We start from the raw sequence: 457,737 nt of genomic DNA, 5'->3' as shown, positions 1-457,737 counted from the left end.
AAACTCCATCAGCGTCTCCCTCTGCCAGTCATACAGGTGAAAGGGCTTTCCCGTGTCCGTGGTCGGCAGCCGCTCCACAAAGTCGCACACAAACTGCCCGTTCTCCGGTCTGCTCACTTCCATGGGCTATTTCCCCGCCGCTCTGGCCTGTCTGGCCCGCAGAGCCTGGGTAAACTCGTCCACTTCATCCGCCTCCACGGCGGCGGCGGCAAGCGCCGGCGGGACCACCAGGCGGCACCTGGAGGAGACCGACAGTCCCATGGCTTCCGCACACTGTCTGCACTGCTTGAAATAGCTGCTCTGCACTCCGGTCCACTCACGGGCCAGCTTCTCATCCTTGGCCCGGATGGCGGCGGAGGCCAGCTTGTCGGCCCGCACCCAGCGGTCCCTGGACACCAAGAACTGGCCCAGCACATCCCGGTCCAGTTCCGCGTACAGTCCGGCCAGCCGCAGAATTTCCCCAATCTCCTGAAACTCCCGGTGAAACCGCTTCATGAGCCAGGCGGGCGGCTCTGCCCGCTCCGGAGGAGGAACGTGGACCTCCTGGTCCCGCCGTGCGTCCTCCTCGGCCTGTGTCATGTGCTTGCGCCCGTTCGCCTTTAAAACGTCTGTGGGCTGTCTGGGTCCCGGCATGTTACAACACCTCCCGGTCTGTTTGTTTTCTCGTACTCAGGCTCGCCGCCTGCCGGCAGATATCTCCGGGGCGCCCTTCCCGCCTCCTCGCGGCATTTTTCCCGCTCCCGGCGCTCCCGTCCCCCGCGTTTCCTGCCTCCTGCGTTTCCCATCTCCGCTCTCTCTACCACACCCTGACCCTCGAAACCTCCAGTGGGGAAAAAATCCTCCACGTAGGGTGCCATGTGGTTGAAGACGAATCCAGGCAGAACTTTTGGGGGTTGGGGGAGGGTATCCGACGCCTACGGCGTCGTGGATACTAAGCGCGGGCATGACCCGGACACATGCGCATGCGCCCAAGCCTGGTCCACTTTTGCTGGGTCGAGGCGCTTACTTTTGGCGCTTTCTGCGCTGTCTTTCGGCCATCTCCAGAGCCGTTTTTTGGTTGTGATGCCGCTCACATAGGCTCTGGAGATTTCGGCGGTCCGTGAATAGCGCCCAGTCTCCACGGTGCGGAATCTTGTGGTCCACCCGCGTGGCCCTGACCCGCTGTCCCTGTTTAGCGCACTCGCGGCAGAACGGCTCCCGCAGGAGCTGTGTGGGCCGAAGATCATCCCGCCATGCTGGCGTATAATACATCCAGTGCCACGCAGCACTCTCCCCGCGCTCTGCCCGCTTTGGCTTATGCTTTGCGCAGTATCCCTCGCGGGTGAGCTCCGGGCACCCAGGATGTCGGCATGGCCGGAGCGGTTTTTGCGCCATGGGCTATCACCTCCAGACAAAACAAAAAGCCGGCTCCGACGTCCGCCCCAATCGGGTTGGATCATCGGCACCGGCTCTCAAAGCACTGGCCCTGCTCGATATCGACCATCGTTTCTGTCCGGCAATCCCGGCAGTAGACGATGAGATTTTTGGCCGAGGTATCCGGCCTCACCTGGAGGACCTTACGCCGTCGGCAGGAGGGACACATCAACCATCCGTCCTTGATGATCAGTTTATCAGTTTTTTTCTCAGCTTGCAAGGCTTTTTCTCCTTTTCTACACACCCTGACGAATTATTAAGACTGGTTTCAAGCGGGAAAATTATTAAGCGGCCCTTGCCGCCGTCCTATATTATAGGTATAGCGTTCCGGCTCCCGCTCAGGAAAAAGGAGATACCGGGCCCCCACACAGTCCGCAAAGCCGTATGGGTTTTTCTCACTGAAGCTCTCATAATCCACGGCTCCCATCGGCGGAGCAAGGGTAACGCTGTCGCTCGGGATCTCAATGTACTCCACCTGGTATTTTTTGAGATTTCTAGACCCCCGCCAAGTCCTCTCTCCCGGCTTGGCCCGCCCAAACTCCCGGGCCTCCTTCGTCATGTACTTGGCAAGTTCCCGATAATAATGGACGTCCAAAGGCTCCGCCCGAATATAACCTCCCCCCTGCCACAGGCTCCGCACCTCCTCCAGGTCCTCCAGCGACACACAATTGAGCACTACATGGTGGTGGAGCCGTCTGTTCTCCAACTCTCCGTCCTCGTCAAAGTGGTCGTAACATCGACATTCGTGAAAGCCCTCCGTGTTGTATATATATCGGAGCTCTTCGCCCCGTTTTCGGCGGGCCGCGCGATATCTCCGGACAAACCTCTGGAAGCAAGTATCAGCACTCTTCTTGTTGTCCGGGAGGTGAGCATCGTCGTATGTAAAGACCAGCACCCAGTCTCGGGCACCGAAGTTAGTCGCCAGAGTCAGCTCCAACTCTCTCCAGGAGCACTTCAGATTGTAGAACTGCTGACCGGGCGAAGTGGGTACCTGTCGCCTGCCCCGTCGGCGCTGTCCGCTTAAGTCCGGGACTTTCCCCAGGATCTCCAGGTGCAAAAGACCCGCCGTGATGGATTTGATACACTTCGCCATCTCAATTCTGATGCATTTTCCGCTGTCGCAGTATTCCAAAAAGTGTTGCTTTGCTATTTTGTCGTGGGCAATTTCTTCCGGCGTCGGAGCGCCAAAGGGTACCCGGTCAATGTGCGTCAGTACAGCCATCGTCCTCATCCTCCTTACGGGCCTTGCTACAAACCGGGCAAAAACACTTTCTGTATGTTCCGGTCCATCCATATAGCTTCAAATTTTTCATTTCGGCTGCCGGGGTGCTATATATCTCGTCGTGCCCGCGCCCGCATCCGTCGCATCGGATAGATACGCACGGCATAGCTTTAATTGCCATCTCCACCACCTCCCATCTCGATCAAAAACGCCGCATTGCGGGCCAAATGCCACAGGTGAGGCAATCCGCTCTCATGATCGTAATGCTCGCCTTTGAGATAGGCCAGCCAGTGCCGGTACAAAGCATCCCTGTAGCGCTGCGGCTCAACCTGACGCCAGTTGTCCGGATCGTGGTACTTGGCGCACCCAAACATGCGTACCGCTGCCACGGCCTCGATCAGCGAGACCGGTACCAGCGTGGGGCGCGGCTTTCCGGCGTCGGCTTTGGCATGCTGATTGCTAATATGATCTGTCAAGATGATCACCCTCTAAAGTCCTCCCATTTACACGACTTAAACGCGGCCCGCATATTGACCCATCGCGCGAACCTGCGCTGCTCTGTAGTCGGCTCACCGCCGTCATAATCCCTGTACGGCTGCGCAAACGGGGTAATGCCAAGCTTGTCCAGTGCCAGCGCACGCCGGTGTGCCTCATCCACATCCTGCACCAGCATGTAGCACCAAAATCGTGACGGTGCAATCCCCGCCTCCCTCATATAGGCCGCCGCCTGCTCGATCACCGGGAGCATAGACGCCGTGTCGCAGCTCAGGCGCACAAACCGTATCCACCGCAGCCTTGACAACAGTCTGGCAATCTCCGGCGTAATTAGCCGGGCGTCCAAACCCTGATTAAAATCTACCCGTACCTGCGCATGCCCCATCTTATCGATCTGCTCCAGGCCATGCGGATGGGCCAGGACATTGTTGTCCAATAGCACCAGGTCACGGCTGTCAGGCCGCTTGATCTCCTCCCAGGTGGAGGCCGGGCGTATCTCCCCCTCTTTGCGTGGCACAATACACCACGGACAATTACGGATGCAACCTCTTGTCAAAAATCCGACCGCATGCGTTACGTGTGGATACATGCTGTAATCCGGTGAGGTTGCCTCTATCTCCGGCGGCAGACTGCCATAGTCCTTGTACCCGGTACCGCCACGGATCACCTCATTCGCCCGGATGACGGTCTCCACGTCCGATGAAAACGTAAATACCTTGCTCATGTATACCCGGTCGTAGGTTTTAAACCCATCCCACCACTCCACAGCGTCGGCTCTCGCCTTGTGCCATGCGGACAAATGCATCAACGCCAAATTGGGGAACCCACTGTGACCATCCACATCAATGAGTCCGATGTCCATGTTTGGCCTGCTTTGCCTCCTCTATCAATCCCAACGCTTTGTCCAAGCACTCCTCACACCACGGCTCACCATCTACTCTACAGACGATTTCCCGTACTTCTCCGCATTTTGCGCATTTACACTCCATGCTGTTCCTCCCCCGGCATAACCGTTTTAATCGGGTTGCGGTAGGCAATCCAAGCTCCATAGTCGCACAGGTTGTATACCACACGCCCGACCAGTTCGTCATTATCATACTCCCAGTATGTAAACACACGATTTGCCCCAACGTATGCCCATGCGGACACGGTCAAATCTTTGTCTGGAGATACAACCCAGACCCATTTCCCGCGCATCCCCCGCAGCTCGTCCAGCGTCAACGGGTCGTTCTTTTCCCGGTCCGCCTGGGCCAGCTCGCGGAGGCGGTCTGGCGTGGTGCCAAGGGCCTGTGCCGCCAGTTTTATGACAGCCTCCGGCGTAAATGTCGCCTTGATTTCCTCCGGCCCTATCCAGGTGTCCTCGTAGGCGGCGAGGCGGTCAACGTGCAGTCCCCTCTCTTCACGGCCATCAATATTGACACGCCATTCTCCTCCGCCCTGGCCATTAGGACACCAATATGTCAGTCTCTCCATGCTCATCCCTCCCCCAAAGCCAGTTGTCCGCCCTGATAGAGCTGGTACAGTGTATTGCCTCGACCGTCGGTCATGTATGGCAGAAACACCTCGTCCATGCTCACCATACCGGCCTCAATGATCGCCATTTGCGCCAGCACCCAGTCTCGGATATTGCGCCAGCCTGTACGCTCCGCCTGTGCCAGGTCTGCCTTGACTTTTTGCCGCTGGAGTACTTGGCATACTCCATCGATGTTGGCCGGGAGCATAAAGCCCCGTCGCCCGTTCGGCGTGTCAATGGCAAAGGCTACACCGGTGGGACGTCCCTGGTCATCATACTCCACCATAATCTGTCGCGCCCCATGCGCCGCGAGCGCCCCCTGAATCTCACCCAGGCTCGTGTACACGTCCACCCCGGATGTATAATTTTTGATGGCCATTGCTCACTGCTCCATTTCCCTCAAAATTTCAATCTTGCGTTGCATGCACCAGGCGGACGTCGGAGCACAAAAATCATCTTGTGCGGAGCATTGAGAGAAACAACCGCATTTATCGCAATGCCCGCCCGCAACGGCCTGCGAAATCGCTAATCCCTCTGCCTGTTTCGCTTTCGGGTACGGCTTATCAAATATGGTGATGTGTGTCCATTTATCCATCTCTACTCAAAACTCCTCTCCGAGTCTAAATTGCTCCGGTATTTCCTCCCGCTTTGGCCTCCGGTAGGACATCCCGGTGATCCGGCTGGACGCCATGGAAAAGGCCAGTGTGCAGCCCCCAACGCCGCCGTGTCGGTTTTTGGCCAGATCCACCTCCAGGAGAGATGGGACGCTGGGGTCCACTGTGCTGCGGTCGGCGTAGTAGTCCTCCCGGTAGAGGAAGATCACCCCGTCGGCGTCCTGCTCCAGGGCCCCGGTGTCCCGCAGGTCAGAGAGCTGAGGCCGCTTGATCTGCCGCCCCTCCACCTCCCGGTTGAGCTGACACAGGGTCAGGATGGGGAGACGGAGCGTCCGGGCCAGATTTTTCAGGGCGCCGGAAATCTCGGTGGTATACTCCACCCGCCCGACCCGGCGGGAGGCGGCCGGGGGTAGGATCTTGCCAAAATAGTCCACCACGATGAGCCGCAGTCCGCCAATGCTGCGGGCCAGAGTGCCAATGTCGTCAACCGTTACCGTGGGGGCGTCGTTGGAGTAAAATGCCAGGCTTGCCAGGGACTTTGCGGCCTGACTGACCTTGGCCTCCTCCAACTCTGTAAGGGGTTGCATCAGCAGTTTGTTGGCGGAGATGCCGGTCTCTCGGGAGATCCGCTTAGCTGCTAGTTGTTCTGTGTCCATTTCCAGGGAGACAAATAATACCGGATCAGTTTGGGCCACCCGGTCGGCAATGTTAAGAGCCAGGGTCGTTTTCCCCATGCCGGGCCTTGCGGCCAGGAGATAGAGTCCGGAGTTGAGCATCCCGCCTCCCAGCAGCTCGTCCAGGGCCATATAGCCGGTGCAGACATAGCCCCTGGCGTCCCCGGCCTCCACAGCGTCCCGCTGGCGGAAAAAGGCCAGAAAGCCGTCTGCCGGAGTGACCAGCCGCCCAAGGCTGCTCTGGGACGCCAAGTCATCCAGCCTCTGCCCGGCTGCGGAGAGGACGGCGGACGGCGACTCCCGTCCCACAATGCCCTCTCGGATGCGATCAGCGGTCTCCATCAGCGCCGCCCGAAGGCTCTCCTCCTTGACCAGCTTGACATACTCCATCACATTGGCGGCGGTGGGGGTGAGTTCCATGAGATTCAGCACATATTGCCGTGAGACCTGCGCCCCCATTTTCTGGGCACGGTCCAGGATGGTCACGGAGTCGATCCTATCCCCATCCCGCTCCAAGGCCAGGGCCGCCTCGTAGAGGGCCCGGTCTCTCTCCAGGCGGAAATCTGTTGGGCGGAGCTCCCGCTCCACATCCGGAAGACACCGGTCCGTGAGGAGGATGGCGCCGATGACGCTCTGTTCGGCCATAAGATCCAGCCTCTGGCTATGTACTTCCGGCATCCGGCACAAGCACCTCCTCCCCGTTGATGACCTCCGTGTGCCATCCGGTGAGCTGTCTGGCCCGCGCCTTGGGTGGTCCCACCTTGCCGCCCTGTTTAGGCTCGTCTGTCCACCGCTGGTTTCGGAGGTACCGGCAGGCGTAGGGCGCCGGCCAGTCCTCGGCCCTCACCTGCCACTTGAGCGCCCGGGCAATGGCGTCGATGAGCGCGTCATCCGGCTTGAGCCTGTCCCATTCCCGCACGGCGGATACCCGGTCTTCATGGCGGGGGTAGAACGCCCAGAATGCCTCGAACCGCTCAGGCTTCCAGGTGGGGACGCTCTTTGTTTTCTTCTTTTTGGCCTGTCCCCCTTGGGGGACTATAGGGGGTATATATTCTATACTTGTATTATTCTCCTGGACATTTTTGTCGGGAGGGGTGGTGACAAAATTGTCAGGAGGGGTCCCGACAATTTTGTCGGGAGGGGGTGCTGCTGCCTCCTGTCCGCATACGGCATAGATCCGTCGCTCCAGCACCTCCCGCGTGTCGGGAGGGGTAGTATCAAAATTGTCAGAGCTCCCGACAATTTTGTCGGGAGGGGGTTCGGATTCCTCTTGACTGTATACAGCATAGATCCGCCGCTCCAGCACCTCCTGCGTAGCCTCGTCCCGGATCACGTCCACCCGCAAATACCCCCGCTCCGCCAGCGCGGCAAAAAGCCGGGTGATGCTCCGGTCAGACAGGCCGAACAGCTTTGAAAAGTAGCTGTTTTGGGCATAGCAGTACCCCAGCTTGTCCGAGAGGGCGGTCACCTCGCCGTAAAGCAGCTTGGCATTGGGAGATAGTTCCGTGTCGTACCGGACGGATGCGGGGATGACTGCCCAGTATGCCGGTCGTTCTGTGCCCGCCATATTACAAAAGATACTCGACCCACCCTGGCAGGCCGATTGCGACAATGATACACCCCAAAAACATGGCGCAGTCCCGCAGCGCGAGCCGTGCCCGCCGCCGCTCCGCCCGGGTCATTTTATGCCATGCCTGGCGCTGGGCGGCCAAAATACCCGTCCTCCGCCGGCGGTTGCGTCCATCCCCCACGGGTCTCCAGTCAGCGTCTATGTAATCCATACTCTGCTCCTCCTCTTGATGATGTCCGTGCCGCTCCTGGCGCGGCGGGTCGCGGTGACGCCGAGAGGCGCGACGCCCTGGCCCGTGCGTCCGGGCTCCGCCTGATCCCCGCCGCCCCAGCGGCGGCACGGCTTGTCCACTGCTTACAGGGGCTGCTCTACTGGAGCAGCCCCCTCCATCATGCCGGCTCCGCCTCCGCCCAGCGGGCATCTTCCATGGTTTGTTCCGCCGACTCTGCCCCGAAGCGCACAACCGTCATCCCATCCGGCGTCCGGGCCTCCACCTTCCACCCGTCGCACATGGCTTCCACTTTTACGATCTTGTTCACATACATCCTCCTTCCTTTTCGGTGCAGGGCGGCTTCTAGCTGCCGCCCCGTCTCTTGACGTGGGTGTGGTTAGGCTTGTCTACTGGCGGGACTTACCCGCCTTGCGCCTCCCTGATCTTCCGGCCCGCCCGGATGAAATCGACAATGAGCGACTTCGCGTCCTCCGGTAGTTCGTGATTGTCTAAGTACGTGCTCAGGTCTTCGCAGATGGACCCGTCGGCCATGATATTTGTGACCTTGACTCCTTCTTTCACGATGTCACCTCCTGCTGGGATGCTATGCGGATGGGCTTGGGCACTTTCCGCTATAGGTGATTGGTAATTCTTCTCGCCTTCGGGCTCACACACTGGTAGCGGGTCTTTTATGCGCTGTTCCGCTTGCCCCCTCCCCCGCCCTGTGGTATGATTTGGGTGGTGGGAGGAGGTGAGAACATGTATCTGTTTAAATGTAAATGCGGCGCTCTCTTTACAGTCAAAAAACTTGGAGGCAGACACTTGGTATGCCCGGATTGCAGAGAGACCTATCCGATTACAAGCTGTTCTGAACAGAGTGAAATTGAATCGGAACGCACGAAATCCGGGCTAGATGTTCGCATCATTCCAGATGACGCCAAAATCACCGTCACATTCGATACCTAACTTCGCGTCAGCCGTCGGTGCCAGCCGTCGGCTGATTTATTTTCACCTGTAACGAGGTCTGTGTGATGCTGATTTCATCCAGCGTATCACGGAGTTCGTCAAGTAAGCCCCTTGCCTTTTCCGTTGCTGCTATCAGCTCATCCAATCCTTCCATCTCCAGCGTGATTCTCGGTAGCCTTGCCATGCTTTCCCCTCCTTTCCCCCGCCGCTCATGGTCGCCCGTGGGTAGCGGGCCTTTTATGCGCTGTTCCGTTTGCCCCCTCCCCCGCCCTGTGGTATGATTTGGGTGGTGGAGGAGGTGATTTTATGAGCCCTTTGCTCAAAGATGACTTAAATCGATTTTGCCGGGTATATCTGGATAACATGTCCGATGTTTTGAAGAGGCTCCCCACGCCCGCAGCGATGAAAATTAAGCAAGAACTTGAAGAGGAGTTTGACCTATTCCAGCTATCCATGTTTAACCGCATAGAAGAAGAATTTACGAAACAGTAGGTGTTGTCTCATCCAAAAGCGTCTGGGCCGTCGCCAGCGTCTCAGACGCTTTTTTGTAAGTCAGTCCGCTGTCAACTAATAACTGGACAATTTTCGAAGCAATTTCTTTTGTTGCCTCATCTGGTGTTGGCATCCCATATGGGAGTCTCATCCTCCTCACCTCCTCTCATGCGCTGTTTTGGGCGTCTCCATTCTGCGGATTACTATCCTTGTTTAAATTTGGTGCTTGTGATATACTTTTTTTGACAGGTAACGCCGAGCCAAGCCCATCAAGGGAAGGTGTAACGACTGGACACGGAGCATCCCATCGGGATGAAGGCACAGTCTGAACTCATGGGCGACCATGAGAAGCGGGCAGAAATGACCCGCTCACGCCGAAAGGCGGAGTAACAGTTTGGATTCATGGTATTGATAATATGACTCGCGGACTGGCCGAGTTTGCCGATAACGACGGAATCGCTTCGGCCATTGATTCCGCCGACAGCGGAATCGCTTCCCTCGCACATGGCGTAGCCGACTCCCTCGGCGGTATCGCCACTACCTACAAACCCTTCACTTTCGATGACGAGGTGAGTAATCGCCCTGCCGCCCGGCAACGGGCGGTCTGCACTCCTTAAATTCGGCGAAAGCCTGTCCCTGCCCGCCGCTCATGGTCGCCCGTGGGTAGCGGGCCTTTTATGCGCTGTTCCGCTTGCCCCCTCCCCCGCCCCGTGGTATGATTTGGGAGGGAAGGGAGGTGAAATTATGAATATCCATGATGGTGCTAGGATTATCCTGAAATATATGTTAGATCAGGTACTCAGCATTGGCAGTCTAGAGGATGGTTTCTATATTCGTTATGATGAGTTGGCGAATCTCTTGAACCTTGAAAGTGAAAATTACTGCCACATATGCTTCCAATACCTGGATCAACTCGCATGTATCCAAATTACTCGGAATGATGACGGCGCCCGCTTTGTTCTCCTTACCGCAAAAGGCATTGATTACCTAGAAGGGGCCTAAGCAGCCCAACGTCCTCTAGATCCTTCAAATAGTACTCTGGCAACCTCCGGCAGAGCTGCGATTTCTGCCGGAGTTGCCTTTTCGTCCTCTGCTACTCGGGTTACGAATCTCGCAAGACTCTTAATTATCTCTTCATATTGCTCTATGTTCATGGTCTCTCCATCCTTTCTAACTGGCGTAGGGGTTTTATGCGCTGTTTTGGTCCTGATCGTGCCGGTGCTGTTTCGCCCAGTCCCACAGGATTTGCAGGACGAGGGCGTTTAGTGTGTGACCCTCCTGCTTTGCTATACTCTGCAATTGCGCCTTTAACGTTTGCGGTGCTCGTACCAAGATTTTTGCAATCATGACATCCCTCCTAGGTGAATACACTTTGATTCCACCTCATGTTAACATAGGTGTATTCACTTTGTCAACTCCTTGAAAGCATATTTTTTGTCCTCAATGTGTTATCATAGTGTCATCACTTTGTGGGAGGGGTATCTATGCCGTCGAACGTACCCATGCGGGGGTTAAGAATGACCGATGAACTCTACCTTAAGCTGAAAGCCATTGCAAAAATTGAGAATCGCTCATACAATCAAGAAGCGGTATACATTCTCCAGCGTTTTGTAGCTGAATACGAAGAAATGCACGGCGTTATTGACGTAAACACTGACGACCTCTATCAATAAGCCAAAGCAAATAGGCATTCAGGCTCATACCCAACTTTGCCGCCTCCCCTTGGAGCTGCTCCTTGAGCTCTGCCGGGAGGCGGATTGTCGTTTGCTCACGCTCCACCCCGCTCACCTCCTCTCATGCGCTGTTTTGGGCGTCTCCATTCTGCGGATTACTATCCTTGTTTAAATTTGGTGCCTGTGGTATACTTTTTTTGACAGGTAACGCCGAGCCAAGCCCATCAAGGGAAGGTGTAACGACTGGACACGGAGCATCCCATCGGGATGAAGGCACAGTCTGAACTCATGGGCGACCATGAGAAGCGGGCAGAAATGACCCGCTCACGCCGAAAGGCGGAGTAACAGTTTGGATTCATGGTATTGATAATATGACTCGCGGACTGGCCGAGTTTGCCGATAACGACGGAATCGCTTCGGCCATTGCCTCCGCAAATGAAGGTATTGCTTCCTTCGCACGCAATGCAGCCAGCATTACCACTCTCGCGTCTTCCTTCAAGCCCTTCACGTTTGATAATGACGAGGTGAATCATCGCCCTGCCGCCCAGCAATGGCCGGTCTGCACTCCGTAAATTCGGCGAAAGCCTGTCCCTGCCCGCCGCTCATGGTCGCCCGTGGGTAGCGGGTCTTTTATGCGCTGTTCCGCTTGCCCCCTCCCCCGCCCTGTGGTATGATTTGGCTGGTGGAAGGAGGTGAGAACATGTATCTGTTTAAATGTAAATGCGGCGCTCTCTTTACAGTCAAAAAACTTGGAGGCAGACACTTGGTATGCCCGGATTGCAGAGAGACCTATCCGATTACAAGCTATTCTGATCAGAGTGAAATTGAATCGGAACGCACGAAATCCGGGCTAGATGTTCGCATCATTCCAGATGACGCCAAAATCACCGTCACATTAGATACCTAATTTCGCGTCAGCCGTCGGTGCCAGCCGTCGGCTGATTTATTTTCACCTGTAACGAGGTCTGTGTGATGCTGATTTCATCCAGCGTATCACGGAGTTCGTCAAGTAAGCCCCTTGCCTTTTCCGTTGCTGCTATCAGCTCATCCAATCCTTCCATCTCCAGCGTGATTCTCGGTAGCTTTGCCATTCTTTCCCCTCCTTCCTGACTGTCGTTGGCCCCGCCTCCGGTCTCACACACCGGGGGCGGGGCTCTTTTTCTCCTTCGTCAGCCTGTTTCGCCCCCCTAAAATGTTGAAAAAACTTCTGCTTTTGTTGACGCCTCCACGGAGCGCCTGATAAGATACAAGCATCCATAGAAGGGAGGTGGACGCCATCGCTACGACAGAAGTCCTAGTGACTGCCCTTAGTTGTCGGAGACGAAGAAGGCGGCCAAGAATCTTGAATAAACGGATCATGCACAGCTAGCAATTCCCCGTCTGTGGACCAGTATTGGGCGACAATGCGGTTTGGATTATCTTCGGTTCCCGCTCCGGTCACGCTTTCCGTCAGGATGACCGATATGACCTGTGCAGAATAGACAGAGCTATGTATACGCCCCATAGGAGTCTCCTTTCTCAATTCGAAGAAGATTTATCTACAAATGTAGAGCTACAGCCTAAAAAAATATCTCCAACGGGGATCCCGGTCAAAGCGGATATTTTAGAGATTTGGCCTATTGTTGCCCGCGGCGGCTCTTTTTCAATTTTAATATACGTTCCGCGGGCAATTCCGAGCCGTTTCGCCAGTTCCGCCTGCGTAAACCCAGCAAAATGCCGTGCTTGTTTGATAGTGAACTGCAAGGCGATCAACCTCCTTTTTGGAATCAGTATAACTCTACTTTTGTAGATAGTCAATAGCAAATTGAACTTTTGTAGAAAAAATATGTTGCTACGGGTCTACATTTGTGATAATGTAAGCTCGAGAGGTGAACATGATGAAGATTGCAGAAAAAATATATCGGCTCAGAACTGAACACGATATGACACAGTCTCAGCTTGCTAAGATCGCGGGGGTGTCCGACAAGGCCGTCTCTGCTTGGGAGGCGGGTACCCGCGACCCAAAAATAAAATCCATCCAAGGCATATGCTCACATTTTGGAATTGATATCAACCGTTTTATAGATGAAGATACAAATGACTATAGAGAAAAAGCGCCCACCCCCGTTTCCGAGAGTGGGCCTTCTGATAAAGAGCTAATTAGCCTTTGGAGTAGTCTGACGCCGGAAGAGATTTTGCGGGTAAAGGATTTTGCGCTAGGGCTAAAAGCAGCTCGTAAAGAACCGCCTTCTCGTCCTGAGTAAGCTGATCTAATACCTCCTGCATCTCTTGATCAGACATAAGTATTCCCCTTTCCCAGGGGCGCGCCTCACTGTTTTGAGCTCTTCCTGATTTTACCACATAGCATTTATTTTTGTCACTGGCAATTCTTTCCTCCATCGCGTTCTCCGATCTCCCGCAACCCTTGTCAGTGACTTCATAATAGTACGTTTGTTCTATTCAGTCAACCCGGAAAAGTTGCCAAATTTCAACGTGCATTTTCTGCGTTTTAACAGGAGGTGAGAGGCTGAATAGTCCGGATTATGGGACACATAAAATGTTATTGTTACCCAGCCGCCGGAGGGCGGTGAAATATGGAAAGAGGAGATGATAGTAATGAAATCGAAAATCTTGTCTCTCGTGTTGGCATTTTATTTTGTGCTTGCGTTGTCCGCATGCTCCAGCGGAGGTAACTCTCCATCACCCACGCTGTCCCCGTCGCCCACACCGACAACGACTACCGACAGTCCGGATCTACCGGATTCAGAAACTATCGATAAGATCTCAGTTGAAATGAAACTGGATGCCACATTGTTACAGGCAATCGTGACCATTAAAAATGACAGCGATTATGTTTTCAACGGAACAATTCCAGTCCGCTTTGAAAATAATCGCGGAGAATCGTGCGGTGATGACATAATTTTTGTAGAGGATTTAAAACCGGGAAATTATACCTATGCACGTATTAATCTCACTAATGTAAGCAATAACCCCGCTTTGTATTATGATTTCTTTAGTACATCTTTTGAGGAGGGCGCACCTAGTTCTGGCGGAGAGCTCAACGAGGACGCTTCGGCTGAGATCACGGAATCATTTGACATTGGTTTTGGTGGCGCTGGAAACCCTGAATATGCGACCAGCTGGTACCCGAGTTGTGTCAAAATTGAGATATTTAATGCTGAAAATTCTGCGTATGCGACAGTGACCGTAAAAGATGACAGCACAGAAGAAGCCATATCCAGGATAGGAAATGCGATTTTTGGAAACTACGCAAAAGATTATGGACTTTCCAAGGTTACTCTAATCACTGAAAGTGGGGAGGAAGTCTTCACTAGGGAAGGTTAATCTAATCCAACAAAATGCCGCCCCCGGTGCTACCAACACCAGGGGCGGCGGGAAGGTGTAGACCACAGAGCGGCGGCTACCCTTCCATTTTACCCAGACGGGAGGATTTTGTCAATGTCCAAAGAAAACATGCTGGTCTTTGGCTACGCCCGCGTGTCCACCGACAACCAGCTTGAAAACTACTCCATCGAAGAGCAGACAGAGCGCCTGAAAGCTTACTGCGCCGCCAAGGGCTGGACTCTGCTCCAGACCTACGTGGACGGCGGATACTCCGGCGGCAACACGGACCGGCCCGCCCTCCAGGAGATGCTGTCCGCCATCCGAGAGAACAAGATCGACGCCGTGGTGGTCTACAAGCTGGACCGCCTGAGCCGTTCCCAGAAAGACACCCTCACCCTCATTGAGGATGACCTGCTCTCCCACGGTGCCGACTTCGTATCCATCAACGAGAACTTCGACACCTCCACCCCATTTGGCCGGGCCATGATCGGCATTCTCTCCGTCTTCGCCCAGCTTGAAAAGGACCAGATCACCGAGCGCTTCACCATGGGCCGCATCGGTCGGGGCAAGGCTGGGTACTTCCACGGCGGCGGCAACCCACCCACCGGGTACGACTACATAGACGGCAAGCTTGTAGTGAACGAATACGAGGCCATGCAGGTCCGCGAAGTCTTCTCCGCCTTTCTGGGCGGCAGGTCCATCAACGCCATCCAAAAGGACCTCACCGCCCGCTACACCACCAGGTGGACGGCGGCCAAGGTCCGCAACGTCCTCAAGAACAGCCTGTATACCGGCAAGGTACACTTTCTAGGCCAGGAATATCAGGGCATCCATGAGCCCATCATCGAGGAGTCTGCCTTCCGGGCCGCGGTCCAGGCGCTTTCTTCCTTCGAGCGCGAGGCGCAGAAGACCACGGCCCAGCGAACCCCATTCCGGGCTGGCTACCTCCTCTCCGGGCTGGTCTACTGCAACCGTTGCGGCGCCCGGTACTCTGCCAACCACGGCTACTATAAGTGCTACTCCAGGGCCAAGAGCAGCCCGAAGTTCATCGTGGACCCAAATTGTAAAAACGACAACTGGGCCATTGAGGACCTAGATGCCTTGGTCTGCCGGCAGGTGGACGCGCTGGTCTTGCACCAGGATGCGCTGGACAGTCTCCTCGCTCAGACGGACCAACCCAAGGCCGTGAAGATCGACAAGACGCGGCTCCGCAAGCGGGCCTCAGAGATCGATATCCAGATCGAGCGATTGATCGAGCTATACCAGTTCAGCGCCATCCCCATGAGCACCTTGACGGAAAAGGTGAACACCCTCTCTGCCGAAAAAAAGGCCCTCCAAGAGCAGTTGGACGCCCCCGATGAGGTCCCGGCCCGAGAACTCTTTCAAATGGCGGTATCGGACTACAGGACAGGCTTTTCCGACGGGGACATCGCCCAAAAACGGGCTTTGTTGTCAAGACTCGTGGAGCGTGTAACCATTGATGGACAGTCGGTTGAGGTCCATTGGCGGCTTTAGTGCAAAATTATACTGTCCATGCACATGGTCAGGGCCTGTTTGCCGCAGGCCCGCGCCTTTTGGAAAGCGTGGTCCAGCACAAAAGCCACCCGCGGCAGATACCCGAAGTCCTCCAGCAGGGTAAAGAGGGGAAAGAAGATAGCCATCGGCGGCAGCATGACGGAGATCACCCAGGCCAGCACCCGATAGACCCCCAGCACCAGCGCGCCGTGGAGCCACTCGGGGACCTGTAAGTACGCAAAGAGATCGGTAAGTCGATCCTGCACCCAGAACAGGCCGTCCGCCAGGAGGGCCGACGGAACATTGGCCCCGGCAATGGTGATCCAGAATACCACGGCCAGCAGGCACAGCATCACTGGGATTCCGGTGGCCCGGCTGGTGAGGATACGGTCCAATTGTCGGTCCCTCCTGGCCGCGTCCTCCCAGTGGAACGTCACCGTCTCCCCGGCAATCTCCGCCCCCGCCCGGACCAGAGAGGCCACCACGGTCTCCCGCAGGCTCTCCTGGTCCAGTCCCTCTTCCTTCAGCCCCGCCTGCGCTTCCAGCAGGGCGACGCGCACCTCCGGGTCCTCCATCAGGTCGATTTCGAGGAATTTTTCCAAGGCACACAGCAGAGAGGGGTCCTGATCCAGCAGCCGCAGGGCCGTCCACCGCGCCGGAAGCCGCCCCTCCAGCCGCCGGGCCAGCACTGGCTCCAGGCGGGCCAGCGCCCTCTCTACGGCTGAGGGGTAGCCAGGCCGGAACGTATGGGGCGCCTCCTCCGCCGCCGCCATATCCGCAACGGCCTCCATCAGTTGCCCCAAGCCCTCGTTCCTCCCGGCGGCGGTAGCCACTACCGGCACGCCCAGAAGGCGTGAAAGCTCCACAGTATCCACCTCGATCCCCTTGCTCCGTGCCTCGTCCATCAAATTGACGCACACAACGGTGCGCGGGGTGATCTCCAACGTCTGGAGCACCAGATTCAGGTTGCGCTCCAGGCAGGTGGCATCGCAGACCACCACCGCGCCGTCGGCGCCGCCAAAACAGAGGAAGTCCCGGGCCACCTCTTCCTCGGCGGAATGGGCCATAAGGGAATAGGTCCCCGGCAGATCCACCAGAATATAGTCCCGGCCCCGGTGGGTATGCCGCCCCTGCGCGTTGGTCACCGTCTTTCCCGGCCAATTCCCGGTGTGTTGACGGAGGTTGGTCAGCGCATTGAATACCGTGGACTTGCCCACGTTGGGATTCCCCGCCAGGGCGATGACCCGATCCTCCGGGCTGCGTCTGTCGATGATCAGTCCGGCGTCGGCAGCCCCCGCGCCGGTGGAGGTATGTGTAAGGCCCATCAGGCCAGCACCGCCCGGCCGACGGCCTGGGGCACGTTCTCTCGCTCCAGCGCCACGCAGCGGGCGTCCTGCTCCCGCAACGCGATGACCGCTCCGCGAATCAGATAGGCCGCCGGGTCCCCGGCGGGGCTGTGTCCCTGGCATGTCACCCTGGTCCCCGGGATGAGCCCGATGTCCAGCAGCCGGCGGCGCATGGACGGCTCCGCGTCCACCCGGCTCACAAGGGCGCTCTGCCCGTCCAGAAGCGTGTTCATAGAAAGCTGTTCAAACATATCTGGCAGCTCCAATCATAAGATGTTATGGGAGGGAAACTTTGTTTCCGCACCCTATCTTATGCGAAGGGGGTCGATGGGTGACTATGGAAGAGGAGCAGGCGTTCTACACCCAGAAGGGCTATGAGATGCGCAGCGGCCAAACCGTGACCAGCGCCATGGAGGATTATCTGGAAATGATCTGTCGCCAGGCCAGGACGGAGGGCTATGCACGCATCAATTTTCTGGCGCAGCGGCTCAATGTGAGACCCTCATCGGCCTCTAAAATGGTCTATCAGCTCCGGGATCTGGGTCTGGTGGCATTTGAAAAGTACGGTCTGATCCGCCCCACGTCCGCCGGAACGGAACTGGGGGCCTATCTGCTCTACCGCCATGACCTGCTCCACCGTTTTTTCTGCTGGGTCAACGGCACCACGGATGAACTGGAGCAGGTGGAGCAGGTAGAGCACTATATCCGCAAGGAGACCCTCCACAATCTGGAGCAGCTGATGGAGCGCTGCGGCGCGCCCTGAGTGCGGCGAGGCCAAATACCCCCATCCGGCCCCGCCTCTTTGTGAAGCGGGGCCGGATGGGGGTGTGACAACCACATGGGATTGGGTTGGGGGAGTTCATTTGAGCAATTCCGCTACGGTCCGCCTATAGACCTCTGCACAGTTTTTCACCTGCCAGGCATGGCCGTACTCGTTTGCAGCGTGCATACCGCCGCCGGAGGGGCCGAAGGTCACGGTGGGTATCCCCAGAGATACCGCCAAAATATTGGAATCGCAGACCGATGGGTCGTATTCCACCGGCAGCTCCTCACCCGTAACCTCTTTGAACGCACGCTGGAGGGTGGTGACCAGGCCGTCATCCGGCTCCAGGGCAAAGGACTGCATGTAAGGGGAATTCCGGGGCTTAAGGCGGACCTCCACCTTCTCTTCCAGGCCCAATGCGCGTGCGGCATCCAGCATCTGTTGGATACAGGTTTTTTCGTCCTCTCCCGGCACCACATACCGGTCTACGAAGATATTGCAGACCTCGGGTACCACCAGAGTGCCCTTGTTGCCCCCCTCCATGTGCCGGACACACCAGGTTCCATGCTTCAGGTTGGGATGGGTCAGGGTAGGCAGGGCCTCGATGGCCGCAGCCAGCCTGCCTCCGGAGATCAATGCGTTCTCACCTACCGCCGGATAGTGGCTGGCATGTGCGGCCACGCCATGGACCGTCACCTCAAAGCTGTAGCGGCCCCGAAACCCGATGGCGACGTTATCATACCGGCACTCCGCCATAATGGCGTAATCGGCTGTGATACCCTCCTCCACCAGTTGGTAAGTTCCCTTGGAAAGCCCCTCCTCATCGGAGACAAAGCACGCCTCAATCGTCCCGGTAAATGCGTCGGTATGCTGGGCATAATACTCCAAGGTCTCCAGAATGGCGGCCAGCCCACCTTTCATATCCATGGCGCCCAGGCCGTGGACCTTATCCCCGTCCTCGGTGGGCACAAAGGGGTCCGTGTTCCAGCCATTGGCCACATCCACCGTGTCGATATGCCCAATGAGCATGATGGTCTTTCCCGGCTTTCCGCTGTCGAGCACCGTCCAGACAGAGGGGCGGGCCTTCTCCGTCCGGTCCTCGGGAAAGTAGCTGTAGTGGGGCTCCAGGTTCATGGCGCGAAGCTCCTTGGCGATGTAATCTGCCAGATTGACTTCATGCCCGTTGACGCTGTTGATCCGAATCATATCGTACCAGCGCTTGATGATCTTTTCCATTCCGATCTTCTCCTCTCTCACATCTGAGCGGTTATTGGGGCCTTCAGCTTGGCCATCCCGATACCGGTAAGCCCCATCGCCAAGGAGATGATGATGGACAGCCACAGCATGGGGGCAAAGGGGGCAAAGGACATATTGTCAATGCCCAGGGTGCTCACTACATAGGCTCCAGTGGTGGCCCAGGGCACCAGGGGCGCGAGACCCGTGCCGGTGTCCAGCATGATGCGCATCAGGTTCTTTTTGTCCAGGCCGTATTCCGGGAACATATCCTTCACCATGGAGCCCACCACAGGGTAAGAGACATAGTAGGCTCCGGTAATGGTGAAGAACAGCGCGTGGATGACCAGGACGCCGGTGGCCATGATTTTGGAGTTTCCGGCTATCCTGTGCACATAGTCCAACAGGATATCCACCACGCCGGCGGTACGCAGGGGGGCGCCGAACACACCGGCGGCGATGAGCAGACCGATCGTCCCGAGCATGCTGGTAAAGCCGCCCCGGGTCAGCATGCTGTCCACCACCTCCACGCCGGTGTCGCTGACAAAGCCGCCGTACATGGCGGAGGCCACCGAGTGCACATTCTCTCCCTGGAGCGCCATGGCCAGGACCACAGCCACAAAGATACCGGCGGTGAAGGTTGGCAGGGTCGGCTTTTTCAGGACGATCAGGACCACCACCACAATGGGAGGCAGGAGCAGCAGGGGCGAGAGGTTGAACTGGCTAGTCACCGTGCTCAGAATGGCTTCATAGGTCTCACCGCCCACGGTGCCCCCGCCGAAGCGCAACCCGTATATACTCAGGAACACCAGCGATACGAGATAGGCCGGGCCGGTGGACAAAAGCGCGTGCTTGATCCCCTCCATCAGGGGCACCTCCGTCACACTGGAGACCAGCACAGGGGAGTCCGACAGCGGTGAAATCTTATCCCCGAAAAAAGCCCCTACTACGATTGCGCCGGCGGTGACCGGCAGCGGCACGCCCAAACCCTGGGCCACGCCCATAAAGGCCACGCCCACGGTGGCCAGAGTGCCCCAGGAGGTTCCGGCCATGGTGGACATCAGCGTACAGACAACGCAGACGATGGGCAGGAACAGCCCCGGCGTCAGCACTTTCATGCCATAATAGATCATGACGGGCACAGTACCGGAAATCATCCAAGTGCCCACCAGCACGCCGACCGCAATCAGAATCAGAATGGCCACCAGCATCGAGCTGATGGTCGCCTTCATATCCGCCTGTAGATCGTCATACCGAATACCAAAGCAGCAGGAGAGCACGCACATCAGTACACCGTCAAACAGCAGGATGATGCGGTTGTTGATGCCCATCTTCAGCCCTATGAAGATGATGGCGATGCCCAAGATCAGCATCAGCATCGCTTGCCAGGGTTTTACCGTTTTCTTCTTGACTTGCTCACTCATTGAAGCTTCCTCCTCTTTTTCTCCGCTTGCGCCGGCCTCATGCCGCCGCTTTCAATTTTGTATGAAGCAAATCGTGTGCCAACTTTTTCTTTTTCCCCAAAAAAGCCGCAACCCACTGTATTTTCAAGGGCCCAATTCCATCACGTTTGCTGAAATTCATCGCTTTCGTGCTTTACCGGCCTGTTATGGGGCTATTTGCGGGCTCTATCGCCCAAAAATTCTTTTGTTTCTCTAGCATTAGGCGTTTATCTCCATAAAATCACTAAATATCTTTCAAATTGTATATATTTTGCTTGCATTTCTAATTTATTTATTCTATAATAATATTATTAATCTGATTGTGAGATGTTTATGGGGCGTTTTGGGGTGGCACCAATGAAGACACTGCTTTTGGTCACAAAGCGGAGAGCCGTACAGGAGATGTACTACGAAGAGCTTGTCAAGGTCTTTGGCGAACGGCTCAATATCCTCCCCTGCGTCCAGTCCGACGACGGGACCGATTTCACATCCGACAGCGGCATTGCTCAGGCGGATATCGTACTGATCACCAACCCCTACTCCTTCCCCTTGGCCAGGCGCCAGATGCGGCCGGATGCCCAAATCATCAATCTGAATTTCTCCTTTTCCAGAGACAAGGTGGACGCGCTGAAGCTTTTCCCCGTGGGTACGGAGGCCCTGGCCTGCTTTAATTACTATTCCTCCGCCCATCAGGCGGTCAACGCCCTGTATGAGGCGGGGGTGACGAATCTCAATCTCTACGTCAACTATCCCGGCAATCGGAATTTGAATAAAAAGCGGATCGGCCTGGCCATTGTCTCCGGCCAGACCGACCAGGTGCCGGACGGGGTCACACGGGTCTTTGATCTCGGCCCACGCAAGCTTTCCCTGACCACCATGCTGGAGATTGCCGTAAAGGCCAATATCCTCGACAGTGCCCTGGAGGAGGCGATCATCCGCTATTCCAGGACGATTTCCGTACCGGACAACTTTCTCTCCTACTTCTATGACTCCTCCGGCGCCTCCACGCTTCAGCTCAAAGCTGTGATGGAGTGCATCGACTACGGCATCGTCATCTACGACCAGAACTGGCGGATCATTAACTTCAACCAGAACTTCATCCGGCTCTTTGGCCTAAGCCCCAATCTTTATGGAAGGGTCCTCCGGGATTTCCCCTGGGAAGCCGAGCTGAAGGACCTCATCTTTTCCGACCGCGAATTCCGCAACCGATTGTGCACACTCCATGGCAGAGGAAAAAGCTTTACTGTCTCCAAAGAAAAGATCAACAAAGGGGACAGGCAGTGGGACCTCTACATCCTGTTGCTCAAGGACATTACGGAGCTGACCAATCTGGAGCGATCCCTCCGGCATCAGATTGCAAAGCGGGGGCATGTGGCCCGCTACACCTTCTCGGATATCAAGGGGAACAGTCCGGCCATGTCCCAGTGCCTGGAGAAGGCCCGGCGCATCGCGCAGATCGATAAGCCCACGCTGATCGTCGGCGAGAGTGGCACAGGCAAGGAGCTCTTCGCCCAGTCCATCCACAGCGCCTCCTCCCGGGCCCATTTCCCCTTTGTGGCCATGAACTGCGCGGCGATCCCCCCCACCCTGCTGGAATCGGAGCTCTTTGGTTATGAAGAGGGCGCCTTTACCGGTGCCCGCAAGGGCGGAAAAGAGGGCCTTTTCCAGATGGCGCAGAAGGGGACCCTCTTTCTGGATGAGATCGGCGAGCTCTCCCTTCCCACCCAGGCAAAGCTCCTGCGGGTACTGGAGGAACGCGAGATCATGAAAGTAGGCAGCGGAGAGCTTATCCGTGTGGACGTCCGCATCATCGCCGCCACCAACCGTGATCTGAACGCGTTGGTAGACTGCGGCACTTTCCGGCTGGACCTCTACTATCGGCTCAACACCCTTATCATCAACGTGCCGCCCCTACGCTCCCGGCGTTCCGACATTCCCTTGCTCATCCAGGAATTTCTTCTCCACGAGGGCAAGGAAAAAATGGAGATGGAGCCTGCGGTGCGCGCTTTTTTGATGGATTACCCCTGGAAGGGCAACATTCGGGAGCTGAGGAACTGTGTGGAGTATATGGCCAATCTCTCCGACGGTCCCATCACGGCGGACCACCTCCCGGACTATATACGGGAGACTTACGAGTCCTCCCGCTCTTCCCAGGCCCTTCTCCACAAGCGGGTAGGCGAGCTGACCCAGTATGACCGCGAGGCCATCACGAATATTTTAATCCTGCTGAAGCGAAAGCCCGCCGGTCGGCGCGGACTCCTCCGGGCGCTTTCAGAAGAGGAGCTCTACATGACCGAATACCGCCTGCGGGAGCTTTTGAACTATTTGAGTCAGAACGGCTACGTGGTCTTCGGCCGCGGAAGGGCAGGCTGCTCCCTGTCCAGATCCGGCGAGCAGCTCCTCTCCCTGCTGCGGCAGAAGTCATAGATAAAACGGCGGCCTCCCACGTTGACGTGGGAGGCCGCCGTTTTATTGTTACAGCCGTGCCAGCTTGGCGTTGAGCTTGGAATAGACGCGGGCCCGGAACCAGGGTTCGGAGGAGGCCTCCACGGCCTCCTCCCTGCCAAACCAGGCCACTGCGCTGTTTTCGTCGGGTTTTACCGCCAGAAGTTCGTGCTCGTCGGCCTCCAAGAGATAGGTGAGGTTCAGATGAAGGTGAGAGGGGACATACCTCCCGCGCTTCTCATGGCCGTCCACCGTCAGGATCTCCAGGGAAAAGAGCGCCTCCGACACCGGCGCCACCCGGGCCAGTCCGCTCTCTTCCCGTACCTCCCGCATCGCCACGGCCAGCAGATCCCGCTCTCCGTCCGCATGTCCGCCCAGCCAGGACCAGGAATCGTAAATATTGTGATAGGCCATCAACACCCGCTCTCTGTCCCCGTTCACCACCCAGGCCGAAGCGGTCAGATGGGCGGCCTCATTCTCCCGGGTCCACAGGTTCTGGCCGGTACGCAGTAATCCCATCAAAACCGCCCGGTCCCGCGCCTCCTGCTCGTTGAAGGGGGCATAGCGCTCCAGTATCTGCAAAAGCTCCATCTTTTACACCTCGATCCAGTACCGCTGTGTGACACCCGCGCCCTCCCGTACCTCTCCTTCCAGCATGCCGCCATTGGACAGGATGGTTCGGGCCGAAGCGGTGTTTTCCCGGTCACAGGTCACCAATACGCGGGAAATCCCCATCTCTCTGCACTTTTCCAGGGCGAGGTGAAGCATCTCCCCCGCGTATCCCTTCCGACGCTCCCCTTTTCGGACGCTGTATCCGATATGGCCACCGAACCGACGCAGGTAATCATTGAGGGCATGCCGAATCTGAATCATGCCTACCAGAGTCCCGTCGGAGGCCCGTACCCCCAGATAGGAGGTGGCGGGCACCAACCCGCCCCGCACCGTTGCTGGGTCCATGTTGTTCCTTACTCCCGCAAGCCATTCGGCGTAGGACTCTGACTCATGCAGGTTCCCTGCACCGTGCAATCTCTCTCCCATTTCTATAAATTCTTTTCGGTAATCCATCACGTCATTCTCCCACTGCTCATCCGGGAGCGTCAGTCCGATTTCATCTCCCAATTTTTTCACGCCTCTCTCCTTTATTTCCGCGCCTTTCCGGGAAAGCTATCTCCGGAATTCCAACTACAAAAGGAGGTTGTCACAAATGGACGCGCTCAACCCGATCGCCGACCTGCCCATGGGCTTCGGCATGGCTCTGGCCCAGGATCTCTCCGCCATGGACCGCTTCGCAAGCCTTTCCCCTGATGAGCAGCGGGATCTGATCGACCAGACCCACCGCATCACCTCGAAGGCCGAGATGCGGTCTTTTGTCAGCGCCCTAGGCAGGGACGTGACCCCGCAGGACCTGGCGCCCTGATGAGCGGGCGGGCGGGGTGCTCCCGCCCGCCCTTTTACTGCTCCAGCGCCGCCAGCTCCTCCCGCAGGCGGAGCAGGTCTCCCCGTATGTCCAGTCCCTGAGGACATTTCTCCTCACAGGCCCCGCACCCCACACAGCTCGTCGCCCGGCTGGCTTCCTCCATATTGCCCCACCGGGCCTGAAAGCGGGGCGGATTGTGAAACATGCCCCAGTCGTTCCAGAGCTTGAAATTCAGCGGGATATCCACCCCCGCAGGGCAGGGCATACAGTAGCGGCACCCCGTGCAGCCGTTCTTGACCAAGCGCTTGAATTCCGCCGCCGCCCGCTCCAGGACCGCCTGCTCCCCGCTGTCCAGCGGCTGAAAGGCTGTAAAGGTGCGCAGATTGTCTTCCAGCTGCTCCATTGTGGACATACCCGAGAGGACCGTCATGACATTGGGCATGCCTGCCACCCACCGGAGCGCCCAGGAAGAGGCAGAGGCCCCGGGATGTTTCTCCCGGAAAAGCCGCATGACGGACTCCGGAGGGTTGGCCAGGGAGCCGCCCTTGATGGGCTCCATCACAATGAGCGGGACCCCCAGCTCCTCCGCAAGGCGATATCCCCTGATCCCGGCCTGATCCTCCGTGTCCATATAGTTGAACTGGATCTGGCAGCAGTCCCAGTCCCGGGCCGTCAGGATCTCCCGGAATTCCTCATAGGCGCCGTGGAAGGAGAAGCCAAAGTGGCGGAACACGCCTTGTCTCTGGAGTTCCAGGCACCAGTCCACCACACCCAGCTCCACCATCTCCCGCCAGCGGGCCCCGTTGATGTTGTGGAGGAGATAAAAATCCAGGTCGTCTCTCTGGAGCCGCCCCATCTGCTCGTCGAAGATGGTCTTGGCCTTATCCAAAGAATGGATCAGGGTCGTGGGCAGCTTGCTGGTGAGGAAATAGCTCTCCCGGGGATAGGCCGCAAGCGCGCGTCCGACAAAATTTTCGCTGGCGCCATTGTGGTAGAAATAAGCGGTGTCGAAATAGTTGACGCCGCCGCGGTAGGCCCTGTCCAGCATGGCCTGCGCCTGCGCCTCGTCAATGCCCCCGTCCGGGCGCGTGGGGAAACGCATACAGCCGAAGCCCAGCAGGGACGGCCTTACATGCAGCTTTTCCATCTTTCTGTATTCCATCTGATCTCCCCCAGTTCCGTTCGGATTCTTTTCTGTCTCGGCGGATTTTCAGATTTATTTTACCACACCAGGGCGCGTCCGTCTACATAGCCTGGAGGAGAGAGGTTGGGGGTGGTTCTATGTCTTGTCCGGCCCCGTCCGGCCCATCCGGCGAGACCCTGGTACTGCTCAGCGCTGCGGCTGCGATCCAAATCGCCCAGGGAAGGAGCGCCGACGACCTGGGGGTGCTGGCCGCCTTTTTTACCGCCCTGGCGGATAACCTGGCGCTTCTGGCCCTCCGTCAGGACGCCTCGTCCGATGCGTCGTCTTGTCAAAACTCTGTAAATTCAGCGCAACCACGTTGCGCATCCGTCTCCAAACGTGTAGAATATAAAAATCAAGGAATGGAAAGCGGGCATGAAGCATGATCTGCGGCATTGTGGACCTGGGCTCCAATACCATACGGCTGTCTATTTATCACTGGGAGGGGCAGGACTTCCGCCTCCTGCTCAATAAAAAGACCATAGCCGGCCTGGCCGGCTACGTTCAGGGCGGCGTACTCTCCGACAGCGGCATCCTGGTGGCCTGCCGGACCCTTTCCAGCTACCGCGCCCTGCTGGACAACTTCCAGGTGTCGAAAATGCACGTTTTCGCCACGGCCTCCCTCCGCAACATCTCCAACACCGGAGAGGCGGTGGAGACCATTCGGGACGTGACCGGCATCCCTGTGGAGGTCCTCTCGGGCGACGCGGAGGCCGCCCTCTCCTTTAAGGGCGCCGTACTTCCCGGCGGCGTATCCACCGGCCTGCTGGCGGACATTGGCGGCGGCTCCTTCGAGCTGGTGTCCTATGAGGATATGTCCATCACCTCGGCCTGCTCCCTGCCGGTGGGTTCTCTCTCCCTCTACACCCGGTTCGTAAACGGGCTCTTCCCCACGTCTGAGGAGCGCAAGGCCATGCGCGCCTATGTGGAGGAGCAGTTGGACCGCGCCAGGACCGCGGGCGTCCGCCGCGGCCGCCTGTGCGGCGTGGGGGGCACCATCCGGGCCCTCAACAAGCTCTCCGTGGACGTATTCCACAAGCCGCCCGAGAGCCGTTCCATGACGGCGGAAGAGCTGCGTGAGCTATACAAGCTGCTGAAAAAAGATGGCCGGGACACGCTGCGTCAAATTCTCCATGCCGCCCCGGACCGGGTCCACACTCTGGTGCCCGGCCTGGTCATTTTGAATACGATCATCAAGGCCTATGGAGTGGAGCTGGTGACCGCTTCCTCCTCCGGCGTCCGTGAGGGCTACCTTATGATTACCTCCTAATAGGAACGCTGTAATATCAAGGCTTTTCGGAGCCGAGGAAAGAAAAAATAAAAAACTGAGACTATCACATTACGCAGAAGGCCGTCCAAAAGAGACTTTGGGCGGCCTTTTTGCGTGGAGAAGTCCGGGGAAAGGAGAAAAAACACAAAAAATATTCAACAAACTTTTCGTTCCATTCTTGTGCAGAAAGTAGAAATTGAAGGAGGCTAGTAAATGGACGACAAGAAGCAAACGGGCGTCCCGGAGGATCATACCCCCACGCCAGAACAGCAGCCGCCCTCTCCCTCCGGCCCCGGTGATGTAGTGGTTGACTTTGATAAAATCAACGAGCTCATGGCCGAGCGCCGGGCGGCGGCGCGGGATGCGGTGGAACAGGAGCCATCGGCTCCGCTTGAGGCAGAGGGGCTGACCTCAGAGGAAACGCTCATTCTGGAGCAGGAGGACAAGGCCGCCCTGTTTGAAATGGGGGATGTTTCCCCGGACGAGCAACCGTCTTTCGGCACATACATCCCCGAGGAAGTGGAGCCGGATAAGGAGCCTGCCGTCCCTGCCGGGCTGGAAAAAGTGGAAGCGCCGGAGCCGAAACAGGAAAAGCCCCGCCGTGGCCGTGCGCCGAAGGTAGAAAAGGCCGCACCGGACAAAAAGGCAGAGCAGCCGGAAAAGCCACGCAAGGGCCGCCTCTCCAAGGCAGATAAGGCGTCCCCGGACAAGGCTTCCCCGGCTAAACCTCGAGACAAAGTGTCCCGAAGTGCAAAGCCCGCGCCGGTAGAGGAAGCGCCCCCGGCCCCCACGCCGGAGCCTGCCCCGGCTGAAACAGTCCCCCCGGAGCCTGCATCCCCGCCCCGCCCTCTGGAGGAGGGCAAGACGGTGTAATGTGTTCCGTCATTAATGAAAGCTGTGATGTTCGTTTCACTTTCCGGAATTGTTGCTGTTGAACTATTTAAATACAGGTTACTTCCTGACTTAAACAGGCCATTGAAACTTGCTACAGATTGGGAACTAAAAAATGCACAATTTGTTTTTGCAGATACTGTTTTTCCGGGAGGAACAAGATTAGAACTGCTGATTGCGTAGTTTCCTGTAAGAGTAATTGCAAGCCGCAATTTTTGAGTGGAAGAAAGCTTGTAAACTGCAATCTGTGAATTGCTACTTGTATGAGTGACATTGTTAGTAAGACCGTCACCAAAGCTGGAAACCGAGAAGGGCCCGGCTCCTTCTGAAACTACGGACAATTTCCAGCGCTGAGCCTCGCTTGATGCCTTGATTTGCCAAGATACATTGCTGTTTGCAGAAGTACCATCAGCAGTTAAGTACCGACCATTGGTGATAGACTTGATGTAGTACACATTGGGGCCATATCGCTCAAATTCGACTAAACTATCTTTATAGTTACCTATATGTGAAATTATGTCACAGTTGTTTGTTCCCGTGGCATTATTTAGCGCATAACCCCCAGTGTTATTACTTTTACAGGAAAAAATTCTTGTCCGTGCACCATTGCTTGGCGAATCAATTCGCCAAGTCTGATCAAGACTGGCTGAGACTCGTGCTTTAATATATACATTGCGTCGCGCAGTTGGTGTGCCATCAGCAGTCATGTAAAGACCTGCGCCACCATGGGATTGAAGAGTATAATTTGCCATGATTTAACCTCCTATTATTTTTATATCTGGGCTCACTCTTTACAGCGTCTTTTACAAATGGTAAAATAATGATAAACAATCAAACTTATCTTGATAATCGTATGAAAGGGGCAGCATAAATGAAATCTAAATTGCTTTTGGCAGTTGCCTTTTTGTCAATTGTCTTGACTTCCTGTACAGCAAAAGCTCCTGTCCCGTCCAGCGCGTCCGATCCCGGGGAAACAGCCGTGCCAACCACAGAACATCCTATCCCGTGGTTGGACAGAACACTCGAGTATCTGCCGGAAGTACTCCCTGAGCAATACAGGGAAGTATTGTCTCCTTGGGATCCCTACACGAGAGCGCTTCTAACGGACGGTGTAGTGATCGTTGCGCCGGATATGAAATTTTCCAGTTTGCCTCAGAACTTCCGGGATACCCTGAAATGTATAGATAGCGACCTTCCTTATGGTCAGTACCTGGATGCGGATGTTCAGGAATTTCAAGATGTGCTCTGCTCAGTCTATGAGAACGACGATTTGCAGATCATAACGGCATACTTTGACCCGCTGAAAGAGGGCCTCTATTCTGATGCCGGGATCGAATATATTCGGGTTGTTCACGCACGATCGGATCATTTTTGTACATACCAAGGGGTTCGACTGGGTGATTCGGCGGAAACTTATACAAGTCAAGACGCAGGTACATCGATTTCCACCGGGACACCGTATATGACCTATGTGACAGACGATGGCAAGCTGGCGGATCTGTTTTCCAGTTCTTTTGCTGAGATATCTAGTCTCAAGGATAGAGTTGCTGACATTTCTTTTGTAAAAGATTAAAAACTCGACTCCATTAGCACTACTATGTTGGAGTTTCGCTATTTTACTGCATCGAATTTCCTCCTCCTTACTTTCTACAATGGCGAGTTAAAGGATGCATCTACTGCATTGCCTTCATTCATGTATTGATTGGATAAGCCAAAACATTACATGCATAGACAAAATTAGTGAAAGATTTAAAGATGGCAACAAGGGCGTCTTTGGACATTGTGTCCAAAGACGCCCTTGTTGCTTTACTCATTTTTCCATCCAATTATTGTGCAGTCACAGCAGTAGTTGTTTTAGTCCTGTAATCACCGCGAGTATCATCTTCGGCATCACCAGCGTAAAAAGTTACAACAGCACGATATTGCTTACCGGATGTTCCGTTATATGAAACGCTTCCGAAGTGCGTGATCGCATTAGTAACCATCATACCATTTGCGACAGAACCCCAATATGTAGCAACACCTCGCCACGTAGATCCGTTTTTCTCTTGTACCACAATATGGGCTACACCTATCCGCTCCATATAATTGGTTGCAACAATGTCATAACTTATTATATGTCTACTCCCTGGAGGGCCAGCTCCCCGGGGAGAGCAGAGCCGCGCTGTGCTATGAGCCCTTTACCCCGAAGTTTCCAATGGGCCTCAGCCGGAGTGAGAGGATCCTCCCGCAGGTCCTGCGGCACGACGCGCTCCTCTTCTATCCCTTCCACTCCATGGACCCCTTTCTCCAGCTCATCCGCGAGGCGGCCAACGACCCCAATGTGCTCTCCATCAAGATCACCATCTACCGCCTGGCCTCCAAGGCCAAGCTCATTGAGTACCTGGCCGCGGCGGCGGAGAACGGCAAGGACGTCTCCGTCCTCATGGAGCTGCGGGCCCGCTTCGACGAGCAGAACAATATTTCTTGGGCCGAGCGGCTGGAGGACGCCGGCTGCACGGTGCAGTACGGCTTTGAGGGGGTCAAGGTCCACTCCAAGATCTGTCTCATCACCCGGCGGGAGCGGGGCAGCATCCAGCATATCACCCAGGTAGGCACCGGAAATTACAATGAAAAGACGGCCAAGCTGTACACCGACCTGTGCCTGATCACCTCCAACCCCGCCATCGGCGCGGATGCGGCCGCTTTCTTCCAGAACATGTCCATCTCCAACCTGGAGGGGGAGTACCGCCACCTGCTGGTCGCCCCGAACGGCCTCAAAAACCGGCTCATATCCCTCATCGACGGGGAGACCGCAAAGGCCAGGGCGGGCAAGCCGGCCCATATTTTTATAAAGTGCAACTCCGTGACCGACCGCGACCTGATCGACAAGCTCTCGGAGGCCAGCCAGGCCGGAGTGGACATCGTACTGAACGTCCGCGGCATCTGCTGCCTCCGGCCCGGCGTACCCGGAAAGACCGACCGTATCCGGGTATTTTCCATCGTGGGCCGATACCTGGAGCATCCCCGCATCTTCGCCTTCGGCGTCGGGAAGGACGCCCGGCTGTACATCGGCTCCGCCGACCTCATGACCCGAAACACCGAGCGGCGGGTAGAGATCGCCTGCCCCGTGCTGGACGAGGGCATCCGGCGGCAGATCGCCCACTATGTGGACGTCCTGTGCCGGGACAATGGAAAGGCACGGCTCATGGGCTCCGACGGGCATTATTTCCCCGTCCCCGACCGGGGGGAGGCCCCTTTGGATGCGCAGGCCGCCTTCATGGAGGAGGCCGCCCGCCAGGAGCCCGCCCCCGGGGCCGTCTCCCCGGCCCCGGAGCGCCGGAAGGGCTTCTTTGCCGCCGTTCTGGATCGGCTGAAGTCCCGGAGCTGACGCTTTCCGGCCCGCCGCAGGCGCCTCCTCGCTGTAGAACGGGCGGTTTTCGGTGCACAAAAACGGCACGGCCTTTGAAAGGCCGTGCCGTTTTTTCGTCTTTTCCGTCTACTGCCCCCAGAACGACCGGACCTCGCCGGCGCGGGCCTTTGTCTGCTCGTATCCGTCCTGCCAGAGCGCCCGGATCTTGTCCACATCCCGCTCGATACGGGAAAAGCCCTGGGTATTTTGGGGCGCAAACAGGAGGACCTTCCCCTCCCGCTCCAACTGGAAGAGGTGCTCCCGGGAGGCATTATAGGTCTCCGCCCGGCGGCGCATGGTCTCGCAGAAGTGAGGATACCGCCTGTACCGCACGTCGATAAAGGGCTGGAGCTTCTCCGGCTCCCTGCGGTAGCTCCGCTCCCGGGTGAGAACCACCACCACCCGGTCGCAGCCCATCTCAAAGGCCCGCTCATAGGGAATGGCGTCCGCCGCTCCGCCGTCCAGGCAGGGCATCCCGTCCAGGTGGTAGACGGGAAACAGAAGCGGCATGGCGCAGGTGGCCTGGAGCAGCAGAAAATGCTCGTCCCGCCGGGGTACCGGCAGGTACTCCGCCTTGCCGGTGTTCAAATTGGTGACCACCGCCTCCACCTCTCCGGGAAAGGCGGCAAACGTATCATAGTCAAAGGGCACCAGCCGGTTGGGGATGTCCTCATAGGTGAATTTCAGCCCGAAATAGCAGCGGTTGGCGGGCCGCAGCAGGTTCCGCTTGCCCATGTACCGCTTGTCATTGGCGTACTTGGTCAGGATCTCCAGATTGCGTCCGAACTGGCGGGAAACGTAGCTCACCCCATAGGCGATCCCGGCGGATACGCCGATCACATAGTCCGGCAGCAGTCCCGCCTCCAAAAGTCCGTCGCAGGCACCGCTGGAAAAGATGGTGCGGAGGGCGCCGCCCTCCAGCACGATGCCGGTTTTCATGGATACCACTCCTTTGGTAAGGGATATTATACCTCTTTTCGCCTCAAATTGCAAAGGGCCGAGGGAGTCCCCCTCAGCCCTTTGCGATGTCCCGGTTGGCATAGGCGTTGAGCGCCATATCCGCCGTATGCCCGGCCAGATATTCGTAATAGGCCTGACAGCCGATCATGGCGCCATTGTCCCCGCACAGGGAGAGCGGAGGCAGGTAGAGGCGGCATCCGGCCGCGGCACAGGCCGCCTCCAGGTCCGCGCGGATGCGGGAATTGGCCGCCACGCCCCCCGCCACCGCCACTTTGCGGCGGCCGCAGCGGCGGGCGGCCTCCATGACCCTGGGGACCAGCATATCGCTGACCGCCGCGGAAAAGGAGGCGGCCAGGGACGGGAGATCCAGCGCCTCCTCCTTCTGCCGGGCGTTGTGGATGAGATTGATGGCGGCCGTCTTCAAGCCGGAAAAGGACATGTCCAGCGGAGCGTCGTGGACCTGCACCCTGGGGAAGGCGTACCTTCCGGCGTCTCCCGTCCGGGAGAGGCGGTCCATGGGGGCCCCTCCGGGGTAGCCGATGCCCAGCACCCGGGCCACCTTGTCAAAGCACTCCCCCGCCGCATCATCCCTGGTGGCGCCCAGGATTTCCATCTCGGTGTAGTCCCGCACATCCACAATGAGGGTGGTGCCGCCGGAGACGCACAGGCACACGAAGGGGGGCTCCAGCTCCGGGTGGGCGATGTAGTTGGCGGAGATATGTCCCCGAACATGGTGGACGGGGATGAGAGGCACTCCCAGCCCATAGGCCACGGACTTTGCGAAATTCACCCCCACCAGCAGCGCCCCAATGAGGCCGGGGCCATAGGTGACGGCCACCGCGTCCACATCGGCTTTCCGGAGACCCGCTTCGGCCAGCGCGGCGTCCGCCAGACCCGCGATGGCCTCCACATGCTTGCGGGAGGCGATCTCAGGCACCACGCCTCCGTAGAGGGCGTGCATGTCGGCCTGGGAGGCGATGGCGTCGGAGAGGACGGTCCGCCCGTCCCGCACCACGGCGGCCGCGGTCTCGTCACAGGAGGATTCAAAGGCCAGAATGTTCAAGGGCAGGTCCTTCTTTCTCTGGAGCGGAGGCTCCATATCGGGTGGGATCGTCGGAGCGGCCCACTAGGTAGTCCAGCGACACGTCATAGAGGTCCGCCAAAAAAATCCAACCGGCCAACCGCGGCTCCTGTTCCCCCCGCTCATAGCGCTGGTATTGCCGTGGAACAACCTGCATGAGCTGGGCCAGCTCCGTCTGTGTCAGTCCACGGCTTTCTCTCAGCTCTTTTAATCGAAGCAGATACATAAAAACTCCTTCTTGACACGACTATTTTAGTCTAGTATACTGGATATAGATCAAAATAGTCGTGCCGAGGTGATACTATGAACTCATCCTTACTAATTCTCTATGACACATTCGTAATCAAAAGTCAATTGTCCAGTCCCGATTACCAGGCCGCCATGGCGGAGTGGCGCCGCGCCCGCGGGGGGAGCTGGCTGGACCTGGAGGATGCGGCCTATGCCCGCATGTACACCTGGGGAGAAGTCTCCTTTTCCGCCGGACTGCGCATGGGCCTGGAGCTCTCTCACGACCTCTCGGGGATATGGATGAACCGATCGTAGAGCCAGGGGCTGAACTCATAGTGATAGAGCCGCTGGTGGGCCTCCATGGCCTCCTCCCCGGTCCGGTCCCCGTACAGGAGCATGGCGTACCGCACGCCGAAAATACGCGCCGCATAGCCCAACTCCCGGAACCCCAGGCGGCGGTAAAAGGCCAGCCGCCTGGCCCGGAGCCCATTCTCCTCCGGGGAGGCGTCGTCCCCCTCCGCCTCGGCCTCCACCAGAATCCCGCTGACGTGGCGGTACTGCTCCATCAGATGGGCCACCATCACGGTGCCGATGCCCTGTCCCCTGGGCTTGTCCCGGCAGACGCCCAGATAGTCCAGCAGCACGAAGCCGCCTTCCGGGTCCCTCCACAGCAGGGCATACGCCATCAGTTCCTCTCCCCGGTAGAGTCCCCAGGGCTCGTACCGCCCGGCGGACAGGAGCTTTTCCATGGCGGAGAGGGGTTTGCGTTCAGCGGGGGGAAAATCCGGCGTCAGGTGTTCCCGGTAGACAAGGTGCAGGGCGTCCAGATCCAGTCGCTTACATTCATACTGTTCCAATCCGATCAAACTCCACCGTCATTAAAATCGCGTCCTCATGGAGATCCGCGTAATAATTCTTTCTCCGGCCCACCGTCTCAAAGCCCATCTTCTCGTAGAGGGCGATGGCTGGGGCGTTGGACGCCCGCACCTCCAGGGTGAGAAACGCCAGATGGGCCTCCCCAAAGCGGAGAAAAGCGCCCAGGATCTCCTCCGCCACCCCTTGACGGCGGCTGTCCTCCGCCACGGCGATCTTTTCCAGGCAGCCCTCGTCCAGCACCACGCTCACCTCGCCGTAGCCCAGCACGGCGCCGTCCTCCCCCTCAGCCACTACCAGGGAGACGGCGTCGTTGTAGAGCTCGTCCGCAAAGGTCTGCTCCGACCAGGGCTTGGAAAAGCAGGCCCGCTCAATGGCGAGCACCTGCGGCAGATGGGAGCGGTCCATGGGCACCAGTTTTCTCTTCAAGTCAGTTTCGTCCCTTCATCCAATATGGGGGTTCCGGTATCTCGCCGGGCCCCAGCGGGATCTTCACATCGGGGCGCCCGGGGCCGTAAATGGCCCGGTGGGCCGCCATCAACTTCTCCATGCCGGCGGGCATCCGACCCAGGACCAGGGCCCGGAACCGAACGCCGCAGGACCCTATGTCATACACCGGCGCAAAGCCGCACCGCTCGTAAAAACCGATGCGCCGCAGCCGCAGGGCGTTTTCCGCCTCGGGGCCGCCGGGGACCGGGGCCTCCGCCTCAGTGATGATCAGGGCCCGGCCCGCATACCGCTCCCCCAGCAGCCGGAGGATGGCCGCGCCCAGCCCGCCGTTCCGCCGTCCGGCGGTAACGCCGAGGTAGTCCAGCAGCACATAGCCGGGGAACGCCTCCCGGCTCCAGAGCGTGGCATAGCCCAGCAGCGCCTGCCCCTCATAGAGGCCCAGCGGCTCATAGCAGCCCCGTTCCATCTCGGACATCATATCGGCGAGGGGTTTGCGCTCGTTCTCCGGGAACGCCTCAGAGAGCTCCCGCGCATACCAGCCTGCCAAATCAGAGATCGGCCGCAGCTCCATGGATGGTCCTCCCCTCTGTCTGTCTCACTCCTTGGCCTCCGCCCAGCTCTGTCCGGCGGCGGAGTCGGCCTTCATGGGCACGGAGAGCGCGGACACGCCCTCCATCTCCTCGGTCAGCAGCGCCTTGACCCGCTCCACCTCGGCGTCGGGACACTCCACGATGAGCTCATCGTGGACCTGAAGGATCAGCCGGGCCGCCAGCCCCTCCCGGCGCAGGCGGTCGTCCACCCGGATCATGGCCAGCTTGATGAGGTCGGCGGCGGTGCCCTGGATGGGCATATTGAGGGCCACCCGCTCGCCGAAGGAGCGCAGATTGAAATTGGAGGACTTGATCTCGGGCAGCCAACGGCGGCGGCCCATCAGGGTGGAGACGTAGCCGTCCTGCCTGGCCTGTTCCACCACCCGCTTCCTGTAATCCCGGACGCCGGCGTAATGGCCCAGATAGCGCTCGATATAATCCCTGGCCTCCGCCACGCTCACGTGGATGTCCTCGGAAAGGGAGAAGGCCGAAATGCCGTACACGATGCCGAAATTCACCGCCTTGGCGGCGGAACGCTGGGCGTGGGTCACCTGCTCCGGCGGGATGCCCAGCACCTGGGCGGCGGTGGCCGTGTGGATATCCTCGCCGGTGAGGAACGCCTCCTGCATGGCTTTGTCGCCGGAGATATGGGCCAGCAGCCGCAGCTCAATCTGGGAGTAATCCGCGTCCACCAGCTTGTACCCCGCCGGCGCCACAAACATCTTCCGGAGCTCCGCCCCCAGCTCCGTGCGGACGGGGATGTTCTGGAGGTTGGGCTCCGTGGAGGAGAGGCGCCCGGTGGTGGTGACGGTGTTCTGGAAGGAGGTGTGGATGCGCCCATCGTCGGCGATGACCTTGGTCAGCCCGTCCACATAGGTGCTCTTGAGCTTGGCAAGCTGGCGGTAGTCCATGATGACGTCGATGATGGGGTGTTTTCCCCGCAGCTTTTCCAGCACCTCCACATTGGTGGAATAGCCGGTCTTGGTCTTTTTCACCGGCGGCAGGCCAAGCTGCTCGAACAGGACGCGCCCCAACTGCTGGGTGGAGTTGATGTTGAATTCCTCTCCCGCCAGCTCGTAGATGATCCTCACATCGGCCTCGATGCGCCCGTCCAGCATCTCGCCAAAGGCCGCCAGAGCCCTGCGGTCCACCAGCATCCCCGCCCGCTCCATGCGGGCCAGCACCGGGCACAGGGGGAGGTCCACCTGATAGTAGAGCTCATGCATGCCCAGCTCCTCCAGCTTGGGGGAGAGCGCCTCATACAGGGCGGCCACCATCCCCGTCCAGGCCGACAGCGCCGCGAGGGCGGGCGCCGGGTCGGCCAGAGGTCCCCACGCCTCCGGCTCCGCCCAATCCTTCCGGGACGGCAGCTCGGTGTTGAAATAGGATATGGCCAGCTTATCCATGGCATAGCTCCCGTCGGTGGGGGCCAGGAGGTAGGCCGCCAGGGCCGTGTCGAAGACAAAGCCCTCCGCGGTGAGCCCCTCCCCCAGGAGCTGATGCATCAGATCCTTCCCGTCATGGGATACCTTGCGCACCGCACCGCTGAAAAAGGTCTTGAGAAAATCCCGGTAGGGTCCCGCCCCCACCCGCTCGGCAAACACAGCGGACATACGCTCCCCCTGGAGCACGCATACGCCGTCCAGGGAGGGCAGCGCCTGGAGAAAGACCCGCTCGGCCCCTTTCCACTCCTCCAAAAGTCCGGCGAGGGCCGCCGGGTCGGTGATCAGCTCCGCCTGGACCTGAGGCGCCTCCGCCTTTTCGGCGTGCGCCAGCCCCTGGTTCCCTTTGAGTCCCAGCTTATCGATGAGCTTGGCGAATTCCAGGCGCAGAAACAGCTCATAGAGCACCGGCTCGTTGACCGGCCTGCGCAGTGCCTCCTCCGGGGTGAAACGCACAGGGGCGTCGCACCGGATCGTGGCCAGCTCGTAGGACATCCGGGCCTGCTCCCGGCCTTCGCCCAGCTTTTTGAGGACGGCGGGCTTGGCCTCCACCGCTTCCAGATCGGCGTAAATGGCCTCCACGCTCTGGTATCTCTGGATGAGGTCCATGGCGGTCTTTTCCCCGACGCCCTTCACGCCGGGTATATTGTCGGAGGCATCCCCCATGAGGGCCTTGAGATCGATGATGTGGATGGGGTCAAAGCCGTACTCCGCCCGAAAGGTCTCCGGCGTCATATCCCGGGTGGCGGTCTGCCCCATGCGGGTGGTCACCAGCTTGACCCTGGCCGTCTGGGTGATCAGTTGGAGCGAGTCCTTGTCCCCGGTGACGATCACGGTCTCCCAGCCGGCGGCGGTATCCAGCTTTGAGATGGTGCCGATGAGATCGTCAGCCTCCCAGCCCTCCAACTCATAGCGGGGAATGTTCATGGCGTCCAGCACCTCCTTGAGGAGGGGCACCTGGACCACCAGGTCCTCCGGCATGGGCTTACGCTGGGCCTTATAGCCCTCATAGGCCAAATGGCGGAAGGTGGGCGCCTTCAGATCGAAACAGACGCACAGGGCGTCGGGCTCCTCCTCCCCCACCAGCTTCTGGAGGATGGTGAGAAAGCCATAGACGGCGTTGGTGGGCGTGCCGTCCCGGGTAGAGAGGGGCCGGACGCCGTAAAAAGCCCGATTGAGGATGGAATTTCCGTCGATGACCATAAGTTTCATGGAGAAGCCTCCCGCCTGCGGATCAAAATAAGTTCTTACAGTATATCAGTTTTCCCCCACATGGGCAAGCTAAAACAGGCCCCGCCCGGGAGTTTGCGCCGGACGCGGCGTTTTCCCTCTCAGCTCCCCGCCCGCTCCAGGCTGCCCAGCGGCCGGTAGACCACCGCATACATGGTGAGGAAGCAGGCCAGCCCCCCGATGAGCTGGGAGACGGCCTCGGCGACGAACACGCCGTCGGTCCCCATGCCCAAATAGGGAAGCAGCAGCGTAAGGGGGGCGTTGATGATGGCTTTCCGCAGCAAAGAGAAAAAAATGGCGTTTTTGGAGCGGCCCAGCGCGGTAAAGACGGACTGACCCGCGATTTGGAGCGACATGATGATGAAGAGGCTGAAATAGATGCGCAGCGCCGGGATCCCCACGTCCAAAATGGGCTGTTCGCTGGTGAACAGGCGGATCATCGCCTCCGGCGCCAGCATGATGATCGCCCAGGCCGCAGTCGAATAGAGGACCACCACGATGGAGGTGAAGCGAATCCCCTGCCGGACTCTGCGGGACTCCCCCGCGCCGTAGTTGTAGCCCAGCACGGGCTGGGACCCGTTGGAGAGCCCCTGGACCGGCATGGAGACCACCTCGCGGATGGAGTTGATGATGGTCATGGCCCCCACATAGAGGTCGCCGCCATAGGCCTGGAGCGTGGTATTGCAGACCACCTGGACCAGACTGTTGGTGAGGTTTACAAAGAATCCGGCCAACCCCAGCGAGACGATCTTTCTGACCCGGCGCGCGGAAAGGGCCAGGCAGTCAAATTTCAGCCGCAGGATGGCCCTCTTCCCGGTGAGGAATTTGAGCACCCACACCGCCGAGCAGCCCTGTGCGATCACAGTGGCCAGCGCCGCCCCCTGGACTCCCATATCCAGCACAAAGATGAACACGGGGTCCAGGACGATATTCACCACTGCGCCCAGCCCCACCGTCATCATGCCGATCTCGGCAAAGCCCTGCGCATTGATAAAGGGGTTCATGCCTAGGCTCACCATAACGAAAAGGGTGCCGCAGAGGTAGATGGTGAGATAGGCGTCGGCATAGGGAAAGGTGGCCTCACTGGCGCCGAAGAGACAGAGCACCGGGCGCTTGAGCAGGAGAAAGACCAGGGTGGCCGCCGCACCCAGGATCAGCAGCAACGTGAAGGAATTGCCCAGAATATGCTCGGCCTCCTCATCGTCTCCCTGCCCCCGGCAGATGGAGCACAGCGGCGCGCCGCCCATGCCGCAGAGGTTGGCAAACCCCATCAGAATGGAGACGATGGGCATGGTAAGTCCCAGTCCGGTGAGCGCCAGATGCCCGGGCAGCCGTCCGAGGTACATCCGGTCCACCACGCTGTAGAGGACATTGATGAGCTGCGCCAGCGTCATAGGGGCCGCCAGCGTCAGAATATTTCTTGGAATGCTTCCCTTTGAAAAGTCGTTCTTCCGTTCCGACAAGGCACTCTTTCCCCTTCTGTTGTATCTTGCAGAAAAATAATACAAAATTGTAGCACAAATTTCCTCCCGGGGCAAGGAGGGCGGACCTCCTGTCCCTTTTCCCCACCTGTGCATTTGTGCTGGAACCAGTGAAGGGCAGCCTCGAGAAGAAGGCTGCCCGTAAAGACTGGTTTGTCCAACGGCCTATGACGCAGCCGTCACGGTTGGGTCGCTGCGATCACTATTTTGCAATCTGCACAGTAATGCGCCTGGGCCATATATCCGTTCGCCTTCAGCGGCTTGAACCCACCTAGGAGGGGAATCCCCTTTTCGGCCGTTGAAAAGGCAATCATAGAGGGCCTTTCCCCGTCAGGAATCCACTGGACCGGCTGGCCTCCGTTTGGAATATAACCGGATCTCATTTCTTTTTGGCAATATGGACACTTCATTTTATCGGCGCCTCCCATTCAACCGCGGCAGATCCCTGCTGCGCTCCTGCTTACAGTATTGTACCATGAAGGCAGTGATTTTTCAACGCGCGGCCAAATCAAGGACGGCCTGCACCGTCACCCTGAGCTGAGCTGTTGTCCCAGTCCGCGCTGCCATGTCCCTCCTGGAACGGCTCGGCTTCGTAAATCCAAACCACAATTTGTCTGATTGATTTTGCCTTGCACCGCACAGACTAGCGATGAGGTGATTGGAAATGCCGAAGGACAGTCAGCCTGACAGCAAGCAGGCTCGGATGAAAAAAAGCAAAGGGCAAACGCCCATCACCCGAGAGAACCAAAACCAGAACCGGAACGCCAAGAAACAGTCGATTCCGGGCAACGACGTGTGAGGTGCACCATGCAGCGCGAATATGCGGATATGTACGCCCTGTTTCGGCACGACCACAAGGCCGAGGCCTACTTCGAGTCCCTGCCCGATTATGTGCGGGACCAGATCAGTATGCGCGTCAAGAACGTGAATACCTTTGACGATCTCCAGGGCTATGCCGACAACCTATTGCGGGGGGACGGCTGATGGCAAAGCAGGGGATGAAGCGTCCGGAGCGGACCCATACGCAGCCCCGGAACGATGTCCCGCCGGTCCCCGAGCTCCAAGGCGGGCCCAAGCGTACCAAGGAAAAAGCCAAACCCATCACAGAACCATGAGAAAGGCCCCGTCGTCCGAACAGCAGTCGGACGGCGGGGCCTTGCCGTGTGGGTCAGATCCGCTTCCACTCCACCCCGGCGGGGGTGTCCTTGATCTCCACGCCCATGGCCTTGAGCACGTCGCGGATACGGTCCGCTTCCGCCCAATTTTTGTCTTTTTTTGCCCCGGCCCGCTGGGCGATGAGCGCCTCGATCTCCTCGGCTCCCTCGGCGGGGACCTTCTCTTTCTCCCGGAGCGCCGCGGCCTTCTCCAGCAGGTCCAGGCCCAAGACCTGGTCAAAGCTTCCGACCAGGGCGCGCTTGGTCTCGTCGTTCACGTCCGCCTTCAGCACGTCATAGAGACGGGTGACAGCCAGCGAGGTGTTCAGATCGTTGCCCAGTGCCTCCTTGAAAGCCGCTTGATGCGCCTCCACCGCTGCCTCGTCCACGGTACCCTCTCCGGTCAGCGCGGCTACCCGGGCCACCAGCTTGTCATAGGCCGCTCTGGCGTTGTCCAGGTTCTCCCAGGAGAAGGTAAGACTCTTACGGTAGTGCGACTGGAGGCAGAAAAGGCGGTAGACCAGGGGATCATATCCCCTCTCCTCCAGGGTGGTGACGGTGGTGAACTCGCCCTTGGACTTGGACATTTTTCCGCCGGCGGTGTCCAGGTGGTGGACGTGGACCCAGTATCTGCACCAGGGATGCCCCAGATATGCCTCACTTTGCGCGATCTCGTTGGTATGGTGAGGGAAGGCGTTGTCGATGCCGCCACAGTGGATGTCCAGGTATTCGCCCAGATACCGCATGGAGATACAGGAACATTCGATGTGCCAGCCCGGGTACCCCACGCCCCAGGGGGAGTCCCACTTGAGGGCCTGATCCTCGAACTTGGATTTGGTGAACCAGAGCACAAAATCCGTCTTGTTCCGTTTATTGTTGTCCGCGTCCACGCCCTCCCGGACGCCCACCGCCAGGTCCTCCTCGTCGTGGTCGTTAAACACATAATAGTGCTCCAGCTTGGCGGTGTCAAAATAAACATTGCCCCCCGCCTGATAGGCGTAGCCCTTTTCCAACAGCCCGGAAATGACCTTGATATAGCTCTCGATCATACCGGTGGCGGGCTGCACCACATCGGGATATTTGATATTGAGCTTCTTGCAGTCGTTAAAAAAGGCTTCGGTATAAAACCGGGCGATTTCCATGACGGACTTGTGCTCCCGCTGGGCCCCCTTGAGCATCTTGTCCTCGCCGGTATCGGCGTCGGAGGAGAGGTGTCCCACATCGGTGATGTTCATCACGCGCTTGACCTCATAGCCGTCGTAGCGGAGAAACTTCTCCAGAATATCCTCCATAATATAGCTGCGGAGATTTCCAATATGGGCAAAATGATAGACCGTAGGGCCGCAGGTATACATGGATACCTTGCCGGGCTCATGGGGGATAAACTCCTCCTTGGTATGAGACGCGGAATTGTACAATTTCATACTGATAGCTCCTTACAAATTTTCACTTTTTGCCTGCTCATCCATCAGTTTTTCCAGCCACTCCAGCCGGGAACTGATGGCCTGAAGCTCTTTTTGTACCGGATCGGTGATATGGATCTGGTCCACATCGGCGGCGTAGTTCATCTTTTCACCCGCGATGCGCACCACCCGGGCAGGGACGCCCACGGCCGTGGCCTCTGCCGGGATCTCGCTGAGCACCACGGCGTTGGAGGCGATCCGCGCCCCGTCCCCCACCTTAAAAGGCCCCAGGACCTTGGCCCCGCAGGCGATCATGACGCCGTTTCCAATGGTGGGGTGCCGCTTCCCCTGGTCCTTTCCAGTGCCGCCCAAGGTAACGCCGTGGTAAAGGAGCACGTCGTCTCCGATCTCTGTGGTCTCTCCGATGACGATACCCATACCGTGGTCGATGACGAAGCGGCGGCCGATCCGGGCGCCGGGATGGATCTCAATGCCGGTGATGTGTCGGGCGATCTGGGAATTGAGCCGGGCCAGAAAGAACAGCCTGTGCCGGTACAGCCAGTGGGATACCCGGTGAAAGAGGATGGCGTGTACGCCCGGATACAGCAAAAATATCTCCAGCTTGGATCGGGCCGCCGGGTCCCGGGCCTGATAGGCCGCCAGAGTCTCGGAAAGTCGTTTGAACATAGGGGTCCCTCCTATTCTTGGACAAGCAAAAACGCCTCTCATGCTCAAAGGCATGAGAGGCGTCGTCACAGACAAAACGCGGTTCCACTCTCGTTTCTCACTCAAGAGCCGATAACGGGGCCATCCGTGGGACGTTACGTCCCCGCGCTCCCGGATGCACTTCACGCAGGGCTCCCGTGGGACCGCTTTCAGCCGGTGGCGTTCCCTCTCTGCCCGGTATGACTCCCCCCGCGCTACTCTTTCCGTTCCTCGCGCCGTTTTTTCCTATGTCCTCAGTATATTATCACCTTGGCGTAATCGTGTCAAGTCTCCCGCGCCGCCCGTCCATTTGCGGAGACATTACGGGGTCTGGCTGCCCGGCTCCGTCTGGCGGGGCAGTTCAGAGAGCCAGCGTCCCTCTCCCACGGCATCGCCGCACATGGGGAGGTACCAGTAGGACAGGGAGATGCCGGTCACGTCCTCCAGGTCCACCGGTGCCTCAAAGGTCCAACAATCCAATCCGCGGGGAGCTATCGTCCAGTGATCGCCTTTCAGTCCGAAGCCGCCGCCGCCCTCCCACCGTGGGAACAGGACCGTTCCATCAGACAAATAGACTGCCAGGGGACTGTACTGGAGCAGAGACTCCACCTCCTGCTCAAAGAGAATGGAGGGTCCCAGCGGGGACAGGTAAAGCGTACGCAGCCGGACCGTGCCGATCATGTCTGAGAGCGCGACCTCCCGACTGGAGAGGATCTTGATGTCCAGAGGAATCCGCCAGTGGTCCTCCCCTATCTTCCCCCGGCCTAATCCGTCCGGATATATGCCCAGAACCAGCAGCTCCATCCCCTCCAGCCCGCCGTCCGCCGCAGCACTGAAGTAGGTCCCCCACGTTCCAAACTCCAGCAGGGCCGTACCGCTCTCCGGGTCGAATCCGACGCACTTGCCGCCCATTGTGCGGGAATTCCCCTCCTGCTCCCCCTTTCCGTCCTCTTCCGGCCGTTCGACGCCCCCCCACACATCCATGTCGGCTCTCAGCCTGTTCTGCCCTGTTACGTCCCGGGCCTGCGCATAGACCTTGACCCTGGCCCTGTCTGCCATGGCGGAAATCACTTTGATCTCAATCCCGTTCGCGGTGCAGGCCGCCGCCTCCACAGGCTGCGCATAGGGCGCAAAGCCCCCCAGGAATTCCTCCAGGGTATCCCGCAGCGTCGGAGCCGAGGCCACCACCGTCATCACCATTGCGGCGCAGGCCGCTGCCACCAGTAGTATGGTCCGCCGAAGGGGCCTAGGCCGGCGTCCCTTTTGCTCCATGGCCGCCAGCAGCCGCTCCATCTGTTCCCGATCCGGTCCCACAGCTTCCATCTCCTTTCTGTATTCCTCTTCAAACATGCTCCTCGTCTCCTTCCAGCCCTCTCCGCAGCATTCCCCTGCCCCGGTGGAGCCGAGTGCGGATCACATCCTCGCTTTTCCCCAACAGTCTGGCGATCTCCGCCACGAAGTAGCCCTCATAATAAAACAGGTGGAGTGGAATCCGATAGTTGGACGGTAGGGTTATCACCGCCTCCAGTACACCGCTCATCTCCTGCCCAGGCTGTGTCAGGCCCTGAGCCTCCTCCAGCGGACGCGCCCTCCTTCGCAAGGCAGAGCGGAACAGATCCCCCGCGCAGTTGGCCGCCACCCGCAGAAGCCAGGCCTTGGCGTGCTCATCATCCCGGAAATCCGGGGCGGCGGGCATCAACCGGAGGAACACCTCCTGCATCACGTCCTCGGCGTCCGCTCTGTGCCCTGTTCTGGCATAGGCCAGCCGGTACACCGACGGGGCAAACCGACGTGCCAGCTGTTCCGCCTCTTCCCTGTCCATCTTCCATCCCCCCTCTTGCCCTTCTCTAATTATGACACGGATCAGCCGGCCAAAAGGTGACAAAAAAAGAGCGGATCTCCGCCCGGTAAGCACCGCCGCGCCGATCCGCTCTTCTTTCGCCTCAGTTGGGCTTGAGGATATCGCTCAGGTCCACATCCACGGCATCCTTCCACAGCCGCTCCAGATCGTAGAACTGCCGGGCCTCATCCATAAACAGGTGGACCACAACGCTGGAGAAGTCCAGCAGCACCCAAGTGCCGCCCCGGTGGCCCTCTATGTGGTGGGGCGCCTCGCCCCGCTCCTTCATGACCTTTTCGCACTCATCCGCCAGTGCCTTCACCTGCGTGGTGGAGGTGGCGGTACAGATGACGAAATAGTCCGCCAGGGTGGTGAGGGCTCCGGTCTCCAGGACCTTGATGTCCTGTCCCTTTTTGCTGTCCAGCGCTTCCGCGAGGACCAATGCCATTTCTTTGGGCGTCATAGGCGTTCGCTCCTTATCTGAAATTTCAAATGATGGGGATCCCCTCAGGGGGCCCGCTCTCCGCCCCGGAATCAGGCGTAGGCGTGGGCTCAGGCGCCGCTGGCTCGTCGTCGGTGGGCCCCTCCAGCCCGACGGACGGTGTCGCCGTGGGTGCCGTGGTCTCTCCGCCGCCTCCGCCAGGTGGAGCGGAGGTGGCGCCCGGGTCCGGCGTGACGCCGGGAGCCGGTGTTTCCGTGCTCTCAGGGAGCTCAGGGGTCTCGCTCACCTCCGGCGTGGGCGTCTCCTTGGGTGTGCTCTTATAAGCGGCCCAGGCCGAGTTATGCCTGGTATCCTCCAGCACGCCGGTGCTGGAGCCGATGGTCCCGTCGCTGTTGACATACATAATATCCAGATCTTTATCGTCCAGATCTTCCAGATAGGGGTTGAAATACTCGTTCACCACGGATACCAGCTCTTCGGTGTTGGGCACCACATAGGACTGGAACTGGTAGCTCTTTCCCGCAAAACTGCGGCTCCACACGCTCTTGTTGGTGCAGGGCATGGTGACAAAGTTCACATTGTCAATGCTCAGGGGCGGCTTCCCCAGTACGGCCTGCTGCCCAAACCAGAAGATATTCTGTACGGTGAGATCTGTGGTCACGTTCTCTGTGAACACACCCGCCAAATTCAGGATGGTGGAGGGCTCTGTTACCTTTGTCAGCAGCTTCTCCACAATGGCTTTGAGCAACTTCTGCTGGGTCTCGATACGGCCGATGTCTCCGTTTACGTATCCGGTGTTGTTGTTGCCGTCCCGGAACCGGAGGACCTTCATCACGCCCTCCCCATCCAGATGCTGCATCCCCTTGGAGATATGGATATGCAGGTCCTGGGTCGGATCGTCGTAATTCATGTTGACGGGGACCTCAAAGTCCACGCCGCCAATGGCCTCCGCCATCTCGCCCACGGCCTCCCACTCCACCACTACGGAAAAGTCGGGGATAAAGCCCACCAGCTGGCTCACCTCGTCGAAGAGCGCCTGGATGCCCTCGTCTCCTCCCCCGTATACGTTATAGACGGAGTTGATGCGCTTGATGTCCCAGGAGACGTTGACCATGGTGTCACGGGGAATGTTCATGACGCTCAGCTTCTGATTGGGCACATCGTAGGCCACCAGCATCACCGTGTCGGTGTTCCCGCCGCCGCCCGTGTCCCGCCCAATGATGAGAAAGGTGAAGAAATCTTCTTTCCGCCCGCTGTCGTTGATCTCCGGCGCGTCGGAGGAGATCGGCTCCCCGCTGGCGACCGGCGGCTTGGGGCGGTTCTGCGTGGTGGGGACGTTCGGCTTGACAAACAGGAGGCGGGATGCCGCAAACGCCGTCACAATGATCGCCGCAATGACTGTGACAACGATATAGACCACCCGCAGGGCTTTCTGTCGGGACGTCAGCGGCACACGCGGCTTTTTCTGCTTCTCCGGTTTCTCGGTGCTTTTCTGGAGGCGGCTGCCGCCTTTTTTATGCTCTTTCTCTGGGTTCATCGGTTTCGTCCTTTCAGATAGTCACGTGCCTGGAGGGTATTGGTATGGACGGGCATCCCCCGTTCCTCCATATCCTCGATGGTCAGCTCGCAGCCCAGCAGAAGGGCAGCGTCCAGATCCTCATAGGCCAGCTTCCGAAGCTTTGAAAGGCCCGGAAAGTCGGCCCGGGAGGGCTCAATGTAGTCGGCCAGATACAGCACCTTAGACAGCAGGTCCATATCCGCTTTTCCGGTGGTGTGCCAGTAGATGGCCATGCAGACCGCCTCCGGCTCTCCAAAAACGTGCCGTGCGATGGCCGCGCCGGTCTTGGCGTGGAGAAGCTTGACCGCCACCCGCTCCAGCTCGTCCAGTGCGATCCCATACCGGTCACACAGCGCCAGCTGCTCGTCCAGCTCCAGATACTTAGTGCAGTCGTGGAGGATGCCCGCCCGCCGGGCCAGGCCGGCATCCGCTCCCCACCGCTCCGCCAGCCGGACCGCCTCCTCCTCACAACCCCGGATATGGGGGATGCGCTTGGCCTTCACCATGGAGAGCGACGCACAGCGCAGATCGTCGTCAGAGAGGCGCTTCAAATCGGCGCTCACGCCATAGAGTCCCTCCCGCAGGATATAGCCGTAGACCTGGCACCACAGAAGCGCCCTGGCCTCCACCCGGTTGCGGACCAACAGCTCCCGCACCTGTGTGGAGGAGATCTCCATCACCCGGGGCAGCCGGACCAGGGCCACACGGGCCCCATACCGCTCCCGAAGCCGCCGGGCCTGCCCTTCCATCCCGCCGCTGTCTGCCTCCGTCCGGTCAAAGGCAGCGATCCCGGCCAGGGATATGATCTTTTCCGGATCCCGCCAGGTCTGGAGAGAGAGAAACATGTCGGTGCCCAGCAAAAGCCACAGCTCGTCCTCGGGATAGCGTTCCCGGAGCTGGGCCAGGGTATCCGCCGTATAGCTCTTCCCTGTCCGGTCCATCTCGGCGGCGCTGGCCTCGGCAAGCCCGGGGCTTTTCAGCTCCAGGTTCACCCCATCGGCCACCATGGCTGCCATGGCGAGTCTGGCCTGGGGCGCCACCGCGTCAGGCGGCAAAGCCTTGTGGGGCGGCACGGCCGCGGGTATCAGCAGCAACTTGTCCAGCCCCAGCGCTTCCGCCGCGGCCCGTGCAGCCTCCATGTGTCCCAGGTGCGGCGGATCAAAGGTGCCGCCGTATACGCCGATTTTCATAGAGATTCCTCCACAGACAGATCATTGTGAGTTTATTTCACCAGGGCGATCCTGTCCTTCTTGTCCTTGTTATGGCTTTGACGATACAGCACGAATTTTGTTCCAATGACCTGGACCACCTCGCTACGGGTGGCCCTGCTCAGCGCGTCGGCGGCCTCCCGGGGGGAGAGCATAGCGTTCTCCAGCACCCGGCATTTGATGAGCTCCCGGGCCTCCAGTGCGTCGTCCGCCTGCTTGACCAGATTCTCCCCCAGGCCGTCCTTGCCGATGTGGACAATGGTATCGATGGAATTGGCCAGCCCCCGAAGCTGGGCCCGCTGCTTACTTGTTAGATCCATTTAAATAACGCTCCAATTTGATTTGAAATTCTTTCAGGGCATTCCCCCGATGGGAGATGGCGTTCTTTTCCTCTCCGGTGAGCTGGGCGAAGGTCTTCTTTTTTTCCGGGACAAAGAAAACGGGGTCGTACCCGAAGCCGTTTTCCCCCTGCGGCGCGTAGGCAAGTGTGCCCCGGCACTCTCCGCGGGCGGTGATCACGTCGCCGTTGGGCATACACAGTGTAATGACCGAGACAAACCTGCATGTCCGGTCCAGCTGTCCCCTCATGTTCTCCAGCAGAAGGCGGTAACGTCCCACATCGTCCAGTCCTTCACCGCCGTAGCGGGCGGAATAGACGCCGGGCGCTCCGTTCAGCGCGTCCACCACAAGCCCCGAGTCGTCGGCAATGGACGGGAGCCCGGTGCACTCCATGACGGCCCTGGCCTTCAGCAGGGAGTTTTCCTCAAAGGTGGTTCCCGTCTCCTCCACTTCCACGTCCGCGCCCACCTCGGACTCCAGGACCACCTCCACGCCCTGGGCGGCCAGGATGTCCCGCATTTCCACCAGCTTATGCTGGTTTTTACTGGCTAGTACCACTTTCATCCTTTACCCTCCCAGCGCCTGCCGCTGGATGGCCTGCACTTCCCGGATGCCCTTGGCGCACAGGTCCACCAGCACACGCTGCTCTTCTATGGTGAATGCCCGGCCCTCGCCGGTACCCTGGAGCTCCACCAGCTCGCCCTCTCCCGTCATCACGCAGTTGAGGTCCACTTGGGCGGAGGAATCCTCCTCATAGCAAAGGTCCAGCATGGGCTGGTCGTCCACGATACCGGCGGAGACGGCCGCTACGCAGGTCTTCAGCGGCATCTCCGGCAGAACGCCTTCGGACACCAGCTTGTGGAGGGCATAGGAGAGGGCCACAAAGCCGCCGGTCACCGAGGCGGTGCGTGTGCCGCCGTCTCCCTGGAGCACGTCGCAGTCCACCGTAATGGTCCGCGCTCCCAGCTTCCGCATATCCACCGCCGCCCGAAGGGCGCGGCCCACCAGGCGCTGGATCTCTGCCGAGCGCGGGGAGAGCTTCAGCTTGGCGATGTCCCGCTTGGAGCGCTCCCGGTTGGCCCTGGGCAGCATGGAGTACTCCGCCGTGACCCAGCCCTCCCCCTCGGGGACGTGGGGCGGCGTGCGCTCCTCCACGGAAGCCGTGCACAGCACATGGGTGCTGCCGCAGCGGATGAGGCAGGAGCCCTCTGCAAACCGATTGACGTTTGGAATGATCTCAATGGGGCGGAGCGCATCATAGGCTCTGCCGTCGATACGAGGCATGTGGTTTCCTCCCAATATAATTTTTTGTTCTCAAGTTCAGATCACAGCAAAAAAGCCGCCGCGATGATCAGCGCTCCAACCGCCAGGAGCACGGCGCCCCGCCGCCGGAGGTCGCCCACCGTCAGGCGGCGCTTGGGTCCGCCGCCCCGCCCGCTTCGGCCGGAGATCCACTTCGCTCCCGTCAGATAGACGGTGCCGGTAACCGCCACGATCACGCCCGCGGCAAACATACGTCCCGTCCCGTTCATACAGACACCTCCGGCGCTTTTCTCATACCAGCGCCTCGGTGAAGGCCTCGGCGTCAAAGGGACGCAGGTCCTCCACACCCTCTCCCAGGCCGATATATTTCACCGGGATCTGCAGCTCGTTGGCAATCGCCACCGTGATCCCGCCTTTGGCGGTGCCGTCCAGCTTGGTGAGTACAATGCCGGTGACCCCCGCAGCCTCACGGAACTGTTTGGCCTGGATAAGGCCGTTCTGACCGGTGGTGGCATCCAGCACCAGCAGCGTTTCACGGGCACAGCCGGGAAGCTCGCGGTCAATCACCCGGGAAATCTTGTTGAGCTCATTCATCAGGTTTTGCTTGTTGTGGAGCCGTCCTGCGGTATCTACCAGGATCACGTCGGTGTTTCTCGCCTTGGCCGCGCTCACCGCGTCGAAGACCACGGCGGCAGGGTCGGCTCCCTCATGCTGCTTGACGATCTCCGCGCCGGAGCGCTGTGCCCAGATGGTGAGCTGTTCCGCGGCGGCGGCCCGGAAGGTGTCCCCCGCGCAGAGGAGGACCTTCTTCCCCTCCCCCTTCAGACTGGCCCCCAGCTTGCCGATGGTGGTGGTCTTTCCCACCCCGTTGACACCGATGAAGAGGACCACGGAGGGTTTGGTGTCCAGCTTCAGGCCCTGGTCGCCCACGGCGAGCATATCCTGAAGGACCCGGCGCAGGCAGGCGCGGACGCCCTCCTCATCCTTGATTTTCTCGCCCTTGACCCGGCTTTTGAGCTCCTCCACCGCCTTGAGCGTGGTATCCATCCCCATATCGGACAGAATGAGGGTCTCCTCCAGCTCGTCATAAAAATCGTCGTCAATGGCGGAAAAGCCGGAAAAAATGTTCAGCTTTTTGATCTTATCAAAAAATCCCATTTTCTGCCTTCCTTTAGTTTAATTTTTCCCCGCAATGGGGGTAGTACCGGATATTTCCCCCGTCACTTCAGGTTCAGCTCCCGCTCCACATCGCTCAGATTGATGGTCAGCAGCCGGCTGATCCCCTGTTCCTGCATGGTGACGCCGTAGAGGACGTCGGCCTCCTCCATGGTCCCGCGGCGATGGGTGATGACGATGAACTGGGTCCGGTCGCTCATGCCGCGCAGGTAGCGGGCGAAGCGGGCGACATTGGCGTCGTCCAGCGCAGCCTCGATCTCATCCATGACGCAGAAGGGGGTCGGGCGGACCTTTAAAATCGCAAAGTAGAGCGCAATGGCTACAAAGGCTTTCTCTCCGCCCGAGAGCAGGGAGAGAACCTTCAGCGCCTTGCCCGGCGGCTGGACCCTGATCTCAATGCCGCAGTTGAGGATGTCCTCCGGATCGTCCAGCTCCAACGTGGCCTTGCCGCCGCCAAACAGCTCCGCAAAGGTCTCCCCGAAGGCGGTATTGATGACGCCGAATTGCTGGGAGAAGATCGTCTTCATCTCGCCTGTGATCTCGGCGATGACCTTCTCCAACTCCCGCTTGGACTGCGCCACATCGTCCCGCTGTCCGGTGAGATAGGTGTATCGCTCGTTCACCCGCTCGAACTCCTCGATGGAGTCCAGGTTGATGTTTCCCAGGCTCGAGATGGCGCGTTTGAGCTCACCGACCCGTTTCTGTGCCTTGGCTGTGGACTCCAGCTCCAGGCGCTGGGCCCGGGCTGCCTCGTGGGAGAGCTCATAGGTCTCCCACAGCTTGTCCAGGATCTGCTTTTCCTCCAGGGCGGCGGTAACCTTCTTCTGCTCCAGCACCGAGACTTCCCGCTCCAGATTCAAAAGCGCGGCATTTTTCTCCCGGCTCTCCCGGTCCGCCCGGTTCCGCTGGGCCTCCAAAGCCAGCTTCTCTTCGCTGAGGCGGGCGACGGCCTCTTTTTTGCTCTCAGTGGCGCCCCGGATCTCCTGGAGACGCGCCTCCTGCTCCCCGATCCGGGCGGTCAGGCTCTCGTTTTTCTCCTGGTACCCAGTGAGCAGCGTCTCCCGCTGGGCCCTGTCTCCGGTGATGTCCCGGCACAGCGCCTCCAGCTCCCGGAGCGCCTGCTCGGAGGCGGACTGCTCGGCCTCCAGCGAGGCCACCTCCAGCCTGAGCTGGGCAATACGGGCATTCACCCGCTCCATCCGCGCCCGGCTCTCCTCCTGTCCGGCGGCCTTGCCCTCAGCCTCTGTCCGCAGGGCCTCCGCCGCGCCCTCCAGCGCCTCGATCCTGGCGCGGGCGTTCCGGGTATCGGCCTCGGTCTGGCGGGATCGGGCCTCGATCTGCGCCAGCTCCTCCCGAAGTCCGGCCTGCTGGGCGTCCAGCTCGGCATAGGACTTTTGATAGCCCTGAAAACGCTCCTCCAGTTTGAGGATACTGTCCTCCAGCTCACGGCGCTGGGCCTGCGCCGTCTCCATCTCATAGGCGGCTGCGGTGTGCTCCCGGCGGGCTTCCTCCAGTGTCCGGGCCGCCTCTCCGAGGCGGCCGCGGATGTCTTCGATCTGGGTGTTGAGCCGCTCCAGCTCATTGGCCCGGCTGAGGATCCCCGCACTGCGGGAGGCGGAGCCGCCGGTCATGGAGCCGCCCGGGTTCAATACCTGCCCGTCCAGTGTGACGATGCGGAACCTATAGTGGTATTTCCGTGCCATGGCGATGGCGGCGTCCATGTCCTCCGTAACCACGACCCGCCCCAGCAGATTGGAAAAGACGCGCTGATAGCGGGGGTCGAACTTCACCAGCTCATCTCCCATGCCCACAAATCCGCGCTCCCCCCGCATGCCAGCGTCCCGAAACTCGCCGGGGCGGATGGAGGAAAGGGGGAGGAACGTGCATCGGCCCCCGTCTCTCCGCTTCAGGTAGGAGATCGCCGCTTTGCCGTCCTCCTCGCGCTCCACCACAATATTCTGCATGGCCGCCCCGAGGGCGATCTCGATGGCCACGGTATAGGCGTCCGGCACATGGACAAGCCCGGCCACCGGACCGTGGACGCCCCGAAGGCTCCCCCGCCCGGCCTCGCCCATCACCAGCTTGACCGCTTTGGAATACCCCTCATAGAGCTTTTCCATCTCTGTGAGCATATGGATACGGGCGGAGAGGGCATTTTCCTCCATCTGGAGTTTGACATGCCGCTCCTCTGCCGACTTGGCCTTTTTCTGACGGGCCTCCACCCGCAGTGCGTATCCGCTGATCACATTCAGCAGCGCGTTACGGTCCTCCCGGGCCTGTTCCAGTTCCCGCCGGACGCCGTCCCCCTCCGCATGGGTCTGGCTGATCCTCGCCTCTCCGGCGGAGAGTTCCTGCCGGACGGCCTCATCCCGATCCAGCAGCTCCTGGGCGGCGGCGGCCAGCGCGGAGAGCAACGCCTTGGCCTCCGCGGCGGAGGCGCTCTCCACCGCCGCCTTTTCCCGCAGGGCCTCCAGCTCCGCCTGGAGGATGCCTGCACTCTTGCTCTCCGTCCTGCTCTGGGCCTCGGACTCCTCCAGGTCCGCTTTCAACTCGACCATCCGCGCGGAGATCTCGTCCAGGCGCGCCCGGCGGTCCGCGATCTGCGCCGAGATAGACCCGGCCCGGCCCTCCTGGGCCTCCAGTTCCCGTTTCACCCGGTCCGCGTTTTCCAGATTGCTCTGGATCTGGGACTTGAGTACCGCGATGGCCCGCTCGCACTCGTTGGCGTCGGCCTCCCGCTGCTGCATCTGGAAGCGAAGGCCCTCCGCCTCCATATCCTTTTCCCGCATCTGCGCCGCATATCCCTCCGCGGCCGCATAGAGGGACTCCACCTCGTGCTGCGCCTCCTCCTTCTGGCGGACGGCGTTTTCAAAGTCAGATGTGATCTTGATGGTATTGGCGCGGATCTTATCCAGCTGCTCCATCCAGAGGGAGATTTCCAGGCCCCGGAGCTCGTCCCGGAGGATCAGGTACTTTTTTGCTTTCTCCGATTGAGCGCGCAGGGGCTCCACCTGGAGCTCCAGTTCGTCGATCTTGTCGTTGATGCGCACCAGATTCTCTTCGGTGCGCTCCAGCTTCCTCTCAGCGTCCTCCTTGCGGTGACGGTAGCGGGAGATGCCGGCGGCCTCCTCAAAAACCTCCCGGCGGTCGGCGCTCTTGACGGACAGGATCTCATCGATCTTACCCTGTCCAATGATGGAGTAGCCCTCCCGGCCCAGCCCCGTGTCCATAAACAGCTCGTTGACATCCTTGAGCCGGACGGCATGGCGGTTGATGTAGTATTCGCTCTCCCCCGAACGGTAATACCGCCGGGTGACCATGACCTCGCTCTCCTCCCGGTCGAAGAGATGCCCGGTATTGTCCAACACCAGAGAGACCTCTGCAAAGCCCAGCTGCTTCCGCCTGGCGGTGCCGCCGAAGATGACGTCCTCCATCTTGCCGCCCCGGAGCGCCTTGGTGGACTGCTCCCCCATCACCCAGCGGATGGCGTCGGAAATATTGGATTTTCCGCTGCCGTTTGGCCCCACGATGGCGGTGACATCGTGGTCAAAGGTCAGCACTGTTTTATCCGGAAAGGATTTGAATCCCTGGATCTCCAGCGCCTTTAAATACAAAAGCACGCACTCCCTATAAGCCCATTGTGTTAATTAAAATATTATACCAATTTTGCCGTCGCATTGCAAACCTTTCCCCGCCGATATTTGCTGTTTCAAAGAGGTGGTTTTTGTGATATGATACCCTTGATCCGCACGGTACGGAACACCGCATGGGAATTCAACGCTTGGAGGACTGAAATGAAAAGACGAATTGCACCGCTACTGCTTCTGTCTATTCTGGTTGGACTGCTCTCTGGCTGCGCGGGACAGGGCGCATCGGATATGCCCTTTACCGCAGGCGCCTGGAGCGGAGACCACTACGACAGCGCCTTTCTGGACCTGCGCTTTACCTTGCCCGAGGGGTGGGAGGCCTCGGGAGCCGACCAACTGGCCGACATGAGCGCCGCTGCCGACAAGGCCCTGGACCTCCAGAAAGGCGGAAACGGTGAACATCCGGAATCCATCTATCACTACGAGCTCTCCGCCAAGGACCCGGAGACCGGCGCAGGCGTTCTGGTCCTGGTCAACGCTTACAGTGCCAGCGCTACCGACTATACCTCCGGTCTCCAGAAGGGGGCGGAGGCCGAGGGCGCCTCCTATACCGTCGGGAGCACGGAGACCGTGACCCTGGCGGGCCGCCGCTACCTGATGGTTCCGCTGGCCATGGAGGGCCAGGAGACTCCCTACCAGCGGCAGTACGTCCGCAAGGACGGCGACTATCTCATCACCGTGATGCTCTTTGCCCCCACCGACAGCGCGGAGGCCTTCACCGAGATGGAGGGCTTCTTCACCCAGCTCTCCGGGTCTTAAGGGCGCAAAACGCTCCAGCCGGCGGAACCTCCGGCGCGGCGCAAACCGGGCGCACCGCTGATGCGGTGCGCCCGGTTTTTCATTGGAAGAACTTCTGATAATAGCCCATAGCAAAGATCACCAGTACAATGAAGGGTAGGACATACGTGACATAAGCTCTCGACCACTTGGGGAATTTGAGCCCTTTCCCGGCATCCGCCTCCGCCAGGAATTGTTTCCACCCCCAACCCCGTCGGGAAGTGCAGAAGAGCAGATAGACCAAGCTGCCCAGGGGGAGCAGATTATTGGATACGATAAAATCCTCCAGATCCTGAATATTGCCCACGGGCGTGGAGAATCCGCTCCAGACGTTGAACCCCAGCACACAGGGCAGGGACAGCAGGATCAGGGCGATCCCATTGACCACGATAGCCTTTTTCCGGCTCCAGCCTAGGTCCATGGCAAAGGCGACGATGTTCTCAAACACCGCAATGATGGTGGACAGCGCCGCAAAGGACATGAACAGAAAAAAGAGCCCGCCCCATACGCCGCCCAGCGGCATCTGGTTGAAGACGTTGGGCAGCGTGACAAAGATCAGCCCCACACCCTGACCGGGGTTGACGCCGAAGGCAAAGCAGGAGGGGAAGATGATCAGGCCCGCGACGAGGGCCACAAAGGTATCCAGCACACTGATGCTGATGGCCTCTCCGGTGAGGGACCGCTCCTTGCCGATGTAGCTGCCGAAGATGGCCAGGGCGCCGATGCCCAGGCTCAGGGTGAAGAATGCCTGGCTCATGGCGTCGTAGATCGCCGCGCCCAGAATAAATCTGCCGTCCGTGTCATATGCCAGGTCATGGAAATCGGGCACTAGGTAGAACTTGAGGCCCTCCACAGCCCCCGGCAGCGTAACGCTGCGAACCGCCAGGACCAGCATCAGGAGCAGCAGACAGACCATCATCGCCTTGGTGATGCGCTCCACACCTTTTTGCAGCCCCAGGGAGCAGATCCCAAATCCCAGGAAGGTGACGACCAGCATCCATCCGATCATAGGCCCCGGCTGGGCCAGCATATCGTAAAAAGCCGTCTCCACCCCCGCCGCGTCCAGGCCGCTGAACTCTCCCAGGAACATTTTGCAGACATAGGAGAACATCCAGCCGCCCACCGTGGTATAGAACATCATGAGCAGATAGTTGCCCGCCATGGCGCCATAGCGGTAGAGGTGCCACTTGGCGCCCTTGGGCTCCAGAATGTTGAAGCTCAGCGCCGCCGACTTCTGGCTGGCCCGGCCCACAGAAAACTCCATGACCATAATGGGCAGGCCCAGGATCAGCAGGAACACCAGATAGACCAGCACAAATGCCGCTCCGCCGTATTTGCCGGTGATGTAGGGAAAGCGCCATACGTTGCCCAAGCCGATGGCGCACCCGGCGGAAATGAGGATGAACCCCAGCCGGGATGAAAACTTCTCTCTCTCCAATTGTAGATCCTCCAACCTCTTTGTTTTCGGACACAGGGCCGGCTTTGCCTTTGAGAATCGGCTCGCAATAACACGCTGGCCGGCGGCGCCTTCCCCGCCCGGCTTTCACCATGGTATTGCGAACCACTTCACATCCGCTGCCGCCCCCGCCGCTTTTTCAGAGCTTCGGCGCCCTCTGCCCAGTTCTCCACCGTCCCGCCGCGCCTTGGGGAGGGCGGCCTGTGGGGCCCTTTCTCTTCTTCTCAGCCGTCCGCCGCCGCGCCCGTCAGGTGCGCGATGGCCGCCTTCGCCGCGCTCTGCTCGGCCTCCTTTTTGCTGCGCCCCTCTCCCTTTCCGGCGGGCGTCCCGTTGAGATCCACCTCCACACGGAACACTTTGGCATGGTCCGGTCCGCTTTCGCCCGTCAGGCGATAGGACAGCACCTGACCGCTCTCCCGCTGCACCAGCTCCTGGAGCGCCGTTTTGTAGTCCCGGATGCCGCCCTCCTGCTCCCGCTCGTTGTTGGTCAGGATAAAACTTGTGATGAATTTCCGCGCCGAGCCGATGCCGCCATCCAGGTAAACCGCAGCGATCACCGCCTCCACGGCATCCGCCTGAATGGACGGCCGCTGCCGCCCGCCGCCCGCGTCCTCACCGCGGCCCAGCTTGAGATACTGCCCCAGCTCCAGCTTTCGGGCCACCTCCACCAGGCTCTCCTCACATACCAGAGCCGCCCGCGTCCGGGTGAGCTCCCCCTCCGGCATATCGGGGTGGCTCCGGAACAGGTGATCCGCCACCACCATGCCCAGTACGGAGTCGCCCAGAAACTCCAGGCGCTCGTTGCTGGCCTCGCCCTTCTGCTTGTTTTCGTTGGCATAGGAGCTGTGGGTCAGAGCGTTCTCCAACAGGGACCTGTCGTGAAACAGATATCCCAGCCTCTCTTCCAACTGCTTCATACGTTTCTCCCCTCCTTCACACGCGAAAAGAGAGGCCCCGCCTTGGCGGGGCCTTTCATGCTTGTCGATTCTCAGGCGTCCAGCTTGTTCTGGAGATAGTGCACCAAGTCGCCCACCGTGGTGATGGAGGATATCTCATCCTCTCCCATCTCGGAAACGCCGAACTCCTCCTCCAGGGCCATGGAGAGCTCCACGATATCCAGAGAATCCGCGCCCAGATCATCCTCAAAGGTGGTCTCCATCGTGATCGTGTCCGGCTCCACTCCAAACTGCTCCGAAATGAGTTCACTCAGCTTCTCAAAAATCATATTGTACTCGACTCCTTAGGCTGGATTATTTACACTCACATAATAGGGACATTTTTCCGGCCTGTCAATACTATTTTTGAAAAATGAGGCCCTCACTCCGCCGCCGCGCCCGTCCGCTCCAGGCGCATATGGTCGATATTTTCCGTAATATCCTCGATGATCCCGGAAGCGGCGAAGGACGCGGCCTGCCGGATGGCGTTCTTGATGGCGTAATCATCCGAGGAGCCGTGGGCCTTGATGACCGGTTTGGATATCCCCAACAGCGCCGTGCCGCCCACCTCGCCGGAGTCCAGCAGCTTTTTGAAGTGGGCGATGCCGTCCTTGACGCACAGGGCCCCCAGCTTGGTGACGAGGCTCTTCTTGAACATCGCCTTGAGCTCCTTGGCCAGGAAGCCGCCGGTTCCCTCCATGGTCTTGAGAAAAATATTTCCCGAGTAGCCGTCGGTCACGATCACGTCCACCTCGCCGCAGACCGCCTCCCGGGCCTCCACATTGCCCGCAAAATTGATGCGGCCCTCGTCCCCCGCCTTTTTGAGGAGCTGGTAGGCCTCCCGCTGCAGGTCAGTGCCCTTGGATGGCTCCGCGCCGATGTTCAGCAGCCCCACCCTCGGCTCCGGGCGGCCCATGACATGTTCTGCGTAATAGGAGCCCATAAAAGCGAATTGGAGCAGATATTCCGGCGTACACTCGGCGGTGGCGCCGCAGTCGATGAGGACCGCGCCCCCCTTGCCCGTGGGGACCACGGGCGCCATGGCCGCCCGGCGGATGCCCTTGACGCGCTTTACCAGGAGCGTCGCCGCGGACAGGAGGGCCCCTGTGCTGCCCGCCGAGACAAAAGCGTCCCCGCCGCCATTTTTCAGAAGGTTCAGCCCCACCGTCAGAGAGGAGTCCTTCTTCTCCTTGAAGGCGGTGGCCGGATTGTCACAAATCTCCACCACTTGGTCGGCATGGGCGATCTCCACACCTGCGGGCAGCGTATCGATGCCGTCCTCCTTGAGACAGCGGAGGATGTCCTCCCCGCGGCCCACCAGGACCACCTCCGCACCGTACTCTTTTACGGCGTGCAGCGCTCCACGGACATTGCACTGGGGGGCGTTGTCTCCGCCCATGGCGTCCACGATGATCTTCATGAAATCCCTCTTTCTAAGCCAGTATGCGTCGTTTTGCTTGTCCCTATCATACTCGCTTCTGGGACTTCTGGCAAGTCCCAAGTGGACGCAAGGCGCCTCACGCCGCCTGATCCCAGAGACGCAGGACCAGCAGAACGACCTGCTCCATCGCGGCATCCTGCCTGTCAGTTGCTTGAAAAACGATTCAACCTATAAAAATGTGACAGTCGGGCGGCAAAATGCCGCCCGACTGTCGCCTATATCTCCAGCGTGCCCAAGATATCCAGTGCGCGCCGGCTCAGTTCCGCGTTTTTGTTCCTCTTGCCCTTGACCCGATGATCCAGAGGCGGAATGATACCGAAATTCACATTCATGGGCTGGAACTCCCCTACGGTCTCATTGGAGACATACAGGGCCAGGGCCCCCAGGGCGGTCTCCTGTGGGAAGTCCACAGGCCGCTGTCCCAACAGCCGGCGGGCCAGTTCCACCGCCGCCACAAAGCCGGAGGCGGTGGATTCCACATAGCCCTCCACGCCGGTGATCTGCCCGGCAAACATCACGTTTTCCCGCCCCCTCAGCCGGTAATACCGGTCCAGGAGCCTGGGGGAGTCCAGATAGGTATTCCGGTGCATGACGCCGTAGCGGACAAACTCCGCATTCTTCAGCGCCGGGATCATGGAAAAGACCCGTTTCTGCTCCGGCCAGGCCAAGTGGGTCTGGAATCCCACCAAGTTATAGATAGATCCTTGGGCATTGTCCTTGCGGAGCTGCACCACAGCATACGGCGTGAGGCCTGTTCTGGGGTCCCGGAGCCCCTTGGGCTTCAGCGGGCCGTACCGCAGGGTATCCCGCCCCCTGCGGGCCATGACCTCCACCGGCATACAGCCCTCGAACACATTCTGGTCCTCAAAGCCGTGGACCTCCGCCGCCCGCGCGGTGGTGAGCGCCTCCCAAAACGCGGCGTACTCCTCCTCGCTGAGGGCGCAGTTCACATAGTCCGCCGTTCCTTTGTCATACCGCGAGGCAAACCAGGCATGCTCCATATCCAGGCTCTCAAAGGTCACCAGGGGGGCCGCTGCGTCAAAAAAGCTGAGGTAATCCGCGTGGACCAGACGCTGGATCTCTCCGGCCAGCGCGTCGGAGGTCAGCGGCCCTGAGGCCACGATGGCGTCTCCCTTCTCAGGGATGCTGGATACCTCCCCTTCCTCCACCGTGATGAGAGGGTGCGTTCTGATCCTTTCGGTGACTTCACGGCTGAAGCCCTCCCGATCCACGGCGAGCGCCCCGCCGGCCTCCACGCGGTGTTCGTCCGCGCAGGCTAGGATCAGGGACCCGCAGCGGCGCAGCTCCTCCTTGAGCAGTCCCACCGCGTTCTCCAGCTGGTCGGACCGCAGGGAGTTGGAGCACACCAGCTCTCCAAAATAGGGTGTGTGGTGGGCAGGCGTCATCCTCTGAGGCTTCATTTCGCGCAGGACCACGGGGATGCCCCGCCGGGCCAACTGCCAGGCGGCCTCGCTGCCCGCCAGGCCCGCGCCGATTACGATGACTGGTTCCATACACATAAGCCTTTCTATCGAAGACGGGCCGCCGGCTCCGGCGGCCCGTTCCGTTTTATTCCGCCTTTGCGGCGGTCCTCTTTTTGGCCGTCTTTTTCGCGGCTGTCTTTTTGGTCGTGCTCTTCTTAGCCACCGCTTTTTTCACCGGTTCGGCCTCCTCCGGCGCCGCAGCCGGCTGTTTTTCTTCTCCGGCGGCCTTGCCGCTCTCGGCGGTCGGTTTCTTTTTATAGCCGCCCCGCTTATCCTCCGGTGTGAAGTTGGCGCAGTCCGGGTTGATGCAGAAGGGCTTTTTAAATCCCCTGCCCGACTTTTTGAACATGGTCCAGCCACACTCCGGGCAGTTGTCCTTCACAGGGACGTCCCAGGTCATGAAATCACAGGTGCTGCCGCCGCGGCCGCCGTTGTGCTCGCAGCCATAATAGGCATACCCCTTCTTGGAGGTCTTTTTCAGGATGCGCCCCCCGCACTTGGGACATTTTCCGGGCATCTCCACCACGATGGGCTTGGTAAACGTACATTCCGGATACCCCGGGCATGCCAGAAAGCGGCCGAACCGCCCGGACTTGATGACCATCTGCCGTCCGCACAGGTCGCACACCTCGTCGGATACCTCGTCGGGGACTTTGATGCGCTCCCCGTCCAAATCCTTCTCCGCCTGCTGCAGCTCTTTCTCAAAACCGCCGTAGAACCCGGACAGGAGGTCCTTCCACTTCTCCTTGCCTTCCTCCACCTCGTCCAACTGCTCCTCCATATGGGCGGTAAACGTGGTGTCCACAATGTCGGGAAATTTGTCCTTCATCAGGCCGGTGACCACCTCCCCCAGGGGCGTGGTGCGCAGGTACTTCCCCTCCTTCACCACATATTCCCGGTCCAGGATGGTGGAGATGGTGGGCGCATAGGTGGAGGGCCGTCCGATGCCCTTCTCCTCCAGGGCCTTGATGAGGGTAGCCTCGGTATACCTGGTGGGAGGCTGGGTAAAATGCTGTTCCGGCTTTACGCCGGTGAGGGAGAGGGGTTCCCCCTCCTTCAGATCGGGCAGAGGGGACTGCTTCACCTCGTCCTCCTCGTCCCGGCCCTCCACATAGACCGCTGTAAAGCCCGCAAACTTCAGGGAGGAGTGGGTGGCCCGGAAGGTGTAGCCCGCGGACTCCACCTCGATCCCCACGCTGTCGTAGACGGCATTGGCCATCTGACATGCCAGGAACCTGCTCCAGATGAGCTTATAGAGCCGGTACTGCTCGCTGGTCAGGTCCTTCTTGATCTCCTCGGGCGTAAGGCGGACGTCGGAAGGCCGGATGGCCTCGTGAGCGTCCTGTGCGCCGGACTTCGCCTTGAAATGGCGGGTCTCGGCGGGATAGTAATCCTTTCCGTAGCGGCTGACGATCATCTCCTTGGCGGCGGCCAGAGCCTCTTCGGAGAGACGCAGAGAGTCGGTCCTCATGTAGGTGATCAGGCCTACGGTGCCCTCCCCCTGAATGTCCACGCCCTCATAGAGCTGCTGGGCCACAGCCATGGTGCGGCGGGGCGTCATGTTGAGCTTCCGGCTGGCCTCCTGCTGGAGGGTGGAGGTGATGAAGGGAGGCGCGGGGGAGCGGTTTTTATCCTGGCGCTTTACGCCCTTGACGGAGAATGGGGCGCCCCGCACGGCGTCCACCACCGTCTGCATCTCCTGCTCACTGTGGAGCTCCATTTTCTTTTCCCGCCCGTGGAAGGCCGCAGTGAAAGCCCCCATGTTGGGGGCGATCCGGGAAAGATCCACGTCCAGCGACCAGTACTCCTGCGGCTGGAAGGCGCGGATCTCCTCCTCCCGCTCGCATACCAGGCGGGTGGCTACGGACTGGACCCGCCCGGCGGAGAGCCCCCGGCGGATCTTTTTCCACAGGAGGGGGGAGAGCTGGTAGCCCACGATGCGGTCCAGGATGCGCCGGGCCTGCTGGGCGTCCACCAGGTCCATATCGATGTTCCGCGGAGAGGCGATAGACTCGTTCACCACCCGCTTGGTGATCTCGTTGAAGGTCACCCGATAGGTCTTGTCGTCGGGGATACGCAAAAGCTCCTTCAGGTGCCAGGAGATCGCCTCCCCCTCCCGGTCGGGGTCGGTGGCGAGGAACACTTTCTCGCTCCCCTTGGCCGCCTTCCTGAGCTCGGATATGACCTCTTCCTTGCCCTTGATGGGCTGATAGTCGGGAAGGAAGCCATGCTCCACGTCCACGCCCAGCTTGCTTTTGGGCAGATCCCGGACATGTCCCATAGATGCCTTCACCTCATAGCCCGGCCCAAGGTACTTGCCGATGGTCTTGGCCTTGGCCGGGGATTCCACAATTACTAAGTTCGTCTTCGCCACAGTATACCTCCAGTAGATCATCCTTCTATATGCGCAAACGGGCGACCACAGGCCGGTTCTACCGCCGGACGCCATAGAAACGGCCTCCGGCCGCCCGTCCTATTATTCCGTTTTGAGCCGGACCAGTGCCTCAAAGCGCCTGCCGGGCCGCTCCGCCACATAGCCTTGGACCTGAAGCATGGTGAGGGCCGAGAGGACCCGTCGGGCCGGGATCTGCGTGAGCTCGATGAGATCATCGGCCAAAAGCTTTTTCTCCTCCAGCGCGGCCAGAAGCTCGATCTGGTCGTCTGTCAGGGCGCTTCTGTCAATATATGCCCGCTCCGGGGACTTGTCAACCGCTTTTTCCGCATCTTCGGTATGCTTTTCCTCCGGCTCCTCTGCCCAGGGCTCCAGACGGGCCGCGGCCTCCTCCCCGCTCAGCGGCACGGGGCGGCGGACTTTGCCGGGAAAGCGGTCCTCATATTCTCGCAGGACATCCCGAGCACAGGTGACCAGCCGGGCCCCCTGCTGGATGAGGCGGTTGGGCCCCTCACTCATGGGGGCATCCGCATTTCCGGGCACGGCAAACACATCCCGGTCCTGGTCCAACGCCTGCCGGACGGTGGTCATGGTACCGCTCCGCACGCCGCACTCCACCGCCACCACACCCAGACTTACGCCGCTGATGATGCGGTTGCGCACAGGAAAGTGCCAGCCCTCCGGCGGTGTACCGGGCGGGTACTCGCTCAAAAGGGCGCCTGCCGCGGCCACATCCTCGTAGAGGAAACGGTTCTCCCTCGGGTAGGCCACGTCAATGCCGCAGCCCAGCACCGACACCACCGGGCCGCCGCCCTTGAGCGCCCCTCTCACCGCCTCGGTGTCCAAGCCCTGAGCAATACCGGAGACCACCAAGGCCCCCTCCCGGGCCAGCTCCAGCCCCAGCCGCCCCGCCATCCGCTTCCCATACTCCGAGGGCCGGCGGCTTCCCACCACGGCCACGGCGATCTCCTCATCGAAGGCGGGCAGCCGGCCCTTCACATAGAGGACGGCGGGCGGATCGTAGATATTCTTGAGCCGGTCCGGATAATCGGCGTCTCCCAGCGTGAGGATGCGCAGGCCGAGGCGCTCGCAGTCGGCCAGGATGCCCTCCGCCTCCGCCAAGTGTTTCTCCTGGAGCGCAGTCCGCACGGGAAGAGGGAGGTCGGACAGGAGGTCATACTCGCCGGGATCGGCAAAGTAGGCCCCTTCCGGCGTGCCGAAATGCTCCAGCAGCCGGACGGCGTGCTCGGGGCGCAGGCCCTTTCGCGTGGTCAGCCACAGCCAATATTTCAGACTCGCCATATCCTCCGTCCCCTCTCTCGTTTCAGATGGAAAGTCCGCTCCGCGCCATCTCCCACAGCACCACTGAGGCCGCCACTGCGGCGTTCAGAGATTCGCAGCGCGCCCGCATGGGAATCTTCAGGGTCTGTCCGCACAGGGCCAGCGTTTCCTCCGAAACCCCCTTGCCCTCACTGCCGATGACCACGGCGCACCGGCGCAGGTCTGCCCGGCGCACATCCTCAGTATCCGCCCGCAGCGCAGTGGCGTACAGTGGGAGCGCCGCGTCTGTCAGGCGGGCGGTCAGGGTCTCGCGCTCCATTTCCCAGACGGGAAGACGGAAACAGGCCCCCATGGTAGCCCGGACTGTTTTGGGGGAAAAGGGGTCCGCACAGCCGGGCAGCAGGATGAGCCCGTCCGCTCCGAAGGCGTCGGCTGTGCGCCAGACCGTACCCACGTTGCCCGGGTCCTGGACCCCATCCAGCACCAGATAGCGGGTGCCGGTAAGCTTGTCCGGCGCGCTCAGATCCGGAGCCCTGCACAGGAACAGCACCCCCTGGGGTGTCTCTGTGGTGGACAGGCTCTTCAGCAGCTCCGGCGGAACGGACACCTCCCGCGCTCCGGGCGGGCATGGGACGCTCCGCCCCTCTTCCGCCACCACGGCGGTGATCTCCGCCCCCCACCGCAGGGCCTCCGCCAGCAGCTTGGGCCCGTCACAGACAAACTCCCCCCGCTCCCGGCGATAAGCGCGGGAGGCATTCAGTCTGCGGATGTGGCCCACCAGAGGATTTTGGCGGCTGGTGATATGTTCCACGCTGCTCATAGATCGTGGAGGGTACTAGTGTTTTCGTTGCGGCCCAGCGTGACCACCACATCGCCGGGCGAGATCACATAGGACGCTCCGGGGGCCACTACCAGATCGTTTTCACTCCCGCCCTTCCGAACGGCGATGATATTGACGCCATATTTGGCCCGCACGTCCAGATCCTTGATGGAATGTCCCTGCCAGGGCTTCGGGGCGGCGAGCTCCACGATGCCAAAGTCGTCGGAGAGCTCGATAAAATTGAGGATATTGGAACTGGAGAGGTTCTGCGCCAGCTTCACGCCTGTCTCGTGCTCCGGGAACACCACCCTGTCTGCGCCGATCTTTTGTAGCACCTTCTGGTGGACGTGGCTCTGGGCCTTGGCAATGACCTGTTTGACACCGATCTCCTTGAGATTCATAGTGATGAGGGCGCTGTTGCCCACATCGTCGGCCACCGCCACAATGGCGCAGTCATAGTTTCTCACTCCAAGGGCCCGGAGGACGGCCGGGTCCCGGGCATCGCCGGTGACAGCATGGGTCACATGGTCGGCAATGGCCTGCACCCGTCCCTCGTCTCCATCGATCGCCAGCACCTCATGGCCCAGCTTGCAGAGCTCTGCGGCAACCGCAGTGCCAAAGCGCCCCAATCCGATCACAACATAAGTTTTCACAGCATACAGCTCCTTTTGACCGCAGCTCAGCCGATCATGATATCCATGGTGGGATATTTGATCTTTGCCGGATACTTGCTCCTCGCCAGAAAAGCGATGGAAAAGGACATGATACCCACGCGACCCAGGAACATCATACAGATGAGCAGCACGTGGGAGAAAAGGCTCAAAGTGGGGGTGATGCCCACCGTCACGCCCACCGTGGCCATGGCAGAGGCCGACTCGAAGGCAGCGGACAGAAATGGGACGTCGTCCACCAGAGAGATAATCATGGATCCTGCCAGGAAAATCACCGCCACGATCAGTGTGAGGGTGAGCGCGTTCATCACCCTGCGGTGGGAGATGCTCCTGCCCCGCAGGGTGACCTCTTCTCTGCCCGCCAGGCCCGCCCGCAGGGTGAGAAAAAGCACGCCCACCGTCACGGTCTTGAGTCCGCCTGCGGTGGAGCCGCTGGAGCCCCCGATGAGCATCAGGATACAGGACATCGCCAGGGAGCTGTCCCGCAGATTCCCCTGTCCGATGGTGTCAAAGCCGGCCGTACGCAGGGTGACGGCCTGGAAGGCGGCGTTGAGCACACGCTTCCAGCCGGGCATATCACCCAGCGTTGCAGGATTGTCCCACTCCGCCAGCAGGAAAAAGAGCCCGCCCCCCAGGATCAGGGCGGCGGTAAAGCTCAGTACCATCTTGCTGTACAGGGAGAGTCTTCTCAGGTCTCTTCCGCAGCGCAGAATATCCTCCCATACAAAAAAGCCCAGTCCGCCGATGGTGATGAGCGCCATGATCGTAAGCAGTACGACCGGATTTCCATTGTAAGAGGCCAGGCTGGAAAACTCCCCCTCCGTCCCCAGCAGGTCGAACCCCGCGTTGCAGAAAGCGGAAACGGCATGAAAGATCCCGCGCCACAGGCCCTTTAAAAATCCATACCTCGGCAGGAAGCACAGCGTGAGAACGACCGCTCCGGTCCCCTCGATCAGGAAGGTACCCATCAGAGCGTGGCGCACCACACGGACCACCCCGTCCATATCGTTGAGATTCAGTGTGGAGACCATAATGAGCCGCTCGGAGAGCCCGATCCTGCGCCGTAGGGCAAAGGAGACCAGGGTAATGACCGTCATAAACCCCAGGCCGCCAAGCTGGATCATCGCCAGAATGACCACCTGTCCGAACAGGGTCCAGTGCGCCCAGGTGTCCACCAGAATAAGACCGGTCACGCAGGACGCGGAAGTGGCCGTAAAAAGGCAGGTGAGCGGATCGGTGGCCTGCCCGTCCCGGCTGGCCACGGGAAGCATGAGCAGCAGTGTTCCCAGCAAAATGATCACACCGAAGGAGGAGACCACGATGCGGGCCGGGTTCAGATTCTGCATGCTCCGAAGCCGGTTGCGGATACGCCAGCGGATCTGGAAAGGCACAAAAAAGCCTCCTTAGAGACGGGCCGCATGGGCCCATTGAAATTACCGGAACGCACAACAGCATACCGGCGGATCTCTCCGACGGTATGCTGCTGCATGTCTATCTTCAGTCCAGCGGCTTCATGGTGGGGAAGAGAATTACCTCCCGGATGGTGTCGGAATTGGTCAGCAGCATGACGGCCCGGTCAATGCCGATTCCCATACCGCCCGTGGGGGTCATGCCGTACTCCAGGGCGTTGATAAAGTCCTCATCCATCATGCCGGCCTCATCGTTGCCCATGTCCCGGAGCGCCAGCTCGTGTTCAAAGCGGCCGCGCTGGTCGATGGGATCGTTCAGCTCGGAGAACGCATTTGCAAATTCGCAGTGGTTGATGAAGAGCTCAAACCGCTCGGTAAGCCTGGGGTCCTTGGGGGAGCGCTTGGTGAGCGGGGAGACCTCCACGGGGTACATGGTAATAAAGGTGGGCTGGATCAGTTTCTCCTCCACACGCTGGTCGAAGCACTCATAGAGAGCGGTCCCCCAGGTGCGCTCACACCCTTCCATATCGATGCCCACGGCCTCGGCAGCGCGGCAGGCGGTCTCATCGTCGCTGATGGCGTCGAAGTCTACGCCCACATACTGCTTTACCGCATCGATCATGGTCAGGCGCTTCCATCCAGGGGTCAGGTCGATGCTCTCGCCCAGCCACTCCACCTGATAGCTGCCCAGGATATCCTTGGCGGCGGAGGAGAGGATACCCTCCGCAATATCCATCATATCGTGGAAGTCGGCATAGGACTCATAGAGCTCAATGGTCGTGAACTCCGGATTGTGCTTGGGGTCCATACCCTCGTTGCGGAAGATGCGCCCGATCTCATAGACCCGCTCGAAGCCGCCCACGATGAGGCGCTTGAGATGGAGCTCCGTTGCGATGCGCATATACATATCGATGTCCAAGGTATTGTGATGGGTGATGAAGGGCCGGGCGGTAGCGCCGCCGGAGATGGTGTTGAGGATAGGGGTCTCCACCTCCATATAGTCCCTGGCGTCCAGATAGGCCCGGACGTGCCGGATGAACTTGGTGCGGATCTCAAAGGTCCGGCGCACATCCTCATTCATGATGAGGTCCACATACCGCTGGCGGAACCGGGTCTCCGTGTCCTTCAGCCCGTGGAACTTCTCCGGCAGGGGGATGAGGGACTTGGACAGGAGAGTGACCTTGTGGGCCTTTACGGAGATCTCGCCGCGCTTGGTCTTGAACACCTCGCCCTCAACGCCCACGATATCGCCGATATCGGTCTTTTTGAACTTGGCGAAGGCCTCCTCGCCCAGCTCGTCGATGCGGACATAGAGCTGGATGCGTCCCTTGCCGTCCTGAAGATCGCAGAACACGGCTTTGCCCATCCCGCGCTTGGACATGATGCGTCCAGCGACGGAGACCTGTTTTCCTTCCATCTCCTCAAACTTTTCCTTCACGTCAGCGCTGCGGGCGGTGACGACATATTTGGTGATCTGAAAGGGGTCTTCCCCCGCGTCCTGAAGCTCTTTGAGCTTGGCGCGGCGAATGAGCCTCTGCTCGGACAGGTCCATCTCCTGCTCGGGTGCGCCGGTGTTCTTCTCTTCTGTCATTTTGGGTTCCTCCTGTTTCTCGGCTTACTAGGCCTTTTGTATATCTAGGACCTGGTAGTGGAGGACTCCGGCGGGGGCCTCCACCACTACGTCATCTCCAACGACCTTGCCCAGCAGGGCCTTGCCGAAGGGAGATTCCTCTGAAATGCGACCGTTCATGGGATCGGCCTCCTGGGAGCCCACCACCTGGTAGACCTCCTGCTCGTTGAACTCCTTGTCCAACACGGTGATCCGGCTGCCCAGACGTACAGCGTCATGGGCCGTTTCGTGCTCCTCGATCACTACATAGTTGGCCAGAATGGTCTCGATTTCCGCGATGCGGGAATAGAGCTTGCCCTGCTCGTTCTTCGCCTCGTCGTATTCGCTGTTCTCGCTCAGGTCGCCGAAGGAGCGGGCCTCCTTGATCTGATCGGCCACCTCTTTCTCACGGACCGTTTTCAGGTAAACGAGCTCGTCCTGAAGGGCCTTGAGCCGCTCAGGGCTCAGCTTGTATTCTTTCGCCATGCTTCACTGCTTCCTTTCTCTGTGCGAATCAATCCGAATCTTAGAAAGACCGGTACCCGTTTAAAATCCACGGAATATCCGCCGGGCTCCAGGTCCTTGGTAGGTTTTATTATTATTAAGGTAAGTATCTGCTTCTGCATTATTCTGTATTATATGTAGTTTGTTCCGGTCTGTCAAGAGTGGAAATCGGTAAAAACTGTTATCTCCGCCGGGTCCAGCCGTCCCGTCTCCCACAGGGCCGCCAGCAGAGGAAGCCCTTCACAGTCCTCCGGCAGGGCCTGTTCCCGCAGGGCAAAGGAAAAATGATCCATCCGGGGGCTGTTCCCGGACAGGTCCACGATCCTGGCACTGCCGCCGGCGGAGGGCGCAAAATGGATGGCCAGATCCGGTGCACGCCCGGGCGCATCCTCCAGGGCCGGGACGCCGTATTCCCGCCGCAGCTCCGCCTGGAGTCCCGCCCCGCCGACAGGGGCCGCGATCAGAAGGTTTTTCACCTCCGGACACAGCTTCAGAGCCGACATGCGCATGGCCCGGGTCACGCGCTCCCCCCGCAGGACCACCGTAGCTCCCTCCGGCCGGATATGCGCCCCGGTCAGCGCGGCCAGGGCCACCGCCGGCGCCATGGCGCGGCAGAACTCCCCCGTCTCCACCGGCCCCAGGCCGGTCGACTCCAGCGTGTCCCACTCCGCGAACCCCGCCGGGACCAGCACCCGCTTCACACCCCGCTTCCGGAGCGCCCTGGCCGCCCGGCGGAGCCGCCGGGGCCTCCACGGCTCCGGGATCTCCACGCGCAGAATGGGCATATCCAGGACCCGTTCCGGGGAAAACTGTATCCGCAGGGACCTCTTTTGCCCGACGGCAATCTGTCCGATCCTCATCCGCTTCACCTCGGGACAGAATATGCGCCGCCCGGCGGATTATACCGCGGATGTATCGTGACAACGTCCCATTTTACCCATATTTTTCTTTTTCTTACCTCTCCTTCCCGATCTTTTACGCTCCGCTGATAGCGCCGTCCGCCCCTTATCCCGTATCATAGCGATGACCCCGAAAAACAAAACTGGAGTGAAGAAAGAATGAAGTTAAAGCGCACTTTGGCCCTCTCTCTTGCCGCTACATCTCTGGCAGGAACCCTCGCCGCCTGCTCGGCAGGCGCTGCAACGCCCTCCCCCACCGCAACACCCGCCGCAGAGCCCGCTGTTCAGACGCTGAGCAGTCAGACATCCACCGCGCAAAAGGCCCCCAAGTACGTATTTCTGTTTATCGGCGACGGCATGAGCTACCCCCAGTTCCAGGCGGCCTCCGACTACCTGGGCGCCATGGCCGACACCAATAACGACGACATCCTGGACGGCAACGTGAACCTCTCCTTCATGGATTTTCCTGTGGCCGCCTCTGCCGTCACCTATGACTCCTCCTCCTTCTGCCCCGACTCGGCCTCCACCGCTACCTCCATCTCCACCGGCTACAAGACCTACTCCGGCACCATCAATATGGATGAGACCGCTACTGTGGCCTACGAGACCATTGCCGAGAAGCTGCAGGAGCAGCTCGGCTGGAAGATCGGCGTGATTTCCAGCGTCAACCTGAACCACGCCACCCCGGCCGCTTTCTATGCCCATCAGGCCAGCCGCGGCAGCTACTACGAAATCGGCGAGGAGCTGGTGGCCTCCGGCTTCGAGTACTTCGCCGGCGGCGGGCTGCTGAAGCCCACCGGCTCCGATAAGGACAAGACCAGCCTCTACGATCTGGCCGCTCAGGCGGGCTATCAGGTGGTCATGACTCAGGCTGAGGCCGAGGCTGTCACCGCCGGTCCCGTTCTCATCATTGACGAGCATCTGGCCGACTCCGATGCCTTTGCCTATGAAAATGACCGCACCGAGGATATGTGGGCGCTCTCCGACTATGTGAAGAAGGGGATCGAGGTGCTGGACAATGACACCGGCTTCTTCATGATGGTGGAGGGCGGCAAGATCGACTGGGCCTGCCACGCCAACGACGCCGGCTCCACCATTGCCGACACCATCGCGCTCTCCGACGCCGTGGAGGAGGCGGTCGCCTTCGCCAAGCAGCATCCCGACGAGACCCTCATCCTGGTCACCGGCGACCATGAGACCGGCGGTCTGACCATCGGCTACGCCGGTACCGACTACGACACCTTCCTCACCAACCTCTCCAACCAGAAAATCAGCTATGCCAAGTACGACAGCGACTATGTGGCCGGCTACAAGGAGAACAACACCTCCTTTGAGGATGTGATGAAGGATGTAGAGGCCCTCTTCGGCCTGAAACTCTCCGGCGCTGAGGACGACAAGCTGGTCCTCACCGACTACGAGGTGCAGAAGCTCAAAGACGCCTATGCCGCTACCATGGACCCCGACCGCGCCAAGGCCGATCCCGCCAACCAGGCTGAATACGTCCTGTACGGCACCTATGAGCCCCTCAGCGTCACCATTACCCATCTGCTCAACAACAAGTCCGGCATCAATTTCTCCTCTTATGCTCACACCGGCCTCCCCGTAGCCGTGTTCGCCCAGGGCGCGGGGCAGGATCTGTTCGGCGGCTTCTATGACAACACCCAGATCTACCACAAGCTGACCGACCTCCTGGACGTGAAATAAAACTCCTTCCCATGCGCGCAAAGGATGCGGCCCACGCCGCATCCTTTGCACTGTTTCACTATTTGAAAAATCTGAAAGGAACACACACCCATGACGCTTCTGCGCAATACGGACCGCCTCCGTTACCACGCTCCCGTCCTGGTCTGTCTGCTTTTGGTCCTGCTCCTTGTTCTCCTCCCCACCGGCTTTGAAGATGCGGTCATCTATAAGGGGGCGGATCGGTGCGCCGCCCGGGTCCTTTCCGTGGACAACTCCTCCATCATCGACACCGGGCTGATCCGCTCCGGAGAGCAGACCTGCACGCTGGAGCTTCTGGGCGGCAGGTTTGAGGGGCGGACCGTCGAGGCTCAGAACCTCCTGAACGGCTCCCTTGAGCAGGATAAGATCTTTTCGCCCGGAGACCGCGCCCTGGTCGTCATCAGCTACCAGGGCGATGAGATCCTCCTGGTCACGATGACCGACCACTACCGCCTGGACAAAGAGGCATGGCTGGCATTGGCTTTCGCGCTTCTCCTCATTCTTTTTGCCGGGCGCACCGGCGTCAGGGCCATTTTGTCCTTTGTGCTCACCGTGCTCACGCTGTGGAAGGTGCTCGTTCCTCTCTATCTGAAGGGGCTCAGCCCCATTTGGGTGGGACTGGCCGTCACGCTCTTTCTTACTGTACTCATCATCGCCCTGGTCTACGGCTTTGACCGGCGCTGCGCTTCCGCCGTGTCGGGCGCGACGCTGGGCGTCCTGGTGACTGCGGCGCTGGGCTGCCTGTGCACCGATCTCTTTCAGATCCACGGGGCCGTCATGCCCAACTCGGAGAGCCTGCTTTACAGCGGCTATCAGGGCCTGAACCTGACCCGGATCTTTATGGCCTCTATTTTCATCGGCTCATCCGGCGCGGTGATGGACCTGAGCGTGGACATCACCTCCGCCGTCAAGGAAGTGGTGGATAAAAAGCCCGGCATGGGCTGGCGGGAAGCTGCGCGTTCCGGTATGAACGTGGGCCGGGCCGCCATGGGGACCATGACCACCACTCTGCTGCTGGCCTATTCCGGCGGATATGTGGCGCTGCTGATGGTTTTCATGGCCCAGGGCACTCCTGTATGGAACATTTTGAACTACAAGTATGTGGCCTCGGAGATCATCGATACCATTGTGGGCTCCTTCGGTCTGGTGACCGTGGCCCCGTTTACAGCCGTTACCAGCGGATATTTGCTCACGCGGGGAAAATCCCCTGTGTAAAAAACAGCTACCGCCGTCCCCGGGTGAGCGCGCCCACCCGGAGGACAGCGGTATTTTTATCGGCCGTGCCGTATGGTTCCGCCCTATTCCGCTCCCTCAGCCGATACTGGCGGAGATTTTACTGTGGATCACACCTCATCCGGCAATCATTTGAATGGCCGCTTGGAGCTGCGGGTCCTCCGCCGGGTCCAATGTATGATTCTTCAGCTTCTGTTCCTGCTCCTCCGTAAGCTCCAGCTCCCGGTCCAGCGTAAGGCCCGTCCCTATGAGCGAAATGCCCTTTCCGGTAAAGTATTTGGCCGTTGAGATGTTGATCGCGCCGCCTGAGAGGAGCGGAAAGGTCTGCTGGGAAAACCCTTTTCCAAAGGTCGGCGTCCCCACAATGATCCCCCACTCCATCTCCTGGAGCTCAGCGGCAAAGAGTTCCGCCGCCGAATAGGTATCTCCATTGACCAGCACCGCCATAGGGAGGTCCACACATGCGGCGTCGGACTGGACGCTGCTCTGATGCCCGGCCTTATCCTCGCTGCGGAAGATGGTCCCCTCAGGCAGCAAATAGTCCAGCAGCGTTGTGAGCTCATCCAGGTAGCCGCCGCCGTTGTTGCGCACATCAAATACCAGCCGCTCCACGCCCTGCGCCTCCAGCTCCTCCACCGCAGCGACGGCCTCCTCCGCGCACCGGCTGTTGAAGTTCCGAATGGTCACCACGCCGGTGCCGTCGTCCAGGCGCTCATAGGATACGGGGTGCTCCTCCACTCTGGCGCGGACCACTTTGAAACGCTGTTCGATCCCATCCGCCCGCCGGACCAGCAGCTCCGCTTCGGACCCATCCGGCCCCCGCGTGTACTCTGTGGCCCGGCTGCGCGCCTCGCCCTCCATCCGGACGCCGTCTATCTCCAGAATTAGATCTCCGGCCTTCAAGCCCGCCTTGTCCGCCGGGCCGGCCTCCGTCACCGCTTCGATCAGAAGTCCCTCCGTCTCCGGGTAGGACACCGTGCAGCCCAGACCCACATAGGCGTTGCTTTTGTTCTCCTTCTGGCGGGCATATCCCTCGGCGTCCATGTAATAGGACCAGCGGTCTCCCAGTCCGGTGATGAGACTGTCCATGGCGCCGTCCACCGCCTCCCCGATGTCGTGCTCACCTACGAACTGTGTGTTGATGAGCACCATAGCCTGCGCCATGCTCATCCCCTCCTTCCCCAGCAGCAGGCAGAGGATCCCTGCCAGCAGCGCTGCGGTCAGCAGGACGGTTAGCACCACCGTCAGCACCAGGGCCCGGACGGAAAAGCGTTTTTCTCTCATGGTTTTCTCGGTCCTTTCTGGAAAGACAGCGGGGACAAGGGGTCACCCCCTTGTCCCCGCCTGTATTTTCTCAACTGTATACAAATTGATCTTTCAGCGCGGGATAGTAATCCAGCGCGTCGGCCCGCTGTCCGTTGACCCGGAACTCGAAGTGGAGATGATTGCCGGTAGAGGAGCCGGTCGTCCCCACATACCCGATGACCTGATCCTGGGTCACCACATCTCCCTCTTTTACCGCACGGGAGTTCATATGGGCGTAAAGAGTGGCGATGCCATTGTCGTGCTGGATCACCACATAGTTGCCGTAGGAACTGCCGTAGGTGGAGATGGTCACCACGCCGCCCCGCGCGGCATGGATGGGGGTGTTCCTGGGCGCGCCGATGTCCGTGCCCGTGTGGTTTCCCGGTCGCCCGGTGATGGGGTGGATACGGGGACCGAAGGTGGACGTAATCCGGTAAATGCCGTGAAGGGGCCACTGCCAGCCGCTTCCGGGATCAAAGTTGATCTTTCCGGCGTCGATCAGAGCCTGGAGTTCCTTCTGCTTCTGGAGGATCTCGCTGGTGACCCGGTTGGCCTCGGCGGTAAGGGCGTCCTTCGCCTTGGCGGCCTCGTTCTCATCGGCCTTGATGTCCGCGATGAGCTGGTCGATTGTGGCCTCCTTCTCCTTCAGGTCCGCTTTCCGCGCCTCCAGATCCTCTTTCTCCGCCTGCTGGTCGGCCCTGGTGGCCTCCAGCACGGCCTGCTGGTCCTGAAGCTCCTTCCGGGTGGCGGCCAACTGGTCCATCACCGCGTTATCATACTCCATGATCTCACCTATCATCGTGGCCCGTTCCAGCAAATCGGAGAAGTCTGATGCACCGAACAGAATGTCCCAATAATTGACGGTGCCGGACTCCTCCATGACCCGCACCCGCTCGCAGAAGAGGGCGTACTGCGCCTCCTCCTTGGCCCGGGTCTCGGCTACCTCGGTCTCCTTGTCAGCAATGAGCTGATCATACTGTGCAATGGTCTCGGTCACCTTGGCAATGGCTTGGTTCTGGGCGTTGATCTGCTGCTCCACCAGGCTTTTCTGCTCCAGCGCCTTGGATTTATCGCTCTGGATGCTCTGGAGCTGCTCGTTGAGTTTTTTGATCTGGGCATTCAAGTCGGCGGCCTGTGATTTCCCCGCGTTGATCTGCTCCTGCAGCTCCTCCTGACTGACGGCGCCCGCGGTCTGGAACACCACTGTGATCATGGGCAGGATCATCAGGAGCGCCATCAGCAGCGCCAGCAGGGCCACAACCGTCTTGTGCCAGTCGCGCCTGGGTCTTCTCTGCTTTGTGTTCTGCTTCGGATTGGACACGGGATCTTCTCCTTTCACGAGGGAGGGGTGGAACTCAAACCTGAAGGAATTTCCGAATGGCCATCAGGCTTCCGCAGGCGCCGATGGCTAGGCCGGCAGCAACAAAGGCGCCCAGCACACGGGCCGCCAGCGTTTGAAATGGAACGATGGCGATGAGCTGCAGGCCCCCCTGTTCGGAGATGGCGCTTACGATAAGGCTGTAGATGCCCCATTGCAGGAAGAACGCCAGCACCGCACCCAAAAGGCCCAGGATCATGCCCTCAAAAATAAAGGGCCAGCGGACGAACCAATTGGTCGCGCCGCACATCTTCATAATGGCGATCTCCTCCCGGCGGTGGAAGGTGGCCAGCTTGATGGTGTTTGCAATGATAAAGAGGGAGATGATCAGCAGCATAGCGATCAGGATCCACGCCACCGCACCGGCCATATTGCGCAGGGTGACAAAGCCGTCTGCAATATCCAGCGAAGCCGTGACCTTTGCGATGCCGGAGATCTGCTCCACCGCCTTCACCGTCTCCCCCATCTTCTCGATCTCCACCACATGGATGCGGTAGCGGTGGCGGAGTGTGTTTTCCGGCAGGTCCTCAAAGAGGTCCTTGTTCTCGCTGTCGGCATAGCGTTCCACATACTGGTCCATGGCGGCCTGCCGGTCCACAAAGGTGGCGGAAGAGATATTGGCGAGGCGCTCCAGCTTGCCCTGGAGGGCTTTGGCCTGCTCCTCAGTGAGAGATTCGTCCACATAGGCGGTGAACTCGTTCTGGGCCTCCAGGTCCCCCAGCGTATTGTCCAGATTGACGGCCACCAGGGAAAATGAGCCCATGATGATCAGGCAGGCCACGATCATACACACAGCCGCAAAGGACATCAGGCCGTGGGTAAAGATACTGCGGAAGCCCTCCTTCAGGTGATAACCCATGTTATACTGATTCATTGTTGTAATAACCACCCATCCCGTCGCTGATGATCCTGCCGTTCTCAATGGCCACCACCCGTTTGGAAAAGCGGTTGACCAGCTCTTTCTCATGGGTGACCACCAGAACGGTGGTGCCCAGCTCGTTGATCTTTTCCAACAGCATCATGATCTCCAGGGAACGCTGGGGGTCCAGGTTTCCGGTAGGCTCGTCGGCAACGATGACCTGTGGATTGTTCACCAGGGCCCTGGCAATGGCTACGCGCTGCTGCTCCCCTCCGGAAAGCTCGGTGGGCAGGCGGTCGCCCTTATGATCCAAGCCCACCAGTTGCAGCACATAAGACACCCGCTTCCGGATCTCCCGCGGAGAAGCACCCACCACCCGCATGACAAACGTGAGGTTCTCCTCCACCGTCTTTTTCTCGATGAGCCTGAAATCCTGGAAGATGACGCCCAGCGTGCGGCGCAGGTAAGGGATCTGTCGGACGTGAATGTTGTTGAGGTTATAGCCGTTCACCATCAGCCGCCCTTCGGTGCAGCTCACCTCGCCAGTGATGAGCTTGAGGATGGTCGACTTCCCGGACCCGGAAGGCCCCACCAGGAAGACAAACTCCCCGTCCTCAATGCGCATGGACACCCCTTTCAGGGCACGGGTGCCGTTGTCATATGTCTTTTGTACATCTATGAGTCGAATCATTGGCAATCCTCACACATTTGGACACAAACGAGCGGCGGGGCCCCACCCGCCCTACCAGATCTGTTAGCCGGGACACGGTAGGACGAAGGTCCGCCTCCGCCGCTGGTCATCTTGTGATTTCTTTTTCAGGATTCGATGCCCCTGGACACCAGATATTTCTTGACCATCAGCGCCACCTTAAAGGTGATGGCGTCGTCAAACTCCCGCAGGTCCAGCCCGGTGAGCTTTTTGATCTTTTCCAGCCGGTATACCAGGGTATTTCGGTGGACAAAGAGCTTGCGTGCGGTCTCCGAGACGTTCAGATTGTTTTCAAAGAACTTATTGATGGTGAACAGCGTCTCCTGATCCAGGGAGTCGATGGGGTTCTTCTTAAAGACCTCCTGGAGGAACATCTCACACAGGGTGGTCGGGAGCTGATAGATGAGACGCCCGATCCCCAAATTCTCATAGTTGATGATGGACTTCTCTGTGTCAAACACCTTGCCCACGTCGATGGCCACCTGGGCCTCCTTGTAAGCACGTGCCAACTCCCGGATGTGGGTCACGATGGTGCCCACGCCGATCACGACCTTGAGATTGAGCTCCGACCTCAGCGCGGCCTCCACCTGCTCGGCCACCTTATAGAGATCCTTACTCTCCGTGCCGTCGGAGAGCTGCTTAATGAGGGCGATATCCGTCTCATTGATGGACAGGACAAAGTCCACCTGTTTGTCGGGGAAGAGGGACTGTACCACGTCAATCGCGGCCATATCCGTAGTGCCCACCTGGCGGACCAGGAACACCGCCCGGGGCGCCTCGGAGGTGAAGTGGAGCTCCTTGGCCCGGACATAGATATCCCCCAGCAAAATATTGTCGGAGATGATGCTCTTGACAAAAGTGGCCTTGTCGTGCTTTTCTTCATAGTAGGCCTTGGCGCCGTTGAGGGCCACTGCGGCCATGGAGCATACCATGCGGGCCGCATCGTCCTCCCCGCGTGCAAAGGCTGCGTAATCAAACTGAGAGCTCCACCCTGCCAGCGGTTTGAACGTATTGCCGTCAAAGGCCACCAGTTCCGTGTCGGCCTCGTTGATCGCTTCGACCGCTCCCGTCCACTTCTCTCCAATACAGGTCAGTTCATTGCAAGCTACCACCGTTCCCTCAGAATCAATCACGCCGATGGCACGGTCGGTACTGTCCTTCATTTGCAAAACCACACTCTGGAAAACCCGGCTGGACATCGCTTTGCCCCCTTCTATGCGCCTGCGGCGCTTAATCTCTCAACACCGCGGTTCTTTTCAGACCCGGCCTTTCTATTATACTGGTTTTTTTCTCCCTTTTCAATAGGGAAAACGTATTTTTTTGTGAAAAATGCCGAAGGGGTGCTCGTGGAAATTATTCCAATTCCTTCAACCTCTTCCGCTCCTCCTCCGTCAGAGGTCTCCAGCCTCCGGTCACCAATTCCGGGTCCAACTCCAGCGGTCCCATAGAGAGCCTTTTCAGGTAGAGCACCGGCTTTCCCCTGGCCGCGAGCATCCGCTTGACCTGATGGTATTTCCCCTCCCGCAGGGTAACAAGGCCGGCATCCGGCTCCGGGAGCAGCTTCAGCTCCGCCGGCAGGCAGCGCAGCCCATCCCCCAGCATCATGCCCGCGCGGAAGGCCGCGGCGTCCTCCTCATCCAGACGCCCCGCGGCGCGGACAAAGTACACTTTGTCCACATGACGCGCGGGCGCGAGAAGGCGGTGCCCCAGCGGGCCGTCGTTGGTGAGGAGGAGCAGACCCTCCGTATCCTTGTCCAACCGCCCCACCGGAAACAGTCCCACCCGCCTGAGATGCTCCGGCAGCAGCTCCAGCACGGTGGGCTGCCTGGGGTCCTCCGTGGCGGAGAGCAGTCCCGCCGGCTTGTGGAGCATCAGATAGACATATCGCTCCCCGCAGACCTGCTCTCCGTCCACGCGCAGGTCCAGCCCCTCCCGCTCATACTTTTCCTCCGGGCGCCGCGCCACCGCCCCGGCCGCCTCCACACGCCCGGCCCGTACCAGTTCTCCGGCCTCCCGCCGGGACCATCGGCCTGTTCCCGCCAGAATTTTGTCCAGCCGCTCGATCAGAATCCACTCCCCTCCGGAGCCTCGCTCCTTGTCCTTTTTGTAATATTGTATCATACCCGGGGACTCCTGCACATACAAATAACCCGAAAAGAAATGGAAGGAGCGTTGCGCTGTGTTTATCTGGACCGCCAAACTGCGCCGTGGGAGACTTGTTGCGGGCGTGGCCGCTATCGTGGTGCTCTGTGGCGCCGTGGCTCTGGTGGGCGGGGTACTGTCCGCCAGGGGAGTGGACGCGGTCTCTCCCGCCCCGGCCAGCCCCAAGGGCATCAAAACCAATGAGGACAGGATCGCCTATCTGGAGAGCTACGGCTGGCAGGTCTCCGCCGACCCGCTCTCTGTAGAAGAGCTGGCCATCCCTGAGGAATTTGACGAGACCTATACCCAGTACCTCTCCCTCCAGTCCGGCCAAGGCTTTGACCTGGAAAAATACAAGGGCAAGCGGGTCAAACGCTATACTTACGAGATATCCAATTATCCCACAGGAGAGACCGGCGTCCAGGCCGGTCTGCTGATCTACAAAAACACCGTGGTCGGTGGCGAAGTCCTCTCCAGCCAACTGGGCGGCTTCATCCACGGACTGGCCATGCCTGGATAACAGCGGCGCGGCGCTCATAAATGAGCGCCGCGCCGTTTTCTTCTGCCTATTGGAGCGACTGGGATGCTTGATAGAGAAACACCAAGTACAGGATGCCAGCCACGAACATGACCAGCGCCACTATAATCAGCAGCAGGGCGGCCGCAATGTTGATGATCGGCACCAGGACCAGCACAGCGCAGACAATGGATACTAGCGTACACACGGCGTACAGCTTCCAGACGGTTCCCCCCTTGTCTGCACAGGCCTGATCCCCCTTGGCAGAGAGCAGATGGGAAGCCGCCATACAGACATAGTATACGGTCAACAATCCCAGAATACCGCTGCAAATACTCAATATACCGGAGAAAAAGCCGCTTTCCCCGAGCAATGCGCCCAAAAAGTTGGCCACAATATTGCCGACCGAGGTAAAGAACGCATTTTTAAAATAGGGATGGGTGGGGGACGCGGTGTGAAGGCCCACAAGTCCCAGGATCAGACCCGCCAGTCCCGCTAGGCTGCCCACCAGTGCCACGCCGCTCAGCACTGTGGCGATCAAGCCCACGATTTCAGATAAAAACAGTGTTTTGAGTCCCTTTCCGGCCAGCGCGTAGTCTTCATACATAAATCAATCACTCCTCTTTTTCAGCGGTCCTTCTCCACCGGATTTGAGATCAGATGGACATTCAGGTGGTTATAGGTCAGCCCGATGCCGTTCCGGTCAAAAGCGGCCCGGACCTGTTCCAGCAGATCATAATAAAGCTCCCAATAGTCCTCCGTGGCACACCAAACCCTCAGGGTATAGCTCACGCTGCTGTCCCCCAGCGCTGTGGTGCGGACAAAAGGCTCCGGCGTAAACAGCGCCTTGGGATGGGCCCCCACGACCTCCCGCATGACCTGTTTAACCCGTTCCGGATCATCTTCGTAGGACACGGCAAAGGAGAGGTCTACTCTGCGCCGGTCCTGACTGTTATAGTTGGTGATTTTCTCACCGGAAATCTCTCCATTGGGCACGAAGATGATCTTGTTGTCAATGGTCTTCAGCCTGGTATAGACAAGTCCGATCTCCGCCACCGTACCGGAGAGTCCCGCTGCATCCACATAGTCCCCCACGGCAAAGGGCTTGGACACCATGACCATGATACCACCGGCCAGATTGGACAAAATGCCCTGCAGCGCGAGGGAGAGCGCCACGCCGATGATCCCCAGCACGGCCACAAAGGAATCCACAGGGATGCCGATATATCCGGCCAAAACAAGAAGCGTCACCATCCACATGATGACTTTCAAGCACGAGCGCGTAAACTTGTGGACTGTGGGCTCGATCCGCAGGCGGGTCATCGTTCGGTCCAAAATACTGATGACCAGCCGCATCCCCACCACACAGATGACAAACAGCAGCGCCACATACAGCGCCTTGCTCCACGTCATGGAGCTGGATATCTTTTCAAAGGTCTCGGTGACTTCCTCAGGTGAAGTACTTTCCAAGGGCAGAATATCGGACAAGGAACCGGCCTCCTTACATATCATCACCATTTGACAGGCTGCTGGTTCAGTATACCACATCCTTGATCAAAAGGAAAGATGCTCCCACCCCTGCCATACCCGGCTGGAAAAAGAATACCCCGCCGCATTTTGCGGCGGGGTATTCCCTCACGCTTGATTACTCGTTGATCTCGATGACCACGCCGGAACCGACGGTACGACCGCCCTCGCGGATAGCGAAGCGGAGGCCCTTCTCAATGGCGATGGGGGTGATCAGCTCCACGTCCATGTCGACGTTGTCGCCGGGCATGCACATCTCAGTGCCCTCAGGCAGAGTGATGACGCCGGTCACGTCGGTGGTACGGAAATAGAACTGGGGACGATAGTTGTTGAAGAAGGGGGTATGACGACCGCCCTCTTCCTTAGACAGGACGTAGACCTGGCCCTTGAACTTGGTGTGGGGGTGGATGGAGCCGGGCTTGCACAGGACCTGGCCGCGCTCAATATCGGTCTTGGCGATACCACGGAGCAGGCAGCCGGCGTTGTCACCAGCCTCGATGAAGTCCAGCGTCTTGCGGAACATCTCCATGGAGGTGACCACGGTGGACTTCTTCTCCTCGGTCAGACCGACGATATCAACGGTCTCACCAGCCTTCAGTACGCCACGCTCCACACGGCCGGTGGCCACAGTGCCACGGCCGGAGATGGTGAACACGTCCTCGACGGGCATCAGGAAGGGCAGGTCGTCGTTGCGGGCGGGGGTGGGGATATAGGAGTCAACGGCGTCCATCAGCTCCTTGATGCAGGCAAAATCGGGATCGTCCACACCACCTTCACAGGTCAGGGCGTTCAGAGCGGACCCCTTGATGATGGGGGTGTCGTCGCCGGGGAACTCATACTTGTCGAGGGTCTCGCGGACCTCCATCTCGACCAGCTCCAGCAGCTCGGGATCGTCCACCTGATCACACTTGTTCAGGAACACGACGATGGCGGGCACGCCCACCTGGCGGGCCAGCAGGATGTGCTCCTTGGTCTGAGCCATAGGGCCGTCGGTGGCGGCGATGACCAGGATGGCACCGTCCATCTGAGCAGCACCGGTGATCATGTTCTTGATATAGTCGGCGTGGCCCGGGCAGTCGACGTGGGCATAGTGGCGGGCGTCGGTCTCGTACTCCACGTGGGCGGTGTTGATGGTGATGCCGCGCTCACGCTCCTCGGGAGCCTTGTCGATGCTGGAATAATCCTCGTACTGAGCCTGACCCTTCAGGGCCAGGTACTTGGTGATAGCGGCGGTCAGAGTGGTCTTGCCGTGGTCAACGTGGCCGATGGTGCCGATGTTGACATGGGGCTTGGTGCGTTCAAACTTAGCCTTAGCCATTTTGAGTGATCCTCCTTATATTACAGGTTGTAAGCGACAAAATTTAGTTTTTACGGCTTACATTCTACCGCATAGACGCTAGAATTGCAAGTCCTTTATTCCGCGTTGTGGCCGCGCTCGGCAATGATCTTATCCGCGATGCTCTTGGGGATCTCCACATAGCTGTGGGGCTCCATGGTGTACTGGCCGCGGCCCTGCGTGGAAGAACGCAGGTCGGTGGCGTAACCGAACATCTCGGAGAGGGGGACCAGCGCGTCGATCTGGGTGGCGCCGGGACGGGTCTCGGTGCCCTGGATCATGCCGCGGCGGGAGGAGAGGTCGCCCATCACATCGCCCATATACTCGTCGGGCGCGATGGCGGAGACCTTCATGATGGGCTCGAGCAGGATGGGGTTGGCCTTCCGGCAGGCCTCCTTGAACGCCATGGAACCGGCGATCTTAAAGGCCATTTCGGAGGAGTCCACCTCGTGGTAGGAGCCGAAGGTCAGATGGACCTTCACATCCACCACGGGATAGCCCGCCAGCACACCGGCCTGCATGGCGCCTTGGATGCCCTGATCCACCGCAGGGATATACTCCTTGGGGATCACGCCGCCGGTGATCTCGTTGAGGAACTCATAGCCCTTGCCGGGCTCGTTGGGCTCCACGGTGATACGCACATGGCCGTACTGGCCCTTACCGCCGGACTGCCGGGCATACTTGGTGTCCTGCTCGACGGCTTTCTTGATGGTCTCCTTATAGGCGACCTGGGGCGCGCCCACGTTGGCCTCCACCTTGTATTCACGGAGCAGACGGTCCACGATAATCTCCAGATGGAGCTCACCCATACCGGCGATGATGGTCTGTCCGGTCTCCTCGTCGGTCCAAGTCTTGAAGGTGGGGTCCTCCTCGGCCAGCTTCATCAGCGCCAGGCCCATCTTCTCCTGACCAGCCTTGGTCTTGGGCTCGATGGCCACACGGATGACCGGCTCGGGGAACTCCATGGACTCGAGGATGATGGGGTGCTTCTCATCGCACAGGGTATCACCGGTGGTGGAGTTCTTCAGACCGATGACCGCGGCGATATCGCCGGAATAGACGGTCTCGATATCCTCCCGGTGGTTGGCGTGCATCTGCAGGATGCGACCGATACGCTCCTTCTGATTCTTTGTGCTGTTGAGCACCGAAGTACCGGTGTTGAGCATACCGGAGTACACGCGGACAAAGGACAGCCGGCCCACATAGGGATCCGTGGCGATCTTGAATGCCAGCGCGGAGAAGGGGGCGTTGTCGTCCGCAGGGCGGGAGTCCTCCTCCTCAGTGTCCGGGTTGATGCCGTCGATGGGGGGAATGTCAACAGGAGAGGGCATGAAGTCCACGATGGCGTCCAGCAACTTCTGCACACCCTTATTTTTGTAAGAGGTGCCGCAGGTCACAGGGACAATCTTGTTGTCGATGGTGCCCTGCCGGAGCACCTTGCGGATCAGATCCTCGGGGATGGGCTTCTCCTCCAGCGCCAACTCCATGATCTCGTCGGAGAGGTCGGCGCAGGCGTCGATGAGTTTGGTGCGGTATTCCTGCGCCAACTCCATCATATCGGCAGGGATCTCCTCCACGCGCATGTCCTTGCCCATCTCGTCATAATAGATGTCGGCGTCCATCTCCACCAGGTCAATGATACCCTTGAAGGTCTCCTCCTTGCCAATGGGGAGCTGAATGGGCACGGCATTGCATTTCAGGCGGTCGTGAATCATACGCAGCACGTTGTAGAAATCGGCGCCCATGATGTCCATTTTGTTGACATAGATCATGCGGGGGACCTTGTAGTGGTCGGCCTGGCGCCACACAGTCTCAGACTGGGGCTCCACGCCGCCCTTGGCGCACATGACGGTCACAGAGCCGTCCAGCACGCGCAGGGAGCGCTCCACCTCCACGGTGAAGTCCACGTGACCCGGGGTGTCGATGATATTGATACGGGTCTGGGGGAACTGGTCCTTGCTGCCCTTCCAATAGCAGGTGGTGGCAGCGGAGGTGATGGTGATGCCGCGTTCCTGCTCCTGGGCCATCCAGTCCATGGTGGCGGTACCGTCGTGGGTCTCGCCGATCTTATAGTTGACGCCGGTGTAGAACAAAATCCGTTCTGTCGTGGTGGTCTTGCCGGCGTCGATATGAGCCATGATACCGATGTTCCGGGTATTCTCTAAGGATACTTTCCTAGGCATACTCTAATAACTCCTTATAACTACCAGCGGTAGTGCGCGAAAGCCTTGTTGGACTCGGCCATCTTGTGGGTATCCTCGCGCTTTTTGACCGCGGAGCCGAGGTTATTGGCGGCATCCATGATCTCGCCGGCGAGGCGCTCTCTCATGGTCTTCTCGCTGCGGTTGCGGGCATAAGTGGTGAGCCACCGCAGCCCCAGGGTCTGACGGCGCTCAGGCCGAACCTCGATGGGCACCTGGTAAGTGGCGCCGCCCACGCGGCGGGCCTTGACTTCCAGGGACGGCATGATGTTCTCCAGAGCGGTGGTAAAGACCTCCAGAGGGTCTTTTCCGGTCTTTTCCTTGATGATATCGAAAGCACCGTAGACCACTTTCTGAGAGACGCCCTTCTTACCGTCCAGCATGATGCTGTTGACCAGCTTGGTCACCAGGACGGAGTTATACAGCGGGTCGGGCAGAACCTCTCGCTTGGGTACGTTTCCTCTTCTGGGCACTTTGCTTCCCTCCTTCACAGTATGATTTCATAGGTACTCGAAAGCCGCCTCAGTGGGCAGCCCCCGTGTAAAGACAAGTGCCTGCTTGTCCAGTGCCTGCCAAAGAAACGCCCCTATTATATAGGAAGCGCACGTTGGCAAGACTGTCGTCTTGCGCCGGGGCGCAAACATGCTTTCATGTTTGGAAGAAGTCTTACTTCTTGCCAGCCTTGGGCCGCTTCGCGCCATACTTGGAACGGGCCTGCATACGACCGTTGACGCCCTGGGTATCCAGAGTGCCGCGGATGATGTGGTAGCGTACGCCGGGCAGGTCCTTAACACGGCCGCCGCGGATCATGACCACGGAGTGCTCCTGCAGGTTGTGCCCCACACCGGGGATATAAGCGGTAACCTCGTAGCCGTTGGTGAGCTTCACACGGGCGATCTTACGGAGCGCGGAGTTCGGCTTCTTCGGAGTAGAGGTACGAACAGCGGTGCACACGCCGCGCTTCTGAGGAGAAGGCAGGTCGGTCTCGCGGTTCTTCAGGGTGTTCAGACCATGCTGCATCGCGGGAGAATTGGACTTATAAGTCGCGGCCTCCCGGCCCTTCCGGACGAGCTGATTAAACGTAGGCATAAATAGTTCCTCCTTTCTCGAGTTCTCATTTTATTATTTTAACAAAATAATGGTAGAATTATTCTGTTAAAACCAAAGTTAGCGGACCAGCGCCGCCACGGCGGCTCCCACAGCGATGCCGCAGGCCTGGCCCAGCTCCCGCGTGGCGGAAATCCGCTCCACGGGCACGCCGTGTTCGGCGCAAAGTACCTCGACGGGGTCCGTCACACCCGGGTCTGCATCCTCTGCCAGAAATACCCGGACGGCCCGCCCGTCGGCAAGGGCACGGCGGGTCTGTTTGGCACCCACCACCCGGGGTCCGGCTTTGAGTTCGGTCAGCAACCGTCATCCCCCCTGTTTCAGATGTCCCAATGGAAAGCGGGGTTTTCCACCTTGTTTTCCACCGTACGCGGATACACCTGCGCAATTTGGAATTATACCATGGCGTTATGGGGAAGTCAAGCAATATTTTGACAGGCGTCCCTGCCTTCGGGCCTTGCCATTTCTACCGCATCCCATAGGAAAATGGTAAGGCATTTGGGGTAAAAATTTTTAAATATTTTATGAAACGAACTCCAGTCTTTCTGTTTCTAATCAGTAGGAAGGAAGGGCGGCAGGGTGCCCGGTTACCTCCCCCGCCGCAGCCCGTCCTGAATATTCCAATCACAATGAGAATGATATACCGCTTTAGAAGCGATATTCTCTGGGCACAAAGGGGAGAGGCCGGGGAGTAATCCCCGGCCTTTTTACGACTATCTCACGATCTGTGCCGCAAGGAATCCCACAGCGCCCGAGACGGCCAGCCAAATGAGCTTGTCCACGATACCGTCCCAGCGCTTGGCGGGCCTCTCGGTGAGAGCCTTCACGTCGCTCTTAATCTCCTTCACGTCGGTCTCCACCGTCTCCTGCCGTGTCGCCAACACCTCCACGGAGGACACCAGCTTGTCCAGGTTGTCCTGTCGCTCCTCCACCTTGTCCAGCCGGTGGGTGTTCGATTTGCTCCGCTGATCAATTTCGGCCACCTTGACCGCGATGTCCTCCGCCATGGCTTACTCCTCCCTGGCCCTGATTTCGTCCTTCAGGGCGTCCCCCGCAAGGGCGGCCTGTGTAAAGCTGTTGTTCTTCCACCACGCCGCCAGGGAGGCGGCTATGGTCCAGCCGGTGGCGATGAGGGTGTTGACGTCCTCGTCCGCGATGGGGATGGTCTGGACGCCCAGCATGCTCAGCACCTGGTTGACCAGGGCCAGCAGCAGTACAACGGTCCGGGCAATCGTGCCCGCGCTGATCTTGTTGGTCATGATAAGTACTCCTCTCCTAATTTGCCGCGGCCAGCTTTTGCAGCAGGTCCGCGCCGTATCGGTACGCCTCCAGGTAGTCCATGGTCTCCTCGGCCAGCCCGAAGCGCGCCTGTACCTGGGCCCGGTAATCCGGCTCCTGCGCGCCCAATGCCTTGTCCACCGCCGCCCGGAAGATATCCATGGTCTTACTGTGGTAAGGCCACCAGTGCATCACGTCCGCGTGGTTGGAGGCGATGCTCTTGGCATAGCCCTCGGCGTGGCACAGGATATCCGACTGTCTCAGGCCGTAGGTCTTGCAGAGCTGGACGCACAGGGCCACGGCGCGGCCCCACACGGCCCCGAAATACGTCGCGGTATCCTGGGGGTTGTAAGCCAGATACGAGCCCTGGCGGCTTGCCAGTTTGGAGAGGGTGGCCGGTCCGCAGGACCCGTCCGCCGTGAGTCCCAGGTCCTTTTGGCAGGCCCGCAGCGCCGCGTCGCAGCCGGGCCCGAAAGAGCCGTCCACCCCCTTGGGGTCGTATCCTCTGGCCTGGAGCTCCATCTGGAGGCGCTGGACAGCCCAGCCAGAGGACCCCCGTTTGAGGGCAATCCACTCGGCGGGGATCAGGCGGCACTCCTGGGGCTCACAAATCTCAAAGCTTAGGTGGGTGTTGTTGGCCGCCCCGCCGCAGTGCCACGCCCGGCAGGTGTCCGGCAGGGTCTGGAGCGTGCGCTGGTCGTCGATGATGTAGTGGACCGCCGCCTCTGCGCCTGACCGGTCCCAGGCGGACCGGATGGTCTGGGCATCCGCCCCCGGGGTGGCGGTGGAGTGTACCATGATCCCCTTGGGGATAATGGTCCTCCCGGCCTTGTAGCAGTCGCTGTTGGTCATGATGGCCTGGGTGATGTCGTCCATAGGCTTGTCCTCCTTATCGCTGTCGTCGGGCTTGGATGAGTGCCCCTTGCGCTTGTAGACCAAAATCAGATTCTGGCTTGGGTCACGGCCCTGCACCATATCCCCAGTGGCCCTGTTATAATAGTTCACCTTGCGTCCACCGTCGCCCATGATGCAGTCGGACCATCCGAGTCCCTGCACATAGTCCCGCAGCTCCTCCGGCTCCATGCCGTCGCTCCCATCCGGGAAGGCGATGAAGGCGAGCGCCCCGCCGCAGAAGCCCCACCCCGTCCGGCCGCGACGCCCCCGGACATCTGGCTTGCAGTACATGGTCTCCGGCTTGCCCTGGTAGAGTCCGGCGGAATTTGCAATATAGTTCGCCTTGCCGCAGGCCCCGCCGGGCGGGACTATGCCCATGGAGATGTCCGGCCCGGTATCCCAGATCAGAGCCGGGTAGTGGTATGCGTCGGTCGCCAGCACCTTCCCGTCAGCCTTGATGGGGCACGCGGGCTGATAGCTGCCGTAGAGCCAGAAGTTGCCCGTGATCGCAAGGTCTGGAGCCTCTTGGGCCACAATCTGTCGGAGGGGCAGCTTGCTGGAGTTGATGTAGATTTGCACCCTGTCTATGTCCCCCAGTGGGATAGAGGTGATGTACTTACTCATCGCCCTCAGCCGCCTCCACCGCCCCGCGCATCAGCTCCACCGCCTCGGCGTACCGCCCCGCCCTGCGGAGCTCCACCAGCGCCTTGTAGTGGTCAAATAACGCCTGAGTGAGGGCCGCTCCCTCATTGGTTAGTCTGGGCAGGTCCTCCGCCAGCGCGGCGTAGTCCACATCCCCCGCGCCCCTGTAGTGGGGCAGCGTGGGGTCCCCGGCGTTCCGGATGTTGGCCAAAAACATATCCTTGGCGTTCTGCGGCTCCGCGTGATTGACTGCGGCGATGTCCATGATCTCGTTGATGTACTCGTACAGATGCTTCATAGCTGACTTCCTTTCCGGCCAAGTTGGCCTGTCACATATGGATAATCTCTTCCGCCTGATCGGCGGTGATCCACTTCGGGGCCATGGAGCGCACCTGCTCCGCCGTCAGACGGCCCAGACGATACTGAATGCGGATAAACTCAACCATCGCCTGTCCCTCCCATCATCAGCTCCAGCATGGCCGCCTCCAGCGCGGAGAGCCGTTCCGTCACTGTGGGCGAGATGGGGGGCTGGGCCTGTCCCATGGCCTCCAGCTCCGCGAGTTCTTCTGCTGTGGCGTCGCGGTAGATGCCGTTATCATAAACCCTCACGTGCTCCCCTCCTATCTTGCCAAAATGCGAACTTTTACCGTGCCGGTTATGTCTGCTGCATTAAAATCCATGCGTAACTGCCCTGTAGGAACTCCTATTTTCCCGTACCGGGTTCCTCCGGTGGTTGCCCCCAGGAATGCCCCAAACAGAATATCAGTTGTGGCAGTTGACAAATATTCCGCAAAAGACCCGTCGCCAAATAATGTAACGTGGAATAGATATTGCTTCATAGTGTTCGCAGGAACAACCCCCGGATAAAAAGTGACTTGTATCCCATCCACCGTAATGCTGGATGGCTGGTATTGTTTCGTATTAGCTGGGCATTCCACTGCGCACATCATCTCTTTGTATGTGCTCAACTGATGGGTTAGCGTAAGTTGGACACTTCCTACCCCGGCAGAATCGAGCACGATCCCATCATTGCGCAAGAGCTCTGTCCACTCTCCACCTCCACCCGGCGCGCTCACTTTGCCCCACGCTCCGTCCACCACGCCCGCATACATGCCGTTGTCCTCTGCGGTCACCGTGGGGAGGCCGACGCCATCCGCACCTGCGGGACCCTGCGGGCCGGTGTCTCCGGTGTCACCTTTTGGCCCCTGCGGGCCTTGGATGCCCTGTTCCCCCTGGTCTCCTTTTGGGCCTTGCAATCCCTGGGCGCCGGTATCGCCCTTCGACCCCTGCGGGCCTTGCTCCCCGGTGTCTCCCTTGGGCCCCGCTGGTCCCTGTTCTCCTGGATCTCCCTTCTCTCCCTGGGGACCGGCGGGACCGATAGGTCCCTGTTCTCCTCTGGGACCGGTCGCCGATACGCCGGTATCCACGCCGACGACGACCCAATTCCCGCCGGGCCCAATGTTGGGGGCCGCCCCGCCGGAGTAGACGCCGGTATCCTGATACGCCCCGCTCTCCAGGTCCCACACCATCCACGTCTGATCCCCGGACAGCTTGGGCGGGTGGACCGCCGCCGCTTCCGCCCGGTCTGCGGCGGCCACTGCGTCGGCCTTGGCCTGCGTGACCCTGGCCTCCATCTGGGCAAGCTCCGAGGGCTCGACGCTCGGAAATGCCTCCGCAGCGTTGATGCTCCCGCTCACCAGCAGTTCAAACTGGTTGCTGTGGGCCACCGTATCCCCTTTGAGCCCCCGGAGCTGACAGCGGTACAGCCCGTCGGAGGCCAGGATATCCCGCGTGAGGTCCACCCACAGCACGTCCCCCGTCCGCTCCAGGTCCACCACGTTCTTTGCTTGCCCCAGAGCCATATCCAGCTTGACCGCCCACCCCGCGTCCAGGTCCGCGGCGATCTCCAGCCGCCGGTGCAGGTGGTCCGACTCGTAGCCGAGCTCCCGGTCCCCCACCTCCAGCGTCACGCGCCAGTTATCAAGCCTGATCATGCCTGCGCCTCCTCCAGCAGCGCCTGGACCTCGTCCCGCCAGCGCAGGGGCACGTCGTCGATGGTCTTGAGCCCCTTTTGAATCAAGTCCGCGTACAGCTTAGCCATTCGTCTCACCTCCCAGCAGCGCCTCGGCAAGCTCCGCGATGGCGAGCTGCGCTGCAGTGTTGTTGTCCTCGACCACCTGTGCCAGCTCCGCCACGGCAAGCTGGGTCTGGGTGAGCGCGTCCGGCTCCGGCTCGGGCTCAGGGGTGGGCTCCGGGACGGGGAGCTGTGTCAGGCAGATCGATCCGCCCGTCTGTCCCACCCGCAGCCAGTCGGCCACGGTATAGGAGGCCAGCAGGAAAGGCCCGTCCTCCAGCTCGGTCCACACCTCCAGGCTCTCTCCCAGTTCCACCGGCTCCGCCGTCTCCAGACATACCATCTGTGCGCCAGGGACAAAGGACAGCAGTTCCGCCTCCTGGCCATTGGTTTTTAAGATCATGCTCCACCCTCCTCAGTTAAAAACATAAAATTTAGCCGCCGTCCCATCGATGCCATAGGGAACGCGAGAACCGTTGCTATAGGTGTGCCTCACCAAAAGCGTATCAAAGGTGACGGAAAAGAAACTTCCCGTGTATCCAGTGCTTGCCGCATTGGATTTGGTTACATTCAGCCCTGATGCATAAAATTGTGCTGATGTAGCTGAATCTGTTACTCCCGCCGCAGCTCCAAAAACTGTGATGTAATAGTCAGTTGACTCGCATGCCATCATCAATATTGGGCTCCCGATAAGCAGGGATTTCAATTCCGCCGCAGTAATTCCGCTGAACGTAAAGTCTCTAAAAGATGTGGAGGTGCAGGTCGCGTCGATTACCTTTCGAAGTTTCTTCCCGCTGCACAGCTTGGTCGACAAATTGTCACCCATCACCGGCAAAATACAATCGCTCATACCCCCACCCTCCTCACACCGTGCCCACGAGCTGGATCGGTATATTGACGGACGGAGCTGCGCCGTCGGTCCTGGTGTAGACCCGGATTTTGCCAGCCATAGTCTCGATCCTGCGAATGTTGTTGGCGAACTCCTCCACCATAAGCTCCGAGGCGACGACATCAGAGGTCTGCACCACGCCCACGCAGGGAGTCATGGCCGCCGTAATACCAGATACTGTGACGTCCTTGTAGTACCCGCCCCCGGATACCTCCGTCCATGTTCCGGTGGGGATCGTCGCCGTATACCGGTACTTCACCGCCGCCCCGATGTCCGCCGGGGTAGGCTTGCTCCCCTCATGATACACGGCATAATCCGTGCCGCCCAACTTGATCCGCAGCCGCTGCTGGCCCCCTTGTATCTTTAGCGTGGCCTCAGCGCCGTCAGCGCCATAATCTGTCAGATATAGCCCATCGTCTACAGTGCCCTCTACATTTGCGTTTTTCATCAGGCGGCCTGACAGGCGGTTTGACGAGTCTCCAGTCCTTAAGACCACGCTTGCTATGGTTTTGGCAATATCAAGGTTTCCCGTCAGCGTTCCGCCCGACAGGGGGAGCGCCCCCACCTGGGCCGCCGTCACCCCATGGGGGTTGTTGGTGTTGGAGATGTGCGCGCTGGTGGACGCCCCGTCCGCCTTGGCGTTCCACGCCGTCCGTTCCGCCGCGCCGACGTGCTTCACTCCGTCCGCTTCGTGCGCCGCCAGCGCCGCCCCCTCCGCCTTGCTCTCCTCCAGGTCCTTCAGCGCCGCGTCGACGGCGTCCATATTGGCGTTGAGCGCGTCGATCCTGGCATAGTCGCTGCCGCCCGGCTTATTGAGGCCATAATTCGTTGTCTGCTCCATCTCAGAGCTCACCTCCTAAAATCTCATCCCAGGTCCGGCTCTCCAGCTCTCCCCAGGTCTTCTCCTCCAGCTCTCCCCAAGTCCGGTAGAGGATGATGTAGTCGTATGCCAGGTGCGCGGGCTTGATCTCCTCCAGGGCTGCCGACAGGTCGTCCAGGTTGGGCGGCACCCCGATGCTGCTCAGGAATCTAATGTCGAAACGGTATGCCTCCGGCTGCTCCTCCACCGCCACCTGGCCGTTGTAGAAGCTCTCGGCCACGTTCTGGATCATGGCCACGGTGGTGGCGCCCTGCCCCCGCAGCTTGGAGAGGATGCGGGTTCGCCGGTAGGCGTCGGGGCGGGACACGTCCACATCCAGCCCCAGGGACGCCTCCCAGCAGGACAGTCCCCAGGTGGCCTTGTTAACGTCCAGTTGATCGATGAGCCCGTTCTCCGCCGTCCACAGGGCCTCGGTCTGCTGCTCCAGCGCCCCCTGGAGGGCCGCGATCTGGGGCGAGGCGGCGTAGAAGTCCGGCAGATAGCCAATCAGTTTCACGTCAGCGTCACCGTCCCTTTCACGGGCACCTGCTCATCCCCGATGCTCACGTTGCCCGTGCCGCCGTTGATCGTCAGCGCCGTAAAATCGGACACTCCCGGGATGCTCAGCAGCAGATAGGCCACCTGGTTATACCGCAGGGTGGAGGCCGAGAAGGCCAGCTCCATGAGATAGGTGTCCAGCGCCGCCTCAAACTCCGTCTTGACCTGGCTGAGGGGGGCGCTCCCATCCAGCGTCACCGCCGCCGTCACGTTGATGCTCAGCGGCGCGGCCGCCGCCACCGTCACCGTGGCCCCGATGGGCCGGTTCGCCTCGATGTGGGCCTGTACCGCCGCCACGATCTCCGCCGAGGCGGGCTCCATGCCGCCGTCCACCAGCACCACCTTGACCGTCCCCGCGCCGTTCCACAGGGGGAATACCCTCGCGGCGCCCACGCCCGCCACCTCCAGCGCCCACTGCTCGTAGTGGTAGGCGTTTCCGGAGGTGGCCGGGCGGCTCAGGTAGGCGTGGATGCGCCCATAGAGGGCCCCGTCGCTCTCCGGGTCCGTGCCGCCGGCGGCGGGGCCGTTGGTCCAGGAGGACAGCCCCGGCAGTGTCGCCACCATCTGAGACAGCTCCCCCGCCTCCACGTTGTACGCTCCGCCCACCTCCGCCGCCTCCGCCGTTCCCGCGTCGCCGCTCCCGGTGAGGACCACCGCCTCCGTCAGGGCGAACTCCAGCCCGCCCGGCGTGACGAACACCGTCCCCGCCGGTACCGTCGCCCCCGCCGTGCCGGTGAGGGTCATGGTACACCGTGCTTTGGCGCCCGGCTTCCGGGTGATGCCGTACTTGGCCCCCTCCAGGTCCAGGTAGCCCCCCGAGCTCTCGTCCACGAAGGCGATGGACACCACCGCGTTCATCGCCTGGTAGACCTTCCAGATCTCCAGCGCGGCGGGCCCCGCCATGGAGTCCAGAAAGCTCCCCTCACGGGTCTCCAGGCTCTCCCCGGCCTCCGCCAGGATGGCTGCCTTGATGCTCTCAGGTGTGATATCTTCAAACATGTAATCTCACCTCGCTTGTTCCATAAATGGTCCGCACCGTGCAGGAGATGGACAGCCGCCCGTCGTCGAAGTCCACGCCCACGTCCTCCACGGCGCTGATGTAGGGGTTGATCTCCAGGGCCTCCCGCACGTACCGCTGGGCCTCGGACTGCTTCAGCGCCTCGGTGTACGGCTGTCCCATCAGGTTCTCCAGCTCCGTCCCGTAGGCCCGGGAGTAAATCTCATGCCGGAACCGGGTGGTGTGCAGGGCCAGCCAGGCCCAGACCCGTACCGCCTCCGCGCCCTCCACCGTCTCCGGTTCTCCGTTGCGGAACACGGGCCGGTTCCCGTCGTAGTCCCATTTGACCTCCCGGCACAGCGGAAGCGCCGTCCCGGTCCGGACTGCCTCCGGCTGCACCACGGGGAACAATGTCGTACTCATACCTTCACCTCCCCACACGGCTCCCGCCGTGCGGGGGCCCCATCTTCCTTTGACCTGCTCGGGCGGAGTGGATCCGCCCTGCGCCAAGATTTTGCCTGCGGCAAAATGCCTGTGCGCGCTCTAAGCGCGTCCCGGCTTCGCCGGTGCCTGCGGCTCATACCTTCACCGCCTTGCACAGAATGATATACCGCTGGTTCTCCTCAATGGGCAGGAGCACCACCTGGTCTCCCGCCGCCAGACCATAGGGCAGCAGTCCCGGCGACGAGAGCAGGTCTTCCCGCTCCTGGGACGTCCCCCCGGCGATCACCCGGTGGGGCCGGGTCGGGTGGTCCTGGTCCGGCCAGGACGCCACCGTCCCCAGGCACAGCGACCCCTCCTCCGCCCCGGGCGTAAAGATTCGCGCCAGCCGCTGATAAGGATTATCCTCCACGTCCTCGCAACCTCCTCGTCCTCGCAAAGTCCATTTCGCTCACAACCGCCTGCGGCGATTTCTCGCTCCATTCCCTTGCTCGTCCTCTCCCCACAAAGCTGCGCGGCTTTGTGGGGGCCTTTGTGACCTCTCCCGACGGCTTGCCCACGCCGCTGGAGAAGAGCTCCTGGGGGTGTCTCCAATAGGGGGGCCGAGGCCCCCCTGATTGGTCGTTTTTAAAAGGGGAGATTCCAAAGAGGGGGAAGATCGAAATCCCCCTCTTTGGCCCTTCTTTCCGGCCCCTTTCTTCGGGAAGAAAGGGGCCCCCCGGAGGGCGGGCCCTCCGCGCCCTCTCAGGCGTCCGGCAGCCGTCCCGCCTCCTGCTCGTCCATGATGCTGCGGAAATTCAGCACCAGCTTGGCGGTGTAGGTCCCGCCCTTCCAGGTGTGAGTGTCGCTGTCGATCCAGCACAGGCCGTACAGCCCCGTCACCGGCTCCTGGAGCACCGCGCACTCCCCGGCGATGAGCGCCGGGTTCCCCCGCACCTGCGCCGTGATCTTCTGCGCCGGGGCGTTGTCCTCCAGCAGCTTCCTTGCCTCCGCCGCCGCGTCCTTCCCGCTGCGCTCCGTCACCATCTGCTGGAACAGGCCGTACCGCGCGATGGACGCCCCGTCCTCCACAGGGCTCCCCTTGGCCGTGCCGTCCCTGCTCAGGATCTGCACCCGGTTCACCAGGCTCTCCACGCTGTCCGTGGCCGTCAGGCTGATGAGGTTGGACCCCGGCCGCAGCGCCAGGGTCCGCTCCCCCTGCTTTTTTTCGATCACCTCCAGCGCCTCGCCCCGGAACCGCACCATATACCGCCCCCCGGTGGCGGCTGACGCCTGGGTGTACGCCGTCTGGATGATCTGGTACAGGCTCACCCCGGGAAAATTCCGGCTGATCGCCGTCCCCGTCCGGGCCAGGCTCCCCACCGTCAGCCCGAAGTCCGCCGCCACCCGCCCCGTGATGCCCTCAGGGGTCTGGCCCCGGAAGCGGTACGCCCCCTGGTTCCGCTTTAAGTACAGCCCCCGGTCCGCACAGGACACCTCCACCGTGTTGGACAGCGTGTCCCGCTGCCGGGAGAACACAAAGCCGTCGAAGAGCAGCGTCTCCCCCCGGTAGAACTGTACCCGGCTCCCGGGAGGGCAGTCCACTGCGGGTAGGCGCTTGTCCTCCGGGCACACCAGCAGCGGGAAGTCCAGCGTCCGCGCCGCCTGGTCGTAGCTCCCGCCCCACGTAACGCTCCGGCACAGCGCCGCCGCCTCCCGGGTCCCTCCCTCCGGCGGGGTGATCAGCAGCTTCAGCTTTTCCTCCATGACGGCCTCCTCACATGATCTCCAGCAGCTTGTCCCGGGAGAGGTTCAGATAGGATTTGCCCGTCTCCGGGTCCCGCCCATATACCGTGGCCGCCGCCGCTTTCTGGGACCGGGAGGGCGTCGCCGCCGCCGGCAGCTCCTCCCGGGCGGGCAGCTTGAGCACCTGACCGGGGTGGATGAGGTTGGGGTTGGCGATCCCGTTGGCCGCCGCCAGGCGCCCGTACAGCGACGCGTCGCCGTAGAACCTCCGGCAGATGGCCGACAGCGTGTCCCCCGCCGCCACCGTGTACGTCTCCGACCGCTCCGGCTCCGCCTCCACCGTCCGCGCCCCGTTCCCCGTCCGGCGGCTTTCCGTCGTCTCCACCGCCAGCGCGCGGTAGCCCCGCAGCGGGATCGTGCAGTAGAGGTCCCCTGTCCCGTCCTGCTCCCGGTAACGGATCGGGTCCAGCAGCACCGCCGCGTTCACCGGCGTCCCGGACACCACGAACCGCAGCACCGTCCCCGCGTCGCTCCATTTCTCCAACTGCTCCAGGTATACCCACGGGTTCGTCCCCGCGCCCGGCTGGTTGAAGGGATACCCCTGGGCGGGCAGCAGGCAGGTAAGCTCCGTGTCCAGCAGCACCGCAGGACCCGGCAGGTTCACGTCCCCCGACTCCTGCATCGTAATCCCCGCCGCCTTCCGCCCGTGCTCGACGTCATAGCTCCCGGGCGTCACCGGCAGCACCAGCTCCCGCCCCGTCTCCGTGTCCTTGAAGATAAATTGCCGCGCCATCCCTATACCCCCAGTTCCACTGCCCGTACCACCTCGGACGCCACCCGCCGGGCCACACGGTCCTCCAGGTCCTTGTCCGAGCCGTAAAAGCTGTTTCCCGTCACCGTCACCTGCACCCGGGGACCAGCCCCCTGATCCGCCGCGCGGGCCTGGGACGCCGTCAGCACCCGTTCCCCCTGGTGCAGCAGTGCAGGAAAGTTGTCGTAGGGCACATAGCCCAGCCCCCAGGCGTGGGCGCTCCAGTTCGCAGGGTCCACGTCGAAGGGCCCGTTGTATCCCGGTCCGGTGAAGCGGTCCACGGACTCCCGGATGCCCGCCGCCTGCTCCTGAAGGTCAAGGGAGTCGATATACGCGCCTCCCCTCCCCACAGACAGCTCCTGCTGCTTCTCGTAATCCCCCAGGTAGGCCGCCTCGCCCAGCGCCAGCGTGTTCTCCCGGATGGCTGAGATCAGCTCCAGCTCCACGTCCCTGACCTCCTGCATTTCGCCGCTGGCGTCGAACGCCCCCTCCGCCAGGGCCTCCGCCTGACTTTTGAGGGAGTCCGCCTTTTCGCCCAGCGTGATCTTTTCCTCCTCGCTCGCGTCCTGGAACGCCGCCGCCAGCGCGGTGTACTCCTCGTGCAGCCGGGCCAGCGTCTCCGCCTGTTCCCCCTTGTACAGGCTTCCCCCCTTTCCGGTCAGCAGCGTGGTCATCGCCTCCCGCAGATATTGCTCCTTCAGGTTCTCCTGGGCGGCCTCTCCCGCGCCGATCATGGCGTTGAGTCCGGACAGCTCGTCGGTGATGCCCGCATAGTAGTCGATCTGCCGCTGTTTCCCCTCGCTGCGCAGCGTGTTGTACGCCTCGCCCTGGGCGTTGGCCATCTCCTGCTCCCAGCCCTCCAGCGTGGAGCTCCGCCCCGCGAAGGTTTTGCTCTGCTCCTCCATCGCGCCGGAGAATCCGTCCGTCAGGGCCGACAGGATGATCTCCACCGCCTCCGTCCCGGCGATCTGTCCCTTGGAGATCATATTGTAGATCTCCCCCCGGCTCTTTCCCTTCGCCTCGGCCAGTATCCCCACCGCGCCGATACCGCGGCCGTTGAGGATGTTCAGGTACTCCAGCGTCGCCTTGTCGCTGGACTTCATCTGTCCCAGGGCCTGGGCCACCGTGGTCATAGCGCTGGTGCTCATGCCCAGCGCCGCCCCTGCGTCGCCTATGGTGGACAGCACCGGCAGAATGCTCTCCGCATCGTATCCGAAGGTGGCCAGCGTCTTGCTCATGGCCGTCAGGTCGTCGTAGAGGAAGGGCGTGGTGTTGGCCATGTTCACAAGCCCCGACAGGTACGTATTTGCCGTCTCCCGGCTCCCGAACAGGGTGGAGAACGAAATGAGGTCCGTCTCCCGGCCCGACGCGATCCCCGACCCGCTCTCCAGCTCCGCCGCGTGCCGTTCCCCCGCCGAGCTGTACAATTCTCCGTAGTAGCTCTTGAATGCGTCGTCCCTGGCCTTGAAAATCTCCGTCCCGCCGGATATAGCGCCTGATATGCCGCCTACCGCCGCGCCAATGGCAGCCCCTGTAGGCCCGAGTACGGCCCCCATAGTCGCCCCGGATATCAACCCGGAAACCATAGAGGAAACTAACTGTGCTTGTGGTTCCCCTATGGCGCTGGTCAGGACTGACCCGGCCAGACGAGACAGCGAATCACTTGCCAGTTTCCCCAGGCCGGCAGACATCAGCCCCTTTGCCAAGCTGGTTTCTCCCCCCTGATTCTCCGCCTTTCGCTGCTGGTCCATCAGCGACTTCAACGCGCCGTAGTTGCTCTTCATGGCCGTCTCCGTCTCTTTGAGCCTGCGCCGGTATTCCTCCTGTTCCTCCAGCGCCTTATCCAGCGCGCCTTTATGCGCCTCGTCCTTGTACTTGGCGAACGCCTTCCGCGCCTCTCTGACCGTCACGCTTGACTGCTCCAGCTTCTTCCGGTAATCTACCGTCTCCTTGGACAGCTTGTCCTGTATCTTGCTGTAGGCCTGTGTAGTCTGCTCCAGCTCCTGGAGTTCCTTGCTGAATGCCTTTGTCTTCGTCCCGATGCCGCTCAGGGGGCCGGACACCTTGTCGACCAGCGACATATAAATGTTGATGCTTTCTTCCGGCATAGTCTCGCCTCCTCTTGACTTTTTACCTTTTTGGCGATATGATTTCCACAGAAGGAGGGTTGCGGTTATGAAGCGTTTTTGGAAAGAATTTCGGGCGCTCTCTCATGAACCAGTCATCCTTATGATCGTGTGGCTCCTCGTGGTTGGCACTCTCTTCTGTGCCGCCTTCTTCTCTTTGGTGGGTAATATGTCTCCCTACGACGGCATGATGTGGGGAGGGTTCCTGCTCTGCTTACTCTGGGCCGTTTGGGCCAGCTTTCCGCCCAAAGATGAATGACCTCTCCGCCGCCCTTCGGGGCGGCTTTTTTGCGCTCATTTTGATCTCTGCTCCGCCTATCCTCGCGCTTCCACCTCATAGGACGCCAGCGCCCAGATGAGGTCCCGCTCCCCGGGGGACTTCCGGTAGTAGTCCCCCGGGGCCCACCCCTTCACATGGAAGAGGTAGTAGACGAGACCCAGCTCCGCGTCGCTGCCGTCCTCTAGGCGTTTTTTACTTCTTCAATGGTCGCCGTCCGGTATCCGCACAGCCGCTCCACCGCACGGCTCAGGTCCTCGATCTCACCCGGCAGCAGCAGCGCCTTTACCGTCTCCGCCGGCGTGGCTCCGCCGAATTTAGCCTGGAGCGCAGGGTCCTTCAGGTCCGGTGAGACCACCCCAGAGAGCACGATATGTACGCTCAGATCCTCCGACATACTCTCCTTCAGCTCGCTCACCTTCCCGTAGGGCAGCGCCCGCAGCTCGAATACCACGTCCTCCCCCAGCAGCTCGCTCAGCCGCTTCACACGGTACCGCGCCGTGGGCAGGCTTTTCCGCACATTGGGCGTCTCCTCCCGCAGCAGCAGCTCCAGAATGCTCCTCTTTTCGTTCATACGCTTCTCCCTTCTATCGTAAGCGCAAGGTCCGCCGCTTGGAACGATCCCCGGCGGAGGTTGAATACCCGCGCGAAGTCCAACGCAGACAAAATCATGCCCCCATACTCGTAATCTGGATGTTCTTGGGCGAATATCTCTGTCGCCGCAGTACGCATAGCCTCGATGTCCAGCCCCTCCGGCGTCATATACTCGTTTAGAACTCCAACCAGTTCAAAGGCGTACAATGGCGTTCGTCTCCTGTGGATCGCGATCCGGGCATATTTCTCCTTGCCGTCCACTATGGCGTGGCGCATCAGCCCCTCCGCAGGTTTCTTTTTCATCCGCGCCGCTCCTTATACGTTGATCTCGTCCAGGAACTCATAGCCGGTAAAGGTGAAGGGGCACTCCACCTTGCCCACGCTCTTGGCCTCCCAGTCGGCCAGGGTGAGGTCGTCGAAGCTGACGTTGCTCAGGACCACCCGCTCCGCCCCGTAGGCGTCCGGGTCCTTCAGCTTGCTCACAATGGTAAAGCGCACGTCCTTTCCGTTTCGGATGTTCTCCCCAATGGCCAGCGCCATCCGGGAGGTCACCTTGTGCATCCGCAGGGACCCCGTACACTCGATGCTCGTCACCTTTTTGTCGCTGGCCATCTGCCCGCACAGGGCGATGTCCTCCTTGTTGAAGCTCACCTTGGCCTGGAGCCCGTAGCACTCGGATACCTTGTCTCCGTCCAGCCACACCTCGCCCCAGGTCCCTGAAATCACTCGCTTTGCCGAATCCATGTTTTAGCCCTCCTCAGATTGTGATATTGAGGCTGATATCCTCAATGGCGTCGAGGATCTTGATGGACGCCTCCAAAAACACCTTGTCGGCGGTGTTGGCCTCCTTGATCTCCTGCTGGCTCATCTTGGAGGTGTCCGTGCCCACAGACTGGAGGTATGCCTCCTGGTGTGCCAGGTCGATCCCCACCGAGGAGCTCCCCGCCTGGAGGATGCCGGACTGCTCCAGCCCCACCAGGTAGCCCTTGATGGCCGTCACCAGCAGGCACTTATTGTCGTAGCTGTTGGCGTACTTGCCGATGTAAGCGTCCTGGGCCGTGGTCCGGATGTCGGTCTGGATCATATCCATGACCTCCACCATCTTGATCTTCTTCCAGGCGTCCCCCTTGTCCTGGGTGGTGGTCTGGAGGGAGTTCACCCCGCGGGCCACCTTCACCTTCTCCCCGTCGTGGAAGAGGATGAACTTGCCCGCGTCCACCGCGGCGTCCATGGCCTCACGGGTCAGCCGCCCCACGTCGCTCACCTCGGGGAGAGGGGCGTAGGTGCAGGAGATGGTCATGGGCGTCCCGGCGATGAGCCCCGCGATCCGGGAGCAGTACTGCGCCGCAGTGAACTCGGTCGTGCCCACCAGGATATCCCCGGTGGCGAAGTTGACCACCGCCTCGCTGTCCGCCGCCTTGTTGGGCAGCACCGCCTTGCAGATGGCCGCGTCGTTGCTCCTCCGGCCGGCGATCCAGGTCGCGATGGCCGTGGCCTCGGCCTCCGTGCAGTCGGGGGGCCCCGCCAGATAGTCAAAGGTCTGGGTGGCCAGCCACGTCAGGGCGTCGGTCAGCGCCTCCGCCGCTGCGGGCAGCACGTAGACCAGCACCTGCCGGGGCGTATTCACATACCCCGTAAAGGCCCGCTGGATGTATGCCTGGTTGTCCGTCCCCAGGGTGGCCGGGATCTGGCTGGCGTTGGTGTAGGCGTGGCCGCCGTTCTCCTTGGCGTCCTTGATGATGAGCGCCACCACCCCCTTCTCAGAGCGCTCGATGGCGCTCGCCGCTGTGGATTTGAATGCAATGTTGATGCTGGGAAGTCCCATTTCAATTCCCCTTTCGTCCTCACAAACTCTATTTCGCTCCATCCGCCAAAAGGCGGATATCCGCTCCATTCCGTTGTTCGTCCTCTCCCCCACGTCGTCGGAAGAAACTCAGCTTTGCTCCATCCGGCTGTCCGCCGGATATCTGCTTCGCTTCGTTCTCCCTCCTCCCCCCACCGGGCTTCACGGCCCGGTGGGGTCCCTTTATTCGCCCTGCGGGGGGCCCCACTTTGTCTGTATTTCGCCCATCAGGGGCCACTCGTCCCCGCCCGGGCGGTCGTCCTGATACTGGAATGTGACGCTGGTCTCCGCGTAGTCGAATTGGCAGTTGCCCTTGTTGGCCGTCACGTGGAGGAACCGGTCCTCCACCTGGAGTCCGTCCACCGCGAAGAGCTCCTGTACCGCCCCCATCCGGGTCATCAGGTCCGGCACGTGGCTGTTATAGTAGTCGTCCGCCTCCACAAAGGCGGTGACCACCACCGTGGCCTTGACCTCCAGGCAGCCGCACGAGGCGTCCAGCATCTCCACCGGCCCCAGCTCCACCAGGAAGGACGGCCGCGCAAAGTCCACCGGTACCCGCTCCAGATAGACCGTATTCTCCGGATACCGCTCCTCCACCAGCCCCTTTACCGCCTCCGTAATCGCCAAAAATGAAAGCATCCCAACCCTCCTTTATTGTCTCTTCAAGATCTGCCTCGGCCGCCCTTGTGTAGCTATCTTACCTCTTTGTTTTGGCTCTGGGGTGGCCATTCGCTTGTCACGCTCTTGGGATTCTTACGTCGGACCCCTATGTACTTCCCCTGTTTCGTCGCTGGAACAACGTCCCTTCCGCCTCATGGTTGTCCGCCGGATATTCGCTCTACCCACGCGCTTCATCTTAGGCCAAGAGCCGTCCTGCGGGCTCAGTTTCTCCCCAACACGACCCGCTCGTTCGGGCGCATGTCGGATCCCTGTGAAAAATACCCTGCGCCCTGCCCAACTGCGTTTTTGTCTCCATACTCCCTTATCCCCTATGCGCCTGCCCTCTGCGCTTTCTGTTTTCCCGCTCTTTTCAAATACAGGGACGTACCAGCCATTTTCAGGCAAAATCCTTTCCGGAAGGATGCCCGCGGTTATTGCGCCAAGCCGGGCAGAACCTTCCCTGGGTGTTGGAGGGCATCCTGCAAGCAAAAAGCGCCCAAGCCACGACACCCATCACGGATTGTCTTTGGTTCAGGCGCTTCGATATTCATGACAGTTTCCTGCCACACCATTTGCATAGGTGTCTCCAATATGTCCCTGGCATCCATGAGCTCCCCCGTACTGATGCTCATATCAACGTGCTCCCCCCTCTTTGGGGGTCATGCCTCTTGAGGTCCGGCGCACCGCTTGAATCAAAAGCCGTCACACTCCGGTTCCATCCGACATATCCTGCAATGTGGAGGTGATCACCTTGGAACAAAATAACCGCACCACAATGATCGCAAGAGTCATATGTGCTGAGCGCTGTCGGCTTTTGGTCTGTGACTGTTCCTCACATCAGAGAGTCCTAGTTCGCTCTGACGATGCCTGTTGCTTCTCCCGCGGCGACTGCGTATGTATTCACTATAGCGGTGCCATGACAATGAGCATTCCCCCCCAAATCACTGCTGACTGCATTCACAGGCACTGCGCCTGATGCCGAATGCTAGGGGGAGGGTTTTCTGCCCTCTCCTCGACTTTTTCATAAGGCTGCATTTCCTTTGTTGTCATCCATGTACGGGCATCGATGGGCTGGCCGTCCCCTTTCATATTTTCTCCTGCATAATACCACTTCTTGGGAATGCCGAACCGCCCCGGTCCGATCGGACCGGGGCGGTTCTCCTCTTAACAGCGGGAACGCACTTCAAAAGAAAGCGCTCCGTTCAAGTTATTTTAACGATTCGGCCAGGACCGCGGTCTCTGCATTGCGCTCCTCGGCCTCGATATCCTCCGGCTCGGTAGGCGGCTGCTCAGGTTCCATGTCGTCCGGACTCATGGTGTCCCAGTCGAACTGGCGATACCGGGAGAGGCCGGAGCCTGCGGGGATCAGCTTGCCGATGATGACATTCTCCTTCAGGCCCAGCAGATGATCCACTTTGCCCTTGATAGCCGCTTCCGTGAGAACCTTGGTGGTCTCCTGGAAGGACGCCGCGGACAGGAAGGACTCTGTCGCCAGCGAGGCCTTGGTGATGCCCATGATGAGCCGGGTGGCCACAGGGAGGCGCAGCTCCAGGCCGTCGTTGGTCTCGCCCGCATCGATCCGGGCCTGAACGGCCCGCTGGGCGTCCTTGAACTCAATGAGATCGACGGTGGACCCGCTGAGCAGGCTGGAATCCCCTGCATCCTCCACGCGGACCTTACGCATCATCTGCCGGGCAATGACCTCGATGTGCTTGTCGTTGATATCAACGCCCTGCTGACGATAGGGTTTCTGCACCTCTTGGATAAGGTAGTTGTACACCGCATGGATGCCGCGGATCCGCAGCACATCGGCGGGATATAGAGCGCCGTCGGTGAGCATATCGCCCTTCTGGACGGTGTCGCCGTCCTTCACCCGCAGGCCGGAATTGTGGGCCAGCGCATAGGAGACCACTTCCCCGTCGTCGGCGGTGATGGTAACGTTGACCATACCGCCCCGTTTGGCGTCCTCCATGGTGACCTTGCCGCTGATCTCCGCCAGTTGGGCCATCTTCTTGGGTCTGCGGCCCTCGAAGAGCTCCTCGACACGGGGAAGACCCTGGGTGATATCGCCGCCGGCCACACCGCCGGTGTGGAAGGTTCGCATGGTGAGCTGGGTGCCGGGCTCTCCGATGGACTGGGCCGCGATGATCCCCACGGCCTCCCCCTCGCCCACAGGCTCGCCGATGGCCAAGTTGATGCCGTAGCATTTGGAGCACACGCCGCTTCTCGCCTCACAGGTGAGAACGGAGCGGATCATGACCTCATGGATGCCGTGGGCCTCCAGGCGCTCGGCATCGTCAGCGGTCATCATAGTGTCGTGGTCAATGAGGACCTCGCCGGTCTGCGGGTCCACAATGTCCTCCACGGGATAGCGACCCTTCAAGCGTTCACCGAAGGTCTCGATGACCTGACCGTTCTCCACGATCTCAGAAACCAGGATGCCGTCGTGAGTGCCGCAGTCATGCTCGCGGATAATGACCTCCTGGGATACGTCCACCAGACGGCGGGTCAGATAACCGGAGTCAGCGGTCCGCAGTGCCGTATCGGCCAGACCCTTTCGGGCGCCTCGGCTGGAGATGAAGTATTCCAGTACGGAGAGTCCTTCACGGAAGTTGGCCTTAATGGGGATCTCGATGGTGCGGCCGGAGGTATCGGCCATCAGGCCACGCATGCCAGCCAGCTGGCGGATCTGCGCGGTGGAACCACGGGCGCCGGAGTCTGCCATCATCCAGATGGGGTTGTAGCGGTCCAGTCCGGCCATTAGGGCGTCAGTGACATCCTTGGTGGTCTTCTCCCACGCCTCGACCACCAGACGATAACGTTCGTCGTTGGTGAGGAAGCCCCGCTTATACTGGCGTTCGATCTTGACGATCTCCTTTTCAGTGGCGGCGATGAGCTCCTTCTTCTTCTCCGGCACGGTCATGTCGGAGATGGAGACGGTAAGGGCGCCCCGGGTGGAGAATTTATAGCCTCTGGCCTTGATGGTATCCAAAACGCCGGCGGACACGGTAAAGCCGTGCTTGGTGATACACTTGTCGATAATCTTGCCCAGCTGCTTCTTGCCGGTGATGAAATTGATTTCGGGGTCGAACATGGCCTCGGGGTCGGTGCGGTCCACAAAGCCCAGATCCTGGGGGATGCCCTCATTGAAGATCAGACGGCCCACGGTGGTGCGTACCAGTTTGTGGCGGAGCTCACCGTCCACCTCAACGGAACGGCGGACCAGGATAGGCACATGGAGGTCCAGCTCCCCCTCATCATAGGCCAGGCGGGCCTCCCCATCGTCGGAGTAGACGCGGTAGATCTCCCGGGGCAGCTCGCCGTCGGGGGTCTCGACACAGATCCCGGCATAGGTGGGGATATCGTCCGGCTTCCCGGGATTTTTCACCCAGACCTTGTCGTCGCTCCCGACCTCGCCGGCGGCCAGGGCGGCCTTCACCGCCGCCACGTCGTCATAGGCAAAGTCGTGGTATTCATACCGCTCGTAGGTGAGGTAGTAGGAGCCCAGCACCATGTCCTGTGTGGGCACGGTGACGGGGCCGCCGTCCTGGGGCCGCAGCAGGTTGTTGGCGGAAAGCATCAGGATGCGGGCCTCGGCCTGCGCCTCGGCGGACAGGGGCACGTGAACGGCCATCTGATCTCCGTCGAAGTCGGCGTTAAAGGCGGTACACACCAGGGGGTGTAGCTTGATGGCCCGGCCCTCTACCAGCACCGGCTCAAAAGCCTGGATACCCAGCCGGTGGAGCGTAGGGGCGCGGTTGAGCATCACCGGATGCTCCTTGATGACAAAGTCCAGGGCGTCCCAGACCTCCGGACGGCCTTTGTCCACCATCTTTTTGGCTGACTTGATGTTATTGGCCAGGCCGTCCTCCACCAGCTTCTTCATGACAAAGGGGCGGAAAAGCTCAATGGCCATCTCCTTGGGAAGGCCGCACTGATAGATCTTCAGCTCGGGCCCGACCACAATGACGGAACGGCCGGAGTAGTCCACGCGCTTGCCCAGCAGGTTCTGACGGAACCGCCCCTGCTTGCCCTTGAGCATATCGCTGAGGGACTTGAGGGCCCGGTTGTTGGCGCCGGTCACGGCGCGGCCGCGGCGGCCGTTGTCGATGAGGGCGTCCACCGCCTCCTGGAGCATCCGCTTCTCGTTGCGGACAATGATGTCCGGGGCATTGAGCTGGATGAGGCGCTTGAGGCGGTTGTTGCGGTTGATGACCCGGCGGTAGAGGTCGTTGAGGTCGGAGGTGGCGAAGCGGCCACCGTCAAGCTGCACCATGGGGCGCAGCTCGGGGGGGATGACGGGCAGCACGTCGATGATCATCCACTCAGGCTTGTTGCCGGAGATACGGAAGGCGTCGACGACCTCCAGGCGCTTGACGATCCGGGCTTTTTTCTGTCCGGAGGCGTCCTTGAGTTCCGCCCGGAGGGATTCGGAGAGCGCCTCCAGATCGATGTCCTGGAGCAACTTCTTTACGGCCTCCGCGCCCATACCGGCCTCGAAGTCGTCCTCATACTTCTCCCGCATATCACGATATTCCTTTTCCGTGAGGATCTGGTTCTTGGCCAGAGGGGAGAAGCCGGGATCTGTAACGATATAGGCGGCAAAATAGAGGACCTTCTCCAGAATGCGGGGGCTGATGTCCAGCAGCAGTCCCATCCGGGAGGGGATGCCCTTAAAATACCAGATGTGGGACACCGGAGCGGCCAGCTCGATATGGCCCATGCGCTCCCGGCGCACCTTGGCCCGGGTGACCTCCACGCCGCAGCGGTCGCAGATCTTACCCTTGTAGCGGATCTTCTTATACTTACCGCAGTGGCACTCCCAGTCCTTAGTGGGCCCAAATATCCGCTCGCAGAACAGACCGTCCCGCTCGGGCTTCAGGGTCCGGTAATTGATGGTCTCCGGCTTTTTGACCTCGCCGTAAGACCATTCCAGAATCTTTTCCGGGGAGGCGATGCCAATCTGGATGGCGTCAAACTCAGCGTAGCTCATATATGATCATCCTCCCTTTCTCAGTCCAAATCACCGTCGTCGGTACTGTCGTCCAAGACGATCTCTTCCTCGAATCCGACGTCCTCATCGGCGTCGTCAGTGTCGTCGGCCGCCGCCAGGTCGTCATCGTCACTGCCCTCCTTGAGCGTAAAGCCGGCCGCGGCGAAATCGGACTCACCGCCGGCGTTATAGCCGTAGAAGTCGTCGTCCCGGATACGGTCAGGCTGGTAGGTGTCCTCATCGTCGTCCTTGAGCTCGATCTCCTCGCCCTTGGCGTCCAGCACCTTGATGTCCAGGCACAGTGCCTGAAGCTCCTTGACCAACACTTTGAAGGACTCGGGCACACCGGGCTTGGGCACGTTATGGCCCTTGACGATGGACTCATAGGTCCGGACACGGCCGGTCACATCGTCGGACTTGACGGTAAGGATCTCCTGGAGCGTGTAGGCCGCGCCATAGGCCTCCAGGGCCCAGACCTCCATCTCGCCGAAGCGCTGTCCGCCGAACTGGGCCTTGCCGCCCAAGGGCTGCTGAGTGACCAGGCTGTAGGGGCCGGTGGACCGGGCGTGGATCTTGTCGTCTACCAGGTGATGGAGCTTGAGGAAGTAGACGTAGCCCACGGTGACGCGATTGTCAAACCGCTCGCCGGTGCGTCCGTCATAAAGCCAGCTCTTACCGTCCTTGGCAAGGCCGGCCGCAGTGAGCGTGGCCTCGATCTCGGGCTCGTTGGCACCATTGAAGATGGGTGTGGCCACCTTCCAGCCCAGGGCCTTGGCCGCATAGCCTAGGTGGACCTCCAGCACCTGCCCGATGTTCATACGGGAGGGCACGCCCAGGGGATTGAGGACGATGTCCAGCGGCGTACCGTCGGGCAGGAAGGGCATATCCTCCTGGGGCAGGATGCGGGAGACGACGCCCTTATTGCCGTGGCGGCCGGCCATTTTGTCGCCCACGCTGATCTTACGCTTCTGGGCAATATAGACACGGACCACTTCGTTGACACCGGGAGAGAGCTCGTCGCCGTTCTCCCGGGTGAACACCTTCACGTCCACGATGATGCCGCTCTCTCCGTGGGGGACCTTCAGGGAGGTGTCACGGACCTCGCGGGCCTTCTCGCCGAAAATGGCGCGGAGGAGCCGCTCCTCGGCGGTGAGGTCGGTCTCGCCCTTGGGCGTGACCTTGCCCACCAGGATATCGCCGGCACGGACCTCGGCGCCCACGCGGATGATGCCTCGCTCGTCCAGATCCTTCAGCGCATCCTCGCCCACGTTGGGGATATCCCGGGTAATCTCCTCGGGCCCCAGCTTGGTGTCCCGGGACTCGGTCTCATACTCTTCGATATGGATGGAGGTGAACACGTCCTCCTTGACCATACGCTCGTTGAGCAGGATGGCGTCCTCGTAGTTGTAGCCCTCCCACGTCATAAAGCCCATAAGGATGTTCTTGCCCAGCGCGATCTCTCCCTGACTGGTGGAGGGGCCGTCCACCAGGACATCCCCCTTCTCCACCCGCTGTCCGGCGGTGACGATGGGCCGCTGATTGATACAGGTGGTGTGGTTGGAGCGCATGAACTTGGTCAGCTTGTAGTCCACCACCCGACCATCGTCGTAACGGACGGTGATATACTGGGCGGAAACCTTGGTGACCTCACCGTCGCCCTCCGCCAGAATGACCACACCGGAATCGATGCAGTTTTTGTGCTCCTGGCCGGTGGCCACGATGGGGGCCTCGGTGGTGAGCAGAGGCACGGCCTGCCGCTGCATGTTGGCGCCCATCAGGGCGCGGTTGGCATCGTCATTCTCCAGGAAGGGGATCATGGCGGTAGCCACGGAGACCATCATCTTGGGGGAGACGTCGATATAGTCCACATGGTCGCGGTCCACCTCGATGATCTCATTGCGGTGGCGGCAGGTGATACGGTCATGCAGCAGATGATTGCTCTCGTCCACGGGCTCGGTGGCCTGGGCGATGATATATTCATCCTCCACATCGGCGGTCATATATTCGATTTCATCGGTAAGGCAGCCGGTCTCCTTGTCCACCTTGCGGTAGGGGGTCTCAATAAAGCCGTACCGGTTGATGCGGGCATAGGAGGCCAGATAGGAAATGAGGCCGATATTGGGTCCTTCGGGCGTCTCAATGGGACACAGCCGGCCGTAATGGCTGTAGTGGACGTCCCGGACATCGAAGGAGGCGCGGTCACGGGACAGACCGCCGGGGCCCAGGGCGGACATACGCCGCTTGTGGGTGAGCTCCGCCAGAGGGTTGGTCTGATCCATAAACTGGCTCAGAGGGGAGGAGCCGAAGAACTCCTTGATGGACGCAGTGACCGGGCGAATATTGATGAGGCTCTGGGGGGTGACAATATCCAGATCCTGGATGGTCATGCGCTCACGGATCACGCGCTCCATGCGGCTGAACCCGATGCGGAACTGATTCTGGAGCAGCTCGCCTACGCAGCGCAGGCGGCGGTTCCCCAGGTGGTCGATGTCGTCGTGGGTACCCACGCCATGGGCCAGACAGTTGAGGTAGTTGATGGAGGCCATGATGTCCTCCACAAAGATGTGCTTGGGCACCAGGTCGTCCACCCGATCCCGGACGGCCTCCTTCAGGCCCTCTTCATCCCCCTCATACTGCTCCAGGAGCTCCCGGAGCAGGGGGAAGTACACTTTTTCGGTCACGCCGCACTCGGCGGGGTCGAAGGGAAGGAAGCCCTTGGCGTCCACCATATCATTGGAAAACACCTTGATAAGAGTGCCCTCCAGGTCGATCACAGCCTCATTGACGCCCTTGGCCTCGATCTCACGGGCCCGTTCCCGGGTCAGGACCTCACCGGCCTCGGCAATGATCTCGCCCGTCATGGGATCGGCAATGGGCTGGGCCAGCTTCTGGCCGTTCAGGCGGCCCCAGATGGCCAGCTTTTTATTGAATTTATAGCGGCCCACAGCAGAGAGATCGTACCGCCGGGGATCAAAGAACAGCGCATTCAGAAGGGATTCCGAGGAATCCACCGTGGGGGGCTCGCCGGGGCGGAGCTTACGGTAGATCTCCAGGAGGGCCTCCTCCCGGCTCTTACAGGTGTCCTTCTCCATCGTGGCCAGGATGCGGGGGTCCTCACCGAACATATCGATGATCTCCGCATCGGTCCGGGGGCCTACCGCACGGATGAGGCAGGTGATGGGCAGCTTTCTGTTCTTGTCGATCCTCACATAGAAGATGTCGGACAGATCCGTCTCATACTCCAGCCACGCGCCGCGGTAGGGGATGACAGTGGTGCCGAAGGTCACATTGCCCGCCTTGTCCTCGTTTCGGGCAAAGTACACGCCGGGGGAGCGGACGATCTGGGAGACGATGACCCGCTCGGCGCCGTTGATGACAAAGGAACCGGAATCGGTCATGAGGGGGAAATCTCCCATAAAGATCTCCTGCTCCTTGATCTCCTCGGTCTCCTTGTTCCGCAGACGGACCCGCACCTTGATGGGGGCGGCATAGGTGGCGTCCCTGGCCTTGCACTCCTCCACATCGTACTTGGGGGCCTCATCCATTTTATAGTCGATAAAGGAGAGCTCCAGGTTGCCCGCATAGTCGGTGATGGCGGCCACATCCTTAAAGACCTCGCGCAGGCCGGTGTCCAAAAACCACTGATAGGATTTCTTCTGGACCTCCAGCAGGTTGGGCATGTCCAGGATCTCTGCGTGGCGGGCATAGCTCTTGCGCAGGGTCTTGCCGTAGTGTACGTCCTTGACCATGCCGTTCAGCTTGTCGTTGACCATTCCGAAAATCACACTCCGTTTTCTCGCATTCGGTGCCGAAAAGCCCTGATATTTCGGCTATCTTCTCATCTTCAGCAGGCCACTTCTCGTCGAATTGGCCAAAAACGCCGGTCTCGGATTTTATGACACGCCCGGCTGCGTTGTCTCCTTGTTTTTCGTTCCCTCTTGCGCAGGACCGTCAGAACTGCTATACTGAATACACTGTGGGAGGGTCTCTGCAGAGGATACTGGATGTACGAAAGCATTTCAGTATACCATGTAGATTTTTCCGCGTCAAGTTTTTTTGTGTCGAAGTTCGGAGTGATCCGGACTTTTTTCTTTCTTCCCGACAACGAGGTGAACGCTATGTCCCGCTCCCATCCCCTGCAATCCCAACTCTTTCCCCCGTATGCGGCCGCGCTCTGCGGCGGCGCGGGGCTCTTGCTCCTCCTTCTGGCCCTGTGCAGGACCGCCGGCCTCAGCGATGCCCCCTCCCGCCTTCCCGTGGGGCTGTGCCTTGTCCTGCTGTGTGCGTTGGCGGCAGGGCTTCTTTTTTATGAGGACAGGAGACCCGGTGCCGCACTGTTCTCCCTTCTTCCCATCGGACTTGCTCTTTTTCTCCGTGCCCTCTGCCTGGAGCATGTGACCTACGACTATCGGGACTTTCTCTCCGGCTGGGCCTCCTTCTTCCGGGAAAACGGCGGCTGGGCGGCAGTGGCGCTGCCCAAGGGGAACTACAACGTCCCCTATCTCTACTTTCTGGCCGCCATCTCCTATCTCCCGGTGCGCGATCTCTACCTGATCAAACTCTTTTCCATGCTCTTCGACGTGCTGCTTGCCTGGGGAGGCTACCGGCTGGTGCATCGTCTGTCCGTTCCGGGCAGTTACCGCCCTTGTGCCGCCTTCTGTATTCTGCTGCTGCTTCCCACCGTGGCACTCAACGGTGCCTATTGGGCCCAGTGTGACTCCATCTACGGCGCGCTGTGCCTCCATGCCCTCTCCTCCGCCCTGGACCGGCGCCCTGTGGGCTCCGTGGTTCTGCTGGCGCTGGCCTTCTCCTTCAAGCTTCAGACCGTCTTTCTCGTGCCGTTGTGGGGCGCACTGTGGTTTGCCGGACGGGTACGGTTCCGGGACCTGCTCCTTTTCCCCGCCACCTATGTCCTCACCATCGTCCCCGCCCTTTTTCTAGGGAAACCACTGGGGGATATTCTGGGCGTCTATTTTGGACAGGCGGCGGAATACAGCGACTATTTGACGCTGAACGCGCCCTCGCTCTATGCGCTCATCCCTTACGGCGCGGAGGTGGACACCACCCTTGCCGCTCGTCTGGGCATCCTGGCCGCTTTCCTGTTTACCGTCGGCATTCTTCTCTGGCTGCTGCTTCGCCGGGACCGTCTGACGGACCGTGCTCTGTTTACCGCGGGCGCGGCCTTTGCCGTCGGCATCCCCCTGTTGCTTCCCCATATGCACGACCGCTATTTCTTTCTTGCGGATACGATCACCCTCTGCTGGGCCTGCCTGGACCGCCGCCGGGGAATCCCCGCAGCCATTCTGGTGCAGATCGCCTCTCTGGGCGCCTACCACGCCTATCTCATGCTGCGCTATGCCTTTCCCATGGCTTGGGGCTCGCTGATGCTCCTCGCCACCCTGATCTGGACCCTTTTCTGCCTGTATCAGGAGTGGAGACACGGAGAAGGCGGGCCTGTAAGGCGCCGCCGTCCCCCTGCCGTGTGACCGGCACGGCTCCATACCGCATCTCGCGGGGAGGGCCGTGCCCCCTCCCCGTCCTTTTCTCCAATGCCGTTTACTTTCCCGGGTCTCTGCCCCGGGAAAGTCCTCACTCCGCTCGCCGAATGCCTGCCGCCGCAGGCCGCAAGAGATCCCTAACATACAGGTTTTTCGACAGGCCAAGAGATTACCGCCCCACATGCTCATTCAGAGCATGTGGGGCGGTAATCTCTGTTTTTAAGAATTCTTTCAGAATTTCGAAACCACTTGTCACGTTTTACCGTCTATAATCGATGTAAGGGTAGAAAGCCCCCTACGGCGCATCCATAATTTTGGAGTTTGGAAGGAGTCTTTTCCATGCAAACAAAGCTGTTGTCCCGTTTCCTGTCCGTCTTGCTGGTCCTGGCCCTGACGGCGGGCCTGGTGCCTGCGGCCTGGGCCGCCGGGGGCGTCCCTTCGGAATCCGGCAGAGACAGCAGCGACTGGTCGCTGTTCCCCTCCGCCCGCGTGGACGGGGTCACCCTGGACCGGGATTCTCTCTCTCTGGAGGTGGGGAGCCACGAGACCCTCCATGCCACGGTCTCTCCTTCCAGTGCCTTCGCTCAGGATCTCTCCTGGTACAGCAGCAACACTGGTGTGGCCGAGGTCTCAAACGGCAGAGTGACCGCCCTCTCACCCGGGGAGGCCGACATCACCGTCACCACCGATGACGGAGGCTTCACCGCCTCCTGCCATGTGATTGTCACCGCCGCCGTTCCGGTTACCGGCGTTCGTCTGGACCGCACTGAGCTCACGCTGACCAAGGATGGAGAAAGCGCGACCCTCAAGGCCATGGTCTCCCCCCCTGACGCCGCCAATCAGAACGTCTTTTGGACGGTGGACGATTCCGGCGTCATCTCGGTGGACCAGTCCGGCAAAGTAACCGCCGTGGGCAACGGCGTCGGCACTGTCACCGTCACAACTGCCGACGGCGGGTTCACCGCCTACTGTACCGTCCGGGTGCAGTTTCCCTCTGCACCTCCCACCCTCTCTCTGAATAAAACCTCCCTGTCTCTCACCACGGGGAGCAGTGAAACGCTGTCGGCCACCACCGCGCCCGAGGGGACCCGGGTGAGCTGGAGCTCCAGCAACAGCAAGGTCGCCTCTGTGGATCAATCCGGCAAAGTGACCGCCGTGGGTACGGGAACCGCCACCATCACCGCCATACCGGAGGGCGGCGCGGGAGCTACCTGCGCCGTCACCGTCAGCGATCCGTCCTACCTCACACTCAGCAAAACCGAGCTCTCCGTCATGTTCGGCAAAACCTCTTCCCTCTCGGTAAGCAATCTCCCCGATGGGGCCAGCGTCTCCTGGTCCGCCGATGAGAAGAACATCGTATCGCTGAGTCCCAGCGGCACGGGCAACGCCAACTGTACCGTCAAGGGCGTCACAGCCGGAAAGAGCGTCACCGTCACCGCCGTGGTCACAGACCGCCGCGGCAATCGGCTGGCCGCCCCCGCCTGCACTGTCACCGTCACCGCCGCCTCAGCCCCCGACATCACCAGCTCCGTGGCCTCCGGCGGCTCTGTTACCTTTGATGAGTCCAAGTTTAACAGCGCATGTACCGAGGTCTACGGAAACAAGCTCAACTATGTGACCTTCACGCTCCCCTCCTCCAGCCGCGGCACGCTCTACTATAACTACTCCAACGGGACCTACGACCAGAAGGTTTCGGAGTCCACCAAATATTACTATGGAGGCGGCGTCTTTAAATCCGCTCTGTCCAAGGTCTCCTTTGTCGCAGAGCCCGACTATTCCGGCAAAGTCACCATTTCTTACTCCGCCGTAGATACTTCTGGTTACAGCTATACCGGTGCCGTGGCCATTACCGTAAGCGAGCCCACCGGCAGCATCGAATTTTCCGGCGCCCAAAATGAGGTCATTCCCTTTGACGCCGGCGATTTCAACGCGCTCTCCAAGGAGATCACCGGCTATGGCCTGGACTATGTGCACTTCACGCTCCCCTCTTCTGGAAAAGGCACTCTCTATTACCGCTATGACAACGGCGACTATGATAAGAAAGTTTCCTCTTCCGCTGCTTACTATTATGACGACTCCCCTTATCTGGAGGACGTGAGCTTCGTCCCCGCCAGAAACTGGTCCGGCACACTGACCATTTCCTTTACGGCTCGGGATACCAAACGAAACACTTTCTCCGGCACCATTGAGATCACCGTAAGCAGGACCGCTGACGATATTATGTACTCCGTGGACCGAAACGGCTCCGTTGCCTTTGACGCCGGCGATTTCAACAGCTTCAGCAAAAGTGCCACCGGCTCCAGCCTGGACTATGTGGAATTTACCCTGCCTTCCAGCAACAAGGGCACCCTTTACTACAACTATGACGACGGCGACTATGATGAGAAGGTCTCGTCCTCCAAGCGCTACTACCGCAACCAGCGCCCCTATCTGGAAAACATTACGTTTGTTCCGGCCAGGAACTATACCGGCACCGTGTCTATCCCCTTCCAGGGCTCCAGTGCAGACAGCGACAGCTTCTCCGGCACCATCCGGGTCACCGTGGGCGGCGGAGACAGCGGCGACATCGAATACTCTGCCGCAGTAAATTCTCCCATCACCCTCTCTTCAGACGATTTCAATGATTACTGCAAGGATGAGACCGGAAAATCCCTGAGCTATGTCCAGTTTACGCTTCCCGCTACCAGCAGGGGTATCCTGTACTACGGCTACGATGATGGTGACTATGACAAGAAGGTCTCCGCTTCCACCGAGTATTTCCTCTCCAAGAGCCCCTATCTGGAACAGGTCACCTTCGTCCCCGCCAAGAACTATACCGGCACCGTAATAATCGACTTTACTGGCGAGAGCACAGGTGGAAAAGCCTTCTCCGGCAGTCTCCTTCTCTCATTCGCCACCGTTAAGGATCCCGGTGTGATCTACTATACCACTGATGCACAGGAGGTGACATTCCGCTCCAGCGATTTCAGCAGTGCCTGCGACAAGCGGGGCGGCGCCGGTCTCGCCTCCGTGGTATTCCAGCTCCCTCCCGAGAGTGCCGGGCGGCTTTACTACAACTATGGCAGCCCCACCTCCTATGGCGGCTTGGTGGATGACGATACTGCGTATGAAGTTGACGGCAGCCCCTCCATCAGCAGGATCTCTTTCGTTCCGAAAGCGGGCTTTTCCGGCACAGTGACCATCGCCTATACCGGTACTGACGAGAGCGGCTCCACCTACACTGGCTATGTACAGATCGGCGTGACCCCCTCCAGTTCCTCCTCCTACTTCACCGATATGGGGCGCTACAGTTGGGCTGCCGAGTCCGTGGACTACCTCTACGAAAATGGGATCACCACCGGCGTAGGCGCCACCACCTACCATCCAGATGGGCTCATCACCCGCGGCGATTTCGTTCTGATGCTCTCCCGCGCCTTCCGCTTTTCCGTCTCCGGCGGTGATAACTTCAAGGATGTGCCTGCGGAGAGCTATTACGCCCAGGCCATCTCCTCTGCCAAGGCACTGGGGATCGCACAGGGCGGCATTGACGGAAGATTTAACCCCTCCGCCTCCCTTACCCGCGAGGATGCCATGGTCCTTCTCCAGAGAACGCTGAACCGTACCGGCCATGGCATCGATGACGCCTCTGCCTCTTATCTGAACCGCTTTTCTGATGGAAAGTCGGTCTCCAGCTATGCACAGGGCTCTGTGGCAGCACTGGTTCAGGCCGGTGTAATCCAGGGCGATGACGCTGGGAATCTCAACCCCAAGGGCTCTCTGACTAGGGCTGAGATGGCCGTTATCCTTCATAGAGTCCTGACCCTGTAATTCCATCCTGCATCACTGCAGGTTTTCCGACGTTCTCATGCAAAAGCAGAGAAAGCCGCCTAGTCCTCTGAGGCTGGGCGGCTTTTCTATTATTCAACAGCTTATCTCGCGTTTATAGGATCCGGTTCAGCGCAGGGCGGCCCGTCTCCGCCGCCAGCGTCCCACGGCCCGACCGAGGTAAGCCGGCGTCACAAAGTGGTACGCCCCCCGCCGCCACCCCAGCAACACCAGTCTCGCCATAAGCCAGTAGTACCGCAGCATAAAGACCCGTCGGCCCATATGTACCGGCTCGAGCAGCAAATGGGCCAGATCCCATTGTCTCAGATCGTTGGAGAGGAGCTCCCCTTTTTTCCGCTCATAAAGGGGCGTGGGCGGAATGGGCGTGAGGACCTGCACAGACGTGTATCGCAGCCCGTGCTCTTTGGCCCAGCGATAGAGCGCCTGAAAATCAGCCGCAGTGAAATCCGGGTCGGCCAGCAGGAGCCCCATGCAGTCCGCACCGCACGCGTTCAGGACTTGGAGGCATGCCTCATTTATCTCCCGTGTGGTCCCTTTGTTCCATGCCTCCAGGCGCTGATCCCGAATCCCCTCCAGGCCTACCAGGAAAAGCCGAAATCCACACCGGCACAGCCGGGCCGTCAGCGCCGGATGTCCTGCGATAAAATCCGCCCGCCCGTAGCACAAAAATGTTTTTCGGATGCCCCGCTCCTCCAGTGCGTCCAGGAAAGCCTCCACGCGGGTCTCCTCCAGCAGGAAGTCGGAGTCCACGATAAATACCGTGTCCCCCGGTACCTCCTCCAACTCCTCCATGACAAGCTCCAGCCTGCGGGGCTGATACCGTCCGCCGTGGAGGTTTCGCCCATAGCAGAACTCGCATCGGAAGGGACAGGAGACCGCCGTCTTGAGCGTGGAGAGCCTCGCAAAATCCAGATAGCGGAACCAGTCCGCCCGCTCCGCCCATCCGCTCCGGTCCGGCCGGGGAAGTGTGTCGATGTCGCAGGGCTCGTAGGGTGTCTCCACAAACCTGCCGCCCTCCCTGCGGCACAGTCCCGGAATCCCTATGGGCATCTCCCCCCGGTCCAGCGCCTCCAACAGGCTCCGGAACCAGTCCGCCGACTCCGTACGGAACACATAGTCCACCCCCGGCCAGCAGAGACGGCGATAATTGAGCTGGGCGTGGACGCCCCCCACGATTACGGTGCAGGCCGGGCACGCCCTCTTTGTCAGCCTGATATACTCCGCCATCTCCCGCTCCTGGGTGAGATAGCCGGTAAGCGCCATCACATCGGGCCGAAACGCAAGAAGCACGTCAGTGAACCGCCGCTCCTCCGTAATGCCGTCATAGAGCTCTGTTCTTCCCACTTGACGACAAACCGGTAACAGGGTCTCCAGCTCCAGCGGTTCACATGTAATGCCGCCGAACGCCGTCATCAGATCCATTCTTCGGGGACGAACCAACAGAATTCGCACCAAAAACCCCTCCGTTTCCCGTTTATTCTACCCCTCAGAACCGTTTTGCACAAGATATTGTTGCCATATGGCTCCACTTTACAAATTATTCACATTTTCCATCTCTTCCAGGGTTGACGGGGCGGAAACAATGTGTTACAATTTGGTTACAATTTTTAATTCTTTCTTTAGGAGGCACATAATGGCCGAAGAAAAAATTCCCCTTAGCTACAAAGGACATCCTCTGCGCCGCAAGGAGAATCTCATCTACTACGGCAGCATGGCTGACAAATATATCATCATGCTTCAGGTCATGGAGACAAAGAAGGTGGACGACCTGGACGTGGCCACCAAGGTGGCCGTTCAGCTCCAGCTCACCGATCCCGATCTCAAAAGCCGGGACCGCGTGGTCAAGAAAACGGAAAAGGACAGCCTGTACGCCGCTATGGACGTGGCCTCCGTCTGGCTGGAACGGATGCTCAACAGCAAATGATCGCCCCCTGATATAGAGAAAAAGATGGAGGTCCTCACCGATGATAAAGCCATCTCACCTGCTGCGTGCAGCCGTGCTTGGTACTGTATTCACCGCAATGTTTACCGTCGGCGCTTCCGCCGCCACCTTGGGTGCCGGCACCGTCACGGCTGACGCGCTTCGCCTGCGGGATACCCCCGCCGCAGAGGGAGAGATCCTCGCCACCGCATCCGGCGGCACCAGCGTCGTGGTGCTGGAGGACACCGGTAACGGTTGGTACAAGGTCAACTTCAATACCGTCGAGGGGTATATGTCCAGCGAGTACCTCACTGTCTCCACCACCGCCGATGCTGCGCTTGGTTACGGACTGGTGGATACCGACGGCTCCTCCCTGAACATGCGTGCCGCTGCAGGTACCAACTACGACACCGTGGCCTCCATTCCCGGCGGTACTGTTTTGGAACTGGAGGGCGTGGATAACGGCTGGTATAAAGTTACATATTCTGGAAAGACCGGTTACGTAAGCAGCGACTATATCACCATTACCACTGAGCCCGATGTGACTGAAACAGCCAGCAGCGATTTGGGTGCGCAGATCGTGGCCTACGCAGAGGAGTATCTGGGAACCCCTTATGTGCTGGGCGGCAACGGCCCCAATCAGTTCGACTGCTCCGGGTTCACCAAGTACGTATACTCCCATTTCGGCTACACCCTCAACCGCACTGCCACCGACCAGCTCCAGAATGGCGTATCCGTCAGCAAAGACGAGCTTCAGCCGGGTGATTTGGTATTTTTCAAATATCGCACCAGCAAACCCGTCTCCCATGTGGGGATTTATATCGGAAACGGTGAGTTCATCCACGCCTCTACCAACCGCTATGTGGTCCAGATCGACCAGATGGAAAGCGGTCACTACGCCAACGTCTATGTGTACGCCCGGCGCATCATTGGCTGAGCCTACAGGCGTTCTTTCAAAACCAGACACAATGGTGTACGGGAGACTGCGCTTCCGTACACCATTTCTTTTTTGAGGCGCGGACTGCTCCACTTCTGCTGCAAAATTTTTATAGGGAGGTGTGAGGGATGGGATCTCCGCCGCACAGTCGCGTGCTGGGGCACATTCTTGCTCTTTTTGTTACCGTGGTCTGGGGCACCACTCTGATTTCCAGCAAGATCCTTCTCCGCGCCTTTACCCCTCTGGAAATCATGACCTTCCGCTTCCTCATCGCCTGGGCGGTACTCTTTTGCCTCTCCCCCAGACTCTTGCGCCCGCAGGACTTCCGCTCAGAGCTTCCCTTCGCGGCGGCGGGTGTCAGCGGCCTGACCCTATATTTTCTCCTGGAAAATACCGCGCTGCGGTATACGCTTGCCTCCAATGTGGGGATCATTATTTCCGCCGCCCCCATGTTCGCCGCCCTCCTGCTGTGGCTGTGCCGCCGTGGCCCCAGACCGAGGGCCGTTTTCTTTGCCGGCTTTGCCATCGCGCTCACTGGAATCGCTCTCATCTCCCTGTCGGGAGGCGAAAGCCTGGAGCTCAATCCTCTTGGGGACCTGCTGACCCTCGGCGCCGCGCTGTGCTGGGGAGCCTACGGAGTGTGTCTGGAGTTCGCCTCCTCCTCCGGTCTCAACCAGCTCCAGTGCACCCGCAAGGTCTTTTTTTGGGGCCTTGCGACCCTTCTTCCGCTCCTTCCCATCCTCCATCCCGACTACTCCCTATCCCGCTTTTCTGACCCTTCCATGCTTTTCAATATACTTTATCTGGGTTTGGTCGCCTCTGCGCTGTGCTTTGTCTGTTGGAATAAAGCCATGGTCCTCATTGGTACCGTGGCCACCAATGTATATATCTACCTTACCCCTGTGGTCACCTTGATTGCCTCCGCCCTCATTTTGGGGGAGCCTGTCCGTCCGCAGGCCATCGGAGCCATCTTTCTCATTCTCCCGGGATTATGGCTCTCTCAACGACCAACCAGTTGAAAAACGGCGGACCGCTAATGCGGTCCGCCGTTTTTATCCTTCAAGTGTTACTCTTTGGTCCCATCATGGGCCAGAGGTTCCACCACCGGGGGCTCTTCATGAGGCACCTCGGTTTCCGGCACGTCACAACTGCACCCGCAGTCGCAGGTGGAGACCACCACATCATCGTCAATGTTGCCAGCAGCCTTCATCTCCGCAATCTTGGCCTTGTTCTCCTCGATCTTCTGTTTGGACGCGGTGATCTTCTCACACAGGGACATATAAGCCCCTTCGGGTGCCATGCCACGCTCCGCATAATACAGCTTGCCCAGATCGATATAGGCTTTGCGGATGGCATCCTCTTCGGCGGAATTGGCGATGTTCAGCTTGGCGATGTCGGTGAGCTCTTTGGCTTTGGCGGCCCCCGCCTGCGCCAGGTCCAGCGCCTTGGATTTCAGCTCGTCAAAAGAAGTCATATGAAAAACCTCCTAAATTCGTTTTCTTTGGGATTCTGGTCTTATTCTATACCGCATCCTACTAAGGCGCAAGGGATTCTGTGCTGAATTAACCAAAATTTAACCAAATTTCAATATCAGTAACATCATTTTTGGCCGAATCCCCTGGTCGGAAAGGGGATGTATCAGTTTTATGACACGGAAAGGCGCCTCCCCTCTGTATAAAGCAAAAGCCGGACGTCCGCTCCCTGACGTCCGGCTTCGCCTAAGAAAAGAGGATACAATGAAAGGAAAGAAACTGTCTCTTGCGGGTATTATAATACCCGCAAGATGTTAAATGAAAAGGCTTCAGATATTACAGATCTATTAAATTTGGGGATATCTCTGTCATTTATCTGAAACCTGTATGGCACCCAAGGGCAAATGAGCTCACGCCTTTGGTTTCATCACCACATTGACCAGCTTGTTTTTGACTACGATGGTCTTAACCACCGTCATCGTCTCCAGCATCTTGGCCACCTTGTCCAGCGCCAGGGCGGCGTCCACGCAGGTCTGGTCATCGCTGTCCACGGGTACGCTGACGGTTCCCTTCAGCTTGCCGCCCACCTGAACGGCCAGGGTGACCTCGGCCTCAATGGTCTTACTCTCGTCATATGCAGGCCAGGGCTGGCGACACGCCATGCCCCTCTCTGCGGCAAAGCCCAGGAGCTCCCACATCTCCTCTACCATATGGGGCGCGAAGGGAGAGAGCATCATCAGCAGCGCGCTCATATCTCCCTTGGAACAGCCATTGGCATAAAAATCGTTGACGAGAGACATCAGCGCGGCAATGGCAGTGTTGAACTTCATCGCCTCGATGTCGGAGGACACCTTCTTAATGGCCTTGTGAATAGCCAGCTCATTGACCGGCATATAGTCCAAGCTGTCCGTACAGGCATCCATCAGGTTCCATACCCGATCCAGGAATCGCTTGCAACCCTTGACCGCGTTGTCGCTCCAGGCGGCCGCCTTCTCAAAGTCCCCGATAAACATGATGTAAAGGCGCATGGTGTCCGCGCCGTACTGGGCCACTACGTCATTGGGATTGATGACGTTGCCGCGGCTCTTGGACATCTTCTCGCCGCCCTCGCCCAGAATCATGCCGTGGCTGGTGCGCTTCTGGTAGGGCTCCTTCGTGGGGACCACGCCGATATCATAGAGGAATTTGTGCCAGAACCGGGAGTAGAGGAGATGCAGCGTGGTATGCTCCATTCCTCCATTGTACCAATCCACCGGAGACCAATAGGCCATGGCCTCCTGGGAGGCCAGCGCCTTGTCGTTGCAGGGGTCCATATACCGCAGGAAATACCAGGAGGAACCGGCCCACTGCGGCATCGTATCCGTCTCCCGCCGGGCGGGGCCGCCACAGTGCGGACAGGTGGTGCTCACCCATTCCGTCATCTTGGAGAGGGGGCTTTCACCGTCGTCCGTGGGCTCATAGCTCTCCACATCCGGGAGGAGCAGGGGAAGCTGATCTTCGGGCAGGGGCTGCCAGCCGCATGTTTCGCAGTAGACCATGGGGATGGGCTCACCCCAGTAGCGCTGGCGGGAGAATACCCAGTCCCGGAGCTTGTAGTTGACCTTGGCCTTGCCGATGCCCTTCTCCTCCAGCCACTTGGTAATGACTGGAATGGCATCTTTGACGGTGAGCCCGTTCAGGAACTCGGAGTTCACCAGGATACCGGTCTCGTCCTTGGCGGTAAAAGCAGCCTTCTGCACATCCTCGCCGCCGGATACCACCTCAATGATCTCACAGCCAAACTTCTTGGCGAATTCCCAGTCGCGGTCATCGTGGGCGGGCACCGCCATAATGGCGCCGGTACCGTAGGTTGCCAGGACATAGTCGGAGATGAAAATCGGGATTTCTCTTCCATTCACGGGGTTGACACCCTTCACACCATCCAGACATACGCCGGTCTTTTCCTTATTGAGCTCGGTGCGCTCCAAATCGGACTTGGAGGCCGCAGCCGCCTGATAGGCCTTCACCTCGTCCGCATTGCCCAGCAGGGACATCCACTTCTTGAGCAGCTCATGCTCTGGGGAGAGCACCATATAGGTGGCACCGAAAAGGGTATCCGGCCGGGTGGTAAACACCACGATGTCGTCTCCGGTGGTTGCTTTGAAAGCAACTTCCGCGCCAGTGGACCGGCCGATCCAGTTTTTCTGCTGGATCTTCACCCGCTCGATGAAGTCCAGCCCATCCAGGTCATCGATGAGCCGCTGGGCATATTCTGTGATTTTCAGCATCCACTGGCTCTTCTCTTTTCTTATGACAGGAGATCCGCAGCGCTCACATACCCCCTCCACCACCTCTTCGTTGGCCAACACGCACTTGCAGGAGGTGCACCAGTTCACGGGCATTGTCGTCTTATAGGCAAGGCCGTGCTTGTAAAGCTGAAGGAAGATCCACTGGGTCCACTTGTAGTAGGCCGGATCGGTGGTGTTGATCTCCCGGTCCCAGTCAAAGGAATAGCCCAGCATCTGGAGCTGCCTCCGGAAGTTCTGGATATTATCGTGCGTCACCTTGGCGGGATGGATGTGGTTTTTGATGGCGTAATTCTCTGTGGGCAGGCCAAAGGCGTCGTATCCCATGGGGAAAAGAACGTTATAGCCATCCATCCGGCGTTTGCGCGCCACCACGTCCATAGCGGTGTAGGGGCGGGCATGCCCCACATGGAGCCCCTGACCGGAGGGATAAGGGAACTCTACCAACGCATAGAATTTAGGTTTGTCGCTGCTGTGATTCTCGCAGTGGAAGGTCTTCTCTTCCAGCCATTTCTTCTGCCACTTGGGTTCGATGCTGGCAAAATCGTACTTCATCTTCTGCACTTCCTCGTATCTTATCGTCCGGCGGGCGCCGTTCCCGCCCACTGTTTCAATCTTTGATATTATACTCGAAAAGCGCAGATATTGCAAGCGAAACCCGGCCCTCCTTCCAGATCGGCTGCTTTTTCTTCCGCGCCGCGCTCACTCTCCGGGGCGTCTGCCGCCCCGGCACACCACCGGGATCAGCACGGCGGTACCCGCAACCACCAGGACCACCAGCACCGCCGCCAGGCCGGACACACCGCTGGAGGGAGCGGGCACAGGGTCCGCCGCCGGATAGTAGACCATTTTCTCCGGCAACACCTCTGGGTCGGCGGCCAAATCCGTGTTGTCCGGGTCTGAGAGACAGACCCAGGTGTTTCTCCACCCATAGCAGTAGTTTACGAACCCCCACAGACGGCCCTCACCGTCTTCCCAGCATTGGGAAAATGCCTCGGCGGGCGTGACGTTTTCCCGGAACCACCGGGCGTCTGCCTCTGCCCAGGCGATCTTCCCGGAACCGGGATAGGTCCATAGCACCACATTCTCAATATCTGCGAAATTGGTATCCAGGGCACGGTCATAGGGTACAAACTCTCCCCCATGGACCTCTTCAAAGGAGAGGTAGTCGGCCACCGGGACACACTCGGAGAGCTCCACCCAGCCTCGGAGCTCCTCGCTATCCTCCTCCTCCACGGCCAGCCACGTCCCACGGTAGATCCACCTGCCGCGCAGGACCGCGCCGTTACCCACGGTCTCCCTTTGCCGAGATGATTTCGGGCTCTGATAGAGCGCAACATACCCCGCTTTTCCATTGGCCGTATAGCTTCGATCGAGGTATTCACATTCTTCCGCATGGGTACGGTAAAAATCGTCCGACGGCTCGATGAGCACATCGGCCGTTGCCGTGGTTCCCAACAGCAATAGGGTCAGAAGCAGCGCGCACCCTCGTTTCATGCAAAGACCTCCTCACAACAGTCGATTGATAACAACCCCCACTCCAAAAGAGAGGGCATTTGCGCTGAGAGACAGCAGCCAGGGGTGCCGGATCCGCAGTCCATACTTGGCATAATAGGCCCCCTCAATCATCACCACCGCTCCCTCCAGGACCAGGGTGACACCCCATCCGGGAAAAAGCTGGTGGAGCAGCACTGCCGCGGGATTGGTGAGCAGGTTCACCATCACCCCCAGGAGCAGATTCTGCCTCCGGAGCCCCCATAGGGCAGCCGCTGTCGTCTCCAGGAGCAAGGTAAGCGCCAGGGAAGCAGACAGAATCCCCAGCATATCCTCACCTTCTTTTCTGGGCTGTACATAGCCCATAGCACAGCAGTGGCAGAGATAGGAGGGCCGTGGCGGCATAGACCTCCGGACCGGGCATTATCGGCTCCCAGCCCAGATGCGTGGGTAGCGCCCCCAGAAAAAGCCCAAAGGTAAGCACTCCAAACGCCAGCCCTTTGGCGCTGGGCAGCAGCTGGCCCGCCGCCCACAGAGTGAGAGGCATCGTCATTTGGAAGAGAAACACGCCCAAAAGCCCTATCGGCGCCCAATCGGACCCCAGAAAACAAAACGCCGAGAGTCCCAGCGTGATTGCTGCCGTCCGGCTGGTCCCAAATCGGTCCGCCGCCAGTCCGCCCGCCGTCTTTCCCAGTACCACGGCGCATGTCAACGGCGCCCCTAGCGCCCCTTTCCAGGGGAAGCGAAACAGAAAGCCGTTCCAGGAGCGCAGCACCACCACCAGCAGCAGGCATAGCAGCGCTGGAAGCCATTTCCCCCTCCCCTCCGGCAGGGCTGCCGGTGGGTTCTCCCGCCCCCGGCACCACAGGAGGATGAGCACAGCCGCGGCGACCAAGACGCCGCATACTGGCAGTGCAAGCGCCTCTGCCGCACCCCTGGCCGCAGCCCCGAGGAAAAGCCCCGCCGCTCCCGGCGAGACGAAAACTCCCAGCGGCCCCGCCTTTTCGCCGCTCCGGTTCATTGTATCCAGTCCGCCTCCCACGTGAAAGAGGGCGTTCCCCACTCCCGCAAGTACAGCCGCCTCTGCCCCTTTGGTGAGAAACCAGGCCGCAGCCACCAGCCCGCAGCCCGCGGCCGCCACTTGATGATTCCGGTTCAGCCGGTCTGCCAGCAGACCAATGGGCATCTGAACGGCAAAGGCTGAGAAGTTATAGAGGAGGATGCACCGGACCGGGTCCGCCTCCGGACAGACCACCCCCAGCAACAGCAGCGCGCAGGAGAGATCCACCCAAAAATGGGCGGCGGAATAGAAGGCCAGCCGGATGTGGCGCATATGCGCTCCCTCCTTTTCACCCGAGTAGACGTTTATCTTTCAAAAAAGTTCCCCGATATGTAACATATTACCTGATACAGTCGATATTCTTTTAGGACTTTCTGTTCCGCCCGCAGGATGTTTTCCCCACCCGACCGGATAGTGTCTTTTCCCCTTTTTCCCGGTTATCCGCCGGGCGGGCCCCCTTATCAACCGAAAAAGGATGTGAGCCGTATGCCCCTGGTCCGTTGCCCGGACTGCCTGAGCGCAGTCTCCGATCAAGCCCCGGTCTGCCCGCACTGCGGCCGGCCTCTGCATCCCCGGAAGCTGCCCGATGATCTGGAGCAGCTCTCCTGCGCGCTTGTTCTGGAAGAGGCCGACTTCAACGACCCGAATCTGGCTGCCCTTCTGGGAGAGCTGATGGGGTGTGCGGAGGAGGAAACCGCCACACTGCGCGGCCAGACGCCGCTGGTAGTTCAGCGGGCGCTTTCCTGTGCCGCGTGTATGGAAACCGCACAGCGATTCGGCCGTGGAAACAGCTTATCCGTCTATCTGGATGAAGATGCTGTCCCCGGGCGCCTCTCCCGTGCCCAGCCAATCTGTTCCTGCTCGCCGCAGTCTGTACCTTTGCATTTCCCCCGCCCCCTCTCGTTCTGGAAAACCGTGGGCGCCATTCTGACCGCCCTCGCCCTCTGGAATCTTTTTCTTCTGATCCTGGGCTTCCTCTTGGCGTCTGTGTAAAACCAATTTCAAACCATAAAAGCGGCGGCCCCGATGGGGCCGCCGCTTTTATGGTACATTACTTCTTCCAATTGAGTACGTCACGGTTTTTGATAAAATACTCCGCCCCGGAATAGACCGTGGTAGCCACGATCAGCGCCACGCAAACGGCATTGAGCGCCGCCGGGATGGGCAGGAGCATCAGGCAGATACAGACCATGGTGGTAGCGGTTTTTACCTTACCCGACCAGCCGGCGGCAATGACCCGTCCGTTGTCCACAGCCACCAGCCGAAGCCCCGTTACGGCAAATTCCCTGGCCACGACGATCAGGACCGTCCAGGCCGGCATCTGTCCCGCCTCCACAAACCACAGCATGGCGGAGACCACCAGCAGCTTGTCGGCCAATGGGTCCATGAACTTTCCAAAATCCGTGATCTGGTTGTAATGGCGGGCCACATAGCCGTCGATGAAATCGGTGATGCTGGCCAGGATAAAAATCGCCAGGGCAATGTATTTGTTGAACGCAAAATCCAGGTAGAGGACCACTAGGAAAATAGGGATCATGACCACCCGGGTGAGTGTGAGCTTATTGGCCGTATTCATATCGTTCCTACTCCTCGATTTCTCCGGTCAGGTCTCCGTCCGACGTGCCGGTGATGCGCACATTCACAAACGTGCCCGCCGGTATCTGTCCGGCGGCGGTGAAGTAGACATGCCCATCAATATCCGGAGAGTCAGCATAGGTCCGCCCCACCCAGCAGCCCATATCGCCGTCGAAGCCCTCGCACAGGACCTCCATTACCGTGCCCAGTCTGTCCTCGTTCCACTGATCCATGACCCTGGACTGAAGGTCTACCAGCAGCTCCATGCGGTGTTTGGCCACATCCTCCGGCACCTGGTCCGGCATGGCGGCGGCAGGGGCCCCCTCCTCCGCTGAGAAGGTGAACACACCTGCCCGCTGAAAATGGTACCCCGGCAGCAGGCGGCAGAGCTCTTCAAATTCCTCTTCCCCCTCGCCAGGGAATCCCACAATGATGGAGGTGCGCAGTACCAGGTCCGGAATATCCTCCCGCAGCGTGGAAATCACGTCGCTGATGAGCGCGCCGTTCCCCCGGCGGTTCATGGCCCTGAGGATTTTATCGCTGAGGTGCTGGATGGGGATATCCAGATATTTGACGATCTTGGGCTCTTCGGCGATGACGTCGATGAGTTCCTGATCGATCTCATCCGGATAAAGGTAGTGGAGCCGGATCCAATGGAAGTCCATCCGGCACAGTTCTCGCAGCAGCTCGGCCAGTCGGCGCTTCCCATAGAGGTCGGTACCATAGCGGGTGATGTCCTGGGCGATGACCATGAGCTCCCGGACCCCGCCCTCAGCCAGCCCCCTGGCTTCTTCCAGCAGGGACTCCATGGGCCGGCTGCGGTATCGGCCCCGCAGGTAGGGGATGACACAGTAGGCACAGCGATTGTCACAGCCCTCCGCGATCTTCAGATAGGCTGTATAGGCGGGCGTGGAGACCAGGCGTTTCCCATCCTCAATTGTGTGGTCGATGTCCCCGAAATAAGTGGGGGTATCTCCCTCCAGCACGGCCTCAATGGCGGGGACGATGTCGGTATAGCTTCCGGTCCCCAGGATGCCGTCCACCTCGGGGAGCTCCTCCAAAATCTCGTCCTGATACCGCTGGGTGAGGCAGCCCGCCACCAGCAGCTTGCCCAGCCTGCCCTGCTCCTTGAGGGGGGCGATGGACAGGATCGTATCGATGGCCTCGCTCTTGGCCGAGTCGATAAAGCCGCAGGTGTTCACCACCGCCACGTCAGCGCCCTCCGGCTCTCCGGTCACGGTATAGCCTGCCTCCCGGCACAGCGCCATCATCTGCTCGGTGTTCACCAGATTTTTGGCACAGCCCAGGGATATAAATGCAACCTTCAACAGAATGTCTCCTTTGCGGTTTAGATAAAGTCGCAGCGGCCCTCCCGGCGGGGCGGCATTTTAGGCGCCTGGTCCGGGTATCCGAGGGTGATGGCGGCCACGAACTCGCCCTTCCCGGGCGCAAATTTTCTCCGGATCTCGTCGCTGTAGCCCATACGCTGGGCGGCGCTCATCCAGCAGGAGCCCACCCCTTTGGCCCAGGCGGCCAGCATCAGATTTTCCAATGCCGCGGACACCGACTGCATAGCCCCATCCCGATCGGGGTAGTTATCCTTCAGAAAAAACGCCAGTACGCAGACCGGAGCGCCGCCCAGACTGGTAAAAAAGGTCTCTGTCTCCTGGAGGGTCTCCGGATGCCGCTGAAAGCGGTCTACGAGCACGGGGTGGAATTTTTCCTTCACTTCCCGCATCACCTTCCGGAACTCCTCCATCTTTTCCGGCGTCCGGATCACAACAAAATACCAATGCTGCATGTTAACCGCCGAGGGCGCGCAGGCTGCCGCAGCCAATATCTCTTTCAGGGTCTCCTCCGGGATGGGGTCGCGCTTGTACATTCGGATACTGCGGCGGGTAAACAGACACTCCATGGCATCCACAGGTCATTCCTCCTCAATCTCCGCACCATAGCGGCGCAGTCCTGCGTGAATGTCCCCCCAGGAATACCCCCGGCGGGCCAGCGCGTCGGATGCGCGCTTGAGCGCTTTCTGGTCGGCCGCGCCTCCGCCCAGCCTGCGCCGGAGGAGGGCGTCAATGATCTCCGCCGGGTCCTCTGCCTCCTGGAGGGCGTCTTCCCAGTACGGTTTGGGGATGCCCCGGCGATAGAGCTCGTCCCGGAGCTTATAGGGGCCATACCCCTTGGCCGCGTATTGCCGAACCAGACTCTTGGCGTACTCCTCATCGTTGAGGAGTCCAAGGCCCTCCAGCCAGTCGGCTACACCCTCGGCCTCCTCCTGACCGGCCTCCCACGACTTCAGCCGATCCGTCAGCTCTTTTCGGGACATAGGCCGGTCCGTCAACGCGTTCAGGGCCTTTTCCCGGAGGGCGCGCTCCCGTGAGGCCGCCCGCAGCGCGGCCAACTGCGCCTCCGAGAGCTCCAGCCCCGTGTAGAGAGCAAAGTCGGCCATCTCGTTCTCGCCCACCCGAAGAATATCTCCGCTCTCCAGATGGATCAGAAAACGGCCCTTCTTCCGCTTGCTGGGCTCCAGCTTACTGATCTTCATCCTCGAAGTCCTCGGCGGACACATCCACCGCCCGGCCGGCCGCCTTGGCCGCAGCCTTGGCCTGGGTGGGCATCAGCTTATACGCATTGGCCCGGATGTCCTCTTCCAACTGCTCCGCCACCTCGGGATGATCCCGCAGGTACTGCTTGGCGGCGTCCTTGCCCTGTCCCATACGGGTCTCTCCCATGGCGAACCAAGAGCCGGACTTCTGGACCAGGTCCAGTTGGATACCGATATCGATGAGCTCTCCGATCTTGGAGATGCCCTCACCGAACATGATGTCGAATTCCGCTGTACGGAAGGGGGGCGCCACCTTATTTTTGACCACTTTGGCCTTGACATGGTTGCCCACCATCTCACTGCCGACCTTCAGCGTCTCCACCTTGCGCACGTCAATGCGGACGGAGGCGTAGAACTTGAGGGCCCGTCCTCCGGTGGTGACCTCGGGGTTGCCGTACATCACGCCCACCTTTTCCCGGAGCTGGTTGATAAAGATCACGATGCAGTTGGTCTTGGCGATGGAACCCGCCAGCTTCCGCAGTGCCTGGCTCATCAGCCGGGCCAGCAGGCCTACATGGGAGTCGCCCATGTCCCCTTCGATCTCGGCCCGAGGGGTGAGCGCGGCCACCGAGTCCACCACCACCACGTCGATGGCGCCGGAGCGCACCAGAGCTTCACAGATCTCCAGCCCCTGCTCGCCGGTGTCCGGCTGAGAAATCAGCATAGAGTCGATGTCCACCCCCAGAGCGCGGGCATATGAGGGGTCGAGGGCGTGCTCGGCGTCTATGAAGGCGACCTCGCCGCCCCGCTTCTGGGCTTCCGCCACAATATGGAGGGCCAGAGTGGTCTTGCCGGAGGATTCCGGTCCATAGATCTCCACGATCCTGCCCTTGGGTACGCCGCCAATCCCCAGCGCCAAGTCCAGAGACAGCGACCCGGTGGGGATGGCCTCCACCACCACGCCGGTGTTCTCCCCCAGACGCATGATGGACCCCTTGCCGTAGGCCTTTTCGATCTGAGCCATGCAGGTTTCCAGCGCCTTCCGCTTGTCGCTGGCGGGCGCCGCAGCCTCCACGGCGGCCTTCTTTTTATCTGCCAAGTTTGATCATCCTTCCAAACATCAGTGATTTGCCGTTCCCTCCACTACACGCCAGATCCCTCTGGTATCCTGGTGGGTGACAATGTTCTCAAAGCCGTTTTGCGCCATAATTTGTTCCACATCGGGGGCCTGCCCTATGCCGACTTCAAAGATCAGCGTGCCTCCCAGACGGAGGGCCGTCCCCCATCTGGCCGAAACCGCCCGGTAGAAATCCAGGCCGTCCTCGCCCCCGTCCAACGCGCCCCAGGGCTCATAATCCCTGACAGACACGTCCAGATTCGCCAAATCCCCATGGGGAATATAGGGTGGATTGCAGGCAATCACGTCAAAGTCCCAAAGGGCCGAGGCCGGGGCGGTCATGGCATCGGCCTGAACACAGGTCACCCTGGCGTTGAGCTGGTTGCGCCGGACGTTCTGCTTACAGATGCGCAGCGCCCCCTCCGACAGGTCGGTCAGCACCACGCGGCAGTCCGGAGCATTGGCAGCCACTGCCAGGCCCACACAGCCGCTTCCGGCGCACAGATCCAGTACTCTGGCCCCGTCCCCCGCCGCCCGCGTCAGGAGGATGGCCCGTTCCGCCAGCACCTCCGTATCGGAGCGCGGAATCAGCACCTCCCGGGAAATATCCAGTGGAAGGCCGTAAAACTCCCACTCTCCGATGATGTAGGCCACTGGCTCTCCGGACAGGCGGCGGCGTGTCAACTCCTCCACCCTGTCCTCCACCTCCTTGGAGGCGTAAAGGGTTAGGTCCCGGAAGAACTGCTCCCGCGTCTTGTCCGCCGCGAAGCATACCAGCTCCCGCGCCTCAAGCTGGGCCATCTCCACGCCCGCCGCCTTCAGCCGCTTGCGGGTATCCAGATATAGATTGTTGTAGGTGGTCGCCATGCTCTCACCGCCTGAAATAGTTGTTTCTCTCAGGGCCGCAAAGAACTCACCACTGGTCCTTTCCCTTTTCCTTGGGGAGCACCTGCTTCAGCGCCTCGATGCCCACCTCGATCATGGAGTCGTCCGGCTCAAAGGTAGTCCAGCGCTGAATGGCCATGCCGGGCCGCCGAACGGCGCGGCAGAAGAGATTGTCGTGTCCTCCCACATAGCGGTTGAATTCCCAGGTAAGTCCCACCACCACGGGCAGGAGGGCCAGATGGACCAGCGTCCGCAGCCACGGGTTGGTGAATTGCCAAAAGGCAAAAACGACGCTGGAGAGGAGGATCGATACCACGATCACGACAAAGAGGAAACTGGTGCCGCACCGCGGGTGGTGTTTGGGCTGGATGCGCACGTTCTCCACCGTCAGCGCCAGCCCCTTTTCATAACAGAAGATCGTCTTGTGCTCCGCACCATGGTAAGAAAAGACCCGGCGGATGTCCTTCATCTTGGAGCACAGGATCAAGTACCCCAGAAAAATGACCACCCGCGTGGCCCCCTCCACCACGTTTCTGGCCCACAAGGGGACAGCCGGGAAAAAATACATGATCGCTCCGGAGAGCAGCGTCGGCAGCACAAAAAAGAGGCCGACAGAAAAGGCCATACCCAGGATGACCGCCAAGGTGGTGAAAAGGGACATCGCATTTTCACTCCCCAGCTTTTTGTCCAGCCACTGCTCGAATCGGGAGGGTTCCTCCTCCCCCGCTTCATCCTCGGGGTAAAACTCCGCCGAGTACATCAGGGCGGTGACGCCGGTATACATGGAGGTGCAGAAATTGACTACTCCGCGGATAAAGGGCCAGCCCAAGATGGGGTGTCGGTCCTTGATGAGCTTGCGCTCCTCGGTCTTGATTTCCAGTCCGCCGTCCGGACGGCGGACCACAATGGATTTTTTCTCAGGCCCCAGCATCATGATCCCCTCGATAAGGGCCTGCCCGCCGATCATGGTGCGGAAGGGCGTGGCGCAGGATTGCGGTTCTTTTTCAGGCATTCTGTTTGGTTCTCCTTCGCTATGTAGCGTTGTGTCCTTACTATATCAAATGCATTGGAAAAATGCAAGGTTTTTATCGAACTCACGTTCTATCCCTCAGCTGCCGATCGGCAGGCGGATGGTGACGATGCACCCTCCGCCCTCAGCGTTGCCAATATCCAGGCGACCGTTGTGCCGGGTGACGATCTCCTCGCACACCGCAAGGCCGATCCCGGACCCTCTGGCCTTGGAGCTGCCTTTGTAAAACTTGTATTTGACGTGGGGGAGCTCCTCCTCCGGGATACCGGGCCCATAGTCCCGGATGGTGATGACGGCGGCATCCCCCTCCCGGCGGATCGCCGTATCGATGCGCTTGCCGGAGCCACCGTGCTTGGCCGCGTTGTCCAGCAGATTGCAGAACACCTGGCGCATCCGCTCCGGGTCGCCCGGAATGGGGGGGAACTCCTCTTCACAGTCGGTGTGGGTGAGAGTAATGCCCTCCCGGCGGAAAAACTCCGTATATGTGTACACCGCGTCCTCCAGCTCCGCCTTGATGTCCATGGGTTCTACGGAGAGGGTGAAGCGCCCGTCCTCGATGCGTGAAAACTCCAGGAGCTCCTCCACCATGTTGGTGAGCCGCCGGGCCTCGGAGACAATGATGCCCATCCCCTTCTTCACATCGGAGGCGTCCCGTACCTCCCCGTTCATGATGGTCTCGGCCCAGCCGTTGATAGCGGTGAGAGGGGTGCGCAGCTCATGGGACACGGAAGAGATGAACTCCGACTTCATCTTCTCCGACTGCTTGATCTTCATGGACATATCGTTGACAGCGTCGATCAGATCGCCCACTTCGTCGTCATATTTTTTCTCCATCTGGATGCCATAAGATCCGGCGGCGATGCGCTTCGCGGTATCGGTGACCGCCGTGACCGGCTCTACGATGGAGCGCACGAAATAGAGGTTGGAAAAGTAGACCAGAAGTACGATAGTCGCGCCTACCGCCAGCGCCGCGGCCACGATCTTCACCACCTGGATGTCCGCACGGCTCAGGGATGTAACCATGCGGATGACCCCTATCAGCGTACCGTTGCGGCTGACGATGGGCGCGGAGACCGACATGATCCGTTCTCCGGTGACCGGCGCGGTCCCCGACCATGAGGATTGCTTTCTCTCCTCTATGGCGCCGGTCACATCCGGCGTATTGGGGTAGGAGCCGGAGATGGTCAGGTCGTTGGTGGACTCATAGATGCTGCCGCTGGGGTTGATGATCTGGAGCTCCAGGCGGTTTTTCTCCGTAAAATTCTGGACATAGTTGCTCGCGCTCTGATAGTACTCGCTCCGGGATTTGACGCTGCTGAAATAGGGCAGGGCCGACGTGATCCGCGAGTTGAGTCCAATGCTCATGGTGGAATAAAAGTAACTGGTAATGGCCGCCGAAAAGGCCGCCACGGCAAACAGGACGATAAGCAGGACGGCGGAAATACTGTTGAGCATCCAGCGCTTCCGAATCCCCTTCACTTTTGCCATGTATTCCACCTCCTCCTGGTTTTGCAGGGTCCCGCCTCTTCATCCGCCCGTGACAAATCCATTGCCTAACCGCCAGGTCTTACCCGGCAAACCATTATGTGCGCCTTCGCCTCACCCCGATGGGGCCGTCAGAATCCCCACTTGTACCCGTATCCCCACACTGTGGTGATATAGCTTGGGTTCGTGGGATCGTCCTCGATCTTGATGCGCAGGCGGCGGATATTCACATCCACGATCTTTAGTTCGCCGAAGTAGTCTCGCCCCCACACCGCGTCCAAGATCTCTTCACGGGAGAGGGCCTTGCCCGGGTTGTCCATGAAAAGCTTCATGATAGAATACTCTACCTGGGTCAGCTTGACCCGTGCCCCATTTTTCTCCAGGGTACGGTTGCGGGTATTCAGCAGGAAGGGCGGCTGGCTGATCTCTCCGGCATCCATTTCTACGTCGCCTCCCGTGCGGCGGTAAAGGGCGTCTACCCGGGCGGTGAGCTCCGCCGGAGAGAAGGGCTTGGTCACATAGTCATCCGCCCCTGTCATCAGTCCGGTGACCTTGTCCATCTCCTGGGTACGGGCAGTGAGCATGATGATTCCGATTTTCGAATCGCTGGCCCGGATGCGGCGGCAGACCTCGAAGCCGTCCATATCATCGGGCAGCATGATATCCAAAAGGGCCACCTTGATGTCCGGATTCCGGCGCAGCTGGGCCAGCGCCTCCTCGCCGGTGGCGGCCTCAATGGCCTCATATCCCGCCCGCTTCAGGTTGATGACCACAAAGCTGCGGATATTGGCCTCGTCTTCCAGTACCAATACTTTTTTCAAGTGGGACACTCCTTTCCGTTCAGGATGCTGAGGTGAGGTCTGGCTGGATCAGGTGGAAGAGCTCTGTCAAGGACTCCTCTGTGAGCCCACAGTCCCAGCCGCTGCCGTCAATGAACTCCGCAGCATAAATGGCGTCGTCCTGAGACAGCAGAATGAAGCGGTTCCCCGCATGAGCCCTGGCCGTCTGGTTGGGGCCCGTAAGCTTGTAGATCGCCAGGAAGGGCTGCGGCTCCTGATTCTCCACCGCAGGATAGGGATAGAACAGTACGCCCCGTTCTCCGCTGCCCGAGTTGTCCTGTCGGGCCAGGGCGATCTTGCCCTGCCAGCTGTCCGGCAGCGTCAGATACCACCCATCCTCCCCGTTATAATAGGTTATCCTCGCCACCGAAGCCGCCCCGGAGAGATCGTACTGCATCCACTGGACCGAGTAGAAATTCTCGGCGCTTCCCGTCGGTCTCAGTTCCGGGAAGGCGATGGGCCGCGGGACCTCCAGATAGCCGTCCGCATTGATATCCTGGATGGAAATGCTGTTGCTCAGCCGGAAGGTCCCATCACTCATCCCGGTGTTGGAATTGAGGGTGATGTTGACCAGATCCGACTCCCGCCAAGCAAAAATATCCGTAATGACGCCGGTGGTCAGCGACGAGGTCACAAACAGAGCGGGTTCTGCAATCTCTCCATTTCGGAGATATCCAGGCTGGGGCTTGGTGTTGCTGACCAATCCGGTAATGGCGTCCGACATAGGCGCGCTGCTGCGCAGTACCATCTGCCCCTCCCGGTAGTCATAATAGTCGGCCTGACAGATGCCCTCTACCGTGTTCAGGTTCAAAACCACGATCTCCTGCTGGTTGTCCTTGTCCATGTCCATCAGGGTATATTCCGTATAGGAGACGGCGGGGAGGACCACATTCGCCTCTCCACCGCTCACCGAGTAAGCCATCAGGCGGTACATCTGGTCGCTCAGCCGCCAACTCACCACCAGCTCTCTGTCGGTCTCCCCGTTCGGGCCTGTGTGCCCGTCCAGGTCCACATAGGAAATAGAGTTGATGGCAGTGCCCTCCCCTTCTATGATGGTTTGGACCGCATATTGGCCTTCCTCGGTCTGGTGATAAATGTAGATCTTCAGTGGGGGAGAGTTGTCGACCGCCGTGGTCCGGAAAAAGGCCACCGCCTCCTGTACGCCGTCACCGTCCAGGTCCATAAGCTGGACCGGCTGGGTATAGCTTCCCGTAAGGGGGCCCGCATACTCCGCATTGGCGTTGCGCACCTTGTCGATCTCCATCTGCAGGTTGGTATAATCCTCCGCTGCCTTGGGCACCGTGTACAGGTCCTCCGGCGAGTTGAACGAGCATCCGCCCAGCAATACCAGGACCGCCGTCAGCAGCAGCGGCCTCCATCCGTTTTTCCACATATCGGCAGCCCTCCCTTTGACGCAGATGAATCTTTTTTGTATCATACCATAAATCCCTCTCTTTGGGTATGGGAATTTCGGAATTTTGTCTCCACAAATCGAAAATAGATACTTGCTTCCTGCCGCCGCTTTGTGTATAATAAATGAGCATGATTTGCCGGTATGATGGAATTGGTAGACGTGACGGACTCAAAATCCGTTGGTGGCGACATCGTGTCGGTTCGAGTCCGACTACCGGCACCAAATATAATCCGAACCTATTTCCAATCGGTGATAGGTTCGGATTATTTGCTTTCTTTTACCGCTACGCAAGCATCTACTTCCGGAACGGAGTAAGTGCAAGCCAACCTCCAAGTCGAGATGCTCCGGCCAAGTCAGAGGCTAGAGCGATCCCTGAAAGGTCTGCTGGCTACATTTCTTTCCCGGGCTATCCTTTAAGAGGTTTCATCGTTCTCTAGAGATCCGTAAATGAGTCAACAATTTCTTTCATCCCATCTTACTCTGTTAGTTGCTCCGCCTCAACTGGTTTCGTATGTATTCCGCTATCTGCTTTTATTCCGCCCTGCTATGTCTACGCAATAGCCTCTAGCCCCAAAGTGGCGGTTAGCATATTAGCAATAGGGATACTTTATTGTTTTGCGGCGGCTGTCTCATTACTGCTATCTCTATTAAAAATAGGAGGGCTCTTCTATGAAAAAATACTATGCCACACACCTAGTCAAAAGTGAAGATCTCAATCACCACGGCACCCTGTTTGCCGCGCGGACGGCCTCTTGGTTCGTCGAGTCGGCCTTTATCGCCGCCGCCTGCGAGCATGGCGACCCCAGCGAAATCGTCTGCCGCAATATCCACGGTATGTCTTTCCGCACACCGGTACGCAACGGCTCCGTGGTCAGATTTACCAGCCGCGTCGTCCACACCGGCTCCACCAGCCTGATGGTCCATGTAGAGGTCTCGGATGAACTCACCGGGCAGTTGGCCGTGGACGGCTACCTGACCTTTGTCACCGTTTATAAAGAGACCGGTGAAAAGCATCCCCATGGTATCGTACTGGATGAGCCTGAGGATGCGCATGAGGTTGCCGAGCGGGAGGGCGCGCAGCGGCTGCGTGCGGGCCTCTAAAACCACGGGAGCATTTCTCCGTCAGATCGCTCGGGGCGTTGGAGATACCGTCGATCTGCAAGGAGGCTCCGCCCACCGGCGCCCCCAAAAGATTTAATGTTCTCGTAACAGTTTTAAAGCGCTTCTTTAACATCTATGGGGTACTATAAGATTTGCAAGAGACAAATTCTTTCATTTCATTGTATCCTCTTTCCTTTCAGAGCGGACCGGACGTCAGGAGCAGGCGTCCGGCCCGCTCTGTTTTTCACCGGAAGCCACCGCTCGACTTTTTCATCTCTCTATGATATACTAAACGGGCAAGAGACCGCTGCGGCGGTCTTTTCCGTGCAAAGGATGTGTATTCCATGGCCCATTTCCCCGAGAAACAATCCATCAGCTTTTTCGGCCTGGTCGCTATGGGGATCGGCTGTATGCTGGGGACCTCCTGGTTGCTGCTCACGGGCACTTGGCTGGAAACCGCCGGCGGCCCCCTCAATCTAATCGTGGCCTTTGCGCTGTGTATCATCATAGAGCTGCCCTTCGCCTTTGCCTATATGGAGGCCATCCCCATGCTGCCCCTGGCGGGAGGCGAGGTGGTCTACTCCGCCGCCGCTTTCGGGAGCCGGGGCGGCTTCGTGGTCGGTTGGGCCGGCGTTCTGATGAACGCGATCGTCTTTTGCTGGGTGGATCTGGCCGCGCTCTCCCTGCTGGACGAACTCTTTCCCGCATTGGGCCGGACTTGTTTTTTGTATGCGGTCGGCGGATACAGCGTCACCTTGCCCAATGTGGTCGTACAGCTTGTGCTGGCCGGTGCCATCCTCTACATTCAGTATAGGGGCGCCAGCGTGTGCGCCGCTTTGGCCAAGATCGCCACCGTCACCTTGCTGGTGATGTGCATTGCCGGGCTGGCCGCCGCTTTCGTTCACTTCGATCCCGCCATCTACGCCTCGGACGGCGGGCTGGACTTTGATCTCAGTGGTTCCCTGTCCCTTCTTTCCCTGCTGGTGTTCTCCGTGGCCGGCTGGGAGACGGTGGCTAAGGCAGCTGCCGACGCCACGGGAAAAGCGGCCCGAAAAGCAGGCTGGGCCCTCATCGTCTGTCTTTTCCTGGTCACCTCCATGCTGTGTCTGGTATCCACAGCCGTAGCGGGCAACCTGCCCTGGCGGGAAGCCATTGGGCGGACCGCCCCCTTTGCCGACGTGTTGGTCGACATCACCGGCGTCCCGGCCGTGCGGCTGCTCTTCTTAGTCACCGCTTTCGTGGGCGCCGTAGGCGTAATGAACTCCACCCTCTATTCTGCCGCCAGGATGATGTACGGCCTGGCCCAGTTCGACTTGGTGTCCCGCTGGTTCGACCGGCTCCACCCGAAATGCGGCACACCCACCCGGTGCATCTGGTTCACCGCCTCCTTCGTGCTACTGGCCCCTTTTACCGGGAAGCTTTTCTTCCTTCCCCTCATCAATATTGCCTCCTTGGCCACCATCGTCATGTGGGTCATGACTCTCGCCGCGGTGCTGTGGCTGCGGAAAAAGTATCCCGACCTCCACCGCCCGGTTTATATGCCGGGCGGACGGCCCATGGCGGCCTTTGGTATCGCCGCCTCTTTGTTTCTCTGCGCAAACATTCTCCTCCCCTTCTTCCCCGGGGCGCTTGGCACATTGGAATATGGGGTGGCCGCTGCGCTGGCTGTGGTGGGCGCTCTGCTCTACCACCGCAGGGACCGCACGGTCACAGATGCGCTCCGGGCGTCAAGTATGTTCGGCGGTCTTCTCACAAGAAAGCCTTAGTCGGCCGCACCCGCACGAACACGCCGGGTTCCCCTAGAAAATCCTTTCTCCCCATAATCGTTTTACCGCCCCGAAACGCCGGACGCAGAATCTGCGTCCGGCGTTTCTTATGCGCGCGCCACTCTGACCTGGAGCTCCGTCACATACTCCTCCTCCCGGTTGGTATCGTGGGCGTCGATGTGGTAGAGCTCCAGAGGCGGGCCGTCCGGAGTCAGCCCCTGGGCCTCCAGGCCGGCCCGCAGTGCTCTCCAGTGTTCCTCCAGCCGATCATAGGCCCCGCGGTAGAAGAGACTGGCATACTCTCCCCCAGGAAGCGCCGCGTCGTGGGGCCGCTCCTGCTCTGTGAGGAAAAACACGCAGGAGAAGTGGTTGTATACGCCCTTCTTCAGGCTCTCACCGTCCAGGATCGCGCCCATAGTCTGCTTTCCAATGATCTTGATGGAGTCCTGGTGGCGCTTCTCCAGCTTCTTGAGCAAAAAGTCGATCTCCCGCTCCAGGATCACGTCTTCCCGCAGGAAAACATAGGGCCGCGCCCCTATGGTTCTGCTTGTCACCCGCCCCGTCGCCGCCCCGCCATACCGCAGCAGGCGGCTCCGGCGCTCCGACGCCTCCGCCCTGGCCGCCTCCAGTTCGGACATTTTCCGGCGGAGCAGCGCCTCCTCCTCATCCAGAAAATCCAGGGTCACCTCCACCGTGCGCCTTTCCAGGTAGGCTCCGATCTCCTCCACCGGCACCCCCAGCTCCCGCTGGGCCCGGATGATATTCAGCGTGCAGATGTCCTGGATGGTATACATTCGGTAGCCGTTCTCCCCCCGCTCCGGGTGGAGCAGCCCTTTTTCCTCGTAGTACCGCAGGGTATCCGGATGCAGACCGAAGAGCTTGGCGATCTCATGGATTTTATAGAGGTCTTTCATTTTTCTTCCTCCCGGGTATTGACTTTCGGATAATACGAGGGTTTATAGTTGTGATGAGAGAAAAGGAGGTTTTACTTTGGACCTGCTCAAGAGGTTTTTCAAGTTCGTCATCCCATCCATCGTCTCCATGTGGATCTTCTCCCTTTACACCATGGTGGACGGCATCTTCGTGGCCTGGGGGGTGGGAGAACACGCCCTGACGGCCGTGAATCTGTCCATGCCCTTTACCTCGCTGGTCTTTATGGTGGGGATCCTGCTGGCCACCGGTACTTCCACGGTCATCTCCATCGCGCTGGGCCAGGGGGATCTGGACCGCGCCCGGAATTATTTCAATCAGAATCTGTTCGTCACCGGCATTGCCAGCCTGCTGCTGGGTGCGCTGGTCCTCCTCAACCTGGAGCGGGTGGCCCTGTTCCTTGGTGCCACCCCGGACACCCTGGTGTATGTAAAAGAGTATGTAGGCACCATCGCCGCCTTTGCCATCTTCTTTACCATATCCTATAACTTGGAGGTCCAGGTCAAGGCCAACAGCGCCCCCCACATCAGCACCATCGGCGTGATCTCCTGCGCCCTCATGAATGTGGTGCTGGACGCCGTTTTTGTACTGGTCTTTCATTGGGGCGTGTGGGGGGCCGCCTTTGCCACGGGTCTCGCCCAGGTCACGTCCACCTGTGTCTTTTTCGGCTACTTTCTCACCCACCGGGAGCGGCTGCGGGTGGGGAGGTTCAAGCTGGATCTTGCCGCTTATCGCCGCATTCTGCCCCTGGGCCTGTCCGAGGGCCTCAACGAGCTCTCCAACGGTCTGGTCATTTTTCTTTTTAACCACACCATTCTTCGAGTCATCGGCGAGGGCGCACTGGCATCCTACACCATCATCAGCTACGTCAATACTCTGGTCCTCATGACCATGACAGGCACCGCCCAGGGCATGCAGCCACTGGTGAGCTTCCATTTGGGGGCAGGGGAACGAAAAAACTGCCATAGACTGTTGAAATACGGCGTATCCCTGATCGCCGCATTTTCCCTCGTCTCCTTCGCGCTGGGAGAATTAGGGGCTCCCGCCATCGTCTCCGCCTTCCTCCCCACCGACAGCGCCGTTTTCTCCTACTCCATTTCCGCCCTTCGGATGTATTCCTCCTCTTTCCTGGTGCTGGGCTTTAATGTCATCTTTGCCGCCTTCTTCACCGCTGTGGAGCGGCCTGTTTTCGCCTTTTCCATCTCCTTTGGCAGAAGTCTGGTATTGCTGGTGGCCTCCCTGTTGATCCTCTCTTCTCTGTTTGGCGACAAAGGCATCTGGTTTTCCACACTCTGCTCCGAGCTTCTCTGTCTGTGCCTCACCGCGTTCTGCGCCTGGCGTTACTTCCGCAGCCACCGGCGTGAGAACCCGCTTCCGGAGGCGGAACAAGTTTGAGGCTATCATACCTCAATTTTATGCTTCTCCGCAAGGGAAAAGGCGGTCTGCCACTGATATGCTCCCTCTGAAGTAGACAGCAAAAAAATTAAACTGTCGAAACGGAGGGAGCAATTATCATGAGTTTAAAAGGCAAAATACCGCCGGAGGTAAAGATTCAGGCTGTGGAGGACTACCTAGCGATCCGTAAGGGTTCCACACAGATCCGGGAAGAGTTAGGCATACGATTGAGCACTTTCCAGGCATGGCTGCGGAAATATCAGACGGAGGGGCCTGCGGGTCTGCATCCGAAAAAGCATGTTACAAGTTATCCATCCTCACTGAAGCTGGCGGCAGTAGAAGACTACATGGGCGGAGGAGGCTCGCTGGATGCCATGTGCCGCAAATACGGGATTTCCTCCCATGCGGTTTTACAACAATGGATTACGTTGTATAATCAAGGCCATAGAGAGTTCAAGACACGCAGAGCGCGGGAGGAAACAGATATGGCCGAGAAAGAAAAATTATCGCAGGAGCAAAAGCTGCAGGCAGTACTATACTGCTTAGAACATCAACTGGACTACCGGCGGACCAGCGAACAGTACAAGATCACCTATCAGCAGATCTATAGCTGGGTCAAAAAATATCAGGAGCAGGGAGAAGCTGGGTTGCTTGACCGCCGGGGGAGACGCCGCCCTCCTTCCGAATACAGCGAGGAGGAAAAAGCCGCGGCAAAGCTGCGGCAGCTGGAAGCGGAAAACAGAAGGCTTCAAATGGAGAACGATTTCTTAAAAAAATTGAACGAACTGGAGGGGAGGCGGTAAACAGGCTCACACGCCGCAGGAAGGTCTATGAGGCGATCCATACGCTTCGTCAGGAAAAAGGATATGAAATCGCATCGTTATGCGCGTTATCCGGGATTCCCCGCTGTTCTTACTACAAATGGCTTCACCGGGAAGAAAGTGCCTCAGAAAAAGAAAATACCCTCTTGCTGGAAGAAATCATCCGTTTGTACAGCGAAGTAAAAGGCATCTACGGTTATCGCCGTATGACGCTGAATGTGAACAGCCGGCTCAAAAGAAACTACAACCACAAGCGGATTTACCGCCTGATGAAAAGTGTACATATGCAGGCCGTGATACGCCGAAAGAAAAAGCACTATGTCATATTAGAACCGCGTGTTACCGCGGAAAACGTATTGAACAGAGAATTTACGGCAAATGGTCCCAATGAGAAATGGCTGACAGATGTCACAGAATTCAAACTTATCAATGGGAAGAAAGCATACCTGAGTGCGATCCTTGATCTCCATGACAAAAGCATCGTTGCGTATGCACTGGGCCAATCCAACAACAATCAGCTTGTTTTTGACACCTTTGACAGAGCGGTGAGAGCCAACCCCGGCGCCCATCCTCTGTTTCACAGCGACAGGGGCTATCAGTACACCAACCGGCAGTTCAAAGCAAAGCTGGACGGTATCCATGCAACGCAGAGTATGTCCCGGCCCGGCCGCTGCATCGACAACGGCCCTATGGAGGGCTTCTGGGGGATTCTCAAATCTGAAATGTACTACCTCCGGCAATTTCATACCTTCGAGGAATTGAAGAAAGCCATCGACGAATACATAGACTTTTACAATACAAGGCGGCTTCAAGCTAAGTTAAAGGGCCTGGCTCCCCTTGCTTACAGGAACCAGACCCTCGTGGCGTAATTTTTCTTTTTTCATCTGTCTACTTGACAGGGGGCGGTTCACACGGCAGACCGCCTTCTTTTATCCTCGTCTTGCTTTGACTGCCCGCTCTATACGCCTGAGCGCCTCGTCCAGAATGCAGCGGGGACAGGCCAGGTTGATCCGCACAAAACACTCCCCCGCCTCACCGAATTCATAGCCTGCGCAGAAGGCCACGCCCGCCTTCTGGACCATGAAATGTTCCAGTTCCTTTCCCCGCAGACCCAGCGCGCCACAGTCCAGCCACGCCAGATAAGTCCCTTCCGATGGAATCATGCGGATCTCCGGAATGCGTTCCCGCAGAACCCGCTCTAGATGCCGCTTGTTCTCCGAGACATAGTCGATAGCCGCATCCAACCACTCCTCTCCTTCGTTATAGGCGGCAATGAGGGCCTCTATACCGAAGATATTGTCCAACCGGGTCTGGGCGGCCAGCATTTCGCCGTTGAACCGTTCCCGCAGCACTCCGTCTGCCAGGACTACCGTAGCCATGCCCAGCCCTCCCAGATTGAAGCCCTTGTTCGCGGAATAACAGATCATGGATCTCTTCAGCACGTCCTCCCCCAGAGTGCCAAAGGTCACATGGGGATGTTCCTTCGGGACAAAATCACAGTGGATCTCGTCCACCATCATAAAAATGTCATGGCGCAGGCAGATATCGGCCAGTGTCCGCAACTCCTCCCGGGTCCAGACCCGTCCAGTGGGATTGTGAGGGCTGGATAGGAGCAGGGCCTTTACACCGTTTGCCGCCTTGGTCTCCAGATCCACAAAGTCGAAGGTGAACCGCCCCTCTCTCCAGACCAGCGGGGTCTCCACCAACGTCCGCCCGCTCTCCTGCACCATGCCAAAGAGAGGGTCGTAGTTGGGCATCGGGATCATCACCTTGTCTCCCGGCTCTGTGATGAGCCGCAGAAGCACATACATCGCATAGATGACGCCCGGAGGCGCGAAGGCCAGATGCTCCTGCTTCACCTCAAACCCATGGCGGCGCTTGAGCCAGCCCATCACCGCGTCGTAATAGGGCTGCTGGCGGATCCCATAGCCGTAGATGGGATGCTCCGCCCGGCGCTTCACCGCGTCCACCACCGCAGGGGCACAGGGAAAATCCATATCCGCCACCCACATGGGGATCACATCATCCCGGCCATAATATGTGCCGTTGGCATCCCACTTAAAGGAGGCTGTCCCCCGACGGTCGATCCATGTATCAAAATCAAATTTCATTCCGCCCCACCTACCCATACCACAACGATCCAAAGAGTTATGGCGGCCGCTGTCGATGCCTGCGCCCGCCGTTGTCCGGCCAATTTCTGCACATAGAAGCGCCGCTCCTGCCTCCGTTTCTCTCGGATGGCCCCCTCTCGGCGCGGCTATAGCTTGACCATTCAAATAATTTTATTTCATATTGATTATAATTTATTATCATATATTTTGTCAAGAGTAAAATTTTTTATCCTCCAGGATTGAATTTTTTCTCTTTCTGCGCTAAAATGATACTGCTACGCGGCAAATGGCAGAAAGTAGGGATACTATGAGCAACCGCGCACAACTGGAGCGCTACATTCCCATGGTCACTTTTATCAGCGAAATTTGCGGTAAAAACTACGAAGTCATTCTCCACGATGTCTCTGATCCGGAGAATTCCGTGATCTCAATCTTTAACGGCCACTTAAGCGGGCGCAAGGTGGGGGACCCCATGACGGAGCTGGCCCGTAATCTGGTCCGGGATCAAATTTATGAAACACAGGATTTTATCGCAAATTACGAGGGCCGTACCCGCAACGGAAAGCAGTTTGTCTCCTCGACGTACTTTATCAAGGAGCACGGAACGCTGATCGGCCTGATTTGCATCAACCACGATGTCTCTGATTTTTTTGCGATCTCTCAGCATCTTCACGGCCTGATGCGGGCCTTTTCCCTGCCCGGTGAAGACAGCCGGAACAGCTACACGGAAGATCTGGACGACTCCATTCCGGGCCTTTCCACCACTCTTATCCATAACACTGTGCTCAACTTCGGGGTGCCACCATCCCGGATGACGCCTCAGGAAAAGGAGCAAGTCATCCAAGCCTTAGAGCACCAGGGGGTATTCTCTACCAAAGGTTCCGTCGGTCAGGCCGCCAAAGAGCTGAATATCTCAGAACCCACAGTCTATCGCTATCTCCGCCGTATCCGCACCAGGGACGACTCCGACGTGTGATCTTCTCCAGCCTCGCTGTTTTCAGGGAGGCCGTTTTCCTTTGCAAAAAAAGATTGCCTGTCCTTACGTAAGGGCAGGCGATCTTTTTTGTTCTACGCGCCATCTCATTTTTATTTTGTTCTATTGTTCAGAACAGATTATTTATTTTGTTCTATTATTAAATTTTCCATTTTCCTCTTCTAAATTGAATATAAATGTAATATAGTTAATTTATACAGAATCTTTCTTTATTTTCTGCGTTTTGTCACTTGATTTTTTTGTGCAAAGCGCTATATTTTTATTTAGGAAATACTCGCATGGGAGCGGCAGGTCACCTGCTGTTCCATCCCGCTTTTTTGAAAGGAGCGTATACCATGGGAAAAATAACACAGGACCACTTTGATCTCTATATCAACGGAAAGTGGGTTCCCGCCAAGGACGGGGCCACGTTTCAGACCCGCTGTCCCGCCAACGGGGAGCTTCTGGCCGACTGCGCACAAGCCACTCGTGAGGATGTGGATGAGGCCGTGAGCGCAGCTTGGGATGCCTTTCAATCCTGGCGCAACGTCACGACCAACGAGCGCGCCGCTATTTTGAACCGAATCGCCGACGTCATCGAGGCCAACGCGGAGCATCTGGCTATGGTAGAGTCCATGGACAACGGCAAGCCCATCCGTGAGACCATGGCCATCGATATTCCTTATTCTGCCCGCCATTTCCGCTATTTTGCAGGCTGTATCATGGCGGAGGAGGGCTCGGCCAACATTCTCGATGGCAACACCCTTTCTCTAATTCTCCGGGAACCCATCGGCGTTGTTGGGCAGATCGTCCCCTGGAACTTTCCCTTCCTTATGGCCGCCTGGAAACTGGCGCCCGTGCTGGCCGCCGGCTGCTGTACTGTGTTCAAGCCCTCCAGCGATACTCCGCTCTCTGTCCTGGAGTTGGCCAGACTTACACAGGATGTGATTCCGGCCGGTGTCTTCAATGTCATCACCGGATCCGGCTCCAAGGCCGGGCAGTACATCCTGGACCACCCCGGTTTCCGTAAGCTGGCCTTTACCGGCTCCACCGAAGTGGGGGGCTGTGTGGCCTGCGCGGCTGCGGAGAGGTTGATCCCCTCTACCCTGGAGCTGGGCGGCAAGTCGGCTAACATATACTTTGACGACTGTAAATGGGATATGGCCATGGACGGCGTGCAGTTGGGAATTCTCTTCAACCAGGGGCAGGTCTGCTGCGCCGGTTCCCGTGTCTTTGTACAGGACACCATCTATGATCAATTTGTCGAGGAGGCCGCCCGCCGCTTCAACGCCGTAAAGGTGGGAATGCCTTGGGAGCCGGACACCCAAATGGGCGCTCAGATCAACGAGCATCAGGTGAAAAAGATTCTGGAGTACATCGAGATCGCCAAACAGGAGGGTGCCAGGGTCGCCTGCGGAGGCGAGCGCGCTACCGAAGGCGACCTGGCCAAAGGCTGCTTTATGAAGCCCACCCTGTTGGTGGACGTAGACAACCATATGCGGGTCGCCCAGGAGGAAATTTTCGGACCTGTGGCCTGTGTCATCAAGTTCCACGACGAGGATGAGGTCATCGCCATGGCCAACGACAGCGCCTACGGCCTGGGCGGCGCCGTCTGGACCCGGGACATCAACCGTGCCATCCGCGTGTCCCGGCGCATAGAGACCGGACGCATGTGGATCAACACCTACAACGCGATCCCCGAGGGCGCCCCCTTCGGCGGCTATAAGTCCTCCGGCATCGGCCGTGAGACCCACAAGGTCATTCTGGAACATTATACGCAGATGAAAAATATTATGATCAATCTCTCTGAATCTCCCTCCGGGTTCTATCCCGAGAAGTGAGGCATCCCCTTTCAAAGCGGAGCGCGGAGACCGATATCGGTCTCCGCGCTCCGCTTTGCTCTCCCCTGCCCTATTTCCAATAGTATACCACCAACAGCGTCCCACGCTCTACTGACACGCTGCCCGCAGCTCCCGTGAACTCATTGCTTACGCCCAAGGGGAAATCACAGGTAAGCGCCGCGCCCTCCAGCGGATATTTGAGCCCCCGCAGCCAGACCCCCTCCGCTCTGTCCCCCATGCAGAATACCGAGAGGAGTCCCCGATGCCCGGGACCGAAGCTCCACATCCCATTGGTGACCGCCCTGGCAGTCCACCCATCTCCGATGAGGACGCCCTGACAGCCCCTTCGAGACAGCCAGACTAGGGATTGGAGATTTGCCAGCGTATGGTCCGCCCGCCCTCCGGTCCCGCCATAGAGGCAAAAGGAGCGGAATCCCCGCTCTCGTCCCAATCGGATGGCCGCCATCATATCGGTATCGTCCTTTTCCACGGGCAGGTCCACCACATTCGGATGATCCGGCCGAAAGCCTATGGAATCAAAGTCCCCCACTACCAAATCCATAGTGACGCCCCGCTCCAGCAAGATCTGATATCCGCCGTCCGCCGCAATGACAAAGTCTCCCAGTTCAGGCGCAAAGCCCTCCTCATAGAACGTTCCCGCGCCCACAATATAACAGATCGGTCCCTCCATATGGCGTATCCTCCCGCTCGTTTTCCTCTATCTTGCCGCAAATCTCTGAAAAAAGCAATACCGGCCCGACTTTTTGCAGAGGCCGAACCCACCGCAGGAGCGGATCGTTTTCCCTTTCAGGCGGAATCTCGCCAAACAGAACCGCCTCCGGGTCACCGGAGGCGGTTCTCACTTTACCGCTTCTTATTTTTGCCGCAGCGCTTGCCGCAGGATGCACAGTTCTCGGTGCACCCTCCACAGCCGCAGTCTCCCCGTATCTGACTTTGAATGTGACGGATCAAATAGAAAAGGGCCCAGACGACCAGCACGGCAATCCCGACATAAATCACATATTTCATCCCATGTGCCTCACCGGAACAGTAAGCTTCCGATCTGGAATACCAAAAAGGACCCCAGGTAAGCCGCTCCGATCTGCCAGGCAATGGACCGCAGCGTCCACTGGAGAGAGTTCATCTCCTTGCGAATGGTGGCTACTGCCGCCACGCAGGGGACATAGAGCAGTACAAAGACCAGAAAGGCGTAAGCGGCCACCGGCGTCTGGAAGGTGCCCGACAGCGCCCCGGCGATGGCCGCGCCGCTGTCTCCCAAGGAGAAACCATAAAACATGCTCATAGAGGACACCACCGCCTCCTTGGCGACCAGGCCGGAAAGCAGGGCTACCGCCGCCTGCCAGGTACCGAAGCCCAGCGGCCGAAGGACAGGGGCGATTAGGCCGCCGACGCCCCCCAGGAAAGAGTCCCCGGCATCCGCCACCATGATGATCCCTCCGTTCCAGCCAAAGCTCTGGAGAAACCACAGCACTACGCTCATCGCCAGAATCAGAGTACCCGCCTTGACCAGGAAGCCCCGCACCTTTTCCCAAACGTGCATCATGCAGTTCCGAAAGGTCGGCAGGCGGTAAGGAGGCAACTCCAACACAAAGGCTGCCGGCTCCCCCCGAAACATGGTCTTCTTCAGGATGAGGCCGGAGAGAATGGCGCAGCATATCCCGATGACATAGAGGGAAAAAACCACAAGCCCACTGTACCTGGGAAAGAACGCCGAGGCCATCAGTCCATATACCGGTAACCGCGCGGAGCAGGACATGAAGGGCACCAGCATGATGGTCATGCGGCGGTCCTTTTCATTCTCCATGGTCCGCGCCCCCATGACCGCCGGAACCGTACACCCAAACCCCATCAGCATGGGGATGAACGCCTTTCCCGAAAGGCCGAAGCGGCGCAGGAGCCTGTCCATGATAAAAGCGGCCCGCGCCATATAGCCGGAGTCCTCCAGGATGGAAAGGAACAGAAACAGCAGGGCGATCTGGGGCAAAAAGGTAAGCACACCCCCCACACCCGCGATCACACCCTCCACCAACAGGGAGTTGACCCAAGGCGCCACTCCGGCGGCAGTGAGAGCCCCGTCCACCCATCCGGCAAACCAGTCTCCCACCAGCGTCTCCACTCCGTCGGAGAGAAGGGAGCCCAAGGGGCCAAATGTAAGCGCGAACATAGCCAGCATCATCAGGAGAAAGACCGGTATGGCCAAATATTTGTTGGTCACAATGGAATCGATCTGATCCGAGCGGGTCAGCGCACCGTGGGGCCGGCCCTTTTTCACAGACACCCGGACCACGTTTTGTATGAACTGGTATCGGCTGTCCGCGATGAGCGTCTCCCGGTCACCCAAGGCATAGGCATCCTCATATTCCCGGCAGACGGACTCCAGTCTGGATTTTGTGATCTCGTTGAGGTCCAAGGCCTTTTCCACCAGCTCATCTCCCTCGATGAGCTTGATGGCCGTCCAGTGGGCGGGCAGCCCCACCGCATAGGCTCGGTCATGGATCAGCTCCCCCACCCGATGATGGATCTGGTGGGTATAGTCGTCGTAGAGGTCGTCGGGTTCTACCGTAACTCCCACGTGCATCTGCTCATGAGCGATGCGGAGCATCTCCCCCACATTCTCACCCGAGCGGGCCGTGATAGGGATGACCGGTACGCCAAGGGTCTCGGAGAGCCGTGCCACATCGATCTGATCCCCGTGCTTCTCCACCTCGTCCATAAAGTTGAGCGCAATGACCATCGGCCGCTCTAGCTCCAGAAGCTGGGCCGTGAGATACAGATTGCGCTCGATGTTGGTGGCATCTATAATATCGATGATGGCGTCGGGTTTTTCTCCCACGATGAAATCCCGGGCCACGATCTCCTCCATGGAGTAGGGAGAGAGAGAGTAGATGCCCGGCAGGTCCACAATGGTGACATCCTTACCGTCTACCTGAGCCCTGCCCTCTTTTTTCTCCACCGTAACACCGGGCCAGTTGCCCACATATTGGTTGGACCCGGTCAGCGCATTAAAGAGCGTGGTCTTGCCGCAATTGGGGTTTCCCACTAGTGCCAGCTTCATCTCCCGGGTATCGTGACTGGCATAGTCCGGCGGACCCGCGTGGTATTCCCGCTCATGCTCATGGTCGGCGTCCATCCGCCGGAGCATCTCCTCATCGGGGATGTGCTGGACCATTCCTTTCCGGCGGCTTCGCTCCATACGACAGGCCTGTGCCTCCGCGTCGCTGGTGGTAACGGCGATCTGGGCCGCATCCTCCTTCCGCAGGGAGAGCTCATAACCCCGTATATTCACCTCAATGGGGTCCCCAAAGGGCGCCACTTTCCGCACGGTAACATAGGTTCCCGGCGTAAGGCCCATATCCACCAGTCGGCGTTTGACAGGCCCCTTATCGCTCCCCACCCGCAGGATCACTGCGCTGTCACCCGGGGTGAGGTCCATCAGGGTCCCGCTCCGCCGCTGCTCTGTTGTTGCTTCCATTGCAACTACCTCGTTTATTAGTTCGTTTTAACTTTCGACGCGCTCATTATACTATACCTCGTGTGGAATGACAAGCGAAACTCTCCCGTATCTCCAGCGGAGCCGGGGCCTACCCCCAAAAACTGTGGAAATGCTGGAACTATCCCCACTTTCCACTCCCATTGCTGGCAAAATTTATGTCAACTAATTTTCTTCCATTCCATTGACGAATTCAGTCCTATCCTATAAAATAAAAGGGATTTTTCCGACTAAGGAGCGGTCCTCATATGCGACAAAAAATCCCATCTCTCCTGTTGGTCCTGGCCCTGCTGTGCTCTCTGACGGCGGCTTGGGCGGCCCCGCCTAACGGAAGTCTCTCTATTGAACTATGCGACTGGAATGCCAAAACCTATACGCCCGCCACCGCGGAGGCAGTGCGTTTAACCCTCAACGGTGAGACGCTCTCCGGAGACGTACCGGCCATGATCATCGATGGGCGCACCCTGGTCCCTGTGCGGTTGGTAGGTGAGGCGCTGAGCGCCCAGGTTTTGTGGGTCCAGCAGACCGGACAGGTTATTTTAAAGCGCGGAGAAGACCTTATCGTTCTTACACTGGACAGCGACAGCGCGGTGGTCAACGGCGTCCCCGCCTCTCTGCCCGATGGCGTCCCCGCCCAAGTGGTCCGCTATCAGGGCGCGGACCGGACGATGATCCCTCTCCGTTTTGTCTCCGAGCAGCTGGGCGCGGAGGTCCTCTGGGATCAGGAGACCTACTCGGCCCATATCACGGCGGACACATTGGAGGAACCCACGCCCGACCCGCTTCCACCCGAACAGTCGGATAAACTGGTCACCGATATTCAGGCCGACGCCAATGCGCAGACCGTGCTGATCACCACGGACCACACACCTGAATACCAGGTCATGGACCTGGGCGACCGGCTGGCCGTGGATGTACTGGGTGCCTCTCTGAGCTCCGGTTTCCCGGGGACGATCGTTGTAGACAATGAGCTGATCTCCGCTGTTCGCTATGCGGAGCACGGACCGGGCCTGCGCGACGGCTATGACCACGTCGTCCGGGTAGTGCTGGACTTGCAGCCCGGAATCTCCTACGCGAAAAATGTAACGGTAGAGGCCCAGGAAAATGGCGTTCTGCTCACCACCTTCCTGGAAAACCGGGCCGATGTGGACTTTACTCCCACTGTCCCCATCGACCCGGAGAAGTCCACCATCGTCATCGATCCCGGCCACGGCGGCAGCCGCCCCGGCGCCCGGTATGAGGGCATCGCCGAAAAGGATATCAACCTGGCGGTGTCCAAAAAACTGGAGACTCTCTTGAAAAATCACGGCTACAATGTGGTCATGACCCGCAGTACCGACGTCGATGTGGGACTCTATGAGCGTGCGGACATTGCCAACGCCGTAAACGCCGATCTCTTTGTCTCCATCCACTCCAACGCTGCGGAAAACCGCCCGGACTATCAGGGCATCTATACCTATTATCACCCCTCCAGCCGTCGGGGCGCCCGGCTGGCGCAAGCCATTCAGACTCCGCTGTGCCGTATGACCGGCGGCATTGACCGCGGCATCAAGGACGCCGATTTCGTGGTCATCCGTGAGACCAAGATGTGCGCCGTACTGGTGGAGATGGGTTTTATGACCAACCACGAGGAGCTCATGAATCTTATTGATGACAGCTATCAGGACAAACTGGCCCAAGGCATCTCCGAGGGCATTGTCAGCTACCTGAATAGCCTCCAATCCTGAAAAGGGTCTCTGCAATGCAGCCTCAGACTGCGGGTGGACGGAATACATGAAAAAGTGATGGGTGCAGCCGGATCCGGCAGCGCCCATCACTTTTCAGCATACCCTCTGGAGTCCTATTTTTACAACGGGTCTCTTCCTTCTACCGAAACAGCCAGGCAGCCACGCCCATCAGCAAAATGCCCACACCGTTCACCACCAGGAACAGCCCCAGATAGCTCCCTGGCCGGGCCCCCTGTGAGCGGAGATACAATTTGAGCGAGATCAGGCTGGCCAGAGAGGCAATCGGTGTCCCCAGGCCGCCTACATCCGTGCCGACCAGCAGCCCGCGCCAGTCTTCCGTAAATCCGGAGAGCAGCACGGCGGCGGGCACATTGCTGATCACCTGACTGGCCAAACCTGCGGTCATGGCCGTGTTGCTCCCCAGCAGCCCCGTGAGCAGCTCCCGCACTGCCGGAATGCGCCCCAAATTGCCGGAGAAAAGGAAAAAGCAGACAAACGTGGCCAGCAGCCCATAGTCCACCCGCAGGAAAAGAGGTCGTGTGCAGAAAAGCGCCGACAGCACCACCACTGCGAACAGCACGCCGTATGGCAGCACCCGAAACACGGACAGCAGACTCAATCCAAAAAGGACCAGCATCAGCCATAACAGCCCTTTGTTCTCTATGCTGCGTGCTTGACAAAATTGCACCTCAATCGCCTCGCCGCTGACACAGAGCGCCGCGGCGCAGAGTCCCAGCAGGCTCACCGCCGTCAACGGCAGCATGACTGCGAAGAAATCCCCCATCGGAATCTCAAATTTGGAGCAGAGAAACAGATTTTGTGGATTTCCTACCGGTGTGGCCATGCTGCCCAAGTTTGCCGCTACCGTCTGAAGCACAACAAGATACGCCAGACGTTCCTGCCGTCCGATCAGCTCCAGCATCAGGATAGCAAACGGGACAAATGTAAGCAAAGCCACATCGTTAGTAATGAGCATGCTCGAAAAGAAGGGCAGCAGGACCAGCGCCAGGCTGAGGATACGGAAGCGTTTCCGACCGACCAGCAGACGTTGGGCCAGGACCTGGAAAAGTCCAGTCTCCTCCAATCCAGCCACCACCAGCATCAAACAAAACAGCAACGCGAGCACCCTTATATCCAGGTAGCCCAAATAGGCCCGGTCCGGCGGCACAAACAGCATGGACACTACAGCACAGAAGAAGGCGATGCACAGCACCGCCTCCCTCTTTGCGAACCTGCCCAGTTCAGAACAGACCCGTGATTTTCCCATTTTCGTCCACATCGATGTTCTCCGCCGCGGGTACCTTGGGCAGACCGGGCATGGTCATGATGTCTCCGGTGAGCACGACCACAAAGCCCGCTCCGGCGGACACCTTGGCCTTTTGTACCGTGATGCGGAAGCCCTCAGGAGCGCCCAGCTTGGCCGCATCGTCGGAGAGAGAGTACTGCGTCTTTGCCATACATACCGGAAGCGTTCCATAGCCCAGCTCTGTGAGGCGCTGGAGCTCCTTGTCCGCAGCAGGGGCATAGTCCACGCCGTCCGCGCCGTAGATTTTCCGGGCCACGGACTCGATTTTCTCCTTCAGAGTCAGCTCAGAGGCATAGGCGAAGCGAAAATGCTTCGCCCCCTCCTCCAGAATGCGCAGGACCTCTTCCCCCAGCTCCACGCCGCCGGCGCCGCCTTTGCCCCACACCTCGGAGAGGGCCACCCGGACGCCGTATCTGCCGCAGGCCTCCCGAATCATCCGCACCTCGGCGTCCGTATCGCTCTCAAACTTGTTGATGGCCACAACGGCGGGCAGACCGTATACCTTTGTAATATTCTCCACGTGCCTGAGCAGGTTGGGCAGGCCGCGTGCCAAGGCCTCAAGATTCTCTTTCCCCAGCTCGGTTTTGGGGCAGCCACCGTGGTGCTTGAGGGCGCGGACGGTGGCCACAATGACCACCGCGTCCGGTGAGAGCCCGGCGGCGCGGCACTTGATATCCAGGAACTTCTCAGCGCCCAGGTCCGCGCCGAACCCCGCCTCCGTAACCACATAGTCCCCCAGCTTCAGAGCGGCATCTGTGGCGGAAACGGAGTTACAGCCGTGGGCGATGTTGGCAAAGGGTCCACCGTGGATGAAGGCGGGCGTATGTTCCAGAGTCTGGACCAGATTGGGGCGGATGGCATCCTTCAGCAGGGCGGTCATAGCCCCCTGCGCCTTCAAGTCAGAACAGTATACCGGCGCCCCCGCACGGTTGTACGCCACCACCATACGGCCCAGCCGCGCCTTCAGATCCATGAGGTCAGAGGCCAGACACAGCACCGCCATGATCTCGGAGGCCACTGTGATATCAAAGCCGTCCTCCCGGGGCACACCATTCACCTTGCCGCCCAGCCCACAGACGATGTTCCGGAGCTGGCGGTCGTTCATATCCACGCACCGCTTCCAGGTGATGCGGCGTACATCGATATCCAGTGCATTCCCCTGCTGAATATGGTTGTCCAGCATAGCGGCCAACAGATTGTTGGCCGCGCCGATGGCGTGGAAGTCTCCGGTAAAATGGAGATTGATGTCCTCCATGGGCACCACCTGGGCATAGCCGCCGCCGGCGGCCCCGCCCTTTACGCCGAACACCGGGCCAAGAGAGGGCTCCCGCAGCGCCAGCACTGTCTTTTTTCCCAGCAGCGTGAGGGCGTCTGCCAAGCCTACGCTGGTGGTGGTCTTTCCTTCGCCGGCAGGCGTAGGATTGATGGCGGTCACCAGAATCAGCCTGCCTTTTCTGGGCCGGTCCCGCAGGGCCAAGGTATCCACCTTGGCCTTGTACTTGCCGTAGTACTCCAGCATATCTCCGCCAAGTCCCACCTTGGCTGCGATCTGGGAGATGGGCAGCATTTCCGCTGCCTGTGCGATCTCAATGTCCGACTTCATCCCTGTTTAACCCCTTTCCATTCTCTCTCGGAGCATCCGCTCTGTCATATGTCACGGGTTGAGGAGCGCCGCGGCGGCGGTGCCGATCAGATTTGCATCCGCCACCTGCCGGAAGGCATAATATCTGCCCAGCCGTCCGGTGATATATTCGGCGCACAGCCGCTCCAGCTTGCCCCGGAACAAATGTCCTTTGTAGAAGGTGGACCCCTCCGCCACGATACAGGCGGGCCGATGGATCCGCATACCCGCACCGGTCTGGAGCAGGATTCCCGCCAAGTTGGCGCACACCAAACGGGCCGAGCGTTCCACCAGGCGATCGATGATGGTATAGACCATCTCCCGGTCCTCCTCTTCCTGGCATATACCGGCCAGCACCCCATTTCCATAGGGTCGGGCGCAGAATGCGTCGGCCTGCACCATGGTAAGACCGTCCAGCTCCAACAAGCGCTGAGAAGAGCCCGGAGTAAAAAGTCCGTCCATGGCCCCCTGGCGCAGAGTCCGGTAGACCACCTCTCCCTGGTAGCGGCCCGACACCATTTTCTCATAATGGCACATGCCGGGATCCACCGAAGCCTGGTCCAACTGCCTGTCAAACTCCCCCTGGCACCCTCCGTCAAAGCGCGCCGACTCCATATTGACGAGCATATCACCCTTCTCCCAGGGCGTCGTCACCCGTTTCAGGCGCTCCGGCCGCTCTGCATAGCAGGTATTGACGCCGGTGCCATAGATGAGTCCCACATAGCCGTCGAACACCTCATCCCGCAGCTCCGCCACGCCGCCCAGCAGCGCGGCCACCGTGTCGTTCAGGACCACAAAGCGTACCCCCGCCGCCCCCTTCGCCTCCAGAGCGGCGGAGAGGTCCCGTCCCAGCTCCATGCCCTCAAACCCAACGATCCGGACCTGTTTGGCGATCCCAAGCACCCTCCCATCCCGGTTTGGAAGGCTCTCGGCGGCATAGGAAAAGCACAGCCCCACCCGGCGGCTCCGGTCCGTAAGGGGCAGGATTGCATCCGAGACCTGTTCTATGAACTCCGCCCAAGTGATGGCGCTCTGGGAGCCGGGCATGGGAAACACGCTCAGGTCCTCCACCTCCGGTCCTTCGGGGTGGACAGTAACAAGGCCGATCCTGAAATTGGTGCCCCCGGCGTCGATGACGATGGTGGGCTCCTCCTCAGGGACCTCTCCCTCCAGGGACAGATAGGTGGGCAGCATCATCATCCAGGCATCTTTTGCTCCCTGGAGCCCCCGCTCCATATCTCTTTGAAACGCCCGGGCACAGGCATCCACATCTGTAAAAGAGGGGGACATGCCATATGCCTTGAGAAATTCTTCCACACGCTCCACCGCGTTGGGCATTTTTCGTCACCTCACTTGTTCATTGCAAAAAGCGGGACGGGTTGTCACCCGCCCCGCTTCTCTATTCTACCTGTTTTCTTACTTCTTGGCAAGGTATTTCCGCATATCCAGCGCACATGCAAAGAGAATAATGGCGCCCTTGATAAGATAGAAAAAGTTCTGATTCATGCCGGGGATCATATTCAGACCGATAAAAATCAGCCGGAGCATGAGCACGCCGATCACAATACCGCTGATCTTGCCAATACCGCCGACAAAGCTGACTCCGCCGATGACGCAGGCCGCGATCGCATCCAGCTCATAGTTGAAGCCGGTATTGGCCGTATTGGAGGCGATACGGGCGCCCTCGATAAAGCCGGTAAAGCCATACATGGCACCGGCCAGGGCAAACACCATGACCGTAGTGAGAAACACATTCACCCCGGAGACCCGAGCGGCCTCCTCATTGGAGCCCAGGGCAAACATGTTCTTGCCAAACTTGGTCTTATTCCAGATGAACCACATAACAAAGGTGAGGATCACGGCGTAGAGGACGTACCAAGGCACGGACGCACCGCCGATATTGAACATTTCCCCCTTGACGAAGTCGGTATAGCTCTTATCCAGGTTGGCGATGGCCATACCGTTGTTGTTACCCATGGTCACGTAGATCAGCAGCAGGGTATAGACGATGAGCTGGGTGCCCAGGGTGACAATAAACGGATGGAGCTTGAACTTGGCCACAAAGAAGCCGTTGAAGGCTCCAATGGCGGCGCCGATGACCATGGCGACGACGATGACCACGGGGATGGGCAGCGCGCCGATCTCCGGCCACATCTTATTGGCCATGTTGAGGGTGCTCTGCAGCAGGGAAGCAGATACACAGGCGGTCAGGCCCACGATACGTCCGGCCGACAAGTCGGTACCGGTGAGAACAATACAGCCGCCGATGCCCAGAGCCGCGGGCAGATAGGCCGCCGTCTGGGAAATGATGTTGACAATGGAGCCGGTGCTCAGGAAATTCGGGTTGATGATGGCAATGTAGATGACGGCAATGACCATCAGGATGATCAGGGCGTTATTGAGGACGAAGTTGCCCACCTTTTGGGGTGTGATCATGCCGCGGGCCGACGTCTGAAGATTCTTGGACTCTTGACTCATATCGCTTTCCTCCCCTTATACATATTTGGCCGCCAGGGTGAGGATTTCCTCCTGGCTGGTATTCTTGGCATCCACCTCGCCTGCCACCTGGCCGCCGGACATCACCAGGATACGGTCGCACACGCCCAGCAGCTCCGGCATTTCAGAGGAGACCATGACGACCCCCTTGCCCTGGTTTGCCAGATCGATGATGAGCTGATAGATCTCGTACTTTGCGCCCACATCAATGCCGCGGGTCGGCTCATCCAGCAGCAGGACTTCCGGCTTGGTGAGGAGCCACCGGCCGATGATGACCTTCTGCTGGTTGCCGCCGGAGAGGGCACGGATCTGGGTGCTCTGACCAGGCGTTTTGATGTGCATGGCCTGGATCGCCCAGTCGGTGTCCTCCTTCATCTTTTTGTCGCTGAGGCAGATGCCCCCCATCAGGTAGCTGTTGAGATTCGAGATCACGGTATTTTCCCGGATGTCCCGGATACCGAAAATACCGGTGGCCCTGCGTTCCTCCGTCAGAAGGGCGAAGCCGTTTTTGATGGATTCCTTGGGCGTACGGTTTTGGATCGTCTTTCCATGGAGCTTGATCACGCCGCCGCCCTTAGTCATGGCGCCGAAGAGGTTCTCCAGCACCTCAGTACGGCCCGAGCCGTCCAGACCGGCGATCCCCAGGATCTCTCCCTTCCGGAGCTGGAACGAGGCGTCCCTGAGGCGGGTATATTTGCCGGAGAGATGTTCTACCTCCAGGATGGTCTCACCCGGCTCGTTGGTCTTGGGCGGGAAACGGTTGGTGAGCTCACGGCCTACCATCAGCTTGATGATCTCATCCATGGTAAGCTCCTTGGCGGGCCGGGTGGCCACCCAGGTCCCATCACGCATGATCGTAACATCGTCGGAGATACGGAGGATCTCCTCCATCTTATGGCTGATGTAGATGATGCCGCAGCCCTGGTCCCGCAGCATATTGATGATGCGGAAGAGATGCTCCACCTCGGTCTCCGTCAGGGAGGAGGTAGGCTCGTCGAACACAATGATCTTGGAGTGGTAGCTCACCGCCTTGGCGATCTCCACCATCTGCCGCTTGGAGACGGGCAGCGTACGCATGATGGCGCTGGGGTCCACCTCCACCTCCAGATCGCTGAAGATCTCCTTTGTCTTTTTCCGCATGATCCCCTCGCTGACCATGATACCGCCCACGGTGGGGTACCGTCCCAGCCAGAGGTTGTCCTGAACGCTGCGGGTCAGGGCCTGATTGAGCTCCTGGTGGACCATCGCCACACCGTTCTCCAAGGCCTCCTTGGAACTCTTGAAGTTGACCTCTTTGCCATCCAGGACGATGGTACCGCCATCCTTGCTGTAAATGCCGAAGAGGCACTTCATCAGTGTGGATTTTCCCGCGCCGTTCTCTCCCATCAGGGCGTGAACGGTACCGGGACGGACGGTGAGGGAGACCTTGTCCAGGGCCTTGACACCCGGGAACTCCTTGGAGATGTCACGCATCTCCAGCAATGCGTTTTCTTGCATTTGCATCCTCCTCTCTGTTCTGTGGCTCCTTGTGAAGCCGACGCTTCAGACGCGACGGAGCGCGGCGCGGCTGAAGCAAGGGCTTCCCAAGTCGATTGGGAACGAGCGGGGCTGCCGATGGTTGGCAGCCCCGCTCGGCCATTTGTGCTATTGATGCCGGGGATCTCGCCAGGCGGGGCCGATATCAGTCCTCGCTGTTGGCGTCGTAGATGCCGTAAGGCACGCGGATCTTGTTGACCTTGACGCTTCCATCCTCGTTCAGGTCGACATTGTACCCGCCGTCGGCATTGATACCGTCCATCAGCCCGGCGCCGCCGCTGACGTTGCCGACCAGGGCGGTGATGGTCTCCGCCATACCCACGGCGTCCTGTTTGACGGTAGCCGTCATCTGGCCGGCCTTGATGAGGGCCTTGGCGGAATCGGTGGCGTCCACGCCAAAGACGGGGATGCTCTTGCTGCCCTCCTCGCCGGTGTTATAGCCGGCGGACTGGAGCGCGGAGACAGCACCTTCGGCCATACCGTCGTTGTTGCAGATGACCAGCTCGATCATATTGCCGTTGGCCTCGGAGTAGGAGGACAGGTTGGTGCTCATAAAGTCGAAACCGGCCTGAGAAGACCAGGAGCCATTGGGGTCGACCTGATACTTGGTGGCGGCGTCGGCACCCATGAAGTACTCCAACTCAGGCTTGCCGGCCTCGACCAGGACAGCGTTGGCGTCCTCCACGCCGTACTGGGTGCGGGCCTCAGCCTCGGCATTGCCTTCCTGCCCCTTCATCATAGCATAGGTGATCTTACCGTCGCCGTTGAGGTCCACGGCGTCCCAGTTCTCTACCAGGTACTCGCCGATCATCTTACCCTGCAGGTGGCCGGCCTCGGGAGCGTCGGTGCCCACAAAGGCGCACTTCTCGTAGCTGTTGACCACGTCGTCGGAAACCTCGCGGTTGAAGAAGATGATGGGAATATCCTTGGCCTTGGCGGCGTCAACGGCGCTCTGGGCGGCCTCGGGAGAGGCGGTCTCGACAATGTTGACGATCAGCAGATTGTAGCCGTCGGTGATGGCGGTGTTAATCTGGTCGGTCTGGGTGGGCTGGGAGTTGGCGCCGTCAAAATCCTGATAGGTCACGCCCAGCTCGTTCAGCTTGGCGTCCAGGTTGGTACGAACGCTGGTGATGTACACGTCGGAGTACTGATAGTAGAATACACCGACCTTCAGATCGCTGGCAACGGGAGCGCTGGTATCTGCAGGTGCGCTGGTATCTGCGGGAGCAGGCGTGCTGCTGCCGCTGCCGCCGGAGCAAGCGGCAATGCTCAGGCACATGGCCCCGGCCAGGAGCAGAGCGGACAGTTTCCTCAGTTTCATGGAAAAATCCTCCTTGATTTTGATTGGCGAATGTTCGCCTAGTAGTATCCTACCGAAAAAGGGGACAAATAGCTATAGGAAAAATTACTTGATTCCATAAATAATCTCTCCACACCCTCCGTGTTTTTGGCTATGTTGTCCAATCCATGAAATTTTTTATGCTGCAAAAAGTCCTGCAACCCTTGCAATTACCAGCTTTTTTGCATGTGCATGGGGATCAGCGCCGTCTGATCCTTGATTTCTGCCGCCTCCTCAGGCGTCTCATTCAGAGCCAGGGCCCGTGCCAATCGGAAAATGGTCTCTCCATGGGCGGCGTAGTCCATGACCACCGTCCCCAGAAGTCTCTCCTCTCTCACCGCCTCCAGCCCCTGGGGCGTCCCATCGATCCCCACAATGTTATGAAAGTCCATGCTCAGCCGCTCCACGGCATCGGCGGCGCCAAGCGCCATATCGTCGTTGTTGCACAAAATGAGCTCCAGATCCGGATACCGCTCAAAATATCCCTCCGTAAGAGCGGCGGCCTGGTTCCGGTCCCAGTTTGCAATGCCGCCGTCCACCCGTTCCAAGGGTATCCCCCCATCCTTCAGCGCCTGTACGGAGACCTCGGTGCGGATCATGGCATCCTGGTGGCGGCTCTCACCCTCCAGCATCACGTATTGGAGCACGCCGTCCCCGTTAAGATCCAGGGACGCGGGGTCCTCCTCCCACTTGTCCAGCACGATCTGGGCCTGGAGCTGGGCGGACTGCCGGGCGTCGGAACCCACATAGTATACCCTGTCCCAGGTCTGCAAATCCTCCTGGACGGGTTCCCGGTTAAAAAATACCACAGGCACATCGGCGGACCGTGCCTTATCGATCACGTGGGCGGCGTCGGTGCGGTCCACCAGATTCACGCACAGCACATCGTAATCCAAGGAGAGGAACCGGTCTATCTGCTCGTTCTGGGTGGTCTGGCTCTCTCCGGCATCGGAAATGGTGAGATAGACCCGCTCGCCGTTCTCCTTGCTCCACGCCTCCACGCTCTCCTGCATGGCCGCAGTCATATTGGAGATGTAGGTGTCGTCTCCCTTATAGACTGCCACGCCAATCCGCAGGGGGGACTCCTCATGTTTGCCCTGGCCTCTGCATCCGGACCCGGCCAGCAGCAGGAGCGCGCCCAACACAAGCGCGCTTGCCGCCCGTCTTTTCACAATGTCCCCTCCCTTCTACCCGATGGGGAACAGGATCTGATCCATGGGGTCGGTAAACATGTTCTCCGCCGTGGCCACATAGGACTCCAAAACGCGGTTTTCCTGGCGCTCCCCCTCCAACTGGGCAATCACGCTCAACAAGCTGAGATAACCCGCGTCGTAATCGCTTTGGACTGCCAGCGCCGCAGCCTTCCCCTCCTCCAGATCGTGGAGGAGCTGGTTGGACGCCCCCACGCCGTATACCTGCGACGTGCCGCCGCTGCGCTGACACAGCGCCTGGGTCATCTCCGGCTCCAGTGCCACGGCGGCCCGACCGTCCGGCAGTGCAAAGTCCTCCTCCGGGTCCACAGTAACTTGTTCGCAGGCGATCCTCCGCTCCAAAAGGCGGGTGACCAGCCCCTGATACCGCTGGGACGCGGCCTCCCCCGCCCCCCGGGAAAGATATACAGTACAGGCGCTCTGCCCGTCGGCAATGATGGCGTCGGCCAGTTGTCTTCCCATCTCCGCCGGGTCGGATGAGATATAGCATCCCACATCCGCCCCCTTCAGCTCCGGACCCACCACCGCCACCGCCAATGTGGAGGGGGCCTCCCGCAATCCCGCCGCAAGCAGTGTTCCGTCCACTGGTATGAGCACCACGCCGTCGGCTTCCGCCTCCCACTCCCCGCGTAGCGCATCCACCTGAGCCGGCCCCGGCTCCCCCTCATAGCGTGAGAGGAACCGCACGTCCACATTGTGCTCCTGCGCCGCCTGGTTCACCCCCCGGCGAAAGCTCTGCCAGTAGTCCTCGCCCGCTCCATCCAGCAGGACGGACACCCGGTAGATCCTGGGAGCATCCGTGGCAAAGGCATTCTGAAACAGCATGGCGCCCAGCGCGGAGAGCAGCACCAGAAGGACACCGAAAAAGATGCGCTTCTCGATCCTTCCCATCACGTATCCTCCATTTCCCCATAAGGAACCGCGGGCAGATGCAGCGTGACCGTGGTGCCCTCGTCTGGCTCCGACTGGATACTCACGCCGTACTGAGGGCCGAAATAGAGCCGGATGCGCTCCTGCACGTTCTTCAGACCGATCCCCGAGCCTTTTTTTGTGCTGTCCCTGCGGTTGGATTCCGGTCCGGTGGTGAGAAGGCTCTCCACCACATCCTGGGTCATGCCCAGGCCGTTATCGGCCACCGTGATGGAGAGCGCTCCATCCGAGACCCCGGCCCTGATCTCGATCAGCCCGTCCCCGTCCATAAAATCCATGGAGTGGTAGATGGCGTTCTCCACGATGGGCTGGACCACCAGCTTGATGGTGGAGAGATTTTCCGCCTCAGCGGGGCAGTCGATCCGATAACGGAACTTATTCTTGTAGCGCATCTCCTGAATCAAGAGATAGTTGCGCACATGCTCCAGCTCATCCTTCACCGGGATGATGTTGCGGCCCTTGGAAAGGCTGATGCGGAAAAAGCGGGCCAGAGCGGTGACCACCCGCACGGCGTCCTCCCGCTGTCCGTTTTCGATCATCCAGACAATGATATCCAGCGTATTATAGAGAAAATGGGGATTGATCTGTGCCTGAAGGGCATTGAGTTCACTTTTCTGCTTCTGCTCGTGCTCCCGCACCATGTCTTCCGTAAGCTGCCGCATCCTGTCCACCATACCCTGGACCGCTGTGCCCAGCTCCCGCGTTTCGGAGGTCCCGCCCACATAGATCGGCAGGCTCTCTCCACCCTCTTCCACCCGTCCTACCGACTCCTTCAGCCTCTGGATGGGATCGGTGAGCTTTTTGGAGAGGAGCACATTCATGAAGATCAGCAGTTCAAAGTAAGCGCAGAAAATGACCAGTACAAAGAGGAGATCCTGACTGGACCCCATCGTAAATCCCGGCTGGTCCACCACGCCGACCACCTTCCACCCGGTATACCCCACGCCCCGGACAATGATGGAGCGCTTCTCTCCATTCCACGTCTGCGTATAGATACCGTCCCGGTAAGCCGCCGCCGTCTGGTTTCCTTCCGTCACCAGCCCCGACGCGATCAGCGAGCGCTCCGGATGATAGATGAGCACCCCATCCCCGTCGATCAGGTACACGTATCCGCTGCCGGAGAGCTTCACGCTGCTGAAAAGACTGGCAAGGGCGCTGTATTTGAGATCAATGAGCAGAACGCCCAACTGCGTGTCCTTTCCCCGCGTGAGTTCCACGGCGCAGGAGAGGGAGATCACCCACTTGTAATTGTGCTCTGCATCCACGAAAAGGTTTTGGACCGCCGGTATCCCGAAATGGAGGTTTTCCGTGCGCTCCATTGCCTGGGCAAACCAGGGCGTCCCCCGGACATCCACCCCGGAGCGCAGCTTGGCCGCAGGCGCGGTGGCCACCACCTCTCCGTCACCGGTGAAGAGGACCATATTCTCCACATAGTCGCTGTAGGTATTATAGAGCAGCCGCATCTCCTCGCTTACCGAATGTTCGTCCAGGTCGGTATTTTTGACCACATTGTAGTAGATGGAATCAGAGAGCCGGATCATGTCCCGGAGATAGGTGTCCAGGGACTGGTTGACCTGCTCCACCAACATCTGATTTTCCCCCTCAATGGTGTCGTCCAGTTGGGTGGAGAACCGGGCGTACAGCGTGACGCCGGTGAGGAGAATGGCCAGCAGCGCGCTGACAGTAAAGGAGGCGAACATGGCATAGCGGATGGTTCCCCTGGAAAATCGCGTCCCGATCCTCTCGATCAGCTCCCGCAAAACCGGACCTCCCCCCTTCTGAAACGGTTTTTAGGCGCCGTGTGCAGCCGCCCCTTGAAAACAGCCTATTTGCGGAACTGCGACGGCGATATTCCAAACCTCTTTTTGAAGACGTAACTGAAATAGTTGGGCTCGTCATAGCCCACCTTTTCGGCCACCAAATAGGTCTTGTCATCCGTAGTGCGCAGCAGCTCCACCGCGTGCTCCATCCGCACGTCGGTGAGATACTGCACATAGCTGCGCCCCGTCTCCTGCTTAAAGATGTTGGAGAAATAGGACTGACTGATGTGCAGATGTCCGCACAGCCGTTCCACCGACAAGTCGGAGTCAGGATAGTTCTCCCGGATGTACCGTTCCGCCTCCTCCACCAGCCGTTTGGCCGTGGAGACCCGGCGCTGGTCCATGCTGCCGCTCATCTTGAGACAAACACCCAGCAGCCAATCTCGCTGCCGCTGCTCCGGAACCTCCCCGGTCAGGAGTGGGAGCCACTCCCCTCGGTCGCCCAGCATCTCCTTCTCCCCCAGGCGGTACCGCTGGATGATGGGCAGCAGCGTTCCCAAAATGCCGATCAGCCGGGCCTGGCTGCTCCAGCCCTCTTCTCCGGCATAGAGAAGCTGATCCACCAGGGCGGCGATCTGCTCCTTCGAGCCGAACTTGATTGTGGACAAGAGCTGCTGCTCCCGGTGGTTATCCTGCTCCACCGGGCTTCGGTCCAGGCGCTCCATGTCCTGGATGTAGATGGGCTTTCCACCGCCGGTGACCGCCTTATATTCAATGGCGGCGCGTGCCTCCGCATAAGAGCCGTGGAGCTCCCCCACGTTCCGGCAGGGCCGCCCGATGCCCACGGTCACCGTCACACCCAGGATCCGGGCACACTGATCGCACACCTCTCCCATCAGGCTCATCAGCGTTTCAATGGGGTCCTGGTCCCAGCCCGTCATCACGATGACGGAGGAGAGGCTCAGGAAAATCTCCCGGCGGCAGCGTCCCCGCAGAGCGTCGTCCACCATCTGGCGGACCGAGACCGGCACCAGTTCGTCCGAAAGGGGCTGGCTCTGCCCGGTCCGGTGGCCGATCTCACACACGGCCACCACCTGTTGGGCGCACATCCCGATATCCATGCCGAAGCGTTCTATCTGTCGCTCCAGCTCCCCGCGCTCCATGGGGCCCAGAAGCAGCTCCTGCAAAAATTTCTCCCGCAGCAGCGGCAGGCTCTTTCGGTATACCTCCGTGAGTTGGGCAATGTTCCTCCGCTGGGCGAATTCTTCGTCCAGCAGGTTCCGCACCCTGCCCAGAATGTCCGTGAGCTCTTCGGCGTTTACCGGTTTGAGTACATATTCCACCACATTGAGCTTGATGGCCTCCTGCGCGTATTCAAACTCGTCAAATCCGGAGAATACGATCAGCTTCAGATTGGGCTTGCGTCGGGACAGCTCTGCCCCCAGCTCCAGCCCGTCCATGAAGGGCATTTTGATGTCGGTGAGCACCACATCCAGGTCCAGCGCTTCCGCTTTCTCAAGGGCGTCTCTGCCGTTCTCCGCATCGGCCACGATCTCAAAGCCCACTGCTTTCCAGTCTATCTTATGGGCGATGCCCTCCCTGATCTCGGCCTCATCGTCCACGATCATGATTTTATAGAGGCTCATTTGGGCACCTCCCATCAGATTCAGTCATGGCGGAATGCGAACACGATCTCCTGCTGATAGATCCCGCCCGCCGCCAGCACAACGGTGGGGAAGGTCGGTTCGTTGACGGCGTTTGGAAAGCCCTGCCCTTCCAGTGCCACCGCCCCCCGCGGCACATAGGACGCGCCGGACTTGCCCTGCCTGGCGCTCAGTCCGTTGGCGGTGTAGACCTGGAGCCCCGGCTGCGTGGTGCTCAGATGCAGCGAGATCCCGCTCTCCGGCGCCCGGAGCACAGCTGCCTCCCGCAGGCCGTCGCCGCGCAGGATCCAGTTATGGTCATAGCCTCCTCCCAGTCTGATCTGGGGATGGGTCGTGTCCCAGCCCTCCCGCAGGGCCCTGGGCTCCCGCAAATCAAAGGGAGTACCCACCACTGAGGCAATGGTCCCGTTGGGACAGCCGTCCTCCGCCAGTTCGGTAAAGGCAATGGCGTCGATGGACAGGGTGTGTTCCCCCACCTCCCCCGCCCCCTGGCCATTCAGATTCCAGTAGGCATGACCGGTCAGATTTACCACCGTATCCTCATCCGCCTCCGCAGTCAGCCGCAGACACAGGGCGTTGTCCTCCGTGAGGGTATAGGCCGCTTCCACACGCAGGAGGCCCGGATAGCCCTCCTCGCCGGCCGGGGAGGTGCGCGAAAAGACGACGCTTTCTCCCTCCAGACGGTGCTCCCAAACATACCGGTCGAATCCACGCGCGCCGCCGTGGAGGTGGTTCGCCCCCTGATTGACGGTCAGAGCGTACTCTCTGCCGCCCAAGCGGAAGCGCCCTCCCCGGATCCGGTTGGCACACCGTCCCACCAGCGCGCCCAGATAGTCGCCGTTCGCTTCGTACTCCGCCACGGAATCAAACCCCAGGCACACGTCCCGGGGCTTCCCATCCCGGTCCGGCACGACCATAGACTGGAGCCGCGCCCCATAATCCAGCACCTCGGCACAGGCTCCCGCGGCGTTCTCCATGCGCAGCAGCGTCACCGGGCGCCCCTCTCTGGTATGTCCAAAGGAGCGGATGGTGATACTCATGCCTCCGCCTCCACAGGGACGCCGCCCGCCGGACGGACGGCCAGGACATGACAGGCGCCCGCTCCGAACACCTTCTCGATCTCCTTTCGGAAGCGCTCCAGGCTGGCCACGGGCACAAAGGCCTGCACCGTGCCGGCAAACCCGCCGCCATGGACCCGCCAGGCCCCGTCTCTCTCCAGCAGGCGGGCACAGAGGGCCAACGCCAGGGAGACGCTGCGCTCCTCCGCCTTATGGGCGGGATAGATGTTTTGCAGAAGGTCCATGGAGGAGCGCCCCGACTCCCGCACAAGGGCCAGGAAGCACTGGAAATCCCCCTCTTTCAGCGCCGCTGCCTGGCGGAGCACCCGCTGATTGTCCCCATAGAAGTGCATCGCCCGGAGAAGGGCCCGGTCCGACACCTTTCCCCTGAGCTCACCCAGGCGGGCATAAAACTCCGCTTCGCTGGTCCTGCCCAGCACATCCTGCCCCAGGCATTTGGCCACGGCGCACATCTCCTGGGGAATGGCCGCATATTCGTCGGTGAGATCTGCATGGCTGCCCCCGGCGTCGATGAGGCACAGCGCGTAGCCATAGTCAGCGGGCCGGCAGGGAATGGACTCCACCACCGGGGTTCCGGGGTCTGCGAAGTCGATGAGGCAGAAATCTCCCACCGCAGAGGCGCACTGATCCATCAGCCCGGAGGGCTTTCCAAAGTAGACGTTTTCAGCGAACTGCCCCACCTTGGCGATCAGTACCGGGGACATTTTTCCATGATTATAAAGGCCGTTGAGGATGGTCCCCACCAGCACCTCATAGGCGGCGGAGGAGGAGAGCCCCGAGCCGGGCAGCACATCGGAGCTCACATAGGCGTCAAAACCTCCAAACCGCAGGTCCAGCTCGTAGAGCCGGGCAGCAATGCCGCGGATCAGAGCGGCGGTGGTCCCGTTCTCGGCGGGTACGATCTCCAGCTTTTCCAGGTTGATGCGCTCTTCGCCGTGGCCTTCCGAGTAAATACGGATCACATTGCGGTCATTTTTGGCGCAGACGGCCACCGCATCCAGCGTCACTGCGGCGGCCAGCACCCGCCCCTGCTGGTGGTCGGTGTGGTTGCCACCGATCTCGCTGCGGCCCGGTGCGGAATAGAGTTCTACCGGCCGCTCCCCGCCAAAGCGTTCGCCGAATTTCTCCGCAATATGGAGATACCTCTTCCGCTGCCCCTCCCAGCAGCCGGGATACAGCCTTTGAAAAGTCTTGTCATACGCCCCCGCGTGCAGTGCAGCCTTTAGTTCCTGTACGTTCATTTTCTCACTCCGCCCTTCTCAAGGCCCGGGCGCGCCTCCATACCGTCCGCGCGCTCCGATCCGGTTTCTTACATTTTAACCTGTTTTGCGCCCCGTGACAAGGCTCAATTCGTTGAAAGCGCAGGGGGTGGATTCCCCGACGCGGCGGCTTTTCCGGGACGCCGTCCCCATACTCTGTGCCTTCTCGGAGAGGGCCGTGTGTCGGAAAGCTCCGGTCAGATCGGACGCGCCGCTCCGGCCTGCAAGTTGGAAAAGCTAATGTCCACCGCGTTCCCATAGTCTACAAAAGTGGACACTTTTGTATCCGTGCGTGGACCGATCGCGCAGCTCTCTTGAAATGAAATTTTTCTGTGTCATTTTTTCCATGTGCTGCGGCGCAGAGTGTAGCCGCAGTTTATGACACCTGGGCGTTCCATTTGGCACGCCCCTTGCATTGTCATAAAACGTAATGCATTACAACAAGTTCTCGAATATGTATCAATGGAGAGGCATTTTATGAGACTCAAGGAAAAAGTCGCTATTGTGACCGGAGCCGCCAATGGGATCGGCGCAGAAATTTCCCGCACCTTTGCCCGCGAGGGCTGCCATGTCGTCTTGGCGGATCTCGCTGCCGAGCAGGCGGCCGCCCTTGCCGCAGAGATTACCCATTCCACCGGAATAAAAGCGATCTCCGCATGCTGCAACGTCGCCGAAAAGGGGGATCTTCAATGCGTGGTGGATGCCTGTGTAGCGGAGTTTGGCACCGTGGATATTCTGGTCAATAACGCCGGGATCACACTTCCGGCCTGTCCGGTGGAGGACATCTCTCCCGAGCGGTGGCTACAGGTGTTGGGCATCGACTTGATGGGTGCCATTTATGGAACCCAGTGCGTCATCCCGGTAATGAAAGCCCATAGGAGTGGCAAGATCATCAACATGGCTTCCGTGGCCGGCCAGGTAGGCGGAGTATTCACCGAGGCCACTTATCCGGTATCCAAGGCCGGCGTCATCTGCTGGGCAAAAGCCGTGGCAAAACAGGTGGGCGAGTATAATATCACCTGTAATTGTATCGCCCCCGGTACTATCCTGACCGCCATGACGGAAACCCTGGGTTCCGCCGAGGCGTCCCTGAACGTGCCCCTTCACCGCTTGGGCGACGTGAAGGACGTCGCTGCCGCCGCGCTTTTCCTGGCTTCCAGTGACAGCGACTTCATCACCGGCGCTACCATTGATGTCAACGGCGGCATGGGGATGCGCTGATTATGCCGTCGGACATGAAAAATGAGATAGGAGAAATGCTATATGAACATGTATGATAAAAGAATTCGTTTGCGTGAACTGATGGCCGCTCCGGAGTGCGTACCTATGATGGGGGCTTATGATGTTCTCAGCGCAAAACTCATTGAGCAGGCCGGCTTCCCCATTGTCTACACTGGCAGTTTTATCACGGGTGCCTCCCAGTACTTCTTGGCCGATGTGGGCTTGGTCCAGCTCAAAGACCTGCTTCCCTTGGCCTATGAGATTGCCAAGGAAGTGGATTTACCCATCGTATGCGATGTAGATAATGGCTGGTTCCACTCAGGTAATATCTGGCGCACGGTTCATGAGTTTGAGTCCGCCGGGGTATCCGGCATCCAGGTGGAGGATGGAATCATCGGTAAGCATGTCTCCACCGGTGCCGTTGACATGTCTAAAGATGTCATGTGTGACCATATTAGAGCCATGTGCGAGGCCCGTAAGGACCCCAATTTCGTCATCATCGCACGCACTGATGCCCTGTGGCTGAAGAATGACTTAGAGGAAACCATTGACCGTTGCAACGCCTATCTGGACGCTGGAGCCGACGCCTGCTTCATCACCTTCCCCGGCTCCATTCAAGGCATGAAGGAGTGGCGCCACCGCATCCACGGCCCTGTGGTTACCACCTGTATCAGATTTGAAGATTCTATTGCACAGGAGACCGAGGCGGGGGCATGCCTGTCCTGCTACTGGCCAAACACCATTTATGCCGCCTTTACGGCTGTCCGCAACACGCTGAAACAGTTTGCGGAAACCCGCGACATGACCAAGGTGGACGCCAAGTTTGACGAGGATGAACTGCTCAAGCTTCTGCCCCTCCAAAAGTATTACGATCAGATGGACAAGTACCACGGGGAAAAGATGTATTTGGGCGGTTGAGAAGGTCGGATATAGGCTGCATTGAATATAACAAAAGGGGGCTTTGAGTTGATTTCTATACTGTGGGTTGTCCTAACTTTAGCCTTAGTGGTGGTCTTGGCCTTTAAGAAGGTCAACATCGTGGCAATTTCGGTGTTGGCGGCTGCGGTGTTGGCTCTGCTGGACGGTCAGAATCTGATGACGGCTCTGACGGACACCTTTATGACCTCGGCAGCTAACTATGTAAAAAACTTTCTGCTTCTATTCGCTATCAGCGCTCTGTTTGGCAAGCTGATGGAGGTCACCGGTGCCGCCGCCTCCATCGCAAAATTTCTTGCCAAGCTTCTTGGCCCCAAGTTTGCCATCGTAGGTGTAGTACTCACCGGTGCCGTCTTGGTCTATGGCGGAATCTCCTCCTTAGTTATCGCTTTCACCCTGTACCCCATCGCCCTAGCCTTGTTTCAGGAGGCGGATCTGCCGCGACGCTTGCTGCCCGGTGCTATTGCTGCCGGCTGTTTCACTTTTGCCGCCTCCGCCTTCCCCGGTACGACCCAGCAGATGAACATCATTCCCCAACCCTATCTGGGCACCGATGCCATGGCCGCCCCATTGCTGGGCATCATTTGTGGCATCATCGGCCTGTCTCTTGCCTGTATCTATATGTACTGGGAGGGCCAGCGTGCCCACAGGAACAACGAGCATTTTATGGCTGACGAGAGCATCATGAGGGACATTGAGGCTTCCAAAAAAGAAGGGGAGAACATACACCCCTTGATTGCCTTTATCCCGATGCTGGTTATCATCGTGCTTCTGATTGCTTTCCGAGTTCCCGCCCTGCTGGCAGTATTCGTGGGCACTATCGTCTGCGCCGTGCTCACCTTCAAAACACTGAAGGAAAAGGATATCGGCGCATGCATCACCGCTGCCGTGCAAAATGCGGGCAACGCAGTAATTTTCACTGGATCCATCGTGGGCTATGGCGCTGTGGTAGGGGCCAGCACAGGCTACGCCGTGCTCAGTGAACTTCTCACCTCCCTGAACGCTCCCCCACTGGTGTCCTTCTCCCTGGCTACCACCATCCTAGCGGGCGCAGCTGGAAGCGGTTCGGGCGGCTTGGTCATCGCTTTGGAGGCTATGTCCGAGCAGTATCTGGCATTGGGCATACCTGCCGAGGTGTTGCATCGGGTAGGTGCCTTGGCCGCCATTGGTCTAGATTCCCTGCCCCACAACGGCGCCGTTATTGTGTTGCTGGGCTTGTGCGGAATGACGCACAAGGACTCCTATAAGCAAATTTTTGTCACCACCGTTGTTATTACTTGTCTGGTGTTTATCATTTCCATCATGTTGGCAACTGTCATGTACGGTCTATAGCTGTATCCAATCCACAGTCAAAAAGCCGGGAGCTTTGCGGGCTCCTGGCTTTTTGACATAAGAAAGGATTCATGATATTATTTTATTACTATATCGTAGCAAGGAAGGTGCTGGCGATGTCAGGGACAAGTAAGAAAGAGAAAGAAATTGAATTGCTGCACACCATTCTACAGCACTGTGACGGCTCCATCTTTGTAACTGATGGTGAGGGCCGGATCATTTTTTCCAATGACGAGTCCTCCCAAGCGTTGGGCCTTGCTACAGAAGATTTGTTGCATATGACGATCTACGATTTGGTGGATGCAGGTATTACCAAGGGCGCCGTATCGGTTAAGGTCATTGAAAGAAGGTGTCCCGTGACCGACCGGGTTTACTACCCTGGTCACCGAGAGAACATTGTTACCGGCACTCCTGTTTTTGATGACAGCGGAAACCTGATCATGGTGGTGGTCTACGGGCAGGGGAAGAAATCCATTTCGGAACGGATCAAATTCCTGGAAGAGAGAGACAACGCTTTCTCTCAGGCCGTTGATAAATTGCTGGATTTTCAGTCTGAATCCCATATAGTGGCGGAAAGCCCGACAATCCAAACGTGCTTCTCCATGGCTAAAAATGCTGCCCACCGGGACAGCTCAGTCATGCTCTATGGGGAATCTGGAAGCGGCAAAGAGATTATGGCTCGCTTTATTTACAATAATAGCTACCGAGCACAGAGGTTGTTTTTACCTGTCAACTGCGCGGCGATTCCGTTGGAACTGATGGAATCAGAGTTTTTCGGGTATGAAAGGGGGGCTTTTACTGGGGCCAACCACGAGGGGAAGCGGGGCCTGTTCGAACTGGCGGACGGCGGCACCCTGTTTCTGGATGAAATTGGTGAACTGAACCTTCCTATGCAGGCCAAGCTGCTTCGGGTACTGGCTACCGGCGAAGTCCAACGGGTCGGGGGCTCCAAACCCAAAAAGGTGGACGTGCGGATCATAGCCGCCACCAACCGGGATCTGCGTCTCATGATGGAAGACGGCACCTTCCGCGAGGATCTCTACTATCGGCTAAATGTAATTCCGATTACCATCCCACCGCTGAGAAAGCGGCATGAGGACATTACGGTGCTGGCCACCCAATTTTTGTGCCAGCTAAACAAGAAATATTCCACCCATAAATTATTTTCAGGGCCTGCACTGGCTGCCCTTCAGAACTATGACTGGCCTGGAAATATCCGTGAGCTGCGCAATGTCGTCGAGCGTGTATTTGTCATTATACCGGAGGACATGATTACGGAACAGCATATCCGTGACATTCTGGGCTTCTCCCATACCGTCGCGGCTAGCGCCGGGGAGGAGATGGCCCTATCGGAGGATTTTTGGGAGAGTTCTCTGCAAACGGCTACCGAGCGTTTTCAGCGCGCCTATCTTACCCGTGTGCTCAGATCCTGTGGCGGGAATATCCGTGCAGCCGCCCGGTATGCGGGTATCGGACGTTCTGGTCTCTATAAAAAGCTGGACCGAATGGGTATGATGGAGAAATCCCATTGGATAGACCCAGGCAAGTCCTCCTAATCTTCCCATTGGAAGCGGATAAAACCGAGCGTTGACTTGCTTCAGGCCGCCCACCAAACGAGTTTTATAGGCATGGCCTGCACCCCTAGTCGTGTTGCCCTCTCTATGCGCCGCTTTCAGGCGAGGGTGCCCGCCGAATGTGGGGCGACGCGCGTTTTGTCTTTGTCCTGCCCCAATCACAGTAAAAAGGATGGCGCTCCGCCTTTTCCGGCAGAGCGCCATCCTTTTTTATCGGGAGCTCATGTCACAAAATTTCACACAACAGCGGGACACGATCGCCGTTTTCCCGTTCACAGCAGGTTTTTTCCCGTCTCCGGGTCGAAGAGGTGGACCAAGTCCTCACGGAAGGTAAAGTGCAACTCGGTGCCGTAGCCCATACCGCCCCGCTGCTCTTCCGCCAGCTCCGTAGTGGGGATGCGCAGTACCACATCCTTGCCGCCGGCATTTACGTGCAGGTGGATCTCGCTGCCCATCATCTCGGACACGTCCACCTTGGCGGAGATGGTGTGCTCCCCCGCGCCGTTCTGGAGATGGATATGCTCGGGACGGATCCCCAGGGTCACGGGCCGCGTCTCCGCACCCTTGTCGGCCAGCCCTTGCTGGATCTTTTCAGACAGGGGCATCATGGCCCCGCACACCTCCACCTGGTAGCCGCCGCCGGTCTTTACCAGCTTGGCGTCAAACAGGTTCATCTGCGGAGTGCCGATAAACCCGGCCACAAAGATATTGGCAGGGTGCTCAAATACCTCCTGCGGGGTGCCGATCTGCTGGATATAGCCGTCCTTCATGATGACGATGCGGTCACCCAAGGTCATAGCCTCGGTCTGGTCGTGGGTGACATAGATGAATGTTGTGTCGATGCGCTGGCGAAGCTTGATGATCTCAGCCCGCATCTGATTACGGAGCTTGGCATCCAGGTTGCTGAGCGGCTCATCCATCAGAAAGACCTGGGGATTGCGCACGATGGCGCGGCCGATGGCCACGCGCTGGCGCTGACCGCCGGAAAGCGCCTTAGGTTTGCGGTCCAGATAGCTGGTGATGTCCAGGATTTCGGCGGCCTCCCGCACCTTCTTGTCGATCTCGTCCTTGGGCAGCTTCCGCAGCTTCAGGGCGAAGGCCATATTTTCGTACACGGTCATGTGGGGATAAAGGGCATAGTTCTGAAAGACCATGGCGATGTCCCGGTCCTTGGGCTCCACATCGTTCATCCTCTTGTCGCCGATCAGGAGGTCCCCCTCGCTGATCTCCTCCAGCCCGGCGACCATACGCAGCGTGGTGGATTTACCACAGCCGGAAGGGCCCACCAGAACGATGAACTCCTTGTCCGCGATCTCCAGATTGAAATCGTGGACCGCCGTCACCTTGTTGTCGTAAATCTTCTTCACGTTTTTCAGGGTCACAGTTGCCATGTACACAGGCCGTAGGGGCAATGCCTCCGCAAGTACCCCCTCGCCCGCAGAGCGCATAGCTCCGCGGACGTTACGACAGGTCTCCACACTGCCGCACCGCCGGCCCGGCGGGTTAGGTCTCCTCCTTTTTTACGGCTCCCGTGCCCCTATAAGGTAGGAGTAAGGGCCCGGGGCCTTTTTCTATGTCACCGCGGTCAGCCGCGGGGGACACCCATTCCGGTCATTAACACGCTTCCTCACCGGTGTTTGGCAGTCTGGACAGCGCCGCCCGGTCTCCCACCAGGACCACGTCGCCATGAAGCTGCAGGATGGAGCCGGGTACCTCCGGTGTGATCGGGCCGCAGAAAGAGCGGTAGACGGCCTCGGCTTTGTCCTCACCGCTCACCGCCACCAGCACCCGGCGTGCCTCCATGATACAGCCGATGCCCATGGTAATGGCCTGCCGCGGCACCTCATCCGCACTTTCAAAAAAGCGCGCGTTGGCGTCAATGGTGCTCTGGGACAGCTCCACCACATGGGTTTCCTTGATAAAAGCGGGGCCCGGCTCGTTAAACCCGATGTGTCCGTTCCTCCCCAGGCCCAGGAGCTGGAGGTCCGTGCCGCCCAGCGCGCGGAGCATGCTGTCGTACCGACTGCACTCCTCTTCCGGGTCCTGCGCCATGCCATTGGGCACATAGGTGTTCTCTTGTCGGATATCGATGTGGTCGAAGAGGTTTTTCTGCATGAAATCACGATAGCTCTGGGTATGGGTAGGGGCGAGCCCTCTGTATTCATCCAGGTTTACCGTGATGACGTCCCAAAAGCTCAGATCGCCCTTCCGGTTCCATTCGGCCAACTGATGGTAGATTCCCACCGGAGTGGACCCGGTGGCCAGCCCCAGCACACAGTCCGGCTTTCGGATGACCTCGGCCGAAATCAAATTGGCGCATCGGCGGCTCATGGCCGCATAATCCGCCTCTTGATAAATTCTCATAAATGACAGACTCCCTTGCCTACATTCTGTAGTCATTATAAATGAAATCGCCCGAAAAGCCAAGTACAATTTTTCCGACGCAGGACGGCCCGCATCTGTCGCACATCCGCCCCAGGAGCAGAAAGGCAGGGGTCTTGCGGCCCCTGCCTTTCTGTGCGGCAGAATCGTTCCGTCCGGCGGCCCGTGTCTTACCGCTGGCCCTTGTCGTAGGGGATGCCCTCTGCCTTCGGCGCCCTGGACTTTTTGGAGGTGAAGGCCAGCACGATCAGCGTGATCAGATAGGGCAGCATCCGGTAGAAATGGGGGCTCACGCCGATCTGCGCCAGCAGGTACACCCCATCTCCATTGATATCGATGCTGGCGTAGGAGGCCGCCACGCACTTGAAAAGGCCGAAAAGCAGCGCGGCGCCGGCAATGTTCAGCGGCTTCCAATTGCCGAAGATCATGACCGCCAGAGCCAGAAAGCCGAACCCCGCCACATCGCCGGTAGCGGCACAGTTGGCGGTGGTCAGAGCGTAAACGAAGCCTCCCATGCCCGCCAGCGCGCCGGAGATGGTGGTCCCGGCGTAGCGCATCTTATAGACGTTGATCCCCAGCGAGTCGGCCGCCTGGGGATTTTCGCCACAGGAGCGCAGACGCAGACCGAATCTGGTCTTATAGAGAATGATGGACAGCACCACAAACAGAAGGATACAGACATAGGTAGCCAGATAGACCTTATGGAGAAAGGTGTTGCCGAAAAAGCCCAGATCTGCTGTGCGGTCAAAGCCCAGCGTGGTCTTTTTGATCATGAACCAACTGGCGGCGTCGCCTTCCGCCATCTGAAGCGTATTCTGGTTGGCCAGGATACGGATGAGAAAGAGCACCAGGGCGGGGGCCATAAGGTTCAGGGCCGTGCCGCCGATGGTCTGATCGGCCCGCAGATTCACGGAGGCGAAAGAGAGCAGCAGGGAGAACACCGCCCCCAGCACCGCCGCCACCAACATGGCCAGCAACTCAAAGCCCTGAAGCGCCACCCAGTTGTCCGCCGCTTTCGCCGCCGCGAAGATACCGGCCTTCTGCGTCAGGTTGACAAAGAGCACCCCCGTGAAGGCACCGAAGATCATAATGCCCTCAAGAGCCAGGTTGATGATACCGCTGCGCTCGGCAAAGACGCCGGCCAGGGCCACGATCATCAAAGGGACCGCGTAAATCAAGGTCTGCTGAATCAGAAACGTCATGCCTGCTCGCCTCCTTCCTGCGCCCCGGAGGACGGTCCGGCGCCCGTATCCGTCCCTCCGGCCTGTGCCGCGATCGCCTTTTTGCGCTTTTTCCGTCCGTCGAGCAGCATCCGGATCAGCAGTGAGAATGCGCTCAGATATACGATCGTGGCGATGATCACATCCGTGATATACTCGTTGTAAGCGGTCAGGTTGGTAAGCTGCAGACCCACGATATCCAGCATGGACATAAAGCAGCCGGTAAAGATCACCGCGATGGGGTTGTTTGCCGCCAGCAGGGCCACCGGAATACCGTTGAACCCAATGGCGGGCAGGGACTGGTAGGTAGACCAGAAAAACTCGGTATTGCCGGAGAGGTAGTAGAGGGCCGCCGCCGCACCGGAGAGTCCGCCGGCAATGGCCATAGAGAGCACGATGTTGCGCTTGTCGTTGATGCCGGCATAGCGGGCGGCATGGCGGTTGCTGCCGCAGGCCTTGAGCTGGTAGCCCAGGGTGGTCTTGGACATCAGGATATAGACGAGCACGGCGATCACCACGGCAATCACGATCCCGCCGTTGACCTGAGAATTGGGGAAGAGCTTGTTGAGCCCCAGCTTGGCGGTCTCCACGCCGTTGAAGCTCGTCTTATAGATGTAGCCGCTCTTGGTGTTCTCCACCACGTTGCGGAACTGGCTACCGTCAAACATCCAGGTGACCAGGTTTGCCGCGATCCAGTTGGTCATGATACAGGCCAGCACCTCGTTGATGTTCAGGAACGCCTTTACCAGGCCCGGCAGGCAGCCCCAGAGGGCGCCCGCCAGAATCCCGCCCACAAAGGCCAGCGCCCAGATCAGCCAGGCGGGCACCGTCTCGGAGGGGATACCCAGGGCAATCATCAGGGTGGCCGCAGTGCCCATCAGGTACTGTCCCGGGGCGCCGATGTTGAAGAGTCCGGTTTTAAACGCCACCGCCACGGACAGTCCGGTCAGGATCAGCGGCGTGGCCCGGAAGAGCATGTTGCCCATGTTTGTGGGGTTGAAGCCGAAGGTCAGGCTGCCCGCCGCGTCGCGCCCGGTACTGACCAGACCACCGAAGACCAGGCGGATCCCATCCCAGGCGCTGGACAGCCCCAGGGCGGGATTGGCGAGGCCCACAATCAGGATGATGACGCTGCCCACCGCCAGGCCGATCAGGATGGAGATCAGGGATGCCAGGACCGCCTTGGTCCCATCCCTGCCGTATAAACTGGAAAGCTTCTGCTTCACACCTGCTCACCCGCTTTCGTCGTTCTCTTGGCGCCGGCCATATAGAGGCCCAGCTCCTGTACGTTGGTGGCCTTGGGGTCCAGCTCGCCCACGATCTCACCCTCATACATCACGAGGATGCGGTCGGACAGGCTCATGACCTCGTCCAGCTCCAGGGAGACCAGCAGCACCGCTCTCCCCTTGTCCCGCTCGGCCACCAGTTGGCTGTGGATGTACTCGATGGCGCCCACATCCAGGCCTCGGGTCGGCTGCACCGCCACGATCAGGGGCTTTTCCCGGTCGATCTCCCGGGCGATGATGGCCTTTTGCTGGTTGCCGCCGGACATGCTGCGGGCGATGGTGACCGGCCCCTGTCCGGAGCGCACGTCATACTGTTCGATCAGATGCTCCGCGTAACTGCGCACGGCGCCCCGGTCGATAAATCCCATATGCTGGAACTGCGGTTCCTGGAACCGCTGCAGCACCATATTCTGCTCCAGCGTAAAGTCGAGCACCAGGCCGTGCTTGTGCCGGTCCTCCGGAATATGGCTCATCTGGGTCCCCCGCTGACGGATGGAGGCATGGGAAATATCGTGTCCACACAGAGTCACACTTCCTCCGCCGCTCTTTTCCAGACCAGTCAGCCCATAGACCAGTTCCGTCTGACCATTGCCGTCGATCCCTGCAATGCAGAGGATCTCCCCCGCATGGACCTCAAAGCTGACGTTGTTGACCGCGTTGCGCTTGTGCCCCTTGGACGGGACCACGAGATTCTCCACCCGCAGCACCGCGTCCCCCGGCCTGGCCGTCTCCTTTACGACCTCCAGCTGGACAGGGCGTCCCACCATCATATTGGACAGGGACTGCTTGTCCGTATCCTTGGTCTCCACGGTCCCGATGTACTTTCCCTTGCGCAGCACGGTGACACGATCTGCCACGGCCATGATCTCGTTGAGCTTATGGGAGATGAAGAGAATGGATTTCCCCTCCTTGGCAAACTCCCGCATGGTGGCCATCAACTCGTCGATCTCCTGGGGCGTGAGCACCGCCGTGGGCTCGTCGAAGATGAGGATCTCGTTGTCCCGATAAAGCATCTTCAAAATCTCCACCCGCTGCTGCATCCCCACCGTGATGTCCTCCACCTTGGCGTCCAGGTCCACCTTCAGGCCGTACCGCTCCGACAGGGCCTCCACCTTTGCGCGGGCCGCCTTTTTCTGCAAAAACCCCATTCTGGTGGTCTCCGCGCCCAGGATGATGTTATCCAGTACGGTGAATACCTCGATGAGTTTGAAATGCTGGTGTACCATGCCGATGCCCAAGGCGGTGGCGTCGTTGGGATCGTTGATCTTCACAACCTCGCCGTTTTTCTTAATGGTCCCCGCCTCAGGCTGATATAGGCCGAAAAGGACGCTCATCAGGGTGGACTTGCCCGCGCCGTTCTCCCCCAAAAGGGCATGGATTTCTCCCCGGCGCAGCTGCAGGGTGATGTCGTCGTTGGCAATGATCCCGGGGAACTCCTTCGTGATGTGGAGCATCTCGATGACGTTCTCAGATTGCATAATGATCAGCCCGCTTCCTCCGTTAAAATACATAAATAATTATAGTATACCCATCCCAAAAAAACAAGAAATTTATCCATCCCACCCGAAGTCGGCGGCGCACGGCGGATGCGCCTCTCCTCCCACCACTTTTTCGGAAGGTTTTTTCCTCCTCCAGCGCCTCTGCAAAAGGGAAGGGCGGAGACTTAATGTCCCCGCCCCGCTGGTTTCACCACATTCAACTCTCAAAGCGCGCTGAAAGCCGGAGGGATTCGATCCCGACCCACTCGGCTTCCGCCTCGCCGCACAGGGCGGCCAGCGTTTCCGGCCGGCCTGAGACGTAGACGCCGTAAGTGTATGCGCCGTTCTCCTCCACATAGCGCAAGGCGTCCCGGTAGTAGCTCCCCGCCGGCCCGCCGATCTTTTCCGCCAGGACCGCCCGCTCCGCCTGGTACCCGAGCAGGGCCAGGAAGTGCCCGGTATAGACCTTTCCCAGGTCGCTGTCCTCCCTGTGGAGGGGCAGCCACAGGAAGGGATATCGCTCCTCGTCCTCCTCCGCGCCCAGCATGCTCAGCCCCGCCGCGTCAAAGCCCGCCAGGGGAAGGAGCTGCCTGCGCTCCCCATCGTTGATGCGCACTCCCACCCACTGGAACCGCAGGTCCGGATACCGTCCGGCCAGCCCGGCGAATTCCTCCATGGAGAGGTCCCGCGCAAAGGAGAGAGACAGTGTCGCATCCAGATAGTCCGGCAGTTCGGCCAGAGCCGCCGCCGTCTCCTCCGGGCTGTGTCCTGGTACCTGCTCCGTGGCATAATAGGGATAGGTCCCCCGGGTGAATTGGTTGATGGCCACCCACCGGCGATAAAAGTCCTCCTCAAAACGAATGTCCGCCAGATCCATGGTTCCCTTGGTCGCAGTCCACTCCCCCGCCGCCAGGTCGCTCTCATAGAGGGTGAGGTCGTAGGAGCCCAGGCCGGTCTCCTGGGCATACACCGTCTGGCTGGACCACTCCGGGAAATGGAGGCTCTCCAGCACGGCCACTTCCAGCTCCAACGAATCCAGATAGTTGTCGCCGTCTGCCGTCGGATCGTAGAGCACATATCGGTTGAGCAGGGGGACGGCGGCAAACCGCCAGGCCAGGAGGGCCAGAAGCACGAGGACGAAGGCCACCAGGACCGTTCCCGCCCGGACCCTCCGCACCGCCTGTCTAACTCTGCGGACCTCTCCCCTCTCCTCCCCCGTCTCCGGCCCTCCGGGCAGGTCCAGTTCGTCGTGTTCGGCCACGTAGTCGGTGAGCAGGCGGTATTTTGCAAGCTCTTCCTCCACCAGCTCCGCCTCCTCCGGCGTGGCCGTGCCGGAACGATAGCGTTCATAAAGCGTTTCAAATTTCATAGCCGCCCTCCTCCAGAATGGTTCTCAGCCTCTGCCGCGCCCTGCAAAGCGCCGTCTTGGCAGCTCCCTCCGTCATCCCTGTGAGCTCTCCCGCCCGTCTCAGGGAGAGTCCGCTGAAGTAGTGGAGCGTCAGAAGCTCCCTGGGCTGGTCCGGCAGTTTTCTCAGCGCCCGGTAGAGGGCGGCATACCGCTCCTCCCGTAGCAGCCCCTCCAGAGCCGCCTCCGGTACCGGCAGGTCTAGCCCCTCCGCCGGCACGGTGGGGCGGCGCTTTCTCCTGCGCAGCTCATCCAGCCACAGGTGCCTGCACACCCGGAGCAGCCAGTAGCGGACGCTGGGGTGGCTGTCGTCAAGGGTCAGCAGCGCTGCCTCGAATGCGTCGGACACAAGGTCTTCCGCCAGAGCTCGGTCCCCGCACAGGGAGAGGGCATAGAGGAGCGCGGCGCGATAGTGATCTCGGTAGAGCGCCTCCAGCGCGTCGGCATGCATCGTTCTCCCCCCTCTATCTCAATAAGCGCCGGACACTGAAAAAGGTTACAGAAAAAAAGGCGCGGGGACCCGCGCCTTTTTCGCCTATTTCTGCATATGGCTCCGGGCATATTCCGCCGCAGCCTCCTGCGCCGCCCGGTCTGGAAATGCCTTGGCAGGAAAGACATGGAGCTTGTTGTCCCTGCGGAAGAGGAAGAGCCCCTCCTCCTCGGAGCAGACCGCCGCCACCTGGTCCCAGCGGGCGGTCTCCCGCTCGCCTCCATGGAGGCTTACCATCCCGCCAGACCACCACAGCTCCCGCTGGGGGCCGTCCAGCATGCTTCGCAGGGCCCCCTTCCGCTCCTGACGGGACACCAGGAACCGGAGCACGGGCGGGAGCAGCATCAGCAGCGGCACACACAGGGCCAGCCCCAATAGGACAATCCCCAGGGCATAGAGCCATTCCGCCGCTCCCTCCCGGGGAATGGACGTCCCCACGCCGATCCCGGTCAGAATGCCCGTGAGCAGTACAACGGGCCCCAAAACCGACATCACGATCCTGACGGGCGTCCAGAATAGCCGCGTGTGGACATAGCGCAGGTTGGCCTGCGTCAGCACGCGGCACAGTTCAGCCGTTTCCCAGGTATACTCCAGGGTGATCTCCGCCTGGGGGAGCCGGTCCGCAGCCTCGACATCCTGTTCCTCCGCCTCCCACGGCACGTCTCCGGACACAGCGCCATGCAGCGCCGCCGCAAACGCCTCCCGCTGCGCCCCGTGTTCAAAGGCGCAGGGCGGCAAAACCTCCCACGGTCCGCTTTTCGTATAGAGGAGGCAGAAGCCCTTTTTCGTCCATATCTCTGTGAGCTGCCCCCACGGCAGCACCAGGCGGTTGTCTCCGTACCGCACCGTCACCCCTTCCGCCGTCAGCGTTACCACATGGGGCCCGAAAAAGGCCGCGTCGGGGCGGTTCACCCGCAGCCGCCTTCCGGCACGCCGCCGGGGCGACAGCAGGTACACCTCCAGCGCACTCAGGAGCAGCATGGCCAGCAGCGGCCCCAAGACCCAGGTGAACGCCTCCTCCCACTCTCCCCAGACGCGGACCACCCCCAGCATCAAGAGTCCCCCCGCGCCCACTCCCGCCGGCAGCAAAAACAGCAGCCGTGCCGCCAGGCGCAGCACTGAAAGAGGTCCTTTCAGCCTTCCCTCATGGAGGCTGAGCCCCCGGAGATAGTCGTCCCGTGTCAGATTATAGCGCAGTTCCATGGGTCACCTCGTCTCTTCGTCCTGCCGTTTTGACGTCCCGCCGACTGAAAAGGTTGTCTCTGCGGGAAAATATTTACTTTCTTCCCTTGCCCGGCTTGGCGTTTTTCCTGGCCTTCGGCTTGGCCCATCCCGCCTTCCGCTTGGGCTGGACGTCGTTGTGCTCCACCCGTTTGCCCTTCTGCTTGAGCTTCTGGTCCTGGGGCTTTCCGGCGGGTCTGGCTCCGCCGCTCTGGGGGCGTGAGCCCGCCGCCGGGCGGTTGGGCCGCAGAAGGCACTCCCGGCCGTAGCCGATGAGGTCCTCCCGGTGGGTCCTGTGAAGCGCCTCCAGCACCAGAGGGCGCTTCTCCGGACGCTTCCACTGCATCAGGGCACGCTGCATCGCCTTGTCGTGGGCGTCGGTGGGAACATACACCGCCGCCATGGTTCTGGGGTCCAGCCCGGTGTGATACATGCAGGTGGAAAGGGTACCCGGCGTGGGATAAAAGTCCTGGACCTGCTCCGGCTGACGGCCCGACTTGTTCAGCCATTCGGCCAGGCGCACCGCGTCGTCCAGGGTGCAGCCTGGGTGGGAGGACATCAGATAGGGGACCAGATACTGCTCCTTGCCGTACTTCTGATTGAGCCGCTCATACTTCTGGCGGAACTTCTCATAGACCTCCACATGGGGCTTGCCCATCTCGTCCAGCACGCCGTTGACACAGTGTTCCGGAGCCACCTTGAGCTGCCCCGAGACGTGATATTTCACCAGTTCTGCGAAAAACTCCCCACTCTGGTCCTTCATCATGTAGTCAAAGCGGATCCCGGAGCGGATGAACACCTTTTTCACCCCCGGAATCCCGCGCAGCTTCCGCAGGAGCATCAGATAGTCGGTGTGGTCGGCGTCCACATTGGGGCATGTCTCCGGGGAGAGGCATGCCCGGTTCTTGCAGAGCCCCGCCTTGAGCTGCTTTTTACAGGCAGGCCGGCGGAAGTTGGCGGTGGGCCCGCCCACGTCGTGGATATATCCCTTGAAGCCGGGGTGCCTGGTCAGCTCCGTAACCTCCCGGACCACGCTCTCATGGCTGCGGGAGGAGATGATGCGCCCCTGGTGGAAGGCCAGGGAACAGAAATTGCAGGCGCCGAAGCAGCCTCGGTTGTGGATGACGGAGAAGCGGACCTCCTCGATGGCGGGCACGCCCCCCATCTGGTCATACATGGGGTGGGGCTCCCTGACATAGGGCAGCTCAAAGACCCGGTCCAGCTCCTCGGTGGTGAGGGGCATCGCCGGGGGATTGCAGACCAGCAGCTCCCGTCCGTGGCGCTGAAGAATGGCCTTTCCCACGATGGGGTCGTGCTCGTTGTACTCAGTCATATTGGCCCGGGCATAAGCCCGCTTGTCGGAGGAGACGCTCTCAAAGGAGGGCACCTCTACCATGGGGTAGGCGCACGCGCCGGAGTCCCTGGCGGCGAAGCAGGTGCCCCGCACGTCGGTGATCTCCGATATCGGAGTCCCGGAGGCCAGGCGCCCGGCGATCTCCCGGGTGGCCGTCTCCCCCATGCCGTACACCAGCAGATCGGCCTGGGCGTCAAAGAGGATGGAGCGCCGGACCTTGTCCTCCCAGTAATCATAGTGCGCGAAGCGGCGGAGGCTGGCCTCCAGACCGCCGATGACCACTGGAATATCGCCGAACACCTCCCGGACCCGGTTGGCATAAACGATGGTGGCCCGGTCCGGGCGCAGTCCCGGCCTATTTCCAGGGGAATAGGCGTCGTCGTGACGGCGCTTTTTAGCCACGGTGTAGTGCGCCACCATGGAGTCGATGTTCCCGGCGGAGATCAGCACCCCCAGCCGGGGCCGTCCCAGGGAGGCAAAGGCTGCGGGCCCCTTCCAGTCCGGCTGGGCCAGGACGGCCACCCGGTATCCCTCCGCCTCCAGCACCCGGGCGATGATAGCAGGGCCGAAGGAGGGGTGGTCCACGTAGGCGTCGCCGGTGATGAGCAGAAAGTCGTACTCCTCCCAGCCGCGGGCCCTCATATCAGATTGGGAGACAGGGAGGAATTGGGTGTTCATGGCGTCATACCTCTTATCCATCGTAGTATTTTTTCCGGAAACGGAAACGGCGGGCAGTTCAGGACCACCCGCCGCAGCCGCGCTATGTTCTCTTCTCGTCCGTGCGGCCCATCAGGTAATCCACCGTCACCCCAAAGTGATCGGCAAGAGCCCACAGGTTGTCAAAGCCGGGCTTCTGCTCGCCTTTTTCAAAACGGATGATTTGATACGTAGACACACCAATTGCTTGGGCGAGGGCCTTCTGCGTCTCTTTTCCATCCGTTCGCAGCTTTTTCAGTCGTTCATTAAATTTCACAGCTCCACCTCTTGACATCACTAAATAGTGGCGATATAATGATATCACTTTTTAGTGCTAAAAGGAGTAATTCTTATGAATCATTTTTTTAAAAAGAGTCACATCTATCTGAATGCCGAGGCGGAATTCACCCAAAGCGTAGACGCGCTGCGCCGGACGCTGGACCAGCAGCAGCGCAGGCTGCTGCTGCGCATTGTGGACAGCAGCACCCTCAAGGAGGAATGCGGGGCCCGGTCCGCCTTCCGGCGGGGCTTTCGTCTGGGCTCCAGGCTCATCGCAGACGCCTTCCGCTGACTCTCCGGCGTTTGGCATGCAAACAAGCGGCCCTAATACCCGATGTACTTCTCCATAATGTCCAGAGGAACACGGGTGCCCGCGGCCTCGGCCACCTTACGGAATCCGTACCGCCTATAAAACCGCTGGGCCACCAGATTGTCCGGCGCACACCGCAGGCGCAGATACTTCCGGTCCAGAGGCCGGTAGACCGACACCGCCTCTCCGATGAGCTGGACGCCCAGCCCCTGCTTCCGATAGGCCGGCATCATATAGACAAAGGGGATATACCCCACTCCCTTGTCGGCATCCCGGCGGATATCCATCTGCACCAGACCGGCCACCTCGTCCCCCAGCATCACGCAGGAGACCGCCCGGGGGTCGTCCCGCCACTGGAACAGGGCGTCGCGGGCAAAGGCGTCGCCGTCATAATGGTCCCAGGAGCCGTGAATATTGAGCCACGCCTCCCCTCTGCACTGGCGGTACAGCTCACTCTCATGCTCCATATCCAGTGAGCGGAACCAGAGGTTGGCGTCGGCCAGCGCGCCGGTGTCCTGCTTCCACCACTTCTGCCGGGCAAAAGTGGAGATCTCCTCCGGCAGGTGGCTGTTGTCGTCGTGAAACACCACCCGGACCGCATCCCCTTCGAATTCCAGCAGGGACACGGCGGTATTGTCGCTGTGGTCCAGGGCGGCCGACTCCTCAATGGACATACCCTGGAATACGGCCAGGGCGTTCCGAATGGCGGTACCGTGGCTGACCACGGCCACCGTCTGGCCGGGGTGGTTGCGGACGATTTGCTTGATGGCGGCGGAGATGCGCTCCCGCAGGCGCTGGAAGGTCTCGCCGCCCTCCACACCCCAACGGGCGTCCGTGGCGTTGAACCAAGCGAGCTGCTGTGCGTCGGTGCGGTGGACCTCCCCCCAGGGTCTGTCCTCCCAAACGCCCATCGAAACCTCCCGCAGGGCCTTCCGGGTGACCAGGGACAGGCCCTTGGGTTTGTAGATGGCCCCGGCGGTGGTCCGGGTGCGGAAGAGGTCGCTGGAGTACACCGCGTCCACATGGATGGACTCGAACCGGTGGGCCAGAGCGGCGATCTGCCGGTAGCCCAGGTCGGTAATCAGGCTGTCGTAATGGCCGTGGATGCGGCGGTAGAGATTCCCCTCGGCTTCCGCGTGGCGGACCAGGTAGATTTGAGTCATGGGTAGAATGGCCTCGCTTTCAAAGGTTTCATTGGGGCGGAGCACCTCCGCCTGCGCTCACCAGGGCTGCGCAGCGCCGGTGAGCGCGGAGATGTGGGCGAGTCCCTGCCGCTCCGCTAGGGCAAAGAGTTCATCCCGGACCCGCACCGGCGCGTAGACGTCGGCAAAGGAGGCGGTGCCCACGGCCACCGCCGCGGCTCCCGCCAGCATCAGCTCGGCGGCGTCCGTTCCCTTGGAGACACCGCCCATGCCCAGAATAGGAATCTTCACGGCGTTCGCCGTCTCCCACACCATGCGCACCGCCACAGGCAGCACCGCGGGGCCGGAGAGACCCCCGGTGTTCATCTTTAGAATGGGGCGGCGTGTGTTCACATCGATGCGCATCCCCCGGATGGTATTGATGAGGCTGATGGCGTCGGCCCCCGCCTCCTCTACCGCCCGGGCGATCTCCGTGATGTCGGTGACGTTGGGGGAGAGCTTCACCATAACGGGCACGGTGGCGTTCTTTTTCGCGATCTCCGTGACCTCGGCGGCCAGCTCCGGCCGGGTGCCGTAGGCCAGTCCCCCCGCCTTCACATTGGGGCAGGAGATGTTGACCTCGATCATATCCACCCCCGCGGCGGAGAGCTTTTCGCACATGCCGCCGTACTCCTCCGGGGTATTGCCGGAGATATTGGCGATGATCTTTACGTCGTGCTTTCTCAGCTCGGGCAACTCCCCGGCGATGAAGGCGTCCACACCGGGGTTCTGGAGTCCCACGGAGTTGAGGATGCCCATAGGGGTCTCGGCAATACGGGGGGAGGGATTGCCCTCCCGGGGCTGGGGCGTGAGCCCCTTGACACAGATGGCCCCCAGCTCGCTCAGGTCAAAAAACTGTCCGTATTCCCGGCCGAAGCCGAAGGTGCCGGAGGGGACCACGATGGGGTTTTTCAGCTCCACCCCCGCCAGCGTGACCTTACTGTCAATCATTCCAGTCCACCTCCTCGGCGCGGAATACGGGACCGTCCTTGCACACATGCTTTCTGTGTCCGTCGCTGGTCTTGCAGGCACAGACCAAGCATGCCCCCACCCCGCAGCCCATCCGCTCCTCCAGAGAGACCTGGCAGGGTGCGCCGTACCGGGCGCAGACCTCCGCCACCGCCCGGAGCATGGGCTTGGGTCCGCAGGCGAGCACCGCCGGGACCGCAGGCGCCAGGCCACAGGCGCCGCAGGCCGTACAGCCTTCGCACACCCGGCTCTCCAGGAACTCCTCCACCAGTTCGGTGACAAAGCCTCTGCGCCCGGTGGAGCCGTCGTCGCTGATGACGTTCAGGGAGCGGCAGCACTCGGCGAAGTCTTCTGTAAGCATTTTGTGTTCCGCGTCCCGGAACCCCAGGACCGCGTGGACCTCACTTCCCCGACTGGCTGCATATTTGGCGCAGCCCAGCATGGGGGGCGCTCCGATACCGCCTCCCACCACCAGCAGGCTCCCGGCGGCGACGTCAAAGCCGTGGCCCAGCGGGCCCAGCACATCCAGTCTGTCCCCGGCCTTCCGGCGGGCAAGCCATTCGGTGCCCTCGCCCCGAACCTCAAAGACCACCCGCAGGAGATTTTCCTGCCAGTCGCAGATGGAGATGGGTCGGCGGAGCAGACGGGAGTGACCACACTTGATATGGACAAATTGGCCGCAGGCGATCTGCCCGGCCATCTCCTCCCCCACGTCCAGCGTAAGGGAGCAGGCAAAATCGTTGAGGCGGACGGCCTCCGCCACCGTGCATTGCGTTTGGACCGGCATGGGGCACCTCCCGTTGGTTATTTTTTCTCTTTCCGGCGCTTCTCCTCGTCCCGCTGGATCCAGCGGGGGTCCCGGTAGAACTCATACCGCCCGCACTGGGGGCACAGGTACAGGTCCGCCCGGGCGGAGAGGAAATTCAGCCGGTCCGGCAGCAGGGCCGGGCGGACATATTCCAGCGCCGCCCCGCAGGCGACGCACTTCTTTTCCTCCGCCATGGCTGATTCCTCCGTCTCTTTTAAAGAATGGTCACATATTGACCGATGGCGTCCCGCATGGCCTCGGCGGCGGCGCGGGCGGCCTCCTGGAAGTCGGCCCCGCCCTTTCCGGTCTTCTGCCAGGCGCACATAATGGACCTGGAGGCGTTGACGACGGCCCCACAGCCCTTCCGGTCGAAGGCGTACTGCACGTCCTCGGCGGTGCCGCCCTGTGCGCCGTATCCGGGGACCAGGAAGAAGGTATGGGGCAGGCGGGCGCGCAGCTCTCTGAGCTCCTCAGGATAGGTGGCCCCGGTAACGGCGCCGGCGAGGCCGTAGCCATAGTCCCCTTCGGTGCCCGCGCCCAGCCTTTCGGCCATATCGCCCAGAAGCTGATAGACCAGCCGGTCCCCGGCGGTCAGGTTCTGGAGCTCGCCGGAGCCCGGGTTGGAGGTCTTGGCCAGCAGGAACAGACACTTGCCGTACTTCCGGCAGGTGTCGGCAAAGGGGAGCACCGTGTCGGAGCCCATGTAGCCGTTCAGGGTCACGCAGTCGGCATGGAAGGCGCTGCAGGCGCTCTCTCCCACCTGGGTCTCCCCCAGCCAGCCGTCGGCATACGCCTGGGCCGTGGACCCGATGTCGCCCCGCTTGACGTCCGCGATGACGAAGAGCCCCCTCTCCTGGGCATAGGAAATGGTGCGCTCCATGACCTCCATGCCCCGCCAGCCCAGCCGCTCGTAGTACGCCGACTGGGGCTTCACAGCGGGGACCACGTCGCTGAGCGCGTCGATCAGCCCTCTGTTGAACTGCCACACCGCCTCGGCGGCGCCGGCCAGCGTCTCGCCATACTGGTCGCAGGCCATCTTTAAAATATGGGGCGGAATCTGCTCCGGCTTGGGGTCCAGCCCCGCCACGGTGGGATTCCTTTTCTCGATGATTTTTTTCTGTAATACGTCAAACGACATCCGCGCGTCCTCCCTCATCCCCGTAGACGACTCTGCCGCCTACGATGGTGTATTTCACTCTGCCCTTGAGCTTTCTCCCCTTGAAGGGGGTGTTCCGGCCCTTGGAGGCAAACTGGTCCGGCTCCACGGTCCACTCCTCGTCCGGCGAGAAGATCGTAAAGTCCGCCTCCCCCCCCAGACTCAGCCGCCCCCTGGGAATGCGCAGGATGCAGGCCGGGTGGAACGTCATTTTTTTCAGGATATCCGAAAGGTCCATGAACCCGGTGTGGTAAAGGGCGGTCAGCGTCACGCCCAGCGCAGTCTCCAGCCCCACCATGCCGCTGGGCGCTTCCGCCAGCGGCTTGGCCTTCTCTTCGGCCGAGTGGGGGGCGTGGTCGGTGGCGATGACGTCGATGGTACCGTCCTGCAGGCCCTCCAGAATGGCCTCCACGTCCAGCTTTGTGCGCAGAGGGGGGTTGACCCGGGCCAGACTTCCCTGCTCCAGCACCTCGTCCTCGGTAAGGGTGAAGTACTGCGGGCAGGTCTCGCAGGTGATGGCCACGCCCTTTTTCTTGAATTGACGGATGATCTCCACGCTTCCCGCAGTGGACACATGGCAGATATGGACCGCCGCGCCGGTCTCCTCGGCCAGCATGGCGTCCCGCATGACCATGATCTCCTCCGCGATGGCGGGACGGCCGGGCAGCCCCAGCGCCCGGGAGACCCGGCCCTCGTTCACCGCGTAGTTGCGGACCATGTTGGCGTCCTCGCAGTGGGAGAGAATGGTGAGTCCCAGCCGCTTACAGCGGATCATGGCGTCCCGGACCAGATTGGCGTCCTGCACGGGCACGCCGTCGTCGGAGAGGGCCACGCACCCGGCCTCCTTCAGGGCCGCTGCGTCGGTGAGCGACTGCCCCTTCTGTCCCCAGGACACCGCCCCGATGGGCCACACCCGCACGCCGCAGGACTCCCCGGCCCGCCGGAGCACATACTCGATCTGCTCCGGCGTATCCAGCACGGGCCGGGTATTGGGCATACAGGCTACGGAGGTGAATCCTCCCCGGGCCGCCGCCGCCGCTCCGGTGGTGATGTCCTCCTTATATTCAAAGCCCGGCTCCCGCAGGTGGACGTGCATATCCACAAGGCCCGCGCATACGTTGAGGCCCCTGGCGTCGATCACCCGGGCCTCCGGTTCCCTCAAATCGCTTCCGATGACGGCCAGCTTGCCGTCCTCGATGAGAATATCCATCACGCCGCCGATCCCCCCCACGGGGTCCACCAGGCGGCCCTTCCGGATGAGCAGCTTCACTTTGTCGCTCCTTTCCCGCGTTCGTTTTTCCTCTTGGTATACATAAAGAAAGGGACCGGTTCCCCGTTCCCTCCGGCTTGACGAATTGCAGGTATATTATATCGTATCGCGCATTTTTTAGCAATGGATTTTTCTCCATTTCCGGACACAATAACGTCATACCGGAGAAAAGGAGGAGAAAAGCAAATGGAACACCATCACACCCTGCGCAATATTGGTATTGGTATGGCCGCCGGCGCCGCCTTGGGCATGGCGGTCCTCGCCCCCAGGCAGAAGACCCTGAAGGCCACCGCCAAGAAGGCTGTCCGCGCCATGGAGGACGTGGCTGAAAACGTGACTCAGACCTTGGGCATGTAATATGGCCGAACGGTTCTCACAGGGGTCGTTCTCTGTCCCCTTGGGAGCCGTCCGGTCATAAAAAGGGCCCGCTCCGCACAAAAATGCGGGGCGGGTCCTTTCTCATGTCCGTGGAGACAGCCTGGGCAGAGGGATCTCCGGCATCAGTTCCCCGGAGATGATATCCAGCATCTCCTCGATCTTTTTGACATCCTCCTCGGGGAACCGCGCGCGGATGCGCGCCATCACCGTGCCCAGATAGCTGTAGCTGATGTTGTAGTAGTCAATGTACTTCTGGGTGACCACCAAATGGTACTCCCGCTTGTCCTCCTCCGACTGTTCCTTGCGCACATAGCCTTTCTGGATCAGATTGTTGATCTTATATGCGGCGTTGGGAGGCGAAATCCCCACAAAGCTGGAGAATTCGTTGACCGTGGGCCGCCCCAGCGCCATGATGATTTCCATGCAGAAGGTCTCCACAGTGGTGAGGCTTGCCTCGCGCTTCTGAAACCGTCCAAAAACCGCGCGATAAAAATGAAGCTTGAATTTGGTATACACTTCGTTAAATGCCTGCTCCAGCATGCTGCTCCCCCCAAAAACGGCGTTCGTCCTATTTTATTTATTATATCTGATCCGCGCCGTTTTGGCAACGGTCATAGGCGCTTGGAGCTCCCGGAGCCATGCCGGCCGTCAGGTGTCACCCGATGGCAAAGGTCAGCTCGCCCTGAGCCGCCACCTTGCCGTCCACCTTGGCCACCGCCTTACCGAACCCCACGCTTCCCCGCCGCTCCACCAGCTCACAGGAGAGCTCCAGCACGTCGCCGGGCACCACCTGCCGTTTGAAGCGTGCATTTTTGATCCCGCCGAAGAACGCGATTTTTCCTCTGTTTTCCGGCAGAGACAGGATCGCCACCGCTCCCACCTGGGCCAGAGCCTCAATGATGAGCACTCCCGGCATGACGTGGCGCTGCGGGAAATGTCCGGCAAAAAAGGGCTCGTTGACGGTAACCGCCTTTCTGCCTTTGGCCCATACGCCGGGCTCGTAGTCGGTGATCCTGTCCACCAGCAGGAAGGGCGGACGATGGGGAATGATCTCCTGGATCTGATTGGCGTTCAGTTCCATCTCTTCATGCCTCCCATTTCTTCAGCAGAATACTGGCGTTATGGCCGCCGAACCCCAGGGAGTTGGACATGGCATAGCGGAGCAGGGCCTTCCGGCCCTCGTTGGGCACAATATCCAGATCGCACTCCGGATCGGGTTCCCGATAGCCGATGGTGGCGGGGGCAAAGTCCTCCTTCAGGCTGAGCGCGGTGAAAATGGCCTCCACCGCTCCGGCTGCCCCTAGCATATGGCCGGTCATGGACTTGGTGGAACTCATCATCAGCCTGTGGGCGTGTGCTCCAAAGGCAGTTTTGACCGCCTGCGTCTCACAGACGTCGTTCATCGGGGTGGAGGTGCCGTGGGCGTTGATATAGTCCACCTGCTCCGGCTCCACGCCCGCATCCGCCAGGGCCATGGTCATGCACCGGGCGGCTCCCGCGCCGCCCAGTGCGGGGGCCGTGATGTGGTGGGCGTCGCAGGTGGCGCCATAGCCCACCACCTCCGCCAGGATGGGCGCCCGCCGCCGCCGGGCGTGTTTCAGCTCCTCCAGCACCAGAATGCCGGCCCCTTCACCCATCACAAAGCCGCTGCGCGCCGCGTCAAAGGGGATGGAAGCCCTGTCCGGCTCCTCCGCCGTGCTCAGGGCGTGCATGGAGGTAAAGCCCCCCATGGCCAGCTCGTTGACAACGGCCTCCGCGCCCCCGCAGAGGACCACATCGGCATAGCCGTCCCGGACCTGTCGGAGGGCGTCGCCCACGGCGTTGGTCCCTCCCGCGCAGGCCGTAGTGGGACATGTCGCCATGCCTGTGATCCCATATTTGATGGCGATCTGAGCCGCGGCCATGTTGCCGATGGCCATGGGAATAAAGAAGGGGGATATCCTGTCATACCCCTTTGCCTCCCCTTTGGCGCACTCATGCTGCATGGTGGTGAGCCCTCCGATGCCGCAGGAGACGATGAGCCCACACCGATAGGGGTCCTCGGCGGAGAACTCCAGCCCGCTCTGCGCCACCGCCTCTCCGGCGGCGGCCAAGGCGAACTGGGCAAAGCGGTCCATCTTCCGCGCCTCCCGCTTTTCCATATAGTCGGCGGGCTCAAACCCCTTTACCTCGCCCGCCAGCTTGGCCTTCATACCGGAGGTATCGTACAGGGTGATGGGTGCGATGCCGCAGGTCCCCGCCCGTACTGCCAGCCAGCTCTCCTCCACGGTAAGCCCCAGGGGCGTGACCGCTCCCATACCGGTAATGACTACCCTTCTCTTCTCCATGGTCTCCTCCTTATTTATACGGCCATGCCGCCGTCCACACAGAGGACCTGTCCCGTCACATATCCGGCCCCGTCCCCTGCGAAAAAGGCCACCGCCTTCGCCACGTCCTCCCCCTGGCCCAATCTCCCCATGGGGATGGAGGCCAGCATGGACTCCCGCGCCTTTTCGGGGAGCGCCGCTGTCATATCGGTATCGATAAAACCGGGGGCCACCGCGTTTACCGTGACGTTCCGTCCGGCCAGCTCTTTGGCCATGGACTTGGTAAGGCCGATGAGCCCCGCCTTGCTGGCGGCGTAGTTGGCCTGTCCCGCGTTGCCCCGCAGGCCCACAATACTGGAGAGATTCACCACACGTCCGTATTTCTGTTTCATCATGGGCCGGTAAGCCGCCCGCATGCAGTGAAACGCCCCCTTTAGATTGGCGTCCAGCACCGCATCCCAGTCGGCATCCTTCAGCATGGGCATCAGGCCGTCCCGGGTAATCCCGGCGTTGTTGACCAGGATATCTAGCCGCCCAAACCGGGACACCACCTCTTTGACCATGGCGTCACAGGCCGCGGCATCCGCCACGTCGGCCTGTACGGAAAAGGCATCCACTCCCATCGCTTTGCAGGACTCCACAGTCTCCTCCGCTGCCGCCGCGTTTCCCGCATAATTCACGGCCACACATGCGCCGCGCCGGGCCAGCTCCAGGCAGACCGCCCTTCCAATGCCGCGGCTGCCGCCGGTGACCAGCGCCGCTTTCCCTTCCAGCTCCATGGGTCACGCTCCTTTCAGGACGGAGACGACATGTTCCAGGTCCTCTGCCGTCTCTACCGCATAGGTCTTGATTCCCTTGGCTGTCTTTTTTACAAAGCCGGAGAGCGCCTTACCGGGCCCGATCTCCACCACGGTGTCCACCCCCTGGGCCTCCAGGAAGCGAATGCTGTCCTCCATGTGGACGCTGTTCTGCACCTGCCGCACCAGAAGGCCTGGGATGGTATCTCCCTCCCGCATGGGACCTCCCAGGCAGTTAAAGAGCGTGGGCACCTCCATGGGCCCGAACTCCACTCCCTTCAGCCGCTCCTCCAGGGCCCTGCCCGCCGGCGCCATCAGCGAGGTGTGGAAGGGTCCGCTCACTTTGAGGGGGATCACACGTCTGGCACCCGCCTCCAGTGCCAGACGTCCCGCCTCTTCCACAGCCAGGGCGTCTCCCCCGATGACGATCTGTCCGGGGCAGTTGAGGTTGGCGATCTCGGCCACCCCTAGATGGGAGGCCGCGTCACAGCAGGCCTGGAGCGCCTCCCTTCCCAGCATAAAAATGGCCGCCATGGCACTGGGGCGCCCCTGGACCGCTTCCGCCATGGCCTTTCCCCGGAACGCCACCAGCTCGATAGCAGTGGCCGGGTCCAGCACTCCAGAGGCGTGCAGGGCAGAGTACTCGCCCAGGCTGAGCCCTGCGGTCACGGAAGGCCGGACGCCCTTCTCCTGTAATACCTCCGTCACGCCGGTGGCAAAGGCCACCATACAGGGCTGGGTATACTGGGTTTGATTCAGAGTCTCGTCCGGGCCCTCAAAACAGACCTTTTCCAGATCGAAATCCACTTTGGCGCTTTCAAATACAGAGCGAAAGGCGGGATAGGTCTCATAGAGATCCCGCCCCATCCCCGGGTGCTGGGTGCCCTGTCCCGCATACAGAAAAGCCACTTTCATGAGAAAACCTCCTGTTCCAATTCCCGCAGGTGGGCGCCGCAGCCGCCACACAGCTCCTCCAGGATGGCCCGCAAAGGGCGGATCTCCCGAAGCATGCCGGACACCTGTCCCGCCATCAGGCTGCCGTTTTTCACATCTCCCTCGAAGACGGCCCGGCGCAGGCTGCCCAAGGTAAACTGCTCCAGCTCCATCTTGGCCGCGCCCTCCCGTTCCCTAGCCACATAGGCCCGGGCCATGGCGTTTTTCAAAATGCGCACCGGCGTACCGCCGATGCGGCCCGTCACCACCGTACCGCTGTCCTTCGCCTTCAGCACGGCCTCTTTATAATTGGGGTGGATGGGGCATTCCTCACTCACCAGCAGGCAGGTGCCCACCTGGGCGCCGCAGGCTCCCAGAGCATAGGCCGCCAGGAGCTGACGGGCGTCCGCGATGCCTCCGGCGGCCACCACCGGGATGCCCACCGCGTCGCAAACCTGCGGGACCAGAGCCATTGTGGTGAGCTCCCCCACATGTCCGCCGGACTCGGTGCCCTCGGCGATGACCCCGTCCGCGCCGGCGCGCTCCACCAGCCGGGCCAGCGCCACCGCAGCCACCACCGGAAACACCTTGGCGCCGGACTCCTTCCAGCGCGGGATGAAGCGTGCCGGATTCCCCGCGCCGGTGGTGATCACCGCCACCCGCTCCTCCGCTGCGATATCCGCCATCTCCTCCGCCTGTGGGTGCATCAGCATGATATTCACGCCAAAGGGACGGTCCGTCAGGGTCCTGCACCTGCGTATGCTCTCCCGAAAGCCCGCCGCATCCATGCCGCCTCCGCCGATGAGTCCCAGGGCACCGGTGTTAGAGACGGCGGCGGCAAATTCGGCGGTGGCAATATTGGCCATACCGCCCTGAACAATGGGGAATTCCGTACCCAGCAGCTCATTGAGTCTCGTCATCGTCTTTTCTCCTTACTTACCATTCCAGCAGCGCGCCGCCCCAGGTAAGGCCCGCGCCAAATCCGATGCACATGACCTTCTGGCCCCGCAGCAGCAGGCCGGACTCCGCCATCTCATCCAGGGCAATGGGAATACTGGCCGCCGAGGTATTTCCATAGCGCTCCATATTCTGATAAAAACGGCCCTCCGGGAGGCGCAGCTTTTTTGCCACATGATCGATGATCCGGCGGTTGGCCTGGTGAGGCACGAACCAGTCGATGTCCTCCAGTTCCAGTCCTGTCCGCCCCAACAGCTCTCCGATACAGCGGGGGATGGCCTCCACCGCAAAGCGGAACACCTTCTGCCCGTCCATCTTGATGTAGGGGCGTGCTTCCTGTCCGGGACCCGGCACGAGGATGGCCTCTTCCTCTACCCTGGCGCCCAAGGTACTGGCCCAGGCTGCCTGTTCCTCCAGCGTGAGCACCGCCGCGCCGGCTCCGTCCCCGAAGAGGACGCAGGTGCTCCGATCCGCAAAGTCGGTGATTCGGCTGAGCACCTCCGCACCGACCAGCAGTGCATAGCGCCTCGGGCTCTGCAACAGCAGCCCCCGGATCACCTGGAGCCCATAGAGAAACCCGGTGCACCCCGCATTCAGGTCAAAACAGGGGATGTCTTCCGGGAGCCCCAGCCGCCGCTGGAGCAGGCAGGCCTCACTGGGGGCCAGATAATCCGGTGTGATCGTGCATACCACACAAGCTCCCAGCTCTTCCGGACGGATACCTGCCCGCTCCATCGCCTGTTGGGCCGCACCGGCCGAAAGGTCCGCTGCCGTCTCCTCTCCGCAAAATCGCCGGGTCCGGATGCCTGTCCGTGAAAAAATCCACTCATCGTTGGTCTCCACCAGCTCGCTCATGTCCTTGTTGGTCACACTCCGCCGGGGCAGACAGCGACCGGTGGATATCATCTTCAATCCTCTCATGGGGCCTCCCTACGGGACCGGGGCGCGCCCATCCCGCGAAATTTTTCGTACCTTTTCTGTGCAAAATCCCCCTCCCGCAGGACTTGCTCCAGTCCCAGCGAAAGGGCCCGGTCCGCTGCCGGATCGTCAAGGCAATCGTCACACGTGAGTCTTAAGTCTTAGCTCTGATGGGTTTCCAGATAGCGGACAATATCGCCCACTGTTTTCATATTTTGAAGCTCCTCGTCCGCCACAGAGTATCCCAGGGCCTCCTCCAGCGCCATGTTCAGCTCCACGGCATCCAGAGAGTCTGCCTCCAGATCCTCCACCAGCCTGGCCTCCATCGTGATATCTTCAGGCTCACAGCTCAAAGAATCCAAGATCACAGCTTTTATTTGTTCAAACATTGTCATGCGCTCCTTTCGCAACACGCGGGTTAGTTTTTATTATTTTAATTAAATATATTTAACTAAAATAATTTAATCGATATTTTACCAGAATCCTAGAAAATGTCAACCGTTAACTTGCACAATCTTGTTTGATGTTCAAATTTCTATGCCGCCGCATTTTCCCTCCGAAAAATAAATTTTTCTGTTGACAAGCTCATCGCCCGATGGTAGAATAATACATGTTCTGTGCAGGACATCTTGTTCTGGAGCAGGGTCAGCTTTTTGGGGGTATAGCTCAGCTGGGAGAGCGCTTGAATGGCATTCAAGAGGTCAGCGGTTCGATCCCGCTTATCTCCACCAAACGGAACACCCGTTGAAATCACTATGATTTCAACGGGTGTTCCGTTTTTATTCGTTTTTGCACATCTTTGATTGCTGGCTCCCGGTGGGACCGGCCCGCGCGTTTTTCCTCTCTCCTGAAAACCTGCAAAGGCGGGCGCCGATATCGGCGCCCGCCTTTGCAGGTTGGAATAAATGGAGGAAAAGTTAGTCAATAGGGCCGTAGATTTCGGCGGCCTCGTCGTAGACCTGCTCGAAGATGGCCTTGATCTCCTCGCCGGTATAGGCCAGGGATTGCAGCTTGGTCACCTCAAACAGGCGGTCCTGGAAAGTAGGATCACTGGCGACCTGATAAACAAGATCGCTGAGGTAGGAGACGATGGCAGGGTCGGTGCCCTTGGGCACAGCGAGACCCAGGTAAGAGCTCATGGCAGCTCCCTCGTAGCCCATCTCCACCAAGGTGGGGACATCCTCGGCCACAGGCCAGCGGTCGTCGGAGCAGCTGGCCAGCACGCGGAGCTGTCCCGAAGTCACATAGGAGGAATAGGAGGCGATATCGCCCAGAGCCACGGGGATGAAGCCGCCCAGCAGGTCGGTAATGGCATCGGAGGTGGAGGAGTAGTACACGGTATCCAGATCAGCCTCAGTAGCCGCCACAATCTTGCGGGCCAGCATCTCGTGGAGGTTAGAGGTATAGGACACCTGGACCGGTGCGCTCTTGGTAGCCTCCAGCAGATCGTCAAAGTCCTGATAGGGAGAGTCGGCGGGAACCAGCAGGGCATAGGTGTACGCGCCGAAAGCGCCCAGATATTCAAAGTCTTCAATGGTGTAAGGCAGGTCCAGGGAATAGGGGCTGACGGACTGGGTGGACAGGGTCACCAAGCCGATGGTCTGGCCATCGGCTTTGCTGTTTTGCAGCTGAGCCACGGCCACGGTGGCGCCTCCGCCGGGGAGGTTGCTGACCGTGAGAGGCTCGCCGATCAGGGGAGAGAGGAATTCGTCAAAGGTACGCATAGCCAAGTCGCTTCCGCCGCCGGCTGTATAGCCTACCAGCATAGAGATGGGGCCGTCAGGATAGCCCTCGGGGGCAGTGGTGCCCTCGTCGGCTGGGGTGGTATCCGCAGGGGCGGAGGTGTCTGCAGGGACGGGGGTAGGCGTGCTCTTTGCGCTGCTGCTGCAGCCAGTCATGGGAAGGGCCATTGCAAGGGCCAGGAGAATCGCGATCAGGGATTTCTTCATGATATTCCTTCCTTTCAATCCACTTTCTATCTGTGTTTCCTTTTTAGAACCGCCGGCTTTTCACCCGATGATGCTCCACGTCCCCTCCTTTCTGGTCGGGGCACCGGGCACTTTTCCGTCCGGATGGCCAAACACACCGCTGCCACAAATTGTGTGCGCTTCCGGAACGCCCAGTTCTGCCAGCTTTTTGCGCAGATTCAAATCGTCCCTGAGCCAGTGGAGCTGATTGACCCAGCAGGAGCCCAGCCCCATCTCACAGGCCACAAGGAACATATTTTCCAGCGCACAGGCACAGGAAGCCTGGGCGTTGGGGTCTGAGGTGTCATTGGAGGCAATGATCAGGCACGGTGCGCCATAGGTGAAGTGATAACTCTCTCCCTGCCGCTCCGCTTTCGCCTTGGCGTCGCGCAGCTCCTTGGGCGCATCTTCCCCAAGCGCCAGCGCCGCGAACCCGGCTCTGACCAGTTGGTTGAGTTCCTGCAAAAGCTTCTGGTCCAGAATTGCTGTAAAGCGCCATGCCTGTTTGTTATGTCCGCTGGGTGCGTATCTCCCCGCCTCCAGCAGTTCCTCCACCGTCTCGCGGGAGAGCGGTGTGGGCAGGTATCGTCTGATGCTCCGGCGGGCGAGAATGATCTCTCTGACTGAACGCATCTTTTTCCTCCTCGTTGACTTGGGTTTGGCCGTTCAGGGATCGGAATCCCCGTCGTTCAAGCGGATGCACCATGCTCAAACAAACCTTAGTAGAGCCCCTCGAAGAATTTCAGGTTATCGAAGGAGCCCTTCCATTTCCCGTCCTGGATGCCCTTTACCACATGGACCACCATATCATTGATCGGGGTGGGCACATGGGCGTCGACCCCGGACTCGCTGGCCACGCCGTTGATGGCGTCGATCTCGCACTTGCGTCCATGGGCGAGGTCCTGGGCCATGCTGGCCACCAGTTTCCGGTGGGGCTCCCAGCCCTTCCGGACCGCTGCCACGGATCGGGCGATGGTATCCTCATCCCCCCAGACGAAGACCTGATCCAAGTCTCCCGCCAGAGAGTGGGGCTCCATCCTGACCCCGCAGCCCTTGGCCACAGCAATGCACTCCGCACCCAGTTTTACGGCCAGGCGGACCGCTCTCGGATCGTCCAGCACATCGCCAAAGGTGCAGCCAAAGCTGGCCGAAAGTCCGCTGAAGGTGCAGTTGACCAGCAGCTTGGTCCAGCGGTAACCCATCAGGTTCTCCGACACATGGACCGGGCACATATCCTCCAGAATGGATTTGACCTCCAGAAGCTTCTCTGTGATCTGTCCATCCAGTGTCCCCAGATAGAAGGCTTGCGAGGTGGAGGTGAGGGCGGAGCAGCCGGGCCCCATGAAAGTGGCGCCCCATCCCACGGGGGAACCGAGGGTCCTGTGGACCCCCACCGCCTTGCTGACCGCCCGTTCCGGCAGTCCGTTCTGTCCCGTACAGATGACGCTCCCCTCGCCCATATGGGCCATCATTTGAGGAATGGCCACATCATTGTAGGTCTGCTTAGCCAGATAGAAGAACAGGTCATATTGCCCTTCCATCTGCTCCGGGGTAATGGCCTTCACGGGCACCGTCATCTCCACCGCGCCGGTAATATGGGCGCCGTTTTGATTCAGGGCGTCCACATGCGCTTGATAGGCGTCGATCAGCACCACGTCCCTGCCGGCCTTTGAGAGATAAGCCCCCAGGATCGTGCCCAGAGATCCCGCGCCCATCACGGCGATTCGCTGTATCATGACCGGTCCCTCCTCAGACATGTTTCGTCAGACCCAGAAGCTCCCGGGCGTCGGCGGCGGTGGCGATGGTGCGGCCGGCCAGCTCCACCAGTTTGCAGGCCCGCTCCACCAGCTGCGCGTTGGTGGCCAGGACGCCCTTCTCCAGGAAGATATTGTCCTCCAGACCCACCCGCAGGCCGTCGCAGCCCTCGGCCAGGCCCAGTAGCATGCAGGGCAGATGGTCCCTGCCGATGCCCGTGATGGACCAGGTGGAGCCGGGGAGCATCTTGGGCAGCAGATAGGCCAGCGAGTCGGCGTTGCCCGGCATGCCGCCCGACACGCCCAGCACGAATTGATAGTGGATGGGTGAGCTCAAAAAGCCCTTCTTCATGTAATATTCGATGTTGCCCATCATGCCGCCGTCAAAGACCTCGCACTCAGGCTTGATGGCCTCCTTCTGGCAGAGGGTGCCCAGGCGCTCCAGGAAGGAGGGGCTGTTGGCAAAGATGTAGCTGTTGGCCCAGTTCATGGAGCCGGGGTCGTAGGAGCACATCTCCGGCTTGAGGATGGGCAGGTGGGCAAGGCGCATATCCTCGGAGAACTTGGAGCCGGAGGAGGTGAGGTTGAGGACGGCGTCCAGATTGGCCTTGGCCAGCTCCTCCCGGACCAGGTTGACCACGTGGCAGAAGCGCTCGGTCTCCATGGTATTCTTGCCCTCGTCGTCCCGGACGTGGATGTGGATGACGGAGGCGCCGGCCTTGGCGCAGGCCACAGCGTCGGCGGCGATCTCCTCGGGTGTGACGGGCACATAGGGCGTCTGGGATTTCATGGTGCCCGCCCCGCAGAGTGCCGCGGTGATAATGAGTTTTTTGCTTTTCATCAATGATTCTCCCTTACGGTCAAAAATAACTTCATTCTGTCTTCGCCGGCTTACAGGCCGTCCTGGAGATTCTTGTCCTTCCGCTTGCCACGGAGGATCAGGACCACGGCAACGATGGTGACCGCCCAGAAGGCAATGCACAGAGGAGAGGAGAAGAACATGGCGGGGTCGCCATGGCCAAGGACCAGAGCCCGACGGAAGTTTTTCTCAAAGAGGGGCGAGAGGATAAAGCCGATGATCACAGTGGGCAGCGGGAACTTGAACTTCGTGAGGATATAGCCTACCACGGAGAAGAACAGCATGACCCACACATCCACCAGGCTGCTGCTCAGGGCATACACGCCCACCACACAGAACAGGCAGACACAGGGGAAAATGATGGAGGTGCTCACGGAGCAGATCGCCTTGAACCCGCGCCATGTCAGCAGTGCAACCACCACCAGCGCGATATTGCAGAGGATCAGTCCGGCGTAGACGTTATACACCGTGTCGGGAGATTCCATGAATACCAGGGGGCCCGGCGTCAAACCCTGCACCATGAACGCGCCCATGAGGATGGCGGCGCCGGTATCACCGGGGACGCCCAATGCCAGCAGAGGAATCATGTTGGCGCCGCAGACGGCGTTGTTGGCCGACTCGGAACAGGCCACGCCCTCGGTAGAACCCTTTCCGAATTTCTCGGGATGCTTGGAGAACTTTTTGCCCACGTCATAGCCGATGTAGCAGGCCAGCGCGGGCCCAAGGCCCGGCAGGGCGCCAATGCCGCAGCCCAGCGCGGAGGACCGCAGCCAGTGGGGCAGGAAGGATTTTGCCTCCTTCAGGGTCATACGATCGTCATCTTTACAGGCGGGGGGCGGCAGGTTGGGTCGGGCGTTGCCCAGTCCGGTGCTCTCCACGGAGTGGAGGATCTGGGACATAGCCAAAATACCGATCATCATGACCACCAGGTCAACGCCGGAGGTCAGCTTCAGAATACCGAAGGTCAGGCGAGGCGTGGTAAAACCCTGATCCAGGCCGATGCAACCGAAGAGGAGGCCCAGACAGCCGCCCAGCAGGCCCTTGATCATTGACTTGCCCGCCGCCGAAGCGATAATCGTGAGAGCGAAGAGCATCAGAATCGTATACTCAGCAGGACCGAAGTTCAGGGCATATTTGGCGATGGGCTGGGCCACGAACATCAGCACGATGCTGGAGAAGAGGCATCCGAAAGCCGAAGAGAAAAGCGCCGTCTTAATGGCCTTCCCCGCTTTCCCCTGTTTCCCCAGTGCATAGCCGTCGGCCACGGTGGCGGCGGCGGCAGGGGTACCGGGGGTGCCGATGAGGATGGCCGACATAGAGCCGCCGAAGGTGCCGGCGTTATAGGCGGCCAGCAGCATGATGAGGGACTGGGTGGGGGTGAGATAATACGTAAACGGAATGATCAGGGCGATGGCCATGGTAGCGGTAAGGCCAGGAATGGCGCCCATGATCAGGCCAATGATAACACCGCCCACCAAGTAGAGCAGGTTTTCCGGGGCAAGGACCGAAAGGAATGCCTGGCCCATTAGTGCAAATAGATCCATAATAGATGTGGTTCCTCCCTTCTTACGGCAGTCTCAGCTTGAGCAGCTCGGTGAATCCGAAGTAGACAATGACGGGCAGAATGACCGCAATGGGGATGAGCTTGCGGAGATCCCGCTGGCCAAAGAACCACATCAGCGCCCCTAGTGCCACGATGGTGCAGGGCAGATAGGGGATGAAATGGAGCGCGCCCACATAGATGCAGATCAGGAGCAGCGTGACAACTACGGACATCAGCCCGTTCTTGGAGATACTGTATGTCTCTTGCCCCTCCATGTTTTTCTTTTTTGCTCCAGACCAGGACAGGAGAACACCCAGCAAAATCATGAGCCCGGAAATCACATAGGGGAAAAACCGGGGGGCATTGTACCACTCTGTTTCAACGGCCGCGATCTGCCAGGGAATGATGGCGACAACCAGCAGAATACCCAAGACGACAAAAAAGATGCCCAGCATTTTTTCTGCCTTGCTTTCCTGGATAGACATATTACCTACACTTCCTTTCCAAAATCTCTTTTCCATGCTCTCTTTCTTGGGGTCATACATTTCCGACAGGGTGCCTCTCCTCCTCCTCCCTTCGCAGGGCCGCGCCGTCTTTCACAGGCGTGTCCCCTCTGTCTTTTTCTTACTGCAAAACTCATGCCAACTTTATTATTGCTGTTTTAGTTTATTTTGCCCCTTTTTTGCCGTTTTTTCCCAAAATTTAACCCATTTCCCTCCATTTATTGACGCTTTTTTCTTTGAATTGCACACAATGCGCAACCGTTTTTTCTTGGCAGTCTCTTTCTTTGCGCAGTAAGTGCAGCCAATTCTTGCACCTTCTGCGCAAAAATTAAATTTATTCCATGTTCCGTCTCACTGCAAATAAAGTTTTTGTTGATTTTAACCACATCTGCTCGTATACTTTTGGGTAGTGCCGTGTCATTCGCCGCAATTCTGAAAAGGGGGTGCCTCCAATTGCCGTTCTCTTTTGACAAGAGCCTGCTGGACAATGTAGATGTCGGCATTGTGGTCTACGACAAGGATGGCTGGGTTCAGTTTGTCAACGCGACCCATCTCAAATTCAGCTATTACACGTACGAGGACTTCCAGCACTTCAACACCTACGACATCTATCGCTCCAAGGTGAGCAACATCTGTCTGTTCGACAAGGCGGTAAAGACCAAGAGGCCGGCCACCGCCATCCAGCACACCTATCACGGCCGTGATGACAGCAGCTACGACAAGCTGGTCACCGCCATTCCCATCCTTGATGAATTTGGAAATATTGCCAATGTCGTCAGCACCTTTGTGGATCTCAACGATTTTCATACCAAGTACAACACTGCCCAGCGGGAGTCCAACATCACCTACGATATGAGCTCCTCCAAGAAGTATCAGGCGCAGGTCATTTACGGCAGCGGGGAGATGCAGCGGCTGCTCGACACCGCAAAAGTGATCGCCGCCACGGATGTTCCCGTTCTGATCACGGGTGAATCCGGTACCGGCAAGGAGGTCCTGGCCAATTTCATCCACAACAACAGCTCCCGCTGGGAGAGCGACATGGTGGTCGTGGACTGTGCTTCCCTGCCGGAGCATCTGCTGGAAGCCGAGCTCTTCGGTTATGAGAAAGGGGCTTTTACCGGCGCAAACGCCTCCGGCAAGCGGGGCCTCATCGAGATCGCCGACGGCGGGACCCTTTTTCTGGACGAGATAAACTCTATGCCCTTGGCGCTCCAGGGCAAGCTGCTCCGCGTACTGGAGACCCAGCAGGTGAAGCGGATCGGCGCTCTGAAGGGGAAAAACATCGACTTCCGTATCATCGCCGCCACGAATGCCGACCTGACCACCTGCATCCAGGACGGCGCCTTCCGGGTGGACCTCTATTACCGTCTGAACGTCATGCCGCTGACCATTCCTCCCCTGCGGGAGCGCACAGGAGATATCATTCCGCTGTGCAAGCACTTTCTTTCCCGCGCCTTCAAGCGATATGGGAAAACCAAGACCCTCTCCCCCACCGCCTACCAGACGCTGGAGCATTATGACTGGCCCGGCAATGTCCGGGAGCTGAAAAACTTCATCGAGCGGTTGGTCATTACCAGCAGCGATTTTTCCGGAGAGATACACACCATTCCGCCGGAGATGTTCGGAGCCGACGCCAATTTGAGCCGGCTTGACCGCAAACCCAAAGTCAGCAGCCTGTCACTCTCCCAGTCGGAAGAGAAGGAGCTGAACGACATCGTGTCCGCCCTCTACCGCAGCGGCGGCAATCGGAGCCTGGCCGCCGAGCAGCTTGGGGTCTCCCGCCGGACCTTGCAATACAAGCTGAAAAAGTACCGTATCAAGGTCAATATGGAACCTCAGGTATATATCGGAGAAACGCCCGCGGCCAAAGAGTGATATTGTCGTTCACCCGGAGCCCCTCAGCGGTCGGACATGGCCTGCCTCTGAGACATCCTTTAAAAAATTTCGGCAGGCAGGAAATTTTGTATTGACATTTTTCTTTTGATATATTAAAATATATTTCGCTGTCACGGGTCATTGGTCCGTATAGACAGCGGTTCGGGGGTATAGCTCAGCTGGGAGAGCGCTTGAATGGCATTCAAGAGGTCAGCGGTTCGATCCCGCTTATCTCCACCAAAAAGCACTGAAATCGTGAGGTTTTGGTGCTTTTTCTTTGTTTTTTATATGGTTTTAATTAGGGGTATGGCTCGGCTGCCTGTTATACAGGCGGCCGAGCCATACCCCTAAAAAATATAGAATGCTATAATTGTGATATTTCATCTTCGGCTATATCACCGAACAGGATACGCAGATAATCGCGACGGCCATACAGCACTCGATCAATGAAAACGTCTTTGCCAGTCACTCGGTAAAAGATCATGTAGCTGCCGCTGATAAGATAGCGGTAATCGCTGTTGACATCAGCGATAGCGGAAAGAGGCACACCGATCAGCGCGTGCTCTTGCAGCATACGGATGGTCTTAGTGATCTTTGTAACCGTGGAAAGCGCAGCCTGTGGATTTTCCAGATCCTCTGCGATATATGCTTTGATTTCAGAAAGATCGTCCTGCGCCTCGGGAGACAAATACAAATTATTCATGCGCGATCCCGAGATGTTCCTCTACGGCCTCCAAAGTCAACCACCCCTTTTCCTCGCCGGACTTGCGGCCCTTGGCAAGTTCATTCATCAGCTTGAGGGTTGCCTGTGTCTTTTCATAGTCGTGCATATCCACAATGGCGTATCTGCCGCGCCCGTTCTTTGTCAGAAAGACAGGAGCACCTACGGCCACATCGTGCAGTACCTCGGTATAATTGCGGAGGTCAGAGATGGGTTTAATGTTTGGCATAGCTATCAGCTCCTTTCGCGAATAGTATATCCTAATTTGTTGTAAAATTCAACTGCAAATTTGCAGCAGCAGTGCGAACGCCCAGGAGATGTTTTTTGAACGGGCGAAGATTGGGCAGAATGAGAGAGACGATCTCTTCCTTTTCCAGGCGGCGGAAACCTACCTAATCATTTGTGATTGGGGGCAGCGGCCCTCGCGCTATATTGGCGAGGTTATCCGGTAATGGATAGTTTCTCAGATGTCTTAATCCTGCGGGAGCGATTTCCCCGGAGTGATTTATAAGGAACATAATTTCATCTTCTCCCATCGTATCATGGGGGCCGATGTATGGTAACGTAGAAAATGTAATATAAAGGTTTGCGCCATCCTCTCTCACTTCTTTTACAGATGCGAAATAATAAGCGATGGTAGAACTAATGGTATAGTAGGGCGCATAGAACTCGTCGCTCTGCTCCTGTATTCTATCCATGAACAGATAGACCAGCGCTTTATCGCTCGTTGCCTGATTTTCAAAAACCGTTGAGACAGCCTTTGCGGTATCTTCGGGACATATATGTTTGGAAACGGCCATGATCGCTGGAATAATCAAAAGTACAACAATCGTGGCCAAAATCATTTTGGAACGCTTAAAGCAAATTATCATGCAGACCCTCTCCCCATCAAAGAATATTTGCTTGATATGCGGGCTTGCCACGGCTATAATGAGTTTCAAGAAAAGAGCCGATAGGTTTTCGGGTTTTGGTAGGGTGTCCCGCATATTGAAGCGCTCTTTTGACCCGGTTTAGAGGGGTATGTACACGCTTGTATCGGGAGAGCGCTTGAATGGCATTCAAGAGGTCAGCTGTTCGATCCCGCTTATCTCCACAAAAAAAGGAAACGTTGAAATCTTTGGATTTCAACGTTTCCTTTTTTCTTCCCCCTCTCCGACGGAAACGGGGATTCTGTAGATTATTCTATGATCTTTGCGATAATCTCGATTCCCATGTGCGGATATATATGGTATAATATTGACAATTCTTATCAGAAAAGTGCGGCACATATCATCATGTGGGGAGGGCTTGTTTTGAAAGACGCTCGCCGGCGCGGACTGATCCGCTACCTGCCTGTTCTGATCCTCTTCCTCTGTTATCTGGCCGTTTGCTTGGGTCTTTTTTTCTGGCAGGTCGGCAATGCGATTGAGAAAAACACGCTCCAGTCCCTGCGCTCCAATGTGCAGAGGCAGTGCTATCATTTCCGTTCCATGCTGGACATCCAGTTTTCCACGCTCGAATCTCTGGCCGACCATATGGGGCGGCAGGAGTCGCTGCTCGCCTCGGACAATCTCGACCTGCTCCAATCCGCCATACGGGGCGGAGAATTCTCCCGTACGATGCTGATCACGCCGGATGGCACCGGCTATTCCAGCGATGACGCTGTCACCCATGTGGGCCAGAGGGCCTATTTCCAGCAGGCGCTGGCAGGGCATCGCGCAGTCAGCGATCCCTTGGAGAGCTCTTTGGACGGCAGCAATAAGGTCGTGCTGGCCGTGCCGGTCCGGGATCACGCCCACCGCGTTCTGGGTGTGCTGGGCGGCGCCTATGACCTGGGCAGCCTCAGCCAATTTCCCTACTCCGGCACCGGATATTCCTTTATCGTCACCACAGAGGGCAGCATGGTCTCCATTGACCCCAGGATCTCCATAGAGGAAAATTCCGACTTTTTTCAGTACTATAGCCGTATGGAGGTGCACTCAGGCAACTCCATGGAGCAGATCAGGGACGATTTCCAGTCCGGAACAAGCGGCTACTCTCTTCTCTCCCGCGGCAGTGATCTCCGCTATCTGGTCTACGAGCCGTCCGGGATGGGGAACGGCTGGATGACGTGCTACGTCGTCTCCACCGACCAGGCGCTGGAGGATTACCGCTTCATCCATCAATACGAGGTGATCCTCACCGCCGCCTTCCTGGTGGGAATGGCAGTTCTGCTGTGGTATCTGCTCAGGAGCAGCTTCCTGGAGCGGCGTGCCCTGCTCCGGCGCGCCCAGAGCGACCCTCTCACCGGCCTGATGAATCAGGCCGGTACCCGGGAATCCATCACCGACTGGCTGGCGGACGGGGGATGCAACGGCGCTCTTCTGATGCTGGATCTGGATCACTTCAAGCATGTCAACGACACCTGGGGACACCAGGTCGGGGATGAAGTCCTCCGCCAGGCCGCCGCGATCTTGCAGAGCCACTTCCGGCAGGGGGATATTATCGGCCGCATGGGGGGCGACGAATTCATGGTCCTTATGCGGGATATCCGGGACCCGGGTGCGGTGGAGCGGAACCTGGAGCGGCTACGGCTCCAGTTCCACCGTCTCCAGATCCCCGAATTCCCCCAGATCCATATTACCTGCAGCGTGGGAGCTTCGCTTTGTCCCGCGCATGGACAGACCTTTGAGGTTCTCTACCAGCGCGCCGACCACGCCCTCTATCAGTCCAAGCGTCGGGGCAGGGACAGTTGGTGCATCTATCGGGATGAGCGCCCGACCTGAAGACGGATACCCTTGCTACAAAATAGGACGCTGAGGAATATTTTTTATTAAGTTGGAGGTGGACCGCCGAGTCAGGCGATCCACCTCCAACTTTTTTAGTGTGTCAATTTTTGTTTCTGCCCTGAAATCCGTACCCTGCGGCAGGATATTGTTTTTTCCGTCAGGCGGCCCATTCACAGAACCTTTGGAGCATCACGGCGGCTTCCGCACGGGTCACAACGCCGGCAGGGTCCAGCCGTCCGCTGTCTTTACCGATGAGAGTTCCCGTCCCAACGGCCCACGCCATGGATGCCAGTGCCCAATCGGAGGTCTGCGCGCTGTCCGAAAAGGCCTCCAAACTGCCAGCGTTGGAAATGTCCATACCTTTCGGGGCAGCGTAACGGCAGAGAACCGTGGCCATTTGCTCTCTGGTAATCGAGTCATTCGGTCCAAAGAGCCCGTTTCCATAGCCTTTGACAATACCGTTGCCCGAGGCCCAGGACACTGCCTCGCTGTACCAAACATCCGTGCCGACATCATCGAAGCTCACCAATGGCTCTGCCGCGTCCCCGCTCTCTTGGAACAGGATGGTGACCAGCATGGCCCTAGACAGCGTCATGTCGGGGGAGAATGTCGTTGTGGAGGTGCCGTTCATCAGACCTTTTTCCACCACGTAGGCTATGCTCTCGGAGGCCCAGTGGCCCTCTACGTCGGTGAAGTCCCCCGCATCAGTGCTCTCGGCGGGGCTTTCCGGCGTGGTCGGTGTGGTTGGGGTCGTCGTTCCGCTGGAGGAGCCGGAACCGGAACCGCTGTCGTCGTCATCGCTGTCATCGACGAGGGCGATCGTCATCGGCTCATTGCTCAGGCACTTGCTGTAAATGGTATTGGTCACAAAGAGGTAGTCGTCCTGCTGATGAGCACGGTTGACGGTAGAGTTTGCAAAGACGGTGAGGTCCATGCCGTCACTCTCGACGGCGAAGGCCTCCACAAAGCCATCCAGAGTGATCCCGTCGTCGTTCAGGCAGCAGCCGGCAAGGAAGCTGTCCTCGTCAGCAGCCTGGATCAGGACCTCCGCGCCCGCAGGCAGCGCGGTGATCACGCCGCAGTTGTAGGTGTAGATCACATAGTCGCCGTCCGCCGCCTGGCTGGCGGTGGTCAGGCTGTCGCTGGGATAGGTGACGGTGTGCAGCGCCTCCATGCCGAGAGAGGAGTAGCTCAGGCCGGAGAGAAGATTGCGGCTGATATAGCTCAGGGGACTGGTGCCGGTGGCGATGTAAGGGGTGCCCGATTTTACGGCGGTCACAGCGGCGCTCCCGTAGGAGCCGCTGTTCAGCGCCACGGAGCCGACGATCACATCCGCCTCGGCGGGATTGCTGGTGATCTGGAAGCCCAACTGCTTGTCATAGGCCATCACGTCGTAGTTGGAGGTGCCGTTGCTGTGGACATTGGTGTAATCAATGAAGCCATAGCCCTCGGAGAACCACTGTGCGTAATATCCGCTGGAGATCTGATAGTTTTCAAAGGGAGCGTAGCGCCCAGTCAGGAAGAGGGTGGGCTCCTGAATCTCATAGGCGGTGGGCATGGTGTCGGTGAAGGCTGCCACCAGTGTGTAGTCGCTGGATACGGACCGGTAGTCGGCGGCGCTGAGGACAAAGTCGCCCTTATCGCTGCCCTCGGTAATCATACCCACGGACTTGCCCGCAGCCAGCAGGGCGTTGACGGCGCGGACCGTCTCGGTACCATTGTTGGAGAGAATCGCGATGCTGCCGGAGCCGGTGCTCTGGGAGGTGGCAGACACCGTGGTCAGGTTGGTGAGGCTCCCCTCGAAGGCGCCCACTACGGTGATGGGTGTGCAGTCAAAGCCGCGCATCTCGGGGAAGTTGGAGACGGACTCGGAGTAGAGGTCGGGGAAGCCGGAGGCGGAGGCGTCCGCACCCTTCCAGAGGACGGCGTTGGCGTAGTTCCGCTTGGCCTGGTACATGTCCACGACCAGACTGCCCGCCTGGTAGGCGACGCCGTCCACCGTGACATTTCTGGTGAGCCTGGAGACGTTGGCGCCGTTGTGAATGAGGAACTCAGCCATCTCGTAGGCGTCGGCGGGATCTCTCTGGCTCTGCGCATCCACGGGGATCACATAGTACTCAGGGAAGTAGTTGTCTGTCTCCGCATAGGGCACGCGCCAGGTGTCGGATGCGAGGACGTTGTTGCTGATGTCCACATACCAGGACTCCATGTCGGCACGGTGATCCTCGTTCTCCACGCCGCGGCGGAAGAACTCAAGCTGGTTGCGATAGATGTCGTCCTTGTTCTCCATCACGTAGTCCCACAGGCCGTACATGCCGCACTCAAAGAGGCGGGTGGAGGCTTCGTTGTTGGAGGGGGTCTCAATGGTGTAGCCCATAGAGCCACAGTTGAGCATGGCGTAGCTGGGGGTGTAGTTGGTGCACAGATCGTCCCAGGCGGACCAGCCCTCGCCGGGGGTGAAGTCGTCGCGGAGGGGAGTGTAGTAGGACTGGTACTTCATGTCGAACTCGCCGCCGTACACGCCGTCGTCGGACATGGTGGCCAGCGCCGCGCCGCCGAAGGCCTCGGCGCCCAGGGCAAAGTTCTTGACCAGAATGTCATACTCCATGTTGGGCTCGTGAGGCGGGGTGCAGGGCTCTACCAGGAACTCCTCCATATAGCCGTGGAGCTCGGCATACACCACCGGGTTCCACTCGTTGATGAGGGCGGTGATGTTGGTGCTCTCGGCCTGGGTCTGGTTGGAGCCATCGCGGTTGAGGTCAAAGCCGTTGGCGTTGCGGCGGCTGTTGTAGGTGCGCCCGTCGGGGTTCTCACTGGGGCAGGCGATGATGATAAGGTTGTCCAGCAGCTCCTCCACGCTGAGAGAGGTATCAGCCACGGTGTAGTACTCGGTGGCGTCGGTTACGCCGTCGTTGTGGCCGTTGGTGTCGCTGCCGCTGATCTTGCAGGAGCCCAGGCCGGTGATGCCCAGATCCACCACATCCTCGGCGAAGAGGGAGTCTAGGTCCACGCTCTCCTTAAAGTCCGCAAGGGTGTTGTAGTCGATGGTGTCCTCGGTGGCCAGAGTCCACAGGAGGTTCATGGTGGAGTCCACGCCGGGGCACTCGTCGGGGTGAATGTTGCTGATGAAGAAGGGTACGCGGTACTCGCCGATTGTGCCGTCGTCAATCTTGGCCTGGAGGGAGGCCGGGTCGGTGAGGGCCGTCTCGTTCATGGACTTGAAGCTGTCCACAGAGTCGGAACTGTCAGAGAGGGTGACATAGTAGGTGTCCAGGCCGCCCTCACTGGTGCCGTAATTCTTGATCTCGAAGTAGCGCCCGTTGGCCTCGGCGGCGGTCTGGATGGCCTCGAGCTGCTCCAGCACGTCGGCATAGCGGGTGTAGCTGTCGTAGATATTGACCTCCAGCTCGGCCGTGGACAGCTCGGCGGAGCCGGAAAGCGCGGTCAGATCATACGCGCCGATGAAGCTCTCAAAGACGTTTCGGCTGGAGACGCTGCCCGGGGTCCCCATGGCGTTGTCGCCGGAGCGGGTGGTGAAGAAGGGGGCCAGAGTCTCAATGGTCACGGTAATGGCGGTCTTGCCATCGCCTGTGTCGGAGGCGCTGGCGCCGGTGACGCTAACGTACTGCGTCCCGTCGGTTCCGCTGGTGCCCCAGGTAGTCCAGTTCTCCAGCGCGTCGCCGGTATAGCAGTAGGGATAGAGCGCGGGGTCCTGCTCGCTGCCGTCCCGGTCCAGGGTCCAGTCCAGGGTGGCGGCCCAGGCGACGGGGTTGACGCCGTTCAGCGCGGCGGTATCTACGGTGAGGGTGGCCTGAATGGTCTGCTCGCTCTCGGAGAGGGACAGCACGTTGTCCGCCATGGTCATGGCCGCGGAGGTGACGTCCACGTCGTACTCCACGCCGAAGCACTTGTCGGCGTAGCCCAGGGCCCAGTCGTTCAGGTCATCCACCTTGCCCTGATACTCCGCCAGCAGGGCGGCGTATCCGTCAAAAGCGCCGTCAAAGTACGCCCCACAGGACTCCAGGGCCTCTTTGTACCAGGTGCCCCAAGCGGTGAGGACCTCTTTTTCATTGGCGAGCTCGTCGGTCGCGTCCTTGTCGTACTCCTCCACCCACGCGGCATGGGAAGCGGTGTTCTCCCACTCGGAGGCAAACCGCTCCACCGCCGCGTCATAGACCAGCTCCAGCATCTCGCGGGTGCCGTTCTCGTTGGCGTTGGCGGCCATGTAGGCGGTGGCCAGGGAGGTGATGCCCACGTCCTCCAGCTCACGGGCGCTGGAGAAGAACAGGGTGTCTTTGGTGGTGTGGTAGACGTAGTCGGTGAAATGCCAGGTCAGCACGGCGGGCACGCCGGCCTCCAGGAAGGCCTCGTGGTCGCTGCCGCCCTCAAAGGGGTTCACCAGCACCTCAAAGTCGGAGTCCACCTGCTCGATCACCTGCTGGGTGGCCGCCATGTAGAGGTCGTTAATGAAGTTGCCGCCGATGTCCACGGCTCTGATCTCGTCCTCGCTGCTGGCGCCCCACAGGGTGTGGGAGTCGGGCTGGCGGACGAACTCGCTGGCCGTGCTGGTGGTGACGGAGCCCACGTCGGTGCCGTTCATGGTGTCGGTCGCGTAGTTATAGTAGGCGGAGGGATCGGGGGCCTTCTCAATCCGCATGGGGCCGCCGGTCTTCTCCGGGTCCTCGCCCACCATGTCCAGGTTGACGGCGCAGATCACGTTGGCGAGCTCCTCCTGGTGGGCGTCCTGCCACAGGTAGGAGAACTCATACTCATCGCCCCAGAGGAAAGTGATGGTGCAGTCGGGACGGGCGATAACGCCGTCGTCGATCATCTGCTTCATCTTGGTGGCCAGCTCCACATTGAGGCCCACGCCGGTAGCGTTGTCGTTGGAGCTGGGCTCCTGCACGTGGGAGAGGACCAGCACCCGCTTTTCGGGGTGGACCGCGCCCTTGATCTCGGCCACGGCAGTGAGCTGGCCCTGGGTGGCGGGGTTGCTCTCATCGGTGATGGGATAGATGGAGCCCACACTGGCCACGTTCATCTCCACGGTCATGCCCGCGTCCAGCAGGTCCTTCAGCGCGTCGTACTGGTCTAGCGTCAGGTTCCACTCCACCACGGGGTTTCCGGTGTCCATGGCGGCCAGATTGCTGGACGCGCCCGCGCCGCCGGCAAACCGGGCGGAGTCGGTGAAGTGCTTGCTGTAGCTGGCAAGGGCGGCGGTGGTCATCACGGATATGGCCCCCACCTCTTGGGCAAAAGTGAAATTGGCGGCATTCCTGGAGTCGCACAGCAGGACCTTGCCCTTTAGCGCAGACTTATCTCCGCTAAACTTTGTCGCATCGCCCACGTAGACCACTTCTCCAGTCAGCCCTTCAACCTCCTCGGACACGTTGGCGGGGTCGGTCACATCTTCAGAGCGCGTGGTGAAGCTGGTATCCCTCGCCAGATGGGCTCGAAGATTTAGCTCTGCCTCGGGGCCGGTGTTGTCCTCGGTGTAGACGGTGTCGCCATCCTGGAAGACGTTGACGCGGTTGCCGTCCTCGTCCTTCTCAGTGATCCAGGCCCACATGGCCTGGATGAAGGCCTCGTCCCGGGCGTCATCGTCGCTGCCGTAGCCGTCCAGGTCCAGGCCCAGGCTGTAGAGGTCGTTGTAGTGCTCCTGGTAGATATCGCTGGTGGGATCAAAGCCGAAGGACTCCACGTTCACGGTATCCCGTAGGTCGTAGACCTTCACACCGTCCCCCAGCGCATAGACCGGGTCGTTGAGGTGCTCCTCACCCGCGCCGTCCTTGATGGAGGTGATCTCCATCCGGGCGTACTGGGGGGCCCAGACCAGAGACGTAGACATATTCTCGCTCGCGTAATCGTGCTGCACCCAGAAGTAATCCCCTGTGGTGGCGTCGCTCATATCCACGTCGGAATAGGTATAGCCCACCTCTTCGCTGGTCAGGGGCTTACCGATGAAGTCGTCAATCACGTAGTTCTGCCAGGGGCCGCCGGTGGTCCGCCAGCCCATATAGACAAAGGATAGATTGTCAAAGGCGCTCTCGCCGTCGATATACTCCTTCATGATCCCGACGATCTCCTCCAACGTCTCTGGGTCGGGGGTCGTGACCTCCGGCTCCTTGGCTGCTGTTGGGATGACCAGCATGGAAAGGATCATTGCCAGGGTCAGAATCAGGGCCATCGCCCTGCTGGGCGCCCGTCGCTTTTTTATCATGGTGTCGTTCCTCTCTTCCGTTCAATTTCTTTCCTTTTTCACTGCAAGTCCCTACCCCGTTCCATGCATGGGCAATCACCTCCGCTCCCCTTGGGAAGCGACATTCCCTCCTTGGAACATCTAAAAATAAACGGCAAGGGCGCTGAGAATTTTCTCAGCGCCCTTGCCGTGCCGGTTGCTTTCTCCATGGAATTTGTGTTTTATTTTGCCCCATTTTCTCTGGAATGTCAAGATGTCTTGCCTAAAAAAGAGCCCCTCCCGCCCACTTTTCAGCAAGTTTACAAAACAAGCTCCTCCCGCCGCGCTCATGCTGTTACATCCTCCAAAATTCCCTCTGTGGGCTTGACAGTTCTGCAACCGCGCGGTAATATACTTGCAAATCAGTCGTTTCCCGCAGCGTCTGAATCCCCATGCGCACAATGAAATGCCGCCAGAGCTGGCGGGGACGGATTTCGGTTTTCGTCCGCAAGGTTGCCATGAACGCTTCCCAATCTGGGAGGTATTCATGGCCTTTTTGTTCTTTCGGCGGGTTTTCTACGGTTAGTCTCATATTTTAAGGATGGAAGGATGGACTCTATTATGAACTGGAAGAAGTTAGCCGCGCTTACGCTCTCTCTGAGCATGTCCCTGCCTCTGGCCGCCTGCTCCGGCGGCAGCGCCTCCACGCCCGCGCCCACGGCCACCCCTGCCCCGGCAGATACCTCCGCCCCTGTCGAAACCCCCGCCGCCGCGGCCCCCAAGCTGGCGGAGGACGGTGTTCTCAAGGTGGCGATGGAATGCGCCTACGCCCCCTTTAACTGGACCCAGTCCGACGACTCCAACGGCGCGGTCCCCATCTCCGGCACGCCTGATTACGCCTATGGCTACGACATCATATTCGCCAAGGAGGTCGCCGATAAGCTGGGTTGCGAGCTGGAGGTCGTGAAGATGGAGTGGGACGCCCTGATCCCCGCCCTCCAGTCCGGCACTGTGGACGCCGTCATCGCCGGCCAGTGCATCACCGCCGAGCGCGCCGCCCAAGTGGACTTCTCCGACCCCTACTATTATGCCTCCATTGTCTGCCTGGTGAAGAGCGACGGCGCGTACGCCGACGCCACCGGCATCAGCTCCTTCGAGGGCGCCACGGCCACCTCTCAGCTCGGCACCGTCTGGTATGACACCTGCCTGCCCCAGGTCCCCGGCATAGAGGTCCTTCCCGCCCAAGAGTCCGTCCCCGCCATGCTGGTGGCCCTGGACTCCGGCGCTGTAGACCTGGTGGTCACCGATCAGCCCACCGCCCTCTCCGCCTGTAAGGCCTATTCCGGCATGAAGATGCTGGACTTTTCCGGCACGGACGACGACTTTGCCGTCTCTGAGGAGGAGACCAACTTCGGCATCTCCGTTCAGAAGGGCAACACCGGCCTCACCGACGTCATCAACGAGGTCCTCGCCCAGTACACCCCCGACGACTACACCGCCATGATGGACGAGGCGATCACCGTCCAGCCCCTCAACCAGGATTAACTTAATCCCCTCTCTCTCCCAGGCAAGTATACAGAGCATGGCAACGCCCATCCCTTCGTGGGACGGGCGTTGCCGGTTCAAAAGGAGCATGTTTATGGAAGGATTTATCCAATTTGTTTCCGACATGGGCACGGTGATGAACCGATACGGCGTCTCTCTCTTCCGCGGGGCCGGCATGACCCTTCTCATTGCCATCACGGGCACCCTGATTGGCTGTCTGATCGGCTTTGCGGTGGGCACCGTGCAGTCGATTCCCAAGAAGGCCTCCGACAGCCCCGTCAAGTGGGCCTTGATGAGCGTGCTCCGCGCCGTGCTGCGGGCATATGTGGAGTTCTTCCGGGGCACGCCCCTGATGCTCCAGGCCATGTTCATCTTCTACGGCTCGGCCTATGTGCTCAACCTCCACATGAGCAATCTCCCCGCCGGTATCTTCATCCTCTCCGTCAACACCGGCGCCTACATGGCGGAGACGGTCAGAGGCGGCATCATGTCCATCGACCCAGGCCAGACCGAGGGCGCCAAGTCCATCGGCATGAACCACCTGCAGACCATGATTTACGTCATTCTGCCTCAGACCCTGCGTAACCTGGTCCCCCAGATCGGTAACAACTTTATTATCAATTTGAAGGACTCCTCTATGCTCTCCGTCATCAGCGTGACCGAGCTCTTCTTCTCCTTCAAGTCCGCCGCCGCCGCCCTGTACCTCTATTTCCCCGCCGCCACCATCGCCATGATCCTCTATCTCATTATGACTCTGGTGGCCTCTAAACTCCTCCACCTCTGGGAGCGGGCTCTGGCGGGCTCTGCAAATTACGAGTTGGCAGAGGACACGCCCCCATCCCCCGCCGAGGGCGCCGCTTTGACTGCCGGTATGGGAGGGAGATGCGAACTATGACAAAGACGGCGAGCAGAGATTTGAGAAATCCTATCCTGCAGATCCATCATCTGTCCAAATCCTTTGGAAATCATGAGGTGCTCAGAGACATTGACTTTACCGTTTACAGGGGTGATGTAATCTCTATCATCGGCTCTTCCGGCTCGGGAAAGTCCACCCTTCTGCGGTGTGTCAATCTCCTTGAGACGCCCACCCGCGGGGAAATTCTCTTTCAGGCGCAGAATATCCTGCACCAGGGCATGGATGTGCCCGCATACCGCGCCAAGGTGGGAATGGTCTTCCAGAGTTTCAACCTTTTCAGCAATATGACTGTTCTCCGCAACTGTGAAGTCGGTCAGGAAAAGGTCCTGAAAAGGGGCCGGGACAAAGCCCGCGAAAACGCCCTGAAATATCTTCGCAAGGTGGGCATGTCCCCCTATATCAACGCCTATCCCCGTCAGCTCTCCGGCGGCCAAAAGCAGCGGGTGGCCATTGCCCGCGCCCTAGCCATGGAGCCGGAGGTTCTCCTCTTCGACGAGCCCACGTCAGCGCTGGACCCTGAAATGGTGGGAGAGGTACTGGAGGTTATGAAGACCCTGGCCCGGGATGGCATCACCATGATCGTGGTCACCCACGAGATGGCCTTTGCCCGCGATGTGTCCAATCATGTGGTGTTTATGGCGGATGGAGTGATTTGTGAACAGAGTGACCCAGAGCGTCTCTTTACCTCCCCCAAAAACAAGCGCACCCAAGACTTTTTATCCCGTTTTATCCAGCAGTGAGCGCTCGCGCCCCCTCGGAACAGGCTCATGCCGGCAACAGTCTCTATATGAAACAGTTTATGAGAGGATGCGCCCTTTTTTAGAATATTTCAGGGGTAATTCTCACATAAAATGCACACATTTGTTTATTTATTGTGTCAAAAATACACGATTCCCATTGTATCCTTGATAAAGCACTGCTACAATGAGACCATCTTTTAAAAGTCGATGAACCAACTCAGCCGGTGAGTTGTTCACCATTATGAACCATGTTAGGAGGTGGAACTCGGACTGCACCGCTGACGGAGCAGTGAATCGCAGCATATTTTCTAAGATGGCAGCAGATCAACATTTAGAGAGAAATCAGGAAGGAGAATTCCCTTATGAAGAAGTTGTTTGCCCTATTCCTGAGTGGAACACTCGTGCTGAGTGCACTGTCCGGCTGCAGTTCCTCTTCCTCCAGCACCAGCACCCCCACTCCTGCTACCACAACTCCCACTTCTGTGGACACCAGCGCCCCCGTTCCTGCCGGCGAACCCGTTTACGGCGGCACTCTGCGTATTGCCATAAACCGCTCTATCAACGCCAAGGCACTGGATCCTATTTTTGCCGATGGCACCGCCTGTGATCAAGTTGTAAATCAATACGGCGAGACGCTCGTACAGTTGAGCCCAGATGGGAGCGAGTATCTGCCCTGTATCGCTACGGATTGGACCATCAGCGATGACGGCATGACCTATACATTTACCATTCGGGACGATGTGCATTTCCAGGTTGGCGAATATCAGGATGGGCGGCTGCTAACCGCAGAAGACGTTGCATACTCCCTCAACCGTGCCCACGAGAAGGCATGGTGGAACTATATTCCTTATTTTGAGTATGCAGAGGCTATCGATGAGCACACGGTTGCCTGCCACTTAGAGTATGCAAACGCGCTTTTCCTGTACGATCTGACCAGTCCTTCCGGTGTTATGATTCCTCAGGAAGAGGTAGATGGCTGGGGCGAGGAGGAGTTTGGCTCTCACCCGATTGGTACCGGCCCCTTCAAGGTCGTGGAGCATGTTCCCGATCAGTACACCAAGTTGGAGAAGAACCCCAACTACTGGGGCGTGGAGCCCTATCTGGATGGCCTTACTTACTACATCATTGTCGATGAGGCCCAGAATATGAACGCCCTTTCTACCGGTGAGATTGATGTCTCTGTCAACATTGCCGGCGACTACATCAAGCAGGTTAAGGACAACTCTAATCTGGTGCTTGCCCAGGGCCCTCAAAACCGTATTGCCTTCTGCGGCTACAACATGTCTGATCCCATTCTGTCTGATAAGCGGGTGCGTGACGCTATTTCCATGGCGGTGGACAGGAATCAAATCGTCAGCGCCGTCTATGCCAATGGCGACGGTATCGCCTGCTCTCTCCCCATCCCTGTCACTTGCTGGTTGTATGACGAGTCGCTGGAGTCCCTCGCCCCCGCCTATGACCCTGAGGGTGCCAAGAAGCTGCTGGAAGAAGCCGGTTACCCCAATGGCTTCGACATCGTACTCTCTGTCGGCCAGTCGGATGCCTATGTCCGAGCCGCCACCATCATCCAAGCTATGCTGAGTCAGATCGGGGTAAATGTGGAAATTCAGAGCATCACCCCCACTGAAATGACCGACCGGCTTCTCAACAATACCGTTCAGCTTTTCATGAGAGACGGCGGTCAGGGCGGCTCCACCGACCCCGCCAGCTTTGTGGGCAATTTCCTGGACTCTTCCAAACTGCACACCAATTACAACGCATGGTGTTATGAGGATCCTGAAACGGACGAGTTAGTCCGCAAGGCCGCTGCCTCCACCAACCAAGAGGAGCGTATTGAAATGTACCAAGAGCTGCTTAAGGAGGCCATGGATACAGATATCGGCCTCTTCTATGCCACACTCAACACCTCTTGGGGCATGCAGAACAACGTACATGGCTATGTACTGGAGACCGGCGCCGTCATGCGCGTGTGCGGCCTGGAAGGAACCGGAATCAACATCTGGCTTTCGTAAAATCAAACAGCAGGACAGCATGGACAAGACGGTCCATGCTGTCCCCCTTTTCCTCACAACCATCCCACAGAAAAAAGGAGCAGATAGTTATGGCTACTATGGTCGCATACACCGCACTGGAGTTGACGGAAGCGCAGAAGCGTGCGCTTTGCGCCGGCGTCGAAAAGGGCGCCAGCGAGGCCTTTGAGATCGACATCAGCATCACCGAATTGATGCTGATGCCCACCATCCCCCCGGAATGTCACGGTCCCAGCGTCACCGGACAGATCACCTATTTCGTCTATACCGCGCCCAATAAGACCGACGAGCAAAAGCGCCGGCTGGTCAAAAATCTCTACGATGCAACGGTCGCGGTCACGGGCCCGCTCGGGAAAAACAAAGTCGTCGTCATCATCAAGGAGCACACGAACAACAATGTGGGCGTGGACGGCGTACTGAAAAGCGATATGTAATTTAAGAACCGGAAAGGAACGATTTTTATGGCAACCATCATCGGCGTCACCGCACTCCCCCTCACCAAGGAACAGCAGCAGCAGCTCTGCGCCGGCGTTGCGAAGGGTGTGTGCGACGCGTTTCACCTGGACATCAACGTGAGCTCCATGATGCTCCTCCCCTCCCTGCCGCCGGAGTGCCACGGCCCCAGCGTCACCGATCAGATTACCTATTTTATCTATACCGCGCCCAACAAGCCCGACGAGCAAAAGCGTGAACTGGTCAAAAATGTACATGAGGCCACCGTTGCCGTGACGGGCGACCGGGGCAAGGGAAAAGTGATCGTGATCATCAAGGAACACGCAGACAATAACGTGGGTGTAGACGGTGTGCTGCGCCTTGACGCCAAAAAGAGCTGACCCGTCCCGGACCCTTTTTCCCCGGTGAACACCGGTAACGATCGGCAGGGCCCAGCGGCCACGTCAATATCTCTCCAACATCAGCGGAGGCCCCGGCAAGTTTGCCGGGGCCTCCGCTTCATCTCGCCCACTCTAGCTCAGGCTGGCGCCGGAACGCTCCTGGGCAATATTGAGCACATGGTCGCCGATCCGCTCAAAATCTGTAAGCATCTCCGAGAAGAGGATGCACCCTTCATCCGAGCATGTCCCGCTTTTCATACGGTTCAGCTGGCTCTGGCGGTATTGGCTCGTCATATCGTCCATCTTCTGCTCCAGCGCCGCCACCCCGGTGAGCCAGCTCACCGCGTCCGATACGTCTGTCCCCAGCGCGTCTATCGCCTCCATGCAGACGCTCCGCATCTCTGCGATCTCCTCCCGGGCCTCTTGGGAGAAATGGACGTTCTTTTCCTTCAACAGCGCGCTATAGCCGCAGATGTTCATGGCGTGGTCGCCGATCCGTTCGATATTTCCAGTAATTTTGAAATAGGCGCTTACCGCCGCGGAATCCGCCTCGTTGGTCTCATGGACGATCACATGGGAGATAAACTGTGAGATCTCCTTATTCAGAAAATCGATATACTCCTCCACCGTCTCCTCCCGCTGGATGAGAGCCGGCTCCCGGTCCAGTACGGCCTGAAAGGCAGTGGCCACATTCTCCTTTGCCATCGCCAGCATCCGCTCCAGCTCCTGCTTGAGCTGTGTAATATAGATAGCGGACACACCGATGGCCCGGTCCTGATTGGCCTTGATGGGTGTGAGATACATAAGGTGCATCCCCTCCTCCATATCCTGCTTTCGCTCAGGCAGAATATGCATGGCCGCGCTCACCAGCCCGTTGCCCAGCGGCAGCAGGATCAGTGTGGTGACAATATTAAAAATTGTATGCATATTGGCGATCTGCGCGGCCGGGTTCGTGGGCGTGATCCCCTGGACCACGCCCACCAGGGGGGTGAGGATACACAGAACTGTGAACAGAATGGTCCCGATAACGTTGAACATCAGATGGATGATGGTGGCCCGCTTGGCATTGCGGCTGGTGCCGATGGAGGCCAGCACAGCGGTGATGCATGTGCCGATGTTCTGCCCGAAAAGCACATATACCGCGCTGGGGAGCCCGATGACTCCACTGTTGGCCAGCGCCTGCAAGATACCCACCGAGGCCGAGGAGGACTGAATGACCGCAGTAAACAGCGCGCCGGCCAAGATCCCGATCACAGGATTGGAGAAGGTGGTCATCAGGCTTACGAACCCGGGCATCTCCCGCAGCGGCGCCATGGAGGCGCTCATCATATCCATCCCGATGAACAATACGCCCAAGCCGCCGATGATGCTGCCGAAGTGGTGGCTCTGAGGCTTTTTCAAAAACACCATCATCGCCACGCCGATAAAGGCGAAGAGCGGCGCCAGCACTCCCACATCCAGGGCGATCAGTTGTCCGGTGATGGTGGTGCCGATATTGGCCCCCATAATGATCCATACCGCCTGCCGCAGGGTCATCATGCCCGAGTTGACAAAGCCCACCACCATCACGGTCGTGGCAGAGGAGGACTGGATGACCGCAGTGATGACCGCGCCCACCAGTATGCCCAGCAGTCGGTTGGCCGTGAGCTTTTCCAGTATCCCCTTCATTCGATTGCCCGCCGCAGCCTCCAGGCCGGAGCTCATCATCTGCATCCCGTGGAGGAACAGGGCAAGCCCCCCCAGCAGACCCAGAATATTCGTAATATCCATGCTCTCTACTCCTTTTCTGTCCACAGATGGAAGAAGACATAGCCCGCGGCCCCGGATCGGGAACGCAGGTTATGTCTTTTCAACAAGGCCGAGGAAGCGATTCTGTTTTTGAGTGAGCCCGACATCCCTCTGTTCGGCGTCGTCCAGCATCGTACCAAAAGCCCTTTCTTTCCAAAACGCGGTTTTCGACAGAATAAAGTATACCCAACCTTTACATGCCCGTCAATGGCTTTTACACGAACTTTACAAATTATGTCCGCAGGAAAACCGGCCGCTCCGGAGTCGACAACTCCGAACAGCAGCGGAAGCCCAGCCGATCAAATTCAGTCAGCGCGTCCGGCTCGTCGGTCCCCTGTTCCGCCAGGAAGCGGACCATCTCTCCCCGGGCCATTTTTACATACACACCCTTCTCCACGACCCTTTCCGCACCGTTCCGCTCACCGAATATGGGCGTTATTACCCGAATGCCGGGCGGCAGGTGGGGCAGCACGCTGCGGCTGTACTCCGCAGAAGCGAGATTCAGCAACACCCCCTCCCCGTCCAACTGCCTCTCCAAGTCCTCCCCCCAGAAATCATACAGGCTTGCACAGAAATCCGTCTTCAGCTTGGCCTGCATCTCCAGGCGGTAGGGCCGCACTCCATCAAAGGGCCGCAGGACCCCGTAAAAACCGGAGAGGATGCGCAAATGCTCCTGCACATACTCCAGCTCGTCGCTGGTAAAGACTGCTGGCGCCATGTAGCGGTATTGGATGCCTTCGTAGGCCAGCAGCGCCGGAGTGAGGTCCCGCTCCAGATCCATGGTCTGAAAGCGGACATAATTGAGTTCCGCAATCTGGTCATTGCAGGAGAGCAGCTTCCGGAGGGACGGAACGTCCAGCCCCCTCAGATGGCGCAGCAGGACCCTCGTCCTGGGCAACAGCGCGGGCAGGTCTCTGCAGGCAAAGGAATCGATATCTTCCTTCATTTTTTTCGCCGGTGAGATGATGATCTGCATCGATATGTTCTCCCGTTTTTGCTTTCAGTGTACCACACCGGGTCCACTGCGCGCAAGAAGCGGGCAATCAAAACCCGCCTGCCTCCCGGCGGCATATGTGGCAGAAGAGCGGGCGGCAAGCGCCGCCCGCTCTTTCCACCGTATTTACATCTTCAGATCTACGCCGCTGGCCTTTTGTTCCAGCATTTTTTTTGCGATGGAGGCAATATGGGCGCCCGCCTCAGCCGGGTTGGTGCCACCCTGGTAGATGTTGGAGACCACCGTGCGGCCCGCCTCCGGCATCCCCGGATAGCCCCTGTAGGTCATATAGGCGCTGAGGGATTCTCCAGTGGCCAGCCCCGGACGCTCTCCCAATAGGACAATGGTGACCTCACTGCCCAAGGCCTTGGCCACCTCATCCATGGCCCCGACCCGCCCATACTTTACATAGAAGGGAGTCCCCGCCTCGATGTGCTGGGATTTGAGGCCCTGCAGCAGCGCCGGCAGCAGATCGGGGATATTGGCCTCCACAGCTGTACTGGAAAGCCCGTCGGATACGTACACCTGCACCTGGGGATTCGCCTTGCATTTGCTCTTCAGCGTGGCGACGGTATCCGGGTCGAGGAGCCGTCCCAAGTCGGGCCGCGTGAGAAATTCATCCTTGGAGGTGCACCGCGTAGTGACCTGAAAGAGCCCGTTGGCTGCCAGGAAGTCCTCGGGGACGTCGGTAAACACCGCGTCCATCGCCACCGCATGGTCTGCGCGGAAGCGCAGGTATGTCTTGGTCCTGTAGCGCGGTCCCGCCCGCCATACGCCCAGCCGAGCCGGGGTACGGGCCTTCATGTTGAGATACTCCTCGGCGTTGGCCGGGTCAGGTACAGCCAGCTCGGCCCGCAAGTCCACTTTGGAGAGGTCGGGCACCTCGCCGGGATCAACGGCAGGAGATACCGGCGGTATCCCGCCCGTCACCTCCTGTACGGCCTTTCGGATCAGTTCTGTCAGTTGCTCTGTATTCATCATGATCTCTCCCCTCCCTTATTTCAGGAAAATAGAGCCGTCGCCCGCCCGGGCGGTGAGGATACCATTTTCGTCCATCAGGTCCATCTTCATCATCCACCTGTGGAATTCCGGTGCGGGCAGCCGGTGGGTCAGCTCCCGCAGGGTGGCGTCGTCATGAAAGCTGGTGTCCTGGTAAGAGAGCATCACGTCGTCTCCCACGGGAACGCCCATATAGTAATTGGCTCCCGCCATGGCCAGCAGCGCGGTGGCCATCTCCTGGTCGTCCTGGGTGATGGAGGTGTGGTTGGTGTAGCAGGGCGCCATACCCATGGGCAGACCGATGAGCTTGCCCATAAAGTGGTCCTCCAGATTGGCCCGGATCATCTCCTTGCCGTCGTACAAGGTCTCGGGCCCGATAAAGCCGGAGACATTATTGACCATGAACGGGTTGAAGTACCGGCCAAAACCGTAGGTCCTTGCCTCCAGCGTCATCTCATCCACGCCGCCGTCGGCGCCGATGGACGCCTCGGAGCCCTGCCCGGTCTCAAAGTAGAGGAGATTGGGGCCCAGGCCGGTGCATTTCTCCCTCGCCAGCGCGTATGCCTCCTCCAAAAGCGCGCGGTTCACGCCGAAATTGTCATTGGCCTCCTGGGTCCCGGCGATGGACTGGAAGAACATAGACAGCGGCGCGCCCTGCCGTACCGACTCCATCTGTGTGGTGATATGGGAGAGTACGGTAATCTGAGTTGGAATGCTGTTCTTGACCACCAGGTTCCACAGGCCGTCCGCGATCCGCCTAGTGGTCTCCGGGTCGTCGGTCACAGGATTGATGCCCAGGCAGGCATCTCCGCTGCCGTAGGTGAGCCCTTCCATCACACCGATCAAAATTCCCTGCACATCGTCTGTAGGGCTATTTGCCTGCAACCGATAGGACAGTGTTCCGGGAAGTCCGATTTCGGTCACGCACTTGGTGGGCCGGTGGATCTTGCTGGCCCCATACACCAGGTCCAGGGTGGACATCAGCTTTGCCACGGCGGCCACCACCTCTCCGGTGAAGGCCCGTCCGGCCCGGCCCAGCTCCTCGCTGGTAGTGCGGTGGTCCAGGACCCACTCCCGCAGCTCGCCGATGGTCTTGCTCTTGAACCGCTCATACATGGGGCGGTTCAGCCCGTCAAGGTTCACTCGGGTGACCTCATCCGTCTCATAGGGCAGCGTGGGATGTTCTGTGAGCTCCTCCACCGTCATCTCCGAGAGGACGATCTTGGCCGCCACGCGCTCGGAGGCCGTCTCCGCCGCGATCCCCTGGAAGCGGTCCGCGGACTTGGGCTCGTTGGCCTTGGCGAGGACATCCGCAATGCTTTTGAACTCATAGGTCTTTCCGTTGAGGCTCGTTTTCAGCTTCATGCTCGGTACTCCCTTCCTTTTTATGCTGTGATTTTCGGGACAAAAAAGCAAAAAAGCTCAGAGGCAGCGGTTTCCGCTGTCTCCGAGCTGCATCGCTTCGGCCCGTCCTTCGCCGCCTTTCTTTAGGTCGGCATGGGGCTCTCTATTTTTTGCGTTCAGGCGATAAAATCAAAAACTACCGTGGTCCCTCCTTTGTCGGATTGAATGGTCAGCTCACCGTTCAGCTTCTCCCGGACCATGGTGCGGACCAGCCCCAGGCCAAGGGTATCCCCTTCCGCCCGGTCCGGGTCCATGCCCACGCCGTTATCCCGGACCGAGATGCGGGAGAACAGCGGCGTTTTGATGAGTTCAATGAGGATAACACCCGCGCGCCCGGCCGGGAACGCGTGTTTGACCGCGTTCTGCACCAGCTCGTTGACTACCAGGGAGATCGCAGAGGCCGCCTCGGCGGAGACACGCAGATCGTCTCCACAGACCCGGATGGTCACAGGCCGGGCTGGCCCCAATGAGTTTTGCAGAATATTGGTGCGCACCCGCTCCAGCACCCCCCGCAGGGAGAGTTCATCCTGCGCATTTTGTGCCAGGGCCTCCTCCAGCGTAATATTGAGAGATAAAATGCGTCCGGCGGTATCCCGCAAAACGGACTGCACCTCTGGAAGCGCCGCGTTCTCCTCTTGGTAGCGGAGGAGGGAGGCCAGGAGCTGGATGCTGTTTTTCATCCGATGGCGGAGCTCCCGGACGGCCATGGCCTGGAGTCTGGCCTCCTTCTCCTGCCGCCGGAGTTCGGTGATATCTTGAATGACCAGCGCATAGCGGATGTTGTCCCGCTCCAGCTCCACCTGACGGTAGCGCAGGACACAGTCGCCGGTGGCGATCTCCCGCCAGCCTCCATCCGCCTCTGCGCCTTCCACATCCAACAGGATGTTGGCCGCAGACATTCCCAAAATATCGCTGACATAGCCCAGCCGCCGATAAAGTTCCCGGGCCGCACTGTTGCACGCGCAAACCATATTTCCGGTGTCCACCAGCAGCACAGCCTCATCAATGACCTGGGCCAGCCATTGACTGTCCCCCGCCTGGAAGGACCTATCCCCATCCGGCACAGAGGAGATCACCTCCGGCGCCAGCGACGCTTTCTTTTCATAGATCAATACAGCAATGAGCCGCCCCTCGAAAAAAATGGGCTCCACGGTCTGGACCACTCTTCCATTTTCGGGGACCGACACGGCCTTTCTTCCGATCGTGGGCACCCCCAACCGAAAGGAACGCTCCATGGCCGGCTCGTCCAGCCAATTCATAGGCATTCCCAGCAGCGGCTTGGAGTAGGACGAGGCCACCGTCTGGGGCTTGGCCTCCCCCACCACGATGGCCGACTTCCCCGTGCAGGAGCGGCAATCAATGAACACATCGGCCTGGGCGGCGTTGGCCAGGGCCTGGAGCGTCTTATTATACTCTTCCAGGTAAGAGATCTCATCGTCGGTGAGATCGGTATACTTCTGGCACAAAATACGGGTAATCTGATTCACAGGGGCGCCTCCCCTTTCTCCAGGATCGAACGCGCAACCTGCTCCATGGAGAGGTTTTTTCGCCGGCTCAGCTCCCGGATCAGCACATAGGCCTCCTCCTCGGTAAGACCGCGCTCCTCCATGACGGTCAGCTTGGCCAGATCCACGATCTCCCGGCTGGCCAGCCGACGCTTCAGGCTTCCGCAGTTCTTCTCCAGCAGATAATACTCCTTGGTATGGCTCAGACAGAGCTCCAGGGTGGGCAGGATGTCCTCCGCCCGCAAAGGCTTTGTGAGATAGCCCGCGGCCCCCGCCGCGAGGGCCTGCTCCACGCAGGACTGGTCATCAAAGGAGGTAAGCATCACGATGCACCGGGCGCTGCGCTCCTCCCGAATCAGCCGCGCGGCGTCGATCCCGTTCAGCAGGGGCATTTTCACATCCAAAAGCACCAGGTCGGGCCGCAGCTTCCGGCACAGCGCCACCGCTGCCATCCCGTCGGCGGCCTCCCCCGCCACGCGGTAGGACGTTCCGTCGAAAAAACGTCGCAGCCCCTCCCGGATCGGGCGGTCGTCGTCCACCAGAAGGACGGTCTTCTCACGTTCCTGGTCCGCCATATCCATCCCCCCGTCACATTCTTTTCAGCCTCGGCCTCCCCGTACGGCTGTGCGCGGGGCAATCCAGCCGTATGCTCAGTCGATGGGATTGTCGGCCACGAACTCCACCGCGGCGGCGAAGGCGTCGCAGGCGGACTTACAGGCGGACTGGCTGCCTGTCAGCAGGCCCCCGCCGAAGTTGGTCTCGCTGGGGGGCGCGTACAGCACGCACAGGCGCACATCCGCCGCCTTCAGCGCCGCATCCACTCCGTACATCGCCTCCAGAGGGGGCGCGATCAGATACGCCAGCGCCTCTCCCTCCGCGATCCCCGCTCCCTCGGACAGGTAGGAACCCGTGCGAGAGATGCAGTGGGCATAGTACACGATGGTGTCGTCCTCATTGGCCGAGACGAAGTGGCACACGTTCTCGATCATATCCACGCAGGCGGCCAGACCGGCCTTCGCCTCTGCGGGGTTGGGGGCGGCCAGGATGCCGATGATCTCGCCGGCCAGCTTGGTGTTGGCGTTGGCCGCGCCGGCGTAGAAGCTCTTGGCATATGCCACGCGGCAGTCGGCCTTCTTCGTGGCCTCGTCCAGGGCGGTATAGGTCACATCATCACAGTCGGACGTGACCAGGGCCAGGGACTTCTCACCAGGCAGAAGGCCCAGCTCCTTGGCCAGATCGGCGGCCACATTGGGAATGATCTTGGTCGCCAGGACACTTGCTCTTACAGGATCCCGCTTCATATTTGTTTCCTCCTCATCGTAACGACCCGGGCTCTGTTTGAAAACCCGGGAAGGGTCATACGGACGGTGGTTTTCCCCGCCCAAGCATGTCGTTTTCGATCGACACCCTGTCGAACCTGAACATAGAGCTCTCCCTGGCCAGCAGACCGCTCACTGCTCCGGATTGGCCCCGGGCAGCACGGTGAAAAGCTCCGCGATTTTCAAAAGAGGCATCCGCTTCTCCTCCGCCACCCTCCGCAGAAAGTCCAGCGCATCCCCCGCATTGAGCTTCTCCCGCTCCATGACGGCACATTTGGCCCGCTCCAGCGTCCGGTGCTCACTGATCTGCCGTTCGACTTCGGCACAGTCCTGCCGGATGCGCTCCATGGCTCTGTTCCGCGCCAGAGCTGCGGCCAACCCCGGCAGTAGCTGTTTTTCCGTCACCGGCTTTACCAGATAACCTCCCGCTCCCAGATCTCTGGCTGCGGACACCAGCCTTTCGTCCGACCGCCCTGTCACAAAGAAGACCAGCTCCGCCAAATGCTCCTTTCGCAGGTAGGCGGCCGCCGAAAGGCCATCCAGATAGCGCAGGGGGATATCCAGAAAGACCGTCTCCGGCCGAAGCGCCTCACAGAGCTGGACCAGCTCCACGCCGTCGTTGGCTTCTCCGGCGACCGTATATCCGCCCCGCTCCAAAATCCCCCGCAGTCTCCCGCGGTCCTCCGCGCTGCTGTCTGCCAGGACAACATAGTTTCCCTTTGCCTGCATATTCCACCACACATCCCCCAAGGGGCCTTTCAACAACAAAAAAAGCGCACTCAAACACCGGACGGGTGCTCAAGACGCTTCCGCACATCTCGCATAACAGGCAGATCCGCTCTTTCGCGTGACCCGCTTGACGTTATTTGAATTATACACAAACCTTGGGCTCTTGTCAATGTTTCTTAGGCCTTTTGCCGGGAATTTTCCCAGTGGAAGAGGGACGCACCCGCGTGCGCCCCTCCCCCAACGGACTTTCTTTTCTAAAGAACGCCCAGAGCCCGGCTTTGGATCTCCAACCGCTTGTCCCGCTCCGCACGGTTCGCCGCAGAGAGCTCATGTACCAGCCATTCCGGAGCGATCCTTTCCACCAGCGCCCGTACGGCGGGGGTGGTCCATGGGCGATGGGTATCGATGCTCAGGATATGCTGATAGCTCTGGCAGAACTGCTCCGCATAGTCCACCGGCCAGGGGTCCGGCAGGCTGCCTGTGTGGGCCTTTACATAGGCGCCGCTGAGGCTCTGGTGGAGGTGGATTCCCCGGACCATGCTCCCCAGCCCGCCGTGCTCCTCCAGCATTCGGCTGACCCAGTCCGCCCCTTCCTCCTGTGTCCTGAGCTCCAGGTTCGCATTCATCAAATGGCCGGTATCCAGCATAATGCCCTTATTCTCATACTGAATGCCATCCAGCAGGCACCTGGTAAGCGCCGGCATTGTGAAGGTGAAGCCCGGCCACCACTGGTTCTCCACCAGGAAGGCCAGTGTAAGATTTCGGCCCGAAAGCAGCGTGTTGATGGCCTCCAGCGCCGCGTCGACGACCTCCTGATGGCTGTGCTCCCAACGATAGGTATAGCCCTCCTCCACGGACACATCCGAGACGTGGAAGACCACATACTCGGCCCCCCACCGCACCGCACGGTCGAGATCCTCGGAATAGAGCTTCAACAGGGTGTCCGGCCCCTCCGGTCCGCCGTAAAAGGAGGTCCATGCGGTCGCGCTCCCAAACTTGCGGGTCAGCGCCCTCCGGTCCGCCCGCCAGAAATCCAGCCAGTCCGGGAAGAAGGTCAGATGGTATCCCACATGGAGATGCTCCGGGATATTCTCCGGCAGGTCTTCCCCGCCCCAGATCACCTCCAGCCCGTCGCAATCAAAGTGTCGGCAAGCTGCCTCCAAGCTCCTGGTCGGTGGATACTCCGCCAGCGTTCCGGCAGTCATCGGCATACTGATCAGCTTTTTCAACCAAACGCCTCCTTTCTCTCATATGATCTGAAAAAAAGCCGTGGGGCAACCCCTACGTCGGAGCGCCCCACGGTCTTCCCACAGGTGGATATTCCTGGTATGGGCGGGCCCCGCAGTGGCAGCTACGGGCCCGCGTCCTTCTTCGGATCGCCATACCAGTCCAAAGGGAGGTGAAGAAGCCACCTGACACGTCACATAAGGAGTGAGCGCCGACAACAAAAAAGCCGTATCCTCTAACAAGGATACAGCAATAGCCCTGTGGAAGTGACACAGGGGCTGCACCCTCCTAAGCGCGAGGAGGTCTCTCGTGCGCCATACACAGGCAGGTATTCTGACTTAGGTGTCAAACGCGCTCCCCGCCTTCCCAGAGTTCTCACTCCAGTGACATCTTGGGGTCCGCTTCACCAATACAGCAACGGCTTTGTGCGGGATTCTCACCCGACTTCCCTTTTGAGCAAATGAGACCAGCACCTGCGTACCACTTATGATTCAGTTGTCAGCTTGGCTGGTTTTATTATAATCTCCTCTTCAACCCCTGTCAAGGGGAAAAGGAAAAATCTGAAAGACAATATCCCCCCGCCGCCCAATGGGCGGCGGGGGGATGGGAAGGAGGTCCCGCTTCCTTACTGCCAGTCGGCAGGGAACACGGTATAGGCGTATTTGGCGTGATCGGGGGTGCTGAAATGGATATGGCTACCCTTGGGGATGTAGATGACGTCTCCGGCATCTCCGCCTACCACACGCCCGTCGATCTTGATCTCCAGACGGCCTTCCAGCACGATGTCCCACTCGTCATAGGTCAGGGTCCACTCGAAGTCGGCTCCGTCGGTGAGCTCCATGATGCCGCAACCCATGCGGGGCGCCTCTTCCAGAGTGGCTACATCCTTGAGCTTGACGTCGTTCCGCCCCTCAAAGGGCTCCAGCTTCACGGTGGAGGTCTTGACGCTGAGTACGCCGCTGGGATCGACGTGCTTCTCAAAGCCACAGCCGCAGGAGGACGCGGCGGCCGTCTCCGAGAGGACCTTTTCCACGATGCTGCGGATGAGTTCTTCACTTACATTCATAGCGATTCCTTACCTTTCCAGGCGGTCTTGTTGTCAGAACTTTACGTTCTCGATCTTAGCCAGCAGTTTGGGGGCCAGAATATTGGCCACGATAATGGCGGTAACACCAGCCACCAGCTTGCCCACGATCACAGGGAAGATCATGTCGGGGTTGTTGCCAGCGGTAAAGCCCAGGTGATCGCCGAACACAAAGGCGGCAGACACGGCGAAGGCCACGTTCAGCAGCTTGCCCTTCGGGTTCATCTCGCCCATGATGTTGAACATGGCGATGTTGTTGGCCAGATTGGCCACCATGCCGGCAGAGCCCTGCTCGTTCATGCCCAGAGCGGCGCCGATCTTCTCCAGGGGCTTGCCGAAGGTACGGGTGATCCACTCCACCATGGGGAACGCGCCGATGAGGACGATGGCGATCTGACCGCAGGTCAGCAGGCCGCTGTCCAGGCCGCGGGAGCCGTCGGCGGGGTTCTCCACCATGATGTGGAACACGGGGAACATGATACCGGTGATCTGCTCGAACACCGCGATGGCGGTGAGGGCGGTGATCACGATGGTAACGCCGGTGCCGAACTTGTTAAAGCCGTTGATCATGGGACCGGGGGCGAACCACAGGCCGAGGACGATCAGGGCCGCGATGATGATTACGGGGATCAGGTTCTGGATGATGGTGATGAAGTTGAGGTGATACTCTGGGGCCAGGGTATTCATCATCAGGCCGCCGACAATACAGCCAATGGGCACGGTGATGAGACCGGCCAGGACGCCGGCACCCAGATAGCCGCGGTCTTCCTTCTTGATGATGCCCAGAGCCACTGGGATGGTAAACACGATGGTGGGGCCCATCATGGTGCCCAGAATCAGGCCGGCAAAGTTTCCAATGGCTACGTCGCCCTCGGCCAGCTGCATGGCCAGAGGATAACCGCCCATGTCACAGGCCAGCAGGGTGGTGGCGAACATGGCGGGGCTGGCTCCGAAGATGCCGTAAATGGGCTTCAGGATGGGGCCCAGCAGCATGGACAGCACCGGGGCGGCCGCCACAACGCCGGCCATGGACATGGCCAGAGGGCCCATGGCGTTGAAGCCTTCCTCAAACTTTTCGCCGTAACCCAGCTTGTTGCCGCAGATCTTATCGATGGCGCCTACGAGCATGAAGATCATCATGATCATCATGATCACGGAGTTGATGGAAATACCGGAGATCCATGCGGAAATACTCTCGGTAAAGACACTGGGGTCGGCAGCAGCAATCAGTTCACTAAAATCCATATTATGCTCCTTCTCCTTCTCTTGATGAATCGGTTTCGGAGGGCTGCCCCTCCGTTTTGCTTACAGCAGGGACTGGAATAGCTTAGGCGACGGCCTGGGGATGACCGTGGTACCCACCAGGAGCTCCGCCTCCCGCTCCGCCGCGGCCACAGCCGCCCGGACCGCACCCACATCACCGGTCAGGGTCACATAGCCCTTGCCGCCGATGGCGTAGCCGATGCGGACCTCAATGAGGGTGATATTGGCCGCCTTGGCAGCCACATCGGCGGCCGTAATGGCGGAGGCCACAGAGTAAAACTCCAGAACGCCCACGGCACCCGGCTTTTCTACCTGCGTGGTCATGCTGATGGCCTGAATGACCTGAGGATGCACGTTGGGGAGGGTCAGGGTGTCCACCACGCACTCTCCGCCCCGCTTGATTCCCTCAGCCATGGAGGCTTTTACGTCGCCGGTGTCGCCGGCGATCAGGATCATGTACTTGCCGGGGCAGACGGTGGAGGAGCGGATGAGGTCCACCTGGGCCGCCTTCACCATGTAATCGCAGGTTTCGATGCCCCTGGCGATGCTGTTGAGTTCCACCATGCCGATGGCAAGTCTGCTGGCGTTTCCCATGCTTCTCACTCCTTCCGACCGCGGATGCGGGCGCCTTTTTCGGTGATCTCCTCCACCACGCCGGCAATGCTGGCGTGGATATTCGCAGACAAGCCTTCCGCCGCCTGCGCCAACAATTCGCCTTTCTCCACATGGTCGCCCGCTGCCTTTACCGGGATTGCGGGCTTCCCAATGTGCTGTGAGAAGGCGACGAACACCGTCTCTGGGTGCAGTTCCTTACACGTATGGGCGTGGAGCCCGTAATATTGGCTGAGGCCCAGACGAGCCACCAGCCGGTCCGTGGGCGTGTGCCGCTGATCCACAAACTCTCTTGCCTGCGGCTCCATGTTCCGCGGGACCTGGATACCACGGGAGCGGAGCTGCCCTTTGATGTACTGGTTCACTTTTCTCGGAGAGAGCCCCATGGGGCAGGCGAACATCTCACAAACGCCGCAGTCGCAGCAGTTTGCCGCATCTCCAAACGCCCGAAGATATTCCTCGTTGTCCTCCATCCCCTCCTCACGCCAGAGATTCCGCATCACCAGATTGGGGCGGATCTGGTGACCAATGAGGTAGCGGGGGCAGAGGTCGGTGCACATGCGGCACTGAATACAGGCGCTTCTGGTCTGATGCCGGATGGCTGCCATAGGGAGTGCTGCCCGGCGGAACAAATAGTGGTCCTTGGGAAGGACAATGATATTGCCAGTAGTCTTGGTGACCACAGCTGCCTCAATGGCCGCCTGGTCCTCCAGGACCTTGCCCATCATGGGTCCGCCCAGGATCAAAGAATACGCGCCGATGGTCGGCTCTGCCGCCGCCACACACTCGGTAATGGCGGTGCCCACGGGAACGTGGAGCATGATGGGAGCCTTTACCTCGCCCACCACGGAGAGGAACTTATCGGTAACGTTTTTACCCTGCAGGGCGTCGAAGATATTGAGCAGGGTGCCCACGTTGTCCACTACGCATCCCACGTCCAGCGGGAGGCCCCGCTCCGGGACCGAGCGGCCCGTGACCTGCTGGACCATGGTCTGCTCGTCGCCTGCGGGATAGAAGGTCCCCATCTCAAATATCTCCACTTGGGCGCCCATGCGCCCGATGGCATCGGAAAGTGCGGCAATCTCAGCCCTATACTTTCCTTTCAATGCGATCACCGCCCGTTCGGCCCCCAGATGGGTGGCCACGGCGGCCACTGCGGCGATGATCTCGTCCGCATAGGTGCGGCACAGATATTTATCTGTCTCGATGAGAGGCTCGCACTCTGCGGCGTTGACCACAAAGCATTCGGCCTTGGCGTTCAGCTTGACGTGGGTGGGAAACCCAGCGCCGCCTGCGCCGACGATACCGGCTGCCTTGACTGCTTCGGTCAGATTCATGCTTTCACCGCCTTAATCCCTTACCTTAGTCCAAAATGCTGGAGTCGATCTCCTGGTCGTCCACGATACCCACCACAGTGGCGTCAACGGGGACCGCCATGTCCCCGGCCGCGCTCCGGGCCGAGCTTCCGCCGACGATGATGACCGTCTCGCCCACACCGGCTCCAATGATATCGGCGGCCACGATGGGCGTCTTGTCTTTGGAGCCGTCCAGGATATTGATGGGCTGCACGATGAGCAGCTTATAGCCGGCCAGCTTTTCCTCTTTGCGGGTAGCCCAGATGTTGCCGATGACTTTTGCGACTTTCATATGCTGTCCCCCTGTTTGACTGTTGGGCGGCCAAGTCCGGGAGAGCGCAGGGCGCTCTCCCGATCCCCGGCGTCATCACGCCTCGTCCTTGACGATGCTCATGCCGCGGTCTTTGGCGGCGTCCTTTGCAAGGGCGGTGATGATACATTTCTCGCTGATGCGGATACAGGTGACCCCGGCCATATTGGCCTCAATCAGATCCTTTTCGGTGAGTACCCGCTTGTCGATGCGCAGTTCCTTTTGCTCTGCGCACATCGGCGCCGAGCAGGCGCACTCCGGCACCGCAGGCGCTGCCGCCGGAACAGGGGCGGGTTCCGCCGCGCCGAGAATGACCTGTTCCAGGCTGGCCTGCGCACAGACGACCACGCCGGAGGCCACCAACAGATCCAGCTTCTGCTGCATCATATGATAGTAGGCAGCGGGTGCCGTCTCCTTGTACTGGTACAACTCCACCTCTTCGGTGGGAATGTAGACCTTTTTACCTGAGAGGATGGCTTGGGAGGCAAGACGGGTATATGCGCTGTCACAGGTGCCCGACGCCAGCTTACAAAGGGCGTCGCAGGTCAGGTTGAAGAGGATCACGGCCTCAAAGTTGTTCAAATCCACTTCATAGTGGTGCATGAGCGCGCAATCCGTGCTGTAGTGGGCTTTCAGGGCCTCGCTTTCCAGCATGGCATGGCAGGCTGTACCGTGATCCTGGGTGAGGATCAGCAGTCCTGGCTTGTCGCCGCAGTCACTGCACTCCCCACAATCGGCGCTGCCGCCTTCCGCTTCTGAAATCTTCTCGGCTACGCGCCGCAAGATCTCGTCCACGATGGCATTATGATCCATGCCTTCCCCTCCTTTCTAAAAACATTCAGATTTTGCAGTTCATGGCGATGCCCGCAGGCGTCACCAGGAACGGGTTCGCCGGCTTGATGGTCCTGATCCCCGTCTCTTTTTCGAAGATCTTTTCGATCCCCGTCAGACAACAGGTGCCGCCGCACAGATAGATGGCGTCGGTGTGTTCCTTATCGATATAGCGGTTCACAATGGACGCCATCTTCTCGACGACCGCCTTTACCACCGGCAGAATCTCCTTGTGGCGGGAATAATCCTGCTTGATGGCCTCGGCCTCCTGGAAGGGGACGTGGAAATTTCCCGCCAGTACCAAGGTGAGATGGGTGCCTCCGGTGGGCTCATCCTCAATCTGGACCACCTTACCGTCCTTCAGGATGGCAAGGCCGGTGGTCCCGCCGCCGATGTCCACCACCACGCCATCCTCGATCTGGTAGATCGAGTTGGCGGCGGAGGGCTCATCCAGGACGTTCGTGACCTCGAATCCGGCCCCCTCGGCCACATACTGGTGGGTCTTGACGCTGGACTCGGTGCCCGCAGGCATCGCGATGGCGCAGTTCATCAGCTCCGTGCCCAGGCGCTCCTCCAGCTTGGCCTTGAGTTCCTTGACGATGCGGAGCGCCCCGGAATAATCCACTACCACGCCGTCCCGCAGGACCTGAGCCGCCTGCTTCTCACAGGCGATCGGATTGTTCTCCTCATCCAGGACGACCATAACGATATAGGCCGTGCCAAGGTCCAGCCCCACCTTCAGCTTACTGCCGACAGGCTGGAAGGTCTTGGTCTCCGACTCCTCCACACGGGCCATATATGCGTTTACGCGGTCCAGATCCATCATGCTCTCGGCGCTCCTTTAATTGGGTTTTGAATTCAATTCTGATACTGCCCGGCCAGATAGCGGCACATCATGATGTGCATGGCGCTGGACATCCGGTTAAGCTCCTCAATGATATCGCCCCGGGTATATTTGGCGCCATCGTGGAAGGCCTCCGCCGCAGCCACCTCGGTCTCGCGTACCGCCGTGCGCAACTGATTGAGCAGTGCAAAGTCCTTACCCATGGTGTAATCGGGCAGCACCATGGCCTTGACTCCGAAGAAGCGCTTCGGGTCATGGGACTGTTCCCGCAGCTCCGCATGGGTGAGGCCGATCATCTTCTCCATCGTGAAGGGCTCATCCAGCACATCGCAGCGCATCATTTCCCGCAGGATGTTCAGCACGTCGTCCAGATCGTCGATCAGGGCCTGGCTGCCGCCGTGCTCGTGGATCTCCACCTGCGCGAGCACAAACAGGCTCTGCAGGGAGTCCAGCTTGCCCCGGAAGAGAATGCGGGGATGGTTTTTCACCACCAGTACATTCCCCACCAGATGGGTCATATGTTCCGGCTTCTCCATATAGAAGGCGCCGGTCTCATAGTCCACAAACTTGGGCTTGACCGCCTGGGGCTGGGGCGCGGGCGCCGATGTGGGCGCGGCCATCGTCACCTCGGGCATAGGTGGCACCTCGGTGGCGACGATGCGGGTCTTCTCCTGCTGTCCCGCCTTTACGATCTTGATTTTCCTGGACTGCAGATACTCCCGCGCAGCCGGGGTGAGGATCTTTCCCTCCGGAATGACATAGCACTCGGGCTCTGTGGCCCGCAGCTCACACCGCAGGGCATCCTCTGTGATACATTTCAAGCGCTTCACCCCCTCCGTCGGTTGGTTTATTTACAGCTTACGCTGTTTTACTTATCCAGGGAGGGGAGGATATACTCCACTTCCTCATGGGGACGGGGAATCACATGGACAGAGATCAGCTCGCCCACACGTTCGGCCGCGGCCGCGCCGGCGTCGGTGGCCGCCTTGACAGCTCCCACGTCCCCGCGGACCATCACGGTCACCAGACCGCCGCCCACGTGGACCTTGCCGATGAGGGTAACGTTGGCGGCCTTGACCATGGCGTCGGCCGCTTCGATAGAGGCCACGAGACCCTTGGTCTCGATCATGCCCAGAGCTTGCATTGTTGCCATATCCAGCACTCTCCTAAACTAGTCTCCTCCCCGCAGTCCGGGCGGGCCCCCGGGACCGGACTGCCGGTCCCGGGGCGCTTCCCCGCCGCGGGAGGGGATGGGAAAAATGGTTACTGCTTATCCAGGGAGGGGAGAATGTACTCCACTTCCTCGTGGGGACGGGGGATGACATGGACGGAAATGAGCTCGCCCACGCGCTCGGCCGCGGCTGCACCCGCGTCGGTGGCCGCCTTGACGGCGCCCACGTCCCCGCGGACCATCACGGTCACCAGACCGCCGCCCACATGGACCTTGCCGATGAGGGTGACGTTGGCGGCCTTGACCATGGCGTCGGCCGCCTCGATGGAAGAGACGAGACCCTTGGTCTCGATCATGCCCAGTGCCTGCTGAGTTGCCATATTAGTTTCCTCCTAAAAATATCTCGTACTTATGCGTTCTGGAGACGGGCCATGATGGCACGGACGATATCCTCCACGTCCGCCGTGCTCAAATCTCCGCCCCGGACGCGGCAGATGCCGTCGGAGCAGTCGGGCACACTGTCACGGATGTCCTCCAGTTCTTTGAGCCCATAGGCCACCTTGCGGGTATTGAGGAGCTGCATGGGCCCCACGTTCTCGGAAGTGGCGGAGCCGCCCACAGCGCCGCAGCCCAGGGTCAGCGCGGGCATGAGGCCGGTGGTGCCGCCGATGCCGCCAAGGGCGCTGGGGGTATTCACCATGATGCGGGAGGCGGGGACCCGCTTGGCAAAATAGTCCACCATCTCGTCGTTCTTGGTGTGCATGGAGAAGGTGTGGCCCGCGCCTTCATAGCGAAGGATGGTGCAGACCTTCTCGCATACGTCCTTGTAGTCGGTGCCCGTGTAGAAGGCCAGGATGGGGGCCAGCTTCTCATTGGAATAGGGATGTCCGCGGCCCACGCCGTCCTCAGCGGCCACCAGCACACGGGCGGTGGCGGGAACATCGGTGAGTCCCGCCAGCCTGGCAATGGTCTCCACGCTGCGGCCCACGATCTCGGGGTTCATGGTCCCGTTGGCGCGAAGGATGTATCTGCCCAGCTTTTCCCGCTCAGACTCATTGAGGAAGTAAGCGCCCTGCTTTTCCATCTCGGCCCGGACAGCGGGCACCATATCCTCGTCGCAGATAATGGACTGTTCGGAGGCGCAGATGGTGCCGTTGTCAAAGGTCTTGGAGTCCATAATACGCTTGACTGCCAAGGGAAGATCACAGGTCTTCTCCAGATAGGCGGGCCCGTTGCCGGGACCTACACCGATGGCGGGAGTGCCGGAGGAATAGGCCGCGCGCACCATGGCGGAGCCGCCAGTGGCCAGGATCATGGCCACATCACGGTGGCGCATCAGATTGTCGGTGGCCTCCATGGTGGGAATGGTGATACAGGACACCAGGTTCTCATTGCCGCCGGCCTCGGAGATGGCCTGACGGATCACCTTCACGGTCTCGGAGATGCACCGCAGGGCCGTGGGATGGGGGGAGAACACGATGGCGTTGCCCGCCTTGATGGCGATCTCCGCCTTATAAAGGGCAGTGGAAGTAGGATTGGTGGAAGGGACCAGACCGGCGATGACGCCCACGGGAACGGCGATGGTGCGGACCTTCTTCTCCTCGTCCCGCTCCAACTCGCCGACGGTCTTCATGTCCTTGACGTACTCATAGACGCCCCGGCTGCCGAAGATGTTCTTGATGATCTTATCCTCGACCTTGCCGAACCCGGTGTCCTCATGAGCCATCTCCGCCAGGCGCCGGGCGTTGCGTACACCGGCGTCGGCAATGGCGCGGACAATGTGGTCCACCTGGGACTGGGACATATTGGCCAGTTCCTTTTGGGCCTCCTTTGCCGCCTCCACCAGCTCACGGACCTCCTGCATGGACAGCAGGTCTTTGTCGTAAAGCTGCATATAATCAACTCTCCTCTTCAGGGGGATGGGTCCGCGCGGCCTCAGCCGCGCATTCAGCGGATCTTATTGTCCCCGAAATTCTCGAATGGCCGCCACAAGCTCTTCTTTTTTTGCAAACCGGATCTCTTTGCGGGTCATATTGGTGATCCCTACGTTCCGAGCCGCCGCCCGGAGCTTCACCACCGGCATCGCCTCCAGCACCTCGTCCGTCAGGTCCGAGAGCTTCAGTTCCGCCGCTCCAGGCTCCGTCTCTTTCTTTACGGGCGCCGACTCCTCAGGAGCGCGATCCGCCTCCGGCTTGGCCGCAGGCGCCGCGCCGGGAGACCGTTTGACCTCCGGCTGCTTGGGGGGCTTGGGAGTGGGCGTGATCGGCGCGGGCGTCGACAGGATGCCCTCGAGCTCTTCGTGAGGTCTCGGGATGACGTGGATGGACACCAGCTCGCCGACCCGCTCCGCTGCGGCTGCTCCGGCATCGACGGCCGCCTTCACGGCGCCCACGTCGCCCCGGACCATGACGGTCACCAGGCCGCCGCCCACGTGCTCCTTGCACGTCAGGGTGACATTAGCCGCCTTGACCATGGCGTCGGCCGCCTCGATCGAGGCCACCAAGCCACGGGTTTCGATCATACCCAAAGCCTTCATTCAGTACCTCCATCTTTGGACCGCCGCAAAGCGGTCCTATCTTTTGAACATCAGGCGATGGGGTTTACTCGATGGGATTGTCGGCCACGAACTCCACCGCGGCGGCGAAGGCGTCGCAGGCGGACTTACAGGCGGACTGGCTGCCGGTCAGCAGGCCCCCGCCGAAGTTGGTCTCGCTGGGGGGCGCGTACAGCACGCACAGGCGCACATCCGCCGCCTTCAGCGCCGCATCCACTCCGTACATCGCCTCCAGAGGGGGCGCGATCAGATACGCCAGCGCCTCTCCCTCCGCGATCCCCGCTCCCTCGGACAGGTAGGAACCCGTGCGGGAGATGCAGTGGGCATAGTACACGATGGTGTCGTCCTCATTGGCCGAGACGAAGTGGCACACGTTCTCGATCATATCCACGCAGGCGGCCAGACCGGCCTTCGCCTCCGCGGGGTTGGGGGCGGCCAGGATGCCGATGATCTCGCCGGCCAGCTTGGTGTTGGCGTTGGCCGCGCCGGCGTAGAAGCTCTTGGCATACGCCACGCGGCAGTCGGCCTTCTTCGTGGCCTCGTCCAGGGCGGTATAGGTCACATCATCACAGTCGGACGTGATCAGGGCCAAGGACTTCTCGCCAGGCAGAAGGCCCAGCTCCTTGGCCATATCCGGCGCCACGTTGGGGATGAGCTTGGTCGCCAGTACGCTTGCTCTTACGGGATCTCTTTTCATGGTAGAATTTCCTCCCTACTCCTTACAGTTTCAGATCCGTACCGCTGGCCTTCTTCTCCAGCATGATCTTAATGATGTCGGCGATATGGGCACCGGCTTCGGCAGGAATGGTGCCGTTTCTGTGGATGTTGGACACCACGGTACGGCGTGCCTCGGGCATACCCACGGTGGCCTTGTAGGCGATGTAGGCGGACATAGATTCAGCGGTGATGAGGCCCGGACGCTCACCGATCAGGGTGCAGGTGACTTCGGCGCCGGTGATCTCGGAGATCTCATCCATCACGCCCACGCGGCCGTACTTCACAAAGAAGGGCGTACCCACATCGATCTTATAGTTCTGCAGGCCCTGAAGAATGGCGGGCAGCAGATCGGGGATGTTGGCGGCCACCGCGGCAGAGGAGAGTCCGTCGGAGACGTAAATCTGGACCGTGGGATTCTTCTTGCACTTTTCTTTAATCGTGGCCACACCCTCCGGACTGAGCTTACGGCCCAGATCAGGGCGGGTCAGATAGGTGTCCTTGCAGTCACACTGGGTCTGCACGATGAAGAGGCCCAGATCCTCCACCATTTTCTCATCCACGTCGTTGAATACGGCGTCCTGCGCCGCGGAGTGGGCGGCACGGAACTCCAACTGGGGTAGGGTCTTATAGCGGGCGCCGGCCTTTCCAATGCCCAGACGGCAGGGGGCGTTCATCTTCAGCTCGGCGTACTCTTCGCCATGCTCAGGGTGCTCCACCAAATACTGTGAACGGATGTCCACCTCGGTGATATCGGGGATGCAGCCATCCTCGATGTTGGCGGGCTTGTCGCACACCTTGGAGCATGCGCCCGTCTCTGCGGCAGTGGTGCTGCCGACGTTCATTTCGCTGAGTACCTGCTCAATGATTGTTCTCAGATCTTTCTCATCCATGAATCACACCTCCTCCCTTATTTCGCCAGGAACACGGAAGCGTCGCCCGCCTTGGGGGTCAGCTTTCCATTCTCGGAGAAGCCCATCTTCTCCAGCCACGCGTCGAACTCTGCGATGGGACGCAGGCCAAAGATCTCGCGGAGGGCGGCCGCCTCATGGTAGCCGGTGCACTGATACATCAGCATACAGTCATCACCCTCGGGAACGCCCATGACGTAGTTGCAGCCGGCGGCAACCAGCAGCGTGGCCAGATTCTCAATGTCGTTCTGGTCCGCCTTCATATGGTTGGTGTAGCAGGCGTCGCAGCCCATGGGGATGCCGGTGAGCTTGCCCATGAAGTGGTCCTCCAGACCGGCACGGGTGACCTGCTTGGAGTCGTACAGATACTCAGGTCCGATGAAGCCGACCACGGTATTCACCAGGAAGGGCTGATATCGCTTTGCAAAGCCATAGCAACGGGCCTCCATGGTCACCTGGTCCCAGCCGTTGTGGGCCTCGGAGGAGAGCTCAGAGCCCTGGCCGGTCTCAAAGTACATCACGTTGGGCCCGGTGCAGGTGCCGCGGCTGAGCATGGTGGCGCGGCCCTCATCCAGCATCTCGGCGGTGAGACCAAAGGCCTCATTGCCCTTCTGAGAGCCGGCGATGGACTGGAACATCAGGTCCAGAGGCGCGCCCAGCTTGTCGGCGGCGGCGGTCTGGGTGGTCACGTGGGCCAGCACGCAGATCTGGGTGGGGATCTCCCACTTGCGCTTAAACTCATCGAACATCTTCAGGATGCGGGCCACGGACTCCAGAGAGTCATCCACCGGGTTCAGGCCGATGACGGCATCGCCACAGCCCAGGGACAAGCCTTCCATCACGGAGGCAATGATACCCTTGGGGTCATCGGTGGTGTGGTTGGGCTGCAGGCGGGAGGAGAAGGTCCCGGGCAGACCGATGGTCGTATTGCAGTGGGCGGATACGCGCATCTTCTTGGCGGCATAGATGAGATCCAGGTTGCTCATGAGCTTACATACGCCGGCCACGATCTCGGAAGTCAGGCCCCTGGAAGCATGGCGAATCATTTCGGTGGTGGTGCGCTCGTCCAGAAGCCACTCACGGAACTCGGCCACCGTCATGTTCTTGAACTCATTGAAGATGGTCTCATTGACTGCGTCCTGGATGATACGGGTGACTTCGTCCTCCTCATAGGGAACGGCAGGGGAGTTACGCAGATCATTCAGCGTCAGATGGGAGAGAACCACCTTCGCGGCAACTCTCTCCTCAGCAGTTTCGGCGGCAATGCCTGCCAGCTTATCGCCGGATTTTTCCTCGTTGGCCTTGGCCATCACTTCGCATACGCTCTTGAACTCGTACACATGGCCAAACAGCTTTGTTTTGAGAATCACGCTACTTCACCTCTCGTTAAGTATTGAAGATCAGGGTCTTGATCACTACGGGCACCACATGCCCGTCTGCGACTGGTTCGCCAATATCCACATAGTCCCCGCTGAGGGTCTTGATGCCGTCGATGCAGATGACGTCTTTCTTAAAGTCAAGCAGCACGTTGACGGCGTTCCCGAGAACCTTGCCGATATCGGCCTCCACCACAAGGATCAAGGGATACTTGCTCTCTATCACCTCCTTTGCACTCTCAATGATTGCCGCCGCAAGCTTCTGGATCTCTGCAAAGCTGGTGCGCTTTTCCCCGTTGAAGGCAATGGCGATCTGTTCCACCTTGCCCTCAGGCTTGTAGAGCGGCATCTGCTGGGTGACGGAGGACTTGAACGTTTCCAGCGACGCCTCATCCTCCTCGGACACCTTTAAGATGGGGATATTCTTGATCGGGAGCTTGCCTTCGGCATAGTGTATGGTGCTCCCGCTCACCTCGGTGGTATGCGTCCCCGCGCCCACCACCGTGGCCCGTATCGTCTCGGCGGCCTGGAAGAGCTGTACGGCCTGGAGCTCCGGGTTCGCCCGGATGGCCTGACCAAGCAGCACACCTATGTCGCCGTAACGGAATATGTCACCCTCCATCTGCTGATAAACGCAGTCGGCAACACCGCCGGAGAAAGTGATCGCCTTGATCTCCGGTTGGGTGGGGAGGGGGTTGCCGCCGTTGGTATAGAGTCCGGCGTGGTCGACGTCCGCCTGCTTGAGGTGGAGGGACTGCGCCAACTGGTCCGCCATCAAATCACAGACCTTGCGGAGCTTCTGCTCCTCTGCCGGGTCCCCCACGCTGAGGCTGATGCCGTGGGCCTTCGCCAGCGCCTGGATCTTGGGAAAGAGATAGGTGATCCTGCCGCCGTCGACTTTGATGAGGCGGCCGCCAATATCCAGGCAGCACACCCCCCGCAGGGTTCCCTTCTCATAAACTGCAATGTTTGTCGTGCCGCCGCCCACATCCAGATTGGCCACCGTCGTCCGGTGCTCGTGGGAGAGCTTGTCAGTCCCGGCGCCCCGGGCGGAGAGAACCGACTCCAGATCAGGGCCCGCCGTGGCCACTACGAAGTCTCCCGCCAAATCGGAGAGCGCTTCCAGGACATCGTTGGCATTCTGCTTGCGCGCGGTCTCGCCGGTAATGATGACCGCGCCGGTCTTTACGTCTTCCGGCGTCATTCCCGCAGCCTTGTATTCGTCCCGAACGATTTTCTTCACCGCCTCAGCGTCGATCTCTGTGCTCGACTTGAGAGGTGTGAAGTAGATGAGGCTGCGGTAAATGACCTCCTTCTCCACAATCTGGATCCTAGGCACCGTGTAGCTGCTGGCCCGGTTTTCAATGGTCAGGCGGCTGAAGATCAACTGTGTCGTAGAGGTGCCGATATCGATACCCACGCTGAGGATCACTTCATGCAAGGCATTCACCTGCTTCCCTTCATAATTGGTTCCACCAATAGAAAAGGCCCGAACGCGCGGAAAAATCCCACGCATTCGGGCTGCAACGCACCGTTTTCTTCCCCGGCGTTACGTCACGCCGGCTACTTCCATAATTTGATTTTTAAAGTCAAAGGTCACATGGGTCCCGCCGGGCCCCGACTCCACGGATAGATTTCCCCGCAGCTTATCCTTCACCATCGTCTGGACAATGGAGAGTCCCAGCCGGTCGGTGCGGACATTCTCCACATCGTAGCCTCCGCCGTTGTCAATGACCTCAATCCGGGAATACAGCTCCCCGCGGGTGACGACGATGCGGATCAGACCGGTCTCCCTGTCCTCGAAGGCATACTGAAGAGAGTTTTGCAGCAGTTCGTTGATGATGAGGGCCACCGAAGTGGCGATGTCGGAGTCTACCTCGAAATCATCCCCCTCCAGCGTGATGCTCACATCAAAATGGGGGCGGGCAAAATAGCGGACCGTGTTGTTTTTAATGTTGAGAATGACCTCGCCGATCTTTACCTGATCCACGCCGCTCTGGGCCAGCAACTCATGGGTCGTGGCGATGGAGAGGATCCGGTTCATGCTCTCGCCCAGCACCTTGCGGGTCTCTCCATTGTCCGAGCGCCGGACCTGGAGCCGAAGAAGACTGGCGATGGTCTGAAGGTTGTTTTTGACCCGGTGGTGCATCTCTTTGATGGCCACCGATTTGAGGATCAAGGCTTTCTCCTGCTCCTTCTTCCAAGTGATATCCTGGATCACCACGGCGAAATCCATATCCTCGCTGTCGAGCTGGATGCGCTTGATGGACAAACTGTGACGCCCCACGCTGGTCTCTACCACCGAGTAGCCGGACTGGTCCTCCGCGTCATCTGTGGAGTCGATCAGGCGGATGTTTTCATAAATCTGGCCCAGCGGGTCCTCTATGTAGCCAAGCTGCCGGTAAAGGTCCCGGGCCAGACTGTTGCGGAAGGTGACCAGCCCGCCCTTGTCCACCATAATCAAGGCCTCGTCAATGCATTCGGTGAGCCAGTTGTTGCTGCCCACCATATGGGTAAGGGCGTTGGCGATCTGCTCATAGCTCTGTTCAGAAAAGTGAAGCCGCTCACTGACCTGCCGCTGCTCGTCGACCCGCTGCTCACGAATGAGAACGCCGATCACCCGGTCTCCGTTCTTGATGGGCTCCACAGACTGGATGGTTCTCGTATTCTCCTGGGTGACGGCCTTCATCTGCTTGGTGGCCACCCCGAGCCGAAACGTCCGGGCCACGGCGGGCTCATTCTCCTGCTTGGCCAGGAGCCCCACCACAGTTTTCTTGTAAGACGAGGGAACGTAGGAGGGTTTTGCCTCCGCCACCACAATGGCGTCCCCGTCTTCGGAGGGACAATCAATAAAAATATCCGCGTCCTCCAGGTTGGCCAAGGGCTGGAGCACGGCGCTCATCCCCTGTATGATCGCGATTTCCTCATCCGTGAGGTCCGTATACTTTTTACACAGCTCATCGATGATATCCATCCCGTCACCCCCCCGACTTCAGGAGGATGATTTCCGATACGCGGCGCATAGACAGGTTCTTCGTCTGGGAAAGTTTGCGGATATAGTCATAGGCGTCCTGTTCGGTCATTCCCTCCCGGGTCATGACCAGCCCCTTGGCCTTTTCGATGATGCTGCGGTTTTCCAGCCGCTCCGACACCTTTTCCATATCCTTGCGCAGCTTCCTCATGTCCTTGCTGCGGGCCACCGCCAGCTCAATACTGGGCACCAGAGACTTTTCATCGATGGGCTTGACCAGATATCCGGCCACCCCGATATGTTTGGCCTCGTCCACGAATTCCCGCTCACTGTACGCCGTGAGCATCATCACCGTGTCGGCCAAGTTCTCTTCAAACAGGATCTTGGCCGCGGACAGTCCATCCAGAAGGGGCATCTTGATATCCATGAGCACCAGGTCGGGCCGGCTCTGCTTGCAGGCCTCCACGGCGTCGAAGCCGTCTGCGGCCTCTCCCACCACCTGATATCCCTCTTCGCTCAGCAATTCCTTCAAATCCATCCGGGTGATGGGTTCGTCATCCGCGATAACAACCCGAATCCCGTCCTTGCACATACACTCTTCCTCCTTGTTCTGACGGCGTCCGTCCGCCCGTTACAAGTAGCCCAGGAACTTTAAAAGCTCATCGACTCCTTCGCCGCTGACGCTGCTGGTGACAAATATTTTGTTTGCGCCCGCCATCTGCAAAAATTTCTTCGCCGTCTCCACCTGTTTCGGTGTGGCAAGGTCGCTCTTCGTAACCACACCCAGAGTCGGCTTGGCAAACTGGGTGTTATAGGCGGGGGGGAACATCGTTCCATTTTCGGTGGCATCCTGGACCAGCACGATGAAGTCCGCGTCCGTCGCGGTCACCATCAGCGCGCCCCGGAAATACCGCCGCTCCAAATATTCTCCCGGCGTATCAATCATGGTCTGATTGACGATCTGGACCGTCTGGGTCTTATGATAGGCCAAATCCTCGTGATTGATGCGCTGACACAGAGTCGTTTTCCCCGCGGTGGAGCGCCCGATCAGGATGATTCGCTTCCTTTTCTCCTCCATAGCCGCTCCGTCAGGTCTTGGTCAGCGGCGCAGGGCTGAACCCCATCATGTTGCACAGGACCTGCATCACGTTGCGCAGCGCGGCCTCCACGGCCGCCACGTCTCCCGTGATGACCAAGGAGCCATTGAAGCGGTCCACAAAGCCGATCTCCACAGCCGCGGCCTTGGTGGAGACATCGGCCGCGATCATCGCGGCCTCGCTGGGGGTGATCGTCATGATCCCCACGGCGCCCCGGGCGTCAATCAATCCCAGCTTTGTATACAGCGACTCGTTCGGATTCGCGATCACGTGGCACAGCGTCACCTGCTTGCCGGGAACAAACTCCTGAATAATTCGCTTTTTTTCATCCAATTCAATCAAAGGGCTCACGATCCTTCCACAGAGTATGTCCCCAAAAGACATAATAGCCCCCAAGGATCAACCTTTTTCCAATCAATCCTGGGAGCTACATCGCTCGTTCTCTATAAAACCACTCTGCTTCCAGCACTAGCACCGCGCCGTCCGCCCATTTTATACAAAGCACACATAAGCCTTCTAGTGCTTTTTGTATATTTTAGCAGTTGCCATGCTTCTTGTCAATCTTTTTATGAGCACGGGCGTCAGGACGCCGGCTTTTCAGCCGGCCGGTCCCGATCATCCGCCGCATCCCGCATCAGGGAAGCCTTCCAATATAGGCCTTGTGGAAGACCTGAAGGATCTCCTCTTTGCTACAGGGCCGGGGATTTGTGGCCGTGCAGCGGTCCGCCAGGGCGGCCTCCGCCATAGCCTCCGCCTCGGCCTCGAACTCGGCCTTGTCCACTCCAGCCGCCTGGATGCTGGAGGGAATGTTGAGCTGCTCCACATATCTCCTGGCCGTTCGGATCAGATTCAGCGCGCTCTGGCGGACGCTGGTAGCCTCCAGGCCCAGCAGGCGGGCAATCTTGGCATACCGCTTGGCCACAGGCGTCAGGCTCTCCGAACAGCCGGCGTTGAAACTCATTACATAGGGCAACAGGATCCCGTTGGCTCTGCCGTGGGGGATGTGGAAACGCGCGCCCAGCGCGTGGGCCATGCCGTGGTTAAGGCCCAATCCGGAATTGGAGAAGGCCACGCCGGCCAGACAGGAGGCATTGTGCATGCCCTGGCGGGCGGCCATATCCCCTGGCTGGTGGTAGGCGGTCATCAGGTGCCTGCGCACCAGTTTGATGGCCTTCTCCGCCGCCGCGTCGGAAAAATCGGTGGCCGCAGTGGACACCAGCGCCTCCACCGCATGCGTGAACACGTCGATGCCGGTGTCCGCCGTAACAGAGGGGGGCACACTGACGGTGAGCTCCGCGTCCAGAATGGCCACGTCGGGCAGGAGGCTGTCCTCCACCAACGGGTACTTGACCTCTTTTTCAGGGTCGGTGATCACCGCGAACTTGCTCACCTCGGAGCCCGTGCCGCTGGTGGTGGGTACGGCAATGAACATGCACTCGCGCATATCGCATGTCTTGGCCGCAAAAAAGACGATGGCCTTGGCCGCATCGATGGGAGAGCCGCCGCCAAAGGCGATCACCGCATCAGGGTGAAACTCCTGGATCATATCCACGCCTTTTGTCACCGTACCGATATCCGGGTCTGCCTTGACCTGGTCGAACACGCGATATTCTGCGCCCGCCCGGTCCAACTTCTCGGTGATATAACTCACCTTCCCGCTGGAGGCCATAAAGCCGTCTGTGACAATAAAGACCTTGTGGAGCTTTGGGGCCAGAGTCTCCAGCCCGCCGCCTTCCATGATTTTGGTGCGTACGCTGAAGGAGTTCATATCTCACGCTCCTTATCCTGTTCCGTGCTCCTGCACTTTCACGCGGTACTTAGGCAAACAAAAAACGCCCTGAACGTACTCTCGTTCAGGACGCTGCCCCGCATCCGCTCTCACCGTGACATCCCGTACTAGCCTCGTACGCAGATGTTAACTATAGGAATTTTACGCCGCATTAGGTCATTTGTCAAGATTTTTTCTTCCCCATCCCAGCTTTTACCACACTTTCACAAAAAACGGTTTGACATCCGGGCAAAACGCTGACATAATAGAGGGGTCAAAGCAGGTGCGCGGAGGCCGTCCAGCCGGCCTCCATAACAACAGAATATTCCCCGACGCAACCAGCAACCAAAAGGAGTGTGTCAATGGAAATCAGGTTCGTTCTCCCCTCCGAGGCGGCGCAGTTGGCCCGGAACGTGGTCTCCTCGTTCCCGTCCAAGACTCCGGACGCGCTGCTCAGGAATATGGAAAGCGAGCTGTACCAGCCGGACGAGGGGCGCTACCTCGGCTGTTTTGACGACGATGGGACCCTGGTCGGTTCCATCCTGATGATGGATTTCACCCTCAACGTCAGAGGCGTGATGATGCCTATGGGCGCGGCGGCCTATGTGTCCACCAACTTCCTGCGGAAGAAGGAGCATACGGCTATGACCATGCTCCGCGTCCTCATGGGCTATTACCAGAAGCTAGGTACAGCCATCGGCTGTCTGCATCCCTTCATGCCTTCGTTTTACCGCAAGATGGGCTACGGCTACTGCAACGAGAACATTCTCTACCAGCCCCGGCCCAGCATGATCCGTTCCTTCGGGGACAAGTCCGGCCTCTCCTTCGCCGGTCCCGACGACAAGGAGGATATCCTTCGATTCTACCGGGCTTATGCCGAGAGGACCAACGGCGCCACGGTCCACCATTTTATGGACCCGCACCGCATCTTCGACATGCCCTACGTGGTGATCTGCCGCAGGGACGGGCGCATCACCGGTTATCTCACCTTCGAATTTGTGGACGTGGATCACTACACCGATATGTACCATGATCTTATGGTCCGTGAGATGATCTATGAGGACGCCGAGACCCTCAAGCAGTTCATGACCTTTTTCGCCTCTCAGGTGGATCAGATCGAACGGGTCCGCATCCTCAGCCCTGACGAATATCTCCATGTCATGTTCAAAAACCCCGACACGGGAGAAAATCGCGCCCACGACGGCTGTATCCACGAGATCGGCCGGAAAACTATGGGCTATATGGTACGTATCTTCGACATCAGGCAGTATTTTTCCGTCCAGACCCACTGCGAAGTCCCCGTATCCCGCCCCTTTACCCTGGCGCTCCAGGTGCGGGACACCTTCCTGGAGCACAATAACGGCACCTTCCTCCTGGAGGTAACCGGCGGCACGGTAACGCTGACGGAGACGGGCACGCCCGACGTGACCCTCTCAACCCAGATCGCCGACCTCTCCTCTCTGGTCATGGGCGCCATTCCGCTGCGCGAGTTTCTCGCCTACGACCGCATGACCCTCTCCGATCCCAGCTACGCCGAGGATATCCAGAGGGCCATCGGCTGGAGCGTCAAGCCGAAAAATCTCACCTATTTTTAAGGGCGGAAATGGAGCATGCCATGAATGTGACCATTGTGAAGGCGGACCCAAGCCGCCTTGCGGAGTGCCGTGAGGTCTTTCTGGACAGCGCTCTCTACGACCATTATTTCACTGCGGAGGGCAGGCTGGAGGGTATGCTGGCCACGGCCGTGGAGAAAGGGGAGCTGTGGCTGGCCGTCACTTCTCGGAATGAGGTGGCGGGCGTCATGTGGATGGAGATGACGGGCTTTTTTGATGTTTTTCCCTATCTGGCCCTTCTCGGGGTAAAAAAGTCGTTCCGTGGCATGGGTGTGGGCCATGTGCTGCTGCGGACCTTTGAGGGCGTCTCCCGTGCCATGGGGTACCGGAAGGCCTCCCTTATGGTGAGTCACTTCAATCCCCGGGCCAAAGCGCTCTACCAGTCCATGGGTTATCAAAAGGTGGGCTATGTGCCCGACGCCATCGTGCCCGGAGTCCATGAAAACATCATGGTCAAAGACCTCTGAAAAGGCGATAAAAAGGACTCCGCCGTGCTTTATCCCGGCGGAGTCCTTTTGTCTTGACCGCGTCTGCCCTCAGGCCCCGCGCGCTTTCTGGCGCGCTGGTATTTAGAGTCCGTGACGCCCCGCAACGCCGTGACCCGTCCGGCGGTCTCCCGCACCAAACGAGCCAGGTCCGCCTCCGTTCCCTCCAGCCGTTCGATCTCCACCTGCCGTTCCCGGGCGGTCTCCCCTGTTCCGGCGTCCCGGAAGATCACATCATCAAAGGCCAGTTCAAATCGGCATCCGACCGGCCCCTTTACCTCATAGGTCCGCCGCAGATTCTCCACCTGCGCCGCCGGCCGCAGCGCGTCCGGGTCCAGCTCCGGCAGGCGCTCCCGCAGAAAGTCCGCCGGAAGTGCATCCGATGAGAGCTCCAGCTCCTCCTCACGCCGGGCAAAGGCGCCAGTCTGCGGAGTTTGCCCCACAGGCGTTTTGAGCGTGAGGACCCGCCGCTCCCCCCTCCTGCGGACCCGAAGAGAACCGCCGGTCAGCAGGAAGTCGTCCTCCGGCGTATCGTAATAGACGTCCTCCTGGGGCGTTTCTCCCAGGAGGCGCACCTCGTACCCCGCCCGGTTCAGAAGGGAGAGGAGCTCCGCCTGTACCTGCCAGGGCCGCTGGGAGTCCACCACATATTTCTGCTCCAGTTCAATGCCCACACGCTCACCTCGTCAAAAAGGCGGCGATCGCCACATTGTACTCCGGGAGCCCCTCACCAGCCCACAGCAGATCCATGCCGAGCTGCTCCTTCGCCAACGCGGTGAGATCGAATCCAAAGGCGGAGAAGGAATAGCGCATCCGTTCCGGGCGTCGGCAGGGCAGGTCCTGGAGGCGGGTGCAGACCTCGCACTGCTCGCAGCGGCCCGCCGCCACCGTGACAGCGCCCGGGCTGACGCGCTCAAAGGCCAGCAGGGCCTCCAGCAGGGCCTTTTTCACCACGCCGTAGGTCTCCTGGCGCACCGTCTCGGCCTCCTTAGGGGAGCGGAGGGCTCTTGCCCGTTCTCCGTCATCATAGAGGACCTTCACCCCGATGATGTGTGCCATGCGATAGGCCCCCAGATAATCTCCGGCCTCCGGCACGCCGGGCGGACAGGACCACACCCGGCCATAGTCCGGGCACTGCTTACAGGAATCCAAAAACCGCCCAGGAAAACAGTATCTTTTCATCCACTCCGCCACCGGCAGAGCGGCTACCTTTACTTCCGTCCGATACATGCTCGCGCCGCCTTCCCTTTTGTGTTTTGTGCCACCACTATACCACGGCAGGGCGGGACAGGCAAGGAAAACCGTGCGCATCCATTCGTCCTGCTCCCGCAGCCGAATGGCAGAGACAGCCGCATTGCCCTTCCCGCAGTGTCGGCCGCCGTTTCTTTACTAAGATGGGAGGTCCCCCCATGTTCGATGTCATCCTCATTGGCTGCGGCATCACCGGCGCCGCAACGGCCTATGAGCTGTCCAAATATCGGTTGTCCGTAGCGGTGCTGGAGCGGGAGAACGATGTGGCCTGCGGCGCCACCAAGGCCAACTCCGCCATTCTCCATGCCGGGTATGACCCGGAGCCCGGCTCCCTCATGGCCCGCTGCAACGTCCGCGGCGCCGCGCTGGCCCGAGAGCTGTGCCGCAAGCTGGACGTTCCCTATCGGCCCACAGGCTCCCTGGTGATCGCCTTCCACGCAGGGGAGCGCGCCGCGCTGGAGGCGCTCTATGCCCGGGGCCTGCGCAATGGAGTTCCCGGCCTGGAGCTGCTGGACGGCTCCACCGCCCGCGCCCTGGAGCCCAGCCTGAGCCCCCAGGTCATCGCCGCGCTCCATGCCCCCACCGCCGCCATCTGCTCCCCCTGGGAATACTGCCTGGCCCTGGCAGAGACCGCCGTACGCAACGGAGTCCAGGTCCATCTGAGCTCCGGCGTCACCGCCATCCGGCGGGTGGGTGGCGGCTGGCGGCTGGAGACCGCCTCCGGTAGCTATGAGGCCCGCTGCGTCCTCAACGCCGCCGGCCTCCAGGCGGACCGGCTCCACGATCTGGCCGCGCCCCACGCCTTTACGCTGCGGGGCGTCCGGGGGCAGTACCACCTGCTGGACAAATCGGAGGGGAGCCGGGTCTCTCACGTGGTCTTTCCATGTCCCGGCCCTCAGGGCAAGGGCGTGCTGGTGGCCCCCACCGTCCATGGGAATTTGATCGTGGGCCCTAACGCCGAGCCGGTAGAGGGCGGGGATACTGCCACCACCTCCCAGGGGCTGGCCTACGTCCGGGAAAAGGCCCTCCGCTCGATTCCCTCCATCTGTTTTCAGGAGGACATCCGCAGCTTCGCCGGGGTGCGGGCCGTGGCCGAAGGCGGAGATTTCCTCATCCGCGAGGCGGAAGGCGCCCCCGGCTTCTTTGATCTGGCCGGCATCTGCTCTCCCGGTCTCACCGCCGCGCCCGCCGTCGCGGAGTACGCGGTGGAGCTATTGGGCGCCGCCGGCCTTCCCCTGCGCCTCAAGCCCGATTTCATCTGCGAGCGGAAGCGCCTGCGCTTCCATACCCTCTCCCCGGAGGCGAAGACCGCGCTGGTGCGGCAGCGCCCGGAATACGGTCGCGTGATCTGCCGGTGCGAGACCGTCACCGAGGGGGAGATTTTGGACGCCCTCCGCGCCCCCATTCCCCCCCGCTCCCTGGACGGGCTCAAGCGCAGGACCAATACTGGAATGGGGCGCTGCCAGGGCGGCTTCTGCGCGCCCAGGCTGGTAGAGCTTCTGAGCGATGCGCTGGGCATTCCCGCCACCCGTATCCTCCAGGAGGGGGCGGGCACCTGGCTTTTGGCCGGGGAGACGAAGGGAGGACCTGCCCATGTATGACCTCATTGTCATCGGCGGCGGCCCCGCCGGGCTGGCCGCCGCCCACAGCGCCTGGGAAGAGGGCCTTTCGCGCATCTTAGTGGTGGAGAGGGACCGGGAGCCGGGCGGCATCCTGAACCAGTGCATCCACAGCGGCTTCGGCCTTCACTATTTCAAGGAGGAGCTCACCGGTCCGGAGTATGCCGGGCGTTTTCTCCGGATGCTCTCCGAAACCGGGGTGGAGCTGTGGACGGACACCACGGTTCTGGAACTCACACAAGAGCGGCGGGTCCACATGGTGAGCCCCGCGCTGGGCTATCGCGTGGAAGAGGCCGGGAGCGTGATTCTGGCCATGGGCTGCCGGGAGCGGACCCGCGGCGCCCTCTCCATCCCGGGCACCCGCCCCGCCGGCGTCCTCACCGCCGGAGCGGCGCAGCGGTATGTCAACATCGAGGGCTACCTCCCCGGCCGCCGCGTGGTCATTCTGGGCAGCGGCGACATCGGCCTCATCATGGCCCGGCGGCTCACCCTGGAGGGGGCCAAAGTTCTGTGCTGCGTTGAGGCCATGCCCTACTCCTCCGGCCTCCAGCGGAATATCGTCCAGTGCCTTCAGGATTTCAACATCCCGCTCTATCTCTCTCACACCATCACCGAGATCCGCGGGGAAAGGCGGGTGGAATCGGTCGTCATAGCCCAGGTGGACGCCGACCGGAGCCCCATCCCCGGTACGGAACGGACCCTCTCCTGTGATACGGTCCTTTTGTCCGTGGGGCTCATTCCGGAAAATGAGCTCACCCGGCAGGCGGGTATCGAGCTGGACCCCCGCACCCGCGGTGCCGTTGTTTTCGAGGACATGGAGACCTCCCTGCCCGGGGTCTTCGCCTGCGGCAATGTGGCCCATGTCCACGATCTGGTGGACCATGTCACCGCTGAGAGCCGGAAGGCCGGCGCTGCGGCGGCTCGGTACGTCCTCTCCCCTTTCCCCGACGAAACGCCCATATGGCGGGTAACATGCGGCGAGGGCGTCGGCTCCATCGCGCCGCAGCGCCTGCGGCCTGAACGGGTGGAGAAATTCTGCGACCTCTTTCTCCGCCCCTCCGGAGTATACGGCCCCTGCCACCTGGCCGTGTGTTCCGGCGGCCGTACTGTGGCCCGCTATCGCCGCAGAAGGCTCTCCCCCGGCGAGATGGAGCGTCTGGTCCTGCCCCGGGCGCTGCTGGAGCAGTGCTGCGGCGACCTGACCATTTCCGTAGAGGAGGACACGCCATGACCGAACTCACCTGCATCCTCTGCCCCAAGGGCTGCCGCCTCCAGGTGGACGAAAAGAACGGCTACGCCGTGACGGGTAACCAGTGTCCACGGGGGATAGAATATGGAAAGACCGAGCTCACCCGCCCGATCCGGAGCGTCTCCTCCACCGTGGGCATCACAGGGGCGGCCCATCGGCGCTGCCCGGTCAAGACGGACGGTCCCATTCCAAAATCACTGGTCTTTGCCGCCGTTCAGGCGCTCAACGGCGTGACCCTCTCCGCACCTATCCAAACGGGACAGGTGGTCCTGGAAAACATCTGCGGCACGGGGCGAAATTTTATCGCCACGCGGGATATGTGACACAAGGAGGTTCCAATCATGACGGGCAGCTATCTCCTGGCGCTTGACCAGGGCACCACCAGCTCCAGGGCCATTCTCTTCGACAGCGAACAGAACATCGTGGGAAGCGCGCAGAAGGAGTTCACCCAGCACTACCCCCATGAGGGCTGGGTGGAGCACGATCCCATGGAGATCTGGTCCTCCCAGTACGCGGTGATGATGGAGCTCATCGCGCAGACTGGCGTCTCCCCTGCGGAGATCGCCGCCATCGGCATTACCAATCAGCGGGAGACCACCATTATCTGGGAGAAGGCCACGGGGCGGCCCGTCTATCACGCCATCGTCTGGCAGTGCCGCCGCACCGCGCCGATCGTAGACCGCCTCCTGGCCGACGGTCTGGAGGCGCACATCCGCAGGACGACCGGCCTGGTGCCCGACGCCTATTTCTCCGCCACCAAAATCGCTTGGATTCTGGACCACGTGGAGGGGGCCCGCGCGCGTGCGGAAAAGGGGGAGCTTCTTTTCGGCACCGTGGACACCTGGCTTCTCTGGAAGCTCACCGGGGGAGCCGTCCATATCACCGATTACACCAACGCCTCCCGCACCATGCTCTATGACATCCACCGTCTCCGGTGGGACGACGATTTGCTGGAGGCACTGGACATCCCAAAGGCCATGCTACCCGAGGTGAGGGACTCCAGCTCCATTTACGGTTACACCGATATTGCCGGGACCAAGGTCCCCATCGCGGGTATCGCCGGAGATCAGCAGGCCGCGCTCTTCGGCCAGACCTGTTTTGACATGGGGGATGCCAAGAACACCTACGGCACCGGCTGCTTTCTCCTCATGAACACCGGCGACCGGCCCTGCGAGAGCCGGAACGGTCTCATCACCACCATCGCCGTGGGCCTGGGAGGTCGGGTCCAGTACGCGCTGGAGGGCTCCGTTTTTGTGGGTGGGGCGGTCATCCAGTGGCTGCGGGATGAGATGCGCTTTCTCACTGAGAGCCGGGACGCGGAATACTATGCCCAGAAGGTCCCGGACACCGGCGGGGTCTATTTGGTCCCGGCCTTTACCGGCCTGGGCGCGCCCTATTGGGACATGTACGCCCGGGGCGCCATCGTGGGCCTGACCCGCGGGACCCGTCGGGAGCATATCATCCGCGCCGCCCAGGAATCCATCGCCTACCAGGTGGCCGACCTGGTGGGCGCAATGGAGCGGGACACCGGCATCCCGCTCTCCGGTCTCCGGGCGGACGGTGGGGCCAGCCGGGATCATTTTCTGATGCAGTTCCAGGCAGATATCCTCCGCCGCGAGGTCCGCCGCCCCATGATCCGCGAAACCACAGCCCTCGGATGCGCTTATCTGGCGGGGCTGGCCACCGGGGTATGGCGGGACCGGGAGGAGATCCGCGGACTCTGGAAGTGCGATGTCACTTTTACCCCCGATCTCCCCGAGGCACGCCGTCAGGCGCTGCTCCGGGACTGGCACCGGGCCGTGGGGCGCACCCGCGGCTGGGCGGAAAATCAGCCCCTGCAAAAATGACTTGCCGCGGCGGTCCCCGATAAGGGATCGCCGCGGTTTTGCTTTCCCGATAAAAAGAGCGCCCCCGCCTCCTCGGAGGCAGGGAGCGCTCTGGATGGGAAAGCCGTCTCAAGTATCAAAGTCTCATAAGTCATAGAAATAGAACGGAACAGACGTGACGCAGAAGGGAAGCCTTTTGAAATCTTCCGATCAGAAGGTATACATGATCGGACAGAGGACTGCCGCCGCAATGATCAAAATGATACACAGCGGACCGCCGATCTTCATGTAGTCCATATATTTATAGCCAGCCGGGAGAGTTTGGGTGCAGGCGGGGGTGCCGACCGGGGTGGCGCAGGCCAGGTTGGTGGCCACGCAGCCGATGGCGATGACGAAGGGGATGGGGCTCACACCCATGCTCTTGGCGATCTCGATATAAATGGGGGTCATCATGGCGGCCAGCGCCGTGTTGGACATAAAGTTGGTCAGTACACCGGTGACGATCACGCCCGCGGCCATCAGCGCCATGGTGGACGCGCTCTCCGAGCCTCCGAACAGATTCAGCACCGCGTCGGCGATGACCTTGCCGCCGCCGGACACATCCAGACCCTTGGCAAAACCTTGGGCGGCGGCCAAAATGACCAGCGTGTTCCAGTCCATCTCGGCCAGCGTCTTTTTCAGGGGCATGCAACCGCTGGTGATGAGGATCGTGGCGCCCAGCAGGCCGATGATGCCCACATTCAAATAGGGCTTAAAGGGGGCAAACCCTGTGAGGATGAACCCCACGATGCAGAGGATCAGGACTATGACCGACATCCAGCCCTTCCAGGCGGGGATATTTGAGGTTGCAGCGTCTGTGGTTGTATTGGCCAGATCGGCGTAATAGTTCCCCTTGTCAAAGTCGGGGCTCTCCGGCTTCAGGACCTTCTTGGTGAGGGAATACCCCACCGTGGCAAAGTAGACGACCATGATGATACAGAGAGGGATCATAACCAAGGTCTGGTCAAAGAGACCCAGTCCGTCCTTGTACTCCTCATAACCCATCAGCACGGAGTTGGCGGTCTGCTGGGAGGTGGAGCCTACCAGGGTGCCCGCACCGCCGACAGCACAGGCAATGCCAGCAGCCATAATGACCATCTTGGAACGGATCGCGCCGTGGGACTTGGCGGCTACAGCGGCGATCAGGGGCATCCACATGGCAATGGTGCCGGAGTTGGACAGGAACGAGGACATGATCGTGCAGCAAATAACCACCGCGATGGTGAACATCCGTTCATTCTTGGCTAGGGAGCTTCCGCCGATAGCCTTGCCGATCTTATTGGCCATACCGGTCTTAAAGAGGGCGTCGCCGACAACACACATGCCCGCGACCATCATGACCGTCGTGCTTGAGAAACCGCTGTAAACATCTGCCAGCTTCATCTCAGGCAGAATGATGCCCATCGCCAGAGAGGCGATCATGGCGGTCATCGCCAGGGGGATTTTCTCGAGGACAAAGGAAATGATCGTAATGATTGTGATGATAATCGCAATAGTACTGGATTCCATACCGAATTCTCCCCTCATTCATGATTCAGTTGTTTTTCTTCTCTCTTCCCACAGAGATTGCGATGTACTTGTCCGTCCTTCCGTCTACAGCTATCGTGCCGTTCATTTTTTACTGCGTATCCAGGGAATATCAAACTGCTGAGGAGCGCTCCTCAGCAGTTTAGGGGCCCGCCCCTAAACTGAATTGATCATGATGCCGAAATTTCTCTTTTTTTGTCATTTGGAATTGTCATATTTTTTGAACTGTGCTATACTTTTCCTATATAACCTAATAGTTGCTCATGCCACTGTTAGTATGAACGGAGATGATCTCATGGAACTGCTGCAGCTATATTATTTTAAAGTTTTGGCGGAGAGAGAACATCTGACCCGCACCGCCGAAAGCCTTATGATTGCCGCGCCCTCTCTGAGTGCCACCATCTCCCGACTGGAAAACGAACTTGGCGTCAAGCTCTTCGACCGCGTGGGCCGCAACATCCGCCTGAATGAAAACGGACGCATTCTCCAGCGCTATGTGAATGAAATCTTCGACGCTCTGCAAAATGCCAAGACGGAACTCAAGGACGCCGGCGTACGCCGGGACAACTGCTTCACCGTGGCCTCCACGGCCGAGTCTCTCTGGACCCGTGCGATCCACAAATTTCTTGAGACCTACCCCGACATTCTGGTACAGCACACGGCCATCAAGCTGGACGACCTCAACCAGCACATGACCTCTTCCAAATACGATTTCATTGTCACCGCCCTCAGGGACCTGGACTGTGGAGAATGGGACTACGAAGTACTCTATCACGACTGGCCGGTTCTGGTATTCAACTCCAGCCACCGCTTCCACGGCCGGAAGACCCTGGACCTGTTGGAGGCCAAAAACGAACCTTTCGTTGCGCTCTCCCAGGGCTATTCCTCCCGCCGCTGGTTTGACGAGATCTGTGCCGCCTCCGGCTTTAAGCCCAACGTGGTCGTCGAGTGCGATTACCAGCTCCGCACCGAAATGCTCCGGGCCAATTATGGGATCGGCTTCTCCTCTGTGCTGGGAATCGCCAGCAACATACTCAGCACGTTTGAATATGCCAAGCTGTCACAGCCCCTTGTCCCCCGGACCCAGGTCATTGCCTGGCACAAAGGGCGCAAGCTCTCCGTCGCGGCCCATCAATTCCGCTCTTTCCTGATCAAGTACATGGAGCAGTACCAGAATACTGAGGGTTAGCTTCCGCTGAGAGTACCCCTCCGGCGGCACATGCTTTGCCTGCCATGTCCCCTTAGCTGCTGGCCGCCCCCACTTCGGTCCGCTGGAAACCCTCTCCGGCGTGCCGCAGTGGGGGGTTGTTATGCAGTGACAGCGCCAAAGAGGGGACATTCCACCTATATACTTACATTAAAAGAATTATTTGTAATTCATTTCGCGCAGATACCCTGTCGGGCCGCCCCCCTCCGACACAGAGATCCCATTTACCAAAGTCCCTGTGCGGGGGAGGGCCTGATGCCCAACCGGTCAAAGTCTATTGGGTCAAAGTGGCCTATGCCATCTCAGCGAAGCTCTGGATCTTGGTGTGGGACTGCTCGTTGTTCTGGGTGCTCTGGTCGATCTCCAGGCAGAGGCAGCGCAGGCCGGCCTCTTTGGCGGACTGTGCGATCATGGGATAGTCGTACTCCTCCACATCGCAGAAGCGCATCAGGCACACCACGATCCCCTGGGCCCCCGCGGCCTGCGCCATCTCCACCAGCATGGAGCCCCGTGTGCTTTCCACCTCATGCACCATCGAGCATCCCTTCCGCTCAAACCACTGCCCCGCCAGATCCTCCAGCGCCGTTCCACGCTTCGGGATCGCCGTCCGGTACAGCCGGGACTCCTGCGCCAGATCGTCCCCGACCACCGCAATCCCGCACTCCGTGAACAGCTCCAAAAACTCGTCGGGCTCCGCCGTGATCCCCGTCAGGATCACTTTCTTCCCCTTGTGCTCATACTTCGGCAGCCCCTCCAGAGCCGAGAGGAGCTCCTTCACCTTCTCCGTGTGCTCCCCCTTCTCCATGAACAGCGCGCTCTTGAACACCGCGTGCCGCGCCACCGGCGTGATCACGTCCAGGTGGTCGTTGGCCGCCTTCGCAAACGCCATCATCGTCGCCGAGTGCTCGTTATACACCTCGATGCTCTGCGCCAGAGACTCCTCCGTAATGGTGCATCCCGTCACTTCCTCCAGCTTCTTCGCCGCCGCCCGGTACTCCTCCACCAGGAACGAAAATGCATCGGAGTCCGTCCGGTTCTGCGGGTGGATGAACGACACCAGCGGGATGTCCTTCACACCGGACCGCCACGCCGCGCTCATGCCGCGGAACGTGTCGCACAGCATCGGCATCACCGCGCACGTCAGGCCCTCGTACACCCCCGTCATCCCGTATTCCATACAGGAGCGCATGATGGAGCATGTGAAGATCGGGTTATACTTTCCCGCCACAGACGGCGTGATCTGTCCGCCCCACAGGCCCATGGGGATCATACCCCCGGCGTGCACCAGCTCCTCCGGCGTGTACACAGGGAAGCAGCCCACGACCTTCTTCCCCGCCGACAGATATTTCTCCATCTGCTTCCGGGGATTCCCGGATACCTCCGCCAGCTCTTCCAGTATCGCCTTGATCTCCGACATTATTCCGCCGCCCCCTTCTTCTTTTTCTCATCCATGATCTCCACCAGGCCCTGGAGGCGGGTCTCGAACTGCGCCTCGGAGAACACCCGCGTATCCGACTGGTCTCCGTCGAAGTTCGCCACCGGCACGCCCGCCTGCTCCTCGATCATATCCCGGCCTGTGAAGATGTGGAAGGTCATCAGCTTGCAGCTCCGGTTCACGTGGCAGAGCATCCCGTCACAGCCGAAGTCCTTGATGCTCTGGGCACGCTTGCCCATGATGGAGGGGGTGGACAGGCTGTTGGTGGAGGAGATCTGGTATGCCCGGGCCATGCCGTCCAAATCCCCGGGCTCGTACAGCACATCCCACGCAGTGACATACCCGTTCATCACCGCGTTGACATTGTAGTTTTTCAGTGTCTTCAGGTTGTAGCCCAGGTTCGGCCAGCAGGCGATGCCCTCCCAGTGGACGCGGTACTTCTCCTCCGCGGGGAAGGTGCTGGTATCGTTGGCGATGTGCTCCAGAACCTCCGCCTTGAGCTGCTCGAAGATGGCCGTGGTGGACTCCTTGCCCCGGCACAGTACCAGGGCCGCCATGTAGTTGAAGAGGTCGAAGCCGCTCATGGGCGCGGGCTTGCGCTGGTTCAGCGCCACGATCTCGTCAAAGAGGTGGCAGTTGATCTGGGAGCGCTTCTGCACCTCCAGGAACTTATCCCAGTCGAACTTCCGCCCCAGGAACTTCTCCATATCCTTGATATAGTTTTCGATCTGGCTGCGTACGTACTTGATCTTGTGGGGGGCCGGGTCCTCCTCATAGTAGTTGAAGAGGCAGTCCACAAAGAAGATGGGGATGTTCAGCTTCCGAGCCAGGTTCTCATACCACTTCATCAGCTGGGTGCAGCTGTTGTTGGCCAGCAGCAGGAAGTCCGGCCGGGGCAGCTTGGGCTCATAGTCATAGTTGGGATCGTCGAAGGTATCCGCGATCCCCAGGTTCAGACGGGCATAGGAGCAGATATTGATGGGATAGCCCAGCTCTCCCTCCGAGTGGGAGATGAACTGGTCCCCCATGTGCTTGGCGGATACGGAGGCGCAGTTGTTCTCCGGGTACAGGACCGGTACGCCAAATGTCTCGCAGATCTCCTGGGGGAAGATGGCGGTGGACCAGCCCACCGGCTCTCCACGCTTCTTCGCCGCCCAGGCGTCGGCATAGCACTTTGCCGTCTGCTCGTTCATCATCTGGCGGGACTTGGGCAGCGGCTTCTTCGGCTTCGCCGCCGGCGCGGTGTGTTCTGCCATTTCGATCACTCCTCTTCTTTTTCTTCTTGCTTGCTTCTCACTTGCTCAGGAGACTCGTTTTGCCTCCCGGTATGCCAGAATCGCGGCCCCGATGGCCCCGGCCAGCTGGCAGTCCTCGTGGACCAGAATCTCGCTCTTGAGCTCCCGGCTCAGCGCCCGAACAACTCCGCTGTTCAGCGCCACCCCGCCGCTCATCGCCACATCCTTCACCAGCCCGTTCCGGAATACCAGCGCCGCCACTCGCTTTGCCACCGACGCGTGAATCCCCGCCACCAGATCCGGCAGCGGTACATTGTTCGAAAGCTGTGAGATGACCTCCGACTCGGCAAATACCGTGCATGTGTTGCTGATGCTCACTTCCGACCGGGCTTGCGATGACAGCTCCCCCAGCTCCTCCGTCTTCACATCCAGCACACCGGCCATCACGTCCAGAAAGCGGCCGGTCCCTGCCGCGCATTTGTCGTTCATCACGAAGTTATCCAGAAGACCATCCTCACTCAGGCGGAGTGCCTTTACATCCTGCCCGCCAATGTCGACCACGGTTCGGGCTGTGGGCAGCAGGTAATGGACCCCCGTGGCATGGCACGTGATCTCGCTCTTCTGGCTGTCCGCCGCCTCGAACGTGAACCGTCCATATCCCGTCACTAGGATCCGTTCGATCTCCTCCCGCGTTTTCCCCGCTTTTCTCAGCGCCGCCTCGAACACCGTCCTGGACCCCTGCGTCCCCGTCCCCAACGGTACCACCGCGCGTGCTTTGATCTCTCGCCCATCCTCCATGATGATGCACTTGCACGCCGTTGACCCGATATCTACTCCCATCGTCAACATTCTTCTCTCCGCCTTTCGAACTTTTCTCATCCGGAGGGTCATAGGTTCAGATGACGCCTTCCTCTTTGAGTTTTGCCAAGTCTTCCGGCGTAAGTCCCAGCTTTTCGCCGTAAACCTCCTCGTTGAATTTGCCCAGAGGGGCGCCCGCCCACTTGATCTCGCCGGGCGTACCATACATCTTCGGCACGCAGTTCTGCATTTTCAGTGTGCCGAACTGTTCCGTATCCACATCCACGATGGCGTTGCGTGCCTTGAAATGCTCGTCCTGCATGATGTCCGCCACATTGTAGACAGGACAGTTGGGAATGTCGTCGCCCAAGACCTCCAGGCACTCCTCAATGGTGTGCTCCCTGGCCCATTCGGCGCAGATAGCATTGATCTCCTCCCGGTTGGCCGTCCTCCCCGCGCCGGTCTTATAGTCTTCGACCTCCGCCAACTCCGGCCTGCCGATGGATTCGCACCACTGCTTGAACAGTTTGTCGCCCGAGACGGAGAGCACCAAGTACTTTCCGTCCTTGGTGAGGAAGTGTCCGGAGGGGACCGTCACCAGCGTACCGTTGCCGATACGGGTCCGGATCGTGCCGTCATAGCTGTACTCCGCGATAATGCTCTCCTGGAGGCGGAGCATCGATTCCGTCAGGCAGCAGTCGATCATCTGCCCTTCTCCGGTCCCGACCACATCCCGGTTATAGATGGCGAACATGGCGCCCATACACGCAAACATGGCCGTGTAGAAGTCGGCCACCGAGATGCCGGGCTTCACAGGGGGCTCGCCGGGGAAACCGGTGATCTCCAGGAACCCGCCCAGCGCCAGGCCAATGCGGTCAAACCCGGGCTTGTGGCTGTTGGGTCCGGTCTGTCCGTATCCGGATGACGTTACATACACCAGCCGGGGGTTGAGGGCATGCAGGGACTCCCATGTAAAGCCCAGCCGCTTGAATACGCCCGGGCGGAAGTTCTCGATCAGGATATCCGCATCTTTGATCAGGTCGGTGAGCATCTCCTTGCCCTTCTCCGACTTCAGGTTCAGCGTGACGCAGCGTTTATTCCGTCCCTCCACCGCGTACCACATGTCTTTGATGCGCCCCATATTCCGCATGAGGTCGCCGCCCTTGGGGGGTTCCACCTTGATGACGTCGGCGCCGAAATCCGCCATCATCGTCCCACACCACGGGCCTGCCAGAATATTGCCTACTTCAACTACTTTCAATCCTTCCAGAGCCTGCATGAATACCCTTCCCTTCCAATTTTGTTTTTGAATCCTCTTATTTGTCTTTATTTCGGATATTTACGGATCAACTGCTTGAACTCACCCTGCTGGACGATCTCGCCCCGCTGGTTGAAGATGGTGCGCAGGAAGGTGACCTTCCCCATATCGCTCTCCGGCCGGGGGTCCGCCTTTTCGATGACCTCCTGCTCCACGTGGATCGTATCCCCAATGAGAACCGGCTTTTTGAACTTCCAGTTGATCTCCGTCAGCGCCGCCATTTGCGCCATCATGGCCTGGTTGTAGCTCGTCCGTGTGAAAAGCCCCGAGGAGTATGTAAGGGGCAGCATACCGTGGGCCAGTCGCTGCCCGGCAATGGATCCCTTGGCAAACTCCGCGTCCGTGTGCAGCGTATTGTAGTCCCCAGTCAGCCCCGCGAAGCTCACGATATCCGCCTCGGTGATCGTCCGCCCCACGCTTACCACCTTGTCCCCGATCTCCATATCCTCAAAATATATCTGCTGCTCCAAGTCTTTTTTCATCGCTTGATCCCCCTCTAAAATTTTCTCTCTTTTTTGAAACAAGCCTTATTTTTCGGCACTTTGTTTATTCGGATTGTATTTCTTCCATCTCTTTTTGTACATTACTAATCAAATTATCATTTGTTATTTTTTGATCTAATGTTTCCCCGCAAACGTTTGCCCGCTCAAGAAATATGCGCCGGTTCAAAAAACACACTGAGAAAAATTTTTTATTTTTTGCTTGCCTTCTGGCCACACCCGATTTATACTAGTCAAAAATCGGAGGTCCATCCCCTGATGTGCCGGACCTTTCCCGCCGGGAGGAATGTTCTTATGCGGCCCACCGAATATATGCGCGCCTGCTGCGACAGCCCCTGGGACTGGTGGCAGCCCCCCTTCCACGTCGCGCCCCATGTCTATTATGTCAGCGGGAATCGCTGGGTAGGCGCCTATCTCTTCGATACCGGTGACGGGCTGCTGCTGCTGGATACCGCGATGCAGCCCACCCTCCACCTGTTGGTCTACTCCATCTGCACGCTGGGTTTCGACCCCAAGGATATCCGTGCTATTCTCCTGAGCCACGCCCATTATGATCACTGTGGCGGCGCCCGCTTTCTGCAGGGACTCGCCCCCCAGGCCCGGATCTACCTCGGAGAGCGAGATTTGTTTTTCCTGGAGGAGTCCCACCAAAGCCTTATCTACCCGGACCGCTACCCCTTTACGCCCTTTGCCGTAGATGAGGTGTATCGGGAGGACACGCCCATTGTACAAGGGCGCTTTTCGATCCACACGTTCTCTACCCCGGGGCACACGCCCGGCTGCACTTCCTTCTATTTTGAGGACACAGACGAGGCGACAGGGAGGCTCTACCGCTGTGCCATGCACGGCGGTTTGGGACTCAACACGCTCAGTGACGGCTTTCTGCGCCACACCGGCCTGCCCGTATCTCTGCGCGGGGAATACCGCCGTTCCATGGAGCGGCTCCGCGCTCTGCCCGTGGACATCGCCCTGGGCTCTCATCCGGAAAACACATCCATGTTGGAACGGCTGAAACAGTATGGAGACCGGGACTATCCGCAGTGTGACCCCGCCCTTTGGGCCGAAATGGCCGACAGCTTTCTGGCACAGTTGGATGCGTTGGAACAGCAAAGCGCCTTCAAAGCATAAGATCTTGCGTTCCAAAAACGAATCGACATGGGAGGTCATCATGTATGGAACTTGGTTTAACCGGCCGGACCGTCGTCATCACCGGCGGTTCCAGCGGCATTGGGAAGGCCGTTGCGTGGGAGTATCTGAAGGAGGGCTGCCATGTGGCCATCTGCTCCCGCGGACAGGCCCGCCTGGAGGATGCGGTCCGGGAGTTTCAGGCCGCGGGCTACTCCGTTTTTGCCCGCAGCCTGGATGTGACCGACTACCCCGCCGTGGAGCGCTTCGCCGACGAAGTGGCGGAGGCCTACGGCAAAATTGACGTCTGGTACAACAATGCCGCCTCCAACCAGACAAAGTCCCTGATGGATTACAGCTACGACGAATTCCGCAGCAGTACAGAGGCCCTGCTCATCTCGGTCTTTGCCGGATGCAAGATCGCGGCGGCGCACATGCGCAAGACCGGAGGCGGCGTCATTCTGAACGCCTCATCTTATTCCGCCGTCATCCCGAATGCCGGACGTGCGCCCTACAGCGCGTGTAAATCCGCGGTGAGTTCTCTCACGCGCTCCTTTGCCGCCGAGCTGGCCCCCGACCAGATCCGGGTGCTGGCCTATGTCCCCGGCTTGATCGCCACCGAGATCACCAGGGATCACATTGCCAGAAATCGGGACGCCCTGCTCTCCGCCATCCCCTGCCGTCGGTTTGGCCGCCCTGAGGATCTGGCCAAAGTGCTGGTCTTTTTGAGCAGCGACATCGCAGAATATATGAACGGCACCGAGGTCTACATCTCGGGCGGAAAATTCTGTACGCAGAATCCGCAGTATGGCTGGGAACACATGGTCTGAATTCCCGCCGCCGTCACGGCGATCACAACGCACAAAAGAGACGTCCTCCGTGCTGAACAGCACGGAGGACGTCTCTTTACGGGACCCCCAAAACGACTGGTCCCTGAGTGGGAATACGCGGCGGCGCCCTGGGCGGGCGGAGGGGGCCGTATCACTGCATAGATGCCAGAATGGCGTTGGCCAAGGCGTCCAGCTCCGCCTCTTTGCCCTCCCCCAGGGAGGAGGCCAGACTGAGCCTCTCATTCAGTACGGTCATGCCCTTCATCTCATCGTCCAGGAACTTCTGCATGAGATCGCCTGATTTACAGGCCCAGGAGCCATTCTCCACGATGGCCACAGTGCGCTTTTGCAGGTTGAGGGCCTTCATATCCTGGAGAAAACCGTGCATGACAGGATAGATGCCCAAATTGTAAGTCACTGAGGCCAGCACCACATGGGACAGGCGGAAGGTCTCGGAAATGAGATAGGAAACGTGGGTATTGCTCACGTCATACAGCCATACATTGGTCATGCCCTTTTCGCACAGTTTGGACGCCAACGCCTGGGCCGCCGCCTCAGTGTTTCCGTACATGGAGGCGTACGCCACCACCACACCTTTCTCTTCCGGCTCATAGGTGGCCCAGTGGACATACTTATCCAGAAGATAGGGGATATTCTCCCGCCAAACGGGACCATGGAGGGGGCAGAGCATCTTGATATCAATGGTCCCCGCTTTTTTCAGCAAGTGCATGACGTGAGGGCCATACTTGCCCACAATATTGGTATAGTACCTTCGGGCGTCATCGATCCAGTCGCGGTCAAAGTCTACCTCATCGGCAAAGAGCTTGCCGTCCAGCGCTCCGAAGGCGCCGAACGCGTCGGCGGAGAACAGGACCCCGTTGGTGGTATCGAAGGTGACCATGGCCTCCGGCCAGTGGACCATGGGGGCGGCTACAAAGGTGACCACGTGCTTTCCAAAGGACTGTGTGTCCCCCTCTTTTACCTCGATCAACTCGTGACCGTCCACTTGAAACCCGAACTGGCGCATGAGCATAAATGCCTTCTCCGTGGAGATGATCTTCACCTTCGGATAGCGAAGCAGGATCTCCTCGATGGAGGCCCCGTGGTCGGGCTCCATATGATTGATGACCAGGTAATCCAGCCCCCTCCCGCCCAGGAGGTGCTCCACATTCTCCAGGAGCTGGCGGCAGGCCGACCAGTCCACCGTGTCGAAGAGAACGGACTTCTCGTCCAGCAGCAGGTAGGCGTTGTAGGACACCCCTCTGGGGATGGGATGGATATTCTCAAAGAGGGCCAGCCGGTGATCGTTGGCCCCCACCCAGTAGAGGTCCTCGGTGACATTTCTCACGCAATACATCTTAAAATCCCCCTCTCAGTCATACTTCAATGAACATGTGCTTACCCTCGGCGCATTCGGGACAGACCCAATCCTCCGGCAGCTTCTCAAAAAGGGTGCCCGGGGCGATCTCTGCGTCCTCGTCTCCCAGCTCAGGGACATACTCGTAGCCGCAGCCGCCGCAGACATACCGTTTTCCGATGGGCTCCGGCTTGGGAGGCGTGGGACGCTTCATTTTGACCATGGGCGGGGCGGGCAGCTTGTCGCCTGTACCCAAGGCTTTGGCCAGCAGGGGCAGGATCTCATTTACATCGCCCACGATGCCGTAGTCGCAGTTTTTGAAAATGGGAGCGCCGGCGTTCTTGTTGATGGCCACGATGGTGGAGGCGTCTTTGATGCCCTTGAGGTGCTGAACCGCGCCGGAGATTCCGCAGGCGATGTACAGATTGCCGGTGAACTTCTGACCAGACATGCCCACATACCGGTCCAGAGGCACATATTTAAGTGTCTCCGCCACGGGGCGGGAGGCGCCCACCGCAGCTCCGGCGGCCTTGGCCAGCCGCTCAATGAGCTTCATATTCTTCTGGTCTCCGATGCCCTGTCCGGCGGAGACCACCCGCTCGGCCCGGGCAATGGGGGTGTCCATGGGGATCCCTACAGTGAAGTCGTGGCCATCCTTTTTGAGACACTCCACCAGCTCCTGCACCTGCTCTTCGGCGGAGCCGTCCCTGAGAATGCGCTTTTTCCGCACGCCGGTGACGGGCGCCGGCTTCTTCGGCTGGCTGGAGGACCCCGCATCCCTGGGCGGCTTGCCCAGAATGTGAGAGGCGATGACCACCCGCTGGATCTCGTTGGTGCCTTCATAAATCGTGGTGATCTTCGCGTCCCGGTAGGCACGCTCCACATCCATACCCTTCATGAAGCCGGCGCCGCCATAGATCTGGAGCGCGTCGTTGGTGACTTCCAGCGCGATGTCGGAGGCGTACATCTTGGCCATGGCGGACTCCATGCCGTAAGGCTCGTGGTGCTCTTTGAGCTCGGCCGCCGAATAAATCAGCATCCGGGCACAGCGCAGCTTGGTGGCCATATCCGCCAGCTTGAAGGAGATGGACTGCTGGAACCCGATGGGCTTTCCAAACTGGACCCGTTCCTTGGCATATTCCACAGCCGAGTCATAGGCCCCCTGTGCGATCCCCAGAGCCTGGGAGGCAATGCCGATACGCCCTCCATCCAGAGTCGCCATGGCAATCTTGAAGCCCTCTCCCTCCTTGCCTAGCAGGTTCTCTCTGGGTACCGGCACGTTATTGAAAATCAGTTCCGCGGTGGAAGAGGAGCGGATGCCCATTTTGTCATAGTGGTCGCCGAAATCAAAGCCGGGGAAATCCTTTTCCACGATAAAAGCGCTGATGCCTCGGGTGCCGATGTCCGGCGTGGTGACGGCAAACACCACATAGGTATCCGCCTTGGGGGCGTTGGTAATAAAGATCTTTCCCCCGTTCAGGATATAGTGGTCGCCCTTGAGGACGGCGGTGGTCTCCGTACCGCCGGCATCGGAGCCTGCGTTGGGCTCCGTGAGTCCGAACGCGCCGATCTTCTCCCCCCTGGCCAGAGGCGCCAGGTATTTCCTCTTCTGCTCATCCGTACCGTAGGCGAAGATGGGCCATGAGCCCAGGGATACATGGGCAGAGAGGATCACGCCGGTGCCGCCGTCTACCCGCGAGAGCTCCTCCACGGCAATGGCATAGCTGAGCACGTCCAATCCCGCCCCGCCGTATTCCGTGGGATAGGGCACACCCATCAGGCCCAGTGCTCCCATCTTGCTTACGATCTCGTCCGGGAAGCGGTTCTCTTTGTCCAGAAGAAACGCCACCGGCTTCACCTCGGATTCGGCAAAGGCTCTCACCTTGGCCCGAAATTCCTCGTGCTGCTTTGTTGTCTGGAAATTCATATCTCTGCCTCCTTTGGTCATTGATTATATTGGATAAATTTTATCCACAATTTGGATAAAAAACTCACTCCGCAGCCGTGCCAAAAATCAGCTCCTGGAGCGTATGTCCCCGCAGCTCCTCATGCAGCCTTTGCTGTACAAGCCCCAGCCGGCAGTGAACCATGCAGCCTCCGTGGGCTTCCCGCCAAGGGCAGGAATAGCCCGGCTCCATGCAGGCGATGACTGCACTGTCCTCTTCCATTGCCGCCATCAGATCATAAAGCGTCACCTTGTCCAGTCCCACAGCCAGACGGCAACCGCCGTCAGCACCTCTGGTAATGCGCACGAATCCCGCCTTGCTCAGCTTCTTGATGATCTTATAGGCAAACGGCTTGGGCACCATCTGCTGTTCAGAGATGTCTCCCGCTGTGAGCTGCTCCCCCTCCGACAGCGCCCGAAGGACCCGAAGGGCATAATCCGTCTCTCTGGTAATCAGCACGCCGCATCCCTCCCCTGTGTCTCCATTGCCATTTTGTTCTAGTGCCATCATAGCAATGTGGATAGTTGTTGTCAAGTTAATTTTGATAAACTTTGTGCAGTTTTCATATTCCCACAAAAAGCGTCCTGCCGTTTTGTGGAAAAGAGCGGGAAAACGCGCGGTGACAGATCACCGCGCGTTTTCCTTTTGCGGATGGGATCATGCGTACTTCCGAACGGCCGCCGCCATATCATCCCAGCACCGCTCCATATCGGAGACCAGCTTGAACTGGGTGCGGCAGCGGTCCAAATTCTGCCCTGCCCGGTGGACGGCAAAGTAATGATCGCCCTCCAGATAGTCGGTGAGGAAGCGGATCCCGCACTCCAGCGTCATGAGTTTGGCCCCCCATGGCAGATACTCCAGTTCCGCGGGCGTGAGGATCCCTCCGCAGCCCTCTAGGAAGCCCTTGGTATAGACCTCAAAAAGGCCCAAGTCAAAATTCACCTTGGAGAGATCCCGTTCGTCCTCGGCGGAGTGGTTGGCGCCGAAGCGGATGGAGTCCCCGAAATCATTGATGGCCAGGCCGGGCATCACGGTATCCAGATCGATGACGCAGATCCCCTCTCCCGTCTTCTCGTCCATGAGCACGTTGTTGAGCTTGGTGTCGTTATGGGTGACGCGCAGGGGGAGTTTCCCCGCCCTCTGCGCCTCCAGCGCCACGGAACAGTCCGCCGACCGCCGGAGCACAAATTCCACCTCATCCCTCACCCCGGCCGCCCGGCCCAGCTTGTCCGCCTCCAGCGCCTTTCGGAAATTCCGCAGCCGGTTTTCCGTATCGTGAAACTTTTCAATGGTCTCAAAAAGCGTGTCCGCGGGATAGTCCTTCAACAGGCGCTGAAATCGCCCGAACGCCTTGGCAGAGGCATAAAACAGCTCCGGCGTCTCCGCCGCCTGGAGGCAGACCGTATGTTCAATAAAGGGGGTGCACCGCCAGGCCCCGCCCGCACGGTCGGTGAAGTAGCACGTCCCGGTCCGGGTGCGCAGGATGGTCAGTGTCTCCCGGTCGGGATCTCCCCCCTCCCAGGCGATCACCTTCTTCAGATAGTCGGTGACGCCCACCACATTCCGCATGAGCTGTTCCGGATTCCCAAAGGCGGCGGCGCTGATGCGCTGGAGAATAAAACGTCTGCACGCCCCATCCGGAGGCTGGGTATGAACGCAGAAGGTATCGTTGATATGGCCCTCCCCGAATCGGACCGACCCCACCACAGGGGCCCCCAGCTCATAGGCGGCCAGAGCCTCCTCGATATAATCCTCCGCCTTTCCCATTCAGCGCTCTCCTCCCCAAAGATTTTCCGGGTAAAGCCCCTTCTCCGTCATATCGGACACGGCCTGTACCACCACGGGCTTGTCGTCCTGATAGGTCACGCCGTACCAGCGGTCCCGGCTCCTGAGCACCCTTACCCGTGCCCGTCCCTCCTCGATGAGCGCACTCACCACGCTGGGCAGGAAGTACTCCCCTTTCATCGGGTCCCCGGCCAGTGCCCGGTCCAGGAAGGAAGGAAAGCGGCGCTGGGCCTCCGAGAGGAAGCTGGCCGTAAAGCCCCACAGGTTCATGGACACGATGGTACCCCCGGGAAGCGCGGTCCATGTGACACCACCGTCCTCGGTATAGCGGGCGTCATGCCCCGCCTTTTCGATGTGGGTGCGCTCCGTGACTGCCCGGAGGAAGTGTCCTTCTGCCTCTTCACAGATCCCGCGGGCAACATGGCCGTGCTCGGTGACGGTATTGCCCAGGAGATACCCCACCATGGCGTACTCATAGGTATCCCGGCTGTCCGGATGGCTGCACAGGTAGCTGTAGATCTCCTGAAAAGCCTCCGGGCCGTAATAGTCGTCGGCGTTGATGACGGCAAAGGGACCCTCCACCACGTGCCGCGCCGCCAGGACGGCATGGCATGTGCCCCAGGGCTTAACCCGCCCCTCCGGGACGGCATAGCCCACCGGCAGGTCGTCCAGTTCCTGGTAGGCGTACTTCACCTCCATCACTTTTGCCAGCCGGTCTCCAATGCCGGCCTTGAAGGATTCCTCGATCGCATGCTTGATGACAAAGACCACGGTTTCAAACCCAGCCCGTTTGGCATCGTAAATGGAATAATCGATAATAAGCTGTCCGTGTCCTCCCACGGGGTCGAGCTGCTTGAGTCCGCCGTAGCGGCTCCCCATGCCTGCCGCCATGACCACCAGAACCGGTTTTTTCATCTCCGCCTCACCTCAGCCTTCATATCCGTTGGGGTTCATGCTCTGCCACTTCCAGGAGGACGCGCACATCTCCTCAATGCCGTACTGCGCCTCCCAGCCCAGTTCTTCTCGGGCCTTGGACGGATCGGCCCAGCACGCGGCGATATCCCCTGGGCGGCGGGGATCGATGACGTAAGGCAGAGGCTTGCCGCAGGCTTTCTCGTAGGCGTGGAGCACGTCCAGCACGCTGTAGCCCTTGCCGGTGCCCAGGTTGCAGAGGAAGAGTCCACAGTTCTGAGACAGCTTTTTGAGAGCAGCCACATGGCCGCGGGCCAGATCCACCACATGGATGTAGTCCCGCACGCCGGTGCCGTCGTGGGTGGGCCAGTCGCTGCCGAACACATGGAGCTCCTTGAGCTGCCCAACCGCCACCTTGGCGATATAGGGGACCAGATTGTTGGGGATACCGTTTGGGTCCTCTCCGATGAGGCCGGAGGCGTGCGCTCCGATGGGGTTGAAGTATCGCAGCAGCGCCACATTCAGCGTGGGATCGGCGGCACAGCAATCGGTAAGGATACGCTCGATGAACAGCTTGGTGGTGCCGTAGGGGTTGGTGGTGGAGAGCGGAAAGTCCTCCCGGATCGGCACGGTGTGGGGATCGCCGTAGACGGTGGCGGAGGAGGAAAAGACAAAATTCTTTACCCCATGCCTGCGCATGGCGTTGAGCACCGTCAGGGTATTGACCAGATTGTTGGTATAATACTCCAGGGGCTTGGCCACGCTCTCTCCCACCGCCTTAAGGGCGGCGAAGTGGATCACGGCGTCGATGTCCGGGTACTCTGCGAACAGGGCCTCCACCCCCGCCGGGTCACACAGGTCCACCTTGACGAAGGGCACGGCCCTTCCCACGATCCGTTCCACCCGGCGGACCGCCTCCTCGCTGGCATTAACCAGATTATCCGCCACCACAATGTCGTAGCCCGCTTGGATGAGTTCCACGCAGGTGTGGCTGCCGATGTAGCCGGCTCCGCCGCTGACCAGAATAGACATAACGTCACTCCCTCTGCCTTTTTCAATGGCCGTTCGGCCCATTTAATCTATGGTATTTTACTCCTATTTCCCCCTGCTGTCCACTGTGGATAGGCGCGAATCTGAAGCCATCCCTCCCTCTCTGGGCCCATGTTCCCCGGCCCGCCGTTTGCGGTACTCCATGGGGCTCATCCCCTCCAGCTTGCGGAAGCTCTGGGAGAAGTAGCTGGGAGAAGAAAAGCCCAGCATATGAGAAATTTGAGACAGCGAATGGTCGGTGTCGCTGAGGAGGTATCGGCTCTCCTGAATGCGGCGCGAGATCAGATAGTTGATCGGAGACACGCCGTATTCCCTGCTGAAGGCATGCACCATATAGTACTTATTGATATGTGTGAGCTCCGCAAGCATATCCAGACTAATATTCTCTTTGAAATGTCCGTCAATGTACCGGCGCACCGCGGCGCACTCCTTGCTGGCCCTGCGTCCGGCCGGCGCCACAGTGAGCGAAAAATCGGTATGCCGCAGGACACGGATCAGAAGGACCTCCAGCAGATCCTGGCAGACCACCTCGTACCCCGCCGCCTTGGTCTCGATCTCCCGGAGCATGGCCCGGAGATAAAAGAGCATCTCCTCCCCGCCGCCCCGGAAATGGATGACCTCATAGGGGGCGTCTGCCGCCCCGTCCGGACCGAACTCCAGTCCCTCCACCCCCAGGACGATATACTCCAATGGGCTGGAGTTGAGGCTGACCTCGGTGTGCTCCACATTGGGGTTGACGATGACCAGATCATCCGCAGCCACAGGCAGCATCCGCCCGGCCACCTTGAACTGCCCCACCCCGCCAACTACATAAAAAAGTTCCGCACAGGTATGGGTGTGCAGCAGGCTGTGCCAGTCTCCTCCATATTTGGCCGTGCTCACGTACAGGAGCTTGGTGGCGGAGCGGTCAATGGGGCTGGCGATCCCTCCAGGGAACTCATAACGGTCGTTACTCATAGCAGGACTCCCGTTCAGGATTTAGGATTCTTGCGTTTGAAACTTAAACTTGCAGCGTTCTGATCATAGCACACCTTTCCTTCTTGTGCAATCCATAAAAAAGAAAAATATTGGGGGTGTTCTCTGTCGTAAAATTCAGTGTTTCGTCGTTTCGTTAAAAAACGGTTCTTTCTTTTTGTGGACATCATGCACAAAATTTGTTTTTATTCTCAAAAATTATTATCCCAAATATCAAAAAAGCAATTTATATAAAAATGGTGACAAGAATAAAATTGAATTGGCCTCTCCATCCGATATACTTAAAGTACTTTAAGCGGTCGGCCCACGCTCCAATGCCGCCGTTCACAGTGTCATCATCAATATTAGGAGGTAAGAGGAAATGAAAATGAAGAAAGCGTTCAGCGCCGCTCTGGCGGGCACAATGGCCCTCTCCCTGCTGGCCGGCTGCGGCGGCGGTTCGTCCGCCACACCCGCACCCGCGGATACCGGCTCCCCCGCCGACACCGGCTCCCCCGCCGCTGAAACCATCCAGGTGGCCGCCATTGAAACAGCCTACGGTGCCGACATGTGGCAGGAGGTGGCCGACGCCTTCACCGCACAGACCGGGATCGCCGTGGACCTCATCACCGACAAGAAGCTCGAAGACGTCATCGGGCCTTCCATGCAGGGCGGCGAGTTCCCCGACGTGATCCACCTGGCCACCGGCCGCGAAGCCGGCCTCACCGAACAGTTTATCAAGGACCACAACATTCTGGAGATCACCGACGTGCTCTCCATGACCGTACCCGGCGAAGAGGCCAAGGTCTCCGACAAGATCGCCGGCGGCTTCACCGACACCTCACTCACCAACCCCTATGGTGATGGCAAGACCTATCTCGCCCCCATGTTCTATTCTCCCTGCGGCCTGTTCTACAACGCCGGTCTCTTTGAAGAAAAGGGCTGGACCGTTCCCACCACCTGGGAGGAGATGTGGGCGTTGGGCGACAAAGCCGCCGCCGAGGATATCGCCCTCTTCACCTATCCCACCACAGGCTATTTCGACGCCTTCTTCTACGCTTTGATGTACTCCGCCGGCGGCCCCGAGTTCTTTGACCAGGCCACCCACTATGCCGAGGGTATTTGGGACACCCCGGAGGCCAAGACCTGTTTCGATATCGTGGCCAAGCTTGCGACCTACACCAACCCCGTCACCCCCGCCCAGGCCAATGACCAGGACTTCACCCAGAACCAGCAGCTGGTGCTGGACAACAAGGCCCTGTTCATGCCCAACGGCACCTGGATCGTAGGCGAGATGGCCGACGCTCCCAGGGCCGACGGCTTCCAGTGGGGCATGACCGCCCTGCCCGCCGTTGAAGAGGGCGGCGACAGTTACAGCTATACCTGGTTCGAGCAGGCCTGGATCCCCGCCGGCGCAGAGCATCCCGACGCCGCCAAGGCGTTCATCGCTTTCCTGTACAGCGACAGCGCCTGTGAAATCTTTGCCAAGGCCGGTGCCATCCAGCCCGTGCTGAACATCGCCGACAAGCTGGAGGGCAACAATCAGCTCTTCTACTCCATCTATGACAACGGCGCCAAAGCCGCCATGGGCAACTTCGCCACCTTCACCCCCATCCCCGGCATCGAGGTGCGCGGCGTGTTCTTTGATCCCGTGAACTCCCTGGTGAGCGGCTCCATGACCGAGGACGACTGGATCGCCTCCGTAAAGTCGGCCAGCGATCAGATGCGGGTCAATCTGCAGAGCTGATCCCCTCCGAGGTCGCCCCCTCCTTCCACAGAGCAGGCTTGAGGGACGGTGAGTAGCGCGACCTACTCACCGTCCCTTTTTCCCAAAACCGTACGGAGCGGATAAATCTGCTCCCCCGCAGCCGTATTTCTGCGGTCGGGAGCCGGTTTATGCGCTCCGCCCGTACGTGCCGCAGCAGAGCTTGAAAGGAGCTGAGCATATGGAGAAACACAGGGGACGCAGCCGGTTCATCACGCTGTGTGTCGCCCCCGCGGCGATCCTGTTCTTTATTTTTATGATTCTTCCCACTCTGAACGTATTCCGCATGTCCCTCTTTGAGCGCGGCGCTTACTCGCCCACCGAGACCTTTGTCGGCCTTAAAAATTTTCAGATGCTTTTCCGCGACAGTCAATTCATCCGCTCCATGCAGAACACCATCCTCCTCATCGTGGTCGTCACCGTCATCACCTTTGCTCTCGCGTTGGTGTTTGCCGGCATCCTGACCCGTGAGAAGATCAGAGGGCAAAATTTCTTCCGCGTGGTCTTTTACATCCCCAACATCCTCTCTGTGGTGGTCATCTCCGGTATCTTCTCCGCCATCTACAAGCCGGAAAACGGCATGCTCAACAGCATCCTGTCCATGCTCTCCGGCAAGGCCGTCATGGTCCTCTGGAAGGACGAGCCCCTGGTCATGGTGAGTATTATCATCGCCATGGTGTGGCAGGCCGTCGGCTATTACATGGTCATGTATATGGCCTCTATGTCCAGTGTGCCCCAGAGCCTCTATGAGAGCGCGGGCCTGGACGGGGCCGGGCGGGTGACGCAGTTTTTCCAAATCACCATTCCCCTCATCTGGACCAACATCCGCACCACCCTCACCTTCTTCATCATCTCCACCATTAATATGGCCTTCCTCTTCGTCAAGGCCATGACCAGCGGCGGCCCCAACGGCGCCTCCGAGGTAGCCCTCTCCTATATGTACGGCCAGAAGGATGCCGGACTCTACGGCTACTCCATGGCCATCGGCGTAGTCATCTTCCTCTTCTCCTTCCTGCTCTCCGCCCTGGTGAACAAGGTCACCAAGCGGGAACCTCTGGAATTCTAAGGGGGTGCGGATATGGATCAGGAAGTGAAAAAACACGGGACCGGCGACCGACTCTATCAAATCTTTATCTATGTGGTCCTCATCGCCCTGGCGGTGTGCATCCTCGTCCCGGTGGCCTGGGTCTTTCTCGCCTCCATCAAACAGAACAGCGAGTTTTACGGCAACCCGTGGACCCTGCCCGCCAGCTTCTACTGGCAGAATTTCGTAGATGCCTGGAACGCGGCCAATATGGGCGATTACATGCTCAATTCGGTCATCGTCACCGCCCTGGCCCTTCTCCTGCTGCTGGTGGTGGCTCTCCCGGCAGCCTACTGCCTCTCCCGTTTCCACTTTAAGGGATGCCGTTTCCTCAACACCTGCTTTATGGCCGGCCTCTTTATCAATGTCAACTACATCGTGGTCCCCATCTTCCTGATGCTCCGGGACGGCGACAGCTTTCTGAAGGGCATCCTCGGCAGCGGCTTTCTGCTCAACAACCTCTTTGTTCTGGCGGTGGTATACGCCTCCACAGCCCTTCCCTTTACCATCTATCTCCTCTCAGGTTATTTTGCCACTCTGCCCCACGATTTTGAGGAGGCCGCGTATATCGACGGCGCGGGCTACGGCAAAACCATGATCAAAATCATCTTTCCCATGGCGCAGCCCTCCATCATCACCATCATCCTCTTTAATTTTCTCTCTTTCTGGAATGAGTACATCATCTCCATGACCCTTATGAGCTCCGCCAAAGGGCCCCGCACTCTCCCGGTGGGGCTGCTGAATCTGATGCAGGCCCAGCAGTCCAAGGCCGAATACGGTATTCTCTACGCTGGACTGGTGCTTGTGATGCTGCCCACCCTCATTCTTTATATCTGCGTCCAGAAGAAACTGACCCAGGGTATGACCGTGGGAGGTCTGAAAGGGTAAGGTGTGTGCATGAAATACTGGAAGGAACATAAAACACTACGCGTGGTCCTCATCGCCCTGTTTTTTGGGGCGGGTCTCGCACTGCTGCTGTACGGGTGGCGCATGACTGGAAAACTGTCCGGGCTGGGGCTGATGCTCCTGGGCATACTCCTGCTGCTGGCCGCGCTGTGCCTCTACAACAAACCCTTTGAAGAGCCGAAGAACCCAAAATCTGAGCCTTAGGAGAGAGAGCCATGAGTGAGCAAGCCCGCAGAGGCCGTGTCACAATCCCCACGGATGTGGATGTGGTGCCGGAGACATTGGAGCTGTTGAAGCGCTGGGGCGCCGACGCCATCCGCGACTGTGACGGCACCGATTATCCCGACACCCTCAAGGGGGTAGATGCCAAAGTCTACTCTACCTACTATACCACTCGAAAGGACAACGCCTGGGCAAAGGCGAACCCCGACGAGGTACAGCAGTGCTATATCATGACCGGCTTTCACACCGCCGAGGAAGGGGCCCTCTCCATTCCCCTGATGCAGGGCGTGAGCCCTGAGCTCATGGAGCCCAATACCCGGGACGATATCAAGCGCTGGTGGGAGGTGGTGGACCGCACCGCCGGAACGGTGGTGCCCCCCGCCGACTGGCGTTATGATGCGGCTGCGGCACAGGTGGTACTGGACCGCCCGGCTGCGTTCCATGAGTATACGGTGAGCTTTCTGGCCTACCTCATCTGGGACCCCGTCCACATGTACAACGCCGTCACCAATGGCTGGACGGATTTCGAGCACCAGATCACCTTTGACGTCCGCCAGCCCAAGACCCACGCATATACCATGGAGCGGCTCCGGAAATTCATCGACGACCACCCCTATGTGGATGTGATCCGCTATACCACCTTCTTCCACCAGTTCACACTGGTCTTCGATGAGCTCAGGCGGGAAAAATATGTGGACTGGTACGGCTACTCCGCCTCCGTCTCCCCTTACATCTTGGAGCGGTTCGAGCGCGAGGTCGGCTACCCCTTCCGCCCCGAGTACATCATCGATCAGGGGTACTACAACAACCAGTACCGGGTCCCCTCCAGGGAATTTCTGGACTTTCAGGCCTTTCAGCGCCGGGAGGTGGCCAAGCTGGCCCGCGAGATGGTGGATATCACCCATGAAAAGGGCAAGGAAGCTATGATGTTCCTGGGCGATCACTGGATCGGCACCGAGCCGTTCCTCCCTGAATTTCAGACCATTGGCCTGGACGCGGTAGTGGGCAGCGTCGGCAACGGCTCCACCCTGCGGCTTATCTCCGATATCCCCGGCGTAGCATATACCGAGGGCCGTTTTCTCCCCTACTTTTTCCCCGATACCTTTCACGAGGGGGGCGACCCCGTGCGGGAGGCCAAGGAGAACTGGGTGACCGCCCGGCGGGCCATCCTGCGCAGTCCCATCGACCGCATCGGCTATGGCGGTTATCTGAAGCTGGCCTGTCGGTTCCCTGACTTCATCGACTATGTGGAGCGCGTATGCAACGAATTCCGGGAACTGTACACCAACATCCGCGGTGCCACGCCCTACTGCGTGGGTAAAGTGGCCGTCCTCAACTGCTGGGGAAAAATGCGCTCCTGGGGCTGCCATATGGTCCATCACGCGCTCTATCAAAAGCAGAACTACAGCTACGCCGGCGTCATCGAGGCGCTGTCCGGCGCCCCATTTGATGTGGTATTCCTCAGCTTTGACGACCTCAGGAACGATCCCCATGCGCTGGAGGGCGCCAGCGTCCTCCTCAATGTGGGGGACGGGGACACCGCCCATACCGGCGGCGCTGTCTGGGAGGACCCGGCCGTCGCCGCGGCTGTCCGGCGCTTCATTTGGAACGGCGGCGGCTTCATCGGCGTGGGCGAGCCCTCTGGCCACCAGTACCAGGGCCACTATTTCCAGCTTGCCACCGCCCTGGGCGTGGAGAAGGAGACCGGCTTTACCCTGGGGTACGACAAGTACAACTGGGAGGAGCACCCCGATCACTTTATCCTCGCCGACTGTACCCATCCGGTGGATTTTGGAGAGGGCAAAAAGAGTATTTACGCCCTGGAAGGCACCGAGATCCTGGTCCAGCGGGAAAAAGAGGTCCAGATGGCCGTCCACGGCTTCGGTGCGGGCCGGTGCGTCTATCTCAGCGGTCTCCCCTATTCCTTTGAAAACAGCCGCGTCCTCTACCGCTCCATCCTCTGGGCCTCCCACAGCGAGGATCGCCTCCACAGGTGGTTCTCCTCCAACTGTAATGTGGAGGTCCATGCCTATGTGAAAAGCGGCAAATACTGCGTGGTGAACAATACCTACGAGCCGCAGTCCACCACGGTCTACCGGGGCGACGGCTCCAGCTTCACGCTGGACTTGGGCGCCAACGAGATCAAGTGGTACGAGTTCCCATCCGAATCATTGGAATAATTGAGAAACGGCGAGCGGACTCATCCGCTCGCCGTTTCTCTCATTTCGCACCCGATTTCCGGGCGCGCTATAACACAGATGCTGTCCAGGTGCAGGCAATGGAAAAACAGAGCCCGCCCGTGAATTTCCCGCTTGTCTGCCTCCTTTGTGTGGACGTCTCTCCTTACGCCTTACCGAAAAAGAGCTCCAGATCATCCTCCACAGAGCCGATGCCGGCAATGCCGAAGTTCTCCACCAGGACTTTGGCCACGTTGGGGCTGAGGAAAGCGGGAAGCGTGGGGCCCAGGTGAATATTCTTCACCCCCAGATACAGCAGGGCCAGCAGGACGATCACCGCCTTCTGCTCATACCAGGCAATGTTGTAGATGATGGGCAGCTCGTTGATGTCCGCCAAGCCAAAGACCTCTTTGAGCTTCATGGCGATGACCGCCAGGGAATAGGAGTCGTTGCACTGGCCGGCGTCCAGCACCCGGGGAATGCCGCCGATATCGCCCAGGTCCAGCTTGTTATACTTGTATTTGGCACAACCGGCGGTGAGAATCACGGCGTCTCTGGGCAGGGCCTTCGCAAATTCCGTGTAGTAATCGCGGCTCTTGGCCCGGCCATCACAGCCGGCCATCACCACAAATTTTTTGATCGCACCGCTTTGGACTGCGCTCACGATCTGATCCGCCAAGGCCATCACCTGGGCGTGGGCAAAACCGCCGGTGATCTCGCCCCGCTCGATCTCTGCCGGGGGCGCACAGCGTTTGGCATGGGCGATGAGGGCGGAAAAATCCTTCTCCGTGCCGACCCCGCCGGCGATATGCTTGCAGCCGGGATATCCGGCCGCGCCGGTGGTGTACAGCCGCTCTTTGTAGCTGTCCTTGGGCGGTACGATACAGTTGGTGGTCATCAGGATGGGCCCGTTGAAGGTCTCAAATTCCTCTTTCTGTTTCCACCAGGCGTTGCCGTAGTTGCCCACAAAGTTGGGGTACTGTTTAAATGCCGGATAGTAGTGGGCGGGAAGCATCTCGGAGTGGGTGTAGACGTCCACGCCGGTTCCCTGTGTCTGCTCAAGCAGCATCTCCAGGTCCCGCAGGTCATGGCCGGAGACCAGGATGCCGGGTCGTGTGCCCACGCCAATGTTCACTTTTGTGATTTCGGGATTGCCGTAGGCCCCCGTGTTGGCCTTGTCCAGCAGAGCCATACCGCTGACGCCGTATTTGCCCGTCTCCAGGGCCAGCGCCACCAGGTCCTCTGTCGTCAGAGCGTCATCCAAAGTGGCGGCCAGGGCCCGTTGGAGGAAGACGTCCACTTCAGTGTCCTCCTGCAGCAGAGCGTTGGCATGTTTGGAGTAGGCAGATAGGCCCTTGAGACCATAGGTGACGAGCTCCCGCAGGGAACGGATGTCCTCATCCCCGGTGGACAGCACCCCCACTTGGGCGGCTTTGGCCGCAAACATGGGCTCGGAGGCGGTCCAGCGAGCGGCCTCCGGCAGCCCATCGGCGTGCTCCACCTGGGAAAGCAGCTCCTGTTTGACCTCCAATGTGGCGTGAATGCGGGTAACGATGGCCTCCTTGTCAAAATTGGCATTGGTAATGGTGGTAAACAGGTTCAGCGTGACCAGATGGTTTACCGCCGGAGCCACCTCCTTCCCCTCGGCCCGAAGCTGGGCCGCCACAGCGGAGATCCCCTTTGTCACATAGACCAGCAGATCCTGCATGGCAGCTACATCCGGTTTTTTACCGCAGACGCCCGACTGCGTACAGCCCGTGCAGCCGGCGGTTTCTTGACATTGATAGCAAAACATCTTATTTTCCACAATAATTCCTCCCAGTTTCATCCATGTATCGGTTTTCTAAAGAATTGTGTGTTTCTTGACTTTCTGGACACAGTATAATATAGTCAGAGCAACAAGTATGTTTGTATAACAACGCAAGAGGTAACGTATATGGATTTCATCAGCTTATCGAAAACAGCCCTTTTCCGCGGCACCACCCCCCAGGAGACAGAGAAGATGCTGTCCTGCCTTGGTGCGGAGCAGCGGCATTTTTCCAAAGGCGAAATGATCTGCCGCACTGGAGATATCGTCACGGCCTTGGGCATGGTGCTGACCGGCAGCGTCCTGATCGAAAACAACGACCTGTGGGGCAATACCACCGTTCTGGACAGCGTTGGGCCGGGGCAGATCTTCGCCGAGACCTATGCCTGCACTTCCGGCGAACCCCTGATGGTCAACGTGGTGGCCGCCGAACCGGTGGATGTGCTTTTCCTGAACATGGACCGCGTGCTTCAGGTCTGCTCTCACGCCTGCACCCACCACAACAGACTGATCCGAAATCTGCTGTCCATATCGGCTCAGAAAAACTTAAACCTATCCCGAAAAATTTTTCACACCGCCTCCAAATCCATCCGAGGGCGGCTGTCTTCCTATCTGTCCTACCAGGCCATCCGCAGCGGAAGCCACAGCTTCACCATCCCCTTTAACCGCCAGCAGTTGGCCGACTACCTCAATGTGGACCGGAGCGCGCTGTCCAACGAGCTGAGCAAAATGCAAAAAGAAGGCCTGCTAAAGGTGGATAAAAGTCGTTTCGAGCTTATGTATGACAGCCACGGATTTGGATCATAAGCGAAGGGGTGCCCCCGTCTCTCCACTCCATTTTTGTTTCATTTTTCTTATTCTGTTGGCAAACCAACAGACAGCGCTCTTCCCATGTGGGATAATCAGGCCAGAAAATGATTGTACGGGTATCAGAACCCACTTCTGAAAGGATGGAATAGAACATGGAGCGAAAAATCATCAAAATCGACGTCGAACGCTGTAACGGCTGCGGTCTCTGCGCCGCCGCCTGTCATGAGGGTGCCATCGGCATGGTGGACGGGAGGGCCCGCCTTTTGCGTGAGGACTATTGCGACGGCCTGGGCGATTGCCTCCCCGCCTGCCCGGTGGGTGCCATCAGCTTTGAGGTGCGGGAGGCCCCCGCCTATGATGCCGAGGCGGTCCGTGCCGCCCAGCAGGCCAAGGCCATCGGCGCTCCGCTCCCCTGCGGCTGCCCCGGCACCCAGTCCAAGCGTATCCCGCGCGTCCCCGCTCCCGCCGCGCGGGATACCGCCACAGTGGACAGCGAGCTCTCTCAGTGGCCTGTACAGATCAAACTGGTACCGGTAAACGCCCCTTATTTTGACGGCGCCAAGCTGCTCGTCGCCGCCGACTGTACCGCTTATGCCTATGGAAACTTTCATCAGGACTTTATTCGGGACCGCATCACCCTCATCGGCTGCCCCAAACTGGATGAGGGCGACTACGCCGAAAAGCTTACTGCCATTTTGCGGGAGAATACGATCAGGAGCGTAACTGTGGTCCGCATGGAAGTCCCCTGTTGCGGCGGGATCGAACAGGCTGTCCGCCGGGCCCTGGAGAACTGCGGCAAACTGATCCCCTGGCAAGTCGTCATCATCGGTACCGACGGGACGCGCAGAGACGTATAGCGCTCTCCGCCGTCTTTCCCAACGGCACCCGCCCTCAACGACAGCGCCGCCGGCATGATTGCATGCCGGCGGCGCTGTCGCCTTTCCTATATTTTCATACTCTATCATCGGCAAAGCCTGCTCATTCTAATTTCTAATCACTTTAGCGCAAACGGATGCTTTGGTGCTTTTTCTTAAAGTTTAGTCTAGTTTACTAGCAGGTGTGACAAAAATGTGCAAGGCCGCCGGATGATTGTTGACATATTTTGTGGAAAGAGCTATACTTTTTATAGTTACTAAACCGGTTTATCTCTTACGAAAGGAGAGAGTCGTGCCGTGACGATCAACGACATTGCCCGCATGGCGGGCGTTTCCAAGGGAACGGTCTCCCGCGTCATAAATCATAACCCGCAAGGTGTTTCTGAACAGACCCGCCAACGCATCCTGGAGTTGATCGAAGAGGTCGGATATATACCCAATCGGGTCGCCGGGAGTATCACATTGGCCCGCACCAAAACCATTGGCTTAATCATTCCAGATATACAGAATATGTTTTTCCCTCAGATGGTGCGCGGCGTGGAAGACTGCGCAATGGAAAACGGGTATACCCTGTTTCTATGTAATTCCGATTCCAACATCCACAAAGAGCAACAGTATTTACGGGCCTTTTTGGAAAAACGGGTAGACGGTATTTTGGTCAATACTTGCGGAGAATTGGAAGATCGAAGCCTCTATCGCTCTGTCTGTCAAAGCGGAATCCCAATGGTTCTGCTGGATCGAAAATCCAGGGATTTTACAGACAAACCCGGCGTCTATGTTGACAACCAGGAGGCCGCTTATTCCGGTGTAACTCACCTCATTGATACAGGGTGCCGCAAGATCCTTTTCCTGGGCGGGCCAAAGGGGGTATACACCACAGGAGAGCGTCTGAAAGGATACCGGCAGGCTCTTCGCGAGGCGGAGATCCCCTTTCAAAAAGAATACATCACTTATGGCGCTTACAGCACCGCATCCGGCTATGAAAGGGTCCGCCACATCATAGAGGCCTACCCCGAGACGGACGCCATTTTTGCCGGTGCGGATACCATTGCCATTGGTGTACTGAGAGCGCTCCGTGAACTGAACATTCCTGTACCTGGGCAGGTGAGTGTATTAGGGTTTGATAATATCATGCTCAGCGCCGACCTCACCCCCGCCCTCACAACGGTGGCACAGCCTATCTATGAAATGGGCTATCGGGCCGCACGGAAGTTGCTGGCGTTGATCGGTGGGGATCCCGAGGGGGCTAAGAGCGAATGCATGAGTACCACTCTAGTCCAGCGCGAGAGTACAAGATCGAGGTGAAGGATCGCGATATGAATCAAATATTGGTGATTGGCAGTCTGAATATGGACGTCGTTGTGCGGATGGAGCGCCTGCCAGCCTTAGGTGAAACCGTTTTGGGAGAGGAATACTGGAATAATCCGGGTGGGAAGGGCGCGAATCAGGCTTATGCCGCCAGGCTCGCCGGAGGGCAGGTCGCCATGTTGGGCAGTGTTGGAACAGACAAATATGGCGTGCGCATGCTTGAGCTGCTGGAAAAGGCGGGCGTACAGGTAATGGATATTCAGAGAGATTCGGGACAATCCACTGGAACGGCTTTTGTCCTGACCGGTACGGATGGAAGCAACAGCATCGTGGTGGTCCCCGGCGCCAACTCTACCTGCTCATCAGAGTATCTGGCTGAAAATGCAGAACTCTTTTCTAAAGCCGCCTGCGTGCTTCTGCAACTGGAGATCCCGTTGGAGAGCGTGTGCAGCGCCATCCGCCAAGCCAAGGCACTGGGTAAGCTGGTCATCCTGAATCCCGCCCCAGCCCGTCAGGACATTCCCGAAGATCTCTTTCCGTTGGTGGATGTAATCACTCCGAATGAAACGGAGCTGTCTGTTCTGACGGGAGGCCCGGCCGGAACCGTAGAGGAAATTGAGCAGAGCGCAAAACTCCTGCTGCAGAAAGGCGTCCGAAATGTGGTGGTCACTTTAGGCGCTCGAGGGTCATTGATCGTGAACCAAAATGGTGCGCTTCTGGTCCCGGCCCGCAAAGTGTCCGCAGTGGATACAACAGGCGCAGGAGACTGCTTCAATGGCGTACTGGCCGTCGCGCTGAGTGCCGGAATGCCCTTGGAGAAAGCTGTGCTCAGGGCCAATCTGGCCGCTTCTATCAGCGTAACCCGCAGAGGTGCCTTGACTTCCATGCCTACTTTGGAGGACTTGGAATCGTTGTGGCAGATGTTCTCTCGGGACGATATGTCCTACGTGGCGGAGGGTTAAGTATGGAACGCATTATTTTAGATACCGATATTGGCACGGATGTAGACGATGTGATGGCCGTGGCGTTGGCCGCTGTCTCGCCAGAATTAAAGGTGGAGGGCATTACCACAGTCTACGGCGACGTGGACCTGCGCGCCAGAATGGTGACGAAGGTATTGCACATGCTGGGCAGGGAGGATATCCCCGTCATGGCAGGCTCTCGGGACGTATTGCTGCGCAACCGGGAAATTTGGTGGTTGGGCCATGAAGGCGAGGGCCTTCTTACCGAAGCCGACCGGGACCTTGCCTATGACCGCCGCCACGCCGTAGATTTTATCATCGATACCGTGATGAAAAACCCGAAAGAGGTCACGCTCATCGGCATTGGGCCCTTCACCAATTTCGCCATTGCACTGGCCAGAGAACCGCGTATTGCAGATTATGTCAAGCAAATTATCATCATGGGCGGCAGCGCCCGGCTGGGGTGCAACGCCGCTGAGTTGGAGCACTCCGACCACAACGTGAGCAGGGACCCGGAATCTGCGGCTCTTCTTTTCCGAAGTGGAGCTCCCATCGTAATGTGCGGCTATGACGTCACCCGGCAGGTCCTGGTGCGGGAACCCCATATCCGGCGTCTGGAGGAGAGCGGGAGCGCGCTCAACCGCGCCATGGCCCGAATGGTCCGCATCTGGCTTCAGTACTGGAAACGGGACTATACTGCCATGAATGATCCGCTTTGCGTGGCGCTGGCCTTTGATCCCACCTTCTGTCGGGGGCCGCAGATGAATGTAGAGGTTGAATACGATCACCGCCATCCCACGGGACATACGATCTGTTCCCTGCCCAGAACCCCCTGGACCCCACCTGAGGATCTGGAAAAACCGGCTCCAGCCGGAAAGGTAAAGGTCTGTCTTGAAGTGGACGCCGACCGCTTTATGTCTCTGCTGATGGACCGGATTTGTCAATATAAAATCCCCTGCGCCCAGCTACAACAAAAATGAACTAGGAGGACTGTATGATGAAACTGAAAAAACTCTTGTCTCTGGCACTGGCGCTTGGCCTGGCCTCGTCTCTGGCCGCCTGCTCCTCTCAGGGCACCTCCGGCGCTTCCCCCACGCCCGCCGGCAGTGACCCGGTTCCGGCTTCCGACACCACTCTGAATGTACTTATCGTCTCCGATCTGGAACCCTTGGAGCCGGTGTTCCAGGAGTTTGCACAGGCAAATGGCATCTCCATCCAGGTAGAGTCCGTGCCTTATTCTGAAATCTTCAACACCATTGAGGTCCGCTTGGGCACAGGAGAATCCTTTGTCGACGTACTGGTGGCGGATGCCCCCCTGATTACCAACTATGCCGCCAAGAATTATCTTGGAAGTATGAGCGAATATATCTCCGCAGACTCCACCTCGCGCATCACTTCCGCCTCCCTTGCAGGCGGCACGGTGGACGGTGAGATAATGGCCCTGCCTCTGTATAGTTCTTGCGTGAATCTGTACTATAACAAAGACCTGTTTGATGCCAAGGGACTGCCTTATCCCAGCATCGACCCCTCGGAGCGGCTGACCTGGGAGGAAATCGTAACGTTGGCCCAGCAGCTCACCTATACGGATGAAAATGGCAGCCAAATCTACGGCCTCACCTTTGAGCAAATAGATACGCCGTATCAGCTGCTCCCCCTCTCTCAGAGTCTGGGCACCGTGCAGTATATCAACGACGATCAGACCTCCACCGAAGGCTACACCAATGCCGAGGCGGTGGTAAAGGCCGGCCAATTTTATTACGACACTTTCAACACCTGGAACATCAGCCCCAAAATCGACGGCTCCGAATCCACCGGCTATTTCACCGCCGGCCAAGTGGCCATGTTCGTTGGGGGCTCCTGGCAGATTTCTTCCATGGACAGCGCCGGAATGAACTGGGGCGTGGCTCCGCACCCCTATTTTGAAGGCGGCGAAGCCGTGACTCCCACAGGCAGCTGGTACATGGGCGTCTCCAACTACTCTGAGAACAAGGAGCTTGCCTCCAAATTCGTGGAATGGCTCACCACCGACGATGAGACTTGTCAGAAGACCTACTCCATCATGCAGAATCTGCCCTGTAACATCAGCGTGCTGGACTCTATCGAGCAGGATTCCGCCAATGAAGGCACCGTGGCTGCGCTCAACGTCTACGAGGCTATGAATACCGCTGTGGCCCGGCCCCAAATGGTGGGGTATGAAGAGTGGCAGTCGGTGATGCAGGAGACTTATAGCGATATCAAGAACGGCTCCGATCCCCAGGCTGCTCTGGACGCAGCCGTAGAGGAAATCGACAGCTTGATCGCCAAGTATCAGCAGTAATCAAACCAGCAAATTGGGACAAGGGGGTTGCGTACCCTCTTGTCCCAATTCCTAAAGGGTGGACGATGTCATGAAAAGGCACTATCCGGTCGTTGCGGCTTTTCTTATTCCAGCTATGGCCCTGCTTGTCATATTTAAAATCTATCCCATCCTGCTGGGTATTTATGACAGCCTGTTTTCCTATTCCTTTGTCAACAAGGCCACCCTGTTTGCCGGCCTGGACAATTACATCACGGTTTTAAAGGACGCATCTTTTCAAAATTCCCTGAAGGTCACCCTGTTTTTTAATGTGATCGTCAATCCCATCCAAGTGGTTCTCTCTTTTGGGCTGGCATTGTTGCTCATGGTTAAGCTTAGAGGTCAGAGAGTCTTTCGTACGGTCCATATTATTCCCATCACGGTGTCCTTTACCATCGCCTGCACCCTTTGGGGCGTATTCCTGAGCCCGGAGCAGGGCCTTATGAATTCCATTCTGAACTTGTTCGGCATTTCAAATCAGGCCTTTCTGAACAACAGCAAGCAGGCCCTGGCCTGGGTCATGGTCATTGCCACCTGGAAAGGGTTGGGCTATTGGGCTCTGTTCTTTATCACTGGGCTGGAAGAGATCCCTTCACAGCTATACGAGGCCGCCTCTATCGACGGCGCCGGCTACTGGAAAACGCTGCGCTACGTCACTCTGCCGCAAATGAAGCGGACTTTTAAATTTGTCATTATTTCCGACACCATCTCCAATTTTATTCTGTTTGTTCCAGCCTATATACTGACGGGCGGCGGTCCGGAAGGTTCCACTGATTTTTTAATGTACCGCATCTACCGCACCGCATACAAATACTCCAATATCAATCAGGCGTCCGCTATGATTGTGATTCTGCTTCTCCTGCTGGTGGTCATCATCGGCATTGAGAGTTATCTCCTGCGGGAAAGGGAGTGAAGAGACAATGAACCGCATCAATCCCAACAGGAAACTCCCGCTCTATACGCTGCATATGGTCCTGCTGCTTTTTGTGTTCCTGCCGTTAATCTTTGCGTTCACCTCCTCCTTCCGCCCCATGGAGGACATCTATCGCTACGTCAGTCCGCTTTCCTGGAAAACGTTTATTCCAGAGCATTTCACTCTGGAGGCATATCAGACCATTTTTGTGGAACATGGCTTTGGAAAGGCCCTGCTGAATTCACTGCTGATCGCCCTTCTCACAGTGGCCGTGGGTATCCTGTTTAACGGCATGGCGGGGTATGCTTTTGCTAAATTTACATTCCCCGGGAAAAAATTGCTGTTCCTGCTGGTGCTGCTGTCTTATATGATGACCTTTTATAGCGGTCCGCAAACTGTAGACGACATGATACGGCATCTGATAGGCAAAGTCCTGGACCGGCTGGGCATCCCGGCGGACTACAGGAGGTGGGGCGGATGATCCAGATCGGTTCCGGCCGCTCCTGGGTCGCCATGGACTGGCATTTCGTCGGAGAGGACCTGTACGTTTCCATCATCGGCGGCGAGACCCCTCATATCGGTGCCGCCGCCTTGGCACACCGGGAATCCGGTCGTACGGATGTCCACACGCTCTCTGTTCCCGGCCACCGTGAGGAAGCACTGACCCGCTTTTGCGCGGAAGACATCTGCAGAGCTACCGGCCGCACAGTCCTTGTCAACTGTGGTATCCACATTGACCAGGCATCCGCTCAGGAAATCTCCCTTCTCTGCGACCATGTCCGCGCTCTGGAGCAACAGCTTCTCCTTTCCCTCCAATAACCCTTTCCCATCGGGAAGAGGCCCCGCCGCAAGAGCGGCGGGGCCTCTTCCCCTCTCTTTTTCTATTTTTATACCGGCAGCTTCTCCCGGCTTGCGGTCTCTACCCGGAGGCACTATAATAGGAATATTCGCAACGCTGATTTTCAGGAGGTTTTATCATGGATACATTGGCGCGCCTTATGGCCTATATTGAAAAAAGCCCCAGCCCTTTTCACGCGGTCCGTAGCGCCGCCGCGCTGTTGGAAGAGGCCGGATTTGTCCGACTGGAGGAGTCCCGCGAGTGGCGGCTGGAGGAGGGCGGCGCCTATTACGTCACCCGGAATCAGAGCAGTCTCATCGCCTTCCGTCTCCCGACCGCCGCCCTGACCGGCTGGCGCATGACTGCCGCCCACAGCGACTCCCCCACCTTCCGTGTCAAAAGTGACTCTATGTCCGGAGACAAAGGTTACATTCGTCTGGAGGTGGAGGGCTACGGCGGCATGAACTGCGCCTCTTGGCTGGACCGCCCGCTCACCGTGGCCGGGCGCGCCGTGGTGGAGACGCCCGCCGGCGTAGAGGGGTGCCTGGTCCATCTGGACCGTGACCTGCTGACCATTCCCAGCCTCGCCATCCATCAGCAGCGGGATGTGAACAAAGGCCACGACTACAACCTTCAGCGGGACATGCAACCTCTGTACGGTGCAGAGGAGGCCCCATCCCTTACCCACCTGCTGGCCGAGGCCCTCGGTGTGGAGGACCGTGATATCCTGGCCACCGATCTGGTCCTCTGTCCCCGTCAGAAGCCCGTTTGCATCGGACCCGAGGGAGAATTCTTTCAGGCGCCCCGCATCGATGATCTCGGCTGTGCATATGCCACCCTGGAAGGGCTTCTCACCGCCTCTCCCTCCCCCCGTCTTGGTCAGGTCTACTGCCTCTTCGACAATGAAGAGGTGGGCAGCGGTACCCGGCAGGGGGCTCTGAGCAGTTTCCTTCCCGACGTACTTGCCCGGACGGCCGAAATCCTGGGCATGAGCGCGCAGGCGCAGCGTCAGGCCCTGGCCAGCAGCCTGCTGCTCAGTGCCGACAACGGCCATGCCGTCCATCCCAACTTTACCGAAAAGGCCGATCCGGAGAACCGGCCTTACCTCAACGGCGGTGTGGTCATCAAGCTCAACGCCAGTCAGAAATATACCACCACTGGGCTGACTTGGGGGCTTTTCCGTTCCATCTGCCGGCGTGCCGGTGTACCGGTACAGATCTTTGCCAATCGTGCGGACGAGCCGGGCGGCAGTACGCTGGGAAATCTCCTCAGCCATGCTGTGAGCATCCCCATGGTGGACATCGGAATGGCCCAGCTCGCCATGCACTCCGCTGTGGAGACTGCCGGCAGCCGGGACCCGGCATATCTCTCCCAAGCCTGCGCGACCTTTTTCAGCGCCCCTCTTCACCCGGAGTTCAACGGCGCTTACCGCTGGTAGGCACCTCTCTGCAAACGCCCCCGGCACGGAAAGCAGGTTCTGTGCCGGGGGCGTTTGCGCGCTGGACAGGCCTGGTTGCAAATATTTTTGACTCCCCTGCACAAGGTCGTTATAGGAGAGTTTCGCTTACCTCTCCCTCTCTCATTTGCATGATTTCCTTCATTTATGCGTGGATTACCTCCCACCCAAATTATGTTTTCCGCTTAAAATTTGCACTTTAGATGGTGCTACCATTCCATTCCATTTTTCCCCATCCGAATGAATTTCTTTTACACGTTGAGCTATATTCACATTTTATTGTGCATATGTCAAAATTTTATTGTATATATTGCAATGTTGCAGAGACTCCGATATACTGTTTTTAAGGAACCTTGAGCAGTGGTATTTATGAAAGGGCATGCCCTTTCATGTCCGGAGACTAGTCTCCGGACATGAAAGGGCATGCCCTTTCATGTCCGGAGACTAGTCTCCGGACACTGGAATCTTCAGGAAGGAGGATGGATATTTTCTTTCCGCTGGTCGAGGCCATCTGCAGCATAACCAATTCCCATTTGCCAATCCCTGCAGGAATCCGAAGTCCAATAGAAGGAGGAACTAAAAAGTGAAGCAACGCAAGAAACGGCTTAACAAAGTCCTTTCCCTGCTCCTGACGCTTTCCATGCTCCTGTCCATGTTGGTCATCCCCGCAGCGGCAGCGGCCCCCATCTCTGACTACCCAGACGATTTGGACGCCATTGTGGAACTCCTCAGTGGCGCGGACGGTGTGGACGGAGAATCCGCCTTTGACTATCTCGGCACCGTTTTCCTGGGCTGGCGGACCACCGGCGGCCCCTGGCAGAACTATGTGATCAATGATTTTGTTGGACAGACCATGGTTGACGCCGGGTATACAGACGCCGGCGACTCCTGGACCAACAAAGGCACTGATTTCACCGACTGGACTCACGACTACAGCGATGACTTTTTCTGGGTCCAGCACGACGATTCCACCTCCCTGGTATGGGCCCCTGAGTACGCCCGCATGGAGATCACCTCCATCACCAAGGGCGGCCAGGAATTGGACGACACCGATCCCCTCTACGCCCTGCGGGACGTGGTGAACGTGGAGTCCTATGCCTTTGACCCCACCAGTGATATCTATCAGGCGCACTACAACGACGTCTATTCTCTTGGCGCCACGCCGGGCGATACTGACGACTTTGTAAAGAAGATGTCCGGCTGGATCAATGAGAAGGACAGCGGCGGTACTCGGGTCAATGTCTTCCCCTATGGTGAGGATCCCGGCGATCCCCGCGGCCCCGAGGCCCACCTGAATGAGCGGGCCCATCTGGCCACCAATGCCGGCTTCAACGTTACGGAAAATGAGCTGGAAGCTATCCGTGAAAATCCTGGCGATGTCCGTAACTTGGTCGCTGGAAAAACCGGCGAAGTGGTTTATGTCGGTAACGTGAGCAAGTATACGGGCGACACTTCCGAGTTGGCTGGTAAAATCCTGCTGTGTGACTCTTCCAACCGTACAAACTTTGATTTCGCCCAGAAAGTCGGTGCTGTCTCCGTGATGACCACCGCCTCCCTGTCCAACTTCAGCAACCCCATCGAGTCTGGAGATTGGTACGGTCCTGAGGGGGCTGTAGCCGACTGGTACACCGAGTGGTATGACGGTGAAAACGAGTGGTACACCGACTCCGCCCGGTTCGCTGGCGGGCGGGGCGCAGACGCCAATAAGAAAGCCATGGACGCCGGCAAGCCCATCGTGGAGTGGAACATTTCTCCCGACCAGTATAACTCCCTCCGCACCCTGATCGACCGGGGCTATACCGTCAAGATGAACGTGGCCACTGTGGGCGAAATGTACGAGATGAGCGGCTCTCATCCCGGTGCCCAAGGACAGCTCACCGCCATCGCCGAGATCAAGGGCTCCAACCCCGATCTGCAGCATGAGCGTGTGGTCCTGGCCGCTCACGTCCAGGAGCCCGGCTGCGACGACAACGCCACCGGCGTGGCCCTGAACCTGGAGCTGGCCGTCAAGATGAAGAAACTCATCGATGACGGCAAGATCGCCCGGCCCGAGCGCACCATCGTCTTCATGTGGGGCGACGAGATGTCCTTCTCCCGCCTATACCTGAATGCCCATCCTGACGAAGTGGATGATATCATCTGCTGTATCGATCTGGACATGGTGGGCGAGGACCCGGCCAAGACCGGCGGCCCCATGCGCATTGAGAAGGCCCCTGATCCCTCCGCCTACTATAACTACACCCTGGACAACATCCCCGAAGATCCCCTCTATTACGACGACAACCGCAGCGACGCAGATGGCAATTTCGTCCGTCTGCCCGACTCCCATACCCTTTGGGGCGCCGGCGATCCCGGCGACTATGACTTGGGCGGCATCTTTATCAACGACCTCTATATGGCCTCCGCCCAGTCCACCCGCACGGTCGTGGCGGATACCCTGGGCTATGACTTCCAGGTTGACGTGTGCCCCTATGAGGGCGGCAGCGACCACAGCCGCTTCCTGGAGCGGGGCGTGCCCGCGGTGCTGACCTGGCACTTCACCGACTACGTCTATCACACCACCGTCGATACCCTGTACATGGCCAGTGCGGACGAACTGGAGAGCGTGGGCATCACCTCTCTGGCCGCCGGCTATTTCGCCGCCAACCCCACCCAGTATACCAACGAGATGCTGGAGATCCTGGTGGATGCTGCGGCGGACCGCTTTGCCAGTGAGGCCAAGGAGAATACGGAAGCTCACAAGGCTTGGGCCGATGCCACCAAGAGCAGTGTGGACGACGCCTACGCCCTGGAGGTCGAGGTCCTCAAGGCCTGGGGCGACTGGTACCGCGAGGCCATTGCATCCTGTGCCCGGTACTTTGCTTCCGACGCTGCGACTGCCGCGCCCTATCTGGCTGAGATCGACAAGATCGAGACTCTGGCCCTGGCCAACGCGAAGGTCACTTTCTATGATTCCGGCCTCATCCTGAACGACAGCTTGCTCACTCTGGACCAGAGTAAGGAAGACTTTGTCGCCACCCTTGCAATCTCCGTAACCGAAGAGAACAAGGACTGGACCGCAGAGCAGTGGGCTGAGTGGGCTTCCAACATTCGCTGGAGCCTGACCCGTGGCAGCGTCGATGTTCAGGACCCCGAATTGTATCCCAATATTTATACGGGTGACTATTTGGAGAACTGGATGAGCTGGGGCACTATCAACCAGCATGGCGCCAACGGCGAGCCCTATTTCACGCTTGAAGAACCTGAAGTATCTGTCGCGGACGGCAAAGCCGTTGTGACTCTGAACTTCAGCCACGGCATCTTCTTCAACATGAAGGATGAGAAGCTTCCCCTGGTAACCAACGCTCTCCAGGCCATCGGCAGCAGCACCTTCCGCTATGCCCGCAACGTGTGGCCCAGCTTCATCGGCAATTATACTTTGGCCGCTGAAGTCGACGGAGAGGTGCTCGCCAAGGCTCCCATGGAGATCAACGTCTACGAGAGCAACGTCCGCTACGACGATCTGTACGCCGAGCTGATGGAGATCAAGGCTCTGGCTGAGGAAAAGGGCCGCTACTTCGATGTACAGTCCTGCGGCAAGAGCACAGACGGACGCGAGCAGTGGTACGTGGTTGTGTCTGACAGCGAGAAGTCTGTCACAGACTTCAAGGCCATGAACGAGCTGGCGCAGGCCGATCCTGAGGCTGTTCTGGCTAAAATCACGGCCGGAGAAGACTACCGTATGCCCATCATGCTCAACAACGTCCACTCTGACGAGGCCGGCGGCGTGGATGCCCACACGAACCTGCTGCGCACCCTGGCCACTGAGGATACTGTGACCTGGAACACCATCGTCGGCCTGGTAGACGGCACTGTCGATGAGAGCCAGTATGATCCCAAGATCGTGGACTTTGAGCTCACGAGCGACGACGGGAATACCGAATACGGCTTTACCGGCTATGGCCTAAAGATCAGCGCCACGGATATCAACGGCAACGGCAATGATGGCCGCACCGACGCCAGCGAATATTATACCTTCAGCGAGGATAAGGTGCTGGATGTCAATGAGATTCTGAGCGACCTGATCATTATTGTCAGCCCCGATGAGAACCCCGACGGCCGTGCCTACAACACCCGTCCCAACGGCAACGGCTTCGACCTCAACCGCGACGCCTCCAACCAGACCCAGGCGGAGACCCGCAACATCGGCAAGCTCATCAGCGAGTGGAACCCCGTGGCCTTTATCGAGTTCCACGGCTTTACCGCTCAGTTCCTGGTGGAGCCCTGCACGCCTCCTCACGAGCCCAACCTGGAGTACGACCTCTTTGTGGATCAGTTCCTGCTGGGTGCCGAAGCTTACGGCAATGCGGCTCTGGCCACTATGTCCGTGCAGCATAAGGATGAGTTTGAAACCAAGTATCAGACCTATTACACCCCGCTCCGCGACAGCTACGATACTGAAAGCGGCTGGGATGCATGGGACGATTTGAGCACCAACTATACCCCCAGCTATGCCATGCTCAACTGCGGCTCCATGGGCTTTACCATCGAGACTCCCTCCGGCGGCGAGTCCAGCGTCCGCCTGCTGGAATCCGGCATGTACGGCCTGTGGCAGTTCCTGGCTGACTGTAAGGACACCTGCTACAAGGATCAGCTGGAATTCTTCCGCCGCGCCATCAACAACGAGGACCATCGCGATAAGATGGAGTCTTGGTATGTTGATATGTCCAATGAGACGCTGCCCTCCGACGCTTGGCGCGTCCCCTATCCGGGCAACAACAAGTACTTCCCCGAGTACTATGTGATCCCCGTGGACGCCGACTCTCAGCGCGACATCGCCGACGCCTATGAGATGGCCGAGTTCTTGATGCGCAACGGCGTCAAGGTCTCTGAGCTCACCGAGGACACCAAGGTGGGGGACGTCACCTACAAGGCCGGCAGCCTGGTCGTGGATATGTATCAGGCCAAGCGCAACTACGCCAACTGCGTACTGAACTTGGGCTATGACGCATCTTCTTCCGGATTCCCCAGACTGTATTCCGAGTCCGTCTCCAGCTTCCCCAGCATGCGCGGCTTCGATTGCATCGCCATTGATACCATCGACGCCTTCTCCGGCAAGCTGGAAGAACTCACTGAAGTGACCGGCAAGACCGAGTTTACCGGTTCCACCTCCCGCGCCGTGATCATCTCCAACAACGGCAACGAGGCCGTCCGGGCCGTCAACGCCATGCTGGATGACGGCATCTCTGTGGGCCTCGTCACCGAGGGCGACTATAAGGGCGACTTCGTCGTCTCCTACAAGGACTTTGTCAAGTATCGCGACGAGTTCATCCTCTCCGCCACCGGTGTGAGCGATATGCCCGTGGCCCACGAGATCAGCCAGCCCTCTCTGTTCCTGGTCGGCCGTAATACCGATTTCGGCGACGACAAGGTCAGCTCTGGTTACTACACAAAGTGGTTTGCGGATGGCTACGGCTTTGTCAACTATGACAACATCCACAATAATGGTACCTCCAACTATGATTTGATGGCCTACGGCGAACAGTTGGGCTTCAAGATCGTTGAGGATCCCGCCGATGCCGATGTCATCATTGGTTCTGTGGCGCTGAACAGCGGCGCTTATGGCAGCGAAGCTGTGGAGGCTGTTAAGGCCGGTACGCCTTACATCTCCACCGGCTCCAGCCCCCTGCGCTACATCCAGAATAACCTGATCACCGAACTGGCCTCCAAGGGCAATGGTCAGGAAGCCCTTCACAACGTCGTATATCCCTCTGACAGTCTGATCACCGCCAGTCAGGCGGCCGACGGCGACACCGTGATCTACTCCCTGAACTGTACGGTCTTGACCTCTTATCCCGCAGACGCTGAGATCCTGATTCAGGGCGCGGATACAGACAGCTTCATCGTGGGCTGCATGCCTGACGGCAGCATGGACGGTGGCGTAGAGGCCATCGCTTGGACCGGAAACGGCATGGACATCACCGTCTTTGCCAACTCCATCGTCAACCGTGCACATCAGCAGGATGACTATCTGTTTGCTACCAACACCATCTACTCCAAGATGCTCTCCGACACTCTCATGAGCATCCCGTCCACCGGCAGCGGCGGTGGCGGTGGCGGCTCTTCCTCTTCTTCCTCCTCTTCCGTGGATATCAGCGCGGGCAAGGGTGGTTCCGTCACCACTTCCCCCAAGTCCCCGGTTAAGGGCGACAAGGTCACCGTCACTGTGAAGCCGGACAGCGGCTTTGAGCTGGACACCATTACCATCACCGATAAGTCCGGCAAAGCCATCGCCTTCATCAACAACGGCGACGGCACTTACACCTACACGCAGCCCGACGGCACCGTGACCATCAAGACCACCTTCAAGGCCACGACCGCCTCCGGTGAATCCGGAGCCGACAAGTTCACCGACATTTCCGGACATTGGGCGCAGGATGCCATCCGCTATGTGGTGGACCGCGGTCTCATGAACGGCGTGAGCGACACCACATTCTCCCCCAACTCCACGCTCACCCGCAGCATGCTGGTCACCATCCTCCATCGCCTGGAGGGCACCCCCGCGGCCAGCGGAAACAGCTTCGCCGATGTGGCCAGTGACACCTGGTACACCGACGCTGTGAGTTGGGCCGCCGCCAATGGCATCGTCACCGGCTATTCCGACACGCAGTTCGCTCCCGACGATTCCATTACCCGTGAGCAACTGGCGGCCATTCTGTACCGCTATGCCGCCTACAAGGGCATGGATACCAGCGCCACCGCTGATCTGACCAACTTCCCCGACAACGGCAGCGTCAGCACCTGGGCCGGCGACTCTGTAAAATGGGCCGTTTCCTTCGGTCTCATCTCCGGCAAGGACGACGGCCGCCTGGATCCTCTGGGCACCGCCACCCGTGCCGAGGTCGCAACGATCCTCATGCGGTTCCTCTCCCGTTAGTCTTCCTCCTTCAGCATGGGAAGGCCCCGCGTCCATCGGACGCGGGGCCTTCCCATGCTCTTCCTTCCTATTTTAACGGTTGACAATGCGGCAATAAACATTGTATGGTATTTTTGCCCGGAAAGTCTGTTTTATAAATTCGGCCAGATGCTGTAAGGAGGACGGCTATGTTTGACATCACTGCCCTGGGAGAGATCCTCATCGACTTCACCCCCAGCGGAACCAACGGCATGGGCATGCCCCTCTATACCCAAAATCCGGGCGGCGCACCGGCCAACGTGCTGGCGCAGAGCGCCCTACTGGGAAGCCGGACCGCCTTCATCGGCAAAGTGGGGCAGGACAGTTTCGGCACGTTTCTCCGCTCCGTTATGGAGCGCAACGGTATTGATACCCGGGCTCTGGTGACCTCCGAAGAAGTCCACACCACCTTGGCCTTTGTCCAGTTGGACGCCTGCGGAGACCGCTCCTTCTCCTTTTACCGGAACCCCGGCGCGGATATTCTGCTCCGGGAAAGCGAAGTGGACTACGAACTCATCCGTCAGAGCCATATCTTTCATTTTGGCTCCCTCTCCCTCACCGATGAGCCCGCCCGGAGCGCCACTGTGGCGGCAGTCCATGCGGCCAGGGAGAGCGGATGTCTCATCAGCTACGATCCTAACTATCGTCCTCCCCTCTGGCCCTCTCAAGATGCGGCCAGGACCGCCATGCTGAAACTGCTCCCTCTGGCGGATATCCTGAAGCTTTCAGAGGAGGAGCTCACCCTGCTCACCGGAGAAACCGGCTTGGACACCGGCACAGCGGCGCTTGCCGTCCAGGGTCCCGCTTTGATCCTCATTTCCCTGGCTGAGAGAGGCGCCTATTTCCGGCGCGGCGCGCTCTGCGGCCTAGTCCCTGCTTTTCAGGTGGACACCGTCGATACCACCGGCGCCGGAGACGCCTTTCTGGGGGCTATCCTGCACCGTCTGCGCCATAAAACGCTGGAGGAGATCCGCCGTCTGGGAGAGGAGGAGCTGCGGGAGATCGTCCGCTTCGGCAACGCCGCCGGAGGGCTCACCACCGCCGCCAAGGGCGCCATTCCCGCCATGCCCACCCTGGAGCGGATTCTCTCCCTACAGGGCTGAGCCTCTGCCACCAGCCGCCCTTTCCGCCATGTGCTCCTGCCCTGCCGCTGCCAAACGCTGGCCCCGGAGATCATCTGATCCCCGGGGCCAGCGTCCCTGTTTTCCCTTTCTTTCCCCTCGGAGTAAGCCCCGAGGGGATTTGCATGTTCAGCACATCTTGTAGATGCCTGCGGCGCCCATACCGCCGCCAATGCACATAGTGACCATGCCGTATTTTCCGCCGGTGCGGCGAAGCTCTCCCAGTAATTTGCAGGTAAGGAAGGCCCCGGTGGCCCCCTGGGGATGGCCCAGGGCCATGGCACCGCCGTTGGGATTGGTCTTGGCGGGGTCCAACCCCAGCTTTCTCATGCAGGGGATCGCCTGGGCGGCAAAGGCCTCGTTGAGCTCCACCACAGCCATATCGGAAACCGTCAGCCCGGTTTTCTTCATCACCTTGGGCACGGCATAGATGGGGCCCAGGCCCATGTAATCTGGCTCACAGCCCGCCACTGCATAGCCCTCCAGGACGGCGACCGGGGGGATGCCCAGCTCCTCCGCCTTGGACCGGGACATCAGCACCACAAAGGCCGCCGCATCGCTGGTCTGGGAGGAGGTCGCGGCGGTGACCCGACCGTTCTCTTTGAAGCAGGGCTTCATGCCGGCCAGCGTCTCCAGGTTGGTATCCCGGCGGATCCCCTGGTCCTTGTCAAAGACGATGTCATTTCCCTCCGGGTCCACGCCGGGCAGAGGAATGATCTCGTCATCAAACTTTCCGGCATCCTGGGCGGCCGCTGCACGGCGATGGCTCTCCACCGCCAGCTCCTCCATTTCCCGGCGGGTGATGCCGCAGCGCTCGGCCACGTTCTCCGCCGTGAGGCCCATAGGGATGTACTCCTCCTTGCGCATGGCCAGGAGCTCTGAGTCAAAGGTGTCGGAGATGTCCAGATTCACGGGACAGGCGGTCATGGACTCCACGCCGCCGGCCACGATCACGTCGGCAATCCCGCATTCAATCTGGGAGGCCGCCAGAGCAATGGCCTGGAGTCCGGAGGAGCAGAAACGGTTCACCGTCATGCCGCAGACACTGTCCGGAAGTCCTGCCCGCGCTACCATAAGCCGGGCAAAGTTGAATCCCTGCTTCCGCTCCGGGATGGCGCAGCCCACGATCACATCTTCCACCAGGGCGGGGTCCAGCTCCGGTACCTTTTCCAGCACCCCTTTGAGCGTCAGCCCCCCGATGGTGACGGGGTGCATCTGGCGCAGCGCGCCCTTCTTTCCTGACTTCGCAACAGCGGAGCGGCCATAGGCCACCACCACCGCTTCATTATGCTGTTTTTCCATATTGTTCTCCTCGTTTCATATGACCATTTCCCTCAGGTCCTCGGCCAGGCTCAGCTCGGCTTCCGTCTTGGCCTGCACCTCTTCCAGGGTGTGCCCCGGGGCCAGTTCCCGCAGGAGCAGTCCCTCCTTCGTGACATCGATGACACAGAGCTCCGTCACGATATGATCCACACATCCCCGTCCAGTATAGGGCAGCGTACATTCCTTCACGATCTTTGGCGCGCCCTCCCGGGTACAGTGCTCCATGGCTACGATGACCTTCCGGGCGCCGTTGACCAGGTCCATGGCGCCTCCCATACCGAAGGAGCGTCCGGGCGTGGACCAGTTGGCCAGATCGCCCCGTTCCGACACCTGAAGGGCGCCCAGCACCGTGGCTGCCAGACGTCCGGAGCGGATGACGCCAAAGGCCATCGCCACATCGAACCCGCTGCTGCCCGGTACAGGGATAAAGGGCACCCCGCCCGCATTATAAGTGCGTTCATTCACCATCAGGCCCTCTGCCGTGGCGCCCACGCCGATGAACCCGTTCTCCGCCTGAAAGAAGACGCCGGGCTCGGCGTAGTTTCCGCACAGGCTTGGAATCCCAATGCCAAGGTTTACTACATCACCGCTTTGGAAATAGCGGGCGGCCCGCTTTGCAATCAAATGTCTCTTGTCCATGCTCTGCCTCCTTACACCAGGATCATGTCCACAAACATCCCTGGCACCCCGACCTCATCCGGGCCGATCTCCCCCAGGTCGCAGAAGTGGTCGCACTCCACGATGGACAGGTCGCCGCAGGTGGCGACCACGGGATGGGAGGCGTGGCCGGTGCTGCCCCGGTAGACCAGATTGCCCAACGGGTCCGCCTGACGGCAGCGGGTAAGGGCCACATCGGCCCGCAGGGCGGGCTCCAGCAGATAACGTTCGCCGTTGACCTCCACCGTCTGCTTGGCGTCCTCCACCACAGTCCCCAGGCCCGTTTTGGTCAGCACGCCGCCCAGACCCAGCCCGCCGCAGCGGATCCGCTCGATGAAGCTGCCCATGGGGCTGAATTCGGCCCGCAACGTCCCTGCCTGGATCTGGGCGTTGGTCTCCGGGTTGGTACCCACGTGGGTGGTGATGATCCGGTCGACCACGCCAGCCCGGATCAGCCTTCCGACCCCCGTTCCGGGATCGCTGGTGTCAATGGAGTAGATGGTCAAATGCCTGGCGCCGCTGTCCAGCACACATTGGATCAGCCGCTCCGGCATATATTGCCCCGTCTGACCGCCGATGGCGATGATCTGCCCGTCGTGGAACTTGGCGATGATCTCTTCCCGGGCGCGTACTTTACTCAGTTCCATAACATTCTCCTTTGCAGGACACGGGTTTCAGTAAGCGGGAGAGCGCCAGACCCACCGCCGCCAAGGCCGCGGCGCTCAAATAGGCACCGGTATAGCTGCCGTTGCCTACGGTTTTAAAGGTGGTGGCCAAACTGGGGCCAATAAGGCTGGCCAAGCCAAACACGACATACATCACACCGTAATTTTCCGTAATGTACTTGGGGCCGAAGGTTTGGGCGGTCAATGGCGTGAGTACGGAGGCAAATCCGCCGTAGCAGGATGCCGCCAGACCCATAGCCGCCAAAATCAGGACATCCTGCTCCCCTACTGTTAGCAGCAGCATGGAGGCGATGCACAGGACGAAGACCGCAGCCATCGTATTCCGGATCCCCACCTTGTCTGAGAGGCTGCCCCAGACAAAGCGGCCCGCCATGTTGCACGCGGCGAATACGCTGACAAAAACAGCCGCCCGCTCGGCGCGATAAGAGAGCGTAGCCTGCAGAATGGGGGACGCCTGGCTGATGACGATCACGCCGGCAATCAGACCGCAGGTAAAAGTGGCCGCGATCAGATAAAAAGCAGGCGTGCGCACCATTTGCTTTCGGCACAGTCCCCCCTCCTCCGGGGAGGCCGTCCGCTCACTGCTGGGGCACAATGCCTCCCGCAGCCCCTCCGGGGGTTCCGCCAGGAGCAGGGAGGCTGCCAGTATAACCGCCAGAAACAGGACCCCCAAGATGCGGAACGCCCACACAAGGGAAAAGGTGTTCATGAGCACGGCAGAGGTCGGCGCCCAGAGGATCGCCCCTGAGCCATAAGCCGCTGTGCCGAGACCGGAGGCCAGCCCGGACCGGTCCGGAAACAGCCGGACCACGTAGGCCATCATGCTGGGATAGATGAAGCCGCATCCCAGACCGGAGAGGATACCGTAAAACAGGAAGAGCTGCCATAGCTGGGTCATCGCCCCCGTTAGGAACAGTCCCCCGCCAAAGAGGACCGCTCCAAGCGCGATGCACATCCGTGTGCTGATGCATCGGATCAAGCCTCCGAAAAAGAGAGGCGCCATGGTCGAACACACAACCGTAACGGTATATGCCAGAGATACCTGGCCCTCCGGCCATCCGTGGGCGGCCACGATGGGATTCTGGAGCACACTCCAGGCATACCCAAACCCGGCACAGACACAGATGACCAGAGCGGCGGCCAGGCAGATCCAGCGGCGCTTTTGAAATGCCTGTGCCCGGCTCACAGCTTCTTATGGAGCTTCAGGATCTCGATGAGCATCCTGTCACGGTAGGCGATACAGTCGGCGTTGGTGTGCCCCACATAGTCGGGGAAATGGGCCATCTCCTCGTCCACGCCGGGCTGGGCCACCTCGCTCCAATTGTCGGGCTGATGGGTCCAGGAGGCCATATCGGCCAGCCACACGTCGCCGGAATTGCCCAGCATCTTTACCATCCCGGTGAGCCCGCCGGGATTACCCATCTGCATGATCATGTTATGGCCGAAGATGGCCCAGCGGATGCCGGGACCATACACCAGGGCCTTGTCCACATCCTCCACGGAGCACACGCCCCGCATCACCAGATCCTGCACCTCTCGGTACAGCGCCAGTTGCAGCCGATTGGCGATAAAGCCCGGGCACTCCTTGCGCAGGAGCACAGCCTCTTTCCCGATGGACTGATAGAAATCGTATACGGTCTTGACCACCTCATCAGAGCTCTTCTCTCCCCGGGTGATCTCTACCAGCGGGATGAGGTGGGGGGGATTATAGGGGTGGGCGCCCACACAGCGTTCCGGGTGGGCGGCCTCAGCCACGATCTCGGAAATCAGCAGTCCGGAGGTGCTGCTGGCGTATAGGGCGTCGGACGCGGCGTACTGCTCCACCTGCGCCAGGATGCTCCGCTTGATCTCCAGGCGCTCCGGGCCGCTCTCCTGGATGAACTGCGCGTCGGACACCGCCTCTTCCATGGAGGTCGTGGGATGGACCCTGGCAACGATCTCGGCCTTCTGTGTCTGGGTGATGGCGTCGTGACCGACCAGAGCGTCCAGGCTCTTCTCCATCTGCCCCCGGCTCTTCAAAAGCTGCTCATCGTTGATGTCGTAGAGGGCCACGCTCAGGCCGCGCATTGCGTACTGGATCGCCCAACTGGAACCGATGACGCCGCCTCCCACACAGGCCACTTTCTTGATGTCAGATACCTTCATGGCGATTTCCTCCTTACCGTGCCAGGGGCTTGATGCCCAGGATCTCGCGGGCCTCGGCGGAGGTGGCGGGCTCCTTGCCAAAAACCTTGACGGCGCTGACCGCGCGCTCCACCAGCATCAGGTTGGTGGCCATGATCTTGTTGCCGTCCTTATCCTTGCCATAGACCACATTGTCCTCCATGCCCACGCGGACATTGCCGCCCAGCGCCAGCGTCGCATACAGGATGGGAAGGTGTCCGGCGCCCACGCCGAAAGCGGACCAGGTGGAGCCCGCCGGGATGTGGTTTTTCAGGTAGAGGAGGTTTTCCACTGTGGCGGGCATTCCGCCCAACACGCCCAGGCAGAACTGGTAGTGGCAGCTTCCGGCAGGCAGGTGTCCCTTTTTTACGTAGTAATTGACGATGTCCAGCATACCGGTGTCAAAGATCTCAAACTCCGGCTTGATGCCCCGCTCCATGTACACATCGCCCAGCTCCTGGAGGAACTGAGGGGTATTCATGAACACGCCGGAGGGCATCCAGTTGAAGGACCCGGCGTCATAGGAGCCCATCTCGATGCCGTCCACGGTGCGCATGTGGAGCATCCGGATCGCATTGCCTGCGGGATCTCCGCCGGAGACGCGGTTGTCGCCGGAGGAGGTGCAGTTGATGACCACATCGCAGTCCTCATAGGCCCGGATGAGTTCAATGGTTTTCTTGAAGCGCGCGGCGTCCATGGTCCCCAGGCCCTGTTCGTCCCGCATATGAAGGTGGACGATGGCGGCGCCCGCCTTCCAGCAGGCATAGGCATCCTCGGCGATCTTCTCCGGGGTCTCGGGAATGTTATAGCCGGCCGGGGTGACCGCGCCGGTGAGGGCCGCGGTGATAATTGTTTTGCTCATTGCAGGTTGACTCCTCCCATTTGGGGTTAGTGCAGGGAATGGGACCCCTAAACGGGCCCCATTCCCTGTCCGATAGTTGACATTCCTATGGAAATTAATTAAACCTCATAGCCTTCGGGCTCGTTGCTGTGTTCAAACACGAAGGGGTTCTCGATCTCGCCTGCAGCAACCCTTTTGCACCACTCGGCTGCCTTGGAGTACATGCTGCGCCAAGACTCGGCGGTCTGGGGCTCCTCCATGTCGCGGGTGGCATAGCGCCAGTCGGCGATACGGCTGATGTACTTCTCGTCGTGCTGGCCACCCTCAGTGCCGTCTCCCATATCGCCGGCGGCGATCCGCAACAGGGAGCCATACTGCTCAGAGACGGTGTGCAGCTTCAAATCATCTACCAGCAGTTTCTTCAGCGGCCGCTTGGCTAGGTTGGACATGATGGTGCGGTTCTCATAAGGCATGGTCTTCCACATCCGGGCAATCTCCCAAGCGCGCTCCACGGCAGAACCCTTGGGCACGACCTCACTGACCATGCCCCAGTCCAGCATCTGCTGGGCGGTGAACTGGCGGGAGGTGGTCATATAGTAGTTGCCACGCTTGGTGCCGAAGTAATGCTGGGCCATAAGGCCCATGCCGTCGCCGGGCACCAGACCGCCCTGGGCGTGGGGGACCTCCATTTTTGCGTCCTCGGAGCAGATGGTTACATCACACAGCATGGCGGAATCCCAGTGGAAACCAGGGCCGGGGATGGCGCCGATGGTGGGCACGTCCAAATCAAAGATCATGTTCTTTATGAGGTTGGTGTCATCAAAGTACTGGTGCTGGAAACGCTCGGTGGGCAGCTTGGAGTAGGTCTCCCACCCGTTGGCATCGGACTCGATCATCCAGTTGTCGCCGATATGGGTGAAGATGATAATCTCGTTTTTGAAGTCCAGGGACAGCCAACGCACAAGCTGACTGATGGCCCGGTGGGACATGCCGCTGTGGTGCATGGGGCCGTCGTTGGTCTTCCAGGTTACCTGGACAATGCCATCCTCCCGCTTAAGGTCGGCAAAAGCCTTGAACCACTCTTTATACTCGTCAAACTCAGGCAGCTTGACGTAATCAGCCAGGGGGTTTCCCATGATAAATCGCTCCTTTCAGCATGTTAAGTTTTAGTCCTTGGGCTCGGGACGATAGGGCTTGACAGGTTTGGAGGGGTCGAAGGGATTAGTCTCTTTCCCATCCTCGACCTCTTTGAACCACTCGAAGGGCTTGGTGCGGAAGCCGTCCCAGCTCTTGCGTGTGGGGGGCTGCTGCATCCAATCGTGGCAGTAGCGCCAGTCATTGGTCTGGCTGATGTACTTCTCGTCCTGCTGACCAGCGTGGGTGTCACCCATATCACCGGCGGCGATGCGCAGCAGGGAGCCGTACTGTTCGGAAACGGTGTGGAGCTTCAAGTCCTCCACCAGCAGCTTTTTCAGCGGCCGCTTGGCCAGATTGGACATGATGGTGCGGTTCTCATAAGGCATGGTCTTCCACATCCGGGCGATCTCCCATGCGCGGGCCATAACCTGGTCCTTGGGCACGACTTCGCTGACCATGCCCCAGTCCAGCATCTGCTGGGCGGTCCACTGGCGTGCGGTCATCATGTAGTAGTTGCCGCGCTTTGTGCCAAAGTAGTGCTGCGCCATCAGGCCCATGCCGTCGCCTGGCACCAGACCGCCGTGCGCATGGGGCACTTCCATCCATGTGTCCTCAGACGCAATGGTCACATCGCTGAGCATGGCGGAATCCCAGTGGAACCCCGGCCCCGGAATCGCGCCGATTGTAGGCACGTCCAGGTCAAAAATCATGTTTTTGATCAGATTCGTATCATCAAAATACTGGTGTTGGAAACGCTCGGTAGGCAATTTGGAGTAGGTCTCCCACCCGTTGGGGTCGGACTCCGTCATCCAGCTATCTCCGATATGGGTAAAAATAATGATCTCATTCTTGAAATCCATGGACAGGATACGGACCAGTTGTCCAATGGCACGATGGGACATTCCGCTGTGCTGCATGGGGCCGTCCAGCGTTTTCCAAGTCACCTGAAGGATGCCGTCTTCACGGTACAGGTCGGCAAAGTCCTTAAACCACTCCTTGTACTCTTCCAGTTCCGGCAACTTGACATAATCAGCCATGGGGGTTCCCATAATAATGACCTCCTGATAAAATTAAACTCGTTGTCCATATGGGCCAAATGTTTATTTTGTTTAATAGAACAGCATCGCTATGATGACTGCAAGCAGACCTGCCAGTAGATTGACCAATACAGACATCATAAACTGCTGGAAATATCCTTCCTTATAGGACAGCTTGAATACAGACAACTGGAATGCGATTGCGCCGTTGTGGGGTAGAGAATCGAATCCAGCACCAGAAATCGCAGCAATGCGGTGGAGCGCGCCCAAATTAATGGCGGGATTATTGATGATCGAATCTCCAAAGGTCTTCATAAACAAGGTCACACCGCCTGTGCCGTTCGCCGTCATGCCGGCAAGCAGATTCACCGCTACAAAGGTAAGCAGATAGGGGTGCATATTCATGGACAGCACTTTCTCAACCAGCCAGTTAAACACAGGCGTCTGCTGCACCACAGTACCATAGCCAATCACGATGGAGATGAACACGACGGGAATCAGGGAGCCTTGAATCCCTCGCACACAGGTCTGGAACACATGGGGCAGGAACTTCTTCCCCACAAGCAGGAAGAGCAGGATAATCGACAGCACCTGGGCATATGTGGTCGCCTGCAGGGCCGTGATTCCAAGTCCCTGAAACAGAAGACTCAGCCCGATAATGGCCGCCACGCAAATATATCCCTTCCATGCGGGAGGCAGCGTAGATTCATTCTGATCGTTTTTGGGATCATCCTCATAGGTTACAAAGCCCTCGCCCTTTTTCTTCAACCGGTTGGTGAGAAGCATCAGATAGGCGACAATAAAAACAACAGAAAACGCCGTACAGATCAGGCTGATCACTGGACCCGCCATAGTGGTGGTGCCCAGATAGGTAGTAGGCGCAATATTTAGCGCATTGGGCATGCCAATGAGAGTGCCATATGCCACGGAGCCCGCCCCGGCAGACATTGCAGCAAGAGCTACCTTTCTGGACATATTCAACTTCTTCAGGACCGGCAGGGCAATCGCCAGAATAGCGTACTGATAAGAGGCTACACCAGCCGCCATCATCAGGCAGGTGATAACGAACAAAACCACTGCAATCCATTTCTCTCCAAAGACTTTGATCAGATGTATAGCCATAGCCGACCCCAGTCCGCTCTCCATCAGGCAAAAGCCAAAGGCACCGCCAATGGTATATAGCAAAAAGAATTGCTGAAACATGTTCCCTACAGCAGGTAAGAAACTTGTAAAAATTGAGGTAATACCATCCGCAGTGCAAAGAGTGACCAGAAATGTACAGGCAAACACCGTCAGGAACAGATTGACCCCCTTAAAGCTGAGGTAGAAAAACAATGCAAATGCAACCACTACAACCAGTAGTGAGATCAGAACACTTGTGGACACGGCACCGAATCTCCTTTCTCTTCTTGAGTCAGTACGCATAGCTGTATCCGTCCAGGACTCTGCATTACTCTATTCGCAAATATGTGCTCGAAACTTTAATATACTATTGTGCCCCCTTTCTTGCCCGCCGCTCCGGATCGTCGGGTCTCGCCTTTATCTTTATGCAATCAGTGTGCCAACTTTTTCGCTGTCCCCGCAACCCCTTCTACTGCCTGGGAAAACTTTGTGGGAGTCCCCATACGGTCTTCTCCGCGCCGATGTAAATCCGCATTATTTTCGGGCTCTCCATAATGCAAATGTGCAGACAATGCGAAAATGCATTGCCTGCACATTTTACCCTTTATGATATGCCGTATTTTTGCCGCTTTCGGATGATGGTGGACTGGTCGGTCTTCAGCAGTTCTGCCGCCTTATAGCTGCTTCCGCAGCGTTTCAGCGCTGCCGCCACCACCTGCTTTTCACAAAAATTCATATATTTTTTCAGGGAAAAGTCCTCTGGGTCATACTGGTAAATGCTCTCCCAATCAGCCGGATAGACTTCAGGCGGCGACGGAGGGACGGAGCCCTCCCCCAGCAGATTTTCCGGCACCTGCCGGATTTCCATCGTGCCCACGGAACTGGTGATGAGAAGACGCTCCACCACGTTTTTCAGTTCCCGCACGTTTCCCGGCCAATCGTAACACATCATCTGGTTGAACACACCTTTGGTAAACACCTTGGTGCGCCCATATTTTTTGCAAAAATGGTCCAGGAAGAAAAGCGCCAGAGGTATGATATCCTCCCTGCGGTTTCGCAGCGGAGGGATCTCCAGCGGGATGACATTGAGCCGGTAATAGAGGTCGGCCCGAAAGCTCCCTTTCTCCACACAGGTCTTCAGGTCTTGATTGGTGGCGGCCAATAGACGGAAATCGATTTCCCGTTCGGATACCGCTCCAAGGCGTTTGCTCTTATGGCTCTCCAGCACCCGGAGCAGCTTCCCCTGGAGCGCCAGGGGAAGGGAGTTGATCTCGTCCAAGAACAGGGTGCCGCCGTTCGCCTCCTCCACCATACCGGGCTTGCCCGTGTTCAGCGCGCCGGTGAACGCGCCTTTTTCATAGCCGAACAGCTCCGCCTCCAGCAGATTTTCCGGCAGAGCGGCGCAATTGATCTCTACCATGGGCCGGTCCGCGCGATGGCTGTGCCTATGGATGAAATTGGCCAGGACCTCTTTTCCCGTGCCGGTCTCTCCGCTGATGAGGATCGTGGAGTCCACCCCGGCCACCTGTTTCGCCATATCCAGCAGCGCTCTCATGCTCTGGCTCTCTGCCACAAAAGTCTCCGGCCGATCCGCAAGCGCTTCCCCCAGGCCCGGAACCTCAATGCAGTCCGCATCCTCATCCAGGATCGCCTGCTGATACCGTTTTTTGAAGAGGTCCAGCCGGACCATCTCCACCAGCATGTACTCGATCTCTCCCACACTGTCAAAGATGGGCGTTGCGGTCGCCAACTGCCGATAGTGATATCCCTTGGGGGTACACACATTGTTGATGACCGACAGCTTTTTCTTCTGTTCAAAGGCCATCACCGCCACACTGATGGAGACCTGCCCTTCCGGCACCAGCCGAAAGGCGTTCAGTCCCAGTGCATCGTCCCGGGTGGCCCCTACCATTTTGAGGAATGCGCTGTTGCAGTAGATATAATCTCCTTGCCGGTTGAGAATATAAATTCCCTCGTTGATGCTGTCAAAAACCTCGCTCAGAAACGGAAATTTCTCCATCCATTATGCCTTTCTTGAACGCTCAGCATGGTCCCTTCCTGGACATCTGAACACATTGCTCCGCAGCTTTCCTTCTCAAAAAGAGCTGCCCCTCTTGACGGCCCCTGTCGGAATGATATGGCTGAAATCGACGACAGGGCGTTCCATTCAGCGGCTATTATAGTACAAACCCCACTATAAATCAACCGAAAGCCAAAATCCATTTTGTTACATTTATAAAATGGCACCTTTTGTTTTGCAATCCGGGTGGCTATCCTGTACTCCGCAAAGGTCCCTCCCAAAATGCAGAACAGGCGGGAGGCCCTCGCCAGATGGAAGGGACTCCCGCCCGTTTTCATTTTTTCAGCGCCGCTTCAATCCGCCGGAACGCCTCCAGCATAAGCGCCCTCCGGCAGGCCAGATTGACCCGCATGAACGTTCCGCAGCCGGAACCGAACTCCCGCCCCGGCGTAAAGGCCACGCCGCACTCCTTCACCAGGAAGTCCTCCAGCCCCTCTTCCTTGCCAAGACCGCTGAAATCGATCCATGCAAAATAGGTCGCGTCCATATGGTACAGCTTTAGGCCCGGCAGATGTTCCAACACATATTCCGCCAACACCCGCCGGTTCTCCGCCACATAGGAGAGGACTTCATCCAGCCAGTAGCCGCACTTCTCATAGGCAGTCTCCAAGGCAATGGCGCCAAATAGATTGTCCAGCCGCGTCTGATAGCGGAGCATAGCCCCGCAGTAGCGCTCCCTCAGCTCTGCATCTCCGATGACCACAGTGGCCGTCTGAAGTCCCCCCAGGTTAAAGGTCTTATTGGTGGAGGTAAACAGCACGGTATGCTCCGCCAGCTCCGGTGACAGGGACGGCAGGGGCACATAGCGGTGCCCCTGCATGGCGAAATCGCAGTGGATATCATCGGTGAGAATCATGACCTTATGGGCCAGGCAGAGTTCGCCCAGCCGCCGCAGCTCCTCCTCCGTCCACAGCCGCCCCGTGGGATTGTTGGGATTTGCCATGAGCATGACCTTGGTCCTGGGATCGGCCAAGAGGGGTTCCAGGCCGTCAAAGTCCAGCTCATACCGCCCGTCTTTTGCCTTCAGGGGATTCCTGGCGATCTCCAGACCACTTTTCTCTACAGAATCCATCAGGGCGTCATAATTGGGCGTCTGCATCACCACCCGGTCCCCCGGCTGCGTCAACAGCTCCAAAAGCACGTTCACCGCAAAAATCACGCCCGGCGGTGAAAATGCCAAGTGCTCTTCGGGGATATCCCAGCCGTGGCGGCTGGAAAACCAGTTCCGGATCGCCGCCAGATAGCCATCGTTCCGGACCGTATAGCCCATGACTCCGTGCCGGATGTGCGCCTCAAACGCCTCCAAAATCTCTGGCGCACAGGGGAAGTCCATATCCGCCACCCACATGGGGATGACGTCCTCCCGGCCGAAAAAACGGCCCACGGCATCCCATTTGAAGGAATCAGTACCCCGGCGCTCCACCGGGCGGTCAAGGTCGATCCGGCCCATAGGCTCCTCCTATTCTGTCTTCAAGTGCTCCTCCATCCAGCCCAGAATTTCACTGAGCCGGCTGATTCGGTTGGAGGGCTTGCCCTCCCGGCTCAGGCCATGGTTCTCTCCATAGAACATGCACAGCTTGCTCTCCACCCCGTGGAGTTTGAGGGCCGCGAACATCTCCAGACCATTGGCAAGCGTACAGCGGTAATCCTTATCTGCGTGAATGAAGAGCGTGGGGGTCTTGACCTGGTCGGCATAGGTGAGGGGGGATGCCTTCCACAGCCGCTCCGGGTGATCCCAAATGGTGCCAAGCTGCTGGTCGGGCACGTAATAGTATCCAATGTCGGAGAGGAGATAGTCCCCAACATAGTTGGCAATGCTCCGCTGGGACACGGCGCAGCGGAAACGGTCCGTGTGGCCGATGACCCAGTTGGTCATAAAGCCGCCGTAGGATCCGCCGGCTACTCCCATCCGTCCGGCGTCCAGGTCGGGATACCGTCGCAGGACCTCGTCCGTGAACTCCATCAGGTCCCGGAAGTCCACATCCCCGTATCTGCCCTGAAGGTCGGCAAAGGCATTACCTTTGCCGCAGCTTCCCCTGGGGTTGCAGTAGTACACAAAATAGCCGGAGGCCGCCCAGAGCTGCATCTCGTGGTGGAAGCCGGGACCGAACACCATCTTAGGCCCGCCGTGGATGTGGAGGATGCCCGGATACCGCTTGCCCGGCTCATAGCCCACCGGCTTCATCACGAAACCGTCGATATCCACCCCGTCGGAGTCGGTAAAGGTAAGCCGCTCCGGTGCGGAGAGGGTCACCCCCTCCAGAACATCCCCATTGAAACTGGTGAGCTGCTCCAGCTCTCCGCCGCTCCAGCGGTACACCTCAGGGAGCTTCAGCCCCACAGCGGCGGAGAAGAGGAATGTCTTCCCGTCCTTGGTATCGAAATCGATGAGATAGTCATCACCGCCGAAGAGTGGCTGCACACCGGTCTCCCTCTCCCATGCGCACAGGCAGGAGCCCACACCGTCGGTATTGAGGAAATAAAGGGTCTCCCCCACCATCCTCTGTCCGGTGGTGGAGCCGGAGAAGCAGTCGGTGACCACCTCGGAGTTGACCCGGCGGTCATAGCGGCCCAGGTCCTCCTCCCCTTCCTTATCCACCACAAAGAAAGTAGGATGCTCATATACGCCGTAGTCCCGCATGACGAGTCCCAGGCAGAGGGCCTTCCGGCCCAGATATCCCACATAGTCGATGCTGTATTTGTCAGGTGGAATAAGAGTGACCGTCTCATCCCGGTCCGCATCCCAGCGGTACATCCCCTCGGTGACCGGCTTCACATCCCGGAAGGGGAATGCGGTGAAGAGCACCTGGCCGGGTCGGACATTCACATGGTTCACATCATAGTCGTCCGGAGTGAGCCTGCGGTACTCTCCGGTGGCCTCCAGGTAGAGGAACAGCGTGTTTCTGGTTTGATTATACATCCCCACCCCGTTCTCGCACAAGGGGAGTTCGGTAAGAACTTTATATCCTCTGGTCCGCAGGCGGCGGGCGATCTCCCCTTCCCGGGCCTCTCCCGCCAGCTCCAGGAGATTGGGCCGGTCCAAATGGGTCTCGGCCGTAAAGATGTAGCGCCCTGGGTCCATCCTCCAGATCCCGGTCACGGACATAGGGAGGCGGAACGCCTCGCTTTCTTCACCGGTGCGCACGTCCAGGCGGCGGTATACCGTCCACTCCTCCTCAAGTCCCCGCGTCCGCAGGGCCTCATCCAGCTCTGTGGTCTTGTAGAGAACATGGGTGTCGTCCTCCCAAACGGCCTGTCTCTGGGCGTCTCCCCGGGTGATCTGCCGGCTCTCCCCGCTCTCCAGATCGCACAGCCACAGATTCCAGCGGTAGCCGTCCCCCTCTCTGTCGGTCTCCTTGAGGGCAAAGGCCAGATATCTTCCGTCAGGGGAGAGCTCCAGAGCGGAGGGATACCGGTATTTGAGGAAATCGGTCAGCGCCAGCTTCTTCATGTCCGCTGCCCCTCCTTTTCCATCTCTTTGAGCGTCTCATAGAGCATCCGGGTGCCGAAGCCGATGCCGCCCTTGGTATAGATCCCCTCACACTCGGTGGTCCACGCGGTACCGCCGATGTCCAGATGGACCCAAGGCGTATCCTCGGCGAACTCCTTGATGAACATGGCCCCCACAGTGGCGTACCCACCTACGCTGGAGCCCATGGCGCTGTTTTTCAGGTGGGCCACCCGGGAGTCCAGCACCCGGCGGAGATTCTCGTCGCAGGGCAGCTCCCACACCCGCTCGCAGGCAGCGGCAGCTCCTGCCTCCACCTGTGCGGCCAAGGCTCGGCTGTTGGTGAAGAGCCCGCAGCGGCGGTTCCCCAGAGCGGTCTGGATGCCGTCGGTGAGGGTGGCGATATCCACGATGCGGTCCACCCCACAGCACTGCTTGGCATAGGTCACGGCGTCGGCCAGCGTGATGCGGCCCTCCGCATCGGTGTTGTTCACCTCAATGTACCGCCCGGACATAGAGCGGATCACATCGCCGGGCACATAGGCGGTGGCCGAGAGTTTATTCTCGCATGCGGCCACCACGCCGGTGACATTGAGCCGGACGCCCCGCTTCTGAGCCGCCCACAGGGTGCCCATCACGGCGGCCGCTCCGCTCATATCGTGCTGCATGGTCTCCATGAATTCGGACGACTGGAGCGAATAGCCGCCGCTGTCGTAGGTAAGTCCTTTGCCGATCAGTCCCAGGCGGCTCTTTTCCCCCTGCGCGCCGGTATACTCCATGACAATGAGCTTGGGCTCTTGGATTGAGCCCTTCCCCACTTCCAGAAAGGCGGTGAGACCGATGCGCTCCACCTCATCTCTGCCGTAGACGGTCACCCTCACAGGCGTACCCTCAAAGAGGCTCTGTGCCGCCTGGGCCAGTTTAGCGGGGGTGAGCACCGTCGGGGGCTCGTTGATGAGGTCCCGCGCAATACAGGTGGCCCGGGCAGACACCTCCGCCTCCGCCAAAGCGGCCTCATAGCGCTCCGACTCTTCGCAGAGAAAGGCGGCGGTCCTGATCCCCGCCGGCGTAGGGACCGTCTTATACTTGTCGAAGCGGTAGCCGGTGAGGGCCGCGGCCTCCGCCGCCTTTTGAAAGAGCGCCGGGGTAAACTGCGGCTCCAGCCCCCGCAGATCGGTACATACCGCGCCCAGCCTCAGCTCCTGGCACTGGCGGTAGACCTTGGCGCAGTCGTCCAGCACCCGCTCCAGGTCCCAGTTCTTCCCCAGTCCAAGCAGGAAGATCTGGGTCAGCCCTCCCTCTGTAAGGGCGGAAAACCGGTAGATCTCACCCGCTTTTCCAGCAAACCGCCCTGAGGCGCGGACCGCGGCGAGTTCCTTTTCCCAAGGTCCCTGATAGCCCTCCAGGTCCCCCTCTCCCAGCGGGACCACCACGCCGTCCCAAGGTCTGGCGCCATACTCCCTCACAAGTTGCAGTTCCATACTTTTCTTCCTCCTTATGGTCCATTCCGCGATGGACAATCAAAAAGAGGGGGCGGCATGGCCGCCCCCGCAAGGGTGCGCGGGTTGGTCCGCCCGCGCCGGATCCCCTTGTTTTTACAGCAGGTGGCAGGCGGCGAAGTGGCCGGGCTCCACCTCTTTGAGTTCCGGGACCTTCCGAGCGCAGTCCGGGCAGGCCATGGGGCAGCGATCGTGGAAAAGACAGCCGGAGGGCAGGTGGATGGGACTGGGGATCTCCCCACGCAGCTCCTGAGATTCGGCGATGTTGTTCTCGTCAATGGTAGGAGCTGCGGAAAAGAGCGCCTTGGTATAGGGGTGGACCGGGTTGCGGAAGAGGGTCTTCTTGGGCGCCCGCTCCACGATGGAGCCCAGATACATGACGCCCAGACTGTCGCTGATATGCTTGACCACGCTCAGGTCGTGGGCGATAAACAGATAGGAGAAGTGGAATTCGTCCTTCAGATCCATGAGAATGTTCAAAATCTGGGCCTGGATGGACACGTCCAGGGCGGATACCGGCTCGTCGGCGATGATGAACTTGGGCTCCACCGCCAAAGCCCGGGCGATGCCGATGCGTTGGCGCTGGCCGCCGGAGAACTGATGGGGGTAGCGATTGGCCTGCTCGGAACTGAGGCCTACCCTCTCCAGCAGGTTGACCGCCTTCTCCTCCGCCTCCGCTTTTCTGGTACACAGCTTGTGGAAAAGCATCGGCTCGGTGAGGATCTCCATGACCTTCTGGCGTGGGTTGAGGGAGGCATAGGGGTCCTGGAAGATCATCTGCATCTCCCGGCGGACGGGGCGCATCTCCTGGGGCTTGAGGCGGGTGATGTCACGCCCGTCAAACGTGATCTTGCCCGCCTTTGGCTCGATGAGCTTGATGACCGTACGTGCCGTGGTGGATTTGCCGCATCCGGACTCGCCCACCAAGCTGAACACCTCGCCCTGCTCCACGTCGAAACTGACGTCGTTGACCGCGTGGACCACCTGATTCTCCAGAGAGAATCGTCCCTTTTTGAATTTTACCTTATCCAGAAAGTCCTTGGTGAGATTGAACTCCTGCACCAAGTGTTCCACCTGAAGGATCTTACTCATGGCTCCCACCTCCTGTCAGCGGAAAGTGGCAGGCCGCACAGTGGCCCGGACCCACTTCATGATTTTCAGGGGCCCTGGTGTGGCAGATATCCTGGCAGTATTTGCACCTGGGGGCAAAGTAGCACCCCTGGGGCAGGTCCAGCATGCTGGGAACCATGCCGGGGATGGACTCCAGCCGGTCCTGGTCCTCTCCCATCCGGGGGATGGAGTTGAGGAGTCCCACGGTATAGGGGTGGCTGGGGCGATGGATCACGTCGTCCCGGGAGCCGCTCTCCACGATCTTGCCGCAGTACATAACGATGATACGGTCCGCCATCTGAGAGACCACCGCCAGGTCGTGGGTAATGAGAATGAGGGCGGCGTCCTGCTCCTTCACCAGCTTGTCCATGAGCTTGAGGATCTGGGCCTGGATGGTCACGTCCAGGGCAGTGGTGGGCTCGTCGGCGATGATGAGTTTGGGGTTGGCCGCCAGGGCGATGGCGATGATGACCCGCTGACGCATACCGCCGGAAAACTGGTGGGGATAGGACTTGAGCCGGTCCTCCGGGTTGGGGATGCCCACCAGATGCAGCAGCTCCACACACCGCGCGTGTTTTTCCTGCTTGGACATCTGCTTCTGGTGGAGATCCAGCATCTCGGTGATCTGTTTTTCAATCGTATAGAGCGGATTCAGGGAGGTCATGGGGTCCTGGAATACCATGGAGATCTCCTTGCCCCTGATCTTCATCATTTCCTTTTCGCTCTTTTTGCTGATGTCCTCGCCCCGGAAGAGGATCTTGTCCGACTCCACCACGCCGGGCGGCTCGATCAGTTTGAGGATGGAAAAGCTGCTGACGGATTTGCCGCTGCCCGACTCGCCCACGATACCCAGCACCTGCCCCTCATCCAGGGAAAAGCTGACGCCGTCCACCGCCTTGACCACGCCCCGGAAGGTATGGAAATAGGTCCGCAGATTTTCCACCTGCAGCAGTGTTTCGCTCATCTCTCTCCTCCCCCTTACTTCAGCTTCGGGTTGAACTCATCGCGCAGGAAATCCCCCAAAAGATTGATCCCAAACACGATCAGCATGATGTAGATGCCCGGCAGCACCGCGATCCACCAGTATCCGCTGAACAGCACGTCGAAGCCGTTCTTGACCAGCATGCCCAAGGAGGGCTCCGTGACCGGGACACCCACGCCCAGAAAGCTCAGGGTGGCCTCAGCCAGAATGAGCCCGCCCACCTTCATGGTGGAGAGGACGATGATGGTGGTCATGACATTGGGCAGCACGTGCTTGGCGATAATAAGAAGATTGGGGATGCCGATGACCCTGGCCGCATCCACATATTCCATCTGTTTCACCGTTAGCACTTCGGCCCGGACGGTGCGGATATATGTGACGCATCCAATAATAGTAAAAACCACTAGTAATTTGCTCACGCCCCGCCCGAACATGGTCATGATGAAAAGGGCCACCAGGATATCCGGGAAAGAGAGCAGGATATCTGCCAGGCGCATGATGAGGGCGTCCACCTTCCCGCCGAAGTAGCCCGAGATGAGCCCCAGGGTGATGCCCACCGCACAGGCCAGCAGAGTCCCCACCACGCCGATGAAGAGGGAGATGCGGCTTCCATAGATGAGGGAGCTGAAGATATCACGCCCCTGACTGTCGGTGCCAAAAATGAAATGAGGCTCGCCCCCCTCCTGCCACATAGGAGGCTTGTAGGAGTCGGTAAGGGAGAGAGAGCCCACATCGTAAGGGTTCTGGGGGGCAAACAGCGGCCCGCAAAGGGCGATGAACAGTACCAGCACCACGATTACCGTGCCGATGATGGCGGAGGGACTGCGCTTGTAGTTGTGGAAGAACTCGGACTCAGCAGCGCGCTGGAGCCAGCTCTTGTCGGGGGCTGTGCTCTTTTTTTCCATTTCACTCATAGCGCATCACCTGAATTCGATTCTCGGGTCGATGACCGTATAGAGGAGGTCGACCACAAAGTTGATGAACACAAACAGCACGGTGGTGAGGATCAGATAGGCCACGATGACTGGCCGGTCCACCGAGTTGATGGAGTCGATGAGGAGCTTGCCGAGGCCCGGCCAGGAGTAGATGGTCTCAGTCACCGTTGTAAAGGCGATGAGCGAGCCGATCTCCATGCCGAACACCGTGATGACCGGGATCAGGGCATTTTTCAGGGCGTGACCGAAAAGGACCTTTCGGGTGGACACGCCCTTGGCACGGGCGAATTTGATGTAGTCCTGCCGCATGTTCTCCATCACACCGGCCCGGGTGAGCCGTACCAGGGAGGCTATGTTGGTCACAGACAGCGTAAGGGCGGGCAGGATGATGTATTTGAGCCCGCCGGGCACAAACAGGCTGAACTTCATTCCCAGGAAGGTCGCCGTTGCCCCCCGTCCGGAGGAGGGGAACCAGTGCAGGTGCAGGGAGAAGATGTAGATCAGCATGATGCCGATGAAGAAGGAGGGCAGGGAAATGCCCAGAATGGACCCGCCCATCACCAGCGTACTGGATTTCCGTTTTGGAAAGGCCCCCGCATATACGCCCAGCGGGATGGAAATCACGAGGGCCAGCACCACCGATACGAAAACCAGCTCCAGCGTAGCGGGTGCCCGCTGGGCAATCAGGGAGAGTACATCCTCCTTGTAGATGTAGGACTTGCCGAAATCTCCCTTGAGCGCATTGGTAACAAAGATCGCATACTGCTCCAGAATGGGCTTGTTGAGCCCCAGTTCTTCCCGGACCTGATCCCGGACCTCGGGCGGAGCCTTGGGGGAGACCAGCATATTGACGGGATCGCCGATGAAGTTGGCCAGAACGAACACCAGGATGGACACGATGAAAAGGGTGACCACCATCTGCGCCAGCCGTTTCAGGAAATACTTGAACACGGTAACACCTCATTTATGGGCTCTGCACCCCTGTTGGCGGGAGGTAGAAAGGGGGAGGAGAAAGGCACCCGTCCTCCTCCTCCCAGCGATGGTTCTTACGTTGTCTTAAAAGGTGAAATCCCAAGCCAGGATATGGTCGTCGGAGCGGGGGGTGTACTGCAGCCCGGCGCGCACGCCGAAGATATTATCCTTGAAGAACAAGGGCACATAGGCGGCCTCGTCCCGGGCGATCTGATCCACCTGCTCCACCAGGGCCGCGCGCTTGTCCTGGTCGGCCTCAACAGATGCTTCGTCCAGCAGCGCGTCCACCTCGGGATTGCTGTAGTGGCCCTTGTTGCCTTCGCCCATGCCGGGCTTGCCGTTATAAGTATAGAGCATGTCGTTAAAGATGACCATGCCCTCGCCGGAGCCGTCGCCCCAGCCGGCCATAAAGAAGGAGGACTGAAGATTCTCCGCATCCACCTTCTCATAGAAGGAGGCGCGGGGCAGAAGGTTCACCTCAGTGGTGATGCCCACCTTCTCCAGATAGCTGGCAATGGCCTGAGACACCTGGTCGGCGTTCATGTCGCTGTCGCTGCGGGCGTCGATGCGGAGATAGAAGCCGTCGGGATAGCCGGCCTCAGCGAGGAGCTGCTTGGCGAGCTCGGGATCATAGGCAGGACGCTCTGCATCCGGATTGTATCCCACGCAGATGCTGGGCATATAGGAGTTGGCCACAGTGGCATAGCCGTTCATTACGGTGTCGATGATGGTCTGGATGTCGATGGCATGATAGATGGCCTGGCGGACCTTTACGTTGAGGAGCGGATTGGGGTCGTCGGTGCCGGCGGAACCGTGCTCATTGAGGAGGTCAAAGCCCATATAGCTGCAGGAAAGGCTGGGGTTGGTGACCACCTGAATGTTGGCGTCGCTCTTCAGGCGATCCACGTCCATCACGGGGATGTTGGAGATGAAATCCACCTCGCCGTTAATCAGGGCGGTGGTGCGGGTGGCCGCGTTGGCTATGACGCGGAACTCTACGGTCTCCGCCTCGGGGAGCTCACCCCAGTAATCGTCGTTGCGGACCAGCTTGATGTAGGATTCCTTCACGTGCTCCTCCAGGCGATAGCGCCCGGTGCCCACGGGATTGGCGGCAATCTCTTCACTGGTGAGGCCCTCACAGGTCTCCTTGTCCAGCATCATGATATGGACCAGGCTGCCGGCAAACACAGGATAGGGGATCTTGGTCACCAACTGTACGGTGTAATCATCCACCTTCTTGACCTCTTGGAGGCGCATAAGGTACACCCCCATCTCCAAGGTGGGGTCGTTGAGGATCCGCTCAAAGCTGAATACCACATCATCGGCGTTAAAATCGTTTCCGTTGGAGAATTTCACGCCCTGGCGGAGCTTGAACTCCCAAGTCACGCCGTCCTCCAAGATGGTCCAGCTCTCAGCCAGACCGGGCTTTTTGGTAAGGTCGGCGTCGTAGTCCACCAGGGGATCGTACAGGTGAGACGCCATCTGCATCTCGGAGCTGCTGTCCTTTGCCGCAGGGTCCAGAGAGATGACATCGTTCAGTACCGCAATGGTCAGACTTTTTCCGCCCTCCTCGGCGGGGGCGCTGGTCTCTCCTCCGGGCGCGGGAGTGGAGGCGCTCTGGCTGGGTTCGTCCGCCGTACAGCCGGACAAGGCTACAGACAGACACATGGCTGCGGACAGGATCAGGGCAAGTGTTCTCTTTTTCATATCTGTTTCCTCCTTCTAAAACCTTCTTATTAGAACCTGCGCCTTTGCAAGCAAAATAAGAGCGATGCCGGACATAACCGCATAAACATAAAATTTAATTTCCATATTTACTTTTTCATTTCAATGTAATAAAATCATAGCAGTTGGAAAATAAATTGTCAACATGATATTTATTTAATGCCCTTATTTTTTGTCGAATCCCTACACTTACTATCATCACAGGAGGGAGCATGCATGAAATTTTACGTGCTGTGTGACATCGAGGGCGTGGCTTCTCTGTCCTGCTGGGACGAGGCCCGCTCAGCCAACAGTTGTTATGCGCCTATGGCCCGGGAAATGACTTTGGAGGCCGCCGCCGCGGCCCGCGGCCTCTTCTCCGCCGGGGCTGACGAGGTCATAATAGAGGATGGGCACGGGGACGGCTGCAACATCGACTGCGCTCTGCTCCCCAAGGGTGCCCGGCTCCTTCGGGGCGTGACCCACGATATCGTGGGCCTTACCGGTATCTTCGACGAGAGTTACGACGGTATGCTGATGGTGGGCTTTCACGATGCCGCCTCGGCCTCCGGCAACCCCACTTCCCATACCATGGTGAGCTCCCGCATTTTCCGGCTCATGGTCAACGGGGCCCTGTGGGGAGAATTCGAGGTCTCCGCCCATGCTGCCGCTTATCGGGGCGTCCCCACCCTGTTTGCCAGCGGCGACGAAGGCCTGTGCGCAGCGGCGGCGCGCGCCGTGCCCGGCATCCTCACCGTGCCCACCAAGTCCGGCCATGGCTATGGTGTCCTTACAAAGACCCCGGAACTCGTTCAGGAGGAGATCGAAGGCATGGCGGCCCGGGCTGTGGCGGCCGCAAAGACCGCCAAGCCCCCGGTCCTTCCCGATCACTTCCATGTGGAGGTCACCTATCTGCACCATTATGACGCCTATGGGAGCTCCCACTACCCCGGCGCCAGCCTCCTCTCTCCCACCACTGTGGCCTTCGATGCCGACGATTACGGCGAAGTACTTCGCTTTTTCTACTTTGTAATTTGAGAAACGGGGGCACGCGCTATGGCTGATATCGCCTATCAATACCGCGGGGAACTGGTGGACCAGGTCCACGGGGGCCACATTGCGGTAACAGACCACACGGGCCGGCTTCTCTGGAAGCTGGGTGACCCGGAGCGCCTCACCTTTGCCCGTTCCTCCGCCAAGCCCATCCAAGCCGTCCCCGTGGCGGAGAGCGGCGCGCTGGAGCACTACGGCATCACCCAGCGGGAGCTGGCTGTCATCTGTGCCTCCCACAACGGAGAGCCCTTTCACATCGAGGCTGTGGAGAGTATTCTCCGGAAGGCGGGACTCTCCCCCAGCGACCTGCACTGCGGGGCGGAATATCCTATGTACGTCCCGGCCGAGGATGCCCTGAAGCTCGCCGGCGTCCCCCGGGCCCCCATCTACTGCGACTGCTCCGGAAAACACGCCGGTATGCTCATCACCGCCCGTCATCTGGGGGAGCCCTTGGAAAACTATATTTCTCCGGACCACCCTGTCCAGCGGCGTATCCTCTCGGTGTTTGCCGACATGTGCGGCGTGGAGGAATCGGAAGTCCGGCTGGCTGTGGACGGCTGCGGCGTCCCTGTCCACGCCCTGCCCCTTTCCCGCCTGGCCCAGGGGTACGCCCGCATGTCCCTCCCCTCGCTCTTTGCCCCAGCCCGGGCCGCCGCCGTACGCCGCGTCACCTCCGCCATGACCGCTCACCCGGAAATGGTGGCGGGTTCCGAACGGATCTGTACCCAACTGATGGCCGCCTTTGGGGAACGGCTCTTCTGCAAATCGGGTGCCAGCGCCTTCTATGCCGTGGGCCTCAGGGACAGGGGGATCGGCATCGCTCTCAAAATGGAAGACGGCGCCTCCTCCATCGTCCCCTATGCTATCCTATCGGTCCTCACCCAGCTCGGGGTCATCACGCCGGAGGAGGCCTGTTCTCTGCCCAGCTTTCAGGACAGAAACCTCTACAACAATCACCACGCTGTTGTAGGCCGTACCGAACTGGTCTTCCGGCTGGAACCGTGCGGCATCGCCTGACCGTCGCACGCGCCATTTGGGGTGGGGGTAGTTTTCCGGCCGCGCTGAAGCCGGAAAAATACTTGCTCATTTCTTCCTGCGCTGTTATACTGAAAGTAAATCATGCGTTCAGAAAATTTTTTTGAAAAGAGGTCGTACTCATGAGTGTTCAGTACATCCACACCGACAATGCCCCCCAGGCCATCGGGCCCTATTCTCAGGCCGTGAAGGCCAACGGCTTCCTCTATATTTCCGGTCAGATCCCTGTCGACCCGGCCACCGGCTCGGTGGTGGAGGCCAGCTACTCCGTCCAGACCAAGCAGTCCATGGCCAATCTCGCCGCCATCCTCAAGGAGGCGGACCTCACCTTTGCCGACGTGGTAAAGACCACCATCTTCCTTACCGATATGGCCCATTTCCCCGAGGTCAACGAGGCCTATGCCGCCTTTTTCGAGGGCCCCTGCCCCGCCCGCGCCTGCGTGGAGGTGAGCCGCCTTCCCAAGGACGTGCTGGTGGAGATCGAGCTGGTCGCAGCCTGCTGACACCCCCTGATTCTCAAGAGTCTGAGCATAGTTTCCATGCTCAGACTCTTTTCTCCCCTTGACATAGGGCGGGATTCAGGGTATGCTGTTAGGGACAATTAAATCCGACTGGTACGCAGGCGCCCATTTCGGGCAGACAAAGGGAAGCCGGGTGAGAATCCCGCACAAAGCCGTTGCTGTATAGGCGGAGCGGACCCCCACAGCGCCACTGGAGGCAACTCCGGGAAGGCGGGGACCGCGCTGGACGCCGAAGTCAGAATACCTGCCTGCGTATGACGCACATCCAAACCTCTCCGAGCCTGAGAGGGTGCTACTACGCCTGCCTTTCAGCGCGTATCGCTGCGCCCTCCGGGACGCAGCTTTTTATTTTTGGTGAAGACCGGGAAAGGAGCTTTAGCTATGTCCGATGAAACCAAGACCCAGGAGCCTTACTGGAAGGGCAAGGGGTATTCTTTCTTCTGTAACCGGGCGTGCGAATATTTCCCCTGCCACCCCACCGACGACCCGGAGAATTTCAACTGTCTGTTCTGCTACTGCCCTCTCTACGCCCTGGGACCCGACTGCGGGGGAAATTTCTCCTATACCGAGAGCGGTGTGAAAGACTGTACCCGCTGTACTCTTCCCCACCGGCGGGACAATTACGGGTACATCACCTCCAAGTTTCAGGAAATTGCCCGCCGCATGGCGGAGTCGCGCAGACGCGGCGTCTGATCCTGCCCCTTTTACGGGAAGGGGAATCCATCCTATCTTTTCCATTCCCTTTGACGAAAGAATACCCCCGGCGGCAACAGCCGCCGGGGGTATTCTCATGCTTCATCCATGCGCCGGTTCTTCGGCGGGTCCCAACAGCAGGGGCTGGAGCTGCCGGCCCTCCAGGGCGGCGTCCACAGCGGCATTGATCTGGGTAAAATCCGCCACCAGAGAGGTGGGTTTTTTTACTGGGTCATCCTGCCGGTAGGGGACAAAGTAGACGTTCTTCTTGTCCAGAAGCGCCGCAATGTTTTTGGCCGAGCCGCTCAGGCCGTCGTTGGTGGACACGGCGAGGACCACGGGACGCCCGTTCCGCCACATGGCTTTGGCCGCCATCGTCACCGACGTATCGCTGAAGCCGTTTGCCAACCGCGCCAGCGTGCTCCCCGTACAGGGGGCGATGACCAGCACATCCAGCAGCTTTTGGGGGCCGATGGGCTCTGCCTTCTGGATGGAGTCGATGACCCGCCTGTCGCAAATGCGCTCCATCTCCCGCATGAACTCGTGGGCCGCGCCGAAGCGTGTGTCCGTATCGGCGCTTTTCTCCGAGATGATAGGCGTGACCGCTCCATATCTGGCCTTTGCCCGTTCCAGCGCCGGCATCACCTGATCATATGTACAAAATGAGCCGCAGAAAGCGAACCCCACACGTACCTGTTCCATGCTCAGACTCCTAACTCATTCCATATATTATAGATCGTGTCACGGATAATCTTTCCAGAGGTCACTGGGGCCACCTTGCCCGGCAGGGAAAGGGCCCAAATCGCCCTAACCCCCTGCCGCACCGCCGCCTCAAAATCCACTCCCCCCGGCTTGGATGCAAGATCGATGACCAGGCAGCCGGGGCGCAGATCGGCCAGGCGCTCCGCGTCCAGGACCCGTACCGGGACGGTGTTCACCACCAGATCATAGCCGCACAGATAGCCGTCCAGGCGTTCGATCTGCTCGGCCCCATACCCGTATGCCTCGGCCCAGGCGAGGTCGGCCCACTTCCGGGCCGCCACGCTGACCCGGGCGCCCAGGGCGTTCAGCCGGTGCGCCAACAGCTTGCCCAGCCGGCCGAAACCCAGGACCAGGACCCGGGCGCCGTGGATGGTGACGGGCAGCTCTTCCATGGCGATTTGAATCGCTCCCTCCGCAGTAGGCACCGCGTTGGCGACCGCCAGCTCTTCTCTGGTAAAGTAGTCCACCAGGCGCAACCCCCGCTCTTTCGCCTGGTCCAGAAGTTCCCGGCCCACCTTGCCGGCACAGACCACCTGACTTGGGCGCAGCGCGTCCAGCACCTGGGTCAGGGGCGGCCGCTCCTGAGAGAGCGGAGCGTTGAGGCGTCCGCCCTCCCCCGCAGCCGGGAGGGGGAGGATCACGCAGTCTGCGAGGGCCGCCTCCCCTAGGTCGGGCGCCCGCACCGGCCCTTTCTCCGTCCCCTCCAGCGCCCAGGTATGTACCGTATGTCCGTCGTCGAAGAGCAGCTCCGCCAGTTTTGCCTGGCGCATATCGCCGCCTACCACCCAGACGTTTCGTTCATGTCTCATGGCACTCTCCTCCGTTTTTCGTCTGCACCATCCTATTCTCTCCGCCTCAAAGGGTGACGGTCCGTTGACATGCGAAGCCGGGACGGGTAAAATAGAGAGAAATCGGAATGAAAGGAGCAGTGTGTCATGCTGTTTTCGGAATACGCCCGCTACCAATATGTCCGCAGTCCCCTGGTGGAGGTCATCTGCCAGCTTCGGTTTCCCGCCATCCTCACCATCAACACCAAGGAGCCCGCCGAGTTCCAGGAGGCCGTCCGCCACGACTTTCCCCGCTATGCGGCCCGGAAGGAGCAGCTCCCCCCCAAGGTGACGGGGCTGGGCACCCCCAATCCCAAGCTGGAGCAGCAGCCCGCTGTCGTCAACCACAGCTTTGTCTCTGCCGACGGCCTGTGGAAAATCAATCTCACCAAGGACTTCATCGCGCTGTCCACCCTCCGGTACACCCAGTGGGAGGACTTTGCCCTCCGGCTGGACAAGCCTCTGGCGCAGTTCATTCAGGTGTACGAGCCCGCCTTCTTCGAGCGCGTGGGGCTGCGGTATGTAAACGCGGTCTCCCGGAAGGCCCTGGGGCTCACCGACCTGCTGTGGGACGATCTGATCCGTTCCCCTTACCTGGGCATCCTAGGGGAGCCGGATGTGGATGAGAGCAAGGTCGGCAAGTCCGCCATGGACACAGAGCTGACCCTGGAGGGGGGCGTCCGCATGAAGATCCACGCCGGGCCCGGCCTGCTGGGCGGCGGCAAGAAGGACCCAGAGCCCAAGTTTATCCTGGACGGGGATTTCTCCCTTCCAGGCAGCACCGCCGCCGACAAGGTGCCCCAGCTTCTGGGTGACCTGCACCAGTACGCCGTACGCTTTTTCCACGGCGCCATCACCCCGGAGCTCCATGAGGCCATGGGGCCTCTCCCCGTTCTGGAATAGCCGCAAAAAAGCGCCGCCCGCTCCCCGATGGGAGTGGGCGGCGCTCTGTCTGTCGAAAAACCTGCGCCGGCAGGCGTTTGGCGAGCCGAGCGAGGGCTTTCCCAGGGTAGAGTCCCGGGAAAGCAACAGCATTGGAAAGGCTGTCGAAACAGTCCAAATGGACTGTTTCGACAGCCTGAAGCGCCGCATGCATTTTCTCCCGGGGATGCCGCCCGGCGCACCCTAAAAGCGGGCGGCGATCTCCCGGGCGATGCGCTTGACCGCCTCCACCCGCTCATCCAGGTCTCCGGAGAGCATCCGGCTGGTAGGTCCGGATAGACTGATGGCCGCCAGCGCCGTGCCGTCCTCCCGCAGAATGGGGACGCCGATACAGGTAAGGCCGTGCTCCATCTCATCCCGGTCCATGGCATAGCCCTGCCGGCGCACCTGTTCCAGCTCCGCACGTAGTTCTGTTGCGGAGGTGATGGTCCGGTCCGTGTAGGCGTGCAGCGGACGCTTTTCATAGACGGACAGATCAATGTTCCGTCCAAAGGCCAGCAGACACTTGCCTCCCGATGTGGAATGGCACTCCACGCTGGCGCCCACCGGCAGGTTCACCGTCAGCATCTGGTGCCCCCCCTCCTCTTTGAGTACGATCACACTGCGGTACACCTCGTCGTGGTCCCGCTCCAGGATGGCCACATTCACCGTCTCGTGGTAGGCCTCATACAGCTTTCGGGCAGAGGGACGGACCACCTCCTGGATGCCCAGGTGGTTCTCCACGCTTTTGCCCAGGCTGAACAGCCGGTTCCCCAGCCAATACCTGTCGGTATCCGGATTTTTCCGCACGAAGCCTCTCGCCTCCAGCGTGGCCAGCGTCCGATAGATCGTGCTCTTGTACACGCCCATATCCGAGGCCATCTTGGTGATGCTGGTCTCCTGGTCCGCCGCTTCCAGATAGATCAGGACCTCCAGGGCCCGGTCCACCGATTGAATCGTTTCCGCCATCCCGCGCGCCGCCTTTCCGCATGGATATCCCTTCGTTTTCCATTTAACTACACTTCAGGCGGAGTGTCAAGATGTTCCGCAGGCTGAAACACCCTTTTTACGGAGCAAACGGGATGGTGAGGTCTCCAACGGTGACGGAGGTGATCTGATCCGTATCGAAGAAGACTCTCCCGCCATCTGCGTTTCGGGCCACAAAGGAAATCGTAAATACGCCCTCCCCCTGTCGCTGAGGCCGCTGAACAGCGTGTCCACTTCGTTCCCGTCCTTTCTTGAGGCCCTCCTCTCCCCCGCAGGGAAATCGCTGCTCCAGATTTGCCTTCTCCATGGGCCCGCCCCCCTTCTCCCCTGTTCTCCGGATCAATTGCTCCGTGCTCTGTTGTGAAAACCGGTCTTCACTCTTTATAACGCAGAGCAGGCAGGATTTGTGACCGGCTCTGTCCCTTTTCTCAGCCACCCGGCGCGCGGGTGCCCTGTCTTGACAGCTCCTTCTTGCATTTTTTACAGGTAGCGCATATAATAGTTGGGTGGACAAGCCACATGCACGGGACCCAGGGCGTCCGGCGCTTCCCGCCGGGCGTTCCGCCGTCTCCGCGCTTACGAAAAGGCCCTGGACATGCCGGAACTGCCGCCACGGGCCAGGAAAGGTGAATCATCTATCATGGGACACACCGACAACTATACCCTTCTCTGCGACTTTTACGAGCTCACCATGGGCAACGGCTACTTCCAAACCGGAATGGACCAGCAGATCTGCTACTTCGACGTCTTCTTCCGGGACGTACCGGACGGCGGCGGCTTTGCCATCGCCGCAGGCCTGGAGCAGATCATCGACTACATTCAGGATCTGCGCTTTTCTCCCGATGATGTGGATTTTCTGCGCGGAAAGGGCGTCTTTTCCGAAGCGTTTTTGCAGTATCTGCTGCATTTTCAGTTCACCGGTGACATCTGGGCGGTCCCCGAGGGCACGCCCATCTTCCCCGGGGAGCCCATCCTCACCGTCCGGGCCCCGGCCATTCAAGCCCAGTTTATCGAGACCTATGTACTGCTGATCCTCAACCATCAGTCTCTCATCGCCACCAAGTCCAACCGCATCGTGCGGGCGGCCCAGGGCCGCCCCGTCTCCGAGTTTGGCTCCCGCCGGGCCCAGGGGGCCGACGCCGCGGTGCTGGGGGCCCGCGCCTCCTATATCGCCGGGTGTGCCGGCACCGCCTGCACGCTGGCTGACCGGGTATACGGCACCCCTGCCGGCGGCACGATGGCTCACTCCTGGGTCCAGATGTTCCCCGACGAGTACACCGCCTTCAAGACCTACTGTGAGCTCTACCCCCACTCCGCCACTCTGCTGGTGGACACCTATAACGTCCTCAAGTCCGGCGTTCCCAACGCCATCCGCGCCTTTCAGGAGGTGCTGCTGCCCCAGGGCATCCACGATTTCGCCATCCGTCTGGACTCCGGCGATCTCACCTACTTGTCCAAGAAGGCCCGCCGGATGCTGGACGCCGCCGGACTTAAAAGCTGCAAGATCGTGGCTTCCAATTCCCTGGACGAGTATATCATTCGGGACCTTCTGCTCCAGGGCGCCCAAATCGATTCCTTCGGTGTGGGCGAGCGGCTCATTACCTCCAAGTCCGAGCCGGTCTTCGGCGGGGTCTATAAGCTCTCCGCCATCGAGTCGAAGGACGGTACCATCCTCCCCCGGATCAAGATCAGCGAAAACCCGGCCAAGATCACAAATCCCCACTTTAAAAAGGTCTACCGTCTCTTTGAAAACGATACTGGCAAAGCCATCGCCGACCTCATCTGTGTCCACGACGAGGTGGTGGACCCCGCGCAGCCGCTGGAGCTCTTTGATCCGGAAGCCACCTGGAAGCGCAAGACCATTACGGATTTCACCGTACGAGAGCTACTGGTGCCCATCTTCCAGAGCGGCGAGCTGGTCTATCGTCAGCCCAGCATCGAGGAAATGCGCACCTGGTGCACCGGACAGATCGACACCCTCTGGGACGAGGTCAAGCGGTTTGAAAACCCACACAATTACTATGTGGACCTCTCCCAAAAGCTGTGGGACATCAAGCACAAGCTGCTGGCAAAGCGCGGCTGAGGCCGCGATAAAAACGCCCCCGCGCACCGATGCAGGCGCGCGGGGGCGTTTTCTCATGTGCCATGGCCCTCTTCAATAGTTCAAAATCAGGTCCGCCATCTCCATGAGCATGCTTTTTTGGCGGGCATTCATTTTTTGCAGCGTCTGGGCCACCTCCCGGTCCAGGTAAAGCGGCGAGCTGGCGGCAACGCCGGTGACCAGCTCTCCCAGATCACAACCCAGACTGGCGCCGATCTCCGACAGGGTGTCCAGATTCACCTTTGTGACCCCGCGCTCGATCTGGCTGATGTAGCCCACGGAAACCTGGAGCTGTTCGGCCAGCCACTCCTGGGTCCGCTTCTGTTCCCGCCGCCGCCCTTTGATCCGCTGTCCAATCGCAGCGTAGTCTACCGACATGTTCATCACCCATTTTTATTCTATCGATGACCCGGCTCAAGATACAGACAGCTTGTCATAAAAGTAGAGCGATCAGTGTTGTTTTTCTTTTCCTCCCATGCTATACTAAGCCTATCTGCCCGCTGGTGGTGAGATATCTCTCTGGGGAGGCCTGAGCGCGGAATGGATTTTCTGGACTACTTGACGGAACAGTTGGGCTGTGCCTATCTGTCCGACCTGCACTACATCTCCATAACACCGGAACAGGTCGAGACCATTCTGGCGCTGCCCAACGAGCCCTTCGGCCTGGAGGACTACCGGATGGCGATCGACTATCTGACCGGCAGATGTCCGGTGTTTTCAACGAAGGACGAAGCCCGCCGTGTGCTGGTGCAGGCATTCCTCCGCCACGGCCAAAGATAAAATGGGAGACCGGCGCGCCGGTCTCCCATTTTTTCATTTTTCCTGCTGCTCCAGCCACTTTTTGAGCTGCTCCGCCATGGCGGAGGTCCCCTTCTCCTCCCGCTGATTCTGTAGGAATCGCTGTACGTCCCGCTTTCCCGCGGCGCTGTGCGCATGCCGCTTCTTAAAGTCGGAGAGCCGTTCCCGATAACCGCACACACAGGCGAAGAGCTGCTTTTCCCCTTCGCCCCGAAGCTCCATCTTTTTGTGGCAGTTGGGGCAGCGGGCATTGGTGGTCCGGGTGACACTCCGCCGGTAGCCGCACTCCCGGTCCGGACACACCAGCATCTTTCCCCGCTTGCCCTGGACGGCCAGAAGGAACTTGCCGCAGTCCGGGCACTTCTCCCGGGTTACGTTGTCGTGGCGGTAGACGGCGTCGCTTGTCTTCACCTCTCCCACCAGCCGGGATGCATACCCGCGCATTTCGCTTACAAAGGCGCTCTCCCGCTCCAGGCCCCGCGCGATGTCCCCCAGCCGCTTCTCCCACCGGGCGGTGAGCTGGGCGGAGCGGAGGTCCGCCGGCGCCAGCTCCACCACCTGACGCCCCTTGGAGGTGGGGACCAGCTCCCTGCCCCGGCGCTCGATATAGAACGCAGAAAAAAGCTTCTCGATGATGTCCGCCCGGGTGGCGGGCGTCCCCAGGCCGCCGGTCTCTTCCAGGATCTTTCCCTGGGCCCGATCCATACCCTGGGTGGGCGGGTGCTCCATGGCCGTGAGCAGCGTGGCCTCCGTGTAGCGCTTGGGAGGTGCGGTCTTGCCCGTGCTCACCCTTGCGGAGAGCACCTCCACAGAGTCTCCCTGCCGCAGGGGAGGCAGGGATTGCTCCCGCTCCTCCCCCTCTTCCTCCTCGTCCTCTTCCAGGAGGAAGAGGACGTAGGCCGCGCGCCACCCCGGCTCCTTCATAATTTTTCCTCTGGCCGTAAAGGTCTCGCCGCCCACCGTGAGGGTGAGCCTGGTCTCCTCATATTCGCAGGGAGGCAGGAGCACCGCCAAAAATCGCCGGACCACCAGATCATAGATGTTCCGCTCCGGACCGGACAGACGGAAGAGCTCCGGCTGCTCCTCGGTGGGGAGGATGGCGTGGTGATCAGTGACCCTGGCGTTGTCGACCAGGAACCTGGTCTGAAGCGGCCGCTTCATGAGGATGGCCCGGGCCAGGTCCCGATATTCGTCCACCATGACGCTCTTGAGCCGCTCGGGAAGTGTGCTCACCACATCGTCGGAGATATACCGGGAGTCGGTGCGGGGATAGGTGAGCAGCTTGTGCCGCTCATACAGGGACTGCATCAGCGAGAGGGTCTCCTTGGCGGAGTAGGCGTATTTCCGGTTGGCGTCCCGCTGCAGCTCCGTAAGGTCATAGGCCGCCGGGGGCGGCGCCTGCCGGAGGGTCCGCTTCACCTCGCTGAGCACGCCATGCTTTCCCTGGAGGGCGGCGCAGAGGTGCTCCGCCCGTTCCCGGTCGAAGGTCCTGGTCTGTCCGTTCCGGTCCCGCCAGGTGGCCGTGAACCCCCGGCACTTCGCCTGCACGGTGAAATACTCCTGCGGGACAAAGCGCCTGATCTCCTCCTCCCGGTCCACAATCAGGGCCAGGGTAGGGGTCTGGACGCGCCCGGCGGAGAGCTGGGCCCCGTGCTTACAGGTGAGCGCCCGAGTGACGTTGAGCCCCACCAGCCAGTCGGCCTCGCTGCGGGCGCGGGCCGAGTGGAAAAGATCGTCATATTCTCCCGCAGGGCGCAGATGGGAAAAGCCGTCCCGGATGGCCTTGTCGGTCTGGGAGGATATCCACAGCCGCTTGGCGGGCTTGTTCCATCCCGCTTTCTCCATGATCCACCGGGCCACCAGTTCCCCCTCCCGGCCGGCATCGGTGGCGATGACCAGTTCCTGCACGTCCCCCCGGCGCATCAGGGCTTGGACCGCGCGGAACTGCCGCCCGGTCTCCTTGATAACCGCGGTCTTCATGTGCTCCGGCAACATGGGCAGGGTCAGCAGGTCCCATTTCTCCCAGGCCTTGTCGTAGGCCTCCGGAGGGGCCAGCTCCACCAAGTGGCCCAGGGCCCAGGTCACGATATACCGTTCCCCCTCCAGACAGCCCTCTCCCCCACGCCTGCATCCCAGTACGCGGGCGAGCTCCTTTCCTACCGACGGCTTTTCCGCCAGCACCAGCGTCTTTGCCATGCCAAAACTCCTTGCTTTTCCAGTTTGGCTCCATTATACTGGAAGAACAGGGAAAAAACAATCGCCTCCCTGTCACAAACGCCTTTCCCGAATCGATTCCTTTTATGAGAGTATTGGCTTTTATGGAGAAAGGAGTTCGTATGCTGGACCCCTCCGCAATGCAGCAGGCCAGGATGAACACAAATCTTCCCCTCTATGTAGGGACAGGCCGGGATGAGAAAAAGGCCCTCAAGCGGGCGAAGGAGGCTGAGCGCGCCTTCCGGACCGCCAAGGGCTACGAGCCCGATACTTTCTGGCGCCGGTTGAGGCGGAAGTTCCAGCGGGGATCGGCGTCTTTTTCGTCACACAGGAAGAAATGAGGAAACCGATGATGATTCGCAAAGCCACCGCCGCCGACCTGGACGGGGTCGCCGCCGTCTATGAAGCCGTACTGGACCGGGAAGAGCAGACCGGCTGCCATTGGACCAACTGGCAGCGCGGCGTCTACCCCTGCCGTGCCACCGCCGAGAGAGCTCTGGCGGACGGCACCCTCTATGTGGACGAGGTCAACGGCCACATTCTGGGCTGCGCCAACCTCAACCATGTCCAGCCGCCCGAGTACGGCTCCATTTCCTGGACAACCCAGGCAAAGCCCAAACAGGTCCTGGTCATCCACACCCTTTGCATCCGTCCCGAGTGCGCGGGCGGCGGCCGGGGCCGCCGATTCGTGGCCTTTGCTGAGGGCCTGGCCACCGGTCAGGGCTGTCGGGTCATCCGCCTTGACACCTATGAGGGCAATGCCCCTGCCGCTGCCTTTTATCCCAAATTGGGCTACCGGCTGGCCGGATCGGCGGAATTCTTTTTCGAAGGCTTTGCCCGGGAGAACCTGATCTGTTTTGAAAAGGAGCTCCGTGGCGGCGCGGCCCGGCCGGCGGTTTCCCGCCGGCCGGGCACGGCTGCGCCGGCTACGCCTTCCACCGCTTCAGCGTCGGCAGAAACTCCATAAGCTGCGCCCTTGCCTCCTGTTCCGTGAGCTGTAGTCCAACCACCTGGTTCCACTCGCTCAGATCCTGCAGATTGTGTTCGATCAGTTCTTCCATGGTGAGGTCCTGGGTGAACGCCCCGTGCTGGAAGCAGAAGGCGCAGTACTCTTCCGATCTGCTCCCATCCTTCCGGGTCCCTTTATCGCTGTCCATCACCAAGGACATGCCGCAGCTCTGGCAAAGTGCTGCCGGACGCCCCAGAAGGTAGTCTACAGACACATGAAAGAGCTCCGCGATCCGCCGTAACGTGTCCGTACTGGGGACGGTGTCTCCACTTTCCCACTTGGACACGGCCTGTCTTGTGACCAGCAACCTTTCGGCAAATGCATCTTGGGACAGCCCCGCATGTCTGCGCAGCTCCAATATCGCGTTCTTCGTCTCCATAGGTTTTCCCTCCTTTTATAGAGAGCTTACCACCGGAACGCAGGCGATGCAAGCAACTCCTGGTTGCCGTGAGGCCGAATATCGCGTTAAATTCCATCAGATCTTCCCCCCTCTCAAGTGAAACCGGCAATGCAGGCAAGCCAGGCAAAGCGCCTCCGGGGAACCCATACGGAAAAGAACGGGCGGGAGCCGTCCGGCCGCAACGGCTAGGGGGTTCCCGCCTTTTTGCCTGCGCTGCGCCTTGACGCGCTCCCTTTTTCTGATATTATAATACATTATCGTGCGCACGATTGCATTTTGCGTTATACTAGGGACATAAGGGAGAAAGTATCCATATTTCAATATCGCCTCAGGAAGGAGGAAAGCATGGCAGGAAAGACCGAATATAAAAACCATCGACAGAAAGAGAACGTTGATCGCATAAACCTCACAACGCAAAAGGGAAAGGAAGAAATTATCAAGGCCCATGCAGAGTCCCGCAGGGAGTCTGTGAACGGCTTTATCAACCGGGCGATAGACGAGACCATGGAACGGGATCAGGCCGCTTCCGGGACCGCCGGCGAGGCCATGCGGGACAAAAGCTGAGCCCCGGACGCCACGTGCGTTCGGGGCTTTTGGCAATGCTGATCCGAGCGGGCCTGCCGCGAACCTGAAAAAGGGCGCTGGGGCAAATGAAAAGGCAAGAGAGGCGGGAGCCGCCCGACCGTAACGGTCGGGCGGCTCCCGCTCGTTTTACCGGGCGAATAATTCATTCGAAACGCCCTTTCCACCTATTTTTTATGCGTCTCCGCAGACGCCTTTCCGCACGTTGACGATAAAATCCTGGACGTTTGTGACAATGGTCTTGACCGACAGGCTGCCCCGGTCCCGCAGCTTATTGACGGCGAACTCCGAGATATCCACTGAGTAAAAATAGAGGGGCCGCACCGAACCGTTCACCACCCGATAACAAGGGGTCATATTTCCCGTGGCCACCGTATGCAGAGTCGACGCCATACAGATGATCGTGGTGGCTTTCCGCACCAGGTCCCGCATGGCGTTCTGCCCCTCGTACACATTTCCATATACTTCGGGCAGCGGGCCGTCATCCCGGACGGACCCCACCAAAACAAAAGGAACGGACTTTTTTACACACTCGTAGAGGATGCCGTCCCTTACCTCGCCCGAATCCACAAAAGCCTGAACGGACCCCAGCCTGCGGACCTCGTTGATGGTGTCGATATGATTATAATGCCCATTGGGGACGGACCTCTGGGTATATACGTCCTGCCCCAGGGCGGTACCCCGGTAGCCCGCCTCCAGGTCGTGGGTGGCCAGGGCGTTACCCGCTAGGATGCCATCCACAAAGCCCTCCCGCACCAGAGCGGCGAACGCCGAACGGGCATCCGCATCAAAAGCGCAGGCCGGGCCCATGACCCAGATGATGTTCCCATGGTCGCGCTCATACTTTAAAAGCTCGTAAATGGAGTCATAGTCCATGGAGTAAGCGGTCTCCCTGGAGCGTCCCTGCCGGAAGGAGAAGGTCTCCCCACCGCCGCCCTCCTCTCCAAAGCCGCCGGTGTGGACATAAATTCCCTCACCGCCATCCTCCGTGCGGCCCACGGCAACCGGATCTCCCTTCTTCACATTGCGGAACTCCACAATGGAGACGGCCCCATCCCTGCATACCGCCACGCAGTCCATGCGGCTCTCCTCGGCCAACACCCACCGCCCGTTCAGGCGGAAATACTCGGGGAACATGGTGGTGGCGTGATACTGCTCCGGTACCACGCCGTCCCGCTCCGCAGGGACCAGCTTTACATCGGGGGCGTCCCCCAGACCAAGTGCGGCAAAATCAGGGGGCTGATAGACAGGAAGGGTAAAACTCATCGTTGGGGCTCCTCCTCACTGCTGGTATTTTTTCTTGTCCAGCGTACCACATTTTGGTGTGCAACACAACCCCCGCGTGGGGGGGCGACGCCGCCTCGTAGAGGGCCCGGTCTCCCTCCAGACGATTTCAACCCACGCCCCCGCGTGGGGGGCGACCAGCAGCCTCCAGGCATAGCTCCAGGATCTCCACATTTCAACCCACGCCCCCGCGTGGGGGGCGACTTTGAGTTACTGCGGAAATCAGAAGGTCAGAACCAATTTCAACCCACGCCCCCGCGTGGGGGGCGACAGTAAAATCGCACAAACTTCCCCTATCTATTTTGGCGATCTTGCACACAAATTTCAACTTTCTCTCCCTCGTGCGGCCCATACATTTGCAATTTCTTTTCTCCACTGCACTTTTGCAGGTGCGAACGTCTCTGCAATTGGCTGCACGCTCCGTCCTCGCACTACACCATAAGTACCCCCTCCGCCTCATAGGACGGTTTTATTTCAAAGTGCTCCACCTTGCTTTTGTAGTTGTTGCCCAGCATATAAAACCGCAGGCTGTCCCGCTCCAGATCGGCAATCTGTATCAGCTTTGCCTGTACCTGGCGGTATTGGGCCGCGTCCAGGACGCACTCAAACACGGAGTTCTGTACCCGCTGCCCATAATTCACACATTGTCTCGCTACCCACCGCAACCGCCTTCTTCCGGCGGCATCCTCCGTATTCACGTCATATGTGATCAGCACCAGCATAGTATCCTCACTTCCACAGGAACGGCGGATACCCATCCAGATCCCCGCGCAGACAACGGGCCAGCAGCAGGGCCTGCACATAGGGGACCAACCCCCAAGGCAGCTTTTCCCCCAAAAAGGGACGGGTGATCTGCTCCTTCTTCCGCGTCTGATAGGCCGCCAAGAAGGCCCGGCGTCCCACGTCTGTCAGGAAGACCGCCCCTGTTTCCTGACGTGCAAAGTGCTCGGGCTGGACGATTCGGTTGTTGATACAGGAGAGGACAAAACGGTCTGCAAAGGCAGGCCGCAACTCCTCCATCAGATCCAGCGCCAAGGACTTCCGCCCCGGTCGGTCGCGGTGCAGAAAGCCCATGTAGGGATCTAGCCCGACGGCTTCCAGCGCCGAGGCGCAGTCGTTTGTCAGGATGGTATAGACAAATGAGAGCAGTGCGTTCACGTTGTCCAGGGGAGGCCGCCGGGAACGGGCCTGAAAAAAGAACGCCTCCTTATTTTGCAGGATCAACTCGTCAAAGACGCTGAAATAGCGCGCGGCCCCTTCTCCCTCCACGCCCCGAAGCTCCTCCAGGCATGTAATCCCGGCCGCCCGCCTGGCTGCGGAGGCCAGCTCCGTGCTGACCCCCTTCAGCCTGTCCGTATCCACACGCAGGGCGTGGTCCCGGGTGGCCCGTTCCAGGACCCATCGGGCATTGTGCAGCTTGCCCGCGATGAAATCCCGCGCAATGAGACAGCTCTCCGCCTCGTTGTCCGAGAGGCGGCACTGTGTCTTTCGCAACAGCACGTTGCCTCTGCTCTCCCCACAGGTCCGCGCCAGAAAACGTCCCCTGGACGTCATAAAGCACAACCCGATCCCGCCCCTGGCACAGGCTCCCATCAGCGCGTGGCTGGCCCCTTTGTAGCCAAAATACAGGATGCCCTCCAGCGTATGGAGGAGAAACCGTCCCAGCGTCTGCTCGCCGTCCAGTACCACCACATTTTCTCCGTCCAGAGACAAGTAGCTCTCCTCCGTCAGGACGAACAGCGTGTTGAGCAAATGCCTCATGCCGTCTCCTCCAGTCCGCGCCGGAGATATTCCACCGCCGAGCTCCCTCTGTACAGCCTGGGCAGGCACAGCTCTTGCAGAGAACACGCCCGGCAGGAGGGGCCTGTCTTGACCCGCGGCGTGTGCCCCCGGCGGGCGTACTCGTGCATCTCACGGGCCATCTCGCGGACCTGTCCGCGTAGCTCCGCTGTCAGCGCCACCCGTTCCCGCCGCCTGGGCTCGCCATAAAACAGGCTCCCCTCCGGAATCGCTGCAGCCAGCATTTCTTCCAGGCACATGGCCTGACAGCAGAGCTGGAGCCGGTCCGCATCGCTCTCCTTGGACCTGCCCCGTTTATACTCTACGAGGTAAGGCCGCCACTTTCCCTCCCGGCCAAACAGCGCCGCGCCGTCCTTGTCGGCCAGAAATTCCACCACGTCGCATGTTCCGGCGACCCCCAAGGCGGCGGAGGACACGCGCATCCCCCGCAGCGTCAGCAGACCGCCCCGCTTTTCCGCTCTGCTCTCATCGTGGGGCCGCTGGTGCAGGAGCTCCCCTTCCACGGTCCGCAGGTTTTCCGTCCACTGCTGTTCCAGATAGATCAGGGCCCATTGCCGGCGGCAAAACGCAAAATGCTGGATGCCGGAGATAGGGAGGTACTCCTCCTCGGCATAGGAGCTCATATCATGCGCGTGGCGGTAACGCCAGCGGGAAGGGCCGCCTCATCCAGGCAGGCCGTGTAGTCTCCATAGCATCGGGCCGGCGTGTCCGGGTCTTTCCGCTCGACCTTCACCGCCTCAAAGAGCCTGTATGCGGGGGCATTGCCGAATTCGCTGTCGTGCTTGAACACGATGAGCTCCCGGACCGCCATCTTTCCGCGGGCGGCGGAGTGATCCGACTCGCACATATTGGCAATAGCCTGCCACAGCAGCTCCAGGTCCGCCTCAGAAAAGCCGGTGGTCTTCCGGGCCAGATTGGCGGAGACATAGCCCTCACAGCGATAGAGCCCATAAGGGATCACATATTTGCGCCCCATCTCCGTGCTCTTTTTCTCCGCATCGGCCTCGGTGGCAATGGCTACCCGGGTGATGGTCAGCTCTTGGGGAACGACGGGGTCGATGCTGCGGGCAAAGCCGAGCTGCACCGGCCCCCGGATCTGGCCGCAGTTGAGCGCCGCCTTCACAAAGGTGGTCATCACGGCGCCGAAGGTACGTATGTCAAAAAAGTGTTTGCACATGAAATCCCGGATCTTTCCGTCCAACTCCGGGTCCGCCTTTTTCGCCTCATTGATGGCCTTCTCCTCCACGCCCAACGCCTCCAGCGCCGCTCTGTCGCTGCGGTTCAGGGGTACGTTCTCCCGGATATAGATGCCGTAATGCAGGTCGTCCTCCCGGACCATCTCCACATAGTTGCGGATCTTCCTCTTGAGACACACGTCGGTGACGATGCCATAGCCTGTCTCCGGGTCCATCCGGGGCATGTTTCCGGCGTCGGGGTCGCCGTTGGGATTTCCGTTCTCCACATCGAAGAGGAATACGAATTCATAGCGGTTTCGAATGGGCTCAGACATGAGATTTGTCCTCCTTTTTCTCATAGCGTTTCTGGGTCTGGTGATAGTAGCCGAGGAGAAATGTCCCCTGCTCCTCCAGGGAGAGGCGCTTGGGAAATTCGTCTATTTGATTCAGGAGCCCGCCCAGTTCCCTCTCCAGGGTGACGGCCAGCCCCGCTTTTTCCCGTTTGAGTACCCGCATATGGCTGTTCTTCAGCCGCAGCAGAAGGGGAAACACCGTGCCCGGTGTGGCACAGGCGGAGTTGAAATAGCGGTCCTTCACGGTAGTGGCGCCGCCGGTGCTCTCCTGAATGTTCTCCAGAAGGGAGAATACGCGCCCCAACACATAGGGCGTATAGTCCGATTGCTCGTTCAATGCCACGGTCAAAACCTCCTTGTAGCTGTCGTTGTGGGGCCTGGTCAGAAGACATGCCTTCAGGATCGCCGCCTTTCCCCGGATCACACTGCGCTCGGCCCGGACCCGGAGCATGGTGTTGACATAGAGGGCCGCGGGGTAAGGCGCTCCGGTGAGAACGGCGCGGAGCACCGCTCCGGCCATGACGGGGGAGGGCACCTTGTCGCTGGAAGCGGAATGCACCGTCTCGCGCAGCATCCAGTAGGGCGAGAGGTACTCCGGCTCGAAACCGGCCTTCACGATCTCCAGCCGTTCATAGTGCCGACGGATATTTTCCAGAAATCCCCCGAAGCTGTCCCGGAGGAAAAAACGAATGGACAGCCGCGCGGCGTTGTGGGAGAGCCCCAGCACATAGAAAGGGACTTTTACATCCACACCCTCCGCCACCGGCCGCCTGTCCGACAGCTTGGTAAGGATATCCCGCAGTGTCTTCTGCCCCTCCTCCTGGGGGTCCATGGACAGGGCAAAGATATCCGTGTAGACCGGATCGGCGTCCTCGGCCCAGAACACCACCACGGCGTCCCCCAGCAGCAGCCGGTGGTCCCGGTCCCCCAGCAGGCGGTTGAGCGCCGTGGTGTAGGCAAAGGCGGCGTACTCACTCACCGGGGCGTTGAGCCCCTGTTCATCATCGTGGCCGTAAGACTCATAGGCCGGAGCGTTAAAGGACACAATGGAGGCCCCTGTGGGCTGCGCTCCCGGCACCCCCTTGACGGCGGCGTGGAGCCGGGCCACAGGGGCGCGCTCCCCCGTCACCAAGCACTGCATCACCGGTCCGTCCACCCCATCCAGCAGCGCAAGATGGCGCTCCCGGCAGGCCGCAAAGCACTTTTTCGTCCGCTCCGGCTTCCCCTTGGCGTCCAGACCCAGCAGATAGGCGGCATTCTCACAGAGGAAATTGGACGCAATACCCGAGGCCTTTTTCTCCTGTACCGGCACCTGTATCTTCGGCAGGCGCTCCACGGTCCTCTTTCCCTGCCGGTCCTCTGTTTTCAGCGGCAGCACATTCAGGAGGCCTCCGTCTCCGGAGAGATTCAACGCGAAGGACACCTTTGCCTCCTGCCACCCGGGCTTGGAGATCTCGCCCCGCAGGGCCAGCTGTTCGTAATAGTTCACCAGCGCCTGCAGGATCATCGGCGCACCTCACAGTCCGTCAGGTCCAGCACGCCCCGTTCGAGGGAGGCCCGGAAAAACAGGGGGACGATCTCGCCGGGGACTGAGTAGTCCATATCATAGAGCATATAGCCCAGGTCCCGGGTCTCGTCAATGGCGGGGATCGCCTCCCCTTCCCAGGGGCGGAAGCGGGCCGGAAACTCCCGGGTACCGAAATAGGGCTGGTGATAGCACTGTCCGTGCTCCAGTCTCCGGCGGATGGTGTCCTTAAATTTGCCCTCGTTGTCTCCGGGCGCCGCCCGATCCGTCATCTTGAAATGTGCCTCGATCACATAGCGCACATCCCGCAGCACCAGGGAGGCCCTCTGCTGGATGTTCTGGACCGTGCTGATGTACAGCGGCGCATCCCCGCCGCCGATGGCCGCCTTAACGTTGCTGCCGAGGACCTTCGCCTTCACCTCGTTGCGGCGGACATTGGTGAATCGAATGGGCGCGAGCACATGGATTTTGTCGATCCACCGCTTCAGCCCAGGATGCCAGAACACCGCCTCAATGAGGCCTCGGGCCGCCGACGGCGTCATTACATCATAGCTGACCCGTTCCACTTTCATCTCCGGTCGGGTAAAGAGGGCGTAGTCCCCCCACACCTCCACCTTGACGCCATAGCCCATGGGATCACTCCTTTCTGTTTTCTGATCGTCTCATGCAAAAAATCCCCTTCCCTCCTCCGCCTCCGGCGCCAGACCGGTATCCCCCGCATACAAGTTCGGGTCCGTCAGGAGGTACACTCCCCCGTCCAGCGCCTCCAGCGCGCCCGCCCGGTCCAGCTCTTCAAAGTGCTGCGGGTAAAGGCTCACACAAAATCGCCCGGCCGCCCGGAGGAGGGCGCGGGACCGCTCTCCCTGCCGCAGCCGCTCCGCCAGTTCTCTGCCCCGGCCGTTGGGGATCAGCACGCTGCGGGTATCCTCCTCGATGAGCCGGAAGTCCTCCGCCACGGAGGCAAAGGGGAAACTCATGCTGGGCAGTCCCGCCTCAAAGCGTTCCACCACCCGCTTGCTGTCCAACGCGTCGCCCCTGAGGCTGTGCAGGGTGGTGAAATAGGCGGCAATGGTCGCCGGCGCAGATGGGTCCTCTCCGGTTTGGGTCGCCATAGTGGCCGCTTCCACCGGAAGCCGCAGGGAGACGGGCAGGCGATACGCTCCATCCGGCCGAAAGAGATATACCACGCTCTCCTCCGGAGAACGCCGCCCCTCTCGGTTGCAGCGGCCGCCGGCCTGGATCACGCTGTCCAGCCCCGCCTCCGCCCGGTACACCGTCGGGAAGTCCAGATCCACTCCCGCCTCCACCAGAGAGGTAGAGACCACCCGGCAGGGGAGGCTCTGCCGGAGCCGCTCCTGGATTTGAGACAGCACCCGGCCCCGATGTTCCGGATACAGCAGGATGGAGAGGTGGAAGCAGCCCTCCCCCTCCAACAGGCGGAACACCGTCTGGGCCTGCTTGCGGGTGGAGACCACACACAGCACCTGGTTGTGGCTTTGCAGCAGCCGGGCCAGCGCCTCGTCGGAGAGCTGTCCCAGCTGCTCATATCGGACCCGGCGGAAAAATTCGTAGAGCGCCTCCGTATCCGGGCACAATTCCTGCGCGTCCATCCCCTCCGGCAGCAGCGGTCCCAGATTGGGCTGGGTCGCGGTACACAGCACGCAGGTAGACCGGTAGGATCGGACAAGCTCCGCGATTGCCCGCACGCAGGGGCGCAAATAGGGCTGAGGCAGCATCTGCGCCTCGTCGAAGATGATCACACTGTTGGCAATGCTGTGAATCTTCCGGCAGCGGGAGGGCTTGCTGGCAAAAAGGGACTGGAAAAACTGGACGTTGGTGGTGACCACCACGGGGACGTCCCAGTTCTCCGCAGCCAGCCGCCTGGGGTCGCCCCCCTCCCCGGAGTCGTCATACTCGTAGCCGCTGTGGTGCTCCAGGACATTCCCGTCCCCCAAAACCTCCCGAAACACCTCCGCGGTCTGCTCGATGATGCTGCTGTATGGGATGACATAAGTCACCCGTTCCATACCGTGCCGTACCGCATGCTCCAGAGCGAAGGCCAGAGAGGCCAGCGTCTTTCCCCCGCCGGTGGGCACAGTGAGGGTATAGAGCCCCCGCCCCCATGCCCCTGCGGCTTCACAGGTGCGCAGGATCACGCACCTTTTGGCATTCAGGGGATTGCGCGGCGGAAAAAAGCCCGCGGTATGCGCCTTGAGGCGCTCCCGCAGTACCGCTATGGGCTCATATCCGCCACGCCGCACCCCGCCCGCCGACATAAATGCCTCGGTGTCTAAATAGTCCGCGTCCACCAGACATGAAAACAGCATTCGAATGAAAAAGGCCGCAGAAAATCCACCCTGAGGCCGGATCTCAGGTGGTTTCGCGGTCGACAGTGTTATTTCATTTTGATAGGCTCCGCAGTCGGGGAGTCCTTTGCGCCACAGGCGCCCGTACAGTGTTGGCTCATCCCCGGTATCGGCAGTTCCCCCGCCGTCCGGCAGGCCGCCGTGGTGCCCCGCCACACAGTAGGCCGGAATCAGTCCGCCTACCGTCCGGACCGCCTAGGCGCCGAAGGTGGAGTGGTCCACACGGCCAAGGTCGCCCCGCAGCCTGCGCTGAAAGGCGCTGGAATACTTGCCCAGGTCGTGGGCCAGAGCGGTCATTCTGGCAAAGTCGCCGGAACCAAAGGCAGCGCCGAATTGCTCCGCCAGCTCCGCCGTGCCCTCCAGATGCTCCAGCAGCGTTTGGACCCGCGCTCCGCCGGTATGCGCCAGATACTCCATTCTGACATCTCCCGTCCATTTTTCCTATTTTAGTTAAAAATTATCCTTTTTCATTGTACCAAACCTGTACTAAAATGTAAGACCCATCTCTTACCCATTGATGAACAATGCATCCCTCGAAAAAGATAGGGTCCGTGGAAAACATCTGTTTTCCACGGACCCTATCTTTTTTAATTACATTTAGAGCTTGTTCGAGAATTGTTCAAGCACCTAGCCTGCAAGATTTTTTACCGTTTTTCATATTCCTACTTTTTAGTGCAAAATATAAAAGCAAACAAATTATTCTGCCTTAACCATGATGAACCGGGTGAGCATAGCCGAGACCTCAGCCCGGCTAGCCTCGCCCTGGGGATTCAGCGCCCCGGCATCCGTGCCGGTGATCAGGCCTGCACCTACGACCCAGCGCAGGGCCTCTGCGGCATAGGCGCTCACCTTCCCGGCGTCAGTAAAGCCGTCCAGACTGCCCTGAGAGACGGGATTTCCGGCGTAGCGCCAGAGCATGGCGGCCAACTGCTCTCGGGTAATGGGGGCTCCCGGGGCGGAGCCGTCACTGATGCCGCGCGTCACCGCCCAGTCCATCCCCGGCTTGTACCACGGGGAGCCGCCCGCCGTGTCCGCCCCGTCCAGCCGGGCCAGTACGGTCATCAGCATCCCGCGGGTCATAGGGGCGTCGGGTGAGAAGACGGCCTCGTCGGTGCCGGAGAACAAGCCTCGGGCAGTGACAAAGGCCACGCTGTCGGCGTACCAGTCGTCCGCCATCACGTCGTCAAAGATACCCTTCGCATTCACGATGCGGTAATCGGCGGCGATTCCGGTAGTGAAGATGAGCTCGTCCGCCCCCACCACCACCCAGGGCAGGGGGTGCAGTCCGCCGTTTTCGTCCACATAGGCCAGCACCTCGCCGGGAGCGCCGGTGAAGGCGCGCCGGTCGGGCAGCAGGCGGTTGACGTCAAAGCCCTCCGGCAGGGTGCCGGCAGGTACCGTGACGGTGACGCCCCGGCCGGTGAGGACCACGGTGTGGACGGCGTTTTCCCGGACCAGGGTTTCCGATTCCACGGAAGTGGCGGCCTCCTCCAGCAGGGTCAGGGTGGTGACACCGTCCGCTTCGGTGATGGTGTTGGCGCTGGTTTGGGCGGCGGTGACGGTCTCCGCCGGGACCGCCACGGAGCCGCCTCCACCGCCACCGCCACCTCCACCTCCACCGCCGCCGCTGGGGACGGCGGCGGTCCAGTAGGCGTAGAGGGTCAGCGAGTCGGTTACTGGCGTTTGTGTAGTAAAACGGGTGCCCTTTCCATTTTCTTGGGTATACCAGCCCTGGAAGTCGTAGTCCTCCCGGACGGGGGCGTGGGGCAGGGTGACGGTGCTTCCGGAGTAGACACCGCTGCGCGTGTCAAAGACGGCGCCCTGGCTCCGGAAGGTGACGGTATAGAGGGGCGTGCTGTCGCAGACGGTCAGAGGCACCGCGGCGGGCGCTCCGGCGTCGAAGGTGACGGTCACGGTGTGGGCGCCGTTCTCCAGGGCGGCCAGCGGCGCGTCCTCCAGCGTGAGCAGAGCGGCGCCGTCGGTGGTGACCTCACCCAGGGCGTATTGTCCGTCGGTCAGGGCGGCGGCGTCCAGCGACACGCCGGTCACCTGGTTGCCGAACAGAGCCAGCGAGAGCTCGGCCCCGCCGCCGGTGTTCCGGTCATAGGTCAGCGACGGGGTCAGCGCCTTGGACTGGCTGACCGGCAGGGCTCCCACGGTCAGGGTGATGGTGACCGCGTCCAGCGTGGCGCGGCCGGCGTGGACGCCCTGTACCCGGAGGGTGACGGCCTGCCCGGCGTCCTCGGCGGAGGGGATGTAGGTGAGGGTGGAGCCGTCCAGTGTGAAAAGTCCGGAGCCGCCCTCCACCGCCGTCTGACAGGTGAAGTCATCGGGCAGGGTCTGGCTTTCGCCGTCCAGGAACCAGGCAGCGGCGTCGGCACAGTAGGGGATGGCGGGGGTCTGGCCGTCGTGAGAGGCGGGGACGGCAGAGCCGCTTTGGGCTGCGCTTCCGTCGGCCACATGGAGGGAGTCCACCTCCAGATACAGGGTGTAGGTCTGGGCGTGGGAGGCGTCCCCGGAGGTATGGACCTGGAAGGTCCACGTCCGGCCGCCATCCTCGGTCACGGCGGGCTCCGCCACGCTGCCCGCCTCAAGGGGGGTGACCACGATGTTGTTGGGGGTCAGGTCGGCCAGGACTGTACCGTAGGGCAGATAGGCCCGATAGGAGCCGTCGGCCTGCGGGACGGCAGTCTGCCCGTTTACCAGCACGGACTGCACCGCGGTGGTCTGGTCGCTCTGCCAGGCGGCGAAGAACTCCAGATCGCCCAGAGAACCCGCCGGGATGGCGGAGACCTGCCCGCCGCTCAGATCGCTGGCGGCGTACCAGCCTGTAAACTGGAAGCCCGGCCGGGTGGGAGTGGGCAGGGTCAGCGTGTCGTCGGTGACCGCATAGGCTTGAACGGCGTTCTCGGGCAGGACGCCCCCGTTGGTCTCGTAGGTGATGGTGAACTCCCGCCGGAGCTCGGATACAAAGGCGTCGATGTTCACCACGCCGTAGCCGTAGGTGGTGTCGTAGCCCGAGGAACCCTTGTCGGTGGAGGTGGTCTCCAACAGGTAGCGAAAGCCGTCCTCGGTGAGGTCGCGGTCGTAGCCCAGGGCCAGCGCGGCCATGCCGGCGACCACCGGCGCGGCATAGGAGGTGCCCATGTTGCCCTTGCTGGTCAGGTCCAGCCTGTAGCCGTCGGCGCTCTCATGGTCCAGGCCAGCCACGCCGCCGCCGGGGGCGGTGACGTAGACGGAGCGGTTGCGCTGGGAGAAGGAGGAGACGGTCAGACCGCTGTCCACCGAGCCCACGCCGATGACGGCGGAATAGGCGGCGGGGTACTGCAGGGTGGAGGACCCGTCGTTGCCCACGGCGGCCACCAGTACGATGCCGGCGGCCTCCGCCGCCTCAATGGCGGTGCGAAGGGTATTTGACTGGTACTGTGTGCCTAGGCTCAGGTTGATCACGTCGCAGCCGTCGCCAATGGCGGCGTAGATGGCCGACACCACCGCGTCCATGGTGGTGGTCTTTTGATTGAATACCCGGTAGGCCCGGATATCGGCCCCGGGCGCGACGCCGGCCAGACCCACGCCGTTGTCGGTCTGGGCGGCCACGATGCCGGCGGCAAAGGTGCCGTGGCCGTAGATGTCCTGGTCGAAGGAAAGCCCGTCCGCGTGGAAGTTGGCCCCGTCGATGCGAGCATCGTCCAGGTCCACGTGGGCGGTGTTGATACCCGAGTCAACGAAGCCTACCTTCACCCCCTCGCCGGTCAGCCCCTGGCGGTAGGCGCTCATGGCGCCGATCTCCTGCAGGCTCCACTGGTAGTCCGCGTAGTAGGGGTCGCTGGGGTCCTGGGTGGAGAAAAGCTCCACATAGTAGTTGGGCTCAATGTAGTCGATGTATTCTTCGGGGATCTCCTGGGTCTGCTCCAGCGTGTCCACCACTAGGAAGTTCCCCTCCCGGTCGTAGGACGCGTCGGCGTTCAGTGTGCGCATTCGGGGTATGTCGTCGCTGAGCTTGACAATGTAGCCCGCATAGGAGCCGGGCTCCTCCTCCACAGCGGCCTCCTGAGCGGCGGCGACCGGGGCCAGCAGGCCCGCCAGCAGTGCGGCACAGAGCAAAAGCGATACAGGTTTGATAGGCTCACTCCCTTTTCCAAATCTGGGATGGATCAGCTCCAACAGCCACGGGTGGGGCCGGAGCCCCATCCGTGACTGTGGAGAGGTAATTGCATTTTGCCGCCGGGCGGCGCGGGATCAGCTCCGACCGCCGTCCGAGTCGGTATAGCCCGTCAGGACGCAGCCCACGAAACGCTCCAGAATGGCGGCGACCTCCGAGCGGGTGGCTCTGCCGGCGGGGTCCAGCGCGCCGCCGGACTTGCCGTTGATCAGGCCGCAGCCCACGGCCCAGGCCATCTGTGTCCGGGCCCAGCCGGAGACCTGCTCCTGGTCGGAGAAGCCGGAGAGATCGCCCACCGTGCCGACGTTCTGGTCGATGCTTCCGGCGTAGTTGTAGAGGATGACCGCCATCTGTTCCCGGGTGATGGGATCATTGGGGCCAAACTTGCCGTTGCCGTAGCCGGAGATCACGCCGTTCCGGATAGCCCACTCCACATAGGGGGCGTACCAGACGCCGGATGCCACGTCCTCGAAGCTCTGGGCTGTGTAGCGCTGGGGGTCCATGCCCTCCAGCCGGCCCAGCACTGTGACGAACATGCCGCGGGTCATAGACATCTCGGCGGAGAAGAGCTCCTCGGCGGTACCGTTGAACAGCTCCCGGGCAGTGACAAAGTCGATGAACTCCAGGGCCCAGTGACCGTCCACGTCGGTGAAGGACTTGGCGTTGTAGACGAGCTCATATTTCCCCACCTTGTTTGCCAGATAGATCATGCGCCCGTCGGAGAGCATGCACCAGGGCAGGATGGAGGTCTCGCCGTCCGGGCTGGTGTACTGCACCACGTTGGCCTCCAAGGGCTCGGACAGGGTATCGGGCAGGGTGATCAGCAGGTCGGTGACGCTGTCGCCCTCCGTCAGGATGCCGGCCGGGAGAATGACCACGCAGTCGTCGGTGGTGAGGATGACGTCCTCCTCCTGGTTGCGCCGGATGATATCCGCCTGCTCTTCCTGGGAGGGTCCCCCGGTGGTGGGGACGACCTCGGCGGGGGAACTGGGACGGCGCAGGCGGACTATGGACGTGTACAGGTTTTCCGGGTTTTCCAGGTCGCGCACGGCGACCTGGTGCCAGCCGTAATCCTGTTTGACGTAGATGTAGGTACCGGTGCCGCTGGTCTTCCAGTTCAGGCTGTCGTCCTGGGCGATGGCGGCGGCTATGCCGTCGGCGTCCAGCAGGTCGGTGGAGTGGGAGCGCTTCATGATGAAGAATTCATACTGGCCGCTGCCGCCAAAGGCGTTGACGGTAACGGTGCGGATGCCGGCCTCGCTCCGGTTGGCGGCCCTGGCGGTGAAGGAGACGGCGGCGTCCGCCACGGTCAGCGCCCGGATAAGGTAATCGTCGGGGACGGAGTCGGCAGGGGTGTCCTCCTTGTCCCGGACATAGAGGACGTAGTCCCCCGGGGCCAGGCTGGAGAACGCGGAGGCGTCCTGCCAGGTCAGGGCGTCGGCATAGGTGTCGAAGGCGGCGTGATAGGCCGCCCTGGCGGCCGCCGCGTCCTCGGGGCTCAGCTCCGCCGTATCCGGCTCGGCCTGACCAAACTTGTCGGCGGCCACCACCAGGGCAAATTGGTAGGCGTTGCCATAGGCGTTCTGCTCCACGCTGGACAGGGCCGGGTCGTAGACCCCGCCGACCACCTTAGAGGGGTCCACGGTGACGCGGCCGTTGTCCCGGGTCTGGGCAAAGGAGGCATCCACGGTCAGCCAGCCGTCCTCCAGCGGGCGGATGGCCATCTGCACGGGAATGGTGGAGCGCTGTTCGTTGCCCGCCGTATCCTGCGCGCCAAAGGTGTACGTGCCGCCGTAGGTGATGGGGAAGGAACCGGTGACGGCGCCGGGGGCGGTGCCGGGGGCCGTGTAGACGTCGCAGCCGTTGACGCGGATGCTCTGAATGCCCGCCTGACTGGTCTTGCCCTTGGAGACGGTGTAGCCAATGGCGTCGCCCCGGCTCTGCGAGGCGGAGACATAGGTTAGATCGAGGGTGGGCAGATCGCTGTTCAGCCGGTCCATCACGAACAGCCGGGTGCTGCCGCCGCCGTCCGCTCCGGTGCTGACGACCTTATAGACGCCGTTTTGCTCCACAGGGTACAGCCCGTCCTCCCGGACCGCCACATCCACCCAGACGCCTTGGGTCTCGGTGAGGGTGGTATCCTTGGGCAGCGCGGTGTCGGCGGAGGCCGCGGTCTTGGTGACGACGGGCTCTTCCACCGGGTTTCCAGCCACGTCGGTACGGGTAAGCGTCTGCACCAGGTACCAGCCGCCCTCCTCCTGCCGCAGCTCGTAGGCGGTTGTGGTGGTGACGGTGGTGACGCGGTAGAACTGGACGCTCACCGCCGCGCCCGCGCTGGTATCTACCTGCGCGAAGGCGTACTGATCCTTTTTAAGCTGGGTGGTGTCGCCGATGTCGGTGAGGGGGACGCCCTGAGAGTCGCGGTAGACCAGGGTCACGCTCAGTTCCACCGGGACGTCGGGCGTGCTGACCGGCGTATTGAACCAGTCCGCCCGAACCGTGCGTTTGGAGCTGTTCCCGGCGGTATCACTGACCTGGATGGAGAAGGTGCCGTTTTGCTTGACATAAACGGTGAATTCCCGGAAGGATTCGCTGTGGGTGAGCGCGTTGCCGGTGGTCGCCCCGGAGGTGCCGCCGTCAAAGCTGCTCTGGCCCAGGCCGCTCTCATCCAGCAGATAGACGGTCAGGGGGAAGCCGTCGGGATAACCGGCGGGGTCCAGAGAGGCGGTCTCAGGCAGGACACGGCCGAAGTAGATTTGCGGCGCGTCTCCACCGGTGTCCGGCAGGATATCCTGGTTCTTGGAGAAGGTCTCGATCATGCGGTCGAAGAGCGTGGTGTCCGAAACGGTGGTCACCGTGACGGTGTGGGCCTCGTTGAGAGGGTTGGCGCCCAGGATGATGGTGGCAAAGCTGCCCTCACCCTCGCCGCCGGCGGCGGAATAGGTGGTAGCGGCGTAGCCGGGGAAGTCGCTGGAGACCGTGACCGTGCCGTTAAAGTAGAGGTTGATCTTCTCCGCCAGGGTGGTAAAGGAGAAGGAAAGTCCCTTCTGGTTGGCGCGGGACAGGTCGCCCAGGTAGGGCACCACAGAGCCGGTGGTGTTGGGACCCCAGTGCATCACGTCCTTCTGGAAGGTCCACGCGCCGGACGCGTCGGTGTTCGGGTCCAGCTCCATGCCGGCCTTGCTGTACCAGGTGAAGATGTCGTTGTCCTTGAAGATGTTGACGCCGGTACCCGACTCGGTGACGGTGTAGGCGATGTCGGTCCAGGTGCTGGTCGCCATATCGGACACCCGGATGATACCGCTGCCCTCGGCGGAGGGGCTGATGACCAGGAATCCGTCGGAGCCGGTTCCGCTGGCGCCCATGTTGTAGTAGAGGATGCCCAGATGCTTCTCGGTGGTCTCCATGGCCTGACTGTTGAGCTCGCTGACCGAGATGACGGGATTTTCCCGGTTGGTGGTGGAGACGGGCAGGCTCAGGCGCAGGGTGGTGCTCAGGGGCAGAGTGATCTTCACCGGTGCGATAAAGAAGGCGAGGGGCTCCAGCTCCTCAAAGCGGCTGTTGTTGCCGGAGACGTACTCGTTGTCGAAGGCGGAGACCTGCAGGCCCTCGGCGGACAGGGAAGTAATACTGGCGTCGCTGTCGATCACCGTGACCTGAAGATTGAGGCTGCCGGTGGCGGTGGCCTCGCAGTAGGCATCCTTGGAGACCAGGAAGGTGCCGGTCACCTTGCGGGCGTTGCCCTTCTTCAGGTCGGTGCCGTCCGCGCCCTCCAGCCGCAGGATGCCCTTGGCCCGGTCGTCGGTGACGGAGAAAGCTTCAATGGGAGCCTGGTCGGAGATCTCAAACTGGCCGGAGGAGAGATTCAGCGGCGCATAGACGGCCTTCTGGTAGTCAGTATCGCCCTCTTGGACCTCCTCCATGGTCCGCCCGGTCTGATAGGCAAACTGGAGATAGGGGGCCGCGGAGTCCGCGCCGCCGCGGTTGGTGACCTTCATGCTGACGCCGATCCGGACCTGGTCGCCCTCCACGCCGACGGTGGTAAAGCTCAGATCCTCCACGGCCAGCTCGGGCTGGGCTTCAATGGTCCGGGTGATACCGCCAGGAGCGGTCAGGGAGCTGTAGGCGATGGGGTGCTCCACGCCGAAGGGGTGCTCCTCGCTCTTGCCGGTTTCGGAGACGGTGAAGTAGAACTTCCGGCCCTCCAGATCTTTGGGCAGGGCGCTGGTGTAGTCGTCCAGACTGGCGGTGACGGTCTGGCCCACGGCCACGCCCGCCTCATCGGAGAGAATCCACTGAGCCAGCCGCTCGCCGACGGCATAATCCCCGTTTTCATCCGGCTGGCTGGAAATCCACAGCTCCACGGTGATGGGGTCGCTTGCCGAGCCGCGCAGGGGCACGTCGCCGGTATTCTTAAAGGTGATGGTGGGTTGCAGCATGGCTCCGGGGGTGAAGTTGGGCTCGGCAAAGGTGATGCTGCCCTCGCCCACGTTCTTTTCGCCCACGCCGAAGGATAGGGCGTAATAGCCCGTGGTGCTGACAAGGCTGCCGTTGTCGTCGTACTTGGGCAGGATGACCTTGGCGCCATCGCCGCCCAGGTAGCTCTTTTCCTCCAGCGCGGTCTGGGTGCCCTGGGCCAGGATGACCAGGGTGGAGGAGGATGCGGTGATGTCCTGCGTGCCTCCCTCGCCGTTCGGCTCCTGGCCGATGACGGCGCCGGCCTTCAGGCCCAGGGCCACGTCCAGGTTGGAGAAGGTAAAGCTGGACATACCGCCGTTCCGATAGCCCTCCAGCTTGCCGTAGTAGGCCTGCTCGGTCTCCTCCGGACTCCAGCCGTTGGCGATGGCGTCCTCGTAGACCTGCATGTAGTTCATGGCCAGCATGCGGCCCTCACCGAAGGAACCCGTACCGGTGGCCTCATTGTAGGAGTACTTGGAGACATAGATGGCGTTGTTGGTGGTGTTGGGCACCGTGTCGGTGTAGACGGCGGTGATATTGCCCTCGCCGTCGGTGCCGATGGACACGCCGCCCTTGGTGCGGTCGTCGTCGATGGGGGAGAAGAAGGGGATGATGGAGCCTTTGCCGTCAGTGGTGATGCGCTCCAGACTGGACTGGGGCACCACGTAGGTCCCGCCGTTCATCTCAAAGAGCAGGAACAGGCTGCTTTCCACATCCAGGGGAGTGAAGGCCAGGCTTTCCCCAAAGCTCTCTTCCTCACCCGTCAGGTTGCCCAGCTTGCCGGTCAGGAAGCGCACGGGACCGAAATAGGGGTCCTCGAAGGCTTCGATCTGCACGGCGCCGACGCCGTCTCGGTTGGCGTACACGCCATCCACGGTGGAGCCGCTGCCGCCGGTCAGGGTGCTCAGGCCGCTGGTGAGGCTGTCGCCCAGGCCCATGTCGTTGACGTCCACGAGCTGTCGGAGCATCTTGGCCGTCTCCAGAGTGACTGCGCCGTCGGTATTCACGCTGCCCTTTTGCAGGTAGAGCTTGTGGACATTCTTGTCGCCGTAGCGGCCCGTATCGGGGTCGGCTTCGGTCTGGGTCTGAGTGGCGGTGTAGGCCAGGTAGAAAGCGCCGTTATCCTGTACCGCCATGGAGACGCTGGACAGCCGTGTGCCGGCGCTCTCCCAGCCCTCCGGAGTGAAGCCGGTGGTCACGACGGAGCCGTCGTCCTTCCGGTAGCTGAACATGAACTGGGTGGCCTTGCCGTACACATCGTCCATCGAGGTGGTATAGGCGTAACGGAAGGCGGCGGTGGGGTCGCCCTCGCCGGTGCTGACGCCGTCGGCGTCGGTGGTCACGCCGCCGCGGCTGGCGCTGTAATAGTCCTGGGCCTTCTGCGTGGAGGCCGCTTTTTCGTCCGGGGTGTAGTTGATGGTGCGGGCATAGAAGGTGAGCCTGCCATCCGGGCTGACCGCGGGCAGGAACTGATAGGCCCCGGTGCCGTCGGAGAGGGTCTTGGCGGCTGTGAAGCCGTCGCTGTCCACGGGGAAGGAGGCGGACTTGACCACCGTGTTTCGGGCGGAGTTGGACAGCAGCTCTTGGGCGGTGTCGGCAGACTGCTTCTCGCTGCTGAAGTACTTGTACCAGGCGGTGTAGGCGGCGTTTTGCTTGTCATAGGCCGCCTGATCCGTATCATATGCGGCTTTGAGGGCGCGGTAGGCGTCCCACTCGCCCTTGGAGGCCTGATGGGCCTGAACGGCTTCGTCATAGGCCAGGAAGGCTGCTGCATAGCTGGCATAACTCACGTTGTGGTAATACCCGGTATCCGTCTGGTCCTGTGCATACTGAGCGGCTTGCGCCTCGTCGTCCAGAGCCTCGTATGCCTCCGCGGTCAGGTAGTAGTCGGAGACGTTGGGCACCTGGGTGATCTCAGGCTCGTCGGGCTCGTCGGGTGCGGAAGGTTCACCGGTTGGCTGGAAGCCTGCGTCCTCATAGTTGTCCTTATCCATGTAGACGGTATTCTCTCCCTCCGCATAGCTGGGGCGGGGGTGGACTGTGGAGTCGGGCATGGAGCCGCCGGTGGAGGTGCTGCCGTCGGCGCTGGTGGGAGTGGCGTAGGTCACCCAGGAGACGTGGATGGTGTCTCCGCTGACCTGGGCCCCAAAGTCCAGATCGCCGGTGCCGTCGTCCTCCACGGGGAGGTAGTTCTGGTTGGTCGCCGTGCTGCCGGTCACCGGGTGGGCCAGTCCCACGGTCTCACCGGTGTTCTGAAGCTTGGAGAGCACCAACATGTTGGAGTCCACGGCGTTGGCCGGATTCTCGCGGCTGATGGTATACAACAGGTAGTTGTCCTGCCCCACGGTCAGAAGCTGGTAGTCGGTGCCGGTGGCCAGGTCCTTCGCCAGGCGGAAGGCGTCGCCGGAGGAGGAGTAGCCGGATATCTGGAACTCCTTGCCGGGCAGGTTCTCCGGATCGAAGGCCAGAGCGTCGATCTCATCGAGCACCATCTGGGCGTTTTCCGGCCCGAAGATCTGCTGGGCGGCAAAGGTGTTGGAGGGCAGGGTGATCCGGATGCCGGGGAAGCCCTCGCTGTCGTCGACCTCTCGGAGATCATAGCTGGAGATGGTCTGGCCGCCGTTGAGGGTGTACCAGGCAAATTTCCAGCCGTTGTCGTGGAAGCCGTCGTCCGGATTGCCGCCCTTCGATTTATCCATACTCTTGTCGTAGTTAATACCGAACTGAATGGCATCCAACTCAAAGTTGAACAGCAGCAGCACTACCCGCACGCCAAAGCCGGCGCGGAAATTGAAGCTGTTGAAGCTGAAAGCCTCTGTCTTCGGATCATCCAGGGCGGAGACAGTGTCGTCCAGGCTGACCACATTGGCCTCGGCCCCCATGAGAGACAGCGAAGAGGAGGAGGGGTCCCGGAGCTGGCTGCCCTTGGTGGCGGCGTTGTTTTCGCGGGTGGCGAAGGACATAGAGATGCCGATGCTAGCCTTAAAGTATATCTCTACCTTCAGGCACTCCACGCCGATGCCAGCACCTACCTCAAGGAAAACGGAGGGGGAGACGGTCAGGCCGGAGAAGAAGGTGTCGTTGCGGACTCCGCTGATGGGGACCACCCGGTCAAAGTTGGCGTCCTCGTCCAGAACGGTGATGCGCACCTCCTGATTTGCGGTGCCATCCACCTTTTCGTCGAACATGACCAGCACCGGGGCGGAGCCGTCGGAGGCCACGTAGCCCAGGTTGTTCCAGGTGCTGCCGTCCTTCAGCTCGACCTTGACCTTGCCGGAAAAATACAGATTCACGGCGTCGGACTTGCTGACGAAGGTGAAGGCGTCGCCCTTGGAGCCGGCCAGGACCTTTTTGCCCGAGGCGACCTCGTCGTCGGCGGTCTTCCAGCCGGAGGTCAGGCCGGTGCTCAGGTTGGTGGCTGTGTAGGCCAGCTTGCCGTTGTTGTACGCGCTGGCGTCGGAGTTCACGGTAGCGGGGACCGTATTGACGTCCAGCATGCCGCTGGTATCCTCGACGACCTCCCGCTCGTTGACGACGCCGCCCGCCAGTTCCAGGGAGGCGCCCACCACGAAGTAGGCGTAGACGATGGGACAGACGGTCAGGCGGATGGTCTGCTTGAACTGGAAGCCAAACTGGAGAAACAGCATGGCTGAGGTAAAGCGGTAGGCATTCTCCGTGGGGCTGTACTTGAACATGATGGTCACGTTGAAGGCCACGGAGAACTCCATGCCCTTGCTCCTGATGAGCTTGTCACTGTCGACAGCGGCCCTCTGGGCCTCTTTGGCCTTCTGCCATTCCTCTCCCTTGATTAACTCGCCGGGATTGGCAAAGGCGTTCTTAATTTTGGAGAGGTTACCTGCATTTTCTTGGATCGGGCCGCTGCGCTCCCATTTGCCGTAAGCGGTCTGTTCGGCGGGATTGAGGCGTTTATCCGAGGCCGTATAAGCCGTGGTGCTCTTTTCGGCCTTGAACACCGGAATGCCGATGGAGAAGCCGAACTCGCTGCCGTCGGTAATGAGAGTGACGTAATCGGTCAGGCCCACGCTGAGGGAGGGCAGCTCAATGCCCAGATCCACGTTGAATTCTGACATGGAGTTAGAGCTGTTGCCGCTGTCGGCGGCCTGCGTCACGTCGGCGTCGCCCGCGCTGGTGCGGCGCAGGCCGCTGGCGTCGGGGATGGACTTGAAGCCCGCCGGGTTGGAGGAGTCCACCTCGATGCGGTGCTCGCCCGACTCGATGATGTCCAGCGTGGAGATGGTGGAGGGATGGAAGAGCGCCTGAATCTCATCCGTGGTCAGGGACTGGGGACGGATACACAGGGCCACGGTGTCCAGGGGGTTGAAGCTGCCCAGATAGGCGTTGAGCTGATCCGCGCTGTATGTATCCGACGCAGTTCCGTTCTCGCCGGCCTTGCTCACCAGATTGGCCACGGGCAGGTTCTCACCCACCAGGGAGTCGGAGACGAAGATGGGCTCCGGATTGCTGAAGGGGTAGAGCATATTGCCCTGGTACTCAGGGTTCCAGTTTTCACGTTTGAAGGTGACGTCGCTCAGGGTCTTGCCCGTTTTGCTGGGCGGGTCGAGGGACTCCGTGCCGTCTGAATAGACGTAGGTGGGGTGGATGGGATCAAAGTCGCCGCCCAGGGGGATATCCACGGTCTCGGTGGCGTTGGCGGCGGCCTGATACATCAGCTTACCGTCGCCGGACCAAGTCCCGGCCTTTTTGGTGTCGGTGACCTGGCCGATGTTGTTGTAGATGTCGAAGTCCTTGGAATACTTCCCACTGGTGATGAAGCGGTAGCCCTGCATCTCGGTGGACAGGGCGGCCTTGTCCGATACGTCGGTGACGGACGTGACGAAGGAGGGCAGGATCTGGGCCCGGTCCGTCGCGCTGGCCCCGGTGGGCACGGTGAGGCAGCGGGGGGTCATGTTGTAGTAGAACTTGAGGAACTGCTGGCGGGCGTTCCCATTCTCATCCAACACGGGGGTAAAAGTAGTGGCGGTGTAGTCCTGGGCGCTGAGGGTCTGCACCAGCACGTCCTCCACGCCGTTCACGGCCTCGGTATGGAACTGGTTGACGTTGTCCAGAGAACCGTCCAGCATGCCGTTGCCATTCATGTCCACGTAGTGCTCCACCCGGGTGATGACCAGGGTCATGTCGCTCTCCACGGAGACATAATCGGACTGGTAGTAGGTAAAGGACAGGGTCTCGGCGCTGAACATGCCCACGGAGATGGGAATGTCGTCGTCGCCGTTGTACTGCACGCCGTTGAAGAGAATCTGGTCGGCGTGAGGTAGGTGGAAGTTGATGGATTTTACATTGTCGAGCTTCGTCGCCGAGGTGCTGTTGCCCTTGGAATCGGCGGCGGGGAAGGTGATCTTGTCGGTGAGGAAGGAGGTCTGGGTGGTGAAGCGGCCGGTATACTGACCGTTGACGGCTTCGGGGGAGGCCCAGGTGACAGTGGCCTGATTGGCCCGCTTCCAGAAGGCCGTCAGGGTGCTCTGGATCTGATCGGGGTCGATGGTCCGGCCGTCCTCCAGACGGGGCACGGAGGGGGCCACGTTGACGTTGATTTTCTGCGAACGGTTGAGCACGGCGTTGACGGTGTAGCTGCTGCTGGTGCTCAGGTTGCCGCCGCTGGCAAAGCTGTTGCCGCTGCCGCCGATGATTCGAAGGCTGGCGGAGCCATCGTCGGCCACAGCGCCTGTGTTGACGGTGGTGCTGCCGGTGGAGAGGTATACCGGAGCCGCAGCCCCCTCGGCATAGGAATAGGTGGAATAGAGGGGCTTGCTCAGGGAGAGCTGAGTGCCTACATAGACCTTTCCGTCGGAGGTAGCACCGCCCTGGCCGGCTGGCACGGTAATCTGAGGCGCAATATTATTATAGAGGGAAACCCGGTCCGCTGCCGTTATGGCGTCGTCATCGGTGGTGTGGATCAGATACGAAACCGGCTGAGAGAGGGTCCGGCGGGCGGCGCGGGCGATCTGATCGGATCGGCAGCCGGCGTGGCGGGTATCGGCCCATCCTCTGTCCTCAATGCCGAAGGAGAAGAAGATGCCCGCGGCGCCTTTCTTGATCGTATAGGTGCGGTTCACATTGGAAAAGCTACCGGCGCCGGACCCGCTGATACGTGAAATCTCAGCGACGTTGCTGCCGCCGGCGACGTTGCTGCTGTTGGCGACGCCGGCCCAGACCACGGTGTGGAACTGATTCAGGTAGTTGTTTTCCGTTTTGCCCTGATAGGTGGCGTATACCGTGGTAAACAACTGGTCAAAATTTTCAAAGGTCTGGGTGTTCCAGCAGCTAAATTGGCTGTTTTCACCGCCTACGTCGCCTTTGTAGCGGCCATAGTAGCTGCCGTTGTAACGGAGCTGTTCGGGCATGTCCCAGCCCTGATAGGCCAGACCCTGGGTATTGTTGGTATCATTGTAGGAGCTCATTCCTCCCAGATCGGCGTTGTTGACCCAATAGCGGCTGCTGGGCAGGGCGCTGCGGGTCAGCTTCAGTTCAGCGGTGAGATCATGGGTCAGCAGGCTGACATCGCCGTCCCCGCCGCCGAAGGTGACGGCCACCGGGGCGGCCTCGCCCTGCTCTACAGGCGTGGCGGAAACGCTCCCGCTGGAGCGCCCCACAATGGAGGCCGTGGTGGTCTCGGTGCTGCCGGACACGTCGTCGGCCTCGGGGGTGTAGAGCATGGTGGCCAGATTGGGTGCCTGGGACGTACCGGAATTATACAGGCGGACGGTGGCGGCGCCGTCCAGAATGGAGCTGTCCGCGCCGCCGCCCTGGGGATTTTCCAGCACGACGGTGAAGGAGCAGTCGGCGTCCGCCTCATCCACCACGGCCCCGTCGTCGATCAGGGGTACCTCGATGGTCATCTCGGACACGTCGCTGGAAAAGTACAGTGTGCCGCTGGTCTGGACGTAGTCCTGTCCGGCCGTCGCAGTACCGTCCACCGTGTGATAGTCCACCGTGGTCACATACTGCAGCGCGCCGGTGCGCTCCACCGTCAGGAGGGCCGAGCCGGCGGCCTTGTCCACGGTGACATCGGTGACGGGGAAGGAGAACTGGCTGGGCAGGATCTCGTCGTTGTCCTCGATGCTGACCAGCAGGGTGTTGGCGGTGTCGTACAGCTCGCCGCCCTTGCAGGCGTCGATCCGGAAGGACACCAGCTCCACATTCTCCGAACGGTCGTCGTCGATGGGGGTGATGCGGATTTCCTTGACCCACTCGCCCTCGGCGAAGGTCATGTAGAACTCATAGGTGTCGTACTCGCCGTCCTGCATGTCCAGCTTGTGGAAGGACTGCGCGGGATTGCGCTCCACGTCGTCGGGGATCTCCTGGTCCAGGTTCTCCTCGGCCACATAGGGCTCGCCGCCCAGGGAGTCGGTGCAGTAGGAGACGCCGCCGACGGTGTAGACGCAGCGGAAGTCGCTGAGCTCCAGCACCTCGTTGTCGATCTCCAGGGTGGCCTCGCCGTCGCCCACGTTTTCCCAAGTGCCATTGGCGTTCAGGGCCTGCCACTGATAGCCGTCAGCCTTTACGTCGGCCTGGAGCACAGTGTACCCATAGACGATCTCTCCGGCTTCATCCACCGTGTTTTCCGTGGAGTCCTCCTCCACTACCGATACGCTTACCGGCGCAGCTGGGGCCAGAGGCGCGGCGTCCTGGCCGAAGGCCTGATAGGCCGCGATGGGCAGGGCATCCTCTACCTCGATGTCAAAGTCCAGGATGCCGGCGGCGTTGGCAAAGCTGTAGGTGCCGTCATCCAACTGTGTGACCGCGGGGGAGAAGGACAGGGTGAGCTCGGCCTTGCCCCGGGTGCCGCCCAAGCGGTAGACCCGGATGGTCTGAGCCCCGTCGCCCTCGGTCAGTGCCAACTGACTGGCGTCGAAGGCAAAGGTGCCGTAGGGAAAGGTCTCCTCCCAGGAGGCATCGACGGCGACCTGATTGCCGTCTCCGTCTACCAGGACGAGGCCCTCGGCCGTGGGGGCGTCCCTGAGTACAGCCAGGGCGGGGGTGATGAGGTTGGTCAGCAGGACCACGCTCAAAACGAGGCTGATGATCCGCGGCAGCACTTTGGTTCTGGTTTGCAAGGTGTTTCCCTCCTCTTTCTGAATGTTGGTTCTCTTCCAATTTTGCTCTTCCGATGTCTTAGCCGTCCGCCGGGGACACCGTGTGGCGAAGGTAGGCGTCTTGATAGGTATAGCCGTTTTCCCAGTACCGGAACTCGCCGGACGGCTTCCGGCGGACTTCCACATCGCCGGCCACCACCAGACGGGGCGGCCCCAGGTCCATGCAATGAAGCAGCAGTTTGACCCGGTATCGGGCCAAAGCATGGATCAGCCGCTGACCGTCCGGGTCCAGGGAGTCCAGGCGGTACTGCCTGCACACGGCCTCCAGCTCCGGTACGCCCAGCTTGTCCGGCGGGATCGCCTGAACGGAGAGAATGGTCCGTCCGATGTCGGCTGGGGAAAGCTGGGAATAGAGGACTTCCCGGCAGGTGACGGTGGGGTAGAATCCGGATGGGTCCTTCAGGCGCAGGCAGAGGATGTCCTCCACGGCCAGGTCCATCACCAGCATCTGGATGCGCTCGCGGTAGCGGGGCTCAGCCACTCTTCTCACCTCCCGGCACATAGCGGGGAGGCGGGACCATCGCCAGACTCATGGCCTCCTCCGCCGTGATCTCCAGGGCCCTGCCGAAGTACAGCCTTCTGCCGTCCGTGGTGACCGACTGAAAGACCTCCGGCTCCCTCAACGGGCAGAAGCGGATGGTATCCAGACGGTTGGACATGTCCAGATCCAGTACGCTACCGCTGCCCAGCTCCAGCCGCAAGCGGAAGCCCTCCAGCGGCATGACGCGCAGGATGGTGGGCGGCTGCATTTCGCTGCGGCTACTCAAAAGTGTGCTCCTCCTTTCTTGAAGATGGATGGAAAAGAAATGGATACGCAATGGTTTCGTGCTCGGATGACAAAAAGGATTCAGAGCGATCCATGGTGCGGCTGCGTCTCTTCCAACAGCGCCTCGAAACCCGCTTCAGCCTTTGCCACGGTCTCCGCAATGATCTTCTCTGCCTCTGTGTGCAGATCCGTCCGGAGGACAGCTTCGATGACCGGCTCATACTTCTCTCGCGGCACATCATAGATCCGAAAACAGCAGCCCAAGTAACGCCGCAGCTTCTGCTCCATGGGAAAATACATGTCGCAGGGCTTGGCCATATAGCTCCGGGTAACGCCGGAGGAGGCGAGCTCCAACTCATAAAAGTCCTTTTCGGTGGCGTTCGGCTGATATAGGTGGAAAATCGCGGACAACTTCTTTGCCGTGTTCTGGTGGATATATTCTGCCGTGCTGGTCAGCGTATAGGCGGTCACATACAGCTCGCGCAGCGGCTCGGATAACTCCGTAATATGCATTTGCAGCGCCGTCTCCATCGCATAGAGCATGAGCGGGTCAATGTCTGCGCACGGCAGGCTTCCTGCGTTCTTGAACTGGCTTTCAAACATTTGCCCAACCAGCGTCAACAGAAGTGCCTCTTTGTCTTTGAAAGCGGCAAAAAAAGAAGATGCAGACATTCCTGTGGCCTTCATGATCTCCGGCGTTGTGGTGGACGCATAGCCCTTCTCCAAAAACAGCTTCACGGCTGAGCGGAGGATCTTGCCCCGCCGGATCAGCCCCCTGTGCTGTAAACCATGCTTTGACATAACCTCACCCCTGGCTTTTGACTCTAATTCTGATTCTTATTTTAAGTTATATCAATTTTACTGCACACAGGAATATTTTGCAAGCGATTTTTGAGTCAAGGGGGCCGTTAACGGAGCCGAGGCGCGGCTGCACACGAAAAAAGAATGCTTCCTCTGGGAGAGACCGCGTGCGATACCACAGTCTCTTACAGAGGAAGCATATCACTGCTTTTGAGGGATGGCAGTCATCCGATCGGCTATTTTTCGAAAAGTCGGGGCTGATCCTATAAATCAGACAGTACCAAATGGGTTTTTGAGGAAACCCCCGTTTTTTCGTAGATGCGGCCCAGAAGGGTTTTGATGGTGGCTACGGAAACGTGGAGGGTCTCGGCGAGCTCGCGGTTGCCCGTGACGCCCGCCCGGATGAGCTCGTAGACCTCCCGCTCCCGGGGGGAGAGCTCGGGCCGGGTGCTCTGAAGGCGGCCCAGCGAGAGGTCGAGCTGGCCGGCCAGGGCCTCGATCCGGGGCAGGTCGTCCCGCTGGGCGGAGGAGACCACTCCGGGCAGCAGGGAGCGCAGCCCGTCGTAATTTTCCGCAAAGGGGAAGAGGACGCCGTCGGGCAGGGCCATGTCCAGGGCTTCCTGAAGGGCCGCCTGAGCCTCGGGGTGTTTCCCAAGCGCATCCAGGGCCTGGGCGACGTAGAGCTTGGCGTAGAGCTGGGAGAGCAGATTGGGGAAGATGGAGGACAGGGCCGCCATGTGCTGGCAGGCCCCCAGCAGCTTGCGGTATTCCCGCCGCCGCAGCAGGCAGCGGCCATAGACGATGTAGGCGAAGGGCTGGGTCATCACCACCAGACGCCGGTCGGTGATCTCCCCCTCGGCCAGCCACGGGGCCACGGCCTGGTCGTTGCCCAGCAGAGTGTGGAGATAGCCCAAGCACAGATCCTGGGTGTAGCGGCACAGGTCCTCGGTATTCTGCCGGGAGCGCTCGGCGATGGATTGGACGGCGTTTTGAAACAGCGCCTTGTCCCCCCGCAGCAGAGCGATCCGGGCCAACAGGAACAGGCCGCACAGATAGATGCTGTTTTGGTGCCTGGTGTCGGCGGCGAATAGGGCGCGATGGCAGAGCACCTCTGCCTCCTCGGTCTCGCCGTGGAGGAACTGGGCCTCGGCCCGCATGATGTGCTCCGCGCCGGTGCCGTGCCCCTGGGTCAACTGGTAGTAGATGGGCATGCACGCATCCATCTGCTCCAGCTCCTCCGACAGCTTGCCGGTCTCCCGCCAGTACATGTACAGGATGGAGGGGGAGCCGAAGGTCCAGGTGCTCTTGGTGTTGATGAGCGCGGCGGGACCGCGCAGCAGCTCCAGCGCCCGCCGGTGGCGCCGGCTCATGGCGTCGATGCGGTTGTACTCCATGAAGGAGAGCAGCAGCTCCATCTCACCCAGCAGTCTGTTCTTCTGGCGCTGGGACAGCTCGCTTTCCCGGATGATCTGCTCGATCTCGCCGCTGGCGGCCACCAGCTTTTCGTTTTCGTGCAGAAAGAAGAGGGTAAAGGCCAGCGGCACCATGGCAAAGGGGTACCTGGCTTTGATTTCGTATGGGGTATGCTCGACGACATCGACGATCATGGGCTTGGTGGTCTCGTCGAGCACGTCCGCCAGGTCGTAGCTGGTCAGGGGCAGGGCCAGCAGCTTTTCCCACGCGCCGGAGTAGTAATAAAACTGCAGGGTGTTGGTCCGGTCGCCGGTCTGGGCCGACAGATCGCCGGCCGCCAAGTAAATGGCCTTCCGGCGCGCTTCGGGCAGGAGCTGGAACTTGTTGCGGAGGAAGGCGGCAAAGATCGTATGGAGGTAAAAGGAGTGGGTCTCCTCGTCGAAGTGGACGAAGGCGGCCTGCTCCAGCATGAGCTGCTCCGTCTGCTCCACATCCTGGCCGGTGAGGCTGGCCGCCTGGGAGAGGGTGAAGTGGGGCAGTATGGATACGGACAGAAAGAGCTCCCGGGCGGCGTCGGTGAGCCCGTCCCACACCACCTGCTGGATGAGCTGGTAGGTGTCGGCGCTGGAGAAGGCGCCGCTTTTCAAGTAAGCCATGATCTGCATGTGCAGTGCCAGCACCCAGCCGCCGGTTGCCTGGTGGACGGCCAGCGCCTGCCCACGGGCCACGTCCAGCCCGGCCAGGCGGAAGTAGCCCTCCGTATCCGCAGCAGAGAAAGTAAAATCCACAGCTTCCAGCCGGTAGATGCGGTGGTTGAAGAGCAGGCCGCTGGCAGCCAGCTCCCGGGTGACGACGACGATGTGGAGTCCCTGGCTCCCCTGCTTGGAGAAGAGCTCCAGCAGCTTTTCCGGGGTAGGCAGGCCGGACAACTCAAAGCTGTCCAGCACCAGATAGGTCTCCTCGCTGCACTCCAGATTTTCCAGCACCTCCGCCAACTCGGGTAGCACGTCGCTGTTGGGCAGGCCGATGGCGGCCAACTCGTCGGCGCATTTTCGGTCGGTCTGGCCGATCAGGGCGCAAATGGAGCGCCAGGAGGCGGAGGGCTGCCGGGCCAGGAAGGTGTGCCACAGAACCGGGGTGGATTTGGAGACATTCTGCTCAAAAAAGCGGCGCAGGGCAGTGCTTTTGCCAAAGCCGGCCGGCGCGTGGATGACCGTCAGCGGATAGTCTTTGAGATAACTCAATTTCTCTTGTATCTTGTCAGGGAAGTATAGTGCGGCAGGGTTAATCCTTTTTCCTCTAGGCATGATGCTCACTTCTTTTTTCTCACATTAGGTGCTTTTTCCCACAGTATACTATAGATTTGGGGCATTTGGAATAACGTCTGTTAAAAAATATCTAACCATCCAATCGATCATATTTCGACCACACTATAATCTTTCAGAAACATTTCCTCATCTTCTCCGTCGTAGCTGAATGAGACATTTTGCAGCTCTACCGATCCGTTCTCGGGGTGTTGGGGATGGTCCGTTTCTTTCAGCGGGTCCAGATCCAGTACGCCGTCGATTCTCTGAAGGGCATCGTCCACGATCATGGCGTTTTCACTCTGGAACATGGTGTTCGTCAGGGTGACCGAGATGATGGGGTGATTAGGACATGTTCCAGTTTGGGGTCGATTTTGGGTGAGGGGCGCCCCAACTCGTTGAGGACCGCTAGATAGGCGTGGGTGCTCTCCACCTCGATCTCCACCATTTCGTCAATCAGGCCCGAAAACCGTGTTCCCTCCGAGCAGCAGAGAATCAGCTTACATTCCTCCAAATGCGCATAGGCATAGTGGAACATATCGTAACATGCAAAGCCCGGAGATATCACCCATCACCTCCGGCTGCTGCTCGTGGGGCAGTTGTGCAAACTCCTGCTGAGCATTCTTGAAGCGCCCAATGAGGTAATCATGGGGCTCCCCCACCAGCGCCTCAAACAGCTCCTCTTTGCTTTTGTAATAGCCATAGAAAGCCCCTGTGGTCATTCCCACGGATTTGACGATGTTCCGTAGGGGGGCTCCGCGAAATCCTTTTCCAGGAATTCCGCCTTGGCCACCTGATGGATCCGGGTCAAAGTCGACTCGGCGAGCATAGGTCCACCCCCGATATAACGCCGTTAAATATAGCAGGCACGGCATCCTCTGTCAAACAAAATATGCTGTATCTCCCATTCGCAAAGCAAAAACTGTAATAAAAAAGTGGGCACATAAAATTGTTTCCACTTTTAAATGATTTTGCTATTTATCATAGATACTTGATTTTGAGCCGCAATTACCTCAATATTTGCCAGCACCGTTTCTTCAAAAACCTTGGTTCTTAGATATTCTTCTGACTTTTGAAAAAAGTCGGAGCAAGCTTTATATCGCTTGCTCCGACTTGGTGCCGTTAAGCAATCCAAATCCGAACCTGTATTTTCCTTGTCCAGCGCCGCTTTCAGGTCATCAAAAGTGATGGTGTCCGTCCCGTCCTTGTAGTTGAAGGTTATCACTATCTTGTCATCATACAGGAAAATGGCGTTGACGAAAGTATCAATCAACATCTTCCTGTGGGACTTCTGGCGCACATCTAACTTGCGGAAGCGGTGGAGCCAAAAGGTCATAAACTCGGCGCTGACCTTGGGCTTTGCCAGCTTCTCACAGGCAATTTTGGTTTCCAGTTCCTCTTTCGTGGCTTCCAGTTCTTCCAGACGGCCTTTCGTGGACTTGGTTAAAATCCCCTGCTGGATAGCGTTCAGCAGGTTTTGAATGGCCGTGTCCGCCTCCCGCAACTGCTGTTCATACAGGGGCAGGTTCACATTCTCCCTGTCCTGCAAATCCATCAGCATGGACACAATGGCTTCACTGGCGGTATCGTCCATCACCATCTTCATGGTTTCGCTGACCACCAAATCCTCTATCCATTCCTTGCGGACGGACTTCTTGTGGCACTCGGTACGCTTCTTTTTGACCGACACGCACTTGTAATAATGGTGGACATTCCCCGTGTGGCTGGTGCCGCTCTCGCCGCAGAGATAGGCCCCGCAGTAGCCGCAGAACAGCTTGGTCGTCAGCAGATAATCGTCCTCGGCCTTGTGGCGGGCCGGGGCTTTCTTATTCTTCGCCAGCTTCTCCTGCACCCGGTCAAAGAGGTCTTGGGGGACGATGGCGGGAATACCGTCTGGCACCACAATGTCCCGGTAGGTGTACTCCCCGATGTAGCGGCGGTTGTTCAAAAGGTGCTGAATGCTGTTGTAGGTCATCTTCTGGCCCCGTGTGTTCTTCACGCCCTGCTCGTTGAGCCAGTCCCGTATCTGCGTCATGGTGGCCCCCTCGGCGTAACGCTGGAACGCCTCCCGGACAAAGGGGGCGGTGAGCGGGTCAAGCTGGAAACACTGGTCGCTGTCGATCTGATAGCCGATAGGCAGGGTGCCGCCGTTGTACTTGGATTTCAAGGCGTTCTCCGTCATGCCCCGGACTACCTTTTCGGACAGGTCGGCGGAGTAATATTCGGCGTAGCCCTCCAACACGCTTTCCAGAATGATGCCCTCGGCCCCGTCTGAAATGACCTCGGTGGCGGACACCACCTTGACCCCGTTCTTTTTCAGAGCGGCCTTGTAGCGGGCGCTGTCGTAGCGGTTGCGGGCAAACCTGTCCAGTTTCCAGACGATAATCATATCGAACAGGCGCTTGCCGCTGTCCTTAATCATGTTCTGAAATTCTGGGCGGTTGTCGGTCTTGGCGGAAAAGGCCCGATCTATGTAGTGGCGCAGAATGGTGATACCGTTCTTCTTGGCAAAGGCAGTACACTCCCGGATTTGGCCCTCGATACTTTCTTCGCGCTGATTATCGGAGGAATAGCGGGCATAGATAACAGCTTTCATTGTTATTCCCCCTCAAAGTATTCAAACCCTGCCAAACTCTCCATATCTTTAACAAGTTTATGGAAAGATTCTTCTCCTTCAAGATGGAGGTCGTTATAATAGATAGGCTTTCCAAATAAAACTTTGGCAGCCCTCTTAATCCTGCCCCAAAGAGTATTGTAATTGTGATCATATCTGGAATCTTGAACCGAAATGTTATAACTGATGTCGCCATCTTCCCAACCAGTCTTTTCAATGACGAGCATACAACATTTGCAGTCACAGGGTAATACAAGCATGTTGCTTTTTTCTTTCATGCCTCGCCCTCCATCATGCGGAACAGGGTTTCTTTCAGCTTCTCATTCATGGGTGACTGCGGGTCAAAGCACATTTCGATGAAACGGCGCATATCCTCCTTTTCCGGGGTGGTCTTGGGCTTAAACTCGTATGTCACTCCTTGGGGTTTGTCCGTCCGGGCAAAAATATAGTCCAGCGACACATCAAAGTAATCCGCATAGCGGCGGAACAGTTCAACGGGTGGGGTGGACTGTCCGTTTTCATAGCGGTTGATACTGGACTGTGTAGAGCCAACCGCCTCCGCCATTTTCACCTGTGAAAAACCGATACTATCCCGCAGGGCCTTTAGACGCTTACCCACTTCTTTCATGTTACAACCTCCTATTTGGGTTAATCTCATTATAACTCGAATTATCGAAAATTGCAACCCGAAAATGTAATTACCCGTATGCGTTTTGTCCCTCGTCCCGGCCCACAGGCCGAACAAAGAAGCGGCACACATCAGCCCACCCCACGGGCTGATGTGCGCCGCTTCTTTGGGTTTTGGAGGGGTGGGGACACAGACGCAGAAATGCGATCTGTGGCCACACGCCGACAAAACCGGGTTTCCAAAGGGGCACCCTTTGGCACACGACCTTGCTTGCAAGGTGTAGTGTGTTATACCTGCAGGCGCGGCTGACGGGGGAAACGGGGGTGTCGTGTATTGACACACCCGTTTTCACCGGCAGGAAAGCGGACAGGTTTTTGTGAACGGAAGTGAACAAAAATCCTGTTCGGTTTCAGAGAGCGGCGGCAGGTATACTTGCTTGTGAGCCGCTTACCATCTCAAAATTGTCATCGCCACGCCGTGTTCCCAGTCGCCCCTTGTCCACTCGTAAAGTTGAATAGAGTGGTTGGGCTTCAAGAACCATTTTGCAGAATCACTTACTTCAAAAGCATTTTGATTTCGCTTTGCTGTGATTGCCTCGTAAGCCACAGTACCCGGTGGAATTTGTTTCAGTGCTGGCAATTTGCGGCGGGCCGCTGCGGAAGTTTTTATCTCTGTAATCAGATAGCCTTGACTGCGAATTACAATGCACGGGTCTTTGGTAAATTCAAGCAGACGATTACAGCAAGCGTGTTTTGAAACATAGAACTGTCGGGCAAGGTTATTGATGAGGGTATAGTCTAAAACCGCGCCCACCATGCTAAAGTAAAACTGGTCTTCCGGCATTAACAGTGCTGATGCAAAACGATTGGCTTCTGCTTCTTTGGAATGAATGCCGGTTTGCATATCCTCTGGCGTGCAGCGAAAGCCCTGCTGCCCATCAGAGAAATATGTTGGGGAATGCTGTAAAAAATGGTGCCCTAACTCATGGGCAAAGGTAAAATTGATGCGTCCTGTGTTGTGGATAAATGTATTGATGAGAATGGCACGCTTCTTGCCACGAAATAGCAGTAGACCGCTGAGATTTGGGTCATCGGGCAGTTCTCTTTTGCCCACGCGAATGTTTTGCGCATTTGCTATCTCATCTAAATGAAGGGCGGGCGGATCGGTAATGCCCATACTTGCCAAAACCTGTTCTGCTTTTGCCGCAGGAGTTGGAGCGCTATTCATTATTCATCCTCTCCAAACAAATCTTCAATAGCTTGCTTTGCTTGGTCAGATATACCCTCCACTTTTCCGCGAGCGGCCATCGCAATCGGTTCAATATTTTCTTTTGGTTCCGCCGGGAACGGTATCACATTATCATGGTTGATTGGCTGGTCGGCAACACGCTTTAATTCGTCACACAAAGCCATCAACTCATCCACTTTGGTGACGATGCGTTGCTGTTCCTCAAGTGGTGGGAGGGGGAAAATATAGCTCATAATAGTGGAAGTTGCTAATTCAATTTGCTTTGTAGAGCCAGTCGCTCTTTCTTCGATGGTACTCTGCACTTCTGGCCCAGCAAACCAGTAATACATATACTTTGATAATACTTGTAACGGCCGTAAGACTGTAACATGAGAATCTGCTACAGCATATTTATATGGATTGAGTCGCTCATCGTAAATAGCAATTCTGCCCAAGGTTCCCTGTCCTGTGGAATTCCATAACAAGTCACCGGTTGTTAGTTTTCTGCTTTCCTCATATTTAGACACAGTTTCAGGTGCAATAAATCGGGCTTTGCTCATATCCATACCCTTCCACTGAACGCATTTCTGTGAAACAACAGGATATGTTTTTGTTTCCGAGTATGTGGGTGATTTACCACGCTGAATATAGGAACAAACATCAATAGCACGGCACCATACCCATCCATCTGGCAGATCATACGGTATTTCATCCTCTGTAATTGGCGGCAATGGCTTTTCTTTTTTTAATTTGCCCTCTTTGATAAGTGCATCCTTTTCATCCTGTATCCGTTTGAGCAATTCGGATGCAGGCTCATCGTTTTTATCCTGCGGCACCAGCTTGCCTTGTACTGCCGCCTGCAAAATAGACTTTGGCAGATAGTCGAAGAAGTGACTTTCCAATGCATCCAGTTCCTTCTCGGTAGCCTCTAACTCGTCACACAGAGCCATCAGTTCGTTCACTTTGGAAACAATGCGTTGTTGTAATTTAATCGGGGGTAACGGAAAATAAATGCTTTTTAAAATGGCATGATTCAAATTGCTCATAGTGGTTCCAACTGATCCACCCATTAGTTGTTCCCGACATAATGATGTTTCAAAAAATAACAAAAAAAACGGCAAAAACATAGATGATGCGATCCGAAGAAAAAAGGAACCCGTACCGCATATCCATCCGTCTTCGCTCTGCGTAACAACAGCACAACGCCCTAAATCGCCTCTCCGGGCGACAACAATATCACCTTCATGTAATACATAACTGCTCAACCGCTCTCGGGTGGTTTCATCTACCAGCATCCTTTCAGATGGAACAATTGAGCCATTCTGCATATTAGCGGGATTGACAAGAGGAATACCGGATTTCACATAATCAGATTTATGGAGCATACTTCCAAAGGGACCCGTGGCAACAAAAAGAGTCACCTCACCCAACCGACACCAAACCCATCCATCCGGCAAATCATAAGGTATTTCATCTTCTGTAATAGGCGACAGTGGCTTTTCTTTTTTGAGCTTGCCATCTTTAATTAGTGTAGCCTTTTCAGCCTGTATCCGTTTGAGCAATTCGGATGCGGGCTCATCATTTTTATCCTGTGACACCAGCTTGCCTTGAACTGCCGCCTGTAAAATGGCCTTTCTCAAATCTGCGGCTTTCATAACACATCCTCCTGTGTCACAGCGGCAGAAATACGCCCTAAAATTTCCTCAATGCGGGCAGAGAGAACGGCCTTCTCATTTAGGTATTGTGGGATAAACTGATCCGGCGGCAAGATTTCCTCCGTATCATGCGGAAAGCCGCAGAAGTCCAGATTATAGTCAGCGGCGGCGATATCTTCCGCTGGCACAAACTGCGACACATCGCTTTCTACCTTGTTTTTCCACCAATCGCGCACCGGCTGGAAGTGCTCATCCATCATGGGGCGGGTTTTGGAAAAATGTTTATACCCATTTGGCATTTCCAGTCGGTAGTACCAGACACCCTTAGTAGGTGTTCCCTTTGTGAAAAACAGCAAGTTTGTGTTGATGTTTGTATAAGGAGCAAATACATCCTTGGGCAAGCGAACGATGGTGTGCAGATTGCATTCTTCCAGTAGCTTCTTCTTGATGGCAGCTTTAACACCCGTCCCAAACAGAAAGCCATCTGGCAAAACGAGGCCACAGCGTCCACCATCTTTCAGCAGTGCCATCATGTGCACCAGAAATAGGTCGGCAGTTTCAGAGTTACGCAACTCTGCGGGAACAGACTGCGAAATCGCTTTTTCTTCTGCGCCGCCAAACGGCGGATTGGTGACAATAACCTCCACCTTATCCTTTGCTGTATACTCCCCTGTTGACTTGCGCAATGTGTTCTCGTGTCGAATATCAGGCACATCAATGCCGTGCGCTATCAGGTTGGTTACACACAGCAAATATGGGAACGGTTTTTTCTCGATGCCCTTAATCGTGCGTTGCAAGGTCTTATATTCTTCGGTTGTGTTGACAGTAAAACGATCAATTACGCTGGTCAAAAATCCGCCCGTTCCACAGGCTGGGTCAAGGACTGTTTCGCCCAGCTTTGGATTGACCTGCTCCACAATAAAGCGGGTAACAGGGCGCGGCGTATAAAACTCGCCGGATTTGCCCGCGCTTTGCAGGTCTTTCAGCATAGTTTCATACAGACCGTTAAACAGGTGGCCGGAAGGCATTGCGTCGAAATCAATATCAGCATTGATTTTATTGATGACTTGGCGCAGCAGGGTGCCGGACTTCATAAAGTTGTTGACACCCTCCATGATGCTCCTAATGAGCCATTTGCGGTGCTTAGGGTCATCGCTGATATCAAGGTCACGCAAAGCAGAGAACATAGTATCAATATGCGACAGCAAGGCATCGCCGGTTATCCCTTCGGCGTCGGCAGCCCATGTACTCCAACGATATTCCGTTGGAACAATGGGATAGTAGTCATCCTCTGTCAATTCCCATTCCTGCTCTTTATAGTCAAAAGCTTTTAGAAACAGCATCCATGTTATTTGCTCGATATACTGTGCATCGCCATTGATACCAGCGTCTATGCGCATGATATCCTTGAGCGCCTTTGTTGTGCCTGAAACGGCCATCGTGGTTTCCTCCTATGTCAAGCGACGTACAGCTCGCTTTCTAATTCGCGCAGGGCGGCGGTAAAACCAGCCTTGCCCTTAAAAATCTTGTTCACGATGAATTGCGGCGTGCCAAATTCCCTAATGGGATTTACCTTCAACACATCCATGCTTTCCAAATTGACAACGCCGGAATCCGCATACTTTTCCAACAGAGCATTTAAGACTGCTTGCGCCTGTTCGCCATATTTAGCAAAATAGTTGCGCTTTTTCACGTTGTTAGCACGTTCTTTTCTGGTAAGCGGCGGTTGGTCGTAGGCAATATGACACACCAAATCAAAGGGGTCAAACTCTCGGCCGATTTGCTCTTGCAATTCTTCCAAAAGCACGCCTTGGCTTGCAAACTCATCAAGGATTACCTGCTTGCGCTCTGCGCTGTTCCACGCGGTAAGGAAATCCTCCAAAGTAGCATACTGATCAAGCACATTGCGCTTGGTGTAATCAGTAAGGGATTCTGTAATCAGCTTGCCGTCCTTGTCAATGTATTGAACCCTTTGTTTGAGTACGGTCACTTCTACATTGTCAACAAAGTATTTCATACGGCGCTCGTGCTTGTGTTCCTCGTCCCCTGCCCCTGGATATTCCGGTTCCTCAGGGAAATGCGGTTCTTCTGGCTCCGTTGGCGGATCACCGGGCAGATCGGGTATTTGTCCATCCTCTGATGGCGTGAAAGAATCGTCCTGCTCAACCGGGCCATCAAAGTCCGGGTCAGCAAAAAGTCGTGTAGAATCTCTAAAATCGAAAATAGTGAAAAACATTTTGCCGAGGTCTTCGCGCACACGGGTTCCTCGTCCAATGATCTGTTTGAACTCCGTCATACTGTTGATATTGGCGTCAAGCACAATAAACTTCACCATCTGCACATCCACGCCGGTGGTAAGTAATTTAGAAGTGGTCACCAGAACCGGGTAACGGCTTGAAACATCGCGGAAGGCATCAATCTGCTTTTTGCCGATGTCATCATCGCCGGTGATGCGCATAACATAGCGCTCATCTTCCTTTACGAGATCGGAGTTTTCATTGACAAGTGCTTGGCGCATCCGGTCAGCATGTTCGGTATCAACACAGAAGAAAATGGTCTTGTCATAGCAAAGATTATGCTTTTTGAGATAGTTAGACACAACTTTTGCGACCATTCGGGTTCGCTGTTCCAGCACCAATTCGCGGTCATAGTCTTTTGTGTTGTATTCCCGGTCAAGGATTTCATTACCATATTTGTCAGTTTGACCTTTGTAGGGGCGGAATCCTTCTGCATCCTTATCCAGCAAAACCCGAATGACACGATACGGTGCTAAAAAGCCGTCCTCTATCCCTTGTTTGAGGGAATAGGTATAAATCGGCTCTCCAAAATAGTCAACATTGGAGATGTCCTTTGTTTCTTTCGGTGTTGCGGTCAAACCGATTTGCGTTGCTGCGGTAAAGTAGTTTAATACAGCGCGCCATTCGCTGTCCTCTTTTGCACTGCCACGGTGACACTCATCAATGATAATCAAGTCGAAAAATCCCGGAGAGAACTGCTTAAAGATTTCCTTATCGCCATCCCCGGTCAAGCCTTGATACAACGCCAGATAGATTTCATAAGATTTATCAACCTTGCGATTGCGAACAATCGTCATTTTGTCCTTAAACGGTGAAAAATCATTGACATAGGTTTGGTCTATTAAAGCGTTGCGATCAGCCAAATACAAAATTCGCTTTTTCACACCAGATTTCCACAAGCGCCAAATGATCTGAAATGCTGTAAATGTTTTACCTGTGCCGGTTGCCATCACCAACAAAACACGGTTCTGCCCACGCGCAATCGCCTCAACAGTTAAATTGATGGCATTTAGCTGGTAGTACCTTGGCGTTCGGTCTTCTCGTGCCGTATAGTAGGGTTCTGCAATGACTGCTTCCTGCTGTGCAGTAAGCCCGGTGCCTTCTTTATACATCGTCCAAAGCGTATCTGGTGAGGGGAATTGTTCAAGGGTCAAGAAAACTTCCTTGTCGCCTCCGCTATTCATGCGGTTATGAAAAGTAAACCCATCACCATTGGAAGTGAATACAAATGGAATTAACAACCTCTCCGCATAATCAAGAGCTTGTTGCATTCCATCCGAAACAGCGTGATTGTTGTCTTTTGCTTCTACAATGGCCAACGGAATATGCGGCTTGATGAATAAAACATAATCTGCAAATTTGGCCCTATCGCGCTTATATGTACCACCTCTGGCAATAATGCGACCTTTCGTTATGGCATACTCTTCCCGTATCTGAGAAGCAGACCAATCCGCCTTCGATATCGCAGGGGTAATATATCTTGTGCGGATTTCTTGTTCTGTTAATTTTCTCTTATCCATGCACATTCCCCTTTGTAGTACTGTTATGGGCACAAAAACTCAAAATAATTATAGCATATGGGCTGGCAATTTCCAACATAATTCTACCCTGAACACATCAGAATGAAACACTGCTGAATACGCCCGTTTTTAACTACAAAAAAATATTTTGCCATATAGGAACAAAACGTATATACTTATGTCGTATATAAATAGATGAACTTCATCAATTCTCAAAGGAAAGGAGGTTTCACCCATGAACAGCCCTTCGTTTGTCCAGTTTCCCTGTGACAGCAATATCCGCTATCTGCCCTTGGTCTACTTCCTACCGGAAGATTTGTTCTCCCAATACCCCACCCTCCGCCGACTGCCGCGGGACTTGTCCGCTCTCGCCGCCTCGGAGGAACTGATCTCGCTGGTTGACAGCGACCAGTTTTTGAAAGAGATTATGGACGCCGCCGCGTCCCTTGCGTTTCCCCACTTCGGCTTCGGCGGCTGGAAGGAGCATTACACGGGCTGGTGTCCCGTTTGGCGTTTATCCTACGCCCTGCCTCTATGGGTCAAGGGCGTGGAACAGATCACCGGCTGGGGACTGCAAGTCCTGTTTCGTATGCCGCCCCATACGCCCATCCCGTTCTTCCCGCCGGAATATGTTTCGGAGGTTTTCTCCTTGGCGGTCAAACGCGCCATCAAGGAACAAGGTTGGCAGCCTGTTTTAGATGCGGTGCGGGAGATGCCCTGCGACGAGGACTTTGAACCGTGGGACACCAATGTTCGCAAGGACTTTTTGCGGAAATGGTATCACACCCGTTCCAAGAGGGTACAGACGGTTTCGCTGGAAGCCTGTATAGAGGACGAGAACAGCGGCATCCATGAGATTGCAGACCCAGCAGGGGACTTCACCATGCAAGTGGAGGCTGAGGACTTCTGCCAGCGGTTCAAGGCTACCCTGTCGGATAAGGATATGGAGATTTTGGAACTGCGGGTGGAGGGCCAAACCTACGAGGAAATTGCGGACAGGCTGGGGTACAAAAATCACAGCGGGGTTGTGAAACGGATGGAGGCCATCAAGAAGCGGTTTATCCAATACGAGAAAGACACAGGGCGCTAAAGCCACGCAAGCCGAAAATGGCGGGCGTGGCTTTTTGCTGCCCAAAACTAAAGGAAAGAAGGTGCGAATGTTCAACATCAAAGGTTTTCCGCCTATCGAGCGTAGGCCGGACAGTTCCCTTTACCGTATGGACGCCAAACAGCGGCGGGAGGCGCTACGGCTCATCAAGGGCCTGTGCAGCTACTACGACAACGGGAATTGCCTCTATCTTGACAGAGGCGAGGAAGTGACCTGCCCCCAGAGCATTTCCTATTCCGTCTGCTGCAAGTTTTTCCGCCATGTGCTGTTGAAGGACAAGGAAGGGAAAGGATTGGAAGCGGAAGTTTTCCAGTGCGACGCCTTGAAGCATTGTGAACTGTGCGGCAAGGCGTTTTCTTCGCCCTCCTATCGGGCCAAATATTGCGAGGGCTGCAAGGCGAAGGTACAGCGGCGGCAGAAGGCCGAACACGCAAGGAAAAAGCGGGCGGAGAGTAGAAAAATAGAGGTCGGAAAAGACTGATATATCAAGGCTTTTCAGCCGCAAAACAGACAAGGCAATATAAATCCCTACAAGGCCCCCAAAACGGGGTTCTATCTTTCTACAAGGAGGTACCATGACGCAAAAGGCACAGCACGCAATCCTACGCTTCGCCAAACACAAGGCGGGGCCAGCCGGGGCGCTGGAAGCCCACCACGAGCGCACCAAAGAGCAATACGCCAGCAACCCGGACATTGACACCAGCAGGAGCAGGGACAACTTTCACATTATCCGGCCCGAACAAAAGTACAGGCGGGAGATCGACAGCCGGATCAAGGCGGCGGGGTGCCGGACACGGAAGGACAGCACCATGTTTGTGGACACCCTCATTACCGCCAGCCCGGAGTTTTTCACGAACAGGAGCAAGAAGGAGATACAGGCCTATTTTACCGAGGCCGTGGCCTTCATGGAGCAGAAGGTAGGCCGGGGTAATATTTTTTCCGCAGTCGTTCACATGGACGAAAAGACGCCGCATTTACATCTTTGCTTTACGCCCATCACGGAGGACGGGCGGCTGTCAGCAAAGGAGATTTTAGGCAACCGGGCGCAACTTTCCAAGTGGCAGGATGAGTTTCACGCCCACATGAAAAAGGCGTTTCCCGTCCTCAAGCGGGGCGAGAGCGCCCTCGTCACCAAAAGAAAACATATCCCCACATGGCTATTCAAACAGTCTGTGGATTTAACGAAACAGGCGGCGACAGTTCAAAAGGTGTTGGCGGAGATCACGCCGCTGAACGCCGGGAAAAAGAGAGATGAAGCAGCGGCGCTGCTGAAACGCTTTTTCCCCCGGTTGGAAAGTCATTTGGGACAGATGAAAAAATATCAGGCCACCATCGACTATCTGACGCAGGAGAATGAAGGACTAAAAGAAAAGGTCAAGGATGGCAGCAGCATCAAGAAACAGTTGGAGGCCGCGAGGCTGAAACAGGAAAACGAGCAGCTTCGGCGGTTTGTGGAGAGCATCCCGCAGGAGCTGCTTCACGATTTGCGGGGACAAGGGAGGGATAGCCACTCTAAAGACCAGCAGCGGTAACGCGGCTTTGCACCTTGAAAACTGAATATGCTAACGGGAGGCAGCACTTGGGAAGAAGGAAAAAACTAATCAACAACACAGACATTCCCCAGCACAAGATTGAAGCGATTGCCCGCTGTATCATGCCGGACATTCTCGCTTTCTACGAGAGCGAGGAGGGCCAGCGGGAGTTTGTAGAATGGAAGAAGCAACGGGAGGCGGAGAAGCAGGAGGCCAAAGCGGAATAGGGACGAAAAGGGCGGGCGCACCGTGAACACGGCTGCGCCCGCCCTTTTTGCGTTTATGGGGTCTGCTTCTTTTTCCTTGGGCCTCTCGGCTTGGAGGTCGGCTTGCGCTCCAATCCGTTGCGGAAATGGGTGGCTTCGTAGCGGTCAAAGAAAACAATAAATCCGAACCCATCCCCGATGGGGAATAGGTTCGGATTATATTGGTTTGGTGCGCCTGAAGGGACTCGAACCCACACGCATTGCTGCACGAGAACCTAAATCTTACGTGTCAGCCGAATTGCTCCTTGTTGTGAAAAAACTAAGGTTTTTAGGGCTTTTGCGGCATTGGCGGACGTGCCGGATTTGGTGTTAAAACCTAAACTTTACGAGTCCTTATATCACATTGGGTGGCTATACATTTAGCCACCTTTATTGTGATGCTCCGTAAGACTATTGCAGATTTTACTCGTTAGACTTCACGATAGCTGAGAAAGGTCTTATACGCACTTACTCAATGATCGTTCGCTCAGTTACAAAAGAATTATACTGGAAATATAGGGAAAAGTAAAGCGGACAGTATAAAATTTTTAAACTTTCGAGGAATGGCAACTGCTTGTGTTTCCAGCAGGGAATAAGCATAGAAGAGCAACACCTTTCTTAAATTGAGTTTTCATTTAAAATAAAATTTAAAGGACACATAGCCTGCCAGTATCACCCAAAATGCTGGCAGGTTATTATAAATTCAAGAAGTGTGCTGTGTATCTGGGGCTACTCGCCATAACTCGACGAATCGGTTGTTTTTAGTGTTACTGGAAAGTACAGTTTACAAGGGACTACACAGGGTAACGGTCTGACGGGAGGATTACCGCCCGTCAGATTTTCCATGTAATGTTCAAGCTGTCGCTTGTGGCGGCAACGGTGGTAATCATCAAATCCACCACCCGCCGCTTGTCGTCAAAGGATACATCGTCCCATGTGTCGAGGTAGCCGGAAATCTGGTTGACCTGTCCCGGGCTGATGGTTTCCACCGTCAGCTCGGCTATCTGCTTCACAAGTTCCTGCTTGCGCCCGTCCAGTTCCGCTATCTTCACATTCACATAGGAGAGCAGGACATTGTTCGCGCCCGTCAGACTGTCCACCAGCTTTTCAATCTCGCTGTCCACATGGAGAAGCTCTACTTGCAGGGCGGCGATTTTGGGATTGGCCTTTGCCGCTTTCTTCCTGCCCGTCAGCGTCTTGTGCTTTTCCAGCTTCTTCACCATCTGCTGGTAAACCACCGCTTCCAGTTCGGAAGTGATGATTTTCCCACAGCCCGGACAGCTTTTATTGTCCAGCCGTTTCGTACAGCGGAGATATTGCCTGCCGGACGGATTGAAGATACTCATAAGCGCATATCCGCAGTTCCCGCACTTGATTTTCCCCGCCAGCCATGTGTGGGTGGCTTTTCGGGCGGACTGGATTTTCATGTTGTTCATCAGCTTCTTGCGGCAAGCCAGCCATATATCCGCCGGAACAATGCCCTCATGGGGAGCCAGCACCAGCATTTGGTCTTTCAAGTCGTTTTTCTTGCTGGGCTTCACATCCCGCCCCTGATACAGATAACAGCCGTTTGTCCCCGTAAAGTCGGCGGCGTCATTGACGATAACCGTACCCTGGCTTTTGAAAAATTCGTACACATCCAAGTCCGCCTGCACATAGACGGGATTGCGTAACATCTGCGCCAGTGTGGGGCGTATCAGTTCCTTGCCGTAGAACAAAATCCCCTGTTCGGCAAAGTACCGGGTAATGTCCCCGTAAGAGGTTGTGGGCTGGGCGTACATCTCAAATATCAGCCGGATATTGGCCGCTTCGTCCGGGTTTACCACCAGCTTCTTTGTGTTGATACCGTCCATTTTGATAGGCTCGGTGTGGAAGCCGTAAGGGGCTTTCCCGCCCATCTTGAAGCCCCGCTGACTGCGGGAGTAGTAAGCGTCTGTCACCCGCTTCTGTATCGTTTCCCGTTCAAGCTGGGCGAACACGATACAGATATTCAGCATAGCCCGCCCCATCGGGGTGGAGGTATCAAACTTCTCCGTAGAGGACACAAACTCCACATCGTACTGCTGGAACAGTTCCATCATGTTGGCAAAGTCCAGAATGGAACGGCTGATACGGTCAAGTTTGTAAACAATGACCTTTGCAATCAAGCCCCGCTTAATATCCCGCACCAGTTCCTGAAACTTCGGGCGGTCTGTGTTCTTGCCGCTGTACCCTTTGTCTGTGTATTCCTTACAGTTCCCGCCTTTCAATTCGTATTTGCAAAACTCAATCTGGCTTTCAATGGAAATGCTGTCCTTTTTGTCTACCGATTGCCTTGCATAGATCGCGTCTATCCTGTTATTCATTTTGTCGCTCCTTTTCTTAAAAAGAAACGGAGCTGCTGACAGTTCTATTATACCGCCAGCAGCCCCGCAAATCAACGATGGCTTCGGGATTTATGCCCCGGCTTCCTCTTTCTGCCGCTTATCGGCATATTTGCGGAACACCTCATAAAGCTGCTGCTCCAGTTCCCGGCGTTTGGTCGCTTCCTGCTCCGGCGTGAACACCGGGGAGAGGTTTTCCAGCGTGATTTCCTTTCCCTGAAAAGTCACGACTTCTGTTTCCTTTTTGTATCTGATATTGTTACTTATAAAATCACCTTTCCTTTCCATACTGCCGCTGCTGCCGTTTCAGTTCCGCCAGTATATCCGGCGGGATACGGTCAACCAGCCTTTGCATATCGTGCAGTTCGCTTTCCAGCTTTGCCCGCTCCATGCGGTCTTTGATTTTGCCGCTCTCGCTGGCTCTGGCTCGTGCTTCCAGCTTCTCATTTTCTGCCAGCAGGTCATTGATTGTGACCTTGTACTTTTTCAACTGCCCGGAGAAATTCTCCATCTGCGGGAACCACTTTTTCAGCATGGAGAGGGCTTCCTCTTTTTTCTTTCCGGCGTTCAGCGGGTTAATGCCGTCCAGTGTGGCTTCAATGGCTCTTGCCTGCCGGGAGAGGGAAACCGCCTGTTTGAAAAGCCGGGTGGGGATATGCTTCCGGCCTGTCTTGCTGGCGCTTTCCCCACGCTCCAAGTCGGGATATTTCTCCACCATGTAGGCGTGAAAATCATCCTGCCACTTCGTCAGGTTTGCCCGGTTGCCGATAATCTCCTTAGCGCACAGGCGGTTGTCCTTTGTCAGCGGAACAAAGGTCAAATGCAGGTGGGGCGTTTTCTCGTCCATGTGTACCACCGCCGACACGATATTTTCCCGCCCTACCCGGTGGGTGAGGAAATCCGCCGCCCTCTGGAAAAACGCCTGTATCTCCTTTGGGGATTTCCCCTTGAAAAACTCCGGGCTGGCGGTTATCAGCGTATCGACAAACCGTGTGCTGTCCTTGCGGGTTCGGCACCCGGCCTGCTCAATCCGGCTCTGAATGAAGTGGTAATAGCGTCCCTCCGGCTTGACGATATGGAAGTTGTATTTGCTCCGGCTGGTGTCAATATCAGGGTTGCTGGCGTATTGGTCTTTCTGCCGTTCGTGATGGGCTTCCAGCGGCCTTGCCGGGTTGCCCTTGTGCTTCTCAAAACGCAAAATTGCGTGCTGTGCCATTCTGCTCCTTTCCCCATTCCTTTCCTATCCGGGGTTTTCCACAGGGAAAATCCCGCAGAAAATAGCTCGGATAGGATTGGAATGGATAGAATATAAATCAATCTTTTTAATCTTTGTATTTCTATATACCGTCCGGTTTTCGTACTTCTCAGGAGTGATTTCCGTACTTCATGGGTACGGTTTTCAGCCCTCCGGCGTACCAGAACGGGATTTCTTGAAGTCGGTGTTCGGAACCGCTTCATAGGATTTTGGGAAAATGCGGTTGGGTTTTCCACAGCCCTGCTTCTGGATCTCCACCAGTCCGGCATATTGCAGTTCCCGCATGGTATTTACCGCTTTCTGCCGCCCACAGCGGAGCAGGTCAACTACCTCGCAGATGGGATAGTACAGGTAAATCCGCCCGTACTCGTCCGCCCACCCATTCTTGCGGGATAACTCTGTCCGGCGCAGGATAAAGGCGTACAACACCTTTGCCTCGTTGGACAGGGGCTTGAATGTAGGGGCTTCAAAGAGAAAATTCGGGAGCCGGGTGAAGCTGAACGCCTGTTCCGGCTGGTGAATGTAAATCGTGTTTGTCATATCGTGTTTTGTGGACGGTTAGAAGCCCGTTTTCCGGGGCGGGCGATACTTTATACCACCTGCCCCGGTTTGGGGCCTGCGAAGCCTTATAAATCAAGGCTTTTCCGCTCCTAACTGTCCACAGCAGACCTCCTTTTCCGTTCACTTTCTGTTTTCTGCCGCCTGTGAACTCTGGCGGCGCAGTCCGGGCAGTATTTAGCCCGGTTGGATTTGGGGACGAACACGCCGCCGCAAACCGCACAGCGTTTCATGTCCTTATCCCGGAAAATCTCCGCTTTCAGCGTCCCGTCCAGCGGCAAGACCGCCCAGCGGAACCACTTACAGCAGACCGAGAAAGAAACCGTCTGCGGGCAGGTGCAGGCGTCCCCATCGTCAAGGACAATGCAGTTGCCGTCCTCACAGCAACAGCACTCCCGGCGTATCAGGCTGGCCGCCTGTTTCTTCTGCGCCGGTGTCATGCGGTAAAGGGAACCGTCCGGCCTGCGTTCCAGCGGCGGCAAGTCTTTATAGGGGTTATCTCTCATGCGTTCCCTCCATTTTGCTTTCCATTGCCGTTCTCCCCGAAAAGGTTTCCTGCCTCGTCGTCGCAAGCTGCGTATCGCTCGTTTCGCCGCAAGCGGCAAAACTCACTCGCTCCGCTGCTCCTCCTCTCCCCACAAAGCCATGCGGCTTTGCGGGGGCCCCGACAATAGCGGCGTATTCCGGCGTTGGCACGCTCCCCGCAGCTTCGGGACGTTTTGTCCCGAAGTGACCTCTGGACAAAGTGTCCAAAAGTCCGGCTCCTGGCGGTGCTTCCCCAGCCGTGGTATTCTCTTTTCGGACGGTCATTCTGTTTTCAAGGTGCTGTCCATCGATGAACTACCCTAAGTCTACACGAAAAAAATGCAAATCCCGGCTTTTTGCGAGAATTGCATTTTGATGAAGTTTACACTTTGGAAATTGCATTTTTGCAATTATCTTGTATAATGGAAGTATGCGGAGGAGGTGCGTGTCTATGGCTTTACCCGGAACACCCGGACAGCGGATTTCCGATTTATGCAACGGGAACCACATCACACAAAAGGAACTTGCGGAGAAGATAGGCGTTTCCGCTTCCCAATTGAGCCGCATTGTCAGCGGCGAAACAAGAACGGTAAGCAGTGATATTCTCATAGGTGTGGCAAAGGAATTTAAGGTATCGACAGACTACATACTGGGCTTGTCTACCGTGAGCGTCCGTAAAAGTTACGATATTTCTGAATTAGGCTTGTCAGAGGGGGCCGTGAGGGGGCTTGTGACGGGTGCTGTTGATGTGCAAATCCTCAACCGTCTGTTGGAACACAGGAATTTTCCCAAGCTGATAGATTTGATACGGATTTATTTTCAGGATACGGCGGCAAAGGGCATAACAGCAAGAAACCAGCTTATCGAGATGGCAACGGCTTCCCTGTCCGACCTGATGAAAGAACACCCGGAACACCGGGCAGAAGCGAAGCAGGATTTACAGCTTTTGAACGCCCAAAAGATGGGGGAACATGAAGCGGAGATTGAAAAAATCAAAAATGTGTTCCTGGCTATCCTGCGGGACATTAAGAAAGACATAGACAACGGGGAACAGCCGGGAGAAGCTGTGACCGCCGCTATGTTCCAAGCCATGCGGGACGCACTGGCGGAACAGAAACAAAAACCGCTTTCCATTGACGATGTAACGGCGATGATAGCCGGACAGATTGGACAGCTTGCGCCGATGGACGAGGAAACCGCCGACCTGTTTCAGCGGTTAGTAAAGAAAATGATTGAACAGGCAGAGAAATAAATGTAGGAGAATATTAGAAAATGGGAAAAAGCAACTCGTACTATATGCAGCTTCATGTAGAAGCACTGTTTACAATGAATGAAAAGAACGAACTTATGACTATAAGGGAACCATGGGACTCCACTTCACAGCCGGCTCCCCGCTTCTATTTGACAAGACCACTTTACGAAAAACCACATACTTATTTTCGTGCTGACGTACCGAAAGAATTATGATATAATGAGTTATCAACAAATCAAAATTTGTGGAGGTAAAATATAGATGAATCAAGGAAGAATTATTGTGATTACAGGCTCACCGGGGACAGGAAAAACAACAACTGCGTCAATTGTCGCAAAGGAATCAGATATGGATAAATCAGTGCATATGCACACCGATGACTTTTTTCATTACTTAAGCAAAGGCGCAATACCACCACATTTGCCAGAATCCAACGAGCAAAATCTGGTTGTCATTGAAGCCTTTTTAGAAGCTGCAAAGCGATATGCTCGTGGCGGATATGATGTAATTGTAGATGGGATTGTCGGGCCATGGTTTTTGGAGCCATGGAAAGCTCTTGTTCGGGAACATTATGAGGTGCATTATATTATTTTAAGGGCAAGTAAGGAAGAAACCTTAAAGCGGGCTGTTGAACGCTCAAAGTTAGACCGAAAAACAAATATCGAATTGGTAGAAACAATGTGGGAGCAATTTTGCAATCTGGGAATATATGAATCGAATGTTGTAGATACGACCAATTATTCCATTCAAGAAACTGTTTCCGCAGTACAAGAAAAAATCGCAAGTAGGGCAGCATTGTTGTCTTAGATTGTTTTGGTGCAATTCCCATTTATCGAGCAGATGAAGTTGGGGAGCCGCCTGGAGGCGGCGGTGCCGAAGGATAAAATAGGAGATGTTAATGTTATGAATAATGAATACGATAATGAGAAGTTTTTTGAAGAATATGCAAAGATGTCCCGCAGTAAAGAGGGGTTAAAAGCTGCTGGTGAATGGCATCAATTAAAACCTTTGTTTCCTTCGTTAGAAGGAAAATCTGTTCTTGACTTGGGGTGCGGATATGGCTGGCACTGCAAGTTCGCAGAAGAACAAGGAGCTACAAAAATATTAGGGATCGATTTAAGTAAGAAAATGATTGAGGAAGCCCAAAAGCGCAATTCAGGAAATCAAATTGAATATCGTATTAGCGGATTAGAGGAATATGACTATCCAGAAAATGAATGGGATTGTGTTATATCTAATTTAGCTCTGCACTATATAGAGGACATAGTGGAAATATTTCAAAAAGTGTATAGGACATTAAAACCAGGTGGAATTTTTCTTTTTAATATCGAACACCCTGTTTTTACCGCAGGAGTTGGGCAGGATTGGATTTATACAGATGATGGGAAACCGCAATATTGGGCGATTGATAATTACTTTATAACAGGAGAACGAAATACACATTTTTTAGGATGTGATGTAGTAAAACAACATCACACACTTACACAGATTATAATGGGATTGCTGAACAATGGGTTTGAGCTTAAAGTTGTAGAGGAAGCAGAACCGCCTAAAGAGATGATGGATATTCCGGGTATGGAAGATGAACTTCGCCGCCCGATGATGTTACTTGTAAAGGCGATAGCGAAAAAATAATATCTCTATTAGGAAAACTGATATACCCCAATTTAGAGAATGGCATAGTAATTCCTAGTGATAAAGAGAAAATGATTGCACTGGCAAATAAATACATTGAAAAAGAAAATGTAGATGCACTCATTCTCGCCTGTACGGAGCTGCCACTTGCCATAAAGCCCGAAGATGTTAATGTGCCAATCGTGAATACAACCCAAGTACATATCAATGCAATTTACCAATATGCAATTCGATAAAAATAGCAAAGCCAGCCGAGCCAGTCAACGGTCAAGATGAACGGCGCATTTCATGCGCCGCCGTTGACAGCCCCGCCCGTCTTTGCTAAAGGGTAATCAAGGCGGGAAAGCCCTAAAATGGCTTCACACCTATTTCAATAATTGGAGGAGATAAAAATGAGATCAGAAAAGGAAGTTTATGATATTGTTTTGAATTTTGCAAAAACAGACAAACGCATTCGCATGGTTACTTTGGAAGGATCTAGAACAAATACAAATATTCCGCCTGATGATTTTCAGGATTTTGATATTACTTTTTTTGTTACGGATATGGACAGCTTCACAAGTGATGATAAATGGCTAGATATATTTGGTGAAAGGTTGATTCTGCAAAAGCCGGAAGATATGGAATTATTTCCAGCTGTAGAAAAGGGATTTTCATATTTAATGCTGTTTACTGATGATGTTAAGATAGATTTAACTTTGCTGCCGCTGGAACTGATAGACGAGTATTTTACATGGGATAAACTGGTAAAGTTACTGTTGGATAAAGACAACCGTATCGTAAAGCCGCCAATACCAACGGATATAGACTACCACTTGCAGAAGCCTACTCAAAGAATGTTTGACGATTGCTGTAATGAATTTTGGAATACTACAACATATGTAGTAAAGGGCTTATGCCGCAAAGAAATTCTTTTTGCTATTGACCATATGAATGATATAGTACGAAAAGAATTGCTTCGCATGATTTCCTGGCTGATTGGTATCAAACAGGGATTTCATTTCAGTTTGGGAAAAAACTATAAATTTATGAAGCAATATGTCCCAGAGGAATTGTGGGAACGACTTATGTCCACTTATAATATGGATTCCTATCCCCATATGTGGGAATCCTTTGAACAATGTATGGCATTGTTCCGGGAGGTTTCGTCAGAAGTGGCATGCCAGTTGGATTACCAGTATCCACTATATGATGAAAAAATCAGTAATTATGTGATTCGGCAAAAGAAAAAATATGGCATTGAAGATGATAACAAATAAAATTTTTTCAATCGAAAAAATTTATTTTGATTATTCAATTTTGAAAAACTGAATACCTCAAAATCAGAAAGAGCGCGGACAAGCACTTTGAGGGATTGGCCGCCTTGTCCACCCATCCAGCGGGGCGGCGGGCGGCGGTCAAGGCCGGGTGTAACCCCGTTCATTTCAGCCTTGACGGTTGCCCGCTGTCCTGCTACTTTTCCGGGAGTGTGGCCACAACTTCGGGACACTTTGTCCACAAGTCGGAGCGTAGGACGAGGGACGGGGGCTTTCATATACCTGCCGCCGTTCTCTGAAAACAGGCCGATTTTTTGCTCATTCCCATTCGCAAAAATTCAGCCTGTTTTCCTGCCGGAGCAAACGGGGCGCAAGAAGCACCGCACCCCGTTTCCCCCGTCAGCCACGCCAGCAGGTATAACACACTACACTTTGCAAGCAAAGTCGTGTGCCAAAGGGGGCACCCCTTTGGAAACCCCGGACAACAAAACAGGCGGTATGCTGCCCTCTCCGGGAGCATACCGCCGTTTGTTGTCAGCAGCCCGTTTCACGGTCTGCGTGTAGTTCCTTGTAAACTGACCTAATATGAGATATAAATACCCTCTTTTTGTAGCGAAGCCTTCATAAGAGTAAGGATTCTGGACAGATGATTTGGTGCAGCTGGTACACCCCCTACACCAAACTCATCATCCATTTTCCATAACTCAGACCATAGATCCGACATCGTCCCTTCCCAATGGTTTCTATTTTCTTCTAGAAATCCATCAATAATATTGTAAAGGGGATTATCGTACAACGCAAAAACATTTGTATCCCGTGTTTCTGTCATTTGACGGTACTCTTCACAAAATCGTTTTCCTCGACCTGTTTCCATAGCTTCACAGATATAATAGCCATACTCATAGAAATCTATCAGTCTGGGAGCGTCACCGATAGAATCTTCTTTGTATATTTTTAATGTCTTTGAAAGGACATCAAAGATTCCCCCTAAAATCACCGGCAAATCTGATTGAAAATCTCGAATCAAAGCCTTTTCAGATTTTCGTTCCTCAGGAGATATGGACGGTAAATTGATGATGATACTTCTGTCCAACAAATCTTCTTTTGTAACAATCCCGCTGATACCATTAAGGATAACGGGTTGACGTAAATTATAGACGCAGCTTTCAGAGTCGGTAAACAGCTTTCGTTTGATAATCTGTGTCCCTGTTACGATGGAACACATCATATCACTTTGCTTTTTATTTAGTCTATCAAGATTATCGTAGGCGGCAAGATACATATGCGTGTAGATATCTTTTAATTCAAATTCATTTTGTGGAAAAATACAAGGTGCATTGTTTTTACAAGGGTCAATCAGCATTTTAAGCAACGTGCTAACTGTGCTTTTGCTGGAACCAGCCGCCCCTTGTAGCACCAGACAAGGATGGATAATATCAATAAAGCAACTTACAAGATAGGCGAGGAACACATTTCGGCTGCCTGCTGGGATTCTGCAATATTTGAAAATCAAGTTGAGATCACCATTTTTTCTAGGCATTGGAAGGACTGCTTGCATCATATTTCTTGAAAAGTAGGTATCTCCGCATTCTTTTTCCAACCAGCCATCGGAAGAGATTTCAAAATAGTGATACTGGCTATCCCCTTTATCGACCCGAATAACAGAACCATCCGGGTCCATGTGAATTCTCAGCTTGGTGTCAACCTTGGGCTGTGACTTGATAATTTTCCCTTGGTAATTGAAAACACATTCCTTAATTGTTTGCTTATGTGTGATAAAGAAGCAATAGAAGTGCAAAAAATTTTGCCGTTCCTATCCGACACTTGGCCATTGTGTCGGATAGGTCGGGCGGTTATTCGGGCAAGTCAATCTTGCCGACAAAGCTGTAATAAATCTCAATGTCCTGCCTGCGGGTGCCGTTCTCATCATAGCTGCACTCATGCACCACAATTTTCTCGATCATTTCCCGCAAGAGAGTGGGGGTCAGTTCTTCAAAGGCAAGGTGCTTGCGGACAATGCCCATAAATTTCTCGGCGTTGACGGTAGCTGCCTGTGACTTGTCCAGTTCGGCTTGCAGGGCGGCGGCTCTCTTTTTCAGCTCCGCTTGCTCGGCTTCGTAGTCAGCCGACAGTTCCATGAAACGCTCATCGCTGATTTTGCCGTTTACATTGTCCTCATACAGCCGCTTGATAATGCGGCTGATTTCAGAAATGCGTTCCTGCGCCTGTTCAAGCTGCTTGATGGCTGCGGCGGTCTTTCGCTTGCCGCCGATCTCGTTCTGCTGGACAAGTAGTTTCACAAACCGGCTCTCATGCTTGGCTGCGTATTCGGTCACTTGCCGGAGATTTGCCAGGACACCAGCGGTCAACAGATCGGTGCGGATAAAGTGCGCCGTACAGTTGCGGGTGCGCTTCTTGTAGCTGCCGCAGATGTAGCAGTCCTGTTTGCGGTCTTTGTTCTGATACCGCTGCTGATACAGCACATGGCCGCAGTCGGCGCAGAACAAAATCCCGGAGAACAGCCCCACTTCATCGTAGCGGTTCGGGCGTTTGCGCTGTTTGCGTAACTCCTGCACCCGTTCCCATGTTTCCTTGTCGATGATCGGCTCATGGTGGTTCTCGAAAATGGCCTGCTTCTCGACGGGGTTCTCTATGCTGTGCTTGACCTTATAAGAAGGCTTTTCCGTTTTGAAGTTCACCAGACATCCGGTGTACTCTCGGTTTTCGAGGATATGAACGACGGTGTTGGTCGCCCATTTGCACTCATAGCCTGGGTGATAACGGCGGGTGCTGCCTGTCCGCTGATATTCCAGCGTCCCCGGCGTGGGGATTTGCTGCTCCGTCAGCATACGGGCAATCTTGGTCGGGCCGTTCCCGGCAAGGCAAAGCTGGTAAATCTGCTGCACCACCGGGGCGGCTTCCTCGTCTATAATAAAATTCTCGTCCTCGTCCATCACATAGCCGTAAACCGGCTTGCTGGTAACAGGCTTGCCGCTCATGCCTTTTGACTTTTTCACTGCCTTGATTTTCTTGCTCGTATCTCTCACCAGCCATTCATTGAACAGATTTCGCAGCGGGGTAAAATCGTTGTCCATGCCCTCGCTGGCACTGTCCACATTATCGTTGACAGCGATAAAACGCACACCCTTTTGAGGGAACAGCATTTCCGTGTAAAACCCTACCTGCAAGTAGTTTCGCCCTAACCGGCTCATGTCCTTGACGATGACCGTACCCACTTTCCCGGCTTCAATGTCCGCAAGCATGGCTTGAAATCCGGGCCGCTGGAAGTTCGCGCCGGAAAAACCGTCGTCGGTGTACCAGCGCAGATTGGTAAAGCCGTTCTGTTTTGCGTAGGTTTCGAGTATCCTTTTTTGGTTCGATATGGAATTACTCTCGCCTTGCAATTCATCCTCGTGGGACAATCTCGGATAAAGGGCGGTAATGAGGTTTTGGGTGGCTTGTCTTAACATAAAATCCTCCGTTTCCGACAGCCAGCCCCACTATTCCGTGGTTTCATTGTACCACGGAACGGCGGGGGCTGTACAGCGGCAAAAGCGTTAAATTTGCTTCTTTACAGCTTTTCAATTTTCCGATTTTTATGGTATGGGTTGTCGTCCCATATTTGCAGTAGAAAAGTTCATAACTCCGTGGTATACTCTGATTTAACAAAAAAATCAGAAGTTAAAGGAGAAAACATGAAGTATACAATAGATGAATTAACCGCGGCCAAAAGGCAAATTGATTCAACTCTGCACAAGCTAAGAGAAACAGTAAAAACATTTGAATCAAAGGATAATTCCGAGCGTTATAAATCACAAATCACATTGGCAAAGAGAAGAATAAAAGCCTTTGAAATTGCAAATTATTTTATAGAGAATGAGATTAAGAATTGCTAAAGCACTTCCGATTTTCGTTCCAGCGGTCATGCTCCCTGGCATGGCCGCTTTTCCATGCCCCGGTTCACGCCGGATAAGTCGGCTCCTGTGTAGCAGCGGCTTCCGCTTCCAGTACCCGCGCCATTTTGTCGGCGGCTGTGGTTGTGGTGTCTTTCTTGAAATAGCCGGACACGACAAGGACGGAATTGCCCATGCGGATTTCCGTCACACAGTCAGGGCGGCGGGTGGTGCGGGTGTCGTGCTGCTTGTTATCTGCCATAGGCAATACTCCTTTCAGTCGGTAATCAGTTTCTTCATGCTCTCCATTTTCCGCTTGGCGGTTTCCTGCCGGAAGTTGTCGCCGGTAAAGCGTACCGGGACGCACATGGAAAGCAGGCGGTCATAAATCCGGGAATGGGCGGTGTCCTCCGGGTTGTGCAGGTCGTCCAGCGTAAGGTTGGTCGTGACGATCAGCGGCTTGCCGCTGCGGTAACGGCTGTCAATCACATTGAACACCTGTTCCAGCCCGTATTCCGTCCCGCGTTCCATGCCGAAGTCGTCAAGGATCAGCAGCGGATAACGACAAAGGCGGGAAATGTACTCGTTGCGCCCCTCAAAGCTGGCGGCAAGGTCATTGAGGATAAGAGCAAAGTTCGTCATGCGGACGGGGATTTCTTTCTCCATGAGGGCGTTTGCGATACAGCCTGCAAGGTAGCTTTTGCCGGTGCCTACGCCGCCCCAGAACAGGCAGCCGATATTGTCTGTCCGCATATCTTCCCAATGCTCCACATACCGGCGGGCAAGCCCGGTCTGCGGGTTCCTGCCGTTGTCGTTCTCGAAAGTCCAGTCCCGCATGGTGGGGTCGGTAAAGCCCCGGCGTTTCAGTTCTTCCACGGTGTCAAGGTGTCTGCGCCGCTTTTCGGCGGCTTCCCGTTCCTCGCGGGCGGTTCTCTGGCAGTCGCACTCTGCCGGGTGGCGGTCGCGCCCGAAGATAGCGGCCTTATCCGGCGCAAAATAGGCTTCTTTCGGCTTGCGGCACTTGCCGCAGTACAGTAAACCGTCCTCGCCGGTGTAGTCCTCCGGCTCCGGGATGGTGGTCGTCATATTCTCCAAAACCGCGTTGATTTCATTCTTCATAAACTCTCGCCCTCCTTGCATGAGTAGTCTGGTATGCCCTTTTTAGGGGCTTCCTTTTTGTCGTTCCCCGCCCATATCCGCAGGGCGGCGGCATAGTTCTGGTAGCTTTTCCCGTTGGCGGCAAGGTAGCGGCTCATTTCCTCGATGAACCGTTCCAGCCTGTCAGGGTACTCTGCCTGCAACTCGTCGTATTCGGTCTGTGACAGAAAAATATTTCCATATCGGCCATAGGGCGCGGACGGCCCCCCACTCACTCCCTTTGTTTGGCTCTCTGTAAGGTTGTTTATAGTAGTTTGGTTAGGGGACGGTTTTCCGACCATCATAAGGTCGGTTTTCTGACCATCAGTAGGACGGTTTTCCGGCTCTATGAGGGGCGGACTTCCGGCCATCAGTTGGTCTGAAAACTGTACCTGTGGCACTGGCGGTACTTTGACATAAAGCCGGTTCGGTGCGGAGAAGCCGCCCCGTTCCCGTTCCAACAGCCCCGCCGTGTCCAGTTCATTAAGCGCCCCCTTGATGGTGGTGCTGCCTTTATCCAGTATTTCTGCTATCTCCGCGATGGGATAGATAATATAAATCCTGCCCTCGTCGTCCAGCCACTTGTTTTTCTGGGAGAGGGTGGAACGGTCTAACAGCAGCGAATACAGCAGCTTGGCGGTCTGTGAAATCTCCATTTTCAGCAGGAAACGGGGATACGGCAGATAGGCGGGCAGCCGCGTGTCTGCCCTGATATAATCAGCGATAGGATCACCTCCCTGTGTTCGGGTTGATTTTGGCGTATTGTCACGCATTAAAACGCCGTTTCCGGGGGAAAAGGATAAATGTATCGCGTACCCTTTGACACCCACGAAAAAAGCCTTGATTTATGCGGGTTTGAAAGGCTCTAAAGCGTGACATCTCTGCCTTTGTTTCCGCTTTCTCTCGGCGGCTTTGATTTTCTTCATGCGCCCGGCGCAGTCGGGGCAGTATTTTCCCCGGTTGGATTTGGGGACAAAGGCCGCCCCGCAGACGGCACACCGTTTCCGGCTTCCCCGGCACAAGAGGGCTGCGGCCAGCTCCCCGTCAAGGGGCAGGACAGCCACACGGAACCAGTGGCACATGAGGGAAAAGGAAATGCTCTGGACGCACACGCAAGGCTCCCCGTCGTCCAATAGCAGGCAGTTCCCCTCATCGTAGTTACAGCACTCATGTACCAGCCGCCGCGCCCGCCGGTGCTGGCGGTAGTCCATGTGGGGCAGGTTATCGCTCATGGCTCTGCTCCTTTCTGCGGTGCGGCTCGTCCCGGCGCAAAATCTGGTCGATGTTCCGCTTGACGGTCTGCAACTCCTTGAACCGCTGTTTCTGTTCGTGATAGGTGTTATACAGGCCGTCTTTCTCGGAGATAAGCTGCTCGATCTCGGCCTGCAACGCTTTCCGGGCGGGCAGCTTGGTAATGCCATGCGCCTTGAAATACCGGGCTGCTGCGTCGGCTATGATAAAATCGCTCTCATGGGCCTGCCGGTATGCGGCGCGGGCTTTCTCGGATTTCTGTGCCCGCAGCCCGTCGCGGGCGGCCTTGGTCTGGGCGTAGGCCAACACCTGCCGCTGCAACTTCTTTTTCCCTTGCAGCTTCGTTTCCAGTGCTTTCAGTTCGCCGCTGGTCTGGCGCATTTTCTGATAGGCGGTGTCAACGGCGGCTTCTAACTGCTCCGGGGAAGTAAAGCCGTATTGCTGGTAGACGGACAGCGTTTTGGCGGCCTGCTTCAGATTGTGTATCTTCGCCCAGCGTTCATAGCCCCGGCCTTTGCCCTCGGCCATTTTCTGCTCAATGTCCACAAGCCGCTGCACTCCGTCCTGTTTCGGGGCGGCTATCTCGGCTCTGGCAACCTGCAAGCGGTCTTTTATGGTGCGTGGGGGATCGGGGGATCTGGCTGGCGCTTCGGCTGCTCTGGCGGCGTTTTGCTCTAAAACGGCAAAGACAGCGGCGCGGTCAAAATCGTCGCCCAGCTTCCGGGCGGTAATTGGCTTTGTCCTGTCCGGCGTGAGGTAGGAAAGCCGCCCCCGGCTCTCCTTGACGGTCACACCCTCCTGCAGCAACAGAGAGGAAAACTCGTCAAAGCTGGCGGCGGTGGCAAGGGCTTTCCGTAGGGTCTGCCGCAGCTTCTCCTTGTTCGTTTCAAACTTGGTCTGCCGGGGCGTGATACTATCGGCAATCATGGGGGCGTTCTGCTTGTCCAGCGCGGCCTGTCCCTTTTTCTGCGCCCAATACTCCCGGTCGGTGACGCGGTTCTTGCTGCCGTTCAAGAGGTCGATTTGATAAAGCCCCTCCCGGTGGCACATCTCCATGACTTCGGATTTGAAGTAGCGCAGGGCAGCGTCGGTACATCGGTGCTTGCAGCCGACTTTCGTATCGGCCGGCCTGTCCATGTAGGGCAGGAACGGCACTTCCTCAATCCGCAGGCTGTTTATGACGATATGCACATGAATGTTGCCGCTGTGGTTATGCCCGTCCGGGTGGGTGCAGACAAGGGCCTGGTGGCCGGGAAAATGCTCTTTACAGAATTGTTCCCCCAACGCCTGCGCCCGGTCTACGGTCAGGCCGTTGTCCGGCCCGTCCCGCGGGTCAAAGCTGATGATGTAGTGGTGGCTTTTCACATCTTCCCGCCGCTGGTTTTTCTGATAGCGGAGATTGGCCCGCATACACGCAACGGCAAAATCCTCCCCGTCGCAGTTCAGCGTGGACAGCCGGTAGTCCTCGCGGGGGATAAGCCTGCCGGTTTCATCAAGGACGGGCTTCATGGTAAACTCGTCATGCTCAAAGAGAAGATATTGCTCGGCGGCTCCGTAGTCGGCGTTTTTAGAGTTGATATGCTTGAGTGTTGCCAACCGCGTCACCTACTTTCTTGAGGACTTCATACTTGAGGACGGCAAGGTCGGATATGGCGGCGCGTACCTCGCCGGAAAGGGTGTTGTAGGGTACGCCGTATTCGTTCAGATACCGGGCAATCTGATTGAGGTTGCCGCCGATCCTGCCGTACTCGGCTGTCAGCTTCCCGACAGCGGAAAGCAACTCGTCATTGATGTGTACCACGCCGAAAAGCAGGATGGCGTGACCAATCAGCAGGTGGTCATCCACTACAACTGCATCGGGGCCTTTGAAGTGCCAGACCGCAAGAAAATCCCGGAGGCCGACATTATCATGGAAACGAGAAAAGGCGTAGCTGTCAGCTACGCCCCGGCACAGATTGCAGTATAAATTTTGCAGAAAACAAAAATACGGAGTGTCCGTTACAGGATACTCAAATCCTATAAGGACACTCCGCATGGTCCCCCGACCGATTGTAAATCCGAACTCTCAATGTCAGTAAAATCAAGCCTTTCCTCACCCTCCTTATAGTTAAAGGTAATCAAAATGTAATCGTCAAAGACGGTCACGGAGTTTACAAATCTGTCAATAAGCCTCCGCCGTTCTTCCAGCTTGGACACATCCAGGGTACGGAAACGGCAAATCCAGTATGTCACATCCTCACGGGTCAGCATGGGGTGGTTCATTTTCTCCTGGATGATTTGCAGCTCTATATCCGCTTTCCTGTCCTCCAACTCGTCAAGCCGCTGTTTGGTGGAGGCGTTTATAATCCCCATCTGGATAGCGTTCAGCATATTGGTGATACCTCGCTCTGTTTCCTCCAACTGGTGCCGGAGTGCCGGGAGGACGCTACTCTCTCTGGTCTGAATGTCCATCACGGTGTCGGCTATGTACTCCACAAAATTATCGTCCATTACCTTTGCCATAACAGCGTTGACAACAGCGTTTTCAATGGGCGTTTTCCGTATGCTCTTGTGCTTGGCGTTGCAGCTTTTTTGTTTCTTGGTGTTTACACAGCGATAATAATGGTATTTCCGGCCCTTGCTGGCGCTGGTGCCGCTCTCGCCAACCATCATGGCCCCGCAGGTGCCACAAAACAGCTTTGTGGTCAGCAGATAATCGTCCTCGGCCTTGTGGCGGGCCGGGGCTTTTCTGTTTGCCGCAAGCCGTTTTTGCACCCTGTCAAACAGGTCTTGGGGGACAATGGCGGGGATACCGCCGGGGGTGACAATTTCCCGATAGCTGTATTCCCCGATATACTTCCGGTTTTTCAGCAGACGGGCCATAAAGTTCAGGTCAATCTTTTTACCTCGTACCGTTGTAACGCCCTTTTGCCGCATTTCCTCCATGATTTCCTTCATGGTGGCTCCCTGGTCATACCGGGTGAATATTTCCAGCACCACGGGGGCGGTGCGAGGGTCAAGCTGGTACTGCATATCCTTGTCTATAACATAGCCGAAGGTGGGCGTACCGCCGTTATACTTGCATTTCAGAGCGTTTTCCGTATGGCCCCGGATAACCTTCTCGGACAGCTCAGCGGAGTAGTATTCCGCCATACCTTCCAGCATACTTTCCAGAATGATACCCTCCGGCCCCTCGGAAATGTTTTCCGTAGCAGAAAGCACCTTGACGCCATACTTCCGAAGCTGGGCCTTATAATGGGCGCTGTCGTAGCGGTTCCGGGCGAAACGGTCTAACTTCCAGACAATGACCACATCAAACAGGCCCTTGGCGCTGTCCTTCACCATGCGCTGGAAGTCCGGGCGGTTGTCGGTCTTGGCGGACAAGGCCCGGTCAATGTATGTCCGCAAAATGGTAATGTCGTTTTTCACACAATAGGCCGTACACTCCCGAAGCTGGCCCTCAATGCTTTCCTCCCGCTGGTTGTCGCTGGAATACCGGGCATAGATCACCGCTTTCATTCCTCGTTCGCCTCCTCTGTCATAATCCGAAGCAGCGCCTCTTTCAGACGCTTGTTGACGGGCGCTTGCGGGTCAAAGCACATTTCTATAAATTCCCGCATTTCCTCGCTCTGTTCCATCTTTTCTTTAAGCGCCTGGGGCTTGTAGTCGTACAGCTTGCCCCGTGGCTCGTCTGTACGGCAGTAGAGATAATCCATAGACACATCAAAATAGTCAGCGTACTTCACAAACATCTCCGGCCCTGGGACGGCTTGGCCCTGCTCGTATCGGTTGATACTGGACTGCTGTGTGCCGAGTATCCCGGCAAGTTTCGTCTGGGACAGACGGACACCCACACGGAGGGCTTTTAGGCGTTCACCAATCATTTCTTTCATTCTGCGGGCCTCCTTTTTCTGTTGATATAAGACTATCGCAAATAAGCATATTAGTCAACTCTTTATTTTGTTTCCTCGTAAATCCCAGTATTGAACCGGGGTGTCAGCCAGCCTGCGGCTGACACCCCTTGATAACCGAAAAGCCCAGGCCCCTCCCCCTGTCAATGGCGGCACATGGGCCGTTTATCTTGACCATTGACAGGGGGAGGGGGCTGGGCTACTGGCAAGAAAGGCAGGGCAACGCAAGATATAGAATTATTTACAAAATATTCATCAATATATGGAATAGGTATGGTAATATATCGTTGCCCTGCCATAAATGAAACATGAAAAACCAAGAAGCAAAGTAAGCCGCCGTTTTCAGCGGCACACAAGGAGGAACCCCGGACGGTGTTTAAGATACCGCCCACATGTGACGGGCATGGGAAAGCGGTTGCTGTACGCTGTCCCGGCAAGTGCCCCAGGATTGACGGGGGAATACGGCTCCATTTCCGTATTCCAATGTAACATTGAATTATCGTGAGCGGGCTTTGCGCGCCGGAGGTGGATAGTAAACACTATTATTCACCCAAGGCGTATTTCACGATAAGGAGGTGGCCGCTATGGTAAGTAGTCTTTTCCTGTTACGGCGATACCATAGACCCCAGCGACACGACCCCAGGCGCACCACCTCCGGCGGCAAACCCATCTAAACCGAAATCTGTAATCCGAGGATACAGCTTTGGCAGTTCAGACGCCAAAGCAAGGCCCGGATTATAGACTTGAATTGTCCAAGCTGGTGAACGGATATTTAGCCGTGCTGGAATGGAGTCCCGCACGGCTGGCGAAAATGTCCGGACAGTCCAAAGCGACCATCAGCAGAATAACGAGTTACGACACAGAAAGGAACCCCTACTACCGGCCGGAGTTAAGGACGATACAGGCCATTGCCCAGGCGCTGGAACTCACATTAGAGCAGCGGCGTGAGCTGTTTTATACAGCGTTCCCGGAGTTCTATGTGTGGGACGAGGCGGCGGAGCATGGCTACACCGTAGACGAAACCAACGACCTGCTGCACGGCAGGGGCCTCCCCCTTCTGACATCTGACAAGTGAATGACCGATTAAAAGCCGACGCCCTATACAGCACAGGGGCGTCGGTTTTTTGCGCCCTTTCAAGTGTTTCACGCATGAAACGACATTTTGCTTTTTCCCTGGTATGATGGGGACAACACAAGGACTTGTGATTTCAAAAGGGTGGGGCAAAGGCCACGCACCGCCCGGAAAGGAGAACCTATGAAGATCACCGACCTTATCATTGACCCCCGGAGCCTTGGGAGCAAGCTGTGGCTGGTGGAGGTGTCCCCGGCCTATGAGTATCGTGAAAACCGCAAAACTGATACCGTCCTCGGCTACCGCTATACCGTCGCTATGCCGGAAAAGGGCCTGGACAAAATCAATGTGCGGATTGACGGGGATAAACGCATGGACGCCCCGGACGGCTATGCGGAGGTGCGCTTTGACGGCCTGGAGGTATTCATCTATTGGAGCCAGGGGCAGCCCCAGGTGGGGGCCAGGGCCACGGGTATCCATTTGGTGAACCCTAAGACCTGATGCGCTGGCGGCGCTGGGGAGGCCAGCCGGGGAAAAGACAATTCCCCTCAAGGGAAGTGTCCCCCGGCGGCAGCGCCAGCGCCGCCTTTCCCATAAGGGGGCAGTATTACCCCTTATGGGAAACATGTAGCATGTAGCAAAACAAGGAGGCTGACTATGGGAAACAATTCCCAATCCCGCAAGTGGTCACTGGTCATTAACAACCCGTTGGAGGCCGGATTAGACCACACCGCTATCTCCGAAAAGCTGCACCTGTTTTCGCCCGACTATTACTGCATGGCCGACGAGATAGCGACAACGGGGACATATCACACGCATGTTTTCTTCTACGCTCCATCGCCGTCACGCTTTTCTACCGTCAAAAAGCGTTTCCCCATAGCCCATATTGAAAAGGCATACGGGTCGGTGCAGGAAAACCGCTCTTATCTGCGGAAGGATGGCCGATGGGCGGATACGGACAAGGCGGAAACCTCGGTGCCTGGGACTTTCGAGGAATGGGGCGAGGCCCCGCCGGAGCGAGCGGAGAAACACCCGGAGATGTTCCGGCTCGTCCAGAATATCCGGGACGGCATGACCACCACGGAAATCATTGACGATAACCCGGCTATGGCCTTTCGTGTCCGTGACATTGACCTGCTCCGGCAGACTTTGACGGCGGAGAAGTACGCCGTGGAAAACAGGCCCCTGGAAGTATCCTACCTCTACGGGGCCAGCGGGGCGGGCAAGACAAGGAGCATTTACGAGGCCCACGACCCCCGGAGCATTTACCGGGTGACAAACTACCGGGCGGCAAAAGGCATTTCCTTTGACGGCTACCACGGGCAGGAGGTGCTTGTGTTCGAGGAGTTCAGCGGGCAAGTCCCCATTGAAGATATGCTGAACTATCTGGACATTTACCCCCTGTCCCTCCCCGCCCGGTACAATGACAAAACGGCCTGTTATACCACGGTCTATATCACCTCTAACCTTCCGCTGGAAAAGCAGTACCGGGGCGAACAGTGGGACAGGCCGGAAACCTGGCGGGCGTTCCTCCGCCGTATCCATAACATCATTGAGTTTTTACCGGACGGAACCACCGTCCAGAAGAAGAAAGGGGGCTGGCCCTGTGACCAGAAACGATAAAGACACCATCACCAGGCGGACGGAAAACCGCCATCTGCTTCGGCGCATGAAAGCGGGGCTTATGGCGGCCAGGGACACACCCCACAAGGGGCTGCTGCTCACGGCGTACCTTGCGGGCGCTGTGCTGGTCTGGCTGTTCCGGGGACACCTGTTCGGCCTGGACGCCTACGGTATGTTTTCCCCCGTCCTGAACGCCGTTATAGACCTGTTAGTGCCTCTCTACGCCGTGGGCGGCCTCCTGGCCGTCCTGGTACTCCTGGGAACACCCTGGGGCGGCAGGGAGGCAAAGGAGGGCTTGCAGAAGGTGGGCCTTGTCAACCACGCCGGAGAGGCCCCTATCCTCCTGTGCAAGCAGCGGGACAAGGACACGCCCCGGCTGACGCTCTGGGAGTTTGACCCCTGTGGCATACCTCTGGGGGAGTGGGAGGACAAGCGGGCCAGGATTGAAACGGCCCTGAATATCACCATAGCGAAAATGACATGGGCGGAGGGGCGGAAAATCATCTGTGTCTATGCCGTCCCCGCCGAGAGCGATTTTCCGGCCTTGCTCCCCTGGAAAGACAAATATCTGTCCCCGGACAGCTTTGTGTTGGTGCTGGGGGAAAGCCTGACGGGGCCTGTGACGGTGAACCTCGCCAACATCCCCCATATCCTGCTGGGCGGCTCCACGGGCAGCGGAAAGAGCGTACTGCTGAAGCTGCTGCTTATGCAGGCGGTGGAAAAGGGGGCGGAGGTCTACATAGCGGACTTCAAGGGCGGCGTAGACTTCCCCAGGGTTTGGCGGCAGAAATGCCACATGTGTTTCCGGGAGGATGAATTGCTCCATACCTTAGACCAACTCACGGCGGTTTTGGAGTGCCGCAAAAAGCGGCTGGAAGAAACGGAGTGCAAAGACCTGGACACCTACAACGAGGCCACGGGGGAGGGACTTCCCCGGCTGGTGTTCGCCTGTGACGAGGTGGCGGAGATGTTGGACAAGACCGGAGCTGATAACGAACGGAAGAAGCTGCTGGCACAAATTGAAAACAAGCTGTCCACCATTGCGCGGCAGGGACGGGCATTTGGTATTCATCTCATTCTTGCCACGCAGAGGCCGGATGCGACCATCATCCCCGGCCAGATACGCAACAACATGGATTTCCGTGTTTGCGGCAGAGCGGATAGTGTGCTTTCTCAAATCATTCTCGACAACACCAGCGCCGCCGAGCAGATACCAAAAGACGCAAGGGGCCGTTTCATCACCGGGGATGGGACTGTGTTCCAGGGCTACCTGTTCAACGAGGAGCAGCTATAAGACTGGGGGGCGGTTCCTATGGCGAGGAAGAAGAAGGTCAACGACTACGGCACCGGGATACCCTACCATGAAGTGGAGGCCCTGGCCCGTGTCCTGCTCCCGGAGATACAGGCCTTTTTCGAGAGCGAGGAAGGACAGCGGGAATTTGCCGAGTGGAAAGCGCAACAGGAACAGAACAAGGTAAAACAAGACTAACGCACAAGGCGGGGGCATCTCAAACGATACTCCCACCCTTTTTTCCCGCAACTGTACCAGTTGCGGGAAAGTTTGTAGACGCAACCGGGCCCACTTGCTATAATTAAGGCGAGACAAGAAGGGAGTGGTGTCTATGCTGGGAACTGCGATCCGTCAAGCCAGAGAAGAAAAAGGCATGAGCCAAGAGCGATTGGCAGAAGAACTTGGTGTCAGCAGGCAGGCGGTGTCCAAATGGGAGATAGGACAATCTGTCCCCACCCCGCGAAACTTGGAAGGCATCGAAGCGGTGCTTGATCTTCCCGTCGGTACGCTGGCTGAATTGCTCAAAGAGGAGGAGCGGGAACCTTCTTCTCCCAAAATATCGAAAAAGTGCATTTTACTGACGAGCGTTGTAGGAGTGGCCGTACTTGTGATGGCTTTCTCTCTGGGCTGGTTTGTCTCGCAACAGTCGTCTGCCTCTCATGGGGGGGAACTGTCACCTGGAAACGGACAGGTCATCATGAATTTCCAGTCTCCGCAGGGAGCGATAGATGCGGCAGTAACCGTTCCTGCTCAAGAGGATGGAACGGTGCTGTTCGATATGCCCCTGTCATCTCCCAGTGAGGAAGTACGCCTTGCCCGGCAGCTGGAATACCATCAATGGCCTGACCATTTGGAATTAGAGTGCTCCGAGCTGGTCGACTTTGACCTCGACCGCCTGCAGCCCTGGGGCTCCCCGGAGGAATACCTCCCCGAGGGCTGGGAGGTGGATTCGGAGCTGCAAATGGAGGGGAACTGCACCCTTGCCCTGGTTCGGACTGAGGAACCCTACGATGGCCCCACCTGCTGGTTCCTTGGACGGGGCGGCGGGCGGGATTGGAACGTGTTGTTTCGCTGCAACGAGGAGGGGCTTGTATGGAACCAGGACGACTCTTGGGCCACCTTCGTCGGAAATGTTCTGGGCTATCCCAGCTTTGTAGTGCGCTGTGATGGTGACGAGCATGCGGTGTTTTTCTCTGTCATCGACCAGGAACCCAGGATAGTCTTTCATATCACGGAACATTTAGAGGGCATGACCGACCTGGATTTGGACGGGGAGCTGGAAATCGTCGCCAGGCCGCAGGGCGAGGCCCCCCGCAAGTCCTACCAGATCTATGACCGCCTGCCCGACGGATACTGTATATATACCATGCCGGAGGAAATAGACGAGCTGTCGGTGCCGGAGGGCTATTTCTTCCTGTTTTATGAGCCGGACAGAGCTTTTGGTTTTTCCTATGAGTTCGGCACCAAGTGGTATCTGGACGAATACGCCCCGGTGTACGACCGCCTTTCCCCTGGCTTTCTCTGGCGGAGGGATGGAGTCCAGGACACCCGCACACAGGGCGGGGCCATCGGCGGCACTACCGTGACCTTTATGGAACTGCGCCCTGACGAGCTGATCGGTTGGACGCCGGATGGGACGCCGATGCCCACTCCGCGGGAGCAGGGGGGCCTTCTGCTGGAGGAACTGGAGGCGTTGTCGGGATACCGCCCGGAGCGCTGCTATCTTTGGGGCGGAATAGAATCCCAGCAGGTCGCCATCGACCGGGACGGAGATCATCGGAGCTTTTTCTACATGAGCTACGATCTGCCCAACTACAACAGTCGGTGGGCGCTTGTGGATTACAGCAGTTTTATCCCCAACATAAACCTGCAGTGGCAGTCAGAGTTGGCTCCCTGGTCGCCCATGCGGAAGGATGCGGTGAACCTCCCCGGCGAATGGGCGGACATGACGGAGGAGCAGCGCGCCCTATGGTGGTATCGGAAAAGCAGTTACTTCGACTACGGCGAGGTTGCGTCCATCGGCCCGGCGCAGTATGAGGGAGTGGTCAAACTGACGATGGCGGATGATTCCTTCCTGGAGGTAACCTTAGACGAGGATGGATTCTTGACCTCCATTTATGGGCCCTATCCACCTGGCACGATCCACTGACTCCAGATGCGTCTCTAATAACAGGGGGAGGAAACTTCGTTTCCTCCCCCTGTTGTTTTACAATATATTCTCAATAGAAATGATAAATCCGAACACATTACCCACCTGGATAATGTAGTTCGGATTATCATTGTTTGGTCCGAGTGACAGGATTCGAACCTGCGGCATCCTGCTCCCAAAGCAGGCGCGCTACCAACTGCGCTACACCCGGTTATTCAGTTTTCTCTGCATGATACCATGCGGAGAAGAAAAAAGCAAGTTTTTCGTGTCTGTGGGCGCCGCTGTGGTCAAGCCCGATTTTGCGAGAGTTTTTTCAACTGGGGAATTTCCGCCGCAAGTTACTGTCCCAAAGGCTTCCGGGTCTTCGCTTTCAGGAAAATGGATAGGGTATCTATCCTCCCCAAAAGGCAGGCACACTACCAATTGTGCTAATCTCGAACAGACTGTTTTAGTATAGTATATTCTGCGGTTATTTGCAAGCCCTTTCCCGCTGTAAAAGGCCTCCGCTCCCGGCGACCATCTCCCGGGATGCGGAGACCCTTCTTTATACTATACTGCCGCCTTGCTGCGGTCCTTTTTTTTGTGCCGGAGCAACACCAGCAGGGCTGCCAGTACCGCGGCGGACGCCGCAAAGAGCCAGGGAGAGGGGACGCCAGGCCTTGTCAGCACCGCAAAGGAGCCCTCGCGCTCCATAGGAAAGCTGAGGTAGCTCCCCTCTTGCCGGGCCTCCGCGAGCCGCAACGCGCCGTCCTGCCAGACGGCCACGCACACCTCTCCCTTGGCGTCCGGGACCCGGACACGGACGGTATAACCGCCTTGGGGCTCTGCCTGCCCCCTGTCCTCCACCGAGAAGGTATATCCGGCCGCCAACCGATATCCCTCCAGAAGTTTGCCCGCTCCCGGCGTCCAGTCCTCCGCCTCCAGCCTGGCTCCGGGGGCAAACGCTCCCTCCAGCAGCAGCACGGGCTGTTCCTCTCCGGTGGAAATCGTGGTGATCCAATCGCTGTACACCGCCTCCACCGTCCGGCTGCGAGTGATATTCTCCTGGGAGAAATCCTCCCATGCCCCATAGACGCCCTCCCTCCGCGGGACCTCCGGAATGGACTCCGGGTCCAGATCTCCACCGTAGGGGACCGCCAAGGTCTTGATGGCCGCTCCATCCACCAGAAACGTAATGCGGAAGCCCAGGAATTCCTCCGGCATACCGGGCACTGCGGCAAAGTCCTCATAGTCCATGGGTTCCGCCTTTCCCGCATAGTCCACGCCATCGATGCCCGCCAGGGATTCCCGAACAAAATAGTTTCGTTCCACCTCGCCGTCCGCCATGCCCGCCACGGCCCCGAACCGTTCTCCACCGCCGGTGACAGACACCATGGTATAGCACTCCCGGATATCATGCCCCTCTCCGGCCACGCCGCCCACCTTGTCGTTTCCCGTAAGGGAACACAGGGCATAGCTCCGGCGGATGACCGTGCGGGAGAGTCCGGCCACTCCGCCGCACTGGCCTCCCGAGGCGGTCTCTACATCCCCGGTGTTCCGACAGTCCAGCACGGCGCCCACCTCGCCCCGGCCGATGATCCCTCCGGCGCAATCGTTTTTCGCTGTGACCGCGCCGGCGTTGCGGCAGTCCCGTACCGTAGCTTTGATATAGGCAGTGGTGTCCGAGAGGAGCTTGTCGTTCTGGATGTCCAGGTCCTCTTCCGGGTCTAGACCCAGCTCAGTGGCCAGAATACCGGCTACACCGCCCACGTTGGCGTCGCCGGTCACTTCACCGTGGTTAGCACAGGAGATGACCCTGCCCTGCTCCCCCTCCTGCTCCACGCTGTCGGACACATCATCCACCGTCTTTTCCGGCGTGGAACCCAGATCGGTGATGGCAGAGCGGACACTGTCCAGTTGGCTGAGGATATCCCCGGTGGTATCGTGGAGGTCCCGGTTGGCGGAGGCCGCGCCGTCGGTGAGCCGGTCCACCCGGTCTCCAATCAATTGGAGCTGCTCGTCGATCTGATCGGCCGCATTTCCACCCTTTCCGCTCAGCGCCCCCAGCCACTGCCGAAGCATATCCTCAATGGCATCCACGGCGCTGTTGACGGTGCGCAGCTCTCCAATGGCGGCGTCGCTGAACCCTTTGCAGGCGCTTTGGAGCCCGTCTGCCGCCCCCGACACCCGATCCAGGGCCGCGTCGGCCTCCTCCCACGTGTCGTCCGCCGCGTCGCCGAAGTCGTCCAGGGCGTCGCCCAGATTTTCCCGCAGTGCGGTCACATCCCCGCTGATCTCCCGGAGCGATGTCCCAATGGAGGTCAGCGCACGCTCCACATCGTGGCGCTTCAACTCCTCCACAGCGTCCTCCAGCGCCTCCAGTGTGCCGCCGTTCAGCAGACTTCCCGCGGCCCGCACCACCCCATCCAGGGCGTCAAAGTAGGCGCCGATCTCCTCGATGGCCGCGCTGATGCGTCCGGCCTGAACTTCCATATCCCTGACCTGGGCATCCAGTGTGAGCCGCGCCTCATAGGCCGCGCTGTCCATAGCGGTAAAGCCCTTGTCCAGGCAGTCACGGAGCGCGTCCATGGCGTCGCCCAGCTCGGTGAGATCCCGGTCCGCCGCCGCGGCGAAGGTCTCCGTATGGTCCAGAAGTGTCCCCAGCGCCCCGTTGATGATCTGAGCCGAGTCGTAGATCGCCTCTCCAGCCGCCTGGGCGTCCTCCCTGCCGTCGGTCCCTGCGGTATGGGCGGTCTCCCGAATGGCGTCCATGGCGCCGCTGACGGCCTTCAGGTCGTCCACGGCGTCCCCGCTGTAGCCGCTGATCTGGTCGGTGAGGCGGGTCATGAGGCCGGAGAGCCGGGAGAGCTCGTCGTCCAGTCTCTGCATGGGGTCCTCCCCATAGGTCAGGACAGTATAGGGCTCGAACTGTCCCACGATACCGCCCACGTCCTTGCGCCCCCAAATGGAGCCGTAATTCTCACAGCCCACCACACTGCCGTTCTGCCGCCCGGCGATACCGCCCACATTGTAGCCGGTGTGAGGATAGCCGATCTCCCCGTGATTGACCGAGCCGGTGATGGTACCGGAAGAGCGGCCCGCAATGCCGCCTGTGTCCTGGGCATCGTCATTGGCGTCCGGATCAATCGCGCCCCGGTTGATGCAGGCTTCGATGGTCCCCTCATTGCGCCCTGCAATGCCGCCGATGTGGGTCACACCGGTGATCTGAGCCTGATTTTCACACTGCCGCAACACGCCGGTGGCCTCGTTGACCCCCACCAGACCGCCCACATCCTCCTCGCCGGAGACCGTACCGGAGACGGTCACGCCGGTCACCGTGCCCTCGTTCCGCCCGCACAGAAGGCCCAGCCCGCTCTTGGTGCCCTCGGGCAGGATCTCCCCTTCCAGCTCCAGATTCCGGACCACCGCCTCCTCTTTGAGGTAGCGGAACAGGCCCTGGTCGGACCCCTTGCCCGTGACCCGCAGGCCGCTGATGCGGTGTCCGTTCCCCTCAAAGACGCCGCAAAAGATGGGAATGGGCCGGAATGCGGCGTTTCCCAGGTCGATGTCCGCCGTGAGCTCTACGGTGAGCCCCTGGCTCCAGGTGTCCAGCGTGCAGCTTTTAGACAGTGCGATCAGCTCCCGCGCCGTACCCACGGAGACCGTCCGCCCCTCCGCGGCGGAGGCGGGGCACAGTCCCAACGTCAGGCAAAGCGCCGTCAGGAGGGAAATGATCCGTTTACTTTTCCGCATGCCTGCTCTCCTCCTCGTCTTCCAGCTCCAGCTCCTGATACTTGCTCTCGATCAGGGCATCCACACTGCCCCGCAGGACGCCCTTGAACTCCCCGTCCACGAAGCCGGAGACATGTCCCCGGAGGTGTCCGTCCACCCGCATGACGCCGTTGTGGAATCGTTGTTTCCGGTTGCGGTTGAGGGTAATGGCGGTCTTTTCGATGATCACATCGCCCAGCATCAGCATCTGGGGCAGCACCGTCATGACCAGAATGATGGAGGTCACGGTGCCCCGGCCCAGAGCCAGCCCCACGGAGCCGATGGTGGCGTCGGTGGAGATCTCGGCAATGAGAAACCCCGCCACCGACATGACGCTGCCCGAGGTGAGAATGGTAGGAAAACTCTGGCTCAGCGCCTCTACAGCCGCCTGTTTTCGATCCTTATAATAATTTTTCAATTCCATATAACGATTTGTTATTACAATAGCATAGTCAATGGTGGCGCCCATCTGGATGGAGGAGACCACCAGGTAACTCAGGAAGAACAGGTTGGTCCCTGTGAGATAGGGAAAGGAGAAGTTGATCCAGATAGAGCCCTGGATGGTGAGCACCAGCAGCACAGGGAGCCCAGCGGACTTGAAGGTGAACAGCAGGATCACCATGACGAAGAGGGCTGTGAGGACGCTGATCTTCAAGTTGTCCTGCCCGAAGGATTCCGACAGGTCCCGGGCGTTGGTGGAGTTGCCCACCAACACCACATCATCTCCGTAGTAGCTGCCTGCGATGGCGCGGATCTGGTCCAGCAGGACATAGGTCTCCTCTCCCTCCTCGGGCACATCGGCGGTAAAGACCAGCCGGGACCAGTGCTCGCCCCGGAGCTGCTCCAGGCCCTGGTCCAGGGTTTCCTGGAGATCGTCCACCTTCTCCTCCTGGTCGTCGGTGAGCTTTACCACGCCTTTGTCCTTCTGCTCACAGAGGAACTCAAATACATCCACCAGAGGCACGGCGTAGTCGTCCGGGGCCTGAAAGACGGCGCCGTACTCCTCGTTGGAAAGGCCATAAGCCTGGAAGAGGAGCCTGGAGAGCTCCACATCCACTCCGGCCAGTTCCGCAAACTGCCTGGGCGTCATCCTGTCCGTGAGATAGCGCCCGTCCTCCACCTCGATGTTGGCAAGGCCGGTGGCGGCGGTGACATTGTCCAGATCCTCCACCCTGCGGAGGACCTTCCCCTCCTTATCATAGTCTCCCCTGGGGACCAGCACGGCGATGGTGTTCTTTTCCCCAAAGGTATCATGGACCTTCTCGTCGGCGATCTGCCAATCCGGCTTGTTGTCAAAATCCGCGGAGTCGGCCGAAAAGACATATTCACACCGGTTGGAAAAGAACACACAAGCGATCACCACCGCCAGAAAGACCGGCGGGAGGACATACCGGAGCTTCACCACCGCCCGGCCCCAGAAGTCGATCTTGGGTACCAGATTCCGGTGGCGGGTACGCTCAATGGGCCGGTTGAAGAGCATCAGCAGGCCGGGCATCAGGAGAAATACAGAGATCATGGAAAATATGATGCCTTTGGCTAGAACGATACCCATATCAAAGCCAATCCGCAGCTGCATGAGCATCAGGGCCACCAGTCCGGATATGGTGGTGAGGCTGGAGGAGGAGATCTCTACAATGGCCTTGGAGAGGGCGGTGATATCGGCTTCCCGCGCCGCCAGGCCGTTGTCCCGCTCCTCCATGTAGCGGTGACAGAAGATGATGGCATAGTCGATGGCCAGGGCCAGTTGGAGTACCACGGCGATGGCGTTTGTGATGAAGGAGATGGTGCCGAACCAGTAGTTGGTGCCCATGTTGAGGATGGCGGCCACCACAAAAACGATGAGGTAGACAGGTACCTCCATATAGCTCTTGGAGGTGAAGAGGAGGACCACCACAATGACTACGGCGGCGATCATGAGGATGATGCCCATCTCCCGCTGGAGATCGGCGGAGGTGTCCCGTCCCACCTCGGTGGAGAGGTAGGCGTCATAGTCCGCCAGTATCGTCCGGATCTTTTCGACGGCCTCCTCCGCCGCCGGATCGTCGGCCTCCCCGTCGAAGGTGACGGAGAAGAGGGCGGCCGCGCCCCGATAATGGTCACTGGTATCGTCAAAAGCCACCTCGGAGACGCCCGGAATATCCGCCAGCTTCCCCGAGAGCGCCTCCGCCCGCTGGTATGTAATGTTGTCCACCATGACGTCGGCGCTTGCCAGCGTGATGAATTCCTGCTCCATCAGGTCAAGGCCCCGGCGGGTCTCGGTCTCGGCCGGAAGATAGGAGGTAATGTCGTCGTTTACCTCTACCTTGTCGATAGAGCCGACGCAGAACACCGACGCCACCAGGAACACCATGAAAAACGCTTTCCGCTTGTCGACGATGAAACGCGACAGCCTCGTCATCACATTTTCCGATCTCTTCTCTTGCATGGAACTCCCCCCTCTTCAGGCAAAAAACGCTCCAGGCACTCCGCCAGGCAGCTCTCATCCACCGGATCGTCCTGCACCACCCACCAGCGCACCATGGACAGGATCCCACCGGCACAGAAGCGGGCGGAGAGCTCGTCCTGTACCGAGGCTCCCCTCCTTCCCATCATCCGCACCCGGCCGCACATCTTCTCCACCACCGCGTCCTCCAGCAATTGCAGCGCGGCTCCGCCCCCCGTGATGCCGGAGAGGTAGAGTTTCCGGTGGTCCCTGAGGAAGGTGAGCGCGTTGCGGAATACCGCCAGGAAGTAGTCCCGCTCGCCGGTACAGCGGCCCTCCTGCTCCTCCGTCATCTCAAATTCCTGCTGGAGCTCTCCGATGGCATAGCGCAGGAGGGCATACTTATCCTCAAAGTGGGCGTAAAAGGTCGTGCGGTGGACCATGGCCCGCTCACAGATATCCACCACCGACAGTTCCTGGAACGGCCGCTCCTCCATCAGCGCCAGCAGCGCGTGCACCAAAAACTTTTTGGTCCTCCGCTGCCGCAGGTCCTCCCGCTCCGCCGTCCGTTCCCTTTCCCGTTTCACACGCCCGCTCCCCTTCCCCGTTTGATAAGGGCATGATACACCTGTGCAGAACGTCTGTCAAGATAACAGACATATGTATATTATCTATTCCAGTATTGGCCCCATCACCTCTGTCTCCTTCTGTGCAAAACGCCCGCGCCCCCCATGAGCGTCCCGCCGCCGCGGCCTGTCTGCTCCGCAGCCGCGCTCCGGGCGGCCCTATGTCGCTTTTTCGGCGGTTCTCCAGGCATCAGGGTATGGAAATCCGGCGCAGAATGTGGTATAAAAAAGAAAACCAAATCAGAAAAGGGGCAGGCATATGGGAGATTACCGCATAGAACGGGACAGCATGGGGGAGATGAAGGTGCCGGCAGACCGGTACTGGGGGGCCCAGACCCAGCGAAGCTACCAGAACTTCAGGATCGGGACGGAGCGGATGCCGCTGGAGATCATTCACGCCTTCGGTGTTTTGAAAAGGGCCGCCGCTATGGCCAATCACCGGCTGGGACGGCTGGATGACGCCAGATTTCAGGCTGTCTGCGCCGCCTGCGACGAGGTGACCGCCCACAAGCTGGACGACCATTTTCCCCTGGTGGTGTGGCAGACCGGCTCCGGAACCCAGAGCAACATGAACGTCAACGAGGTGGTGGCTAACCGCGGCAACGAGCTGGCAGGAGAACGGCTGCTCCACCCCAACGACCACGTAAACATGTCCCAGAGTTCCAACGACACCTTTCCCACCGCCATGCACATCGCGGCGGCGGTGGAGATCGAGGACCGGCTCTTCCCCGCGCTGGACGCCCTGACCGCCACGCTGCGGCGGCTGGAGGCGGAGAATGCCGACGTGGTGAAATCGGGGCGCACCCATCTCCAGGACGCGGTGCCCATCACACTGGGCCAGGAGGTGAGCGGCTGGCGCGCCTCCCTGGAGCGGGACCGGACCATGCTGGAGGCGGCTCTGCCCGGGCTCCATGAGCTGGCCCTGGGCGGCACTGCGGTGGGGACGGGCCTCAACGCCCCCGCCGGCTTTGCCGAGGAGGTGGCCCGGGCGGTGAGCGAGCTCACTGGAAAGGACTTCGTGACCGCCCCCAACAAATTCCACGCGCTCACCAGCAAGGATGAGCTGGTATTTGCCCACGGGGGGCTCAAGGCCCTGGCCGCCGACCTCATGAAGATCGCCAACGACGTGCGCTGGCTTGCCTCCGGCCCCCGGTGCGGCCTGGGTGAGATCCGTATTCCGGAAAACGAGCCCGGCTCTTCCATCATGCCGGGCAAGGTGAACCCCACCCAGTGCGAGGCGGTGACCATGGTCGCCGTCCAGGTCATGGCCAACGACACGGCCGTGGGTATGGCGGCCAGCCAGGGCAACTTCGAGCTCAATGTGTTCATGCCCGTGTGCATCTATAATTTTCTCCAGTCCGTGCGCCTGCTGGCCGACTGTATGGACTCGTTCAACGACAACTGTGCCGCCGGCATCACCGCCGACCGGGAGAAGTGCCGCCACAACCTTCACAACTCCCTCATGCTGGTGACCGCCCTCAATCCTTATATCGGCTACGACAACGCGGCCAAAACCGCCAAGCTGGCCCACAGCGAGAACATCTCCCTAAAGGATGCCTGCGTGAAGCTGGGCTTCCTGACCCCTGAAAAATTTGACGAGGTCTTCCATCCGGAAGAGATGGTGTGACCGGAAAGGACGGTATTCCCATGGATGAAATCAGCCAAAAGTCTCTGGAGCTGCATTACGCCCTCCGGGGCAAGATCGAGGTGGTCTCCCGCAAGCATGTGGAGAGCCGGGAGGACCTGTCCCTTCTGTACACACCCGGCGTGGCCCAGCCCTGCCGGGAGATCCAGGCCGACTACAACAAATCCTTTGACCTGACCCGCCGGAGCAATCTGGTGGCCGTCATCACCGACGGCTCCGCCGTGCTGGGTCTGGGCGACATAGGTCCGGCCGCCGGCATGCCGGTGATGGAGGGCAAGTGCGCCCTTTTCAAGGAGTTCGGCGGCGTGGACGCCTTTCCCATCTGCGTGGATACCCAAGACGTGGACAAGCTGGTGGACACCATCGCCCTCATCTCCAAGAGCTTCGGCGGCATCAACCTGGAGGACATCGCCGCCCCCCGCTGCTTTGAGGTGGAGCGGCGGCTGAAGGAGCGCTGCGACATCCCCGTGTTCCACGACGACCAGCACGGCACCGCCATCGTGGTGGCAGCCGCCCTGCTCAACGCCATCAAGGTCACCGGGAAGGAGATGGGCAAGGTCAAGATCGTCATCAACGGCGCCGGCGCCGCAGGCATCGCCATCGGAAAGCTGCTCATCCGGATGGGCTTCGGCAACGTGGTGATGTGCGACATCAACGGCGTCATCTGCGAGGGAGACCCGGGACTCAACCCCGGCCAGGAGGAAATCTCCCACATCTCCAATCTGGCGCATGAGCACGGCACCCTGGCTGACGCCCTCAGGGGCGCCGACGCCTTCATCGGCGTGTCCCGGCCCGGCCTGGTCACCGCGGAGATGGTGCGTACCATGCGCCGCGGCATCGTGTTCCCCATGGCCAACCCCGTACCGGAGATCATGCCGGAGGAGGCCCGCAGGGGCGGCGCGGCGGTCATCGGCACCGGACGGAGCGACTTCCCCAACCAGATCAACAACGTGCTGGTGTTCCCCGGCATCTTCAAGGGGGCCCTCATGGTGCGGGCCACCGACATCACCGAGGGCATGAAGGTCCGGGCCGCCCGCGCCTTGGCCGCCCTTATCCCGGAGGAGCAACTCTCTCCGGACTACATCATTCCCTCGGTCCTGGACAAGTCCGTCGCCGACGCCGTGGCCAAGGCGGTGGCCGACGAGGCCAGAGAGCAGGGCATCGCCAGAATCGGATAAAGCAGACGAGAGCGGAGGTCATTCCTATGGATATGGTAACGCTGGGCAGGACCGGCATCACCGTCAACAAAAACGGCTTCGGGGCGCTGCCCATCCAGCGCGTCTCCCGGGAGGAGGCCGCCCGGCTTCTCCGCATGGCGCTGGATGCGGGCATCACCTTCTTCGACACCGCCCGGTTCTATACCGACAGCGAGGAGAAGATCGGCTACGCCCTCTCGGACCGGCGGGACGCGTTCTATCTCGCCACCAAAACGGCGGCCACCACGGCGGAGGGCTTCTGGTCCGACCTGGAGACCAGCCTGCGGAATCTGAAGACCGACTATATCGACATCTATCAGTTCCACAACCCCGCCTTCTGCCCCAAGCCCGGAGACGGCTCCGGGCTCTATGAGGCCATGCTGGAGGCCAGACGGCAGGGCAAGATCCGCTTCATCTCCATCACCAATCACCGCATGACCCTGGCCCATGAGGCCATCCGCTCCGGGCTCTACGACACCCTTCAGTTCCCCTTCTGCTACCTGGCCACGGACAAGGACATCGCGGTGGCGGAGGCCTGCCGGGAGGCGGGCATGGGCTTCATCGCCATGAAGGGGCTCTCCGGCGGGCTCATCAACAACTCCGCCGCCGCCTATGCCTGGCTGGCCCAATATGAGCACGTGCTGCCCATCTGGGGCGTTCAGCGGGAGCGCGAACTGCGGGAGTTCCTCTCCTATATCCACAACCCTCCCACCCTCACGGCGGCGCTCGCCGCCGTGGTGGAGCGGGACCGGGCCCAACTCCAGGGGAATTTCTGCCGGGGCTGCGGCTACTGCATGCCCTGCCCCGCAGGGATCGAGATCAATAACTGTGCCCGGATGTCCCTTATGATCCGCCGGGCCCCCAGAGAGGCCCAGCTCACCCCCGAGATGCAGGAGAAAATGGCCCGTATCGAGCAGTGCCTCCACTGCAATCAGTGCGCCCGAAAGTGCCCCTACGGTTTGGACACCCCCAAGCTTCTGGAGGACAACTATCGGGACTACCGGGAGATCCTGGCGGGCAAGGCGCTGTAGCGCAGCTTTTCCGCCAAAATCAGCGCCGCAAAGGCTGGCGAGGCTCCGGGTTTCATTCCATTTACAGTCCCGATCATCTTTTAGGAGGAATATACCTATGGAAAAATTTCACTCCAGAATACTAGGCATACTTCTGTCCTTGGCCCTGATGTTCTCCCTTACCCCGGCAGCATATGCTGCCGGGGTAAGGGATTTGCGCCTTCAGACAGCTTTGGCAGCTCAGTTGAAGGAACTAGATCTCTTCCTTGGCGTAGGGGTGCTGGAAGATGGCTCTACTGATTTTGACCTGGACCGGGCCCCCAGCCGCGTGGAGGCAGTGACCATGCTGGTACGTTCCTTGGGTAAGGGGGTACAGGCAGAGCTGCAGCCCAAAACCCATCCTTTTACGGATGTCCCCGCCTGGGCCGATGGATATGTGTCCTATGCCTATGACCAAGGCCTCACCAAAGGGACCGCGGATACCGCCTTCGGCGCCGAAGACACCGCCACCGGTGCTATGTATGTGACTTTCATGCTCCGTGCCCTGGGCTATGCCGACGGCGCCGACTTTACCTGGGATTCCCCCTGGTCCCTGGCAGAAGACTGCGGTATCCTGCCTGAAATTGTGGACCGGAATAACTTTCTTCGGGCTGATGCCGTTGCTGTAACCTGTGCTGCTCTTTTCGCAGAGCAAAAGGACAGCAATGATACGCTGGCACAGAAACTCGTAGATAGGGGCGCATTTTCTCAGGCAGAATTTGAGACAGCATTCCCCAGAAATCCCTTCCTGGATGCGGTGCCGGAGGAGCCGGAGGCTCCCTCCGACGCAACAGAGGAGGAACAGGCCTCCTATGACGCCGCCATCGACGCCCTGATCAAGGGCGAGATGAATGTCACCGTGGAAGCCCGCCTGGAGGCCGGCACCTGTACCGTACTCAGCACCAGAACGGATGGGTGGGCCCACGGTCCCGTGTTTGTCCTCGCCTTGGTCTACAAGCCGGGCTCTGCCCAGGGCGCCGGTGAGACGGTCTTGCTGCCGCTGCCCCCGCGCAACGGCCTTGGTATGCGAGCCGCTCCAGAAGAACCGGTCCTCAGCGCCGATGGACGTACCCTAACCTATACCTGTACCATTCCGGAGACAGTGATCGTCAACCCGGGGCATCCCGAAGAGGCCGTCCTCTCTGAGGCCGGCCTGTACCAGTACACCGTAGACCTCTCCACAGGAGAATCCACTCTGGAGATCGTTGCTTTGGCATGATAAATCCGTTGTTTCTGGTGTCTATCGCAACGCCTGTCATCGCCCGAACCTATCCTGCGAGCCCTTGTATTTTATCCGGGACGGCGGCCTTTCATTGAGCGGGAAGCCACGGACAGCGCTTCTGGGCCGTGGCCTCACAGCTTTTCCTCCAAAATCAGCGCCGGAATACCACGGTCAGGTGTAGAACCTGACCGTGGTATTTTTTCTTTTCTTATGGTATACTTTTCTTAGAAAATTCTTTCTTTCCGTCCTACGACAAGGAGGTAGTAGTTATGGCGCATACCGTTCTCACCATCGGCCGCCAGTTCGGCTCCGGCGGGCGCATTGTGGCCCAGCGGGTGGCTGAGGCCCTGCACATCCCTTTCTACGACAAGGCCGTCATCGATCTGGCCGCCAAGGAGACCGGCCTCTCTGAGGAGTTCATCCGTCAGGCTGAGCAGAAAAAGACCAGCAGCTTTCTCTACAATCTCTACATGAGCACACAAAACCTGCCGGTGAGCGACCAAGTGTTCATCGCCGAGTCCGATGTGATCCGGAAGGTGGCCGCCCAGGGGCCCTGCGTCATCGTGGGACGCTGCGCCGACTATGTGCTGCGCAACCAGGAAGACGTGCTCAATGTCTTTATCCACGCGCCGCTGGACGAGCGCATCTTCCGGGCCAAGGAGGAGTACCATGTGGATGCTCCGGATGTCCGCTCCTATGTCCTCAAGCACGACAAGAGCCGCGCGGCCTACTACGAGCACTTCTCCGACCGGGTATGGGGCAAGGCCCAGAACTATCATCTCGCCGTCAGCAGCACCATCGGACTGGACAACGTGGTAGACCTCATTTTGACTTTGGCCAGGGAACGGGGGCTCGGCGCGTGACACAGCAGCCCCAAGAAAACAAGATGGGCGTCATGCCCGTCAACCGCCTCCTCCTCACCATGTCCCTGCCCATGATGATCTCTATGCTGGTACAGGCTTTTTACAACGTGGTGGACAGCGTGTTCGTCTCCTATATCAGCGAGGACGCTCTGGCCGCCGTGGGTCTGGCCTTTCCCGCCCAGAACCTCATGATCTCAGTGGCCGTGGGCACCGGCGTGGGCATCAACGCCCTGCTCTCCAAGAGCTTGGGAGAGAAAAATTTTGAGACCGCCAACCAAGCTGCCGTCAACGGCGTGTTCCTGGCCTTCTGCTCCTGGGCCGTCTTCGCCGTGCTGGGCGGCTTCTTCTCCCGCACCTTCATGACGCTCCAGACCCAGGTGGACTCCATCATCAGCTACGGCACCACCTATCTCTCCATCGTATCGGTGGTCTGCGTGGGTATGATGTTCCAGATCTGCTTTGAACGGCTCCTCCAATCCACCGGCAAGACCATCTTCACCATGATCTCCCAGGCCACCGGCGCGGTGATCAATCTGATCCTGGACCCCCTGCTCATCTTCGGCCTCGGTCCCTTCCCCGAGATGGGCATCGCCGGAGCCGCCTGGGCCACGGTGCTGGGCCAGATTGTGGGCGCCCTGCTGGGCCTCTACTGCAATCTGCGGCTCAACCCGGAGATCAGCCTGAATTTTCGGGGGTTCCGCCCCTCGGGTGCCATCATTCGGAAGATTTACGCTGTGGGCGTGCCGTCCATCATCATGTCCTCCATCGGCTCGGTGATGACCTTCGGCATGAACAAGATCCTGGGGGCCTTCAACTCCACCGCCGTGGCGGTCTTTTCCGCCTACTTCAAGCTGGAGTCCTTCATCTTCATGCCGGTGTTCGGCCTCAATAACGGCATCGTCCCCATCATCGCCTACAACTACGGCGCGCGGAAACCGGACCGGATGGTCCGCACCGCCAAGCTGGGCGTTCTGTACGCCCTGGGCATCATGCTGGCGGGGGTGGCCCTTTTCTGGATCGTTCCCCGGCAGCTTCTGGGGATCTTCAACGCCTCGGACTATATGCTGGAGATCGGGATTCCCGCCCTGCGGCTCATCAGCCTGAGCTTCCCCTTCGCCGCCTTCGGCATTGTCACCTCCTCCGTGTGTCAGGCTTTGGGCCACGGCGTTCTGAGTCTGATCGTCTCCGTCCTGCGGCAGTTGGTGCTCATTCTCCCCTCCGCTTGGCTTCTGGGACATTTCGTGGGCCTCGCCGCCACCTGGTTGGCCTTCCCCTTCGCGGAGATCTTCTCTTTCTCCCTGAGCTGTTTTTTCATGTTCTATATGTACCGCACCGTTATTCAGCCGCTGGAGCACCCGGCGGCTGAATGACCCGAAGGGCCGGCCCCTCTTCAGGGGCCGGCCCTCTGATTTCATCCGGGCAGCCGCAGGACCTGGCCGGGATAGATGAGATCCGGGTTCCGGATCCCATTGAGCCCCGCCAGCTCGGCCACGGTGGTCCCATACCGCCGGGAGATGCCCCACAAGGTATCTCCTGCGCGCACGGTATAGGTCCTCTCCTGGGCCCGCCCCGGGAGCTTCAGCTCCTCCCCCACATAGATAAGATTGGGGTCGGCCAGAGCATTGAGCCGGGCAATGGCTCCCACGGTGGTGCCGTACCGGCGGGCAAGGGCCCAGAGGGTGTCCCCCGGTCGGACCCGATAGCGCCAGACCTCCTCCGGTACCGGCCGCTCCTCCTCCCGGAGGAGGACGCCGTCGGTAAAGCGGTCCAGATCCACACGGCCGGACACACCGCTCACCCGTCCCTCGTCGGTGTACTGCCAGCCGGTCCAGGCCGTCCAGTTGGCGGACACATCGGGTTCGTCCGCCCCGTAGTCCGCCACCCACAGGGGATAGCCGCTCATGCTATCGTCCATACGGTATCCGGCGGCATAGGCGTCGGAGTACACCATGGGCCGCTGGCCGAGGGTCTCCTCCACCGCCTCCAGAAAGGCAAGGCCCACAGTCCCGGCCTCCTCCCGGTCCATCCCGCCGAAGGTCTCAAAGTCCATCACCGGACGGCAGTCCGCCGGAAGATCCCGGATGAGGGCGGCAAAGTGCGCGGCCTGCCGTCTGGCCCCCTCCTCGGTAACGGCGTCCATATAGTGATAAAAGCCCACCTTCAGTCCGGCGGCGGAGGCCCCCTCGTAGTGTTGGCGATAATATGCGTCCACCCCGGTCTCTCCGTAGCCGGCACGGATATACACCGCCTCGATCCCGTCCGCTTTCGCATCCGCAAAATCCACATTCCCCTGATACACGCTTACGTCCATGCCCCGCATCTGCTCCCCGGACACAGGGCCGATGGCCAGCGCGGGCGCACATAGCAGAAGGCCGCACAGCAGTGCGGCCCAGATTCGTCTGCCCATACCGTTTCACCTCTCCTCAGAATCGGGACACAGCGTCCCCTTGGATTCTATGCAGAAAATGGAACCGGGGTTCTTGTGTTTTTTCCCGCGACCGCATATAATGAAACAGATCAAAACAGCTCAAGGAGGTCCAAAACCATGGAAAAAATCAAAATGACCACCCCTCTGGTGGAGATGGACGGGGATGAGATGACCCGCATCCTGTGGAGCGACATCAAAGAGCTCCTTCTCACGCCCTATATCGACCTGAACACCGTCTACTTCGATCTGGGTCTCCCTGAGCGGGAGCGCACCCATGACCAGGTGACGGTGGACTCCGCCGAGGCGACCAAAGCGTACGGCGTGGCGGTAAAGTGCGCCACCATCACCCCCAACGCCCAGCGTGTGGAGGAGTATCGGCTCTCTCAGATGTGGAAATCCCCCAACGGCACCATCCGCGCCATTCTGGACGGCACCGTGTTCCGCGCTCCCATCATGGTCAAGGGGATCTCTCCGGTGGTGAAGAACTGGAAGAAGCCCATCACCATCGCCCGCCACGCCTTCGGCGATGTCTACAAGAACACCGAGTACAAGGTGCCTGGCCCCGGAAAGGCGGAGCTTCTCTTTACCGGCGCGGACGGCGCCGAGCACCGCCAGACCATCTATGACTTCCAGGGTCCCGGCGTGCTCCAGGGGCAGTTCAACACCGCCGCCTCCATCACCTCCTTCGCCCACGCCTGCTTCCAGTTCGCCCTGGATACCAGGCAGGACCTGTGGTTCGCCACCAAGGATACCATCTCCAAGCAGTACGACCACACCTTCAAGGACATCTTCCAGGAGATCTACGACGCCCAGTATGCCAAGAAATTCAAGAAGCTGGGAATCGAATACTTCTACACCCTCATCGACGACGCGGTGGCGCGGGTCATCCGCAGCGAGGGCGGTTTCATCTGGGCCTGCAAGAACTATGACGGCGACGTGATGAGCGATATGGTCTCCACCGCCTTTGGGTCCCTGGCCATGATGACCTCCGTTCTGGTCTCCCCCGACGGGAAGTATGAGTACGAGGCCGCCCACGGCACCGTCACCCGCCACTACTACCAGCACCTCCAGGGCAAGGAGACCTCCACCAATCCCATCGCCACCCTCTTCGCCTGGACCGGGGCTCTGCGGAAACGGGGCGAGCTGGACGGCATCGCCGCCCTCCAGGCCTTTGCGGACAAGCTGGAGCAGGCCTCCATCGCCGTCATCGAAGGCGGCACCATGACCAAGGATCTGGCCGGTCTGTGGGAGGGTGATACCCCCGCCGTCACTGTGACCAGCCGGGACTTCCTTCTGGCCATCCGGGATGAGCTGGAGAGGCGTCTATAAGAAACGTTCTGTTCGGGAGCCGGTTTGTGAAAACCGGCTCCCGATTTTTGTCCCCAGGCCAAGGAGGAGGAAGCGCGGCGGCTTTTCATCAAAATATCAAAAAATGGGAACTTTTTCTTTTCCATTCCGTCTATCCATATATCACGCAGCCCGGGCTGTTATCTGATTTGGAATGGAGGCTCTCACATGAAAGCACACCGGTATCTGTCTCTTGCACTGACAGGGGCCCTTCTGCTCGCCGCCGGAGGCTGCGGCGCGGGGGGAAATTCCAGCGGCGCAGCGCCCGCCGCCGACATGGCCGCGCCTGCCGCGGGTTCGGCGGTATATGCCAGCGCGGGCGCCCCGGCCGAGGCCCAGGAGGGTCTGCCGGAATTTTACACCGAGGAGTACCGCTATCTCGCGGAAAACGGCTTCCACGCGGTCTCAACCGCCCCGCTGTCCACCTTCGCCGCCGATGTGGACACCGCCTCCTACGCCAACCTCCGCCGGATGCTCCTCTCCGGGCAGGAGGTGCCCGCCGACGCAGTGCGCATCGAGGAGCTCATCAACTATTTCCACTACGACTACCCCACGCCGGAGGACGGTGCACCCTTCTCCGTCTCGGCCGAGATCGCCCCCTGCCCCTGGAACGGCGACACCCTCCTTCTGCGGCTGGGGCTCCAGGCGCCGCAGCCGGATTGGGAGGCCATGACCCGCTCCAACCTGGTTTTTCTCATCGACGTGTCCGGCTCTATGGAGCGCTATGACAAGCTTCCCCTGGTTAAGCAGGCCTTTCTTCTGCTGACCGAGCACCTGCGTCCCGATGACGTGATCTCCATCGTCACCTATGCCTCCAGCGACCAGGTGGTGCTGGACGGCTGCACCGGCGACGAGGCGGAGACCATCCAGGCCGCCATTGAGGATCTGGCCGCCGGCGGAAGCACCGCCGGAAGCCGCGGGATCACAACAGCCTACGCATTGGCGGAGGAGCACTTCATCCCCGGCGGCAATAACCGGGTGATCCTGGCCACCGACGGGGACCTGAACGTGGGCGTGACCAGCGAGGGAGAGCTTGTCCGGCTCATCGAGGAAAAAAAGGAGAGCGGCGTGTTTCTCTCGGTGATGGGCTTTGGCACTGGAAACCTGAAAGACAACAAAATGGAGGCGCTGGCCGACCACGGTGACGGCAACTACTCCTACATCGACAGCGCGCTGGAGGCCAAGCGGGTACTGGTGGAGGAGATGGGCGGTACCCTCTTTACCGTGGCCAAGGACGTGAAGCTCCAGGTGGAATTCAATCCCGTCGTCTTGAAGGGCTACCGGCTGATCGGCTATGAGAACCGCCTTTTGGACGCGGAGGATTTCGCCGACGACGCCAAAGACGGTGGGGAGATCGGTGCCGGCCACCGGGTCACCGCACTTTACGAGCTGGTGCCCGCCGACTCCCCTATGGAGGTCCCCGGCGCGGACCTCAAGTACCAAACCGCTGCAGACACCGGCAGCGATGAGTGGTTGACGGTTAGCATACGCTACAAGGCGCCGGACGGCGCGGACAGCTCCCTGTTGGAGTACCCCGTCGGACAGGAGGCGCAGGTGGCCGCGGCCTCAAAGGACACCGCCTTTGCCGCCTGTGTGGCCCAGTTCGGCATGCTGCTGCGGGATTCCGCTTACGCCGGAAGCGCCACCTATGCCGGCGTGGCGGAGCAGTTGGAGTCGCTTCCAGGACTGGAGGACGACGCGTATCAGGAAGAATTTCTCTATCTGGTAAAACAGTTGGCACGAAAGGGTTAATTTTCCGCCTCCAGGACATAATACGCTTACTTCAAAAAACAAGGAGTGAGCGTACATGTCCATTGCGTTTGAAAAGAGTGAGACCCACCGCAACCTGCTGCGGGCCTTTGCCGGCGAGAGCCAGGCCCGGAACCGCTATACGTTTGCCGCTGGTCTGGCCAAAAAGCAGAATTTACAGGTCATCGAGCAGGTCTTTCTCTTCACCGCCGACCAGGAGCGGGCCCACGCCAAAGTCTTTTATAACTACCTTCAGTCCCTCTCCGGACAGAACATCACCATTGACGGCGCCTATCCCATCGACCTCTATCCCACGACCCTGGAGCACCTGCGCGCCGCCCAGCACAACGAATACCAGGAGTGGGAGCACGACTATGCCGGTTTTGCCAAGATTGCCATGGAGGAGGGCTTCGCCGAGATTGGCAAGACCTTTGAGATGATCGCCGCCGTGGAAAAAACGCACGGGGACCGCTTCGGCCGCTTTGCCGATCTGGTGGAAAACGACGGGCTCTTCCGGTCTGAGGCAGGCGTCAAGTGGATGTGCCTCAACTGCGGACAGATCATCGACTCCACCCTGGCCCCCGCCACCTGTCCCATCTGCAAGCACCCCCAGGGGTTCTTCATCCGCCTGGGTATGGCGCCGTTTCAGCCCTGACCGGGTATAGACCCGAGCGCGCAAAAAGGGCCTGTTGCAAAATAGAATTCCGAGAAAAACATGATGACAAAAAGTTCTGAAGAATTGCCGTATTAAGCAATTCTCCAGAACTTTTTTAATAGGTCAATTTTCAATTTTGGCCTCTAAAACGTATTTTGCAACAGGCCCTTTTTCAGCCACCTATTTTCCTTTGGGCTTTCCATGCCCAAATAGGATAATTACTAAAGCCGAAGATAAAAAGCAACCCAAAAGGCCGAATACATTGGATGAATCAAACAACTGTGCAAATGACGCAACGCTTGAAAAAATGTTCGCCCCGTGTTTAATTTTTTCTGATACGGCATACCCCATAATGTAGGAGATGGTCTGTATCAACAGCAATAGCCCCAAAATCTGCCATAATCTTTTATATTTGTTCATCTGTCATGTTTAAGTTCCATCATACAGGAAAATGATCAGTGGCATACACGTCGGAATAAACTAAATTTGTTCTGGCAGAATCCGAGTATAGGTATATCGCAATTCTCATTTTTGATCCATAACGCCCGCCAATCACAGTTCCATATCCGGTATTCCCAAATACTTCATAATACTCAGAGACTGCATCGGCGGCATAGGAAGAAATAAATGCACCTACCGCACCTCCGCCGATAGAGGCACCCGCACCTCCGCCAAACAGGGCCCCTAACGCGGAGGTTGCGGCAGTGATGGCAGCGCTCGTCAATGCCTTCTCCATTTTTTCCGCGCTCCTGGCGTCAAAGGAAAAATCGGAATAGCTCCTTTGCCATTGATTGAACTCAAAGGGCTGTAAACTTCCCTGCAACGTAACAGTTGCGGGTTGACTCGTGTCTGTTTCCACGGCACTAGCTGGGAATACACACACACCGAAAATCAGCGCGCTAGCCAATGTTATGCTCAAAATCTTTTTAATGCCTTTCATGTTAAACTCCTTTCTCCACAAAGTTTTTCCATTTCTTCACCTGCTCAACCTCTCTATCTATTTTAGCACTTTTACCATATATGTCAACTGTTTTTAGCCTCTTTTGTTTAATCAAGACATCCTATCAGACCGTTTCTCAAAAGTTCATCCTCCCCCGAAGCTGCGCTCGTCTGACGACGAGAGGGAACAAATTATCACCGCCCTTAAGCTCAACAACGGTCACCGGGAAAATACCACCCGGTATTTGGGTATCTCCCGTCGGACGCTGCAATATAAGCTGAAAAGATACGGTTTGAAGTGATTCTGCCTCCCGGCCCTTGGCTTGTGTGAAAAGAACAGCGGGATCGCACCCTGTTCCGGCATACAATAAAAAATGGGCCTGTTGCAAAATAGAATTCCGAGAAAATCGTGATGACAAAAAGTTCTGGAGAATTGCTTGATACGGCAATTCTCCAGAACTTTTTTAATAGGTCAATTTTCAATTTTGGCTTCTAAAAGGTATTTTGCAACAGGCCCTTTTCGTAAACGTAGCTTATTCCTTGGTCTCTGCCTTGGGGGCGGCAGGCGCCGTTGCGGCAGCGCCGCCGACCGGGGCCGCCGGCTTGGGCGCCGCGGGCTTCACCACAGGCACCTTGCCGTCTACGGTGATCAGCTTGCGGGGGCACTTCTGGGCACAGATGCCGCAGCCGATACACTTGTCGTAGTCGATGTGGGCCAGATTGTCCACCATGGTGATGGCTTCCTTGGGGCAGGACTTGGCACACAGGGAGCAGCCGATACAGCCGTTGGAGCAGACCTTGGTGACGGCAGGGCCCTTGTCCTTGGAGGAACAGGGGATAGTGACGTGCTTCTTGGTCTTGTAGGGCTCCAGGGCGATGATGTGGCGGGGGCAGATGTCCACGCACTGGTTACAGGCCTTGCACTTGTCCTCGTCCACCTTGGCCACGCCGTCCACCACATGGATGGCGTCGAAGGGGCAGACAGACTCGCAGGTCCCCATGCCCAAGCAGCCGTACTGACAGCTCAGGGGGCCGCCGCCGGGCAGGCGGGCGGCGGCCAGGCAGTCGTGCACGCCGATATAGGCGTACTTCTGCTTGTCGGCGCCGCAGCCGGTGCAGTGCACCTGGGCCACCATCTTCACGGAGTCCCCGGCAGCCACGCCCATGATCTCAGCGATCTGGGCGGCCACTGATTCACCACCAGCAGCGCATTTGTTGACCGGGGCCTCGCCCTTCACCACGGCGGCGGCATAGCCGCCGCAGCCGGCATAGCCGCAGCCGCCGCAGTTGGCGCCGGGCAGGCAGCCCGCAATGGCCTCCTCACGGGGGTCCTTCTCCACGGCAAACACCTTGGAGGCATAGGCCAGAATCAGTCCAAATATCGCAGCGATAACGCCCAGGACCACAACGGCCATAATTACAGTATTCATACCAGTTTGCCTCCTCCCTTAAACAACTTTCAGGCCGGAGAAGCCCATGAAGGCCAACGCCAGCAGGCCGGCGGTGATCAGGGCGATGGGGAATCCCTCAAAGGCCTTCGGACACTCCATCGTCACATCCAGGCGCTCCCGCACACTGGCAAAGAGCACGATAGCAATGAGGAACCCAATACCACCGGTGATGCCGTAAACTACACTGGTGATAAAGTCATAGCTGTTCTGGGTATTCTGCAACACCACACCCAGCACGGCGCAGTTGGTGGTGATCAGAGGCAGATAGACGCCCAGCGCCTGATACAGAGTAGGCACAGCCTTCTGCAGGAACATCTCCACGAACTGTACCAGGGAGGCTATGACCAAAATATAGGTCACGGTCTGCATGAATACCAGCTTGTTGGGAATCAGAATGTAATTATTGATTGGCCAGCACACGGCGGAGGCCACGCCCATGACAAAGATAACGGCCACGCCCATGCCCAGAGCGGTGTCCACCTTTTTGGACACGCCCATAAACGGGCAGATGCCCAGGAACTGGGCAAAAATAAAGTTATTGACCAGGATGGCCCCCAGAGAGACGCTGAAGAGTGTGGTAAGAAGCTCCATTATTTGGCCACCTCCTCTTTCTTCTCGGTCTTCTTGGGCTTGCTGAGGAAGTACTGCATGGCGGCAATGACGCAGGCCAGCGTCAGGAAACCGCCCACGGGGAGGATCATGCCCAGTGCGGGGATGTTCTCGGGCAGGATACGGACGCCCTCTCCGCCATTGAGAATGCCGCCGCCAAAGGTACCGTTGCCCAGGAACTCACGGATAATACACATGATCACCAGCACCATAGTATAGCCCAGGCCCTGGAACACGCCATCCAGCGCGGAGGCTGCCACGCCATTCTTGGAGGAAAATCCTTCAGCGCGGCCCAGAATGATGCAGTTGACGACAATCAGCGGGATAAAGAGTCCCAGAGACTCGGAGAGCGCGGGGACAAATGCCTTCAGGAACAGATCCACCATGGTAACGAAGCCTGCGATCACCACGATGTAGCAGGCAATACGCACCTTGCTGGGGATGATATTCCGCAACAGGGAAATAAAGATATTCGACAGGGTGAGGATCACCAGCACACTCAGGCCCATGCCGATACCGTTAAAGAGTGTAGTGGTGATGGCCAGCACCGAGCACATGCCCAGCAACTGGACAGTAACAGGGTTCTGGGTGATAAGCCCTTCCTTTAATTGCTGTTTCACATTCATTTCGGCCTACCTCCTTAACCCATGCTTCCGGCGGCTTCCAGCGCGGCGGTCACGCCGTCCGACACCGCACGGGAGGTAATGGTGGCGCCGGTAAGAGCCACGATATCTCCACCGTCCTTCTCCACCGCCACGGTGCCGCTCTTGCCCACAAACTGGTCGCGGAAGGCGGGTTTGGTGGCGTTAGCACCCAGGCCAGAGGTCTCAGAGTGGGAAATGATGGATACACCGGTACAGGTGCCGTCAGTTCCCACGCCCACCATGATATCCAAATTTCCGCCGAATCCGGAGGGAGCCACCTGGACCACATAACCCGCATCCCCGGCCTGATAGACTGCGGTGACCAAAGCGTTGCCGCCGGTATACTCCACCTGGGTGTAGCTGTCCGCAGGCAGTACAGCGGCCATAGCGTCGTCGGTCTTTTTCTGGTTGTTAATTGCAATTTGGGGCGCGGTGATCATATTCACCAGGCCCAGCAAAAGGGCGGTGATGGCACTGATTGCAAAAAGCACGATTACGAGCTGCGCCATACCGGGTTCCTTTTTCTTTGTCACAGCAGCAGTCTCACTCATGACGCAGACGCCTCCTTTGCAGCTTTCTTGGCCGCCTTCTGCTTCTCCTTCATTTCCTTGGTGAGGCCGAAACGGGGGGGCTTGACCTTATCCAGCAGCCACACGCAGGCGTTCATGATAAGGATGGCATAGGAGACGCCCTCGGGGTAGCCGCCGAAGTAGCGGATGAACACGGTGAGCAGGCCGCAGCCGATGCCGAAGAGGATCTCGCCCACGGGGGTGGTGGGGCTGGTGACATAGTCGGTGGCCATGAAGATGGCGCCCAGCATCAGGCCGCCGCCCAGGACCTCATAGAGCATCCAGGTGAGCCGGTCGTTGCCGCCCATGGGAAACAGGAAGGTGAGCACGGCCACGGTGCCGATAAAGGCCACGGGGACACGCAGTCGGATCACGCCGCGGACGACCAGATATACGCCGCCGCACAGCAGGAGCAGCGCGGAGATCTCGCCCATGCAGCCGCCGATGTTGCCGACGAACATGTTCTGGAGGCTCACGCCCTCCGGCAGAAGGCCCTGGTGCATAAAGTCGGCGGAGAGGGGAGTGGCGCCGGTCACGGCATCAGCGGCGGAGAGGAGGCCCACCCGCTGGCCCGGCGCGGCCCACGTGGTCATGGCCACAGGGTAGCTGAGCATCAGGAATGCGCGCCCCGCCAGGGCGGGGTTCACAAAGTTCTTGCCCAGACCGCCGAAGAGCTGCTTTACCACCACGATGGCGAAGAAATCGCCGATGATCAGCATCCAGTAGGGCAGCGTCACAGGGCAGACAAAAGCCAGCAGCACGCCCGTGACGGCGGCGGACAGGTCCCCGTTGGTGTTGGTCTTATGTAACAGCTTGCGGTATCCCCACTCGAAGACCTCACAGGCCGCCACGGAGATCGCGGTAGCGATGAGGGCCCGGAGGCCGAAGAAGAATACGGCTACGCACAGAGAGGGCACCAGCGCCACGAGCACGTCCAGCATCAGGGTGCGGGTCCCTATGGGAGAGGAGACGTGGGGGGAAGACGCCACCCCAAGAAGCTTGGTCTCGTTGTTCATGCCTTCGCCGCCTCCTTTGCTTTCTGTTTTGCCTGCAGGCCGCGGATCTCAAACTTGGCCATCCGGAAGGTCTGGACCAGGTGGATGCGGGCGGGACAGATGTAGTTGCAGGAACCGCACTCCATGCAGTCCATCACATTGTACTCCTGGACCTTCTCCCAGTCCCGCTTCATGCTGTACATGCGCATGTAGAGGGGCATGAGGTGCATGGGGCAGACGTTGACGCACTTGCCGCAGCGGATGCATGTCTGCTCGGCGTCCTGTACGGCGGCCTCCTCGTCCGTCAGGGCCAGCAGGCAGTTGGTGCCCTTCATCATGGAGGCGGTGAGGTCGTACTGGGGGTTTCCCATCATGGGGCCTCCCATCAGCAGGCGCTGGGGCGGCGTTTTGAAGCCGCCGGCCATCTTGACGAGGTGCTCCAGCGGGGTCCCGATGGGAGCAAAAACGTTGAGGGGCCGGGTCATGGCGCCGCCGGTCAGGGTGACGTTACGGTGGGTGAGGGGCTTGCCCTCGGTCACAGCGTCATAGATGGCGGAGGCAGTGGCCACGTTGAACACGGTGCAGCCCACGTCGGCCGGCAGGCCGCCGGGAGGCACCTCCCGCCCGGTGACGCGCTGGATGAGCTGTTTCTCAGCGCCCTGGGGATAGCGGGTCTTCAGCGTTTCGATCTGGATGCCGCTGCCCGCCGGGAGCAGGCTCTTCAGGTGCTCCACGGCGTCGAGCTTGTTGCCCTCGATGCCGATGGTGGCCGTCTGGAGGCCCAGCGCCTTCATGATGAAGCTCACGCCGCCCAGGACCGCCTCTCCCCGCTCCAGCATGAGCCGGTGGTCGGCTGTGATGTAGGGCTCGCACTCCGCGCCGTTGATGAGAATGGTGTCGACCTTGCCCACCGCGCCGGAGAGCTTGACGTGGGTGGGGAATCCCGCGCCGCCCATGCCGGTGATGCCAGCCTCCTTCACAATGTCGATGATCTCCTGGGGAGTGAGCACATCCACATTGTCCCGGTGCCGGATTGTCTCGCAGGGGGTGTCCTTGAAGTCGTTCTCAATCACTACGGACATCATCTTGCCGCCGCCGGCATGGGGCCGGGGCTCCACGGCCACGACCTTGCCGGAGACGCTGGCGTGGATGGGCGCGCCAAGTCCGGCGATCTCGCCGATCTTCTGTCCGACGGTGACCTCGTCTCCCACGGCCACGATGGGCTTACAGGGCGCGCCCACATGCATGGACATAGGGATTACCACCTGGGCCGGAGCCTCTTCCAGCGGGATGACCGGCTTGCGCTCGGTCGCCTCTTTGTGCTCGGCGGGGTGGACGCCGCCATAAAACTTATGACTCATAGCATCACCTCTGTCATTACTTCAAACCTCTTCTTTAACCGTCTTTGGGACCGCTGAACAAGGGACCGAACGGCGCGTCGGTCCTTTGTTCAGCGGCCCTCCCTTTTCGATCAGCCCCGTGCTCACGCACGAAACCGGGGCAGTCCGGCGAACCGGGCTGCCTCTCCCCAGGATTCGACTCCCTACCATTATCACAAAGATGCGATAGGTACAATCAAATCTTTATTATAATAGTCCCACCAATCGAAAATGTCCAGTGTTTCCACGGAAAAAAACCGCAAAAATTAGAGTAAATAAATTTCCAATCCCCCCGGCGGACAGGGCGGCCCTCCCTTTTGTGCAACCTTTCAAAATTTATTTTCCTCTCTTTCCCATTTCGTTGAGAAAAACAGAAAAAATCCGCCTCCTTTCTCCTTCCCGGTTGACAAACGGTCGGGGGCGTTGTATGATGCTGTTTAATATCAAATAGCGCCAAAAACAGCAATGACCGGGTAAGTATATCGGTCTCGAAAGCCCAGAGAGGGAGCGGCGGCGGACAACAGGCCCGCCATGGTGTGAGCTCCCGTGCAGGACCGGTAGAAAGTCGCTCGTGAGCTGCTCTGCTGAACGTCCATAGCCGGGTCAGTAGGCCGAGACGGTTCCCCTCCGTTAGCGGGGTCGAAAGCGCGCGGGCCCCGGCCCGCGAATTTAGGTGGTACCACGGAGCATGCCTTCGTCCTATAGGGGACGCAAGGCATGCTCTTTTGTTTGGTCCCCGCTTTTCCACATTATATTACCAAAGGAGGTCGCGCACATGAAGATGAAAAGCCCTCAGGTGCTCATGGAGTGCCTGCTGGAGCAGGGAGTCGACACCGTTTTCGGCTATCCCGGCGGCACCATTCTGAACATCTACGACGAGTTTGAGCGCAGTGGTTACAAGGAGAAGATCCGCCACATTCTCACCGCCCATGAGCAGGGGGCGTCCCACGCGGCCGACGGCTACGCCCGTTCCACCGGCAAGGTGGGCGTCTGCTTCGCCACCTCCGGCCCCGGGGCCACCAACCTTACCACCGGTATCGCCACCGCCTATATGGACTCCTCCCCCGTGGTCTTCATCACCGTCAATGTGGGGGAAAATCTCATCGGTAAGGACTCCTTTCAGGAGGTGGACATCACCGGGATCACTATGCCCATCACCAAGTGCAACTACCTGGTGCGCCGGGCCGAGGACCTGGCCGACGTCATCCGGGAGGCCTTTGCCATCGCCCGGTCCGGCCGCCCGGGCCCGGTGCTCATCGATATCCTGAAAAACGTCACCTATGAAGAGGTGGATTACCGCCCCCTCCCCGTAGAGCAGCACGCCGCACACGGCCGCCTGGCCGCCATGCTCCGCCGCGCCTCCCACGACCTCAAGACCCCCGAGCCCGACCACGGCGACATCCAGAAGCTGCTGGATATGATCGCGGCCTCCCAAAAGCCCCTGGTGCTGGTGGGCGGCGGCGTGATCCGCTCCAAGGGCGCCGTACCGGAATTCCGGAAGTTTTTCGAGACGCTGAACGCCCCGGTGACCTCTACTATCATGGGCGGCGGCGCCTGTCCCGGCAGCCACCGGCTGTTCACCGGCATGATCGGGATGCACGGCTCTCACGCCTCCAATTTCGCCGTGGATCAGTGCGATCTGCTCATTGCCATCGGCTGCCGTTTCTCCGACCGAGTGGCCCTGGACCCCGCCACCTTCGCCCGGAACGCCAAGATCGTCCACATCGACATCGACCGCTCCGAGATCGACAAGAACGTCAAGACCGATCACCACATCATCGGGGACGCCCGCCGGGTGCTGGAGCTCCTCAACCAGGGCATGCCCCCCCACGACTACCCCGAATGGAAGGAGTGGGTCTTTTCCCACAAGGAGGTCCCCCTCAAGAAGGACGACATCCTCCATCCCCACGAGGTGCTGGAGACCATCCAGGCCGTCACCGGCGGGGATGCCATCATCACCACCGACGTGGGACAGCATCAGATGTGGTCGGCCCAGTACTACCACTTCTCCCGCCCGGGACAGCTCATCACCTCCGGCGGCTTCGGCACCATGGGCTTCGGGCTGGGGGCCGCCATGGGCGCCAAAATGGGCAATCCCGACAAGCCCGTGGTCCTCTGCACCGGCGACGGCTGTTTCCGCATGAACTGCCATGAACTGGCCACCGTGGAGCATTACCACATCCCGGTCATCACCGTGATCTTCAACAACCAGACGCTGGGCATGGTCCGCCAGTGGCAGCATCTCATCTACGGGGAGCGCTATTCCCAGACCGACCTGGACCGGGGCCCCGACTTTGTGAAGCTGGCCAATGCCTATGGGATCGGCGGCGCCCGCTGCGCCACGCAGGCGGAGTTCGAGGCCGCGCTGAAGAAGGCCGTGGCCTCGGGGGAGCCCTGGGTCATCGAGTGCGCCATCGACAAGGACGCCATGGTCCACCCCATGGTCCCCGGCGGCGCCCCCGTCACCGATTTTCTGTTGGATTAAGGAGGGTCGAGAGGATGAAAGCACACACCGACATCACCCGCCACACGCTGTCCGTCCTGGTGGAGAACGCCGCCGGCGTCCTCTCCCAGGTGTCGCGCCTCTTCTCCCGCAAGGGGTATAACATCGAGTCCCTGGCGGTGGGCACCACCGACGATCCCACCGTCTCCCGCATTACCATCGAGGTCATGGCCGACGCCGCCATGATCGAGCAGATCATGAACCAGCTGCGCAAGCAGTTCCCCGTCTACTCGGTCCAGGAGCTGCTGCCTGAGCGGAGCATCCGCCGGGAGCTGGTGATGTTCAAGGTGAAGGCTGAAAACGCCGATACCCGCAACGAGGTCATCCAGATCGCCAACATTTTCCGGGCCTCCATCATCGACGTGTCGGTGGCCTCCCTCACGCTGGCCCTCATCGGCGACGAGTCCAAGGCCGACGCCATGCAGAAGCTGCTGGAGTCTTTCGGCATCCTGGAGCTGGTCCGCACCGGCATGGTGGCCCTGGAGCGGGGCGCCTACACCATCAGCGACGAAAACAAGGAAAAGGCGGAGTTCAACCTGGGCAAAGCCACACTGTAAGCCGCCTTTTCCCACCGCGCATCGCGCGGTGCGCGGCGTACAAGGAATTTTTAAGATTGTATCACAGTTATCATTCTTTTGCCCGCCGCTGTGATATGATAGGTATCATCATTCTTCCGATTGCAGCATCCTACTTGATAAAGGAGTGTTTTATTATGGCAAAGATGTACTATGAAAAGGACTGTGAGCTCAGCTATCTCAACGGCAAGAAGATCGCCATCATCGGCTACGGCTCCCAGGGACATGCCCACGCCCTCAACCTGAAGGATTCCGGCTGCGACGTGTGCGTGGGACTCCGTCAGGGCTCCAAAAACTGGGCTAACGCCGAAAAGGCCGGCCTCACCGTCAAAACCGTGCCCGAGGCCGCCAAGTGGGCCGACATCGTCATGATCCTCATCAACGACGAGGTGCAGGCCGACGTCTACAAGAAGGACATCGCCCCCTATCTGGAGGAGGGCAACGCCCTGGCCTTTGCCCACGGCTTCAATATCCGCTACCAGCAGATCGTCCCTCCCGCCGGCGTGGATGTGTTCATGGCCGCCCCCAAGGGCCCCGGCCACACCGTCCGCAGCCAGTATGTCAACGGCAAGGGCGTCCCCTGCCTGGTGGCCGTGGAGCAGAACGCCACCGGCAACGCCATGAAGATCGCCCTGGCCTATATCGCCGGGATCGGCGGCGCCCGTGCCGGTGTGATGGAGACCACCTTCCACGATGAGACCGAGACCGACCTCTTCGGTGAGCAGGCCGTGCTGTGCGGCGGCGTGGTGGACCTGATGCGCTGCGGCTTCGAGACCCTGGTGGAGGCCGGCTACGAGCCCGAGAACGCCTATTTCGAGTGCATCCATGAGATGAAGCTCATCATCGACCTCATCAACAAGGGCGGCGTTGGCATGATGAACTACTCCATCTCCGACACCGCCGAGTACGGCGAGTATGTCTCCGGCCCCCGCGTCCTGCCCTACGAGGAGACCAAGAAGAACATGCGCAAGGTGCTCGACGACATCCAGGACGGCACCTTCGCCGGCAAGTGGATCGCCGAGAACAAGAACGGCCGCACCTTCTTCAACTCCAAGCGCGCCAACCTGGCCAAACACCAGATGGAGATCGTGGGCGCCGAGCTGCGCAAGAACATGCTCTGGGGCGACGATGCCGACCCCGATACCGCCTCCAACTGATCCCGCCATCGCACGCATGCAAAATCGCCGTCTCCCCTCCGGGAGACGGCGATTTTTTCATTCTTCCAGCCGCTGCGGATAGCGCCGGGATTCATTTGGCATCATCATTGGATCAGGCGCTCTGCCGGGGCCCCTTTACTCGTACCGCTTTCCCACAACATAGGCCGGGAGGAACATCCCCAGGCAGGCCAGAAGGCTCAAGCCCCCTTCCAGGCCCTGCAGGGTCCCCGGCCACAGGGTCCATATCCCCCACCAGAGGAGGGGAAATACCGCCGCCGTGCCCAACAGCCACCCCCGCAGGGCCGCCAGAATATGGGGCCAATTGCTGTTGTTGAGACGGAGCCCGGCCAAGTTCATGCGAAAAACCCCGTCGCCGTAAAAACTGATCCGGTTCTCATCGTAATAGCCCGGCAAACTTTCCCGGACGAAGAAGCACAGCCAGGCGCCGAAAAGCAGGCTCAGGCCCTCCACCAGCGCCACCGTCTCCGCCAGCGCCTCCCACCCAAAGCCCTGGGCCAGCAGCATCCCTGTTTCCACCAGCCCGGCCAGAGCGCAGAGCAGATAGGACAGCTTCCACCCCTTTTTCCTCCGGTCCAGCCGGAGCTCCTCCTCTCTGCCCAGATGGAGGGCTCCGCTGACCAGCGCGTCCACCTCCGCCGTCTCCAGGGGGCGCTCCGCCCGCTCCCCCCGCAGCAGCTCGGCAACACCCACGCCCAGCGCCTCGCTCAGCGGCGTCAGCAGCACCACATCGGGCAGGCTCAGCCCCCGCTCCCATTTGCTCACCGCTTTATCCGAGACATACAGCCGTTCGGCCAGCGCCCGCTGGGTCAGCCCCTTCTCCTTCCTCAGGACGGCCAGGAAGGCGCCGAATCGTTCCTTGTCAATGCCGTTCATCCAGTATCTCCTCCTTCCCCGCCATGGTACCCGCTCCCGCCCCCGGTGTCAATCGACCAGCGGTAGAGTCCTTCTCCCCCAGCGCCTTGCGCCTACTCTTTCAACTCCATCACATCCATACTGTGGTGCATATGGATGGCCATGGCGTGCTCGCAGCCGCTCTCGTCCCGCTTGCGGAGGAAGTCCATCAGCAGGGCGTGATCCCGCAGGGTGTCCTCCGCCAGCTGCTCCGTGTGGCCGCCGGAGGTGATGGCGGCCGCCACCGCCTCGCTGATGAGGGGCATCAGCCGCATCATATACTCATTGTGGGTGCTTCGGACAATGGCGGCGTGGAACTCCCGGTCCGCCCGGGTGCGGTCCTCCCCCGCCCGGATGCACCGCTCCACCTCCGCCCCCCGGCGGAGGATCTCCTCCATCTCCCCCTCCGACGCTCTGCGGCAGGCCAGCCTGGCCACCTGCGGCTCAAAGACCCGCCGCAGTTCAAAGAGGTCCCGGAGCCGGCCCTTGACCTGATCCAGTCCGGAGAAGCCGAAATCTCCAATCTCCTCCACCCGCCCCGACACAAAGGTGCCCTTTCCCCTGCGGACCTCCAGCACGCCCCGGGCGGCCAGCGTACGCACCGCCTCCCGCAGCGTGGCGCGGCTCACCCCCAGCTCCGCCGACCACTCCAGCTCGTTGGGCAGCTTGTCCCCCGGCCCAAACCGCCGCTCCACCACGATCATGGTATAAAGCCGCTCTGCCGTCTGCTGGGACAGGCTCTTTTTTTCCATAGACTCACCTCATCGCACTTGACATCTCTTCTTCTATCCTATAATATATTGTCAGACAATGCAAGTGTGATCATACAACTATTACATAGAAAACAGAAAAAGAGGAGGAACCACCCATGCGCAGCGACAATGTGACAAAGGGCGTGGAGCGCGCCCCCAACCGCTCCCTCTTCTATGCCCTGGGCTATACCAGGGAGGAGCTGGAGCGGCCTCTCATCGGCGTGGTGTGCTCCCAGAACGAGATCGTCCCGGGCCATATGAACCTGGACAAGATCGCCGAGGCGGTGAAGGCGGGCATCCGCCTGGCCGGAGGCACCCCCGTGGAGTTCCCCGCCATCGCCGTGTGCGACGGCATCGCCATGGGGCACATCGGTATGAAATATTCTCTGGTCACCCGGGAGCTCATCGCAGACTCCACCGAAGCCATGGCCCTGGCCCATCAGTTCGACGGCCTGGTGATGATCCCCAACTGCGACAAGAACGTGCCCGGACTGCTGATGGCTGCCGCCCGGCTCAACCTCCCCACCATCTTCTGCTCCGGCGGTCCCATGCTCTCCGGCCGTCTCCGGGACGGCCGCCGCTCCTGTCTGAGCCACATGTTCGAGGCCGTCGGCGCCTATAAGGCCGGCAAGCTGGACGAGGCCGGCGTGGAGGACTATGAGACCAACGCCTGCCCCACCTGCGGCTCCTGCTCCGGCATGTACACCGCCAACTCCATGAACTGTCTCACCGAGGGGATCGGCATGGCCCTGCGGGGGAACGGCACCATCCCCGCCGTCATGTCCGCCCGGCTGCGGCTGGCCAAGCACACGGGCATGCAGATCATGGAGCTGGTAAAGCGGGACATCCGCCCCCGGGATATCCTCACTGAGGCCGCCTTCCACAACGCCGAGACCCTGGACATGGCCCTGGGCTGCTCCACCAACTCCATGCTCCACCTGCCCGCCATCGCCCATGAATGCGGCATCGAGCTCTCTTTTGATATGGCCAATGAGATCTCCCGCAAGACCCCCAACCTCTGCCACCTGGCCCCCGCTGGGGACACCTATATCGAGGACCTGGACCGGGCGGGCGGCGTCTACGCCGTCATGAAGGAGCTGACCAAAAAGGGACTGCTGGACACCTCCCTGCTGACCGTCACCGGCAGGACCGTGGCGGAAAATCTGGAGGACGTGGAAAATCTGGACCACGCCATCATCCGCCCCATCGAGGACCCCTACTCCCCCTATGGCGGCATCGCCGTGCTCAAGGGCTCTCTGGCCCCCGAGGGCTGCGTGGTCAAGCAGTCCGCCGTGGACGAGGCCATGATGTCCCACACCGGCCCCGCCCGGGTCTTCGACTGTGAGGAGGACGCCATCGCCGCCATCTATGCCGGCAGGATCGTCGCCGGCGACGTGGTGGTGATCCGCTACGAGGGGCCCAAGGGGGGGCCCGGCATGCGCGAAATGCTCAACCCCACCTCCGCCATCTGTGGTATGGGCCTGGGCGAGAGCGTGGCCCTCATCACCGACGGGCGCTTCTCCGGTGCCACCCGCGGCGCTTCCATCGGCCATGTCTCCCCCGAGGCCGCGCTGGGAGGTCCCATCGCCTTTGTGGAGGAGGGGGACATTATCACCATCGACATTCCCAACTGCAGGATCGACGTATTGGTGGACGAGGCGGTGCTGGATGCCCGAAAGGCCAAATGGGTCTGTCCCGAGCCCCGGGTCAAGACCGGCTATCTCAACCGCTACGCCAAGCAGGTCACCAGCGCGGCGCGGGGCGCTGTGCTGGAATAAGCGTTTGATCGGGCGGAGGCCCAAAGCCTCCGCCCAATTTTTGATTGACATATATCGAATATCGTCATATACTGAAAGTGGCGATATTCGATATATTCAGAAGGGTGGTGACCCTCCGTGGCGCGGAAGAAGCTGGACACACTGACCGAGCAGATGTATTACGTCCTTCTCGCCCTTACAGAGGAGCGCCACGGGTACGGCATCATGCAGGACACCGCTGCGCTCACCGGCGGACGGGTGATCATCGGGGCGGGCACCCTGTACGCCCTGCTGTCCCGTTTTGAGGCGGACGGCCTCATCCGACTCTCCGCCGAGCGGGACAACCGGAAATACTACCGCCTGACCGAGGAGGGCCGCAGGGTCCTGGAGGAAGAGCTGCGCCGCCTCCAGCGCCAGGCCGCGGACGGGGAGCGCGTGCTGCGGGGCGGCGGGGGCGCATGAGCGCGACATGGAGACGGGTCTGCTCCGGACGCCCGGCGCAGGCCCGAAGGGTGGGGCGGGCCTCCCCGGGGATGAGCCCCGCCCCGGCGGTCCTACTGATCCGCCCTGGAATGGGAGGTGTCGTCAAGTGAAACATAGTAAACTCCGCCTTTTTCGGTACTTGGCCCCCGACGCGAAGGCCATGGAGGCCGAGCTCGACCGTATGGCCCGCTCGGGTTGGGCGCTGCGGTGGCTCCACTGCGGACTGGCCTGCTTCCGCAGGACACAGCGCCGGGACCTCTCCTACTGCGTGGAGCTGTGCCCCGCCAACCGCGCCGGGGAGGAGGATGCCGGCTATCTCCGCCTCTGCGCCGACGCTGGCTGGGAGCTCCGCGCCCAGTCCGCCGGCTTCCGTGTTTTCGCCTCCTCTCCCGGCGCCTGCCCCGCCCCCCTCCAGACAGACCCCGCCCTGGATTTCGAGGTCAATTGGAAGACGGTCCTCCGGCAGGCCCAGTGGAACTTTCTCCATCTCCCCTTTGTGCTGGCCTTCAACCTCCTCCTGGGCCTCTTCACCGCCGCCCGCCCCATCCACTGGTGGGGGGTCTTCCTCTCCCTTCCCCACCTGCTGCTCCTGCCCTGTCTGCTGCTGGTCCTGCTGTGGGACACGGCCAGCTTTCTCTGGCTGGGCGCCTTCCGGAAACGCTGCCGTGGGGCCGTGGGGTCCGGCGCACCGCTCCCCGTCCCTTCCCGCAGGGCCGCACGTGGGCGTATGCTCTGCTCCACCCTCGCCTCCCTGTTGCTACTCCTGTCCCTGCTTCTGACCTTCTGGCCGTCTCCGGGGCGTATCAACGACTTGGTCTATCCGGCGGACCTCTACCCTGTGGTCCGCTCCGGCGACCTGAGCGGCGGCGCGGAGGACACCGGGAGCGGCTACCTGCTGTGGGAGGGCTCCCCCCTGCTCCGTCACGCCCAGTCCCTCACCTTTCTTGCGCATACTCCCGTCCGCACCGACTACTATCTCTGCCGCTGGGACTGGCTGGCCGACGTGGTGCGGGATTCTCTCCTGGCCGAGGAGCAGAGCGAAAACGCCCTGCATTTTCATGCTACCCCCATCCATCCGGAGCCGATAGAGCTGGGCTTCGACCGGTCCTGGCTGTACATCGGCCCGGACGGCTGGCAGTCCCTCCTGCTGGTGGAAGGAGACGTGGTCGCCTCCGTGGAGGGTCCCACCGATTTTACCGATCCGGCGGTCCTGGACATGGTCCGGGCCCGTCTGGCGCTGGAAAAAAGCCCAGACCCTGCGCCGGAGGCCCGGCCGGTCGGGATGTCCGCCCCGGTAAAACAGGCGCAAGGAGTGGAGGGATTCCATGCATAAGACGGAACGATGGGTGCTCTTCCCCTATCTCGCTATGGACTATAAAGCCGCTGAGGACTGGCTCAATCAGCAGGCCCGCGCCGGCTGGCGGGTCGCCTCCTTCGACCTGAAGGGCTGGACGGTCTACCTGCTCCCCGCGGACCGGCCGGGCATCCGCTACTGCGTGGATCTCTCCGGAGAGAGGGCCCGAAACCAGGAGAGCTACCTGGCCCTCTGCCACGAGGCGGGCTGGGGACTGGTGGAAACAGTGCGCTCCATGAACGTTTTCTGCACGTTGCCCGGCGCGGACCCCGCCCCCATTCAGACCGACCCCGGCCTGGAGCGGGACCGGTTCGAGCGGATCTACTTCTGGAAGAGCTGGCTGCTCCTTCTCTTCATGCTGTTGTTCCCTCCCCTGCTGCTGAGCCTCCTGTGGCTCCTCCTTGAGGGGGGCGACCCTGCCTTCTGGTACAGCTTTCCCCTCTTCCTCCTCTCCAGCCCGGAGGGCGCCTTCTCCGCGCTGTTCTGCGCCCTGGCCGCGGCGGTGGTGCTCTGGCAGCTCGGCTCCATGCTGCGCTATTTCCTCCGCTGCCGGGCCGCCGTCCGCTCAGGCGGCGAGATGCCCGTCCCCAGCGCCCGCCAGGCCCGCCTGCGGGGAACAGGTGAGTTTCTGCTGCTCATCGCCTATGTACTGCTGTTGGTCCTCCGGCTGGTGGACATGTCCGCTCCCAGCTACCCCGTCACCTATTTCCCGGAAGAGCGGGACAGTCTGCGCTCCAGGCCGGTCATCATGGCGGAGGATGTGGGGCTGCCTCCCGGCGAAGTGCTGGGGAGGCTGGAGGAGACCGGCTCCCCCCTTCTGCAGCATATCAGCTATCTGGACTACGCCGGTCAGGGCATCGCGACCGACTCCTATCTCTCCTGCCTGGAACCCCTGGCACGCTGGACGGCTCTGGCCCTGCGCCGCACCTCTGAACTTCCGCTGGCGCCTGTGGAGTTGGGCTTTGACGAGAGCTGGAGCTACACCGGGGAGGACGGCTTCCACATCCTTCTCCTTCGCCAGGGCAAGACGGTGTCACGGCTCTCCGGCGCCGTGGACTGGACCGCCCCCGCGCTGCGGGAGGTCCTGCGGACGCGGCTGACGTCAACATGAGCGGTCCCTCTGGTAGAAACGCCCATTCCGGTGTATACTAGAGTTTGCTTCCCATATGGGAGCATTTGCTGCTATGGAGGGATCTGCTATGTCTGAACTGCTTTTTGTCAACGCCTGCGTTCGGGGCGCGCGCTCCCGCACTCTGGCCCTGGCGCGGCATTTTCTCACGGAATATGAAAAAAGCCACCCGGGGGACCGGGTGACGGAGCGCAATCTGATGGAGGAGCGGCTGGAGCCCCAGTACCCCGAGGTACTGGCGGAGCGGGATACGCTGTGGAACGCCGGTCGGCTGGAGGAGCCCATGTTTGCCCCCGCCCGGCAGTTCGCCGGAGCGGACCGCATCGTCATCGCCGCTCCATTCTGGGACCTCTCCTATCCCGCCATCCTGAAAATTTACCTGGAGCGCATCTCTGTGACCAATCTCACCTTCGGCTATGACGACGCCGGGAACAGCGTCGGCCTCTGCCGGGCGAAGCGGCTCCTCCTCATCACCACCCGCGGCGGAAACTTCTCCCTCCCGGAGACCGCGTGGATGGAGTCCGGGGCCCGCCACCTGCAAGCCCTGTGCGCCATGTACGGCATCCCCGACTTCCATCTGCTCTGCGCGGAGGGGCTGGACGACGTGCGCAACGACAAAGCCGCCCTCCTGGCCGGGGCCATGGCGCAGGCGGAGGCGCTGGCGCCCAACTTTTAACCGGGCGCCAGTGCCTCCATTCCGGGTAGGTTCCGCAGCACGCCGAAAACCAGCAGGAAGGCCGCCATGGCCCAGATGACGGCCTGCTCCGCCCGGGTGGGGCGGGTGCGCCCCTGCCGTACATAGGCCCCGGCCAGCCGCGCCAGTAGTATGCCCAAGGGCACCGTCAGCACCATCAGGGCCGGGTTCCACCTCCAGGCCGCGGGCAGATCCAGGCGTAGCAGAGCCATACACATCCGGGACACCCCACAGCCCGGGCACCAGAGTCCGGTCACGGCATGGAAAGGACATGGCAGGTACCAGCCCGTAAGGCCGCAGAAAAGCGCATAGGCGAGCCCGATCCCCAGGACCAGGCCCGCCCGCCGCAGGAGTTCGTTTCTTCTAGAAGGCATCGCCGGTGCCGGGGGTATAGTGGTTGACCTCATTCTGCATCAGGGCCCAGGCTACGATATCCAGCCCGAAAATGGAGAGTACCAGATACAGGATGGACAGGCTACCCGTAGGCGTACCCTGTTCCGCCCGGGCCGCGTCCAGCTTTTCGCCCATCTTGTAGCACCAGTAGATGCTGTAGATGCCGCAGCTGAGCAGTGTAAACAGAATGACCATGCCGCCGCTGGTGCCGGGCCGCCCCGTGACCTCGTTGATGTCCTCGTTCAGGCAGTAATACCAATAGATACCGTAGATCCCACAGGTGATGATGCTGAGCACCACACACATACCAACGCTGCGATACTTCATGTTTGTAACCTCGCTTTCTCTTTCTCTATACGTAGTATACCTGTTCATTGGAGGAGAATCAAGTGAAACATATTCTTTTGCTTACCACCGGGGGGACCATCGCCTCCCGACCCACGGAGGAGGGACTGGCTCCCGGCATGGACGGGGACGCGCTGACCCGCCATTTTCCCCTGCTCTCCGAGAATTACGCGCTCACAGTCCGCGATATCCTGCACCTGGACTCCTCCAACATCCAGCCGGAGGAGTGGCAGCTCATCGCCCGCGCTGTCCACGATCAGCGCGCCGCATATGACGGCGTGGTGATCACCCACGGCACCGACACCATGGCCTACACCGCGTCGGTGCTCAGCTTCATGCTCCGCGGCATTCCTATCCCCGTGGTGCTCACCGGCTCCCAGCTCCCCATCGAACACCCGCTCACCGACGCGCTGGAGAACCTGCGCATCGCCTTCGCCATGGCCGCCTCCGGCACACCCGGCGTCTTTGTGGCCTTTGACCGTAAGGTGATCCTGGGATGCCGGGCGGTCAAGACCCGCACCAAGGGCTTTGACGCCTTTGAAAGTGTCAACTGGCCTCCTGCCGCCTTGGTGGACGGCGGTGGGCTGCATATCGATCCCGCCGCGCTGCCCCCCGCCGCCGGGGATCGCTGCACGCTCCGGGACGAGCTGTGCAGGGACGTCTTTCTCATCAAGCTGACCCCCGGTCTCAATCCGGAGATCTTCGACATGCTGCTGCAAATGCATTATCGCGGGGTGGTAATCGAGGCCTTCGGCGCCGGGGGACTCCACTTCATCCGCCGGGACCTCATCTCCAAGCTCCACAAAGCGGCTCAGGCGGGCATGTCCGTTGTGGTCTGCTCCCAGTGCCTCTACGAGAGCAGCGACTTCACCCTCTATCAGGCCGGACAGCGCGCGCTGTCCCAGGGCGTGATCCAGGGCTATGATATAACCACAGAGGCGGCGGTTACAAAATTGATGTGGGTGTTAGGCCAGACGGAAGATCCGGTCCAGGTGAAAGCCTATTTTGCAAAGAGCCTGGCAGGCGAGGTATCCTTGCCGCAGTGACTGTCTTGCATGTTTAGTGGGCATCTTAATTTGAAAGAGCTCCGTGAACGCCAGGGGCTGACCCAGTCCGGACTTGCCCGCAGGCTCGGTATCAGCCGCGGCACGATATCGCAGTGGGAATCCGGCGCCTCCAAGATCAGCTCCGCCAGGCTGGAGCAACTATCCGACATTTTTAATGTGGACATCAGCCGCCTGACGCAGTCCACGGCGTCCGCTCCGGCCTCCGCCGGCGTGGGGGAATGTCCGGACGCCGCCGCTCCTGTACCCGTTCCGCCCGCCTGCGAAGGCGCCGCCGCCGTTCTGGAGAAATTTTGCAGTCTTGCCGCCCAGATGCGCTCTCTGCGCAACCAGTTCGACCTGTCGGAGCTGGAGCAGGCGGTCCAGGAGGCCCAGAGCCTGATCGACGCCTTTGAGATCCCTATCCTGAGCTTGACCACCGAGCAGTTCACCGCCGGCGCCTCCTCTCTCTCGGAGGAGGCCCTGTTGGCCCGCTACAGCCGTCTGCTGAAAAAGCGGGCCTCTTCCCCCAGGGAAGACCAGTGACACAAAAAAGGGGGCTCCCCTGCTGGCACAGCGGAACCCCTGGAGAAAACGCGGCCCACGGCCGACGCAGTCCGTTTTTATTGTATCGAAATGCCGGCCAAAAGTCAATGTTTTCTCTTTTTGTGTGCGGTTCTCCATACCATCACACAAAAGGAGGAGGTGTACATACCCCCATGGACCACAGAGCAGATCTCTACGTGCTGCCCCACCCCAAAGGCGGCTGGCAGGTCCGCCGCCACGCCGCCGCCAAGGCCATCCGGCGGGTGGCGTCCTACCAGGAAGCCCTGGAGATCGCAGCGCGGATGGCTGCAAACGAGCAGTTATCTCTCCTGGCCCGGTATCGTCCGGCCGGGGAACCTTCCGCCTGAGCCGTCGGGCTCTGCCAAAACACGGGGGCGCGTCCTAGTCGGACGCGCCCCCGTGTTTTACATCTCTCTCCGCCCTTCCAGCGCCCGCATCAGCGTGGCGTCGTCGGCATACTCCAGGTGGCCTCCCACCGGGACCCCATAGGCCAGCCGGGTGATCCTCACGCCAAAGGGCCGCAGGAGACGGGCCAGATACATGGCCGTGGCCTCCCCCTCCGTGTCCGGGTTGGTGGCCATGATGACCTCCTGCACCTCGCCCGAGGCCACCCGCTCCAGCAGTTCCTTGATGTGAAGATCATCGGGACCCACATGGTTCATGGGAGAAATGACCCCGTGGAGCACATGGTAGCGCCCCTGATACTCCCGGGACCGCTCCATGGCGATGACATCCTTGGGATCGGCCACCACACATACCGTTCCGCCGTCCCGCTTGTCGCTGCGGCAGATGGCACAGGGCCCCTCGCCCTCCGTGAGGTTCTGGCACACCGGACACAGAGAGATGGCCCGCTTGGCGGTCACGATGGCGTCGGCAAACGCCTGTGCGTCCTCGTCGGGAAGGGACAGCACAAAAAAGGCCAGCCGCTGGGCGCTCTTGTTGCCGATGCCGGGCAGCCGTGCAAACTGCTCCGTCAGCTTTTCCAGGGCCGGGGGAAAATACTGCATAGGATGTTACCTCCAACGATTGATCTGTGCATTTTTTCCGATGACGGGCCCAGAGAGGTTACCCTCTCAGGGCCGCGATGGCAGCCGCCGGGTCCGGCGCACCGTACACCGAGGAACCTGCCACCAACACGTTGGCTCCGGCGGATACCGCCTGACGTGCGGTGTCAGGATCGATCCCTCCATCCACCTCCAGATTGCAGTCCGGCTGATAGCGGTCGATATACCGGCGGATCGCCTCCAGCTTGGGAAGCTGATCGGCCATGAACTTCTGTCCGCCGAAGCCGGGCTCCACTGTCATCACCAGCACCAGCTCCACACCCAGCTCCAGGTAGGGGAGCACCGCTTCGGCCGAGGTGATGGGCCGCAGGACGATCCCCCGCTTCACCCCGCGCTCCTCCATGCGCCGGAGGGCCTCCCGGATGCGGGGCGGCATATCGGCCTCCAGGTGGACCGAGAGCAGATCGGCTCCGGCGTCGGCAAAGGCATCCACATAGCGCCCCGGCTTTTCCACCATCAGATGGACGTCCAGAAACATCTCCGTGTGCCTGCGGATGGACGACACCACCGGCACGCCGATGGAGATGTTGGGCACGAACATGCCGTCCATCACGTCCACATGGAGCCAGTCGGCGGAATCCACCCGCCGGATCTCCCGCTCCAGATTGCAAAAATCCGCTGAAAGGATGGAAGGAGCAATTTTAATCATCTTTTCATCTCTCCTTATGGAAAATAAAATCCTTTTGCGGTATGCTCTTCCCATACCCGGTCCCGCAGAGGGGCACCGAGGCGTCGCCGCCGGCATAGGATACGACAAGCGGCAGGCGGCTCGCAAAGGCGGGCCGCAGGCGCCCCGGGACAGCCGCCGGCCTCCCACGGCAGCGCGCGGAAGCGTGCCGGCCTGGCGGCCCCACGCCGTCTCCCGGTCCGGCGGCGACGACCCGGCGGCCCACCGCACGAAGATAGCCGCCCCCCGGAGGTCCGCCTCCGGGGGGCGGCAACAGATATTCAAGGGGCTACACGCTGGTGGTCATGACCTCACGGACGTCGTAGCCCCCGTCCTTCACCGCCTTGATGATCTCCTGCTTGTGGACATGCCCAAAGGCCTCCAGCGTCACGCGCAGTTCCACGCCGCTCTGGCGGTTGATGTTGACGAACTGGTTGTGCTCCAGGCGGATGATGTTGCCGTTCTGCTCCGCCACGATCTCCGCCACCCGCACCAGCTCGCCCGGCCGGTCAGGCAGCTGCACCGAGAAGGTGAATACCCGTCCCCGGCTCACCAGGCCGTGCTGGACCAGGGAGGAGACGGTGATGACATCCATGTTGCCGCCGGAGAGCACGCTCACCACATTCTTGCCTGTGCAGTCCAGATGGGCCAGGGCGGCTATGGACAGCAGCCCGGCGTTCTCCACGATCATTTTGTGCTTTTCCATCATATCCAGGAAGGCATCCACCAGCTCCCGGTCCTCGATGGTGAGGATGCCGTCCAGATTCTGCTGCACATATGGGAAAATCTTGTCCCCAGGGGTCTTGACGGCCACGCCGTCCGCGATGGTCTCCACCCTGTCCAGGCTGACCACATGGCCCGCCTCCAGGCTGGCCTTCATGGAGGCCGCCCCGGTGGGCTCTACGCCGATGACCTTTACATTGGGGTTGAGGAGCTTGGCCAAGGTGGCCACCCCCGCGGCAAGGCCGCCGCCGCCCACGGGCACCAGAATGATGTCCACCTCCGGCAGATCGGAAAATATCTCATAGGCGATGGTCCCCTGTCCGGTGGCCAGAATGGGATCGTTGAACGGGTGGATGTACGTATAGCCCTCCGCCTCCGCCAGTTGGGAGGCCAGCTCCGCGGCGTCGTCAAAGACGGCGCCGTGCAGGATGACGTTGGCCCCGTAGTCCTTGGTGTTGTTCACCTTCACCAGGGGCGTGGTGGTGGGCATGACCACCGTTGCCTTCACGCCGGCGGCCTGGGCGGCGTAGGCCACCCCCTGGGCGTGGTTGCCAGCGGAAGCGGTAATAAGGCCCCGCGCCTTCTCCTCCGGGGTGAGGGTGCTGATCTTATAGTAGGCGCCCCGGATCTTGTAGGCGCCGGTCACCTGCATGTTTTCCGGTTTGATATAGACATGGTTCCCCGTGGCTTTGGAAAAAGCCACGGAGTGGACCAGATGGGTGTCCGCGATCACGCCCGCAAGCACACTGCGGGCGGCCTTGAAATCCTCCAGCGTCATCATTGACCATCGCTCTCCCTCTTCGTTTACAGCTATAACTTATATATAATAATAAGTTTTCCACCCCCTGTCAACCATCCTGTCCACGGTTCCCTTCCGCTTTTGCAAGGGCACCCGCGTCCTAAGACAGGCAAAGTAAAACGGAATCCCATTGACACCCTTCCCACGGAAGGGTACAATAATTCTGTATCTTCTCTAAGGAGGCAGTTATGGCTAAGGTAGTAAAAAAATCTGTGGTCCCCATCTATGCGGTGGCCGTGGTGTGGCTGATCTTCGGGCTGTTCCTGCCCCTGTACCGGCCCCTCCATTATGCGGCGGCGGCGGGTGCCTCCCTGGCGGCCTTTCTCATCGCCAAGGCCATCTGGCCGGACCGCAGCTTCGAGACCCCGGAGGCCGCGAAGGACTCCGATCCCCAGGCGGAGGTGCCCCCCAAGGCGGAGGAGAAAAAGGCCCCTTCCACCGGCAATCCCGAGCTGGACGCCCTGATCCAGGACCGGGACCGGGCCGTCTCTGAAATGCGTCGTCTCAATGACGCCATCGAGGACCCCACCCTCTCCGCCCAGATCGACCATCTGGAGGAGATCACCAAGAAGATCATCTCCTATGTGGTGGAGCACCCTCAAAAGCTCTCCCAGATCCGCAAATTCATGAACTACTATCTCCCCACCACCCTCAAGCTCCTCAATGCCTATGACAGGATGGGCTCCGCGGGCGTGTCCGGCACCAACATCGACGGCACCATGGGAAAGATCGAGACGATGATGGACACGGTCACCAAAGCCTTCGACAAGCAGCTCGACGCCCTCTTCGGCGACGAGGCCCTGGATATCTCCACCGACATCACCGTGATGGAAAACCTGTTGGCCCAGGAAGGACTGACGGGCGAGCAGCTCCGCAGCGAGTCCTGACGGGCCTGCGGCGCAACTAGAAAGGATGGTTCAATATGGCCGACAACACCGATTTCACCCCTGAACTCACGCTGACCCCCGATATGGGTGCGGCGGCCGCCGCCGAGGCCCCCAAGGCCCCCGACGCGCCCAGCCTGACCCTGAATCCCACCGTGGCTCCTGAGGACGCCGCCGAGGCCCAAAAGGTCCGGGACGCCAACGCGGTCAAGCTGGATGAGAGCCAGCTCACCGAGGCGGAGCGCAAGATGGTCAACGAGTTCGCCCAGAAGATCGATATCAAGGACTCCAACGTGGTCCTGCAGTACGGCGCCGCCGCGCAGAAGAATATCGCCTCCTTCTCTGAAAACACCCTCAACTCCGTCCGCACCAAGGACCTGGGCGAGATCGGCCAGTCCCTGGCCGGTCTGGTAGGAGAGCTGCAAAACTTCGGCCAGGAGGAGAAGAGCGGTCTCTTCGGCTTCTTCCAGAAAAAGAAAAACGATCTGGAGTCCATGAAAGCCCAGTACGCCAAGGCCGAGACCAACGTGAACAAGATCGTGGCCGTGCTGGAGGGCCATCAGGTGACCCTGATGAAGGACATCGCCATGCTGGACCAGATGTACGATCTCAACACCAAGTACTACAAGGAGCTCACCATGTATATTCTGGCGGGCAAGAAGCGCCTGGAGCAGGTCCGCGCCGGCGAGCTGGAGGAGCTGCGGAAAAAGGCCGCCCAGAGCGGGGCCCAGGAGGATGCCCAGGCCTACAACGACCTGGCCAACATGTGCTCCCGCTTTGAAAAGAAGATCCATGACCTGGAGCTCACCCGTATGATCTCCATCCAGATGGGCCCCCAGACCCGGCTCATCCAGAACAACGACGCCCTGATGCTGGAGAAGATCCAGTCCTCCCTGGTGAACACCATTCCGCTGTGGAAGAGCCAGATGGTCCTGTCGCTGGGTCTGGAGCACTCCCGGCAGGCCACGGCGGCCCAGAGCGCCGTCACCAACATGACCAACGAGCTCTTGCAGAAGAACGCCGACATGCTCAAGATGGGCACCATCGAGACCGCCAAGGAGGCCGAGCGCAGCGTGGTGGATATCCAGACCCTGCAGCACACCAATCAGCAGCTCATCTCCACCCTAGACGAGGTCATGAAGATCCAGCAGGACGGCGCCCAGAAGCGCCGGGAGGCCGAGCTGGAGCTGGGACGGATCGAGGGCGAGCTCAAGCAGAAGCTGCTGGAGCTGCGCGGTTGAGCCGGACGCCTTTTGTACCTGTGGGATACGAAAATAAGGAGTGCCTATGAAGTTCTTTCAAAAACGCAGCGTAGCGGTGGTCCTCACCCTTCTGATCATCCTGGCCTCCATCGGCCTGGGTCAGGTCCGGCGTCCCGTACAGTCCTCCCCCGCGCCGGAGCCCGCCGATCCCTCAGCGCTGGACACCAGCCTGAACACCTCCGGCTACACAGACTGGCTGTGGGACGAGGCCGGTGTGCTCTCCGATGCCACAGAGGAGACGTTGTGCCTCTATAACGCCAACTGGGACGCCCGTTACGGTATGATCATGGCGGTGGCCGCAGTGTCCGACACCGACGGCATGGCCATCGACACCTACACCTATCAGCTCGGCAACGACATTGGTCTCGGCTCCCAGGACCTGCTGCTGGTAATGGACGTGGGTGGGCAGGACGCCTTCCTGATCCCGGGCGACAGCGTGACCTCCGCCCTGAGCGACTCCGTGATCACCCAGTACATGGACCAGTACTACGACGCATTCATGGCCAGGGATTACGACACCTTCGCCCTGGGGGTGTTCTCCTCCTTCCAGACGTTCTTCTCCTCCCATCTGAACGCCGCACAGAGTACGCCGGCGCCCGGCTATGCCGAGGGTTATGTCCGAGATGTGAGCTGGGTGGTCCAGATCTTTTTCCTCATCCTTCTGATCCTCATCGTATTCTCCATCATCGACAGCACCCGATACACCGCCTACCGCAGAAGATATTACGGTATGGGGGTCCCCCCGGTGGTCTTTCGCCCCCTTCTCTTCTGGCACGGGCCTGGCTACGGCTGGTATCGGCGGCGCTGGCGCCAGCCTCCTCCTCCGCCCGGAAGGGGTCCACGTCCCCCCAGAGGGCCGGGAGGCGGACCCACGCCCCCGCGGGGCGGCGGTTTCAGCTCCGGTCCCAAGCGCGGCGGCTTCGGCGGCGGTTCCAGGGGCAGCGGCTTCAGCTCCGGCTCCAGGGGCAGCGGCTTCAGCTCCGGCTCCAGGGGCGGCGGCTTCAGCTCCGGCTCCAGGGGCGGCGGCTTCAGCTCCGGCTCCAGGGGCGGCGGCTTCGGCGGCGGTTCCAGGGGCGGCGGCTTCGGCGGCCGCCGGTAATTCGCATCTCTCCATACCTGACGGGCATCCAAGCTGTCGGAAAAGCCATTTCGAGCTTTTCCGACAGCCTTTTGAATGTTTCAACGGGAGACACACCGGGGCTGCCGCCCCTTTTCCTGCGGCATGCCGCATATTTTCCAATCCGACACAACTCCAACACATTTTTTTGGTATCCTGCATATTGAGGAGGGGATCGACAATGGCTGACCGGATCCTGATTGTGGAAGATGAGCCCCGCATGCGGGATATCCTCCGGGACTATTTCCATGCCCACGGGGTGGAGGCCGACCTGGCCGCAGACGGCGCGGCGGGTCTGGACCGCTTCCGGGCGCGGGACTACGACGCGGTACTGCTGGACGTGATGATGCCGGGCCTGGACGGCTACGGCGTGTGCCGTGCCATCCGCCGGGAGAGCCGGGTCCCCATCCTCTTCCTCACGGCCCTTGGCGGGGAAACTCACGCGCTGGAGGGCTACGGGCTGGGTGCAGACGACTATGTGACCAAGCCCTTCTCCCTGGCCGTTCTCCTGGCCAGGACCACAGCCCTGATCCGCCGCAGCCGCGGCACCTCCGACGGCACGCTGATCTGTGGGGAAATTCGGCTGGATACCGGCCGCATGGCCTGTACAGTATGTAATACTGCTGTCAAATTATCCCCTCGGGAGTATGATCTGCTCCTCTGCCTCCTGCGCAACCGCGGCAGGGTCCTCTCCCGGGAGCACCTGCTCACCCGGGTATGGGGCTGGGATTTTGAGGGGGAGCTCCGGGCGGTGGACGTCCAAATCAAAAACCTTCGCGCCGCGCTGGGGCCCGCGGGCGGACAGATCAAGACCGTGGTCAAGGCGGGCTACAAGCTGGAGGAGGCGTGAACGATGCGCAAGCTGTTCTGGACCGTTTTTCTGCGAACGGCGGCGGTTTTTCTGGCCTTTTGGGCACTGATGGCGGGTGTGATCTCCTTCCGCAGTCTGGACGCCCGGGAGGCCTCTCTGCGTGCAGAGATCCGCGAGACCCTGGACTGGAACCTCATGAACTGCCAGCTGGTGCTGGAGGGGACGGCGGCGGCTGTGGAAAAGCCCGCCCTGCTCGCCGACCGGATGGCCGCCTGCTCCCCCGCCGCCGGCTCCATGGGCGTCTTTCGCATCTACGATTTGGATGGGACGGAGCTTGCCCGCAGCCCCCTTACCTCCGGCTATTTCTCCCTGCCCGGCACCGGAGTCTACGACTACTTCCTCCATTTTGATCCGGTCCTCACCGATGACGAACAGCTCGCCCTGGCCCGCCTGCTCCGCGCCGATAAGGACCTCTGCGCCTTTTATGGGGCGGAGGGCGGCCTCTATGGAGAGGGCGATGTGGACAGACCGGGGCTCTATGGCGAGGTCACCGGCGTGGTGGAGCACAATGTGGTCTACCCACAAAAGCTGGTGTACTACTTTGCCGACGGCCCTCTCACCCTTCTCGACACCGACAGCGCCTATTTTGAAGGCAAGACCCTCACCACCCTCGCCTTTGACGCCGCCCGGCTGCAGTCCCCCCTCATCTGGAGCGATGATCCGCCGGAGCTGGCTCTGCAACTCTTCCGGCAGGCTCAGGCCCGTGTGGACAGTCTGGTGGGCAGCCGCGGGCCGTCCGCCAGCTGGGTCGGCGCCGTGGAAGGCGGCGCAGGCTACGCCCACTGCGGTATAGTGGCCCCCTACGACAATCTGATTTCCGCCTACGGCGCGGCCTACCCTCCCCTGCGTCTGGCCACCCACGGCCTCGGACTGCTCTATGGGAGCACCTTCTTCTTTGCCCTGCTCCTGGCTGTTCTGGTGGCCCGGTCTCAGTCCCGCTCCCTCCAGCGGGAGCGGGACCTCACCAACGCCGTGGCTCACGAACTCAAGACCCCGCTGGCCCTGGTGCGCTCCTATGCCGAGGGGCTCAGCGAGGACATCGCCCCGGAAAAGCGGGAGGAATATCTCTCCGTCATCGTGGAGGAGTCGGACCGGATGGCCGCCCTGGTGGGCTCCCTCCTGGACCTCTCCCGGCTGGAGTCGGGGCGTGCCCGGTTCCAGCCCGTTCCGGTGGCGCTGGACCAGGTGGTGCGGGACGTGCTCCGTCCTCTGGAGCACCCAGCCCGTAAAAAGGGGATCACCCTCTCCCTGACGCTGGAGCCCTGCACCCTGTCCGGGGACCGGGAACAGCTCACCCGGCTGGTCGGCAACCTGGCCTCCAACGCCCTGCGCCACTGCGCTCCCAGGGGCGAGGTGCGCTTCCTGCTCCGTGTGGAAAAGGGCAGCGCCCTTCTCCGGGTGGAAAACGACGGAGACCCCATTCCCCCAGAGGTCCTGCCCCGGCTCTTCGAGCCCTTTTACAAGGCGGACCCTGCCCGGACCCGGACCCAAGGCGGCACCGGGCTGGGGCTTGCCCTGGTGCAGGAGATCACCGCTCTTCACGGCGGGCGGTGCGGCGCGGACTCCCTTGCCTCCGGTGCGGCCTTCTGGTGCACGTTTCCCATTTGCCAAGCGCCCGATTCCATGGTATGATATCTCTATCAGAAGGAGGTAGATCCCGTGGAATACGACCGCGTTCGCATTAAGCTGGCGGCCAAGGCCGCCGTCCGCCAGGGCTCTCCCCGCCCCTGGCTGGTCACGCTGATCTATCTGCTCCTTACACAGGCCCTGGTCTCCGCAGTTTCCACGGCCGCCACGCTTCCGGTCACCCTTGCCGCCGGGGCCAATCTTGCCATACGGGGCCATGGCGGCCACATCAGCCGCGGGGCTACGTCCGCCGCCTCCGGGCTCTTCCTGGCGGTGATGGTCTTCCTCTACCTCCTGGCTATGCTGTTCACCCTGGTCATGCAGACCGGCTATCTCCACTACACCATGCGGCTCTGGAGGGGCCGCCGCACCGAGATCAAGGACCTCTTTTTCGGCTTTCACCTGGCCGGGCGGATCATCTGCCTGTCCCTGCTGCTCTTTCTGCTCAGTTTCTTGTGGACCGTGGTCTCTCTGGCGGTTCTGGTCCCATTTTCCCTGCTGGCCGTCTGGCTGGACAGCCAGCTTCTTGCGCTCCTCCTCCTCCCGGCCACTGTACTGAGCATGGCCCTCCTCTATAACCGTCTGCTGCGGTACGCCCTCTCCTACTATCTCCTGCTGGACCATCCCGATTGGAGGGCCCTGGACTGCATCCATGAGAGCAAGCGCCTAATGACGGGCCGCCGCTGGTCCCTTCTTCTTCTGTCTCTGTCTTTTTTGGGCTGGGCCCTGCTGGTGGCCGCCATCATCCTGGCGGTTTACCTGTTGGGCGGCTTTGCCATCTTCTTTTTCTTCCAGGTGAGCCGTGGGGGCTTTGCCGCCCTTCCGGTGCGTGTCTTCGGCATGTTCCTCCCCCTGCTCCTGGCCGCGGCCGCCCTGCTGTGCAGCGCCCCGCTGCTCCTGTGGCTCACCGCCTACATGGGCACGGCCTTTGCCGGTTTCTACGACTGCGCCGCCGGCACTTCTCCCGCCCCCGTGGATGAGTCCGCTCCGCCGGCGCCTGTCGAGACCTACTGCCGGGTGGGCGGGCCCGACAAGGCATCCGTCCCTCACTACTACTATTCCGGCGCCCCGGCCGGGGAACCGCCCCGCCGGGTCCCCGGCCCGCCTCCGTCTCCCCATGAGCCGGAACTTCCCCCCGGCTTCTACACCGGTTTTCTCCACAAGGACCCCCCGGAAGACGGAGCGCCTTAAAATAAGCGGAAAGGGGGCCCGCTCAGATCACCTGGGCGGGCCCCCTTTGCTTCAGGGTTATAAAAAACGGTGCGGCTCTTCCGGGCTGTCTGCCTATTCCGATATGCAGACAAGTCCTAGCGGTCCATCTGTCGGAGCACCAGGGGCAGGACCAGCTCGGCTACCCGCTGTTCCGCCGCGGCGGAGAGGTGGCGCTTCGGGGTCGTCCGCTCGTTGAACCAGCGCTCCGGGTCGCCCAGGAAGGGCGTATAGAGGTCTACGAAGGGGATCCTCAACTGATCGCAGAGGCTGGCGAGCGACTCGTTCCAAATGGGTAGCCGGGCCTGCACATCCCGCCCGGCCACCTCCTCTGAGAACCAGGGGATTCCCAGCAGAATGAGGGGTATACCGGCTTCCCCCGCCTGGTCCAGCACGTCGGAGACCTCGGAGAGGAATTCGCCCAGAGGGACCTCCAGCTTCTTGGCGTCGTTGGTGCCGAAGCCCAGCACGCACAGGTCAGCGCCCTTGGTGGCGGCGTCGAAGTGTTCCATGGCGAAATCCGCCTGGATGCCGGGGTGTCCCTCGTTTTTCACCGCCACGTCCCTGCCCCGATCCCGCAGAAGTGCCTCCAGGCGGGCAGGCCAGGCGTCCTCCAAGGGGCCCGCCGTGCCGGTGTCCCCCAGATAATACCTCGTGTTGGAATCTCCAAAGGCTACGATCTGATACGACATTTCTCCTTCTCCTCTCTTTTGCTCACCCGTCGCACTCCGGGCAGAATCCGTAGATGGGGACACCTTTCTTCTGTCGGGCCCACTGGCGGTCTCCATAGGAATAGTGCCACCACTCACAGCCGTAGTTGACAAAGCCTGCCGCCTCCATCACATGGAACAAGAGCCGCCGCTGGTCCCGCATCGTCTCCCTCCCACCGTCCGTCCGTTCAAACCAGTCGGTGTGAGCCTGACTGGTGAGGTTGTCAAACCCGGTACCCATATCCATGGGCGTTCCATCCAGACACAGCGTCAGATCCACCGCGCCGCCGGTGGTATGGGGCGCGGGCCGGTCCAGCCGCTTGACCGGCCTGGCCACATAGTCCTCCAGTATGAGCTCCAGTTCCGCCGCTGAGATGCCCGGGCGTTCCTCCTGAATGACCGTTTTGAACTGGTCATAGATGGCCCGCTGTACCCGCAGGGGGCGCAGCCCATCAAAAATCAACAGGGAGTATCGCTCCGGCAGCAGCGCAAGCACGCACCTGAGCCGCTCCCACATCCCCTCCCGCACCCAGCAGCGGTCCAGCGCGCCATCCAGCCCCTGGCGCAGATAAGACGCCCCGCAGAGGATCCGGGGCGTCCGCCCGGTAATATCCACCAGAGGCTCGCCGCACTCCTCAATGGGGGGCACCAAGTCCCATCCCCGGTCATCATAGGGCGGGATCGGTTTCCAAAACTGTTCCGGCTCATCCATGCTCTACGGTCACCTCAAACCATTTGGAATGTATCTGTTCCTCTGCAAAACCGCTCTCCCGGTAGAGGCGGAGCGCCGGCATGTTGGAGCTGGCTACCCGCAGGAAACAGCTTTGAAAGCCCAGTTCGGCCAGCCGGTCCATGGCTGAGAGCAACAGCTCCCGGCCCAGGCCACGGCCCCGGAAGCCCGGCCGAAGGGCAATGCCCTCGATCTCCGGCTCTTGTCCGGCCAGCGCCAGCTCATAGACGCCCACCGCCTTGCCCTCAAAGAGAAAAAAACCACAGTCATGATCTTCGTCCAGACAGGTTTCCAGCTCCTCCGGACCATAGGTCGCGGAATTGGGCACATCAAAAAATCCCTCGTTATGGATTTTGAGCCATGCTTCGCCCTCCGCAGGGCGGAGCGGTTCCAGCACAGCCAATCCTCCGGGCCCGGGCCGCGCCTCTCCCAGCTCCCGGCGCAGGAGCAGCATATCGTGTACATGGGTCAGCCTGCACCGCCCCAGCTTCCCCTCATGCAGGGGTGCGCCTGGATCAGTAGAGGCGGCATAGACCCGACGGGCCCCTGCGGAAAACAGGGCGCCGGCCTCCCGTTCCAGCACATGGGCCAACTCGTCCGGCGGGCATCTGCGAACGGCAAGATACCCCTTGCCCTTGGGTGCGATCTCCGCAGCGAAGCGCTCTACCTCTACATCCCCACCGGGTTGCTTCATCTTCTCTCAGTCCTTTCGTGCGTCTTATTTTATCACAGCACGGTCTCCTGCGCAATGGGAGGGCGGAGGTCATATGACCTCCGCCCTCCCATCAGCAGACTGTTTAGTCCCCTTGGAGCGCATCGTAGCCTTCCTCCCCGGTGCGGACCTTGACTACGCTCTCCACATCATAAATAAAGATCTTTCCGTCTCCAATATGTCCCGTAAACAGCGCCCGTTTGGCTGCAGAGATCACTTCACTCACTGGAACCTTGGAAACCACAATATCGACCTGCACTTTGGGCAATAGATTCATGGACATTTCTACGCCGCGATAGTATTCAG

The 457,737-nt window shown here is 59.2% G+C and carries 429 protein-coding genes, 4 tRNA genes, 5 pseudogenes, 2 riboswitches and 1 other annotated feature (2 of these 441 cut by a window edge); of the genes and pseudogenes, 138 read left to right on the top strand and 300 right to left on the bottom strand.

Going from position 1 to position 457,737, the window contains the following annotated elements; translation table 11 throughout:
- From SRB521_RS05555 to SRB521_RS16060, 15 genes are all read right to left on the bottom strand, one after another.
- Nucleotides 1–123 carry the 5' portion of a terminase large subunit gene (locus SRB521_RS05555; protein WP_116722615.1) on the bottom strand. Its footprint begins 1,662 nt before the window's first position, so 123 of the gene's 1,785 nt are visible here — the first part of the coding sequence; its start codon is at nt 121–123; its stop codon lies beyond the left edge, outside the window.
- Between the two features lie 3 nt (nt 124–126).
- Nucleotides 127–633 carry a phage terminase small subunit P27 family gene (locus tag SRB521_RS05550; protein WP_116722614.1) on the bottom strand — a complete coding sequence of 169 codons (507 nt, stop codon included), beginning with the start codon at nt 631–633 and terminating at the stop codon, nt 127–129.
- A gap of 369 nt (nt 634–1,002) precedes the next feature.
- The gene (locus SRB521_RS05545) at nt 1,003–1,251 is read right to left on the bottom strand and encodes an HNH endonuclease (protein WP_242976605.1); all 249 of its coding nucleotides are present in this window, start codon (nt 1,249–1,251) and stop codon (nt 1,003–1,005) included.
- 184 nt (nt 1,252–1,435) lie between these two features.
- Nucleotides 1,436–1,633: a cysteine-rich KTR domain-containing protein gene (locus tag SRB521_RS05540; protein ID WP_242976604.1), complete on the bottom strand. Its 198-nt coding sequence runs from the start codon at nt 1,631–1,633 to the stop codon at nt 1,436–1,438.
- Nucleotides 1,634–1,681: 48 nt separating this feature from the next.
- Nucleotides 1,682–2,635 (bottom strand): rolling circle replication-associated protein, encoded by a 954-nt coding sequence (locus SRB521_RS05535; protein ID WP_116722612.1) that lies wholly within the window; start codon nt 2,633–2,635, stop codon nt 1,682–1,684.
- Nucleotides 2,636–2,805: 170 nt separating this feature from the next.
- Nucleotides 2,806–3,120, bottom strand: coding sequence for a dATP/dGTP diphosphohydrolase domain-containing protein (locus tag SRB521_RS05530; RefSeq protein ID WP_116722611.1), 315 nt, complete (start codon nt 3,118–3,120; stop codon nt 2,806–2,808).
- Nucleotides 3,117–3,971: a radical SAM protein gene (locus SRB521_RS05525; protein ID WP_243647718.1), complete on the bottom strand. Its 855-nt coding sequence runs from the start codon at nt 3,969–3,971 to the stop codon at nt 3,117–3,119. The genes SRB521_RS05530 and SRB521_RS05525 overlap by 4 nt, the downstream gene beginning before the upstream one ends.
- A 137-nt stretch (nt 3,972–4,108) precedes the next feature.
- Nucleotides 4,109–4,603, bottom strand: coding sequence for a hypothetical protein (locus SRB521_RS05520; RefSeq protein WP_116722609.1), 495 nt, complete (start codon nt 4,601–4,603; stop codon nt 4,109–4,111).
- Between the two features lie 2 nt (nt 4,604–4,605).
- A complete protein-coding gene (locus SRB521_RS05515; protein WP_075703975.1) occupies nt 4,606–5,022 on the bottom strand; it encodes a hypothetical protein in 417 nt (138 codons plus the stop codon).
- A 3-nt stretch (nt 5,023–5,025) separates the two neighbouring features.
- Nucleotides 5,026–5,238 carry a hypothetical protein gene (locus tag SRB521_RS05510; protein ID WP_116722608.1) on the bottom strand — a complete coding sequence of 71 codons (213 nt, stop codon included), beginning with the start codon at nt 5,236–5,238 and terminating at the stop codon, nt 5,026–5,028.
- A gap of 6 nt (nt 5,239–5,244) precedes the next feature.
- Nucleotides 5,245–6,609 carry a replicative DNA helicase gene (locus SRB521_RS05505; protein ID WP_116722607.1) on the bottom strand — a complete coding sequence of 455 codons (1,365 nt, stop codon included), beginning with the start codon at nt 6,607–6,609 and terminating at the stop codon, nt 5,245–5,247.
- Nucleotides 6,593–7,498: a helix-turn-helix domain-containing protein gene (locus SRB521_RS05500; RefSeq protein WP_116722606.1), complete on the bottom strand. Its 906-nt coding sequence runs from the start codon at nt 7,496–7,498 to the stop codon at nt 6,593–6,595. Before SRB521_RS05500 ends, SRB521_RS05505 begins: the two co-directional genes overlap by 17 nt.
- A 1-nt stretch (nt 7,499) precedes the next feature.
- Nucleotides 7,500–7,712, bottom strand: coding sequence for a hypothetical protein (locus SRB521_RS05495; protein ID WP_116722605.1), 213 nt, complete (start codon nt 7,710–7,712; stop codon nt 7,500–7,502).
- A gap of 178 nt (nt 7,713–7,890) precedes the next feature.
- Nucleotides 7,891–8,040, bottom strand: coding sequence for a hypothetical protein (locus tag SRB521_RS16065; protein WP_165366574.1), 150 nt, complete (start codon nt 8,038–8,040; stop codon nt 7,891–7,893).
- 92 nt (nt 8,041–8,132) lie between these two features.
- Nucleotides 8,133–8,294 carry a BOW99_gp33 family protein gene (locus SRB521_RS16060; RefSeq protein ID WP_165366573.1) on the bottom strand — a complete coding sequence of 54 codons (162 nt, stop codon included), beginning with the start codon at nt 8,292–8,294 and terminating at the stop codon, nt 8,133–8,135.
- A gap of 177 nt (nt 8,295–8,471) precedes the next feature.
- Here SRB521_RS16060 and SRB521_RS05490 point away from each other — a divergent pair, with 177 nt between their 5' ends.
- On the top strand, nt 8,472–8,678 hold the full coding sequence (locus SRB521_RS05490) for a hypothetical protein (RefSeq protein ID WP_129868798.1): 207 nt from the start codon (nt 8,472–8,474) through the stop codon (nt 8,676–8,678).
- Between the two features lie 7 nt (nt 8,679–8,685).
- On the opposite strand, the gene SRB521_RS16055 is transcribed toward SRB521_RS05490, so the two are convergent.
- Nucleotides 8,686–8,862 carry a hypothetical protein gene (locus SRB521_RS16055; RefSeq protein WP_165366572.1) on the bottom strand — a complete coding sequence of 59 codons (177 nt, stop codon included), beginning with the start codon at nt 8,860–8,862 and terminating at the stop codon, nt 8,686–8,688.
- A gap of 122 nt (nt 8,863–8,984) precedes the next feature.
- Between SRB521_RS16055 and SRB521_RS05485 the strand changes: the two genes are divergently transcribed.
- Complete coding sequence (locus tag SRB521_RS05485) at nt 8,985–9,170, top strand: hypothetical protein (RefSeq protein WP_116722662.1); 186 nt, start codon at nt 8,985–8,987, stop codon at nt 9,168–9,170.
- Here SRB521_RS05485 and SRB521_RS16050 read toward each other — a convergent pair.
- The gene (locus tag SRB521_RS16050) at nt 9,157–9,321 is read right to left on the bottom strand and encodes a hypothetical protein (RefSeq protein ID WP_165366571.1); all 165 of its coding nucleotides are present in this window, start codon (nt 9,319–9,321) and stop codon (nt 9,157–9,159) included. The two genes, SRB521_RS05485 and SRB521_RS16050, sit on opposite strands and share 14 nt — an antisense overlap.
- A gap of 265 nt (nt 9,322–9,586) precedes the next feature.
- Between SRB521_RS16050 and SRB521_RS16315 the strand changes: the two genes are divergently transcribed.
- Both SRB521_RS16315 and SRB521_RS05480 read left to right on the top strand, forming a co-directional pair.
- Nucleotides 9,587–9,787 (top strand): hypothetical protein, encoded by a 201-nt coding sequence (locus SRB521_RS16315; protein WP_116722663.1) that lies wholly within the window; start codon nt 9,587–9,589, stop codon nt 9,785–9,787.
- A gap of 127 nt (nt 9,788–9,914) precedes the next feature.
- Nucleotides 9,915–10,172 carry a hypothetical protein gene (locus SRB521_RS05480; RefSeq protein WP_116722664.1) on the top strand — a complete coding sequence of 86 codons (258 nt, stop codon included), beginning with the start codon at nt 9,915–9,917 and terminating at the stop codon, nt 10,170–10,172.
- 186 nt (nt 10,173–10,358) lie between these two features.
- Here the strand turns inward: SRB521_RS05480 and SRB521_RS16045 are convergent, their stop codons facing one another.
- Nucleotides 10,359–10,517, bottom strand: coding sequence for a hypothetical protein (locus SRB521_RS16045; RefSeq protein ID WP_165366570.1), 159 nt, complete (start codon nt 10,515–10,517; stop codon nt 10,359–10,361).
- Nucleotides 10,518–10,654: 137 nt separating this feature from the next.
- Here SRB521_RS16045 and SRB521_RS05475 point away from each other — a divergent pair, with 137 nt between their 5' ends.
- The 3 genes from SRB521_RS05475 to SRB521_RS05470 all read left to right on the top strand — a co-directional run bounded on the left by SRB521_RS05475 (nt 10,655) and on the right by SRB521_RS05470 (nt 11,750).
- Nucleotides 10,655–10,843, top strand: a complete 189-nt coding sequence (locus SRB521_RS05475) for a hypothetical protein (RefSeq protein ID WP_116722665.1) — start codon at nt 10,655–10,657, stop codon at nt 10,841–10,843.
- Nucleotides 10,844–11,214: 371 nt separating this feature from the next.
- The gene (locus SRB521_RS16310) at nt 11,215–11,415 is read left to right on the top strand and encodes a hypothetical protein (protein WP_116722666.1); all 201 of its coding nucleotides are present in this window, start codon (nt 11,215–11,217) and stop codon (nt 11,413–11,415) included.
- A gap of 128 nt (nt 11,416–11,543) precedes the next feature.
- Nucleotides 11,544–11,750 (top strand): hypothetical protein, encoded by a 207-nt coding sequence (locus SRB521_RS05470; RefSeq protein WP_129868797.1) that lies wholly within the window; start codon nt 11,544–11,546, stop codon nt 11,748–11,750.
- Between the two features lie 7 nt (nt 11,751–11,757).
- Here SRB521_RS05470 and SRB521_RS16040 read toward each other — a convergent pair whose 3' ends face one another.
- Both SRB521_RS16040 and SRB521_RS05460 read right to left on the bottom strand, forming a co-directional pair.
- Entirely contained in the window at nt 11,758–11,934 is a 177-nt protein-coding gene (locus tag SRB521_RS16040) for a hypothetical protein (protein ID WP_165366569.1), read from the bottom strand.
- Nucleotides 11,935–12,361: 427 nt separating this feature from the next.
- On the bottom strand, nt 12,362–12,586 hold the full coding sequence (locus tag SRB521_RS05460; protein WP_165366568.1) for a helix-turn-helix transcriptional regulator: 225 nt from the start codon (nt 12,584–12,586) through the stop codon (nt 12,362–12,364).
- Between the two features lie 131 nt (nt 12,587–12,717).
- On the opposite strand from SRB521_RS05460, the gene SRB521_RS05455 reads away from it, so the two are divergent.
- The 3 genes from SRB521_RS05455 (at nt 12,718) to SRB521_RS05445 (ending at nt 15,682) form a co-directional block, all read left to right on the top strand.
- Nucleotides 12,718–13,086 (top strand): helix-turn-helix transcriptional regulator, encoded by a 369-nt coding sequence (locus SRB521_RS05455; protein ID WP_116722399.1) that lies wholly within the window; start codon nt 12,718–12,720, stop codon nt 13,084–13,086.
- Nucleotides 13,087–13,438: 352 nt separating this feature from the next.
- A complete protein-coding gene (locus SRB521_RS05450) occupies nt 13,439–14,167 on the top strand; it encodes a hypothetical protein (protein ID WP_116722400.1) in 729 nt (242 codons plus the stop codon).
- Between the two features lie 114 nt (nt 14,168–14,281).
- Complete coding sequence (locus SRB521_RS05445; RefSeq protein WP_242976587.1) at nt 14,282–15,682, top strand: recombinase family protein; 1,401 nt, start codon at nt 14,282–14,284, stop codon at nt 15,680–15,682.
- A 17-nt stretch (nt 15,683–15,699) separates the two neighbouring features.
- Here the strand turns inward: SRB521_RS05445 and SRB521_RS05440 are convergent.
- Both SRB521_RS05440 and SRB521_RS05435 read right to left on the bottom strand, forming a co-directional pair.
- Nucleotides 15,700–17,007, bottom strand: a pseudogene (locus SRB521_RS05440) (FeoB small GTPase domain-containing protein); the annotation flags it as partial.
- Nucleotides 17,007–17,279, bottom strand: coding sequence for a FeoA family protein (locus SRB521_RS05435; protein WP_052082639.1), 273 nt, complete (start codon nt 17,277–17,279; stop codon nt 17,007–17,009). The pseudogene SRB521_RS05440 and the gene SRB521_RS05435, both read right to left, overlap by 1 nt.
- An 86-nt stretch (nt 17,280–17,365) precedes the next feature.
- Between SRB521_RS05435 and SRB521_RS05430 the strand changes: the two genes are divergently transcribed.
- On the top strand, nt 17,366–17,791 hold the full coding sequence (locus SRB521_RS05430; protein ID WP_178388492.1) for a metal-dependent transcriptional regulator: 426 nt from the start codon (nt 17,366–17,368) through the stop codon (nt 17,789–17,791).
- Nucleotides 17,792–17,887: 96 nt separating this feature from the next.
- On the opposite strand, the gene SRB521_RS05425 is transcribed toward SRB521_RS05430, so the two are convergent.
- Together SRB521_RS05425 and SRB521_RS05420 are read right to left on the bottom strand one after the other, a co-directional pair.
- Complete coding sequence (locus tag SRB521_RS05425; protein WP_033117545.1) at nt 17,888–19,027, bottom strand: M20 family metallopeptidase; 1,140 nt, start codon at nt 19,025–19,027, stop codon at nt 17,888–17,890.
- A gap of 17 nt (nt 19,028–19,044) precedes the next feature.
- Nucleotides 19,045–20,448 carry a Na+/H+ antiporter NhaC family protein gene (locus SRB521_RS05420; protein ID WP_116722402.1) on the bottom strand — a complete coding sequence of 468 codons (1,404 nt, stop codon included), beginning with the start codon at nt 20,446–20,448 and terminating at the stop codon, nt 19,045–19,047.
- A 375-nt stretch (nt 20,449–20,823) separates the two neighbouring features.
- On the opposite strand from SRB521_RS05420, the gene SRB521_RS05415 reads away from it, so the two are divergent.
- Entirely contained in the window at nt 20,824–22,893 is a 2,070-nt protein-coding gene (locus tag SRB521_RS05415) for a sigma-54 interaction domain-containing protein (RefSeq protein WP_033117543.1), read from the top strand.
- Nucleotides 22,894–22,941: 48 nt separating this feature from the next.
- On the opposite strand, the gene SRB521_RS05410 is transcribed toward SRB521_RS05415, so the two are convergent.
- Entirely contained in the window at nt 22,942–23,502 is a 561-nt protein-coding gene (locus SRB521_RS05410; RefSeq protein ID WP_075704191.1) for an NUDIX hydrolase, read from the bottom strand.
- A gap of 3 nt (nt 23,503–23,505) precedes the next feature.
- Nucleotides 23,506–24,039: a GNAT family N-acetyltransferase gene (locus SRB521_RS05405; protein WP_320765430.1), complete on the bottom strand. Its 534-nt coding sequence runs from the start codon at nt 24,037–24,039 to the stop codon at nt 23,506–23,508.
- Between the two features lie 76 nt (nt 24,040–24,115).
- Here SRB521_RS05405 and SRB521_RS05400 point away from each other — a divergent pair, with 76 nt between their 5' ends.
- Entirely contained in the window at nt 24,116–24,328 is a 213-nt protein-coding gene (locus tag SRB521_RS05400; protein WP_033117541.1) for a hypothetical protein, read from the top strand.
- 34 nt (nt 24,329–24,362) lie between these two features.
- Here the strand turns inward: SRB521_RS05400 and SRB521_RS05395 are convergent, their stop codons facing one another.
- Nucleotides 24,363–25,490, bottom strand: coding sequence for an aldo/keto reductase (locus SRB521_RS05395; protein ID WP_075704192.1), 1,128 nt, complete (start codon nt 25,488–25,490; stop codon nt 24,363–24,365).
- Nucleotides 25,491–25,549: 59 nt separating this feature from the next.
- Nucleotides 25,550–25,804 (bottom strand): hypothetical protein, encoded by a 255-nt coding sequence (locus SRB521_RS05390; RefSeq protein ID WP_129868796.1) that lies wholly within the window; start codon nt 25,802–25,804, stop codon nt 25,550–25,552.
- Nucleotides 25,805–25,893: 89 nt separating this feature from the next.
- On the opposite strand from SRB521_RS05390, the gene SRB521_RS05385 reads away from it, so the two are divergent.
- The 5 genes from SRB521_RS05385 to ppk1 all read left to right on the top strand — a co-directional run bounded on the left by SRB521_RS05385 (nt 25,894) and on the right by ppk1 (nt 31,042).
- Nucleotides 25,894–26,781, top strand: coding sequence for a Ppx/GppA phosphatase family protein (locus SRB521_RS05385; protein WP_116722403.1), 888 nt, complete (start codon nt 25,894–25,896; stop codon nt 26,779–26,781).
- 213 nt (nt 26,782–26,994) lie between these two features.
- Nucleotides 26,995–27,654, top strand: coding sequence for a hypothetical protein (locus SRB521_RS05380; RefSeq protein ID WP_116722404.1), 660 nt, complete (start codon nt 26,995–26,997; stop codon nt 27,652–27,654).
- A gap of 15 nt (nt 27,655–27,669) precedes the next feature.
- Nucleotides 27,670–27,855 (top strand): hypothetical protein, encoded by a 186-nt coding sequence (locus tag SRB521_RS05375; RefSeq protein WP_129868795.1) that lies wholly within the window; start codon nt 27,670–27,672, stop codon nt 27,853–27,855.
- 688 nt (nt 27,856–28,543) lie between these two features.
- Nucleotides 28,544–29,245: a hypothetical protein gene (locus SRB521_RS05370; RefSeq protein ID WP_116722405.1), complete on the top strand. Its 702-nt coding sequence runs from the start codon at nt 28,544–28,546 to the stop codon at nt 29,243–29,245.
- A 519-nt stretch (nt 29,246–29,764) separates the two neighbouring features.
- Complete coding sequence (gene ppk1, locus SRB521_RS05365) at nt 29,765–31,042, top strand: polyphosphate kinase 1 (protein WP_242976588.1); 1,278 nt, start codon at nt 29,765–29,767, stop codon at nt 31,040–31,042.
- 108 nt (nt 31,043–31,150) lie between these two features.
- On the opposite strand, the gene SRB521_RS05360 is transcribed toward ppk1, so the two are convergent.
- The 3 genes from SRB521_RS05360 to SRB521_RS05350 all read right to left on the bottom strand — a co-directional run bounded on the left by SRB521_RS05360 (nt 31,151) and on the right by SRB521_RS05350 (nt 33,330).
- The gene (locus tag SRB521_RS05360) at nt 31,151–32,002 is read right to left on the bottom strand and encodes a patatin-like phospholipase family protein (RefSeq protein WP_075704193.1); all 852 of its coding nucleotides are present in this window, start codon (nt 32,000–32,002) and stop codon (nt 31,151–31,153) included.
- Between the two features lie 73 nt (nt 32,003–32,075).
- Nucleotides 32,076–33,086 (bottom strand): tRNA (adenosine(37)-N6)-threonylcarbamoyltransferase complex transferase subunit TsaD, encoded by a 1,011-nt coding sequence (tsaD, locus tag SRB521_RS05355; RefSeq protein WP_075704194.1) that lies wholly within the window; start codon nt 33,084–33,086, stop codon nt 32,076–32,078.
- Nucleotides 33,067–33,330, bottom strand: a complete 264-nt coding sequence (locus tag SRB521_RS05350; RefSeq protein ID WP_075704195.1) for a helix-turn-helix domain-containing protein — start codon at nt 33,328–33,330, stop codon at nt 33,067–33,069. Before SRB521_RS05350 ends, tsaD begins: the two co-directional genes overlap by 20 nt.
- 77 nt (nt 33,331–33,407) lie before the next feature.
- Here SRB521_RS05350 and SRB521_RS05345 point away from each other — a divergent pair, with 77 nt between their 5' ends.
- Nucleotides 33,408–33,647 (top strand): hypothetical protein, encoded by a 240-nt coding sequence (locus SRB521_RS05345; protein ID WP_075704196.1) that lies wholly within the window; start codon nt 33,408–33,410, stop codon nt 33,645–33,647.
- Here the strand turns inward: SRB521_RS05345 and SRB521_RS05340 are convergent.
- From SRB521_RS05340 to SRB521_RS16445, 6 genes are all read right to left on the bottom strand, one after another.
- Nucleotides 33,611–34,189: a GNAT family N-acetyltransferase gene (locus SRB521_RS05340; protein ID WP_242943936.1), complete on the bottom strand. Its 579-nt coding sequence runs from the start codon at nt 34,187–34,189 to the stop codon at nt 33,611–33,613. The two genes, SRB521_RS05345 and SRB521_RS05340, sit on opposite strands and share 37 nt — an antisense overlap.
- Nucleotides 34,176–34,634, bottom strand: coding sequence for a ribosomal protein S18-alanine N-acetyltransferase (rimI, locus tag SRB521_RS05335; protein ID WP_116722408.1), 459 nt, complete (start codon nt 34,632–34,634; stop codon nt 34,176–34,178). Before rimI ends, SRB521_RS05340 begins: the two co-directional genes overlap by 14 nt.
- 1 nt (nt 34,635) lies before the next feature.
- Nucleotides 34,636–35,226, bottom strand: coding sequence for a GNAT family N-acetyltransferase (locus tag SRB521_RS05330; RefSeq protein ID WP_075704197.1), 591 nt, complete (start codon nt 35,224–35,226; stop codon nt 34,636–34,638).
- Between the two features lie 24 nt (nt 35,227–35,250).
- On the bottom strand, nt 35,251–37,899 hold the full coding sequence (polA, locus tag SRB521_RS05325) for a DNA polymerase I (protein ID WP_075704198.1): 2,649 nt from the start codon (nt 37,897–37,899) through the stop codon (nt 35,251–35,253).
- A 119-nt stretch (nt 37,900–38,018) separates the two neighbouring features.
- A complete protein-coding gene (locus SRB521_RS05320) occupies nt 38,019–39,380 on the bottom strand; it encodes an MATE family efflux transporter (RefSeq protein ID WP_075704199.1) in 1,362 nt (453 codons plus the stop codon).
- A gap of 197 nt (nt 39,381–39,577) precedes the next feature.
- The gene (locus SRB521_RS16445) at nt 39,578–39,808 is read right to left on the bottom strand and encodes a PF20097 family protein (RefSeq protein WP_075704200.1); all 231 of its coding nucleotides are present in this window, start codon (nt 39,806–39,808) and stop codon (nt 39,578–39,580) included.
- 397 nt (nt 39,809–40,205) lie between these two features.
- Between SRB521_RS16445 and SRB521_RS16035 the strand changes: the two genes are divergently transcribed.
- Both SRB521_RS16035 and SRB521_RS16645 read left to right on the top strand, forming a co-directional pair.
- The gene (locus SRB521_RS16035) at nt 40,206–40,382 is read left to right on the top strand and encodes a hypothetical protein (RefSeq protein ID WP_165366567.1); all 177 of its coding nucleotides are present in this window, start codon (nt 40,206–40,208) and stop codon (nt 40,380–40,382) included.
- Nucleotides 40,382–40,513, top strand: coding sequence for a hypothetical protein (locus SRB521_RS16645; RefSeq protein WP_257534838.1), 132 nt, complete (start codon nt 40,382–40,384; stop codon nt 40,511–40,513). The genes SRB521_RS16035 and SRB521_RS16645 overlap by 1 nt, the downstream gene beginning before the upstream one ends.
- Nucleotides 40,514–40,566: 53 nt before the next feature.
- Here SRB521_RS16645 and cysS read toward each other — a convergent pair whose 3' ends face one another.
- The 13 genes from cysS to smc form a co-directional block, all read right to left on the bottom strand.
- On the bottom strand, nt 40,567–41,976 hold the full coding sequence (gene cysS, locus SRB521_RS05310; RefSeq protein WP_116722409.1) for a cysteine--tRNA ligase: 1,410 nt from the start codon (nt 41,974–41,976) through the stop codon (nt 40,567–40,569).
- A gap of 12 nt (nt 41,977–41,988) precedes the next feature.
- Nucleotides 41,989–42,642 carry a serine O-acetyltransferase EpsC gene (gene epsC / locus SRB521_RS05305; RefSeq protein ID WP_033117530.1) on the bottom strand — a complete coding sequence of 218 codons (654 nt, stop codon included), beginning with the start codon at nt 42,640–42,642 and terminating at the stop codon, nt 41,989–41,991.
- 339 nt (nt 42,643–42,981) lie between these two features.
- Entirely contained in the window at nt 42,982–44,010 is a 1,029-nt protein-coding gene (locus SRB521_RS05300; protein ID WP_116722410.1) for a hypothetical protein, read from the bottom strand.
- Entirely contained in the window at nt 44,003–44,482 is a 480-nt protein-coding gene (locus SRB521_RS05295) for an RNA polymerase sigma factor (RefSeq protein ID WP_116722411.1), read from the bottom strand. Before SRB521_RS05295 ends, SRB521_RS05300 begins: the two co-directional genes overlap by 8 nt.
- Nucleotides 44,483–44,603: 121 nt before the next feature.
- Nucleotides 44,604–44,963 (bottom strand): ribosome silencing factor, encoded by a 360-nt coding sequence (rsfS, locus tag SRB521_RS05290; RefSeq protein ID WP_033117525.1) that lies wholly within the window; start codon nt 44,961–44,963, stop codon nt 44,604–44,606.
- A 25-nt stretch (nt 44,964–44,988) separates the two neighbouring features.
- Nucleotides 44,989–46,479 carry an LCP family protein gene (locus SRB521_RS05285; RefSeq protein ID WP_075704204.1) on the bottom strand — a complete coding sequence of 497 codons (1,491 nt, stop codon included), beginning with the start codon at nt 46,477–46,479 and terminating at the stop codon, nt 44,989–44,991.
- Entirely contained in the window at nt 46,476–47,690 is a 1,215-nt protein-coding gene (gene yqeK, locus SRB521_RS05280) for a bis(5'-nucleosyl)-tetraphosphatase (symmetrical) YqeK (protein ID WP_116722412.1), read from the bottom strand. Before yqeK ends, SRB521_RS05285 begins: the two co-directional genes overlap by 4 nt.
- 32 nt (nt 47,691–47,722) lie before the next feature.
- Complete coding sequence (gene yhbY, locus SRB521_RS05275; protein WP_033117555.1) at nt 47,723–48,028, bottom strand: ribosome assembly RNA-binding protein YhbY; 306 nt, start codon at nt 48,026–48,028, stop codon at nt 47,723–47,725.
- Nucleotides 48,012–48,611 (bottom strand): XTP/dITP diphosphatase, encoded by a 600-nt coding sequence (locus SRB521_RS05270; RefSeq protein ID WP_058118037.1) that lies wholly within the window; start codon nt 48,609–48,611, stop codon nt 48,012–48,014. The genes yhbY and SRB521_RS05270 overlap by 17 nt, the downstream gene beginning before the upstream one ends.
- A gap of 3 nt (nt 48,612–48,614) precedes the next feature.
- A complete protein-coding gene (gene rph, locus SRB521_RS05265; protein WP_058118038.1) occupies nt 48,615–49,331 on the bottom strand; it encodes a ribonuclease PH in 717 nt (238 codons plus the stop codon).
- A gap of 41 nt (nt 49,332–49,372) precedes the next feature.
- The gene (locus SRB521_RS05260; RefSeq protein ID WP_058118039.1) at nt 49,373–49,579 is read right to left on the bottom strand and encodes a hypothetical protein; all 207 of its coding nucleotides are present in this window, start codon (nt 49,577–49,579) and stop codon (nt 49,373–49,375) included.
- A 22-nt stretch (nt 49,580–49,601) separates the two neighbouring features.
- The gene (gene ftsY, locus SRB521_RS05255; RefSeq protein WP_075704207.1) at nt 49,602–50,468 is read right to left on the bottom strand and encodes a signal recognition particle-docking protein FtsY; all 867 of its coding nucleotides are present in this window, start codon (nt 50,466–50,468) and stop codon (nt 49,602–49,604) included.
- 62 nt (nt 50,469–50,530) lie between these two features.
- Entirely contained in the window at nt 50,531–54,100 is a 3,570-nt protein-coding gene (gene smc, locus SRB521_RS05250) for a chromosome segregation protein SMC (RefSeq protein ID WP_116722413.1), read from the bottom strand.
- A 180-nt stretch (nt 54,101–54,280) separates the two neighbouring features.
- Between smc and SRB521_RS05245 the strand changes: the two genes are divergently transcribed.
- Entirely contained in the window at nt 54,281–54,892 is a 612-nt protein-coding gene (locus SRB521_RS05245; protein ID WP_116722414.1) for a hypothetical protein, read from the top strand.
- Nucleotides 54,893–54,971: 79 nt separating this feature from the next.
- Here the strand turns inward: SRB521_RS05245 and SRB521_RS05240 are convergent, their stop codons facing one another.
- The 13 genes from SRB521_RS05240 to SRB521_RS05180 all read right to left on the bottom strand — a co-directional run bounded on the left by SRB521_RS05240 (nt 54,972) and on the right by SRB521_RS05180 (nt 69,772).
- A complete protein-coding gene (locus tag SRB521_RS05240) occupies nt 54,972–56,348 on the bottom strand; it encodes a sodium-dependent transporter (protein ID WP_075704210.1) in 1,377 nt (458 codons plus the stop codon).
- Between the two features lie 242 nt (nt 56,349–56,590).
- Nucleotides 56,591–57,283, bottom strand: coding sequence for a ribonuclease III (rnc, locus tag SRB521_RS05235; RefSeq protein ID WP_075704211.1), 693 nt, complete (start codon nt 57,281–57,283; stop codon nt 56,591–56,593).
- Nucleotides 57,284–57,354: 71 nt separating this feature from the next.
- Complete coding sequence (gene acpP / locus SRB521_RS05230; RefSeq protein WP_033117515.1) at nt 57,355–57,591, bottom strand: acyl carrier protein; 237 nt, start codon at nt 57,589–57,591, stop codon at nt 57,355–57,357.
- 92 nt (nt 57,592–57,683) lie between these two features.
- Complete coding sequence (gene plsX, locus SRB521_RS05225; RefSeq protein WP_116722415.1) at nt 57,684–58,721, bottom strand: phosphate acyltransferase PlsX; 1,038 nt, start codon at nt 58,719–58,721, stop codon at nt 57,684–57,686.
- A gap of 236 nt (nt 58,722–58,957) precedes the next feature.
- Entirely contained in the window at nt 58,958–60,256 is a 1,299-nt protein-coding gene (gene trmFO, locus SRB521_RS05220) for a methylenetetrahydrofolate--tRNA-(uracil(54)-C(5))-methyltransferase (FADH(2)-oxidizing) TrmFO (RefSeq protein WP_075704212.1), read from the bottom strand.
- Nucleotides 60,257–60,311: 55 nt separating this feature from the next.
- A complete protein-coding gene (topA, locus tag SRB521_RS05215) occupies nt 60,312–62,600 on the bottom strand; it encodes a type I DNA topoisomerase (RefSeq protein ID WP_116722416.1) in 2,289 nt (762 codons plus the stop codon).
- Nucleotides 62,601–62,702: 102 nt separating this feature from the next.
- The gene (dprA, locus tag SRB521_RS05210; RefSeq protein WP_116722417.1) at nt 62,703–63,920 is read right to left on the bottom strand and encodes a DNA-processing protein DprA; all 1,218 of its coding nucleotides are present in this window, start codon (nt 63,918–63,920) and stop codon (nt 62,703–62,705) included.
- A 22-nt stretch (nt 63,921–63,942) separates the two neighbouring features.
- The gene (locus SRB521_RS05205; RefSeq protein WP_242976589.1) at nt 63,943–64,719 is read right to left on the bottom strand and encodes a TrmH family RNA methyltransferase; all 777 of its coding nucleotides are present in this window, start codon (nt 64,717–64,719) and stop codon (nt 63,943–63,945) included.
- Nucleotides 64,716–65,372 (bottom strand): potassium channel family protein, encoded by a 657-nt coding sequence (locus SRB521_RS05200; protein ID WP_033117510.1) that lies wholly within the window; start codon nt 65,370–65,372, stop codon nt 64,716–64,718. The genes SRB521_RS05205 and SRB521_RS05200 overlap by 4 nt, the downstream gene beginning before the upstream one ends.
- 26 nt (nt 65,373–65,398) lie before the next feature.
- The gene (locus tag SRB521_RS05195; RefSeq protein ID WP_033117509.1) at nt 65,399–66,781 is read right to left on the bottom strand and encodes a TrkH family potassium uptake protein; all 1,383 of its coding nucleotides are present in this window, start codon (nt 66,779–66,781) and stop codon (nt 65,399–65,401) included.
- 106 nt (nt 66,782–66,887) lie between these two features.
- Nucleotides 66,888–68,390, bottom strand: a complete 1,503-nt coding sequence (gene lysS / locus SRB521_RS05190) for a lysine--tRNA ligase (protein WP_075704215.1) — start codon at nt 68,388–68,390, stop codon at nt 66,888–66,890.
- 27 nt (nt 68,391–68,417) lie between these two features.
- Entirely contained in the window at nt 68,418–68,894 is a 477-nt protein-coding gene (gene greA / locus SRB521_RS05185; protein WP_033117507.1) for a transcription elongation factor GreA, read from the bottom strand.
- 173 nt (nt 68,895–69,067) lie between these two features.
- Complete coding sequence (locus SRB521_RS05180) at nt 69,068–69,772, bottom strand: hypothetical protein (RefSeq protein WP_116722418.1); 705 nt, start codon at nt 69,770–69,772, stop codon at nt 69,068–69,070.
- 198 nt (nt 69,773–69,970) lie between these two features.
- Here SRB521_RS05180 and SRB521_RS05175 point away from each other — a divergent pair, with 198 nt between their 5' ends.
- Both SRB521_RS05175 and SRB521_RS05170 read left to right on the top strand, forming a co-directional pair.
- On the top strand, nt 69,971–71,515 hold the full coding sequence (locus SRB521_RS05175; RefSeq protein ID WP_075704217.1) for an alkaline phosphatase: 1,545 nt from the start codon (nt 69,971–69,973) through the stop codon (nt 71,513–71,515).
- A 90-nt stretch (nt 71,516–71,605) separates the two neighbouring features.
- Nucleotides 71,606–72,748, top strand: a complete 1,143-nt coding sequence (locus SRB521_RS05170; protein WP_116722419.1) for a YibE/F family protein — start codon at nt 71,606–71,608, stop codon at nt 72,746–72,748.
- A gap of 135 nt (nt 72,749–72,883) precedes the next feature.
- On the opposite strand, the gene SRB521_RS05165 is transcribed toward SRB521_RS05170, so the two are convergent.
- The 6 genes from SRB521_RS05165 to SRB521_RS05140 form a co-directional block, all read right to left on the bottom strand.
- Nucleotides 72,884–74,050: a S41 family peptidase gene (locus SRB521_RS05165; protein WP_116722420.1), complete on the bottom strand. Its 1,167-nt coding sequence runs from the start codon at nt 74,048–74,050 to the stop codon at nt 72,884–72,886.
- A gap of 70 nt (nt 74,051–74,120) precedes the next feature.
- A complete protein-coding gene (locus SRB521_RS05160) occupies nt 74,121–75,392 on the bottom strand; it encodes a murein hydrolase activator EnvC family protein (protein ID WP_033119072.1) in 1,272 nt (423 codons plus the stop codon).
- Between the two features lie 34 nt (nt 75,393–75,426).
- Nucleotides 75,427–76,323, bottom strand: a complete 897-nt coding sequence (ftsX, locus tag SRB521_RS05155; RefSeq protein ID WP_116722421.1) for a permease-like cell division protein FtsX — start codon at nt 76,321–76,323, stop codon at nt 75,427–75,429.
- The gene (ftsE, locus tag SRB521_RS05150; protein ID WP_033119070.1) at nt 76,310–76,999 is read right to left on the bottom strand and encodes a cell division ATP-binding protein FtsE; all 690 of its coding nucleotides are present in this window, start codon (nt 76,997–76,999) and stop codon (nt 76,310–76,312) included. The genes ftsX and ftsE overlap by 14 nt, the downstream gene beginning before the upstream one ends.
- Before the next feature lie 125 nt (nt 77,000–77,124).
- Nucleotides 77,125–78,216 (bottom strand): PucR family transcriptional regulator, encoded by a 1,092-nt coding sequence (locus tag SRB521_RS05145; RefSeq protein ID WP_033119069.1) that lies wholly within the window; start codon nt 78,214–78,216, stop codon nt 77,125–77,127.
- 154 nt (nt 78,217–78,370) lie between these two features.
- Complete coding sequence (locus SRB521_RS05140) at nt 78,371–79,138, bottom strand: pseudouridine synthase (RefSeq protein ID WP_242976590.1); 768 nt, start codon at nt 79,136–79,138, stop codon at nt 78,371–78,373.
- Nucleotides 79,139–79,196: 58 nt separating this feature from the next.
- Between SRB521_RS05140 and SRB521_RS05135 the strand changes: the two genes are divergently transcribed.
- The gene (locus SRB521_RS05135) at nt 79,197–79,679 is read left to right on the top strand and encodes a DUF4830 domain-containing protein (RefSeq protein ID WP_033119068.1); all 483 of its coding nucleotides are present in this window, start codon (nt 79,197–79,199) and stop codon (nt 79,677–79,679) included.
- A gap of 46 nt (nt 79,680–79,725) precedes the next feature.
- On the opposite strand, the gene SRB521_RS05130 is transcribed toward SRB521_RS05135, so the two are convergent.
- From SRB521_RS05130 to SRB521_RS05025, 24 genes are all read right to left on the bottom strand, one after another.
- Nucleotides 79,726–80,283: a hypothetical protein gene (locus SRB521_RS05130; RefSeq protein ID WP_058118046.1), complete on the bottom strand. Its 558-nt coding sequence runs from the start codon at nt 80,281–80,283 to the stop codon at nt 79,726–79,728.
- Between the two features lie 20 nt (nt 80,284–80,303).
- Nucleotides 80,304–81,164, bottom strand: a complete 861-nt coding sequence (locus SRB521_RS05125) for a mechanosensitive ion channel family protein (protein WP_242943937.1) — start codon at nt 81,162–81,164, stop codon at nt 80,304–80,306.
- A gap of 157 nt (nt 81,165–81,321) precedes the next feature.
- Complete coding sequence (tuf, locus tag SRB521_RS05120; RefSeq protein ID WP_075704221.1) at nt 81,322–82,521, bottom strand: elongation factor Tu; 1,200 nt, start codon at nt 82,519–82,521, stop codon at nt 81,322–81,324.
- A gap of 95 nt (nt 82,522–82,616) precedes the next feature.
- On the bottom strand, nt 82,617–84,722 hold the full coding sequence (gene fusA, locus SRB521_RS05115; protein WP_033119064.1) for an elongation factor G: 2,106 nt from the start codon (nt 84,720–84,722) through the stop codon (nt 82,617–82,619).
- Between the two features lie 20 nt (nt 84,723–84,742).
- Nucleotides 84,743–85,213, bottom strand: coding sequence for a 30S ribosomal protein S7 (gene rpsG, locus SRB521_RS05110; RefSeq protein ID WP_033119063.1), 471 nt, complete (start codon nt 85,211–85,213; stop codon nt 84,743–84,745).
- Between the two features lie 193 nt (nt 85,214–85,406).
- Nucleotides 85,407–85,829, bottom strand: coding sequence for a 30S ribosomal protein S12 (gene rpsL, locus SRB521_RS05105; protein ID WP_033119062.1), 423 nt, complete (start codon nt 85,827–85,829; stop codon nt 85,407–85,409).
- A gap of 78 nt (nt 85,830–85,907) precedes the next feature.
- Nucleotides 85,908–86,150 carry a ribosomal L7Ae/L30e/S12e/Gadd45 family protein gene (locus SRB521_RS05100; protein WP_075704223.1) on the bottom strand — a complete coding sequence of 81 codons (243 nt, stop codon included), beginning with the start codon at nt 86,148–86,150 and terminating at the stop codon, nt 85,908–85,910.
- 410 nt (nt 86,151–86,560) lie between these two features.
- Entirely contained in the window at nt 86,561–86,854 is a 294-nt protein-coding gene (locus SRB521_RS05095; RefSeq protein ID WP_129868794.1) for a hypothetical protein, read from the bottom strand.
- 3 nt (nt 86,855–86,857) lie between these two features.
- Nucleotides 86,858–87,106, bottom strand: coding sequence for a phage holin (locus SRB521_RS05090; protein ID WP_033119390.1), 249 nt, complete (start codon nt 87,104–87,106; stop codon nt 86,858–86,860).
- 16 nt (nt 87,107–87,122) lie between these two features.
- Nucleotides 87,123–88,643 carry a peptidoglycan recognition protein family protein gene (locus SRB521_RS16870; protein WP_420810020.1) on the bottom strand — a complete coding sequence of 507 codons (1,521 nt, stop codon included), beginning with the start codon at nt 88,641–88,643 and terminating at the stop codon, nt 87,123–87,125.
- Entirely contained in the window at nt 88,636–88,959 is a 324-nt protein-coding gene (locus SRB521_RS05080; protein WP_129868793.1) for a hypothetical protein, read from the bottom strand. The genes SRB521_RS16870 and SRB521_RS05080 overlap by 8 nt, the downstream gene beginning before the upstream one ends.
- Before the next feature lie 140 nt (nt 88,960–89,099).
- Nucleotides 89,100–89,270: a hypothetical protein gene (locus tag SRB521_RS16030; RefSeq protein WP_165366566.1), complete on the bottom strand. Its 171-nt coding sequence runs from the start codon at nt 89,268–89,270 to the stop codon at nt 89,100–89,102.
- Between the two features lie 11 nt (nt 89,271–89,281).
- Complete coding sequence (locus tag SRB521_RS05075) at nt 89,282–90,655, bottom strand: collagen-like domain-containing protein (protein WP_129868792.1); 1,374 nt, start codon at nt 90,653–90,655, stop codon at nt 89,282–89,284.
- Complete coding sequence (locus tag SRB521_RS16640) at nt 90,652–90,762, bottom strand: CD1375 family protein (RefSeq protein ID WP_276330672.1); 111 nt, start codon at nt 90,760–90,762, stop codon at nt 90,652–90,654. The genes SRB521_RS05075 and SRB521_RS16640 overlap by 4 nt, the downstream gene beginning before the upstream one ends.
- Entirely contained in the window at nt 90,755–91,138 is a 384-nt protein-coding gene (locus SRB521_RS05070) for a hypothetical protein (RefSeq protein WP_129868791.1), read from the bottom strand. The genes SRB521_RS16640 and SRB521_RS05070 overlap by 8 nt, the downstream gene beginning before the upstream one ends.
- 12 nt (nt 91,139–91,150) lie before the next feature.
- Entirely contained in the window at nt 91,151–91,585 is a 435-nt protein-coding gene (locus tag SRB521_RS05065) for a hypothetical protein (RefSeq protein ID WP_116722668.1), read from the bottom strand.
- Between the two features lie 13 nt (nt 91,586–91,598).
- Nucleotides 91,599–92,465 (bottom strand): hypothetical protein, encoded by an 867-nt coding sequence (locus SRB521_RS05060; RefSeq protein WP_129868790.1) that lies wholly within the window; start codon nt 92,463–92,465, stop codon nt 91,599–91,601.
- Between the two features lies 1 nt (nt 92,466).
- Nucleotides 92,467–93,000: a putative phage tail protein gene (locus SRB521_RS05055; RefSeq protein ID WP_075704231.1), complete on the bottom strand. Its 534-nt coding sequence runs from the start codon at nt 92,998–93,000 to the stop codon at nt 92,467–92,469.
- On the bottom strand, nt 92,997–94,040 hold the full coding sequence (locus tag SRB521_RS05050) for a baseplate J/gp47 family protein (protein ID WP_129868789.1): 1,044 nt from the start codon (nt 94,038–94,040) through the stop codon (nt 92,997–92,999). The genes SRB521_RS05055 and SRB521_RS05050 overlap by 4 nt, the downstream gene beginning before the upstream one ends.
- The gene (locus SRB521_RS05045) at nt 94,033–94,461 is read right to left on the bottom strand and encodes a DUF2634 domain-containing protein (protein WP_116722676.1); all 429 of its coding nucleotides are present in this window, start codon (nt 94,459–94,461) and stop codon (nt 94,033–94,035) included. The genes SRB521_RS05050 and SRB521_RS05045 overlap by 8 nt, the downstream gene beginning before the upstream one ends.
- Nucleotides 94,462–94,615: 154 nt before the next feature.
- Nucleotides 94,616–94,891, bottom strand: a complete 276-nt coding sequence (locus tag SRB521_RS05040; protein WP_165366565.1) for a DUF2577 family protein — start codon at nt 94,889–94,891, stop codon at nt 94,616–94,618.
- Nucleotides 94,892–95,223: 332 nt separating this feature from the next.
- Nucleotides 95,224–96,225, bottom strand: a complete 1,002-nt coding sequence (locus SRB521_RS05035) for an XkdQ/YqbQ family protein (RefSeq protein ID WP_129868788.1) — start codon at nt 96,223–96,225, stop codon at nt 95,224–95,226.
- A 10-nt stretch (nt 96,226–96,235) separates the two neighbouring features.
- Entirely contained in the window at nt 96,236–96,997 is a 762-nt protein-coding gene (locus SRB521_RS16635; protein WP_129868787.1) for a LysM peptidoglycan-binding domain-containing protein, read from the bottom strand.
- A gap of 2 nt (nt 96,998–96,999) precedes the next feature.
- Nucleotides 97,000–99,123 (bottom strand): tape measure protein, encoded by a 2,124-nt coding sequence (locus tag SRB521_RS05025; protein ID WP_129868786.1) that lies wholly within the window; start codon nt 99,121–99,123, stop codon nt 97,000–97,002.
- A 67-nt stretch (nt 99,124–99,190) separates the two neighbouring features.
- Here SRB521_RS05025 and SRB521_RS05020 point away from each other — a divergent pair, with 67 nt between their 5' ends.
- Complete coding sequence (locus SRB521_RS05020; RefSeq protein ID WP_116722653.1) at nt 99,191–99,400, top strand: hypothetical protein; 210 nt, start codon at nt 99,191–99,193, stop codon at nt 99,398–99,400.
- A gap of 202 nt (nt 99,401–99,602) precedes the next feature.
- Here the strand turns inward: SRB521_RS05020 and SRB521_RS05015 are convergent, their stop codons facing one another.
- The 7 genes from SRB521_RS05015 to rpoB all read right to left on the bottom strand — a co-directional run bounded on the left by SRB521_RS05015 (nt 99,603) and on the right by rpoB (nt 111,257).
- On the bottom strand, nt 99,603–99,992 hold the full coding sequence (locus SRB521_RS05015) for a phage tail assembly chaperone (RefSeq protein WP_075703956.1): 390 nt from the start codon (nt 99,990–99,992) through the stop codon (nt 99,603–99,605).
- Nucleotides 99,989–100,315, bottom strand: a complete 327-nt coding sequence (locus tag SRB521_RS05010; protein WP_075703957.1) for a hypothetical protein — start codon at nt 100,313–100,315, stop codon at nt 99,989–99,991. The genes SRB521_RS05015 and SRB521_RS05010 overlap by 4 nt, the downstream gene beginning before the upstream one ends.
- Before the next feature lie 12 nt (nt 100,316–100,327).
- Nucleotides 100,328–100,756: a phage tail tube protein gene (locus tag SRB521_RS05005; RefSeq protein ID WP_075703958.1), complete on the bottom strand. Its 429-nt coding sequence runs from the start codon at nt 100,754–100,756 to the stop codon at nt 100,328–100,330.
- A 13-nt stretch (nt 100,757–100,769) separates the two neighbouring features.
- A complete protein-coding gene (locus SRB521_RS05000; RefSeq protein WP_129868785.1) occupies nt 100,770–101,837 on the bottom strand; it encodes a phage tail sheath C-terminal domain-containing protein in 1,068 nt (355 codons plus the stop codon).
- Between the two features lie 201 nt (nt 101,838–102,038).
- Nucleotides 102,039–102,494 (bottom strand): phage tail terminator family protein, encoded by a 456-nt coding sequence (locus SRB521_RS04995; protein ID WP_116722540.1) that lies wholly within the window; start codon nt 102,492–102,494, stop codon nt 102,039–102,041.
- A gap of 1,228 nt (nt 102,495–103,722) precedes the next feature.
- The gene (gene rpoC / locus SRB521_RS04990) at nt 103,723–107,508 is read right to left on the bottom strand and encodes a DNA-directed RNA polymerase subunit beta' (RefSeq protein ID WP_075704244.1); all 3,786 of its coding nucleotides are present in this window, start codon (nt 107,506–107,508) and stop codon (nt 103,723–103,725) included.
- A gap of 20 nt (nt 107,509–107,528) precedes the next feature.
- Nucleotides 107,529–111,257, bottom strand: a complete 3,729-nt coding sequence (rpoB, locus tag SRB521_RS04985; protein ID WP_116722553.1) for a DNA-directed RNA polymerase subunit beta — start codon at nt 111,255–111,257, stop codon at nt 107,529–107,531.
- A gap of 309 nt (nt 111,258–111,566) precedes the next feature.
- Between rpoB and SRB521_RS04980 the strand changes: the two genes are divergently transcribed.
- Both SRB521_RS04980 and SRB521_RS04975 read left to right on the top strand, forming a co-directional pair.
- Entirely contained in the window at nt 111,567–112,994 is a 1,428-nt protein-coding gene (locus SRB521_RS04980; protein WP_207216000.1) for a conjugal transfer protein TraL, read from the top strand.
- A gap of 351 nt (nt 112,995–113,345) precedes the next feature.
- On the top strand, nt 113,346–116,813 hold the full coding sequence (locus tag SRB521_RS04975; RefSeq protein WP_116722542.1) for an Ig-like domain-containing protein: 3,468 nt from the start codon (nt 113,346–113,348) through the stop codon (nt 116,811–116,813).
- 126 nt (nt 116,814–116,939) lie between these two features.
- On the opposite strand, the gene SRB521_RS04970 is transcribed toward SRB521_RS04975, so the two are convergent.
- Nucleotides 116,940–118,253, bottom strand: coding sequence for a B12-binding domain-containing radical SAM protein (locus tag SRB521_RS04970; RefSeq protein WP_116722543.1), 1,314 nt, complete (start codon nt 118,251–118,253; stop codon nt 116,940–116,942).
- Nucleotides 118,254–118,464: 211 nt separating this feature from the next.
- Here SRB521_RS04970 and SRB521_RS04965 point away from each other — a divergent pair, with 211 nt between their 5' ends.
- The 3 genes from SRB521_RS04965 to SRB521_RS04955 all read left to right on the top strand — a co-directional run bounded on the left by SRB521_RS04965 (nt 118,465) and on the right by SRB521_RS04955 (nt 120,708).
- Nucleotides 118,465–118,755: a hypothetical protein gene (locus tag SRB521_RS04965; protein ID WP_075704248.1), complete on the top strand. Its 291-nt coding sequence runs from the start codon at nt 118,465–118,467 to the stop codon at nt 118,753–118,755.
- Between the two features lie 40 nt (nt 118,756–118,795).
- Nucleotides 118,796–119,689 carry a C40 family peptidase gene (locus SRB521_RS04960; protein ID WP_116722544.1) on the top strand — a complete coding sequence of 298 codons (894 nt, stop codon included), beginning with the start codon at nt 118,796–118,798 and terminating at the stop codon, nt 119,687–119,689.
- A gap of 128 nt (nt 119,690–119,817) precedes the next feature.
- Nucleotides 119,818–120,708: a DMT family transporter gene (locus SRB521_RS04955; protein WP_075704250.1), complete on the top strand. Its 891-nt coding sequence runs from the start codon at nt 119,818–119,820 to the stop codon at nt 120,706–120,708.
- A 47-nt stretch (nt 120,709–120,755) separates the two neighbouring features.
- On the opposite strand, the gene SRB521_RS04950 is transcribed toward SRB521_RS04955, so the two are convergent.
- The 5 genes from SRB521_RS04950 to SRB521_RS04930 all read right to left on the bottom strand — a co-directional run bounded on the left by SRB521_RS04950 (nt 120,756) and on the right by SRB521_RS04930 (nt 126,273).
- The gene (locus tag SRB521_RS04950) at nt 120,756–121,163 is read right to left on the bottom strand and encodes a serine proteinase (RefSeq protein ID WP_075704251.1); all 408 of its coding nucleotides are present in this window, start codon (nt 121,161–121,163) and stop codon (nt 120,756–120,758) included.
- Between the two features lie 408 nt (nt 121,164–121,571).
- Nucleotides 121,572–124,001 (bottom strand): leucine--tRNA ligase, encoded by a 2,430-nt coding sequence (leuS, locus tag SRB521_RS04945; protein ID WP_116722545.1) that lies wholly within the window; start codon nt 123,999–124,001, stop codon nt 121,572–121,574.
- Nucleotides 124,002–124,148: 147 nt separating this feature from the next.
- Nucleotides 124,149–124,943: a hypothetical protein gene (locus SRB521_RS04940; protein WP_129868783.1), complete on the bottom strand. Its 795-nt coding sequence runs from the start codon at nt 124,941–124,943 to the stop codon at nt 124,149–124,151.
- 12 nt (nt 124,944–124,955) lie between these two features.
- Complete coding sequence (locus SRB521_RS04935) at nt 124,956–125,270, bottom strand: hypothetical protein (protein WP_075704254.1); 315 nt, start codon at nt 125,268–125,270, stop codon at nt 124,956–124,958.
- 4 nt (nt 125,271–125,274) lie between these two features.
- Nucleotides 125,275–126,273, bottom strand: coding sequence for an MFS transporter (locus tag SRB521_RS04930; RefSeq protein WP_116722547.1), 999 nt, complete (start codon nt 126,271–126,273; stop codon nt 125,275–125,277).
- Between the two features lie 213 nt (nt 126,274–126,486).
- Between SRB521_RS04930 and SRB521_RS04925 the strand changes: the two genes are divergently transcribed.
- On the top strand, nt 126,487–126,993 hold the full coding sequence (locus tag SRB521_RS04925; protein WP_075704256.1) for a hypothetical protein: 507 nt from the start codon (nt 126,487–126,489) through the stop codon (nt 126,991–126,993).
- Nucleotides 126,994–127,051: 58 nt separating this feature from the next.
- On the opposite strand, the gene pgsA is transcribed toward SRB521_RS04925, so the two are convergent.
- The 10 genes from pgsA to SRB521_RS04875 form a co-directional block, all read right to left on the bottom strand.
- Nucleotides 127,052–127,576, bottom strand: a complete 525-nt coding sequence (gene pgsA, locus SRB521_RS04920) for a CDP-diacylglycerol--glycerol-3-phosphate 3-phosphatidyltransferase (protein ID WP_075704257.1) — start codon at nt 127,574–127,576, stop codon at nt 127,052–127,054.
- Nucleotides 127,577–127,583: 7 nt separating this feature from the next.
- The gene (gene rimO, locus SRB521_RS04915) at nt 127,584–128,903 is read right to left on the bottom strand and encodes a 30S ribosomal protein S12 methylthiotransferase RimO (RefSeq protein ID WP_083630927.1); all 1,320 of its coding nucleotides are present in this window, start codon (nt 128,901–128,903) and stop codon (nt 127,584–127,586) included.
- A gap of 20 nt (nt 128,904–128,923) precedes the next feature.
- A complete protein-coding gene (locus SRB521_RS04910) occupies nt 128,924–129,490 on the bottom strand; it encodes a nitroreductase family protein (RefSeq protein WP_193788514.1) in 567 nt (188 codons plus the stop codon).
- 12 nt (nt 129,491–129,502) lie between these two features.
- Nucleotides 129,503–130,123, bottom strand: a complete 621-nt coding sequence (locus SRB521_RS04905) for a regulatory protein RecX (protein ID WP_116722548.1) — start codon at nt 130,121–130,123, stop codon at nt 129,503–129,505.
- Nucleotides 130,110–131,222, bottom strand: coding sequence for a recombinase RecA (gene recA / locus SRB521_RS04900; RefSeq protein WP_075704260.1), 1,113 nt, complete (start codon nt 131,220–131,222; stop codon nt 130,110–130,112). The genes SRB521_RS04905 and recA overlap by 14 nt, the downstream gene beginning before the upstream one ends.
- A gap of 21 nt (nt 131,223–131,243) precedes the next feature.
- Nucleotides 131,244–132,107 carry a peptide chain release factor N(5)-glutamine methyltransferase gene (gene prmC, locus SRB521_RS04895; protein WP_116722549.1) on the bottom strand — a complete coding sequence of 288 codons (864 nt, stop codon included), beginning with the start codon at nt 132,105–132,107 and terminating at the stop codon, nt 131,244–131,246.
- 46 nt (nt 132,108–132,153) lie between these two features.
- Nucleotides 132,154–133,137 (bottom strand): DUF1385 domain-containing protein, encoded by a 984-nt coding sequence (locus SRB521_RS04890; RefSeq protein ID WP_075704262.1) that lies wholly within the window; start codon nt 133,135–133,137, stop codon nt 132,154–132,156.
- Between the two features lie 96 nt (nt 133,138–133,233).
- Nucleotides 133,234–134,643, bottom strand: a complete 1,410-nt coding sequence (locus tag SRB521_RS04885; RefSeq protein WP_116722550.1) for a sensor histidine kinase — start codon at nt 134,641–134,643, stop codon at nt 133,234–133,236.
- Between the two features lie 128 nt (nt 134,644–134,771).
- Nucleotides 134,772–135,461, bottom strand: coding sequence for a response regulator transcription factor (locus SRB521_RS04880; protein WP_033118168.1), 690 nt, complete (start codon nt 135,459–135,461; stop codon nt 134,772–134,774).
- A 19-nt stretch (nt 135,462–135,480) separates the two neighbouring features.
- Nucleotides 135,481–136,872, bottom strand: coding sequence for a hypothetical protein (locus SRB521_RS04875; protein WP_075704264.1), 1,392 nt, complete (start codon nt 136,870–136,872; stop codon nt 135,481–135,483).
- Nucleotides 136,873–137,028: 156 nt separating this feature from the next.
- Here SRB521_RS04875 and SRB521_RS04870 point away from each other — a divergent pair.
- The 3 genes from SRB521_RS04870 (at nt 137,029) to SRB521_RS04860 (ending at nt 139,760) form a co-directional block, all read left to right on the top strand.
- Nucleotides 137,029–137,115 (top strand) — tRNA-Leu (locus SRB521_RS04870).
- A gap of 447 nt (nt 137,116–137,562) precedes the next feature.
- Nucleotides 137,563–137,994, top strand: coding sequence for an acyl-CoA thioesterase (locus SRB521_RS04865; protein WP_033118170.1), 432 nt, complete (start codon nt 137,563–137,565; stop codon nt 137,992–137,994).
- A gap of 344 nt (nt 137,995–138,338) precedes the next feature.
- Complete coding sequence (locus tag SRB521_RS04860) at nt 138,339–139,760, top strand: APC family permease (RefSeq protein WP_116722551.1); 1,422 nt, start codon at nt 138,339–138,341, stop codon at nt 139,758–139,760.
- Nucleotides 139,761–139,867: 107 nt separating this feature from the next.
- On the opposite strand, the gene SRB521_RS04855 is transcribed toward SRB521_RS04860, so the two are convergent.
- Nucleotides 139,868–140,674, bottom strand: coding sequence for a MerR family transcriptional regulator (locus tag SRB521_RS04855; RefSeq protein WP_116722552.1), 807 nt, complete (start codon nt 140,672–140,674; stop codon nt 139,868–139,870).
- A gap of 76 nt (nt 140,675–140,750) precedes the next feature.
- Between SRB521_RS04855 and SRB521_RS04850 the strand changes: the two genes are divergently transcribed.
- From SRB521_RS04850 to SRB521_RS04840, 3 genes are all read left to right on the top strand, one after another.
- A complete protein-coding gene (locus SRB521_RS04850; protein ID WP_242976599.1) occupies nt 140,751–142,085 on the top strand; it encodes an MATE family efflux transporter in 1,335 nt (444 codons plus the stop codon).
- Nucleotides 142,086–142,204: 119 nt separating this feature from the next.
- Entirely contained in the window at nt 142,205–142,888 is a 684-nt protein-coding gene (locus SRB521_RS04845; RefSeq protein ID WP_116722673.1) for a helix-turn-helix domain-containing protein, read from the top strand.
- Nucleotides 142,771–143,775 carry an IS3 family transposase gene (locus SRB521_RS04840; protein WP_116722672.1) on the top strand — a complete coding sequence of 335 codons (1,005 nt, stop codon included), beginning with the start codon at nt 142,771–142,773 and terminating at the stop codon, nt 143,773–143,775. Before SRB521_RS04845 ends, SRB521_RS04840 begins: the two co-directional genes overlap by 118 nt.
- A gap of 60 nt (nt 143,776–143,835) precedes the next feature.
- On the opposite strand, the gene SRB521_RS04835 is transcribed toward SRB521_RS04840, so the two are convergent.
- Entirely contained in the window at nt 143,836–145,017 is a 1,182-nt protein-coding gene (locus SRB521_RS04835) for a MalY/PatB family protein (RefSeq protein WP_165366563.1), read from the bottom strand.
- A gap of 307 nt (nt 145,018–145,324) precedes the next feature.
- Here SRB521_RS04835 and SRB521_RS04830 point away from each other — a divergent pair, with 307 nt between their 5' ends.
- Together SRB521_RS04830 and SRB521_RS04825 are read left to right on the top strand one after the other, a co-directional pair.
- On the top strand, nt 145,325–145,993 hold the full coding sequence (locus SRB521_RS04830; RefSeq protein ID WP_033118175.1) for a helix-turn-helix transcriptional regulator: 669 nt from the start codon (nt 145,325–145,327) through the stop codon (nt 145,991–145,993).
- A gap of 353 nt (nt 145,994–146,346) precedes the next feature.
- Nucleotides 146,347–147,831: an aldehyde dehydrogenase family protein gene (locus SRB521_RS04825; protein WP_116722524.1), complete on the top strand. Its 1,485-nt coding sequence runs from the start codon at nt 146,347–146,349 to the stop codon at nt 147,829–147,831.
- 70 nt (nt 147,832–147,901) lie between these two features.
- Here SRB521_RS04825 and SRB521_RS04820 read toward each other — a convergent pair whose 3' ends face one another.
- From SRB521_RS04820 to feoB, 3 genes are all read right to left on the bottom strand, one after another.
- Nucleotides 147,902–148,522: a thiamine diphosphokinase gene (locus SRB521_RS04820; RefSeq protein ID WP_116722507.1), complete on the bottom strand. Its 621-nt coding sequence runs from the start codon at nt 148,520–148,522 to the stop codon at nt 147,902–147,904.
- A 173-nt stretch (nt 148,523–148,695) separates the two neighbouring features.
- Nucleotides 148,696–148,860 carry a FeoB-associated Cys-rich membrane protein gene (locus SRB521_RS04815; protein ID WP_116722508.1) on the bottom strand — a complete coding sequence of 55 codons (165 nt, stop codon included), beginning with the start codon at nt 148,858–148,860 and terminating at the stop codon, nt 148,696–148,698.
- Nucleotides 148,861–148,870: 10 nt separating this feature from the next.
- Nucleotides 148,871–151,324 carry a ferrous iron transport protein B gene (gene feoB, locus SRB521_RS04810; protein WP_116722509.1) on the bottom strand — a complete coding sequence of 818 codons (2,454 nt, stop codon included), beginning with the start codon at nt 151,322–151,324 and terminating at the stop codon, nt 148,871–148,873.
- Nucleotides 151,325–151,590: 266 nt separating this feature from the next.
- On the opposite strand from feoB, the gene SRB521_RS04805 reads away from it, so the two are divergent.
- Nucleotides 151,591–153,069 (top strand): N-acetylmuramoyl-L-alanine amidase family protein, encoded by a 1,479-nt coding sequence (locus SRB521_RS04805; protein WP_116722510.1) that lies wholly within the window; start codon nt 151,591–151,593, stop codon nt 153,067–153,069.
- Between the two features lie 139 nt (nt 153,070–153,208).
- Here the strand turns inward: SRB521_RS04805 and SRB521_RS04800 are convergent, their stop codons facing one another.
- From SRB521_RS04800 to SRB521_RS04745, 12 genes are all read right to left on the bottom strand, one after another.
- Complete coding sequence (locus SRB521_RS04800; protein WP_116722511.1) at nt 153,209–154,336, bottom strand: SLC13 family permease; 1,128 nt, start codon at nt 154,334–154,336, stop codon at nt 153,209–153,211.
- Nucleotides 154,311–155,978: a formate--tetrahydrofolate ligase gene (locus tag SRB521_RS04795; RefSeq protein WP_116722512.1), complete on the bottom strand. Its 1,668-nt coding sequence runs from the start codon at nt 155,976–155,978 to the stop codon at nt 154,311–154,313. The genes SRB521_RS04800 and SRB521_RS04795 overlap by 26 nt, the downstream gene beginning before the upstream one ends.
- 51 nt (nt 155,979–156,029) lie before the next feature.
- Nucleotides 156,030–157,334, bottom strand: a complete 1,305-nt coding sequence (locus SRB521_RS04790) for a hexokinase family protein (RefSeq protein ID WP_075704272.1) — start codon at nt 157,332–157,334, stop codon at nt 156,030–156,032.
- A gap of 78 nt (nt 157,335–157,412) precedes the next feature.
- Nucleotides 157,413–158,474, bottom strand: coding sequence for a galactose/methyl galactoside ABC transporter permease MglC (locus SRB521_RS04785; RefSeq protein ID WP_075704273.1), 1,062 nt, complete (start codon nt 158,472–158,474; stop codon nt 157,413–157,415).
- A gap of 15 nt (nt 158,475–158,489) precedes the next feature.
- Nucleotides 158,490–159,989: a sugar ABC transporter ATP-binding protein gene (locus tag SRB521_RS04780; protein ID WP_033118183.1), complete on the bottom strand. Its 1,500-nt coding sequence runs from the start codon at nt 159,987–159,989 to the stop codon at nt 158,490–158,492.
- Between the two features lie 184 nt (nt 159,990–160,173).
- On the bottom strand, nt 160,174–161,349 hold the full coding sequence (locus tag SRB521_RS04775) for a galactose ABC transporter substrate-binding protein (RefSeq protein ID WP_033118184.1): 1,176 nt from the start codon (nt 161,347–161,349) through the stop codon (nt 160,174–160,176).
- Between the two features lie 188 nt (nt 161,350–161,537).
- Entirely contained in the window at nt 161,538–162,539 is a 1,002-nt protein-coding gene (locus SRB521_RS04770; RefSeq protein WP_242976597.1) for a galactose ABC transporter substrate-binding protein, read from the bottom strand.
- A gap of 15 nt (nt 162,540–162,554) precedes the next feature.
- Entirely contained in the window at nt 162,555–163,469 is a 915-nt protein-coding gene (locus tag SRB521_RS04765; protein WP_075704275.1) for a sugar ABC transporter substrate-binding protein, read from the bottom strand.
- Nucleotides 163,469–165,268 carry a cache domain-containing sensor histidine kinase gene (locus SRB521_RS04760; RefSeq protein ID WP_338068302.1) on the bottom strand — a complete coding sequence of 600 codons (1,800 nt, stop codon included), beginning with the start codon at nt 165,266–165,268 and terminating at the stop codon, nt 163,469–163,471. Before SRB521_RS04760 ends, SRB521_RS04765 begins: the two co-directional genes overlap by 1 nt.
- Before the next feature lie 65 nt (nt 165,269–165,333).
- Nucleotides 165,334–166,914, bottom strand: coding sequence for a response regulator (locus tag SRB521_RS04755; RefSeq protein WP_165366562.1), 1,581 nt, complete (start codon nt 166,912–166,914; stop codon nt 165,334–165,336).
- Nucleotides 166,915–166,934: 20 nt separating this feature from the next.
- Nucleotides 166,935–167,972, bottom strand: a complete 1,038-nt coding sequence (locus SRB521_RS04750) for an aldose epimerase family protein (RefSeq protein WP_075704277.1) — start codon at nt 167,970–167,972, stop codon at nt 166,935–166,937.
- Nucleotides 167,969–169,252 (bottom strand): galactokinase, encoded by a 1,284-nt coding sequence (locus SRB521_RS04745; protein ID WP_075704278.1) that lies wholly within the window; start codon nt 169,250–169,252, stop codon nt 167,969–167,971. Before SRB521_RS04745 ends, SRB521_RS04750 begins: the two co-directional genes overlap by 4 nt.
- Before the next feature lie 495 nt (nt 169,253–169,747).
- Here SRB521_RS04745 and SRB521_RS04740 point away from each other — a divergent pair, with 495 nt between their 5' ends.
- The 4 genes from SRB521_RS04740 to SRB521_RS04725 all read left to right on the top strand — a co-directional run bounded on the left by SRB521_RS04740 (nt 169,748) and on the right by SRB521_RS04725 (nt 174,315).
- Nucleotides 169,748–170,491: an SDR family NAD(P)-dependent oxidoreductase gene (locus tag SRB521_RS04740; RefSeq protein WP_075704279.1), complete on the top strand. Its 744-nt coding sequence runs from the start codon at nt 169,748–169,750 to the stop codon at nt 170,489–170,491.
- Nucleotides 170,492–170,533: 42 nt separating this feature from the next.
- Nucleotides 170,534–171,409 carry an isocitrate lyase/PEP mutase family protein gene (locus tag SRB521_RS04735; RefSeq protein WP_075704280.1) on the top strand — a complete coding sequence of 292 codons (876 nt, stop codon included), beginning with the start codon at nt 170,534–170,536 and terminating at the stop codon, nt 171,407–171,409.
- A 48-nt stretch (nt 171,410–171,457) separates the two neighbouring features.
- Nucleotides 171,458–172,759 carry a GntP family permease gene (locus SRB521_RS04730; protein WP_207735896.1) on the top strand — a complete coding sequence of 434 codons (1,302 nt, stop codon included), beginning with the start codon at nt 171,458–171,460 and terminating at the stop codon, nt 172,757–172,759.
- A gap of 71 nt (nt 172,760–172,830) precedes the next feature.
- Nucleotides 172,831–174,315 carry a sigma-54 interaction domain-containing protein gene (locus SRB521_RS04725; RefSeq protein WP_116722515.1) on the top strand — a complete coding sequence of 495 codons (1,485 nt, stop codon included), beginning with the start codon at nt 172,831–172,833 and terminating at the stop codon, nt 174,313–174,315.
- 290 nt (nt 174,316–174,605) lie between these two features.
- Here the strand turns inward: SRB521_RS04725 and SRB521_RS04720 are convergent, their stop codons facing one another.
- The 10 genes from SRB521_RS04720 to SRB521_RS04675 all read right to left on the bottom strand — a co-directional run bounded on the left by SRB521_RS04720 (nt 174,606) and on the right by SRB521_RS04675 (nt 186,142).
- On the bottom strand, nt 174,606–175,724 hold the full coding sequence (locus SRB521_RS04720; protein ID WP_075704282.1) for an ABC transporter ATP-binding protein: 1,119 nt from the start codon (nt 175,722–175,724) through the stop codon (nt 174,606–174,608).
- Nucleotides 175,725–175,947: 223 nt separating this feature from the next.
- On the bottom strand, nt 175,948–176,697 hold the full coding sequence (nagB, locus tag SRB521_RS04715) for a glucosamine-6-phosphate deaminase (protein ID WP_075704283.1): 750 nt from the start codon (nt 176,695–176,697) through the stop codon (nt 175,948–175,950).
- A 188-nt stretch (nt 176,698–176,885) separates the two neighbouring features.
- A complete protein-coding gene (locus SRB521_RS04710) occupies nt 176,886–177,917 on the bottom strand; it encodes an ABC transporter permease (protein WP_033118194.1) in 1,032 nt (343 codons plus the stop codon).
- On the bottom strand, nt 177,914–179,161 hold the full coding sequence (locus SRB521_RS04705; protein ID WP_033118195.1) for an ABC transporter permease: 1,248 nt from the start codon (nt 179,159–179,161) through the stop codon (nt 177,914–177,916). The genes SRB521_RS04710 and SRB521_RS04705 overlap by 4 nt, the downstream gene beginning before the upstream one ends.
- Nucleotides 179,158–180,699 (bottom strand): ABC transporter ATP-binding protein, encoded by a 1,542-nt coding sequence (locus tag SRB521_RS04700; RefSeq protein WP_033118196.1) that lies wholly within the window; start codon nt 180,697–180,699, stop codon nt 179,158–179,160. Before SRB521_RS04700 ends, SRB521_RS04705 begins: the two co-directional genes overlap by 4 nt.
- A 217-nt stretch (nt 180,700–180,916) precedes the next feature.
- On the bottom strand, nt 180,917–182,068 hold the full coding sequence (locus tag SRB521_RS04695) for an anti sigma factor C-terminal domain-containing protein (RefSeq protein ID WP_116722516.1): 1,152 nt from the start codon (nt 182,066–182,068) through the stop codon (nt 180,917–180,919).
- On the bottom strand, nt 182,058–182,555 hold the full coding sequence (locus SRB521_RS04690; RefSeq protein WP_075704285.1) for an RNA polymerase sigma factor: 498 nt from the start codon (nt 182,553–182,555) through the stop codon (nt 182,058–182,060). The genes SRB521_RS04695 and SRB521_RS04690 overlap by 11 nt, the downstream gene beginning before the upstream one ends.
- Before the next feature lie 84 nt (nt 182,556–182,639).
- Nucleotides 182,640–183,797 carry a YcxB family protein gene (locus SRB521_RS04685; protein WP_116722517.1) on the bottom strand — a complete coding sequence of 386 codons (1,158 nt, stop codon included), beginning with the start codon at nt 183,795–183,797 and terminating at the stop codon, nt 182,640–182,642.
- A gap of 73 nt (nt 183,798–183,870) precedes the next feature.
- The gene (locus SRB521_RS04680; protein ID WP_242976598.1) at nt 183,871–185,868 is read right to left on the bottom strand and encodes a YgiQ family radical SAM protein; all 1,998 of its coding nucleotides are present in this window, start codon (nt 185,866–185,868) and stop codon (nt 183,871–183,873) included.
- Between the two features lie 61 nt (nt 185,869–185,929).
- Nucleotides 185,930–186,142 carry a helix-turn-helix domain-containing protein gene (locus tag SRB521_RS04675; RefSeq protein ID WP_202969480.1) on the bottom strand — a complete coding sequence of 71 codons (213 nt, stop codon included), beginning with the start codon at nt 186,140–186,142 and terminating at the stop codon, nt 185,930–185,932.
- A 75-nt stretch (nt 186,143–186,217) separates the two neighbouring features.
- Between SRB521_RS04675 and SRB521_RS04670 the strand changes: the two genes are divergently transcribed.
- Complete coding sequence (locus SRB521_RS04670; RefSeq protein ID WP_058118094.1) at nt 186,218–186,436, top strand: DUF6809 family protein; 219 nt, start codon at nt 186,218–186,220, stop codon at nt 186,434–186,436.
- A gap of 32 nt (nt 186,437–186,468) precedes the next feature.
- On the opposite strand, the gene SRB521_RS04665 is transcribed toward SRB521_RS04670, so the two are convergent.
- Genes SRB521_RS04665 through SRB521_RS04640 form a run of 6 tightly spaced genes read right to left on the bottom strand, consistent with a single transcriptional unit; the run spans nt 186,469 to nt 191,838 of the window.
- Nucleotides 186,469–187,617, bottom strand: a complete 1,149-nt coding sequence (locus tag SRB521_RS04665; RefSeq protein ID WP_116722526.1) for a bifunctional histidine phosphatase family protein/GNAT family N-acetyltransferase — start codon at nt 187,615–187,617, stop codon at nt 186,469–186,471.
- Nucleotides 187,618–187,674: 57 nt separating this feature from the next.
- The gene (locus SRB521_RS04660) at nt 187,675–188,586 is read right to left on the bottom strand and encodes a dihydroorotate dehydrogenase (RefSeq protein WP_075704290.1); all 912 of its coding nucleotides are present in this window, start codon (nt 188,584–188,586) and stop codon (nt 187,675–187,677) included.
- Nucleotides 188,579–189,391: a dihydroorotate dehydrogenase electron transfer subunit gene (locus tag SRB521_RS04655; protein WP_116722518.1), complete on the bottom strand. Its 813-nt coding sequence runs from the start codon at nt 189,389–189,391 to the stop codon at nt 188,579–188,581. The genes SRB521_RS04660 and SRB521_RS04655 overlap by 8 nt, the downstream gene beginning before the upstream one ends.
- Before the next feature lie 17 nt (nt 189,392–189,408).
- A complete protein-coding gene (locus SRB521_RS04650; RefSeq protein WP_033118206.1) occupies nt 189,409–189,606 on the bottom strand; it encodes a hypothetical protein in 198 nt (65 codons plus the stop codon).
- 20 nt (nt 189,607–189,626) lie between these two features.
- Nucleotides 189,627–190,550, bottom strand: a complete 924-nt coding sequence (gene pyrF, locus SRB521_RS04645) for an orotidine-5'-phosphate decarboxylase (RefSeq protein WP_116722519.1) — start codon at nt 190,548–190,550, stop codon at nt 189,627–189,629.
- Complete coding sequence (locus SRB521_RS04640; RefSeq protein ID WP_116722520.1) at nt 190,540–191,838, bottom strand: dihydroorotase; 1,299 nt, start codon at nt 191,836–191,838, stop codon at nt 190,540–190,542. The genes pyrF and SRB521_RS04640 overlap by 11 nt, the downstream gene beginning before the upstream one ends.
- Nucleotides 191,839–192,024: 186 nt before the next feature.
- Here SRB521_RS04640 and SRB521_RS16025 point away from each other — a divergent pair, with 186 nt between their 5' ends.
- Nucleotides 192,025–192,195, top strand: a complete 171-nt coding sequence (locus tag SRB521_RS16025) for a hypothetical protein (protein WP_156113780.1) — start codon at nt 192,025–192,027, stop codon at nt 192,193–192,195.
- A gap of 102 nt (nt 192,196–192,297) precedes the next feature.
- Here SRB521_RS16025 and SRB521_RS04635 read toward each other — a convergent pair whose 3' ends face one another.
- The 8 genes from SRB521_RS04635 to acpP (SRB521_RS04600) form a co-directional block, all read right to left on the bottom strand.
- The gene (locus SRB521_RS04635) at nt 192,298–192,756 is read right to left on the bottom strand and encodes a MarR family winged helix-turn-helix transcriptional regulator (RefSeq protein ID WP_033118209.1); all 459 of its coding nucleotides are present in this window, start codon (nt 192,754–192,756) and stop codon (nt 192,298–192,300) included.
- 115 nt (nt 192,757–192,871) lie between these two features.
- Nucleotides 192,872–193,297 (bottom strand): 3-hydroxyacyl-ACP dehydratase FabZ, encoded by a 426-nt coding sequence (gene fabZ / locus SRB521_RS04630; protein ID WP_058118099.1) that lies wholly within the window; start codon nt 193,295–193,297, stop codon nt 192,872–192,874.
- Nucleotides 193,298–193,301: 4 nt separating this feature from the next.
- Nucleotides 193,302–194,543, bottom strand: a complete 1,242-nt coding sequence (gene fabF, locus SRB521_RS04625; RefSeq protein ID WP_058118100.1) for a beta-ketoacyl-ACP synthase II — start codon at nt 194,541–194,543, stop codon at nt 193,302–193,304.
- A gap of 14 nt (nt 194,544–194,557) precedes the next feature.
- A complete protein-coding gene (fabG, locus tag SRB521_RS04620; RefSeq protein ID WP_116722521.1) occupies nt 194,558–195,301 on the bottom strand; it encodes a 3-oxoacyl-[acyl-carrier-protein] reductase in 744 nt (247 codons plus the stop codon).
- A 3-nt stretch (nt 195,302–195,304) separates the two neighbouring features.
- On the bottom strand, nt 195,305–196,234 hold the full coding sequence (fabD, locus tag SRB521_RS04615) for an ACP S-malonyltransferase (protein ID WP_116722522.1): 930 nt from the start codon (nt 196,232–196,234) through the stop codon (nt 195,305–195,307).
- On the bottom strand, nt 196,231–197,172 hold the full coding sequence (locus SRB521_RS04610; protein WP_075704294.1) for a nitronate monooxygenase: 942 nt from the start codon (nt 197,170–197,172) through the stop codon (nt 196,231–196,233). Before SRB521_RS04610 ends, fabD begins: the two co-directional genes overlap by 4 nt.
- Before the next feature lie 16 nt (nt 197,173–197,188).
- Entirely contained in the window at nt 197,189–198,130 is a 942-nt protein-coding gene (locus tag SRB521_RS04605; protein ID WP_116722523.1) for a beta-ketoacyl-ACP synthase III, read from the bottom strand.
- A 158-nt stretch (nt 198,131–198,288) separates the two neighbouring features.
- On the bottom strand, nt 198,289–198,516 hold the full coding sequence (gene acpP, locus SRB521_RS04600; protein ID WP_371824771.1) for an acyl carrier protein: 228 nt from the start codon (nt 198,514–198,516) through the stop codon (nt 198,289–198,291).
- 266 nt (nt 198,517–198,782) lie between these two features.
- Between acpP (SRB521_RS04600) and SRB521_RS04595 the strand changes: the two genes are divergently transcribed.
- Nucleotides 198,783–198,858, top strand: a tRNA-Ala gene (locus SRB521_RS04595).
- Between the two features lie 186 nt (nt 198,859–199,044).
- Here the strand turns inward: SRB521_RS04595 and SRB521_RS04590 are convergent.
- From SRB521_RS04590 to SRB521_RS04565, 6 genes are all read right to left on the bottom strand, one after another.
- On the bottom strand, nt 199,045–200,076 hold the full coding sequence (locus SRB521_RS04590) for a tripartite tricarboxylate transporter substrate binding protein (protein ID WP_075704297.1): 1,032 nt from the start codon (nt 200,074–200,076) through the stop codon (nt 199,045–199,047).
- Between the two features lie 60 nt (nt 200,077–200,136).
- The gene (locus tag SRB521_RS04585) at nt 200,137–200,727 is read right to left on the bottom strand and encodes a nitroreductase family protein (protein ID WP_075704298.1); all 591 of its coding nucleotides are present in this window, start codon (nt 200,725–200,727) and stop codon (nt 200,137–200,139) included.
- A gap of 86 nt (nt 200,728–200,813) precedes the next feature.
- Nucleotides 200,814–201,830: a ketopantoate reductase family protein gene (locus SRB521_RS04580; RefSeq protein WP_075704299.1), complete on the bottom strand. Its 1,017-nt coding sequence runs from the start codon at nt 201,828–201,830 to the stop codon at nt 200,814–200,816.
- A 13-nt stretch (nt 201,831–201,843) separates the two neighbouring features.
- Nucleotides 201,844–202,689 carry a beta-keto acid cleavage family enzyme gene (locus SRB521_RS04575; RefSeq protein WP_129868782.1) on the bottom strand — a complete coding sequence of 282 codons (846 nt, stop codon included), beginning with the start codon at nt 202,687–202,689 and terminating at the stop codon, nt 201,844–201,846.
- A gap of 50 nt (nt 202,690–202,739) precedes the next feature.
- On the bottom strand, nt 202,740–204,251 hold the full coding sequence (locus SRB521_RS04570) for a tripartite tricarboxylate transporter permease (protein WP_083630932.1): 1,512 nt from the start codon (nt 204,249–204,251) through the stop codon (nt 202,740–202,742).
- Nucleotides 204,252–204,273: 22 nt separating this feature from the next.
- Nucleotides 204,274–204,735 carry a tripartite tricarboxylate transporter TctB family protein gene (locus SRB521_RS04565; protein WP_165366561.1) on the bottom strand — a complete coding sequence of 154 codons (462 nt, stop codon included), beginning with the start codon at nt 204,733–204,735 and terminating at the stop codon, nt 204,274–204,276.
- Nucleotides 204,736–205,206: 471 nt separating this feature from the next.
- On the opposite strand from SRB521_RS04565, the gene SRB521_RS04560 reads away from it, so the two are divergent.
- Together SRB521_RS04560 and SRB521_RS04555 are read left to right on the top strand one after the other, a co-directional pair.
- Complete coding sequence (locus tag SRB521_RS04560; protein WP_083630933.1) at nt 205,207–206,628, top strand: sigma-54 interaction domain-containing protein; 1,422 nt, start codon at nt 205,207–205,209, stop codon at nt 206,626–206,628.
- Between the two features lie 164 nt (nt 206,629–206,792).
- A tRNA-Ala gene (locus SRB521_RS04555) sits at nt 206,793–206,868 on the top strand.
- 124 nt (nt 206,869–206,992) lie between these two features.
- Here SRB521_RS04555 and SRB521_RS04550 read toward each other — a convergent pair.
- The 3 genes from SRB521_RS04550 to SRB521_RS04540 all read right to left on the bottom strand — a co-directional run bounded on the left by SRB521_RS04550 (nt 206,993) and on the right by SRB521_RS04540 (nt 208,335).
- On the bottom strand, nt 206,993–207,331 hold the full coding sequence (locus SRB521_RS04550) for a type II toxin-antitoxin system RelE/ParE family toxin (RefSeq protein ID WP_075704303.1): 339 nt from the start codon (nt 207,329–207,331) through the stop codon (nt 206,993–206,995).
- Nucleotides 207,324–207,578 (bottom strand): type II toxin-antitoxin system prevent-host-death family antitoxin, encoded by a 255-nt coding sequence (locus tag SRB521_RS04545; RefSeq protein ID WP_075704304.1) that lies wholly within the window; start codon nt 207,576–207,578, stop codon nt 207,324–207,326. Before SRB521_RS04545 ends, SRB521_RS04550 begins: the two co-directional genes overlap by 8 nt.
- 163 nt (nt 207,579–207,741) lie before the next feature.
- Complete coding sequence (locus SRB521_RS04540; protein WP_075704305.1) at nt 207,742–208,335, bottom strand: DUF3888 domain-containing protein; 594 nt, start codon at nt 208,333–208,335, stop codon at nt 207,742–207,744.
- Between the two features lie 306 nt (nt 208,336–208,641).
- On the opposite strand from SRB521_RS04540, the gene SRB521_RS04530 reads away from it, so the two are divergent.
- Nucleotides 208,642–210,093: a GGDEF domain-containing protein gene (locus SRB521_RS04530; RefSeq protein WP_075704306.1), complete on the top strand. Its 1,452-nt coding sequence runs from the start codon at nt 208,642–208,644 to the stop codon at nt 210,091–210,093.
- A gap of 160 nt (nt 210,094–210,253) precedes the next feature.
- Here SRB521_RS04530 and SRB521_RS04525 read toward each other — a convergent pair whose 3' ends face one another.
- On the bottom strand, nt 210,254–216,316 hold the full coding sequence (locus SRB521_RS04525) for an S-layer homology domain-containing protein (protein WP_116722267.1): 6,063 nt from the start codon (nt 216,314–216,316) through the stop codon (nt 210,254–210,256).
- A gap of 111 nt (nt 216,317–216,427) precedes the next feature.
- Here SRB521_RS04525 and SRB521_RS16305 point away from each other — a divergent pair, with 111 nt between their 5' ends.
- The 7 genes from SRB521_RS16305 (at nt 216,428) to SRB521_RS04490 (ending at nt 222,338) form a co-directional block, all read left to right on the top strand.
- The gene (locus SRB521_RS16305; RefSeq protein WP_165816309.1) at nt 216,428–216,739 is read left to right on the top strand and encodes a hypothetical protein; all 312 of its coding nucleotides are present in this window, start codon (nt 216,428–216,430) and stop codon (nt 216,737–216,739) included.
- Nucleotides 216,740–216,895: 156 nt separating this feature from the next.
- Nucleotides 216,896–217,819 (top strand): transporter substrate-binding domain-containing protein, encoded by a 924-nt coding sequence (locus SRB521_RS04515; protein WP_116722266.1) that lies wholly within the window; start codon nt 216,896–216,898, stop codon nt 217,817–217,819.
- A 94-nt stretch (nt 217,820–217,913) separates the two neighbouring features.
- Entirely contained in the window at nt 217,914–218,714 is an 801-nt protein-coding gene (locus SRB521_RS04510) for an amino acid ABC transporter permease (RefSeq protein ID WP_075704310.1), read from the top strand.
- Nucleotides 218,702–219,475: an amino acid ABC transporter ATP-binding protein gene (locus tag SRB521_RS04505; RefSeq protein ID WP_371824770.1), complete on the top strand. Its 774-nt coding sequence runs from the start codon at nt 218,702–218,704 to the stop codon at nt 219,473–219,475. The genes SRB521_RS04510 and SRB521_RS04505 overlap by 13 nt, the downstream gene beginning before the upstream one ends.
- 362 nt (nt 219,476–219,837) lie before the next feature.
- Nucleotides 219,838–221,487: an ABC transporter substrate-binding protein gene (locus SRB521_RS04500; protein WP_075704312.1), complete on the top strand. Its 1,650-nt coding sequence runs from the start codon at nt 219,838–219,840 to the stop codon at nt 221,485–221,487.
- A gap of 89 nt (nt 221,488–221,576) precedes the next feature.
- A complete protein-coding gene (locus SRB521_RS04495) occupies nt 221,577–221,939 on the top strand; it encodes a tautomerase family protein (protein ID WP_033118014.1) in 363 nt (120 codons plus the stop codon).
- Between the two features lie 27 nt (nt 221,940–221,966).
- On the top strand, nt 221,967–222,338 hold the full coding sequence (locus SRB521_RS04490; protein ID WP_075704314.1) for a tautomerase family protein: 372 nt from the start codon (nt 221,967–221,969) through the stop codon (nt 222,336–222,338).
- Nucleotides 222,339–222,470: 132 nt separating this feature from the next.
- Here SRB521_RS04490 and SRB521_RS04485 read toward each other — a convergent pair whose 3' ends face one another.
- From SRB521_RS04485 to SRB521_RS04340, 30 genes and pseudogenes are all read right to left on the bottom strand, one after another.
- A complete protein-coding gene (locus SRB521_RS04485; RefSeq protein WP_033118012.1) occupies nt 222,471–224,108 on the bottom strand; it encodes a Na/Pi cotransporter family protein in 1,638 nt (545 codons plus the stop codon).
- 250 nt (nt 224,109–224,358) lie between these two features.
- A complete protein-coding gene (gene yaaA / locus SRB521_RS04480; protein ID WP_075704315.1) occupies nt 224,359–225,102 on the bottom strand; it encodes a peroxide stress protein YaaA in 744 nt (247 codons plus the stop codon).
- A 144-nt stretch (nt 225,103–225,246) separates the two neighbouring features.
- Entirely contained in the window at nt 225,247–226,098 is an 852-nt protein-coding gene (gene eutC / locus SRB521_RS04475; RefSeq protein ID WP_116722273.1) for an ethanolamine ammonia-lyase subunit EutC, read from the bottom strand.
- A gap of 18 nt (nt 226,099–226,116) precedes the next feature.
- A complete protein-coding gene (locus SRB521_RS04470; RefSeq protein WP_075704317.1) occupies nt 226,117–227,484 on the bottom strand; it encodes an ethanolamine ammonia-lyase subunit EutB in 1,368 nt (455 codons plus the stop codon).
- 155 nt (nt 227,485–227,639) lie between these two features.
- The gene (locus SRB521_RS04465; protein WP_116722265.1) at nt 227,640–229,010 is read right to left on the bottom strand and encodes a histidine kinase N-terminal domain-containing protein; all 1,371 of its coding nucleotides are present in this window, start codon (nt 229,008–229,010) and stop codon (nt 227,640–227,642) included.
- Nucleotides 229,007–229,603 (bottom strand): ANTAR domain-containing response regulator, encoded by a 597-nt coding sequence (locus tag SRB521_RS04460; RefSeq protein ID WP_116722272.1) that lies wholly within the window; start codon nt 229,601–229,603, stop codon nt 229,007–229,009. Before SRB521_RS04460 ends, SRB521_RS04465 begins: the two co-directional genes overlap by 4 nt.
- A gap of 75 nt (nt 229,604–229,678) precedes the next feature.
- Nucleotides 229,679–230,329: an ethanolamine utilization microcompartment protein EutL gene (eutL, locus tag SRB521_RS04455; protein ID WP_129868781.1), complete on the bottom strand. Its 651-nt coding sequence runs from the start codon at nt 230,327–230,329 to the stop codon at nt 229,679–229,681.
- A 150-nt stretch (nt 230,330–230,479) separates the two neighbouring features.
- Complete coding sequence (locus SRB521_RS04450; protein WP_075704321.1) at nt 230,480–231,076, bottom strand: ANTAR domain-containing response regulator; 597 nt, start codon at nt 231,074–231,076, stop codon at nt 230,480–230,482.
- A gap of 254 nt (nt 231,077–231,330) precedes the next feature.
- A complete protein-coding gene (locus tag SRB521_RS04445) occupies nt 231,331–232,305 on the bottom strand; it encodes an apurinic/apyrimidinic endonuclease family protein (protein ID WP_165366559.1) in 975 nt (324 codons plus the stop codon).
- A 304-nt stretch (nt 232,306–232,609) separates the two neighbouring features.
- Nucleotides 232,610–232,795: riboswitch (cobalamin riboswitch) on the bottom strand.
- A gap of 133 nt (nt 232,796–232,928) precedes the next feature.
- Nucleotides 232,929–233,369 carry a cupin domain-containing protein gene (locus SRB521_RS04440; RefSeq protein ID WP_033119378.1) on the bottom strand — a complete coding sequence of 147 codons (441 nt, stop codon included), beginning with the start codon at nt 233,367–233,369 and terminating at the stop codon, nt 232,929–232,931.
- A 33-nt stretch (nt 233,370–233,402) separates the two neighbouring features.
- On the bottom strand, nt 233,403–234,632 hold the full coding sequence (locus tag SRB521_RS04435; RefSeq protein WP_033119379.1) for an ethanolamine utilization protein EutH: 1,230 nt from the start codon (nt 234,630–234,632) through the stop codon (nt 233,403–233,405).
- Between the two features lie 60 nt (nt 234,633–234,692).
- Entirely contained in the window at nt 234,693–235,244 is a 552-nt protein-coding gene (locus SRB521_RS04430) for a BMC domain-containing protein (protein WP_033119380.1), read from the bottom strand.
- 5 nt (nt 235,245–235,249) lie between these two features.
- Complete coding sequence (locus SRB521_RS04425; protein ID WP_116722264.1) at nt 235,250–236,599, bottom strand: 4Fe-4S dicluster domain-containing protein; 1,350 nt, start codon at nt 236,597–236,599, stop codon at nt 235,250–235,252.
- Nucleotides 236,600–236,624: 25 nt separating this feature from the next.
- Nucleotides 236,625–236,909, bottom strand: a complete 285-nt coding sequence (locus SRB521_RS04420) for a EutN/CcmL family microcompartment protein (protein ID WP_033119382.1) — start codon at nt 236,907–236,909, stop codon at nt 236,625–236,627.
- A gap of 75 nt (nt 236,910–236,984) precedes the next feature.
- Nucleotides 236,985–237,740, bottom strand: coding sequence for a hypothetical protein (locus SRB521_RS04415; protein WP_075704323.1), 756 nt, complete (start codon nt 237,738–237,740; stop codon nt 236,985–236,987).
- A 25-nt stretch (nt 237,741–237,765) separates the two neighbouring features.
- The gene (gene eutJ / locus SRB521_RS04410; RefSeq protein WP_075704324.1) at nt 237,766–238,584 is read right to left on the bottom strand and encodes an ethanolamine utilization protein EutJ; all 819 of its coding nucleotides are present in this window, start codon (nt 238,582–238,584) and stop codon (nt 237,766–237,768) included.
- Nucleotides 238,585–238,616: 32 nt separating this feature from the next.
- Nucleotides 238,617–239,432: an ATP-binding protein gene (locus SRB521_RS04405; protein WP_227152234.1), complete on the bottom strand. Its 816-nt coding sequence runs from the start codon at nt 239,430–239,432 to the stop codon at nt 238,617–238,619.
- A 38-nt stretch (nt 239,433–239,470) separates the two neighbouring features.
- A complete protein-coding gene (gene eutM, locus SRB521_RS04400) occupies nt 239,471–239,755 on the bottom strand; it encodes an ethanolamine utilization microcompartment protein EutM (protein WP_033119323.1) in 285 nt (94 codons plus the stop codon).
- 110 nt (nt 239,756–239,865) lie between these two features.
- Complete coding sequence (locus SRB521_RS04395) at nt 239,866–240,153, bottom strand: BMC domain-containing protein (protein ID WP_033119324.1); 288 nt, start codon at nt 240,151–240,153, stop codon at nt 239,866–239,868.
- Between the two features lie 29 nt (nt 240,154–240,182).
- Entirely contained in the window at nt 240,183–241,667 is a 1,485-nt protein-coding gene (locus SRB521_RS04390; RefSeq protein ID WP_075704325.1) for an acetaldehyde dehydrogenase (acetylating), read from the bottom strand.
- A gap of 384 nt (nt 241,668–242,051) precedes the next feature.
- Nucleotides 242,052–242,309 (bottom strand): annotated as a pseudogene (locus SRB521_RS16765) (BMC domain-containing protein); the annotation flags it as partial.
- 64 nt (nt 242,310–242,373) lie between these two features.
- Nucleotides 242,374–243,024, bottom strand: coding sequence for an ethanolamine utilization microcompartment protein EutL (eutL, locus tag SRB521_RS04380; RefSeq protein ID WP_075704327.1), 651 nt, complete (start codon nt 243,022–243,024; stop codon nt 242,374–242,376).
- 22 nt (nt 243,025–243,046) lie between these two features.
- Nucleotides 243,047–243,934 (bottom strand): ethanolamine ammonia-lyase subunit EutC, encoded by an 888-nt coding sequence (eutC, locus tag SRB521_RS04375; RefSeq protein WP_033119085.1) that lies wholly within the window; start codon nt 243,932–243,934, stop codon nt 243,047–243,049.
- Between the two features lie 17 nt (nt 243,935–243,951).
- Entirely contained in the window at nt 243,952–245,322 is a 1,371-nt protein-coding gene (locus SRB521_RS04370; RefSeq protein WP_033119084.1) for an ethanolamine ammonia-lyase subunit EutB, read from the bottom strand.
- 16 nt (nt 245,323–245,338) lie between these two features.
- Nucleotides 245,339–246,769: an ethanolamine ammonia-lyase reactivating factor EutA gene (gene eutA / locus SRB521_RS04365; RefSeq protein WP_075705534.1), complete on the bottom strand. Its 1,431-nt coding sequence runs from the start codon at nt 246,767–246,769 to the stop codon at nt 245,339–245,341.
- 108 nt (nt 246,770–246,877) lie between these two features.
- Nucleotides 246,878–248,302 (bottom strand): sensor histidine kinase, encoded by a 1,425-nt coding sequence (locus SRB521_RS04360; protein WP_075704328.1) that lies wholly within the window; start codon nt 248,300–248,302, stop codon nt 246,878–246,880.
- A gap of 4 nt (nt 248,303–248,306) precedes the next feature.
- The gene (locus tag SRB521_RS04355; protein ID WP_058118129.1) at nt 248,307–248,891 is read right to left on the bottom strand and encodes an ANTAR domain-containing response regulator; all 585 of its coding nucleotides are present in this window, start codon (nt 248,889–248,891) and stop codon (nt 248,307–248,309) included.
- Nucleotides 248,892–248,930: 39 nt separating this feature from the next.
- Complete coding sequence (locus SRB521_RS04350; RefSeq protein ID WP_075704329.1) at nt 248,931–249,377, bottom strand: EutP/PduV family microcompartment system protein; 447 nt, start codon at nt 249,375–249,377, stop codon at nt 248,931–248,933.
- Between the two features lie 10 nt (nt 249,378–249,387).
- Nucleotides 249,388–249,780 carry an ethanolamine utilization microcompartment protein EutS gene (gene eutS, locus SRB521_RS04345; RefSeq protein WP_178388455.1) on the bottom strand — a complete coding sequence of 131 codons (393 nt, stop codon included), beginning with the start codon at nt 249,778–249,780 and terminating at the stop codon, nt 249,388–249,390.
- A 250-nt stretch (nt 249,781–250,030) separates the two neighbouring features.
- Nucleotides 250,031–251,164 carry a 1-propanol dehydrogenase PduQ gene (locus SRB521_RS04340; RefSeq protein WP_058118130.1) on the bottom strand — a complete coding sequence of 378 codons (1,134 nt, stop codon included), beginning with the start codon at nt 251,162–251,164 and terminating at the stop codon, nt 250,031–250,033.
- Between the two features lie 362 nt (nt 251,165–251,526).
- Between SRB521_RS04340 and SRB521_RS04335 the strand changes: the two genes are divergently transcribed.
- Together SRB521_RS04335 and SRB521_RS04330 are read left to right on the top strand one after the other, a co-directional pair.
- Nucleotides 251,527–252,759, top strand: a complete 1,233-nt coding sequence (locus SRB521_RS04335) for a GNAT family N-acetyltransferase (protein ID WP_075704330.1) — start codon at nt 251,527–251,529, stop codon at nt 252,757–252,759.
- Between the two features lie 8 nt (nt 252,760–252,767).
- Nucleotides 252,768–253,244 carry a GNAT family N-acetyltransferase gene (locus tag SRB521_RS04330; protein WP_083630936.1) on the top strand — a complete coding sequence of 159 codons (477 nt, stop codon included), beginning with the start codon at nt 252,768–252,770 and terminating at the stop codon, nt 253,242–253,244.
- Between the two features lie 29 nt (nt 253,245–253,273).
- On the opposite strand, the gene SRB521_RS04325 is transcribed toward SRB521_RS04330, so the two are convergent.
- Nucleotides 253,274–253,936 (bottom strand): CYTH domain-containing protein, encoded by a 663-nt coding sequence (locus SRB521_RS04325; RefSeq protein ID WP_075704332.1) that lies wholly within the window; start codon nt 253,934–253,936, stop codon nt 253,274–253,276.
- A gap of 4 nt (nt 253,937–253,940) precedes the next feature.
- Entirely contained in the window at nt 253,941–254,492 is a 552-nt protein-coding gene (locus tag SRB521_RS04320) for a DUF2284 domain-containing protein (protein ID WP_116722262.1), read from the bottom strand.
- A gap of 179 nt (nt 254,493–254,671) precedes the next feature.
- Between SRB521_RS04320 and SRB521_RS04315 the strand changes: the two genes are divergently transcribed.
- Genes SRB521_RS04315 through glpK form a run of 4 tightly spaced genes read left to right on the top strand, consistent with a single transcriptional unit; the run spans nt 254,672 to nt 259,228 of the window.
- Nucleotides 254,672–256,114, top strand: a complete 1,443-nt coding sequence (locus tag SRB521_RS04315) for an NAD(P)/FAD-dependent oxidoreductase (RefSeq protein ID WP_116722261.1) — start codon at nt 254,672–254,674, stop codon at nt 256,112–256,114.
- On the top strand, nt 256,107–257,363 hold the full coding sequence (locus tag SRB521_RS04310) for an NAD(P)/FAD-dependent oxidoreductase (protein WP_075704335.1): 1,257 nt from the start codon (nt 256,107–256,109) through the stop codon (nt 257,361–257,363). The genes SRB521_RS04315 and SRB521_RS04310 overlap by 8 nt, the downstream gene beginning before the upstream one ends.
- Complete coding sequence (locus SRB521_RS04305; protein ID WP_075704336.1) at nt 257,360–257,704, top strand: DUF1667 domain-containing protein; 345 nt, start codon at nt 257,360–257,362, stop codon at nt 257,702–257,704. The genes SRB521_RS04310 and SRB521_RS04305 overlap by 4 nt, the downstream gene beginning before the upstream one ends.
- Before the next feature lie 18 nt (nt 257,705–257,722).
- A complete protein-coding gene (glpK, locus tag SRB521_RS04300; RefSeq protein WP_075704337.1) occupies nt 257,723–259,228 on the top strand; it encodes a glycerol kinase GlpK in 1,506 nt (501 codons plus the stop codon).
- A gap of 189 nt (nt 259,229–259,417) precedes the next feature.
- Here the strand turns inward: glpK and SRB521_RS04295 are convergent, their stop codons facing one another.
- Entirely contained in the window at nt 259,418–260,755 is a 1,338-nt protein-coding gene (locus SRB521_RS04295) for an SLC13 family permease (protein WP_075704338.1), read from the bottom strand.
- A gap of 295 nt (nt 260,756–261,050) precedes the next feature.
- Between SRB521_RS04295 and SRB521_RS04290 the strand changes: the two genes are divergently transcribed.
- The gene (locus SRB521_RS04290; RefSeq protein WP_207215999.1) at nt 261,051–261,962 is read left to right on the top strand and encodes a LysR family transcriptional regulator; all 912 of its coding nucleotides are present in this window, start codon (nt 261,051–261,053) and stop codon (nt 261,960–261,962) included.
- A 310-nt stretch (nt 261,963–262,272) separates the two neighbouring features.
- Here SRB521_RS04290 and SRB521_RS04285 read toward each other — a convergent pair whose 3' ends face one another.
- The 5 genes from SRB521_RS04285 to SRB521_RS04265 all read right to left on the bottom strand — a co-directional run bounded on the left by SRB521_RS04285 (nt 262,273) and on the right by SRB521_RS04265 (nt 267,248).
- Nucleotides 262,273–263,397, bottom strand: coding sequence for a 2-hydroxyacyl-CoA dehydratase subunit D (locus tag SRB521_RS04285; protein WP_075704340.1), 1,125 nt, complete (start codon nt 263,395–263,397; stop codon nt 262,273–262,275).
- The gene (locus SRB521_RS04280) at nt 263,397–264,671 is read right to left on the bottom strand and encodes a 2-hydroxyacyl-CoA dehydratase subunit D (protein WP_058118142.1); all 1,275 of its coding nucleotides are present in this window, start codon (nt 264,669–264,671) and stop codon (nt 263,397–263,399) included. The genes SRB521_RS04285 and SRB521_RS04280 overlap by 1 nt, the downstream gene beginning before the upstream one ends.
- Before the next feature lie 45 nt (nt 264,672–264,716).
- Entirely contained in the window at nt 264,717–265,499 is a 783-nt protein-coding gene (locus tag SRB521_RS04275) for an acyl-CoA dehydratase activase (RefSeq protein WP_116722260.1), read from the bottom strand.
- Nucleotides 265,500–265,545: 46 nt separating this feature from the next.
- The gene (locus tag SRB521_RS04270; protein ID WP_165816308.1) at nt 265,546–266,709 is read right to left on the bottom strand and encodes a CaiB/BaiF CoA transferase family protein; all 1,164 of its coding nucleotides are present in this window, start codon (nt 266,707–266,709) and stop codon (nt 265,546–265,548) included.
- 65 nt (nt 266,710–266,774) lie between these two features.
- Nucleotides 266,775–267,248, bottom strand: a complete 474-nt coding sequence (locus tag SRB521_RS04265) for a MaoC/PaaZ C-terminal domain-containing protein (protein ID WP_033118673.1) — start codon at nt 267,246–267,248, stop codon at nt 266,775–266,777.
- A 312-nt stretch (nt 267,249–267,560) separates the two neighbouring features.
- On the opposite strand from SRB521_RS04265, the gene SRB521_RS04260 reads away from it, so the two are divergent.
- Both SRB521_RS04260 and SRB521_RS04255 read left to right on the top strand, forming a co-directional pair.
- A complete protein-coding gene (locus tag SRB521_RS04260; protein WP_075704342.1) occupies nt 267,561–268,394 on the top strand; it encodes an MBL fold metallo-hydrolase in 834 nt (277 codons plus the stop codon).
- 44 nt (nt 268,395–268,438) lie between these two features.
- A complete protein-coding gene (locus SRB521_RS04255; RefSeq protein ID WP_075704343.1) occupies nt 268,439–269,221 on the top strand; it encodes an SDR family NAD(P)-dependent oxidoreductase in 783 nt (260 codons plus the stop codon).
- 151 nt (nt 269,222–269,372) lie between these two features.
- Here the strand turns inward: SRB521_RS04255 and SRB521_RS04250 are convergent, their stop codons facing one another.
- The 7 genes from SRB521_RS04250 to SRB521_RS04220 all read right to left on the bottom strand — a co-directional run bounded on the left by SRB521_RS04250 (nt 269,373) and on the right by SRB521_RS04220 (nt 277,228).
- Nucleotides 269,373–270,578 carry an FprA family A-type flavoprotein gene (locus SRB521_RS04250; protein WP_075704344.1) on the bottom strand — a complete coding sequence of 402 codons (1,206 nt, stop codon included), beginning with the start codon at nt 270,576–270,578 and terminating at the stop codon, nt 269,373–269,375.
- Nucleotides 270,579–270,597: 19 nt separating this feature from the next.
- Nucleotides 270,598–272,505 carry an acyl-CoA dehydrogenase family protein gene (locus SRB521_RS04245; protein ID WP_075704345.1) on the bottom strand — a complete coding sequence of 636 codons (1,908 nt, stop codon included), beginning with the start codon at nt 272,503–272,505 and terminating at the stop codon, nt 270,598–270,600.
- Nucleotides 272,506–272,569: 64 nt separating this feature from the next.
- Entirely contained in the window at nt 272,570–272,983 is a 414-nt protein-coding gene (locus tag SRB521_RS04240) for an RrF2 family transcriptional regulator (protein ID WP_058118147.1), read from the bottom strand.
- 198 nt (nt 272,984–273,181) lie between these two features.
- On the bottom strand, nt 273,182–274,291 hold the full coding sequence (locus SRB521_RS04235) for a phosphotransferase enzyme family protein (RefSeq protein WP_116722259.1): 1,110 nt from the start codon (nt 274,289–274,291) through the stop codon (nt 273,182–273,184).
- Nucleotides 274,292–275,224: a sugar phosphate nucleotidyltransferase gene (locus SRB521_RS04230; RefSeq protein WP_083630940.1), complete on the bottom strand. Its 933-nt coding sequence runs from the start codon at nt 275,222–275,224 to the stop codon at nt 274,292–274,294.
- Nucleotides 275,225–275,236: 12 nt separating this feature from the next.
- Complete coding sequence (galE, locus tag SRB521_RS04225) at nt 275,237–276,253, bottom strand: UDP-glucose 4-epimerase GalE (protein WP_075704346.1); 1,017 nt, start codon at nt 276,251–276,253, stop codon at nt 275,237–275,239.
- 63 nt (nt 276,254–276,316) lie between these two features.
- A complete protein-coding gene (locus tag SRB521_RS04220; RefSeq protein ID WP_082636086.1) occupies nt 276,317–277,228 on the bottom strand; it encodes an AraC family transcriptional regulator in 912 nt (303 codons plus the stop codon).
- Nucleotides 277,229–277,613: 385 nt separating this feature from the next.
- On the opposite strand from SRB521_RS04220, the gene SRB521_RS04215 reads away from it, so the two are divergent.
- The 5 genes from SRB521_RS04215 to gnpA all read left to right on the top strand — a co-directional run bounded on the left by SRB521_RS04215 (nt 277,614) and on the right by gnpA (nt 283,382).
- Nucleotides 277,614–278,972, top strand: coding sequence for a carbohydrate ABC transporter substrate-binding protein (locus SRB521_RS04215; RefSeq protein WP_116722270.1), 1,359 nt, complete (start codon nt 277,614–277,616; stop codon nt 278,970–278,972).
- A gap of 199 nt (nt 278,973–279,171) precedes the next feature.
- Nucleotides 279,172–280,056 carry a carbohydrate ABC transporter permease gene (locus SRB521_RS04210; protein ID WP_116722258.1) on the top strand — a complete coding sequence of 295 codons (885 nt, stop codon included), beginning with the start codon at nt 279,172–279,174 and terminating at the stop codon, nt 280,054–280,056.
- Nucleotides 280,057–280,068: 12 nt separating this feature from the next.
- Complete coding sequence (locus SRB521_RS04205) at nt 280,069–280,962, top strand: carbohydrate ABC transporter permease (protein ID WP_116722257.1); 894 nt, start codon at nt 280,069–280,071, stop codon at nt 280,960–280,962.
- A gap of 9 nt (nt 280,963–280,971) precedes the next feature.
- Nucleotides 280,972–281,184: a DUF6903 family protein gene (locus tag SRB521_RS04200; RefSeq protein WP_033118684.1), complete on the top strand. Its 213-nt coding sequence runs from the start codon at nt 280,972–280,974 to the stop codon at nt 281,182–281,184.
- Nucleotides 281,185–281,195: 11 nt separating this feature from the next.
- On the top strand, nt 281,196–283,382 hold the full coding sequence (gnpA, locus tag SRB521_RS04195) for a 1,3-beta-galactosyl-N-acetylhexosamine phosphorylase (RefSeq protein ID WP_116722256.1): 2,187 nt from the start codon (nt 281,196–281,198) through the stop codon (nt 283,380–283,382).
- A 163-nt stretch (nt 283,383–283,545) separates the two neighbouring features.
- Here the strand turns inward: gnpA and hcp are convergent, their stop codons facing one another.
- Complete coding sequence (hcp, locus tag SRB521_RS04190; RefSeq protein ID WP_075704351.1) at nt 283,546–285,186, bottom strand: hydroxylamine reductase; 1,641 nt, start codon at nt 285,184–285,186, stop codon at nt 283,546–283,548.
- 129 nt (nt 285,187–285,315) lie between these two features.
- Here hcp and SRB521_RS04185 point away from each other — a divergent pair, with 129 nt between their 5' ends.
- The 12 genes from SRB521_RS04185 (at nt 285,316) to SRB521_RS04130 (ending at nt 302,720) form a co-directional block, all read left to right on the top strand.
- Entirely contained in the window at nt 285,316–285,993 is a 678-nt protein-coding gene (locus tag SRB521_RS04185; RefSeq protein WP_033118687.1) for a Crp/Fnr family transcriptional regulator, read from the top strand.
- Nucleotides 285,994–286,148: 155 nt separating this feature from the next.
- Nucleotides 286,149–286,853, top strand: a complete 705-nt coding sequence (locus SRB521_RS04180; RefSeq protein ID WP_058118155.1) for a 4Fe-4S binding protein — start codon at nt 286,149–286,151, stop codon at nt 286,851–286,853.
- A 315-nt stretch (nt 286,854–287,168) separates the two neighbouring features.
- Nucleotides 287,169–288,176 (top strand): LacI family DNA-binding transcriptional regulator, encoded by a 1,008-nt coding sequence (locus SRB521_RS04175; protein WP_083630941.1) that lies wholly within the window; start codon nt 287,169–287,171, stop codon nt 288,174–288,176.
- A complete protein-coding gene (rbsK, locus tag SRB521_RS04170; protein WP_242943941.1) occupies nt 288,128–289,141 on the top strand; it encodes a ribokinase in 1,014 nt (337 codons plus the stop codon). Before SRB521_RS04175 ends, rbsK begins: the two co-directional genes overlap by 49 nt.
- A 2-nt stretch (nt 289,142–289,143) precedes the next feature.
- On the top strand, nt 289,144–290,121 hold the full coding sequence (locus SRB521_RS04165; RefSeq protein ID WP_116722255.1) for a nucleoside hydrolase: 978 nt from the start codon (nt 289,144–289,146) through the stop codon (nt 290,119–290,121).
- 14 nt (nt 290,122–290,135) lie between these two features.
- Entirely contained in the window at nt 290,136–291,458 is a 1,323-nt protein-coding gene (locus tag SRB521_RS04160; protein WP_116722254.1) for a sugar ABC transporter substrate-binding protein, read from the top strand.
- Nucleotides 291,459–291,528: 70 nt separating this feature from the next.
- Complete coding sequence (locus tag SRB521_RS04155) at nt 291,529–292,389, top strand: carbohydrate ABC transporter permease (protein WP_116722253.1); 861 nt, start codon at nt 291,529–291,531, stop codon at nt 292,387–292,389.
- A 7-nt stretch (nt 292,390–292,396) separates the two neighbouring features.
- Nucleotides 292,397–292,870, top strand: a complete 474-nt coding sequence (locus SRB521_RS04150; RefSeq protein WP_116722252.1) for an ABC transporter permease family protein — start codon at nt 292,397–292,399, stop codon at nt 292,868–292,870.
- Complete coding sequence (lpdD, locus tag SRB521_RS04145) at nt 292,867–293,208, top strand: prenylated flavin chaperone LpdD (RefSeq protein ID WP_083630943.1); 342 nt, start codon at nt 292,867–292,869, stop codon at nt 293,206–293,208. The genes SRB521_RS04150 and lpdD overlap by 4 nt, the downstream gene beginning before the upstream one ends.
- Nucleotides 293,209–293,366: 158 nt before the next feature.
- On the top strand, nt 293,367–294,665 hold the full coding sequence (locus SRB521_RS04140) for a M18 family aminopeptidase (RefSeq protein WP_116722251.1): 1,299 nt from the start codon (nt 293,367–293,369) through the stop codon (nt 294,663–294,665).
- Between the two features lie 601 nt (nt 294,666–295,266).
- Nucleotides 295,267–301,599, top strand: coding sequence for an S-layer homology domain-containing protein (locus SRB521_RS04135; protein WP_116722250.1), 6,333 nt, complete (start codon nt 295,267–295,269; stop codon nt 301,597–301,599).
- Between the two features lie 167 nt (nt 301,600–301,766).
- Complete coding sequence (locus SRB521_RS04130; RefSeq protein ID WP_116722249.1) at nt 301,767–302,720, top strand: PfkB family carbohydrate kinase; 954 nt, start codon at nt 301,767–301,769, stop codon at nt 302,718–302,720.
- 147 nt (nt 302,721–302,867) lie between these two features.
- Here the strand turns inward: SRB521_RS04130 and SRB521_RS04125 are convergent, their stop codons facing one another.
- The 18 genes from SRB521_RS04125 to SRB521_RS04040 form a co-directional block, all read right to left on the bottom strand.
- Complete coding sequence (locus SRB521_RS04125; protein ID WP_075704359.1) at nt 302,868–304,040, bottom strand: thiolase family protein; 1,173 nt, start codon at nt 304,038–304,040, stop codon at nt 302,868–302,870.
- Nucleotides 304,041–304,055: 15 nt separating this feature from the next.
- Nucleotides 304,056–304,700: a 3-oxoacid CoA-transferase subunit B gene (locus tag SRB521_RS04120; protein WP_033118706.1), complete on the bottom strand. Its 645-nt coding sequence runs from the start codon at nt 304,698–304,700 to the stop codon at nt 304,056–304,058.
- Nucleotides 304,701–304,711: 11 nt separating this feature from the next.
- The gene (locus SRB521_RS04115; protein ID WP_033118707.1) at nt 304,712–305,365 is read right to left on the bottom strand and encodes a CoA transferase subunit A; all 654 of its coding nucleotides are present in this window, start codon (nt 305,363–305,365) and stop codon (nt 304,712–304,714) included.
- On the bottom strand, nt 305,352–306,590 hold the full coding sequence (locus SRB521_RS04110; RefSeq protein ID WP_116722248.1) for an L-lactate MFS transporter: 1,239 nt from the start codon (nt 306,588–306,590) through the stop codon (nt 305,352–305,354). Before SRB521_RS04110 ends, SRB521_RS04115 begins: the two co-directional genes overlap by 14 nt.
- On the bottom strand, nt 306,587–307,549 hold the full coding sequence (locus SRB521_RS04105) for a 3-hydroxyacyl-CoA dehydrogenase family protein (RefSeq protein WP_033118709.1): 963 nt from the start codon (nt 307,547–307,549) through the stop codon (nt 306,587–306,589). Before SRB521_RS04105 ends, SRB521_RS04110 begins: the two co-directional genes overlap by 4 nt.
- A 13-nt stretch (nt 307,550–307,562) precedes the next feature.
- On the bottom strand, nt 307,563–308,429 hold the full coding sequence (locus SRB521_RS04100) for a beta-keto acid cleavage family enzyme (protein WP_116722247.1): 867 nt from the start codon (nt 308,427–308,429) through the stop codon (nt 307,563–307,565).
- A 98-nt stretch (nt 308,430–308,527) separates the two neighbouring features.
- Nucleotides 308,528–309,544: an enoyl-CoA hydratase/isomerase family protein gene (locus SRB521_RS04095; protein ID WP_116722246.1), complete on the bottom strand. Its 1,017-nt coding sequence runs from the start codon at nt 309,542–309,544 to the stop codon at nt 308,528–308,530.
- 30 nt (nt 309,545–309,574) lie between these two features.
- Nucleotides 309,575–310,594 carry an enoyl-CoA hydratase/isomerase family protein gene (locus SRB521_RS04090; protein ID WP_116722245.1) on the bottom strand — a complete coding sequence of 340 codons (1,020 nt, stop codon included), beginning with the start codon at nt 310,592–310,594 and terminating at the stop codon, nt 309,575–309,577.
- 60 nt (nt 310,595–310,654) lie between these two features.
- Nucleotides 310,655–311,968 carry a GntP family permease gene (locus tag SRB521_RS04085; RefSeq protein WP_116722244.1) on the bottom strand — a complete coding sequence of 438 codons (1,314 nt, stop codon included), beginning with the start codon at nt 311,966–311,968 and terminating at the stop codon, nt 310,655–310,657.
- Between the two features lie 340 nt (nt 311,969–312,308).
- The gene (locus SRB521_RS04080) at nt 312,309–313,724 is read right to left on the bottom strand and encodes a sigma-54 interaction domain-containing protein (protein ID WP_116722243.1); all 1,416 of its coding nucleotides are present in this window, start codon (nt 313,722–313,724) and stop codon (nt 312,309–312,311) included.
- 334 nt (nt 313,725–314,058) lie between these two features.
- Complete coding sequence (locus tag SRB521_RS04075; protein ID WP_058118168.1) at nt 314,059–315,234, bottom strand: MalY/PatB family protein; 1,176 nt, start codon at nt 315,232–315,234, stop codon at nt 314,059–314,061.
- 9 nt (nt 315,235–315,243) lie between these two features.
- Nucleotides 315,244–317,235 carry a S9 family peptidase gene (locus tag SRB521_RS04070; protein ID WP_116722242.1) on the bottom strand — a complete coding sequence of 664 codons (1,992 nt, stop codon included), beginning with the start codon at nt 317,233–317,235 and terminating at the stop codon, nt 315,244–315,246.
- Nucleotides 317,232–318,713 carry a leucyl aminopeptidase family protein gene (locus tag SRB521_RS04065; RefSeq protein ID WP_116722241.1) on the bottom strand — a complete coding sequence of 494 codons (1,482 nt, stop codon included), beginning with the start codon at nt 318,711–318,713 and terminating at the stop codon, nt 317,232–317,234. The genes SRB521_RS04070 and SRB521_RS04065 overlap by 4 nt, the downstream gene beginning before the upstream one ends.
- A gap of 114 nt (nt 318,714–318,827) precedes the next feature.
- Nucleotides 318,828–319,823 carry an ABC transporter ATP-binding protein gene (locus SRB521_RS04060; protein ID WP_116722240.1) on the bottom strand — a complete coding sequence of 332 codons (996 nt, stop codon included), beginning with the start codon at nt 319,821–319,823 and terminating at the stop codon, nt 318,828–318,830.
- Complete coding sequence (locus tag SRB521_RS04055; RefSeq protein WP_116722239.1) at nt 319,816–320,805, bottom strand: ABC transporter ATP-binding protein; 990 nt, start codon at nt 320,803–320,805, stop codon at nt 319,816–319,818. Before SRB521_RS04055 ends, SRB521_RS04060 begins: the two co-directional genes overlap by 8 nt.
- Before the next feature lie 14 nt (nt 320,806–320,819).
- Nucleotides 320,820–321,737, bottom strand: a complete 918-nt coding sequence (locus SRB521_RS04050) for an ABC transporter permease (protein WP_242848521.1) — start codon at nt 321,735–321,737, stop codon at nt 320,820–320,822.
- Nucleotides 321,738–321,743: 6 nt separating this feature from the next.
- Nucleotides 321,744–322,709: an ABC transporter permease gene (locus tag SRB521_RS04045; protein ID WP_033118717.1), complete on the bottom strand. Its 966-nt coding sequence runs from the start codon at nt 322,707–322,709 to the stop codon at nt 321,744–321,746.
- Between the two features lie 105 nt (nt 322,710–322,814).
- The gene (locus tag SRB521_RS04040; RefSeq protein ID WP_033118718.1) at nt 322,815–324,437 is read right to left on the bottom strand and encodes an ABC transporter substrate-binding protein; all 1,623 of its coding nucleotides are present in this window, start codon (nt 324,435–324,437) and stop codon (nt 322,815–322,817) included.
- 234 nt (nt 324,438–324,671) lie between these two features.
- Here SRB521_RS04040 and SRB521_RS04035 point away from each other — a divergent pair, with 234 nt between their 5' ends.
- From SRB521_RS04035 to SRB521_RS04020, 4 genes are all read left to right on the top strand, one after another.
- A complete protein-coding gene (locus SRB521_RS04035; protein WP_075704368.1) occupies nt 324,672–325,472 on the top strand; it encodes a M55 family metallopeptidase in 801 nt (266 codons plus the stop codon).
- A gap of 18 nt (nt 325,473–325,490) precedes the next feature.
- Nucleotides 325,491–326,504, top strand: a complete 1,014-nt coding sequence (locus SRB521_RS04030; protein WP_116722238.1) for an asparaginase — start codon at nt 325,491–325,493, stop codon at nt 326,502–326,504.
- A gap of 140 nt (nt 326,505–326,644) precedes the next feature.
- Entirely contained in the window at nt 326,645–327,025 is a 381-nt protein-coding gene (locus SRB521_RS04025; protein ID WP_075704370.1) for a RidA family protein, read from the top strand.
- Nucleotides 327,026–327,125: 100 nt separating this feature from the next.
- A riboswitch (cobalamin riboswitch) is annotated at nt 327,126–327,309 on the top strand.
- 115 nt (nt 327,310–327,424) lie between these two features.
- On the top strand, nt 327,425–327,736 hold the full coding sequence (locus SRB521_RS04020) for a cysteine-rich small domain-containing protein (RefSeq protein ID WP_033118347.1): 312 nt from the start codon (nt 327,425–327,427) through the stop codon (nt 327,734–327,736).
- 102 nt (nt 327,737–327,838) lie between these two features.
- On the opposite strand, the gene SRB521_RS04015 is transcribed toward SRB521_RS04020, so the two are convergent.
- The gene (locus SRB521_RS04015) at nt 327,839–328,438 is read right to left on the bottom strand and encodes a dipicolinate synthase subunit B (RefSeq protein ID WP_075704371.1); all 600 of its coding nucleotides are present in this window, start codon (nt 328,436–328,438) and stop codon (nt 327,839–327,841) included.
- Between the two features lie 2 nt (nt 328,439–328,440).
- A complete protein-coding gene (dpsA, locus tag SRB521_RS04010) occupies nt 328,441–329,307 on the bottom strand; it encodes a dipicolinate synthase subunit DpsA (protein ID WP_075704372.1) in 867 nt (288 codons plus the stop codon).
- Nucleotides 329,308–329,433: 126 nt separating this feature from the next.
- Between dpsA and SRB521_RS04005 the strand changes: the two genes are divergently transcribed.
- On the top strand, nt 329,434–330,228 hold the full coding sequence (locus tag SRB521_RS04005; protein WP_058118175.1) for a TIGR04255 family protein: 795 nt from the start codon (nt 329,434–329,436) through the stop codon (nt 330,226–330,228).
- A gap of 222 nt (nt 330,229–330,450) precedes the next feature.
- On the opposite strand, the gene SRB521_RS04000 is transcribed toward SRB521_RS04005, so the two are convergent.
- Together SRB521_RS04000 and SRB521_RS03995 are read right to left on the bottom strand one after the other, a co-directional pair.
- Nucleotides 330,451–331,215: an IclR family transcriptional regulator gene (locus SRB521_RS04000; protein ID WP_033118343.1), complete on the bottom strand. Its 765-nt coding sequence runs from the start codon at nt 331,213–331,215 to the stop codon at nt 330,451–330,453.
- 97 nt (nt 331,216–331,312) lie between these two features.
- Nucleotides 331,313–331,540 (bottom strand): hypothetical protein, encoded by a 228-nt coding sequence (locus SRB521_RS03995; protein ID WP_075704373.1) that lies wholly within the window; start codon nt 331,538–331,540, stop codon nt 331,313–331,315.
- 333 nt (nt 331,541–331,873) lie between these two features.
- Between SRB521_RS03995 and SRB521_RS03990 the strand changes: the two genes are divergently transcribed.
- Entirely contained in the window at nt 331,874–333,316 is a 1,443-nt protein-coding gene (locus tag SRB521_RS03990; RefSeq protein ID WP_116722237.1) for a nicotinate phosphoribosyltransferase, read from the top strand.
- 72 nt (nt 333,317–333,388) lie between these two features.
- On the opposite strand, the gene SRB521_RS03985 is transcribed toward SRB521_RS03990, so the two are convergent.
- A complete protein-coding gene (locus SRB521_RS03985; protein WP_033118355.1) occupies nt 333,389–333,712 on the bottom strand; it encodes a helix-turn-helix domain-containing protein in 324 nt (107 codons plus the stop codon).
- 162 nt (nt 333,713–333,874) lie between these two features.
- On the opposite strand from SRB521_RS03985, the gene SRB521_RS03980 reads away from it, so the two are divergent.
- Nucleotides 333,875–334,114 carry a hypothetical protein gene (locus SRB521_RS03980; protein WP_075704375.1) on the top strand — a complete coding sequence of 80 codons (240 nt, stop codon included), beginning with the start codon at nt 333,875–333,877 and terminating at the stop codon, nt 334,112–334,114.
- Between the two features lie 33 nt (nt 334,115–334,147).
- Here SRB521_RS03980 and SRB521_RS03975 read toward each other — a convergent pair whose 3' ends face one another.
- Nucleotides 334,148–336,328: a DNA topoisomerase III gene (locus SRB521_RS03975; RefSeq protein ID WP_116722236.1), complete on the bottom strand. Its 2,181-nt coding sequence runs from the start codon at nt 336,326–336,328 to the stop codon at nt 334,148–334,150.
- A 367-nt stretch (nt 336,329–336,695) separates the two neighbouring features.
- On the opposite strand from SRB521_RS03975, the gene SRB521_RS03970 reads away from it, so the two are divergent.
- Complete coding sequence (locus SRB521_RS03970; protein ID WP_075704378.1) at nt 336,696–337,313, top strand: GNAT family N-acetyltransferase; 618 nt, start codon at nt 336,696–336,698, stop codon at nt 337,311–337,313.
- Here SRB521_RS03970 and SRB521_RS03965 read toward each other — a convergent pair.
- Nucleotides 337,273–337,734, bottom strand: a complete 462-nt coding sequence (locus SRB521_RS03965; RefSeq protein WP_116722234.1) for a zinc ribbon domain-containing protein — start codon at nt 337,732–337,734, stop codon at nt 337,273–337,275. The genes SRB521_RS03970 and SRB521_RS03965 overlap by 41 nt on opposite strands.
- A gap of 366 nt (nt 337,735–338,100) precedes the next feature.
- Here SRB521_RS03965 and SRB521_RS03960 point away from each other — a divergent pair, with 366 nt between their 5' ends.
- Nucleotides 338,101–338,319: a hypothetical protein gene (locus SRB521_RS03960; protein ID WP_075704381.1), complete on the top strand. Its 219-nt coding sequence runs from the start codon at nt 338,101–338,103 to the stop codon at nt 338,317–338,319.
- A 192-nt stretch (nt 338,320–338,511) separates the two neighbouring features.
- Here the strand turns inward: SRB521_RS03960 and SRB521_RS03955 are convergent, their stop codons facing one another.
- The 24 genes and pseudogenes from SRB521_RS03955 to hsdR all read right to left on the bottom strand — a co-directional run bounded on the left by SRB521_RS03955 (nt 338,512) and on the right by hsdR (nt 377,820).
- The gene (locus SRB521_RS03955) at nt 338,512–339,603 is read right to left on the bottom strand and encodes a putative NPN-dependent ornithine cyclodeaminase (RefSeq protein ID WP_075704382.1); all 1,092 of its coding nucleotides are present in this window, start codon (nt 339,601–339,603) and stop codon (nt 338,512–338,514) included.
- 449 nt (nt 339,604–340,052) lie between these two features.
- Entirely contained in the window at nt 340,053–340,343 is a 291-nt protein-coding gene (cas2, locus tag SRB521_RS03950) for a CRISPR-associated endonuclease Cas2 (RefSeq protein WP_075704383.1), read from the bottom strand.
- A 7-nt stretch (nt 340,344–340,350) separates the two neighbouring features.
- Nucleotides 340,351–341,382, bottom strand: a complete 1,032-nt coding sequence (gene cas1c, locus SRB521_RS03945) for a type I-C CRISPR-associated endonuclease Cas1c (RefSeq protein WP_116722233.1) — start codon at nt 341,380–341,382, stop codon at nt 340,351–340,353.
- Nucleotides 341,379–342,044 (bottom strand): CRISPR-associated protein Cas4, encoded by a 666-nt coding sequence (cas4, locus tag SRB521_RS03940; RefSeq protein ID WP_075704385.1) that lies wholly within the window; start codon nt 342,042–342,044, stop codon nt 341,379–341,381. Before cas4 ends, cas1c begins: the two co-directional genes overlap by 4 nt.
- On the bottom strand, nt 342,041–342,931 hold the full coding sequence (gene cas7c, locus SRB521_RS03935) for a type I-C CRISPR-associated protein Cas7/Csd2 (protein WP_075704386.1): 891 nt from the start codon (nt 342,929–342,931) through the stop codon (nt 342,041–342,043). The genes cas4 and cas7c overlap by 4 nt, the downstream gene beginning before the upstream one ends.
- Nucleotides 342,924–344,456: a type I-C CRISPR-associated protein Cas8c/Csd1 gene (gene cas8c / locus SRB521_RS03930; protein ID WP_075704387.1), complete on the bottom strand. Its 1,533-nt coding sequence runs from the start codon at nt 344,454–344,456 to the stop codon at nt 342,924–342,926. Before cas8c ends, cas7c begins: the two co-directional genes overlap by 8 nt.
- Complete coding sequence (gene cas5c, locus SRB521_RS03925) at nt 344,453–345,106, bottom strand: type I-C CRISPR-associated protein Cas5c (RefSeq protein WP_075704388.1); 654 nt, start codon at nt 345,104–345,106, stop codon at nt 344,453–344,455. The genes cas8c and cas5c overlap by 4 nt, the downstream gene beginning before the upstream one ends.
- 30 nt (nt 345,107–345,136) lie before the next feature.
- A complete protein-coding gene (locus tag SRB521_RS03920; protein WP_242976571.1) occupies nt 345,137–346,801 on the bottom strand; it encodes a CRISPR-associated helicase/endonuclease Cas3 in 1,665 nt (554 codons plus the stop codon).
- 234 nt (nt 346,802–347,035) lie between these two features.
- Complete coding sequence (locus SRB521_RS16430; protein ID WP_242976570.1) at nt 347,036–347,257, bottom strand: CRISPR-associated endonuclease Cas3''; 222 nt, start codon at nt 347,255–347,257, stop codon at nt 347,036–347,038.
- A gap of 279 nt (nt 347,258–347,536) precedes the next feature.
- Nucleotides 347,537–351,031, bottom strand: a complete 3,495-nt coding sequence (locus SRB521_RS03915; protein WP_116722232.1) for a S8 family serine peptidase — start codon at nt 351,029–351,031, stop codon at nt 347,537–347,539.
- 48 nt (nt 351,032–351,079) lie between these two features.
- Nucleotides 351,080–363,556 (bottom strand): S-layer homology domain-containing protein, encoded by a 12,477-nt coding sequence (locus SRB521_RS03910; RefSeq protein WP_165366556.1) that lies wholly within the window; start codon nt 363,554–363,556, stop codon nt 351,080–351,082.
- Between the two features lie 58 nt (nt 363,557–363,614).
- Complete coding sequence (locus tag SRB521_RS16020) at nt 363,615–364,076, bottom strand: hypothetical protein (RefSeq protein WP_165366555.1); 462 nt, start codon at nt 364,074–364,076, stop codon at nt 363,615–363,617.
- Nucleotides 364,069–364,362, bottom strand: coding sequence for a hypothetical protein (locus SRB521_RS03905; protein ID WP_129868779.1), 294 nt, complete (start codon nt 364,360–364,362; stop codon nt 364,069–364,071). The genes SRB521_RS16020 and SRB521_RS03905 overlap by 8 nt, the downstream gene beginning before the upstream one ends.
- A gap of 80 nt (nt 364,363–364,442) precedes the next feature.
- Nucleotides 364,443–365,162, bottom strand: coding sequence for a TetR/AcrR family transcriptional regulator (locus SRB521_RS03900; protein ID WP_207735857.1), 720 nt, complete (start codon nt 365,160–365,162; stop codon nt 364,443–364,445).
- Nucleotides 365,163–365,425: 263 nt separating this feature from the next.
- Nucleotides 365,426–367,819 carry a winged helix-turn-helix domain-containing protein gene (locus SRB521_RS03895; RefSeq protein WP_242976569.1) on the bottom strand — a complete coding sequence of 798 codons (2,394 nt, stop codon included), beginning with the start codon at nt 367,817–367,819 and terminating at the stop codon, nt 365,426–365,428.
- A gap of 170 nt (nt 367,820–367,989) precedes the next feature.
- The gene (locus SRB521_RS03890; protein WP_242943944.1) at nt 367,990–368,190 is read right to left on the bottom strand and encodes a hypothetical protein; all 201 of its coding nucleotides are present in this window, start codon (nt 368,188–368,190) and stop codon (nt 367,990–367,992) included.
- 29 nt (nt 368,191–368,219) lie between these two features.
- Nucleotides 368,220–368,708, bottom strand: a pseudogene (locus tag SRB521_RS16865) (TetR/AcrR family transcriptional regulator); the annotation flags it as partial.
- Nucleotides 368,709–368,840: 132 nt separating this feature from the next.
- Nucleotides 368,841–370,475 carry a recombinase family protein gene (locus tag SRB521_RS03880; protein ID WP_242976568.1) on the bottom strand — a complete coding sequence of 545 codons (1,635 nt, stop codon included), beginning with the start codon at nt 370,473–370,475 and terminating at the stop codon, nt 368,841–368,843.
- A gap of 2 nt (nt 370,476–370,477) precedes the next feature.
- Nucleotides 370,478–370,771 carry a hypothetical protein gene (locus SRB521_RS03875; RefSeq protein WP_087214615.1) on the bottom strand — a complete coding sequence of 98 codons (294 nt, stop codon included), beginning with the start codon at nt 370,769–370,771 and terminating at the stop codon, nt 370,478–370,480.
- Nucleotides 370,768–371,121, bottom strand: coding sequence for a helix-turn-helix domain-containing protein (locus SRB521_RS03870; RefSeq protein WP_116722229.1), 354 nt, complete (start codon nt 371,119–371,121; stop codon nt 370,768–370,770). The genes SRB521_RS03875 and SRB521_RS03870 overlap by 4 nt, the downstream gene beginning before the upstream one ends.
- A gap of 447 nt (nt 371,122–371,568) precedes the next feature.
- Nucleotides 371,569–372,297 carry an ImmA/IrrE family metallo-endopeptidase gene (locus tag SRB521_RS03865; RefSeq protein WP_243647716.1) on the bottom strand — a complete coding sequence of 243 codons (729 nt, stop codon included), beginning with the start codon at nt 372,295–372,297 and terminating at the stop codon, nt 371,569–371,571.
- Nucleotides 372,298–372,347: 50 nt separating this feature from the next.
- On the bottom strand, nt 372,348–374,003 hold the full coding sequence (locus tag SRB521_RS03860; protein WP_116722227.1) for a restriction endonuclease subunit S: 1,656 nt from the start codon (nt 374,001–374,003) through the stop codon (nt 372,348–372,350).
- Nucleotides 374,000–375,442 (bottom strand): type I restriction-modification system subunit M, encoded by a 1,443-nt coding sequence (locus SRB521_RS03855; RefSeq protein WP_087214607.1) that lies wholly within the window; start codon nt 375,440–375,442, stop codon nt 374,000–374,002. Before SRB521_RS03855 ends, SRB521_RS03860 begins: the two co-directional genes overlap by 4 nt.
- A gap of 17 nt (nt 375,443–375,459) precedes the next feature.
- Entirely contained in the window at nt 375,460–377,820 is a 2,361-nt protein-coding gene (gene hsdR, locus SRB521_RS03850; RefSeq protein WP_087214605.1) for an EcoAI/FtnUII family type I restriction enzme subunit R, read from the bottom strand.
- A 235-nt stretch (nt 377,821–378,055) separates the two neighbouring features.
- On the opposite strand from hsdR, the gene SRB521_RS03845 reads away from it, so the two are divergent.
- From SRB521_RS03845 to SRB521_RS03830, 4 genes are all read left to right on the top strand, one after another.
- Nucleotides 378,056–378,910, top strand: coding sequence for an RNA polymerase sigma factor (locus tag SRB521_RS03845; protein WP_116722226.1), 855 nt, complete (start codon nt 378,056–378,058; stop codon nt 378,908–378,910).
- Between the two features lie 67 nt (nt 378,911–378,977).
- Nucleotides 378,978–379,409, top strand: a complete 432-nt coding sequence (locus tag SRB521_RS03840; protein WP_087214601.1) for a cysteine-rich VLP protein — start codon at nt 378,978–378,980, stop codon at nt 379,407–379,409.
- Nucleotides 379,410–379,503: 94 nt separating this feature from the next.
- The gene (gene mobV, locus SRB521_RS03835) at nt 379,504–380,460 is read left to right on the top strand and encodes a MobV family relaxase (protein WP_116722225.1); all 957 of its coding nucleotides are present in this window, start codon (nt 379,504–379,506) and stop codon (nt 380,458–380,460) included.
- 47 nt (nt 380,461–380,507) lie between these two features.
- Nucleotides 380,508–380,687, top strand: coding sequence for a hypothetical protein (locus tag SRB521_RS03830; RefSeq protein ID WP_087214598.1), 180 nt, complete (start codon nt 380,508–380,510; stop codon nt 380,685–380,687).
- 851 nt (nt 380,688–381,538) lie between these two features.
- Here the strand turns inward: SRB521_RS03830 and SRB521_RS03820 are convergent.
- The 5 genes from SRB521_RS03820 to SRB521_RS03795 form a co-directional block, all read right to left on the bottom strand.
- Nucleotides 381,539–383,050, bottom strand: coding sequence for a recombinase family protein (locus SRB521_RS03820; protein ID WP_007215987.1), 1,512 nt, complete (start codon nt 383,048–383,050; stop codon nt 381,539–381,541).
- Nucleotides 383,051–383,140: 90 nt separating this feature from the next.
- Nucleotides 383,141–383,356 carry a hypothetical protein gene (locus SRB521_RS03815; RefSeq protein WP_007215986.1) on the bottom strand — a complete coding sequence of 72 codons (216 nt, stop codon included), beginning with the start codon at nt 383,354–383,356 and terminating at the stop codon, nt 383,141–383,143.
- Complete coding sequence (gene mobV / locus SRB521_RS03810) at nt 383,340–384,284, bottom strand: MobV family relaxase (RefSeq protein ID WP_007215985.1); 945 nt, start codon at nt 384,282–384,284, stop codon at nt 383,340–383,342. Before mobV (SRB521_RS03810) ends, SRB521_RS03815 begins: the two co-directional genes overlap by 17 nt.
- 183 nt (nt 384,285–384,467) lie before the next feature.
- On the bottom strand, nt 384,468–384,863 hold the full coding sequence (locus SRB521_RS03800; protein ID WP_007215984.1) for a replication initiator protein A: 396 nt from the start codon (nt 384,861–384,863) through the stop codon (nt 384,468–384,470).
- A gap of 110 nt (nt 384,864–384,973) precedes the next feature.
- Nucleotides 384,974–385,387, bottom strand: a complete 414-nt coding sequence (locus SRB521_RS03795; RefSeq protein WP_007215983.1) for a cysteine-rich VLP domain-containing protein — start codon at nt 385,385–385,387, stop codon at nt 384,974–384,976.
- A gap of 470 nt (nt 385,388–385,857) precedes the next feature.
- Between SRB521_RS03795 and SRB521_RS03790 the strand changes: the two genes are divergently transcribed.
- The 5 genes from SRB521_RS03790 to SRB521_RS03765 all read left to right on the top strand — a co-directional run bounded on the left by SRB521_RS03790 (nt 385,858) and on the right by SRB521_RS03765 (nt 389,552).
- Complete coding sequence (locus SRB521_RS03790; RefSeq protein WP_007834095.1) at nt 385,858–386,658, top strand: helix-turn-helix domain-containing protein; 801 nt, start codon at nt 385,858–385,860, stop codon at nt 386,656–386,658.
- Nucleotides 386,659–386,919: 261 nt separating this feature from the next.
- Entirely contained in the window at nt 386,920–387,465 is a 546-nt protein-coding gene (locus SRB521_RS03780) for a P-loop nucleotide/nucleoside kinase family protein (RefSeq protein ID WP_007215980.1), read from the top strand.
- A gap of 96 nt (nt 387,466–387,561) precedes the next feature.
- Nucleotides 387,562–388,293, top strand: a complete 732-nt coding sequence (locus SRB521_RS03775; RefSeq protein WP_022582627.1) for a class I SAM-dependent methyltransferase — start codon at nt 387,562–387,564, stop codon at nt 388,291–388,293.
- Nucleotides 388,290–388,529, top strand: a complete 240-nt coding sequence (locus SRB521_RS03770; protein ID WP_071585656.1) for an aspartate/glutamate racemase family protein — start codon at nt 388,290–388,292, stop codon at nt 388,527–388,529. Before SRB521_RS03775 ends, SRB521_RS03770 begins: the two co-directional genes overlap by 4 nt.
- Nucleotides 388,530–388,685: 156 nt before the next feature.
- Entirely contained in the window at nt 388,686–389,552 is an 867-nt protein-coding gene (locus SRB521_RS03765; protein WP_001255868.1) for an aminoglycoside 6-adenylyltransferase AadE, read from the top strand.
- 577 nt (nt 389,553–390,129) lie between these two features.
- Here the strand turns inward: SRB521_RS03765 and SRB521_RS03750 are convergent.
- Nucleotides 390,130–391,230: a hypothetical protein gene (locus tag SRB521_RS03750; RefSeq protein WP_129868778.1), complete on the bottom strand. Its 1,101-nt coding sequence runs from the start codon at nt 391,228–391,230 to the stop codon at nt 390,130–390,132.
- A gap of 172 nt (nt 391,231–391,402) precedes the next feature.
- The gene (locus tag SRB521_RS03745) at nt 391,403–393,019 is read right to left on the bottom strand and encodes a recombinase family protein (protein ID WP_002596236.1); all 1,617 of its coding nucleotides are present in this window, start codon (nt 393,017–393,019) and stop codon (nt 391,403–391,405) included.
- Between the two features lie 225 nt (nt 393,020–393,244).
- Here SRB521_RS03745 and SRB521_RS03740 point away from each other — a divergent pair, with 225 nt between their 5' ends.
- Entirely contained in the window at nt 393,245–393,445 is a 201-nt protein-coding gene (locus tag SRB521_RS03740; protein WP_002596235.1) for a hypothetical protein, read from the top strand.
- Nucleotides 393,446–393,509: 64 nt separating this feature from the next.
- On the opposite strand, the gene SRB521_RS03735 is transcribed toward SRB521_RS03740, so the two are convergent.
- The 6 genes and pseudogenes from SRB521_RS03735 to mobC all read right to left on the bottom strand — a co-directional run.
- Complete coding sequence (locus SRB521_RS03735; RefSeq protein WP_002596234.1) at nt 393,510–393,704, bottom strand: transposon-encoded TnpW family protein; 195 nt, start codon at nt 393,702–393,704, stop codon at nt 393,510–393,512.
- A 14-nt stretch (nt 393,705–393,718) separates the two neighbouring features.
- Nucleotides 393,719–394,561 carry an ATP-binding protein gene (locus tag SRB521_RS03730; protein WP_002596233.1) on the bottom strand — a complete coding sequence of 281 codons (843 nt, stop codon included), beginning with the start codon at nt 394,559–394,561 and terminating at the stop codon, nt 393,719–393,721.
- Nucleotides 394,558–395,352, bottom strand: coding sequence for a replication initiator protein A (locus SRB521_RS03725; protein WP_006356266.1), 795 nt, complete (start codon nt 395,350–395,352; stop codon nt 394,558–394,560). Before SRB521_RS03725 ends, SRB521_RS03730 begins: the two co-directional genes overlap by 4 nt.
- A gap of 72 nt (nt 395,353–395,424) precedes the next feature.
- A complete protein-coding gene (locus tag SRB521_RS03720) occupies nt 395,425–395,811 on the bottom strand; it encodes a cysteine-rich VLP domain-containing protein (RefSeq protein WP_002596231.1) in 387 nt (128 codons plus the stop codon).
- Nucleotides 395,801–397,426 (bottom strand): relaxase/mobilization nuclease domain-containing protein, encoded by a 1,626-nt coding sequence (locus SRB521_RS03715; RefSeq protein ID WP_002596230.1) that lies wholly within the window; start codon nt 397,424–397,426, stop codon nt 395,801–395,803. The genes SRB521_RS03720 and SRB521_RS03715 overlap by 11 nt, the downstream gene beginning before the upstream one ends.
- A pseudogene (gene mobC / locus SRB521_RS03710) lies at nt 397,398–397,622 on the bottom strand (plasmid mobilization relaxosome protein MobC); the annotation flags it as partial. The gene SRB521_RS03715 and the pseudogene mobC, both read right to left, overlap by 29 nt.
- On the opposite strand from mobC, the gene SRB521_RS03705 reads away from it, so the two are divergent.
- On the top strand, nt 397,623–397,796 hold the full coding sequence (locus tag SRB521_RS03705; RefSeq protein ID WP_116722223.1) for a hypothetical protein: 174 nt from the start codon (nt 397,623–397,625) through the stop codon (nt 397,794–397,796). It begins immediately after the preceding pseudogene.
- A 50-nt stretch (nt 397,797–397,846) separates the two neighbouring features.
- Here the strand turns inward: SRB521_RS03705 and SRB521_RS03700 are convergent, their stop codons facing one another.
- A complete protein-coding gene (locus SRB521_RS03700; protein ID WP_116722222.1) occupies nt 397,847–399,328 on the bottom strand; it encodes a recombinase family protein in 1,482 nt (493 codons plus the stop codon).
- The gene (locus tag SRB521_RS03695) at nt 399,325–399,702 is read right to left on the bottom strand and encodes a helix-turn-helix domain-containing protein (protein WP_021629806.1); all 378 of its coding nucleotides are present in this window, start codon (nt 399,700–399,702) and stop codon (nt 399,325–399,327) included. The genes SRB521_RS03700 and SRB521_RS03695 overlap by 4 nt, the downstream gene beginning before the upstream one ends.
- Before the next feature lie 796 nt (nt 399,703–400,498).
- Between SRB521_RS03695 and SRB521_RS03690 the strand changes: the two genes are divergently transcribed.
- The 7 genes and pseudogenes from SRB521_RS03690 to SRB521_RS03670 all read left to right on the top strand — a co-directional run bounded on the left by SRB521_RS03690 (nt 400,499) and on the right by SRB521_RS03670 (nt 405,855).
- Nucleotides 400,499–400,795, top strand: coding sequence for a helix-turn-helix domain-containing protein (locus tag SRB521_RS03690; protein ID WP_129868777.1), 297 nt, complete (start codon nt 400,499–400,501; stop codon nt 400,793–400,795).
- Nucleotides 400,796–400,975: 180 nt separating this feature from the next.
- Nucleotides 400,976–401,293, top strand: a complete 318-nt coding sequence (locus tag SRB521_RS03685; protein WP_025543417.1) for a hypothetical protein — start codon at nt 400,976–400,978, stop codon at nt 401,291–401,293.
- A gap of 156 nt (nt 401,294–401,449) precedes the next feature.
- Nucleotides 401,450–402,415, top strand: coding sequence for a viral replication protein (locus tag SRB521_RS03680; RefSeq protein WP_025543416.1), 966 nt, complete (start codon nt 401,450–401,452; stop codon nt 402,413–402,415).
- Nucleotides 402,399–403,709 (top strand): FtsK/SpoIIIE domain-containing protein, encoded by a 1,311-nt coding sequence (locus SRB521_RS03675; protein WP_116722221.1) that lies wholly within the window; start codon nt 402,399–402,401, stop codon nt 403,707–403,709. Before SRB521_RS03680 ends, SRB521_RS03675 begins: the two co-directional genes overlap by 17 nt.
- A gap of 18 nt (nt 403,710–403,727) precedes the next feature.
- Nucleotides 403,728–403,904: a hypothetical protein gene (locus SRB521_RS16015; RefSeq protein ID WP_021629799.1), complete on the top strand. Its 177-nt coding sequence runs from the start codon at nt 403,728–403,730 to the stop codon at nt 403,902–403,904.
- A gap of 133 nt (nt 403,905–404,037) precedes the next feature.
- A pseudogene (locus tag SRB521_RS16425) lies at nt 404,038–404,169 on the top strand (helix-turn-helix transcriptional regulator); the annotation flags it as partial.
- A gap of 3 nt (nt 404,170–404,172) precedes the next feature.
- Nucleotides 404,173–405,855, top strand: a complete 1,683-nt coding sequence (locus SRB521_RS03670; protein ID WP_242976573.1) for a hypothetical protein — start codon at nt 404,173–404,175, stop codon at nt 405,853–405,855.
- Between the two features lie 135 nt (nt 405,856–405,990).
- On the opposite strand, the gene SRB521_RS03665 is transcribed toward SRB521_RS03670, so the two are convergent.
- The 4 genes from SRB521_RS03665 to SRB521_RS03650 all read right to left on the bottom strand — a co-directional run bounded on the left by SRB521_RS03665 (nt 405,991) and on the right by SRB521_RS03650 (nt 412,614).
- Nucleotides 405,991–406,066, bottom strand: a tRNA-Pro gene (locus SRB521_RS03665).
- Between the two features lie 338 nt (nt 406,067–406,404).
- The gene (locus tag SRB521_RS03660; RefSeq protein WP_116722219.1) at nt 406,405–409,587 is read right to left on the bottom strand and encodes a peptidase; all 3,183 of its coding nucleotides are present in this window, start codon (nt 409,585–409,587) and stop codon (nt 406,405–406,407) included.
- Nucleotides 409,574–412,030, bottom strand: coding sequence for an efflux RND transporter permease subunit (locus tag SRB521_RS03655; protein WP_058117107.1), 2,457 nt, complete (start codon nt 412,028–412,030; stop codon nt 409,574–409,576). Before SRB521_RS03655 ends, SRB521_RS03660 begins: the two co-directional genes overlap by 14 nt.
- Entirely contained in the window at nt 412,003–412,614 is a 612-nt protein-coding gene (locus SRB521_RS03650) for a TetR family transcriptional regulator (protein WP_075705326.1), read from the bottom strand. Before SRB521_RS03650 ends, SRB521_RS03655 begins: the two co-directional genes overlap by 28 nt.
- Nucleotides 412,615–412,912: 298 nt before the next feature.
- On the opposite strand from SRB521_RS03650, the gene fumC reads away from it, so the two are divergent.
- The 6 genes from fumC (at nt 412,913) to SRB521_RS03620 (ending at nt 419,998) form a co-directional block, all read left to right on the top strand.
- The gene (gene fumC, locus SRB521_RS03645; RefSeq protein WP_058117105.1) at nt 412,913–414,280 is read left to right on the top strand and encodes a class II fumarate hydratase; all 1,368 of its coding nucleotides are present in this window, start codon (nt 412,913–412,915) and stop codon (nt 414,278–414,280) included.
- A gap of 20 nt (nt 414,281–414,300) precedes the next feature.
- On the top strand, nt 414,301–415,476 hold the full coding sequence (locus SRB521_RS03640; protein ID WP_075705682.1) for an NAD(P)-dependent malic enzyme: 1,176 nt from the start codon (nt 414,301–414,303) through the stop codon (nt 415,474–415,476).
- Nucleotides 415,477–415,502: 26 nt separating this feature from the next.
- Nucleotides 415,503–416,525, top strand: coding sequence for an aldo/keto reductase (locus tag SRB521_RS03635; protein WP_033117449.1), 1,023 nt, complete (start codon nt 415,503–415,505; stop codon nt 416,523–416,525).
- A gap of 223 nt (nt 416,526–416,748) precedes the next feature.
- Entirely contained in the window at nt 416,749–417,762 is a 1,014-nt protein-coding gene (locus SRB521_RS03630; RefSeq protein WP_165816304.1) for an S-layer homology domain-containing protein, read from the top strand.
- A gap of 272 nt (nt 417,763–418,034) precedes the next feature.
- On the top strand, nt 418,035–418,628 hold the full coding sequence (locus tag SRB521_RS03625) for a cytidylate kinase-like family protein (RefSeq protein WP_033117450.1): 594 nt from the start codon (nt 418,035–418,037) through the stop codon (nt 418,626–418,628).
- Nucleotides 418,625–419,998, top strand: coding sequence for an MATE family efflux transporter (locus SRB521_RS03620; RefSeq protein ID WP_116722217.1), 1,374 nt, complete (start codon nt 418,625–418,627; stop codon nt 419,996–419,998). Before SRB521_RS03625 ends, SRB521_RS03620 begins: the two co-directional genes overlap by 4 nt.
- 41 nt (nt 419,999–420,039) lie before the next feature.
- Here SRB521_RS03620 and SRB521_RS03615 read toward each other — a convergent pair whose 3' ends face one another.
- Nucleotides 420,040–421,035 carry a GH25 family lysozyme gene (locus tag SRB521_RS03615; RefSeq protein ID WP_116722216.1) on the bottom strand — a complete coding sequence of 332 codons (996 nt, stop codon included), beginning with the start codon at nt 421,033–421,035 and terminating at the stop codon, nt 420,040–420,042.
- 138 nt (nt 421,036–421,173) lie between these two features.
- Here SRB521_RS03615 and SRB521_RS03610 point away from each other — a divergent pair, with 138 nt between their 5' ends.
- The 3 genes from SRB521_RS03610 to rbr all read left to right on the top strand — a co-directional run bounded on the left by SRB521_RS03610 (nt 421,174) and on the right by rbr (nt 424,807).
- A complete protein-coding gene (locus tag SRB521_RS03610) occupies nt 421,174–422,385 on the top strand; it encodes an NADP-dependent isocitrate dehydrogenase (RefSeq protein WP_058117101.1) in 1,212 nt (403 codons plus the stop codon).
- A gap of 186 nt (nt 422,386–422,571) precedes the next feature.
- Nucleotides 422,572–424,155, top strand: coding sequence for a vWA domain-containing protein (locus SRB521_RS03605; protein ID WP_116722215.1), 1,584 nt, complete (start codon nt 422,572–422,574; stop codon nt 424,153–424,155).
- Nucleotides 424,156–424,210: 55 nt separating this feature from the next.
- Entirely contained in the window at nt 424,211–424,807 is a 597-nt protein-coding gene (rbr, locus tag SRB521_RS03600; protein ID WP_116722214.1) for a rubrerythrin, read from the top strand.
- A 439-nt stretch (nt 424,808–425,246) separates the two neighbouring features.
- Here the strand turns inward: rbr and SRB521_RS03595 are convergent, their stop codons facing one another.
- Entirely contained in the window at nt 425,247–425,747 is a 501-nt protein-coding gene (locus SRB521_RS03595) for a hypothetical protein (protein WP_116722213.1), read from the bottom strand.
- A gap of 103 nt (nt 425,748–425,850) precedes the next feature.
- On the opposite strand from SRB521_RS03595, the gene SRB521_RS16860 reads away from it, so the two are divergent.
- Complete coding sequence (locus SRB521_RS16860; protein WP_207215997.1) at nt 425,851–426,048, top strand: helix-turn-helix domain-containing protein; 198 nt, start codon at nt 425,851–425,853, stop codon at nt 426,046–426,048.
- A gap of 231 nt (nt 426,049–426,279) precedes the next feature.
- On the opposite strand, the gene rnfB is transcribed toward SRB521_RS16860, so the two are convergent.
- From rnfB to rsxC, 6 genes are read right to left on the bottom strand one after another with little or no spacing between them, the layout of a single operon-like run.
- Nucleotides 426,280–427,176 (bottom strand): RnfABCDGE type electron transport complex subunit B, encoded by an 897-nt coding sequence (gene rnfB, locus SRB521_RS03585; RefSeq protein WP_116722212.1) that lies wholly within the window; start codon nt 427,174–427,176, stop codon nt 426,280–426,282.
- 18 nt (nt 427,177–427,194) lie between these two features.
- Nucleotides 427,195–427,788 (bottom strand): electron transport complex subunit RsxA, encoded by a 594-nt coding sequence (gene rsxA / locus SRB521_RS03580; protein WP_033117456.1) that lies wholly within the window; start codon nt 427,786–427,788, stop codon nt 427,195–427,197.
- Nucleotides 427,788–428,432, bottom strand: coding sequence for an electron transport complex subunit RsxE (gene rsxE / locus SRB521_RS03575; RefSeq protein ID WP_116722211.1), 645 nt, complete (start codon nt 428,430–428,432; stop codon nt 427,788–427,790). Before rsxE ends, rsxA begins: the two co-directional genes overlap by 1 nt.
- Before the next feature lie 14 nt (nt 428,433–428,446).
- On the bottom strand, nt 428,447–429,001 hold the full coding sequence (locus SRB521_RS03570) for an RnfABCDGE type electron transport complex subunit G (RefSeq protein WP_058117099.1): 555 nt from the start codon (nt 428,999–429,001) through the stop codon (nt 428,447–428,449).
- Entirely contained in the window at nt 428,998–430,035 is a 1,038-nt protein-coding gene (locus SRB521_RS03565) for an RnfABCDGE type electron transport complex subunit D (protein WP_058117098.1), read from the bottom strand. Before SRB521_RS03565 ends, SRB521_RS03570 begins: the two co-directional genes overlap by 4 nt.
- Nucleotides 430,032–431,375, bottom strand: coding sequence for an electron transport complex subunit RsxC (gene rsxC, locus SRB521_RS03560; RefSeq protein WP_058117097.1), 1,344 nt, complete (start codon nt 431,373–431,375; stop codon nt 430,032–430,034). Before rsxC ends, SRB521_RS03565 begins: the two co-directional genes overlap by 4 nt.
- A gap of 474 nt (nt 431,376–431,849) precedes the next feature.
- Nucleotides 431,850–432,098: a binding site (T-box leader), on the top strand.
- 70 nt (nt 432,099–432,168) lie between these two features.
- Here rsxC and ilvB point away from each other — a divergent pair.
- From ilvB to ilvC, 3 genes are all read left to right on the top strand, one after another.
- Entirely contained in the window at nt 432,169–433,878 is a 1,710-nt protein-coding gene (gene ilvB / locus SRB521_RS03555) for a biosynthetic-type acetolactate synthase large subunit (RefSeq protein ID WP_075705317.1), read from the top strand.
- Between the two features lie 14 nt (nt 433,879–433,892).
- Nucleotides 433,893–434,453, top strand: coding sequence for an acetolactate synthase small subunit (gene ilvN / locus SRB521_RS03550; protein ID WP_033117461.1), 561 nt, complete (start codon nt 433,893–433,895; stop codon nt 434,451–434,453).
- A gap of 155 nt (nt 434,454–434,608) precedes the next feature.
- Nucleotides 434,609–435,628: a ketol-acid reductoisomerase gene (ilvC, locus tag SRB521_RS03545; RefSeq protein WP_033117462.1), complete on the top strand. Its 1,020-nt coding sequence runs from the start codon at nt 434,609–434,611 to the stop codon at nt 435,626–435,628.
- Nucleotides 435,629–435,763: 135 nt separating this feature from the next.
- Here the strand turns inward: ilvC and SRB521_RS03540 are convergent, their stop codons facing one another.
- Nucleotides 435,764–436,522: a helix-turn-helix domain-containing protein gene (locus tag SRB521_RS03540; protein ID WP_116722210.1), complete on the bottom strand. Its 759-nt coding sequence runs from the start codon at nt 436,520–436,522 to the stop codon at nt 435,764–435,766.
- Nucleotides 436,523–436,614: 92 nt separating this feature from the next.
- The gene (locus tag SRB521_RS03535) at nt 436,615–437,292 is read right to left on the bottom strand and encodes a FadR/GntR family transcriptional regulator (RefSeq protein WP_075705315.1); all 678 of its coding nucleotides are present in this window, start codon (nt 437,290–437,292) and stop codon (nt 436,615–436,617) included.
- A gap of 116 nt (nt 437,293–437,408) precedes the next feature.
- Here SRB521_RS03535 and ilvD point away from each other — a divergent pair, with 116 nt between their 5' ends.
- The 5 genes from ilvD (at nt 437,409) to SRB521_RS03510 (ending at nt 442,691) form a co-directional block, all read left to right on the top strand.
- Nucleotides 437,409–439,070 carry a dihydroxy-acid dehydratase gene (gene ilvD, locus SRB521_RS03530; RefSeq protein WP_058117092.1) on the top strand — a complete coding sequence of 554 codons (1,662 nt, stop codon included), beginning with the start codon at nt 437,409–437,411 and terminating at the stop codon, nt 439,068–439,070.
- Nucleotides 439,071–439,187: 117 nt separating this feature from the next.
- Nucleotides 439,188–439,511, top strand: coding sequence for a PadR family transcriptional regulator (locus SRB521_RS03525; protein ID WP_033117466.1), 324 nt, complete (start codon nt 439,188–439,190; stop codon nt 439,509–439,511).
- Nucleotides 439,512–439,638: 127 nt separating this feature from the next.
- The gene (locus SRB521_RS03520) at nt 439,639–440,865 is read left to right on the top strand and encodes a DUF2812 domain-containing protein (protein ID WP_165366554.1); all 1,227 of its coding nucleotides are present in this window, start codon (nt 439,639–439,641) and stop codon (nt 440,863–440,865) included.
- Nucleotides 440,858–441,997: a DUF2812 domain-containing protein gene (locus SRB521_RS03515; protein ID WP_116722208.1), complete on the top strand. Its 1,140-nt coding sequence runs from the start codon at nt 440,858–440,860 to the stop codon at nt 441,995–441,997. Before SRB521_RS03520 ends, SRB521_RS03515 begins: the two co-directional genes overlap by 8 nt.
- An 88-nt stretch (nt 441,998–442,085) precedes the next feature.
- On the top strand, nt 442,086–442,691 hold the full coding sequence (locus SRB521_RS03510; protein WP_075705311.1) for an FMN-dependent NADH-azoreductase: 606 nt from the start codon (nt 442,086–442,088) through the stop codon (nt 442,689–442,691).
- Here the strand turns inward: SRB521_RS03510 and SRB521_RS03505 are convergent.
- Both SRB521_RS03505 and SRB521_RS03500 read right to left on the bottom strand, forming a co-directional pair.
- Entirely contained in the window at nt 442,688–443,083 is a 396-nt protein-coding gene (locus SRB521_RS03505) for a DUF2752 domain-containing protein (protein ID WP_075705310.1), read from the bottom strand. The genes SRB521_RS03510 and SRB521_RS03505 overlap by 4 nt on opposite strands.
- A complete protein-coding gene (locus tag SRB521_RS03500) occupies nt 443,073–443,429 on the bottom strand; it encodes a DUF4234 domain-containing protein (protein WP_033117471.1) in 357 nt (118 codons plus the stop codon). The genes SRB521_RS03505 and SRB521_RS03500 overlap by 11 nt, the downstream gene beginning before the upstream one ends.
- Nucleotides 443,430–443,491: 62 nt before the next feature.
- On the opposite strand from SRB521_RS03500, the gene SRB521_RS03495 reads away from it, so the two are divergent.
- The 3 genes from SRB521_RS03495 (at nt 443,492) to SRB521_RS03485 (ending at nt 445,404) form a co-directional block, all read left to right on the top strand.
- Complete coding sequence (locus SRB521_RS03495) at nt 443,492–444,493, top strand: asparaginase (RefSeq protein ID WP_075705309.1); 1,002 nt, start codon at nt 443,492–443,494, stop codon at nt 444,491–444,493.
- Between the two features lie 30 nt (nt 444,494–444,523).
- Entirely contained in the window at nt 444,524–445,036 is a 513-nt protein-coding gene (locus SRB521_RS03490; protein WP_165366553.1) for a helix-turn-helix domain-containing protein, read from the top strand.
- A gap of 173 nt (nt 445,037–445,209) precedes the next feature.
- Nucleotides 445,210–445,404, top strand: coding sequence for a DUF2188 domain-containing protein (locus SRB521_RS03485; RefSeq protein ID WP_058117086.1), 195 nt, complete (start codon nt 445,210–445,212; stop codon nt 445,402–445,404).
- Between the two features lie 57 nt (nt 445,405–445,461).
- Here SRB521_RS03485 and recR read toward each other — a convergent pair whose 3' ends face one another.
- The 3 genes from recR to ilvA form a co-directional block, all read right to left on the bottom strand.
- Nucleotides 445,462–446,064 carry a recombination mediator RecR gene (gene recR / locus SRB521_RS03480; protein WP_058117085.1) on the bottom strand — a complete coding sequence of 201 codons (603 nt, stop codon included), beginning with the start codon at nt 446,062–446,064 and terminating at the stop codon, nt 445,462–445,464.
- A gap of 58 nt (nt 446,065–446,122) precedes the next feature.
- Nucleotides 446,123–446,770, bottom strand: a complete 648-nt coding sequence (gene rpe, locus SRB521_RS03475; RefSeq protein ID WP_075705306.1) for a ribulose-phosphate 3-epimerase — start codon at nt 446,768–446,770, stop codon at nt 446,123–446,125.
- A gap of 307 nt (nt 446,771–447,077) precedes the next feature.
- On the bottom strand, nt 447,078–448,292 hold the full coding sequence (gene ilvA / locus SRB521_RS03470) for a threonine ammonia-lyase (RefSeq protein WP_116722206.1): 1,215 nt from the start codon (nt 448,290–448,292) through the stop codon (nt 447,078–447,080).
- Nucleotides 448,293–448,498: 206 nt separating this feature from the next.
- Here ilvA and SRB521_RS03465 point away from each other — a divergent pair, with 206 nt between their 5' ends.
- The 6 genes from SRB521_RS03465 (at nt 448,499) to SRB521_RS03440 (ending at nt 455,261) form a co-directional block, all read left to right on the top strand.
- Nucleotides 448,499–449,197, top strand: a complete 699-nt coding sequence (locus SRB521_RS03465) for a 5-bromo-4-chloroindolyl phosphate hydrolysis family protein (protein WP_075705304.1) — start codon at nt 448,499–448,501, stop codon at nt 449,195–449,197.
- A 35-nt stretch (nt 449,198–449,232) separates the two neighbouring features.
- Nucleotides 449,233–450,435: a toxic anion resistance protein gene (locus tag SRB521_RS03460; RefSeq protein ID WP_033117479.1), complete on the top strand. Its 1,203-nt coding sequence runs from the start codon at nt 449,233–449,235 to the stop codon at nt 450,433–450,435.
- A 46-nt stretch (nt 450,436–450,481) separates the two neighbouring features.
- Complete coding sequence (locus tag SRB521_RS03455; RefSeq protein WP_116722205.1) at nt 450,482–451,555, top strand: TPM domain-containing protein; 1,074 nt, start codon at nt 450,482–450,484, stop codon at nt 451,553–451,555.
- A gap of 199 nt (nt 451,556–451,754) precedes the next feature.
- Entirely contained in the window at nt 451,755–452,423 is a 669-nt protein-coding gene (locus tag SRB521_RS03450) for a response regulator transcription factor (RefSeq protein ID WP_075705302.1), read from the top strand.
- A gap of 3 nt (nt 452,424–452,426) precedes the next feature.
- Nucleotides 452,427–454,076: a sensor histidine kinase gene (locus SRB521_RS03445; protein ID WP_116722204.1), complete on the top strand. Its 1,650-nt coding sequence runs from the start codon at nt 452,427–452,429 to the stop codon at nt 454,074–454,076.
- Nucleotides 454,077–454,103: 27 nt separating this feature from the next.
- Complete coding sequence (locus tag SRB521_RS03440) at nt 454,104–455,261, top strand: DUF975 family protein (protein WP_075705300.1); 1,158 nt, start codon at nt 454,104–454,106, stop codon at nt 455,259–455,261.
- Between the two features lie 116 nt (nt 455,262–455,377).
- Here the strand turns inward: SRB521_RS03440 and SRB521_RS03435 are convergent, their stop codons facing one another.
- The 4 genes from SRB521_RS03435 to SRB521_RS03420 form a co-directional block, all read right to left on the bottom strand.
- The gene (locus tag SRB521_RS03435; protein ID WP_033117482.1) at nt 455,378–455,971 is read right to left on the bottom strand and encodes an SGNH/GDSL hydrolase family protein; all 594 of its coding nucleotides are present in this window, start codon (nt 455,969–455,971) and stop codon (nt 455,378–455,380) included.
- Between the two features lie 22 nt (nt 455,972–455,993).
- Nucleotides 455,994–456,701 (bottom strand): M15 family metallopeptidase, encoded by a 708-nt coding sequence (locus tag SRB521_RS03430; RefSeq protein WP_116722203.1) that lies wholly within the window; start codon nt 456,699–456,701, stop codon nt 455,994–455,996.
- The gene (locus SRB521_RS03425; protein ID WP_033117483.1) at nt 456,694–457,413 is read right to left on the bottom strand and encodes a GNAT family N-acetyltransferase; all 720 of its coding nucleotides are present in this window, start codon (nt 457,411–457,413) and stop codon (nt 456,694–456,696) included. The genes SRB521_RS03430 and SRB521_RS03425 overlap by 8 nt, the downstream gene beginning before the upstream one ends.
- A 103-nt stretch (nt 457,414–457,516) precedes the next feature.
- On the bottom strand, nt 457,517–457,737 hold the 3' end of the coding sequence (locus SRB521_RS03420; RefSeq protein ID WP_058117078.1) for an ammonium transporter. 1,495 nt of this gene lie beyond the right edge of the window; 221 of the gene's 1,716 nt are visible here — the last part of the coding sequence; its start codon lies off the right edge, out of view; its stop codon occupies nt 457,517–457,519.

This window comes from Intestinimonas butyriciproducens (assembly GCF_004154955.1).
Taxonomy (GTDB): domain Bacteria; phylum Bacillota; class Clostridia; order Oscillospirales; family Oscillospiraceae; genus Intestinimonas; species Intestinimonas butyriciproducens.
The sequence above is the reverse complement of the archived record's forward strand: the minus strand, read 5'-3'. Positions and strand labels throughout refer to the sequence as shown.

What these genes read in the sequence shown, in the direction of transcription:
- SRB521_RS03750 (WP_129868778.1), bottom strand. Translation starts at nt 391,230, where the DNA reads ATGGACCCGGATGGTTCTGTTATTCGGGTCGATAAAGGGGATAGCCAG.
- SRB521_RS03435 (WP_033117482.1), bottom strand. Translation starts at nt 455,971, where the DNA reads ATGTCGTATCAGATCGTAGCCTTTGGAGATTCCAACACGAGGTATTAT.
- SRB521_RS05005 (WP_075703958.1), bottom strand. Translation starts at nt 100,756, where the DNA reads ATGGATTCGGCAAAGCGAGTGATTTCAGGGACCTGGGGCGAGGTGTGG.
- SRB521_RS03565 (WP_058117098.1), bottom strand. Translation starts at nt 430,035, where the DNA reads ATGAACAACGAGACCAAGCTTCTTGGGGTGGCGTCTTCCCCCCACGTC.
- SRB521_RS04680 (WP_242976598.1), bottom strand. Translation starts at nt 185,868, where the DNA reads ATGGATAAGAGGTATGACGCCATGAACACCCAATTCCTCCCTGTCTCC.
- SRB521_RS04440 (WP_033119378.1), bottom strand. Translation starts at nt 233,369, where the DNA reads ATGAATGTAAGTGAAGAACTCATCCGCAGCATCGTGGAAAAGGTCCTC.
- rpoC (WP_075704244.1), bottom strand. Translation starts at nt 107,508, where the DNA reads ATGAGCTACGCTGAGTTTGACGCCATCCAGATTGGCATCGCCTCCCCG.
- SRB521_RS04215 (WP_116722270.1), top strand. Translation starts at nt 277,614, where the DNA reads ATGAAGAAAGCGTTCAGCGCCGCTCTGGCGGGCACAATGGCCCTCTCC.
- SRB521_RS05010 (WP_075703957.1), bottom strand. Translation starts at nt 100,315, where the DNA reads ATGAAAAAGAAACCTGCGGAGGGGCTGATGCGCCACGCCATAGTGGAC.
- SRB521_RS04545 (WP_075704304.1), bottom strand. Translation starts at nt 207,578, where the DNA reads ATGCCAAACATTAAACCCATCTCTGACCTCCGCAATTATACCGAGGTA.
- rnfB (WP_116722212.1), bottom strand. Translation starts at nt 427,176, where the DNA reads ATGAATACTGTAATTATGGCCGTTGTGGTCCTGGGCGTTATCGCTGCG.
- SRB521_RS03465 (WP_075705304.1), top strand. Translation starts at nt 448,499, where the DNA reads ATGGCTAAGGTAGTAAAAAAATCTGTGGTCCCCATCTATGCGGTGGCC.
- SRB521_RS16310 (WP_116722666.1), top strand. Translation starts at nt 11,215, where the DNA reads ATGACTCGCGGACTGGCCGAGTTTGCCGATAACGACGGAATCGCTTCG.
- mobV (WP_116722225.1), top strand. Translation starts at nt 379,504, where the DNA reads ATGACGCAAAAGGCACAGCACGCAATCCTACGCTTCGCCAAACACAAG.
- polA (WP_075704198.1), bottom strand. Translation starts at nt 37,899, where the DNA reads ATGAAACTTATGGTCATCGACGGAAATTCCATCCTCAATCGGGCTTTT.
- SRB521_RS03820 (WP_007215987.1), bottom strand. Translation starts at nt 383,050, where the DNA reads ATGAATAACAGGATAGACGCGATCTATGCAAGGCAATCGGTAGACAAA.
- SRB521_RS04815 (WP_116722508.1), bottom strand. Translation starts at nt 148,860, where the DNA reads ATGAAATATGTGATTTATGTCGGGATTGCCGTGCTGGTCGTCTGGGCC.
- SRB521_RS04960 (WP_116722544.1), top strand. Translation starts at nt 118,796, where the DNA reads ATGATAAAGCCATCTCACCTGCTGCGTGCAGCCGTGCTTGGTACTGTA.
- SRB521_RS04775 (WP_033118184.1), bottom strand. Translation starts at nt 161,349, where the DNA reads ATGAAACTGAGGAAACTGTCCGCTCTGCTCCTGGCCGGGGCCATGTGC.
- SRB521_RS04805 (WP_116722510.1), top strand. Translation starts at nt 151,591, where the DNA reads ATGCGACAAAAAATCCCATCTCTCCTGTTGGTCCTGGCCCTGCTGTGC.
- SRB521_RS05360 (WP_075704193.1), bottom strand. Translation starts at nt 32,002, where the DNA reads ATGAAAACCGGCATCGTGCTGGAGGGCGGCGCCCTCCGCACCATCTTT.
- SRB521_RS04320 (WP_116722262.1), bottom strand. Translation starts at nt 254,492, where the DNA reads ATGTATCGGACGGAAGTAAAGGTAGCCGCTCTGCCGGTGGCGGAGTGG.
- SRB521_RS03970 (WP_075704378.1), top strand. Translation starts at nt 336,696, where the DNA reads ATGATGATTCGCAAAGCCACCGCCGCCGACCTGGACGGGGTCGCCGCC.
- SRB521_RS04425 (WP_116722264.1), bottom strand. Translation starts at nt 236,599, where the DNA reads ATGAATCTGACCGAAGCAGTCAAGGCAGCCGGTATCGTCGGCGCAGGC.
- SRB521_RS05395 (WP_075704192.1), bottom strand. Translation starts at nt 25,490, where the DNA reads ATGGAATACAGAAAGATGGAAAAGCTGCATGTAAGGCCGTCCCTGCTG.
- SRB521_RS04965 (WP_075704248.1), top strand. Translation starts at nt 118,465, where the DNA reads ATGGCCGAAGAAAAAATTCCCCTTAGCTACAAAGGACATCCTCTGCGC.
- SRB521_RS05495 (WP_116722605.1), bottom strand. Translation starts at nt 7,712, where the DNA reads ATGGATTACATAGACGCTGACTGGAGACCCGTGGGGGATGGACGCAAC.
- SRB521_RS05060 (WP_129868790.1), bottom strand. Translation starts at nt 92,465, where the DNA reads ATGGAGCAGACAACGAATTATGGCCTCAATAAGCCGGGCGGCAGCGAC.
- SRB521_RS05070 (WP_129868791.1), bottom strand. Translation starts at nt 91,138, where the DNA reads ATGATCTTAAAAACCAATGGCCAGGAGGCGGAACTGCTGTCCTTTGTC.
- SRB521_RS04735 (WP_075704280.1), top strand. Translation starts at nt 170,534, where the DNA reads ATGAACATGTATGATAAAAGAATTCGTTTGCGTGAACTGATGGCCGCT.
- trmFO (WP_075704212.1), bottom strand. Translation starts at nt 60,256, where the DNA reads ATGGAACCAGTCATCGTAATCGGCGCGGGCCTGGCGGGCAGCGAGGCC.
- SRB521_RS04930 (WP_116722547.1), bottom strand. Translation starts at nt 126,273, where the DNA reads ATGCGCCACATCCGGCTGGCCTTCTATTCCGCCGCCCATTTTTGGGTG.
- SRB521_RS04885 (WP_116722550.1), bottom strand. Translation starts at nt 134,643, where the DNA reads ATGGCAAAAGTGAAGGGGATTCGGAAGCGCTGGATGCTCAACAGTATT.
- SRB521_RS05330 (WP_075704197.1), bottom strand. Translation starts at nt 35,226, where the DNA reads ATGGAGCTGCGGCCGATCTCTGATTTGGCAGGCTGGTATGCGCGGGAG.
- SRB521_RS03980 (WP_075704375.1), top strand. Translation starts at nt 333,875, where the DNA reads ATGGATTTTCTGGACTACTTGACGGAACAGTTGGGCTGTGCCTATCTG.
- SRB521_RS05550 (WP_116722614.1), bottom strand. Translation starts at nt 633, where the DNA reads ATGCCGGGACCCAGACAGCCCACAGACGTTTTAAAGGCGAACGGGCGC.
- SRB521_RS05145 (WP_033119069.1), bottom strand. Translation starts at nt 78,216, where the DNA reads ATGTCCAGCCGGGTTTTCCAGAGTGTGGTTTTGCAAATGAAGGACAGT.
- epsC (WP_033117530.1), bottom strand. Translation starts at nt 42,642, where the DNA reads ATGTTCAAACGACTTTCCGAGACTCTGGCGGCCTATCAGGCCCGGGAC.
- SRB521_RS04180 (WP_058118155.1), top strand. Translation starts at nt 286,149, where the DNA reads ATGGAGCGAAAAATCATCAAAATCGACGTCGAACGCTGTAACGGCTGC.
- SRB521_RS16640 (WP_276330672.1), bottom strand. Translation starts at nt 90,762, where the DNA reads ATGGCTAAGCTGTACGCGGACTTGATTCAAAAGGGGCTCAAGACCATC.
- SRB521_RS03700 (WP_116722222.1), bottom strand. Translation starts at nt 399,328, where the DNA reads ATGAAAGCGGTGATCTATGCCCGGTATTCCAGCGACAACCAGCGGGAG.
- SRB521_RS03915 (WP_116722232.1), bottom strand. Translation starts at nt 351,031, where the DNA reads ATGGGGCTCCGGCCCCACCCGTGGCTGTTGGAGCTGATCCATCCCAGA.
- SRB521_RS04150 (WP_116722252.1), top strand. Translation starts at nt 292,397, where the DNA reads ATGAACCGCATCAATCCCAACAGGAAACTCCCGCTCTATACGCTGCAT.
- SRB521_RS04105 (WP_033118709.1), bottom strand. Translation starts at nt 307,549, where the DNA reads ATGAAGGTATCTGACATCAAGAAAGTGGCCTGTGTGGGAGGCGGCGTC.
- SRB521_RS05450 (WP_116722400.1), top strand. Translation starts at nt 13,439, where the DNA reads ATGAAATCGAAAATCTTGTCTCTCGTGTTGGCATTTTATTTTGTGCTT.
- cas8c (WP_075704387.1), bottom strand. Translation starts at nt 344,456, where the DNA reads ATGATCCTGCAGGCGCTGGTGAACTATTACGAACAGCTGGCCCTGCGG.
- SRB521_RS03515 (WP_116722208.1), top strand. Translation starts at nt 440,858, where the DNA reads ATGCATAAGACGGAACGATGGGTGCTCTTCCCCTATCTCGCTATGGAC.
- leuS (WP_116722545.1), bottom strand. Translation starts at nt 124,001, where the DNA reads ATGAAGTACGATTTTGCCAGCATCGAACCCAAGTGGCAGAAGAAATGG.
- SRB521_RS04825 (WP_116722524.1), top strand. Translation starts at nt 146,347, where the DNA reads ATGGGAAAAATAACACAGGACCACTTTGATCTCTATATCAACGGAAAG.
- dpsA (WP_075704372.1), bottom strand. Translation starts at nt 329,307, where the DNA reads ATGAGACATGAACGAAACGTCTGGGTGGTAGGCGGCGATATGCGCCAG.
- SRB521_RS04115 (WP_033118707.1), bottom strand. Translation starts at nt 305,365, where the DNA reads ATGGAACTGAGTAAAGTACGCGCCCGGGAAGAGATCATCGCCAAGTTC.
- rsxA (WP_033117456.1), bottom strand. Translation starts at nt 427,788, where the DNA reads ATGGAGCTTCTTACCACACTCTTCAGCGTCTCTCTGGGGGCCATCCTG.
- SRB521_RS03610 (WP_058117101.1), top strand. Translation starts at nt 421,174, where the DNA reads ATGGAAAAAATCAAAATGACCACCCCTCTGGTGGAGATGGACGGGGAT.
- SRB521_RS03840 (WP_087214601.1), top strand. Translation starts at nt 378,978, where the DNA reads ATGTTCAACATCAAAGGTTTTCCGCCTATCGAGCGTAGGCCGGACAGT.
- ftsY (WP_075704207.1), bottom strand. Translation starts at nt 50,468, where the DNA reads ATGGGATTTTTTGATAAGATCAAAAAGCTGAACATTTTTTCCGGCTTT.
- SRB521_RS03685 (WP_025543417.1), top strand. Translation starts at nt 400,976, where the DNA reads ATGAAGATCACCGACCTTATCATTGACCCCCGGAGCCTTGGGAGCAAG.
- SRB521_RS05420 (WP_116722402.1), bottom strand. Translation starts at nt 20,448, where the DNA reads ATGAGTGAGCAAGTCAAGAAGAAAACGGTAAAACCCTGGCAAGCGATG.
- SRB521_RS03775 (WP_022582627.1), top strand. Translation starts at nt 387,562, where the DNA reads ATGAATAATGAATACGATAATGAGAAGTTTTTTGAAGAATATGCAAAG.
- SRB521_RS03535 (WP_075705315.1), bottom strand. Translation starts at nt 437,292, where the DNA reads ATGGAAAAAAAGAGCCTGTCCCAGCAGACGGCAGAGCGGCTTTATACC.
- SRB521_RS03450 (WP_075705302.1), top strand. Translation starts at nt 451,755, where the DNA reads ATGGCTGACCGGATCCTGATTGTGGAAGATGAGCCCCGCATGCGGGAT.
- SRB521_RS04665 (WP_116722526.1), bottom strand. Translation starts at nt 187,617, where the DNA reads ATGACTCAAATCTACCTGGTCCGCCACGCGGAAGCCGAGGGGAATCTC.
- SRB521_RS03870 (WP_116722229.1), bottom strand. Translation starts at nt 371,121, where the DNA reads ATGAAAGAAGTGGGTAAGCGTCTAAAGGCCCTGCGGGATAGTATCGGT.
- SRB521_RS03960 (WP_075704381.1), top strand. Translation starts at nt 338,101, where the DNA reads ATGGCAGGAAAGACCGAATATAAAAACCATCGACAGAAAGAGAACGTT.
- ilvB (WP_075705317.1), top strand. Translation starts at nt 432,169, where the DNA reads ATGAAGATGAAAAGCCCTCAGGTGCTCATGGAGTGCCTGCTGGAGCAG.
- SRB521_RS03765 (WP_001255868.1), top strand. Translation starts at nt 388,686, where the DNA reads ATGAGATCAGAAAAGGAAGTTTATGATATTGTTTTGAATTTTGCAAAA.
- SRB521_RS04450 (WP_075704321.1), bottom strand. Translation starts at nt 231,076, where the DNA reads ATGCAGGCAAAGGGAAACTATGTTGTCCTGGCAGACAGCAGCGCGGAG.
- SRB521_RS04540 (WP_075704305.1), bottom strand. Translation starts at nt 208,335, where the DNA reads ATGCGGGACACCCTACCAAAACCCGAAAACCTATCGGCTCTTTTCTTG.
- SRB521_RS05090 (WP_033119390.1), bottom strand. Translation starts at nt 87,106, where the DNA reads ATGACCAACAAGATCAGCGCGGGCACGATTGCCCGGACCGTTGTACTG.
- SRB521_RS03510 (WP_075705311.1), top strand. Translation starts at nt 442,086, where the DNA reads ATGTCTGAACTGCTTTTTGTCAACGCCTGCGTTCGGGGCGCGCGCTCC.
- SRB521_RS04610 (WP_075704294.1), bottom strand. Translation starts at nt 197,172, where the DNA reads ATGACGAGACTCAATGAGCTGCTGGGTACGGAATTCCCCATTGTTCAG.
- SRB521_RS05140 (WP_242976590.1), bottom strand. Translation starts at nt 79,138, where the DNA reads ATGATACAATATTACAAAAAGGACAAGGAGCGAGGCTCCGGAGGGGAG.
- SRB521_RS03965 (WP_116722234.1), bottom strand. Translation starts at nt 337,734, where the DNA reads ATGGAGACGAAGAACGCGATATTGGAGCTGCGCAGACATGCGGGGCTG.
- SRB521_RS05165 (WP_116722420.1), bottom strand. Translation starts at nt 74,050, where the DNA reads ATGAGAGAAAAACGCTTTTCCGTCCGGGCCCTGGTGCTGACGGTGGTG.
- SRB521_RS05080 (WP_129868793.1), bottom strand. Translation starts at nt 88,959, where the DNA reads ATGAAGCATCTGTACGAGTACATCAACGAGATCATGGACATCGCCGCA.
- SRB521_RS03425 (WP_033117483.1), bottom strand. Translation starts at nt 457,413, where the DNA reads ATGAAGCAACCCGGTGGGGATGTAGAGGTAGAGCGCTTCGCTGCGGAG.
- rbr (WP_116722214.1), top strand. Translation starts at nt 424,211, where the DNA reads ATGTCCATTGCGTTTGAAAAGAGTGAGACCCACCGCAACCTGCTGCGG.
- SRB521_RS04235 (WP_116722259.1), bottom strand. Translation starts at nt 274,291, where the DNA reads ATGGGAAAGGCGGAGGATTATATCGAGGAGGCTCTGGCCGCCTATGAG.
- SRB521_RS03720 (WP_002596231.1), bottom strand. Translation starts at nt 395,811, where the DNA reads ATGAGCGATAACCTGCCCCACATGGACTACCGCCAGCACCGGCGGGCG.
- SRB521_RS04280 (WP_058118142.1), bottom strand. Translation starts at nt 264,671, where the DNA reads ATGGCAGAACACACCGCGCCGGCGGCGAAGCCGAAGAAGCCGCTGCCC.
- rph (WP_058118038.1), bottom strand. Translation starts at nt 49,331, where the DNA reads ATGCCTCGTATCGACGGCAGAGCCTATGATGCGCTCCGCCCCATTGAG.
- SRB521_RS05385 (WP_116722403.1), top strand. Translation starts at nt 25,894, where the DNA reads ATGATCTGCGGCATTGTGGACCTGGGCTCCAATACCATACGGCTGTCT.
- eutC (WP_033119085.1), bottom strand. Translation starts at nt 243,934, where the DNA reads ATGGATGAGAAAGATCTGAGAACAATCATTGAGCAGGTACTCAGCGAA.
- SRB521_RS04655 (WP_116722518.1), bottom strand. Translation starts at nt 189,391, where the DNA reads ATGCCGGTCCAAACGCAATGCACGGTGGCGGAGGCCGTCCGCCTCAAC.
- SRB521_RS05490 (WP_129868798.1), top strand. Translation starts at nt 8,472, where the DNA reads ATGTATCTGTTTAAATGTAAATGCGGCGCTCTCTTTACAGTCAAAAAA.
- SRB521_RS04230 (WP_083630940.1), bottom strand. Translation starts at nt 275,224, where the DNA reads ATGAAAAAACCGGTTCTGGTGGTCATGGCGGCAGGCATGGGGAGCCGC.
- SRB521_RS03740 (WP_002596235.1), top strand. Translation starts at nt 393,245, where the DNA reads ATGAAGTATACAATAGATGAATTAACCGCGGCCAAAAGGCAAATTGAT.
- SRB521_RS05375 (WP_129868795.1), top strand. Translation starts at nt 27,670, where the DNA reads ATGAAAGCTGTGATGTTCGTTTCACTTTCCGGAATTGTTGCTGTTGAA.
- yqeK (WP_116722412.1), bottom strand. Translation starts at nt 47,690, where the DNA reads ATGAAAATCGGCGTATACGGCGGCACCTTTGATCCGCCGCACCTGGGA.
- SRB521_RS05510 (WP_116722608.1), bottom strand. Translation starts at nt 5,238, where the DNA reads ATGGATAAATGGACACACATCACCATATTTGATAAGCCGTACCCGAAA.
- SRB521_RS16035 (WP_165366567.1), top strand. Translation starts at nt 40,206, where the DNA reads ATGCAGCGCGAATATGCGGATATGTACGCCCTGTTTCGGCACGACCAC.
- SRB521_RS05245 (WP_116722414.1), top strand. Translation starts at nt 54,281, where the DNA reads ATGAAAAGACGAATTGCACCGCTACTGCTTCTGTCTATTCTGGTTGGA.
- SRB521_RS03890 (WP_242943944.1), bottom strand. Translation starts at nt 368,190, where the DNA reads ATGTTCCAGAGTGAAAACGCCATGATCGTGGACGATGCCCTTCAGAGA.
- SRB521_RS04650 (WP_033118206.1), bottom strand. Translation starts at nt 189,606, where the DNA reads ATGGCGGAGGAAAAGAAGTGCGTCGCCTGCGGGGCGGCGCTGGAATAT.
- SRB521_RS04015 (WP_075704371.1), bottom strand. Translation starts at nt 328,438, where the DNA reads ATGGAACAGGTACGTGTGGGGTTCGCTTTCTGCGGCTCATTTTGTACA.
- fabF (WP_058118100.1), bottom strand. Translation starts at nt 194,543, where the DNA reads ATGGAGAAGAGAAGGGTAGTCATTACCGGTATGGGAGCGGTCACGCCC.
- SRB521_RS04745 (WP_075704278.1), bottom strand. Translation starts at nt 169,252, where the DNA reads ATGAACGTACAGGAACTAAAGGCTGCACTGCACGCGGGGGCGTATGAC.
- SRB521_RS05350 (WP_075704195.1), bottom strand. Translation starts at nt 33,330, where the DNA reads ATGTATCTGCTTCGATTAAAAGAGCTGAGAGAAAGCCGTGGACTGACA.
- SRB521_RS05050 (WP_129868789.1), bottom strand. Translation starts at nt 94,040, where the DNA reads ATGTTTGAAGATATCACACCTGAGAGCATCAAGGCAGCCATCCTGGCG.
- SRB521_RS04890 (WP_075704262.1), bottom strand. Translation starts at nt 133,137, where the DNA reads ATGCCTGAAAAAGAACCGCAATCCTGCGCCACGCCCTTCCGCACCATG.
- SRB521_RS04100 (WP_116722247.1), bottom strand. Translation starts at nt 308,429, where the DNA reads ATGAGCAAAACAATTATCACCGCGGCCCTCACCGGCGCGGTCACCCCG.
- ilvC (WP_033117462.1), top strand. Translation starts at nt 434,609, where the DNA reads ATGGCAAAGATGTACTATGAAAAGGACTGTGAGCTCAGCTATCTCAAC.
- SRB521_RS04285 (WP_075704340.1), bottom strand. Translation starts at nt 263,397, where the DNA reads ATGTCGGAGATCAAGGCGATACTGGAAGAGCTGGCGGAGGTATCCGGG.
- SRB521_RS05345 (WP_075704196.1), top strand. Translation starts at nt 33,408, where the DNA reads ATGAACTCATCCTTACTAATTCTCTATGACACATTCGTAATCAAAAGT.
- SRB521_RS16645 (WP_257534838.1), top strand. Translation starts at nt 40,382, where the DNA reads ATGGCAAAGCAGGGGATGAAGCGTCCGGAGCGGACCCATACGCAGCCC.
- SRB521_RS05545 (WP_242976605.1), bottom strand. Translation starts at nt 1,251, where the DNA reads ATGTATTATACGCCAGCATGGCGGGATGATCTTCGGCCCACACAGCTC.
- ilvN (WP_033117461.1), top strand. Translation starts at nt 433,893, where the DNA reads ATGAAAGCACACACCGACATCACCCGCCACACGCTGTCCGTCCTGGTG.
- SRB521_RS03860 (WP_116722227.1), bottom strand. Translation starts at nt 374,003, where the DNA reads ATGAAAGCCGCAGATTTGAGAAAGGCCATTTTACAGGCGGCAGTTCAA.
- SRB521_RS03795 (WP_007215983.1), bottom strand. Translation starts at nt 385,387, where the DNA reads ATGAGAGATAACCCCTATAAAGACTTGCCGCCGCTGGAACGCAGGCCG.
- SRB521_RS04755 (WP_165366562.1), bottom strand. Translation starts at nt 166,914, where the DNA reads ATGAGCCTCTATAAAATCATGATCGTGGACGATGAGGCCGAGATCAGG.
- gnpA (WP_116722256.1), top strand. Translation starts at nt 281,196, where the DNA reads ATGAGTGAGCAAGCCCGCAGAGGCCGTGTCACAATCCCCACGGATGTG.
- SRB521_RS04355 (WP_058118129.1), bottom strand. Translation starts at nt 248,891, where the DNA reads ATGTGCAAGGACGGGATTCGGGTTGTTATCGCGGATGACGAACCCATC.
- eutM (WP_033119323.1), bottom strand. Translation starts at nt 239,755, where the DNA reads ATGGCAACAATGCAAGCTCTGGGCATGATCGAGACCAAGGGTCTCGTG.
- rnc (WP_075704211.1), bottom strand. Translation starts at nt 57,283, where the DNA reads ATGAAGCAGTTGGAAGAGAGGCTGGGATATCTGTTTCACGACAGGTCC.
- SRB521_RS05075 (WP_129868792.1), bottom strand. Translation starts at nt 90,655, where the DNA reads ATGATCAGGCTTGATAACTGGCGCGTGACGCTGGAGGTGGGGGACCGG.
- SRB521_RS04950 (WP_075704251.1), bottom strand. Translation starts at nt 121,163, where the DNA reads ATGACTTCTTTTGACGAGCTGAAATCCAAGGCGCTGGACCTGGCGCAG.
- SRB521_RS03855 (WP_087214607.1), bottom strand. Translation starts at nt 375,442, where the DNA reads ATGGCCGTTTCAGGCACAACAAAGGCGCTCAAGGATATCATGCGCATA.
- pgsA (WP_075704257.1), bottom strand. Translation starts at nt 127,576, where the DNA reads ATGAATACGGCCAATAAGCTCACACTCACCCGGGTGGTCATGATCCCT.
- SRB521_RS04335 (WP_075704330.1), top strand. Translation starts at nt 251,527, where the DNA reads ATGGAAATCAGGTTCGTTCTCCCCTCCGAGGCGGCGCAGTTGGCCCGG.
- SRB521_RS04060 (WP_116722240.1), bottom strand. Translation starts at nt 319,823, where the DNA reads ATGAGTAAGATCCTTCAGGTGGAACACTTGGTGCAGGAGTTCAATCTC.
- SRB521_RS04925 (WP_075704256.1), top strand. Translation starts at nt 126,487, where the DNA reads ATGCCCCTGGTCCGTTGCCCGGACTGCCTGAGCGCAGTCTCCGATCAA.
- SRB521_RS04860 (WP_116722551.1), top strand. Translation starts at nt 138,339, where the DNA reads ATGGCCCATTTCCCCGAGAAACAATCCATCAGCTTTTTCGGCCTGGTC.
- SRB521_RS04005 (WP_058118175.1), top strand. Translation starts at nt 329,434, where the DNA reads ATGCTGTTTTCGGAATACGCCCGCTACCAATATGTCCGCAGTCCCCTG.
- SRB521_RS03635 (WP_033117449.1), top strand. Translation starts at nt 415,503, where the DNA reads ATGGATATGGTAACGCTGGGCAGGACCGGCATCACCGTCAACAAAAAC.
- SRB521_RS04695 (WP_116722516.1), bottom strand. Translation starts at nt 182,068, where the DNA reads ATGAAATTTGAAACGCTTTATGAACGCTATCGTTCCGGCACGGCCACG.
- SRB521_RS03790 (WP_007834095.1), top strand. Translation starts at nt 385,858, where the DNA reads ATGGCTTTACCCGGAACACCCGGACAGCGGATTTCCGATTTATGCAAC.
- SRB521_RS04830 (WP_033118175.1), top strand. Translation starts at nt 145,325, where the DNA reads ATGAGCAACCGCGCACAACTGGAGCGCTACATTCCCATGGTCACTTTT.
- SRB521_RS03655 (WP_058117107.1), bottom strand. Translation starts at nt 412,030, where the DNA reads ATGCAAGAGAAGAGATCGGAAAATGTGATGACGAGGCTGTCGCGTTTC.
- yaaA (WP_075704315.1), bottom strand. Translation starts at nt 225,102, where the DNA reads ATGCAGATCATCATCTCACCGGCGAAAAAAATGAAGGAAGATATCGAT.
- SRB521_RS04055 (WP_116722239.1), bottom strand. Translation starts at nt 320,805, where the DNA reads ATGAGCGAAACACTGCTGCAGGTGGAAAATCTGCGGACCTATTTCCAT.
- SRB521_RS04570 (WP_083630932.1), bottom strand. Translation starts at nt 204,251, where the DNA reads ATGGATCTATTTGCACTAATGGGCCAGGCATTCCTTTCGGTCCTTGCC.
- SRB521_RS05470 (WP_129868797.1), top strand. Translation starts at nt 11,544, where the DNA reads ATGTATCTGTTTAAATGTAAATGCGGCGCTCTCTTTACAGTCAAAAAA.
- SRB521_RS03875 (WP_087214615.1), bottom strand. Translation starts at nt 370,771, where the DNA reads ATGAAAGAAAAAAGCAACATGCTTGTATTACCCTGTGACTGCAAATGT.
- SRB521_RS03445 (WP_116722204.1), top strand. Translation starts at nt 452,427, where the DNA reads ATGCGCAAGCTGTTCTGGACCGTTTTTCTGCGAACGGCGGCGGTTTTT.
- SRB521_RS03640 (WP_075705682.1), top strand. Translation starts at nt 414,301, where the DNA reads ATGGATGAAATCAGCCAAAAGTCTCTGGAGCTGCATTACGCCCTCCGG.
- cas7c (WP_075704386.1), bottom strand. Translation starts at nt 342,931, where the DNA reads ATGTCTGAGCCCATTCGAAACCGCTATGAATTCGTATTCCTCTTCGAT.
- eutL (WP_075704327.1), bottom strand. Translation starts at nt 243,024, where the DNA reads ATGAAAAGAGATCCCGTAAGAGCAAGCGTACTGGCGACCAAGCTCATC.
- rpe (WP_075705306.1), bottom strand. Translation starts at nt 446,770, where the DNA reads ATGATTAAAATTGCTCCTTCCATCCTTTCAGCGGATTTTTGCAATCTG.
- SRB521_RS04515 (WP_116722266.1), top strand. Translation starts at nt 216,896, where the DNA reads ATGAACTGGAAGAAGTTAGCCGCGCTTACGCTCTCTCTGAGCATGTCC.
- SRB521_RS04340 (WP_058118130.1), bottom strand. Translation starts at nt 251,164, where the DNA reads ATGAACTCCTTCAGCGTACGCACCAAAATCATGGAAGGCGGCGGGCTG.
- SRB521_RS04120 (WP_033118706.1), bottom strand. Translation starts at nt 304,700, where the DNA reads ATGGACAAGAGACATTTGATTGCAAAGCGGGCCGCCCGCTATTTCCAA.
- SRB521_RS05520 (WP_116722609.1), bottom strand. Translation starts at nt 4,603, where the DNA reads ATGGAGAGACTGACATATTGGTGTCCTAATGGCCAGGGCGGAGGAGAA.
- SRB521_RS03625 (WP_033117450.1), top strand. Translation starts at nt 418,035, where the DNA reads ATGGCGCATACCGTTCTCACCATCGGCCGCCAGTTCGGCTCCGGCGGG.
- SRB521_RS16445 (WP_075704200.1), bottom strand. Translation starts at nt 39,808, where the DNA reads ATGAAGTGTCCATATTGCCAAAAAGAAATGAGATCCGGTTATATTCCA.
- SRB521_RS05425 (WP_033117545.1), bottom strand. Translation starts at nt 19,027, where the DNA reads ATGGAAAAGATCATCAAGCGCTGGTACGATATGATTCGGATCAACAGC.
- SRB521_RS04330 (WP_083630936.1), top strand. Translation starts at nt 252,768, where the DNA reads ATGGAGCATGCCATGAATGTGACCATTGTGAAGGCGGACCCAAGCCGC.
- SRB521_RS05300 (WP_116722410.1), bottom strand. Translation starts at nt 44,010, where the DNA reads ATGTTTGAAGAGGAATACAGAAAGGAGATGGAAGCTGTGGGACCGGAT.
- fabG (WP_116722521.1), bottom strand. Translation starts at nt 195,301, where the DNA reads ATGGAGCTGGAAGGGAAAGCGGCGCTGGTCACCGGCGGCAGCCGCGGC.
- SRB521_RS04070 (WP_116722242.1), bottom strand. Translation starts at nt 317,235, where the DNA reads ATGAAGAAGCTGGCGCTGACCGATTTCCTCAAATACCGGTATCCCTCC.
- SRB521_RS05410 (WP_075704191.1), bottom strand. Translation starts at nt 23,502, where the DNA reads ATGGAGCTTTTGCAGATACTGGAGCGCTATGCCCCCTTCAACGAGCAG.
- SRB521_RS04245 (WP_075704345.1), bottom strand. Translation starts at nt 272,505, where the DNA reads ATGAATTTCCAGACAACAAAGCAGCACGAGGAATTTCGGGCCAAGGTG.
- fumC (WP_058117105.1), top strand. Translation starts at nt 412,913, where the DNA reads ATGGGAGATTACCGCATAGAACGGGACAGCATGGGGGAGATGAAGGTG.
- SRB521_RS05175 (WP_075704217.1), top strand. Translation starts at nt 69,971, where the DNA reads ATGAAGTTAAAGCGCACTTTGGCCCTCTCTCTTGCCGCTACATCTCTG.
- rpsL (WP_033119062.1), bottom strand. Translation starts at nt 85,829, where the DNA reads ATGCCTACGTTTAATCAGCTCGTCCGGAAGGGCCGGGAGGCCGCGACT.
- SRB521_RS04160 (WP_116722254.1), top strand. Translation starts at nt 290,136, where the DNA reads ATGATGAAACTGAAAAAACTCTTGTCTCTGGCACTGGCGCTTGGCCTG.
- SRB521_RS04975 (WP_116722542.1), top strand. Translation starts at nt 113,346, where the DNA reads ATGCAAACAAAGCTGTTGTCCCGTTTCCTGTCCGTCTTGCTGGTCCTG.
- SRB521_RS03735 (WP_002596234.1), bottom strand. Translation starts at nt 393,704, where the DNA reads ATGGCAGATAACAAGCAGCACGACACCCGCACCACCCGCCGCCCTGAC.
- SRB521_RS05095 (WP_129868794.1), bottom strand. Translation starts at nt 86,854, where the DNA reads ATGGCGGAGGACATCGCGGTCAAGGTGGCCGAAATTGATCAGCGGAGC.
- SRB521_RS16315 (WP_116722663.1), top strand. Translation starts at nt 9,587, where the DNA reads ATGACTCGCGGACTGGCCGAGTTTGCCGATAACGACGGAATCGCTTCG.
- SRB521_RS04095 (WP_116722246.1), bottom strand. Translation starts at nt 309,544, where the DNA reads ATGGGAAACCCCCTGGCTGATTACGTCAAGCTGCCTGAGTTTGACGAG.
- SRB521_RS16870 (WP_420810020.1), bottom strand. Translation starts at nt 88,643, where the DNA reads ATGAGTAAGTACATCACCTCTATCCCACTGGGGGACATAGACAGGGTG.
- SRB521_RS04315 (WP_116722261.1), top strand. Translation starts at nt 254,672, where the DNA reads ATGTTCGATGTCATCCTCATTGGCTGCGGCATCACCGGCGCCGCAACG.
- SRB521_RS05270 (WP_058118037.1), bottom strand. Translation starts at nt 48,611, where the DNA reads ATGAAAGTGGTACTAGCCAGTAAAAACCAGCATAAGCTGGTGGAAATG.
- SRB521_RS04080 (WP_116722243.1), bottom strand. Translation starts at nt 313,724, where the DNA reads ATGGAGAAATTTCCGTTTCTGAGCGAGGTTTTTGACAGCATCAACGAG.
- SRB521_RS04275 (WP_116722260.1), bottom strand. Translation starts at nt 265,499, where the DNA reads ATGTTGACGATGGGAGTAGATATCGGGTCAACGGCGTGCAAGTGCATC.
- ftsE (WP_033119070.1), bottom strand. Translation starts at nt 76,999, where the DNA reads ATGATTCGACTCATAGATGTACAAAAGACATATGACAACGGCACCCGT.
- SRB521_RS05045 (WP_116722676.1), bottom strand. Translation starts at nt 94,461, where the DNA reads ATGAGTACGACATTGTTCCCCGTGGTGCAGCCGGAGGCAGTCCGGACC.
- rsxE (WP_116722211.1), bottom strand. Translation starts at nt 428,432, where the DNA reads ATGAATGTGAAACAGCAATTAAAGGAAGGGCTTATCACCCAGAACCCT.
- SRB521_RS04765 (WP_075704275.1), bottom strand. Translation starts at nt 163,469, where the DNA reads ATGGGAAGGATCGAGAAGCGCATCTTTTTCGGTGTCCTTCTGGTGCTG.
- SRB521_RS04635 (WP_033118209.1), bottom strand. Translation starts at nt 192,756, where the DNA reads ATGCTGGAGCAGGCATTTAACGAAGTGTATACCAAATTCAAGCTTCAT.
- hsdR (WP_087214605.1), bottom strand. Translation starts at nt 377,820, where the DNA reads ATGGATAAGAGAAAATTAACAGAACAAGAAATCCGCACAAGATATATT.
- SRB521_RS03595 (WP_116722213.1), bottom strand. Translation starts at nt 425,747, where the DNA reads ATGAAAGGCATTAAAAAGATTTTGAGCATAACATTGGCTAGCGCGCTG.
- SRB521_RS04155 (WP_116722253.1), top strand. Translation starts at nt 291,529, where the DNA reads ATGAAAAGGCACTATCCGGTCGTTGCGGCTTTTCTTATTCCAGCTATG.
- SRB521_RS04970 (WP_116722543.1), bottom strand. Translation starts at nt 118,253, where the DNA reads ATGGATCTGATGACGGCGTTCGGCGGCATTACATGTGAACCGCTGGAG.
- recR (WP_058117085.1), bottom strand. Translation starts at nt 446,064, where the DNA reads ATGCAGTATTTTCCCCCGGCCCTGGAAAAGCTGACGGAGCAGTTTGCA.
- SRB521_RS04205 (WP_116722257.1), top strand. Translation starts at nt 280,069, where the DNA reads ATGGATCAGGAAGTGAAAAAACACGGGACCGGCGACCGACTCTATCAA.
- SRB521_RS05025 (WP_129868786.1), bottom strand. Translation starts at nt 99,123, where the DNA reads ATGCCGGAAGAAAGCATCAACATTTATATGTCGCTGGTCGACAAGGTG.
- SRB521_RS04200 (WP_033118684.1), top strand. Translation starts at nt 280,972, where the DNA reads ATGAAATACTGGAAGGAACATAAAACACTACGCGTGGTCCTCATCGCC.
- SRB521_RS04700 (WP_033118196.1), bottom strand. Translation starts at nt 180,699, where the DNA reads ATGCAATCTGAGAACGTCATCGAGATGCTCCACATCACGAAGGAGTTC.
- rbsK (WP_242943941.1), top strand. Translation starts at nt 288,128, where the DNA reads ATGCATGAGTACCACTCTAGTCCAGCGCGAGAGTACAAGATCGAGGTG.
- SRB521_RS04090 (WP_116722245.1), bottom strand. Translation starts at nt 310,594, where the DNA reads ATGGGAACCCCCATGGCTGATTATGTCAAGTTGCCGGAACTGGAAGAG.
- SRB521_RS04350 (WP_075704329.1), bottom strand. Translation starts at nt 249,377, where the DNA reads ATGGAGGAGAAAAGGAAGCGAATCATCCTGATCGGGCGCTCCACCGCG.
- SRB521_RS04605 (WP_116722523.1), bottom strand. Translation starts at nt 198,130, where the DNA reads ATGAGAGGATTGAAGATGATATCCACCGGTCGCTGTCTGCCCCGGCGG.
- lysS (WP_075704215.1), bottom strand. Translation starts at nt 68,390, where the DNA reads ATGACAGAAGAGAAGAACACCGGCGCACCCGAGCAGGAGATGGACCTG.
- SRB521_RS05130 (WP_058118046.1), bottom strand. Translation starts at nt 80,283, where the DNA reads ATGTATGAAGACTACGCGCTGGCCGGAAAGGGACTCAAAACACTGTTT.
- SRB521_RS16045 (WP_165366570.1), bottom strand. Translation starts at nt 10,517, where the DNA reads ATGATTGCAAAAATCTTGGTACGAGCACCGCAAACGTTAAAGGCGCAA.
- SRB521_RS04420 (WP_033119382.1), bottom strand. Translation starts at nt 236,909, where the DNA reads ATGAAAGTCGCAAAAGTCATCGGCAACATCTGGGCTACCCGCAAAGAG.
- SRB521_RS04550 (WP_075704303.1), bottom strand. Translation starts at nt 207,331, where the DNA reads ATGAATAATTTGTATTTGTCTCCCGAGGCGCAGGACGATCTTTCTGAA.
- SRB521_RS05285 (WP_075704204.1), bottom strand. Translation starts at nt 46,479, where the DNA reads ATGAACCCAGAGAAAGAGCATAAAAAAGGCGGCAGCCGCCTCCAGAAA.
- SRB521_RS03900 (WP_207735857.1), bottom strand. Translation starts at nt 365,162, where the DNA reads ATGTCAAAGCATGGTTTACAGCACAGGGGGCTGATCCGGCGGGGCAAG.
- cas4 (WP_075704385.1), bottom strand. Translation starts at nt 342,044, where the DNA reads ATGAGCTCCTATGCCGAGGAGGAGTACCTCCCTATCTCCGGCATCCAG.
- pyrF (WP_116722519.1), bottom strand. Translation starts at nt 190,550, where the DNA reads ATGTCGTTTGACGTATTACAGAAAAAAATCATCGAGAAAAGGAATCCC.
- lpdD (WP_083630943.1), top strand. Translation starts at nt 292,867, where the DNA reads ATGATCCAGATCGGTTCCGGCCGCTCCTGGGTCGCCATGGACTGGCAT.
- SRB521_RS16025 (WP_156113780.1), top strand. Translation starts at nt 192,025, where the DNA reads ATGGAACACCATCACACCCTGCGCAATATTGGTATTGGTATGGCCGCC.
- SRB521_RS04130 (WP_116722249.1), top strand. Translation starts at nt 301,767, where the DNA reads ATGTTTGACATCACTGCCCTGGGAGAGATCCTCATCGACTTCACCCCC.
- SRB521_RS04590 (WP_075704297.1), bottom strand. Translation starts at nt 200,076, where the DNA reads ATGAAGAAATCCCTGATCGCGATTCTCCTGGCCCTTGCAATGGCCCTT.
- SRB521_RS05435 (WP_052082639.1), bottom strand. Translation starts at nt 17,279, where the DNA reads ATGTTTGAACAGCTTTCTATGAACACGCTTCTGGACGGGCAGAGCGCC.
- SRB521_RS03680 (WP_025543416.1), top strand. Translation starts at nt 401,450, where the DNA reads ATGGGAAACAATTCCCAATCCCGCAAGTGGTCACTGGTCATTAACAAC.
- yhbY (WP_033117555.1), bottom strand. Translation starts at nt 48,028, where the DNA reads ATGGATCTAACAAGTAAGCAGCGGGCCCAGCTTCGGGGGCTGGCCAAT.
- SRB521_RS05260 (WP_058118039.1), bottom strand. Translation starts at nt 49,579, where the DNA reads ATGAACGGGACGGGACGTATGTTTGCCGCGGGCGTGATCGTGGCGGTT.
- SRB521_RS05500 (WP_116722606.1), bottom strand. Translation starts at nt 7,498, where the DNA reads ATGGCGGGCACAGAACGACCGGCATACTGGGCAGTCATCCCCGCATCC.
- SRB521_RS03815 (WP_007215986.1), bottom strand. Translation starts at nt 383,356, where the DNA reads ATGGAAAGGAAAGGTGATTTTATAAGTAACAATATCAGATACAAAAAG.
- SRB521_RS04025 (WP_075704370.1), top strand. Translation starts at nt 326,645, where the DNA reads ATGAGTGTTCAGTACATCCACACCGACAATGCCCCCCAGGCCATCGGG.
- SRB521_RS04500 (WP_075704312.1), top strand. Translation starts at nt 219,838, where the DNA reads ATGAAGAAGTTGTTTGCCCTATTCCTGAGTGGAACACTCGTGCTGAGT.
- SRB521_RS03500 (WP_033117471.1), bottom strand. Translation starts at nt 443,429, where the DNA reads ATGAAGTATCGCAGCGTTGGTATGTGTGTGGTGCTCAGCATCATCACC.
- SRB521_RS04000 (WP_033118343.1), bottom strand. Translation starts at nt 331,215, where the DNA reads ATGGCGGAAACGATTCAATCGGTGGACCGGGCCCTGGAGGTCCTGATC.
- SRB521_RS03955 (WP_075704382.1), bottom strand. Translation starts at nt 339,603, where the DNA reads ATGAGTTTTACCCTTCCTGTCTATCAGCCCCCTGATTTTGCCGCACTT.
- eutJ (WP_075704324.1), bottom strand. Translation starts at nt 238,584, where the DNA reads ATGATGGATCTGGACCGCGTAAACGCATATATGGCCCGTGTGGAGGAG.
- dprA (WP_116722417.1), bottom strand. Translation starts at nt 63,920, where the DNA reads ATGGCGAGTCTGAAATATTGGCTGTGGCTGACCACGCGAAAGGGCCTG.
- SRB521_RS04415 (WP_075704323.1), bottom strand. Translation starts at nt 237,740, where the DNA reads ATGGATCATAATGCCATCGTGGACGAGATCTTGCGGCGCGTAGCCGAG.
- SRB521_RS04250 (WP_075704344.1), bottom strand. Translation starts at nt 270,578, where the DNA reads ATGTATTGCGTGAGAAATGTCACCGAGGACCTCTACTGGGTGGGGGCC.
- SRB521_RS05515 (WP_075703975.1), bottom strand. Translation starts at nt 5,022, where the DNA reads ATGGCCATCAAAAATTATACATCCGGGGTGGACGTGTACACGAGCCTG.
- SRB521_RS04935 (WP_075704254.1), bottom strand. Translation starts at nt 125,270, where the DNA reads ATGCTGGGGATTCTGTCTGCTTCCCTGGCGCTTACCTTGCTCCTGGAG.
- SRB521_RS04575 (WP_129868782.1), bottom strand. Translation starts at nt 202,689, where the DNA reads ATGAAAAGCAAAAAACTCATTATCACCGCGGCACTCTGCGGGGCGGGC.
- SRB521_RS04430 (WP_033119380.1), bottom strand. Translation starts at nt 235,244, where the DNA reads ATGGGAAACGCCAGCAGACTTGCCATCGGCATGGTGGAACTCAACAGC.
- cas5c (WP_075704388.1), bottom strand. Translation starts at nt 345,106, where the DNA reads ATGGGCTATGGCGTCAAGGTGGAGGTGTGGGGGGACTACGCCCTCTTT.
- SRB521_RS04940 (WP_129868783.1), bottom strand. Translation starts at nt 124,943, where the DNA reads ATGAAACGAGGGTGCGCGCTGCTTCTGACCCTATTGCTGTTGGGAACC.
- SRB521_RS04140 (WP_116722251.1), top strand. Translation starts at nt 293,367, where the DNA reads ATGGATACATTGGCGCGCCTTATGGCCTATATTGAAAAAAGCCCCAGC.
- SRB521_RS04165 (WP_116722255.1), top strand. Translation starts at nt 289,144, where the DNA reads ATGGAACGCATTATTTTAGATACCGATATTGGCACGGATGTAGACGAT.
- fusA (WP_033119064.1), bottom strand. Translation starts at nt 84,722, where the DNA reads ATGCCTAGGAAAGTATCCTTAGAGAATACCCGGAACATCGGTATCATG.
- SRB521_RS05535 (WP_116722612.1), bottom strand. Translation starts at nt 2,635, where the DNA reads ATGGCTGTACTGACGCACATTGACCGGGTACCCTTTGGCGCTCCGACG.
- SRB521_RS04820 (WP_116722507.1), bottom strand. Translation starts at nt 148,522, where the DNA reads ATGGAGGGACCGATCTGTTATATTGTGGGCGCGGGAACGTTCTATGAG.
- SRB521_RS04210 (WP_116722258.1), top strand. Translation starts at nt 279,172, where the DNA reads ATGGAGAAACACAGGGGACGCAGCCGGTTCATCACGCTGTGTGTCGCC.
- SRB521_RS04525 (WP_116722267.1), bottom strand. Translation starts at nt 216,316, where the DNA reads ATGATAAAAAAGCGACGGGCGCCCAGCAGGGCGATGGCCCTGATTCTG.
- SRB521_RS04845 (WP_116722673.1), top strand. Translation starts at nt 142,205, where the DNA reads ATGAGTTTAAAAGGCAAAATACCGCCGGAGGTAAAGATTCAGGCTGTG.
- SRB521_RS03460 (WP_033117479.1), top strand. Translation starts at nt 449,233, where the DNA reads ATGGCCGACAACACCGATTTCACCCCTGAACTCACGCTGACCCCCGAT.
- SRB521_RS04835 (WP_165366563.1), bottom strand. Translation starts at nt 145,017, where the DNA reads ATGAAATTTGATTTTGATACATGGATCGACCGTCGGGGGACAGCCTCC.
- SRB521_RS04255 (WP_075704343.1), top strand. Translation starts at nt 268,439, where the DNA reads ATGGAACTTGGTTTAACCGGCCGGACCGTCGTCATCACCGGCGGTTCC.
- ilvA (WP_116722206.1), bottom strand. Translation starts at nt 448,292, where the DNA reads ATGATGACGCTGGAGGATTTCAAGGCCGCCCGCAGTGTGCTTGCGGGC.
- SRB521_RS03660 (WP_116722219.1), bottom strand. Translation starts at nt 409,587, where the DNA reads ATGCGGAAAAGTAAACGGATCATTTCCCTCCTGACGGCGCTTTGCCTG.
- SRB521_RS05205 (WP_242976589.1), bottom strand. Translation starts at nt 64,719, where the DNA reads ATGAGCAGCGTGGAACATATCACCAGCCGCCAAAATCCTCTGGTGGGC.
- SRB521_RS03995 (WP_075704373.1), bottom strand. Translation starts at nt 331,540, where the DNA reads ATGGAGAAGGCAAATCTGGAGCAGCGATTTCCCTGCGGGGGAGAGGAG.
- SRB521_RS04470 (WP_075704317.1), bottom strand. Translation starts at nt 227,484, where the DNA reads ATGAAGCTGAAAACGAGCCTCAACGGAAAGACCTATGAGTTCAAAAGC.
- SRB521_RS04800 (WP_116722511.1), bottom strand. Translation starts at nt 154,336, where the DNA reads ATGGGAAAATCACGGGTCTGTTCTGAACTGGGCAGGTTCGCAAAGAGG.
- SRB521_RS05370 (WP_116722405.1), top strand. Translation starts at nt 28,544, where the DNA reads ATGAAATCTAAATTGCTTTTGGCAGTTGCCTTTTTGTCAATTGTCTTG.
- SRB521_RS04690 (WP_075704285.1), bottom strand. Translation starts at nt 182,555, where the DNA reads ATGCATGCCGACGCGCTGGAGGCGCTCTACCGAGATCACTATCGCGCC.
- cysS (WP_116722409.1), bottom strand. Translation starts at nt 41,976, where the DNA reads ATGAAATTGTACAATTCCGCGTCTCATACCAAGGAGGAGTTTATCCCC.
- SRB521_RS04685 (WP_116722517.1), bottom strand. Translation starts at nt 183,797, where the DNA reads ATGGAACTGCGCTATAATCTGACACGGGACGACTATCTCCGGGGGCTC.
- SRB521_RS04030 (WP_116722238.1), top strand. Translation starts at nt 325,491, where the DNA reads ATGGCTGATATCGCCTATCAATACCGCGGGGAACTGGTGGACCAGGTC.
- SRB521_RS04360 (WP_075704328.1), bottom strand. Translation starts at nt 248,302, where the DNA reads ATGGATATCATCGATGAGCTGTGTAAAAAGTATACGGACCTCACGGAT.
- SRB521_RS04290 (WP_207215999.1), top strand. Translation starts at nt 261,051, where the DNA reads ATGAACGGAGATGATCTCATGGAACTGCTGCAGCTATATTATTTTAAA.
- SRB521_RS05180 (WP_116722418.1), bottom strand. Translation starts at nt 69,772, where the DNA reads ATGAGGATCGGACAGATTGCCGTCGGGCAAAAGAGGTCCCTGCGGATA.
- eutL (WP_129868781.1), bottom strand. Translation starts at nt 230,329, where the DNA reads ATGAAGCGGGATCCTGTAAGAGCAAGTGTCCTGGCGACCAAGATCATT.
- SRB521_RS04305 (WP_075704336.1), top strand. Translation starts at nt 257,360, where the DNA reads ATGACCGAACTCACCTGCATCCTCTGCCCCAAGGGCTGCCGCCTCCAG.
- SRB521_RS04505 (WP_371824770.1), top strand. Translation starts at nt 218,702, where the DNA reads ATGCGAACTATGACAAAGACGGCGAGCAGAGATTTGAGAAATCCTATC.
- cas1c (WP_116722233.1), bottom strand. Translation starts at nt 341,382, where the DNA reads ATGAGGCATTTGCTCAACACGCTGTTCGTCCTGACGGAGGAGAGCTAC.
- SRB521_RS03865 (WP_243647716.1), bottom strand. Translation starts at nt 372,297, where the DNA reads ATGGGCATTACCGATCCGCCCGCCCTTCATTTAGATGAGATAGCAAAT.
- SRB521_RS05415 (WP_033117543.1), top strand. Translation starts at nt 20,824, where the DNA reads ATGAAGACACTGCTTTTGGTCACAAAGCGGAGAGCCGTACAGGAGATG.
- SRB521_RS04075 (WP_058118168.1), bottom strand. Translation starts at nt 315,234, where the DNA reads ATGGGCCGGATCGACCTTGACCGCCCGGTGGAGCGCCGGGGTACTGAT.
- SRB521_RS05485 (WP_116722662.1), top strand. Translation starts at nt 8,985, where the DNA reads ATGAGCCCTTTGCTCAAAGATGACTTAAATCGATTTTGCCGGGTATAT.
- ftsX (WP_116722421.1), bottom strand. Translation starts at nt 76,323, where the DNA reads ATGAATCAGTATAACATGGGTTATCACCTGAAGGAGGGCTTCCGCAGT.
- SRB521_RS04855 (WP_116722552.1), bottom strand. Translation starts at nt 140,674, where the DNA reads ATGAAAGACCTCTATAAAATCCATGAGATCGCCAAGCTCTTCGGTCTG.
- SRB521_RS03695 (WP_021629806.1), bottom strand. Translation starts at nt 399,702, where the DNA reads ATGAAAGAAATGATTGGTGAACGCCTAAAAGCCCTCCGTGTGGGTGTC.
- SRB521_RS16055 (WP_165366572.1), bottom strand. Translation starts at nt 8,862, where the DNA reads ATGGCAAGGCTACCGAGAATCACGCTGGAGATGGAAGGATTGGATGAG.
- SRB521_RS04460 (WP_116722272.1), bottom strand. Translation starts at nt 229,603, where the DNA reads ATGGCGGACCAGGAACGTGAGAAGACCGTCCTTCTGGTGGACGACGAC.
- SRB521_RS05015 (WP_075703956.1), bottom strand. Translation starts at nt 99,992, where the DNA reads ATGAACGAAAAGAGGAGCATTCTGGAGCTGCTGCTGCGGGAGGAGACG.
- SRB521_RS03485 (WP_058117086.1), top strand. Translation starts at nt 445,210, where the DNA reads ATGGACCACAGAGCAGATCTCTACGTGCTGCCCCACCCCAAAGGCGGC.
- SRB521_RS04865 (WP_033118170.1), top strand. Translation starts at nt 137,563, where the DNA reads ATGAAAAAATACTATGCCACACACCTAGTCAAAAGTGAAGATCTCAAT.
- tuf (WP_075704221.1), bottom strand. Translation starts at nt 82,521, where the DNA reads ATGGCTAAGGCTAAGTTTGAACGCACCAAGCCCCATGTCAACATCGGC.
- SRB521_RS16015 (WP_021629799.1), top strand. Translation starts at nt 403,728, where the DNA reads ATGGCGAGGAAGAAGAAGGTCAACGACTACGGCACCGGGATACCCTAC.
- SRB521_RS04065 (WP_116722241.1), bottom strand. Translation starts at nt 318,713, where the DNA reads ATGGAACTGCAACTTGTGAGGGAGTATGGCGCCAGACCTTGGGACGGC.
- SRB521_RS03725 (WP_006356266.1), bottom strand. Translation starts at nt 395,352, where the DNA reads ATGCGTGACAATACGCCAAAATCAACCCGAACACAGGGAGGTGATCCT.
- SRB521_RS04720 (WP_075704282.1), bottom strand. Translation starts at nt 175,724, where the DNA reads ATGGCAACTGTGACCCTGAAAAACGTGAAGAAGATTTACGACAACAAG.
- SRB521_RS04780 (WP_033118183.1), bottom strand. Translation starts at nt 159,989, where the DNA reads ATGCAAGAAAACGCATTGCTGGAGATGCGTGACATCTCCAAGGAGTTC.
- rsxC (WP_058117097.1), bottom strand. Translation starts at nt 431,375, where the DNA reads ATGAGTCATAAGTTTTATGGCGGCGTCCACCCCGCCGAGCACAAAGAG.
- SRB521_RS04580 (WP_075704299.1), bottom strand. Translation starts at nt 201,830, where the DNA reads ATGATACAGCGAATCGCCGTGATGGGCGCGGGATCTCTGGGCACGATC.
- SRB521_RS05505 (WP_116722607.1), bottom strand. Translation starts at nt 6,609, where the DNA reads ATGCCGGAAGTACATAGCCAGAGGCTGGATCTTATGGCCGAACAGAGC.
- SRB521_RS04395 (WP_033119324.1), bottom strand. Translation starts at nt 240,153, where the DNA reads ATGGCAACTCAGCAGGCACTGGGCATGATCGAGACCAAGGGTCTCGTC.
- SRB521_RS04670 (WP_058118094.1), top strand. Translation starts at nt 186,218, where the DNA reads ATGAATCATTTTTTTAAAAAGAGTCACATCTATCTGAATGCCGAGGCG.
- SRB521_RS03455 (WP_116722205.1), top strand. Translation starts at nt 450,482, where the DNA reads ATGAAGTTCTTTCAAAAACGCAGCGTAGCGGTGGTCCTCACCCTTCTG.
- SRB521_RS16050 (WP_165366571.1), bottom strand. Translation starts at nt 9,321, where the DNA reads ATGAGACTCCCATATGGGATGCCAACACCAGATGAGGCAACAAAAGAA.
- feoB (WP_116722509.1), bottom strand. Translation starts at nt 151,324, where the DNA reads ATGGAAGCAACAACAGAGCAGCGGCGGAGCGGGACCCTGATGGACCTC.
- SRB521_RS03505 (WP_075705310.1), bottom strand. Translation starts at nt 443,083, where the DNA reads ATGCCTTCTAGAAGAAACGAACTCCTGCGGCGGGCGGGCCTGGTCCTG.
- SRB521_RS05455 (WP_116722399.1), top strand. Translation starts at nt 12,718, where the DNA reads ATGATGAAGATTGCAGAAAAAATATATCGGCTCAGAACTGAACACGAT.
- SRB521_RS03800 (WP_007215984.1), bottom strand. Translation starts at nt 384,863, where the DNA reads ATGACAAACACGATTTACATTCACCAGCCGGAACAGGCGTTCAGCTTC.
- SRB521_RS04490 (WP_075704314.1), top strand. Translation starts at nt 221,967, where the DNA reads ATGGCAACCATCATCGGCGTCACCGCACTCCCCCTCACCAAGGAACAG.
- prmC (WP_116722549.1), bottom strand. Translation starts at nt 132,107, where the DNA reads ATGGCGACCACCTACAACAATCTATATCTGGATACCCGCAAGCGGCTG.
- SRB521_RS05475 (WP_116722665.1), top strand. Translation starts at nt 10,655, where the DNA reads ATGCCGTCGAACGTACCCATGCGGGGGTTAAGAATGACCGATGAACTC.
- SRB521_RS03430 (WP_116722203.1), bottom strand. Translation starts at nt 456,701, where the DNA reads ATGGATGAGCCGGAACAGTTTTGGAAACCGATCCCGCCCTATGATGAC.
- acpP (WP_371824771.1), bottom strand. Translation starts at nt 198,516, where the DNA reads ATGTTTGAACAAATAAAAGCTGTGATCTTGGATTCTTTGAGCTGTGAG.
- SRB521_RS16040 (WP_165366569.1), bottom strand. Translation starts at nt 11,934, where the DNA reads ATGGCAAAGCTACCGAGAATCACGCTGGAGATGGAAGGATTGGATGAG.
- plsX (WP_116722415.1), bottom strand. Translation starts at nt 58,721, where the DNA reads ATGAAGATCATCGTGGACGCCATGGGCGGAGACAACGCCCCCCAGTGC.
- SRB521_RS03605 (WP_116722215.1), top strand. Translation starts at nt 422,572, where the DNA reads ATGAAAGCACACCGGTATCTGTCTCTTGCACTGACAGGGGCCCTTCTG.
- SRB521_RS03615 (WP_116722216.1), bottom strand. Translation starts at nt 421,035, where the DNA reads ATGGGCAGACGAATCTGGGCCGCACTGCTGTGCGGCCTTCTGCTATGT.
- SRB521_RS04265 (WP_033118673.1), bottom strand. Translation starts at nt 267,248, where the DNA reads ATGAAAAAAGACTTGGAGCAGCAGATATATTTTGAGGATATGGAGATC.
- SRB521_RS04220 (WP_082636086.1), bottom strand. Translation starts at nt 277,228, where the DNA reads ATGAGTAACGACCGTTATGAGTTCCCTGGAGGGATCGCCAGCCCCATT.
- SRB521_RS04435 (WP_033119379.1), bottom strand. Translation starts at nt 234,632, where the DNA reads ATGGATTTTAGTGAACTGATTGCTGCTGCCGACCCCAGTGTCTTTACC.
- SRB521_RS03540 (WP_116722210.1), bottom strand. Translation starts at nt 436,522, where the DNA reads ATGAACGGCATTGACAAGGAACGATTCGGCGCCTTCCTGGCCGTCCTG.
- fabD (WP_116722522.1), bottom strand. Translation starts at nt 196,234, where the DNA reads ATGAAAGTGGCTTTTCTGTATGCGGGACAGGGCACCCAGCACCCGGGG.
- SRB521_RS04035 (WP_075704368.1), top strand. Translation starts at nt 324,672, where the DNA reads ATGAAATTTTACGTGCTGTGTGACATCGAGGGCGTGGCTTCTCTGTCC.
- SRB521_RS05400 (WP_033117541.1), top strand. Translation starts at nt 24,116, where the DNA reads ATGGACGCGCTCAACCCGATCGCCGACCTGCCCATGGGCTTCGGCATG.
- SRB521_RS05170 (WP_116722419.1), top strand. Translation starts at nt 71,606, where the DNA reads ATGACGCTTCTGCGCAATACGGACCGCCTCCGTTACCACGCTCCCGTC.
- SRB521_RS04710 (WP_033118194.1), bottom strand. Translation starts at nt 177,917, where the DNA reads ATGACGTTTCTGATTCAGCAGACCTTGATTTACGCGGTCCCTTTGATG.
- SRB521_RS04260 (WP_075704342.1), top strand. Translation starts at nt 267,561, where the DNA reads ATGCGGCCCACCGAATATATGCGCGCCTGCTGCGACAGCCCCTGGGAC.
- mobV (WP_007215985.1), bottom strand. Translation starts at nt 384,284, where the DNA reads ATGGCACAGCACGCAATTTTGCGTTTTGAGAAGCACAAGGGCAACCCG.
- SRB521_RS04785 (WP_075704273.1), bottom strand. Translation starts at nt 158,474, where the DNA reads ATGAGTCAAGAGTCCAAGAATCTTCAGACGTCGGCCCGCGGCATGATC.
- SRB521_RS05035 (WP_129868788.1), bottom strand. Translation starts at nt 96,225, where the DNA reads ATGGAGGAAAAGCTGAAGCTGCTGATCACCCCGCCGGAGGGAGGGACC.
- SRB521_RS04585 (WP_075704298.1), bottom strand. Translation starts at nt 200,727, where the DNA reads ATGCGTTCAGTCAGAGAGATCATTCTCGCCCGCCGGAGCATCAGACGA.
- SRB521_RS04995 (WP_116722540.1), bottom strand. Translation starts at nt 102,494, where the DNA reads ATGCTTTCATTTTTGGCGATTACGGAGGCGGTAAAGGGGCTGGTGGAG.
- SRB521_RS16430 (WP_242976570.1), bottom strand. Translation starts at nt 347,257, where the DNA reads ATGGAGTATCTGGCGCATACCGGCGGAGCGCGGGTCCAAACGCTGCTG.
- SRB521_RS04740 (WP_075704279.1), top strand. Translation starts at nt 169,748, where the DNA reads ATGAGACTCAAGGAAAAAGTCGCTATTGTGACCGGAGCCGCCAATGGG.
- SRB521_RS05000 (WP_129868785.1), bottom strand. Translation starts at nt 101,837, where the DNA reads ATGGGACTTCCCAGCATCAACATTGCATTCAAATCCACAGCGGCGAGC.
- SRB521_RS03880 (WP_242976568.1), bottom strand. Translation starts at nt 370,475, where the DNA reads ATGAAAGCTGTTATCTATGCCCGCTATTCCTCCGATAATCAGCGCGAA.
- SRB521_RS04660 (WP_075704290.1), bottom strand. Translation starts at nt 188,586, where the DNA reads ATGATTGACAGTAAGGTCACGCTGGCGGGGGTGGAGCTGAAAAACCCC.
- SRB521_RS04310 (WP_075704335.1), top strand. Translation starts at nt 256,107, where the DNA reads ATGTATGACCTCATTGTCATCGGCGGCGGCCCCGCCGGGCTGGCCGCC.
- SRB521_RS05430 (WP_178388492.1), top strand. Translation starts at nt 17,366, where the DNA reads ATGGAAGAGGAGCAGGCGTTCTACACCCAGAAGGGCTATGAGATGCGC.
- SRB521_RS04510 (WP_075704310.1), top strand. Translation starts at nt 217,914, where the DNA reads ATGGAAGGATTTATCCAATTTGTTTCCGACATGGGCACGGTGATGAAC.
- SRB521_RS04795 (WP_116722512.1), bottom strand. Translation starts at nt 155,978, where the DNA reads ATGAAGTCGGACATTGAGATCGCACAGGCAGCGGAAATGCTGCCCATC.
- SRB521_RS04955 (WP_075704250.1), top strand. Translation starts at nt 119,818, where the DNA reads ATGGGATCTCCGCCGCACAGTCGCGTGCTGGGGCACATTCTTGCTCTT.
- glpK (WP_075704337.1), top strand. Translation starts at nt 257,723, where the DNA reads ATGACGGGCAGCTATCTCCTGGCGCTTGACCAGGGCACCACCAGCTCC.
- SRB521_RS04040 (WP_033118718.1), bottom strand. Translation starts at nt 324,437, where the DNA reads ATGAAAAAGAGAACACTTGCCCTGATCCTGTCCGCAGCCATGTGTCTG.
- SRB521_RS04020 (WP_033118347.1), top strand. Translation starts at nt 327,425, where the DNA reads ATGTCCGATGAAACCAAGACCCAGGAGCCTTACTGGAAGGGCAAGGGG.
- SRB521_RS05480 (WP_116722664.1), top strand. Translation starts at nt 9,915, where the DNA reads ATGAATATCCATGATGGTGCTAGGATTATCCTGAAATATATGTTAGAT.
- SRB521_RS04905 (WP_116722548.1), bottom strand. Translation starts at nt 130,123, where the DNA reads ATGAAGATCAGTAAGCTGGAGCCCAGCAAGCGGAAGAAGGGCCGTTTT.
- SRB521_RS04910 (WP_193788514.1), bottom strand. Translation starts at nt 129,490, where the DNA reads ATGGAGTGTCTGTTTACCCGCCGCAGTATCCGAATGTACAAGCGCGAC.
- nagB (WP_075704283.1), bottom strand. Translation starts at nt 176,697, where the DNA reads ATGAGAATTTATCAAGAGGCGGATTATGCGGCCATGAGCCGCCGATGC.
- SRB521_RS03985 (WP_033118355.1), bottom strand. Translation starts at nt 333,712, where the DNA reads ATGTCGGTAGACTACGCTGCGATTGGACAGCGGATCAAAGGGCGGCGG.
- SRB521_RS04790 (WP_075704272.1), bottom strand. Translation starts at nt 157,334, where the DNA reads ATGCCCAACGCGGTGGAGCGTGTGGAAGAATTTCTCAAGGCATATGGC.
- SRB521_RS03745 (WP_002596236.1), bottom strand. Translation starts at nt 393,019, where the DNA reads ATGTTAAGACAAGCCACCCAAAACCTCATTACCGCCCTTTATCCGAGA.
- SRB521_RS03920 (WP_242976571.1), bottom strand. Translation starts at nt 346,801, where the DNA reads ATGCTGTTTTCATGTCTGGTGGACGCGGACTATTTAGACACCGAGGCA.
- ilvD (WP_058117092.1), top strand. Translation starts at nt 437,409, where the DNA reads ATGCGCAGCGACAATGTGACAAAGGGCGTGGAGCGCGCCCCCAACCGC.
- SRB521_RS03780 (WP_007215980.1), top strand. Translation starts at nt 386,920, where the DNA reads ATGAATCAAGGAAGAATTATTGTGATTACAGGCTCACCGGGGACAGGA.
- SRB521_RS04725 (WP_116722515.1), top strand. Translation starts at nt 172,831, where the DNA reads ATGATATTATTTTATTACTATATCGTAGCAAGGAAGGTGCTGGCGATG.
- galE (WP_075704346.1), bottom strand. Translation starts at nt 276,253, where the DNA reads ATGTCTATTCTGGTCAGCGGCGGAGCCGGCTACATCGGCAGCCACACC.
- eutC (WP_116722273.1), bottom strand. Translation starts at nt 226,098, where the DNA reads ATGAATACAGAGCAACTGACAGAACTGATCCGAAAGGCCGTACAGGAG.
- rsfS (WP_033117525.1), bottom strand. Translation starts at nt 44,963, where the DNA reads ATGACGCCCAAAGAAATGGCATTGGTCCTCGCGGAAGCGCTGGACAGC.
- SRB521_RS04390 (WP_075704325.1), bottom strand. Translation starts at nt 241,667, where the DNA reads ATGCAGCTTTACGACAAAGACCTGCTGTCCATGCAGGAGGTCCGTGAG.
- SRB521_RS03975 (WP_116722236.1), bottom strand. Translation starts at nt 336,328, where the DNA reads ATGGCAAAGACGCTGGTGCTGGCGGAAAAGCCGTCGGTAGGAAAGGAG.
- SRB521_RS16635 (WP_129868787.1), bottom strand. Translation starts at nt 96,997, where the DNA reads ATGGCGCGGCAATTTATCTTCAAGGACACGGAGACGGGGCGGGAGCTG.
- SRB521_RS04495 (WP_033118014.1), top strand. Translation starts at nt 221,577, where the DNA reads ATGGCTACTATGGTCGCATACACCGCACTGGAGTTGACGGAAGCGCAG.
- SRB521_RS03570 (WP_058117099.1), bottom strand. Translation starts at nt 429,001, where the DNA reads ATGAGTGAGACTGCTGCTGTGACAAAGAAAAAGGAACCCGGTATGGCG.
- acpP (WP_033117515.1), bottom strand. Translation starts at nt 57,591, where the DNA reads ATGATTTTTGAGAAGCTGAGTGAACTCATTTCGGAGCAGTTTGGAGTG.
- SRB521_RS03990 (WP_116722237.1), top strand. Translation starts at nt 331,874, where the DNA reads ATGGGACACACCGACAACTATACCCTTCTCTGCGACTTTTACGAGCTC.
- SRB521_RS04125 (WP_075704359.1), bottom strand. Translation starts at nt 304,040, where the DNA reads ATGGAAAAACAGCATAATGAAGCGGTGGTGGTGGCCTATGGCCGCTCC.
- SRB521_RS04185 (WP_033118687.1), top strand. Translation starts at nt 285,316, where the DNA reads ATGGATTTCATCAGCTTATCGAAAACAGCCCTTTTCCGCGGCACCACC.
- cas2 (WP_075704383.1), bottom strand. Translation starts at nt 340,343, where the DNA reads ATGCTGGTGCTGATCACATATGACGTGAATACGGAGGATGCCGCCGGA.
- greA (WP_033117507.1), bottom strand. Translation starts at nt 68,894, where the DNA reads ATGGCGAAAGAATACAAGCTGAGCCCTGAGCGGCTCAAGGCCCTTCAG.
- SRB521_RS04875 (WP_075704264.1), bottom strand. Translation starts at nt 136,872, where the DNA reads ATGTGGAAAAACGGATGGAGGCCGCTGCTGCTGACGGCGGTCCTGGTA.
- SRB521_RS03730 (WP_002596233.1), bottom strand. Translation starts at nt 394,561, where the DNA reads ATGAAGAATGAAATCAACGCGGTTTTGGAGAATATGACGACCACCATC.
- SRB521_RS04295 (WP_075704338.1), bottom strand. Translation starts at nt 260,755, where the DNA reads ATGGAATCCAGTACTATTGCGATTATCATCACAATCATTACGATCATT.
- eutS (WP_178388455.1), bottom strand. Translation starts at nt 249,780, where the DNA reads ATGTCTTTTGGGGACATACTCTGTGGAAGGATCGTGAGCCCTTTGATT.
- rpoB (WP_116722553.1), bottom strand. Translation starts at nt 111,257, where the DNA reads ATGGTCAAGGACGTACACTACGGCAAGACCCTGCGCAAGAGCTATGCC.
- SRB521_RS05380 (WP_116722404.1), top strand. Translation starts at nt 26,995, where the DNA reads ATGGACGACAAGAAGCAAACGGGCGTCCCGGAGGATCATACCCCCACG.
- SRB521_RS05065 (WP_116722668.1), bottom strand. Translation starts at nt 91,585, where the DNA reads ATGAGCGATTGTATTTTGCCGGTGATGGGTGACAATTTGTCGACCAAG.
- fabZ (WP_058118099.1), bottom strand. Translation starts at nt 193,297, where the DNA reads ATGGAACTGAACGCCAATCAGATCCAGGAGATCATTCCCCATCGTCCG.
- SRB521_RS05445 (WP_242976587.1), top strand. Translation starts at nt 14,282, where the DNA reads ATGTCCAAAGAAAACATGCTGGTCTTTGGCTACGCCCGCGTGTCCACC.
- SRB521_RS04485 (WP_033118012.1), bottom strand. Translation starts at nt 224,108, where the DNA reads ATGGATATTACGAATATTCTGGGTCTGCTGGGGGGGCTTGCCCTGTTC.
- SRB521_RS05020 (WP_116722653.1), top strand. Translation starts at nt 99,191, where the DNA reads ATGAAGCGTTTTTGGAAAGAATTTCGGGCGCTCTCTCATGAACCAGTC.
- SRB521_RS03845 (WP_116722226.1), top strand. Translation starts at nt 378,056, where the DNA reads ATGAACAGCCCTTCGTTTGTCCAGTTTCCCTGTGACAGCAATATCCGC.
- SRB521_RS04565 (WP_165366561.1), bottom strand. Translation starts at nt 204,735, where the DNA reads ATGTCTATCCAGGAAAGCAAGGCAGAAAAAATGCTGGGCATCTTTTTT.
- SRB521_RS04050 (WP_242848521.1), bottom strand. Translation starts at nt 321,737, where the DNA reads ATGAGTGAAATGGAAAAAAAGAGCACAGCCCCCGACAAGAGCTGGCTC.
- SRB521_RS05295 (WP_116722411.1), bottom strand. Translation starts at nt 44,482, where the DNA reads ATGGACAGGGAAGAGGCGGAACAGCTGGCACGTCGGTTTGCCCCGTCG.
- SRB521_RS04750 (WP_075704277.1), bottom strand. Translation starts at nt 167,972, where the DNA reads ATGAGTATCACCATCCGCTCCTTTGGACATACCAGAGAGGGGCGCCCG.